This window comes from Ureibacillus sp. FSL K6-3587 (assembly GCF_038593165.1).
GTDB classification, from domain to species: domain Bacteria; phylum Bacillota; class Bacilli; order Bacillales_A; family Planococcaceae; genus Ureibacillus; species Ureibacillus suwonensis.
Window position 1 is genome coordinate 345,896 of record NZ_CP151969.1, and the last position, 461,373, is coordinate 807,268.

The 461,373-nt window shown below is 41.6% G+C and carries 416 protein-coding genes, 18 pseudogenes, 1 CRISPR repeat array, 2 riboswitches and 1 other annotated feature (2 of these 438 only partly in view); of the genes and pseudogenes, 125 read left to right on the forward strand and 309 right to left on the reverse strand.

Translation table 11 applies throughout. The annotated features are described in order from the left end of the window. The 4 genes from addA to NSS77_RS01760 all read right to left on the reverse strand — a co-directional run. Nucleotides 1–2,675 carry the 5' portion of a helicase-exonuclease AddAB subunit AddA gene (addA, locus tag NSS77_RS01745; protein WP_342470115.1) on the reverse strand. The gene continues 1,063 nt to the left of window position 1, outside the view, so the window shows 2,675 of its 3,738 coding nt (coding positions 1–2,675); it begins with the start codon at nucleotides 2,673–2,675; its stop codon lies off the left edge, out of view. After that, nucleotides 2,653–6,165 carry a helicase-exonuclease AddAB subunit AddB gene (addB, locus tag NSS77_RS01750; RefSeq protein WP_342470116.1) on the reverse strand — a complete coding sequence of 1,171 codons (3,513 nt, stop codon included), beginning with the start codon at nucleotides 6,163–6,165 and terminating at the stop codon, nucleotides 2,653–2,655. Before addB ends, addA begins: the two co-directional genes overlap by 23 nt. Before the next feature lie 134 nt (nucleotides 6,166–6,299). Further along, the gene (locus tag NSS77_RS01755; RefSeq protein WP_342470117.1) at nucleotides 6,300–6,947 is read right to left on the reverse strand and encodes a TVP38/TMEM64 family protein; all 648 of its coding nucleotides are present in this window, start codon (nucleotides 6,945–6,947) and stop codon (nucleotides 6,300–6,302) included. Nucleotides 6,948–6,958: 11 nt separating this feature from the next. Continuing rightward, nucleotides 6,959–7,510 (reverse strand): XRE family transcriptional regulator, encoded by a 552-nt coding sequence (locus tag NSS77_RS01760; protein WP_342470118.1) that lies wholly within the window; start codon nucleotides 7,508–7,510, stop codon nucleotides 6,959–6,961. Between the two features lie 260 nt (nucleotides 7,511–7,770). On the opposite strand from NSS77_RS01760, the gene NSS77_RS01765 reads away from it, so the two are divergent. Both NSS77_RS01765 and NSS77_RS01770 read left to right on the forward strand, forming a co-directional pair. Then, the gene (locus NSS77_RS01765; protein ID WP_342471175.1) at nucleotides 7,771–8,484 is read left to right on the forward strand and encodes an AzlC family ABC transporter permease; all 714 of its coding nucleotides are present in this window, start codon (nucleotides 7,771–7,773) and stop codon (nucleotides 8,482–8,484) included. Further along, on the forward strand, nucleotides 8,481–8,804 hold the full coding sequence (locus NSS77_RS01770) for an AzlD domain-containing protein (protein WP_342470119.1): 324 nt from the start codon (nucleotides 8,481–8,483) through the stop codon (nucleotides 8,802–8,804). Before NSS77_RS01765 ends, NSS77_RS01770 begins: the two co-directional genes overlap by 4 nt. A 266-nt stretch (nucleotides 8,805–9,070) precedes the next feature. Here the strand turns inward: NSS77_RS01770 and NSS77_RS01775 are convergent, their stop codons facing one another. Further along, complete coding sequence (locus tag NSS77_RS01775; protein ID WP_342470120.1) at nucleotides 9,071–10,237, reverse strand: PDZ domain-containing protein; 1,167 nt, start codon at nucleotides 10,235–10,237, stop codon at nucleotides 9,071–9,073. 230 nt (nucleotides 10,238–10,467) lie between these two features. Between NSS77_RS01775 and NSS77_RS01780 the strand changes: the two genes are divergently transcribed. Next, nucleotides 10,468–11,592, forward strand: coding sequence for an IS4 family transposase (locus tag NSS77_RS01780; protein ID WP_342468459.1), 1,125 nt, complete (start codon nucleotides 10,468–10,470; stop codon nucleotides 11,590–11,592). A 353-nt stretch (nucleotides 11,593–11,945) separates the two neighbouring features. Here NSS77_RS01780 and NSS77_RS01785 read toward each other — a convergent pair whose 3' ends face one another. The 6 genes from NSS77_RS01785 to NSS77_RS01810 all read right to left on the reverse strand — a co-directional run bounded on the left by NSS77_RS01785 (nucleotide 11,946) and on the right by NSS77_RS01810 (nucleotide 17,382). Further along, complete coding sequence (locus NSS77_RS01785) at nucleotides 11,946–13,385, reverse strand: S41 family peptidase (RefSeq protein WP_342470121.1); 1,440 nt, start codon at nucleotides 13,383–13,385, stop codon at nucleotides 11,946–11,948. A 69-nt stretch (nucleotides 13,386–13,454) separates the two neighbouring features. Then, a complete protein-coding gene (locus NSS77_RS01790; RefSeq protein ID WP_342470122.1) occupies nucleotides 13,455–14,042 on the reverse strand; it encodes a redoxin domain-containing protein in 588 nt (195 codons plus the stop codon). A 164-nt stretch (nucleotides 14,043–14,206) separates the two neighbouring features. Beyond that, complete coding sequence (locus NSS77_RS01795; RefSeq protein WP_342470123.1) at nucleotides 14,207–15,436, reverse strand: peptidoglycan DD-metalloendopeptidase family protein; 1,230 nt, start codon at nucleotides 15,434–15,436, stop codon at nucleotides 14,207–14,209. Nucleotides 15,437–15,456: 20 nt separating this feature from the next. Beyond that, entirely contained in the window at nucleotides 15,457–16,356 is a 900-nt protein-coding gene (ftsX, locus tag NSS77_RS01800; protein WP_342470124.1) for a permease-like cell division protein FtsX, read from the reverse strand. Beyond that, entirely contained in the window at nucleotides 16,346–17,032 is a 687-nt protein-coding gene (gene ftsE / locus NSS77_RS01805; RefSeq protein ID WP_342470125.1) for a cell division ATP-binding protein FtsE, read from the reverse strand. The genes ftsX and ftsE overlap by 11 nt, the downstream gene beginning before the upstream one ends. A 167-nt stretch (nucleotides 17,033–17,199) precedes the next feature. Further along, on the reverse strand, nucleotides 17,200–17,382 hold the full coding sequence (locus NSS77_RS01810) for a hypothetical protein (RefSeq protein ID WP_342470126.1): 183 nt from the start codon (nucleotides 17,380–17,382) through the stop codon (nucleotides 17,200–17,202). A 390-nt stretch (nucleotides 17,383–17,772) separates the two neighbouring features. On the opposite strand from NSS77_RS01810, the gene NSS77_RS01815 reads away from it, so the two are divergent. Both NSS77_RS01815 and NSS77_RS01820 read left to right on the forward strand, forming a co-directional pair. Next, nucleotides 17,773–19,242: a transglutaminase domain-containing protein gene (locus NSS77_RS01815; protein ID WP_342470127.1), complete on the forward strand. Its 1,470-nt coding sequence runs from the start codon at nucleotides 17,773–17,775 to the stop codon at nucleotides 19,240–19,242. Nucleotides 19,243–19,514: 272 nt separating this feature from the next. Then, nucleotides 19,515–20,795: an IS4 family transposase gene (locus NSS77_RS01820; protein WP_340715701.1), complete on the forward strand. Its 1,281-nt coding sequence runs from the start codon at nucleotides 19,515–19,517 to the stop codon at nucleotides 20,793–20,795. A 268-nt stretch (nucleotides 20,796–21,063) separates the two neighbouring features. Here the strand turns inward: NSS77_RS01820 and NSS77_RS01825 are convergent, their stop codons facing one another. The 10 genes from NSS77_RS01825 to NSS77_RS01870 all read right to left on the reverse strand — a co-directional run bounded on the left by NSS77_RS01825 (nucleotide 21,064) and on the right by NSS77_RS01870 (nucleotide 33,661). Beyond that, nucleotides 21,064–22,794, reverse strand: a complete 1,731-nt coding sequence (locus NSS77_RS01825; RefSeq protein WP_342470128.1) for a methyl-accepting chemotaxis protein — start codon at nucleotides 22,792–22,794, stop codon at nucleotides 21,064–21,066. A gap of 501 nt (nucleotides 22,795–23,295) precedes the next feature. Next, nucleotides 23,296–23,709: a hypothetical protein gene (locus NSS77_RS01830; RefSeq protein WP_342470129.1), complete on the reverse strand. Its 414-nt coding sequence runs from the start codon at nucleotides 23,707–23,709 to the stop codon at nucleotides 23,296–23,298. Nucleotides 23,710–23,711: 2 nt separating this feature from the next. Continuing rightward, a complete protein-coding gene (locus tag NSS77_RS01835; RefSeq protein ID WP_342470130.1) occupies nucleotides 23,712–24,038 on the reverse strand; it encodes a hypothetical protein in 327 nt (108 codons plus the stop codon). 3 nt (nucleotides 24,039–24,041) lie between these two features. After that, nucleotides 24,042–24,614 (reverse strand): hypothetical protein, encoded by a 573-nt coding sequence (locus NSS77_RS01840; RefSeq protein WP_342470131.1) that lies wholly within the window; start codon nucleotides 24,612–24,614, stop codon nucleotides 24,042–24,044. 581 nt (nucleotides 24,615–25,195) lie between these two features. Continuing rightward, nucleotides 25,196–26,410 carry a DUF4097 family beta strand repeat-containing protein gene (locus tag NSS77_RS01845; protein WP_342470132.1) on the reverse strand — a complete coding sequence of 405 codons (1,215 nt, stop codon included), beginning with the start codon at nucleotides 26,408–26,410 and terminating at the stop codon, nucleotides 25,196–25,198. 212 nt (nucleotides 26,411–26,622) lie between these two features. Continuing rightward, the gene (locus NSS77_RS01850) at nucleotides 26,623–27,084 is read right to left on the reverse strand and encodes a VanZ family protein (protein ID WP_342470134.1); all 462 of its coding nucleotides are present in this window, start codon (nucleotides 27,082–27,084) and stop codon (nucleotides 26,623–26,625) included. A 370-nt stretch (nucleotides 27,085–27,454) separates the two neighbouring features. Next, nucleotides 27,455–27,997: an ECF transporter S component gene (locus NSS77_RS01855; protein ID WP_342470135.1), complete on the reverse strand. Its 543-nt coding sequence runs from the start codon at nucleotides 27,995–27,997 to the stop codon at nucleotides 27,455–27,457. 320 nt (nucleotides 27,998–28,317) lie between these two features. After that, entirely contained in the window at nucleotides 28,318–31,185 is a 2,868-nt protein-coding gene (uvrA, locus tag NSS77_RS01860) for an excinuclease ABC subunit UvrA (RefSeq protein WP_342470136.1), read from the reverse strand. Between the two features lie 73 nt (nucleotides 31,186–31,258). Then, entirely contained in the window at nucleotides 31,259–33,241 is a 1,983-nt protein-coding gene (gene uvrB, locus NSS77_RS01865; protein ID WP_342470137.1) for an excinuclease ABC subunit UvrB, read from the reverse strand. A gap of 180 nt (nucleotides 33,242–33,421) precedes the next feature. Then, on the reverse strand, nucleotides 33,422–33,661 hold the full coding sequence (locus NSS77_RS01870; RefSeq protein ID WP_342470138.1) for an IDEAL domain-containing protein: 240 nt from the start codon (nucleotides 33,659–33,661) through the stop codon (nucleotides 33,422–33,424). Nucleotides 33,662–34,007: 346 nt separating this feature from the next. Between NSS77_RS01870 and NSS77_RS01875 the strand changes: the two genes are divergently transcribed. Continuing rightward, a complete protein-coding gene (locus NSS77_RS01875) occupies nucleotides 34,008–34,529 on the forward strand; it encodes a competence protein ComK (protein WP_342470139.1) in 522 nt (173 codons plus the stop codon). On the opposite strand, the gene NSS77_RS01880 is transcribed toward NSS77_RS01875, so the two are convergent. Then, complete coding sequence (locus NSS77_RS01880; RefSeq protein ID WP_342470140.1) at nucleotides 34,484–34,864, reverse strand: hypothetical protein; 381 nt, start codon at nucleotides 34,862–34,864, stop codon at nucleotides 34,484–34,486. The genes NSS77_RS01875 and NSS77_RS01880 overlap by 46 nt on opposite strands. Before the next feature lie 517 nt (nucleotides 34,865–35,381). Here NSS77_RS01880 and NSS77_RS01885 point away from each other — a divergent pair. From NSS77_RS01885 to NSS77_RS01895, 3 genes are all read left to right on the forward strand, one after another. Further along, a complete protein-coding gene (locus NSS77_RS01885) occupies nucleotides 35,382–36,662 on the forward strand; it encodes an IS4 family transposase (protein ID WP_340715701.1) in 1,281 nt (426 codons plus the stop codon). 470 nt (nucleotides 36,663–37,132) lie between these two features. Further along, complete coding sequence (locus NSS77_RS01890; RefSeq protein ID WP_342468460.1) at nucleotides 37,133–38,272, forward strand: IS110 family transposase; 1,140 nt, start codon at nucleotides 37,133–37,135, stop codon at nucleotides 38,270–38,272. Between the two features lie 211 nt (nucleotides 38,273–38,483). Then, nucleotides 38,484–39,608, forward strand: coding sequence for an IS4 family transposase (locus tag NSS77_RS01895; RefSeq protein WP_096550083.1), 1,125 nt, complete (start codon nucleotides 38,484–38,486; stop codon nucleotides 39,606–39,608). 259 nt (nucleotides 39,609–39,867) lie between these two features. Here the strand turns inward: NSS77_RS01895 and NSS77_RS01900 are convergent, their stop codons facing one another. The 5 genes from NSS77_RS01900 to thiD (NSS77_RS01920) form a co-directional block, all read right to left on the reverse strand. Next, on the reverse strand, nucleotides 39,868–39,993 hold the full coding sequence (locus NSS77_RS01900; RefSeq protein WP_342470141.1) for a hypothetical protein: 126 nt from the start codon (nucleotides 39,991–39,993) through the stop codon (nucleotides 39,868–39,870). A gap of 89 nt (nucleotides 39,994–40,082) precedes the next feature. Next, nucleotides 40,083–41,193 (reverse strand): peptide chain release factor 2 gene (gene prfB / locus NSS77_RS01905; RefSeq protein ID WP_342470142.1). Its coding sequence is split into 2 segments (ribosomal slippage): nucleotides 40,083–41,120 and nucleotides 41,122–41,193, totalling 1,110 coding nucleotides; the frame shifts between segments, so codons are not numbered across the junction. Further along, on the reverse strand, nucleotides 41,119–41,319 hold the full coding sequence (locus NSS77_RS01910) for a hypothetical protein (RefSeq protein WP_342471326.1): 201 nt from the start codon (nucleotides 41,317–41,319) through the stop codon (nucleotides 41,119–41,121). Before NSS77_RS01910 ends, prfB begins: the two co-directional genes overlap by 75 nt. 47 nt (nucleotides 41,320–41,366) lie before the next feature. Next, complete coding sequence (gene secA, locus NSS77_RS01915) at nucleotides 41,367–43,874, reverse strand: preprotein translocase subunit SecA (RefSeq protein WP_342470143.1); 2,508 nt, start codon at nucleotides 43,872–43,874, stop codon at nucleotides 41,367–41,369. A gap of 260 nt (nucleotides 43,875–44,134) precedes the next feature. Then, complete coding sequence (gene thiD, locus NSS77_RS01920) at nucleotides 44,135–44,959, reverse strand: bifunctional hydroxymethylpyrimidine kinase/phosphomethylpyrimidine kinase (RefSeq protein ID WP_342470144.1); 825 nt, start codon at nucleotides 44,957–44,959, stop codon at nucleotides 44,135–44,137. 157 nt (nucleotides 44,960–45,116) lie between these two features. On the opposite strand from thiD (NSS77_RS01920), the gene NSS77_RS01925 reads away from it, so the two are divergent. Beyond that, nucleotides 45,117–46,097, forward strand: a complete 981-nt coding sequence (locus NSS77_RS01925) for a DMT family transporter (RefSeq protein WP_342470145.1) — start codon at nucleotides 45,117–45,119, stop codon at nucleotides 46,095–46,097. 394 nt (nucleotides 46,098–46,491) lie between these two features. On the opposite strand, the gene raiA is transcribed toward NSS77_RS01925, so the two are convergent. Both raiA and fliS (NSS77_RS01935) read right to left on the reverse strand, forming a co-directional pair. Next, nucleotides 46,492–47,046, reverse strand: a complete 555-nt coding sequence (gene raiA, locus NSS77_RS01930; protein WP_342470146.1) for a ribosome-associated translation inhibitor RaiA — start codon at nucleotides 47,044–47,046, stop codon at nucleotides 46,492–46,494. Between the two features lie 488 nt (nucleotides 47,047–47,534). Further along, nucleotides 47,535–47,939 (reverse strand): flagellar export chaperone FliS, encoded by a 405-nt coding sequence (fliS, locus tag NSS77_RS01935; RefSeq protein WP_342470147.1) that lies wholly within the window; start codon nucleotides 47,937–47,939, stop codon nucleotides 47,535–47,537. A gap of 207 nt (nucleotides 47,940–48,146) precedes the next feature. Here fliS (NSS77_RS01935) and NSS77_RS01940 point away from each other — a divergent pair, with 207 nt between their 5' ends. Further along, nucleotides 48,147–49,271 (forward strand): IS4 family transposase, encoded by a 1,125-nt coding sequence (locus NSS77_RS01940; protein ID WP_096550083.1) that lies wholly within the window; start codon nucleotides 48,147–48,149, stop codon nucleotides 49,269–49,271. Nucleotides 49,272–49,568: 297 nt separating this feature from the next. On the opposite strand, the gene NSS77_RS01945 is transcribed toward NSS77_RS01940, so the two are convergent. The 6 genes from NSS77_RS01945 to flaG form a co-directional block, all read right to left on the reverse strand. After that, nucleotides 49,569–50,708 carry a flagellin gene (locus NSS77_RS01945; RefSeq protein ID WP_342470148.1) on the reverse strand — a complete coding sequence of 380 codons (1,140 nt, stop codon included), beginning with the start codon at nucleotides 50,706–50,708 and terminating at the stop codon, nucleotides 49,569–49,571. Further along, the gene (locus tag NSS77_RS01950; protein ID WP_342470149.1) at nucleotides 50,681–51,532 is read right to left on the reverse strand and encodes a hypothetical protein; all 852 of its coding nucleotides are present in this window, start codon (nucleotides 51,530–51,532) and stop codon (nucleotides 50,681–50,683) included. Before NSS77_RS01950 ends, NSS77_RS01945 begins: the two co-directional genes overlap by 28 nt. Nucleotides 51,533–51,824: 292 nt before the next feature. Further along, entirely contained in the window at nucleotides 51,825–52,229 is a 405-nt protein-coding gene (gene fliS / locus NSS77_RS01955; RefSeq protein ID WP_342470150.1) for a flagellar export chaperone FliS, read from the reverse strand. Between the two features lie 52 nt (nucleotides 52,230–52,281). After that, nucleotides 52,282–52,641 (reverse strand): flagellar protein FliT, encoded by a 360-nt coding sequence (locus tag NSS77_RS01960; RefSeq protein ID WP_342470151.1) that lies wholly within the window; start codon nucleotides 52,639–52,641, stop codon nucleotides 52,282–52,284. A gap of 37 nt (nucleotides 52,642–52,678) precedes the next feature. Next, complete coding sequence (fliD, locus tag NSS77_RS01965; RefSeq protein ID WP_342470152.1) at nucleotides 52,679–54,529, reverse strand: flagellar filament capping protein FliD; 1,851 nt, start codon at nucleotides 54,527–54,529, stop codon at nucleotides 52,679–52,681. Nucleotides 54,530–54,541: 12 nt separating this feature from the next. After that, nucleotides 54,542–54,901, reverse strand: coding sequence for a flagellar protein FlaG (flaG, locus tag NSS77_RS01970; RefSeq protein WP_342470153.1), 360 nt, complete (start codon nucleotides 54,899–54,901; stop codon nucleotides 54,542–54,544). A gap of 277 nt (nucleotides 54,902–55,178) precedes the next feature. Between flaG and NSS77_RS01975 the strand changes: the two genes are divergently transcribed. Then, complete coding sequence (locus NSS77_RS01975) at nucleotides 55,179–56,825, forward strand: IS1182 family transposase (protein WP_342468433.1); 1,647 nt, start codon at nucleotides 55,179–55,181, stop codon at nucleotides 56,823–56,825. A 46-nt stretch (nucleotides 56,826–56,871) separates the two neighbouring features. Here the strand turns inward: NSS77_RS01975 and NSS77_RS01980 are convergent, their stop codons facing one another. Both NSS77_RS01980 and NSS77_RS01985 read right to left on the reverse strand, forming a co-directional pair. Continuing rightward, nucleotides 56,872–57,027 (reverse strand): hypothetical protein, encoded by a 156-nt coding sequence (locus NSS77_RS01980; protein ID WP_342470154.1) that lies wholly within the window; start codon nucleotides 57,025–57,027, stop codon nucleotides 56,872–56,874. An 18-nt stretch (nucleotides 57,028–57,045) separates the two neighbouring features. Next, entirely contained in the window at nucleotides 57,046–57,411 is a 366-nt protein-coding gene (locus tag NSS77_RS01985; RefSeq protein WP_342470155.1) for a hypothetical protein, read from the reverse strand. A gap of 160 nt (nucleotides 57,412–57,571) precedes the next feature. Between NSS77_RS01985 and NSS77_RS01990 the strand changes: the two genes are divergently transcribed. Next, a complete protein-coding gene (locus NSS77_RS01990; protein ID WP_342470156.1) occupies nucleotides 57,572–58,927 on the forward strand; it encodes an IS1182 family transposase in 1,356 nt (451 codons plus the stop codon). A gap of 390 nt (nucleotides 58,928–59,317) precedes the next feature. Here the strand turns inward: NSS77_RS01990 and NSS77_RS01995 are convergent, their stop codons facing one another. From NSS77_RS01995 to NSS77_RS02075, 17 genes and pseudogenes are all read right to left on the reverse strand, one after another. After that, entirely contained in the window at nucleotides 59,318–60,574 is a 1,257-nt protein-coding gene (locus NSS77_RS01995) for a flagellin (RefSeq protein ID WP_342470157.1), read from the reverse strand. Between the two features lie 226 nt (nucleotides 60,575–60,800). Next, a complete protein-coding gene (ltrA, locus tag NSS77_RS02000; protein ID WP_342471176.1) occupies nucleotides 60,801–62,057 on the reverse strand; it encodes a group II intron reverse transcriptase/maturase in 1,257 nt (418 codons plus the stop codon). Between the two features lie 574 nt (nucleotides 62,058–62,631). Continuing rightward, the gene (locus NSS77_RS02005; protein WP_342468503.1) at nucleotides 62,632–64,278 is read right to left on the reverse strand and encodes an IS1182 family transposase; all 1,647 of its coding nucleotides are present in this window, start codon (nucleotides 64,276–64,278) and stop codon (nucleotides 62,632–62,634) included. A gap of 171 nt (nucleotides 64,279–64,449) precedes the next feature. Next, the gene (locus tag NSS77_RS02010; RefSeq protein ID WP_342470158.1) at nucleotides 64,450–65,976 is read right to left on the reverse strand and encodes a flagellin; all 1,527 of its coding nucleotides are present in this window, start codon (nucleotides 65,974–65,976) and stop codon (nucleotides 64,450–64,452) included. 147 nt (nucleotides 65,977–66,123) lie between these two features. Next, nucleotides 66,124–66,498 (reverse strand): annotated as a pseudogene (locus NSS77_RS02015) (flagellin); the annotation flags it as partial. An 882-nt stretch (nucleotides 66,499–67,380) separates the two neighbouring features. Next, nucleotides 67,381–67,795: pseudogene (locus tag NSS77_RS02020) on the reverse strand (flagellin); the annotation flags it as partial. Between the two features lie 160 nt (nucleotides 67,796–67,955). Then, nucleotides 67,956–68,180 (reverse strand): carbon storage regulator CsrA, encoded by a 225-nt coding sequence (csrA, locus tag NSS77_RS02025; protein WP_342470159.1) that lies wholly within the window; start codon nucleotides 68,178–68,180, stop codon nucleotides 67,956–67,958. Then, nucleotides 68,180–68,623 carry a flagellar assembly protein FliW gene (gene fliW / locus NSS77_RS02030; protein ID WP_342470160.1) on the reverse strand — a complete coding sequence of 148 codons (444 nt, stop codon included), beginning with the start codon at nucleotides 68,621–68,623 and terminating at the stop codon, nucleotides 68,180–68,182. The genes csrA and fliW overlap by 1 nt, the downstream gene beginning before the upstream one ends. A 15-nt stretch (nucleotides 68,624–68,638) precedes the next feature. Next, nucleotides 68,639–69,202, reverse strand: coding sequence for a DUF6470 family protein (locus NSS77_RS02035; RefSeq protein ID WP_342470161.1), 564 nt, complete (start codon nucleotides 69,200–69,202; stop codon nucleotides 68,639–68,641). A gap of 82 nt (nucleotides 69,203–69,284) precedes the next feature. Next, a complete protein-coding gene (flgL, locus tag NSS77_RS02040) occupies nucleotides 69,285–70,160 on the reverse strand; it encodes a flagellar hook-associated protein FlgL (RefSeq protein WP_342470162.1) in 876 nt (291 codons plus the stop codon). Between the two features lie 41 nt (nucleotides 70,161–70,201). Next, on the reverse strand, nucleotides 70,202–71,869 hold the full coding sequence (flgK, locus tag NSS77_RS02045) for a flagellar hook-associated protein FlgK (RefSeq protein WP_342470163.1): 1,668 nt from the start codon (nucleotides 71,867–71,869) through the stop codon (nucleotides 70,202–70,204). A 263-nt stretch (nucleotides 71,870–72,132) separates the two neighbouring features. Continuing rightward, on the reverse strand, nucleotides 72,133–72,630 hold the full coding sequence (locus tag NSS77_RS02050; RefSeq protein WP_342470164.1) for a flagellar protein FlgN: 498 nt from the start codon (nucleotides 72,628–72,630) through the stop codon (nucleotides 72,133–72,135). A gap of 60 nt (nucleotides 72,631–72,690) precedes the next feature. After that, nucleotides 72,691–72,954: a flagellar biosynthesis anti-sigma factor FlgM gene (flgM, locus tag NSS77_RS02055; protein WP_342470165.1), complete on the reverse strand. Its 264-nt coding sequence runs from the start codon at nucleotides 72,952–72,954 to the stop codon at nucleotides 72,691–72,693. A gap of 136 nt (nucleotides 72,955–73,090) precedes the next feature. Continuing rightward, nucleotides 73,091–73,519 carry a TIGR03826 family flagellar region protein gene (locus NSS77_RS02060; protein ID WP_342470166.1) on the reverse strand — a complete coding sequence of 143 codons (429 nt, stop codon included), beginning with the start codon at nucleotides 73,517–73,519 and terminating at the stop codon, nucleotides 73,091–73,093. Nucleotides 73,520–73,692: 173 nt separating this feature from the next. Continuing rightward, a complete protein-coding gene (locus NSS77_RS02065) occupies nucleotides 73,693–74,391 on the reverse strand; it encodes a ComF family protein (RefSeq protein ID WP_342470168.1) in 699 nt (232 codons plus the stop codon). Nucleotides 74,392–74,512: 121 nt separating this feature from the next. Further along, nucleotides 74,513–75,946 carry a DEAD/DEAH box helicase family protein gene (locus NSS77_RS02070; RefSeq protein WP_342470169.1) on the reverse strand — a complete coding sequence of 478 codons (1,434 nt, stop codon included), beginning with the start codon at nucleotides 75,944–75,946 and terminating at the stop codon, nucleotides 74,513–74,515. A 79-nt stretch (nucleotides 75,947–76,025) separates the two neighbouring features. Then, on the reverse strand, nucleotides 76,026–76,877 hold the full coding sequence (locus NSS77_RS02075) for a DegV family protein (RefSeq protein WP_342470170.1): 852 nt from the start codon (nucleotides 76,875–76,877) through the stop codon (nucleotides 76,026–76,028). A gap of 220 nt (nucleotides 76,878–77,097) precedes the next feature. Between NSS77_RS02075 and NSS77_RS02080 the strand changes: the two genes are divergently transcribed. Beyond that, nucleotides 77,098–77,964: an HD domain-containing protein gene (locus NSS77_RS02080; protein WP_342470171.1), complete on the forward strand. Its 867-nt coding sequence runs from the start codon at nucleotides 77,098–77,100 to the stop codon at nucleotides 77,962–77,964. A gap of 587 nt (nucleotides 77,965–78,551) precedes the next feature. Here the strand turns inward: NSS77_RS02080 and NSS77_RS02085 are convergent. Continuing rightward, complete coding sequence (locus NSS77_RS02085) at nucleotides 78,552–78,782, reverse strand: hypothetical protein (protein WP_342470172.1); 231 nt, start codon at nucleotides 78,780–78,782, stop codon at nucleotides 78,552–78,554. Between the two features lie 302 nt (nucleotides 78,783–79,084). Between NSS77_RS02085 and NSS77_RS02090 the strand changes: the two genes are divergently transcribed. From NSS77_RS02090 to NSS77_RS02100, 3 genes are all read left to right on the forward strand, one after another. After that, nucleotides 79,085–79,405: a hypothetical protein gene (locus NSS77_RS02090; protein WP_003352856.1), complete on the forward strand. Its 321-nt coding sequence runs from the start codon at nucleotides 79,085–79,087 to the stop codon at nucleotides 79,403–79,405. Continuing rightward, nucleotides 79,399–79,755, forward strand: a complete 357-nt coding sequence (gene tnpB, locus NSS77_RS02095) for an IS66 family insertion sequence element accessory protein TnpB (RefSeq protein ID WP_145986160.1) — start codon at nucleotides 79,399–79,401, stop codon at nucleotides 79,753–79,755. The genes NSS77_RS02090 and tnpB (NSS77_RS02095) overlap by 7 nt, the downstream gene beginning before the upstream one ends. A gap of 61 nt (nucleotides 79,756–79,816) precedes the next feature. Further along, complete coding sequence (locus NSS77_RS02100) at nucleotides 79,817–81,394, forward strand: IS66 family transposase (RefSeq protein ID WP_340715078.1); 1,578 nt, start codon at nucleotides 79,817–79,819, stop codon at nucleotides 81,392–81,394. 474 nt (nucleotides 81,395–81,868) lie between these two features. Here NSS77_RS02100 and NSS77_RS02105 read toward each other — a convergent pair whose 3' ends face one another. The 3 genes from NSS77_RS02105 to NSS77_RS02115 form a co-directional block, all read right to left on the reverse strand. Further along, a complete protein-coding gene (locus NSS77_RS02105) occupies nucleotides 81,869–82,414 on the reverse strand; it encodes a nuclear transport factor 2 family protein (RefSeq protein ID WP_342470173.1) in 546 nt (181 codons plus the stop codon). Between the two features lie 386 nt (nucleotides 82,415–82,800). Beyond that, complete coding sequence (locus tag NSS77_RS02110; RefSeq protein WP_342470174.1) at nucleotides 82,801–83,475, reverse strand: response regulator transcription factor; 675 nt, start codon at nucleotides 83,473–83,475, stop codon at nucleotides 82,801–82,803. Between the two features lie 40 nt (nucleotides 83,476–83,515). Then, nucleotides 83,516–84,670 carry a sensor histidine kinase gene (locus NSS77_RS02115; protein WP_342470175.1) on the reverse strand — a complete coding sequence of 385 codons (1,155 nt, stop codon included), beginning with the start codon at nucleotides 84,668–84,670 and terminating at the stop codon, nucleotides 83,516–83,518. 168 nt (nucleotides 84,671–84,838) lie between these two features. On the opposite strand from NSS77_RS02115, the gene NSS77_RS02120 reads away from it, so the two are divergent. Further along, a complete protein-coding gene (locus tag NSS77_RS02120; protein WP_342470176.1) occupies nucleotides 84,839–85,474 on the forward strand; it encodes a YigZ family protein in 636 nt (211 codons plus the stop codon). A gap of 216 nt (nucleotides 85,475–85,690) precedes the next feature. After that, nucleotides 85,691–86,764: an LCP family protein gene (locus tag NSS77_RS02125; RefSeq protein WP_342470177.1), complete on the forward strand. Its 1,074-nt coding sequence runs from the start codon at nucleotides 85,691–85,693 to the stop codon at nucleotides 86,762–86,764. A 194-nt stretch (nucleotides 86,765–86,958) separates the two neighbouring features. On the opposite strand, the gene NSS77_RS02130 is transcribed toward NSS77_RS02125, so the two are convergent. From NSS77_RS02130 to NSS77_RS02140, 3 genes are all read right to left on the reverse strand, one after another. Beyond that, entirely contained in the window at nucleotides 86,959–87,396 is a 438-nt protein-coding gene (locus tag NSS77_RS02130; protein ID WP_342470178.1) for a hypothetical protein, read from the reverse strand. Between the two features lie 414 nt (nucleotides 87,397–87,810). Continuing rightward, nucleotides 87,811–87,954 carry a hypothetical protein gene (locus NSS77_RS02135; protein ID WP_342469131.1) on the reverse strand — a complete coding sequence of 48 codons (144 nt, stop codon included), beginning with the start codon at nucleotides 87,952–87,954 and terminating at the stop codon, nucleotides 87,811–87,813. A gap of 489 nt (nucleotides 87,955–88,443) precedes the next feature. Then, the gene (locus tag NSS77_RS02140; RefSeq protein ID WP_342470179.1) at nucleotides 88,444–89,508 is read right to left on the reverse strand and encodes an MraY family glycosyltransferase; all 1,065 of its coding nucleotides are present in this window, start codon (nucleotides 89,506–89,508) and stop codon (nucleotides 88,444–88,446) included. A gap of 271 nt (nucleotides 89,509–89,779) precedes the next feature. On the opposite strand from NSS77_RS02140, the gene secA2 reads away from it, so the two are divergent. Beyond that, on the forward strand, nucleotides 89,780–92,152 hold the full coding sequence (gene secA2 / locus NSS77_RS02145) for an accessory Sec system translocase SecA2 (RefSeq protein WP_342470180.1): 2,373 nt from the start codon (nucleotides 89,780–89,782) through the stop codon (nucleotides 92,150–92,152). Then, complete coding sequence (locus NSS77_RS02150; protein ID WP_342470181.1) at nucleotides 92,139–93,035, forward strand: accessory Sec system S-layer assembly protein; 897 nt, start codon at nucleotides 92,139–92,141, stop codon at nucleotides 93,033–93,035. Before secA2 ends, NSS77_RS02150 begins: the two co-directional genes overlap by 14 nt. 128 nt (nucleotides 93,036–93,163) lie before the next feature. Here NSS77_RS02150 and NSS77_RS02155 read toward each other — a convergent pair whose 3' ends face one another. Then, a complete protein-coding gene (locus tag NSS77_RS02155) occupies nucleotides 93,164–94,777 on the reverse strand; it encodes a hypothetical protein (protein WP_342470182.1) in 1,614 nt (537 codons plus the stop codon). A gap of 87 nt (nucleotides 94,778–94,864) precedes the next feature. Then, complete coding sequence (locus tag NSS77_RS02160; RefSeq protein WP_342470183.1) at nucleotides 94,865–95,770, reverse strand: NlpC/P60 family protein; 906 nt, start codon at nucleotides 95,768–95,770, stop codon at nucleotides 94,865–94,867. Between the two features lie 235 nt (nucleotides 95,771–96,005). Here NSS77_RS02160 and brnQ point away from each other — a divergent pair, with 235 nt between their 5' ends. Beyond that, nucleotides 96,006–97,343 carry a branched-chain amino acid transport system II carrier protein gene (gene brnQ, locus NSS77_RS02165; protein WP_342470184.1) on the forward strand — a complete coding sequence of 446 codons (1,338 nt, stop codon included), beginning with the start codon at nucleotides 96,006–96,008 and terminating at the stop codon, nucleotides 97,341–97,343. A 510-nt stretch (nucleotides 97,344–97,853) separates the two neighbouring features. Continuing rightward, nucleotides 97,854–99,287, forward strand: a complete 1,434-nt coding sequence (locus NSS77_RS02170) for a S41 family peptidase (protein ID WP_342470185.1) — start codon at nucleotides 97,854–97,856, stop codon at nucleotides 99,285–99,287. Nucleotides 99,288–99,433: 146 nt separating this feature from the next. Here NSS77_RS02170 and NSS77_RS02175 read toward each other — a convergent pair whose 3' ends face one another. Then, nucleotides 99,434–100,021 (reverse strand): TetR/AcrR family transcriptional regulator, encoded by a 588-nt coding sequence (locus tag NSS77_RS02175; protein WP_342470187.1) that lies wholly within the window; start codon nucleotides 100,019–100,021, stop codon nucleotides 99,434–99,436. Nucleotides 100,022–100,613: 592 nt separating this feature from the next. Between NSS77_RS02175 and NSS77_RS02180 the strand changes: the two genes are divergently transcribed. After that, nucleotides 100,614–102,260 (forward strand): IS1182 family transposase, encoded by a 1,647-nt coding sequence (locus NSS77_RS02180; protein WP_342470188.1) that lies wholly within the window; start codon nucleotides 100,614–100,616, stop codon nucleotides 102,258–102,260. Between the two features lie 65 nt (nucleotides 102,261–102,325). Here NSS77_RS02180 and murJ read toward each other — a convergent pair whose 3' ends face one another. From murJ to NSS77_RS02205, 5 genes are all read right to left on the reverse strand, one after another. Further along, nucleotides 102,326–103,861: a murein biosynthesis integral membrane protein MurJ gene (murJ, locus tag NSS77_RS02185; RefSeq protein ID WP_342470189.1), complete on the reverse strand. Its 1,536-nt coding sequence runs from the start codon at nucleotides 103,859–103,861 to the stop codon at nucleotides 102,326–102,328. After that, nucleotides 103,858–104,958, reverse strand: coding sequence for a glycosyltransferase (locus tag NSS77_RS02190; RefSeq protein WP_342470190.1), 1,101 nt, complete (start codon nucleotides 104,956–104,958; stop codon nucleotides 103,858–103,860). The genes murJ and NSS77_RS02190 overlap by 4 nt, the downstream gene beginning before the upstream one ends. Further along, nucleotides 104,955–106,100, reverse strand: a complete 1,146-nt coding sequence (locus NSS77_RS02195) for a polysaccharide pyruvyl transferase family protein (RefSeq protein ID WP_342470191.1) — start codon at nucleotides 106,098–106,100, stop codon at nucleotides 104,955–104,957. Before NSS77_RS02195 ends, NSS77_RS02190 begins: the two co-directional genes overlap by 4 nt. A 130-nt stretch (nucleotides 106,101–106,230) precedes the next feature. After that, nucleotides 106,231–107,769: an S-layer homology domain-containing protein gene (locus tag NSS77_RS02200; protein WP_342470192.1), complete on the reverse strand. Its 1,539-nt coding sequence runs from the start codon at nucleotides 107,767–107,769 to the stop codon at nucleotides 106,231–106,233. Nucleotides 107,770–107,949: 180 nt separating this feature from the next. Continuing rightward, nucleotides 107,950–110,220 (reverse strand): S-layer homology domain-containing protein, encoded by a 2,271-nt coding sequence (locus NSS77_RS02205; RefSeq protein WP_342470193.1) that lies wholly within the window; start codon nucleotides 110,218–110,220, stop codon nucleotides 107,950–107,952. A gap of 218 nt (nucleotides 110,221–110,438) precedes the next feature. Here NSS77_RS02205 and NSS77_RS02210 point away from each other — a divergent pair, with 218 nt between their 5' ends. Beyond that, a complete protein-coding gene (locus NSS77_RS02210; protein ID WP_342470194.1) occupies nucleotides 110,439–112,349 on the forward strand; it encodes an S-layer homology domain-containing protein in 1,911 nt (636 codons plus the stop codon). Nucleotides 112,350–112,900: 551 nt separating this feature from the next. On the opposite strand, the gene NSS77_RS02215 is transcribed toward NSS77_RS02210, so the two are convergent. From NSS77_RS02215 to NSS77_RS02260, 10 genes are all read right to left on the reverse strand, one after another. Next, nucleotides 112,901–113,185 (reverse strand): hypothetical protein, encoded by a 285-nt coding sequence (locus NSS77_RS02215; protein ID WP_342470195.1) that lies wholly within the window; start codon nucleotides 113,183–113,185, stop codon nucleotides 112,901–112,903. 55 nt (nucleotides 113,186–113,240) lie between these two features. Next, complete coding sequence (locus tag NSS77_RS02220; RefSeq protein WP_342470196.1) at nucleotides 113,241–114,572, reverse strand: oligosaccharide repeat unit polymerase; 1,332 nt, start codon at nucleotides 114,570–114,572, stop codon at nucleotides 113,241–113,243. A 352-nt stretch (nucleotides 114,573–114,924) separates the two neighbouring features. After that, a complete protein-coding gene (locus NSS77_RS02225) occupies nucleotides 114,925–116,106 on the reverse strand; it encodes a DHHW family protein (protein WP_342470197.1) in 1,182 nt (393 codons plus the stop codon). 5 nt (nucleotides 116,107–116,111) lie between these two features. Next, nucleotides 116,112–117,536: an MBOAT family O-acyltransferase gene (locus tag NSS77_RS02230; protein ID WP_342470198.1), complete on the reverse strand. Its 1,425-nt coding sequence runs from the start codon at nucleotides 117,534–117,536 to the stop codon at nucleotides 116,112–116,114. A gap of 181 nt (nucleotides 117,537–117,717) precedes the next feature. Next, on the reverse strand, nucleotides 117,718–117,915 hold the full coding sequence (locus NSS77_RS02235) for a hypothetical protein (protein WP_342470199.1): 198 nt from the start codon (nucleotides 117,913–117,915) through the stop codon (nucleotides 117,718–117,720). Between the two features lie 356 nt (nucleotides 117,916–118,271). Beyond that, entirely contained in the window at nucleotides 118,272–118,481 is a 210-nt protein-coding gene (locus NSS77_RS02240; protein ID WP_342470200.1) for a hypothetical protein, read from the reverse strand. A 99-nt stretch (nucleotides 118,482–118,580) separates the two neighbouring features. Continuing rightward, complete coding sequence (locus NSS77_RS02245) at nucleotides 118,581–118,739, reverse strand: hypothetical protein (RefSeq protein WP_342470201.1); 159 nt, start codon at nucleotides 118,737–118,739, stop codon at nucleotides 118,581–118,583. A gap of 47 nt (nucleotides 118,740–118,786) precedes the next feature. After that, a complete protein-coding gene (locus tag NSS77_RS02250) occupies nucleotides 118,787–118,945 on the reverse strand; it encodes a hypothetical protein (RefSeq protein WP_342470202.1) in 159 nt (52 codons plus the stop codon). Between the two features lie 794 nt (nucleotides 118,946–119,739). After that, a complete protein-coding gene (locus NSS77_RS02255; RefSeq protein WP_342470203.1) occupies nucleotides 119,740–121,194 on the reverse strand; it encodes an N-acetylmuramoyl-L-alanine amidase in 1,455 nt (484 codons plus the stop codon). A 360-nt stretch (nucleotides 121,195–121,554) separates the two neighbouring features. Continuing rightward, nucleotides 121,555–122,460, reverse strand: a complete 906-nt coding sequence (locus NSS77_RS02260; RefSeq protein WP_342470204.1) for a C40 family peptidase — start codon at nucleotides 122,458–122,460, stop codon at nucleotides 121,555–121,557. A gap of 348 nt (nucleotides 122,461–122,808) precedes the next feature. Here NSS77_RS02260 and NSS77_RS02265 point away from each other — a divergent pair, with 348 nt between their 5' ends. Continuing rightward, nucleotides 122,809–122,988 (forward strand): hypothetical protein, encoded by a 180-nt coding sequence (locus NSS77_RS02265; RefSeq protein WP_342470206.1) that lies wholly within the window; start codon nucleotides 122,809–122,811, stop codon nucleotides 122,986–122,988. A gap of 411 nt (nucleotides 122,989–123,399) precedes the next feature. Here NSS77_RS02265 and NSS77_RS02270 read toward each other — a convergent pair whose 3' ends face one another. The 4 genes from NSS77_RS02270 to NSS77_RS02285 form a co-directional block, all read right to left on the reverse strand. Further along, on the reverse strand, nucleotides 123,400–125,307 hold the full coding sequence (locus NSS77_RS02270) for an N-acetylmuramoyl-L-alanine amidase (RefSeq protein ID WP_342470207.1): 1,908 nt from the start codon (nucleotides 125,305–125,307) through the stop codon (nucleotides 123,400–123,402). A 309-nt stretch (nucleotides 125,308–125,616) separates the two neighbouring features. Next, a complete protein-coding gene (locus NSS77_RS02275; protein ID WP_342470208.1) occupies nucleotides 125,617–126,540 on the reverse strand; it encodes an NlpC/P60 family protein in 924 nt (307 codons plus the stop codon). A 232-nt stretch (nucleotides 126,541–126,772) separates the two neighbouring features. Then, nucleotides 126,773–127,843 carry an S-layer homology domain-containing protein gene (locus tag NSS77_RS02280; protein WP_342470209.1) on the reverse strand — a complete coding sequence of 357 codons (1,071 nt, stop codon included), beginning with the start codon at nucleotides 127,841–127,843 and terminating at the stop codon, nucleotides 126,773–126,775. A 206-nt stretch (nucleotides 127,844–128,049) separates the two neighbouring features. After that, nucleotides 128,050–128,709, reverse strand: a complete 660-nt coding sequence (locus tag NSS77_RS02285) for an S-layer homology domain-containing protein (RefSeq protein WP_342470210.1) — start codon at nucleotides 128,707–128,709, stop codon at nucleotides 128,050–128,052. Between the two features lie 734 nt (nucleotides 128,710–129,443). Between NSS77_RS02285 and NSS77_RS02290 the strand changes: the two genes are divergently transcribed. Next, on the forward strand, nucleotides 129,444–130,556 hold the full coding sequence (locus tag NSS77_RS02290; protein WP_342470211.1) for an S-layer homology domain-containing protein: 1,113 nt from the start codon (nucleotides 129,444–129,446) through the stop codon (nucleotides 130,554–130,556). 125 nt (nucleotides 130,557–130,681) lie between these two features. Further along, nucleotides 130,682–132,037, forward strand: a complete 1,356-nt coding sequence (locus tag NSS77_RS02295) for an IS1182 family transposase (RefSeq protein WP_342470212.1) — start codon at nucleotides 130,682–130,684, stop codon at nucleotides 132,035–132,037. 639 nt (nucleotides 132,038–132,676) lie between these two features. Here the strand turns inward: NSS77_RS02295 and NSS77_RS02300 are convergent. Further along, nucleotides 132,677–133,816, reverse strand: a complete 1,140-nt coding sequence (locus NSS77_RS02300; protein WP_342468460.1) for an IS110 family transposase — start codon at nucleotides 133,814–133,816, stop codon at nucleotides 132,677–132,679. Between the two features lie 248 nt (nucleotides 133,817–134,064). Between NSS77_RS02300 and NSS77_RS02305 the strand changes: the two genes are divergently transcribed. Beyond that, complete coding sequence (locus tag NSS77_RS02305) at nucleotides 134,065–134,760, forward strand: hypothetical protein (RefSeq protein WP_342470213.1); 696 nt, start codon at nucleotides 134,065–134,067, stop codon at nucleotides 134,758–134,760. Between the two features lie 363 nt (nucleotides 134,761–135,123). Here NSS77_RS02305 and NSS77_RS02310 read toward each other — a convergent pair whose 3' ends face one another. After that, on the reverse strand, nucleotides 135,124–135,309 hold the full coding sequence (locus NSS77_RS02310; protein WP_339289257.1) for a hypothetical protein: 186 nt from the start codon (nucleotides 135,307–135,309) through the stop codon (nucleotides 135,124–135,126). Nucleotides 135,310–135,854: 545 nt separating this feature from the next. On the opposite strand from NSS77_RS02310, the gene NSS77_RS02315 reads away from it, so the two are divergent. The 3 genes from NSS77_RS02315 to NSS77_RS02325 all read left to right on the forward strand — a co-directional run bounded on the left by NSS77_RS02315 (nucleotide 135,855) and on the right by NSS77_RS02325 (nucleotide 139,573). Next, nucleotides 135,855–136,990, forward strand: a protein-coding gene (locus NSS77_RS02315; protein ID WP_342470214.1) for an IS3 family transposase whose coding sequence is annotated in 2 segments (ribosomal slippage) — nucleotides 135,855–136,077 and nucleotides 136,077–136,990 — 1,137 coding nt in all. Because the reading frame shifts where the segments join, the coding sequence is not laid out codon by codon here. An 830-nt stretch (nucleotides 136,991–137,820) separates the two neighbouring features. Next, nucleotides 137,821–138,357 (forward strand): hypothetical protein, encoded by a 537-nt coding sequence (locus NSS77_RS02320; RefSeq protein ID WP_342470215.1) that lies wholly within the window; start codon nucleotides 137,821–137,823, stop codon nucleotides 138,355–138,357. Nucleotides 138,358–138,437: 80 nt separating this feature from the next. Beyond that, nucleotides 138,438–139,573, forward strand: a protein-coding gene (locus NSS77_RS02325; RefSeq protein ID WP_096551019.1) for an IS3 family transposase whose coding sequence is annotated in 2 segments (ribosomal slippage) — nucleotides 138,438–138,660 and nucleotides 138,660–139,573 — 1,137 coding nt in all. Because the reading frame shifts where the segments join, the coding sequence is not laid out codon by codon here. Between the two features lie 275 nt (nucleotides 139,574–139,848). Here NSS77_RS02325 and NSS77_RS02330 read toward each other — a convergent pair. Both NSS77_RS02330 and NSS77_RS02335 read right to left on the reverse strand, forming a co-directional pair. After that, nucleotides 139,849–140,145, reverse strand: a complete 297-nt coding sequence (locus NSS77_RS02330; RefSeq protein WP_096550287.1) for a hypothetical protein — start codon at nucleotides 140,143–140,145, stop codon at nucleotides 139,849–139,851. A 394-nt stretch (nucleotides 140,146–140,539) separates the two neighbouring features. Continuing rightward, nucleotides 140,540–140,986 (reverse strand): Hsp20/alpha crystallin family protein, encoded by a 447-nt coding sequence (locus NSS77_RS02335; protein ID WP_342470216.1) that lies wholly within the window; start codon nucleotides 140,984–140,986, stop codon nucleotides 140,540–140,542. Between the two features lie 393 nt (nucleotides 140,987–141,379). Between NSS77_RS02335 and NSS77_RS02340 the strand changes: the two genes are divergently transcribed. Both NSS77_RS02340 and NSS77_RS02345 read left to right on the forward strand, forming a co-directional pair. Further along, complete coding sequence (locus tag NSS77_RS02340; protein WP_342470217.1) at nucleotides 141,380–141,853, forward strand: hypothetical protein; 474 nt, start codon at nucleotides 141,380–141,382, stop codon at nucleotides 141,851–141,853. 191 nt (nucleotides 141,854–142,044) lie between these two features. Further along, nucleotides 142,045–142,341 (forward strand): amphi-Trp domain-containing protein, encoded by a 297-nt coding sequence (locus tag NSS77_RS02345; RefSeq protein WP_342470218.1) that lies wholly within the window; start codon nucleotides 142,045–142,047, stop codon nucleotides 142,339–142,341. Between the two features lie 340 nt (nucleotides 142,342–142,681). Here the strand turns inward: NSS77_RS02345 and NSS77_RS02350 are convergent. Both NSS77_RS02350 and NSS77_RS02355 read right to left on the reverse strand, forming a co-directional pair. Beyond that, nucleotides 142,682–143,170 (reverse strand): annotated as a pseudogene (locus NSS77_RS02350) (macro domain-containing protein); the annotation flags it as partial. Nucleotides 143,171–143,717: 547 nt separating this feature from the next. Continuing rightward, the gene (locus NSS77_RS02355) at nucleotides 143,718–144,770 is read right to left on the reverse strand and encodes a tartrate dehydrogenase (protein ID WP_342470219.1); all 1,053 of its coding nucleotides are present in this window, start codon (nucleotides 144,768–144,770) and stop codon (nucleotides 143,718–143,720) included. 365 nt (nucleotides 144,771–145,135) lie between these two features. On the opposite strand from NSS77_RS02355, the gene NSS77_RS02360 reads away from it, so the two are divergent. Together NSS77_RS02360 and NSS77_RS02365 are read left to right on the forward strand one after the other, a co-directional pair. After that, the gene (locus NSS77_RS02360; RefSeq protein ID WP_342470220.1) at nucleotides 145,136–145,633 is read left to right on the forward strand and encodes a DUF6241 domain-containing protein; all 498 of its coding nucleotides are present in this window, start codon (nucleotides 145,136–145,138) and stop codon (nucleotides 145,631–145,633) included. A 1-nt stretch (nucleotide 145,634) separates the two neighbouring features. Continuing rightward, a complete protein-coding gene (locus NSS77_RS02365) occupies nucleotides 145,635–145,814 on the forward strand; it encodes a hypothetical protein (protein ID WP_342470221.1) in 180 nt (59 codons plus the stop codon). A 24-nt stretch (nucleotides 145,815–145,838) separates the two neighbouring features. On the opposite strand, the gene NSS77_RS02370 is transcribed toward NSS77_RS02365, so the two are convergent. The 6 genes from NSS77_RS02370 to NSS77_RS02395 form a co-directional block, all read right to left on the reverse strand. Beyond that, nucleotides 145,839–147,191, reverse strand: coding sequence for a hypothetical protein (locus NSS77_RS02370; protein WP_342470222.1), 1,353 nt, complete (start codon nucleotides 147,189–147,191; stop codon nucleotides 145,839–145,841). Nucleotides 147,192–147,417: 226 nt separating this feature from the next. Continuing rightward, entirely contained in the window at nucleotides 147,418–148,638 is a 1,221-nt protein-coding gene (locus NSS77_RS02375; protein ID WP_342468463.1) for an IS110 family transposase, read from the reverse strand. 238 nt (nucleotides 148,639–148,876) lie between these two features. Beyond that, complete coding sequence (locus NSS77_RS02380) at nucleotides 148,877–149,662, reverse strand: S-layer homology domain-containing protein (protein ID WP_342470223.1); 786 nt, start codon at nucleotides 149,660–149,662, stop codon at nucleotides 148,877–148,879. 159 nt (nucleotides 149,663–149,821) lie between these two features. Further along, a complete protein-coding gene (locus NSS77_RS02385) occupies nucleotides 149,822–150,310 on the reverse strand; it encodes a hypothetical protein (protein ID WP_342470224.1) in 489 nt (162 codons plus the stop codon). Between the two features lie 217 nt (nucleotides 150,311–150,527). Beyond that, nucleotides 150,528–152,234 carry a phospho-sugar mutase gene (locus NSS77_RS02390; RefSeq protein WP_342470225.1) on the reverse strand — a complete coding sequence of 569 codons (1,707 nt, stop codon included), beginning with the start codon at nucleotides 152,232–152,234 and terminating at the stop codon, nucleotides 150,528–150,530. A gap of 271 nt (nucleotides 152,235–152,505) precedes the next feature. Then, nucleotides 152,506–153,000 carry a competence protein ComK gene (locus NSS77_RS02395; RefSeq protein ID WP_342470226.1) on the reverse strand — a complete coding sequence of 165 codons (495 nt, stop codon included), beginning with the start codon at nucleotides 152,998–153,000 and terminating at the stop codon, nucleotides 152,506–152,508. Between the two features lie 304 nt (nucleotides 153,001–153,304). Between NSS77_RS02395 and NSS77_RS02400 the strand changes: the two genes are divergently transcribed. After that, on the forward strand, nucleotides 153,305–153,793 hold the full coding sequence (locus NSS77_RS02400; RefSeq protein WP_342470227.1) for a sigma-70 family RNA polymerase sigma factor: 489 nt from the start codon (nucleotides 153,305–153,307) through the stop codon (nucleotides 153,791–153,793). Between the two features lie 131 nt (nucleotides 153,794–153,924). On the opposite strand, the gene NSS77_RS02405 is transcribed toward NSS77_RS02400, so the two are convergent. From NSS77_RS02405 to NSS77_RS02415, 3 genes are all read right to left on the reverse strand, one after another. Then, complete coding sequence (locus tag NSS77_RS02405) at nucleotides 153,925–154,539, reverse strand: hypothetical protein (RefSeq protein ID WP_342470228.1); 615 nt, start codon at nucleotides 154,537–154,539, stop codon at nucleotides 153,925–153,927. Continuing rightward, the gene (locus tag NSS77_RS02410) at nucleotides 154,536–155,072 is read right to left on the reverse strand and encodes a YHYH domain-containing protein (protein ID WP_342471177.1); all 537 of its coding nucleotides are present in this window, start codon (nucleotides 155,070–155,072) and stop codon (nucleotides 154,536–154,538) included. Before NSS77_RS02410 ends, NSS77_RS02405 begins: the two co-directional genes overlap by 4 nt. Before the next feature lie 265 nt (nucleotides 155,073–155,337). Further along, nucleotides 155,338–155,697, reverse strand: a complete 360-nt coding sequence (locus NSS77_RS02415; protein WP_342470229.1) for a hypothetical protein — start codon at nucleotides 155,695–155,697, stop codon at nucleotides 155,338–155,340. Between NSS77_RS02415 and NSS77_RS02420 the strand changes: the two genes are divergently transcribed. Then, nucleotides 155,682–157,259, forward strand: a complete 1,578-nt coding sequence (locus NSS77_RS02420) for a zinc ribbon domain-containing protein (protein ID WP_342470230.1) — start codon at nucleotides 155,682–155,684, stop codon at nucleotides 157,257–157,259. The genes NSS77_RS02415 and NSS77_RS02420 overlap by 16 nt on opposite strands. A 194-nt stretch (nucleotides 157,260–157,453) precedes the next feature. On the opposite strand, the gene NSS77_RS02425 is transcribed toward NSS77_RS02420, so the two are convergent. Beyond that, nucleotides 157,454–157,618: a hypothetical protein gene (locus tag NSS77_RS02425; protein WP_342470231.1), complete on the reverse strand. Its 165-nt coding sequence runs from the start codon at nucleotides 157,616–157,618 to the stop codon at nucleotides 157,454–157,456. Between the two features lie 233 nt (nucleotides 157,619–157,851). On the opposite strand from NSS77_RS02425, the gene NSS77_RS02430 reads away from it, so the two are divergent. The 4 genes from NSS77_RS02430 to NSS77_RS02445 all read left to right on the forward strand — a co-directional run bounded on the left by NSS77_RS02430 (nucleotide 157,852) and on the right by NSS77_RS02445 (nucleotide 160,002). Beyond that, nucleotides 157,852–158,046, forward strand: coding sequence for a DUF4177 domain-containing protein (locus NSS77_RS02430; protein WP_342470232.1), 195 nt, complete (start codon nucleotides 157,852–157,854; stop codon nucleotides 158,044–158,046). A gap of 272 nt (nucleotides 158,047–158,318) precedes the next feature. After that, nucleotides 158,319–158,699, forward strand: a complete 381-nt coding sequence (locus NSS77_RS02435; RefSeq protein WP_342470233.1) for a DUF2975 domain-containing protein — start codon at nucleotides 158,319–158,321, stop codon at nucleotides 158,697–158,699. Between the two features lie 11 nt (nucleotides 158,700–158,710). After that, a complete protein-coding gene (locus NSS77_RS02440) occupies nucleotides 158,711–158,923 on the forward strand; it encodes a helix-turn-helix transcriptional regulator (RefSeq protein WP_342470234.1) in 213 nt (70 codons plus the stop codon). 776 nt (nucleotides 158,924–159,699) lie between these two features. Continuing rightward, nucleotides 159,700–160,002, forward strand: coding sequence for a hypothetical protein (locus NSS77_RS02445; RefSeq protein ID WP_342470235.1), 303 nt, complete (start codon nucleotides 159,700–159,702; stop codon nucleotides 160,000–160,002). Nucleotides 160,003–160,181: 179 nt separating this feature from the next. On the opposite strand, the gene NSS77_RS02450 is transcribed toward NSS77_RS02445, so the two are convergent. Continuing rightward, nucleotides 160,182–161,492 carry a nucleotide sugar dehydrogenase gene (locus NSS77_RS02450; protein WP_342470236.1) on the reverse strand — a complete coding sequence of 437 codons (1,311 nt, stop codon included), beginning with the start codon at nucleotides 161,490–161,492 and terminating at the stop codon, nucleotides 160,182–160,184. Between the two features lie 390 nt (nucleotides 161,493–161,882). Between NSS77_RS02450 and NSS77_RS02455 the strand changes: the two genes are divergently transcribed. The 4 genes from NSS77_RS02455 (at nucleotide 161,883) to NSS77_RS02470 (ending at nucleotide 165,292) form a co-directional block, all read left to right on the forward strand. Then, the gene (locus NSS77_RS02455; protein WP_342470237.1) at nucleotides 161,883–162,257 is read left to right on the forward strand and encodes an ORF6N domain-containing protein; all 375 of its coding nucleotides are present in this window, start codon (nucleotides 161,883–161,885) and stop codon (nucleotides 162,255–162,257) included. Then, nucleotides 162,254–163,249, forward strand: coding sequence for a hypothetical protein (locus tag NSS77_RS02460; protein ID WP_342470238.1), 996 nt, complete (start codon nucleotides 162,254–162,256; stop codon nucleotides 163,247–163,249). The genes NSS77_RS02455 and NSS77_RS02460 overlap by 4 nt, the downstream gene beginning before the upstream one ends. A 173-nt stretch (nucleotides 163,250–163,422) precedes the next feature. Next, the gene (locus NSS77_RS02465) at nucleotides 163,423–164,709 is read left to right on the forward strand and encodes a DnaB-like helicase C-terminal domain-containing protein (RefSeq protein WP_342470239.1); all 1,287 of its coding nucleotides are present in this window, start codon (nucleotides 163,423–163,425) and stop codon (nucleotides 164,707–164,709) included. 118 nt (nucleotides 164,710–164,827) lie between these two features. Then, on the forward strand, nucleotides 164,828–165,292 hold the full coding sequence (locus NSS77_RS02470; RefSeq protein WP_342470240.1) for a hypothetical protein: 465 nt from the start codon (nucleotides 164,828–164,830) through the stop codon (nucleotides 165,290–165,292). A 100-nt stretch (nucleotides 165,293–165,392) separates the two neighbouring features. On the opposite strand, the gene NSS77_RS02475 is transcribed toward NSS77_RS02470, so the two are convergent. The 5 genes and pseudogenes from NSS77_RS02475 to NSS77_RS02495 form a co-directional block, all read right to left on the reverse strand. Beyond that, nucleotides 165,393–166,328, reverse strand: coding sequence for an IS66 family transposase (locus NSS77_RS02475; RefSeq protein WP_342471178.1), 936 nt, complete (start codon nucleotides 166,326–166,328; stop codon nucleotides 165,393–165,395). A gap of 28 nt (nucleotides 166,329–166,356) precedes the next feature. Beyond that, nucleotides 166,357–167,060: direct repeats of the CRISPR family, unit length 32 nt; unit sequence ATTTCAATCCACGCAATTACATGTAATGCAAC. Nucleotides 167,061–167,369: 309 nt separating this feature from the next. Next, a complete protein-coding gene (locus NSS77_RS02480) occupies nucleotides 167,370–168,788 on the reverse strand; it encodes a transposase (protein ID WP_342470241.1) in 1,419 nt (472 codons plus the stop codon). 445 nt (nucleotides 168,789–169,233) lie between these two features. Further along, entirely contained in the window at nucleotides 169,234–169,596 is a 363-nt protein-coding gene (locus tag NSS77_RS02485; RefSeq protein ID WP_342470242.1) for a hypothetical protein, read from the reverse strand. A 276-nt stretch (nucleotides 169,597–169,872) separates the two neighbouring features. Continuing rightward, nucleotides 169,873–171,045, reverse strand: a pseudogene (locus tag NSS77_RS02490) (nucleotide sugar dehydrogenase); the annotation flags it as partial. Between the two features lie 146 nt (nucleotides 171,046–171,191). After that, nucleotides 171,192–172,316 carry an IS4 family transposase gene (locus NSS77_RS02495; protein WP_342468459.1) on the reverse strand — a complete coding sequence of 375 codons (1,125 nt, stop codon included), beginning with the start codon at nucleotides 172,314–172,316 and terminating at the stop codon, nucleotides 171,192–171,194. Between the two features lie 257 nt (nucleotides 172,317–172,573). On the opposite strand from NSS77_RS02495, the gene NSS77_RS02500 reads away from it, so the two are divergent. Next, complete coding sequence (locus tag NSS77_RS02500; RefSeq protein WP_340714495.1) at nucleotides 172,574–173,050, forward strand: transposase family protein; 477 nt, start codon at nucleotides 172,574–172,576, stop codon at nucleotides 173,048–173,050. Continuing rightward, a complete protein-coding gene (locus NSS77_RS02505; RefSeq protein ID WP_342470243.1) occupies nucleotides 172,977–174,035 on the forward strand; it encodes a transposase in 1,059 nt (352 codons plus the stop codon). The genes NSS77_RS02500 and NSS77_RS02505 overlap by 74 nt, the downstream gene beginning before the upstream one ends. Here the strand turns inward: NSS77_RS02505 and istB (NSS77_RS02510) are convergent. Both istB (NSS77_RS02510) and istA (NSS77_RS02515) read right to left on the reverse strand, forming a co-directional pair. Continuing rightward, nucleotides 174,032–174,781, reverse strand: a complete 750-nt coding sequence (gene istB / locus NSS77_RS02510) for an IS21-like element helper ATPase IstB (RefSeq protein WP_342470244.1) — start codon at nucleotides 174,779–174,781, stop codon at nucleotides 174,032–174,034. The two genes, NSS77_RS02505 and istB (NSS77_RS02510), sit on opposite strands and share 4 nt — an antisense overlap. Beyond that, on the reverse strand, nucleotides 174,774–176,303 hold the full coding sequence (gene istA, locus NSS77_RS02515; protein WP_342470245.1) for an IS21 family transposase: 1,530 nt from the start codon (nucleotides 176,301–176,303) through the stop codon (nucleotides 174,774–174,776). Before istA (NSS77_RS02515) ends, istB (NSS77_RS02510) begins: the two co-directional genes overlap by 8 nt. 159 nt (nucleotides 176,304–176,462) lie before the next feature. Between istA (NSS77_RS02515) and NSS77_RS02520 the strand changes: the two are divergent. Then, a pseudogene (locus NSS77_RS02520) lies at nucleotides 176,463–176,654 on the forward strand (hypothetical protein); the annotation flags it as partial. On the opposite strand, the gene istB (NSS77_RS02525) reads toward NSS77_RS02520, so the two are convergent. Continuing rightward, entirely contained in the window at nucleotides 176,637–177,356 is a 720-nt protein-coding gene (gene istB / locus NSS77_RS02525) for an IS21-like element helper ATPase IstB (protein ID WP_342470246.1), read from the reverse strand. The pseudogene NSS77_RS02520 and the gene istB (NSS77_RS02525) sit on opposite strands and share 18 nt — an antisense overlap. Then, nucleotides 177,344–178,861 carry an IS21 family transposase gene (gene istA, locus NSS77_RS02530; RefSeq protein WP_013401401.1) on the reverse strand — a complete coding sequence of 506 codons (1,518 nt, stop codon included), beginning with the start codon at nucleotides 178,859–178,861 and terminating at the stop codon, nucleotides 177,344–177,346. Before istA (NSS77_RS02530) ends, istB (NSS77_RS02525) begins: the two co-directional genes overlap by 13 nt. A 231-nt stretch (nucleotides 178,862–179,092) precedes the next feature. Here istA (NSS77_RS02530) and NSS77_RS02535 point away from each other — a divergent pair. Continuing rightward, a pseudogene (locus NSS77_RS02535) lies at nucleotides 179,093–179,395 on the forward strand (transposase); the annotation flags it as partial. 266 nt (nucleotides 179,396–179,661) lie between these two features. Here NSS77_RS02535 and NSS77_RS02540 read toward each other — a convergent pair. Genes NSS77_RS02540 through NSS77_RS02560 form a run of 5 tightly spaced genes read right to left on the reverse strand, consistent with a single transcriptional unit; the run spans nucleotide 179,662 to nucleotide 185,497 of the window. Then, nucleotides 179,662–180,888 carry a flippase gene (locus tag NSS77_RS02540; RefSeq protein ID WP_342470247.1) on the reverse strand — a complete coding sequence of 409 codons (1,227 nt, stop codon included), beginning with the start codon at nucleotides 180,886–180,888 and terminating at the stop codon, nucleotides 179,662–179,664. Between the two features lie 29 nt (nucleotides 180,889–180,917). Beyond that, the gene (locus tag NSS77_RS02545; protein WP_342470248.1) at nucleotides 180,918–182,033 is read right to left on the reverse strand and encodes a polysaccharide pyruvyl transferase family protein; all 1,116 of its coding nucleotides are present in this window, start codon (nucleotides 182,031–182,033) and stop codon (nucleotides 180,918–180,920) included. 13 nt (nucleotides 182,034–182,046) lie between these two features. Beyond that, a complete protein-coding gene (locus NSS77_RS02550; RefSeq protein ID WP_342470249.1) occupies nucleotides 182,047–183,270 on the reverse strand; it encodes an O-antigen ligase family protein in 1,224 nt (407 codons plus the stop codon). A gap of 28 nt (nucleotides 183,271–183,298) precedes the next feature. Further along, entirely contained in the window at nucleotides 183,299–184,333 is a 1,035-nt protein-coding gene (locus NSS77_RS02555; protein ID WP_342470250.1) for a glycosyltransferase family 2 protein, read from the reverse strand. Nucleotides 184,334–184,384: 51 nt separating this feature from the next. Then, the gene (locus NSS77_RS02560; RefSeq protein WP_342470251.1) at nucleotides 184,385–185,497 is read right to left on the reverse strand and encodes a glycosyltransferase family 4 protein; all 1,113 of its coding nucleotides are present in this window, start codon (nucleotides 185,495–185,497) and stop codon (nucleotides 184,385–184,387) included. A gap of 211 nt (nucleotides 185,498–185,708) precedes the next feature. Here NSS77_RS02560 and NSS77_RS02565 point away from each other — a divergent pair, with 211 nt between their 5' ends. Then, nucleotides 185,709–187,070 (forward strand): transposase, encoded by a 1,362-nt coding sequence (locus tag NSS77_RS02565; RefSeq protein ID WP_342468410.1) that lies wholly within the window; start codon nucleotides 185,709–185,711, stop codon nucleotides 187,068–187,070. Nucleotides 187,071–187,075: 5 nt separating this feature from the next. On the opposite strand, the gene NSS77_RS02570 is transcribed toward NSS77_RS02565, so the two are convergent. From NSS77_RS02570 to NSS77_RS02595, 6 genes are read right to left on the reverse strand one after another with little or no spacing between them, the layout of a single operon-like run. Then, a complete protein-coding gene (locus tag NSS77_RS02570) occupies nucleotides 187,076–188,047 on the reverse strand; it encodes an ATP-grasp domain-containing protein (protein WP_342470252.1) in 972 nt (323 codons plus the stop codon). Next, a complete protein-coding gene (locus tag NSS77_RS02575; protein ID WP_342470253.1) occupies nucleotides 188,037–188,999 on the reverse strand; it encodes a pyridoxal-phosphate dependent enzyme in 963 nt (320 codons plus the stop codon). Before NSS77_RS02575 ends, NSS77_RS02570 begins: the two co-directional genes overlap by 11 nt. Further along, nucleotides 188,992–189,501: a GNAT family protein gene (locus tag NSS77_RS02580; protein WP_342470254.1), complete on the reverse strand. Its 510-nt coding sequence runs from the start codon at nucleotides 189,499–189,501 to the stop codon at nucleotides 188,992–188,994. Before NSS77_RS02580 ends, NSS77_RS02575 begins: the two co-directional genes overlap by 8 nt. Nucleotides 189,502–189,515: 14 nt before the next feature. Then, nucleotides 189,516–190,127 carry a sugar transferase gene (locus tag NSS77_RS02585; RefSeq protein WP_342470255.1) on the reverse strand — a complete coding sequence of 204 codons (612 nt, stop codon included), beginning with the start codon at nucleotides 190,125–190,127 and terminating at the stop codon, nucleotides 189,516–189,518. Between the two features lie 6 nt (nucleotides 190,128–190,133). After that, nucleotides 190,134–191,249, reverse strand: coding sequence for an aminotransferase class I/II-fold pyridoxal phosphate-dependent enzyme (locus NSS77_RS02590; RefSeq protein WP_342470256.1), 1,116 nt, complete (start codon nucleotides 191,247–191,249; stop codon nucleotides 190,134–190,136). A gap of 24 nt (nucleotides 191,250–191,273) precedes the next feature. Next, nucleotides 191,274–193,136, reverse strand: a complete 1,863-nt coding sequence (locus NSS77_RS02595) for a nucleoside-diphosphate sugar epimerase/dehydratase (RefSeq protein ID WP_342470257.1) — start codon at nucleotides 193,134–193,136, stop codon at nucleotides 191,274–191,276. 284 nt (nucleotides 193,137–193,420) lie between these two features. Between NSS77_RS02595 and NSS77_RS02600 the strand changes: the two genes are divergently transcribed. The 3 genes and pseudogenes from NSS77_RS02600 to NSS77_RS02610 all read left to right on the forward strand — a co-directional run bounded on the left by NSS77_RS02600 (nucleotide 193,421) and on the right by NSS77_RS02610 (nucleotide 195,956). After that, complete coding sequence (locus NSS77_RS02600) at nucleotides 193,421–193,585, forward strand: hypothetical protein (protein ID WP_342470258.1); 165 nt, start codon at nucleotides 193,421–193,423, stop codon at nucleotides 193,583–193,585. An 884-nt stretch (nucleotides 193,586–194,469) separates the two neighbouring features. Further along, the gene (locus NSS77_RS02605; protein WP_342470259.1) at nucleotides 194,470–194,748 is read left to right on the forward strand and encodes a hypothetical protein; all 279 of its coding nucleotides are present in this window, start codon (nucleotides 194,470–194,472) and stop codon (nucleotides 194,746–194,748) included. A gap of 73 nt (nucleotides 194,749–194,821) precedes the next feature. Beyond that, nucleotides 194,822–195,956: pseudogene (locus NSS77_RS02610) on the forward strand (IS3 family transposase). A 184-nt stretch (nucleotides 195,957–196,140) separates the two neighbouring features. Here NSS77_RS02610 and NSS77_RS02615 read toward each other — a convergent pair. Next, nucleotides 196,141–196,239: pseudogene (locus NSS77_RS02615) on the reverse strand (IS982 family transposase); the annotation flags it as partial. 489 nt (nucleotides 196,240–196,728) lie between these two features. Between NSS77_RS02615 and NSS77_RS02620 the strand changes: the two are divergent. Further along, the gene (locus tag NSS77_RS02620; RefSeq protein WP_342470260.1) at nucleotides 196,729–197,106 is read left to right on the forward strand and encodes a hypothetical protein; all 378 of its coding nucleotides are present in this window, start codon (nucleotides 196,729–196,731) and stop codon (nucleotides 197,104–197,106) included. A 140-nt stretch (nucleotides 197,107–197,246) separates the two neighbouring features. Then, a complete protein-coding gene (locus tag NSS77_RS02625) occupies nucleotides 197,247–198,509 on the forward strand; it encodes a glycoside hydrolase family 18 protein (RefSeq protein WP_342470261.1) in 1,263 nt (420 codons plus the stop codon). A gap of 682 nt (nucleotides 198,510–199,191) precedes the next feature. On the opposite strand, the gene NSS77_RS02630 is transcribed toward NSS77_RS02625, so the two are convergent. The 10 genes and pseudogenes from NSS77_RS02630 to NSS77_RS02675 all read right to left on the reverse strand — a co-directional run bounded on the left by NSS77_RS02630 (nucleotide 199,192) and on the right by NSS77_RS02675 (nucleotide 206,911). Then, nucleotides 199,192–200,787: an IS66 family transposase gene (locus tag NSS77_RS02630; protein WP_342469277.1), complete on the reverse strand. Its 1,596-nt coding sequence runs from the start codon at nucleotides 200,785–200,787 to the stop codon at nucleotides 199,192–199,194. A 49-nt stretch (nucleotides 200,788–200,836) separates the two neighbouring features. Continuing rightward, on the reverse strand, nucleotides 200,837–201,193 hold the full coding sequence (gene tnpB, locus NSS77_RS02635; protein WP_141603366.1) for an IS66 family insertion sequence element accessory protein TnpB: 357 nt from the start codon (nucleotides 201,191–201,193) through the stop codon (nucleotides 200,837–200,839). Beyond that, nucleotides 201,183–201,509: a hypothetical protein gene (locus tag NSS77_RS02640; RefSeq protein WP_096550474.1), complete on the reverse strand. Its 327-nt coding sequence runs from the start codon at nucleotides 201,507–201,509 to the stop codon at nucleotides 201,183–201,185. Before NSS77_RS02640 ends, tnpB (NSS77_RS02635) begins: the two co-directional genes overlap by 11 nt. A 40-nt stretch (nucleotides 201,510–201,549) precedes the next feature. Continuing rightward, nucleotides 201,550–201,768 carry a hypothetical protein gene (locus NSS77_RS02645; protein ID WP_342470262.1) on the reverse strand — a complete coding sequence of 73 codons (219 nt, stop codon included), beginning with the start codon at nucleotides 201,766–201,768 and terminating at the stop codon, nucleotides 201,550–201,552. Between the two features lie 158 nt (nucleotides 201,769–201,926). Beyond that, entirely contained in the window at nucleotides 201,927–202,640 is a 714-nt protein-coding gene (locus NSS77_RS02650; RefSeq protein WP_342470263.1) for a MerR family transcriptional regulator, read from the reverse strand. Further along, nucleotides 202,633–203,475, reverse strand: a complete 843-nt coding sequence (locus NSS77_RS02655; protein ID WP_096551824.1) for an Hsp33 family molecular chaperone HslO — start codon at nucleotides 203,473–203,475, stop codon at nucleotides 202,633–202,635. Before NSS77_RS02655 ends, NSS77_RS02650 begins: the two co-directional genes overlap by 8 nt. Before the next feature lie 148 nt (nucleotides 203,476–203,623). Next, complete coding sequence (locus tag NSS77_RS02660) at nucleotides 203,624–204,052, reverse strand: ABC transporter permease (protein ID WP_342470265.1); 429 nt, start codon at nucleotides 204,050–204,052, stop codon at nucleotides 203,624–203,626. Nucleotides 204,053–204,184: 132 nt separating this feature from the next. Next, nucleotides 204,185–205,524, reverse strand: a pseudogene (locus NSS77_RS02665) (transposase). Between the two features lie 566 nt (nucleotides 205,525–206,090). After that, a pseudogene (locus tag NSS77_RS02670) lies at nucleotides 206,091–206,234 on the reverse strand (DnaB-like helicase C-terminal domain-containing protein); the annotation flags it as partial. A 74-nt stretch (nucleotides 206,235–206,308) separates the two neighbouring features. Then, on the reverse strand, nucleotides 206,309–206,911 hold the full coding sequence (locus NSS77_RS02675; protein WP_342470266.1) for a hypothetical protein: 603 nt from the start codon (nucleotides 206,909–206,911) through the stop codon (nucleotides 206,309–206,311). A gap of 637 nt (nucleotides 206,912–207,548) precedes the next feature. Between NSS77_RS02675 and NSS77_RS02680 the strand changes: the two genes are divergently transcribed. Both NSS77_RS02680 and NSS77_RS02685 read left to right on the forward strand, forming a co-directional pair. Then, entirely contained in the window at nucleotides 207,549–209,306 is a 1,758-nt protein-coding gene (locus NSS77_RS02680) for an AAA family ATPase (protein WP_342470267.1), read from the forward strand. After that, on the forward strand, nucleotides 209,303–210,688 hold the full coding sequence (locus NSS77_RS02685) for a UvrD-helicase domain-containing protein (protein ID WP_342470268.1): 1,386 nt from the start codon (nucleotides 209,303–209,305) through the stop codon (nucleotides 210,686–210,688). Before NSS77_RS02680 ends, NSS77_RS02685 begins: the two co-directional genes overlap by 4 nt. Nucleotides 210,689–210,785: 97 nt before the next feature. Here NSS77_RS02685 and NSS77_RS02690 read toward each other — a convergent pair. From NSS77_RS02690 to istA (NSS77_RS02710), 5 genes and pseudogenes are all read right to left on the reverse strand, one after another. Beyond that, nucleotides 210,786–211,511: pseudogene (locus NSS77_RS02690) on the reverse strand (transposase); the annotation flags it as partial. A gap of 7 nt (nucleotides 211,512–211,518) precedes the next feature. Continuing rightward, nucleotides 211,519–211,764, reverse strand: a pseudogene (locus NSS77_RS02695) (chromate transporter); the annotation flags it as partial. A gap of 85 nt (nucleotides 211,765–211,849) precedes the next feature. Continuing rightward, nucleotides 211,850–212,159: pseudogene (locus NSS77_RS02700) on the reverse strand (PadR family transcriptional regulator). Between the two features lie 80 nt (nucleotides 212,160–212,239). Then, nucleotides 212,240–212,959 carry an IS21-like element helper ATPase IstB gene (istB, locus tag NSS77_RS02705; RefSeq protein ID WP_342470246.1) on the reverse strand — a complete coding sequence of 240 codons (720 nt, stop codon included), beginning with the start codon at nucleotides 212,957–212,959 and terminating at the stop codon, nucleotides 212,240–212,242. Further along, a complete protein-coding gene (gene istA / locus NSS77_RS02710) occupies nucleotides 212,947–214,464 on the reverse strand; it encodes an IS21 family transposase (RefSeq protein ID WP_013401401.1) in 1,518 nt (505 codons plus the stop codon). Before istA (NSS77_RS02710) ends, istB (NSS77_RS02705) begins: the two co-directional genes overlap by 13 nt. A gap of 198 nt (nucleotides 214,465–214,662) precedes the next feature. Between istA (NSS77_RS02710) and NSS77_RS02715 the strand changes: the two genes are divergently transcribed. The 3 genes and pseudogenes from NSS77_RS02715 to NSS77_RS02725 all read left to right on the forward strand — a co-directional run. Next, on the forward strand, nucleotides 214,663–215,139 hold the full coding sequence (locus NSS77_RS02715) for a transposase family protein (protein ID WP_340714495.1): 477 nt from the start codon (nucleotides 214,663–214,665) through the stop codon (nucleotides 215,137–215,139). Then, nucleotides 215,066–216,232, forward strand: a complete 1,167-nt coding sequence (locus tag NSS77_RS02720; RefSeq protein ID WP_340714494.1) for an ISL3 family transposase — start codon at nucleotides 215,066–215,068, stop codon at nucleotides 216,230–216,232. Before NSS77_RS02715 ends, NSS77_RS02720 begins: the two co-directional genes overlap by 74 nt. Before the next feature lie 322 nt (nucleotides 216,233–216,554). Next, nucleotides 216,555–216,776 (forward strand): annotated as a pseudogene (locus NSS77_RS02725) (transposase); the annotation flags it as partial. Nucleotides 216,777–217,061: 285 nt separating this feature from the next. Here NSS77_RS02725 and NSS77_RS02730 read toward each other — a convergent pair. Next, entirely contained in the window at nucleotides 217,062–217,448 is a 387-nt protein-coding gene (locus NSS77_RS02730) for a type II toxin-antitoxin system PemK/MazF family toxin (protein ID WP_033843013.1), read from the reverse strand. Next, nucleotides 217,448–217,756, reverse strand: a complete 309-nt coding sequence (locus tag NSS77_RS02735; protein WP_342470270.1) for an AbrB/MazE/SpoVT family DNA-binding domain-containing protein — start codon at nucleotides 217,754–217,756, stop codon at nucleotides 217,448–217,450. Before NSS77_RS02735 ends, NSS77_RS02730 begins: the two co-directional genes overlap by 1 nt. Before the next feature lie 351 nt (nucleotides 217,757–218,107). On the opposite strand from NSS77_RS02735, the pseudogene NSS77_RS02740 reads away from it, so the two are divergent. Then, nucleotides 218,108–218,266 (forward strand): annotated as a pseudogene (locus NSS77_RS02740) (IS630 family transposase); the annotation flags it as partial. 83 nt (nucleotides 218,267–218,349) lie between these two features. Here the strand turns inward: NSS77_RS02740 and NSS77_RS02745 are convergent. The 9 genes and pseudogenes from NSS77_RS02745 to NSS77_RS02785 form a co-directional block, all read right to left on the reverse strand. Then, nucleotides 218,350–218,577, reverse strand: a complete 228-nt coding sequence (locus NSS77_RS02745) for a nucleotidyl transferase AbiEii/AbiGii toxin family protein (protein ID WP_342470271.1) — start codon at nucleotides 218,575–218,577, stop codon at nucleotides 218,350–218,352. Beyond that, nucleotides 218,577–219,050, reverse strand: a pseudogene (locus NSS77_RS02750) (Abortive infection protein AbiEi); the annotation flags it as partial. The pseudogene NSS77_RS02750 and the gene NSS77_RS02745, both read right to left, overlap by 1 nt. Nucleotides 219,051–219,133: 83 nt before the next feature. Beyond that, nucleotides 219,134–220,339 carry an ATP-binding protein gene (locus NSS77_RS02755; protein ID WP_342470272.1) on the reverse strand — a complete coding sequence of 402 codons (1,206 nt, stop codon included), beginning with the start codon at nucleotides 220,337–220,339 and terminating at the stop codon, nucleotides 219,134–219,136. Between the two features lie 297 nt (nucleotides 220,340–220,636). Beyond that, on the reverse strand, nucleotides 220,637–220,936 hold the full coding sequence (locus tag NSS77_RS02760) for a helix-turn-helix transcriptional regulator (RefSeq protein WP_342470273.1): 300 nt from the start codon (nucleotides 220,934–220,936) through the stop codon (nucleotides 220,637–220,639). A gap of 333 nt (nucleotides 220,937–221,269) precedes the next feature. Beyond that, on the reverse strand, nucleotides 221,270–222,166 hold the full coding sequence (locus NSS77_RS02765) for a hypothetical protein (RefSeq protein ID WP_342470274.1): 897 nt from the start codon (nucleotides 222,164–222,166) through the stop codon (nucleotides 221,270–221,272). Then, the gene (locus NSS77_RS02770; protein WP_342470275.1) at nucleotides 222,163–222,957 is read right to left on the reverse strand and encodes an ImmA/IrrE family metallo-endopeptidase; all 795 of its coding nucleotides are present in this window, start codon (nucleotides 222,955–222,957) and stop codon (nucleotides 222,163–222,165) included. Before NSS77_RS02770 ends, NSS77_RS02765 begins: the two co-directional genes overlap by 4 nt. Continuing rightward, nucleotides 222,941–223,354, reverse strand: a complete 414-nt coding sequence (locus NSS77_RS02775; RefSeq protein WP_342470276.1) for a hypothetical protein — start codon at nucleotides 223,352–223,354, stop codon at nucleotides 222,941–222,943. The genes NSS77_RS02770 and NSS77_RS02775 overlap by 17 nt, the downstream gene beginning before the upstream one ends. Before the next feature lie 379 nt (nucleotides 223,355–223,733). Then, entirely contained in the window at nucleotides 223,734–224,201 is a 468-nt protein-coding gene (locus NSS77_RS02780; RefSeq protein WP_342470277.1) for a site-specific integrase, read from the reverse strand. Continuing rightward, nucleotides 224,201–224,566, reverse strand: a complete 366-nt coding sequence (locus tag NSS77_RS02785; RefSeq protein ID WP_342470278.1) for a hypothetical protein — start codon at nucleotides 224,564–224,566, stop codon at nucleotides 224,201–224,203. Before NSS77_RS02785 ends, NSS77_RS02780 begins: the two co-directional genes overlap by 1 nt. On the opposite strand from NSS77_RS02785, the gene NSS77_RS02790 reads away from it, so the two are divergent. Further along, nucleotides 224,552–225,826, forward strand: coding sequence for an ISL3 family transposase (locus tag NSS77_RS02790; protein ID WP_342470279.1), 1,275 nt, complete (start codon nucleotides 224,552–224,554; stop codon nucleotides 225,824–225,826). The two genes, NSS77_RS02785 and NSS77_RS02790, sit on opposite strands and share 15 nt — an antisense overlap. A 188-nt stretch (nucleotides 225,827–226,014) precedes the next feature. Here the strand turns inward: NSS77_RS02790 and NSS77_RS02795 are convergent, their stop codons facing one another. The 8 genes from NSS77_RS02795 to NSS77_RS02830 all read right to left on the reverse strand — a co-directional run bounded on the left by NSS77_RS02795 (nucleotide 226,015) and on the right by NSS77_RS02830 (nucleotide 236,642). Beyond that, the gene (locus NSS77_RS02795; RefSeq protein WP_342470280.1) at nucleotides 226,015–228,804 is read right to left on the reverse strand and encodes an S-layer homology domain-containing protein; all 2,790 of its coding nucleotides are present in this window, start codon (nucleotides 228,802–228,804) and stop codon (nucleotides 226,015–226,017) included. A 751-nt stretch (nucleotides 228,805–229,555) separates the two neighbouring features. After that, entirely contained in the window at nucleotides 229,556–230,275 is a 720-nt protein-coding gene (locus NSS77_RS02800) for a WecB/TagA/CpsF family glycosyltransferase (protein ID WP_342470281.1), read from the reverse strand. 263 nt (nucleotides 230,276–230,538) lie between these two features. Beyond that, nucleotides 230,539–231,810 carry a nucleotide sugar dehydrogenase gene (locus NSS77_RS02805; RefSeq protein ID WP_342470282.1) on the reverse strand — a complete coding sequence of 424 codons (1,272 nt, stop codon included), beginning with the start codon at nucleotides 231,808–231,810 and terminating at the stop codon, nucleotides 230,539–230,541. A gap of 318 nt (nucleotides 231,811–232,128) precedes the next feature. Beyond that, nucleotides 232,129–232,377, reverse strand: coding sequence for a hypothetical protein (locus NSS77_RS02810; RefSeq protein ID WP_342470283.1), 249 nt, complete (start codon nucleotides 232,375–232,377; stop codon nucleotides 232,129–232,131). Continuing rightward, a complete protein-coding gene (locus NSS77_RS02815; protein WP_342470284.1) occupies nucleotides 232,349–233,281 on the reverse strand; it encodes a hypothetical protein in 933 nt (310 codons plus the stop codon). Before NSS77_RS02815 ends, NSS77_RS02810 begins: the two co-directional genes overlap by 29 nt. A 352-nt stretch (nucleotides 233,282–233,633) precedes the next feature. Then, nucleotides 233,634–234,575, reverse strand: a complete 942-nt coding sequence (locus tag NSS77_RS02820) for a nuclease-related domain-containing protein (RefSeq protein WP_342470285.1) — start codon at nucleotides 234,573–234,575, stop codon at nucleotides 233,634–233,636. A gap of 396 nt (nucleotides 234,576–234,971) precedes the next feature. After that, the gene (locus NSS77_RS02825; RefSeq protein ID WP_342470286.1) at nucleotides 234,972–235,802 is read right to left on the reverse strand and encodes a flagellin; all 831 of its coding nucleotides are present in this window, start codon (nucleotides 235,800–235,802) and stop codon (nucleotides 234,972–234,974) included. A gap of 378 nt (nucleotides 235,803–236,180) precedes the next feature. Next, nucleotides 236,181–236,642: an IDEAL domain-containing protein gene (locus tag NSS77_RS02830; RefSeq protein ID WP_342470287.1), complete on the reverse strand. Its 462-nt coding sequence runs from the start codon at nucleotides 236,640–236,642 to the stop codon at nucleotides 236,181–236,183. A 546-nt stretch (nucleotides 236,643–237,188) separates the two neighbouring features. Between NSS77_RS02830 and NSS77_RS02835 the strand changes: the two genes are divergently transcribed. From NSS77_RS02835 to NSS77_RS02850, 4 genes are all read left to right on the forward strand, one after another. Next, complete coding sequence (locus tag NSS77_RS02835) at nucleotides 237,189–238,745, forward strand: SWIM zinc finger family protein (protein WP_342470288.1); 1,557 nt, start codon at nucleotides 237,189–237,191, stop codon at nucleotides 238,743–238,745. 121 nt (nucleotides 238,746–238,866) lie between these two features. Continuing rightward, nucleotides 238,867–239,193 (forward strand): hypothetical protein, encoded by a 327-nt coding sequence (locus NSS77_RS02840; RefSeq protein WP_342470289.1) that lies wholly within the window; start codon nucleotides 238,867–238,869, stop codon nucleotides 239,191–239,193. Continuing rightward, nucleotides 239,190–241,985, forward strand: a complete 2,796-nt coding sequence (locus NSS77_RS02845; protein ID WP_342470290.1) for a DEAD/DEAH box helicase — start codon at nucleotides 239,190–239,192, stop codon at nucleotides 241,983–241,985. Before NSS77_RS02840 ends, NSS77_RS02845 begins: the two co-directional genes overlap by 4 nt. A gap of 226 nt (nucleotides 241,986–242,211) precedes the next feature. Next, nucleotides 242,212–245,616 (forward strand): hypothetical protein, encoded by a 3,405-nt coding sequence (locus NSS77_RS02850; protein ID WP_342470291.1) that lies wholly within the window; start codon nucleotides 242,212–242,214, stop codon nucleotides 245,614–245,616. A 515-nt stretch (nucleotides 245,617–246,131) separates the two neighbouring features. Here the strand turns inward: NSS77_RS02850 and NSS77_RS02855 are convergent. Next, complete coding sequence (locus NSS77_RS02855) at nucleotides 246,132–246,536, reverse strand: single-stranded DNA-binding protein (RefSeq protein WP_342470292.1); 405 nt, start codon at nucleotides 246,534–246,536, stop codon at nucleotides 246,132–246,134. 289 nt (nucleotides 246,537–246,825) lie between these two features. Between NSS77_RS02855 and NSS77_RS02860 the strand changes: the two genes are divergently transcribed. After that, nucleotides 246,826–247,251, forward strand: coding sequence for a YwpF family protein (locus NSS77_RS02860; RefSeq protein ID WP_342470294.1), 426 nt, complete (start codon nucleotides 246,826–246,828; stop codon nucleotides 247,249–247,251). Between the two features lie 497 nt (nucleotides 247,252–247,748). On the opposite strand, the gene NSS77_RS02865 is transcribed toward NSS77_RS02860, so the two are convergent. From NSS77_RS02865 to rpiB, 28 genes are all read right to left on the reverse strand, one after another. After that, nucleotides 247,749–248,138, reverse strand: coding sequence for a hypothetical protein (locus tag NSS77_RS02865; protein ID WP_342470295.1), 390 nt, complete (start codon nucleotides 248,136–248,138; stop codon nucleotides 247,749–247,751). A gap of 123 nt (nucleotides 248,139–248,261) precedes the next feature. Then, entirely contained in the window at nucleotides 248,262–248,660 is a 399-nt protein-coding gene (locus NSS77_RS02870; RefSeq protein ID WP_342470296.1) for a hypothetical protein, read from the reverse strand. Nucleotides 248,661–248,869: 209 nt separating this feature from the next. Continuing rightward, complete coding sequence (fabZ, locus tag NSS77_RS02875; RefSeq protein ID WP_342470297.1) at nucleotides 248,870–249,313, reverse strand: 3-hydroxyacyl-ACP dehydratase FabZ; 444 nt, start codon at nucleotides 249,311–249,313, stop codon at nucleotides 248,870–248,872. A gap of 157 nt (nucleotides 249,314–249,470) precedes the next feature. Next, nucleotides 249,471–249,830, reverse strand: coding sequence for a DNA-directed RNA polymerase subunit beta (locus NSS77_RS02880; protein ID WP_342470298.1), 360 nt, complete (start codon nucleotides 249,828–249,830; stop codon nucleotides 249,471–249,473). Between the two features lie 309 nt (nucleotides 249,831–250,139). After that, nucleotides 250,140–250,982 (reverse strand): flagellar hook-basal body protein, encoded by an 843-nt coding sequence (locus NSS77_RS02885; protein ID WP_342470299.1) that lies wholly within the window; start codon nucleotides 250,980–250,982, stop codon nucleotides 250,140–250,142. A gap of 16 nt (nucleotides 250,983–250,998) precedes the next feature. Further along, nucleotides 250,999–251,817, reverse strand: coding sequence for a flagellar hook-basal body protein (locus NSS77_RS02890; protein WP_342470300.1), 819 nt, complete (start codon nucleotides 251,815–251,817; stop codon nucleotides 250,999–251,001). After that, the gene (locus NSS77_RS02895; RefSeq protein WP_342470301.1) at nucleotides 251,751–251,990 is read right to left on the reverse strand and encodes a hypothetical protein; all 240 of its coding nucleotides are present in this window, start codon (nucleotides 251,988–251,990) and stop codon (nucleotides 251,751–251,753) included. Before NSS77_RS02895 ends, NSS77_RS02890 begins: the two co-directional genes overlap by 67 nt. A 166-nt stretch (nucleotides 251,991–252,156) precedes the next feature. Further along, nucleotides 252,157–253,155, reverse strand: a complete 999-nt coding sequence (locus NSS77_RS02900) for a rod shape-determining protein (protein ID WP_342470302.1) — start codon at nucleotides 253,153–253,155, stop codon at nucleotides 252,157–252,159. A gap of 500 nt (nucleotides 253,156–253,655) precedes the next feature. Then, nucleotides 253,656–253,913 carry a sporulation transcriptional regulator SpoIIID gene (locus NSS77_RS02905; protein WP_016839306.1) on the reverse strand — a complete coding sequence of 86 codons (258 nt, stop codon included), beginning with the start codon at nucleotides 253,911–253,913 and terminating at the stop codon, nucleotides 253,656–253,658. Nucleotides 253,914–254,137: 224 nt separating this feature from the next. Next, nucleotides 254,138–254,806 (reverse strand): M23 family metallopeptidase, encoded by a 669-nt coding sequence (locus tag NSS77_RS02910; RefSeq protein WP_342470303.1) that lies wholly within the window; start codon nucleotides 254,804–254,806, stop codon nucleotides 254,138–254,140. Between the two features lie 150 nt (nucleotides 254,807–254,956). Beyond that, a complete protein-coding gene (gene spoIID / locus NSS77_RS02915; RefSeq protein ID WP_342470304.1) occupies nucleotides 254,957–255,907 on the reverse strand; it encodes a stage II sporulation protein D in 951 nt (316 codons plus the stop codon). Between the two features lie 383 nt (nucleotides 255,908–256,290). After that, complete coding sequence (locus tag NSS77_RS02920; protein WP_342470305.1) at nucleotides 256,291–256,554, reverse strand: hypothetical protein; 264 nt, start codon at nucleotides 256,552–256,554, stop codon at nucleotides 256,291–256,293. Between the two features lie 357 nt (nucleotides 256,555–256,911). Then, entirely contained in the window at nucleotides 256,912–258,237 is a 1,326-nt protein-coding gene (murA, locus tag NSS77_RS02925) for a UDP-N-acetylglucosamine 1-carboxyvinyltransferase (protein ID WP_342470306.1), read from the reverse strand. Nucleotides 258,238–258,641: 404 nt separating this feature from the next. Next, nucleotides 258,642–258,905 carry a DUF1146 family protein gene (locus tag NSS77_RS02930; RefSeq protein WP_342470307.1) on the reverse strand — a complete coding sequence of 88 codons (264 nt, stop codon included), beginning with the start codon at nucleotides 258,903–258,905 and terminating at the stop codon, nucleotides 258,642–258,644. A gap of 140 nt (nucleotides 258,906–259,045) precedes the next feature. Continuing rightward, nucleotides 259,046–259,453, reverse strand: coding sequence for a F0F1 ATP synthase subunit epsilon (locus NSS77_RS02935; RefSeq protein ID WP_342470308.1), 408 nt, complete (start codon nucleotides 259,451–259,453; stop codon nucleotides 259,046–259,048). A gap of 25 nt (nucleotides 259,454–259,478) precedes the next feature. Beyond that, on the reverse strand, nucleotides 259,479–260,894 hold the full coding sequence (atpD, locus tag NSS77_RS02940; protein ID WP_342470309.1) for a F0F1 ATP synthase subunit beta: 1,416 nt from the start codon (nucleotides 260,892–260,894) through the stop codon (nucleotides 259,479–259,481). Nucleotides 260,895–260,941: 47 nt separating this feature from the next. Continuing rightward, on the reverse strand, nucleotides 260,942–261,808 hold the full coding sequence (gene atpG / locus NSS77_RS02945; RefSeq protein WP_342470310.1) for an ATP synthase F1 subunit gamma: 867 nt from the start codon (nucleotides 261,806–261,808) through the stop codon (nucleotides 260,942–260,944). A gap of 79 nt (nucleotides 261,809–261,887) precedes the next feature. Continuing rightward, nucleotides 261,888–263,399, reverse strand: a complete 1,512-nt coding sequence (atpA, locus tag NSS77_RS02950) for a F0F1 ATP synthase subunit alpha (RefSeq protein ID WP_342470311.1) — start codon at nucleotides 263,397–263,399, stop codon at nucleotides 261,888–261,890. 20 nt (nucleotides 263,400–263,419) lie between these two features. Beyond that, complete coding sequence (locus NSS77_RS02955) at nucleotides 263,420–263,962, reverse strand: F0F1 ATP synthase subunit delta (RefSeq protein ID WP_342470312.1); 543 nt, start codon at nucleotides 263,960–263,962, stop codon at nucleotides 263,420–263,422. Then, on the reverse strand, nucleotides 263,959–264,480 hold the full coding sequence (atpF, locus tag NSS77_RS02960; RefSeq protein WP_342470313.1) for a F0F1 ATP synthase subunit B: 522 nt from the start codon (nucleotides 264,478–264,480) through the stop codon (nucleotides 263,959–263,961). Before atpF ends, NSS77_RS02955 begins: the two co-directional genes overlap by 4 nt. A gap of 216 nt (nucleotides 264,481–264,696) precedes the next feature. Further along, entirely contained in the window at nucleotides 264,697–264,909 is a 213-nt protein-coding gene (atpE, locus tag NSS77_RS02965) for a F0F1 ATP synthase subunit C (RefSeq protein ID WP_016837239.1), read from the reverse strand. A 77-nt stretch (nucleotides 264,910–264,986) separates the two neighbouring features. Beyond that, nucleotides 264,987–265,712: a F0F1 ATP synthase subunit A gene (atpB, locus tag NSS77_RS02970; protein WP_342470314.1), complete on the reverse strand. Its 726-nt coding sequence runs from the start codon at nucleotides 265,710–265,712 to the stop codon at nucleotides 264,987–264,989. 30 nt (nucleotides 265,713–265,742) lie between these two features. After that, nucleotides 265,743–266,117 (reverse strand): ATP synthase subunit I, encoded by a 375-nt coding sequence (locus NSS77_RS02975; protein ID WP_342470315.1) that lies wholly within the window; start codon nucleotides 266,115–266,117, stop codon nucleotides 265,743–265,745. Between the two features lie 429 nt (nucleotides 266,118–266,546). Next, nucleotides 266,547–267,650, reverse strand: coding sequence for a UDP-N-acetylglucosamine 2-epimerase (non-hydrolyzing) (gene wecB / locus NSS77_RS02980; protein ID WP_342471179.1), 1,104 nt, complete (start codon nucleotides 267,648–267,650; stop codon nucleotides 266,547–266,549). 194 nt (nucleotides 267,651–267,844) lie between these two features. After that, complete coding sequence (gene upp, locus NSS77_RS02985; RefSeq protein WP_342470316.1) at nucleotides 267,845–268,474, reverse strand: uracil phosphoribosyltransferase; 630 nt, start codon at nucleotides 268,472–268,474, stop codon at nucleotides 267,845–267,847. Nucleotides 268,475–268,959: 485 nt separating this feature from the next. Beyond that, nucleotides 268,960–270,222: a serine hydroxymethyltransferase gene (gene glyA, locus NSS77_RS02990; RefSeq protein ID WP_342470317.1), complete on the reverse strand. Its 1,263-nt coding sequence runs from the start codon at nucleotides 270,220–270,222 to the stop codon at nucleotides 268,960–268,962. A 275-nt stretch (nucleotides 270,223–270,497) separates the two neighbouring features. Continuing rightward, a complete protein-coding gene (locus NSS77_RS02995; protein WP_342470318.1) occupies nucleotides 270,498–271,064 on the reverse strand; it encodes a TIGR01440 family protein in 567 nt (188 codons plus the stop codon). An 8-nt stretch (nucleotides 271,065–271,072) separates the two neighbouring features. Continuing rightward, complete coding sequence (rpiB, locus tag NSS77_RS03000) at nucleotides 271,073–271,510, reverse strand: ribose 5-phosphate isomerase B (protein WP_342470319.1); 438 nt, start codon at nucleotides 271,508–271,510, stop codon at nucleotides 271,073–271,075. Between the two features lie 401 nt (nucleotides 271,511–271,911). Between rpiB and NSS77_RS03005 the strand changes: the two genes are divergently transcribed. Continuing rightward, complete coding sequence (locus NSS77_RS03005; RefSeq protein WP_342470320.1) at nucleotides 271,912–272,472, forward strand: hypothetical protein; 561 nt, start codon at nucleotides 271,912–271,914, stop codon at nucleotides 272,470–272,472. Further along, nucleotides 272,469–273,965, forward strand: coding sequence for an IPT/TIG domain-containing protein (locus tag NSS77_RS03010; RefSeq protein WP_342470321.1), 1,497 nt, complete (start codon nucleotides 272,469–272,471; stop codon nucleotides 273,963–273,965). Before NSS77_RS03005 ends, NSS77_RS03010 begins: the two co-directional genes overlap by 4 nt. 454 nt (nucleotides 273,966–274,419) lie before the next feature. Here the strand turns inward: NSS77_RS03010 and NSS77_RS03015 are convergent, their stop codons facing one another. The 19 genes from NSS77_RS03015 to NSS77_RS03105 all read right to left on the reverse strand — a co-directional run bounded on the left by NSS77_RS03015 (nucleotide 274,420) and on the right by NSS77_RS03105 (nucleotide 290,045). Continuing rightward, complete coding sequence (locus NSS77_RS03015; RefSeq protein ID WP_342468482.1) at nucleotides 274,420–274,557, reverse strand: hypothetical protein; 138 nt, start codon at nucleotides 274,555–274,557, stop codon at nucleotides 274,420–274,422. A 473-nt stretch (nucleotides 274,558–275,030) separates the two neighbouring features. After that, nucleotides 275,031–275,375 (reverse strand): cytochrome c, encoded by a 345-nt coding sequence (locus NSS77_RS03020; protein WP_342470322.1) that lies wholly within the window; start codon nucleotides 275,373–275,375, stop codon nucleotides 275,031–275,033. A 49-nt stretch (nucleotides 275,376–275,424) separates the two neighbouring features. Continuing rightward, nucleotides 275,425–276,714, reverse strand: coding sequence for a methyl-accepting chemotaxis protein (locus NSS77_RS03025; protein WP_342470323.1), 1,290 nt, complete (start codon nucleotides 276,712–276,714; stop codon nucleotides 275,425–275,427). Then, nucleotides 276,698–277,162 carry a low molecular weight protein arginine phosphatase gene (locus NSS77_RS03030; protein WP_342470324.1) on the reverse strand — a complete coding sequence of 155 codons (465 nt, stop codon included), beginning with the start codon at nucleotides 277,160–277,162 and terminating at the stop codon, nucleotides 276,698–276,700. Before NSS77_RS03030 ends, NSS77_RS03025 begins: the two co-directional genes overlap by 17 nt. Nucleotides 277,163–277,184: 22 nt before the next feature. Beyond that, nucleotides 277,185–277,682 (reverse strand): manganese efflux pump, encoded by a 498-nt coding sequence (locus NSS77_RS03035; RefSeq protein WP_342470325.1) that lies wholly within the window; start codon nucleotides 277,680–277,682, stop codon nucleotides 277,185–277,187. A 111-nt stretch (nucleotides 277,683–277,793) separates the two neighbouring features. After that, nucleotides 277,794–278,837 carry an L-threonylcarbamoyladenylate synthase gene (locus NSS77_RS03040; RefSeq protein ID WP_342470326.1) on the reverse strand — a complete coding sequence of 348 codons (1,044 nt, stop codon included), beginning with the start codon at nucleotides 278,835–278,837 and terminating at the stop codon, nucleotides 277,794–277,796. 181 nt (nucleotides 278,838–279,018) lie between these two features. Beyond that, entirely contained in the window at nucleotides 279,019–279,615 is a 597-nt protein-coding gene (locus NSS77_RS03045) for a stage II sporulation protein R (protein WP_342470327.1), read from the reverse strand. Nucleotides 279,616–279,660: 45 nt separating this feature from the next. After that, a complete protein-coding gene (gene prmC, locus NSS77_RS03050) occupies nucleotides 279,661–280,524 on the reverse strand; it encodes a peptide chain release factor N(5)-glutamine methyltransferase (protein WP_342470328.1) in 864 nt (287 codons plus the stop codon). Then, entirely contained in the window at nucleotides 280,511–281,587 is a 1,077-nt protein-coding gene (prfA, locus tag NSS77_RS03055) for a peptide chain release factor 1 (RefSeq protein ID WP_342470329.1), read from the reverse strand. The genes prmC and prfA overlap by 14 nt, the downstream gene beginning before the upstream one ends. Before the next feature lie 196 nt (nucleotides 281,588–281,783). After that, a complete protein-coding gene (locus tag NSS77_RS03060; RefSeq protein ID WP_342470330.1) occupies nucleotides 281,784–282,227 on the reverse strand; it encodes a hypothetical protein in 444 nt (147 codons plus the stop codon). A 104-nt stretch (nucleotides 282,228–282,331) separates the two neighbouring features. Beyond that, nucleotides 282,332–282,904 carry a thymidine kinase gene (locus NSS77_RS03065; RefSeq protein ID WP_342470331.1) on the reverse strand — a complete coding sequence of 191 codons (573 nt, stop codon included), beginning with the start codon at nucleotides 282,902–282,904 and terminating at the stop codon, nucleotides 282,332–282,334. 102 nt (nucleotides 282,905–283,006) lie between these two features. Beyond that, the gene (gene rpmE / locus NSS77_RS03070) at nucleotides 283,007–283,207 is read right to left on the reverse strand and encodes a 50S ribosomal protein L31 (RefSeq protein WP_208651628.1); all 201 of its coding nucleotides are present in this window, start codon (nucleotides 283,205–283,207) and stop codon (nucleotides 283,007–283,009) included. Nucleotides 283,208–283,396: 189 nt separating this feature from the next. Continuing rightward, nucleotides 283,397–284,674 (reverse strand): transcription termination factor Rho, encoded by a 1,278-nt coding sequence (gene rho / locus NSS77_RS03075; protein WP_342470332.1) that lies wholly within the window; start codon nucleotides 284,672–284,674, stop codon nucleotides 283,397–283,399. 131 nt (nucleotides 284,675–284,805) lie between these two features. Continuing rightward, nucleotides 284,806–285,771: a class II fructose-bisphosphatase gene (gene glpX / locus NSS77_RS03080; RefSeq protein ID WP_342470333.1), complete on the reverse strand. Its 966-nt coding sequence runs from the start codon at nucleotides 285,769–285,771 to the stop codon at nucleotides 284,806–284,808. Between the two features lie 72 nt (nucleotides 285,772–285,843). After that, nucleotides 285,844–287,124 (reverse strand): UDP-N-acetylglucosamine 1-carboxyvinyltransferase, encoded by a 1,281-nt coding sequence (locus NSS77_RS03085; RefSeq protein ID WP_342470334.1) that lies wholly within the window; start codon nucleotides 287,122–287,124, stop codon nucleotides 285,844–285,846. Between the two features lie 182 nt (nucleotides 287,125–287,306). Beyond that, on the reverse strand, nucleotides 287,307–287,957 hold the full coding sequence (fsa, locus tag NSS77_RS03090; RefSeq protein ID WP_342470335.1) for a fructose-6-phosphate aldolase: 651 nt from the start codon (nucleotides 287,955–287,957) through the stop codon (nucleotides 287,307–287,309). Between the two features lie 249 nt (nucleotides 287,958–288,206). Further along, nucleotides 288,207–289,070, reverse strand: a complete 864-nt coding sequence (locus NSS77_RS03095; RefSeq protein WP_342470336.1) for a class II fructose-bisphosphate aldolase — start codon at nucleotides 289,068–289,070, stop codon at nucleotides 288,207–288,209. A gap of 104 nt (nucleotides 289,071–289,174) precedes the next feature. Next, nucleotides 289,175–289,483 (reverse strand): hypothetical protein, encoded by a 309-nt coding sequence (locus NSS77_RS03100; protein WP_342470337.1) that lies wholly within the window; start codon nucleotides 289,481–289,483, stop codon nucleotides 289,175–289,177. 184 nt (nucleotides 289,484–289,667) lie between these two features. After that, nucleotides 289,668–290,045 carry a response regulator gene (locus tag NSS77_RS03105; protein ID WP_342470338.1) on the reverse strand — a complete coding sequence of 126 codons (378 nt, stop codon included), beginning with the start codon at nucleotides 290,043–290,045 and terminating at the stop codon, nucleotides 289,668–289,670. A 166-nt stretch (nucleotides 290,046–290,211) separates the two neighbouring features. Between NSS77_RS03105 and NSS77_RS03110 the strand changes: the two genes are divergently transcribed. After that, nucleotides 290,212–290,742 carry a DUF2529 family protein gene (locus NSS77_RS03110; protein WP_342470339.1) on the forward strand — a complete coding sequence of 177 codons (531 nt, stop codon included), beginning with the start codon at nucleotides 290,212–290,214 and terminating at the stop codon, nucleotides 290,740–290,742. A gap of 293 nt (nucleotides 290,743–291,035) precedes the next feature. Here NSS77_RS03110 and NSS77_RS03115 read toward each other — a convergent pair whose 3' ends face one another. From NSS77_RS03115 to speB, 22 genes are all read right to left on the reverse strand, one after another. Further along, nucleotides 291,036–292,643: a CTP synthase gene (locus NSS77_RS03115; protein ID WP_342470340.1), complete on the reverse strand. Its 1,608-nt coding sequence runs from the start codon at nucleotides 292,641–292,643 to the stop codon at nucleotides 291,036–291,038. A gap of 411 nt (nucleotides 292,644–293,054) precedes the next feature. Then, nucleotides 293,055–293,645 (reverse strand): DNA-directed RNA polymerase subunit delta, encoded by a 591-nt coding sequence (gene rpoE / locus NSS77_RS03120; RefSeq protein ID WP_342470341.1) that lies wholly within the window; start codon nucleotides 293,643–293,645, stop codon nucleotides 293,055–293,057. Between the two features lie 66 nt (nucleotides 293,646–293,711). After that, nucleotides 293,712–293,870, reverse strand: a complete 159-nt coding sequence (locus NSS77_RS03125) for a hypothetical protein (RefSeq protein WP_342470342.1) — start codon at nucleotides 293,868–293,870, stop codon at nucleotides 293,712–293,714. Nucleotides 293,871–294,092: 222 nt separating this feature from the next. Continuing rightward, nucleotides 294,093–297,386, reverse strand: a complete 3,294-nt coding sequence (gene icmF / locus NSS77_RS03130; RefSeq protein WP_342470343.1) for a fused isobutyryl-CoA mutase/GTPase IcmF — start codon at nucleotides 297,384–297,386, stop codon at nucleotides 294,093–294,095. Between the two features lie 157 nt (nucleotides 297,387–297,543). Further along, complete coding sequence (locus NSS77_RS03135) at nucleotides 297,544–298,179, reverse strand: TetR/AcrR family transcriptional regulator (protein ID WP_342470345.1); 636 nt, start codon at nucleotides 298,177–298,179, stop codon at nucleotides 297,544–297,546. Nucleotides 298,180–298,182: 3 nt separating this feature from the next. Continuing rightward, nucleotides 298,183–299,322: an acyl-CoA dehydrogenase gene (locus NSS77_RS03140; protein WP_342470346.1), complete on the reverse strand. Its 1,140-nt coding sequence runs from the start codon at nucleotides 299,320–299,322 to the stop codon at nucleotides 298,183–298,185. Nucleotides 299,323–299,376: 54 nt separating this feature from the next. Then, a complete protein-coding gene (locus NSS77_RS03145) occupies nucleotides 299,377–300,507 on the reverse strand; it encodes an acyl-CoA dehydrogenase (RefSeq protein WP_342470347.1) in 1,131 nt (376 codons plus the stop codon). 13 nt (nucleotides 300,508–300,520) lie between these two features. Beyond that, complete coding sequence (locus NSS77_RS03150; RefSeq protein ID WP_342470348.1) at nucleotides 300,521–301,372, reverse strand: 3-hydroxybutyryl-CoA dehydrogenase; 852 nt, start codon at nucleotides 301,370–301,372, stop codon at nucleotides 300,521–300,523. Nucleotides 301,373–301,396: 24 nt separating this feature from the next. Continuing rightward, on the reverse strand, nucleotides 301,397–302,584 hold the full coding sequence (locus NSS77_RS03155; RefSeq protein WP_342470349.1) for an acetyl-CoA C-acetyltransferase: 1,188 nt from the start codon (nucleotides 302,582–302,584) through the stop codon (nucleotides 301,397–301,399). Nucleotides 302,585–302,961: 377 nt separating this feature from the next. Then, nucleotides 302,962–305,121: a (Fe-S)-binding protein gene (locus tag NSS77_RS03160; RefSeq protein ID WP_342470350.1), complete on the reverse strand. Its 2,160-nt coding sequence runs from the start codon at nucleotides 305,119–305,121 to the stop codon at nucleotides 302,962–302,964. Nucleotides 305,122–305,402: 281 nt separating this feature from the next. Beyond that, complete coding sequence (locus NSS77_RS03165) at nucleotides 305,403–305,963, reverse strand: cob(I)yrinic acid a,c-diamide adenosyltransferase (RefSeq protein ID WP_342470351.1); 561 nt, start codon at nucleotides 305,961–305,963, stop codon at nucleotides 305,403–305,405. Next, nucleotides 305,960–307,426: an adenosylcobinamide amidohydrolase gene (locus NSS77_RS03170; protein ID WP_342470352.1), complete on the reverse strand. Its 1,467-nt coding sequence runs from the start codon at nucleotides 307,424–307,426 to the stop codon at nucleotides 305,960–305,962. The genes NSS77_RS03165 and NSS77_RS03170 overlap by 4 nt, the downstream gene beginning before the upstream one ends. Before the next feature lie 15 nt (nucleotides 307,427–307,441). Then, nucleotides 307,442–308,431, reverse strand: a complete 990-nt coding sequence (locus tag NSS77_RS03175; protein WP_342470353.1) for an iron ABC transporter permease — start codon at nucleotides 308,429–308,431, stop codon at nucleotides 307,442–307,444. Nucleotides 308,432–308,671: 240 nt separating this feature from the next. Then, nucleotides 308,672–309,427 (reverse strand): amino acid ABC transporter ATP-binding protein, encoded by a 756-nt coding sequence (locus NSS77_RS03180; RefSeq protein WP_342470354.1) that lies wholly within the window; start codon nucleotides 309,425–309,427, stop codon nucleotides 308,672–308,674. Between the two features lie 12 nt (nucleotides 309,428–309,439). Then, nucleotides 309,440–310,144 carry an amino acid ABC transporter permease gene (locus NSS77_RS03185; RefSeq protein ID WP_342470355.1) on the reverse strand — a complete coding sequence of 235 codons (705 nt, stop codon included), beginning with the start codon at nucleotides 310,142–310,144 and terminating at the stop codon, nucleotides 309,440–309,442. A gap of 14 nt (nucleotides 310,145–310,158) precedes the next feature. Then, on the reverse strand, nucleotides 310,159–310,875 hold the full coding sequence (locus NSS77_RS03190) for an amino acid ABC transporter permease (protein ID WP_342470356.1): 717 nt from the start codon (nucleotides 310,873–310,875) through the stop codon (nucleotides 310,159–310,161). Between the two features lie 65 nt (nucleotides 310,876–310,940). After that, a complete protein-coding gene (locus tag NSS77_RS03195) occupies nucleotides 310,941–311,822 on the reverse strand; it encodes a transporter substrate-binding domain-containing protein (protein WP_342470357.1) in 882 nt (293 codons plus the stop codon). A 28-nt stretch (nucleotides 311,823–311,850) separates the two neighbouring features. Next, on the reverse strand, nucleotides 311,851–313,023 hold the full coding sequence (locus tag NSS77_RS03200; RefSeq protein WP_342470358.1) for an acyl-CoA dehydrogenase family protein: 1,173 nt from the start codon (nucleotides 313,021–313,023) through the stop codon (nucleotides 311,851–311,853). Between the two features lie 370 nt (nucleotides 313,024–313,393). Continuing rightward, a complete protein-coding gene (locus NSS77_RS03205) occupies nucleotides 313,394–313,531 on the reverse strand; it encodes a hypothetical protein (RefSeq protein WP_342470359.1) in 138 nt (45 codons plus the stop codon). Nucleotides 313,532–314,000: 469 nt separating this feature from the next. Next, on the reverse strand, nucleotides 314,001–315,668 hold the full coding sequence (gene argS, locus NSS77_RS03210) for an arginine--tRNA ligase (RefSeq protein WP_342470360.1): 1,668 nt from the start codon (nucleotides 315,666–315,668) through the stop codon (nucleotides 314,001–314,003). Beyond that, nucleotides 315,665–316,102: a DUF1934 domain-containing protein gene (locus NSS77_RS03215; RefSeq protein WP_342470361.1), complete on the reverse strand. Its 438-nt coding sequence runs from the start codon at nucleotides 316,100–316,102 to the stop codon at nucleotides 315,665–315,667. The genes argS and NSS77_RS03215 overlap by 4 nt, the downstream gene beginning before the upstream one ends. Before the next feature lie 244 nt (nucleotides 316,103–316,346). Next, complete coding sequence (gene speB, locus NSS77_RS03220; RefSeq protein WP_342470362.1) at nucleotides 316,347–317,219, reverse strand: agmatinase; 873 nt, start codon at nucleotides 317,217–317,219, stop codon at nucleotides 316,347–316,349. 275 nt (nucleotides 317,220–317,494) lie between these two features. Here speB and NSS77_RS03225 point away from each other — a divergent pair, with 275 nt between their 5' ends. Beyond that, nucleotides 317,495–319,555, forward strand: coding sequence for a PBP1A family penicillin-binding protein (locus NSS77_RS03225; protein ID WP_342470363.1), 2,061 nt, complete (start codon nucleotides 317,495–317,497; stop codon nucleotides 319,553–319,555). Nucleotides 319,556–319,864: 309 nt separating this feature from the next. On the opposite strand, the gene NSS77_RS03230 is transcribed toward NSS77_RS03225, so the two are convergent. Continuing rightward, complete coding sequence (locus NSS77_RS03230; RefSeq protein ID WP_342470364.1) at nucleotides 319,865–320,386, reverse strand: YwhD family protein; 522 nt, start codon at nucleotides 320,384–320,386, stop codon at nucleotides 319,865–319,867. 70 nt (nucleotides 320,387–320,456) lie between these two features. Between NSS77_RS03230 and NSS77_RS03235 the strand changes: the two genes are divergently transcribed. After that, nucleotides 320,457–320,642: a 2-hydroxymuconate tautomerase gene (locus NSS77_RS03235; RefSeq protein ID WP_342470365.1), complete on the forward strand. Its 186-nt coding sequence runs from the start codon at nucleotides 320,457–320,459 to the stop codon at nucleotides 320,640–320,642. Between the two features lie 96 nt (nucleotides 320,643–320,738). Here the strand turns inward: NSS77_RS03235 and NSS77_RS03240 are convergent, their stop codons facing one another. The 3 genes from NSS77_RS03240 to NSS77_RS03250 all read right to left on the reverse strand — a co-directional run bounded on the left by NSS77_RS03240 (nucleotide 320,739) and on the right by NSS77_RS03250 (nucleotide 323,948). After that, complete coding sequence (locus tag NSS77_RS03240) at nucleotides 320,739–321,950, reverse strand: polysaccharide deacetylase family protein (RefSeq protein ID WP_342470366.1); 1,212 nt, start codon at nucleotides 321,948–321,950, stop codon at nucleotides 320,739–320,741. A gap of 148 nt (nucleotides 321,951–322,098) precedes the next feature. Then, complete coding sequence (locus NSS77_RS03245; protein WP_342471180.1) at nucleotides 322,099–323,403, reverse strand: HD domain-containing protein; 1,305 nt, start codon at nucleotides 323,401–323,403, stop codon at nucleotides 322,099–322,101. Between the two features lie 314 nt (nucleotides 323,404–323,717). Continuing rightward, nucleotides 323,718–323,948 carry a DUF1450 domain-containing protein gene (locus NSS77_RS03250; RefSeq protein WP_342470367.1) on the reverse strand — a complete coding sequence of 77 codons (231 nt, stop codon included), beginning with the start codon at nucleotides 323,946–323,948 and terminating at the stop codon, nucleotides 323,718–323,720. Nucleotides 323,949–324,183: 235 nt separating this feature from the next. On the opposite strand from NSS77_RS03250, the gene NSS77_RS03255 reads away from it, so the two are divergent. Then, the gene (locus tag NSS77_RS03255) at nucleotides 324,184–324,846 is read left to right on the forward strand and encodes an RsfA family transcriptional regulator (RefSeq protein ID WP_342470368.1); all 663 of its coding nucleotides are present in this window, start codon (nucleotides 324,184–324,186) and stop codon (nucleotides 324,844–324,846) included. A gap of 8 nt (nucleotides 324,847–324,854) precedes the next feature. On the opposite strand, the gene NSS77_RS03260 is transcribed toward NSS77_RS03255, so the two are convergent. Then, entirely contained in the window at nucleotides 324,855–325,685 is an 831-nt protein-coding gene (locus tag NSS77_RS03260; RefSeq protein ID WP_342470369.1) for a lipoate--protein ligase family protein, read from the reverse strand. A gap of 203 nt (nucleotides 325,686–325,888) precedes the next feature. On the opposite strand from NSS77_RS03260, the gene hemQ reads away from it, so the two are divergent. Further along, entirely contained in the window at nucleotides 325,889–326,638 is a 750-nt protein-coding gene (gene hemQ, locus NSS77_RS03265; protein ID WP_342470370.1) for a hydrogen peroxide-dependent heme synthase, read from the forward strand. 34 nt (nucleotides 326,639–326,672) lie between these two features. On the opposite strand, the gene NSS77_RS03270 is transcribed toward hemQ, so the two are convergent. Beyond that, nucleotides 326,673–326,843 (reverse strand): hypothetical protein, encoded by a 171-nt coding sequence (locus NSS77_RS03270; RefSeq protein WP_342470371.1) that lies wholly within the window; start codon nucleotides 326,841–326,843, stop codon nucleotides 326,673–326,675. Nucleotides 326,844–327,125: 282 nt separating this feature from the next. Here NSS77_RS03270 and NSS77_RS03275 point away from each other — a divergent pair, with 282 nt between their 5' ends. Together NSS77_RS03275 and NSS77_RS03280 are read left to right on the forward strand one after the other, a co-directional pair. Then, on the forward strand, nucleotides 327,126–327,545 hold the full coding sequence (locus tag NSS77_RS03275; protein WP_342471181.1) for a cell wall hydrolase: 420 nt from the start codon (nucleotides 327,126–327,128) through the stop codon (nucleotides 327,543–327,545). Nucleotides 327,546–327,570: 25 nt separating this feature from the next. Then, entirely contained in the window at nucleotides 327,571–328,005 is a 435-nt protein-coding gene (locus tag NSS77_RS03280) for a spore coat protein GerQ (protein WP_342470372.1), read from the forward strand. A gap of 37 nt (nucleotides 328,006–328,042) precedes the next feature. Here the strand turns inward: NSS77_RS03280 and NSS77_RS03285 are convergent, their stop codons facing one another. The 7 genes from NSS77_RS03285 to NSS77_RS03315 form a co-directional block, all read right to left on the reverse strand. Then, on the reverse strand, nucleotides 328,043–329,695 hold the full coding sequence (locus NSS77_RS03285) for an IS1182 family transposase (protein WP_342470373.1): 1,653 nt from the start codon (nucleotides 329,693–329,695) through the stop codon (nucleotides 328,043–328,045). Between the two features lie 273 nt (nucleotides 329,696–329,968). Next, nucleotides 329,969–331,642, reverse strand: coding sequence for a methyl-accepting chemotaxis protein (locus tag NSS77_RS03290; protein ID WP_342470374.1), 1,674 nt, complete (start codon nucleotides 331,640–331,642; stop codon nucleotides 329,969–329,971). A gap of 76 nt (nucleotides 331,643–331,718) precedes the next feature. Then, nucleotides 331,719–332,912 (reverse strand): M20 family metallopeptidase, encoded by a 1,194-nt coding sequence (locus NSS77_RS03295; protein WP_342471182.1) that lies wholly within the window; start codon nucleotides 332,910–332,912, stop codon nucleotides 331,719–331,721. A gap of 210 nt (nucleotides 332,913–333,122) precedes the next feature. After that, on the reverse strand, nucleotides 333,123–333,506 hold the full coding sequence (locus NSS77_RS03300; protein ID WP_342470375.1) for a DUF423 domain-containing protein: 384 nt from the start codon (nucleotides 333,504–333,506) through the stop codon (nucleotides 333,123–333,125). Between the two features lie 24 nt (nucleotides 333,507–333,530). Next, a complete protein-coding gene (locus NSS77_RS03305; protein ID WP_342470376.1) occupies nucleotides 333,531–333,788 on the reverse strand; it encodes a YwdI family protein in 258 nt (85 codons plus the stop codon). Next, on the reverse strand, nucleotides 333,785–333,964 hold the full coding sequence (locus NSS77_RS03310) for a uracil-DNA glycosylase (protein WP_342470377.1): 180 nt from the start codon (nucleotides 333,962–333,964) through the stop codon (nucleotides 333,785–333,787). Before NSS77_RS03310 ends, NSS77_RS03305 begins: the two co-directional genes overlap by 4 nt. Before the next feature lie 91 nt (nucleotides 333,965–334,055). Continuing rightward, nucleotides 334,056–334,733: a uracil-DNA glycosylase gene (locus NSS77_RS03315; protein ID WP_342470378.1), complete on the reverse strand. Its 678-nt coding sequence runs from the start codon at nucleotides 334,731–334,733 to the stop codon at nucleotides 334,056–334,058. 203 nt (nucleotides 334,734–334,936) lie between these two features. Here NSS77_RS03315 and thiD (NSS77_RS03320) point away from each other — a divergent pair, with 203 nt between their 5' ends. The 7 genes and pseudogenes from thiD (NSS77_RS03320) (at nucleotide 334,937) to ilvA (ending at nucleotide 342,637) form a co-directional block, all read left to right on the forward strand. Further along, complete coding sequence (gene thiD / locus NSS77_RS03320) at nucleotides 334,937–335,770, forward strand: bifunctional hydroxymethylpyrimidine kinase/phosphomethylpyrimidine kinase (RefSeq protein WP_342470379.1); 834 nt, start codon at nucleotides 334,937–334,939, stop codon at nucleotides 335,768–335,770. A 206-nt stretch (nucleotides 335,771–335,976) separates the two neighbouring features. Next, nucleotides 335,977–336,324 (forward strand): YojF family protein, encoded by a 348-nt coding sequence (locus tag NSS77_RS03325; protein WP_342470380.1) that lies wholly within the window; start codon nucleotides 335,977–335,979, stop codon nucleotides 336,322–336,324. Between the two features lie 14 nt (nucleotides 336,325–336,338). Further along, the gene (gene bshB2 / locus NSS77_RS03330) at nucleotides 336,339–337,019 is read left to right on the forward strand and encodes a bacillithiol biosynthesis deacetylase BshB2 (protein WP_342470381.1); all 681 of its coding nucleotides are present in this window, start codon (nucleotides 336,339–336,341) and stop codon (nucleotides 337,017–337,019) included. Nucleotides 337,020–337,688: 669 nt separating this feature from the next. Continuing rightward, complete coding sequence (locus NSS77_RS03335; RefSeq protein WP_342471183.1) at nucleotides 337,689–337,964, forward strand: DUF485 domain-containing protein; 276 nt, start codon at nucleotides 337,689–337,691, stop codon at nucleotides 337,962–337,964. Continuing rightward, nucleotides 337,964–339,514 (forward strand): annotated as a pseudogene (locus tag NSS77_RS03340) (cation acetate symporter). Before NSS77_RS03335 ends, NSS77_RS03340 begins: the two are co-directional and overlap by 1 nt. A gap of 216 nt (nucleotides 339,515–339,730) precedes the next feature. Beyond that, a complete protein-coding gene (locus NSS77_RS03345) occupies nucleotides 339,731–341,083 on the forward strand; it encodes a YjiH family protein (protein ID WP_342470382.1) in 1,353 nt (450 codons plus the stop codon). Between the two features lie 294 nt (nucleotides 341,084–341,377). Beyond that, nucleotides 341,378–342,637, forward strand: a complete 1,260-nt coding sequence (gene ilvA / locus NSS77_RS03350; RefSeq protein WP_342470384.1) for a threonine ammonia-lyase IlvA — start codon at nucleotides 341,378–341,380, stop codon at nucleotides 342,635–342,637. Between the two features lie 549 nt (nucleotides 342,638–343,186). Here ilvA and NSS77_RS03355 read toward each other — a convergent pair. The 4 genes from NSS77_RS03355 to NSS77_RS03370 form a co-directional block, all read right to left on the reverse strand. After that, nucleotides 343,187–343,324: a hypothetical protein gene (locus tag NSS77_RS03355; RefSeq protein ID WP_340709696.1), complete on the reverse strand. Its 138-nt coding sequence runs from the start codon at nucleotides 343,322–343,324 to the stop codon at nucleotides 343,187–343,189. Between the two features lie 470 nt (nucleotides 343,325–343,794). Continuing rightward, a complete protein-coding gene (locus NSS77_RS03360; protein ID WP_342470385.1) occupies nucleotides 343,795–344,589 on the reverse strand; it encodes an ABC transporter ATP-binding protein in 795 nt (264 codons plus the stop codon). Nucleotides 344,590–344,620: 31 nt separating this feature from the next. Continuing rightward, nucleotides 344,621–345,610 carry an ABC transporter permease gene (locus NSS77_RS03365; RefSeq protein WP_342470386.1) on the reverse strand — a complete coding sequence of 330 codons (990 nt, stop codon included), beginning with the start codon at nucleotides 345,608–345,610 and terminating at the stop codon, nucleotides 344,621–344,623. A 33-nt stretch (nucleotides 345,611–345,643) separates the two neighbouring features. After that, the gene (locus NSS77_RS03370) at nucleotides 345,644–346,663 is read right to left on the reverse strand and encodes an ABC transporter substrate-binding protein (protein ID WP_342470387.1); all 1,020 of its coding nucleotides are present in this window, start codon (nucleotides 346,661–346,663) and stop codon (nucleotides 345,644–345,646) included. Between the two features lie 361 nt (nucleotides 346,664–347,024). Further along, nucleotides 347,025–347,068: riboswitch (PreQ1 riboswitch) on the forward strand. A gap of 7 nt (nucleotides 347,069–347,075) precedes the next feature. Here NSS77_RS03370 and NSS77_RS03375 point away from each other — a divergent pair. The 7 genes from NSS77_RS03375 (at nucleotide 347,076) to trpB (NSS77_RS03405) (ending at nucleotide 353,840) form a co-directional block, all read left to right on the forward strand. Further along, entirely contained in the window at nucleotides 347,076–347,564 is a 489-nt protein-coding gene (locus NSS77_RS03375) for a QueT transporter family protein (protein ID WP_342470388.1), read from the forward strand. A gap of 194 nt (nucleotides 347,565–347,758) precedes the next feature. Next, nucleotides 347,759–347,989: a binding site (T-box leader), on the forward strand. A gap of 89 nt (nucleotides 347,990–348,078) precedes the next feature. Continuing rightward, nucleotides 348,079–349,113, forward strand: coding sequence for an anthranilate phosphoribosyltransferase (gene trpD / locus NSS77_RS03380; protein ID WP_342470389.1), 1,035 nt, complete (start codon nucleotides 348,079–348,081; stop codon nucleotides 349,111–349,113). Beyond that, entirely contained in the window at nucleotides 349,113–349,910 is a 798-nt protein-coding gene (trpC, locus tag NSS77_RS03385; RefSeq protein ID WP_342470390.1) for an indole-3-glycerol phosphate synthase TrpC, read from the forward strand. Before trpD ends, trpC begins: the two co-directional genes overlap by 1 nt. Then, a complete protein-coding gene (locus NSS77_RS03390; RefSeq protein WP_342470391.1) occupies nucleotides 349,907–350,539 on the forward strand; it encodes a phosphoribosylanthranilate isomerase in 633 nt (210 codons plus the stop codon). The genes trpC and NSS77_RS03390 overlap by 4 nt, the downstream gene beginning before the upstream one ends. Before the next feature lies 1 nt (nucleotide 350,540). Continuing rightward, the gene (gene trpB, locus NSS77_RS03395) at nucleotides 350,541–351,731 is read left to right on the forward strand and encodes a tryptophan synthase subunit beta (protein ID WP_342470392.1); all 1,191 of its coding nucleotides are present in this window, start codon (nucleotides 350,541–350,543) and stop codon (nucleotides 351,729–351,731) included. Beyond that, nucleotides 351,728–352,510 carry a tryptophan synthase subunit alpha gene (gene trpA, locus NSS77_RS03400; protein ID WP_342470393.1) on the forward strand — a complete coding sequence of 261 codons (783 nt, stop codon included), beginning with the start codon at nucleotides 351,728–351,730 and terminating at the stop codon, nucleotides 352,508–352,510. Before trpB (NSS77_RS03395) ends, trpA begins: the two co-directional genes overlap by 4 nt. Before the next feature lie 163 nt (nucleotides 352,511–352,673). Further along, the gene (gene trpB / locus NSS77_RS03405; protein ID WP_342470394.1) at nucleotides 352,674–353,840 is read left to right on the forward strand and encodes a tryptophan synthase subunit beta; all 1,167 of its coding nucleotides are present in this window, start codon (nucleotides 352,674–352,676) and stop codon (nucleotides 353,838–353,840) included. Between the two features lie 73 nt (nucleotides 353,841–353,913). On the opposite strand, the gene NSS77_RS03410 is transcribed toward trpB (NSS77_RS03405), so the two are convergent. From NSS77_RS03410 to NSS77_RS03455, 10 genes are all read right to left on the reverse strand, one after another. Then, nucleotides 353,914–354,867: an NAD-dependent epimerase/dehydratase family protein gene (locus tag NSS77_RS03410; protein ID WP_342470395.1), complete on the reverse strand. Its 954-nt coding sequence runs from the start codon at nucleotides 354,865–354,867 to the stop codon at nucleotides 353,914–353,916. Nucleotides 354,868–354,989: 122 nt separating this feature from the next. Beyond that, a complete protein-coding gene (locus tag NSS77_RS03415) occupies nucleotides 354,990–355,376 on the reverse strand; it encodes a YolD-like family protein (RefSeq protein WP_342470396.1) in 387 nt (128 codons plus the stop codon). A gap of 16 nt (nucleotides 355,377–355,392) precedes the next feature. Next, nucleotides 355,393–356,691 (reverse strand): UV damage repair protein UvrX, encoded by a 1,299-nt coding sequence (locus tag NSS77_RS03420; protein ID WP_342470397.1) that lies wholly within the window; start codon nucleotides 356,689–356,691, stop codon nucleotides 355,393–355,395. Between the two features lie 180 nt (nucleotides 356,692–356,871). Further along, on the reverse strand, nucleotides 356,872–358,128 hold the full coding sequence (gene ltrA / locus NSS77_RS03425; protein WP_342471184.1) for a group II intron reverse transcriptase/maturase: 1,257 nt from the start codon (nucleotides 358,126–358,128) through the stop codon (nucleotides 356,872–356,874). Between the two features lie 631 nt (nucleotides 358,129–358,759). Continuing rightward, a complete protein-coding gene (locus NSS77_RS03430; protein ID WP_342470398.1) occupies nucleotides 358,760–360,847 on the reverse strand; it encodes a cellulose biosynthesis cyclic di-GMP-binding regulatory protein BcsB in 2,088 nt (695 codons plus the stop codon). Further along, nucleotides 360,844–362,124, reverse strand: coding sequence for a glycosyltransferase (locus NSS77_RS03435; protein ID WP_342470399.1), 1,281 nt, complete (start codon nucleotides 362,122–362,124; stop codon nucleotides 360,844–360,846). The genes NSS77_RS03430 and NSS77_RS03435 overlap by 4 nt, the downstream gene beginning before the upstream one ends. Continuing rightward, nucleotides 362,124–363,839, reverse strand: a complete 1,716-nt coding sequence (locus NSS77_RS03440; RefSeq protein ID WP_342470400.1) for a DUF2334 domain-containing protein — start codon at nucleotides 363,837–363,839, stop codon at nucleotides 362,124–362,126. Before NSS77_RS03440 ends, NSS77_RS03435 begins: the two co-directional genes overlap by 1 nt. After that, nucleotides 363,829–364,452: a GGDEF domain-containing protein gene (locus NSS77_RS03445; RefSeq protein ID WP_342470401.1), complete on the reverse strand. Its 624-nt coding sequence runs from the start codon at nucleotides 364,450–364,452 to the stop codon at nucleotides 363,829–363,831. The genes NSS77_RS03440 and NSS77_RS03445 overlap by 11 nt, the downstream gene beginning before the upstream one ends. Before the next feature lie 220 nt (nucleotides 364,453–364,672). After that, entirely contained in the window at nucleotides 364,673–365,758 is a 1,086-nt protein-coding gene (locus NSS77_RS03450) for a glycosyl hydrolase lipoprotein (RefSeq protein ID WP_342470402.1), read from the reverse strand. Nucleotides 365,759–365,920: 162 nt separating this feature from the next. Then, on the reverse strand, nucleotides 365,921–366,460 hold the full coding sequence (locus NSS77_RS03455) for a cysteine hydrolase family protein (RefSeq protein ID WP_342470403.1): 540 nt from the start codon (nucleotides 366,458–366,460) through the stop codon (nucleotides 365,921–365,923). Between the two features lie 167 nt (nucleotides 366,461–366,627). On the opposite strand from NSS77_RS03455, the gene NSS77_RS03460 reads away from it, so the two are divergent. Continuing rightward, nucleotides 366,628–368,064: a DDE-type integrase/transposase/recombinase gene (locus NSS77_RS03460; protein WP_340714312.1), complete on the forward strand. Its 1,437-nt coding sequence runs from the start codon at nucleotides 366,628–366,630 to the stop codon at nucleotides 368,062–368,064. 359 nt (nucleotides 368,065–368,423) lie between these two features. On the opposite strand, the gene NSS77_RS03465 is transcribed toward NSS77_RS03460, so the two are convergent. Next, entirely contained in the window at nucleotides 368,424–369,287 is an 864-nt protein-coding gene (locus tag NSS77_RS03465) for a transporter substrate-binding domain-containing protein (RefSeq protein ID WP_342470404.1), read from the reverse strand. 332 nt (nucleotides 369,288–369,619) lie between these two features. Between NSS77_RS03465 and NSS77_RS03470 the strand changes: the two genes are divergently transcribed. Beyond that, nucleotides 369,620–372,136: a transglycosylase domain-containing protein gene (locus NSS77_RS03470; protein WP_342470405.1), complete on the forward strand. Its 2,517-nt coding sequence runs from the start codon at nucleotides 369,620–369,622 to the stop codon at nucleotides 372,134–372,136. 104 nt (nucleotides 372,137–372,240) lie between these two features. Here NSS77_RS03470 and NSS77_RS03475 read toward each other — a convergent pair whose 3' ends face one another. The 5 genes from NSS77_RS03475 to NSS77_RS03495 all read right to left on the reverse strand — a co-directional run bounded on the left by NSS77_RS03475 (nucleotide 372,241) and on the right by NSS77_RS03495 (nucleotide 376,910). Next, nucleotides 372,241–372,504, reverse strand: a complete 264-nt coding sequence (locus tag NSS77_RS03475) for a hypothetical protein (protein ID WP_342470407.1) — start codon at nucleotides 372,502–372,504, stop codon at nucleotides 372,241–372,243. 247 nt (nucleotides 372,505–372,751) lie between these two features. After that, complete coding sequence (locus NSS77_RS03480) at nucleotides 372,752–374,125, reverse strand: RsmB/NOP family class I SAM-dependent RNA methyltransferase (RefSeq protein ID WP_342470408.1); 1,374 nt, start codon at nucleotides 374,123–374,125, stop codon at nucleotides 372,752–372,754. A gap of 202 nt (nucleotides 374,126–374,327) precedes the next feature. Further along, on the reverse strand, nucleotides 374,328–375,380 hold the full coding sequence (locus NSS77_RS03485; protein ID WP_342470409.1) for a DUF4179 domain-containing protein: 1,053 nt from the start codon (nucleotides 375,378–375,380) through the stop codon (nucleotides 374,328–374,330). After that, on the reverse strand, nucleotides 375,364–375,906 hold the full coding sequence (locus tag NSS77_RS03490; RefSeq protein WP_342470410.1) for a sigma-70 family RNA polymerase sigma factor: 543 nt from the start codon (nucleotides 375,904–375,906) through the stop codon (nucleotides 375,364–375,366). The genes NSS77_RS03485 and NSS77_RS03490 overlap by 17 nt, the downstream gene beginning before the upstream one ends. Before the next feature lie 209 nt (nucleotides 375,907–376,115). Continuing rightward, on the reverse strand, nucleotides 376,116–376,910 hold the full coding sequence (locus tag NSS77_RS03495) for a carbon-nitrogen family hydrolase (protein WP_342470411.1): 795 nt from the start codon (nucleotides 376,908–376,910) through the stop codon (nucleotides 376,116–376,118). Between the two features lie 160 nt (nucleotides 376,911–377,070). Here NSS77_RS03495 and NSS77_RS03500 point away from each other — a divergent pair, with 160 nt between their 5' ends. The 6 genes from NSS77_RS03500 (at nucleotide 377,071) to NSS77_RS03525 (ending at nucleotide 386,001) form a co-directional block, all read left to right on the forward strand. Next, the gene (locus NSS77_RS03500; RefSeq protein WP_342470412.1) at nucleotides 377,071–378,261 is read left to right on the forward strand and encodes a pyridoxal phosphate-dependent aminotransferase; all 1,191 of its coding nucleotides are present in this window, start codon (nucleotides 377,071–377,073) and stop codon (nucleotides 378,259–378,261) included. A 185-nt stretch (nucleotides 378,262–378,446) separates the two neighbouring features. Next, entirely contained in the window at nucleotides 378,447–381,041 is a 2,595-nt protein-coding gene (locus tag NSS77_RS03505) for an AAA family ATPase (protein WP_342470413.1), read from the forward strand. Nucleotides 381,042–381,267: 226 nt separating this feature from the next. Next, complete coding sequence (gene lpdA / locus NSS77_RS03510) at nucleotides 381,268–382,614, forward strand: dihydrolipoyl dehydrogenase (protein WP_342470414.1); 1,347 nt, start codon at nucleotides 381,268–381,270, stop codon at nucleotides 382,612–382,614. Nucleotides 382,615–382,763: 149 nt separating this feature from the next. Next, nucleotides 382,764–383,699, forward strand: coding sequence for a thiamine pyrophosphate-dependent dehydrogenase E1 component subunit alpha (locus tag NSS77_RS03515; RefSeq protein ID WP_342471185.1), 936 nt, complete (start codon nucleotides 382,764–382,766; stop codon nucleotides 383,697–383,699). Nucleotides 383,700–383,729: 30 nt separating this feature from the next. Next, the gene (locus tag NSS77_RS03520; protein ID WP_342470415.1) at nucleotides 383,730–384,764 is read left to right on the forward strand and encodes an alpha-ketoacid dehydrogenase subunit beta; all 1,035 of its coding nucleotides are present in this window, start codon (nucleotides 383,730–383,732) and stop codon (nucleotides 384,762–384,764) included. Nucleotides 384,765–384,780: 16 nt separating this feature from the next. Beyond that, nucleotides 384,781–386,001, forward strand: coding sequence for a dihydrolipoamide acetyltransferase family protein (locus tag NSS77_RS03525; protein ID WP_342470416.1), 1,221 nt, complete (start codon nucleotides 384,781–384,783; stop codon nucleotides 385,999–386,001). A gap of 105 nt (nucleotides 386,002–386,106) precedes the next feature. On the opposite strand, the gene NSS77_RS03530 is transcribed toward NSS77_RS03525, so the two are convergent. The 4 genes from NSS77_RS03530 to NSS77_RS03545 all read right to left on the reverse strand — a co-directional run bounded on the left by NSS77_RS03530 (nucleotide 386,107) and on the right by NSS77_RS03545 (nucleotide 390,701). Next, complete coding sequence (locus NSS77_RS03530; RefSeq protein ID WP_342470417.1) at nucleotides 386,107–387,168, reverse strand: nucleotide kinase; 1,062 nt, start codon at nucleotides 387,166–387,168, stop codon at nucleotides 386,107–386,109. A 37-nt stretch (nucleotides 387,169–387,205) separates the two neighbouring features. Further along, on the reverse strand, nucleotides 387,206–388,387 hold the full coding sequence (locus NSS77_RS03535; RefSeq protein WP_342470418.1) for a glycine C-acetyltransferase: 1,182 nt from the start codon (nucleotides 388,385–388,387) through the stop codon (nucleotides 387,206–387,208). Between the two features lie 298 nt (nucleotides 388,388–388,685). Further along, complete coding sequence (locus tag NSS77_RS03540; RefSeq protein ID WP_342470419.1) at nucleotides 388,686–389,642, reverse strand: alpha-L-glutamate ligase; 957 nt, start codon at nucleotides 389,640–389,642, stop codon at nucleotides 388,686–388,688. Then, nucleotides 389,643–390,701 carry an LLM class flavin-dependent oxidoreductase gene (locus NSS77_RS03545; RefSeq protein WP_342470420.1) on the reverse strand — a complete coding sequence of 353 codons (1,059 nt, stop codon included), beginning with the start codon at nucleotides 390,699–390,701 and terminating at the stop codon, nucleotides 389,643–389,645. 194 nt (nucleotides 390,702–390,895) lie between these two features. On the opposite strand from NSS77_RS03545, the gene NSS77_RS03550 reads away from it, so the two are divergent. The 5 genes from NSS77_RS03550 (at nucleotide 390,896) to NSS77_RS03570 (ending at nucleotide 396,029) form a co-directional block, all read left to right on the forward strand. Next, nucleotides 390,896–392,185 (forward strand): O-acetylhomoserine aminocarboxypropyltransferase/cysteine synthase family protein, encoded by a 1,290-nt coding sequence (locus NSS77_RS03550; RefSeq protein WP_342470421.1) that lies wholly within the window; start codon nucleotides 390,896–390,898, stop codon nucleotides 392,183–392,185. Between the two features lie 14 nt (nucleotides 392,186–392,199). After that, nucleotides 392,200–393,183: an aliphatic sulfonate ABC transporter substrate-binding protein gene (locus NSS77_RS03555; protein WP_342470422.1), complete on the forward strand. Its 984-nt coding sequence runs from the start codon at nucleotides 392,200–392,202 to the stop codon at nucleotides 393,181–393,183. 15 nt (nucleotides 393,184–393,198) lie between these two features. Next, entirely contained in the window at nucleotides 393,199–394,038 is an 840-nt protein-coding gene (locus NSS77_RS03560) for an ABC transporter permease (protein WP_342470423.1), read from the forward strand. A 2-nt stretch (nucleotides 394,039–394,040) separates the two neighbouring features. Next, complete coding sequence (locus NSS77_RS03565; RefSeq protein ID WP_342470424.1) at nucleotides 394,041–394,772, forward strand: ABC transporter ATP-binding protein; 732 nt, start codon at nucleotides 394,041–394,043, stop codon at nucleotides 394,770–394,772. Nucleotides 394,773–395,525: 753 nt separating this feature from the next. Next, nucleotides 395,526–396,029 carry an N-acetyltransferase family protein gene (locus NSS77_RS03570; protein ID WP_342470425.1) on the forward strand — a complete coding sequence of 168 codons (504 nt, stop codon included), beginning with the start codon at nucleotides 395,526–395,528 and terminating at the stop codon, nucleotides 396,027–396,029. A 71-nt stretch (nucleotides 396,030–396,100) separates the two neighbouring features. Here NSS77_RS03570 and NSS77_RS03575 read toward each other — a convergent pair whose 3' ends face one another. From NSS77_RS03575 to NSS77_RS03585, 3 genes are all read right to left on the reverse strand, one after another. After that, entirely contained in the window at nucleotides 396,101–396,745 is a 645-nt protein-coding gene (locus NSS77_RS03575) for a YitT family protein (protein WP_342470426.1), read from the reverse strand. A gap of 149 nt (nucleotides 396,746–396,894) precedes the next feature. Next, nucleotides 396,895–397,380 (reverse strand): Cys-tRNA(Pro) deacylase, encoded by a 486-nt coding sequence (gene ybaK, locus NSS77_RS03580; protein ID WP_342470427.1) that lies wholly within the window; start codon nucleotides 397,378–397,380, stop codon nucleotides 396,895–396,897. Nucleotides 397,381–397,501: 121 nt separating this feature from the next. Then, nucleotides 397,502–397,996 carry a DinB family protein gene (locus tag NSS77_RS03585; RefSeq protein WP_342470428.1) on the reverse strand — a complete coding sequence of 165 codons (495 nt, stop codon included), beginning with the start codon at nucleotides 397,994–397,996 and terminating at the stop codon, nucleotides 397,502–397,504. A 126-nt stretch (nucleotides 397,997–398,122) separates the two neighbouring features. Between NSS77_RS03585 and NSS77_RS03590 the strand changes: the two genes are divergently transcribed. After that, nucleotides 398,123–398,875, forward strand: coding sequence for an IclR family transcriptional regulator (locus NSS77_RS03590; protein ID WP_342470429.1), 753 nt, complete (start codon nucleotides 398,123–398,125; stop codon nucleotides 398,873–398,875). Between the two features lie 164 nt (nucleotides 398,876–399,039). Beyond that, complete coding sequence (locus tag NSS77_RS03595; RefSeq protein ID WP_342468503.1) at nucleotides 399,040–400,686, forward strand: IS1182 family transposase; 1,647 nt, start codon at nucleotides 399,040–399,042, stop codon at nucleotides 400,684–400,686. A gap of 37 nt (nucleotides 400,687–400,723) precedes the next feature. Here NSS77_RS03595 and NSS77_RS03600 read toward each other — a convergent pair whose 3' ends face one another. From NSS77_RS03600 to NSS77_RS03610, 3 genes are read right to left on the reverse strand one after another with little or no spacing between them, the layout of a single operon-like run. Then, nucleotides 400,724–401,029 carry a hypothetical protein gene (locus NSS77_RS03600; RefSeq protein WP_342470430.1) on the reverse strand — a complete coding sequence of 102 codons (306 nt, stop codon included), beginning with the start codon at nucleotides 401,027–401,029 and terminating at the stop codon, nucleotides 400,724–400,726. Continuing rightward, nucleotides 400,972–402,810, reverse strand: coding sequence for an IS1182 family transposase (locus NSS77_RS03605; RefSeq protein WP_342470431.1), 1,839 nt, complete (start codon nucleotides 402,808–402,810; stop codon nucleotides 400,972–400,974). Before NSS77_RS03605 ends, NSS77_RS03600 begins: the two co-directional genes overlap by 58 nt. Beyond that, nucleotides 402,803–403,792: an FAD-dependent monooxygenase gene (locus tag NSS77_RS03610; RefSeq protein WP_342470432.1), complete on the reverse strand. Its 990-nt coding sequence runs from the start codon at nucleotides 403,790–403,792 to the stop codon at nucleotides 402,803–402,805. The genes NSS77_RS03605 and NSS77_RS03610 overlap by 8 nt, the downstream gene beginning before the upstream one ends. A gap of 182 nt (nucleotides 403,793–403,974) precedes the next feature. On the opposite strand from NSS77_RS03610, the gene NSS77_RS03615 reads away from it, so the two are divergent. The 6 genes from NSS77_RS03615 to NSS77_RS03640 all read left to right on the forward strand — a co-directional run bounded on the left by NSS77_RS03615 (nucleotide 403,975) and on the right by NSS77_RS03640 (nucleotide 410,278). Beyond that, nucleotides 403,975–404,736, forward strand: coding sequence for a helix-turn-helix domain-containing protein (locus tag NSS77_RS03615; RefSeq protein ID WP_342470433.1), 762 nt, complete (start codon nucleotides 403,975–403,977; stop codon nucleotides 404,734–404,736). 162 nt (nucleotides 404,737–404,898) lie between these two features. Next, complete coding sequence (locus tag NSS77_RS03620) at nucleotides 404,899–405,849, forward strand: fumarylacetoacetate hydrolase family protein (RefSeq protein WP_342470434.1); 951 nt, start codon at nucleotides 404,899–404,901, stop codon at nucleotides 405,847–405,849. Between the two features lie 70 nt (nucleotides 405,850–405,919). Then, nucleotides 405,920–407,053: a cupin domain-containing protein gene (locus NSS77_RS03625; RefSeq protein ID WP_342470435.1), complete on the forward strand. Its 1,134-nt coding sequence runs from the start codon at nucleotides 405,920–405,922 to the stop codon at nucleotides 407,051–407,053. Between the two features lie 323 nt (nucleotides 407,054–407,376). After that, the gene (locus NSS77_RS03630; protein ID WP_342470436.1) at nucleotides 407,377–408,405 is read left to right on the forward strand and encodes a TRAP transporter substrate-binding protein; all 1,029 of its coding nucleotides are present in this window, start codon (nucleotides 407,377–407,379) and stop codon (nucleotides 408,403–408,405) included. A gap of 104 nt (nucleotides 408,406–408,509) precedes the next feature. Then, complete coding sequence (locus NSS77_RS03635; protein WP_342470437.1) at nucleotides 408,510–409,007, forward strand: TRAP transporter small permease; 498 nt, start codon at nucleotides 408,510–408,512, stop codon at nucleotides 409,005–409,007. Continuing rightward, nucleotides 409,004–410,278 carry a TRAP transporter large permease gene (locus NSS77_RS03640; protein ID WP_342470438.1) on the forward strand — a complete coding sequence of 425 codons (1,275 nt, stop codon included), beginning with the start codon at nucleotides 409,004–409,006 and terminating at the stop codon, nucleotides 410,276–410,278. The genes NSS77_RS03635 and NSS77_RS03640 overlap by 4 nt, the downstream gene beginning before the upstream one ends. Nucleotides 410,279–410,622: 344 nt before the next feature. On the opposite strand, the gene NSS77_RS03645 is transcribed toward NSS77_RS03640, so the two are convergent. Continuing rightward, nucleotides 410,623–412,806: a DNA topoisomerase III gene (locus tag NSS77_RS03645; protein WP_342470439.1), complete on the reverse strand. Its 2,184-nt coding sequence runs from the start codon at nucleotides 412,804–412,806 to the stop codon at nucleotides 410,623–410,625. Between the two features lie 143 nt (nucleotides 412,807–412,949). Between NSS77_RS03645 and NSS77_RS03650 the strand changes: the two genes are divergently transcribed. Further along, complete coding sequence (locus NSS77_RS03650; protein WP_342470440.1) at nucleotides 412,950–413,684, forward strand: glucose 1-dehydrogenase; 735 nt, start codon at nucleotides 412,950–412,952, stop codon at nucleotides 413,682–413,684. A 168-nt stretch (nucleotides 413,685–413,852) separates the two neighbouring features. Next, nucleotides 413,853–414,032, forward strand: coding sequence for a hypothetical protein (locus tag NSS77_RS03655; protein WP_342470441.1), 180 nt, complete (start codon nucleotides 413,853–413,855; stop codon nucleotides 414,030–414,032). A gap of 77 nt (nucleotides 414,033–414,109) precedes the next feature. Here NSS77_RS03655 and NSS77_RS03660 read toward each other — a convergent pair whose 3' ends face one another. The 9 genes from NSS77_RS03660 to NSS77_RS03700 all read right to left on the reverse strand — a co-directional run bounded on the left by NSS77_RS03660 (nucleotide 414,110) and on the right by NSS77_RS03700 (nucleotide 423,623). After that, nucleotides 414,110–414,976 carry a glycosyltransferase family 8 protein gene (locus tag NSS77_RS03660; RefSeq protein ID WP_342470442.1) on the reverse strand — a complete coding sequence of 289 codons (867 nt, stop codon included), beginning with the start codon at nucleotides 414,974–414,976 and terminating at the stop codon, nucleotides 414,110–414,112. A gap of 156 nt (nucleotides 414,977–415,132) precedes the next feature. Next, on the reverse strand, nucleotides 415,133–415,765 hold the full coding sequence (locus NSS77_RS03665; RefSeq protein WP_342470443.1) for a DUF1541 domain-containing protein: 633 nt from the start codon (nucleotides 415,763–415,765) through the stop codon (nucleotides 415,133–415,135). A gap of 221 nt (nucleotides 415,766–415,986) precedes the next feature. Then, on the reverse strand, nucleotides 415,987–418,416 hold the full coding sequence (locus NSS77_RS03670) for a heavy metal translocating P-type ATPase (protein WP_342470444.1): 2,430 nt from the start codon (nucleotides 418,414–418,416) through the stop codon (nucleotides 415,987–415,989). Between the two features lie 177 nt (nucleotides 418,417–418,593). Next, nucleotides 418,594–418,800 (reverse strand): copper chaperone CopZ, encoded by a 207-nt coding sequence (gene copZ, locus NSS77_RS03675; RefSeq protein ID WP_342470445.1) that lies wholly within the window; start codon nucleotides 418,798–418,800, stop codon nucleotides 418,594–418,596. 14 nt (nucleotides 418,801–418,814) lie between these two features. After that, nucleotides 418,815–419,132 carry a metal-sensitive transcriptional regulator gene (locus NSS77_RS03680; RefSeq protein WP_342471186.1) on the reverse strand — a complete coding sequence of 106 codons (318 nt, stop codon included), beginning with the start codon at nucleotides 419,130–419,132 and terminating at the stop codon, nucleotides 418,815–418,817. A 131-nt stretch (nucleotides 419,133–419,263) separates the two neighbouring features. Further along, the gene (locus NSS77_RS03685; protein ID WP_342470446.1) at nucleotides 419,264–420,394 is read right to left on the reverse strand and encodes a Ger(x)C family spore germination protein; all 1,131 of its coding nucleotides are present in this window, start codon (nucleotides 420,392–420,394) and stop codon (nucleotides 419,264–419,266) included. Next, the gene (locus tag NSS77_RS03690; protein ID WP_342470447.1) at nucleotides 420,366–421,484 is read right to left on the reverse strand and encodes a GerAB/ArcD/ProY family transporter; all 1,119 of its coding nucleotides are present in this window, start codon (nucleotides 421,482–421,484) and stop codon (nucleotides 420,366–420,368) included. Before NSS77_RS03690 ends, NSS77_RS03685 begins: the two co-directional genes overlap by 29 nt. Then, nucleotides 421,481–422,824: a spore germination protein gene (locus tag NSS77_RS03695; RefSeq protein ID WP_342470448.1), complete on the reverse strand. Its 1,344-nt coding sequence runs from the start codon at nucleotides 422,822–422,824 to the stop codon at nucleotides 421,481–421,483. Before NSS77_RS03695 ends, NSS77_RS03690 begins: the two co-directional genes overlap by 4 nt. A gap of 244 nt (nucleotides 422,825–423,068) precedes the next feature. After that, complete coding sequence (locus NSS77_RS03700) at nucleotides 423,069–423,623, reverse strand: NADPH-dependent FMN reductase (RefSeq protein WP_342470449.1); 555 nt, start codon at nucleotides 423,621–423,623, stop codon at nucleotides 423,069–423,071. 356 nt (nucleotides 423,624–423,979) lie between these two features. On the opposite strand from NSS77_RS03700, the gene NSS77_RS03705 reads away from it, so the two are divergent. From NSS77_RS03705 to NSS77_RS03720, 4 genes are all read left to right on the forward strand, one after another. Then, nucleotides 423,980–425,026, forward strand: coding sequence for a CMP-N-acetylneuraminic acid synthetase (locus NSS77_RS03705; RefSeq protein WP_342470450.1), 1,047 nt, complete (start codon nucleotides 423,980–423,982; stop codon nucleotides 425,024–425,026). A gap of 194 nt (nucleotides 425,027–425,220) precedes the next feature. Next, nucleotides 425,221–425,406 (forward strand): SE1832 family protein, encoded by a 186-nt coding sequence (locus NSS77_RS03710; protein ID WP_342470451.1) that lies wholly within the window; start codon nucleotides 425,221–425,223, stop codon nucleotides 425,404–425,406. 316 nt (nucleotides 425,407–425,722) lie between these two features. Then, nucleotides 425,723–426,133 (forward strand): transcriptional regulator SpxA, encoded by a 411-nt coding sequence (gene spxA / locus NSS77_RS03715; RefSeq protein ID WP_342470452.1) that lies wholly within the window; start codon nucleotides 425,723–425,725, stop codon nucleotides 426,131–426,133. 48 nt (nucleotides 426,134–426,181) lie between these two features. Continuing rightward, entirely contained in the window at nucleotides 426,182–426,619 is a 438-nt protein-coding gene (locus NSS77_RS03720; protein ID WP_342470453.1) for a MarR family transcriptional regulator, read from the forward strand. 162 nt (nucleotides 426,620–426,781) lie between these two features. On the opposite strand, the gene NSS77_RS03725 is transcribed toward NSS77_RS03720, so the two are convergent. Continuing rightward, entirely contained in the window at nucleotides 426,782–427,327 is a 546-nt protein-coding gene (locus NSS77_RS03725) for an RNA polymerase sigma factor (protein WP_342470454.1), read from the reverse strand. A 220-nt stretch (nucleotides 427,328–427,547) separates the two neighbouring features. Between NSS77_RS03725 and NSS77_RS03730 the strand changes: the two genes are divergently transcribed. Beyond that, nucleotides 427,548–428,927: a dipeptidase gene (locus NSS77_RS03730; protein ID WP_342470455.1), complete on the forward strand. Its 1,380-nt coding sequence runs from the start codon at nucleotides 427,548–427,550 to the stop codon at nucleotides 428,925–428,927. Nucleotides 428,928–429,153: 226 nt separating this feature from the next. Then, on the forward strand, nucleotides 429,154–430,593 hold the full coding sequence (locus tag NSS77_RS03735) for a tetratricopeptide repeat-containing diguanylate cyclase (protein WP_342470456.1): 1,440 nt from the start codon (nucleotides 429,154–429,156) through the stop codon (nucleotides 430,591–430,593). Between the two features lie 421 nt (nucleotides 430,594–431,014). On the opposite strand, the gene NSS77_RS03740 is transcribed toward NSS77_RS03735, so the two are convergent. The 18 genes and pseudogenes from NSS77_RS03740 to NSS77_RS03825 form a co-directional block, all read right to left on the reverse strand. After that, entirely contained in the window at nucleotides 431,015–431,158 is a 144-nt protein-coding gene (locus NSS77_RS03740; protein WP_172597779.1) for a hypothetical protein, read from the reverse strand. A gap of 473 nt (nucleotides 431,159–431,631) precedes the next feature. Further along, nucleotides 431,632–432,519 (reverse strand): heme o synthase, encoded by an 888-nt coding sequence (gene cyoE / locus NSS77_RS03745; protein ID WP_342470457.1) that lies wholly within the window; start codon nucleotides 432,517–432,519, stop codon nucleotides 431,632–431,634. Nucleotides 432,520–432,767: 248 nt separating this feature from the next. Further along, complete coding sequence (locus NSS77_RS03750; RefSeq protein ID WP_342470458.1) at nucleotides 432,768–433,820, reverse strand: AbrB family transcriptional regulator; 1,053 nt, start codon at nucleotides 433,818–433,820, stop codon at nucleotides 432,768–432,770. Between the two features lie 254 nt (nucleotides 433,821–434,074). Continuing rightward, on the reverse strand, nucleotides 434,075–434,353 hold the full coding sequence (locus NSS77_RS03755) for a DUF1292 domain-containing protein (protein ID WP_342470459.1): 279 nt from the start codon (nucleotides 434,351–434,353) through the stop codon (nucleotides 434,075–434,077). A 27-nt stretch (nucleotides 434,354–434,380) separates the two neighbouring features. Next, entirely contained in the window at nucleotides 434,381–435,832 is a 1,452-nt protein-coding gene (locus NSS77_RS03760) for a YdiU family protein (protein ID WP_342470460.1), read from the reverse strand. 231 nt (nucleotides 435,833–436,063) lie between these two features. Then, nucleotides 436,064–436,599 (reverse strand): annotated as a pseudogene (locus NSS77_RS03765) (HAD family hydrolase). A gap of 62 nt (nucleotides 436,600–436,661) precedes the next feature. Further along, nucleotides 436,662–437,816 (reverse strand): anti-sigma factor, encoded by a 1,155-nt coding sequence (locus NSS77_RS03770; RefSeq protein ID WP_342470461.1) that lies wholly within the window; start codon nucleotides 437,814–437,816, stop codon nucleotides 436,662–436,664. Then, complete coding sequence (locus NSS77_RS03775) at nucleotides 437,785–438,303, reverse strand: RNA polymerase sigma factor (protein WP_342470462.1); 519 nt, start codon at nucleotides 438,301–438,303, stop codon at nucleotides 437,785–437,787. The genes NSS77_RS03770 and NSS77_RS03775 overlap by 32 nt, the downstream gene beginning before the upstream one ends. A gap of 91 nt (nucleotides 438,304–438,394) precedes the next feature. Next, a complete protein-coding gene (locus NSS77_RS03780) occupies nucleotides 438,395–439,399 on the reverse strand; it encodes a DUF1835 domain-containing protein (protein WP_342470463.1) in 1,005 nt (334 codons plus the stop codon). Then, nucleotides 439,381–439,626 carry a hypothetical protein gene (locus NSS77_RS03785; protein WP_342470464.1) on the reverse strand — a complete coding sequence of 82 codons (246 nt, stop codon included), beginning with the start codon at nucleotides 439,624–439,626 and terminating at the stop codon, nucleotides 439,381–439,383. Before NSS77_RS03785 ends, NSS77_RS03780 begins: the two co-directional genes overlap by 19 nt. An 86-nt stretch (nucleotides 439,627–439,712) precedes the next feature. Further along, the gene (locus tag NSS77_RS03790) at nucleotides 439,713–440,009 is read right to left on the reverse strand and encodes an RNA polymerase alpha subunit C-terminal domain-containing protein (protein WP_096552576.1); all 297 of its coding nucleotides are present in this window, start codon (nucleotides 440,007–440,009) and stop codon (nucleotides 439,713–439,715) included. 4 nt (nucleotides 440,010–440,013) lie between these two features. Then, a complete protein-coding gene (locus NSS77_RS03795) occupies nucleotides 440,014–440,649 on the reverse strand; it encodes a hypothetical protein (RefSeq protein WP_096552028.1) in 636 nt (211 codons plus the stop codon). 148 nt (nucleotides 440,650–440,797) lie between these two features. After that, complete coding sequence (locus tag NSS77_RS03800; RefSeq protein WP_342470465.1) at nucleotides 440,798–441,586, reverse strand: PhzF family phenazine biosynthesis protein; 789 nt, start codon at nucleotides 441,584–441,586, stop codon at nucleotides 440,798–440,800. Nucleotides 441,587–441,764: 178 nt separating this feature from the next. After that, entirely contained in the window at nucleotides 441,765–442,829 is a 1,065-nt protein-coding gene (locus tag NSS77_RS03805) for a branched-chain amino acid aminotransferase (protein ID WP_342470466.1), read from the reverse strand. Between the two features lie 340 nt (nucleotides 442,830–443,169). Then, nucleotides 443,170–445,299 carry an EAL domain-containing protein gene (locus NSS77_RS03810; RefSeq protein WP_342470467.1) on the reverse strand — a complete coding sequence of 710 codons (2,130 nt, stop codon included), beginning with the start codon at nucleotides 445,297–445,299 and terminating at the stop codon, nucleotides 443,170–443,172. Nucleotides 445,300–445,696: 397 nt separating this feature from the next. Then, entirely contained in the window at nucleotides 445,697–445,849 is a 153-nt protein-coding gene (locus tag NSS77_RS03815; protein WP_342470468.1) for a hypothetical protein, read from the reverse strand. A gap of 160 nt (nucleotides 445,850–446,009) precedes the next feature. After that, nucleotides 446,010–446,153: a hypothetical protein gene (locus tag NSS77_RS03820; RefSeq protein WP_342470469.1), complete on the reverse strand. Its 144-nt coding sequence runs from the start codon at nucleotides 446,151–446,153 to the stop codon at nucleotides 446,010–446,012. Nucleotides 446,154–446,296: 143 nt separating this feature from the next. Next, nucleotides 446,297–446,533: a DUF1450 domain-containing protein gene (locus NSS77_RS03825; RefSeq protein ID WP_342471187.1), complete on the reverse strand. Its 237-nt coding sequence runs from the start codon at nucleotides 446,531–446,533 to the stop codon at nucleotides 446,297–446,299. Between the two features lie 157 nt (nucleotides 446,534–446,690). Here NSS77_RS03825 and NSS77_RS03830 point away from each other — a divergent pair, with 157 nt between their 5' ends. Next, nucleotides 446,691–447,296 carry a methyltransferase domain-containing protein gene (locus NSS77_RS03830; RefSeq protein WP_342470470.1) on the forward strand — a complete coding sequence of 202 codons (606 nt, stop codon included), beginning with the start codon at nucleotides 446,691–446,693 and terminating at the stop codon, nucleotides 447,294–447,296. Here NSS77_RS03830 and NSS77_RS03835 read toward each other — a convergent pair. Continuing rightward, nucleotides 447,281–447,475: a hypothetical protein gene (locus NSS77_RS03835; RefSeq protein WP_342470471.1), complete on the reverse strand. Its 195-nt coding sequence runs from the start codon at nucleotides 447,473–447,475 to the stop codon at nucleotides 447,281–447,283. The genes NSS77_RS03830 and NSS77_RS03835 overlap by 16 nt on opposite strands. A gap of 334 nt (nucleotides 447,476–447,809) precedes the next feature. On the opposite strand from NSS77_RS03835, the gene NSS77_RS03840 reads away from it, so the two are divergent. Beyond that, nucleotides 447,810–449,201, forward strand: a complete 1,392-nt coding sequence (locus tag NSS77_RS03840) for an amino acid permease (protein ID WP_342470472.1) — start codon at nucleotides 447,810–447,812, stop codon at nucleotides 449,199–449,201. 152 nt (nucleotides 449,202–449,353) lie between these two features. On the opposite strand, the gene NSS77_RS03845 is transcribed toward NSS77_RS03840, so the two are convergent. Continuing rightward, nucleotides 449,354–449,884, reverse strand: coding sequence for a YceI family protein (locus NSS77_RS03845; RefSeq protein ID WP_342470473.1), 531 nt, complete (start codon nucleotides 449,882–449,884; stop codon nucleotides 449,354–449,356). Nucleotides 449,885–450,207: 323 nt separating this feature from the next. Continuing rightward, a riboswitch (glycine riboswitch) is annotated at nucleotides 450,208–450,283 on the forward strand. A 75-nt stretch (nucleotides 450,284–450,358) separates the two neighbouring features. Between NSS77_RS03845 and NSS77_RS03850 the strand changes: the two genes are divergently transcribed. Together NSS77_RS03850 and NSS77_RS03855 are read left to right on the forward strand one after the other, a co-directional pair. Continuing rightward, a complete protein-coding gene (locus NSS77_RS03850) occupies nucleotides 450,359–450,628 on the forward strand; it encodes an ACT domain-containing protein (RefSeq protein ID WP_342470474.1) in 270 nt (89 codons plus the stop codon). Nucleotides 450,629–450,642: 14 nt separating this feature from the next. Next, nucleotides 450,643–452,004 carry a PFL family protein gene (locus tag NSS77_RS03855; protein ID WP_342470475.1) on the forward strand — a complete coding sequence of 454 codons (1,362 nt, stop codon included), beginning with the start codon at nucleotides 450,643–450,645 and terminating at the stop codon, nucleotides 452,002–452,004. An 80-nt stretch (nucleotides 452,005–452,084) separates the two neighbouring features. Here the strand turns inward: NSS77_RS03855 and ltrA (NSS77_RS03860) are convergent, their stop codons facing one another. The 10 genes from ltrA (NSS77_RS03860) to NSS77_RS03905 all read right to left on the reverse strand — a co-directional run bounded on the left by ltrA (NSS77_RS03860) (nucleotide 452,085) and on the right by NSS77_RS03905 (nucleotide 461,070). After that, nucleotides 452,085–453,341, reverse strand: coding sequence for a group II intron reverse transcriptase/maturase (ltrA, locus tag NSS77_RS03860; RefSeq protein ID WP_342471167.1), 1,257 nt, complete (start codon nucleotides 453,339–453,341; stop codon nucleotides 452,085–452,087). Nucleotides 453,342–454,000: 659 nt separating this feature from the next. After that, complete coding sequence (locus NSS77_RS03865) at nucleotides 454,001–454,357, reverse strand: rhodanese-like domain-containing protein (RefSeq protein WP_342470476.1); 357 nt, start codon at nucleotides 454,355–454,357, stop codon at nucleotides 454,001–454,003. Nucleotides 454,358–454,421: 64 nt separating this feature from the next. Further along, nucleotides 454,422–455,315, reverse strand: a complete 894-nt coding sequence (epsC, locus tag NSS77_RS03870) for a serine O-acetyltransferase EpsC (protein ID WP_342470477.1) — start codon at nucleotides 455,313–455,315, stop codon at nucleotides 454,422–454,424. A 209-nt stretch (nucleotides 455,316–455,524) separates the two neighbouring features. Continuing rightward, complete coding sequence (locus NSS77_RS03875; RefSeq protein ID WP_342470478.1) at nucleotides 455,525–456,424, reverse strand: cysteine ABC transporter substrate-binding protein; 900 nt, start codon at nucleotides 456,422–456,424, stop codon at nucleotides 455,525–455,527. Nucleotides 456,425–456,435: 11 nt separating this feature from the next. After that, nucleotides 456,436–457,167 carry an amino acid ABC transporter ATP-binding protein gene (locus NSS77_RS03880; RefSeq protein ID WP_342470479.1) on the reverse strand — a complete coding sequence of 244 codons (732 nt, stop codon included), beginning with the start codon at nucleotides 457,165–457,167 and terminating at the stop codon, nucleotides 456,436–456,438. A gap of 15 nt (nucleotides 457,168–457,182) precedes the next feature. Then, nucleotides 457,183–457,860 carry an amino acid ABC transporter permease gene (locus tag NSS77_RS03885; RefSeq protein WP_342470480.1) on the reverse strand — a complete coding sequence of 226 codons (678 nt, stop codon included), beginning with the start codon at nucleotides 457,858–457,860 and terminating at the stop codon, nucleotides 457,183–457,185. Continuing rightward, a complete protein-coding gene (locus NSS77_RS03890; RefSeq protein ID WP_342470481.1) occupies nucleotides 457,841–458,500 on the reverse strand; it encodes an amino acid ABC transporter permease in 660 nt (219 codons plus the stop codon). The genes NSS77_RS03885 and NSS77_RS03890 overlap by 20 nt, the downstream gene beginning before the upstream one ends. 2 nt (nucleotides 458,501–458,502) lie before the next feature. Next, the gene (locus tag NSS77_RS03895) at nucleotides 458,503–459,753 is read right to left on the reverse strand and encodes a threonine synthase (protein WP_342470482.1); all 1,251 of its coding nucleotides are present in this window, start codon (nucleotides 459,751–459,753) and stop codon (nucleotides 458,503–458,505) included. A gap of 232 nt (nucleotides 459,754–459,985) precedes the next feature. Then, on the reverse strand, nucleotides 459,986–460,543 hold the full coding sequence (locus NSS77_RS03900; protein ID WP_342470483.1) for an NADPH-dependent FMN reductase: 558 nt from the start codon (nucleotides 460,541–460,543) through the stop codon (nucleotides 459,986–459,988). A gap of 122 nt (nucleotides 460,544–460,665) precedes the next feature. Continuing rightward, a complete protein-coding gene (locus NSS77_RS03905; protein WP_342470484.1) occupies nucleotides 460,666–461,070 on the reverse strand; it encodes a hypothetical protein in 405 nt (134 codons plus the stop codon). Between the two features lie 184 nt (nucleotides 461,071–461,254). Here NSS77_RS03905 and NSS77_RS03910 point away from each other — a divergent pair, with 184 nt between their 5' ends. Then, a protein-coding gene (locus tag NSS77_RS03910; protein ID WP_342470485.1) for a hypothetical protein crosses the window boundary here: on the forward strand, nucleotides 461,255–461,373 show its 5' portion. Its footprint extends 34 nt past the window's final position; the window shows 119 of its 153 coding nt (coding positions 1–119); the start codon lies at nucleotides 461,255–461,257; the stop codon falls past the right edge of the window.

Consider the following 461,373-nt stretch of genomic DNA (forward strand, 5'->3'; position numbering starts at 1 on the left):
GCCACATATAAAATCCGCATTTCCTCAGCAATCATTTCCAATCTTTTCTTTTCCTTCATGGCCAAGAACGGCAATGAAGTGTACATGATCCGGTTGTCCGGGTCGATCGCTTTCACTGCAAGACCGTAAGTTTGATCAAATAGATACGGTTCGTTGAAATCCTTCAGATTGAATTTGTTGCCCAGTCCCGCCACAAATACAACGGGATATTCAAGCCCTTTGGATGAGTGGATGGTCACTAATCGGACCACATCATCCTTTTCTCCAATGGCTTTGGCGATGCCCAAATCTTCTCCGCGGGCTTTCATCCGGTCGATGAACCGCAAAAAGCGGAACAAACCGCGGTAAGAAGATTTTTCGAAAGTCAATGCCCGGTCATGGAGGGCACGCAAATTGGCTTGTCTCTGTTTGCCGTTGGACATGGCGCCAACCATTTCATAGTAATGGGTGTCCAAATAAATTTTCCAAATCAAATCGGAAAGGCTGCCTCGCCGTGCCATATCCCTCCACGTATCAAGCTGCCGCAGAAACTTCTCAAGTTTGGATTGGGCTTGGGCTTCAAGTCCTGAATGGCCCTGTTCAACAAATTTTTTGACCGCCTCGTAAAAAGGCGCGTTCTTTTCGGTTAAACGGATCAGCGCCAATTCATTTTCCGTAAGCCCCACAAATGGCGCCCTTAAAACCGATGCCAATGGAATATCCTGATACGGGTTATCGATGACTTTCAACAAATTCATCATGATCATGACTTCCAAAGCATCGAAATACCCTTTCGAGCTTTCCGCATATAACGGGATATTGGCCGCCTTGAATTCCTCGATGATATCGTTTGACCACGTCATGGAACGCATCAAAATGACGATGTCGCTGTAACGCAACGGGCGGGTTCTTTTCGCCGGGTCTTTTTGTTTCGTATCATAAACGGTCGCCCCGGCCTCCATCAATTCTTTGATGCGCTGAATGATGTAGCGGGCTTCCTGCTGGGATTTTTTCATCTCTTCTTCCAAGATGGCTTCCAAATCCTCTTCCTCGTCACTTCCGGATGAAGCATCGGGCTGTTCTTCGTGGATGATGGCCAATTCCACCGGCACTTCTTCCTCATTGTACGGCGCGCCCGGTTTCAAAGCCGCCTTCTCGTCGTAAGTGATTTCCCCGACCTTTTCGCCCATCACCTGCTCAAAGATGCAGTTCGTTGCGTGGAGGACTTCCTTCCGGCTGCGGAAGTTGGCATTCAAATCGATTTTTAAACCGCTTGTTTTCGGCTCTTCCTCAAAGGTTAAATACTTATGTAAAAAGAGCATCGGTTCCGCCAGACGGAAACGGTAAATGGACTGCTTCACATCCCCGACCATGAACATGTTGCCATTGCTTTCATCGCCGCTTTTCACCAGTTGCAAAATCGTTTCTTGCAGCATATTCGTATCCTGATATTCATCCACGAGCACTTCTTTGAACCGCTTTTGAAATTCCAACGCGACAGGAGACGGCTTGATCTGTCCATCCTCTTCCACCGTCAATATTTCCAGGGCGAAATGTTCCAAATCCGAAAAATCCATGATGCCTTTTTCCAGCTTTGCCTGCTTAAATTTCTCGCCAAATTTCAGAGTGAGTTCGACCAATGTTTCGATCGCCGGTGCCATGAGGCGGATTTCTTCAATGAGCCGCTCCGGCTTTCTTGCAAAATACGTTTCCTGGATTTTTTTTACGACCTCTTTCGCCTTATTCCGTTTATCCTGCGCTTTCTTCTTCAATTCCTCATCGCAGGAATCTTTCGCCACCCGGGCAAGGGTCTCCCATTTCAACGTTGTAAAGAAATCGTACGCTTCTTGCCAGGAAGAACGGATGCGCCGCAACGCCTCCTGAATGAGCGCCAAATCCAATTCCACCGTCGCCCCATAGGGGTACGGACCATCCGGCATCAAAGCATATTTTCTGACCGACAAGAGATGAGACTTTGCTTCCTCCAACTGAAATTCAATGGCATTTTTCACATGTCCGATGAAAGGCAGCTCATCCACCGTGATGTGATCCGGAAGCCGGTATTGCTCCACAAGGGATTGTAGCCATTTTTTCGGTTCCGGATGCACCATTGCATTGTCATACAACTGTTCGATGAGCTTTTCAATTTCCTGGTCATCCCGGTCGGAGGTGAAACTGTCCACCAACCGGTAAATGCGGTTCACGTCCGAGTCCTCTTCCGCACTGTAGGCTTCTTCCATGACGTCTTTTATCACATCATCCCGCAATAAAGAGATTTCCCCTTCACTGGCAATGCGGAATCCCGGATCAATGTCAATCATGTATGCATATTGCCGAACGATGGATAAACAAAAGGAGTGCAATGTGGAAATTTGCGCTTTATTGACAAGGCTCAACTGCTTCCGCAAATGGGCATTATGCGGATTCTTCGCAATTTCCTTTTCCAAGGCACCGGCGAGTCGATGGCGCATTTCCGCTGCTGCGGCGTTTGTAAAGGTCACGACGAGCAGTTCGTCCACATCAATCGGATTTTCCTTCGAGATGACTTTTTCAATCATCCGGTTGACCAGCACAGCCGTTTTCCCTGAACCGGCCGCAGCAGAAACGAGAATGTCCTGCCCCGTTGCCCAAATGGCTTTCCATTGTTCGTCAGTCCATGTGGCGTCCTTTGGTTTAGAAGGAATCGGATTCATCAACATTCAACTCCTTTCGAATTTTATCAATCACGTTCGGCAGCTTGTCCGCCTGCAACCGCAGATATTCGCCTTCCGTCGGGTCGAATTGGCACACCGACTTGAACTGGCAATAATCACAGGCCGTTTTGTTTTTCAACTTAAACGGCCGGATGGAGGTGTCACCGCTTAAAATGGATTCCCCCGCTTCCTGGTGTTTTTTGCGGACAAATCGGCGCAAATCCTGCATCGCATCAGGAGGGACCACTTTCGAAGTTTTGGCAAATTCCTGCTTTTTCGTAATGGATACCGGAATGATGATTGACTTGCCATCCACTTCCAGACGTTCATCCATTGCCATCACAGCCTCCTGGTCTTCCGCCAGCAGCCCTCTCATTTTGAACATTTTCAGCCGTTCTTCTTCGACCTGCATTTCATTTAATTCTTTCTCAATTTTTAATAGCGGATTTTGCACATGGACGTAGAGCACTCCTGCCGGCAATGCCGATTCTTTCAACAAGATGAACGAGTTTTCCACCGCCACATCCAAATACGTCAACAATTGCAAAGATAGGCCGTAGTACACTTCATTCAAATCCAAATCTTTGCCCGATGATTTATAATCGATGACGCGCAAATACGTTTTGTCCCCCACTTTTGCATAGTCAATCCGGTCGATGCGGCCGCGCAATTGCATTCTTCGTCCGCCGCTTCTTAACGGAATTTCCAATGGCGGCAATTGTTCTTTCGGACCAAAAGAAGCTTCCACGGCAACCGGTTTGAAAAATGAACTTTTCGCATGATGCGTCAAGGCGACCATCGTTTTTTCGATGATGCGCATGAGTTTCCGCTGAATGTAACGGTAACGGGAACTGCTTAATAAGATTTGGTGGGAGAAGGCCGGCACAATCCGTTCCACCGCCTCACGGGCAAGATATGCGCATTGTTCCCGCGTCAATTTATTCCATGGCAAATTCAAACGGTTCGTTTCCATGGAAATCCATTTCAATGCTTCATGGAACAAGTCCCCCATTTCAAAGGTTTCCAGCCGGAACTCCGGCCGCTGTTCCAAGCGGAGGCCATAAGTTGCAAAATGGGCAAATGGACAGCTGAAATATTTTTCAATGCGCGACACGCTGGAAGTCAATTCATCCCCGTACAATGCTTCCGTCAACGGCTTTTGCAACGGTTCCGAAACATTTTTCTGTTTGAGCGGCTTCATCACAAGATCAAGCACCGGTTTCCATTCTTCGCTCCGTTCATAAAATGCCTTCAACGCTTGCCATTCCGGTGCCAGTTCCTCCGATTCCGCCTGCTTCAACTGGGTCATCAGGTAGGCAAGGGAAGTTCTCGGATGGCGCAAATATGAAAGCACATGGGACCGATCCCACTCTTCAATCGGATCGACGAAAATCCGTTGTTGAGGCAGCGTGCTTTCACCATCCACTTCAAACAAATTGAGCAGCCGCTGAACATATAGGGATGGCAATAGCGCCTTGCTTTCCTCGTCGCTGCTTGAATAAGTCACATACAACCGGTCCGTCGGAGAAGAAAAGGCACGGTAAATGTAGAAGTTTTCTTCCATTAAACGGTGTTTTGAAGTCGGGAACAATTCCATATCAATGCTTGAAAACCATTCCCGATCCGAGTCGTTCATCAGCCCTTCATAGTCGATCCGCATCGGATACACCCCGTCATTCACGCCGATGACGAACACGACTTTCATATTGTCAAAGCGGGAAAACTCCAATTGGGAAACCGTCACTTCATCGATGGCCGGAGGAATTTTGGAGAAAGTGAGGGTATTATAACCTTCATCCAAAATTTTTGCGGCCTCCTCCACCGTCAAAGGCTGGTCACCAAACATGACAACGAATTGTTCAAGCACATTCACCCATTGGTTCCAAGCCTGGTCATGTTCCATCGCTTCTTCCAAACGGCCGCTTTCCAGCTCTTTATCTTTCAACGCCTGGAGTTTTTCGAACACTTGCAATTCATCCATGCAGGAGAATAAAGCAAAGGCGATTTCCTTCCCGTTCCGGGCTTTCTTCAATTCCCGCTCCAATTTCAGCAATGGCTCCCGGACATACCCTTTCATTTCATCAATGATCGCTTGGACCTTCTGTTCTTCATCGGTCTGTCTTTTTGAAACATACTCCAGGCCGCGGTATTTTTTATAAAACCATCGATCATCCTGCATCCACCGATCCCCGTAAATTCCTTGGGCAATGACGAAGTTTTCGAATAGATCCGCCTTCTCCCGCATTTCTTTCACATCGGAATGGAGGGGGAAAAATAAATCCGTTTTCACACTGCGGAAAATCGGCTCATATTTCCAACGGGATGTGACCACTTCCAAAACGGAACGGCTGAATTCTATTAATGGATGATGCAGCATCGGCTTTTTCTCGTTCGTAAAAACAGGAATGTCGTATTGGGCGAAAATTGTCGAAATCAACGGATCATACACTTCCGCTTGCCGATACATAATCCCTATATCACGATAACGAATGCCCTCCTCTTGCACCAACCGTTTTATTTCCCGGGCAATTCCATGAACTTCTGCCCGGCGGTTGGATCCTTCAATGATTTGGACAAAACCTTCCGCTTCCATCTTATCCGGAACCGGCTCATGAAACTCTTGTTCCACATGCCGTAAATCTTTATTTCGATAACGATGCACCGTTTGCATATGTATGCGCGGTTCGATTTCAATCCCAAAATTTATCGCTTCTTGCCGCAATTTGTCGTACATCAACGCCGCGCGATGGAACACCGCCTGCTCATCATCTTTATCCTTTTCATCTTCAAATGGAAGAACCACCGTCACCCGTTTGGTCAGTGTCAACAGCTGCTTGATGATCTCAAACTCCCGGACGGTAAAGAAAGTGAATCCATCGATGTATACATGGGTATCTTTCAATTTTTCGGAGTTCTTCATTTGCCGGATTAAAAACGGGTACAGTCCGTCCCCTTCCACATACCTGTCTCCTAATATTTCTTCCAATTTTTGAACAATGATTTGCAAGTCCTTCGTTTTCGCAATCAATGTATGAGGAGCTTCCGATTGTTCAAATTGGTCGATCGCCACTTTCAACGCCTGGTTATCGATGTTGAACTGATTAAATTCCCTGATCATCTTTTCAATTTCTTCCGTAAATCCCGGTTTGTCCGCAGCTTGGCCGAATAAAGCAAATTGGTCTTTGTTCTCTTCCAGCAGCCGTCTCAGGAGCATGCGATAGCCGATTTTATCCACTTTATCTTTGGCGATGCCCCCGGTTTCCTGCAATATATGCCAGGATAATCGCTTGAAAGTCATGACCTGGGCCCGGATCAAACCTTCGATCCCATAGTGGTTCGTCAGCTGGTATTCCGTCGAAAAGGACATTTGATCCGGAACGATCAAATAAATGGGGGGACCAAAAGGATTGGATTTCACTTCTTCCACAATTTCACGGTGTATTAAGGCCGTTTTTCCTGTCCCGGCCCGTCCGCTGATGATTCGTAATGACATGTCGCTCCTCCTTCTTTATGAAAATCGTAATATAATTATAGTATATTTTTTCATCGATTCGTCATCTAACGTTAATGAAAAAAGCCCCGAAAATGTCTGATTTTCGGGACATTGCGGAAATTTTGCCACACCGCTCATTCTTTGGGCGTCATTTTCAGCTTCTTTTGTTTTCTGATTTTCGAAACTTCTTTCAGCTCTCGTTCAACGCGTTTATTCAAATATTTTTCAATGATTTTTCCTATGATCCACAACAGGACAATGGCCACGATGACGAGGATCAATTTGATTGGGCTGCGCAACAATGCCCCAATATCATACCCGAGCAAACTGATGGTCAAAATCATGACAAATTTTCCGGTCAACAATACAACCAAATAGATTTTCTTCTTTATATCGGATAGTCCCGCGACAATATTCACCAGTACCGACGGGGTGAAGGGAAAACACAACAAGATAAACAGCGGGGCGATCCCTTTCATATCCACCCAACGGATGAGCTTCTGCATTTTCTTATATTTGATGAATTTTTGCACTTTCGGATATTTTCCAAATTGCCGGACAAGCAAAAAGACCGAATAGGATCCCGATACGGTTCCAACCCAGGAAAGCAAAAATCCCATCCAAAGGCCATGGGAACTGGCATTTGCCACGACAAACGCCACCAAAGGCAGGAATGGAAGAAAGGCTTCCAAAAAGGGGAAAAGTAAACCAATAATTGGTCCCAGGGTCCTGTACTGCGCTTCCAAAGCTTCGATGTTTTCAATGGTAAACCAATCACTCACATGTTCCACCTCTATCGATACTGAATAATTAAATGCAAGACCGTCACATGATCGGTTGGATTTTCATACTGGTGGGGCTGATTGGCGGAGAAAAGGAGGGTTTCCCCTTCCGTCAAACTTTCCCTCATATCCCCGCATTGGACTACGGCTTGTCCTGCAATGACCGTCACCGTTTCCTCCACCCCTTCCGTATGCGGTTCACTTTTATGGGTCACCCCGGGATCCATTTCAATTTTATAAAATTCCCATCCCCTTTCCGGGTCATAGGGAATGATGGAGTAAACGCGATATTTTCCGTCCTCTTCCGAAACGTATGTAGTTGGATCCACGCTATATTTTTGAAAAAACGTTTTTGGCGGCTGCAGGAGGGATGAAAAAGAAATCTTTAATCCCGCGGCAATTTTCCATAAAGTCGAAACGGTCGGATTCGCTTCCCCTTTTTCAATTTGGGCAAGCTGAGCTTTGCTTACATCAGTAGCTTTTGCCACATCATCCAAACTTAAACTGCGCTCTTTCCGGATTTTTTTTAATTGCATGCCAATGTAGCGATTCATTTGTTCCATTTTTTGTTCCACCCTATTGTCTATTTTAAAAGACAAATGTATACTATATAAAACGAAAGAAGAATATTCTGACGATTTAATTATAATACGTAATTAGCATTAAATGGTAAACTTTAGACCGATTTTCTTCATCATTATAGTACACAAATGGATCCCATTGTACTGTAACGAATCGGTGTTCATAAAGTTGCAACAGGGGATCATGTATCTCGAAAATTCGGATGAAAGGGTTGGATGGCGTGGCAACGGAAATCAAGGAAATGAAAGAAATTGCAAAAACTGCGACGGAAGATTCGTTCTTCCAGGGAATGAAAGATTGCATTCCCACATTGTTAGGTTACATAAGTATCGGTTTTGCCTTTGGAGTCGTAGGGATTGCTTCAAAATTATCCGTTTTGGAGATTTTTCTCCTGTCGGCTCTTGTGTATGCCGGAAGCGCCCAGTTCATTTTTGCCGGGTTGTATGTGGCCGGCGCACCGATGTCCGTCATCATCATCACCACGTTTATCGTCAACTTGAGACTTTTCCTCATGTCCCTGACTGTCGCCCCATACTTCACCCGCTATTCCGCATTGCGCAATGTCGGTTTCGGTTCTTTGCTGACGGATGAAACCTTTGGCGTTGCAGTGACGAAAATGGGGCGGGAAAAACAGCTGGGCGGCCGCTGGATGGATGGTTTAAATTTGACCGCCTATTTGACGTGGATTGCCGCCTGTGTTCTTGGGGGACTTGTCGGAAACTGGATTCCAAACCCTAATCGATGGGGCCTTGATTATGCCTTGGTGGCGATGTTTATCGCGCTGCTTGTACTGAATTTGGCGAATGCAAGCAGAGGGAAGCTCATGCATTATTTGAAGTTGATTGGCTGTGTGTTTGGCGCCATGTACATTCTTTCTTATTTCATGCCGAGCCATTTGGCGGTGCTTTTATCCACCGTCATCGTGGCGACGATTGGGGTGATCACGGAAAAATGACGACAACGTTATTGATGGTTTTATTAATTTTGGGATGCGCCCTCGTCACTTGGTTGCCCCGCGTCATTCCATTTATTTTGGTGCGGAATCTTGAATTGCCGCAAGTGGTGTTGCGCTGGCTGCAATTTATTCCTGTTTGCATTCTGAGCGCGCTGGTTTTTCAATCATTGTTGAATACGGAAGGCAAATTCGTCACGTTGAATGGGGAAAACACGGTTGCTTTTGTGCCTACACTGCTCGTTGCCCTTTGGACGAAGAGTTTATCGAAAACGGTGATTGTCGGGGTTTTGACGGTGGCAATTTTGCGGAATTTCTTTTAGAAGGGGATATTGGATAGGAAAGGGCGAATGGAGAAGGTTCGCTCTTTTTTGTTTTTATGGCTGTGGTGTGCGATCTTGCGCGGGCGGGTTTGTTTTTAAATGGATATGTTGTCCGCTTGCTCGGATAATTTATGCTCTTGCTCGGATGCGGTCCACCCTTGCTCAGATAAATCATCCTCTTGCTCAGATATGCCATAAACACCCCAATTTTATATAAAAAAAAAGGCTCAATTCCCATCTTCAGGAATTAAGCCATCTTGCACATTCTATTCAACCACCAGCAAACCGATCCGGTAATGGTCTTTGCTATATACTTCATGCTGCGTCAAGCGCAGTTCATTTTTATGATTCAACACTTCCAATTTGCAGTAGGCGGCATTGATTTGAAGGGCTTTATACAACTCCAATTCATTATGCACTTCCATTCCGTTCACTTTGCGAATAATCTCTCCGGCCTGCAGCCCCATTTTTTCCGCCGGTGAATCCGGCAATACCGCTGCAATCATCACGCCGCTTGGATGGGCAGAAACCGCATACACATCCCGGCGTTCGCGAACTTTAAAAATATATGAAATCAATAAACGGAAGAATGCCCCTGCAAACACCGTCACTACCGCCGCGATTGGATAAAAATAGCCGACAAGTCCGCCGATGAGAACCAATTCTCCTAAAATAAGAACCGCCCTTGATAATTTAGGATAAACATATAGCGGCAAGGAACGTCTTGTCAACTGTTGGAATCCTACAACAAAAGGGAATAAAACCAAAGAAAATTGATGGTGGTTCAATGAAAATTGCGGCCACCAAGGAAAATAAGCATCAATTGCTTGTCCGGGCACAACGAAAAAAATCGGCAACAGCCACAATTTTTTCGTAAAGAAAGCGACGCCATTCAATCCCCTTTTCGATTTTTCAATCATCGGTGATGCGTAATTCATGCCATGTTTCTTGATTAAACGGCTTTCCGCAATCAGCAATAATCCTGCGACCAAAGCGCTTGTCACAGCCGCACCTTCCATCACGTCCACGCCCTGGATCGTCAACCCCAGCCATTCAAACGACCAATGTTGATCATACATCACCATTAAAGAGCCGAGGCTTAATCCCATCAGGACGATAGGCGAAAGAAGATGGAAATTGTAAAGGAGCAGGCCGAGGATACTGAAGGCCGTCACAAAGAATAACAATTCGATGGATTGAGTTAATCCGAAAAGCAGGGTAAGCACTGAAATCATAAGTGCGAACCAGATTCCTTCCTTGATGAGGCCAATCAATTCCGTCCAACCCCACAAAATCCGGATTTTAAAGAACTTTCTTTCCCTTTTGACACGGACGTATCCCAGTACAATCGCCATCAATATGGAAAGATATAATAATGGATTCATAAACATTCTGCCAATTGCCTTCAACAGTTCCAATAAAATCTCAATCACTCATCCCACCGCCGTTTCCTACTAACTACTGTTCATTGTATCAAAGTAATAAAAATTTGCGTAGGGGGAAATCAGGAATTTATTAACAGAAATCACTACCGTCGCATTAAAATAACACAATTCGATTGATAATACAGAATATTCTGTTAGTAAACTTTTCCATAAAAAAATCCTTTATAATGGTTTGGTGGTAGTAAACCTATCCAAATCCAAAATAAAGGAACACATGTATGGATAAGTTTACACGAAAAACATCATTTGAACAATGGTTTTCACCCATTAATTCTTCCTTATTTAAGGAATTGGTGAAAACACATCAATTAAATCGCTATACCAAGAAGCTTTATATGGCTTCTTTTGTGAAACTCCTTTTATATGCTCAACTTCATGAAACAGAGAGTTTGCGAGCATTGAGCGACGCTGTTTTCTCCGAAGAATTACAACGTGCAACGGGATTAGAATCGATTAGCTTTTCACAGTTAGGAAGACGCATCAATTCGATTCCTACTGTTTTCTTTCAAACCATTTTTCTTGATTTAGTGGTCCAAATTCATGAGAAAACTCATTTTCAAAAGCGAAGAAAAGTGACAACACCACTCAAAATCGTTGATTCGAGTACATTACCACTTCCTTTAGCCAACTATCCGTGGGCAACGTTTCGAAAAACAAAATCAGGTGTCAAGTTGCACTTGCGCCTTGTTTTCATGGAAAAAGGGTACTCTTACCCAGACAAAGCCACATTGACGAACGCCATTGAACATGATCGAGGGCAATTAGAGATATTCATCGACGATCAAGAATGCCTGTATGTGTTCGACCGGGGCTACTTAGACTACGAGCGCTTTGATCGTATGACGGATGATGGCTATTTCTTTGTTTCCCGTTTACGGAAAAACGCTGTAGTCCGTGTATTGGAGACCTTTTCACTACCAGAAAATTCATCTGTTTTGTCTGATGAAATGGTGGTCATTGGCACTACACAAAATCGTTCTGAGAATGCGTTCCGTTTACTGAAATTGGTTGATACAAAAGGAAACGAACTGCATCTACTGACGAATCGTTTCGACATGAGTGCGGATGAAATCGCAGAAATCTATAAATCACGCTGGGCTATTGAATTGTTCTTCAAATGGATGAAACAGCATTTGAACATCAAAAAGTTTTATGGACATAGTGAACAAGCCGTACACAACCAAGTGTATCTAGCGATGATTGTATATTGTCTAAATGTGTTAGCACAGTTGAACACAAATAGCAATCGAAGCTACATACAAATTACTCGCTATTTAAAGGCCTCTTTATGGAAATCCGCTCACATTTGGTTACGAAAAATTGAGGGAAAAAGCGTCCCATAAGGGTTTATTTGTTGTTGTTGCACTAGTCACAAGTTATAGTAAAAAAATGGATGTTTACTACCTTTGTTTAGGTATTTTCAATTTTTTCTATTTCGTAGAAAAAATAAAAACTGAAATTTCAGAAACTATTTATGCGACACTAGTGAACAGAAATGATTTCCATATAGAAAATGACAGGAGTTTTATGGATTTCTTTGAAACAAAGGTAATTTCATCACTAAAATATATTTACAACCAGGCAAAATCCATAAAGACATTCACCGCCCTAAAGATCTGAAAAAACCCGTCAAACATTAAAGAGCAAATGGGAAAACCTCATTGTTTCCGCCATTTGCCCTTCTCTCACAAATCCGCTATATATTCCCTTTGATTTTGTGCAACATGACGCTCAAGCCCATTTTCAACTGCACATCATGTTCCATGTCTTCCTTATATGAAGCCACTTGATCGCGGATGCTTGCGAAGAATTCATCATCCATATGCCGTCCGCTTTCGAGATCGTGTTTCTCCCGATAGGAGGCCACCGCTTCCGCCGTTTGTTCATCATAAAACCCGTCCGTTCTTGACAAGTTGTATCCCAAACCGCTCAACACTTTTTGAACATAGGCCACTTCTTCGCTATAATCCCCTTCCGCGAATTCACCCCGGAGCGGCATGATTTCCATCGCAAACAATGGATGTTGCTCCACTTCAATGTCCGATTCGATGCCTTTTCCATGTATCCATTCCCGATCAGGAGTCAGCCATTTATTTGTAGATAATTTCAATTCCCCGCCATTTTCCAAATCGTACGTTTCTTGCACCGTTCCTTTTCCAAAGCTCTTGAGTCCTACAATGATTGCCCGGTTCCAACTTTTTAACGCTGCCGCCATCACTTCGCTGGCCGATGCACTGCCCTCATTTTGGAGAACAACCAACGGAATCGTCTTCATTCTTTTTAAATAATCGTCATCCACATCCAGCTTTGCCGTTTTAAATGCTTCCATCGTTCCTTCCGCATTTTGCATATATGCGAAAATGTCCCCTTCTTTCCCGATGCTACTTACGACGCCCGCGACGCTATGTAAATAACCTCCAGGATTGTCTCGCAAATCAACTATCATGCCATCCACTTTTTCCGATAACAGCCGTTTCGTTGCTTCCACCCATTCTTCCACCGTGTCTTCCCCGAACATCGAAATGGAAACATAGCCGATTTTTGATTCTTCTATTGGAATGACTTTCCATTTCACTGTCTGGTTATCAATTTCCGCCCGCTCCACCGTGATTTTTATATGCCTGTCTGTGCTTGGACGATAAATGACCAGCGACACTTTTTCACCGGGCTCTCCTTGAATTAATTGCAGCAACTCTCCAAGGGTTTTGCCTTCCAAACGGACGCCATCCACTTCCACGATTTCATCAAACGGACGGATTCCTGCTTTTTCAGCGGGAGATGATTTCACAGGTGAAACGACGATAAATCGCCCATCCTTTTCCGTAATTTCAATGCCGATGCCTACCCGCTGCCCTGCCAAAGACTGGCGATGAATGGCCGCTTCCTTTTCCGTATAATAGGTGCTGTATGGATCCTTGATCGCTTCCGTCATTCCCCTTAAGGCACCTTCAATCAATTCCTCATCTTTCGTATCAAACACCGATTTCTCTTTGATCAGGGTAAAAGCCTGGTCAATGACCGGGATATTGCTTCCTTTCAAATCCGTTTCCTGCTTTGTCACGCTTTTCCAATACACAATGATGGCTAACAACACACAGATGATGGCAAAAATGAAAAAAAATCGACTCTTTCGCACTCACTATCCTCCTCTCGTTCAATTTATGTGGAAAAGAGGAGCAATAACACATGCAAAAGAGCGATTTTTTTATTCTAATGCCGTCACATAATTTCGCAATGTATCCAAATCCAACGGTCCCAATACTTGCTTTTCAATTACGCCCTTGGAGTTGATGAAAAAGGTGGATGGCAGCGTATAAACTTTGTATGTCTCCCTGACATCTTCTTCCTCCATCAACAGCACCGGGAAGGTTAAATCATAACTTTTCACGAAATTCTCAACACTTGCCATTTTGTCGTTGAGTGTATAATTCACCGCGACAATTTCCACATTATCTTCTTCCGCATACTTTTCGTAATACTCCTGGAAATGCGGCATTTCATCTTTGCAAGGCGGACACCATGTCGCCCAGAAGTTCAAAATCACTTTCTTCCCTTTTAAATCGGAAAGGGTCAACGGGTTTCCATCCAATGTATTTAATGTGAAATCCGGCGCCGGCTTTCCTAATCCGACACTTTGGGGACTGCCCTTGCCCACTTCATATCCCGGTGTATCATCATCGAGGGCATTTTTTTTGTTTTCTTCCAATTTATCATGGATAAACATGCCCGTCGCAATCGCGACCAAAGCGATGATCACAATTGCCCCAAGCGCTTTTTTCATGTTGTTGCTCATTGAACCCCTCCAGCCTGCTTCCTTTGAAATTATTCTATCTTATAGCATATCATAAAATCCGGCCAATGAATTTTGATAATGTTTGACAAGATTGAAAAATAAATTTTTCAATTAAAAAAGCCGTTTAGAAAGAATTTCACTTTCTAAACAGCTTGTTTCCTACATTATAGGGAAATATAATTTAACGGATTTTGTACGCCCGCTTTTTGTCCACGCCATGTACCGATATGCACTTCGAAATGCAAGTGAGGACCTGTCGCGCGTCCAGTGGCTCCCATTTCACCAATTTGTTGGCCTTGTTTTACCACATCGCCAACGCCGACATTAAATGCTCTTAAATGGGCATATAATGTTGTATAGATTTGGCCGTTAATATTGTGCGTAACCATGATCACATTTCCGTACGTGCTTAGGGCGGATGCATAAGTGACCACACCATCTGCTGAGGCTAGGACTGGCGTTCCTGCACGGTTAGCCAAGTCAACACCATAGTGGAACTCAGGACCATAACCTAAATTTCTCCAACCATAACCGCTTGTCAACACACCATTTGTCGGTTTCATGAAACCGCTGGATGAAACCGGTAAATTTCCGGAAGACTGAGCTTTGCTTAATTGTTGTCTTTGAAGTTCCGCGATTTGGTTTTCCAAGTCTTGACTGATTTCAAGATACTCGGAATATTGTTTCTCCAATAATTTTTTCTCGCTTAATAGTTTTTGTTGCTCTTTTTCGAGTTCGGCAATCAATTTATTTTTTTCTTGTTTTTGGGAATCCAAAGAAGCTTTTAAGTTTTTAAGTTGGTTTTGTTTTTCTTCCAGTTTTCTTTTTGTATTTTCCAATACCACTTTTTGGTCTTCCAATTGTTTTTGGTCTTCTTTTTGTTCACGGATGATTTGGCGGTCAGCATCGATCAACGTATTGACCGCTGAAAAACGGTCAATAAAATCAACGAAGCTGTTGGCGCCCAACAACACATCCAAAAATGAAACCGAACCGTTTGCCTGCAATGCACGGGCGCGTTCTTCCAACAATGCATTCCGTTCATCAATCTTTTTTTGCAATGCTTCAATTTTTTCTTTTAAAGCGGCAATTTCTTGATTGGCTTGTCCAATCTCATTTTCTACTTGTTTGATTTCTTGATTTGTTTTTGAAATTTGGTCTATCAATTTATCAATTTGGGCTAACAATTGTTTCTGTTTGGATTCATTGGATTTGATTGCGCTGGATTTTTGATTGATTTGACTATTCAATTCTTTTTTCTGTTGTTCCACTTGCTGCTGTTTGCTTTTTAAATCGGACAGATTTGCCGCATATGTAACAGGTATCTGTATGAAAAGCAGTACAGCGATCATCGCCGTAATGATTTTGAAATGGCGTTTAAAAAAGTTTCCCATCAAATAGTGCCTCCTTGTTTCTAATAAACTCTCAAGAATTTCCGAACCGACATGAAGCTGCCCCATACACCGATGAAAATGCCAAGTGCCAAGACGATCAGGTTCACTTCATAAACCAGAGGGGTCACTTCAAGCAGCTGCAACATGTTTCCTTGAATTTTTGGAGTCAACTTGTTGTACACATTATAGTAAACGACCGATACAACAATCATCGGAAGGATGGACCCAAGCACGCCAAGCCACAATCCTTCAAATAAGAAAGGAATGCGCACGAAAGAGCTTGTCGCTCCCACCAGTTTCATAATTTCAATCTCGTCTTTGCGGGCGACAATGGTAATACGGATCGTATTGTAGATTAAGAAAATCGCCGTAAATAAAAGACCCAAAATTAAAACCAGGCCAATGTTGCGGCCAGTATTTAAGAAATTGAACAGATTTTCAACTTTTTCTTCCCCATAAATGACGTCATATGTATGATCGAGCTTATCAATTTTTTTCGCAAGATCCGCCGTCTGCTCCGGATCCTTCGCTTTTACATATAAAACGTTCCGCAATGGATTGGTTTGTTCATATAAACTGAAATCTTCGCCATAGTTTTCAATCAAAATCTTCAATTCATCTTCCTTGGAAGAGTACTTGACTTCCGCCACTTCCGGCAAGCGTTCCACCTGTTTCATGAGCTTGTCTTCAGCGGCCTTCATTTCTTTCGGATCGTTGATAATATCGATTAGAACGCGGATTTCCACATCATTTTCGATATTATCCGCGATATGATTTAAATTCATCATCACCAATGCGAAAATACCGACCAATATGAGCGTCACCGTAACCGCACTGATCGAGGCGAAAGACATCCATCCGTTCCGGCTTAAACTCTTTAGACTTTCACGGAAATGCCGCTGGAGGGTTCTAAATTTCATAACCGTAATCACCTCCAAAGACGTCCCGGACAATCATGCCGCCATCAATCGTAATCACCCGCTTGCGGATTTTGTTTACGATTTCACGGTTATGCGTTGCCATGACAACGGTTGTCCCCAAAGAATTGATATCTTCAAAGATTTTCATGATATCCCAGGAAGTTTCCGGGTCCAGATTTCCAGTAGGCTCGTCCGCAATGACCACTTTCGGCATATTCACAATGGAGCGGGCAATGGAAACCCGTTGCTGTTCCCCACCGGACAGCTCGTTCGGGAACATGCGGATTTTATGTTTTAATCCGACCAAATCCAACACTTCCAATACCCGCTTCCGAATGGTTTTCGGCTGCTCTTCAATGACTTCCATTGCAAAAGCGACATTTTCATAAACGGTCAACTTCGGAAGCAACTTAAAGTCTTGGAAAACAACCCCCAACTTCCTTCGAAAATGGGGAATCTCCCTTTTCTTCAATTTGGAAGTATTGATTCCGTTGATGATCACTTCACCGGAAGTAGGAATCTCTTCGCGGTACATCAGCTTGATAAAGGTCGACTTCCCCGCACCGGAAGGGCCTACCACATAAACAAATTCACCTTGTTTTATATCGACAGAAATACCGTTTACAGCCACCACACCGTTTGGGTATTTTTTGTAAACCTCTTTCATTTGTATCATTAATATAATCACCTTGGTTCTATCTATAGTCATTCAACAATTTCTATTATAGCACTTTATGTGGTTAATAATTTTACATTTTCTTTTCATTGACTATCATTATTTTTTTAAAAATACAAATTAATTATCAATCTATCAGTAATAAAGGCCTTGTCAATGAACCGGATTTATATTCCGCAAATGAAATTGCCCGTATTTTTTCTTTTGGAAGGAATGGATGTTCCGCATTTTTTACATTTATGGATCTCCCCCAACAATAACCGGACCGATTCCTCCACCGTACAATCCTGAAAAAAGCGAATTGTATTACGAATAGTCATCAAAAAAGAGCTGTTGATAAGTTTCTCCATTATCCATCCTCCAGTTTCCGCCCGTCAGCGAGCTTCAAATATTCGAATTCCCGCCGGTAAAGTCAAGGATTGGCGAAGGACGATCCGGCAAGTTTTAGCGCTCTTATTGGAAGGATGTCATTTTCATATTATAAATGGAAGAAACTTTGCAAACATTAAAATATCTTCGCTTCAAAAGCCCTTGACCTTTGGAGGAGGGCTTTTATAATTACCTCGTTTTAGGATGAAAGTTTGAATAATAAGAATTTTTTATATAACCAATTATACCAATATATAACTAATTAAGTAGTCGTATGGATGTTGTTTCAATCTTAAGTTAATTCTAAAGACTTTTCAATTTTTATTCACGTTTATGATAGAATACTCCCAAATAATAAAAGGAGGGATACTATGAAATTCATAAGAGGCTCTGTTTCCATCATCCTATTTATTGTTTTATTGTTCATCGGATCAACTGAAATTTTTGCAGCATCCCCGATTGATAAGAAGGATGTGGATCCGCATCATGATTTTACGGTCTATTTTAATCAGAAAGTCGATCAAGGGACTGTCCATATAAAAAACATCCACGTTATTGATCAAAATGGAAAAATAGTGACGGATAAAGAACCGAAAGTGGTCGATGGAGGATACAAAGTCGTTGTGGAGGCACCGGAATCCGGCTATGCTTATGGTTCAACATACCGGTTGGTTGTGACGGACAATGTTTTATCGGAAAAGCAAAAGCCATTAACAAATGAATTGCAGATGAATTTTACCATTAAAAATGCCACCGCAAATTCGGACGCATCCAACCATCATACAAAAACCGTCGCTTCGCTGACAGCAACTGCCGATTCTTCTTTAAATCCGCTGAAAGAGCAAATCAGAACCGCATTCCAAAATCGGCAAACCTCTTTTTCCATCAAGTATAACGGGGACCTGAACAATTTGACGGACAAAATTACAAAGACGGTGGAAGAAGTATTATCCGAGGATGAATATTTGTTTTATGACTACCGAAACTATCGCTTTACCTGGAATGGAAAGGGAAATGAAGCGACCATCAATTTCACAGCAACGTTTTATCAAACAAAAGAACAAGTGGATTATGTGAATAAGCGGGTTCAGGAAATTTTAGCGAAAATCATCAAATCATCGATGAACGACCACGAAAAAGTGAAAGCCGTCCATGATTATGTCGTATCAAATGTGGCATATGACACAACTTACAATCAGGCGAACAATGCACCATACTTCGCTTTGACGAAAGGGAAAACACTGTGCAATGGATATGCGATGTTGGTCTATAAAATGTTGGAGGAACTGGATATTCCGGTCCGGTTGATCAGCGGTAAAGCTGGAGGCGATAGCCACGCCTGGAATCTCGTTCAACTGGATGGCAAGTGGTATCACTTGGATGTTACTTGGGACGATCCTACTCCGGATAAAAAAGGGCAAGTTACATACGATTATTATCTGTTGGCCGATGATGAGATCCGCCAAAGCCACAGCTGGAAAGATGGAGGATCCACCGGTATCGAAAAGACATATCCACGCGCAAATACATATTATATAGAAGTACTGACAAAACGCGACGACAAGAAGCTGATGGAGAGCTTAGGACTCCAATATTTGACTTCCGATTATACAGTGGATGACAATAAATTCTCTACATATTTAAAAACAAAGATTTCCAAAAAAGAAAAGAACTTCACGTTCCGGTACGTAACAAACAAACCAAATGTACTTAACAATTTCAAACAGATCATTTCCGCAGCCACAAACGGACTAAAATATAAGAACTTGAACTGGAATGTGAGTGAGATTCAACGCACGAAAGAGAAAGACTACCTCGTTTCGATCACCGTAACTTATTAAGGTGCCAGGCAACAAAGCTAGGCACCTTTTTTCTGCCCGATGCTGCGGAGCGGAGAAACTTCAAGATAAAAAGGAGAATTTGAGCCTTCCCAAATTCTCCTTTTTCCATTTTGGGGCGGGGTTGTCCCCAATGTCATCAACTTAACGTTACATTTAATGGAAAATAATATTTAATTTAACTTTTATAAAATTAGGTAATAAGCCTCTTGTAATTTTAAAAAGGCCACCAAAATCGTTTTAGAATCCAATTTTTGGTTAATAAAACGAGGATGGTGGTTTTTTTGAAAACAAAAAGTACTTTTTTAGGGGCAATTGAGATTACTCGAAAGTTGCTGAATGATGTGATGTTTATGCTTGAATCTCGGACAAAAGAAACGTATTTTACACGAAAAGAAAAGAAGTTAAATTTTAAAAATACTATTCTATTTAGCTTAAACTTTGTTAAAAAGAGCCTCCAAATTGAACTTGACGACTTTTTCGACAAATTTAATTTATCAGAAATTAGTATTTCCAAACAAGGCTATTCAGCCGCACGAAAAAAGATTTCTCCTCTCGCTTTTGTAAAACTTACAAAAGCGATTGTGAATTGGTATTATGAAGAAAATTCCTTTAAAACTTATCGTGGATTTAGACTTTGCGCAATCGATGGAAGTGTGCTCCAAATTCCTGATACTGAGGAGCTTCGAAATTATTTTGGGTATGGAAAAAATCATAAGACAAGTTATGCAAGAGCTAGTGCCTCTTGTATTTACGATCTTGAGAATGGAATCATTATTACTTCTAGAATCAATCCATATAAGGTAGCTGAGCGAGATAGTGCAAAGGATATGATTGAAGAACTCGTACAAATTGGATTAAAAAATGATCTTTTTTTATTTGATCGAGGGTATCCATCGAGAGATTTTATTGCCTATTTAGATGCCCTTGGTATCAAATATGTGATGCGATGTCAAAAAAATACGATAAAGGAAATTGTCGAAGCGAAAGATGCTGATCAAAACATTCATATAATACATAGGAAACAAGTGATTACTGCTCGTGTAGTTAGATTCCCACTGGATTCTGGCACGGAAGAAATACTTGTCACAAATTTAACCGAGGAAGAGTTTGATATCTCTGAGTTTAAATCTCTTTATTTTAAACGCTGGGGAATTGAAACAGAATATAATGATGTGAAAAATAAAATCGAAATAGAAAATTTCACGGGTAGTTCGAAAATCGCAATTGAACAAGATTTCTATGCATCAATATATTTATCGAATATGGTCAGTTTATTGAGAAATGATGCCAATGAAACAATTAATGAGGAGAGTAAGAAAAAAAGACGAAAACATGATTATCAAGTAAACACAAATATCTTAATAGGAAAATTAAAAGATAGGATGGTTCACTTATTATTAGAAGATTGTCCAATCAAAAGAGAGAGAATGTTTACAAAAATCATGAAAGTGATTATAAGAAATAAGACACCTATTCGGTTTGGGAGAAGCTACCCACGAAGGAATGGTCTGTCCTCAACAAAGTATCCCCTAAACCAAAAAAGGTGTCTATAAACAATACGTAGGATAAATATAACCTATTTGTTTATTAAATGTAAATAAATTAGGGGCTTAAAAAAATAAAAATTTAAGCCCCGGGCATCCTATTGCCTTTTTTAGCCGATTTTAGAAAATTATCAACACTTTGTAGGTTGAATAGTATTTTTAAAAGTAGACAACCAGATGGTTGCCTACTAACTGTAAATTATTGGTTGTATAAGTTTCTGACATTGGGGTTGTCCCGCCCTTGATTCTATTTTTTTGTAAAGATTTCCATCCCATCTCAGCTTTCCATTTTAAATCGGCTGACCAATTGGTTGAGGTTTTTGGCCAAATCGGCGACTCCTTTCGAATAGGAGACGATTTCATCCATGGCACTGGTTGATTCTTGGATCAAAGCGGTATTCTGCTCGATTCCTGCCGAAGACTCCTGTGCCACCGCCGTGATATGGTTGACGGCATCATTGATTTGTTCACATTCAAGGAATACCTCCTGCAAATGATTGGAGATGGTTTCGATTTTCGACTGCATTTGTAAAATCGATTGGTTGATGTCATTGAATGTTTCTCTTGTTGTTTTTATTTTCGATGTCCCCTCCGTCACTTGCAAGAAACTGTCTTGAAGGGATTGCACCGTTTCTTTTGATTCCCGTTGAATGCCCTCAACAATCTTCACAATATTGCCAATGGAATTGGACACTTCATCCGCAAGTTTCCGTACCTCTTCGGAAACAACCGCAAATCCCCTTCCATGTTCTCCGGCGCGTGCCGCTTCAATCGTCGCATTTAATGCCAATAAATTCGTTTGCTCCGCAATATCCTGGATGATTTTGACCAGTTCTGTAATCATGTTGGTTTGGGCATCCAAAACCTTCACTTTTTCGATGGAGCGCTTCACCCCTTGATGGATGGATTCCATTTGTTTCTCGTAGTCGGCCATCAACTCCGTGCCTGTTTTGGTCATTTCAATGACGTCATTGGATGAATGCGCCAATTTGACTCCTTCATCCCGCGCTTCTTGGAGATGATTTGTAAATCGAACCATGATTTCCGACACTTGGCTGGTTGAATTGGCTTGATGATCCGCCCCTTCCGACAGTTCCGTCATCGAAGCATTGATTTGTTCGTTCCCTTCCTTCACTTCACTGGCACTCGCCAATAAATGATCGGATGAATCCACCAACCGGCTTGAACTGTCATTGATTCCATGGATGATCTGTTTCAAATCGCCGATCATTTTTTGGAATGCATTGGTCAATGCGCCAATCTCATCCTTGCGTTTCACTTCAAATTTGACGGATAAATCGCCATTTCCCACTTTTTCGATTTCATTGGTTAATTTCTTTAATGGTTTAATCAAATAAACCGAGAAAAGATATACGACAAGTATGCTTATAAGTAAAATAATGCCGGTAATCATGATTAATTGTGTCCGGTTGGAATTCATGACGTCAAAGAAAGTGGCCGCATCCAAGTCGGCACCGACAATTCCGATGACTTCCCCGGATTCGGATCGGATGGGCACATAGGTTGTAACAAGCGCCCCGAATTCTTTTGTATTGGAGATTTGCACTTGCGCTTTACCAGTTTCAAAAGCTTTGACAATATTCGGGTATAGGGTTACGTCTTCCTCATCCCCCATTTGCGATGCTTCATCCGAATCCAGAGGGAAACCGTCCACCATATAAAAATATGTATAATCATCACCTGTTTTTTCTCTTCCCATGGTAAAGAGATATGTAAGCCCCGTACTTTCCCTCAAATCATTCAATTTTTCGCGCAGCTCTTTATAATAAGCGGTATCAGGCCCCTTCGCCAACGTAATTTCCTGTTGATATCGTTCCGCATCAATCAGACGGACGGCGCTTTCCGCAATATTCCGCGCCACATCGCTCAAGGATTCTTCCGCCAGTTTCACGGACGATCTGTAACTCGTGTAGGAAATAATGATGCAGGAAAGCAGTATAATGGAAGAAAAAACTGCAATCATTTTTCCAGTAATACTTCTTTTCAACTTGCTCCCACCTACCTAATTCATTGAATGCTTTACATACGTAAAAATACTTATGTACTTATAGTAGAATCGATCATGTTGATCACTATTCTAAAATACTATGAGTTTCCTGAAAATTCAAGATAAAGAATATATTACAAATCGGAAATTGCTCCTTTAAATCGGCAAAAAAAACCAAACCCTTATATAAAAGAGTTTGGCGTTGGATAGAGATGTCTGGGAAAATCCGGGGACCCTTTAGGATTCCTGACCTAATGTCGTGTATCGGATAATGATATTTTTATTTAGCAAAGCGATGAATGAAAAACAACAGGAATATTGATATTCCAATGATTTTAAGCACTTTTTCGTTTACTTTACTTAGCAAAATGATAGATAAAAACGAATGATTTTGGGGCTAATTGGGGCAAATTTTGGGACAAAAATTCGGCGAGCGTGTGTATAGAAATAGGTGAGATAAAAAAGTAAAAATCCTTATGCCTAGAGTTTAGACATAAGGATTTATTCCTCATCTTGTTCTTTTAACTCTTCCAACAAACGAAGTACATTTATTGCTGGTAAAGTAACAGGAGGAATTCCGGAAATAGCTGTTAAAGTTGCTATATGCGATCTAGAATATGGAATTAGAATACTGATTGCGTTAATTAAATATTCTTTAATATCTCCTTTATCTACTTTGAAAAACCCCACTGTCAAAGTGTCAACAGTAAAAGGTACATTCTCAAATTTTTCTTCCAAATTAATGCCACATCTTAACAAAATAATAGCACTGCGTTCATCTTCTTTGTTTATTAACATTTCAACACCATAGCTAACATTTAATGGAGTTTCTTCTGAAGTATTATTAAAATTTGGATTAAAATGAAATTCAGATTTATCAATCCTAATTTTTTCTATTTTTAATTCACTTAACATTTTTAAGCTGCCCCTTCTAATGCATTGCTTTTTAATTGACTAATCTTGATTTTTATACCTTTTGATTTACTATTAAATCTTAAATTTGAATTATCATTATTGTAAAATAATGTCTGACTAAAATTAAAGTTGTAGTTGTCAGAATCTAAAGTGAACAGATTATCAAAATCAAAATCCTCTTCTTGATCAATATCAATTGATGCTTCAATATAACCCGGATACTCATTCCCTAAATCAACATAACCTGCTGCTAAATAAATCATTTCAGCTTCTTCTTGAGTAAACACGTTATGAGGATCTTTAATAAAATCACTTAATTTAATTCCCATATTTTACACCTCTTTCTTATAATCTACACTAACCATCGTTTTAATGATGTCCTTTTTTTTCACACATAATTCCGTTCCGTTAAAATAATTTGAATTTCTCGGCAATCCTTTAAAAGGTGTATACGTCTTTTTTTTAACCAGATGTACATCTAAGTTATATTTATGTATAAGAGATTCTAATATTACACCATCTAAATTATGCCTACCTTTACCTCCAATATTCGATTTGTATCTACGTGCAAGTGCTTTAAGTTCTTTATCATTATTACGTAATTCGTTAAAAATCTCCGCATTTCCTTCTTCATCCATATCTAAAATATTTTCTTCAGCTACTACAATTTCGCATTTAAGAATTGCAATATCTTCCTCTTTAATTTGTTTTTCAGCAAATTTACGTGCATTTTCTATGGAATCTAAATAAAAATATGCACCAGCACCTAAATCTCCAGGAACCTGTTCTAAACTCGCTTTATTAAACGTATATTTTTTAATATTAAAACCATATTTACATATTTTTTCTTTGCATGCTGAACTTGTTCCGTGATAACCTATAAACGACCTCAACATTAACATCACAACTTTCAACTTCTTAAATAATGGTATTTAATTCAAACAGTTAAGTTACTAGAGAAATTGCAACCTTTGTTATTATTTTGTTTTAAATTTCGATACTTTTTTTAATGAAATGATACACATTTTCTTTTACTTTTTCTACTATTTAGGCTGAATGTGATAAAAATATATCAAATCAATCATATTTTTAACCAAACATCATTTAGATATTTTATTTTATGCCAAAAACCCTCTGCGTGATAAACATATACCTATTAAAAGGTAACTTTAGCCCCTAAGATGTCCAATAGGCAATTCATACACACTTACAATACAAAGTATGACTGTGACTTTTTGAATATGTTTGGCGAATTCCGCACTTTTTGATACGTTCCCATTTTGCTGGGAATGAGCTTTAACGAGCTCAAATTTGAGCCGGTTAACGAGCCGAATTTTCGGTTGGTTAACGGGTCCAATTTCTGACCGTGATAATTAACTGAAGGAAATTTTTCCTTTAGTAGCGACTGCAATAGTGCCCACGAATCGTAGGTACTAGCGAGTCCGTTTAGGATCGGCTAAAAGAAGGGTCGGGAACCCTGAAAATATCAGGATTCCTGACCTAATGTCGTGTATCGGATAATGATGCTTCCTGTGCGGGATTCGCCTGTCAATTTTAATACTGGGGCATTTTCGATGATTTTATCGAAGTGCATCGTTTTGGCGAAGAATTGATCTTCCACCGTACGTGTCACCACATCTTGCAGGCCGAGGTCGATTTTTCCTACATTGGTCGATGCGGTACCGTTGATGGAAACGTTTTTCGGAACGTACAGCTCCACAGCGCCGGCAACCGTTTGAGCTTTCACTTTCCGCGCGTTTTTATCATTTGTTGTAACAATGACCGCGCCGTTTGCCGATTCCGCTTCCACTTCTCTGAGTTCTCCATCTATATAGATTCGTCCATTCACCGTTTGAACTTCCAAATCTTCCCCTTTTACATGCACAATTTCAATCGGGCCATTGCCGGATTCCACATTCGCATTTTCAAATTGGCCAACCGCATATTTGATTGGTCCGTTGTACGTGCGCAATTTTACGAGTTTCGCATTCACACCGTCAATGGACACGCCGCCGTTCAACAGCTTCATCAACACAATATCATACTGTTTTTCCGGAATGGAAAGTTGCACATTCACTTGCGTCAACTTGGATGGGCATTTCAATTCCAATTTGCCATCATTAAATCGGACAAAATCCCGCTCAAATTCGGCAATCGTCTTATCCTCATCATTGTCGATGGCAAATGTTTTGACTTTCGCCACGACTTTCAGCTCATTGGAATCGGAGCGTACCGCTTCCACTTTCCCGTTTGGAATTTCGATTTGGATGCCTCTCACTTCATCGCCGTTAAAGGAATATTGCTTTTCAAATTCCACTTTTGGATTACTCAAAGGAAATTCAATGTCCAATTCTTTCAATTTTTTGAAAGCGGTACCGATGACGCCCATCATGCTTTTGGAGAATTCCGTCAAGTCTTCTTTCACTTCATTCACGATCTCGTCCATTTTTTTACTGAACTCTTTGTTGTTAAAGTTTTTTCCAAAAATATCTTCAAAGCCTGTTGTTTTTTTCGACTCGGATTGCTGCTCTTGGTGGGATGACTGTTCGTTTGTTGGTGGCAATGGAACTGCGTTGGATTGAGATTCGGTCGTTGTGGAACTTTGCTTTTTATTGAGCGCTTCAAGCAAAGTGATCGCTTCTTCCGCAGAGATGGCTCCTTCTTCAACTAATTTGATGATCCGTTTGCGTTCGTTATCCATATTTACTGCCTCCCTCATAGTTCTATATCATCATATACGTTAGAATTCCCAAAAAAGTTTCCTGTTTTATCAAAATTATAAAGTTTTCAATTTTATGTTAAGAATACATTGGATTATTATGAACCATTTTCGGTGACGGCATACGGTTCAAAGGATTGATGAGGGGGCAAAAATTTGACATTTTCATTCGGTTTTTCTGAAAACCATATACTTTAATGGTTATAGGCAAAAATGATGATCATCAATAAAATCACGGGAACACCCACTATAATGGACAGGATGGAAACGGCGATATGTACCTGCTCTTTTGATTTGGATATGCTTTTCAATAACAGATAAATAAATATTCCCAGCAAGCCACCGATGGTATTTAATATTAAATCATCGATATCACTTGCCCCACATTTAAAAATATATTGCAGCACTTCAATGGCCAAGCTTGTCCCAATGATTCCCCCTAACACTTTCCAAAAACGGAACTGTTTCATATTGTCTGCAAAATAGACTCCCAATGGAATAAACATCAAGACATTTCCCCATACATTTATCGTAAATCCTTGTTCGGAAATCATGTCAAAGGGAACGATGTTAATGCTTCGGCGGACATCTCTTGCCAAAAATACCGTATCAATCAGCAGATACGAATAAAATACTAAAACAATCCAATAAGCCATGTTTAAAAATTTTTTTCATTTAAGATTCCCCCAAAATTCTGTATTCCAACTTTTATGCTAGCGGAAAATTCTTAAGTTAAAGCGATATAAATCTTAATTTAATCTTAATTTTTTATCCCGATCTTCTAATGGTTTGTCTACAATTTCTTTCTAAGACTAACCCATGTGGTGACGGATGATGTGACAATTGGATTGAAAGCTTTTGAGCCGTTCAGTTCCGTTTATGATTTATCAACAAATAAAAAAAAGCCGCCGATCTCCCTTCTCTAACCGGGATTGGCAACTTTATTGATGAATAAATAGGTTAAGTGAACCTATTCCTCCGAATTTTAGAAATATAAGACGGATGTAAACGGAATCTAGCACATTTTTATCGAGCGAAGGATGCAATGTACGGAATTTTTTTCAATACGAGGCAAACCGGGATGGCAATCATCATTCCGATCGCGTTTTGCACCAGATCCCCTGGAATTGAAGTCAGTGGAATAATCAAACTTGAAAACATGATGGCTTCCCCGATGTAATATACACCAATCATCACAGGAACGGATACAATCATCGCAAAAATGTTTTTCGGAAGGCTTTCCCCTTGGCTTCCCTTTGACCAAGCGATTTTTCCGACAATATATCCTTGTAATGCTCTGGATATAATCGTAATTGGGGCCCATACAAGCCAGCCGCCAACAAGATCAAATAACCCCATTCCAACCGCCCCTGCAATCGCTCCTTTTTTGGGGCCAAATAAAATGGATGCAATAAATAGCATCGCCGTTCCCAGATGAACCAACCCGCCATTTGAAGCAATCGGCAATTTAATATTCAAAAATACGGTGGATATGAATACAAGGGCAATCAACATCGCCTGGATGACCAAATCAACGGTCTTTGTCCTTGAATTTTGCATATTCTTCATCCCCTTTAGCGCAATGAAATTTATCATTACATTAGCAGAAGATTGACATCTATAAAAGTGTCAATTATTAATAATAAGACCATGTCAGTTTGATGGGGTGTTTGGGAAAAGAAAACATTTTCCCTTTTTTTCAATGCGATCATCGCGAAGTGGAGTATTTATTCGCCAAGGGGATGAATTTTATCGCCACATTTGGAAGAATAATCGCCTAGGGGAAAAATTTCACCTTCCCGAAATGAGTGCATCTTCAAAATAAATATTTTTCTTTTATACAAATAAAAAATAGTAGCACTGTCCTGCGTGCTACTATTTCCTATTGCTTACTTATCCGCGGCTTGGGCCAACAGCTTTTCCATCCGTTTGCGATCCCGTTCCAAAATCGGTTTCAAGTAGCGGCCGGTATACGAATTCTCATGCTCGGCCACTTCTTCAGGTGTGCCTGTCGCGACCACCGTGCCGCCTTTGTCCCCGCCTTCCGGACCCAAGTCGATAATATAATCCACCGTTTTGATCACGTCCAAGTTATGCTCAATCACAAGCACTGTGTCACCATTTTCCACCAGGCGCTGCAACACCGAAAGCAGTCTTGCAATGTCGTCCGTATGAAGTCCGGTCGTCGGCTCGTCCAAGATATAGAAAGATTTTCCTGTTGAGCGGCGATGCAATTCAGAAGCCAGCTTCACCCGCTGCGCTTCCCCACCGGACAAGGTTGTGGCAGGCTGTCCCAATTTCATATAACCGAGCCCGACATCCACCAATGTTTGAAGCTTCCGGTGGATTTTTGGAATGTTTTCAAAAAACTCCGTCGCTTCTTCAATGGTCATATCCAATACATCGGCAATGTTTTTGCCTTTGTATTTCACTTCCAACGTTTCGCGGTTGTACCGTTTTCCATGGCAGACTTCACATGGAACGTACACATCCGGCAAGAAGTGCATTTCGATTTTGATGATGCCATCGCCGGAGCAGGCTTCGCACCGTCCGCCTTTGATGTTGAAGCTGAATCGGCCTTTCTTATAGCCGCGCACTTTCGCTTCATTCGTTGAAGCAAACACTTCGCGGATGTCATCAAATACGCCTGTATATGTGGCCGGGTTGGAACGGGGCGTGCGTCCGATTGGCGACTGGTCGATGTCGATCACTTTGTCCAAATATTCAAGGCCGGTGATTTCCTTATGTTTCCCCGGTTTTGTTCTTGCCCCATTCAATTCATGGGCCAGTTTTTTGTATAAAATCTCATTCACCAATGTGGATTTTCCGGAGCCGGATACACCGGTCACCGCCACAAACATGCCTAATGGAATGTCCACTTTGATGTTTTTCAGATTATTTTCCGCGGCGCCTTTAATCGTAATTTTACGGCCATCCGGTTTTTTCCGGTCGCGGGGCAGTGGGATGAATTTCTTGCCGCTCAAATATTGCCCTGTGATGGATTTTTCATTATTCATCACTTCTTCCGGCGTTCCGGCTGCCACTATTTCCCCGCCGCGGGAACCGGCTCCGGGACCGACATCGATCAAATAATCCGCCGCAAGCATCGTATCTTCATCATGTTCCACCACAAGCAACGTATTGCCAAGATCCCGCATTTGTTGCAACGTATGGATCAATTTGTCATTATCCCGCTGATGCAATCCGATTGATGGCTCGTCCAGCACATACAATACCCCTGTGAGCCGTGAGCCGATTTGGGTCGCCAAACGGATGCGCTGGGCTTCTCCCCCGGATAACGTTCCGGCTGTGCGGCTCAATGTCAAATATTCCAAACCGACATTCAATAAAAACTCCAGGCGGTCCTTGATTTCTTTCAAAATCAAACGGGCGATTTGCATGTCCTTATCCGATAATTGAATATCGGAAAAGTATTGATACAGTTCCGCAACGGATAAATCCGTCACTTCCGAAATATTTTTTCCGTCAATTTTGACGGCGAGGCTTTCCGGTTTTAACCGTTGCCCCTTGCAGGTTGAACATTTCTGCTCCGTCATGAATTTTTCCATCGTCTCCCGCACCCAATCGGATGTGGAATCCCGGTAGCGGCGTTCGATGTTGTGCACGACGCCTTCAAAGACAATATCTTTATTGTGGACGCTGCCATATTCGCTTTCGTAATAGAAATGGATTTTTTCCCCGTTTGAACCATATAAAATGATGTCCAATTGTTCCTTCGGCAATTGGGATACCGGCACGTCCATCGGAATGTTGTAATGGCTGCACACCGCTTTCAGCAACTGCGGGTAGTATTGGGAGCTTGTCGGTTCCCATGGCGCGATGGCATTTTCTTCAAGGGTTTTATTCCAATCAGGAATCACCAAATCGATGTCCACTTTTAATTTGGAGCCAAGTCCATCGCACTCCGGACATGCCCCGAATGGACTGTTGAAGGAGAACATGCGCGGTTCCAGTTCTCCAATGGAAAATCCGCAGATGGGACACGCATGGTGCTCGCTGAACAACAATTCCTCATGCTCCATCACATCCACGACGACCCGTCCATCGGCAAGTTTCAGCGCCGTCTCCAACGAATCGCTCAACCGCGCTTCAACGCCTTCTTTGATGATGATGCGGTCCACCACCACTTCGATGTTGTGCTTTTTATTTTTATCCAGTTCAATGTTATCATCCAAGTCACGCAGTTCCCCATCGACGCGGACACGGACATAGCCTTGTTTTTTCAAATCTTCCAAAAGCTTCGCATGCGTTCCCTTTTTCCCGGAAACCACCGGCGCCAACAGTTGCACCTTTGTCCGCTCCGGATATTCCATAATGCGGTCCACCATTTGTTCAATCGTTTGGGATGTAATTTCAATTCCATGAGTCGGGCAGACCGGCTTCCCGATGCGGGCAAACAACAAGCGCAAGTAGTCGTAAATTTCCGTTACCGTCCCCACCGTTGAACGGGGGTTGCGGCTTGTCGTTTTCTGGTCGATGGAAATCGCCGGGGACAACCCTTCTATGGAATCCACATCCGGCTTGTCCATTTGTCCCAAAAACTGGCGGGCATAGCTGGACAAAGACTCCACATATCTACGTTGCCCTTCCGCGTAAATCGTATCAAAGGCCAAAGAAGATTTCCCGGAACCGGAAAGGCCCGTCAACACGACAAGCTTGTCCCGGGGAATCGTTACATCAATATTTTTCAAGTTATGGGAACGTGCACCTCGCACGACGATTTGCTTATTTTCCACATTCGTCACCTTTCTGTTTTCGAGTAGCGGGGGATTTTCCTTCCCCCTTGTTCTTTTTGACCGGACCATTCTGTCACATCTCTGATTTCAATTCAAAAATGGTATCCCGCAATTCCGCTGCCCGTTCGAAGTCCAGCGCCTTGGCAGCTTCTTTCATTTCTTTCTCCAATGCTTCAATTAATTTTTCCAATTCGGATTTCGTCAATTTCTTGCCTTTTGTCACTTTTGTAATATATTTTTCTTCCTCTTCCGCCGCATGGGTTGCGCGGATCAGTTCAGGAATTTCTTTTCGAATCGTTTTTGGTGTGATGCCATGTTCCTTATTATAAGCTTCCTGAATGGAACGGCGGCGTTTCGTTTCTTCAATGGCTTTTCTCATCGAATCCGTGATGGTATCGGCATACATGATGACATGGCCATTGGCGTTCCGGGCTGCGCGCCCAATCGTTTGGATCAAGGATGTTTCCGAGCGCAGGAACCCTTCTTTATCCGCATCCAGAATCGCGATCAACGATACTTCCGGAATATCCAAACCTTCCCGCAGCAAGTTGATGCCGACAAGCACATCATAAGTCCCTTTTCTCAATTCGCGAATGATTTCGATCCGCTCAAGGGTTTTGATTTCAGAGTGAAGATAGGCCACTTTGATGCCCATTTCCTTCAAATAATCCGTCAAATCTTCCGCCATTTTTTTCGTCAATGTGGTCACAAGCACCCGTTCATTTTTCTTCGTCCGCTTTTGAATTTCATCCACCAAATCATCAATTTGGCCTTCAATTGGACGGACGTCAACCGTCGGATCAAGCAGTCCCGTCGGCCGGATGATTTGTTCAATCATTTCCGGACAATGCTCTTTCTCATACGGTCCAGGCGTTGCGGATACATAAATGGCTTGATGGATATGCTGTTCAAATTCCTCAAATTTCAACGGGCGGTTGTCAAGGGCTGAAGGCAATCGGAAACCGTAATCCACCAACACTTGTTTCCGGGCCTGGTCGCCGTTATACATGCCCCGGATTTGCGGCAATGTCACGTGGCTTTCATCCACAACAATCAAGAAATCATCCGGGAAATAATCCAGCAACGTATACGGAGTGGCTCCCGGTTCCCGCAATGTCAAGTGGCGGGAATAGTTTTCGATGCCGGAGCAGTAGCCCATTTCCCGCATCATTTCCAAGTCGTATTTTGTGCGCTGTTCCAAACGCTGCGCTTCCAGGAGTTTTCCTTCCGCTCTGAATTTTTCCAGTTGTTCTTCCAACTCTTTCTCGATGTTTTCAATGGCCTTTTTCATTTTGTCTTCTCTTGTAACGAAGTGGGAAGCCGGGTAGATGGCGACGTGATTGCGGTCCCCGATGATTTCTCCGGTCAATGCATCCACTTCCCGGATACGGTCGACTTCATCCCCGAAAAATTCGATGCGGATGCAATGTTCATCCCGGGAAGCCGGGAAGATTTCCACTACGTCCCCGCGCACCCGGAACGTACCACGCTGGAAGTTCACATCATTTCTTTCGTACTGGATGTCCACTAACCGGCGGAGCAGCTGATTCCGCTCGATTTCCATCCCTTTTCGGATGGACACCACCATCTCGCGGTACTCGTCCGGATCCCCTAAACCGTAAATGCAGGAAACGGATGCCACAATGATGACATCTCTTCTTTCAAACAACGCGCTTGTGGCGGAGTGGCGCAGTTTATCGATCTCGTCGTTGATGCTGGCATCTTTTTCGATGTATGTATCCGATTGCGGCACATACGCTTCCGGTTGATAGTAGTCGTAGTAGCTGACGAAATATTCCACTGCATTGTTCGGGAAAAACTGTTTGAATTCGCTGTATAGTTGTCCGGCGAGGGTCTTGTTATGGGCAATGACCAACGTCGGTTTATTGACTTCCTGGATGACGTTCGAAATGGTGAAGGTTTTCCCCGTTCCTGTCGCACCGAGCAGCGTTTGATGCTTTTTGCCTTCCCGGATGCCTTGAACAAGCTGGGCAATCGCTTTTGGCTGATCGCCACTCGGCTGATAGGGAGCGTGCAATTCAAAAGTATCGGCCATATTTCACTCGTCCTTTCCCAATATGTCGTATGAATATTTTAGCATATCCTACTGTAAATATCATTCATTTCGCGAACGTACATTCTGAAAAACGTGTTTACAGGCACAAAAAATGCCGCCTTTTGCATGCTTGTATAAGCTTGTGCAAAAGGCGGCTTTTTTTATATGGATAGTGGTGGCTCAGTTCAGTGACTCCTGCAACTCATTCAATTCCTTCGCATATTTATGGAACGCTTCTTCATTTCTTTCATCCAACGCCTGATCGATGAAATTCCTTAATTGTTCAATCCGATGTAATCTTTGTAATCGGTTCAAGAACAAGTCTACGTAAATTTCGTTCAACAATTTTTCAGAATCGTTTACTGCTGGATTTGACCCTGCTGCACTAGAGAAGTTTGCGTAAAAATTATTTTTATCCATCGATATCACCCCGATTCCTTTTTTCTATTATAAAAAATCGGGTGTGAATTTTCAATATTTTTAGAAAAATAAAACTCTTGCAGTATAATTTTAGTCATTTCTACTTTCTTTTTCCTTTTTATTATGTGTAAAAAAGCATATATGTGCATGAATTCACTTTTTGATTTTCCGCATCATTATGCGAAATGGAATGCCGAAATTTTGATTTTGGTCGCAAAAACGGGTTAAAATATCGTTTTTCAGTTTATTCTTTATTTTCAAAAATTTGTATTGATTTTCTAGCACTTTCCTATTATTATGATATTAGAACTACCAAATTACCATATTTTTAGAAAGGGTGAAAAAAATGGCTGATTTGAAAGATTTCGATTGGTATTACATTACTCCTAATACGTATGTCGTAGAACCTGTCGAGTATAACGGCAAATCTTGTTCACGGGTCTATGACAAATTCGAAATTTTTTACATCGATAAGAAACCGCTGAAACTCCTCAATGACACTTTCAGAAAGCTGGGCACCACTTACAAAGCGTCTATGGACTTTTCAAAAAGGTTTTTGGGGAAGGGGAAACATAAAGTTCCAATCGTTTTGTCTTATGATCAACCTTACGTCTTTTTACCGGTCCTATCACCCTCTTCTTCAAAAAATATTTGGATTGCGCAACATGCGATTATTAACATCCGAAAAGGCAAAGATGGCACCATCATCACTTTAAAAAATGAAGTGGAAATCGAATTGCCCATCCACTACACTTCTTTCTGCGCACAATACGCATGTGCCACAATGCTTCTAAAATATGCGTTAAAACAGAGAAAGCTTTTTCAAAGGGAACTGGATTTTCTGGATGACCCGGATGATGACAAATAATCATTCAACAATTCCTCAACACGATTTCGCAACCGGATATTGGAATACCTTCTGACTTCGGAAACCTGCTTGTAATAAAACAGGTATTCTGTGAACAGGTCGTCCCTTTTCCCTTGAACGACCTTTAAAGAATTCTTTTTCAAATAGGATTTGGTGTTTTGCAAATCTTTCTCGGCCAACTTTTTGGCTTCTTCAATCAAGTGTACATACGGCCGCTTTAATTTAAACGGACCTTTCTCTATAAGTTCATAATCTTTTTCCAACACGATGAGCAACATCGGCAAATAAATGGCTGATTCCAAATACGGCACAGCTTCAATCGGGATGTGCGCCATACAAATTCCTCCCTGATAAAAATCTTTGGATAGGAACAAATGTTCTATTTCTATTATAGAACATATTCCATGAAAAATGCAATTGTGGATTTGTTGGGGAGAAGCCAATTTGATCAAAATACATTACTTTCTGAAGAGGGTGTGATTCGGAGCTCACCCAATCTTCCCCCTGTAAAAAGGGTGGGCTCCGTGTTCATATGAAATGGCTGCCTGAAAGTGGATTGATATCGACTTTTTGGCAGCTTTTTTCTTTTTTAAATGGAGGGTGCGGTTTTGAACTATGGGAGGCCACTTTGTGGGGATAAAATCCATTATTGGTGTGGATGCTGCCTAAATGGGGTTAGATGATGGTTTATTTAGTGGGGATGAAGGGCAATGTCATCAACTTAACGTTACATTTAATGGAAAATAATATTTAATTTAACTTTTATAAAATTAGGTAATAAGCCTCTTGTAATTTTAAAAAGGCCACCAAAATCGTTTTAGAATCCAATTTTTGGTTAATAAAACGAGGATGGTGGTTTTTTTGAAAACAAAAAGTACTTTTTTAGGGGCAATTGAGATTACTCGAAAGTTGCTGAATGATGTGATGTTTATGCTTGAATCTCGGACAAAAGAAACGTATTTTACACGAAAAGAAAAGAAGTTAAATTTTAAAAATACTATTCTATTTAGCTTAAACTTTGTTAAAAAGAGCCTCCAAATTGAACTTGACGACTTTTTCGACAAATTTAATTTATCAGAAATTAGTATTTCCAAACAAGGCTATTCAGCCGCACGAAAAAAGATTTCTCCTCTCGCTTTTGTAAAACTTACAAAAGCGATTGTGAATTGGTATTATGAAGAAAATTCCTTTAAAACTTATCGTGGATTTAGACTTTGCGCAATCGATGGAAGTGTGCTCCAAATTCCTGATACTGAGGAGCTTCGAAATTATTTTGGGTATGGAAAAAATCATAAGACAAGTTATGCAAGAGCTAGTGCCTCTTGTATTTACGATCTTGAGAATGGAATCATTATTACTTCTAGAATCAATCCATATAAGGTAGCTGAGCGAGATAGTGCAAAGGATATGATTGAAGAACTCGTACAAATTGGATTAAAAAATGATCTTTTTTTATTTGATCGAGGGTATCCATCGAGAGATTTTATTGCCTATTTAGATGCCCTTGGTATCAAATATGTGATGCGATGTCAAAAAAATACGATAAAGGAAATTGTCGAAGCGAAAGATGCTGATCAAAACATTCATATAATACATAGGAAACAAGTGATTACTGCTCGTGTAGTTAGATTCCCACTGGATTCTGGCACGGAAGAAATACTTGTCACAAATTTAACCGAGGAAGAGTTTGATATCTCTGAGTTTAAATCTCTTTATTTTAAACGCTGGGGAATTGAAACAGAATATAATGATGTGAAAAATAAAATCGAAATAGAAAATTTCACGGGTAGTTCGAAAATCGCAATTGAACAAGATTTCTATGCATCAATATATTTATCGAATATGGTCAGTTTATTGAGAAATGATGCCAATGAAACAATTAATGAGGAGAGTAAGAAAAAAAGACGAAAACATGATTATCAAGTAAACACAAATATCTTAATAGGAAAATTAAAAGATAGGATGGTTCACTTATTATTAGAAGATTGTCCAATCAAAAGAGAGAGAATGTTTACAAAAATCATGAAAGTGATTATAAGAAATAAGACACCTATTCGGTTTGGGAGAAGCTACCCACGAAGGAATGGTCTGTCCTCAACAAAGTATCCCCTAAACCAAAAAAGGTGTCTATAAACAATACGTAGGATAAATATAACCTATTTGTTTATTAAATGTAAATAAATTAGGGGCTTAAAAAAATAAAAATTTAAGCCCCGGGCATCCTATTGCCTTTTTTAGCCGATTTTAGAAAATTATCAACACTTTGTAGGTTGAATACACTAGTGTCGCATAAAAAATATCAATAGACATAATAAATCTGAATTTTCTGTAACTATATTTTTCCATAAAAAACAATCATGAATTTTCATTCACAACCCTGGCATGAAAATGGATATTTCTTTCCCATAATGTAGATAACACAAACAGTTAACAATACGTAGGCTTTTATGGTGGATGATACCCTGAATAAAAAACTGTTTGAGTGGATTTGGTGAACAACCCATTGTTAGCTCATTCATTTGGAATGATGACTACGTACAGAAAAATGCTTATATTTCAAATTCACTCGCTGTTTGTGAATCTACTTTATGGGAGGGATTATATTGGATGTACTGATGACACGTTGTGCAGGATTAGATGTACATGCTGAAACAATTGTTGCTTGTGTCATGATTGGCGAACAGGACGATGAATTATTCATTGAAACAGAAACTTTCCCCACTTTAACAAAGGATCTCTTTCGTTTACTAAAGTGGTTGGAAAACCATGGCATTACGCACATTGCGATGGAGAGTACTGGAGTTTATTGGAAACCTGTTTATAACATTTTGGAGGATTACTTTGATATTACATTAGCGAATGCTCAAAGAATCAAGAATGTCCCTGGAAGAAAAACAGATGTTTCGGATGCAGAGTGGATTGCGAAGTTATTGCGTTATGGACTGATTGAAAAAAGTTTTGTTCCACCAGAAGATATACGAAACCTTCGTGATTTAACTCGGCTTCGTAAAAAATGGATCGGCCATTTGACTTCAGAAAAAAATAGGATTCTGAAAGTATTAGAATGCTCAAATGTTAAACTAAATTCAGTTATTTCAGATGTGTTTGGTGTTTCTGGAAGAAAACTTCTATCCAAATTAATTCAAAATGGATATGTTGATTCCATTGATGTAGAAATTAGTATTCACGGAAGAATGAAGCACAAAAAACAAATGATTACAGACTCTTTATTCGGTACTTTAAACGATCATCAAATCTTTCTAATCAAACAATCTTGGCAACACATCGTTTATTTAGAATCATTAATCAGCCAAATCGAGGAAAGAATAGATGAAATTCTGAAGAATTATAAAGAAGAAGTGGAGTTATTACTAACGATTCCGGGTATTAAAAAGGATTCCGCAGCAATTATTATTGCAGAGATTGGGGTGAACATGGAACAATTTCCTACCTCTCAACACTTAGCGTCTTGGGCCGGAGTTGCTCCAGGAAATCATGAAAGTGCAGGAAAACGAAAGTCAACTAAAACGACTAAAGGGAATCCTCATATCAAAACTGTACTGTGCGAAGTAGCATGGGCAATCTCTAGAAGTAGGAATCGTTGGTTAGCTGCTAAATATTGGTCGATTGCTGCAAGAAGAGGAAAGAAAAAAGCACTCGTTGCCATATCGCATCGAATGCTTCGAATCATTTACTCCATGCTAATTAATAAGGAGCCTTATAAAGAACCTTTAATTAATTAGTATAACCAAAGAAGAATAAGTTTAAACAAAGTTACCTTCCATTAGGTAGCTCTGCTTTCTTATTGTCTTTTTTAGGTTATTTATATATTACCCTCAATAGATTGAAGCTATTCATGGGCTAAGTGGAATTAAATTATTTTCACAGAAAAATCCTTTATAATGGTTTGGTGGTAGTAAACCTATCCAAATCCAATATAAAGGAATCACGATTATGGATAAGTTTACACGAAAAACATCATTTGAACAATGGTTTTCACCAATTAATTTCAACTTATTTGACGATATGGTGAAAGCCTATCATTTAGATTACTATACAAAGAAGCTTTATATGGCTTCATTTCTGAAATTACTGTTGTACGCTCAATTACATGAAACCGAGAGTTTGCGAGCTTTAAGTGACGCTGTTTTTTCTGAAGAATTACAACGTGCAACAGGTCTTCCATCGATTAGCTTTTCCCAATTAGGAAGACGAATCAATGCCATTCCAACGGTTTTCTTTCAATCGATTTTTCTTGATTTAGTGGCTCAAATTCATGAGAAAACACATTTTCAAAAGCGAAGAAAGCTGACAACGCCACTAAAAATCATTGATTCGAGTACGTTGCCACTGAATTTGACGAACCACAAATGGGCAGAGTTCCGAAAAACAAAATCGGGCGTGAAGCTTCACTTGCGTCTTGTATTCATGGAAAAAAGACTTTCTTATCCCGACAAGGCCGTACTGACAAACGCAATCGAACATGATCGTGGTCAATTAGAGGTATTCATTGATGATCAAGAATGCCTGTACGTGTTCGATCGTGGATACTTAGATTATGAGCGATTTGACCGTATGACGGATGATGGGTATTTCTTTGTTTCACGTTTACGAAAAAACGCTGTCGTCCGTGTGTTAGAACGATTTTCGTTACCTGAAGATTCGCCTGTATTCTCCGATGAAATGGTGGTTATTGGAACCACGCAAAATCGTTCTGAAAACGCGTTCCGTCTCATCAAATTGTTGGATACAAAAGGAAATGAACTTCATTTACTGACGAATCGTTTTGATATGGATGCAGATGAAATCGCTGAAATCTATAAGTCACGTTGGGCCATTGAACTCTTTTTCAAATGGATGAAACAACACTTGAATATCAAGAAGTTCTACGGCCACAGTGAACAAGCCGTACACAACCAAGTATACGTAGCGATGATTGTATACTGTTTAAATGTGTTAGCTCAGTTGAACACTAATAGTGACCGAAGTACGTTACAAATAAGTCGATATTTGAAAGCAGCTTTATGGAAATCTGCACACATTTGGTTACGGAAAATCGAAGGGATGAGCGTTCCTTAAAGGTTGATTTGTCGTTGTTGCACTCGTCTTAAGCTATAGGTAAAAAATGGATGTTTACTACCTTTATTTAGGTGTTTTCGTTTTTCGCTAATTTTCCAGAAAAATAAAATCTGAAATTTCAAAACTTATTTATGCGACGCTAGTGGGTTGAATAGTATTTTTAAAAGTAGACAACCAGATGGTTGCCTACTAACTGTAAATTATTGGTTGTATAAGTTTCTGACATTGGGATGAAGGGGGATTGGGGGATGAAGGGCATTTATGGGGGAGCGTTTCGTGCAGATTCACTCTCAACTCCTGCCAATGCATATTTCACTTGCGCGGATAGCACCTCTGCTTGCTCGGATAGCACCTCAAATCCCATCACCACTTGCACAAATAACATCTTTCAATGTGCTTCGCCAAAATTGGCTCCTATTCAAACAAAAAAACGTGCAGAACCATCCATTGATTCTGCACGCTTTCAACCATCCATTATTTTTTCGATGCGATTTGGGAGCGCAAATATGCGTTAATAAACATGTCAATCTCGCCATCCATCACCGCTTGGACATTTCCGGTCTCCACATTCGTGCGGTGGTCTTTTACCATGGAATATGGATGGAACACATATGAACGGATTTGGGAGCCCCATCCGATTTCCTTTTGCTCCCCGCGGAGTGCGGCCAATTCTTGCTCCTGCTTTTCAATTTCCAATTGATACAATTTCGCTTTCAACATGTTCATCGCTTTTTCGCGGTTTTTGATTTGGGAACGTTCCGCCTGGCAAGACACCACAATGCCTGTCGGGATGTGGGTGATGCGGACAGCGGAATCCGTCGTGTTGACGTGCTGGCCGCCTGCACCAGTGGAACGGTACGTATCGATTTTCAAATCTTCCGGACGGATTTCGATTTCAATTTCATTATTGAACTCAGGCATCACTTCGCAAGAAACGAAAGAAGTATGACGGCGGCCGTTTGCATCGAAAGGCGAAATGCGCACGAGGCGATGCACCCCTTTTTCCGCCTTTAAGTAACCGTATGCGTTATGGCCTTTAATGAGCAATGTCACCGATTTGATTCCGGCTTCATCCCCAGGAAGATAATCCAGCGTCTCCACTTTGAAGCCATGTTTTTCCGCCCAACGCGTATACATGCGGAGAAGCATGGAAGCCCAGTCCTGGGATTCCGTACCGCCTGCTCCCGGGTGAAGCTCCAGGATGGCATTGTTTTTATCATAAGGTTCGCTTAATAAAAGCTGCAACTCAAAGTTTTCCAATCTTTCCTCGAACTCTTTCAACTCCTGGACGAGCTCTGCCTGCAAATCTTCATCCGGCTCTTCTTTCAACAGTTCAAGGGTCATTTCCAAATTTTCTTGAGTGGAAGATAAATCATTCAGTTCATTCACGATGGATTTTAAACTATTGACTTCATTAATGATGCTTTGGGCTTTGTTTTGATCATCCCAGAAATCCGGCATCATCATGATTTCTTCCAACTCTTGAATGCGGGCTTCTTTGTTTTCTAAGTCAAAGAGACCCCCTGAAATCCGCCAATTTTTCGGCTGTATTTTCCAACGTGTTTCTCACATCTGATAATTCCATAAAAGTTCCTCCATTTATCCATTTGATTTTGAATGGGAACAATAGCGGCATCCCGCCGCCATGCACATCCTCACGAAACAAAACCGCGCCATCGGAAAGATGACAACGGTTTTGGATAAATACCATTGTACGTAAAACCTGAATTTCACAAACCCATCTTATGCAAAATCACATTAGGATATTGCGCCATGGCAGTTTTTATATTTTTTGCCGCTGCCGCATGGACATGGGTCATTTCTTCCGATTTCCTGTTTTTTGCGGATTGGTTGGCGTTTCGGCTTTTCGCCGTCTTCTTTCGGATTCACCGCTTGTCCTTTTGCCACTTCTTCACGTTCCAAGTTGCTGCGGATTTGTGCTTTCATCGCATATCTTGTCACATCTTCGCGGATGGCGGCAACCATATCTTCAAACATCGCGAAACCTTCTTGCTCATACTCACGCAACGGATCTGTTTGTCCATAAGCGCGGAGGTGGATACCTTGACGCAATTGGTCCATTGCGTCGATATGGTCGATCCATTTCGTATCGATGGAACGGAGCAAGATGACTTTCTCGAACTCGCGCATGCGCTCAGGCGTCAATTCTTGTTCTTTTTCGTTATAGCGTTCAATCACTTTATCGTAAATGAACTCGATCATTTCTTCAGGGGATTTATCTTGAAGATCGTTCACCGTAATCTCGCCTTCATCGAGGAGATTGGCTTTGATATAATCTTCCATCGCCTTGAAGTTCCAGTCATCTTTATTGCCTGCCGTATGCGTATGCACCATGTTTTCGATGGATTCGCGGATTATGTTTTCCACCAGTTCGCGCATGTTTTCGGATTCCAACACCGCATTCCGCTCTTTGTAAATCACTTCCCGTTGTTGGCGCAACACTTCATCGTATTGCAACAAACGTTTACGGGCATCAAAGTTGTTGCCTTCCACGCGTTTTTGGGCGGATTCCACCGCTTTGGACACCATTCTTGACTGGATCGGCTGGGAATCGTCCATCCCCAATTTCGTCATCATGGCTTTCATGCTGTCGGAACCGAAGCGGCGCATCAAATCATCTTCAAGGGACAAATAGAATTGGGATACCCCAGGATCCCCCTGACGTCCGGAACGACCGCGCAACTGGTTGTCAATACGTCTGGATTCGTGGCGTTCTGTCCCGATGACCGCAAGTCCGCCAAGCTCTTTGACCCCTTCGCCGAGCTTGATGTCCGTACCACGGCCGGCCATGTTGGTCGCGATGGTCACGGCGCCTTTTTGTCCGGCTTGGGCGATAATTTCCGCTTCCCGTTCATGGTTTTTCGCATTCAATACGTTATGCGGAATTTTATGTTTTTTCAACATCTCCGAAATGATTTCAGAGGTTTCAATGGCCACCGTACCCACAAGCACCGGTTGCCCTTTGGCATGGCGTTCCGCAATGTCTCTGACCACCGCTTCAAATTTCCCTTTCATTGTGGCATAAATGAGATCCGGTTTGTCGATACGGGCAACCGGTTTGTTTGTCGGAATCACCACAACGTTCATATTGTAGATATTGCGGAATTCCTCTTCTTCCGTTTTCGCTGTACCGGTCATACCGGCCAATTTTTTGTACATACGGAAGTAGTTTTGGAAGGTGATCGTTGCCATTGTCATGGATTCGTTTTGGATTTCCACGCCTTCCTTCGCTTCAATCGCCTGATGAAGCCCGTCGGAATAACGGCGTCCTTTCATCAAACGGCCAGTGAAGCTGTCGACGATGATGACTTCCCCGTCTTGCACCACATAGTCCACATCCCGGTGCATCGCCACATGGGCTTTCAAGGATTGGTTGATGGCATGGAGCAAGCGGACATGGGACAAATCGTACAAGTTGTCGATACCGAACGCTTTTTCCGCTTTCGTAATACCGCTTTCCGTAAGTGTAACGGTTTTTGTCGTTTCATCATACGTATAATCTTCATCTTTTTTGAGCATGCGGACGAAAGCATTCGCCTGAACATAAAGTTTGGCGGAACGCCCTGCATGTCCGGAAATGATCAACGGTGTTCTCGCTTCATCGATCAAGATGGAGTCCACCTCGTCGACAATGGCGAAGTTTAATGGCCGTTGCACTTTATCCTCTTTATAAAGCACCATGTTGTCGCGCAAATAGTCGAAACCAAGTTCATTATTGGTGCTGTATGTAATGTCCGCTGCATAAGCCGCGCGTTTTTCTTCTTTCGTCAAGCTGTTCAAGTTGAGCCCAACCGTCAAACCTAAAAATTCATACAGTTTGCCCATTTCTGTGGCGTCACGTTTTGCCAGGTATTCATTGACTGTCACCACATGGACACCTTCGCCTGGAAGGGCATTCAAATAAACAGCCATTGTGGAAGTCAATGTTTTCCCTTCCCCGGTTTTCATTTCAGCGATGTTTCCGTCATGCAACACCGCGGCCCCCATCACTTGCACGCGATAAGGGTACAAGCCGAGCACTCTTCGCGCGGCTTCACGGCAAACAGCGAAAGCTTCAGGCAACAAGTCGTCCAAACTTTCACCGTTTTGATAACGCGCTTTGAATTCCTCTGTTTTATTGCGAAGTTCTTCATCAGAAAGCTTTTCCATTTGTGGAGCCAATGCATCCACTTCATCCGCGATTTTATTCAACCGTTTCAATTCTTTTTTGTTAACATCGAATAATTTATTTAAAATATTTGCCATCGAAAATCTTCACTTCCCATTCAGTCTTAACTTTCATTTTATCATTCGTGGAATATTGGTGCAAATAAGCGCCATTGTTTTAAAGAAGTTGTCAGATTTAATCGGGAGAAAGATGACAGTATGAACCACAATTATTATTGCTCAAAAGACAATAAATTGGAAGGGAGAAAATGAATGGAAATGGATTGGGGGAATGGGGATTCTCACAAATAAGAAAAGCAGTTTATGTCGGGACACCAACACACACTGCCTTTCACCAATTAAACTTCCGTTATTTGCACTTCCTCTTCCCCATACAGCTTATAGGCGCGATGATCAATCATTCCAGGGGCATATTCGAAAGGAATGAAGCGTTTGATGCCCGCTGTGACAAACTTTTTGGCATTCGCCACCGCTTCTTCAATCGGTTTTCCTTTCGCCAGTTCCGCCGTGATGGCTGCCGAATAGGAACAACCTGCGCCATTAGTATGGATGGTATCAATTCGAGGGGCTTCCAATCGGATCATTTTATTCCCATCGTACAAAATGTCCACTGCCGGCCCTTCAAGACGGCCGCCTTTCACAAGCACATATTTTGGACCGAGCTGCAGAAGGTCTCTTGCCGCGTCCTGCAAATCCCCGATGGAGTTGATTTCCTGGCCGCCGAGCAAATAAGTGGCTTCCGGCATATTCGGCGTAATGATGGTCGCCTGTGGAATCAGCTTCGTTTTGAGCGTTTCCATCGCATCAAAATCAAGGAGTGGCGAGCCGAATTTCCCGAACATCACCGGATCGACGACGATGTTTTCGATTGAAGCGGTTTCCAGCCAATTTGCCACCAATTCAATGATTTCCTTTGAAAAGAGCATGCCGGTTTTCAATGCATCGATGTCCTCTTGTTCATTGATGATGAGAAGTTGCGCTTCGATGGCATCTAAAGGCTGGATGAACAAGCCTTGTTCTTTGCTTGGATGTTTGGCGTTGATGGCCGTGATGGCCGTAAACCCGTACACCCCAAGTTCCTGGAAGGTTTTCAAATCCGCCTGGATGCCGGCACCACTGCGGGCCGCTGCTCCTGCCACTGTACATGCTTTAGGTAATGTCATGACTTTTGCTCCTTTTGTCAAACCCTAGTAGAATTTTAAATTTATTTTAATTCTTTTATGGCATGGATGAAAATATTCAAAACCGGCAATTTGTATAAGGTCAGATGGAGGAGGCAGGAAAAGGCCAAATGCCTGCCTCTCCAAAAAGGCACCAATCATGGAATTTCCACATATACTAATGGGCACCCATCAAAGCCACTACGCTACGGAAGAAGGTTGTCCATTGTCAGAAAGGAAAAATCCATCCGTTTCCTATATACTTCTTGCCTTGTTAATCATCATTTGGGGTGTGAGCTGGCCCATCTATAAACATGGGGTTCAATTTATGCCTCCGCTCCTCTTCGCCGGCATCCGTTCCTTTATCGCGGGAATCCTCCTGTTCATTTTCGCGTGGAAATCGCGGCATTTGATCCGGTTCAAAGAACATTGGAAGTTTTACGTCATCTCGGCAATTTTAAATAATATCCTTTACCTTGGTCTGCAAACGGTCGGGATGGTGTATTTGCCGGGGGGACTGTTTTCCGTGCTTGTCTACATCCAGCCGGTGCTGCTCGGCATTTTGTCCTGGTGGCTTTTGAATGAACAGATGACCATCGCCAAAATGGCAGGCCTGGTGCTCGGCTTTACCGGGATTGTGCTGGTGAGCATGGATGGCTTGATGATCCATCTCTCGGCCATCGGGGTGATTCTCGCCCTTGCCACGGCACTTGCTTGGGCCAGCGGGGTCATTTTTGTCAAGAAATTAAAAACCCGCATCGATTTCTATTGGATGGTCGTGATGCAATTGATCCTTGGCGGCGGAACGCTTCTCCTTTCCGGGTACTTCTTTGAAGGCGTCCATGCAATCGTTTGGAACGTGGATTTGATCAGCACCATCGTTTGGGGCGGAACGGCAGGAATGGCTGCGGGGCAAGTGATTTATTTTAAACTGATGAATGAAGGGGAAGCAAGCAAAGTCGGCGCCTATACGTTTTTAGTGCCGATCATCTCCGTCTTCGTCAGTGCCATCTTTTTGGATGAAGCCATCACGAAAAATTTGTTTATCGGGATGATGTTGGTCGGTTCAAGCATTTATTTGGTGAATCGCAACATCGGAACGGGGGCAGCTACTGGTCATCACTTGAAGAATAACAGATAAGGGGACTTCTCCATTTCAAGCCGGGGATAAGGGAAAGTGTTTCATGGGGGAGCAGACATAATATTTAGGGGCTGTACGAATTTTGGGGGCTAACCCAAAAACTTTAGGGGATGCTATACGATTTTGGGCGGCTAACCCAAAAACTTTAGGGGCGGCTGTACGTGCTGCGGCGCTTGTGCAGCAGTGTGGCACAACCTTTAGGAGCGCTGTACGATTTTGCGGTGGCTTGTGTGGAAGTATGAAGCGCAACCTTCAGGAGCCTCCGTAATGACTACGGCAGCTTATGTGAAAGCATGTCACACCCCTTCTCTGAACCCCCCATGCATTATCGTTAATGTGAAAAAGCTCCCTGCTGACATGCAGCAGAGAGCTTGGATTCGGTTTGGGAAAAGAATTAAGTTGTTTCGATTAAGCCGTATTTTCCGTCCTTGCGTCTGTAAACGATGTTAGTGCTGTTTGTTTCCGCATCAGTGTAAATATAGAAGTCATGGCCGAGCAGGTTCATTTGAAGGATGGCTTCGTCTTCGTCCATTGGTTTCAAATCAAATTGTTTTGTACGAACGATTTCAAATTCTTCTTCTTTTCCGTTTTCATGATTGTTTGGAACAGAAGTGCCGGCGAAGTAAACGCCTACACCTTCACGGTCACGGAGCTTGCGGTTGACTTTTGTTTTATGTTTTCGGATTTGACGTTCCAGTTTATCCACAATCAAGTCAATGCCTGCATACATATCATCGTGGCGTTCTTCAGCACGGAGCGTTAAGTTTTTCAACGGAATTGTTACTTCCACTTTCGCTTTCTTGTCATTGTATACTTTCAAGTTTACATTGGCAGTTGCGTTAACTCCTTCATTGAAATATTTTTCAATTTTCTGAACTTTGTTGATAACGTATTCACGTATTGCTGGAGTTACTTCAATGTTTTCACCACGAATGTTAAAGTTTAGCATGTAAACTCCTCCTTTACTTACCCTATGTAAATTATATTCTACATAAGTTTGCAAATTCCTTCTATAATTTATGTGATGTTTTTAGGAATTCGACAAATTTTCAAAATCCAAAAAAGGAATGAATAAATCAAGGAAAATTGGACAAAGATGCCCTTCCATGACCGATTTCAACCGCCATTGATCTGTCATCCGCAACCGGAATACAACTGCCGAAATCCTTCAGTGTTTATAACGTTTATACCCTAAGTACATACGGACAAACACCCTTTGCTAAAAATTACTGTATATTAATAAAAAGATTGGATCCATACCTGGAGCATTGTCGAAACATCTTTCCTTTTTCCGCTAATTTACATACAGGAAATGCGGAGGTGCGCATCAGGAAACTTTCCATTTTTCCTGATTTATAAAACGCCTTGCAGCCAAACGGAAGAATGCAAAGCGTTTTTGGGGGGAAATAGGAAACAAGCAGGATATTTCAAAGCGATCTACACTTGTTGCACATTTTGAAATTGCTGTTGTCGGTTCAGCTTGATGACCTCTTTCCAAGTATCGCGGAACTCTGTTGCCAGCCCAATCACTTCATCCACCATTTCGGTGTCGTTTTTTATATTCGCTTCAACCAGGCGGCGGTTCATGTATTCATATAATGGATAAATTTGTTTGGATATTTCATATTCCATGTTGAGCGTAACCATTAATTCCGTAATGATATTTTGGGCTTTTTGAAGATTCGTATTTTTCTCTTCAATGTTTTTTTCTTCCATTGCCTTTTTCGCCAAATTTAAAAATTTAATGCAGCCGTTGTAAAGCATTAATGTCAATTCCCCAGGAGATGCAGTGTTCACACTGTTTTGTTTGTACGCCTTGTAAGCGTTAAGTTGAAACGACATATACGACTCCCCTTTTAAACGTACATATAAAGAACTACGATTATTTTACTATCATTTTATCGTATTTTTGCACTAGTGTCGCATAAAAAATATCAATAGACATAATAAATCTGAATTTTCTGTAACTATATTTTTCCATAAAAAAATCCTTTATAATGGTTTGGTGGTAGTAAACCTATCCAAATCCAATATAAAGGAATCACGATTATGGATAAGTTTACACGAAAAACATCATTTGAACAATGGTTTTCACCAATTAATTTCAACTTATTTGACGATATGGTGAAAGCCTATCATTTAGATTACTATACAAAGAAGCTTTATATGGCTTCATTTCTGAAATTACTGTTGTACGCTCAATTACATGAAACCGAGAGTTTGCGAGCTTTAAGTGACGCTGTTTTTTCTGAAGAATTACAACGTGCAACAGGTCTTCCATCGATTAGCTTTTCCCAATTAGGAAGACGAATCAATGCCATTCCAACGGTTTTCTTTCAATCGATTTTTCTTGATTTAGTGGCTCAAATTCATGAGAAAACACATTTTCAAAAGCGAAGAAAGCTGACAACGCCACTAAAAATCATTGATTCGAGTACGTTGCCACTGAATTTGACGAACCACAAATGGGCAGAGTTCCGAAAAACAAAATCGGGCGTGAAGCTTCACTTGCGTCTTGTATTCATGGAAAAAAGACTTTCTTATCCCGACAAGGCCGTACTGACAAACGCAATCGAACATGATCGTGGTCAATTAGAGGTATTCATTGATGATCAAGAATGCCTGTACGTGTTCGATCGTGGATACTTAGATTATGAGCGATTTGACCGTATGACGGATGATGGGTATTTCTTTGTTTCACGTTTACGAAAAAACGCTGTCGTCCGTGTGTTAGAACGATTTTCGTTACCTGAAGATTCGCCTGTATTCTCCGATGAAATGGTGGTTATTGGAACCACGCAAAATCGTTCTGAAAACGCGTTCCGTCTCATCAAATTGTTGGATACAAAAGGAAATGAACTTCATTTACTGACGAATCGTTTTGATATGGATGCAGATGAAATCGCTGAAATCTATAAGTCACGTTGGGCCATTGAACTCTTTTTCAAATGGATGAAACAACACTTGAATATCAAGAAGTTCTACGGCCACAGTGAACAAGCCGTACACAACCAAGTATACGTAGCGATGATTGTATACTGTTTAAATGTGTTAGCTCAGTTGAACACTAATAGTGACCGAAGTACGTTACAAATAAGTCGATATTTGAAAGCAGCTTTATGGAAATCTGCACACATTTGGTTACGGAAAATCGAAGGGATGAGCGTTCCTTAAAGGTTGATTTGTCGTTGTTGCACTCGTCTTAAGCTATAGGTAAAAAATGGATGTTTACTACCTTTATTTAGGTGTTTTCGTTTTTCGCTAATTTTCCAGAAAAATAAAATCTGAAATTTCAAAACTTATTTATGCGACGCTAGTGGTATTTTTGGTATTTTGTAGATATTTTATCTTAATACTGTAAATGGATGATCCGTAATGTATTGTCGTTCCAGCCCCTCTGTTCCGGACATTTTACATAAAGAAAAAAGAGATACTAATGAATCTAGTACCTCCTAAAATATCCGAACCTGACTAACCAAGAAGATTTAAAACCCCGGAAGATTGTTGATTGGATTGGGCCAACATGGCTTGCACCGCCTGAGATAAAATGCTGTATTTCACTTGTTTCAACATTTCGCTTGCTATATCTGCATCCCTTATACGGGATTCGGATGCGGTCATATTTTCATTATAGTTCACTACATTATTCGCGATATGGTCCAGGGAATTTTGATACACCCCAAATTTTGCCCGCTCATCCGAGATGATTTGAATGGCAATATCTATTTTTCCAATTGCTTGACTCGCATGATCCCTAGACTTTACATCAACGGAATCAACTCTTAAACTCGCCGTTGTGGCATCCGTCAAATCGACAATAAATTCATTTCCCGAATTTGGGCCGACTTGCAAAATTAAACCTAATACAGAATTTTGTTTAGTCGCTTCAGAACCCGAGTCGCTGCCACTGTCTGCATCATCAGAAGGAGAGCCGGGAGAATCAAGATCATAGGGTCCTGAGATATAAATCCCTGAATTATTGGTAACGGCATCTCCGACCGCAATGAAATGATCCCCCATAGAGACAACGTCATATAATCCGTTATTCCAGTAATTTGAAGGCACACGGATCCAGGTTTCGCCATCCAAAGAAATTGCGTGGCCCAACGTTTCTGAACCAACTATCACAAAATGCCCACCTGTCCATCGAACTTTATTTAACGGAGAATTGGTGATTGAAGGGCCTATAAATTCAGTTTCATCCGACCAATTAATCCCATCCGTGGAATAATAGATCTTGCCAAGTGTCCCATAACCAGTAACGGCGACATATTTTCCATTGCCATACGCGACACTTGAAAACGTTCCAGATATAGGCTTGCGGAATTCCCAAATCACCCCGTCGCTTGAGACGCCGGTCAATGATGTGCCGGAAATAAAGAATTCATCGGTTTCTTCATTCCATATGACATCCACTATTCTTCGATTCGTCCCATCATTGGGGACCGCCATTTCATCCCATGTTTTCAAATCGGTTGAAGAATACATGGTCATATAAATTTTCAAGTTGTTCCCGTATGCGCCCGTCTGTTTCCAGCCAACCGCGACATAGGCACTTCCATTCGAAGCAATGCTCGAAATTTCTATACCTGTATACGGACTTTCGAGCACAATATCCGGTATGGTTTGTTTCCATTCGTAAGCATCTCAGAGACAAAAACGCCTCCTTGATTACTCACCGCAACAAATTGCCGGTTATCTTCATCCCACACGACATCCTTGAAGTAGTTCGACCCAAGAGTGATTTCATCGCCATCCATGTTTTTCAGGACAGCCCCTTTCGACCAATTGGTGCCGTCATATCGGATGACCCCATCTTGTCCAACAATGACTAATAGGTCCCCATTATACTCGACACCATAGTGATCCCAAAGTATATTAATACCGAGTTCCTCTTGCCGTATGTGATAAAACCGCATCGGCACCAGATTGGCAGGCAAATCCTCCTCATCAATGGGAGGAATCAGCAGTTCATCATCAATGGATTGGAAATATTGATCGTAATAAGAAGGGTCCTTCTTCACGTTCAACAAGTGGATTCCATTAAAATTTGTATTGTTGGCAATATTGTCTATACTTTGTTTCAATTGATCGATTTCATTTTGCACTAATTGGCGGTCTTCCTTTGTCAAAGTATCATTTGCGGCTTGGACACTTAATTCCCTCATCCGATGCAACAGGGAATGGATTTCATGTAAACCGCCTTCTGCTACATCAACAAGGGAGATTCCATCTTGAATATTTTTGCTCGCCATTTGGAGGCCGCGGATCTGCCCTCTCATTTTTTCTGAAATGGCCAATCCTGCCGCATCGTCTCCAGCCCTGTTTACCTGGAAACCGGACGATAATTTCTCCAACACTTTCGATTGGGCACTATGATTCCGAGTCTGGTGCCCGATAATGTTGATTGACACAATATTATGATGAATAATCAAATGCATTCTCCCCTTCGAATATGAAACAACGCCCATCCCATGTACAAGTTAAACTGATATGATACCTGTGCGAATTCGTGTATTTTGTTATAAAAATTTGTTTGAATAAAAGGGCACAACATTAAAAAAGTTGGAAAAGCGATATTCCCTTACAAGGTGAATCGAATGAATAAAATTTGCCCCATAATCCACCGATACGCATTGGATTCAATAGAAAAACCCCTTACATCCTAAAGTCGAATGTAAGGGGTCTTTGAGGGGAAATAAAATAAGGAACTGTTTCAAAAACAACTTACACTTGTTGTACATTTTGATAATGCTGTTGGCGATTCAATTTAATGACCTCTTTCCAAGTGTCACGGAACTCAGTAGCAAGCCCGATCACTTCTTCCACAATCTCCGGATCATTTTTGATGTTTGCTTCCACTAATCGGCGATTCATATATTCATATAATGGAAGAATTTGTTTTGAAATTTCATAATCCATATTGAGTGTAACCATCAGTTCGTTAATGATATTTTGGGCTTTCTGAAGATTGACATTTTTTTCTTCCATGTGTTTTTCTTCGATGGCTTTTTTTGCCACATTCAAAAATTTAATGCAGCCATTGTATAGCATAAGCGTCAATTCGCCTGGGGAAGCGGTGTTGATGCTGTTTTGTTTATAAGCGTTGTATGCAGTATTTTGTAATGCCATGTAAGACTCTCCTTTTTGGAAATAACCGGATTGCTATAAAAAGCAATCCGCATTATTTTCTTTTGTCGTAATATCTGCCATCCATTGCCTGTACACTCGCATATGGATTGATATATTGCTTTTCATATTTCTTGGTATCGTTGAATTTTTTTAAATCCGCCTTGACTTCATTGAACAAAAGATCCAACCTTTCCCGGATCCCTTTGTCCAACTTATATAAAGTGACATGGGTTTCATCGGTTTCATCATATTGAAAATTTTGTTCCCGCAGTTGCTTCACAAGTGTTCCCCGTTCATCCAGCAACCCATTGACTTCATCAATGTATTCGGTCCTTTCCTCGCCGGAAGGGAACGCGGATAAATGTTTGTAAAGTTTCGCTGACACTTGCAGCAATTGTTGAATTAAGTCCATTGAACGACTCTCCTGACCAAAAAGCATAAGTATCTGATTAGTACGATGGCATAAACAGACTCGATTGCATATTGGCTTTATTGATGGCTTCTTCCATTCTTGTAAATTGATTATAATAACGTTCTTCGATGGCTTTTAAACGGTCTTTCCATGCTTCAATTTGATCATCCAACGAACTGATGGTTCTGCCAAGGGAATAAGTATTATCGGCAAAAGAAGTTTTACCCGCTTTGTCATCAATTTGTTTACTTGCCGTATCCACGGCTGTACGCAATTTTGCAACAACGCCATTTTCGGAATCGGTGAAAAGTTTTACCACCGCTTCCGGATCCTTGGCAATGGCTTCTTTCAGTTTGTCCTCATCCAATTGAAGTTTTCCGCCATCCGTATAAGTGGCAGTGGTTGTAACACCGATATTGAACAAACCTTTGAATGGATTATTTTCACTGACCGTATAAATCGCATTCCGCATTCCGGAAAGCGCCGTGCTGAGGATGGTGTCATTCCGCAACAACCCTTGTTTTGCCTTCTCTTCCCATTTTTTAATCTGCTCTTCGGTCATTTCCGCTTTCTGCGCATCAGTCAACGGCGGATAATTCAAATTTTTCTTTTCTTTTAACGGCGTGTTGATACTTTCAATAATTTCGTTATACATGTTCACGAATGATTTGATTTTTTCAACCATGCCGTCCGTATCAATGGAAGAAGAAATGGTAACCGTGCCATTATAATTTGGATCATTGGCCTGATTGAATGTCTGTTTTAATGTAATTGAATATCCCGACTCTTTGATGGAATTGGATGTGCTTTCCTTTTGGATGCCGTTGATTGTGTAGATGGCATTCGTTCCATTAGCAACGAATTTTGAAGAGCCTGAAGTGAATCCAAGAACGTTAAATAAATTTTCATTATCCTCTTTGATCTGAATGGCGCCTCCTGCCACACTGCCCGTAGCATTGGCAGTGATGGACATCTGGCCGTTGCCGAATACAACCGTAACCCCCGCACCGGAAGTATTGATGGACTTCACCAAATCTTCGATGGTATCCGAGCTGGAATAGTTGATTTTTGTATCCTTCATCGAGCCATCACTTTGGATGACACTTAAAGTGAACGATCCATTGGTATTACCAAAATTTTTTATATCTTTTAAAAGCGTAGCGGAATTGGCTTTAATATTGATTGTTGCTTCCTCGTTGCTTTCGGATAACGTATTGCCATCAACCGAAAATCCCAGTTTCATAAAAAAATTAGGGTTGTTTTCGACTATTACCGAATCGCTTCCAAGGTATAATTTTCCATTAGTTATTTTTGCATTTGTTAAGCCTGCATCTTTTAATTTGGAAAGCAGCGTATCAATGGTATCGTCTTTTGTATAAGTGATCGTTTTCCCTTCATCTTCGCCATTCAATTTGATCGTAAAGCTGCCTGTGCCTTCGGAGCTTCCATTAATTCCGAAATCGGATAATTTATGTTGGCCGTTAATGGCGGATGTCATCAATTGACTTCCCAGTTTGGATGCGGATGTCGCCAGTTGGGAAACGGAAGAGAGATTCAACGTTCCGACAGCCGTATTGTCTGCAGTGACGCTGACTTTGCTTTCGTCGCTGACGGATGTTTTGCGGACAAGCAAACTTTTTTGCAAACCGAATTGGTCGAAAAGGTTTTTGGAAAATGTCTCCAACTTCAAGTCGATCTCACGATAAGCATCCCGTTGCCATTCGTATTTTTGTTTTTGTTGCTGAAGTTTTTCCATTTTGGCACTTTCAGCTTTCATGAGCTTTTCCACAATCGAATCGATATCCATCCCTGAAGAAAGTCCAGACAACCGTTTATTGGCTGTCTGCAAATAGGAATAAGATGACGTTGAAGAAACTGAGTCTGCCATTGTAACCCCTCCTTAAATTTTTTCGTCTATGATCATTCCCACGAGTTTTTGCATTTCATAAAAGGCATCAAGCAGCTTTTTCGGCGGAATTTCTTTGATGACTTCCTGTGTTTGCTGATCGATAACCGTGACATAGTAGCATTCCAACTCATCATGGTAAACAAATCTGGTGCTGCGATGATTGATTTCCAGAAATTCATTCATGGAATTGACCGCTTGCTCGATTTTTTCTTTTGTAACTTCGATACGGTCTTCTTTTGCAATGTCCGCATTTTCCGAATCTACTTGCGCTCCGACTTTTTCCAAAGGGGCATTATCGTTCGTTTTTACAACCGGTGAAACTTCAACAGCTGATTTTGCTGAAATTTGCATACATCTTCCTCCTCGAACGAAATCGAACAAAAGAGAATTTTTCTAATAGTTATATCGGATGGGTTGTAAAAATTTATAGTTTTTTTGAAGAAAAAAGGGCATACATACATTTATTTATCAAAAAAGAGGCTGGAACAAAACCCCCTCTAAAATGGAAACAGCTCATGAAATTTTGGAATGAAAATTCATGAGCTGTTCTTCATTTTTTCAATAAAAAATAAGGACCTCTTCTGTTAAAATTAAGTTACCACCAAAACTAACAGAAAGAAGGGTCCTTATGTTTAAATATTATAACATGAATCAATTAGTTTTACCTCTAGATTTAGAAATAAAATTACAAGAAAATGATATTGCCTTCCATATTCACCATTTAGTTGAAAGTATTCCAGATGAAGCCTTCCAGCCGTTTCTTCGAAATACAGGTTGTCCTGCTTATCATCCACGCATGATGCTAAAAATTATTTTGTGTGCTTATTCCCAATCAGTCTTTTCAGGTCGGAAAATTGAAGCCCTTTTAAAGGACAGTATTCGGATGATGTGGTTGGCACAAGGCTATGAACCAAGTTATCGGACGATCAATCGTTTTCGTGTGCATCCGGAAGTAAAAGAATTAATTCGTCAATGTTTTGTCCAATTCCGTTGCCAACTGGTGGAAGAAAAATTAATTGATCAAGAAGCAATTTTCATTGACGGTACAAAGATTGAAGCGAATGCCAACCGATTTACTTTTGTGTGGAAAAAATCCATTGAAAAATACAACAAAAGCTTAATTGAAAAATCCAATCAGCTCTACAACGAACTGTTAGAGAAGGAAATCATCCCTGAAATGGAGCGGGAAAGTGATGGGGAATTGTCCGTAGAAGAACTCGCTCAAATGGTGCAACAAGTCGATGAAGTGATTACGGAATATGACCAAAAGATAGAAGCATCGCCCGATGCCACAGAACGAAAAGCATTAAGAAGCGAACGGAAATATCCGAAGCGAGTGTACAAACAGTTGATTGACTTGATTTTACGTAAACAAAAGTATCAAAAAGACTTCGAAATCTTGGGTGAACGGAATAGTTATTCCAAAACAGACTTAGATGCGACGTTCATGCGAATGAAAGACGACTATATGAAAAACGGTCAATTGAAGGCTGGATACAACGTACAAATCGCAACAGAAGGTCAATACGCACTGGCTTATGGCATTTTTCCAAATCCTACCGATACACGTACATTGATTCCGTTCTTGAATGAGATTGAGAAGCATTATTTTCCATTGCCAAAATATATTGTCGCAGATGCTGGTTATGGTAGTGAACAGAACTATGAGGACATCCTTTCGAATCGAAAATGTGAGGCACTTATTCCATATACCATGTATGAGAAAGAACAAAAGAAGAAATATAAACAAAACCCATTTCATCCAGACAATTGGATGTACGACGAAGAAAGTGATACCTACATTTGTCCGAATCAGCAGCGAGTAACCTTCCGTTATCGTTCTGTACGTACCGATAAGACCGGTTTTAAACGAGAATTGAAAATCTATGAATGTGAAAACTGTTCAGGATGTCCATTTCGTTCATCATGCACAAAAGCAAAGGAAGGCAATCACCGAAAGGTCATGGTGAATGAAAAATGGGAACGACAAAAAGAATATGTAAGAGCGAAGCTTTCAGAAGAAAAAGCAGGTTCTATTTTCCGTCAACGTAAAATGGACGTAGAACCAGTTTTTGGATTCTTGAAGGCTAATTTGCGTTTCACTCGATTTTCCGTCCGAGGAAAATCGAAGGTGGAAAATGAAATGGGGATTGCCTTAATGGCCGTGAATTTACGGAAATACACGGCCAACAAAGATCAACTGACCAAAAATAATGGAGAGAAATGGAAAAAGGAGAATTTGAGTTGGCTCAAATTCTCCTTTTTCCTATTTTGAAGCTAGTTTTGTCCCAGCCTCTGATGAAGAAAGGCCCCTTTTTTAATTATTGCGAAAACCGAAGAACCCCTTGAGGCGTTTGATTGGCTTGTGCAAGCATCGATTGGGCGTAAGGCAATTTATTGGTTCTCAATCTCATTCTGATTTGGCAAACCATCGATTTTCTTTTCCAATTTTTCAATCCTTTTGCACAAGTCTTCATAGTTAAGACCTCACCAAATCAATGTTCAACCCGTTCAAAAATCCATTCCGATGCACTGTTAAAAATGGAAGCCAACTGCGGGTCAAAAAGACGGGTCAAAACAGGGATATCTTGTTTTTCCAACGCCGCATTCACTTCATTTAACAACTCCACGGCTTCTTCAATCCGGCTATGGATTTGGTAGTGGTAGGAGAGCATATAGGTTTCAACTGCAAGCAGCCATTCAAGCCCCTCACCGAAATCCGCAATCATGGAAAAAGCTTGATCCAATTCACCAGATTGTAAGCAAGAAGCGATGAGTTGGCAACCGTCAGGAATTTTTGCGACGTATTCATAATAGGATTGTTGGGTTTCTTCGATTAATTTTTTCAGTTCATGGGACATTTTTATCCTCCTTCAAATTATTATCTTTCCATAAAAGAAAAGTCACTCTCCAACAGAGAGTGACTTCAGCTTGTAGACAAAGTCCCAAACTAGTGGCCAAATCTACAGGCTTTTTTTGTATAATAGGGATAGAATTCTTGGTTAACGGGGGAAATTTAGGATGTTATCGAAGCGTACTGACAATAATCGAAATCAATTGGAAATGGTGGCTCTTGATCAATTGGTTCCAGAAGATCATTTGGTAAGGAAGATTGAACAAGCCATAGACTTTGATTTTATTTACGATCTTGTCAAAGATACCTATTGCCTAGATAACGGAAGGCCTAGTATTGATCCTGTTGTGCTCATTAAAATGGTCTTTGTGCAGTATTTATTTGGTATTCGATCCATGCGTCAAACGATCAAAGAAATTGAAACCAACGTGGCGTATCGATGGTTCTTAGGATATGGTTTCACAGAGAAAATTCCTCATTTTTCAACGTTCGGCAAGAATTATGTTCGTCGTTTTCAAGGTACTGATTTATTTGAACAGATTTTTTATCGTATTTTAAAAGAAGCGATGAATAAAGGATTAGTGGATGCATCTGTTGCCTTTATTGATTCAACACATGTCAAAGCGAGCGCCAATAAAAAGAAGTTCGATAAGAAAATTGTCCGGGCAGAAACAAAAAGCTATCAAGCGCAATTAGAGTTAGAGATTAACCAAGACCGTGAAAACCATGGAAAAAAGCCCTTTCCCCCGAAAGAGAATGAAGAAACCAAGGAAATAAAGGTCAGTACAACCGATCCTGATAGTGGCTATTACGTAAAAGATGAACGGGAAAAGATGTTTGCCTATTCTTTTCATACCGCCTGTGATGCAAAAGGCTTTGTCTTAGCTACCAAGGTAACGGGAGCGAATATTCATGATAGTCAGGTGTTTGGTCAATTACTCGAACAAGTCATCGAAAAAGTAGGCAAACCAACTGCAGTAGCCGTAGATGCCGGATACAAAACCCCAGCGAATGCGAAAATTCTATTGGATAAAGAGATTCGTCCAGTCATGCCATATACAAGGCCTAGAACAAAGGACGGTTTCTTTAAAAAGTATGAATATGTATACGATGAGCATTATGATTGTTACATCTGCCCAAACAACCAAACTCTTGAATACCGAACAACAACAAGAGAAGGATATCGACAGTACGCTTCGAAACCGGAAATATGTAAAACGTGCCCATTTTTAGAAAAGTGTACCCAAAGTAAAGATCACACTAAATTTATTCATCGCCACATTTGGGAGCACTATGTGGAAGAAGTCGACCACTTAAGACATACAGAGATCAATAGAAATATATATGATAAGCGCAAAGAAACGATTGAACGGGTCTTTGCCGATGGAAAAGAGAAGCATGGCATGCGATGGACAACTCTACGAGGACTGGAAAAATTGTCCATGCAGGCGATGCTTACTTTCGCTGCCATGAACTTAAAGAAAATGGCAAACTGGACATGGAAAAGACCATGTCCAGCCTAAATAAGACAAGAATCTTAGAAAATGATGAGCAAAAAAAGACAAAGAGGCTGGGACAAAAGATAAAAAACACCATTTTCTCCCGGGAGAAAATGGTGTTTTTTTGATAATTGAAGAAAATTGATTTCCGTTCCGGGGACGCTTTCCGCGGGCCCGGCTCGAGCCTCCTCGGAGCTCAATCCTTCGCTCCTGCGGGGTCTCGAGAGGGCTCGTCGCAGGAAAGCTTTTGCTTTGCGACTAAGCGTGCGCGACAGGAGCACTCGCCCCGTCACTCCAATCAATTTTTTACAAAAATTCTTTTTGCAGCTCGTTCACTTTATTAGTTATGTCCCAGCCTCTTTGCCGACAGTCTGAAGTCACTCTCCAACAGAGAGTGACTTGTGAGTAAATCAATTATTGTAATAATTGAAGAACACCTTGTGGTTGTTGGTTTGCCTGAGCTAGCATTGCTTGAGCAGCTTGCATTAAGATGTTGTTTTTCGTGAATTCCATCATTTCTTTTGCCATATCTGTATCGCGGATACGAGATTCAGCAGCTGTTAAGTTTTCAGATGCTGTTCCTAAGTTGTTGATTGTATGTTCTAAGCGGTTTTGCACAGCACCAAGAGTTGCACGTTGTTCGGATACTGATTTGATAGCTTCGTCGATTTTTGAGATTGTTCCTTCTGCTTGTTCACGTGTTGAGATGTTTACACCATTAATTACAAATTGATCTCCATCTTGGAAATCTCCATCATCGCTACCTACAACATTTAAATCAGCTGCTGCTAATTCTACATCACCAATTTTAACAGTTTTATTAGTAGTATCAAATTCTCCTACTACTTTTCCATCTTTTAATACATTTGTTCCACTGATTTCATAAGTACCAGCAGACAATTTTTTTGCATCATCAGAATCTCCAAAATTTGTTACTAGCGTTGCTTCACCGTCTTTAACAATGATTGTACTGTTATTGGCTACTGCTTGCGCTTTATCAAAAGTATAAGTAGTGCCGTTAGCAGTCACAACATTTTTAGCAATAGAACCAACAACATTACCATCAGCATCTTTTAAATCTGTTCCTGATACTGTATATACTCCATCTGCTAATGCTTTTGTAGTATCAGCTGCTGCAACACCAGTTTGAACTGTTGTTGAGGCAGTTAAACCTAATGCTGCTGCACCCATGTTACCAACGTTCAATTCCATTGTTTGGCTTTCGTTCGCACCAATTTGGAAAGTGCCTTTAAATGAACCATCCAGTAATTTTTGTGTGTTGAATTCTGTTGTTTTTGCAATACGGTCAATTTCTTGTACTAATTGATCAATTTCCTTTTGTAATGCTTCACGGTCATCTTTAACGTTTGTGTCGTTAGCAGATTGTACTGCAAGTTCACGCATACGTTGAAGGATGGAGTGAGTTTCGTTTAAAGCACCTTCTGCTGTTTGGATCAAAGAGATTGCATCTTGAGAGTTTTTGGATGCCATGTCCAAACCGCGGATTTGCGCGCGCATTTTTTCAGAAATTGCCAAACCTGCTGCATCATCGCCCGCACGGTTGATTTTGTAACCGGAAGACAATTTCTCAAGGTTTTTCGCAGATTGAGAGTTGTTGAATGTTAGATTACGATGTGTGTTTAATGCTGAAATATTGTGTTGAATTCTCATGATATATTCCTCCTTGAATTTTTATTTCTCAATAAATCCACATCCTTGTGGAATAGAAGGCTAGGGAGAATTCATGTCCTAGTCCTTACAACATTTGTATCGGATAAACTATTAATAATTTAATAGTTATAAAAAATTTTTTTCTAATCGAGTAGGAGGGAGCGATTAACTCCCGTCCTCTCACACCACCGTACGTACGGTTCCGTATACGGTGGTTCAATTAAGATCATTGACGCAAGTTTTCATAACGAGCTTCAAGACTTTCCAACCCTTGGTTTCTCCAATAGGAGTTACCAAGGGTTCTGTGTAATATTGGACTATTTGAAATACGCCAATAACTCTTCCGAGTATTTCCCCATTCATACGCTTGCCATTGTGGTACGCCAAGCTGAATAAGGTTGCGTGTCTTTGTTTTCGGTTTCTTCCAGTTCTTCCATAGACACATTCGAAGTCTTCTACGAATCCATTTATCTAATTCAAGGAATATAGATTTGGTGTCTGCTAACGCAAAATATCCACACCATCCCACTAGATATTGATTCAGTTTCTGAATGCGGTATTCCATCGGGTAGGGCATCTTGCGTGATGTGATTTCACGAACTTTATTCTTCATTCGTTTAAGGCTTTCTTTTGCGATACGAACCTTTGGCTCTTTATGATAGGTAAAGCTAAATCCTAGAAACTTACGTTTCCATGGACGGTCGACCGCTGATTTCTTTTCATTTACTTTCAGTCGTAGTTTTCCTTCAATGAATCGTTGAATGCTTGCCATTGTGCGAAGTCCTGCTCGTTTACTTTTCACGTAAATGTTACAGTCATCCGCATATCGAACGAATTTGTGTCCTCTTCTTTCCAATTCTTTATCTAGTTCATCTAGTACAATGTTAGATAGTAGCGGACTTAATGGTCCTCCTTGTGGAGTTCCTTCTAATGTGCTTGACACCACACCATTAATCATGACTCCCGATTGTAAATACTTACGAATCAATTTCAGTAATGGTTTATCTTGGATTCTCTTCGCGAGTGTACCCATTAATCTGTCATGGTTGACCTTATCAAAGAATTTCTCCAAGTCCATATCTACAACCCATCGATGTCCATCTCTTATATATTCTTTCGCTTTCCTCACCGCATCATGGGCACTTCGGTTTGGTCTAAATCCGTAGCTGTTTTCAGAGAATGTAGGGTCATACACTTTTGAAAGTACTTGGGCGATTGCTTGTTGAATCAAACGGTCTGTTACGGTAGGGATTCCTAGTAAACGAACACCGCCGTCAGGTTTCGGGATTTCGACTCTGCGGACTGGCATTGGTTCATAAGTTCCCTTGAGAATTGCCTCCTTAATAGATAGCCAGTTTTCGACTATGTGCTGTCGTAGGTTTTGTACGGGCATCATATCTACTCCGTGGCTTCCTTTATTCTGTTCTACACGTTTTAGTGCTTGAAGCATGTTCTCCCGTGACAGGATTTGATTCAAAAGCATCGTTATTCTCCTTCCGTGAATAGCTGTTCTCTTTATGCCAGTGGTCACTCCACCCTCCAAGAGGTCCCCCACGGGATTCACCGCTTCCTTCCTCAAGTGAGGTACTACGTTTTCTGTTTTCATCATGACTCACTGAATGCCAAGGGCTATTCTCTCTTAATTGTTCGGTCCTTCTTAGTTGTTCTAGACCAACTAATACTATGACCTCTGCTGACTTCTGACGGTTCAGCTACTTATCACTAAGTAGGTTATGAAGCGTACTTCACCTATCCGCCAGACCTCCCCGGGTAAGTACATGCACTTTCACACCATCTATCCGCCTCATCTACTCGATATGACCTTCGACAGAAAGAGCTTTGTTTTGTTTTGCAAACTCACTCAATCATACCTAGCCTTATATGAGGTTCGTGTTCCTCGGACCGGTGTTTTGCCTCCAGCTTCCTTCAGATTCCGCGTCACCACGGACACCCTTGCTCTTGGCTAACCTCTACTTCTGTCTTCGGGGTTCGGGACTTACACCCTATAGTTCATGTACATGCCGGGCGCACAAAAAGAGGCTGGGACAAAACTAGCTTCAAAATAGGAAAAAGGAGAATTTGAGCCAACTCAAATTCTCCTTTTTCCATTTCTCTCCATTATTTTTGGTCAGTTGATCTTTGTTGGCCGTGTATTTCCGTAAATTCACGGCCATTAAGGCAATCCCCATTTCATTTTCCACCTTCGATTTTCCTCGGACGGAAAATCGAGTGAAACGCAAATTAGCCTTCAAGAATCCAAAAACTGGTTCTACGTCCATTTTACGTTGACGGAAAATAGAACCTGCTTTTTCTTCTGAAAGCTTCGCTCTTACATATTCTTTTTGTCGTTCCCATTTTTCATTCACCATGACTTTTCGGTGGTTGCCTTCCTTTGCTTTTGTACATGAAGAACGGAATGGACATCCCGAACAGTTTTCACATTCATAGATTTTCAATTCTCGTTTGAAACCGGTCTTATCGGTACGTACAGAACGATATCGGAAGGTTACCCGCTGCTGATTCGGACACGTGTAGGTATCACTTTCTTCGTCGTACGTCCAATTGTCTGGATGAAATGGGTTTTGTTTATATTTCTTCTTTTGTTCTTTCTCATACATGGTATATGGAATAAGTGCCTCACATTTTCGATTCGAAAGGATGTCCTCATAGTTCTGTTCACTACCATAACCAGCATCTGCGACAATATATTTTGGCAATGGAAAATAATGCTTCTCAATCTCATTCAAGAACGGAATCAATGTACGTGTATCGGTAGGATTTGGAAAAATGCCATAAGCCAGTGCGTATTGACCTTCTGTTGCGATTTGTACGTTGTATCCAGCCTTCAATTGACCGTTTTTCATATAGTCGTCTTTCATTCGCATGAACGTCGCATCTAAGTCTGTTTTGGAATAACTATTCCGTTCACCCAAGATTTCGAAGTCTTTTTGATACTTTTGTTTACGTAAAATCAAGTCAATCAACTGTTTGTACACTCGCTTCGGATATTTCCGTTCGCTTCTTAATGCTTTTCGTTCTGTGGCATCGGGCGATGCTTCTATCTTTTGGTCATATTCCGTAATCACTTCATCGACTTGTTGCACCATTTGAGCGAGTTCTTCAACGGACAGTTCTCCCTCATTTTCCCGCTCCATTTCAGGGATGATTTCCTTCTCTAACAGTTCGTTGTAGAGCTGATTGGATTTTTCAATTAAGCTTTTGTTGTATTTTTCAATGGATTTTTTCCACACAAAAGTAAATCGGTTGGCATTCGCTTCAATCTTTGTACCGTCAATGAAAATTGCTTCTTGATCAATTAATTTTTCTTCCACCAGTTGGCAACGGAATTGGACAAAACATTGACGAATTAATTCTTTTACTTCCGGATGCACACGAAAACGATTGATCGTCCGATAACTTGGTTCATAGCCTTGTGCCAACCACATCATCCGAATACTGTCCTTTAAAAGGGCTTCAATTTTCCGACCTGAAAAGACTGATTGGGAATAAGCACACAAAATAATTTTTAGCATCATGCGTGGATGATAAGCAGGACAACCTGTATTTCGAAGAAACGGCTGAAAGGCTTCATCGGGGATACTTTCAACTAAATGGTGAATGTGGAAGGCAATATCATTTTCTTGTAATTTTATTTCTAAATCTAGAGGCAAAACTAATTGATTCATGTTATAATATTTGAACATAAGGACCCTTCTTTCTGTTAGGTTTGGTGTGCTAACTTAATTTTAACAGAAGAGGTCCTTATTTTTTATTGAAAAAATGAAAAACAGCCCATGAAATTTCATTCCAAAATTTCATGGGCTGTTTCCATTTTAGAGGGGGTTTTGTCCCAGCCTCTTTGTATTGATCATCAATTATTGTAATAATTGAAGAACACCTTGAGGTTGTTGGTTTGCTTGAGCTAGCATAGATTGAGCAGCTTGCATTAAGATGTTGTTTTTCGTGAATTCCATCATTTCTTTCGCCATATCTGTATCACGGATACGGGATTCAGCAGCTGTTAAGTTTTCAGATGCTGTACCTAAGTTGTTGATTGTATGTTCTAAGCGGTTTTGAACAGCACCAAGTGTAGCACGTTGTTCAGAAACGGATTTAATTGCATCGTCGATTTTTGAAATTGTTGATGAAGCTGATTCGCGGTTAGAAACATTCACACCATTAATTTCAAATTTAGAACCATTTGCTAATGCTGTATCTAAATTTAATTTTGCAGAATCAACCTTAATATCTTTATCTCCAACTTTTATAGTTGCTTCTTTTTTTGTAGTATCAAACGTACCTACTACTTGACCATCTTTAATTACGTTTGAACCAGAGATTTCATAGCTACCAGCTGCTAATTCTTTTGCACCATTTGCAATTGTAGCTGTTGCATCATTGCTGTCAAGCGTGATTTTATCTCCAGCATTTAAGTTACCAGTGAAAGTATAAGTTGTTGTATCAGTTCCATCAGTAGAAGTAATTACATTACCTGAAACGGTTACATCCGCTACTTCAGTACCAGAGCTATTTAATAATTTAGTACCATCAGAACTTACTGTATATTCCCCATCAGCAATTGATTTATCAGTAGTAGAACCTGTTACCGTTTCAACAACATCATCAAATTTAGATTCTAATGTTGCTTTACCATTTTTCACTGTAATAGTAGAGCCATCAGTAACAGCAGCAGATTCATCAAAATCATATTGAGAAACAGTATCTGTTAATTTTACTGCTGTACCATCGACAGTACCAACTTGATTTCCATTACTATCCAATACTTTTGTACCATCTACAGTATAAACACCATCAGCTAATGCTTTTGCTGTTGCATCTGGATCCGCTCCAGTAACTTTAGAAACTTCCACATCACTTTGAACAGTTGTAGTTGCAGTTAAGCCAAGGGCTGCTGCACCCATTTTATTAATATTCAAGTTAATGCTTTGACCTTCGTTGGCACCAATTTGGAACGTACCTTTGAAGGAACCATCTAATAATTTTTGCGTGTTGAACTCAGTTGTGTTTGCAATTCGGTCAATTTCTTGAGTTAATTGGTCAATTTCTTTTTGTAATGCTTCACGGTCATCCGTTACGTTAGTATCGTTTGAAGATTGTACTGCAAGTTCACGCATGCGTTGTAGGATTGCATGTGTTTCGTTTAACGCACCTTCTGCTGTTTGGATCAAAGAGATTGCATCTTGAGAGTTTTTAGATGCCATGTCCAAACCGCGGATTTGTCCGCGCATTTTTTCGGAAATTGCCAAACCTGCTGCGTCGTCGCCTGCACGGTTGATTTTGTAACCGGAAGACAATTTCTCAAGGTTTTTTGAAGCTTGAGAGTTGTTAGCTGTTAGGTTACGATGTGTGTTTAATGCTGAAATATTGTGTTGAATTCTCATAAGGAATTCCTCCTTGAAATATGTATTTGATGTCCCACATCCTTGTGGTAAGCAAAGTTTGGCAGAAAAATAATTTTTCACTCCCAAGCTTTACAGTATTATTATCGACACCGGTTTCATTTGTTTAATAGTAAATTTGAAAATATTTTACTGCAATAATTGTAATACACCTTGAGGCTGCTGGTTGGCTTGCGCAAGCATGGATTGAGCAGCTTGCATTAAAATATTTTGTTTTGTAAAGTCCATCATTTCTTTTGCCATATCCGTATCTCGAATACGGGATTCTGCAGCAGACAAGTTTTCTGCAGCAGTTCCTAAGTTATTGATGGTATGTTCCAAACGATTTTGAACAGCTCCCAAATATGCCCGTTTTTCTGAAACCTTTTGGATGGCATTGTCAAAGCTTGTAATTGCCTCACTGGCACCTTCTTGTGTAGAAAGATCGACGTCTGTAATTCCTAACCCTGAAATCGATATATTTGGCAATTGAACAATCATGCTTTGCCCTTCGTTTGCCCCAATAAGTAAATGAATTTCCGATGTGTTTGAATCTTGAGTGGATGAGTGGCCTGTACTTGCATCCCAAATATATGTAAATTGATCTTATGTATCAATGGGATTTTTGTCATCAGGCACTGTTTTTGTATTATCTGTTTCAGTTGGCGATAAAATAGCTCCAACTGTATCATAGTCGATTGTTGCTAAATAAGCACCGGCTTTGGTTACATCTTTTAACTCATCATAAAAATTATCAAGAGTTTTACCGGTTAAACTATTAAGTGCATCTGCCAGTGATCCACCCTTTGTCAATTCCTTCATTAAATCCGGTAAATCAGCATGATCCGTATCCTTTCCATTGTCATTTAAAAATTTCTCCAAATAACGTACAGCCAAATAACTTGCGCCGTAGTCAAGGGAATCTTTATTGTCTGGATCGGTCCATTTTGCCAACTCCCCACTAACATAATCAGTGAGTGCTTGTGCTTTTTGAGCCGGGTCATTTAATTTCGCACCCAATTTATAACGAACCCGGTCATTACCACCTGATAAATACTCTGCTGTCCCTTCTACAAACCAGTTTGGTGATTTGCTCAACCATATACCTGAAGCAGACATTATGGCATGTGTCATTTCATGGGCAACTGAAGTATCAGGTTCAAAATCAGATGAACTATTTTTGAACATATTCGTTAAATTAAACACTATATGATTCGATGGATACGAGTTGAAATATGCATTATAATCAGATTCGCCTTCTTCAAATTTAATGGTGATTTGCGTATTGGCAGGAGTTTCAATACCGTAAGCATTTCTTACCATATCTTCCGCTGTTTCAAACATATAATTTGCTAAATCCGATAAAAATTGTTCAATTTCTGGGTCCCCAGTTCCTAATGCATTAGCACCTTGAAGAATTTTTCGCGTGTTGAATTCGGTAGTTAAGCCGATGCGATTGATTTCTTCTTTTATTTGTTCAATTTCTTTTTGAATTGCTTCCCGATCTTCTTCAACATTTGTATCGTTAGCTGCTTGCACCGATAGTTCACGGCCTCTTTGTAAAATCGAGTGGACTTCGTTCATCGCTCCTTCCGCCGTTTGAATCAATGAAATCCCATCTTGCGCATTTTTGCTAGCCATTTCCAATCCTCGAATTTGGCTTCGCATTTTTTTCAGAAATTGCAAGCCCAGCCGCATCATCTCCAGCACGGTTAATTTTATAACCGGAAGATAGTTTTTCCAATGCTTTGCTTGCTTGTGTGTTATTGGAATTTAGATTTCTATTTGTGTTTAAAGCTGTGATGTTGTGTTGAATAATCATACATTTTCCTCCGTGCTGGTTAATTTTCCACATCCATGTATTCTAGCTATAAAGCTACTACTACATATTTATCGTAAGTTTGTTACAATGTTTAATTATTTTACTAAAATAATTTTAGAAGCGATAAAAAAACGGCTGCCAAAAATACGGCAGCCGGTGCTCACTCAAGATTTTTTTTCAGCTTCTTAATGATATCCGCATTAATATTCAACGCCGCTTTATTTTGTTCCTGAATCGCCTCGTATACTTCGCTTCGATGGACTTTGACGTTTTTCGGTGCCACGATTCCCAGTTTCACTTGATCGCCGTCAATGGACAGCACCTTGATTTCGATGTTTTCTCCGATGATGATGGATTCATTGATTTTCCTGGAAAGGACCAACATTATTTCACACTTCCTTTTGGCTCAGCAATCGGGAAGCGCAGCGGAAAGGCTTCGTTGTCTTGCAACACAATTTGTTTTCCGCATTTTTTTACGCTATTGATCACGATTGGGGCGAGTAAATTCAAAGTTGATGACTCAAAAGGCTCTTTTACAGTGACGATGGAATAGGCAATCAGTTCTTCTTCTTTTTCAACCTGCAAGTCTTCTTTATCGGTTTCACTGATATCGAAAGCATAATCTTTTTTGAAAGCAAAAGGATAGGCGACAACAAACCCGACTTGCGGTTCTTCCACTGATTGGAAAAATGCAAGGGGGCTGTCTTTTTCCAATGGCAGCAAGACGTATTTCGTATAATCTTCCAATCCCAAAAGCCCGCTTGTCAATGTGATGATTTCTTCTTCTTGGATTTCCACTTCGCCTAAAAATTTCGTTTGAATTTGCATCGTGTTATCTCCCATCTATAAAGTCACATCAATTTCCACTTTAGGATATTGTAGTACTTCACCTGTAATTTTTCCAGGCGTATATTCATGGATCGGTTTATTCATCTGCACATCAATCTTCGGTTTCTGCGGTGTAATATTTATTTCCGTTTCGCCAGGGATATAATCAACTTTTACCGAGCCGATGGAAGGCACGAATTTCAAGTTGAATTGCAATGGCTTCGGACCAAATTTTTCTTTGGCAATGTTTTGAATGATTTGACGCCCCATGCCCTTTCCGGCATTCTCCATGATTTGGCGCCCTTCCTTTGCCCGTCTTGCCATCCCTTCCAGAACCGCTTTTTTTCCTTCTTTCGCATAATTGTCAATGGACTCTAATGGCCCCACCAAACCAAGATCACGGCGGGCCTGTGTTGTATCGAGATGCAATTGGGCGCGAGTGGAGTTGATTTCCAGAATTGCAGCCGGCTGCTCGATATGCTGATCCGCTCTCGGTTGGCGGATCGTTTGGACCGGATCTTGAATGTTCCAATCCATGATGATATCGTATGTGCGGATATGAATTTCGGGGAACCTCATAAAATCACCTGCATTTCAAGAAAAGCGTTTGAACCGGGTCGTCCAAACGCTGATCGATTTTTCTTTTTATAAAGTGGTTTAATTATCGAATAAAATCTACCAATGTTTGCTGAATGATTTTTGCACCGACTGACAGAGCGGCTTGGTGAATGGATTCCGCTGTGATCATTTCCGTGATGGCTTTCGCATAATCGACATCCTCATTTTCTGAAAGCTGTTTTGTCACATTCGTTTCATGCAATGCCAGACGATTTGTCATCAATTCCACCCGGTTTTGACGGGCGCCGATATCCGCACGCGCCGCGAGAACGTCTTCATACAGCTGATCCAAATCACCCAACATCTCCGAAATATCTTCCCCGGTTTTTGTATCGTCATTCAGAAGGTTTGAAAGGTTGCTCATAAAATTATCAATATTCCCAAACAATGTTTTTCCCGGTATATTCACATCCAGTTTAATCCCGTCAAAAACCTCGATTTGGACAATCTCTTCGTTGATATGGCCCGTCATGCCACTTTCGTCAAAAACGGGTGCCAATGTTTTTGTTCCTGAGAATATGTATTTATTTCCGACTTTCGTATTCGCTATGTCTCTTAATTGCAGTTTTATCTGTTCGATTTCTTCTTTTATTTTTGTCCGGTCGCTTGATGTGTTTGTATCATTCGCCGCTTGAACCAACAATTCTTTTATGCGGTGCAGGGCGGTACCCGCTTGGTCAAGGGCGTCATCGGTCGTATCCAGCCAGTTGTTGACCGTCTGGATATTGCGGGTGAATTGTTCCGCTTTATTCAAATCTGTGCGGAAAGCCATGCCTTTTACCGTAGAAACAGGATCATCCGACGGGCGTGTGAATTTTCTGCCGGTCGTGATTTGTTCCTGATATTTCCCGATTTTGGAATAACTGTTGCTCAAGTTTCGAAGCATATTATTCGATAACATTGATTGAGTTACACGCATGTTCTTTCTCCTTTCTTCATTCGTTGAAGAACATTAAACCGTTATAATCCTGCTCTTCCCATGCCGTTGATGACTTTGTCCAACAATTCATCAATCACCGTGATCATCCGGGCATTTGCACTGTAAGCCTGCTGGAAACGGATCATATCCGTCATTTCTTCATCAAGGGAAACTGAACTCATCGAAGCACGGTTGTTTTCAACAGTCAGACGGATCGTTTCAGTGTTCGTTTTGAGCAAGTTCGCCTTTTGCCCGTCTACCCCAAGTTGTCCGATGAGGCCTTGGTAATAGGATTGGAAAGTTGCGCCGTCCAATCCCAGATTATCAGGCAATTCCACCGTTGTTTCGTTTCCGTCTTTATCCTTGATCTTGCCGATGGATTCTTTATTATTGATCGGCATGGATTGCAGATTTGCCAGAATCAGCGCCCATTTGCCGTTTCCTTCTTCCCCTTGAACGCTGGATGCAGCCACCAGGTTCGGATCTTTTACAAGCGCGTCGTTCACTTTGATCGTGCCCGCAGTAAGTCCGGCTGGATCAAAAAATGAAATTCCATTCACAGATGTGTCCGGATCGTCACTTTTCCCCAACGTATACCCTGCTTCATGGACTTTATTGAAAGCTTGTACAAAAGCGTTCGCCAATTTATCCAAACTTTGGAGCATTTCCGGGAAATAGCCTTGGATGGTGTTGTTGGTGCCATCTGTGCTATACCCAAAGGAATCGATCAGCGACAACAATTTCCCTTTGAACTCTTGGAAATTTTCTTGTCCTATCGTTTGAGTTTTGTTGCCCATGCTGATCTCTAATTGATGGAACGGCAGATATGCCAATTGGGGATTGGCAGGATCCGTATCTTCGTCCCCGTCTACAAGCTTCCCGCTTGTATCAAGTGCCCGCAAAGTGGCATAGTTTCCACCCTCAACCAAAACAATTTCCGAATAGCTGCCACTATTATCTTTGACATTCAACTTGATGGTGTAGCTTCCTTCCGCCACTTTCGAAGCGTTTCCTCCAGAAGGGACCCGCTCGATGGAAACCGGGAAGTATTCATTCAATTGATCCACCAACAAATCCCGTTTGTCATACAAATCGTTCGGCACATAGCCATTTGGTTCAACGGCTTGGATTTCTTTATTGATGTTTGCGATTTGTTCCAAGATGGAGTTGATTTGTTCAACGGAAACTTTGATTTCGTTGCCCAGGTTTCCTTGAATCTGTTTCAGTTGCGTATCAATATAGTTGAAGGAATCCGCCAAATGGATCGCCCGTTGCACGACCACTTTTCTGGCCGCTGTATCGTCCGGGTTGGCGCTGACGTCTTGAAGGGCGCTCCAAAACAGGCGGAATGCTTCATCCAAACCATATTCAGAAGGCTCCGACATGACATCTTCCATTTGTGAAATCGCATTGGCTTTCGTTTCCCAATAGCCAAGTTTGTTCGTTTCCTGGCGGTACTGGCGGTCGATGAATTCATCCCGGACCCGCTGTACTGATTCCGCTTTTACCCCTGTTCCGATATAGCCGGGTGTCATCGGGGCATTTAAGCCTGCACCGGGATAACCCAAAGTTGGCGACATAATGATTCTTTGTCTCGAATACCCTTCCGTATTGGCATTCGCAATGTTATGGCCTGTTGTATATAAAGCTGTTTGTTGCGTGAACAAACCTCGTTTGCTTGCTTCCAGTCCCATGAATGTGGAGCGCATAAGGGTCTCCTCCTTACTGAAAATATGTATGAAAAAATGGGAGGAAGGGAATTCAGGTCCCCTTCCGCAATCAATTTTTAAAAAGGGGGGAAAACATTTCGTGATACCATTGGATGATGTTCTTTCAACCAAGGTGAAGCTTTATGCACCTGCATCCAATTTTGCAAATCTATGTATAAAAGCTTGCGGCAGACTGTAGAAGTTGCGCCCCGCCGCAAAGCGTGAATCACCAATTTTCACTAGCGTTTCAACAAATCCGACAGTTACGCCTGCGAATCAAACAGCGATTGCCGTGGAGCGTTTCCTCCGCGCACCGTTTTATCGGAATAATTGATTTGCTCCTGCTGAGGACGCAACATGTTGAGCGTGACGTTCACCACTTGCAATGAATTGAAAATCAGCTGTTGGTTCAATTCATTTTGCAGCTTCAGATCCACAATGATTTTCATTAACCGATTGCGGACATCCTCAAGCTGCTTTCGCTCTTCCTCATCTTCCACCGCTTCAATCAGCTCCTCAACCGTTGGGGCGTTGGACACCGCAATGCCTTTTTCCTGAAAATATTCCATGACCTTTTGCTGCCGTTGCGCTTCCAACTGTTCGATCGCCGCGACGTGGGATTGCTCGATTTTCAACATTTGATCCAGTTCATCCATGTCATTGTTTTTCACAAGCTCCGTCTTTCTGTATGCATGTTCGAGCAAACTTTTATGCATTTTTTCAAGCTTTTCCAATATTGTTATGATCGGTTGAACTGACATGGTTTTGGACTCCTTTGAATAAATTCGTTTTCATGAATGAAGCTCCGCACAACTTTCCTTTTATTTCAAACGATAAAATCTCAACATATCTTCCGCGACTTTGTGGGGATCCACTTTATATTGGCCAAGCTGGATCTGCTGTTTCAAGCGTTGGACCTTTTCCGCGCGTTCCGTGCTGTAGTCGGACACCACTTGCAATTCTTTCGCCGCATCCGAAATTTCGATTTTATCCATATTCGTTGATTTTGTTTTTGGAGCATTCATATTCCGAATCTGTTTGGTATAAGGATTTACCGAATTCGTATTGATTGGATTAATTTTCACAAGTTAGCCCCCTTCATAACCTGTCTAATTCTTATTTCGGTTTGTTCACGAAAATGTTAAATAAAAAAATAAAAAACTCACATATTGCACCATTATCAGTATACCAATAATGGTGATGTGAGCAACTTTTGACCCATTAATTCTCTTTGGCATGTTTCCCTTTATCCGCCAAATATGTAGCGCGTTCATTTTTCTGAACATTTTCCCTGAATTCCTTCGCGGCTTCATACGTGCGCAAGTCGGTTTTTAATTCTTCCGTACAACGTTCACAAAGTTTCCCTTGCGTCGTCAAACGTCCGCAGTTGTCGCAAGGGTAGCCCAAGTTCGGAAAAACGGCGGGATGAAGGCGGCCTTTGCGGACCCATTTATACAACAATTCCCGGTCGACACCAGTGGCTTCCACAATTCGGTCCACTGTCGCAGCGCGGTTTTCCCGTTTTCTCAAAAAACGGTAAACGATTTGATACATTTCCTCTTCCTTTTGGGCGCACTTATAGCAAACATCCCGTATTCCCACATAGTTGAAAAATTCACCGCAACTCGGACAATTTCGGATTTCTCCCATGACCGGTCCCCCTCTCAAGCAGAATTTCTTCATGTAACGGCTTTCAAAAACACGGATTCCAATGAGCTTCGTATAAGCCGGATTTCCTTGTTTTCATTATACACCAACAATGAAAATTGTCATATTTCGTTAAATTCATACTATTATTTAGTAACTAAATTTGTAAATATTGTTCACCATTTTTTAATATTTTTCGGGACTTGCGACGATGTGATTTTTTGATTTGCGGGGCTGGACCGGTCAATTGTTTGGTCATGGAAACCGCTTACCCTGATTAACGTAAAGGCTTTTACCGATTTGGCCCCTCCTTCCATAAGCGCCCGTATGGCATGGCGGATGGTCGTTCCGGTCGTATATATGTCGTCAACCAGGAGAATGTCCCTGTCTTTGATTTGGGCATTCTCTTTTAACCGGAAAATCTGGGGCGTGTTCATCCGCTCCTCCCGCGTTTTCCCCCCTTGCGTTTCCAACGTGGTTTTCTCAAGGATGTGGACGAAAGGGATTTGCGCCTGCTTCAGCAATTCATCCACATGGGCAAAAGTGCGGTCCTTTAATTTTTGGGGATGCATTGGAATCGGCACAATCATTTCTTTCCTGTTTTTCAGGCACTGATGGATCGGTTCCGCGAATACTTTGGCCAGCAGCACATCATGCATGAACTTATATCGATGCAAATAATCTTGCATCGGTTTATTATATTCATATAACGAAAACACTTCTTCATCTTTGTCATGATTATACCGTACAAATTTTTCTTCGCATTCATGGCAGAGGGTTTTTGGGAACCGGTTGAAGAAAAGCCCTTTCCAGTCCATTTGGGTGTTTAACGGAGAGTTGCAAAGAAGGCAATTTTCTATCTCGGAACGGTTCATTGGATCCTCCTTTCGACTGAATTTCTTTCTTTTCGGGTGAAGGCGGTTTTGCCTCTAAACTCCCTTCCATATTTTTAATTGCCCTTCCTGATTCCATCCTGATTGAGTGGAGCGGTGCCATTCATTCCGTAACGCCGAACGCTTCCCTGTTCAATCGGAGGATTTCGTTTCTGGCCGCGTCCATTTCTGCGGAGATTCCATGATGGAAAAAGACGATTTCCCCATCAGGGAATTCCGCATTCCTTCCGACGCGGCCGCTGATTTGGACCAAAGCGCTGGAAGTGAATATCTTCGACTCCGCCCCAACGACCGCCACTTGCACATTTTTGATTGTCACGCCCCTCTCCAAAATCGTCGTCGTCAATAATCCGGGAACTTCTTCCTTCCGCAGTTGCATGACTTTCTCTTTCCTCTCCGGATCATTTGCGTGGACGCTTACAATGCCAGGGTGAATATGTTGAAAGGAAGGTGCCGCCTTCTGCATCAGCTGAATCGTCGGGAAGAAAATGAAAAACGGTTCCCCGCGCTCAAGCCGCATTTTCGTCCATTGAGCCAATTTTTTCGGGATTCTTCCTTTCATCATTTGCCTTTCATAAAACCAAAGGGGCTCAAAACGCGGCACCGGGAGCGGATGGCCATGATACCTTTTCGGGATGAACGAATAACCCCAATTCTCTTTTTTTACTTTGGACAAAATCCCGACAGACGGCGTGGCAGTGACGAGCGCAACGGGAGCTCTTTCCTTCCGCGCCTTCCAAACGGCTTTTTGCAAAGAAAGATCGAAGGTGTACGGAAACGCATCCGCTTCATCCACAATGACAACATCAAACGCCTTCTCGAAACGGTACAGTTGGTGGGTCGTTGCAATGACCAGCTGCGCAAATCCCGTTTGTTTGGGGGCATCCCCATAATAAGCATGGATAATAGTATTTGGGAAAACCTTTTGAAAACGTGGAAATAATTCCAATACAACATCGGTTCTTGGGGTTGCAATACAAACTCTGCATCCTTTCCGCAAGCAATGAAAAACGGCCGGAAACAAGATCTCCGTCTTCCCGGCGCCACAAACCGCATGGACGAGGTGATTCCTCTGCCGGTTGAGACTTTCCAACAATTCTTCCGAAGCTTGCCGCTGCAATTCGGTAAAAGTGCCATTCCAGTCGAAAATGTGGCGCCGATTTAATTTCCCGACAGGCCCATTCCAACTTAGGAGATCCGTACAGCTGCACATCCTCCCCATGTTGATGCAATGTCTGCAATAAACGCAAATTTTTCCGCATCGGGCACAGTCAAATTCCACAAATTCATGCCGGTTGTCATTGTGGCATCGATTGCAAACATATTTCTTATTGGCGAATATGGAAGAGGAATGTTTGATTGATATAGCAGGTGTTATTTTAAAAAAGTTTTTCTTGATATATTGTTCCATTTTCGTTCTTGGAAAAGGGGGATTTTCTCTCGACCAAATTTTCCCGATGAAGAAATCCCGGATTTCCGGTTCCACGATGATTCCTTTGTACCGTTTGGCTTGACTGTTTTTTAAGATGTATTTCATGGCATTCTCCTTTCCTGGATTTGTCTTGAGCAAATAAAAAAGCCCCTACTATGGCAAGTAGAGGCTGCATGTATTTCTTTTATTCACTGATTTCCGGCACCCATCCCAATCCTAAAGATCCTTCTCCCAAGTGGGTGCCGATTACCGGGCCAAAATAACTCAATGCAAATTCCACGTTTGGAAACTTTTCCTGCAATTTCGCCATCCATTCCCTCGCTTCTTCCTCTCGATTGGCATGAATCAGCATGGCATAAATGCGATCATATTGGGCCGCATCCTGTGCAAGCAGCTCCTCCACGCGGTTTATCGCCTTTTTCTTCGTGCGGATTTTTTCAAAAGGAACGATGACTTTATTTTCAAAATGAAGAATCGGCTTGATTTGCAGCAATCCGCCCACGATGGCCGCCGCGGATGAAAGCCTTCCTCCCCGTTGCAAGTGGGACAAATCATCCACAATAAAGTAAGCGCGCATCCGGCGTTTCAAAGCTTCCAAAGTTTCCAGAATTACCGCGGACGATTTCCCTTCGCCCGCCATTTTTGCCGCCTGCAAAGCATAATATCCTTGCGGCGAACAGGAAATCTCACTGTCAAAGACGCGCACTTTGATGCCTTCCACCATGTTTCCGGCTTGCATCGCGCTTTGATATGTCCCGCTGATTCCACTGGATAAATGGATGCAAATGACTTCATCATACTCTTTTGCCAGCGTTTCAAACAACTCGACAAATTTGCCGATGGACGGCTGAGAAGTTTTTGGAAACACTTTGGCATTCCGAACTTTATCGTAAAATTCCTTTGCCTGGATTTCGACTTCCTCTTCATAAACGCCATCTTCCAGCGTGACACTTAATGGAATCATGTAAATATTGTGTTGCTTACGTTCTTCGGGCGATAAATAGGCAGTACTATCTGTTACGACTGCAATGCTCATATTTCCACTCTCCTATGAACCTATCATACAAAAAGATATCTTACTTGTTAATACGAAAAAATTTTCTGTGAATTGATTATTTCATTCTCGATAATCCTATAAATTTTCTGTGAATAGTGGGGAAGGTTTCCACCAGGAATTTTTTCATGGCCGAATTTCACCACTCAAATTGTGTTGGAGCGAATTTTGGTATATTCTTAAAACTGACAGGAGGGTGAAAATGAACATTGTAGACAAAGCGATTGTATTTGCTGCGAAAGTACATAGAAATCAAGTGCGGAAAGGGACGGATATCCCATACATAACACACCCTTTTGCAGTGGGGATGATGCTGCAGCGGGCGAACTGTTCCGAAGAAGTGATTGCTGCCGGAATTTTGCATGATACGCTGGAAGATACAGATACGACATTTGAGGAATTGAAAGATGAATTCGGACTCCGCATCGCAAATCTCGTGCAATCAGCCTCCGAGCAGTACAAAAGCTTGCCTTGGGAAGTGAGAAAGCAGCACACAATTGAGCATATAAAAGACGCTTCTTTGGAAGAACTGCAAGTCATTGTGGCTGATAAACTCCATAATTTGCAGACGATTCACGAGGATTTGGATGTGATGGGGGATGCCATTTGGCAACGGTTCAATCGGGGAAAGCGGGAGCAGCATTGGTATTATTCAAGCATTGTGAAGGCGCTTTTACGAAGAAAGAGGGAATTTCCGTTGATTGGCGATTTGGAGGAAGAAGTGAAAGCGGTTTTCGGTTCCATTGATTTTCTTTCGGAGCAGGAAATTTCCCTGATTTTTGAATGCGCGTATCTTCATATCAATGAAGGTGTCGGAAAAGAATTGGCGTCCCGGCAATTGCTCCGGTTTGTGGAATGCATCGTGGAAGAGGCGGAACAACTGTATCGGGATGAACAGGAACATCTTTTGGACAAGTTGGAAGATCTCTCTTCCCAAGGAATGCAGTTTGAAATGAATTCGGAAGGCCCGCTCATTTTGGCAGCATTTTTCATTGCGCTGCAAAACAAATTGCAATGGTCCGATCAGGAACTGTTCAAGTATGTGGAAAAAAATAAATCGAAGTTATAAGGTGGATGGTGGCGCGGAGCTTCTCTGCTTTGCGCACACTTTTTGATTGGAGCGAATGGTGATGATTCGCTCTTTTTTTATTTGTGTGGCAGGTTGTGCTTTGGGGTGGGGGGGTGCTTTTTGGTTTGGTGCTGCTTTATTCAGTGGGGATACCTTCTCATTTGGGGTGGGCTTGGTGCGGATGGTGCTTTATTTAGTGTGGATACGGCCTCGGTTGGTGCGGTTGATACTTCATTTGGTGCAGATAGGGCCTCGTTTGGTGCGGATACTACTTCATTTGGTGCAGATAGGGCCTCGTTTGGTGCGGATACTACTTCATTTGGTGCGGATACGGCCTCGTTTGGTGCGGATACTACTTCATTTGGTGCGGATACGGCCTCGGTTGGTGCAGATACGGCTTTATTTTGTGTGGATACGGCTTCGTTTGGTGCGGTTGATACTTCATTTGGTGCAGATACGGCCTCGTTTGGTGCGGATACTACTTCATTTGGTGCGGATACGGCCTCGGTTGGTGCGGTTGATACTTCATTTGGTGCGGATACTACTTCATTTAGTGTGGATACGGCCTCGTTTGGTGCGGATGATTCCTACTCCAGCTCAGATGCGGCCCCTGCTTGCTCGGATAGCTCCTCCTCTTGCTCGGATAAGCCCTCATCTTGCTCGGATAACATCCCCTCTTGCTCGGATAAGCCCTCATCTTGCTCGGATAGCACTCCCTCTTTCTCTGATAGCACTCCCTCTTGCTCGGATAGCACTCCCTCTTGCTCGGATAACTCCTTCTCTTGCTCGGATAACTCCTCCTCTTGCTCGGATAGCATCCCTAACTCCCCCCTCTTACCCGGATTCACTCCCTCTCACCCAGGACATCCCCTCCCTTACCCGGATGCAACCCATGCTTGCGCGGATAAGCATTCCTCTCCCCTAGGATCTCCCCCCTCCCCTTGCCCAGATGCAATTCCTCTCACCCAGGACATCCCCTCCCTTACCCGGATGCAACCCATGCTTGCGCGGATAAGCATTCCTCTCCCCTAGGATCGTAAGCGTCAAATCTTGCACACCTTCTTGATGTGCTAATTTCATGAGATAATCTCCTCATGATGAAATTGAAGGAGGTTTTTTTATGCCTAAGAATCCTGAATTACGAAAGGTTTGGGAACAACGAATCGCTGACTATCGTAAAAGCGGTCAAACTCAAGTAAACTGGTGCAAGGAAAATCAATGGAGTATTCACCAGTTTAAATACTGGTTAAGAAAAATTGAAAATCCAATAAAAAATCAAGGAAAGTCTACAAAATGGGCATCCGTTACCCTAGAAGATCATTCACAAACAGTTGAAAATTCATTACGGATTGAAATTAGTGGGATTTCAATTGAAGTAAAACCTGGTTTCGATCCGGCCTTTCTTTCAGAAGTGGTTAGGACGTTGAAATCAACATGTTAGTTGGTACAAGAGCTGAACGAGTTTACTTGGCAAAAGGAAGTACTGATTTGAGAAAATCCATTGATGGATTAGCTGCTTTGGTGAAAGAGGGATTTGATTTAGATCCCTTTTCATCAAGTTATTTTGTGTTCTGTAATCGAAAGCGAGATAAATTAAAAATTCTTCACTGGGACTATAATGGTTTTTGGCTTTATTATCGTCGATTGGAAAAAGGAAAATTTCAATGGCCAAATGAAAATGACACTGGAACGATACAAATTAGTTATCGGCAATTACGCTGGTTATTGGATGGTCTTCCAATGGAGCAAAAGAAAGCACACCCAGAAGTAAAGGCTAGAACAGTTATATGAATTTTTTACTTTTAACAAAAACCTTGGAGGAAAATAGCTAAAACCGTCGAATTATTACTACATGATGAAAAATTTAAAGAATCCTAACCAAAACCCATTTGAATTAATTGAAAAACTTCAACAGCAAATCGTTGAATTGACGGCGAAATTACGATGGTATGAAGAACAGTATCGTCTTAGTCAAAAACGAAAATTTGGCTCTTCAAGCGAAAAAACAAATCCTAATCAATTAGAACTACCTTTATTCAATGAAGCAGAGGTAGAGTCTAATGTAAAAGCCGAAGAGCCAACTGTTGAAACAATTACATATCGTCGTAAAAAGAAACGTGGTCAACGTCAAGCTACGTTTGAAAACCTGCCTATGGAAACGATTGAATATCGTTTACCCGAAGAAGAGCAGGTCTGTTCGTGTTGCGGTGAAAAAACACACGAAATGAGCACAGAAGTACGACAAGAATTAGTGATTATTCCGGCTCAAGTCAAAGTTTTAAAACACGTTCGATATGTCTATGGATGCCGTCATTGTGAGCGTAATGAAATAGAGACACCAATCGTTACAGCACCTGCCCCAAAATCTGTGTATCCAAAAAGTTTAGCTTCACCGTCAAGCATGGCCTATATTATGAATCAAAAATATGTAGAGGGGCTACCTCTATATCGCCAAGAACAACAGTTCAAACGATTAGGTGTGATCTTATCCCGGCAAACCATGGCCAATTGGATGCTTTATGGTGCCGAAAAATGGCTTGCGCCAATTTATCAACGAATGAAAGAGCATCTCCTCTCTAAAGACATTCTACATGCGGATGAAACAACTGTTCAGGTTTTACATGAACCTGGAAGGTCAAGTACATCGAAATCTTACATGTGGCTTTATCGGACTGGAAGAGAGGATCCACCACTTGTCCTTTATGACTATCAGGAAACTAGAGCAGGAGAACATGCCAAAGAATTCCTAAAAGGGTTTAAAGGATACCTGCATGTCGATGGATATGCAGGATACCATAAGATATCCGGCGTAACATTAGTTGGATGTTGGGCTCATGCCCGCAGAAAGTTCGATGAGGCTTTAAACGTACTTCCTGAATCCAAACGTCATTCAGCAGTCACAGCTCGGGAAGGACTCAATTTCTGTAATCAGCTATTTGCCATCGAGCGTGATTTGAAAGAATGTACACCAGAAGAACGATATAAAAAACGACTTAAACACAGCCAACCATTGTTGGAGGCTTTTTCAGCATGGCTAAAAACAGAGAAAAGCAATGTTTTACCAAAGAGTCTATTAGGTCAAGCCATTACATACTGCCTCAACCAATGGGAAAAACTCGTGGCATTTTTAGAGGATGGACGTTTAGAAATCGATAATAATCGAAGTGAACGATCCATTAAACCATTTGTGATCGGAAGGAAGAACTGGATTTTTAGCAATACTCCGAAAGGAGCTAAGGCCAGCTCAATCATTTACAGTATTGTGGAGACAGCAAAAGAGAATAAATTAAATCCATTTTATTATCTTCGCTACTTATTTGAAAGGCTTCCCAATATGGATATAAGCAATATGGATGAGCTTGATCAACTACTTCCTTGGTCCAAAACAATTCCTTTGAATTGTCGGGTTTTTAATAACTTATCACAATAATAGTATTTAATCCCTATCATTAAAAGGTGGGGATTATTTTACGCTTACCTAGGATCTCCCCCCTCCCCTTGCCCAGATGCAATTCCTCTCACCCAGGACATCCCCTCCCTACCTGGATGCAACCCATGCTTGCGCGGATAAGCATTCCTCTCACTCAGATACTCCCTCCCCTTCCTCTTAACCAGATGCACTCCCTCTCACCCAGGACATCCCCTCCTTTACCCTGATGCAACCCATGCTTGCGCGGATAAGCATTCCTCTCACTCAGATACTCCCTCCCCTTCCTCTTAACCAGATGCACTCCCTCTCCCTCAGATATCCCCCCTCTTACCCGGATACACTCCCTCTCACCCAGGACATCCCCTCCCCTTCCCCAGATACACTCCCTCTCACCCAGGATCTCCTCCCCTCCCCCAAACCTGTCCAAAATAAAAAATCATCCAATCAACTGATTGAATGATTCCTGATCCACCATTACTGATCCAATTTCTCCATGCCCACAATCCGGGTGATTTTCCAGCCGTCATTTTCTTTCACGAAGATGGTCACTTGTCTCACTGTTCGATTCAGTGTCGCATCGGTGCCATTTTCTTTCACATGATAGTCGATATTGGCCGCCACCTGTGCTTCATTTTCACTATATTTAATGATTGTCGCATCCGATTCGACCAACTTCACATCATGATTTTTAAACGTTGCTTTCACCATTTCGATTTCTTCATCATAATCAAAACCGGTTGCATGTTTGGAAAGAACGTTTCCGTAGCGATTGATGTCTTTCGCATTAAATGAATGGATATATTCATCAAAGGCAGCGAGAATTTTCACTTTTTCATCTGCCGGAACATTCTCGGCTTCCACAAATTTATCGCCAATCATTTCAAAGCCGACTGAATCTTCTGACTGCACTTTCGTATTTTCTTCGGATGAAGTTTCTTCCGGTGTCTCTTTTGAATTTGTATTACTACAAGCAGTTAGCAGGAATAGTGCTGCAACTGTTAAGATTAGCCAGTTCTTCATTACTCTTACCTCCCCGCGCAATATTGTAGCATAAGTGCAACTGCCATTTCTATCAGCATTGATTTTTGGTCCGGGAACTTGCGCATCATGGATGCCGAAGTTAACCAATTTGCCCAATCTTCTATCCTGATCAGCCTCTTGCTGGCTGCTTTTGTCGAAATCGCAGTTCATAAGACGAAACCACTTCCGATTTAGTTGCAAAAAATAAAAATCTTTTCGGTTGATATCGGGCGCTTCTCCTTTTCGGGATCAATCACCGCATAAAAAAATCCAATCAACGATGTTTCATCGTCAATTGGATCCTGAACATACCTTATGTAGAATGTCTTACTTCCTCCCGGCAACCTGCTGCCAAGTATCCCATCTTCAACCCTACATAAACCAAATTATCTTACTTCCACCCAGCCGTTTTTGATTGCTGTAACCACCGCTTGGGTACGGTCGTTTACATTCATTTTTTGCAGAATGCTGGAAACATGGTTTTTCACTGTTTTCTCAGAGATGAACAATGTTTCGCCGATTGCGCGGTTGGATTGTCCATCCGTCAACAATTGCAACACTTCGCATTCACGTTTCGTAAGCAAGTGGAATGGACGGCGCACTTCTGTTTGATGGAAGCTGCCTTTATTTTCATGTTCGCTTAAGCGGCGGAACTCAGCCACCAAGTTTTTCGTCACTTTCGGATGCAAGTAGGAACCTCCATTGGCCACCACTTTGATGGCTTCCACAATTTCATCCGCATCCATTTCTTTCAGCATATAGCCCAATGCACCGGATTTTAATGCATGTGTAACGTAAGATTCATCATCGTGAATGGAAAGCATGATAACTTTTGCATCCGGGAATTCTTTAATCAAATCCGCAGTCGCTTCCACACCATTTTTTCCTGGCATATTGATGTCCATCAAGACTACATCCGGCATATGTTCTTTATATAAACCGATGATATCGCTGCCGTCATCCCCCTCAGCAACAACCTCAAAAGACTCTTCAAACTCCAGAATACGTTTGACCCCTTCACGGAACAATTGATGATCGTCGATAATGATGATTTTTGTCACAAAGCATTCCCCCTCAACCGTTTGACTGTTTTAAATTCGGTTAGTTATTTGGATATGGTATCTTAAATATTACAATCGTACCACTGCCAATTTTTGTTTTAATCTCCATCGAGCCGTCCAAAATTTCTACTCTCTCTCTCATGCCGATAATGCCAAAGGAATGTTCCCTTTTCTCGTCAATGTCGAAACCGCGACCATTATCTTTCACAATCACATTTAGGTGGTTTTTATTCCATTCAAGCTTCACCCAAATTTCTGTAGGGCTTCCATGCTTCACAGCGTTATTCACACATTCTTGCACCAATCTGAATATGGCGACTTCATAATTGGACGGCAAACGGATTTCGCTGTTATATGACTGGAAATGTATATCCACACCTTTATTATATTCCATTATGGTAGATAGATATTTTTTCAATGTCGGTACAATTCCCAAATCATCCAAAGCCATCGGGCGCAAATCGTAAATGATCCTTCTGACTTCAGACAACGCTTCCCGAACGGTTGCTTTGAGCTCGGAAATTTCCTTCATCGCCTCTTCTATCCCTTTATCCCGATAGATTCGTTCGATCAAATCCGCCCGCATCAACACGTTCGCCATCATTTGGGCAGGGCCGTCATGGATTTCCCGGGACAATTTTTTTCTTTCTTCCTCTTGGGCCGCAATGATTTTGATGCCGAAATCATGTTTGATTTTCGCTTCTTCCAAAGCGGCGCCTACATTTTTCAGATCGGATGTTAAATAATTTAACACGACATTCACTTGATTTACAATATGATCCGCCCGTTGGATCGTATCGTACAGGGCTTTTAACCGGCGTTCAAGATCATCCCGTTTTTCCCGCAAGCTTTTCTCTTCCGCTTCGGACAGGGATAACTGCATTTGCAAATCATGGGCCAATTCATAGGCCTCCCTGATTTGCTCTTCCGAATATTTGCCGAAATTCTTGCTGACTTCCACCAGCCGTTGCTTGGCCATTTGTGTTTGTCTGGCCAAAGTATCACTTTTCGCGATGACGACTTTCAATTTTTGTTTGATCAGTTCCAATTCAATTTTCATTTCTTCATAAGTTCTGCGACTTTGTTCGCAAATGAGGAAAATATCATTTTTCGAATTGGTGATGTTCTCAATCATTCGATTAAAAATAAAATCAATTGATTGGAAGTCAATTTTGTTTTTTTCATCTAAATACATAATTTGTCCCCAACCCAATTGGTGTAATATAATAAAACTATATAAGTCAGTATTAATAGTTAAATGAGTATATTATTTTAACATTATTATACCATTTTACAAAGAAGATTTAAGAAAAAATTCTATTACATGCACATTGTTTTTTTGGAAGATAAAGGAGTATTTGTAATGCGAAAGGACTACAAAACTGTCAAAGGATTTGGTGAAAAGGAAATTGTCATTTCCAAATCCCGCTTTATCGCGTATGTGGATCGGGCTGAAACGGAAGAGGAAGCCATTAATTTTATCAATAAAATAAAGAAACTTCATTATAATGCAACACACAATTGCTCATGTTACTTGATCGGCGAGCATAATCAAATTCAGAAAGCGAATGATGATGGGGAACCTAGCGGAACAGCCGGCGTCCCTATGTTGGAAGTGCTGAAAAAACAGGGCCTTCAAGATACGGTGGTTGTGGTGACACGGTACTTTGGGGGCATCAAGCTTGGCGCAGGCGGCCTCGTCCGTGCATACGGAAAAGCCACATCGGAAGGGATTGCCGCCGCCCAAGTGGTGGAAAGAAGACTGCATCACGTCATGAAAGTGACAATCGATTACACTTGGCTTGGCAAAGTGGAGAATGAAGTCCGCAATTCAAAATATACGTTAGCCGACATACAATATGCTGAGAATGTGGATATGATCATCCATGTATTGAAAGATGATGAACAGGCCTTTACGGAATGGATGACGGAATTGACAAACGGGCAAGCAAAAATTGCATGCATCGACAAAATTTTCATTGAAAAAGTGGTTTCCTGATCCGTTTATGTGCGATTTCACAAAAAATATGTATTTTTATGTAAAAAACACTTTGTCATTTTTTTGTAATTTACTGATATTCGACAAAGTAGTATAATTTAAAGGATTGAATGATTTTGCTTTTCGCATAAGATTTCCCTGTGATGATTCTTATTTTTGAAGCCATAATAAGCCTAACAAAACCAACATTCCTACGTACGATAGAGGAGAGTTTTTATGAAAAGAACGGAAAAAAGAAAGAAACGGCCGACAAAATTTTCTTTGGTACTTAAAGTATTTGCAATTTTGGCGGCTTCATTCCTGATTTGCGCAACTGCTTATGGAATTTATTTGACGAAGAAAGCGGAATATGCGGCGAATAAATCATACGAAGAGATTGAGGATAGACAGTCCTCCCCGAAAAGGGACGCAAAAGCGGAAGCATTGAGCGACAACATATCGATTCTGTTCATCGGCGTCGATGACAGTGAGGTGCGCGCGCAAGGTTCCAATCATTCCCGTTCCGACGCATTGATGTTGATGACGTTGAATCGTGAGGAAAAAACGGTGAAATTGGTCAGCATCCCACGGGATTCATATGTATACATCCCGGAAGTGGGCTATGAGGATAAAATCACCCATGCCCATGCTTTTGGCGGCACTGCGGCAACAATCGAAACGGTGGAAGAACTGTTTGACATTCCGGTCGATTATTATGTTCGAATGAACTTCAACGCATTCATTGATGTGGTGGATGCACTCGGCGGTATTGATCTGGATGTGAATATTCCATATGCCTTCTACGAAAAAGACGAAAATGACAAATATTCCATCTATTTGGAACCAGGATACCACCATTTGGATGGCCGTGAAGCGTTGGCTCTTGCCCGTACCCGCAAACACGATACGGATATTGCCCGCGGCGAACGCCAGCAGGATATTTTGAAAGCCATTGCCAATAAAGCACTTTCTTTATCCTCTATCTCAAAATATGATGATGTCATCCTGGCGATCGGTGACAACATGAAAACCAACTTGACCTTTGATGAAATGAAATCTTTCTTGACCTATTTCTCCGGCGGCATGCCACAAATCGATACACTCACCTTGCAAGGACAAGGCGACATGTCAACGGGAATTTACTATTACATGTTGGATGAAGAATCTTTGGAAGAAACAACACAAATTTTGAAAAGTCATTTGGGCCTCATCCCAAGCAAATCGAAATCAAGCATCTCAGAAATCAGCAGCGGGGATGAAGAGCAAGTCGATTCCGATTCATTTTCCTATTCATCCAGTCTTAATCGGTAAATGAAGTGTTTCGATTCATCAAAAATGGACTGGCTTATCGGATAAATTGGCAGAATGATCTGCTTCACCATGAGATAAAATAAAAAGTGGCCATCAGCAAAATACACTCTCAATGTTGCTTGAGAGTGTATTTTTTTATTTTTGGAAAGGGGAGTAGTTTTTTCATTTTCCAGTTTGAACGGGCATTAGTGAAGCTATTCATTGAAAAAAATGGATATTTTGATGGCGCTGGGGATTGGGGGCGGATATGGTGGTGTTGATGCTTCATTAAGCGTGCATGGGGATTCGTTTGGTGCGGATGGTGTTTCGTTTAGTGTAGACAAGGTTTTGTTTGGTGTGGATGAGACTTCTTTTTGTGCAGATGGTGGCTTCTTTAGTGCGGATGGTGGCTTCTTTAGTGCGGATGAGACTTCTTTTCGTGCGGATGGTGGCTTCTTTAGTGCGGATGAGACTTCTTTTCGTGCAGATGGCGGCTTCTTTGGTGTGGATGAGACATCTTTTTGTGCAAATGGCGGCTTCTTTAGTGCGGATGAGACTTCTTTTCGTGCGGATGATTCCTCTTCCTGCGTGGATGACTCTCCCTCTTGCTCAAATGATTCCTCTTTTTGCTTGGATGGTACTCCTTCTTGCACGGATACGCACTCCTCTTGCCCGGATACGACCACTGCTTACTCGGATAAGCACTCCTCTTGCTCGGATACGACCACTGCTTACTCGGATAAGCACTTCTCTTGCTCGGATAACTACTTCTTTTGCTCGGATAAGCACTACTCTTGCTCGGATAACTCCTTCTCTTGCTCGGATACGACCACTACTTGCTCGGATAATCACTCCTCTTGCCCGGATACGACCACTTTGCGCGAATGACTACTCCTCACGCGCGGATAACTTCAACTCTTGCACAGAAAAAACTCTCTTTTGCCCCGATGCAGATTCCACTTGCCGGATGAGTCCCTCACATTCATTTCCACAATCGAGTAGGAGGGAGCGATTAACTCCCGTCCTCTCACACCACCGTACGTACGGTTCCGTATACGGCGGTTCAATTAAGATAATTGACGCAAGTTTTTATAACTTCCGTGAATAGCTGTTCTCTTTATGCCAGTGGTCACTCCACCCTCCAAGAGGTCTCCCACGGGATTCACCGCTTCCTTCCTCAAGTGAGGTACTACGTTTTCTGTGTTCATCATGACTCACTGAATGCCAAGGGCTATTCTCTCTTCATTGTTCGGTCCTTCTTAGTAGTTCTAAACCAACTAATACTATGACCTCTGCTGACTTCTGACGGTTCAGCTACCTATCGCTAAGTAGGTTATGAAGCGTACTTCACATATCCGCCAGACCTCCCCGGGTAAGTACATGCACTTTCACACCATCTATCCGCCTCATTTACTCGATATGACCTTCGACAGAAAGAGCTTTGTTTTGTTAGGCAAACTCACTCAATCATACCTAGCCTTATATGAGGTTCGTGTTCCTCGGACCGGTGTTTTGCCTCCAGCTTCCTTCAGATTCCGCGTCACCACGGACACCCTTGCTCTTGGCTAACCTCTACTTCTGTCTTCGGGGTTCGGGACTTACACCCTATAGTTCATGTACATGCCGGGCGCACCTAAAAAACCGCCACTTCCCACGAAGCAGCGGTCATATAACCCGTCCATTTCAAAAACGCTATCCAATTACTTGCTGAACATCTTCACTAAATTAATCAGCGGTCTGTAGTTTTTGCCCGCCAACCCGATCACTTCCACGAACAATTCGAGGGCAACCAAAATCACGGTAATCAATAAAATGGCCCCCCAAAGTTTCGCCATGGAGAAGATGATGGCCGCCACACCGAACATTGCGGCAATTCCATAAATAATCAACACCGTTTGACGATGGGAGAAGCCCATTTTCATCAAACAATGGTGCAAGTGGGATTTATCCGGATCGGACCATTTTTGCTTATTGCGTACGCGGCGCACGATGGCAAAGAATGTATCTGAAATCGGAACCCCCAACAAAATAACCGGGATGATGAATGATACCAATGTCAAGTTTTTGAAACCCAACAAAGAAAGTACCGCAATCATAAACCCTAAAAACAGGGCTCCTGTATCTCCCATGAAAATTTTTGCAGGATGAAAGTTAAAGAATAAAAATCCAATCGTACTACATGCTAATATTGCAGCAACGGCAAGTACGAAACCGTTGCCCATGATGAAGGCCATCGTTGCAAGCGTGATCAACGCGATCGTTGACACACCCGCTGCCAGTCCATCCAAACCGTCGATCAAGTTTACCGCATTCGTGATTCCGACAATCCACAACAGCGTCAATGGAATACTCAAAAATCCAAAATTCAAAATTCCATTATCGAAAGGCAAGTTGATGAAATCGATTTGCACACCGCCCAAAAACACCACAATCGAAGCGGCGATGAATTGTCCCAACATTTTCGCCTTCGCGCTGATCTCGTACTTATCATCCAAAATGCCCGTAATCACAATCACCGTTGCCCCCAACACAAGGGATAAAGGCATCAATGAACTTTCAAAGGGAGGGCTGGCAGGTCTCAGGATTGCCAGTCCCATTAAAAACGATATAAATATAGCTAAACCACCTAAACGTGGCATGATTTTCTGATGCACTTTCCGATAATTCGGTGCGTCCACTGCACCTATGCGAAACGCTAATCGTCTAACGATAGGAGTCAGTACTACGGACGCAACAAGCGCCACTGCTAAAGACACGTAAACCATGTCTATCCTCCTCAAAAAATGATACGTACCATCATATAAACCTATGCTATTATAGCACGATTATAAAAGAAAACCTAGTCTTTACTATAAAATGTAATTAAAAATCCAATAAATTTCAAATGAAGAATCAAATGGCGTTGCATCGAAAATACTAATTTCCAAAAGCCCTTTTCATCCTTTATTTTCCCCGGGATTAAAGTAGTCATACCCCCAAAAGTTTGATAGAATAACATGGGTGTCTATATTAGACCTTTAGAAGGAGCGTAAAAAAATGTTCTCTATTTTCAAAAACAAGGAAAGAACGAGTAAACGGGAATTAAAACATTACTATAAAATAGTGGATAAAATCAATCAATTGGAACCTACATACTCATCCATGTCCGACGATGAGCTTAAACATATGACCGTTCAATTCAAAGAACGCCTGGCGAAGGGCGAACCGCTCACAAACATCATCCCTGACGCCTTTGCGGTCGTAAGGGAAGCTTCCAAACGCGTTCTTGACATGCGCCATTTTGACGTTCAATTAATTGGTGGTCTTGTTTTGACGGAAGGAAACATTGCGGAAATGGCAACCGGCGAAGGGAAAACATTGGTCGCTTCCCTGCCATCCTATGTGAGAGCCCTCGAAGGAAAAGGGGTACACGTGATCACCGTCAACGATTACCTGGCAAAACGGGACTTCGAATTAATTGGACAAATTCATCAATTTTTGGGATTGACGGTCGGCCTGAACCTGCCAATGATGGATTTGGAGCAAAAGAAAAAAGCCTACAACGCGGATATCACGTACGGTGTCGGTACGGAATTCGGCTTCGACTATTTGCGCGACAACATGGCCTATAAATTGGAAGATAAAGTGCAACGCCCATATCATTTTGCCATCATTGACGAAGTGGACTCCGTTCTCATCGACGAAGCGAAAACACCGCTCATCATCGCCGGAAAAACCCCTTCCCAGGAAGAATTGCACCGCATCGCCGCCATGCTTGCGAAAACGTTCAAAAAAGATGAAGACTACGAATACGATGAAGAAACAAAAGCGACTTCCCTCACCGATCAAGGCATCGATAAAGTGGAAGAAGCGTTCGGCGTCGACAACTTGTATGATTTGGATCACCAAGTATTGTACCACTATGTCATCCAGGCGGTGCGCGCCCACGTGATGTTTGAGCGCGACGTCGACTACATCGTGAAGGACGATAAAATCGAGCTGGTGGACATGTTCACCGGGCGTATCCTGGAAGGGCGTTCCTTGTCTGATGGATTGCACCAGGCCATCGAGGCAAAAGAAGGGGTAACGATTACAGATGAAAACAAAGCCCAAGCCCAAATCACCATCCAGAACTACTTCCGCATGTATCCGATTCTTTCCGGGATGACCGGTACGGCCAAAACCCAGGAAAAAGAATTCCAGGAAGTGTACAACATGCGGGTTGTCCAAGTGCCTACCAACCGGCCGGTCATCCGTATCGACCAGCCGGACATGGTGTTTGAAACGCGGGATGCCAAATATGAATTCGTAGCCCAGGAAGCAAAACGCCGCCATGAAAAAGGACAACCGATTTTGATTGGAACCACTTCCATTCTGCAATCGGAAGAAGTGGCGAAATATTTGGATAAATACGGATTGGATTACCAATTGCTCAATGCGAAGACCGTCGAGCAGGAAGTGGAATTGATTTCCCAAGCGGGACAAAAAGGAAGAATCACCGTTGCCACCAACATGGCAGGACGCGGTACGGACATCAAATTGGGCGAAGGCGTCCATGAACTTGGAGGACTTTATGTTATCGGAACGGAAAAACATGAAAGCCGCCGAATCGACAATCAGCTTCGTGGCCGCTCCGGTCGACAAGGGGACCCTGGGGAAACCCGCTTCATCATTTCATTGGAAGACGATATGTTCCGCCGCTTCGCCAAAGAGGACGTGGAAAAGTTCAAAAAGAAAATGACGGTGGACGAGAAAAAGCTGGTGCTCAACAAAGATGTGCAGGAATTGATTGACCGCACGCAACGCATCGTCGAAGGTGCGCAATTCTCCATGCGCCAATACAACTTGCAGCTGGATGATGTCATCAATGACCAGCGGAAAATTATGTATACATTGCGTAACAAAGTGCTCCATCAGGAAGACATTATCGACATCATTCAAAAACTGCTTGCGGATGCCATCGACTTTGCCATCCGTGAAAATGCGGACGAAGGGCTTGGCCATGAAGAATGGAATTGGGATGAAATCGAAAACACATTGAATTCCATCTTCCCGGAAAAAATCGTCTTGGACCGCTCCGTCACAAAAACAAAACAAATATTTGACCAAGTCGAACCGAGTCACTTACAATTGAAGGAATTCATCCAATCCTTCGAAAACGATGAAAGTGTCATTGCCACTTCCCAACAAGTGATGCTGAACTACATCGATCGGATGTGGATCAACCACTTGGCGCAAATGACGTATTTAAAAGAAGGAATCGGCTTGCGCAGCTATCAAGGCGAAGACCCGATGCGGATCTATCAACGGGAAGGATTGAAATTATTCGGCAAAAACTTCCAAGAACTTCGCCGTCAAATCGTATCAGAATTGGCAGCATTTATGAAAATTCGCCGGAACGAGGAGGAAACAGAGAATGGGGCTATTTGATTTCTTTAAGAAAAACGATAAAGTGAAATCCGACAGTGCAATCGACTCAAGCAATTTAATAGAAGATGCGGAAACATCAACCGAAACAAAATTGGTCAAAACGAAACTTTCCTTGCATCCAAACTGGATCGTGCCGCAAGAACAGAAATATGTGTTCAGCTTCCTGGCGAACCAATTGGCGCCGCTCCGTCCAAACCAATTATCCCTTGCCGCCATCGATATCGATGCGGATAAAAATACAGGGAATTGGTATGTGCGCGCCTTCTTCCGTTCATCCCTTCCCCAAGAGATTGAATTAGGGGAAGTCGGGCTGATTTTATTGGATAAAGACAATCATCCAATAGCTTCCAAAATGTTTGATTTCAAAGAATTGGGGACCATTCCTCCTGAAAGCTGCCGGCCTTGGGTGTTTACGTTCGAGAAGGAACATATCCAGGCGGATGAACTTCCTGGCAAAGGATGGAAACTCGCTTTTAATTTGAATACATTGAAAAAACACACATTGGATTTGGATGATTCCTGGAAAAGCCAACTGTCCGCGGAGCAGCAGGAATATCTTGAAAAAATCGTCAGCCAATTGCCTGAATTGAAACAAAATGAAGTGAATTTCACGGGCTTCCAGGCGAAATTCCGGGATGACCGGAGTCTTACGGTTTCCCTCTTTATCCGGAACGGAAGCGACCGGGCCATCAATTTTGAGCAATTGCCATTGGAAATCATTGATGCAAACGGTAAGCGGGTGGCCAAAGGAACATTCAAATTTGAACCGCCTTTGACGGTGCAACCCCGCACAACGAAGCCATGGTCATTCATCTTCCCGGCGGAACTGGTGGATGCGGATGGCGCGGATTTATCCCGCTGGAGAGCTGTAGTGCCGCAGTAATAGGGATTGTATAGGCATGTTCAATAGGGTTTGTTTGAAAAGAGCGAATGTAAAAGATTCGTTCTTTTTTTTGTTTTGATGTGTGATTGGCGGGAAACGGCATTGCCGGGAGGAGTCCAATTGTTTGATTAGTGCGGATGAGGGCGTTTTGGTGCGGATACTGTCTTATTTAGTGCATTTGTGGTCGCCTTTAGTGCGAATGGGCATCCTTTTAGTTCGGATACTCCTCTCTTTGGTGCGTTTGGGCATCCTTTTAGTTCGGATGCGTTCCCCTTTGGTGCGGATGGGCATCCTTTTGGTGTGGATACATTCCCCTTTGGTGCGGATGGGCATCCTTTTGGTGTGGATGCGTTCCCCTTTGGTGCGGATACTGTCTTATTTAGTGCATTTGTGGTCGCCTTTAGTGCGAATGGGCATCCTTTTAGTTCGGATACTCCTCTCTTTGGTGCGTTTGGGCATCCTTTTAGTTCGGATACTCCCCTATTTTGTTCGGATGCGTTCCCCTTTGGTGCGTTTGGGCATCCTTTTGGTTCGGATACTCCCCCATTTAGTTCGGATGCGTTCCCCTTTAGTGCGTTTGGGCATCCTTTTGGTTCGGATACTCCCCTATTTTGTTCGGATGCGTTCCCCTTTGGTGCGGATGGGCATCCTTTTGGTTCGGATACTCCCCTATTTTGTTCGGATAAGATCCCCTTTAGTGCGTTTGGGCATCCTTTTGGTGTGGATACTCTCCTATTTAGTTCGGATGCGTTCCCCTTTAGTGCGTTTGGGCATCCTTTTGGTTCGGATACTCTCCTATTTAGTTCGGATGCGTTCCCCTTTAGTGCGTTTGGGCATCCTTTTGCTTCGGATACTCCCCTATTTAGTGCATTTGGGCATCCTTTTGGTTCGGATACTCCCCTATTTTGTTCGGATGCGTTCCCCTTTGGTGCGTTTGGGCATCTTTTTGGTGTGGATGCGATCCCCTTTAGTGCGTTTGGGCATCCTTTTAGTTCGGATGCGTTCCCCTTTGGTGCGTTTGGGCATCTTTTTGGTGTGGATGCGATCCCCTTTAGTGCGTTTGGGCATCCTTTTGGTTCGGATACTCCCCTATTTAGTTCGGATGCGTTCCCCTTTAGTGCGTTTGGGCATCCTTTTGGTTCGGATACTCCCCTATTTTGTTCGGATAAGATCCCCTTTAGTGCGTTTGGGCATCCTTTTGGTTCGGATACTCCCCTATTTTGTTCGGATAAGATCCCCTTTAGTGCGTTTGGGCATCCTTTTGGTTCGGATACTCCCCTATTTTGTTCGGATAAGATCCCCTTTAGTGCGTTTGGGCATCCTTTTGGTTCGGATACTCCCCTATTTAGTTCAGATGCGATCCCCTTTGGTGCGTTTGGGCATCTTTTTGGTGTGGATGCGATCCCCTTTAGTGCGTTTGGACATCCTTTTGGTTCGGATACTCCCCTATTTAGTTCGGATGCGTTCCCCTTTGGTGCGGATACTGTCTTATTTAGTGCATTTGTGGTCGCCTTTAGTGCGAATGGGCATCCTTTTAGTTCAGATGCGATCCCCTTTGGTGCGTTTGGGCATCCTTTTAGTTCGGATACTCCTCTCTTTAGTGCGTTTGGGCATCCTTTTGGTTCGGATACTCCCCTATTTTGTTCGGATGCGATTCCCTTTAGTGCGTTTGGGCATCCTTTTGGTTCGGATACTCCCCCATTTAGTCCGGATGCATTCCCTATCAGTGCGGATGAATTCACCTTTCGTACGTCCCTATTGAAAAAACATGCCTTCAAATAAAAAGCCGACTGGAACGCTTTCCTTTCCAGACGGCAAAAAACCTATTCTCACTTGATTCCGTTGAATCGCTTGTACGCTACAAAATGTTTTTTCCAATAATCAGCGGAAACATTTGAAATTTCCACCCCATCATTCCCGGCGTGGATAAATTTTCCGTCGCCGAGATAAATGCCCATGTGTGAAACCCCTGCTTTGTATGTATGTTTAAAGAAAACGAGATCGCCAGGGACTGGATTTTTCACTTTTGTCGTATCTTGCATGAAGTAGTCTTCACTGCTTTTTCTCAAGATATCCAAGCCGGCATTCGCATACACGTAACGGACAAATCCGGAACAATCAAATCCATCCGGTGTGTTGCCTCCGAATAAATACGGCACACCCAAATACGTTTTGGCGATTTCGATCGCTTTTTTGTAGATGGCTTGTCCTTTGTCGGAAGGATTTGTTTCGATTAACCGTTCTTTTGCCAACTGGGCTTCGATGGCTTTATCCTTCAACGCTTCCTCATTTGCGGAAGTATCCGTCTGATTGCCCGCGCTATTGCCGGGATTTCCTGCCACAACACCCGTTGAAGAAGCATAAATGTTCAATATTTGCCCAACATAAATCTTATCGGCGGAAGGCAATTGATTCCATCGAACAATCTCTTCCACTGATACATTAAATTTTTTCGCGATTTTTGTTAACGTATCGCCTGCAGCCACTTTATATGTAATGGAAGACGCAATCTGCTGGTAGCTCAATTTGGTCATTCGGGCTTTGGATAACGTTTCTTTTCTCGTTTCGGAACGATCCAAATTGGCGATATGATTAGACATGATCATACTTTTTATGTTAGAATGGGCGACGGTTGTTTTCACAACGTCATCTGTCGTCGCATAAACGCTCGGCGAGAAAATGCAGCTCGCCAATATGGCCGCACCGATCAGCATCGACTTCTTTCGAGGATACATCCCTTTCCCTCCTTCAAAAGGAAATTTGTGATTCTAACATACTACTTATTTTCTATTTCGGCAAAAAGCTTATAAATTTTAAATATCTTGCCAACCGTTCCCAAAAATCTTAAAAAATTGTGTTTGTCTTTTTCGACAACATGTGATAGAATTCGACATTGTTGGTGTCAAGTTACTATTTTAAATTTTTAGAAATTTTACTCTATTCTTAAATAACTGAAGGAGAAAATGCATCATGAATAATCTTGGTAGTTTTATTAAAAACAATTTGGCTGTAGGGTTTATGCTATTCGCTCTGTTTTTGGGAGCTGGTAATATCATTTTCCCGCCGCTATTGGGACAACAAGCAGGTGAACACCTCCTTCCCGCCATCATCGGATTCCTTATTACAGGTGTGGGTTTGCCGCTTACAGGGATCGTGACCGTCGCTAAAAATGGAGGGGACCTTCAAGAAGTGGCCGGCCGGATCCATCCGTTGTTCGGCATCATCTTCACAGCGGTGGTCTATTTATCCATCGGGCCGCTTTTTGCGATTCCCCGTACCGGCGCCGTGACCTATGAAATCGGGATTGCGCCATACTTATCAGAAGCGCAGGCTGAAAGTTGGGTGCCTTTATTTATCAGTTCGTTGATCTATTTTGCCATCAGTTTATATCTGGCCTTGAATCCAACTAAATTGGTGGACCGTATCGGTAAAATCTTGACGCCCGCTTTATTGATCGTTATTTTATTGCTTGCGTTAAAAAGCGTCATCACGCCAATGGGGCCACTTCAAGAAGCCCAAGGTGATTACATTACGAAAGCTTTTTCAAAAGGGTTTGTTGAAGGGTACTTGACAATGGACGTGCTTGCATCCCTTGTATTCGGTATCGTCGTTGTCCAATCCATCCAGGCAAAAGGGATCATGGACCGGGCGAAACAAGTGACCATCACGATTTTTGCCGGAATCGTTGCAGCTTTGGGACTTGCGTTCGTTTACATTTCTTTATCTTGGATCGGGGCATCCAGTCCGACGGTGACAGGCTATTTTGATGAAGGCGGCAGCGTCATCTCGGCCGCTTCAAAAGCATTGTACGGCAACACGGGAAGCATCATTTTATCATTGGTCATCATCTTGGCTTGCATCACGACTTCAGTCGGATTGATTACAGCAAATGCGACATTCTTTGCGAACCTCTTCCCGAAAGTTTCCTATAAAGTATTGGTCGTGATTTTTACTGTATTCTCATTCCTGTTTTCAAACTTCGGGTTGGCAAAATTGATTCAAATCACTTTGCCGGTGCTTTTATTCATCTACCCTATCGCCATCGTGCTCATGTTTATGGTCATGTTCGACAAAGCTTGGAACCGGGCACCAATTGTTTACACGTTAGCTTTGATTGCAACAGCCTTTGTAAGCTTATACGATGGAATTAAAGGGGCCGGATTCAGCATCGGCTGGTATGAAAAATTGGTAAGTTCTTTCCCATTATATGAACAAAGCCTTGGATGGCTCGTTCCAGCCATTGTCGGACTTGTCATCGGCTGGATTATCCATCTCATAATGAAGTCTGGAAAAGGAGCGGCAAATTAAAAATAGGAGCTGTTTGGAGAGCAACGGCTTTCCGGGCGGCTCCCTTTTTTTTGAGAAACTTCTATAATAATATCTTCGGCGGTTTTCCATTCCCGCTTTGCTCAGAATTTCCCCCTTGGCGGATTCCTGCCTTGGATTGGCGAATCGTTCATCCCTAACAATGAAACATGGACGCTCCTTTTGTTACAAAAACATTACAAAATATTTCAAAAACATTACCCTTTTCGTTTTATTTAGTCTTTCATGTACATATGTTGTAACAAAGGAAAAACCTTGTTTTGTCGGGCACGATACATACACTTCCAGTTTCTTCCATCAAGCCGGCAAAATGTTTCTCCGATGCTTTGCCGCAAGTTTGCACTCCATTTCCACATGTGAAGGGCATCTATGCTTCCTCCATCCCTTCCCTTCACCGATTAAAATATTATTCTATCAATCTCTCAGAAACTGTTTATATCATCCAGCTCCAATTGCTATAATAGAGACATCCAGAAAGTAGAGGTGTACCACATGAAAAAATGGTTTTCAGTCATCCCGATGCTGCTTTTCATTCTATTATTGCCGTTGAATGTACAAGCAGCAAATGTATTGCAAGAAATAAAAGGGATTGTAAAAAGTGAATATTACGGCGAGATCAAAGGGAACATCGATCAGGCAACGACCATTGATGAAGCCATTAATATGCTTGACCCGTATTCCAGCTATTTTACACAGGAAGAATATGACAGTTTTATGAACACGGTGAACATGAAACAAGTTGGAATCGGGGTGGTCATGCTCCAACATGAAAAAGGCATGTTGATTACGTATGTGATCGAAGACGGCAGTGCCTTTGAACAGGGGCTGGAAGCTGGAGATATTATCACAAAAGTGGATTCCGTTTCCCTCCAAGGAAAAACCGTTGAGGAAGGTCAGGCATTGCTTTTGGGGAAAGAGAATACAAAAGTGACCGTTGAAGTGTTGAAAGCCAATGGTTCAACGGTGAAGAAAACGTTGACAAGAAAACCTTTCTCCATCCCGAATACAGCAAGCCGGCTTCTTTACGGAAATGTAGGCTACATCCAGCTCCAATCCTTCTCAGAAAACGCTGCCGAGCTTGTGAAAAAAGAGTATGACAAATTGAAAAAACAAGGAGCCACTTCCTTCATCCTCGATTTGCAAAACAATGGCGGCGGATATGTGGATGCGGCGGAAGATCTGATCGGTTTATTCCAAAATACGGAATATGCCTATAAAGTGAAATACAGCAAAGTGAATAACCAATATTATTTATATTACGACCGGGAAAGAAATAAATACCAGCTGGCTTCCGACGGCTCTTTGCTGGTGAAACTGGTTGGGCCGCAACGAATTTTTGACAATCATACGAAAGTGCTTGTAAACCGTTATAGTGCCAGCGCTTCCGAAATGACCGTCGCCTCGTTGAAAGATTATCAAGCGGCAGTGATTTACGGGGAAAAAACATACGGAAAAGGCACGATGCAAGCCTTTTATGAACTATCCGACAATGGTGTATTAAAACTGACCATCGGCGAATTTTTCGGCCCGAATGGAACCGTGATCCGCAATACCGGAATCACACCGGATATCATTACGAAATCCGATCCGCTTTATCAGGCGCATTATGATGCCATTGCCGAAAAACTCGCAAACTATAAAGAGATGAAAGCTTTGACGAATGTGCCGACAACAAAAACATTTACAATCACGTTGAACCGCCAATTGGGCCCAGTCAATGGAAATGATGTCGAGCTGGTGGAATTGGGCGGAAATAAAGTGGATGTTTCTCTATCAACAAAAGGCAATCAATTGATTGTGACGCCTAATCAGCCATTATCAGCAGGTAGCGAGTATATGCTTCTCGTCCATCCAACATTGAAGGACAAACAGAACAATCCATTAAAAGAAGGGGCCTATTTGCGCGTGACAGTAAGAAACAATTAATTTCCGGCACCTGACCGAGCCATGTTCATTCTTGAATGAATATGGCTCTTTTTATCGTTAAAAAAAAAATCCTTAAAAAGCACGGTATTCGAACTTTTAAGGATTGGGAAGTCATTCTATACGATCGCTTCCAAAAAATTTCACCACTATTTTACGAAGTTTCTCGCAAAATACATGTTGATGATTTCAGAAGCCAGTTGTTCCGGTTCTCTTTCTTTTGTAAACAGCAAAGTCAATGTGAGACGCTCGATGGCGCCAACCAAGCTGTGAGCAACAATACGGATATCATAATCGGCAAATTCTGTCCGATCTTTCAACACTTCTTCGATCAGATCGGAAAATCTTTCTTTTAATTTGTCTGCTTCTTCTGTTTGATAGTAACCGATTTTGGTTAAATGCGGGTTACTTTCAAAGAAACGGAACAGAATCGTCAAATTTCTATGTATATTTTCAACGATATTTCCCTCATCAGCCTCCGATTGAATGCGGTTGATTGTTTCTAGGAAGTTATTTTTAAACTGTGAGATCAAATCATTATATAATGACTCTTTATTTTCAAAATAAAGATAAAACGTTGGCTGTGTCAAATTAGCAGACTTCACAATATCACTAATTTTTGTTTTATGATATCCATTTTTCGAAAATAATTCTGTAGCCTTTTCTAGAAGTAGTTTTTTACTTCTTTCACCACTCGAATTTACTCTTCTACCTCTAGGCAATGTACTTACCCCCATCCATATTCTTCACAGCATTTTCATATATAGTAAATTCTGTTTACGCTAAATAATATTATCATAATTTTACAAAATCCAAACATAAAAGTAGGTAAAATAGTGTCAATTGACTATAAACACAGTGTAAATAGTATAAATTATCAAAATATTATTTTAGGTTAAAAGTTTTGCTACTATACGAGCAATGATTAACATAATTTGTAAATAAATGATAATTTTTGCCGATTTAGGATGTGACCTAAACAGCATTTCTCTACTCTATACTAAAATATCATGCTTCACAACATCATTCCAATTATTTTGCTAACAAAGGTCATAGTATTTTTTTGATGTAAATACATTTTTTTGATAAAATATTATATTTCTTATTATTATGCTTGGGTTTGAACGAATAATCCAATAAAAAATTGAGGCTGCGAAAACCGGGTTCAAGAAAAAGGAGGCTGGGACAAAACCCTCCTCTAATATGGAAACAGCCCATGAAATGTTGGAATGAAATTTCATGGGCTGTTCTTCATTTTTTCAATAAAAAATAAGGACCTCTTCTGTTAAAATTAAGTTACCACCAAAACTAACAGAAAGAAGGGTCCTTATGTTTAAATATTATAACATGAATCAATTAGTTTTACCTCTAGATTTAGAAATAAAATTACAAGAAAATGATATTGCCTTCCATATTCACTATTTAGTTGAAAGTATTCCCGATGAAGCCTTCCTGCCGTTTCTTCGAAATACAGGTTGTCCTGCTTATCATCCACGCATGATGCTAAAAATGATTTTGTGTGCCTATTCGCAGTCTGTCTTTTCAGGTCGAAAAATGGAAGCGCTATTAAAGGACAGTATACGAATGATGTGGTTGGCACAAGGATATGAACCAAGTTATCGGACGATCAATCGTTTTCGTGTGCATCCGGAAGTAAAAGAATTAATTCGTCAATGTTTTGTCCAATTCCGTTGCCAACTGGTGGAAGAAAAGTTAATCGATCAAGAAGCCATTTTTATCGATGGTACGAAGATTGAAGCGAATGCCAATAAATTTACTTTCGTATGGAAGAAATCCATTGAAAAATACAACCAAAACTTAATTGAAAAGTCCAATCAGTTATACAACGAACTATTAGAAAAAGAAATCATCCCTGAAATGGAGCGGGAAAATGAGGGAGAACTGTCCGTTGAAGAACTCGCTCAAATGGTGCAACAAGTCGATGAAGTCATTAAGGAATATGACCAAAAGATAGAAACATCGCCCGATGCCACAGAACGAAAAGCATTAAGAAGCGAACGAAAATATCCAAAACAAGCGTACAAACAATTAATAGACTTCATTCTACGAAAACAAAAATACCAAAAAGACTTGGACATCTTGGGGGAACGGAACAGTTATTCCAAAACAGATCAAGATGCGACGTTCATGCGAATGAAAGACGACTATATGAAAAACGGTCAATTGAAAGCTGGATACAATGTACAAATCGCAACAGAAGGTCAATACGCACTAGCTTATAGCATCTTTCCAAATCCTACTGATACACGTACATTAATTCCGTTCTTGAATAAGATAGAAAAGGATTATTTTCCGTTGCCAAAGTATATTGTCGCAGATGCTGGTTATGGTAGTGAACAAAACTATGAAGACATCCTTTCGAATCGAAAATGTGAGGCACTCATTCCATATACCATGTATGAGAAAGAACAAAAGAAGAAATATAAACAAAATCCATTTCATCCAGACAATTGGATGTACGACGAAGAAAGTGATACCTACATTTGTCCAAATCAGCAGCGAGTAACCTTCCGTTATCGTTCTGTACGTACAGATAAGACTGGTTTCAAACGAGAATTGAAAATCTATGAATGTGAAAACTGTTCAGGATGTCCATTTCGTTCATCATGCACAAAAGCAAAGGAAGGCAATCACCGAAAGGTCATGGTGAATGAAAAATGGGAACAACAAAAAGAATATGTAAGAGCGAAGCTTTCAGAAGAAAAAGCTGGTTCTATTTTCCGTCAACGTAAAATAGACGTAGAACCAGTTTTTGGATTTTTGAAGGCTAATTTGCGTTTCACTCGATTTTCCGTTCGAGGAAAATCGAAGGTGGAAAATGAAATGGGGATTGCCTTAATGGCCGTGAATTTACGGAAATACACGGCCAACAAAGATCAACTGACCAAAAATAATGGAGAGAAATGGAAAAAGGAGAATTTGAGTTGGCTCAAATTCTCCTTTTTCCTATTTTGAAGCTAGTTTTGTCCCAGCCCCTTTTTTAGAGGGGAGTTTGTCCCCCCCTCATACCGCTATAATATTCATTTATTCCCTTTCAATTTGCCCCTGATTTTATTCCAGTATTCTTCCACCTCTTGGATGCCGAACAGCTTCAACAATCCGATTGTACTCACGCCGAAAATGACTAATCCGACAAGGAAGGTGATCCACTTATAATCAAACACCAGGTATTTGCTTGAAAAATATGTAATGCACCCGATTAAAATAAGTGGAATGAGCAGTTTGATGGACTCTTTGGACGGCTGTCCCCCGCCGACTTTCAAATCGTATTTGAAGCGCGCATAAACGATCAATAACAGCGTGTTCACAATCGAGCTGATCAGCGTACCCCAAGCGATGGAAGCGACGCCTGTCGAGTCCGCCATCCAATACATCACCGCAATGTTGACGATGAACACGTTGATGATGCTGAAGATGACCGGTGCAAGGGAATCCCCTTTTGCATAATAGAATCGCGTGATATACGTATTGGCCGCCAGGAAGAACATGGACAATACGAAAATTTGCATCACCGGCGTCGTCAATTTCGTTCCTTCTTTAGTAAAGTTTCCGTATTCAAAGATGACTTGGATGATATTTTCCGCGTAGAAATAGGCGAAGATGGATACAGGAACCATCAATAAGACCAAATAACGCAATCCTTTGCTGTATAAGTGCCGAATGGATTCATGATCATCTTCGGCTTCTTTCCGGCTTAAAATGGGATAGATGACCGTCGTCACCGCTGTAATCAAAATGGTTTGCGGGAATTGCGTCAATCTCGACGCATAGTTGACAACGGAAATGGCGCTTTCCCCAAATCCCAGAAGCTGGGCAAAGAAACGTTGCAGCATCGCATAAATTTGGATCGTTCCGCCGCCGATCATAATGGGCACCACCATGATCCACAAATCCCTTGTCGTCATATCCCGCTTAAAGGAGATGCCGATCGGATGGGATTTCAGCTTGCGATAGCCGGCAATCAGGAAATAAATCATGATCACCGCACTGACCATCGCACTGACCCCGTAAGCGATTGGCCCGATGAAGAAAGATAGGCCGACCGCGATGACCAAAAAGGCGACATTATAAATCAAGATGGAAAAGCTGGATAAATGAAATTTATTATGAACATTCAATAAACCGCTGTAATACGAAGCAAGAATCAAGAAAATTGATGAAGGCATCATCCAGTAAAACAAATGCTTCGTCAACTCAATGGCTTCCGGTGTAATTTCTTTGTTGTTTTCGTATAACTCCTTGATAAGTGGATCGGTGAACAGAAGCACGACCGCCGTCATGACGATTCCGGATGTCAACACAATCGTGAAGGACTGCTTGACAAATTCCGCCTGGTCGGTTGTTTTTCGTGTATACAACGAAATGACCGCCGTTGTAAAGGCGCCGCCAACGACCAAATACAAGAAGTTCGGCACCATGTACGCCGTAAAAATGCTGTCGGCTGCGAAGGAAAATCCGTATTGGTAACCGATAACCATTTCCCTCAAAAATCCGAAAATCCGGGCTGCGATATTGATGATGGCTACTGCTCCGACGATTTTTAAAAATTTATTCATAAGCCCGAACCTCCGTTGACCGCAGATTCATACAGCCTGATGACCCGTTTCGTGATCTCATCCGCATCATGGATATGCAAAATCCTTTCGCATGCTTCCTGATTCACATATTGTTCTTTTGGAGTCGTCAGAGCTTTCAACATTTCATCCGCCAGGGCATTCGGATTTTCCGGTTCCACCAGACGGCCGGCTCCGTCCCCGAGCAAATACGTCAGTCCACCGACATCCGATGCAATGACAGGAATTCCTGTCGCGACGGCTTCCAGGGCAACCAGCCCGAACCCTTCCAAATGGGAAGGCAACACAAACACATCGCTTGCCTGATACCAAGTCGCAAGCTCCTGCTGCTTCATTGGCCCGACCATCAGCACATCTTCATCCACTAATGGTTTTAGACTGTTGACGAAATTCGTATCCCGCTGAGAACCGATAATGACAAGCTTGATTTTTCGATCCGACGCCTTTTTCACTTGCTGGAAAGCGATGAGCAGCTCTTCCACGCCTTTTTGTCTGATGACATTGCCAACAAACAAGTAGATAAAGGCATCTTCATCCAGCTGCAATTGTTTTCTCGCCGATTCCTTGTTGCCGGGCTTGAATTGTTTGCGGTTTACGCCCATGCTGCAAACGAGGATTTTCTCCCGCGGAATGCCATATTCCTTTTCAATTTGCTCGGCAAGCACCGGTCCCACGGCAATGACATGGCTGCTTTCCCGCAAAATATTCTCCGTCCAATTGCGGATGATGGCGCTTTTCTTCGCCATCCGCTCAATATCGCCGCCATGGGCAGTGACGACATACGGGATATTGAACAACTTTTTCATCATCAATGAAAAGACGCCGGACGGGAATACATAGTGGGCATGGGTAACGGAAATGTCCTTTTTATATTTCAACGCTTTCCCAAGAACCTCTTTCGCCCATTTGCCGTATTTCAATAAGGTGTTTTTCTTGCCCGTTCTCGGATCTTGGTTTGCGGCAACAATGACGTCCATGTTTTCATTTTTCAGCGCTTCCACCTGATTTTTGACGAAAATGCCAAATGACGGATGTTCATTTGAAGGATACATATTGCTGATTACAAACACTTTTTTCATTTGTCCTTCACTGCCTTCATCATCAATTCTTTGCCTTTGCTCGCTTCTTCATATGCCTTTCGGGCGATGGTTTTCGTTTCATCCACAACCTCTTTCCAATTCTTGTGGAGTTCATGAAAGGCGCGATATAAAATCATGTCATCCGTTTCGATCTCTTCAAGGGCAAGACAGCGGTTTTCGATGCCGGTCAATCTCATAAAATTGGTCACTTTCGGATGATAGGAAATGCCGATCACCGGTGTTGCGGAACAGGTCGCAATAATCAATGAATGCAACCGTGTGCCAATCACCGCATCATACTTGCTCACCAGCTCCAATAATTTTTGCGGCTTCAAGTTTTCATCAATGATGGTTGTCCTCGCTTGATGCTTCATTTTCTTCTGGATATCTTTCGTCACATACACATCTTGAGGATATTTGGTGGCGAAAAAGGTGATGTTGACATTTTCCTTTTCAATCAAGTGGTCCAAATTTTTCGCCATCCCTGACACGTAATTCTCATACTTATCGACGTCGCCATATGGCCAGTAGTTCGCGTTATACATGGGCACACAGGAAACCGCCACTTCCATCGGCTCCTCCCGGTAACCGGCTTTCGGATGGTATAAAGTGAAGGCCGGGTCGCCGATGACTTTGATTTCTTTTTTAACGCCGATTTTTTCCAATAACGTTTTCGATTCGGGATCCCTCACCGAAATATTGGAAGCATGTTTGCACATGAATCGGATCATCAGACGGCCTGAGATGGTATCAAGCGGGCCCGCACCGCATCCATACACGATGTACGGCACTTTCGCGTTTTTGGCCATCAACGCATAGGTGCTGTAAAGGTGGGCTTCCCGGCGGTAAAAATCCATCAATATGCCGCCGCCGCCAATGATGAGCAGATCGCATTTCGAAACATATTTTTTATTGGATTGGTATGTAGTGTAAAAAGTTTTATATAAATTTTTGCTTTTATAGTATAATGGATAGCTTTTGACTCCATATTGTTCGCTCGTTTGCTGCGTGTTGTTGCTGAATACAATAATGTCGTCACGGGAAACGTTGAACACCTGCTCCAGCTGCATGATGATGCTGAGCAAAATCGATTCATCCCCGTTATTATCATTACCGTAATTGCCTACGATTCCGATTTTCATGAACCTACATCCTTTTGTTGTTATAATGAACAATTATAGCATTCCGTTGTATAGAATAACATAAAAATTGCCACAAGCCTAATACCATCAAATAATAAAACCAGGCCATTGTTGACCTGGTTTTTTCAAACTATTTTTCACATGCCCATCCATCGTTGTCCCGGTCCATTTTAGCCTGGTAGGCGGGATGGCCGGATTGAACCCCGTTCGGATAATACTTCCGCATCTCTGTACAATTGGCAAAACTTGACGGTGCTCCCGGCACGACAGTGGATTGATTATTGTTCTGTGTTGTTTGGGAGGTGTTTTCAAACGGTTTCGCATTCAACGTATACAAATAGCCGTCCGATGTGATGACAATATTGCCGCTTGCCGCCGTGCTGTATGCTTTGGCGCCGACCGTTTTTATATTGCTCAACACGCCGCTGTTCGGATGGCCGTATGAATTTCCTTCGCCGTAGCTGAGGATGACCGTTTCAGGCTTCACCGCGCGCAAAAACGCCAAACTTGAACTTGTGCTTGAGCCGTGATGCCCCGCTTTCAAAATTTCCGATTCCACATTGTATTTCGCCATCATTTGCGATTCGATGGCTGTGTCCGCATCCCCTGTCAACAGCGCATCCACATCCTGATAAGACACTTTTAATACGATGCTTGCCTCATTCGTCTCTTCCGCATAGGCATTCACATTGAGCACCTGGATTTTTAATGATGGATCAATGGTTAAAGACTCGCCCATGACCGATTGACGGTAATCGGATCCTTCATTTTTGACGGCGTTCAATAGTGCAATATACGTGTCTGTTGCGCTCACTTTCCCGCTGTCGATAAAGTGTTCCACTTGGAATGCGGCCAATACGTCGAGCAAGCCGCCGATATGATCGGCATCCGGATGGGTCGCAACGACATAGTCAAGCGTATTGATTTTCAATGATTTCAAATACGCGACCACTTCATCCCCTGCCGATTTTGGACCGCCATCCACCAATATGGTTTTGCCATTTGGCGTTTGAATCAGGATGGAATCCCCTTGTCCAACATCAAGGAAATGGACTTTCATATTTTTTAATACGGTTGAACCGGTTTCTTTGTAACGGACAGCCCGGGCTACAAACGTCGCCAAATGGGCTTTCGTCAAGTTGTTTTGCGGTTTGAATGTGCCGTCGGTGTATCCTGTCGTAATGCCCGCTTTGGCCAATTGTTTGACCGCTTCATAAGCCGTATGCCCTTTTGGCACATCTTTGAAAGTTTGCGTCCCGTTCGGCAATTTGTAAGCCCGGGCGATGAAGGCTGCCATATGGCCACGGGTCACTTTTTGGTCCGGTTTGAATGTGCCGTCCGGATACCCGTTGATGATTCCGGCTTTCGTTGCCTCATAAATATAGCCGCTGTATTTATGGCTTTTCGGCACATCTTTGAAGCCGGTTGCCTTAGGCGTATTATCCAATTTTAACGCCTTCGCCAGCATGACGATGACATCCATACGGGTCGCCGTATCGGCAGGGGCAAATGTTGCCGCTGGATCAATGGCCCCCTTATCCACCAAATATTCGATGTCCGAATAATTGTAGTGGGTTTTTGGAACATCCCGGAATGTTTGCGCATAGGACGGAACCGCAAAAGATAGGATGAGTATCATTGATAAGATGGTCGATAAAATTTTCTTCATTATTCTTCTCCCTTAGTTTCATTCAAGGCTCCATTATAGGCTTGAATCGGAAGTTTGTACACCCATGTTCGGTTGGCAGCATTGTCAGTCCGTTTTAATAATGCCAATGTTGCCCTTCCAACGCATTTTCTTGCAAATAAAAAACTCTCCTCCGCTAAAAGCAGAGGAGAGCATAGGATGTTACAGATGAATCGCGCGGTAAACAAACAGAACGAAATGTTCCCGGCGGATGTTTTCATTCGGTTTGAATGTGCCGTCCTGGTATCCGGTTGTTACGTTATGATATGCCAATGCTTGAATGTAGGAAACGGCCCAGTGTTGGGACGGAACATCGGCAAAACTGATTTTTTGGTTATTCAAGCTGGCTGTTTGCACTTTCGTATGATCCAATTCAAAGGCTTCGGAAATGATTTTGGCCATTTGGGCGCGGGTCAATTTCCCTTTCGGATCAAATGTGCCGTTTTCTTTCCCGCTCATGATGCCTGCATTTGCCACCGCGGCAATTTGTTTGTAGTAAACATGCGTTTTTGGAACGTCTTTGAAGTTTGGATCTTTGACATTGTTTGTATTCAAATTGAGCACTCTCGCCAAAATGACGGCCGCATGCTCTCGGGAAATGTTTTCTTTCGGTTTGAATGTGCCATCGCTGTAACCTGTGATGATATTATTTTTGGCGCTGTATTCGATTTCGTTGTAGTATCGGTAATTTGAAGGCACATCTTTGAAGATGGATTTGTCCTTCACTTGCACAGCCATGGAAACCGATTTTGACCCCAATGTCGCAACAATTTTTCCGCTGCCCGGATTTGTCGCCTTAAATTGGCCGGAAGAAGTGATTGTGCCGATGTTTCCTTCCACCGACCATTTCACTTGATTGGCGTTATAGATGAGTGTTTTCCCTTCCGCATCTTTTGCATTCACCGTGTAGTTTTGCGTTTCATCCACTGTGACTTCCTTGGCCCCTTGGATCGTCATGGAGCTTGGGGCATCCACGATGGTCACAGGGAAGGATTGGAGGACTTTTCCTTTATACATGATATAAATCCGGTCTTCTCCCGCTTTCGTTGTTGTAAATGTCGTGCCGTTCACCTGCAAAGTTTTGTTTTGGGATGCAAGACTGATAGAATCGGAAGCAAGCGGAAGCGGATTATAGTATTCATCCAATACATATTGGACGTTGACCGTCGAACTTGTTCCGACAAGCATTGTACCTACGTTCGTGCGGGAGTATTTGAGTGTTTTCGCTTCTCCCAATGGTGCGGTGCTGATCGCTTCCAAAATGGCATGGACCGCACGCGGAGAACCGCCCGATGGTTTATTGATCAGAACAACATCATTGCTTCCATATTTCCGGATCCCCATCGTTGTGGAGCCGCCGCCATCCAGGTTGATGGCTGTATCCACGCCCAAAGAGACCAAATAATTGGCCAGTTGCGTCATATTCATTCCTTTGCTGTGGGACTGTCTTCCATCCACCGTAATGAAATGGACCGTTTTCTTATCTTTGCTTAACGCCACAACCGTTCTTGGAGCCACTTCTCTTGCGCGGCTGGAAGAAGTGCTCATCATGATGTACGGTTTGCCGTCACGCACCAAGAATGGCCCTGAAGCAAGGATGAATTGCGCATCTTTCCATTGGGCGTCGATATCAAAATTCACGCTGATTTGCTGTCCGATTTGCAAATTGGAGAAAGTTTTGCTGTATGGTGAGCCTCCCTGAACAGACAGAATAAATCCGTTTTTCGGAATGGCATGTTTCGTTTGTCCATAAGGGGCGATTTCTTTGACCCTTCCTGAAATGGTATCGCCAAAATAGATGGGTCCCACCGGTTGATCGCCTTCGATGATTACGTCGAATCCATATTCATTGTTGTTCGTATAGCCGAGGTAATAATTTGGTGTATAAACCACGACTTCATTGGCGTTGCGGACACGGTCCATTCCAGAAAGATCATAAGTGCTGCCGTTGGTCGACATTGTAATTTTCATATCAAAATAATCGATGATGCCTTGTCCATTTTTACCGATGCCGAATGCCGTCGGAACGTTCATGTATTGATCCGCGCCTTCCGACACAAGACCGCCGTTGATGATGCGGTTATTTTTCGCAATCAAAAATGCGGGAACGCCCGTGCTCATATTGAAAAATGCCGCGTTGATCGCACCGACCACCCGATTTCCGTCTCGGGAATCGCGGTTTGCGATGGCCAGCACCGTTTCCCGTTTATTATAGGCGCTTGGCAATCCAACATCGACTTTCGTATATGAATCATTCAAATTGATTGATAGATGATTGATCACATTCGTATAGCTGTCTTTGTATGTATATTGGCTATACATCACTCCGGAAGAAACCGGATATTGCTCATTGACCGTTCGGGCCGCTTGTACTGGTGCTACAGTCCCGATCAATAGCAACAATGCGAAAACAATTGATAATACTTTTTTCATTCTCTCTCGCTCAAAAAAAGAGCACTCACCTTCCTCCCTTTTCATCTTTTTCCATTAAACCATATTAAACTATAAAAGAGGAAGATAAAATAAGAGAATTCAAAAACACTACTTTCTACCCTGCTATTTTCATAATATTTCTATTTCATTTATATCAATTCACCCCTTAATAACTTAGTAATATTTTGATAGTATTGGAAATAGAGAGGAGGAGGAAGATGAAAAAATTAGTAGGAATGATGTTTACCATTTTGCTGGTTTTCTCGCTCTTTTCCATCAACCAGGTGGAAGCGGCGGATGATGTGACTGGCAACTATCATGAACGTTCGCTGCGCTATCTGATTTCGAAAGGGGCTTTGACGCCGGACGAGAATGGGAAATACAACCCGAATGCGACGGTGACACGGGCTCAATTCGCGGCATTCATTTCAAGAGTCATCGGATTGTCGAATGGAAAGGATCCGATCTCTTTCAGCGACGTGCCGTCAAACAACAAATATTATCAGGATATTCAAAAAGCCGCATCAGCCGGAATCGTGACGGGATATGAAAACGGCACATTCAAACCGAATGATCCGATCACACGCCAACATATGGCGGTCATGATTGAGCGTGCGATGAAATATTTGAAGATTCCTACAAGCACAGCGAAAGATTTGACCTTTAAAGACAAAAATCAAATCTACAAGGATTATTATTCCGCTGTCGCAACCGGGGCGGAAAAAGGGATTATCCAAGGGTCTACCGAAAAAGATGGCGTGTATTTTCATCCATTAAAAAACACAACAGTTGCCCAAGCAGCCACATTTATTATTCGGATGATGGAAGTGGCTGGAAACCAAGAGGCGATCAATTTCGGCCCATATGAATTAAGCGTGATCCAAAATGGAACGCTGGCGGCAACCAACACAAAATCCTATGATTTTAATGCCATCAAGCCGAGCGTTCAAAATAGCAACCAAGTCATTACGAAAAACGGCAACATCGTTTATATGTATCCAGGTGCCGGTTTCGCAGTGGCGAAAGCTTACAGCGTGTTGAACTCCCAAACAATCGGGGATCAAGTCAGCGTGGCGACCGGATCACAAATGCAATATCTTGGTTCGGAAGGAAATAAAGTGAAAGTGGATTTGGCCGGCCAAGTGGGCTATGTGGATGCAAACACATTGACGTTGTACCCTTACACCTTGTCAAAAGGCCGCAACTATTATAAAAATGTGGGCGGAGAAATCGTGCATGTCTTGGTGAATCCGCAAACCGGCAAAGAAACGGCAAGTTATACGTTCGGCAAAGCGCCAAGCCAAATGAGAGCCGGCGTCAAGTATTACAGCTGGGATGGCATCACGTTCTATACAGGTGAGGAAAAATTTACATATTACAACTATTATCAGTTCCTTCCTGTTCATACGAAAACCCAATATACAGCTGATGAATTGGACAGATATATCGACTACGCATTAAAAGAGCGGGAAAAACAAGGCGGACGCTATACGAACGCTTCGAAGAAAAGTAAATTAATCGGTTTAGGGAAAAAGTTGAAAGCCTTTGAAGAAGAATACGGCGTCAACGCCATGATGATTTTGGCGCTCGCCTTCCATGAAAGCGATTTTGGAATGAGCGATTATGCGCAAAATTACAACAACTTGTTTGGTTTGTACGTCTATGACACAAATCCATTGAAAAAAGAATTCGCATCCCCGGAAGCAAGCATCCGTGAATTGATGGATCAATTCTGGTGGAAAAACTATATTCCGGCCAATGCTTCCTTTGCCCACGGTGCTGTATTTGGAACAAAACGCATCGGATTCAACGTGAAATACGCATCCGATCCGTATTGGGGCGCAAAAGCGGCAGGACATTACTACCGTGCGGATAAATACTTGGGCGCCAAAGATGCGAATAAAGGTTATAAAGTCGGATTAACAAATACGACGGGATTGAATGTCCGGACGGGCGCATCCACAAGTTTCCCTGCTATTTACCGATATAACCGTTCAATGCTCCCAGTGTTGATTTCAAGCACCAACCTTGTTTCAAGCGGATGGTACGAAATCATCCCGGACAGCCGCAACCATAAAGTGGCCTACGTAAGTGCACAGTACGTCGATATTTTGGATACTGTGAAATAATGATTGGTGTAAGCGCCTGGCAATAGCCAGGTGCTTTTTTTTTGTTTTGAGGGGGGTTATGGGGATTTGGTTGAGTGAGGGGGGATTCGCTTTTGCTATGCGGGGATTCGCTTTTGCTATGCGGGGGATTCGCTTTTGCTATGCGGGGGATTCGCTTTTGCTATGCGGGGGATTCGCTTTTGCTATGCGGGGGATTCGCTTTTGCTATGCGGGGGATTCGCTTTTGCTATGCGGGGGATTCGCTTTTGCTATGCGGGGGATTCGCTTTTGCTATGCGGGGGATTCGGGGTGGAGGAATTCTTCTTTTGTGCGGATGGGGAGTTCTTTGGGGTGGATACATTCTTTTTTCGTGCGGATGGGGGGCTCTTTGGTGTGGATACATTCTTTTTTCGTGCGGATGGGGGGCTCTTTGGTGTGGATACATTCTTATTTCGTGTGGATGGGGAGTTCTTTGGTGTGGATACATTCTTTTTTCGTGCGGATGGGGGCTCTTTGGTGTGGATACATTCTTTTTTCGTGCGGATGGGGGGCTCTTTGGTGTGGATACATTCTTATTTCGTGCGGATGGGGAACTCTTTGGGGTGGATGGGCTTCTTCGCATGTTCGGATGGCATCCCCGCTTGCTCGGATACGACCACTGCTTGCTCGGATAACTCCTCTTCTTGCACGGATGGCAACTTCTCTTGCTCGGATAACTTCTTCTCTTGCTCGGATGGCATCCCCTCTTGCTCGGATACCACCCGTGCTTGCTCACATAATCCCCAATCTCGCTTAGATACCGTCCCTCGCTCGCATATACCATGTAAAAAAGCGCCCCTTAAATTTTTCCCAAACAAAAAACACCCCCGAATGAATCGCTTCATTCGAAAGGTGCCTCAATTTCAAACTTCATCATTTCCCATATAAACTTCTTGTGCTTCCAAGAGAAGCCTCCGCGCCAATTCCCACTTCCGCTTTCTCCGTCTTACTGATTGCAGAAGCAAGAATCACAAATCCCAGCATCAGGATGAAGATCAAATCCAACAATCCGGTATGAATCGAAACGGTAAACAAGGTGATGACAAACGCGTATGCGATTGTATGGAAACTTTTCACTCCGGCTTGTTTCATTTTATTATAAAGCAAGGATACGATGGCTCCATAGAGCAGGAAGCCAATGGCCACGAGCACATATCCCCCATCCAGGAACAATTGGCCGATAAACGTCGGCGTTGTCGTTCTGCCTGGGCGGGTGATGTATTTTCCTTCTTCCACGCTTAATGAGTTCACCACTTCTGTCACTTTCATGCGCGGAGAAATTTGTTCTCCCGGCAAGACGGTACTGAAAATGCCTTTATGGATTTCTCCTTTGAGATAGCCTTCTTTTTCAGTATACTCAATGATTTTACTCAACACGATATGGCCAGTGACCATTTCGCCGTTCAATGCCAAGATCCATTTTGGCGTCGCATTGACGCGCTGTTCAGCTGTCAATAATTTCTCCAGCTCTTCTTCTTCCAAATGCTCACGATCCGGTTGATCCCGCATGTTGAATTCCTTGGACGTATCTTCCATCAACACGCGCACAAACCCGAACAATGCAAAGGAAATGGCCACAACGGCGAGGAATGTCAAGAACCAAGTCAGTTTGACGCGTTTCACCACATAATGAAATACAATAATGCCTGTAAACAACATCAATGCCAATGGTGTCCGATATCCCATCAATAAAAACAGGAACATGACCACAGCAAATAAAATGGCGTACACAATCGCCTTTTTCCACGTCATCGTTTCTTCTTTGATCATTTTATAAGAAAGAAGCAGCAATACCCCGTACCACAACAAGTGGCTGAAGAAATTCAATTTCGGGTCCAAATTCCGGCGCACGGACTCGTCTTCAAGCCCGATCATCCCTTGGGCGATCATCATCACATACGCCACCAATCCGATGGCCGTCAACAGCACCACAAAATGGACGATATATTTGCTCAACTTGGACAACCCGAACGTCGGCAATGTCCATTTTTTGCGATCCACCACATAAACGCCGATGTAATAGCAAACCACCGACAAAATCACGGCCGGCCAAATCGATTTTCTCACATTGAATAAATCGAACCGCCAAAAATCAAACAAACTGACGACGAAGTAAGCCATCAAAATAAACGGCAAAAAGAAATATGGCGAGAACGTATCTATTTTATTTATATTGTTAATCGTCGCTTTTATCCTATCTTTCATATAACTTCCCGAACATCGATTTCCCTGCAGATGCTCTTCCTTTCCCTCTCTTCATTATGTATTTTATTATTTCAGCAAATCAAAGGTAATTATAGCACAAGATAGCGCCATGAAATTAAACATTTCTATTAAAAAATCAATAGATTCCATATTGGATTTGGCGCGGAGAAAGCGCCAAAATCAAATCACCTACTCACTAACCTCATTCACATTCATGCATTTTACATGATTTGAAACCGCAACGCAATTCCCCGGTCAGAATTCGGAATTGGAGAAACATTTCATCCCATTCCGGCGATAGTTTCAGTATGGGCCAAGGATCCCGGATTATGAAAACGTACCGCCGGACAATTTATTCATTTTTTAGATAAACATTCAGGTTCCGGTCATTATAGGCCAATAGGACATAATCCGGATGAATTTCCTTCAAATAGTCGATCAAAGGTTTATCGAAATAGCGTAAATCAATGATGGTCAACCGGCGGAAATGGGATGCCACCAGCAGTTGGATCGGGTTGAAATAGGAATCCTTGATCACCACCAAATGCTTGTCCACTTGGGGCTTTTGATTATAGATATTCAATTCGATCAAATCGCGGCTGTATCCCTCGCTGTATTCGACCGGTCTTGATTCCTCATAAGTTTTGGCGATTCCGTAAAGCTTGTCCACATCCGCCTGATATTCCCTCGTGGCCGTTCTTTCATAAATGGTCAATATCTCTGAAAAATCAATTGGTTCATTGTAACAAACATGATCATCATTTTCCACCGTCATCGCCAAGATTTTGTTCCAAGAACCTAAAAATTCATTTTTCAAACATACGGTATTCCGCTCATCATAAGGGAACGGGGACAAAGATTCGTCCATCCGTTCGCTCAACGTGCCAATCAACGCTTCATATGCCGCATACGCCCCTCTCATCGTCCAATGGTGGTCCGTTTTATAATACATTTCTTCCACAGGAATGGATGGATCCATATAATCCATTAGACGAACTTCATCTACATTTCGTTCCTTCAACAGCTCATGAACTTTCCGGTTTTGTTCCTGCCCCACATCTTTTGGCATGAACTCGGGAGCTTTCAAAATATATGTGGCTTTGGCTGGGAATGAATAATACGTGAACGGGATGCCGGCTTGTGCCAAATCGTGGGAAAGCCCGGACAATTCATCAACGAACTTCTCGACAGCTTCTTCCTCCACTTCCACCACCGGCGATACAGCAATCCAGCCATCTCCGGCAAGATAATATTTATCGTTCAAATACAATTTCCCCATATGTCTTTGCAACAGCACGTATTCTCTGATCCAGCCGTCCCGCTTTGGAAACTGGTCGGTGAAATAGTCCTCAAGATGCTTCGAATATTCCCCAGAAAATATTTGTTCCAATCCGGGCCGTTTATTCAGCACTGTCAAATTGCGGTTCTCCATTTGGGAAACTGCCCGGTCCGGCATCCATACGTGCACTATGAGCATGCCAAATATGAAGATGAAGAAACTTATCGGCAACAGCAATTCGAATTTTTTCATCATATCACCTAGAATCTGAAATAAATAAACGGATTATGCGTTGAATTCACCAAAAACATCGTCACGATGAACACAATCAATAAATAGTAAGCGGTTTGGACAATCCGGAGCGACACATAAAAGCCGTTGTTTTCTTGCGCTTTTTGTTCACTCCATTTTGCATACCATTGATAAACCGGGATTGAGAAGAGGATGCCCGCCACATAATAAAGGCCATAATCATTCAGAACCAGCAATGTTCGATAATCATATAATGGAACGTCTTTCAAGAAGAACATGGTTTTGATGTAATTAAAGGAATAAGCAAAATCATCCGCCCGGAAAAAGACCCAGCCGATCATGACAATCAACAGCACATACACATGGCGCAACACTCGGGGGATGTTATCGAGCCATTTCAAGACCACCCATTTTTCCAAACAGATCAACACGCCGTAGTAGAACCCCCATGCCATGAACGTCCAGCTGGCACCATGCCAAAATCCGGTCAAAGTCCACACGACCAACAAATTCCGGTAGACTTTCCATTGGGCATCGACGCGGCTTCCGCCTAACGGGAAATACACATAATCCCTGAACCATTGGCTTAACGAAATGTGCCAACGACGCCAAAACTCCGTAATGGATTGGCTGATGTACGGATAATTGAAGTTTTCCAAAAACTTGAATCCGAAAATGCGCGCCAGTCCGATCGCCATGTCGCTGTATCCGGAGAAATCAAAGTAGATTTGCAGCGTATAAGCCAGGATGCCCAGCCAAGCCGTCCCCGTCGTCAAGTTGTCGCCGGAAAGGGCAAAACAATAATCCGCCACAGCCCCCATCGGATTGGCGATCAGCACTTTTTTCGCCAACCCTTGAATAAATCTGCGCGTCCCGATCATTAAATCTTCATTTTTAATGATCCGTCGCTTGATTTGCTCGGCAATCGTCTGATAACGCACAATCGGCCCTGCAACGAGCTGGGGGAACAGGGAAATAAACAGGGACAAATCGGTGAGGCTCCGCTGCGCCTTCACTTCCTGCCTGTACACGTCGATGATATAGCTCATGGCTTGGAAGGTATAGAAGGAAATCCCGATTGGAAGCGGAACTTCCTCGAATTCAATGTCGACATGAAACAGGTCTTCCCATATGCCGATAAAGAAACCCGCGTATTTGTAATAGCCCAAAATCGCAATATTGACGATCAGCGTCAGTATCAACAACCGCTTCTTTTTCGCGGAAGGAGGCGTTTGATCGATGACAATCCCCATCACATAGTTCACCAAAATGGAAATCAGCATCAAAAAAACGTATTTCGGCTCTCCCCAGGCATAGAAAAACAAACTCGCAATCAACAACACCATATTGCGGAAATATTTTGGAGAAATGAAATAAGCGATAATGACTAACGGCAAAAATAAATATAAGAACACTAAGCTACTAAATACCATCGTATTACCCCAATACTATGCATTTGTTTTCCGTGAAAATCGACAATAAACTGTGTTTTTCGCAAATTCTCTCTACTTTGTACATTGTAAACGAAAGTCTTGGCCAGTGCCATTCCATATTTGGATTTATTAATGGCAGATCAGTTTTTGATAAGCGAATTTTCTTATGGGATTGGGACATTTATGCCCAGATTCGGCGGATATGCTTCTTTTGTGACGCCTTAAATTTTCGTTTGGCGGATTGTTCTTGGATTTTGGCGGATTTCTTCATCAGCATGGCGGATTTGTTCCCTGATTCGGCGGATTTCCTTCTTTTATGAAGCCTCAATTTTTCGTTTGGCGGATTTTCCTTGAACTTGGCGGATTTCTTCATCAGCATGGCGGATTTGTTCCCTGATTCGGCGGATATGCTTCTTTTGTGACGCCTTAAATTTTCATTTGGCGGATTTTCCTTGGATTTTGGCGGATTTCTTCATCAGCATGGCGGATTGATGCACTGATTCGGCGGATATGCTTCTTTTGCGACGCCTCAATTTTTCGTTTGGCGGATTTTCCTTGAACTTTGGCGGATTTTCTCATTAGAATGGCGGATTTGTTCCCAAATTTGGCGGTTTTCCTTCTTTTATGAAGCCTCAATTTTTCGTTTGGCGGATTTTCCTTGAACTTTGGCGGATTTCTTCATCAGCATGGCGGATTTGTTCCCAAATTTGGCGGATTCCCTTCTTTTATGAAGCCTCAATCTTTCATTTGGCGGATTTTCCTTGGATTTTGGCGGATTTCTTCATCAGCATGGCGGATTGATGCACTGATTCGGCGGATATGCTTCTTTTGCGACGCCTCAATTTTTCGTTTGGCGGATTTTCCTTGAACTTTGGCGGATTTTCTCATTAGAATGGCGGATTTGTTCCCAAATTTGGCGGTTTTCCTTCTTTTATGAAGCCTCAATCTTTCATTTGGCGGATTTTCCTTGGATTTTGGCGGATTTCTTCATCAGCATGGCGGATTGATGCACTGATTCGGCGGATATGCTTCTTTTGCGACGCCTCAATTTTTCGTTTGGCGGATTTTCCTTGAACTTTGGCGGATTTCTTCATCAGCATGGCGGATTGATGCACTGATTCGGCGGATATGCTTCTTTTGCGACGCCTCAATTTTTCGTTTGGCGGATTTTCCTTGAACTTTGGCGGATTTCTTCATCAGCATGGCGGATTTGTTCCCAAATTTGGCGGATTCCCTTCTTTTATGAAGCCTCAATCTTTCATTTGGCGGATTTTCCTTGGATTTTGGCGGATTTCTTCATCAGCATGGCGGATTGATGCACTGATTCGGCGGGTATGCTTCTTTTGCGACGCCTTAAATTTTCGTTTGGCGGATTTTCCTTGAACTTTGGCGGATTTCTTCATCAGCATGGCGGATTTGTTCCCAAATTTGGCGGATTCCCTTCTTTTATGAAGCCTCAATCTTTCATTTGGCGGATTTTCCTTGAACTTTGGCGGATTTCTTCATCAGCATGGCGGATTTGTTCCCAAATTTGGCGGATTTCCTTCTTTTATGAAGCCTCAATTTTTCGTTTGGCGGATTTTCCTTGAACTTTGGCGGATTTCTTCATCAGCATGGCGGATTTGTTCCCAAATTCGGCGGTTTTCCTTCTTTTATGAAGACTCAATTTTTCGTTTAGCGGATTTCTTCATCAGCATGGCGGATTTGTTCCCAAATTTGGCGGATTTCCTTCTTTTATGAAGACTCAATTTTTCGTTTGGCGGATTTTCCTTGAACTTTAGCGGATTTCTTCATCAGCATGGCGGATTTGTTCCCAAATTTGGCGGATTTCCTTCTTTTATGAAGCCTCAATTTTTCGTTTGGCGGATTTTCCTTGAACTTTGGCGGATTTCTTCATCAGCATGGCGGATTTGTTCCCAAATTCGGCGGTTTTCCTTCTTTTATGAAGACTCAATTTTTCGTTTAGCGGATTTCTTCATCAGCATGGCGGATTTGTTCCCAAATTTGGCGGATTTCCTTCTTTTATGAAGACTCAATTTTTCGTTTGGCGGATTTTCTCATCAGCATGGCGGATTAATGCACTGATTCCGCTACAAAGCCAAATTTCCCATTGTTGCCCTAAAGAATTCCCCCCGCAATCCCAAAGCAATATAAAGAATGAGCCGCCCAAAAAGCTTTCATCTCTTCAGGCAGCCCACCCACATTAATTACTATAATAATTGACGATTCCTTGATAAATCGCGTTTCCAAAAATCTCTTGATAGTTGCTGTTGACCAGTTTGGAGAGGTCCTCATTATTCGTAATGAAGCCCAACTCGACAAGCACCGACGGGAAGACCGAGTGGCGGATCACGTAATAATCCTCGCGTTTCACTCCACGATTCACCATATCCGCCTGCTTCACAATCTCGTTGTTGATGTTTGTCGCAAGCGCTTTGTCTTCGAGTTCATTATCATTTGCGGTAATGCTGTAATACGTTTCCGTTCCCTTGGCGCTGGAACTGGATGAGGAATTGACATGAATGCTTACGAACATTTCAGCATATTTCCCTTGAGCAAAATCCACCCGATCCTGCAATGTAGGATATGTATCCCCTTCGCGCGTCATATACACCACCGCGCCATCTCTTTCCAACTTTTGTTTCACCGTGCTGGCCACCGCCAGAGCGATGCGTTTTTCCGCATAACTGCCGTTTACTGCCCCCGGATCTTTTCCGCCATGTCCTGGATCAATCACGATGATCCGGTTTTTCACGGCCGTTCCGCTTTGGTTGATCAATTTCAAATACGTTTTATGCACATAGCCGACGGAACCTTTATAGTTCACTTTGGCCCACCAACCATCAATGGAAATGACGTACACTTCATCGCCGCGATTCAATTTTCCGATAATGGAGGAACTTGCATTCGCCGCACTCCGGACATTCAAATCATTCACCGTCGCGCGTCCAATGGTATCCGTTCTTTCAGGAGCCGTTTGATGCTGGCATGGATTTTGGCCCGTCACCGGTTTCACATCCAGACGGAATTGGGCGTTCATGGCCCGTGCCACCAACAAGGAGAATTGCATTCTTGTCAAATAGCTGTCCGGATTGAATTTTCCGTTGCTTCCTTGGGCAATTCCATTGTAGTATAAGGCATTTATATATTTAAAATACGGATGGTTGGTTGGAACATCACAGAATGGCGACGGATAAGACGCATATTTGTTCACATCCAATTTGAATGCCTTTGCCACCGCCATGCTCATTTCTCCACGGGTAAGCGGGGCATACGGATTGAACCGTTTATTGGAAGTATTGAAAAGCCCCAGACTGGCCGCTCTTTCCACAAATCCCGATAATTCAGGATCCGCTTTCGGATTGACGTCCACAAAGGAAGATTGCGAAACTTTCAGCGGTTGATAACCTGCACCCAGCACAACCATTTTTGCGGCTTGTCCACGAGTGACAGAGTTATATAACTTGAACACTTGCTTTCCATTTTCGTTATAGCCTTTAATGATGCCCCGATCCGCCAAATAATTGATTGGTTGATAGGCTTCATGCGTTGCAGGAACGTCGGCAAACCGTTGACTCGCGGATGCTTCCGTACTGAATGCCGCCATCATTACAAGCGACAATAATGCACATAAGAAGCCGAATTTTTTCAAAAACATTTCGTTTCCAACTCCCCCTTCCAAATTCGTACAAAATAGTAACTGGTATTTTCAAAAATAGCACTTTTTTGATGTGATTTAAAGGCATTTTTCATTTTTTAATGATAAAGCAACAGATAATTAGTAGTTTTTGTTAATTTTCTTTCCGGTTGATAAAAATTGCTGGTTTCTATACGGATCGGAATCTCTTTGGATGAATCATGGAATAATTTTCCGCAAACAAGCCAAATTGAAGCATTGCTGCGGGAAAGGGATCATTTGAAAGCGAACTGTCCCTCCCTTTCCGAGCAATGCATCAATTGTAGAATCTCTTGTAAAATTACAGAAATTCTTGCCATTATGGCGCTTTAAATGCCTATATTATTGATTCGTTGCGCGGCTTAAGAAAGTCTCCAACTGAGTAAGCGTCACATAATCGTTCGGTCCGTACAAGCCATTGCCTTTTCCGATGGTGATGCCATGCTGCGCCAAAATCGTAATATAATCATAAGCCCAATGATTTTGAGGTACATCATGGAATTGCACCGCTTTGCCAGTCGGTTGCAAGTTGAAAGCCACTACGAGCACTTTGGCCATTTGGGCGCGGGTGATCGGAGAATTCGGATTGAATTTTCCTTGCTCATTCCCCTCAAAGATTTTCAATTGATGAAGGGCTGTTGCGGCCCCAGCCACTGAATCGGTCGGTTTGATATCGACGAATGGCGAATTGGTATTGGAAGTATCAAGGCTCAACCCTTCCGCCAAGCGCAAAGCCACTTTCTCGCGAGAAGCATAAAAGCTGAAATCGACCGCTGCCGGTTTCACTTCAGGAGCCGCTTTTGAGAAATCCACGATGCGTTTTGCTCCAACATAACGGCTCTTCCAGTAACTGTTATCCAATGAAGCAATGCTGACCCCTTTACTTGAAGAAGAATTGATAAACTGATTGTTTCCGATGTAAATCCCTACATGGGAAACGTCATTTCCGGACGTATTAAAGAATACGAGATCCCCAACCTGCAAATTTGCTTTTGAAACGGGCGTGCCTTGTGTATATTGGGCTGCGGATGTCCGGTTGATTTGATAACCCAAATCGGCGAATACTTTCTGCGTAAATCCGGAACAATCAAATCCTTGTGTTGTCGTGCCGCCCCATACATATGGGACCCCTATGTATTGTTTTGCTGTTGCTACTAATTCTTGTGTAGTTGCCGCTTCCGCTTCCACGATGGGTGATGTAAAAATCATGAAAGATGCAAAAACCGGTATTAGCCATCGCTTCTTCACTGTCAAATCCTCCTTCAATTTCCTCACTTCGCAATCTATTTCGAGACTACCATAAATTTGGGACCAGTGATTTTTCATTTATGTAACGATTTGTTTTGCGATTTTTGAGAAAAATTACGTCTAAGGAAGAAAATAACGCATTTAACAACATTCCGTTTTACAAAAAGTGATAAAATGTAATGCGTTTGTAATATTACTATTAAAAAAATAATATTTTTTAAAAGGAAATCAAGGATAATATTGGATTTTTAACATAAATAAAGTAATTTTTTGATTTGGATGGAAGATGGTTGAAACGCTTTTTGGTGGCTTGATTTAGGGAAGGATTTTCGCATTTGAAGGAAGGATATGATCCGATTGATTTGGCTGGTGGCTTTTTGTCACTTGGCGATTATTTTTATCCCTTTGGCGATTATCCTTCCTGATGTGACGATTATTTCGGCCATTTTGACGATGATCCCTTGGGGCGGGGCTCCTTTTTTGTCCCTTGGCGATTATTTTTATCCCTTTGGCGGTTATCCTTCCTGATGTGACGATTATTTCGGCCATTTTGACGATGATCCCTTGGGGCGGGGGCTCCTTTTTTGTCCCTTGGCGATTATTTTTATCCCTTTGGCGATTATCTTTCCCGATGGGGCGATTATTCTCGTAACTTTGGCGATGATCCTATTGCAGAGGTGCCTCTTTTTTGCCCCGCGGCAATTATCTTCTTCCTTTTGGCGATTATCCTTCCCAATGTGGCGATTATTCCCGCGACTTTGGCTATTATTGTTCGGGGAAGAACCCCCTATTTTAGTCCTCAGCGATTATCCGCCCAAGGTAGTGCCCCCAGCCTGAAACGCCCAACCAAAAGAAAAACTGCCTGGAAACTTCCCCTTCCAGACAGTCAAATAATTCATTACCCAACGGCCGCACCGAGCAGCCTACTGAGCCTTCACATCAATTTTGATAATATTCCACAATTCCTTTATAAATCGAATCGCCAAAGATTTCGATGTATTCGCTGTTTGTCAATTTCGCGCGATCTTCCGGATTGGTAATGAATCCTAATTCCACCAATACGGATGGAAGCAGCATATTGCGAATCACATAATAATCCTCTTGTTTAACGCCGCGGTTGTACATATCCGCATTTTTCACAATTTGATTGTTGATCGCTTTCGCCAACGTTGCATCTTCTTCCACATTCACATTTCCCTGTACACTATAGTACGTTTCTGTTCCTTTGGCGCTCTTGCTTGCAGCGGAGTTGACGTGAATGCTCACAAACACTTCCGCATAGTGGTTCAATGCGATATTCACCCGGTCTTCAAGGGTTGGGTACGTATCGCCCGTTCTCGTCATGATGACTTTGGCCCCGGCCGCTTCCAATTTATTTTTGACAACGGTCGCCACCTTCAAGGTGATCTCTTTTTCCACCGCGCCTTCATCGGATGCGCCAGGGTCTTTGCCGCCATGGCCCGCATCGATGACAATGATGCGCCCTTTCACCGGACTGCCACTTTGGTTGATCAATTTCAAATGGGTTTTATGCACATAGCCTTTTGTCCCTTTGGCTGTCGTCACATTCGCCCAGTTTCCGCTGATGGAATGGACGGCCACCACATCCCCTTTATTGAGGGTGCCGAGGGATTTGGAGGAAGCGTCGGCATTCTGGCGGATGTACAATCCGTTCGTTGTCACCCGTCCAATTGTATTGGTTGTGTAGACAGGCGTCTCTCCCGGATTAGGCTTTTCTGCAGCCTGTTCCTTCGTCGATGAAATTGGAACATAGCCCGGAACGCCTCCTTTTTGCGTCAAATACCAATTTCCAACGGTTTTATACACCGGAATCTGTTCGTTGGCATTATAAGAACCGATCACTTTGGAACTGGTATTTGCCATTTTATAAACATTCACCTTTTGTGTGGCGATGACATTTTTCTGCACTTTGCCGAGGGGTTGCCCCGAATCATCCACCACTTGGGCGTAGCTGCTGGAAATATAGGCATATTGCCCTTTATACATCACTTTGAACCAGCCGGATTGAATTTCAAATAAAGGGAGCTTGTCCCCTTTATTGATTTGCCCGATCCGATTGGCATTGGAGGAGGTATCTTTGGAACTGCGCACATTCAAGCTGTCCGTCGTAGACATCACCGTACCAATGGCATCTTTTTCATTTGGCACTTGCACCCCTTGGACCGGCAATGGCAAACGGAAACGCGATTCTTTTGCCCGGGCGATGAAGGATGCGAATTGCCCCCGGGTAACGGAAGAATCCGGCATAAAGACGCGATCATTGCCGGAAGGGCTTCCTTGCGTGATACCGTTGTAGTAAATGGCCGCAATGTATTTATAATATGGATGGTTTTTCGAAATATCTTTAAACGGAACCGATAAATTGGCATATTTATCCGCATCCAACTGGAAGGCGACCGCCAAAACCTTCGCCATTTCCTTACGGGATAAATTGACATAAGGCTTAAATTCGCCATTATTGTTATAAGCTGTGAAATATCCCGCTTTCACGGCCCTTTCCACGTATTGCGAAACTTCGGTGCCCGCTTGGATATCCTTGAATGAAGATTTGCTGACTGTCAGCGTTCCCAGCCCTTTGGAGATTACCACCATTTTTGCCGCCTGCCATCTCAATACCGGCTCATGCGGCTTATAATATGTACCATTTTTCGTTTCGTACCCTTTGATGGCCCCCAAACCGATCAAATACTGAATTTCCTCATAAGCATCGTAGTTTGTCGGCACATCGACAAATTGTACTTTTGCACTAGCCGTATGTATATTCAATAGGAACGACAAACACAGGACAAAAGCTGTGAACAAAAAACCTGCTCTTTTCTTAAACAATTATCTTCCCGCCCTTCTAAGATAGTAATTTTATTCTACCAAAAGAATTATTTGCATACATCCGTCTTTTCTACCTTATTACCCAATTTCATCCTCGGATGACCCAATAATTTCGACCCAAAAAAATAATTTTCAACAAAAAATGAAAAGGGAGGTGTAATTTTCCGCTTCATTGGGTATTAATGAAATATCAAGATTCGGCTCCAAATAAATCTTGAAAAATAAAAAAGAGAGGTTCGTAATGACCTCTCTCCTATTTTTATGGATGTATTTCAATTCCTACAAGTTGAAGTTGGTAGCGATTGATGATTATTGTAAATTATTTTTTATACGTTCAATGAAAATGTCCAAGTGTTCCAATGTTGCGTAATCATCCACGCCGAATGAACCGTCCGATTTGCCTGTTGTGATGCCGTTGGATGCCAAAATTTGAACATATTCATATGCCCAGTGGTTTGCTGGCACGTCTGTGAATGTTTTTGGTTCACCTTTCATTTGTAAACCATAAGCTTTCACCAAAATTTTGGCCAATTGGGCGCGTGTGATCGGAGAACCAGGGTTGAATTTTCCGCTCGCATCGCCTGTGAAGATTTGTAATTCATTTAATGCTTTTGTCGCGCCAGCATATTTTGAATCAGGTTTCACATCAACGAATGGCGTAGCTGTGTCGTTTGTATCCAAACCTAACGCAGCGGCAAGGCGGATTGCAGCTTCACCACGGGATGCATAAACGCTGAAATCGATTGCGGCTTCTTTTACTTGTTCCGCTTGTTCATTTGTAAATTCCGCCACACGTCTTGCACCGACATAACGGGAGCCCCAATAGTAACGGTCATTGATGTTGTCGATTTCTACGCCACCGGAAGTCGTAGCGGAAATGAATTGATTGCTTCCCAAATAGATGCCGACGTGGGATACGCCTGAGCCGGATGTATTGAAGAACACCAAATCTCCAGGTTTCAAATCACTTTTGGATACAGGTGTTCCTTGAGTGAATTGTTCTCTTGAAGAGCGTTTCAAAGAAATTCCGAATTTTGAGAATATATAGCGCGTATATCCGGAACAATCGATTCCCGTTTGAATGTTTGTTCCACCATATTTATATGGCGCTCCGATATATTGCTTCGCTGTACTAGTTAATTCGTTCACTGTTGCAGCTTCTGCCGCGCTTACTCCAATTCCTGATACAAGCATAAATGATGCAAACATTGGCAATATCCATTTCTTCTTCACGAACACTTGGCCCCTTTCAACTAACTATTCCGTTCTCTATACACTCACAGTTAATAGACTACCATAGAATGAACTCTCGTAATTTTTCATTTGTGTAACTTTTTCCGGTTATAACAGAAAGTGCCGAAATCCTTGTTATTTGAGGAAATTCGGCACTTATAACAGAAAAATATAATATTACTATGTCGATGTTTGTAATATTCCTGTAATAATAGGTATACTTTATTACAAGTTATTTACTAGAAAACAGCTGAACCCAATAATAGTTTCCATTGGCATCGGCTTTGATTCCCACTCCGATATAGGTATAGGAATCTTTCAAAATGTTGTCCCGGTGCTCTTTGGATGCCATCCACGCATTGACGACATCTTTCGGCTTTTTGAAATTGCGGCCGATGTTCTCTCCAAATCTCGTAAATTCGTAATCAAAGAGAGTGGCCATGTCCCACGGATAACCGTAATATGGGGAATAGTGGTCGAAATATTTTCTTTGAATCATGTCCTGGGCTTTGATGATCGCCAGTTGATTCAGGGCCAAGTCTTGTTTCAATGCGGGAAGCCCCGCTTTTTTCCGTTCTTCATTCACCAAATTGACGACTTCATTTGTCCAGCCGGCCGCCGTATTGACTGTCGAAACGTAATGTTTAGATAAATAGTCGTAGGCCAATTGATAAGAATTGATTTTTTTCTTGAAATCGATGCCTCTGTAAACAAGTTCCGACATTTGCGCCCTTGTGACGTTTTTATTGGGCGAAAATGTGGTGGAGGTAGTCCCTTTGATGATGCCCACATCCGCTAGGGATTCAATGTAATCCTTTGCCCAAAAGTTTTTCGGATAGTCTTTGAAAGTGGTTTTATTGATTGAATCCACTTTTACATTGTAAGTGAGGGCGATCATTTTGGCGATTTGGGCTCTTGTCAGCGGCTCTTCGGGGCGGAAAGATTCGTTGTTTTGCACGATTCCCAACTCCGCCAGCTTTCGGATTTCTTTATAATACTTATGGCTTGCCGGAACATCCTTCGCTTTCAGTACGAAATTGGAGTCGAGCGGGATCTCCAGTGACCGGGCCAGGACGCTTGCCGCCTCTGCACGGGTCGCATACTGATTTGGTTTGAAAGTCCCATCAGCGTATCCGCTTATGTACCCTTTTTTGGTCAGTTCCAAAATGGATGTCGATGCCCAAAAGTTGCTATTGATATCTTTATATGTTTGGTTGGAAGCTCCCAGTGCTGTCGTTTCAGTGTGTGAAAAAATCCCAAGCAAAAATAGAAATAAGGCGGCCAACACAATTTTTCGTTTCATTATATCTCTCCACTCTAAGCAATTTGGATTATACCCAATGTTAATATATTATTGATTCTCTATTTCAATTGCAATAACCTTTCGTGGATTCATAGAAATTAATTTTCAACTGCCAAAATGTCCAAAATTTGCAATATTTTTTGAGGGTGAATAAAAAGCATTATCCCCGGAAGATAAAGATGCCGGGGATAATGCTTTTTTCACGCTTATTCGATGCCGATGATTTCGAAATCCCCTCCGCCCGTCGCATCAATGGCTCTTTTCAGGAATGTGGCCAATTGTCCGCGGTTCAACGCAGTATAAGGGCTGAATGTGGTAGGCGTTGTGCCCGTTGTAATTTTATAGTCAACGAGGGTTTGAATGTATTGTCTTGTTGGGATGTCGGAAATGGAATTGACATCTTTGAATGGTGTCACGGTATTTTTGGAGATGGACAATTCAAAAGCCAATGTGATCATTTTGGCAATTTGGGAACGGGTCAATGTGTTTGTCGGGCGGAAAGTGCCGTCCGGAAAGCCGCTGATTACGCCTTTATAGCTGAGCGCAGCAATGGCCCCATAGTATTTGCTTGATTTCGGCACATCTGTGAATTTGGAATTCGGAACATTCACTGTATCCAGCTTCAACGCATTGGCAATAAATAAAGCCGCTTCCTGGCGTGTGACTTGCTTGTACGGTTCGTAGGTGTTGCTGCTTGTCCCTTCAACGATTCCTTTATTGTACAGCTCCACGATGGCTGGATAGTGGGTATCTTTTGTCGTGACATCGATGAATGGGTTCGTCGCCGCATTGGCAGGGGCCGCAACAAGGATGGAAGCGGTGATGATCCCGATGACGAATATCCAACATTTTTTCAGTATGGTCATTGATTTTCCTCCTATTTCGCACTTTCTTTGAGCGAAGTTATTTCTATGATTCTATCATAATTCAAAATGAAGATTTGGATGAGGGAAATTGGCACGATTTTTTCTGGAATTCGAGGATGCGATTTCCCAGGCGTAGGAGAATTTTCATTGGACGATTGCCGATGATGTCGGCGAGTGAGGTGATGATTTCCTCTTTGGAAGAGGTTATTTTTTTGCTTGGCGATTATTTTCATGATTGTGGCGATGATGTCTTCCGGTTTGGCGATTTTCTTTCCGGTTTTGGCGATGATCCCTCCCAGGAAAGCGCCTTGCGATTATAGGAATCAGAACACAAAAAGGCCGAATGAAAATCCAAATACTTTCCATTCAGCCCTTTTGATCCAAATTCCCCTGCAAGTTTGCCAATCAAATTCCATTTTGGTTGGCAGCCTAACGTACAAGAGCAAAAAAGACTTGTATTATTAAAATTGCTCGCCCTTATTTCTCATCGGCAAATTTCACCGGAATGTTTATAGGAATCTTGAGTTTTCATCTTTAAGTCAGCTTCTTCCAACCCTTCAAACGAACTTTCCGGTAGCGCCACAAAATTTAATTACAAAAAAAATTATATTATTTTACAATATCTTATAAATATTTCCAAAATATTGTCGATATTGACTACGGAATGTCATTGAACATTCAAAATTCTATATCAAAAAAATATATTGTTTATTAAAAACTGGAGGTAGGAAAAAGTGAGTCAAAAACTTTGGAAAGGATTCAGCAAAAAAGCGATGGTATTGGCGGGATCGTTTGCTTTATCCGCATCCATTGCGACTTCAGCTTTTGCGGAAACCCAACCCTTCAAAGATGTGCCAACAAATTTCAGAGCATATCAGGAAATCCAATACTTGTCCGAAAAAGGAATCATCAAAGGTTATTCCGATGGCCATTTTGGCGTGAATGATAACATTACGCGCCTCCAAGCCTTGACCATGATTTTGCGGGAAAAAGGCATTACGGATTTTTCTGATGTGAAAGATCCCGGTTTCATGGATATGAAACCTGGCACTTATGGTTACGAGATGGTGGCCAAAGCGGTTGAATTGGGGATCATCCAAGGAAAAACCAATGCACAAGGTCAAAAATTCTTTGATCCATACGGCAAACTGACCCGTGCCCAAATGTCTTCGATTTTGGTAAATGCCTACAATTTACAAGGCACTTCGAACATTACGTATTCAGATGTTCCAAAATCTCATTGGGCTTACAATGCGATTCAAACCTTAACACAAAATAAAATCACTATCGGGTATGGAGACGGAACATTCGGCCCTAACAACCCTATTACACGCACACAGTTTGCGTTAATGATGGCTCGTTTGTTAGATGAGTCATTCGCTCCAACAACGCCACCAAGCAATTCAAACCAAAATACACCTGGCAAAACCTATCCAGATGGCTGGACTGCCCCAACACTAAAATCAAAATGGAGTCCTAATACTCTTGAAAACTTTAAGATTTTACAGAATGAACTTGGATTTAGCGATGGTGGAACAAGTTACAACATTCAAGGTAGACCAGGAGCTATTCAAGTTATTGAAACATCTCCAAGCAGTCAATACGAAGTATATATTAACTTTTACATGTGGGACGGAGATGCTGGAGGGTTAATTCCTCAAGCATATCGAATTCCAATCGTAGCCAAAGAGTTATTTAAATTATACTTTGAAGAGGATTATATGACGGTTTGGAACTACTTTGATAAAAATGACATTCCAGACAATTTTAGTGCTGGTGGTCGCAAAGTTCATGCTCTTTATGTTGAGAATAGTGGTTGCTTGGTATTACAAGTTGGTCGTAAGTAATTTTTAAGCTGAGAGATTTTTCTCTCAGCTTCAGCTTGTAGACAAAGTCCCTAACTAGGGGCCAAATCTACAGGCTTTTTTTGTATAATAGGGATAGAATTCTTGGTTAACGGGGGAAATTTAGGATGTTATCGAAGCGTACTGACAATAATCGAAATCAATTGGAAATGGTGGCTCTTGATCAATTGGTTCCAGAAGATCATTTGGTAAGGAAGATTGAACAAGCCATAGACTTTGATTTTATTTACGATCTTGTCAAAGATACCTATTGCCTAGATAACGGAAGGCCTAGTATTGATCCTGTTGTGCTCATTAAAATGGTCTTTGTGCAGTATTTATTTGGTATTCGATCCATGCGTCAAACGATCAAAGAAATTGAAACCAACGTGGCGTATCGATGGTTCTTAGGATATGGTTTCACAGAGAAAATTCCTCATTTTTCAACGTTCGGCAAGAATTATGTTCGTCGTTTTCAAGGTACTGATTTATTTGAACAGATTTTTTATCGTATTTTAAAAGAAGCGATGAATAAAGGATTAGTGGATGCATCTGTTGCCTTTATTGATTCAACACATGTCAAAGCGAGCGCCAATAAAAAGAAGTTCGATAAGAAAATTGTCCGGGCAGAAACAAAAAGCTATCAAGCGCAATTAGAGTTAGAGATTAACCAAGACCGTGAAAACCATGGAAAAAAGCCCTTTCCCCCGAAAGAGAATGAAGAAACCAAGGAAATAAAGGTCAGTACAACCGATCCTGATAGTGGCTATTACGTAAAAGATGAACGGGAAAAGATGTTTGCCTATTCTTTTCATACCGCCTGTGATGCAAAAGGCTTTGTCTTAGCTACCAAGGTAACGGGAGCGAATATTCATGATAGTCAGGTGTTTGGTCAATTACTCGAACAAGTCATCGAAAAAGTAGGCAAACCAACTGCAGTAGCCGTAGATGCCGGATACAAAACCCCAGCGAATGCGAAAAGTCTATTGGATAAAGAGATTCGCCCAGTCATGCCATATACAAGGCCTAGAACAAAGGACGGTTTCTTTAAAAAGTATGAATATGTATACGATGAGCATTATGATTGTTACATCTGCCCAAACAACCAAACTCTTGAATACCGAACAACAACAAGAGAAGGATATCGACAGTACGCTTCGAAACCGGAAATATGTAAAACGTGCCCATTTTTAGAAAAGTGTACCCAAAGTAAAGATCACACTAAATTTATTCATCGCCACATTTGGGAGCACTATGTGGAAGAAGTCGACCACTTAAGACATACAGAGATCAATAGAAATATATATGATAAGCGCAAAGAAACGATTGAACGGGTCTTTGCCGATGGAAAAGAGAAGCATGGCATGCGATGGACAACTCTACGAGGATTGGAAAAATTGTCCATGCAGGCGATGCTTACTTTCGCTGCCATGAACTTAAAGAAAATGGCAAACTGGACATGGAAAAGCCCATGTCCAGCCTAAATAAGAGAAGAATCTTAGAAAATGATGAGCAAAAAAAGACAAACCCCAACTCAAATGAAACATTTGAGTTGGGGTTTGTCGACAGTCTGAAGCTGAGAGATTTTTCTCTCAGCTTTTTATTTTTTGTTGACTATAAAAAATAATTTTACAATTATTGATTATATTAAATTAATGTAGGTATAATATTTAATGTTATATAAAATAAAAGGAGGAATGTTATGATAATAAGAAAAATAAAAAGTCAAATATTATTATTGAGTATCGAATAATTCAAAATGGAGTTACATATGTTCCAATAAATGAAATCGCAGAAAATATAGGAGATAAAGTAACTTCAATTCATAACGGATATGAAGTGGTAATACAGAAAAAAGATGGAACAACAATTAGTGTTACTTCCAATCAATCACGTGCAATTGTAATGGGCAAAATTGTTCCATTAGAAACCAAAAAAATAAACAACATTAATGTTCCAATCAATACAAAGGCTTTTTCTGTGAAAATAATTTAATTCCACTTAGCCCATGAATAGCTTCAATCTATTGAGGGTAATATATAAATAACCTAAAAAAGACAATAAGAAAGCAGAGCTACCTAATGGAAGGTAACTTTGTTTAAACTTATTCTTCTTTGGTTATACTAATTAATTAAAGGTTCTTTATAAGGCTCCTTATTAATTAGCATGGAGTAAATGATTCGAAGCATTCGATGCGATATGGCAACGAGTGCTTTTTTCTTTCCTCTTCTTGCAGCAATCGACCAATATTTAGCAGCTAACCAACGATTCCTACTTCTAGAGATTGCCCATGCTACTTCGCACAGTACAGTTTTGATATGAGGATTCCCTTTAGTCGTTTTAGTTGACTTTCGTTTTCCTGCACTTTCATGATTTCCTGGAGCAACTCCGGCCCAAGACGCTAAGTGTTGAGAGGTAGGAAATTGTTCCATGTTCACCCCAATCTCTGCAATAATAATTGCTGCGGAATCCTTTTTAATACCCGGAATCGTTAGTAATAACTCCACTTCTTCTTTATAATTCTTCAGAATTTCATCTATTCTTTCCTCGATTTGGCTGATTAATGATTCTAAATAAACGATGTGTTGCCAAGATTGTTTGATTAGAAAGATTTGATGATCGTTTAAAGTACCGAATAAAGAGTCTGTAATCATTTGTTTTTTGTGCTTCATTCTTCCGTGAATACTAATTTCTACATCAATGGAATCAACATATCCATTTTGAATTAATTTGGATAGAAGTTTTCTTCCAGAAACACCAAACACATCTGAAATAACTGAATTTAGTTTAACATTTGAGCATTCTAATACTTTCAGAATCCTATTTTTTTCTGAAGTCAAATGGCCGATCCATTTTTTACGAAGCCGAGTTAAATCACGAAGGTTTCGTATATCTTCTGGTGGAACAAAACTTTTTTCAATCAGTCCATAACGCAATAACTTCGCAATCCACTCTGCATCCGAAACATCTGTTTTTCTTCCAGGGACATTCTTGATTCTTTGAGCATTCGCTAATGTAATATCAAAGTAATCCTCCAAAATGTTATAAACAGGTTTCCAATAAACTCCAGTACTCTCCATCGCAATGTGCGTAATGCCATGGTTTTCCAACCACTTTAGTAAACGAAAGAGATCCTTTGTTAAAGTGGGGAAAGTTTCTGTTTCAATGAATAATTCATCGTCCTGTTCGCCAATCATGACACAAGCAACAATTGTTTCAGCATGTACATCTAATCCTGCACAACGTGTCATCAGTACATCCAATATAATCCCTCCCATAAAGTAGATTCACAAACAGCGAGTGAATTTGAAATATAAGCATTTTTCTGTACGTAGTCATCATTCCAAATGAATGAGCTAACAATGGGTTGTTCACCAAATCCACTCAAACAGTTTTTTATTCAGGGTATCATCCACCATAAAAGCCTACGTATTGTTAACTGTTTGTGTTATCTACATTATGGGAAAGAAATATCCATTTTCATGCCAGGGTTGTGAATGAAAATTCATGATTGTTTTTTAAAGAAAATGAAATTTATGTTCCGTTATCATTTATTTCATCAAAAAATGGACTCAACTACCCTATTCAAAAAGAAGAAAAGATTATTTATGTAGGGAAAAACTATCCAAACAATCAAAAAGAAAAAAATAATGAATCGATAAAAGATTCAATAATTAAAAAAAGTAATGAAACAAATCAGTTACAAACAAACAATAAAAAAATAAATAAACCAATCAACAATCAAATAGATGATAACAATTCAATATCAAATAATAAGAAAGTAAATTCAGATAATTGGACTCCTCCCGTGTTAAAGTCAAAATGGAGCCCTAATACTCTTGAAAACTTTAAGATTTTACAGAATGAACTTGGATTTAGCGATGGTGGAACAAGTTACAACATTCAAGGTAGACCAGGAGCTATTCAAGTTATTGAAACATCTCCAAGCAGTCAATACGAAGTATATATTAACTTTTACATGTGGGACGGAGATGCTGGAGGGTTAATTCCTCAAGCCTATCGAATTCCAATCGTAGCCAAAGAGTTCTTGAAATTATTCTTTGAAGATGATTACATGATACCATTCAATTATTTGAATGATTATTTCCATAATGGAGTAGTACCACCAGAAACATTTACTGCAAATGGTAAAACTGTAGAAACTATTGAAGGAAAAAGTAATATTATTTTTGCAATACAAAAATAAATATTATGTTTAAGAATGGATTCATCTTAGGCAAATATTATATAGAAGAAAATATTGGAAGAATTATAAAAATTTTTTCCTTTTTACATAAATCCTTTTCTTTCAAATCGAGTAGGAGGGAGCGATTAACTCCCGTCCTCTCACACCACCGTACGTACGGTTCCGTATACGGCGGTTCAATTAAGATCATTGACGCAAGTTTTCATAACGAGCTTCAAGACTTTCCAACCCTTGGTTTCTCCAATAGGTGTTACCAAGGGTTCTGTGTAAATAATGTGTTTAGATGAGGGGGTTGTCCCGACCTCTTTCTCTAATTCCTATAATTTTGTATTAGAGTGATTAATTCTCTCTTACTTGATTGTATTAGTCTTGTTTTTCTTTTAATATAGCAACACCGAAAACTGCTCCTATTGCTGCAGATATCATATTTAATATAATTTTAATTGAAAGTGATAAATCATTAAAGAAATATTCAAAGATGGAATTAACTAAAAATACAGCTAGAGCAGCACAAATTGCAGGATAAAGTCTTTTTTTTATGTTAATCACCTTCCACTTAAAATTAATTTACTGTTTATAAACTCTTACACCGGTAGTCGGGTTCAAATATGGGATATAAATCACTAGTGGAACCGCATCTATATATTCATTAATAATTGTTGCAGCAGCAGCACCTATAGCAGCACCTCCAATAGCTCCCGGGATGCCACCATAACTACCAATTAAAGCACCTAAAGCAGCAGTTCCACCTGATACTCGCCTTTTAGTATAGCATTAACATCGGTTTTTGTAAGGTAAATTTCCACATGATTCCAATATACTTTTATACCTCTTTTTCCTTCTTCACTTTAAGAAGCCGTCTTGACTGAACTCAGTGGTTTGTTTAATGATTCTTTGTTTAATGAAACAATAATTGTATCCCCGTTAGTTTCTAATGAATACTTGTTATATATTTTCGATTCTAACTTCATTGTTTGTAAATGTGCATTAACTTCTTCTAATATTTTGTTTACTTGTTCGATGAATGTAGTATAGATACATGGACACGACTTGGTTAAGTCATTATTATTGAAACGAAAGGTCGTGTCCGTAATATGAGTCGAAAACGTTATAATCAAGAATTTAAACAAACAGTAGCCCGGCTTTATCGCTCAGGTACTCCGGTCAGTCAACTCTCTAGCGAATATGGTGTGTCAGAAGTAACTATTTATAAATGGATTAAGCAACTCTCTCCAATTAAAGGAACACAGGAATTAACTGTGTCAGATGTAGATGCAATCCAAAAGGAAAACCTTCGGTTGAAACAGGAGATCGAAATCTTAAAAAAGGCTATGACCATATTCGCGAGAAAATAGATGAGCAAGAACTGATCGACTTTATTACAGAAGAAAGCGAACATCACCCAATTCAAATGATGTGTCGTGTTTTAAAGTTGCCAAGAAGTACGTATTATGATTCATTTCATAAGAAACCCAATAGCTATCATATCGCCAATGAAGTGCTACTTGACCGGATTAAAGTGATTCACAATGAAAGTAAAGGTCGCTATGGCGCACCTAAAATCCATGAAATACTTCAAAAAGAAGGCTATTCATGTAGCATTAAACGAGTTCAACGTCTTATGAGGCAAGCAGGCATCCAATCATGTATTGTCAAAAAATTTCGCCCAGCATCTACACGAGAGCCAGTGAAAGAACGCGAAAATGTACTTGAACAAGATTTCACCACAACAACAATCAACGAAAAATGGGTAGCTGATATTACATATGTCCATACGCTTCGTGATGGTTGGTGTTATCTAGCGTCCGTTCTTGATTTACATACAAAAAAAGTGGTCGGATATAAATTCTCTCGTACCATGACATCAGAAATTGTGCTGGAAGCACTTCAGAATGCGATTCAAGATCAAAAGCCCGATCCTGGTCTTATCGTGCATACAGATTTAGGCACACAATATACAAGTGAAGCCTTTCAAAAACTACTAAAAAAACATGAAATAGTTCCGTCATTTAGTCGAAAAGGATGTCCATATGATAACGCTTGTATTGAATCTTTTCATGCCATATTGAAAAAAGAAGAAGTGTATCTAACCAAATACGAAAGCTTTGAGACAGCGAGAATTGCGTTATTTCAATTCATCGAAGGTTGGTATAATCGCAAACGAATTCATGGAAGCATTGGTTATTTGACACCGGATGAATACGAAAAAATATGCCGAATAGCAGTGTAAAACATGGGGTACAGAACACTTCCCCCTTCACATTTTTTGGCACAACAGCCATGGGTTTATTTCTCCACGTCCCAAGTAGATTGTCAAAGGATCTCTTCACTTTGACAATCTACTTGGGACGTGGAACAATCCATGAATGGTTGTTGTGCAAAAAAACTTAATCTTTTTGTGTCCAAAAACTTGACGTAGATCCAAAATAGAAGAAACACTTAATGATTTCAGACTAGGTTAAAGAAAAAATACCATAAAAATGGAAGTAAGTTGACAATAACCCCATGAGAGAATTAAAATACTTAGAAAGTATGTTAATTTGAACTTTAGTTATCTTCGTAAATATACGATAATATTAATACATTGAACAAAATTCAAAAAGCGGTGATTAATGGATGGGAAAAGAACTTAAACAGATAATAGGTGTTTTTTGTATTATAATACCTATTATTATTCTTATTTACTTTAATTTTAATAGTGAGTCACTATTATTGCCTGCTGGTTACGAATTGGCTATTGATGGTTATGTTATATCTAGAACTTTGGTAACGATATTCACTTTTTATTTGATTGTAAAGTTTGGGTACTATATGTTAATGAAAAAAGACTAGATTATCTCTAGTCTTTAAGATTATGAATTCATTCATAAATTATTTTAATAATTTATAAGTTTATATTCTCCGTACATTGGAGTCTTAATAGTGTACTTGTTAGAGGAAATTACCTTTCCTGTAACAATATCGTATAATTCTCTAGTACCTTTCTCCACTTTATATCTTACTCTGTATCCCATATAAACTACTTTATCAGGAGCAACATTTAATGTGTAACCTTTAGCATTGCTAACAGATAAATTAAGTGAAAAACCTAATCCTGAAACATCACCAGAAACTTCAACATTAAATTCAACAACTCTATCAGATGTAATAGCACCCCCAGCACTGTTTGATCAAAAAGAAATTCATTTACCAGTTAACCAAACAACCCCTATTACTGTTAATCCTGGAGAGCAGGAGGTTACCCCTAATTTTATTAATGATTTCAGATACAGAAAGAAAAACGTTACAACTACTTATGAATGGAGTCCATATAAAAGAGTTTCAAGAAACCTAGATACTCATAAGTTTCCTCATACTACATCCCTCCATTTGTATTATATACCCAACATTACCATAATTTGTTTAAATAGTGTGTTCGAAATTAAAAAATTATATGAAATGAACAATTACTACCATCAAAGTTCGGTAAAAAAATACCATTTCCAGAGTATGAGCAAAGGCAAGCTAGTAAGATTTTACTTTTATAGTTTGCTGATTTTCAAAAGAGCGAAGATAACTTTTAATAACGACAAACACCTCGAATTCAACTTAGAATAACTTTTAGATGTAGTATAGATTTATGGACACAACTTGGTTAAGTCATTAATATTAAACTAACGAAAGGTTGTGTCCGAATCATGAGTCAAAAACGGTATAATCAAGAATTTAAACAAACAGTAGTTGAGCTTTATCGCTCAGGCACTCCAGTCAGTCAACTCTCTAGCGAATATGGTGTTTCAGAAGTAACGATTTATAAATGGATTAAGCAACTCTCTCCAATTGAATGTGAACAGGAATTAACTTTGGCTGATATAGAAGCCATTCAAAAGGAAAACCTTCGATTAAAACAGGAGATCGAAATCTTAAAAAAGGCTATGACCATATTCGCGAGAAAATAGATGAGCAAGAACTGATTGACTTGATTACAAAAGAAAGCGAACATCATCCAATCCAAATGATGTGTCGTGTTTTAAAGATGCCTAAAAGTACGTATTATCAATCGTTTCACAAGAAGCCGAATAGCTATCATGTCGCCAACGAACAACTGCTTGAACGAATTCGAGCAATCCATAAAGAAAGTAAGGGTCGTTATGGGGCCCCTAAAATCTTTGAAATACTTAAAAAAGAAGGCTATACAGGCAGTATCAATCGAGTTCAACGTTTGATGAAACAAGCAGGCATCCAATCATGTATTGTAAAAAAATTCCGCCCAACACCAACACAAAAGCCCGTAGAAGAACGAGAAAATGTATTAAATCAAGATTTCACTACAACAACAATCAACGAAAAATGGGTAGCTGATATTACATATGTCCATACGCTTCGTGATGGTTGGTGTTATCTAGCGTCCGTTCTTGATTTACATACAAAAAAAGTGGTCGGATATAAATTCTCTCGTACCATGACATCAGAAATTGTGCTGGAAGCACTTCAGAATGCGATTCAAGATCAAAAGCCCGATCCTGGTCTTATCGTGCATACAGATTTAGGCACACAATATACAAGTGAAGCCTTTCAAAAACTACTAAAAAAACATGAAATGGTTCCTTCATTTAGTCGAAAAGGATGTCCATATGACAACGCTTGTATTGAATCTTTTCATGCCATATTGAAAAAAGAAGAAGTGTATCTAACCAAATACGAAAGCTTTGAGACAGCGAGAATTGCGTTATTTCAATTCATCGAAGGTTGGTATAATCGAAAACGAATTCATGGAAGCATTGGTTATTTGACACCGGATGAATACGAAAAAATGTGCCGAATAGCAGCGTAAAACATGGGGTACAGAACACTTCCCACCTTCACATTTTTTTTGGCACAACAGCCATGGGTTTATTTCTCCACGTCCCAAGTAGATTGTCAAAGGCTCTTTTCACTTTGACAATCTACATGGGATGTGGAACAATCCATGAATGGTTGTTGTGCAAAAAAACTTAATCTTTTTGTGTCCAAAAACTTGACGTAGATCCACCTTTAAATGGTTATACTGGGAAAAGTAATTCCGAGACTTTTTATTGAAATCCGTTACGTGTTTCTGCAAAAATCAAGTTAAGAAAACAAGATATTGATCTTATCGTACTTCACTTCTTCCATAGCTTCTAATTTCCATTTCTCTATGTCAGCAAAGTAAACTAAAAGTTCCAGTAGATCCTTTTTTCCTTTTTTTAAATTTTGTACCCTAGGTAATACTAATCCGACAACTTTTTCCCCATTAAATTTGAAAGGACTTTCAAAGCGAATTGTTTCCTCATTTTCTTTCTCACTAACGCCCATATCATCTAATTTTGACAAATAAATCATATGTGCCGTTACTATATCGTCACGTTTAGTTAATACCGCTAACATTTGACCGGTGTTTTGCCTCCAGCTTCCTTCAGATTCCGCGTCACCACGGACACCCTTTCGTTGAGCTAACCTCTACTTCTGTCTTCGGGGTTCGGGACTTACACCCTATAGTTCATGTACATGCCGGGCGCACAAAAAGAATGAGCACAAACGATGACGCTTGTGCTCTTTCTCTGGGCTACCAACCTGGTATTTCCTTACGGGAATAGTAATCTATTGTTATAGAGGAAATAATCCTATATACATTAATAGTCTACCATTTATAAAAAAAAAGAACAATCCATATGTTTCCGGCCCCAAATATATTCAATCCAAAAAAATATTTTGAAATAAATTCCATGAAAACCCTTACAGAAAACGGGCTATGGCAAACGCTCATAGCCCGATTCCCGCATTATTTGATTTGGATGCGTTTAGAATTGCCATCATCACCAGGATGGAGTTTTGGAAGGGTAATTTTCAATACACCGTTATCCAATTCCGCTTCGATGCGTTCTTGATCCACATCGTTGATATAGAAAGAACGGTAGAATTCGCCGAAATGGCGTTCTTTGCGGATCACCCGGTCATTTTCATCCCGCTCTTCTGTGTGGTCATCCCGTTTTGCGCGGATGGTCAAATAGTTGTTGTCTATATCAATCTGAATATCTTCTTTGTTGAAACCAGGCAAGTCAGCTTGTACAATGTAGGCATCTTTTGTTTCTGTGATATCTGTGCGGAGAGATTTGAAATCTGGTCCTAAATCTGGTAGGAAGTCGTCGTCGAATACATCTTCAAAAGCTTTTTTAAAACGTTCAAATAAATCTTCATTTTTTCTTCTGAATGGTCTTAAATCAAACATTTCAATCTCCTCCTTTTAAATATTTGTACAGGTACTTTTTACATTTATATTATACACCTTGGTTGTATTTGCATTTGAATTGCATGTAAAAAGATACAAAATTATCATTTTTTTATCATACTTTTGTCAATCTTTTATTCCCTTTTTATCAAAAAATCTTCGTAATTCCGTAACAATTCCCCGAAAGCCACGCCCCCTTCCATTAATCATTTTTACCCCGAATGGTTTGCAATAAACGCCCGGATCTTCTCGGCGGATGGGATTTTATAAAGAATAATATTCACGGAAAATAAAATGCTCCGTTATTCCCATTTCTTGCCCGCTGATGTCATTTCTTAAAAAAACGTTCATATAATGACAATGATTTTTAAGCCGATGGAAAGGAGGGAAAACATGGGTTCCTATTGGGAGGATAATGTCATTGTCGGACTGATAGGAGGATTCTTTGTATTACTTGTACTCGCACTTATTTGCTATATCATTACTGCCATCATTTATTATTATACTGCAAAAACAAACGGCCCGAATGACCTCGCATTCTTGGCATGGATTCCGATTATCAATTATTATTTGTTCTTTGCGTTCGGATCAAAGAAAACAGAACCGGATGAAATTAAAAAGGATGCTTTGATTTGGGCAGTCATTTATGCCGTATTGCTCGTCATTTCGTTCATTCCATTGATCGGCTGGTTGGCCAATTTGGCGCTTCTTGCCATATTCGTTTACTATTTGTACCGTTTATTCTACCGCTGGACGGGCGAATCAGGAAAAGCCGTGCTGTTTGTGATCCTGTCCCTCATCACACTCGGAATTTTCTTCTATATCTATGGCTTGATCAAAAAGAGCGAAAAATTTGTTGCTGAGTAATGCTGAGGGCGGAAAGGCGCTTCGGTTGATGCTTGTTGGCACATAAACGGAGCCAGAGACATCCACTAAGGGTGTTTCTGGCTTTCATGAGGTTTGAACGTGGATAGCCCAGCGCTTTCCTTCTTGATCACGCCTCCACCATTCTCAAAAATGGTATAATAAAGAAAACAAGCTCAAAGGAGGAAAGCCAAATGGACGAAACAAAGAAAACCATGAACGAACAAAAACCTCAACCCCAAGTGCTCATTAAACACAAGGAAGTGCAGAGTGTCCAAGCCTTTGCGGCGATGCTTGAAAAAATGGCCCAGAAGCTGAAACAGGAAGGAAAATTCACCTTCGTACAAGGGACGGAACAAGTGGAAGTGGCCCCGGGCGATCCAGTGAAAGTCGATTATAAATACACGGTCAAAGGCGACAAACACGAGTTTGAAATCGAAATCGAATGGTCCCCGAATCGCGCGTCTGCAGGCAAGATGTCAATTGAATAATATTATACTTGATTAAATTTTTGAAAGCGGTTACAATATGGTTAAGCAATACTTTTTCGATTTGTATTCGGGACTTCTTTTCGGAGACATTTTTTCTCCGTTCAAAGATGTTCCAATTGCAATTGGTGATTTTTTCATACAATTGCCCCCTTTAGCTTAATACAATAGATTCAGAAGTACTCATGCAATTGTCCCCTTAAATCAATTGCAAAAAAAGAGGATCAATTGAGTGTTGATCCAAGCATTCTTGTCCCCTAACCACACTTTTCATGAAGGGAATTCCTTTGAGGAGTTCCCGCTTTTTTTGTTTTCAATGATGGAAGTTCCGCTACCCGTTCAGCAGTTCTTTGCTGATGCGCGCCATTTCCTCGTCAAAAATGGTGATATAGACATCCATTTCATGTGTTTCGAGGAATGTTTGGATTGTCGTGATGGCTACTTGGAGCGCTTCTCTTTTTGGATAGCCAAAAATCCCCGAAGAAATGACCGGAAAGGCGATGGAACGGCAGCCATGCTCCATTGCCAGTTTCAACGACTCCCTGTAACAGGATGAAAGCAATTCGGCTTCATGCTGGTGACCTCCCTGCCAAACAGGCCCAACTGTATGAATGATCTGTTTTGCCGGCAGCCGGAAGCCATCTGTGATGACCGCTTTCCCCACGGGACAATGCCCGATTTGGTCACAGGCCTTCCGCAACTCATCCACGCCAGCCGCGCGGAAAATCGCTCCGCACACTCCTCCGCCCATTTGCAATCGGGTATTTGCCGCATTGACGATGGCATCCACTTTCATGGTGGTAATATCCTTTTGCACTATTTTGAGTGGCATCGAATCCCCCCTTGATAGTTGGTTTGATGCCTGGCAATTGGTTAGGCACCTGATTTACAGTTATTGTAGCAGAATTGACAGGGCTTGTGAGTGGCCAGGTGGGGATTGGAATATTTGCGGAATTTGTGACATTCTCGTCAAGTTGGGGAAATATCATCAAGTTTTGTGAACATATCCACTGATTTTGTGTCAATATCAACCGGTTTTGCGACAATATCCACATGTTCCAGGAATATCATCAAGTTTTGTGGCAATATCAAAAAGCCATGTCCCATTCAAAAGAACATGGCTTCCATCCTAATGTATGTTGGATGCTTTTTGAATCAACTATTTGCTTCCCTCAACTTTTCCGCTTGTTCGATCCATTCATCGATTTTGCGCTCGATTTCAAAAATGTTTTCCCTCCGAATTTGCGAAATGAAATACGATTGATGGTGTTCTAGGTTCCGTTGTAAATGATTTCCGCCTAAGGAATTAACCGGGTTATGCGCGTATTCCATCGATTTACATGCGAATGAAAGCCCGACACCCGAAAAGACCAGGCCTCTCACGGAAGCCGCTTCAACACTTCCCCAATCACTTCCGCGGTTGTCGATTTTCCTCCGATGTCAGGTGTTTTCACGCCGGATGCCGTTGTTTCTTCAATGGCTTTCATCAACAGGTCGCCCAATTCATCATAGCCCATATGATCCAGCATCATTTTCGCCGTCCAGAGTTGGCCGATCGGGTTCGCAATACCTTTTCCAACGATATCCGGGGCGGAACCGTGCACCGGCTCGAACATGGAAGGATAGTTGCCGTTCAAATTGATGTTGGCGGCTGGGGCAATGCCGATGCTTCCCATGATGGCCGCGCCGATGTCCGTCAAAATGTCGCCGAACAGGTTGCTGGCCACGATCACATCAAACTGCTCCGGCTTCAGTACAAAAAAAGCCGCCAATGCATCGATGTGATTGGATTCCGTCGCCACTTCCGGGTAGTCCTTGCCCACCTCATGAAACACCTTGTCCCAGAAAGGCATGCTGTAGACGATGCCGTTGGATTTGGTGGCGCTTGTGACCTTTTTATTGCGCTTCATCGCCAAATCAAAGGCAAAACGCATCGCCCGTTCCGTCGCTTTTCTCGTGAACACCGCATTTTGGATGACAATTTCATCCCCGCCGTGATGGACGCTTCCTCCCGCTTCACTGTATTCCCCTTCGCTGTTTTCGCGCACCACAATAAAATCGAAAGGCTCATCACTCGCCAATTTGGAAGGCACCCCTTTGAGGCTTTTCACCGGGCGCAAGTTGATGACCTGCTCGCATTCGCGGCGAATCTTGATCAAAAGTCCCCATAAGGAAATATGATCCGGCACCAATTGCGGATTTCCGACGGCCCCCAAATAAATCTGCTCGAAATTTTTCAACGTCTCAATGCCATCTTTCGGCATCATTTCGCCATGTTCCAAATAATACTCGCAACTCCATGGGAATTCCGCAAATTGAAATTTGATTCCCCCATGGATTTCCGCCAACCGTTCCAACACCTCCAGCGTTGCCGGCACCACTTCTTTCCCGATTCCATCCCCTGGAATGACCGCGATTTCGTGAATGTTCATGAACATAATCCCCCTATCTTGGTGCAATGCACGTCACTTCGGATTTTTTTCCAGATAATTCGCACTAATTATAGCAAAAACCGGAAATGGGTGCCACGCGCTTTCCGTACCAGTTCCGGATTCCGCCAAGCAAAAAGAAACGGCTTTGAACAGGTTGGGAACGGCTTCCTTCCATTTAGGTCAATAAAATTCGATCATGCCGGTAACACAAAAAAAGCAGATTCGGTCCACATTGATGCAAAAAACAAAATTTCCGCCAAATTCGCCCCAAAAATGCCTATGCGCTTCATTTGACAGTATCTATAAATTTGTTATCCTATTATCCAAATAAGATGTTTTGAAGGGAGAAAATCAATCCATCTCTTATGAAGAAAGTGTTGAAGGCTGTAGGCGTGTGCATCATTGCCCTGTTGGGGATCGGAGTCGCCGTCTATCTTTCCAATAAAGAAGAAGCGGAACCGCCAGAAACGGAAACGGTGAACGCTGAAACGGAACAGCCGGTACAGACCCCCGTGGACGATGGGAATCTTGTCATGGACGAAGAGATGTTCATGCAAATCATGCACGAAATGACCCATCAGAAAGTGAAAGCCGATACAAAGTGGGGGTACACACCAATGACGGAAGAACAAATCGACCGAATGTTGGCGATATTGGATCAAAACGATTTTCAACATGAAAAGTTTTACCGCGAAGCATTGACCGCCTGGAAAAACGGCGATTTCTCCAATGCGGTCAAAGTTCATAATAAAATTTGGAAATGGCAAGGCGGCAATATCGGAAAAGCTTACGGACTGCTTTCGCCTGAAGAAGAAAAAGAATATATCGAAACCCAATCCAAAAAAATGGAGAAGAAAAAATAAGGTGCCTCAGAACGGGGCACCCTTTTTTGGTTATTCAGGAGGGGAGCAAGTCAGCACTCGATTCGGTCAAGTTGGCATCCTAACCGAGCAAGACGACTCTTTATCCGAGCAAGTCGACACTCTATCCAAGCAAGACGACTCCCCATCCGCGCAAGACGACTCCCCATCCGCGCAAAATTGATGTCTGAAACCTTCCGAAACCTATTTATCTATCAAAAATCCATAGATTCACCGAAAATTCGCCAATCACCTTGTGACCTCTCATGACAATCCCACTCAAATGTGTGGCTTTTCTTACTTCAATTGGCCCTGTATATTTTCTGGCGCTTGCATAATCATAGTCGTTATCGTAATATTCAGATTGACCCAGCCAATAATAAATGGCCGTCCCCTCTCTAGGAATGAACTCCACTTCCGCTTTGGATAATGCGGAAACGTCCCCATAATCGCCTACCTCATAACCATTTTTCTTTTGGGTGGAAACATTGATAATTTTCTCTTTCCCATTGACCTTGAGGATTGGGAATTGCCCCCAACTAATTGCATCATCCCAGCCGACAAATATATTTACCGTAAATTCACCAATAATCACTCCGTCTTTTACAACTGCCGCTATTAAGGTGGAATCCGTCTTAATTTCAATTGGGCCTGTATATACCGGATAAGTCAATGGATCAGGGACGTGCTTTTCACATCCTTCAGGAGGACAACTTATATTTGGTCTCGGATAACTTTCCACTTGATAATGAATTTTCGTTCCTTCCCTTGGCGTAAGCTGCACTCGATCGCCTGGATAGGCAAATATATTTTTATACTCCGCTACCTGGCCGTCTTTGTTCGATACCACTGTAAATGGTTGTTCCACCCCATTCCTCCGCACAACAGGGAATATTTCATATGCCGGGAATGAAACCGGTTGTCCTTGTAAATCCATCAATTCTCCAATCTTGATTGAATAACGGATTTCAGCAAAATTCCGGATGATCTTTTCCAAACTTGCCCCCGCCGGAATGGCCAGTTTTTTAATTTCCATGTCGGATCCCAATTTCACGTTGGCTTCTTTCTGTTCAATCCTTAATTCTCCGATTTTTCCTGTGAAATTCAATGAAAGGTCCGCCGCTTTTGAAACCACCGCTTTTAAAATGATGCCTTCCCCGCTTATCTCTTTGTTATCATGGACCCTCAGCAATTCCACAATGCCATTGATTTCGACCGAATACACAGCGTCGGTCAATACAAGCTCGGAGATGGCCTTATCGGATGTGATGACGCTTCTTTTCCGTTCCAATGTCAGTTTCGATGGGGAAACATCCGTTAAATGGATGGTCAAAGTCGGCGCGTTTTGTGTATCCTGTTTGTCGGCAACATACAATTCATCCTTTACGGTTACATGGCTTGCGGAAAACACGGATGCCACTTTGTTGCTTAACAACAGCTTGCCCTCCACATTCAAGTTTTTCACAGCCACATAGTCCGCATTGATCGTCACATTGCCGGCAATATTTGTATTTTTTCCGTCTAATGTGATAAGTTCACCTGATTTTCCGGATTTATTCAATTCAAGTGAACGAATCGAAACAATTTCGCCATTTTGAACTTCGGCTTTGACGACAGCCCCTTCTTACCTCTAGTCAAGTGTTTTTTATTAAATAATTTGGTTAACATAGATTTTATTTTGGAAGGAAGGGGTACCCCTTCCTTCCAAAATAAATTTTCGCATGACAAATAGACCTCACGATTTCCATTTTTTTCGCCAGGTCTTTGTGATATAATCTTACTTACGATTACTGATGCATTGTTGCCTTTTCGTAATCGTATTTCAGATTATGTGTGATAAGGTGATAAGCCGATTTCAAGAACTTATTCACGCATGCTATGGACGCAACTTTATGAGGTTTCCTCTGGGGTTGCGTTTTTAATTTATCATAATAATCTACAATATGATTTTGTGTATTTTTCCGTAGTTGGATCATGGTCTGGATCATGTAAAATAGAATCTTTCTAAGTTTGTTATTTCCTCTTTTATTAATCTTGTCTTTATAAAAGGTATTCCCAGATTGATATCTCATGATATCAATACCGACGTAAGCATTCAGTTGTTTATGGTTTTTGAATCGTCGAATATCTCCTAGTTCTCCAATTAAACGAACTGCAGTCGTTTCTCCGATTCCTGGAAATGAAATTAAAATCTGATACTCTTGTTTATCTTTCGATAATTTAACCATCTTTTGGACAAGTTGATCTCTTTTCTCCTTCAAGTCTGCAATCCGTTTGGCATAATCCCGCACTTGTTCACAGCGAATATCATCTTTTGAAATTGCTGGATACGCTTCTTTTGCTGCTTCGATTAAAGCGATCCCTTTTTCTTCAGCACGTGCCAATGATAAGTTTTTTCTTGTGTTGGCTTTTAAACGATTACGAATCACTGTTTTTGAACAAACTAACACATGATCCGGATGAGGGTATAATTGAACGACATTCAAAAATAAAGCAGAACGTTTACTGAATAGCTTTTCTAACTCGGGAAAACTCAATTGTAGAATCGCATGTAAACGACTATATAAATGCGTCATTTCACTACTTAATTCATCATAATATCTCGTCATTGCACGCATTTGTTTATAATAATCCTCTTCTTGATAAGTTTGTTCACGTTCAACTCTAAAGTGAGTTTTCGCAAGTTCATGAGCGTCGCTTTTATCTGTTTTTTGTCTCCTCATTGAAGCCATTTGAATATTCGCTTCGAGTGGGTTAACTCGATAATACATATAACCTTGATCACCTAAGAATCGTTCTAGTGGTTTTGAATATACGCCTGTTGCTTCAAAGACAATATCAGGTGCCTGTCCATCTTTTTGTGTTAAAGATATAAGGGTTTCGTTTAATTTCTTGAAAGAGTAACGGTTATGGGTTATTTCACCCTCATATTCGCATTGACGATAACGGTCGTAAATGACCATTGTACTTTTCCCCATACTGACATCAAATGCCACTACGTGTTTCATATTTTCTGCCTCTCCTTTTTAGCCAAACATAGAAGTTCTTCACATTGCCTTATCGATTCCATTTTCTTATACACGGTCTCTTCGGACCCAACATACTAAACTGATTCAAATAAGGATGTGAAGTTGGTCTGTTTTTAATACGGACTCTATTTGGTCCCAGGGGCTGTTCGACCTTCCTTCACTTCTACTATAAAAAAAATAGTAGCACAAACCTTGGCCTAGGTCTGTACTACTAATGTTAGTATGTTTGCAATGCGGGTTTATTGGAGGCATCCAATAAGCCTTGAATGCCGCCCGCCACTTTGTATTGTTGGCTTCCGGCAATGATATGGTTCCCATTGATATCGGAAATCGTAAAGGTCACTTCCGTTGTGTCCGTTGTGTCCGTTGTCGGCTTCGTCACTTTCTCAGCGCGGAATACAAAAGTGGCAAACTGGCCGCGCGTCACATTGGACGTTCCACCGAAAGTCGTCGGTGTCATGCCCGTGGTGATTTTGTTTTCATATAAGGCTTTAATGTACCCTTCATACTCTTGATGGTTTAAATCCGTAAACGGTGTTGTGGCCGTTGGGGAAGCTTTCAGTCCAAAGGCAAGGGCCAGAATTTTGGCCATATGATTCCGGTGAATCGGTGCATTCGGTTTGAAGGTGCCGTCCGGATAACCGTTGATAATGCCGGCGTTCGCCAGTGCTGCAATGGCCCCGTAATATTCATTGGACGTGGAAACATCGGTAAATCCCGGATTTTTCACATTGTTCGTATCCAATCCCAACACCCCTGCCAATATTTTGGCCGCTTGCCCGCGCGTGACGGATTGATACGGTTTGAAGGTGCCATCCGGAAAACCTTTTATGATGCCCCGTTCTGTCAAACTTGTGACAGCTTCATAGAAATAATCGGTTGATTTCACATCCGGAAACGACGCAGCTTCAGCAAATCCCGTCGGTGCCACAATCGCTGCACTCACAGCCACTGTCGCCGCAAGGGCTGCATGGAAATAGGATTTTTGTTTCTTTCTTCTCATTCAATATCCTCCCCTTATTGTAAAGTGCCTGGCACCAACTTCAGTACCAGGCACCCTGCCTCAAAAATAAATGAATGTTTTTTTACAGCAATGGGCTTGTAAGATTTTCCCTATGGCTGTTGCCCTGTGTGATTACCTCAATATCCACGCCTATTTTCTTCACGATACTGCCACTGCAATATCAATAATCATTTCTCCAACAATCGCGTTATCTTTCACAATGATGGCATGGAAGCCGGAATCCAAAATTTCCCCATTATATTTTCTTAAGGAACTGTAATCAATTTTGTTCAGATCCACATTTTTTCCATCTAACAGATAGATGGTTGTTCCTTCCCTTGGGATCAACTCGAATGATGCTTTTTCATAGACCCCAACGGTTTGTTCCACTACAAGCTGGCCATTCTTTGTATAAGCATATTGAGGAGTTATTTCTCTTCCTCTTTCCTTAACGATTGGGAACGGATCATGACTTACCGTTTTTTCATCCACATCCAAATGGGCTTTTAATTCCCCGACAATGACGCCATTTTTCAATGCAATCGCATGCACATAAGAATCTGCGAAAAATTTGATAGGCCCAATATTTCGGCAACCGGCTTTTCCTGTTCTTATTCGACAGGATTGATGGGGATTCTCTGAACACACTCCCCTGGAAACATCATAATTTTGCTCAGTGGAATGGAAGAAACGTGATGAAACAAGGACGGTCTTAGTCATAAAGCAACATTTGATAAGAAAAAATGGACAGTTCTTATAAAAAATTGTCAATCGCGATAAAAATTTGTCAATATTCTTTTGGAAAATAAATTCCTTTTCCAAATTTGAAAATGCCTGGCATCTCTATCGCCAGGCATCGATTTTCTTAACTTATGAAATGTTGAAACCAGCCAGTCAACTCTTGCAGCCGCTTCTCCGCCGCTTCCTTGCTTTCCTTCACTACGCCAAAATAAAACTTGCATTTTGGCTCGGTTCCGGACGGGCGGATGGTCACCCATGATTCATCAGCCAACACAAACTTCAGCACATTTTCCTGAGGCAATGCCAACGCCGCAGTGGAGCCATCTTTCAACAGGGCCGTGCCGCTCAAATAATCTTCCACCCTCACAACCCGCACACCGGCAATCTCCTTCGGCAAATGCGAACGCAATCCATCCAAAAGGACGCGCATCTCAACTTGTCCGTCTTTTCCTTCAAACACTTTGGATACCAAAGCCTCCCGGTAATAACCGAACTCCTTATACAGATCCTCGAGCACATCAAGCAGCGTTTTCCCTTTCGTTGCATAGTGGGCCGCCATTTCCGCCACCTTGATCGCCACCTGGACCGCATCCTTATCCCGGGCAAAAGGTTCAATCAAATATCCGTAACTTTCCTCATAGCCGAACAGAAACGTATGCGCACCGGTTTTCTCGAACTCTTCAATCTTTTCGGCAATATATTTGAACCCGGTCAACGTATTGATCGTGTCAACACCGTACTTCCGCGCAATCGCCGCACCCATTTCGGAAGTCACAATCGTTTTCACCATCGCGCCATTTTCCGGCAACGTCCCCTGCTCCTTCTTCGTCTCCAGCAAATAATGCAACAACAGCGCCCCAAGTTGATTTCCCGTCAACAGCACATACTGCTCCCCGTTCCAAACGGCCACCCCGAGGCGATCGGCATCCGGATCCGTCGCAAGCAACAAATCCGCTCCCGTTATTTGCCCCAGCTCCATCGCCAACTCAAAGGCGGCGGGCTCTTCCGGATTCGGATAAGCCACTGTCGGAAATGAACCATCCGGACTCGCCTGGGCTTCCACCACATGCACATTCGCAAATCCAAAAGCCTGCAATCCTCTCGTCACCGGCACGTAGCCTGTCCCGTGCAATGGCGTGTATACAATACGAAGCCCGAAATCCAAGTCGCTTCTTTCTTTCAATGTCATTAACCGTTCCAAATACGCTTCATCAAATTCTTCTAAAATCCAATGCAACAAGCCTTGTGTTTCCAGCACTTCCGCATCGGCCGCTTCAATGCCAAAGAGATTTTCGATTTTTTCCATATGGCGCACAATTTCCTTTGCCGCCGACGGAACCAGTTGCGCCCCATCTTCCCCATACACTTTGAAACCATTGTACTGCTTCGGATTGTGACTCGCTGTGATGACCACCCCGGCAAAGGCATTCAACGCCCGGGCCGTAAAAGACAATTGCGGCGTTGGACGGGGTTCCTTATATACATAAGTAGAAACTCCATGCGCCCCCAACACCCGGGCCGTCTCCACCGCGAACGCTTTGGAAAAATGCCGTGTGTCATAGGCAATGACCACGCCTCGCTTTTTCGCTTCTTCCCCTTTTGATTCGATATAACAAGCCAATCCTTCCGCAGCCCGACGGATGGTAAAAAGGTTCATCCGGTTCGTGCCGGCCCCAAGAACGCCGCGCATCCCGGCCGTTCCAAAGGATAAATGTTGATAAAACCGGTCCTCGATCGCCGCCGGATCCCCCTCAATCCGATACAATTCCTCTTTCAAATCGTCGGGCAGATCCGCCTGTCGCCATTCTTGATAAAGCTCCGTCACGTTCATCGTAACACCTTCTTAATTGGGATTTCATGGCTATTATGGCATAGAAAAAATGAAAATGCCAATTCCGACAGGCAGAATTGGCATTTTGGAAGGGGAGGTTGGTTACCAAGCAAAGCAAAAAATATATGAATGGGAGATAATAACAGTTATTATGAACATATCCGCCTTTTTTATGAAGTTATTGGCGGATGTTGTGACAATATCGACAACCCGGAGTTGCAGCCATAAAAAAATAATGTATGTATCCGAACAAAAATATGTATCCAACCCTCTATAAACTGATAAAGCTCGGCTTGCCGGTGACGTACTTCGTTTCATACAAAAGCGCCAAGGCGAGTCTTCTTCTTTCCCACACTTTTTCCGCGGATAACCTGATGAGGAACCGTTCATGATTCCGAAAAATGACATAACAGTGGTTCTTATCGACCGGCTTCACATCAAAGCCCATATCAATCGCCCATAATGGTTCGCGGAAACCCGCACACGGCAATTGCATTGCAACAATTTCCCGTTTTTCTGAAATGACAAGCGGCGGATTTTTCCGGATCCTCAAGATTCTCCGGGCCGATTTCAGCCGGCCGTTCAAATCGGATCCGAAATAAATGCAAATGTCATCCAACAGTTGATACACGTTCTTCACCGAAGCAAAATTCCCATAATCGTAGGTCAAAATTTGAGATGAATGCACTTCATTATAGAAAGGAGCAATCGCGAAAACATTGAAATTCTTCATGACATCAATTTCACTGATTCCGTTCCTGTTCATTCAATCCCCCCTATAGTCAGTTGCCTCACCAATTTTGAAAATATAGGACTGCCCAAAAGGATGATAAAGGTCATGAAACGTTTTTCCTATATTTAAGTAAAATTATACATTATAAACAAAAAAATACAATATAAAATATAGAATTTTGTAAATTTTCTATAATTTGAAAAGAATAGTTGGGAGCAATCCCCAGGATACCATTGGAGAATCCCCGGAATAGCCGATTCGAAAAAATGGGCCGCTTCTCTTACGATAAAAGCACCCGGGAATATTGGATCAGTGCTGATCACGCAGGAGAAGTGGAATGGAAACCTTTGATCAAGTGCTCGAACAATATACGCCCATGATTTACAGCGTGATGAAAAAAGCGAAAATCTACAAAAACCATGAGCATTACCGCCATTGTGCAACGGTTGCCTTATGGGAAGCCTGGAGAAAATATGACCCGACATACGGACCTTTTGCGCCATTTGCCTACCGCACGATGCTCACCACGATTTACCGGGAAATGAGCAAGGAAAATCAATATGCGGCACACTATGCCAGCTACGAAAAGGACACGCTCACCTTTTTGGCCCATCAAAAGCAAAGGAAAAGCGGCGAATCCGGCTGTCCGGACCTGTTCTTGGAACTGGCTGCTTTGGTGACGAAGGAGGAAATGGAACTGCTGATGGATATCTATTATTACCGATATAAATTTGAAGAATTGGAGAAAAAATACGGTGTGACCGCCCATGCCATCAGAAAACGGAGGGACCGGCTTATGAAGCGGTTGCGGGAAAAGCTGGTGTGAGATGGGAAGGAATCGGCGCCCGGGCTGATGTGTTGCGGATGCCAAAGACGGGTGCAACGGGGATGTTTCGGATGCCGGCTCCTTGGGTGTTTGATAATATGAAGGGCCGAGAACTATCCAAATGCCCGGCCCTACTTCAGTTTTCTTTTTCGAGAGTAAATCGCACCAGCGGCGATCGCAGCTATAGGAGAACCGACAAAGGCGATATTCCCATATAATTCTAACGCTGCTTTTTTTCCTTTATCATAATATAATTCATAAATTGTTTTTGCATAGTCATACTCATTCAATTTGTTCTTTTTATTGCTTACAATGAACCAAAATCCATCATCATAGGCTTCTTCTTTTATTTTTTTAGCCTTTTTATTTTTCTTAAATCCTTTTTTATACCGTTCTGCTGCAACTTTTATATTTTTATATTTTTTTGGGACCATCAATTGATCATGTTTATAAGCAGATTGATAGCCCTCTTTTTCAATTGAAGCCAATTTATCTTGATATCCCAATTCATAACTTTTCGTATAAATACTTTTATAATTTTCATTTTCGCTTTCCAACGATTTCATAGGAAGCAATTTATATGCCGTTTCATAAGCTTCGTGCTGAATTTTTTCTTTTGCTTCCTCATACCCTTTTTTATATTGGGTATTATAGATTTCGATTAAACCAGGGTCATCGTATGGAGGCTTCTTTTCAACAAGTTTTGTTCCATCTTCATACCCTTGTTTTTTCGCCTGTTTTTTCAATTCTTCTTTTTTTGCTCCAATCCCACATTGTATCCATTTGTGAAAGATTCTTGGTAGTCTTTTGGAATGCTTTTTAGCAATGTGTTTAACTCCAACATGTTATAACCTTTATCTTGTCCAAGTTTATAGTAATATTCTTTTTGTTTGGCTACATTATACCCTGCATTAAAACCATCTCTGTACCCTTTTTCATAATACTCTGAGCCAGAATAGTCATAATCATTTATTGTCTTTCCTGCTTTATATGTCATTTCCCCTTGGGAGTAACCTGAAGAGTAACCATTATTGTATTCGTTCGATCTATATTCCTGACTTTTATAATCGTTATATGAACTGCTGGACGAACTGCCCGATGAACTGCTTGATGAACTACTGCCACCATTATGGTAATGGTACTCTCCGTACTGTAACCCCCATTTTTCACAGTTTGTTCGACATGTGTGTCCACCTGAACTATCTGTACGACCTGGATGGGCGTTTACATTGTTTATCGAAAAAATAAAAAAACTAATGACTAGTACAATACACCACAGATTTTTCAAAACCTAATCACCCCAAAGATTGATTGTAGGATTTGAATTTTATTATTTTACAATAACATTATATCTTTTATTATCCATTTTCACTAGATGGTGTAAGTACTATATAGTTTTATGGATTTTGTACTTATTTGACAATAATAAAAAAGGGAATCCATCTATGTTTGAATTATCCTTTTATTAGAATATGAATCAAATACTCATTGCCTCATCTTTATAGTGAAAAGGAAGGCGACGATTGCTGGGATAATCATCTCTTTTATTCTTCATTGATTACTGCTTTTTCCCATTCCATATACCTCATCACCAACTTCTTCACAAAAATTTCATCCAAATAATTTCCATTTGATTTACTAATAAATCCATAAACACTTTCATAATGTAATTTTGGTGGGAATTGATGCTGAACGGGAGGCTCTTTTTGTTGGGGTGCCTTGCCTGCGGGACCGGCTTCAGAAGCACCGGCGCTCCCCTGGCACCAAAAGCCGGCACTTCTTTGAAGCCTGACACCGAAAGCACTAGCCAGGAGTTTATAAACACCGGCGCTCCCCTGGCACCCCGCAATGCCCAGGCACTCCTGCCAGAATGGAGGTTCACCATGACATGAAGAAATGTCCAAATTGTCAAAGAGTCATCAACGGCAATGAAACGTTCTGTATCCGTTGCGGCACGGAATTTCCTGAGCGGGATCCGGCGCCTGTATCATCCGCCAAATCCGCCAACTCAATCCGAACGTCCAACCAAACCCGCTCCCTATACAGGCAAGCAATCGCCCAACTTCAGAACAACAACAACGATTGCGGCGCTCAAGCTCAGGAAGAACCGATCCGGAAACGGAGCCAATTTCATTCCAGATCCACAACATCAAGTCAAACCAACCTGTTTTCCAAAACCGTTACATTCATCCAAACCCAAGTCCTTCCCGCCATCCAATCTTTGAAACAAAGCAACCTTCTCTGCAAAGACAAAAATATCGCGCTCATCTCCATACTGCTGACGATCCTGTTACTCACGGGAGCGCACTTGTACATTCAACATGCATTAAACCCGCAAACCCAAGCCACCCACATCGCCAAATATGTGGAGAAAAATAAACCTGACCGACTGGCCGCCGCATTCACGTACACGGAAAAGACCTATGTCAATCCAAAAAGTTTTTATACGTATCTTCATGATAATCCATGGATATTGGAAGAGTTGCAACACGCTGCGAAAGAGGCGAAAAAACTTGGCAGAGCGGAAATCAAAGATGAATCGGGCAATCGCATCATTTCCATCTCCAACCAACCCTTTTTATTCTTTTACAAAAAATATGAATTCCGGGTAAGGCCGGTCAAAGCGTTAGTGTCCACTACCGATCCTGAACTGGGCGCGACCATCACGGTGGGAAACAAAGAACCCGTCCCCATCGATAAGGACCGGGTCAACGTCGGCTATTTCGCCCCAGGCCCTTATGAATTCACCATTGCCTATCAAGACGATTATTTCGTGAAAGAAGACAAGGTCGAAGTGTATTTATCGGGGGAACAATATGAATTTCCCATCCATCTGAAACTGCAACCCGTTGAATTGACGTCGGACATTCCGGATGCGATTGTTTATATAAATGGAAAAAACACGAAGAAAACGGCTGAGGAAATCCAATTGGCCACCGTGCCTTTGGATGGATCGGTGGAAATTTATGCAGTGGCAACCAATAAAAACGGGGAAAAAATCAAATCCAACATACTTCATCTCACAAAGTCTGCAACGCACATCACCTTTCCTGATGCAAAATCCAACCGGGCGTTTTATGAGTCCCCCGCGACGGATGCGGAAACGTGGATCGGAATTTTCCGCAGGGACTATGAAAAGGCCGTCAACCTTGCAGACTTTGACTACGTGGCCGATTATTTCATCCCCGGCAGCCCGGCCGAAGAAGAGTATCGGAATTTTGTGGAAGGCCACCAAAATAGGGCCGGCTATCAATACAACTTCCTGTCAAACGAGATTTTGCATGCGGCGATTCTTTCAGACAACAGCATATTGATTGAAACCCGGGAAGCCTTTGAATATCATTCCGAAGATGAAGGCGATTGGTACTACGAACGGCAAAAGAAATATACCTTGCAAAACAACGACGGCCTCTTCAAAATCGCCGACATCGAATCGAATACCATCAAAAAGGAAAGAAGAAGTTAGGAGCCAGGCGCTTACAATGGTGCCTGGTTTTTTTGTTGGGGGCTTTGGAGGATGCCAAAGTTGTTTGGTCCAGGGGTTTGGTATTATTCATGGGGTAATCTTTTCCATCTCTTGTTCCTTAAGGATTCAAGACACGAAAAATGCTAATCAAAAAAACCCTGTTTTAAAAGAAAAAGCGCACCAAAAGACTATGTTCACAACTCGCTGTCCTTCCCCCTTTCCGATTCCCCTGTCACTCCCACTCCAAACGGACTCTCTTCCGAAAAAACGAAATCATGTTGTTTCAAAAACTCCGGAAATTCCAAAAACCCACCCTTCACCATCCGCTTATACACCGATAAAGGAAACGGCTTGGACACCGCCCGCACTCCCCGCCTAAGTAGAAACTACACCAAATGTACGAAAAATTCTAAAGTTGCTCCGCGGTTGCATCCCACTTCTTCATTTAATGTTTATCATTAAAAAAATTAATGAAATTTATAAAAAGTTTATTGTTATTCATAAAATTTTCTGTATAATTTAAACCATAGAGGCATCCATGAATCGCAACAGTTCGATCGAAGGCTACAAAACGGAAAAGGAGGAATGAGAAATGAAAGAGTACAAATTCGAGCGGGTGGAAGTAAAGGGATTGCCTGGGCTTTATTCAAAAGCAAAGGAAGACTACCGGGATATCATCCGAAATCACGCACAGGAAGGATGGGAATTGGTCCAAATCTTCACACCGCCTACTTCGGTCTACGGTGGAACCCCTTATTTTGAAATAATCTTTTCCAAAGACGTGTAATGGGAAGCATGGGAGATGAAAAACATGGAAAAATCTTTAAAAGCGAAAAAGTTTCAAACGTTGCTTAAAGTCTTGATGTTCTATTCAGCCTCTTGTTGATCCTGACCGGCATTGGCAACCTCTTAATTCTGTTATTTTTGGGAGGAACCTTGTTCACATCGGAATCCTTCATCCAAAATCTCATCAATCAAGGAAGCATCAGCGCTTCCATCGGATTCAACGGCTTAAAAATCTTCATGGAAGAAACCACCTTTCATTAGGATAAAACCTTGATGGTCATTTCCGTCTTGCTGGCTTTCCTATATGGGTGTGTCATTTTTGCCATTCTATTGCTCGTCAAACGATTCATTCAATCAATTATCAATGGCGGGATTTTCACCTTGAAAAACAGCAGAAGGATCGAATGGATCGCTTATTGCATCCTCTTTTTAAGCGTGACGATAAAAGGCATCGCCGCCTATTTCCTTTATTCCATGAATGAAATGGTCCAACTGGCCGATTTGCTTCAAGAGGTTGAATGGGTGGAGTCGGTGTCCTTCGAATTTTTCGGCATCCATTGGAGTATGTTGTTGTGCGGATTGGTGATTTGGACGATTGGCTATATTTTTAGATATGGTACATTTTTACAAGAAGAATATGATGCGACAGTATAGGAAGTGAGAAAATGGCAATCATTGTTCGATTAGACCGGATGCTCGCCGACCGGAAAATGCAGTTAAGCGAGCTGGCTGAAAAAGTCGATATCTCTATTGTGAATTTATCCAATTTAAAAACCGGCAAAGCCAAGGCCATCCGATTCTCCACATTAAACGCCATCTGCAAAGCCCTGAACTGCCAGCCCGGCGACATATTGGAATATGTGGAAGATGAGGAGTAAAGTGGCTTTCGGAGCGCCAGGTACTTGCGGGGTGCCTGGTGTTTTTTATTTGCTTAAGTTGGGATATATGGGATTTAGGATGCTATCCATAAGTGTATAATCTATCCGCCGAGTGGATAACTTTGTATGCCCATGTTGATTCTCTATCTGCCCAAGACTTCCCCATCTTCCCCTAAGATAATTTCCGTCCGCGCGAATCTCCCCAAAAAACAAAATAAAAAACCCTTAGCACTCAAAGGGTTTTTCATTGCGCATCCGCTTCCTTTCCGCTAAAGTTCTCACAAAAAACGTAATAAAAAGCATCATCAAAAAAGGAACGATGACAACATAAGCAATATAAATCAATACGTACTTAATCCATTCCCATAAGTCCGGTCCGGCCAAAAAATAATTAAAATAATCAATTCCCACCAAAATCTCAAACACAACCGAATAGCATCGGTTTGCCAAATGGGTAGGTTTTTTTGGCCTTCTACATGATTTAACCTATTCCAATATCTTTTTAGTTCAAAAAATAGAAACAGAAACACTATTTATTACCTTATTATTTTTTCAACAGATTGTATTACTTAGCTCCAGTATATATAATTATATTAATAAGAAATAATAAAGGCACTACAAGCTGCATATGCTAGCCAATAGTGCCTTTCATATGATATTCGGAAAACTGCATGTGCAGTTCAATAAAATATCATAAAGTAGTATGTAACTTTGTATTACAATTATACATGAAAACTAATTTATTGGCAAGAGACATTCCAAGAGGAGTGATTATCTTGAGTTATCGCAGAACCTATGATATTAATATATACTTTGATGAAAGTGGAAAAAGTACCGAAAAATTACATTTGACAACCCCTTCACCAACCCCAATTCATGTCCATATCGATCCAAATGTATCAATACTTGCAACAAATTCAAAAACTCCCGGACTTTATTTAAGCGCATGGAACTTTCCCAACTCCACGCCCTTTCCCCAAATGAAACTTGCCACTAATGCCCTCATGTCTGCAACTTCACACAATGGGATGCTGAACCTTTGCATCCGATCTATGCAAGGGGTTTCCTCCCAACAATAAAACCCGCCCCATGACTGAGGCGGATTTTTGCGCAATGAACAACGACAACCTTCTCTTTGGCAATCCCAATGCCACCATCAACTCCCATACGGGCAGCGCGTCTTAACCAATTCCCTTTCAAAAATACCTGCGCCATCCCAACAGAACCCCATCTTCACCGAATCCCCTTGCCGACACCCTCACAAACTCCAATACAAGAACCCTCTCTCTTCGCACGCCTTCCGATCAAACACGCTTTTGACATCCACCAGCACTTTTTTGCCGCTTCTGTACAGTTGTTCCAGCACTTCAAGGGGGAACGTTTCCAACAACTCATTGTGGGGGACGGCAAACACGATGACATCCAGCTCTTTCACCTCATCCAAACCGGCCAGACGGATCTGATATTCCTCATACACCTCCCCAGACTCTGCCAGCGGGTCGTACACAATCGGTTGGATGCCATATTCCTCCAATTCGCGGATCACATCAATCACTTTTGTGTTGCGGACATCCGGCACATTTTCTTTGAAAGTGAATCCCAGCACCGCAACACGGGCGCCGATGATTTCCTGTTCCGCTTTGATCAATTGTTTAATGACGCTGGTGCCGACAAACTTGCCCATGTCGTCATTGATTTTTCGCCCGGCCAATATGATTTGAGAATGATAGCCCAATTGTTGCGCTTTATAGATGAAATAATAAGGATCCACCCCGATGCAATGCCCGCCCACCAAACCGGGGGTAAACTTGAGGAAGTTCCATTTCGTCCCTGCCGCTTCAAGCACCGCCTTCGTGTCAATGCCCATCCGATCGAACACCATGGCCAGTTCATTCATGAATGCGATATTGATATCCCTTTGAGAGTTCTCGACCACTTTCGCCGCTTCGGCCACTTTGATCGACTCCGCTTCAAAGACCCCCGCATGGATGATGGAACGATAGACCGCCGAAATTTCCTGGAGCGCCGCCGGGTCGGAACCGGAAACCACCTTGGTGATGTTGGTCAACGTATGGATTTTATCCCCGGGATTGATGCGCTCCGGCGAGTAGCCCACTTTGAAATCTTTTCCATATGCCAATCCCGACACCTTTTCGAGGATGGGCACGCAAATCTCCTCGGTTGTGCCCGGGTAAACAGTGGATTCATAAACGACAATCGATCCCTTTGCCAAATTCCTGCCCACCGTTTCACTGGCACGGATAATGGGATTCAAATCCGGCGTTTTATCGGAATGGATGGGCGTGGGGACGGCCACGATATGGAACTTGCACGCTTTCAGGTCCTTTTCATCGGAAGTGAAGCGGATGGCCGTTTGTTTCACCGCTTCGTTTCCGACTTCCCCTGTCACATCAATCCCATCCAAATATTTTTGGATTTTTGACTGGTTTATATCAAACCCGATCACATCATAGACTTTCGCCAGTTCAATGACTAACGGCAGGCCGACATAGCCCAATCCAATGACGGAAATTTTCGCTTCTTTCCTTTTCAATTGTTCAAACAGCATGAAAACAGATCACCTTTCCAGTTCCAAATTTATGCATGATTCCGGGAGAGGTCCGCAGTCCGACTGGTGGTGAACAGACGAACTATTACAGGTGCCGGCTTTGTTACAGCATGGTTGGATGGATATGGTTGGAGATTGGGGTTTGAATACATTGCTGACAGTTGTAGCATATGTACGTTTTTGGGAAAGGTGTGGGGATTTCAGGATGAGGAATGGGCAAAAAAATCCGCTTCCGCATCAAGAAACGGAAGCGTTGAAATCCTTGCCGCGCGCCGGGAATGTGCTGCTCAGGTGCTTGGGTATAAAAATTTTTTTGGCACCCCTGTCTCTTTTTCACCTCCTCGAAGCTATATATTCAATAGAACAACCAATCAATAGGAGGGATTTCTGATGGAATACAACGGCATCAACGTCATCACCACAAAGCAGCTGGCCACATTCTTCCACACGAATGTAACCCGCATTTATACCATTTTTAACCGCTATAAAGAAAAATTCGAGGAGGGAAAAGACTACTTTTTGCTATCCAAAAAGGACATTGAAGAATGGAGCAAATCCGTCCACCTTCCGGGATTAAAACATACTTCCCTTCTCTACCTTTGGACGGATCAAGGAGCCTTCAAAATCGCGCAATCCTTCAAAGGCTTGAAAGCATGGCAAGGCTATTGCAACTGCATCCATTACTTTTACGGCGCCGAGGAAGACTGGCAAAACGTGCTCAACGAACTCTTTGAAAAAATGGCAAGAAAGGTGGCGGAAAAATGAAAGCCTCCCATCTTACATTCTCGTTGACACTGGCAAACAGGCTGGGGGTAGATGCAGCCATTGTCCTGCAAAGGCTGCATGAAGAACTGCTTCAGTGCCAAACCAAATTCAACGGCCATCGTTGGTTTCCCCACACCTATGAAGAGTGGCGGGGAAAATTTCCCTTCTGGTCAAAAGATAAAATTGTCCGCATCATTTTAAGGCTGGAGCAAGAAGGATTCATTATCTCGACGAATGAATTGAACGATGATCCTTTGAACCGGACAAAATGGTATCGCATCCATTATGAGTTAATCGCAACGTTGGGAAAGGACATTTTTCCGGATACCGTTCCGTCAGAGGAAAAGAATGTAAATGCATCGACCGGAAATGGCCAAATGCCTTTTGCAAAATCCGAAATTGGATTTTCGGAAGATGGCCTTTACAAAAAGGAAAACCCTTTGGCGAAAAATGCCCATCCTAACTCAAATGCCAAAGACGGTTTTTCAACAGATGCACTTTGCAAAAAAGAAAACCCTTTGGCGGAAAATGTCCACCCTTGCTCAAATTCCAAAGACGGTTTTTCAACAGATGCACTTTGCCAACCGGATAACCCTTTGACGGGAAATGCCCATGCTAGCTCAAATGCCAAAGACGGTTTTTCAACAGATGCACTTTGCCAATTGGCGGAAGAAGCCAATCCCCCATTGACCGGAAATGCCAATCCTTTCCCAAATCCCAAAAATGGTTTTTCAATCAATGCGCTTTGCCAATCAAAACCGCATTATCCATTGACCGAAATTACATCAGTAAGTCGATTTTCCAACAATGGCAAATCCAGTGTTGCCAAATGCGAAAATGCATCTTCCGAAATGGCAAAAAAGGCAAATGGCAGCGCTTTGGCCCAATCCCAACAGGCCGACATCGAACAATACCATTTCATCACCCAGGCGTTTAGTAATTATTTAAATAAAAATACAAGTTATTCTAATAATTTAATAATTAAATCCTAACTCTAAAACTTAAATAATCTTTAACCCTAATACAAATCTATAAAATTTTAACTTAATCATCTTGATAATCCTAACCAATACATAAATCCCAAGTTTAGAATCTGTTCATGATCACAGAAACCTAAAAACAAAACTCCTTCACCACTTTAATACAACACAAGGGGGAGATGAAAATGCAGCCACTGAACACCGAACTGCTCGAAAAAAGCATTCTTGGCACGATGATGAAAGAAAACCATTTGATCCATGAAGCGGGCATCCAGCCGGAAATGTTTGTTTCCGAAGCCCACCGTGTGATTTTTGAAGCGATGAGGCATTTGGCAAACCAAGGAAAACCCGCGGACTGTGTGACACTCCTGACCGAAGTGGAGGTCGGGGAGGCAGGGGCCAATTATTTAATCACCCTGGCTTCCTATGCCAATCATGAAAAATTCGAGCAATACACGGACTTGCTGGTGGAAGCCTGGAGGGAGCGGCAGAAAATCGCCCTCCTTGCCGAAGCCCAGGCGGAAAACTGGCCCATCGAACAAATCCAAACGAAGCTGGATCAACTCTTCACCGGCAACCAAACCATTGAAACCAGCATCGACCAGGATTTGGTCCAACTTTCAGAACGGCCATTCTTTCCCGAAGACGAGAGCGACTACATCCCCATCGACATCAAACAATTAAAGAAAATGATGAACGGCTTCAGACAGGGGGAAGTGACCATCATCGCGGGAAGGCCATCGATGGGAAAAACGGATGTAATGAACCACTTTGCGCTCCATACAGGCAAAACGGGGCATTTGCCCATCATTTTCTCTTTGGAAATGAACCGGAAAATGCTCGTGGAACGGCTGATCGCCCTCTGCGGCAACATCAGCCGGACCAAAATGCGGAATCCCTTTCAAACCTTCACCCAAGAAGAAAAAGACAAATGGATGGACCACCTTTCCGAACTGAAAAAAGCCAACATCCACATTGACGACCGAGCCGGAATCACGGTGAATGAGATGCGGGCGCAAATCCGGAAGCTGATGAAAAAACATCCGGACAAGAAACCGGTCATTTTCATCGATTATCTGCAAATGATCGCCTGTGAAGAATACCGCAACAACCAATATCTCAACATCGCCTACATCAGCGCCCAACTGAAGAAAATGGCGAAAGACTTCCACTGCCCTGTCGTTTGCCTCGCCCAACTGAACCGGGCAGTGGAAGCCAGACATAACAAACGCCCGGTGATGAGCGACATTCGGGATTCAGGCAACATCGAGCAGGATGCGGATGTGATTATCATCCTGTACCGGGATGCTTACTATGAACAACTGCAGCCGGAAGAAAAACGGCAACCCCAATCACGTTATGAAAAGCTGGAATTCATCGTTGCCAAGAACCGGAACGGTCCCACAGGCACAGCCTATGTTTATTACAATAAATCCACTGGAAAAATCGCAGAGGAGGCGGTGGAAGCCTAGATTTTGGGAAATCGTGAGGAATTACTGCCGCCCCTTCCCATTGGAAGCCTGGATTTTGGAAGAGACGTGGAACCCAAATAGAAACACCGCGTGAAATTGACAAGCTTGGGAGGTGGACATGACAAAACAAGGAACGGTTGCTTCCCTATTTCACAATGCCCTCATATATGATGAACCTTACATCGCCCATTTTATTTACTATACGTTGCAGAAAAAGAAAGTCACATTGGAGGACAAGATCGAAAAGCTCTACGAAATCGAATTGACACCGGAAGAATATGAGGAATTTCAAGAAATGAAAAGACGGGATGTATTGCAAATGCGGCCAATTAAATTATATGCCATCCAACGGAACGGACATCTCTACGATTTTTACTTTGCCAAAACCCCGGAAGAAGCCGCCTTCCTCCACTACCAACTTTTTGGGGAAAAAGTGCGAAAAGTGATCGATGCTTACAACAAGATGATGGATATGGGAATCTACAATACAGAAACAAAACGGACAAGCACATTCCGGGAACTGATGAAGGAGTATGTGAAATTCCCGGTTTATGTTTGTACGTTGGAGGGGGGAGGGAGTTAACTTACTGTAAGCCCGAAATATAGGAGATAAATAAAAAATGCGCACCCTTCTGGTACGCACAACGAATAGCCCTACAATCCCAAGTTTTTCGGATTGAGGGCTATTTTGCTATTGCACATGATTCACGAATGGTTTTCGACCATGGTAAATAGCAATCTAATATTTTTGGCTGTTGATGGATTGGTAAACTTGGGAGTTCCGACAATACTTTCACTAGGTATTGATAAAAATCAATGCCATTAGCTTTTGCCGTTTCAGCCAAGCTTAAACAGATGGCATTCGCATCGGCTCCCGATTCACTGACGGAAAACAGCCAATTTTTACGTCCAATGACATTTGGGCGAATCGCATTTTCAGCTGGATTGTTATCCATTTCAATGCGCCCATCATACAGAAAAGCTTTTAGACCTTCGGCGTGCTTCAATGTATACTCCGCAGCTTTGGCAAGGGCATTCTTCCCATAGAAAGGAGATTCTTCAATCCATTTGAAAAATGCCTCGACAATAGGTTTGGACTCTTTTTGTCTAGCTTTTCTCCGTTCGCTCGGCCGAAGTTTCTTAAATTTCCGTTCTAGGCGGTAAAGTCGATCACAATAATCGACACCAATCCGTCCATTTTTACTTTCGGCTTTTAACCAGTATCGACGAACATGAGCCCAGCAGTTGGCAAAATGAATATTTGGTACATCATGGTATGCAGAATATCCATCGCAGATCATCGTCCCTTTAAAGCCTTTCATAAAGTCAGTCAAAATTTCCCGACTACGGGATAAAGCACTATGGAACAGAACAATTGCCGGTCCTTGGGAAGCAACGCTACGGAACACCCAGTTGTAAGCTTTAGATTGAGCTGGCTTTCCATCTGAGCGGTTCAATACTTGGGCATAGGTTTCATCGACATGAAGAATTGATTTTTTCATGAGGGTTTCTTTCATTCGATTATATAATGGAAGAAGCCAATCTTCTGCCGTGCGAATCACCCAGTTTGATAGGTTTTTATCATTGGTTAGTAAACCATAACGATGCCATTCCTTTATATTTCAAAAATATCGAAAAGGGTGGAATATTTCAATCCACGCAATTACATGTAATGCAACTGCAACAGAATCAGGCCGATAAGGTTTACCATACTCATCAATTTCAATCCACGCAATTACATGTAATGCAACGGTAAACAAACAAACGCAGACACGTTCATCAAAAAATTTCAATCCACGCAATTACATGTAATGCAACAAGCAGTTGGTTCAGAACGAACTAAATTTGTAGTAATTTCAATCCACGCAATTACATGTAATGCAACTATCTATATGATCATACTTTTTAGATGATTGAAAATTTCAATCCACGCAATTACATGTAATGCAACCAGGTAATCAAACAACTCCGCCAATCATCCGGTCTTATTTCAATCCACGCAATTACATGTAATGCAACGAAAGTGTTGGATAACACAATCAGCGAGAAAGAAATTTCAATCCACGCAATTACATGTAATGCAACCAGATACCGGAGATTTAGAGTTTAAGAAATATATTATTTCAATCCACGCAATTACATGTAATGCAACCACTTACTTGTAGGTGTAACTAAACGTATTCAAATTTCAATCCACGCAATTACATGTAATGCAACATTTCTGGCAACTCGTACATTTCCAATGTCGCTTATTTCAATCCACGCAATTACATGTAATGCAACTCTACCCAGTGCTGTTTGAGAGTTAGTAGTTTTAAAATTTCAATCCACGCAATTACATGTAATGCAACTGCCATTTTCATCAAAAAATAGTTAATTTTAATATTTAATTAACAAACATTTACATATAAGTAATGATGAATTACTTATAAACCTCAACTTAATATGTTCGGTTTTCGGTGCTAATCTTCCAGTAAAATCATGTTCACTTCACATTAGCACCACATATTGCATTTTTAGCGTGGATTGCCTTAGCGGTAACACAACACTAAGGCTTAACCCTTTGGGGAGTGGTAGTAACGGCTCTTTCCCAATGCCTGCCCTCCCCCTACGGCCGGAAATACGACCGAGCAAATAACGGATTTCTCCATTATTGCTGTCTAAACTTCTGCTTCTTCTTTTCTCTTTTCAATGTTCAACGGTTCAGCTTTGGCGATATTCTGACTCGCATTGTAATCCGCATTGGTTTTAAATCCGCAATTCTTGCAGATAAATGTTTCTTGATCCACTCGTTGCCCTTCTTCTAAGTTCCCACATTGACTACATCTTTGGGAAGTGTAAGAGGAATCCACGTAATAAACCGCTATCCCTTCTCTTTCCGCTTTGTATTCCACCATGTTCTGCAACTGATAATAAGACCAATTCCGCAACAATGATTTGTGTTTCAAACGGTCTAGTTTCAATTCTTCCATGTGAATGATGCCCGCATGGTGTTTTACCGCAAATTCCACAATCTTTTTGCTCAGAAAATGGTTATAGGTATTAACAAAGTTCTTCTCTCTTTCTTTTAACCGTTCCAATGCTTTCAATTTACGCTCTCGGCCTTTCCCACCTCGAGTACTTTGCAATGCTTTCTGTAGTCGTCTGCGTTGGCTCTGCAATTTTGTACGGACTTTTAAAAAGTCGTCAATACTACCTATTCCTCGTCGAATATACGGAACATCATTTAATGAAACGTAAGCCGGAATTTTCAACCCCAAATCCACCCCAACGATACGGCCCGGAATGAATGTGTGTTCTTTGTTTACAGGAATATTGACTGATAGAATCAAAATTAAATCTTTGCCAGCGCTAATGCTACTATCGCACATTTTATAAGTACCTTCAATGATTCGGGATAACATCGATTTCAATTCGTTGATGTTCGCCTTTTGCTTACTGCCTCTGGAAAGGATGATTTTAAACGTTATCCCTTTCACCCATTTGATATAAAAATCACCGTTTTCCTCATACAACTTCATGCTTCTCGCACGGACCATCAAAGGATTCGTATTTCTGTAATTGCGCAGGCTCCGTTCACCGCTTAATAATCCCATCTTGCAATCTGTGTTGAAATCGGAAACCACCTTGCTTGTAATACGATCCAACGTGTCATAATGCAAATCGAATTCGCGTTCAATTACCTTCCTAACGCGTGTTTGTTTCGCTAACCCTACCGCTTCCTGGTAGATTTTTGCCGCCTTTTGATTGTATTCCCTTTCGATTTTGTATACTTTTTCTTGCGCTTTTTCATAATCTTTTTGGGCCTTTTCAATCTTTTTCTCATCTGCAGCCGATTCTTTTAATTTAATAAGATTATCGAACTTTTCTTTTGCTCGTGTCTTGTACTTTTCCAGGTGTTCATGGTAGTCTTGATCGCTCTGTTTGATTTTTTGTTGAGCGATATATTCAAAGTAGAGATGGTTATAAGCAACATTCAAGGCCCGATTTTGGTTTCTGTTTTCGTTGCGGATAAAGGAATAGGCTTCATTTTTGTTGTCTGATACGATTGCCAGTTTTAATTTCCGTGTAGAAATCAATCGTTTCACCCCAAACTTTGATCCATCCTTACATAATTATCCATCAAATTCTTTGTTCAGTCTATTTTTAATTGTAGAAAACACATAATCTATTTTTTAAACTTTTATAAAGGACTTATTTGACTTTACATTTTAGATTCTTCATATTTTCTCATCTTACGAAAAAACCGCCTCTGTTTTGGAAGGCGGCATCCATGTTTTCTTTTCAAATGTCATATCGTCAAGAGCAATTGAAACACTGCCATTCACTTTTGATTTTCCTATTCACTATTTGTGTTTCTCAAAAGGTGCATTAACCGTTAGAATAAAATTTATCTAGTGAGGTTACTACACCCGGCTTCTCTGCTCCCGGTATTCAGTAGCTTCAATGATATTATGTAGGAATGTCGAAATCTTATTGAAATGCCATAATAAATTTGCACTCCATCCAATGCATGAAAAATTGCTAGTTTACTAAGATTTTTTCAAGGCCTTTTTCTAAATATGTACGGAAATCTCCAAGAACAGATAGCAACTGCGCAATCACTTCGTTCGGAATGTAGTCATCAAACATTTCGGGATCCAATGTTTTCTCAACAATATTTACCAACTCCATAATAAACAATAAATCCTCACGATTCAAAGATGCCAGATACTCAAAAATCCTTGTTTTATATTCATCTATAGCTTCCAAACATTGCTCTCTTGTATCAGGTGGAATCACATGTTTTTCATTTTTCAAAATCTCCCAATAATAATCCCTCTCCTTTGATAGCCTCAAAACTTCATTAATGATATTCATTCTTTCTTCTGAAATCAACATCATCACTTTATTCCTCCTTTTTCAGCTTCAAAAGATGGTTGATTTTAATCATTGATATGGTTACTTCGATATTCTATTTTCACCTCCATTATATTCAATCAGTCCATCAATTATCATTATACTTAATTTTCTAAAAATTTCAATAAATAACTTATTATCCTATATAAGAGTAAAATTAAAAACCTACACCATATATGCTTTATAGCCATTGCTTAAAATATTCAACAAAAATAGTAGCACAAACCTTCACTTATGGTTTGTACTACTTTGATTGTTACAAAATTATTTTTCCACCAATTGTTTTCTTTGTTCAAATTCGAATAAACTTCCATAATTATAATATTCAATTTCTTCATCCAAACATGAACTATCAACAATATTAACCGTATCAAAAATAATTTGATGATTCATATTTTTTATCAATTCATTATCAAGTACTTTAAATTCATTATGATTCGTTAATACAAGCATTAAGTCTGATTCATAAAGTGCTTCTGAAAGGTTCTTACATACAAAATCAGCTTTAACATGCGGATCAAATGCGCAAACTTCGTAATTCCCTTGGTTTAACAACTCATGATAAATATCCATTGCGGGACTTTCTCGAATATCGTCAACATTACCTTTATAAGCTAGTCCTAATACTGAAATTTTCTTTCCATTTATCGTTTGCATTATTTTATTAACATTTTCAATCACATAGCCCGGCATCGAATTATTAATCTCTCGAGATAAATTAATTAGTTTTGCCGTTTCAGGTGCCTTTGAAACAATAAAATACGGATCAACCGCTAAACAATGTCCGCCAACTCCAGGACCAGGGCTATGCAAATTCACACGTGGATGCTTATTCGCCATTTGAATTACTTCTAATGCATTAATTCCAAGTTCATTTGAAATCTTCGCCAGTTCATTAGCCAACGCAATATTGACATCTCTAAATGTATTTTCCATCAACTTTGACATTTCTGCAGTTTTAGCGTCAGTTTTTATGATTTCTCCTTTAACAAAAGTACTGTATACTTTAGCACCAGCATCAGTACATTGAGGTGTAATTCCCCCAACAATTCGATTATTATGAACTAGTTCATGTAAGATTTGTCCTGGCAATACACGTTCCGGACAATGTACTAGGAAAATATCTTCTCCGATTGTAAAACCATTTTCTTCAACTAATGGTTTTACATAATCATCCATTGTTCTAGGCGCAATCGTCGATTCAACAATTACTACATTTCCTTTTTCTAAATAGGGGATAATTGATTTTACTGCACCTAATACATAAGTAAGATCACAAGATTTATAAGTGTCATCATTATTTGGTGTAGGAACAGCAATAATAAAAGCATCTGCCTTTTCAGGTTTTATACTTGCCCTAAAAGTGCCTTTTTCAATTACTTCATTTAATGCTTCTTGTAAGCCTGGTTCTTCTATATGGATTACACCCTGATTTAACCACTAGTGTCGCATAAATAGTTTCTGAAATTTCAGTTTTTATTTTTTCTACGAAATAGAAAAAATTGAAAATACCTAAACAAAGGTAGTAAACATCCATTTTTTTACTATAACTTGTGACTAGTGCAACAACAACAAATAAACCCTTATGGGACGCTTTTTCCCTCAATTTTTCGTAACCAAATGTGAGCGGATTTCCATAAAGAGGCCTTTAAATAGCGAGTAATTTGTATGTAGCTTCGATTGCTATTTGTGTTCAACTGTGCTAACACATTTAGACAATATACAATCATCGCTAGATACACTTGGTTGTGTACGGCTTGTTCACTATGTCCATAAAACTTTTTGATGTTCAAATGCTGTTTCATCCATTTGAAGAACAATTCAATAGCCCAGCGTGATTTATAGATTTCTGCGATTTCATCCGCACTCATGTCGAAACGATTCGTCAGTAGATGCAGTTCGTTTCCTTTTGTATCAACCAATTTCAGTAAACGGAACGCATTCTCAGAACGATTTTGTGTAGTGCCAATGACCACCATTTCATCAGACAAAACAGATGAATTTTCTGGTAGTGAAAAGGTCTCCAATACACGGACTACAGCGTTTTTCCGTAAACGGGAAACAAAGAAATAGCCATCATCCGTCATACGATCAAAGCGCTCGTAGTCTAAGTAGCCCCGGTCGAACACATACAGGCATTCTTGATCGTCGATGAATATCTCTAATTGCCCTCGATCATGTTCAATGGCGTTCGTCAATGTGGCTTTGTCTGGGTAAGAGTACCCTTTTTCCATGAAAACAAGGCGCAAGTGCAACTTGACACCTGATTTTGTTTTTCGAAACGTTGCCCACGGATAGTTGGCTAAAGGAAGTGGTAATGTACTCGAATCAACGATTTTGAGTGGTGTTGTCACTTTTCTTCGCTTTTGAAAATGAGTTTTCTCATGAATTTGGACCACTAAATCAAGAAAAATGGTTTGAAAGAAAACAGTAGGAATCGAATTGATGCGTCTTCCTAACTGTGAAAAGCTAATCGATTCTAATCCCGTTGCACGTTGTAATTCTTCGGAGAAAACAGCGTCGCTCAATGCTCGCAAACTCTCTGTTTCATGAAGTTGAGCATATAAAAGGAGTTTCACAAAAGAAGCCATATAAAGCTTCTTGGTATAGCGATTTAATTGATGTGTTTTCACCAATTCCTTAAATAAGGAAGAATTAATGGGTGAAAACCATTGTTCAAATGATGTTTTTCGTGTAAACTTATCCATACATGTGTTCCTTTATTTTGGATTTGGATAGGTTTACTACCACCAAACCATTATAAAGGATTTTTTTATGGAAAAGTTTACTAACAGAATATTCTGTATTATCAATCGAATTGTGTTATTTTAATGCGACGGTAGTGTGATTTAACAAATTAATAACTTCTTCTTTGTTTATGGCAAACTAAAAATGGCTCTTACGCAATTTTGGTGAAGGTCCATAATTTTACTTTTATAGTATAATAAAAGAAAAGGTGTGATGAATGATGAATCGTCAAATCCATTGGTCTTCACCGGATCCTTTCCTAGAAGTTCTGGATATTCAAGAAGAACCATCCTCCATTACCTTTATTGTTCGAAGCACTCATGAATCCTGCCCTTGTCCTCATTGCCAAGTGCCTTCCACACGTCCACACAGCCGATATACACGCATGATTCAAGATTTGCCGATTGCCGGAAAAGCTGTTTCCATCCTGCTTATCACAAGAAAATGGTTTTGCGACCAACCCAATTGCACCCAAAAAATTTTTACTGAACGGTATGATTGGATTTCCAAAAATGGACGCCGAACTTTACGGTCCGAAGAAGTATTACGTAAAATCGCGTTTTCCACCAGCTGCCTCAATGGCGAAAAAGTAGCGAAAGCCCTGTCCCTCCCTGTCAGCCATGACGTATTGCTCTCCCTTATTCGGAAAACGGAGATTCATCAAGAGGTGTCCCCCTTTTATCGGAATCGATGACTTTGCTTTTCGGAAAGGACACAGCTATGGCACGATCATTTGTGATCTGAGCACGCACAAGCCTGTTGCATTACTTCCGGAACGTTATCCGGAAACCATATCAGAATGGCTAAAAAATCATCAAAACATCCAAGTTGTCAGTCGTGATGGCTATCAGGCTTTTCGGAAAGGGATTCAGAACGCTTCGCAAAGTATTTTGCAAGTATATGACCGATGGCATTTTGTCCGGGCGGTAAAGAAGCAGATCGATGCTTGCCTCACCTCGATTCTTCCTTCCGTCATCACGTTGGAAAAAGAAGAAACGGACCAACAAACCTTTCCGCATGAAACCAAACTGCAAAGGAGACAAAAAGAAAGAGCCGAAAAGAAATGGATGATGATCAAAAGCATTCAACAGGAATACAAAAAAGGAAAGAAAAAAGCGGAGTTGGCCAGAGAATTTCATATGGATCCCCGAACCATTTCAAAATATCTCAACATAACCGAGATGCCGGTTCAAGTAAAAAGAAAGCGAAAACGGCAAACCGATGGTTTTGAGCAATACATTCAGCAACTCGAACAAGAGGGCAAGACCATCCGTGAAATTGATGAGCAACTTCGTAAATATGGATATACGGGGACACTTTCAGGTGTCCGCGTTGCAGTCGAAAGCATACGAAAAGAAAGAAAACGGCAGGGGATTAAGGAATCTTCCGTTCGAATTTCCAGACGGCAAATGATTTCATATGTTTGGAAACGAAAATCTAGACTTTTAGAAAAGGAACTGCAACTTCTTGAACAATCCTTTAAGATGTACCCATCCCTTCATTCTTTCCACCAAATGGTTCAAACATTTAGAGAAGCATTTGATGAACGGAACTATCCGGCATTTTTCAAATGGTTGGAAAAACAATTGTCTTCTCCAAACAATCATTTATATGATTGTTGTAAACGTCAACCCCAAATGAACAATTTTTGCTCATTTCGGATGAACACTTTTTGCTAAGAAAAAATTGTTTCTTGATGTTTTAATCGGTAACTTTCGTTGTTCATATGAATCACTTCAACTCGATGTAACAGACGGTCAAGTATTGCAGTCATCATCCCTGGATTATCTACGAGTTCTATCCATTGTTCTGGGCTTCGATTGGATGTTAAAATTAACGAACTTCGTTCATATAATTGATGAATAAGCTGGAAGAACAATGTGCCTTCTCGTTGATCCATTGCCATATACATGACATCATCAATTATCACAAGATCTGATGCACGCAGTCTCTTTAACTTAGTTTTTGACTTATTGACATATTCTTCTGTTTTTAATAGCTGAATTAATTCCCCCATGGTCACAAAATACACTTGAAAGCCTTTTTGAATCGCTTCAATTCCAAGGCCAACGGATAATAAAGTTTTTCCTGCTCCAGGTGGTCCAAGTAATATTAAGTTGTATGCTTGTTCTAACCATTGAAATTCACGTAATTGCCTTAATTGCCGCTCTGTAATGGCTGTTTGCTCATCTATATTAAACATACTTAAAGGTTTATAGAACGGGAAACGAGCCCAATTCATTCGTCTTTCAATACTTTTCTCCTCACGTCTTTTTAGTTCATACGTAGTTATCTGTTCTAAGAACTCTAAATATGTCCAAGATGATTTCTCTGCTTTCCGAAGGAGCTCTGGGAGCTCCTCCGCTGTTTCGGATAATCTCAATTGTTTAAAGGCTTGTTGAATTTCTGGAACACTTTTATTCATTTGTTTTTCCTCCCATTCTTTGAATGTATGTATTGAAATCCCTTGTTTCTACAGCTATCGAAGAAACAAGTTTAGTAGAATTGACCTGTATTTCAAGAATGGGATTAGATTCTTGTAGCTTTAAGTAATTTACGACATCTTGAAAAGCATTTGCACTATACAGTTTTTCACGGATACATTTCTCTAACGCCATTGGAATCCAATGAGGATCATTTTCGGCAACCCTTTGTAAAATGAGTAATTGATCACGGCGATAGCGCTTATATCTCTGGCAGATTTCATCAATATATTGTCTCGATGCTTCTCCAGTAGGAAATAAATGAAGCACTCTTTGTTTAAGCATATCAAGCGATTCTGTATGATCTCGTGCATGATTCGTATTTTTAATTAGCTTTCCTTTTTCTAAACTTATCGTGTGCTTGGCAAGTATTTCACCAGTTGTAGGTTCTATGATGATTAATTTTTCATTATTGATTTGCAGATTCACTGTAGGGCATTTCGTATATGTGCCGATAGGTACTGAATAGCGATTCGATTGGTAACGAATCGTGTTGTCCTTATTCACATTCCTTGTTATAATTTCAATAGGGTTGCTTTCTGTTAAAGAAAGCGGTGAGGAGATCTTTCGTAAGTGTTTCTTTTCCAGTTGATACACTTCGTAAGGTCTCTTTTTTATTGTTTGATGCACTTTATAGTTCCCAGTACGTTCTAGCCAATTCCAGGCTTTTTCATTCCAATCTCCGATTGTTGAGAAGATACGATGTGCTGCGAAATTATACTTGATATATTTCACAACGTTCTCAATTTTTCCTTTCGATTGGGGATCTGCTTTTCGACATAGGTAAATCTGAAATTTACGTTCGTTCACATATGCCTGAAATTTCTTTGTTAAGATAAGATCTCCAGCATTTTCGCTTACCGCAATAAGATTGTCTTGATCATAAACAATTTCTTCAGTCATTCCCCCAAAATATCTAAAGGCATTTTCGTGACAACGAATGGTGTCTTTGGTTGTAAAGGGGCGGTCTTGCCATTCCATATACTTTTGTCGAGAGTGAGATAATACAAAGGCAATAAAATAAAGTTTGATGTCCTTATTATCTATTGTTTTCTGAATGGTTTGTCCCCAGTCTACTTGCATTTGTTTTCCTGGTGGTAATTCATCAACAGCTTCATGTTCTCGGGGTTCATCCGTTTTTTCAATTTGATAAATTTCTCTCATCTCTTTGACATACCGACGAACTGTACTTTCTCCAACTTGTAAGTCAGGAAACTTTTCTTGAAGCCAGTCCAAAATTTGTGCTCCACTCATGCTTGGATTTTCTTGTAACCATGTCACAATCCAATCCCGATAGGGATCTAACTTTTTCTTTCGCTCAATCGTGCCAAACTCCTCCACCGCTTCTTCAAATGTCATATTTAAATACTTATAAACTGTATTACGTGAGATTTTCAATTTCCTTGCGATTTGTGAAATTCGCAATCTTTTAGTACGTAATTGATGGATTTCAATATATAACACAAGCTTCTCCTCCACTAGTACAACCTCCAATAAACTTAATAAACTAGTTTATTAGAAGTGTATTTGATAGTGAAAAAGTGTTCAATCCAAATGAGCGGAATCTGTTGATTTTATTTTATCGTTTACAATTGTGCACTTCGACTCCGTAGGGATTTACAGTCGATTAAGCTGGCATTTAGTACTTCCTACAGTAACGGAGTTGTGGAAGGCCATGTTCACCGATTGAAGCTGATGAAACGAATCATGTATGGCCGGGCAAAGCTGTTTTTGGCAAGTAGAAAATGTATGAAATGGCAATTAAAAATGCATACATACACTTGCCAAATTCCATGGTTAACGTTGAGAGATTGAGTCTTTGTATCGGTGACTTTCACCATTGAAGATGATTAAATGAGAATGATGAATCAGCCGATCAATGACGGCCTCTGTTAAAATGGGATCGCCAAAGACATTATTCCATTGGCTAAAAGGTAAATTGGTTGTCACAATGATGCTTTTGGTTTCATAACACATGGAAATAACTTGAAATAATAACTCTGCCCCCTGTTTATGCAATGGAATATAGCCCAATTCATCAAGAATCAAGAGATCCAACTTTTCGATTTGATTGAGAAATTTACCAAGGTCACCTTTTTCATTGGCCTCCAATAAAGCATTGACAATGGAGGCGGCCGTATAGAACTTCACTCTTTTTCCTTGTTTTTTCATCAAATTGAGGGCGATGAGAGTGGAAAGGAATGTTTTACCGGTTCCCACTCCGCCATAGAAGATAAGGTTTTCCTGATTTTTCGTAAACTCACCTTCTAAAATATAATCTTTTGTGATGCCTGGGGCTAGTTGAATCTCCCGCCAATCATAAGGTTTATTTGGAATTTTCGGCAATGTCGCCTGTTTTAGTAGTAAATTTATCCTTCTCTCATCTCGATGCTGCACTTCTCGTTCAAACAGCTTCAGTAAAAATTCCTCCTTTGTTTCCGCATGGATGGTATGGTAATTGGCTGGAATCCAGCTTAATTTTAGTCTTTTGGCATATTCCTTAATCATTTGTTCCATGATGCCACATCTCCTTGGGATTCGAATAGGCGGTCATAATGCCTTACTCCTCGGATGGCTTCCGGCATATCTGGAACGTGTTTTTTCGGTTGAATTGGCTCTCGTATACCTCTTCCATTGATTAATTGATAAAATACCTGTTTAATCGATTCTACTTTCGGATGACCATACTGGGAGGCAATCCTCAAAGCCTGTGTCGAAACTTCGAAATCATGTTCTTTTAGTAAAACAGCTAGTAGTTGTAATGCTTCCTTCTTTTCTTGAACGGTACAATTGGAAAAATAATTTTTCCATTCTTCCGGCATCTTTTCATAGAAATCCGTATATTTTAATGCATTTGGCCTTTTGGCCATTAACGTAAGATATGGTTGCCATTTCATTGATTTTTGTTTTGTGCCATATAAACGCTCGTGCTTGATAATCAGCTCATGCTCTTCTGTTAAAATGGCAATCTCATGATAAGAGATCTTTGCCAAAACCTTTTGTTTGGCAAAACGGGGAGACGTGGAATATAAATTGTTTTCTAAATGGATGAAACCGTACTTATCAGCCGTGACCTGCTCATATCGGACACATTCAAATTCTTTGGCTGGCAATTGAAGAAATAACGCTTGTTCTTCTTCAAATAATTCAGCGATGAGTCGCTCCTTCTCATAATGCGGACGATTCCAGTCCTTCTCACATTTCTCCCATAAAGATTCATTAAAACTTTCTAGTTGATAGATTGTTTGTTCAGGTAAAAAGAAATTGTTTCGAATATATTTCACCTTTGATTCGACATTCCCTTTTTCATTTCCGCTGGCTGGGTTGCAGAACTCGCATTCAAAGCCATAATGTAAAACGAATCGTTGAAATGTCTCTGTCAATTCTCTTTCTCCGTTTGGCAAGATCGTTTTTACGGCAGGGGAGAGATTATCAAAACGAATGACCCTTGGAACCCTTCCCATATAGTGAAAGATTCGTTTTAATCCTTCCAAGAAACATTCTTGATTTTGAGCTGGCATGACTTGCACATAGGCCGCATTACTGTAAGGGAATGAAACGACCAGGTAAGGAAAATCGACGTATTTCCCCTGATAGAGAAAAGGAGCTTCTCCAAAATCAACTTGAGCCGTTGCAGGTTTCGATTCTAAAGGTAACGCAGCTGGTTCACTTTGTTCGAGCAGTTCTTGTTTTCTTTTTGATACATAGAGCCGAACAGAACGATCTGAACCTGTAAATCCATATTCTTCTTTTAAGATTTCATACATTCGTTTCGCAGTTCTTCGATATTTTTTCTTCTTTGTCAAGTCCTCTTTAATCCATTGATCCAATATCGGTTTCACTGGATCCATCACTTTCGCTTTTCTCGTTTGTTTAACTTTTGAGGGATTGAAGTCTTCCATTTCCGCATACTTCTTCACTGTTCTTGGATCACGATTCATTCTTTTGGCAATATCGGAATAGGAACATCCTTTTTGGTTTGCTTCATATCTGATATAATGAATTTCAGCCACTGCTAACATCTCCTTGAATACCTCCCGTTGAACTGTTTTGTCCAACTAGGAGGGTAGTGTATTTGGGGAATGTTGGCAAGTGGTTTTTTGTTTTATAGGACCTGCATAAATTAATTGCCAAACGTTACATTTTTAGTTTGCCATAAACAGGCAAAGCTGGATTTACTTGAAAAACGAGTGTTATATCATTTATAAAATGTTTTTTTAAAAAATTATAAAGAGATGAAGGACTGTACATATATGGTTTCACCAAAAGAACGTAAGAGCCATTTTCTACTTGCCAAAAACAACTTGACGGTTACATACGTTCGACATTGCATCAAAACCAAAGACTTTGAGCTCTTGAAGAAAACATTGGCGAATAAACAGAACAGCGTTTCCAGCTATATGAAAACCGCCATCAAGACAATCAACAAATACATAAATTACGTGGAGAATACGTTGAAATATGATTATAACAACGGCATTTTAGAAGGGATTAATAACAAAATCAAAGTGATTAAACGCATTTCTTTCGGTTATCGATCCTTCTATCACTTTAGAAACTGAATATTCATTACCCAAAACTTAGCGAAAATAAAAACAGCTTAGGGGAACCTCGAATTTCCCCTAAGCCATCCGATTACATATTACCAAATAATGTCACTAGAATTTATTCACCAACACCATTTGACAAAGAACCATTTTCTTTGTCTCAAACGATAAGTAACTCGTCAAAATAGCCCTTAATCCAAAATATAGGATTAAAGGGCTATCTATTCTACATTAAAAAAATGGATCTTTCTTTATATTCAAGTATTAAATTCCTGCTAAATAAATTTAAATACCTTTACTTTAAATTCTTTCTTTACAACAACATAACCAATGATATTTGTAAAACTTATAGTAAACATAGTTGATATAGCTGCACCATTCATGCCAAATTTCGGTATAAGTAATAAATTTAATATTACACTCAAAATTAACGAGATTATATTAGAATAAAGCTGAAACTTTGGTTTTCCAGTCATAGACATTAATGTCCATACCGCACCTACTGCCACATTTACAAATTGACCAATACACATATAAATTAAAGCCATCTGACCATTTATAAAATCCTTACCAAAAATACTTAAAATAAATTCACTTAACAATATTATCATCATTGTTATCATTAAGGATAAAATAAATAGAACACGTGTCGTTTTGGTATAGAGCTGTCTTATTTTTTCTATTTCACCATTATGATAATAATTTGCAACCCTAGGTGCAAATACAGAGATAAAAATTACTAATATAACACTAATTAAACCTGATATTTGAACAACTATTTGATATATCCCAACTTCAGTTTTCGTACCAAGAGAGCCTAACATTAGTATATCTATTCTTCCCATTAATAAAGATACCATATTTGACAAAAGTAGAGGGAAAGAATATGTAAGTAAACCTACATCTAAAATTAATTTCTCAAACTTATATTTATTTTGAATAAAGTAAATTATATTAGAGAAAATAAAAGAAATATATGTTGCTATGATTATAGAATAAATGTTTTGTCCAAGAATATAAAATAGCAACACAACAAATCCTATTCTTATTACCATGCTTAAAAAGCCATTTATTTTATAAAATTCTTTAAATTTCCCATCACTTCTATATAAACTAAAAAATAAATATTCAACCGAATATAGCCAAACTATAGGTAGCATTAATTTAAGAATTTTATTGTCTGTTAATAACCATACTACTACTATTAGCAATATTGAAATAACAAAATTCGCCAAAAAACTAAAAGATACATGCTTGTATTTATTTTTAGGTAAAGAATAAATTAACCCATTATCAAGACCAAACTTCGCAGCTATTGATAGAATTGTAATAATTGTAAAAGCATACGTATATTCACCAAAAATCTCGGCTCCAAATAATCTTGTACAAACTAATGAGAATAATAAGGTAAAAATTGAATAAGCACCTTTACCAACAATTGAGTCTAAAATTTTTTTTAAAAACACATTTTTTATTAACTTCTCTCTCCATAAAGAACTCAATATATCTCGCCCGTCCTCAAAATGACTTATTAGAATTTAATAAGTGATGATTTTAAAAATTGCAATGATTTTTCTTTTTCAGTTTCAATTATTTTTTTAGCATTATTAAAATCTATATCAGTAAGATTAAAATTTTCCAAATCCTTATAACTTTCTATCAATCTGTTTTCTAATCCAACTTTATAAAGTAGATCAACCATTCTTTGTCCAACACTTCTATGTGGAATTGTTATAAAGTTTTTTTCAAATAAAATCGAAAAAACAGTGCCATGAAAGGAATTAGTCACAACAAATTTTGCCTTTTCGAATAACCCTAAAAATTCATCAGGTCCTGCTGATTGAATATAATTTATACCTTTTTTTAAAAAAATAGGATTAAACCCAATTTCGTAAATTTTCAGATTGTTCTGATTTGCAATTCTATTAGCTATTTTATATATATCTTTGTTTTCTTGTAACTTATATATTAGTAAATATGGTTCCTCTATTAATGCCTCTTTTTTTACAGACATATAATCTTCTTTATTAAGTAAAAGGGTAGGATCTAAAGTTTGTTGAACATCTATACCTCCTTTATTACTTATAAACTCCGCTAATTGCGATTCTCGAGTTGATATATAATCCAGTTTTGATACAAGTTTTAAAAATTCCTTTTCAACACCACTTATTGTATGTAAACTACCACAACTTGCTGCATAGGATATTTTTGTACTTTTATTATTAAAATTACAAAAATACACTGGATCTAATCCACCAGTAATATTCGGATTCCATACTTGATCACTTCCAGAAATATAAGCATCATAATTTAAATTTTCTATTTCATTTAGTGAAAAATATTTTTCTTCAGTTAAATTTAAATATTTTTTTTTAAAATCATTAAACTGTTTAAACTTTTTTTCCCATTGTTTGTTTGTCATAAGATGTCTAGTTTTTATATAAACAGTTTTTAATACTCTATGTTTTGCTCCTTTATACAAATTTACTTCTCTTTTTAACTTATTCGATTTCATAATAGATTCATTTTGATAATCTATTATTCGTACATTAAATCCTTCCTTTTTTAATGTTTCTTGTAAGGCGAAAGCCTGTAACACCCCACCGTAATTTATAGCATTATGAAATGTTAATATTCCAATTTTCATCGACTTCTTCCTTTCATTTATATCTGTAGTAACCTAAATTAGCTAAAGGAGCTATAAAAATCAAATATAATAAAAAGAAGTTATAATCATACAAAGGATTACCAGTAACCCCATAAAAAATAAAAACCAACTGTACAAAAGCAGAAGTATATAAAAATGATTTTATACTGTCGTTTTCTGCGTTATAATTCTTTTTACTTAATAATAATGTCAAAATTAATGTTAATACTATTGCACCCATATATAGTACAAAACCAAATAAACCCAATTCCGCAAGTAGCTGTAAGTATATATTATGTACATCTACTGATGTTTTATAGATTGGATTATCAACAAATGCATTAATTCCCCAACCGAAAATTGGTCTCTCATAAAATAAGGATAAAGCAGTCATATATAATCCTAATCTTCCACTTGTAATATCTTTTTGGCTAGTTATACCAAAAAAATCAATTATGATTTCAATATTGCTTATTATCATTGAACAAATTATTAATGACATTATTGTAATAATAATCAATTTTTTCGAAAAAGTTTTAAAATTAAAGAATAATAAGTAGACAATAATAACTCCTAGAATATCGGCTAAAATAATTCCCCTCTTCTCAGTCAAAACTAATGCATAAATAAAACTAAAAATAAAAAATAAACTATAAATATTCTTTTTTCTTTGAAATAAAAGTATCCCAAGACCTATTGATATTAAAAAGGCATTTGTACCAGTTTGACCACTAATACCTGAATAAACACCAATTCTTTCAAAGTATATAGTTGCACTCTGTGCTCCTTGTGTCATTAAAGGGAATAGAAATTTATTGTAAATTTCGGGTAAAAATTTAGAAATTAAAGTTGTAATAACTATTATTGAAGATAAAAACAAGTTAACTTTCATTAACAATTTTAAATTTATATCCAGAATGGAGTAAGTAACAAAAATTAAAATTGAAACTAAATATATTAATATAAAAACAAGTGAATTAGAAAAACTCGTTGTATAAAATAACGAAAAGCAAACGGGGAAAATAGTTAATAACCAAGACAACTGATAATATCTTAGTTTTGCTATATAACCATTATATAAAATCATTATTAGAGAAATAATAAAAGTGAAAGGTAAAATAAATACTTTCATTTGTTGCAGTGGTGCTAAAACAACAAAATATAATGTTATTAGTAAGAGAATAAAAGTAAGATTATATATTTTTTTTAAGTAGATATTTTGGGTGCTTATTTTCATTCGCCTCTACTTTCGAACAATCATAATATTAATATTTCATCTTTAAATATTTTTTTAAATAATATAATAACTTGGTAAAATAATATATTATATATTTATTTTTAGTTTGCAAAAAAGACTTTAAAACGGTATATTTAAAACCACTTCTTTTAGATTTATTTAATTTTTCATTATATTCATTTGATGTTATAATTCCCTCAATATAATCGATCTTTTCCCTTCTACTTAACACACAATCATCATGAAAAAGATTTAAAAATCCCGCATATACATTTTTAATATACAAGTAATAGGCTCTTGCAAGTATATCATTGTTTTTTGTACGTAGTTCAAAATATTCAACAACATAATTATGAACATAATTTAACATTTCAAATTTGTTTTGATAGTATCTTTTTGTAACGGATTCAACATTATAGTTATTATAATGATAGAAACATTTATCTGTTACATAAATTGATTCTGCAAAGCAAAGAACTTTTACATTAAACAATAAATCTTCTTGCAAATGTATTCCAACTGGCATCATTATTTCATTTCCAATAATTAATTTTTTTCTAATTAATTTACATGTTGGACCATTTATTTTTTCATTTTCAAATAAATCAATGATACCATTTGCAATACTTTTATTACCTTTAATATACCTAGGTTTAAGTCTAAATACTTTAGATTCAATTAGTTTTTTATTTTTATCATAAAAATTTTTATATAAACCACACATTACAATATCAGGATTTTTTTCTTTAGCAATCTTTACTAACTCTTCAAGCATATTCTCTTCAATACAGTCATCTGCATCTACAAACATTATATAATCACCAGTAGCTTTTATTAATCCATAATTTCTTGCTGCAGATGAACCTGCATTTTCTTGAGATAGTACCAAAATTCTACTATCTTCTCTTTGGTATCTATAACAAATCTGTAAACTATTATCTTTAGATCCATCATCAATTAATATAAGTTGGAAATTTTTGTATGTCTGTGAAAGAATAGATTGAATAGTTTTATCTAAAAATGGTTCTGCATTATAAACAGGAATAATAATTGAAATAAACAACTGCTTTCTCCCACCAATCAAGGAAACTACAAACTACTTAAAAAAGGAAATTTATATTATTGATTTTTTATATATAACTTCCAAAGCACATAAAGAATTTTTTATCCCGTATTTTTCAACAATATTTAAACAATTCTTCGACATGTTCTCTCTTAGTTTTTCGTCTTTATAAAGTCTATCTATACTTTTTGCGAAACATTTTACATCAGATGGTTTACAATTAAACCCTGTAACACCATTAATAGAATAATCAATAATTCCATGAACATTTGAAGTGATAATAGGTAACCCAGAAGCCATTGCTTCGAGTGCTGCCATACCAAGTCCCTCACGGAATGAAGGAAAAGCAAAAACATCTGCAGATTTACAAATATCCGCAATATCACTTCGAAAACCTAATAATTTAACTTGGTTCATAACACCTAAATCTTTTGATAATTTTTTTAAATAATCTAACCTATTTCCCTTTCCACATACCACATAATAGATTTTTGGATTATTTAAAATTGCTAAAGCCTTTATAATAGTTTCATGATTCTTGTTCTCGTTGAGTTCTCCTACTGAAAGTACAACAAAGCTATCTTCGGGTAAACCTAATTTTGATCTTATTGATAATTTATCAATTTTATTCTCTTTGAACTTAGAAATATCAAGTCCTACTCCTGGTATATATTCAACACTATTAGCTTTTAATTTTTTTCGTGCTCTTTCAAAATCCTCATTGTTTATCGTTATAATCACATCCGTATATTTAGACAAATATCTCTCTATTGGATAATAAATTAACCAATTTTTAGTTGGAGCACCTTTATAAAAATGAAAACCATGCGCAGTATAAAATACTTTAACATTTTCCAGATTTTTACAAGCTAACCTTACACATGCTGAAGCAACCGGGGTATGGGTGTGTATAAGATCATATTTTTTATCTTGTATTAATTTTTTTAATTTTTTAAAAGCTTTTATATTATCCTTCTGTAATGGGGATCGTTGGAATTCAATATTATAAACTTTACATCCTAAATCCATCAATTCTCTATTTATATCCCTTTTTACATTACAAGCTATGTCAACTTGATGGCCTTGATTAATTAGCATTTTTATATGGGGAATTAAAAATGCATTTATTGTATTAGATATAGTAGTCACATATAATATTTTCATTTTTAATTCTCCAATCATTAAATTTAATTAATATTAAATAATTAACTTACTCAACTTTCGCAGTCCAAAATCTTGTTTAAATGCTTGATGTAAATGGGTTTTGGAAGTACAAAATTATCATTTGACATTTTTTAAAACATAAAGAAAGACACCTATTCTTTTGGTAAAATATTGGTGACGAAACCAAATCCAAAAGAAAGGTGTCACCACTATGATAACGAATAAAGACTACTTTGCGCAATTACCAAAAGAAATTAAACAAGGATTTTCCGAATTAAATATTGGATATCATATAAGAAAAGCGAATATTACGAAACTTTCCGGGTATTCTTGTCTTACTGTTTTCAAACTGATTTTTCTTTTAGTCTTCCAATATAAGAACTGGTTTCGTGCTTTTATGAGTAAACGATCTCAGGATCTGCCCGGAAAGGATACAGTCTATCGCTTTTTAAATACACCAACCTATCATTGGAGAAAGTTTCTGCTTTCATTAAGCAGTGAAATGATCCGTCTGCTTCAACCATTAACTTCAAAAGATCGTGTCACAGCTTTTGTGATTGATGATTCTGTCTTTTCACGAAACCGTAGTAAGTCGGTTGAACTGTTGGCTAAGGTTTTTGATCACTCTACGCATCAGTACTTGAAAGGGTTTCAAATGCTTACCCTTGGCTGGACCGATAGTTTTACTTTTATTCCTATTGATTTTGCTCTTCTAAGTTCACCGAAAAAGGAAAATCGCCTGCAAGAAATCAATACCAATATTGATAAACGAACATCTGGCTATAAGCGTCGCCAGGAAGCTCTGAAATCAAAACCGGACGTGGCTTCAGCTTTACTTGATCATGCGCTTGAAAAAGGGATTATAGCTGACTATGTTCTCATGGATTCCTGGTTTACACAAGCGCCTTTAATTGAGAAGATTACGAACAAAGGGTTATTTGTCATTGGCATGGTGAAGCAATTAAAGCAGCGATACGTTTACAATGGTGAACGTTTCACACTGAATCAACTTTACAAATTGGCAAAAACGCACATGGGTAAAAAAGACATTCTCGGATCCGTTTATGCTACTTTAGACAATGGAATTCCAGTAAAAATTCTATTTGTACGAAACCGTAATAAACGGAGCGAATGGCTTGCTATTCTCAGCACAGATACAACATTAGAAAATGAAGAGATCATTCGTATTTACGGCATGCGTTGGGACATTGAAGTCTTCTTCAAATGCAATAAATCCTTTTTAAATTTAGGGAAAGAATTCCAGGGTCGTTCATACGACATGTTAATTAGCCATACAACCATTGTTTTTACACGATATATTCTCATTGCCTGGCAAATGCGAAAAGAGGAGGATCCTAAGACGATTGGCAACCTTTTTTACATCCTTTGCGAAGATGTAAAAGACATAGATTTTATTACTGCCCTTCAATCGCTTATTGACCTTTTCCAAACTTTGGCGGAATCCAAGGTTTCTTTAAACATGGACATCTTTAAAAATCAAATGAATAAATGGTTGGTTACTATACCTAATTATATCAAGCAATGCTTAAATATTACTGTGTGCGAAAGTTGAGTAACTTATTTTAATATTTTTAATTCATTATATTTAATCATATAAATTTCTTTGTCATATTTTCCAATAACATTTTCATTTGCAACATCTACAATATTATTAACTATCATCCTTGGTACATTTACCCCACACTCATAAGCATGAGGATATCCCCCACCAAATCGGGGATTTACTTCAGAAACATAATATTGATCGTTTACTTTAAAAATGTCGATATCAATTATTCCTATAAATCCTGCTTTTTGAACAAATTTTATAATCAACTCAAATAATGAAGGATCTTTTACAGAAACAGACTTATCTGTCTCCCCTGCACGCATTTTAATTTTTTGCTTCGCAAAGATGGCAACAGGTTCATGAGTTATCATATCAATATAAACATCTGCTCCATATTCCGTACCATTCATATATTCTTGAATCATTAAATTATCGAAACGGTTAAACAATACTTCAATTTCATCTTTTGTTGAACAGATATTTATATTGATACTTGCACTGCCTTTGACCGGTTTCACAAATACAGGATAACTAATAATGCCTGCTTCAACATCTTGATAAAACTTTTCTTTATCTATATAACTCTTTGGGGTATTAAATCCATTTGCAACTAAAAATTGATACATTTTATATTTATCAAAACACATTTCAACAACTTCAAAATCAGAAATAATTGGGATAATTCCATTTTGCAAAAATATTTCCTTGTTTTCTGCTAGTAAACTGAGTTCGGGATCAATTAAGGATAACACGGCTTTTACATTATTATTCTTGCAAATATCAAGAATTGTATCTAGATACCCTTCTTCATTTATCCTTGGAACAATATAATATTTATCCGCATCATATAAGGCAGGAGCCAGTTCACTGCAGTCAGTGGCAATCACTTTCCCCTTGCCTTCAAGTTCTTTCTTAAAATATTGAATTATTTTGTTTCTAGAACCACAACTTAAAATTAAGATATTTATATCATTTGACATTTTTCAGATCCTCCAAAGCATCAAAAAACAAAGGTGTTCCTCCGGTATGAATGAACAATATATTTTTCCCTTGTATATTGTTTTCTTTAATATATTCTTTCATGCCCCAAAAAGCTTTGCCTGTATAAGTGGTATCCAGCGGAATACCTTCATTTTTCAAAACTTCCAGTATTGTAATCAATATATCTTCATGATAAGATGCGTATCCATCAAGAACGAAATCGTCAATAAATGTAATTTCTTCAGAAGATACTGGCATCATATTTATACTTTCTAAATAATTATTCACACTATCCAAAACAACTTGGCTGCCATATGGATTTTTTCGTGCATTGCTTATTCCAATTATTTTCCTATTTTCATCGCCATTGATTAATTTTCCGCATATAAGACCAGCTTGTGTTGTTCCAGTACCTGATGTATGAAAAATGTAATCAAAATCAATATTATTTTCTTTTTCACTCTTCTTAATTTCGTTGTATACATTTACATACGCCTGGGTACCAATATTACCATGGCCTCCACCCTGAATAAAATATGGATCATAACCTTCAGATTTTAATTGCTCAATTTTTCCATCAATTGTGTCGCGAACTTCTTTGACATCACAAAATGTTATGGAAGCGCCAAATATATCGATTAATTTACTATTTGCAGTTTCTTTAATATTTTGAGTGGGAGAAATAATATGGCAAGGTATTCCATAAGATGCTGCCATATTGGCTATTACACGGCAGTGATTAGAACTGCTACTTCCGTAAGTAACTATACAATCTTTATTTTTTTGCTTCAAATCTTCAAAAAATAGTATGGCCTTTCTCGCTTTGTTTCCTCCGAATGAAACCGGAAATAAATCATCTCTTTTTATATAAATGTCATTATTATTTATTTTTAAATTTAATTTTTGAATTGGCGTTTTATAATCATTAATTCTCATAATCAAATCACTCATTTAAGTATTCTTCTACATCCAGGCCATAGACATATCTGTCTATTTTTTTCCCTTTATAAAAAAGATCATTTTTTAAAAGGCCTTCTCTTTCAAATCCAACTTTTTCAAACAACTTTTGAGCCGCAATATTTTCAACTTCTGTATAAAGGTAAATTTTTATTAAACCAAATTCTTCGTAACTTTTCTTTATTAATAAATCAGTAGCTTTTTTTGCTATTCCTTTTCCTTTATACGAATCTTCACCTATGCAAATGTAATATTCCGCTTTTTTATTATTATGATCAATGTTTAATAATCCGATTAATCCAACCGGTTCATTATCATAAGTAATTGTAAAATCGGCTCTATCATTTCTATCTTTTATTTTGTTATACCATTCTAATGTTTTATCCTCTCTTAATGGTAAATCATAATGAAGATATTTATTGTTTCTTTCATCATTTATCCACTTTACTTTGTATGGAATATCTTCTTCTTTAAATTTCCTTATTGAAATCACCATATATCCACCACTTTTTATTTTTGTGCATTATCTTGTAAATAAATACTTTCAGGCTTAACGACCTTTAAGAAAGTTTTAAATAAAATTGAGAAATCAAATAAGATATTAAATTTTTCTATATATTCAACATCATATCGAATTCTTTCATCCCATGATACCGAATTTCTTACTTTTACTTGAGCTAAACCCGTCATCCCCGGTTTCATTAAAAATCTCTTACGTTGGAACTCGTTATAATCTTCATATTTGTATGGATGGTAAGGTACTGGCGGTCTTGGACCAACAAGACTCATTTGGCCAAGTAATACATTAATTAATTGTGGTAACTCATCTAAACTGGTTGCGCGAAGAAATTTTCCTATTTTTGTTATTCTGTTATCATTTTCAGACTTAAGAAATAAACCTGAACCTATTTTCTCCGCATTCACAACCATCGTTCTAAACTTGATAATTTTAAACACCTTTCCGTTTTTACCTAATCGTTCTTGTTTAAAGAAGACAGGACCTTTTGATGTAGCTTTAATTAAAATTGCTATTATGATCAGGATAGGTGATAAAATAATTAATCCTAATAGACTTCCAAAAAAATCAATTAATCTCTTGATAATCAAATTTATTTTTCTCATAAAAAATCACCATAAGCTTTTAATAACTTCAACAACTTTTGATAACTGTTCATCCGTCATCTTCGTATCAGACGGCAGGCAAACACCGTTTTCAAATAATTTCGCTGCGACATCCGTTCCAAGATGGATATAATCATATTTTTCATAGAACGGTTGCAAATGCATCGGTTTCCATACAGGTCTTGATTCAATGTTTTCTTTTTCCAACGCTTCAATGACATCCATTGGTCGGATGTCTCCTGTCAGTTGGATGACACTAAGCCAATAGTTCGGTTCATTCCATTCATTAACTGGCATGAACTCAATCCCTTCTAATTCGCCTAGTTCTCTCTTATAAAAATCAAAAATATATTTCTTTTTTGCTACTCTGTCGTCTAATACTTTCAATTGGCCTCTACCAATCCCTGCAAGTACATTGCTCATGCGATAGTTATAACCTAATTCGCTATGTTGATAGTGTCTTGCCTGATCGCGGGATTGGGTGGACCAGAATCGCGCTTTCTCAATTTTATCCACATGATTGGAAACAAGCATTCCGCCACCGGATGTGGTAATGATTTTATTGCCATTGAACGAAAAGATTCCGTAATCGCCAAAAGTACCTGTATGTTTCCCTTTATAATATGCGCCCAAAGACTCGGCAGCATCTTCAATAATTGGTACATTATGTCTATGACAAATCTCTAAAATTTTATCCATATCTGCCGATAATCCATATAGGTGGACTACAATGACGGCCTTCACATTTGGATATTTTTCAAAGGCCTTTTCCAAAGCTTCCGGCGACATATTCCAAGTTTCCGGGTCACTATCGATGAAAACTGGAATCGCATGTTGGTAGATGATAGGATTCGCAGTTGCTGCAAAGGTGAGAGATTGACAGAATACAATATCTCCTTCACCCACTCCAGCCGCCTTTAATGCAAGATGCATCGCGGCGGTTCCGGATGAAAGCGCTAGCGCAGCTTTTGAGCCCACTTTTTCCGCAAGTTCCTTTTCAAATTGATTGACATTCTCTCCTAATGGAGCAATCCAATTGGTCTCAAAAGCTTCTTTTACATACTGCATTTCGTACCCTTCATCGCTCATATGGGGTGAAGAGAGATAAATTCTTTCTGTCATGATACATAGCTTCCTTTCCTACAATTAAATAATGGATAATTGAGTCGGTGTATAGTGGATTTCATCTTGTTCCTGAACAAGATCCCATTTTTTATTTGCCACATCAATGGTGATCCGTTTGATTTCGTCAGGATCTTTCAACGTTTTCAATTGCCCCAACAGCATCATCAACTGATGATGTTCCATGCAGTGGGCTTTGCCGACATGGATTTTCGGAAAGATGGAGGCTTCCTGGATTTCTTCCGGATTGAGCAACTCTTCATACATTTTTTCACCCGGACGGATGCCGGTAAATTCAATTTTGATTTCATCTTCCGTGAATCCGGACAAGTGGATGAGATTTCGCGCCAAGTCCACAATTTTGACCGGTTCACCCATATCCAATACGAACACTTCTCCGCCTTTTGCCAGCGCGCCGGCCTGGAGTACAAGCCGCGATGCTTCCGGAATGGTCATGAAGTATCTTGTCATGTCCGGATGTGTCACCGTGACCGGTCCACCTTTGGCAATTTGCGCCTTGAACCGAGGCACGACACTGCCTCTGGAACCTAGTACATTCCCGAAACGTACCGCTGCAAAATTGGTGTTGCTCCGTTTTGCCAAGTCCTGGACCACCATTTCAGCGATGCGTTTCGACGCTCCCATCACGTTTGTCGGGTTGACGGCTTTATCCGTCGAAATCATGACAAAGTTTTTCACGCCAAATTCATGGGCGGCATCCGCCACATTTTTCGTACCAAAAATATTGTTTTCAACCGCTTCTGTTGGATTGTATTCCATCAACGGCACATGTTTATGGGCCGCCGCATGGTATATCACATCCGGTTTATATTGTTTGACGATTTCAAAGATCCGTCTGCGATCCCGGATATCCGCAATCACCGGGATTAATTCGGTTTGGCTGTTTCCATGTTTTTCTTTCAATTCCATCAAGATGGTGTAGATGGAGTTCTCCCCATGGCCCAACAATATCAATTTTTTCGGATTGAAATTCATCACTTGCCGGCAAATTTCAGAACCGATGGAGCCCCCAGCGCCTGTAATCAGGATAGTTTTATTCGTCAATTTTTTCGAAATGGCATTCATGTCGAGTTTGACTTCATCCCGTCCAAGCAAATCCTCAATGTTCACTTCTTTCATATCACTGACGGACACTTTCCCCGTCATGACATCTTCAATATTCGGCATGATTTTGACCTTGGCTTTGGTTTGCGCGCAACGATCATAGATGCTTTTGATGCCAAAACGTCCTAATGATGGAATGGCGATAAAAATTTCCTCGATATTGTATTTTTTAACAATTTCGGGTATATCGCGGGTTGTGCCCTTCACTGTGACGTCCAGGATTTTTAAATGTTGTTTTTTCGGATCGTCATCCACAATCGCAACTGGCCGATATTCCGGATTCGGTGCCCGTTTCAAGTTGCGGATGAGCATCGCGCCGCCTTGTCCTGCCCCCACAATCAAAACCCGTTTCAAGTTGTCCACTCTTCGGAAGGATTCCCGGTCATTGAGCATTCGGACAATAAAACGGGATCCGCCAATCAAAATGATATGCAACATCCATGTGACCATCATCACACGGAAATAAACATCATGATTGATGATGTATTGCATGAAGCTGGCGGTCATTACAGAAATGGTCACCGCAACGCAAATGATGAGGAGTTCCCGGACCGAAGCCACACTCCACATCCGGTCGTATAAATGGAAAAAGTAAGCCGCAATGTGATGACTAATCAAAAGCGTTATCGCACTGAGTAAGATTAATTTGTTGTCATAGACATTCAGTGTCGGATGCAGCAGCCAATAGCTGATAAAGATTGCTGATAGGACAATGCATGAATCGATGGTAAAAAATAGGAGATAACGCTTTTGATAGCTCATAAAAAGTCAACCTTCTTTCTACTAAATTTCAAAAGTGTCGATTGCGAGAAATTCTTAGAGGTCTTTGATATGTATAACCGAGCATTTCAAGTGTTTTAATAGGATATCTTATGCTACTAGTAAACCGCTTGAACATGCACCCAATGTTCGTTCATAGAATGTGAATTCAAGTGATTAATTCCTTCTATCATTTATTTCAACCGGTTTCCCTTGTTAATTATTTGTGTAACCGTTATTAATCGGAGGTGCCCAGTTTTGATGTTGGTGTTCGGGCTGCGGATTGGGTGTTATGTCGAAAAGCTGGTGTCATCATTGAACGGACTTTTGATCAAGGCTTTGTTTATATGAAATCAATGCTCATCATGTTGATCCACAACGATGAGCAGCGTTTTGTATTTTTATTGACCATTTTGAAACCTTTGAAACTTCTTTTTCGTTATAAATGTTAAGTAGGGTTCGAGTGTTTTCATTGAGCAAAGGTAAGTGTTTTTTGTGGCCGAACCCTCAACGGCGTAGCGATTTTAAATGAGGCTTGTCCACTGAACCAGTGATTCGTACTGATCGTTCAAAAAACCATCCGTTTCGACAAATCCCATCACATGAATAGCCTCTATCGACAACCCGCTGAGCGGCGTTACTACCGTAAGAACACTGGAAATATTAAACGAAGAATATTCTGTCTACTCGAAATATTAGAACTATTTATAAGTTTTGAATAAAATTTCCATATCGTTAAAACGAAACTTTCTATACATTATTATATTATATATTTCTCTTGTATCAATCGCACTATTTTCTTAGTTATTTTCAGTAAAAAAGTCCAGGAATTTCGCACTAATCGTTCAAGATTCAACAAAAAAAGAGAACCATTTCCATTTGTGAATCAATTATTCACAACCAATGTTTCTCTTTATTTGACATTATACAATACGTTCTATCAGAAATCTACCAATATTTTCATAAAATACGATGATTCAGGGGCATTTCCGGGTGGAAAATCAAAAATAATTTTAATGAACCAACTACGTTTTTCCTAATGTATAGGAGTAAATAGGCTTATAAAAATTACTGATTATTACTATTTTGATAAATACTTCCAGATGAAAAATTACTATTTTTGTATACATCTTTGTTAAACTTAACTACTAAATATTCGTAACCATCTCTACCATCTTTTTGAATTACAGCAGATGTTAATTCTGGAGCTTCAGTATCTTCTTTTACTTGAATTGCTTTACTAAATGCTTTAATACCTTCACCAGAAAAGTCAATAATTGCGTCTGCAGCAATTGATACATTTACATAACCAACTGATAATGGTGAAATAAGCTCAATGATAAACTTAGTTTTATCATTTTTATCTTGTTCAACTTTAGTAACCGTATTTCCAGAAACAGTAACTGCAGCAGTGCCGAATTTTACAACTTCTTCACTAAATTTGATTTCTAATTTTTGTGGGTTAATTACTGTAATATCAGTTACTTCTGGAGCTTTGCCATCACTTTCACCTTTAGTAAGTGAAATAGATGCTGGGTTTGGTGATAAAAGATTGTTATTCCAGTCTACAGCTCCTACTAATTTTAATTCGATTTCTTTATTAGACTTAACTTAGATGTAGTATAGATTTATGGACACAACTTGGTTAAGTCATTAATATTAAACTAACGAAAGGTTGTGTCCGAATCATGAGTCAAAAACGGTATAATCAAGAATTTAAACAAACAGTAGTTGAGCTTTATCGCTCTGGCACTCCAGTCAGTCCTACCGGCGCGAATATGGTGTTTCTGAAGTAACGATTTATAAATGGATTAAGCAATTCTCTCCAATTGAAGGAGAACAGGAGTTAACTTTGGCTGATGTAGAAGCCATTCAAAAAGAAAATCTTCGACTAAAACAGGAGATCGAAATTCTAAAAAAGGCTATGACCATATTCGAGAGAAAATAGATGAGCAAGAACTGATTGACTTAATTACAGAAGAAAGTGAACATCATCCAATCCAAATGATGTGTCGTGTTTTAAAGATGCCTAAAAGCACGTATTATGAGTCGTTTCATAAGAAGCCGAATCGCTATCATGTCGCAAACGAAAAGCTACTTAAACGCATTCAAGCAATTCATAAAGAAAGTAAAGGACGTTATGGAGCACCCAAAATTTATGAAATGCTTAAAAAAGAAGGTTATACAGGCAGTATCAATCGAGTTCAACGTCTGATGAAACGAGCAGGCATCCAATCTTGTATTGCAAAAAAGTTTCGCCCAACACCAACACAAAAGCCAGTAGAAGAACGAGAAAATGTATTAAATCAAGATTTCACTACCACAACGATTAATGAAAAATGGGTAGCTGATATTACGTATATCCACACCCTTCGTGATGGCTGGTGTTATCTAGCGTCCGTTCTTGATTTACATACGAAAAAAGTAGTTGGATATAAATTCTCTCGCAAAATGACAACAGAAATTGTGCTGGAAGCACTTCAAAATGCAATTCAAGACCAAAAGCCTAATCCTGGACTTATCGTGCATACGGATTTAGGAACACAATATACAAGTGAAGCCTTTCAAAAACTACTAAAAAAACATGAAATGGTTCCGTCATTTAGTCGAAAAGGATGTCCATATGACAACGCTTGTATTGAATCTTTTCATGCCATATTGAAAAAAGAAGAAGTGTATCTAACCAAATACGAAAGCTTTGAGACAGCGAGAATTGCGTTATTTCAATTCATCGAAGGTTGGTATAATCGAAAACGAATTCATGGAAGCATTGGTTATTTGACACCGGATGAATACGAAAAAATGTGCCGAATAGCAGCGTAAAACATGGGGTACAGAACACTTTCCCCCTTCACATTTTTTGGCACAACAGCCATGGGTTTATTTCTCCACGTCCCAAGTAGATTGTCAAAGGCTCTTTTCACTTTGACAATCTACTTGGGATGTGGAACAATCCATGAATGGTTGTTGTGCAAAAAAACTTAATCTTTTTGTGTCCAAAAACTTGACGTAGATTCAATAGTTGAGCTGATACAAAACACAAAATCGATACATATTGTTTTTGAAGTTTGGCTCGATCTGTTGTAAAATGAAAGTGCTCTTGCATGTGAATTCTCCTTTTAAATGTTTGGTCGCACTTTCATTTTAAGGAGATCCTCATGCAAGGGCTATTTTTATGCTTGTCTGATTTTATCTAGCACCACGGGTTATGTTTGAATTTTTTTACATGATTGTTTAGAAATCTTAGTTAAGTCTAAGTTGACATGAAGGACAGGGGACTAAGCAGGGGGATTACAATAAACTCAACGTATATTATATAACTAATTATAAGTAAGAAATGCCCCCTCTCATGATATTGAGCCGTTGTTGCATTCCTCCTTATGTTTGGTGTTTGTTTGTCCACTGTTTATTCTACCAAAGGGGAAGCAACATGGCTCTTTTTCTATTTCCCTTTTTACACAATTATATGGACTTAACTTGTAGTTAATAGAAAGTCACCTCCTAAAATAGCGCAAGAACCTTTAGTTTGGTCTTTTTCTGCAGTCTAAAAATCAACATTAAAATTTAAACAGAGTCTTATCTTTAAAAAAAGAGGATGTCCCAAAAGCAGAAAAATGGGACACCCTCAGGTTCATTGATCAATTTGCATGAAAAATCAACAAGCAACGCATTGTCCACGGCCATTGTCCAATTGATCGGAGCATTAGCTGTGGTCATTTCCATCTGCACGATTGTGTTTTCCACCATTAGTTATGTCATGAAGACCAAACAAATTAATGAACAAACGTTCCGGCCGTCGCGCCCGCTTATTTGGCTTTTGGCTTCTCTGTTGCTGCTGATCACCGGATTGTTTGGATATTATTTTTTACCTTGCTTTAATAGCGGCTTTTTGGCCGCTTTTTATTATCCTGAACCGAGAAGACACCCGCTTCCACGTGAGAGCATTGGTGTGCGTGGAGGACTTGCGCGTTAGGAACATGCAAAAGAATCGCAAACTAGCCATGTCAAGACAAGGTGCGGTTGCGGTCGATAGCATATATATATTTATTAAGCATATATATATTTATTATGATGCCAGCGCCGAAGCTTTGTTGATTCAACGGAGGGATGGTCATGTTTATCCACATTGTTCAACCTGGAGATACGCTTTTTTCAATCAGCAGGCGATACGATTATCCGCTGGAAAGTCTGCGCCTTGTCAATGGCTTAGTTGAAACGAATATTGTTCCTGGTCAAGCTTTGCTTTTTCCTAGCTATACGTATACAGTGCAGCCAGGAGACACGCTAAGCGCCATTGCACAGAAAGCATTTGTGACGGTCGAACAGTTGCGGGCAGCCAATCCGGCGGTGGATCCGTACAGGATGTATCCGGGAATGAAAATTTATATTCCTGATATTTCCTGGTATCAAGCTATAACGTTAGCCTATTACATTCTCCGCGAACCGAACTTAGATCGGACGTTCGTGCGAGATTTTGCCCCGTATTCATCGTACATTGCCCTGTTCGAATATCACTTTGCCCCTAATGGCGACATTGTCACTACGCGGGATGACGCCGCAGCGATTGAAACAGCATGGCAAAACCGCGTCACACCCATTGCGGTAGTGACGAACCTAACATCAGAAGGATTTAGTGCGAGACTGGCAAGCCAAGTGCTGAACAATACGGAAGCAAGGGCGAACTTGGTTGAGAACATCTTTTATTTAGTATCACGGAAAGGCTATGGTGGCGTCAATATTGACTTCGAGCAGGTTCGCGGAGAGGATCGTGATTTGTTTACGGGTTTTTTGCGCCAGTTGCGCGATCGGTTAAAACCGGCTGGGTATGTTTTGACGATCGCCGTTCCAGCGAAAACGAGCGAGGAGATCCCTTGGCTCAGGGGCTACGATTACGGCGGCATTGGTGCTGTCGTCGACTATATGTTTATTATGGCGTACGATTGGCACCATTTAACAAGTGAACCTGGTCCAGTCGCTCCTATTAGTGAGGTGAGATCGACGCTTCAGTTTGCCGTCGAGCGCGTCCCCCGAAAAAAAATCTTGCTCGGACTCCCTTTATATGGATACGATTGGATCATTCCGTACCAGCCTGGGACATTGGCGAAGGCCCTCTCCAACCAAGAGGCGGTTTTAACCGCCATGCGTTACCAATCGCCGATTCAATATTCGTTTCAATATGAATCCCCCTTTTTTCGATATACGGATGAACTTGGAAACATTCATGAGGTATGGTTTGAAGATGTCAGAAGCATAGGACAGAAAATGAAATTGGCCCGCCAATTTCAGATTGCGGGCATCGGTGCATGGGAGTTGGGGCTGCGATTTGCGCCAGGCCCATGGTTAGTGCGAAAGTTTTTTACTGTTCGGAAAGTATAAGAAACACCCATTTCTGTTGGTTGTCTAGTCAGCGGGGAAATCGGGAAAATGGATGCTTCTCGCTTCGTTTGAAGTGGGAAGCGTTTTTTGGAAGCTGGCTGAAAAGTCGTTGCATTGGATTTTGCGTTTTTTTGTTGACAAGAAAACAATGATGCGATAGTATTAACGTCATCTTGATCTGCAGATTTATCAGCGAACAACAGGGAAAAAGATGCCTCAAAAATTTCCAGCATTAAGTGCTTCAACTACAAATTTTGCATGGCTATTATGTTGCGTTGACACAACAATTAAATCAATGCTATCATCATTGATCAATATTAAAGACAATCCTTGAATTCCCTTGACAAGCTCTTTCTTCCCCGCGTCAAGTTCCCCAGATTTCACGTCAAGCTCATTTTATTTCTTATCAAGCTAGAGGGAATTTTAATCATTTTTTAGGTAACTCTTGCATGGTTCAAATTCTTCATATCTCGTGTCAAATACACCGAATTCCACCATAAAGTTTCTTTATTTTCCACAATTTAGAGAGTATATGAAGCAGTTTCATGTCTATATCCTTTAGAAAACAGCCTATTCACCTTTATAATAAGTTGATCAGAGTCTAAATCAGTCTTCCCACATTTTTTATTTGTAAGCGTAAAATAACGCCCACGTGTTTTTTCGTGGGCGTTTATTATATGCTCTATTTAGTTTTATTTGGTACGCGACATTCTTCTGGAATTGTCTTCGACCAAGGAAGGAGTTGATCGATGGCTTCTACATCATTGTGATCTATCAATGGTAATTGTTCGAAAAGATAGGTTAAGTAGTTCAATGGATTTAATTGATTCTCTTTAGCTGTTTCGACAATGCTATAAATAATAGCGCTGGCTGATGCACCTTTCATCGATTGTGCAAATAGCCATGCCTTCCGGCCCATCACGAATGGTTTAATCGATCGTTCCGCACGATTATTATCGATTTCAAGTCGACCATCTTCTAAAAACACTATGAGCTTACTCCATTGATTTATACAATATGTAATTGCCTCTCCCAATTTGCTTTTTGGGGGAACTTGAGGGCGTTTTGTTTTTAGCCATGCCAAAAAAGCGTCTAACACAGGTTTACTGTGTTCAAGACGGTATTCTTTGCGCTGTTCGGGAGTACAGTTCTCAAATTTTTCACTGATTTGTCTTTCAATCTGGAATAATTGATTACAGAATTGAATTCCTTCTGCAGCGGTTGATGATGTTTTATCCACATTGGCTGGTAATGCCTTCAGTGCTTCATCGAATTTTCGCCTTGCATGTGCCCAACACCCTACCAGTTCGACATCCTTTAATTCATGATATCCTGCATATCCATCTACATGCAGATATCCCTTAAATCCTTTTAGAAAAGCCTTCGGATGTTTACTGTGACGAGTCGTTTGATAATCATATAAGATGATTGGCGGTACGTCTCGTCCTGTTCGATACATCCACATATAAGACTTCGAATCCGCTTTTCGTCCAGGTTCTGCTAGAACTTGAAGTGTAGTTTCATCCGCATGTAGAATATCGTTTTCGAGTAATAGCTCATGCATCCGTTTATATAGAATGGAAAGCCAATTGGTTGCACCATAAATCATCCAGTTGGCGAGCGTTTGGCGTGATAAATACACACCGAATCGTTCCAACTGCTTTTCTTGACGATAAAGAGGCATTCCTTCCACGTATTTTTGGTTCATGATATAGGCCATAGCCGATGCAGATGCCAAACTTTTTGGGTAAATTGGTGTTGGCATTTTGGCTGTGACAATCGGTGTCTCGATTCCTTCCCGTTCACATTGACGGCAACTGTAAATATGTTGAACATGCTCAACGACTTTTACTTGAGCAGGAATAATCTTGATTTCTCTTCGTATTTCCGTACTCATTTCGTGTACGGTTCCACCGCAACACAAACAAACCTGCTCTTCTTCGGCTAAACGATAGTGAATCGTTTCCGTCGGCAAGTTCTCTAGTTTCGCATCGCGTTGTCCTACAGACTTCTTCCGTTTATAAGTAATGGTTTCAAGTGTAGGTTCTTCCACTTCTGTATCCGCTGTGATTTCAGCTTCATTAAAAAGAGGAAGTTCGAGTTGATCCGGATTCGTTTTTTCACTGGAAGCCCCAAATTTTTTATGTTGGCTAAGGCGGAATTGTTCTTCCAACCATTTGATTTTAGCCTGTAAGGCTTCATTTTGTTTTTTGAGTTCCGCATTTCTCGCTTGCAGTTCTTCAATTGTTGATTCATTGGTTTGTTTGTGTTTGTTCATAAGTTAAAGAATAAAGGAAAGGAATTGACAGGTCAATGTCAAATTCCTTTTAAACCATGATTTTAGCTGATACTTGTTCATGTGCTTGTTTTTGTTCAAATGAAAGACCATCGAGCAACCAACTGAATTGGCGGGGAGTGATGCACAAAGGGCCGGGAGTTCTTTCATCAGGCCATTGAAAGACCCCTTTCTCTAAACGACGATAGTACAACCAAAACCCATTGTGATCCCAATGGAGAATTTTCAATTTATCTCGTTTCCGATTACAGAAAACAAAGAGATTAGAAGAGAAAGGATTTAACTGAAAGCTCATTTGAATAATGGCTGCTAATCCATCAATCGACTTGCGTAAATCCGTTGCCCCCGCTGCTAAATAAACATGTTGAATGGGTGTTTTACTTAACATGTGTTTTCAGCACCTGAACCACTTCGTTGAAAAGGAGTGGATTGAAACCTTCTTTTACTTCGATGGAAAATTCCCCAATGTTAACGATGAGCGGGGAGTTTTTTTCATCCAACGGATGGGATACTTCAACAGTTAGCCATTGAGGGGAAGTCCGTGAAGTTTCAGTTGTCTCTAACTCTAGTCTTTTCATCCATTTATACATACTTTGGTGACCTACTTGATTTTGTTTGCACCAAGCTTTTACACTTGACTCTCCACTAGATCGATAAGATTCAATTCGTTGTTGCCACAATTGTTTTCGTTCATCTGGGGACATAAAAATAAAAACCTCCTAACTTTTGATGTTGATCTCATTATCACAAAACATCAAAATGGTTAGAAGGTGTGGGATATTTGGCGCTTACTTCTAAAACTTGTTTTGTTTGCAGTTCTAAATTGTCCCGACCTATTAATTGTCCCTCAGAGTTAATAGCATTTTGTCCACCGATATATATTGTCTTTGCATTACCGCTAACTGTAACCACTTGACTAAAAACTCTTGAATCAAATAATCCCTCCGGATTACTATGTTTCACCTTTAACCTACTCTCCCCCCAATTATTCATTATAATCTCTAATATTGGATTATATAAATAATCTTTACACACACTCTTTTAACTTGTCGGTAGTTGGAAACATATCGACGGCACCTTAAGCACTATCTGTAGATGTGAACATATCCACTAAGCTTTACTTATTTCATTAACTCCATTAGATATTTGTATAGATCATCAGTAAGTCCATATCTAAGCTGGGAATTATCCAAAGAAGCATGAAATGAGAATATGGAATTCTTAAGTTTCTCATCTTCACCTATTGACTTGTTCGTAAAATCTTTCCAGTAATTAATGCATTCAATTGCATTTAAATCTGTATTAGGCAATTTGTTCTTGTAACAATAATTAAGTTTTGAAATGAATTCCAGCCATTCTGTTGCTCCTTCTGATTCTGCTTTATCTCTTTCTAAGTTATTTTTTATTTTATCTAACTGTTCTTTAGTAATGTATTTGTCTGCTGAGGAATTAATAAATGGGACGATTGCTTTAAAATCATCTAATGAGATATTCTTATTATCTTTAAGCTCCTGTTTTAGTTTTAGTAGCTTACTGAAAAGTAACTGCTTCTGGGCAATTTCCTCTTGAACTTTTGAAATTTGGATCTCAACGAATTTTCGAATATCTATATATCTATCATGAATCAGATCCTTTATCTCATCAAGGTTAAATCCCATGTCTTTCAAAGAAATTATTTGATATAATGTTGTAACACTCTGTATGTCATATAATCTATGCCCTGTTTCAGTAATCTTAGATGGTTTTAATAAACCGACTTCATCATAATAATGTAGAGTTCTGACAGTTATACCTGTCATACTTGCTAATTCCCCAATCTTAAGAAATCTATCCATTTTGTTCACTTTCCTTCATTTTTACAATTATTTCTAAATCATTTGTTCTAAATATATACCTCTTACCACATATACCACATTCCAGTTCTTCATTTTTTCCAACTTTAATTGATTTTTTTAGCTCATCGGTTTCAACAGACATTAGGATACCAAAAAACATCTCTTTTGAACAATTGCATTCACTTTGCACGATATATTCATCTACTACTGTTGCATATGGGAAAACCTTCAAGGGCAGTTCTGCCCATTGCTCTGTAACTATATATTTCTTTGCACTGTCGATACCATCCATTACAAATTTTAAATTATCAATATTGTAAAAAGGCAGTGGTTGTATCAAACAACCTCTTGCAATTCCGTTTTCAATCCATGTTCGAAAAATTGTTTTTGTCTGCTCACTTTTAAAATAGAAATATGAAAAGCACGAATCTATAGAAGCAGACTTTAATTCTACCGTTCCAGTAAACATTCCTCCTGTCCAACTCCCTCTTGTAATAGAGAGAGATGTCCCTTCTCCGACTAAATCGGCAAAATCACCATTAAAAGAAGCTAGTCGGGAAGAAAAAATACAATTAACATTGCCTCTTCCATCTACATCACAGTAAGCCGTATACCCAGCTGGTTTAAACCGAATACTTACATTTATACGCTGATCGATTTCGGTTAAAAAGCCACGTAATAGACAACAATCTATAAATATGTTCGTATAAAGCTGTCTTGCAAAATCTGTTTTCATATCTCTTAAATTGCTACGCTCCAGAATATTCGTTGCATCAACAATAAAAAGTCTTATTTCCTTATCTTTTGTTAATAATTTCACTAAATTCTTCTTCATAATCATTACCTCCATGCACGCATTATATAACATAACGTAACGTGAGGTTCAAGTGCCTTTTTATTAAATTCTTATATAATTTAAGAAACCGCCAACCAAGAGAATATATCTCCTGAATGACGGTCTATCATGGAGGTAATGTTTCAACTCAGTCCGAATCCCAGCGAAAAGTCAGGATTGCAGCTATCAGCGCAAGAACGCCGAAAGCAAGCAGGATAATCAAATTCGCCGCCGCTCCCCGTAAATCGAAAACTATCGTACTATGAAGCCCACTTACAAAATGGGAAAAAGGGTTGAGCCGGCTTAGCGTCTTAATCCAGGTAGGTGCTGTGTCCAGACTATAAAAAGCACTGCTCAAAAACAGCATCGGCATTGCGAAAATATTGGAATATATACTGGCTTGCCCTTCATTTTTGCTTATATTAGCCACTACAAAGCTTATTAAAGTAAAGCATATGGTTGCAGTCACCAGCGTTACATAAAAGATCAGCAAAGTCCCAAACTGCATCCTGATGCCAATAGCACCAGCCCCCCAATAAGCAGGATGGTAGCTACGGCCAGAGATACTACCGTCCATGCTAAGGTCAAGGCAATAATAAACGAAAAAATTTTCATGGGAGTAACTCTTAACGAATCAATTTCATAAATCATAGTTTTTCTGAAGTATAGAGTACCCCTATACTAAAAACTTTGTTTTTTTTTTTTTTAATTATGCAACTTGGTTTTGTTGCTGTAATAAAGCATTGATTCGATCAACTGCTAGTTTGCAGGTATTATAAATTAACGTCACCAGATTGAAATGCATTTTTGCTTTCTTTCCTGTACGATGACGGACATTGTTTAATTGAAAGTATTCCTTTAAATAAGCGTTAACGCGTTCGACTGCTGTACGTTCTTGATAAAGCTGTTTCCATCGTTCTGTCCCACGTGCTGGATAGGTAAATTTACGGATATCTATATCACATTTGATTTTGAAAACTTTTTGGCAAAGGGTGTCTTCTCGTAATGGGCAAGTTGCACATTCCTTTGGACGTGTGAATTTTAATGTATTGTACTTAGCGTCAAAGCTGTCATATTGGTAACTATGTTCACGCACACAGGTTGGACGAAAATGTTCATCGAATCCTATATATTCTCCTTCTCGGCGAACGTTGTAAGGAATCACGACTCGCATGGACTGTGATACGGCTTGACGGTAAATAGGTTCAACATCATAACCAGCATCAAATATAGCTATTGTAAATTGACCGTTTCCTAAGTGATGAAGTTTTTTCAATAATGGAATCGCAGCTTTACAATCACTTCAATTACCTGAGGACATCAAACGAGTGATGATATATTGACTTTTCGTCGAAACAGCTAAATGTGCTTTATAACCAAACCAGAATGTATTTTTTCCTTTACTATTCTTTTTCACACCCCATTTTGGCTCAATCGGTACATCCTTCCAAAGGGTTTCTAATGGGATATCCAGCTGTTCTTTCAGTTCTTTTTCATAGGTTGATTGATTTCCTTTTTTCTCTACTTGTTCGGCTAACCAAACAGCTCGTTCAGCTTTCGTTTTACGACCACGTTTTTTAGGAGTTTTAGGTGCTTTCTTTTCTGATGGTGTGAAAGCATCACGAGCTTCAAAGTGACTCGCATCGATGGCGACATGTTCATCATTTAGAAAGCCTTCCAACATCGCTGTTTTGATGAGTGTATCGTTCATTTTATCTAGCACATCTGATTCACTAATGACTTGAATCATGCGTGAATAAGAGCTTTCAGATGGTACGACATCAGACACAAGGAATCCACAGTCGAAACGAAATAAAGGATCATGGACCAAACGTTTGACTAAATCCTTGATAGTTGGAATACGTTCAGCGATTGAATCATTGCACCATCATTCAATTCACGTGGTGCACCTTTCAATGTCTTTTTAGAAAACAATTGAAATATAGGCTGAATGTCGATCACACTAAAAATGGCTTCATAACGATGGGAACTTTCCATTTCTAATAATTGATGGATGTCAAAAAGAGAAATTTGTTTTACAATAGTCATAGGGTACTCACCTCTTTCGTATGGTTTGTTTGGTTACCTACCATTATAACGAAATTTGGGGAGGTACCCATTTTTTATTGTCTTGAATCCCTTGAAAATCAAGGGGTGAGAATTATGAAATTAACTCGAATAATAATAAAATATTTTATTTTTAAACAAAACACGGTAATAAGTGAAAATTAGTATTCATATGAATTAGAAATGATTCAAATTTCTTAGCCAAATATTCGAATAAAGGTCTATAATAGTATTAGAAAAGGTGAAAAGCTAAACTAATGGTTTTAATATCAATTTATTCTGCTGTGTCCCTCCTTAGACAATCAAGGGATGATTAGGGAATAAATAGAGAATCTTTTTTCAAATTCCTGTATTTAGTGACGAAATGCATTTGAGTTTGTATGGAGGGAAACAGTTAATGACAAGAGTGCAAAATAGCCAATATCGCACTCTTATCATTATTTTTATAAAAATTGTCTTAAACCATACCTAGGAAGAAATGAAAGCTATTTATAAAATATCCTAAAAATATGAGTTATTTACTGTGATTAAACTAATATTTACTCTATTTAAATTGTTCCATGATAAAAATCTAAAAATTTACCATATTCTTTAACAAAATCTAATTTTACATTTCCAATTGGTCCATTTCGATGTTTTGATAATACTATTTCTGTAATATTTTCCATTTTAGAATTATTTTCGTAATAATCATCACGTTCAACATGTCTGTACTAGACGGTATAAGACAATAACTTTACACCGTAATTATTTCGCATTATTTGCATTAATTAAAATTATGGTTTTTATTGTTTACCAGTTCGTTTATTAAAGTGTATCTCATGTTAGCGAAATCTAATTTATATCCAAGTTTCTCCTTAATCTTTAATTCTTTTTCTGCATCAAAGGAAATAAAAGTTAATGTGTCAAATTCAGATGAAATACCTTCAATCCACTTTCGATTTTCGTGAAATTTTTCTTGGTAAAAACTTGAATCTGAATTTTCTATTACAATAGCTTTTTTGGCGATCCTGATGTTGGAATTAAGAATTGTACTCAAAGTTCCTAGTCCTGTACCAGAAGGAGAGAAAGTAATTAATAATACTTCCTCAAATTCTTCTAATATATTTTTAACCCAACTAATCATTTTTTCTCGAAGTTCATTTTCTTGTTCTAGGAAATCAAAACAACTTTTTGGTTCTTGACTAAACCCACTATCCAAATCGAACATAAACCAATTTTTTTTCGGAATGTTTTTTGAAAATGTTATGTTATTTTTGTAAGAATTAATGCAAAAAAACTCTGTTTTTTCTAACATTTCCATTGAAATAATATCTTCTACAATGGCTGATCCACTCTGCCCTAATCCAATTAGCGCTCTTTTTGTCATTATACCCAATCCTTTATTTCAATATAATTTTATTAATTATATCTAGTTATACTGATAAAACTAGAATATTTTTGGTTGTATTAATATCACATGGAAATTCAATACTATCTTTTCACAATATCGAAATGAATACTACTTTTTTACCATAATATCTCATAAAAAAGCAAGATTTTTATAACTTATTTTGTTCAAGTAAGTATTGGTATTTTGGGACCTTATAGTTCTGTAATTGAATATGAGGAGAATTATTTAATGGTAAGGATTAATATTTACCAATATTAGAGACGGATAGAAATTAAGTGGATAAATAAGAGAATAAATGTAAAGCACGTAAGGGTTGTTCATGGTAACTATTTTTAGTTACTAAAAGCATTTTTAAGCTCAATAAAAAAATAAATCATACTGGTAAGAACAATAAAAGAATGAGAAACAGTCGTACTGGTTTTCTTGATAGGTCAACAGGTATATATTTCCATTCAAGCTAGAATGAGTTGTTATGAAGATTCCGAAAAAAAATAAATTTGACTTTCTGTATGAGTTATTTGTAATTAGGTTAAAAAGTGTTGGTGGAAAAATAATAAAATTTTTAATAAGGGAAACTTACATAATTATAATAATGTATTAGGAGAGGTAATTCATGAAAATTTCCAAATTGAAAATACAAAATTATCGAAACTTAACGGATGTAAATATCGAATTAAATAGGGTAGTCGTTTTTATAGGTGATAACAATAGTGGAAAAAGTAATTTACTAAGAGCGATAACATTACCATTTATGAACGATGAAGTAGGTAGTATTAATAAGAATTTAGGGTGGAACGATATAAATAATTTAGCTAAGGAAAGATATTTCGCTTTTATTAAGGAAAATATTCAAACTATAATAAATGGTAATGTAAACTTGGATGAGTTTGAGGATATTATTCCTTTTGTAATGGTAGAAGCTACTTTTGAACCAGATGGGGCTGATGAGTTTTATGTACATAGATGGATTAACTCTTTAGATGATGAGAAACCAGTATATTCTATATGTTATAAATATTATATAGAAAATCCTAAAGATTTATTGACTCATATCCAAAACATTCTTAAACAAGAAACAGATTCAATTGAGAATTTAAAAATGAATTTATTGCCCATTGAGTTTTTTAAATACGTTATTATGATTCCAACGACAGGAGAACAAATTGCATATAATGAACTTGCAAATTTTAAATATAATTCCTTAGCAGCAGAAAGAGATGACTTCTCAAATAATAGTAACAGGCTTGGATCTAAGTCGTTGGTAAATTTATTACATAATAAATTATCCGATGAAGATAAAGTTAAAATAGAGAAATCATATGGCAAGTTTTTTGATGAATTAAAGGAGATTAGCAATATTGAAGGAGTTTTCAATTGGCAAGAAAACTCTGAACTTGAAAATGCTAAGGATTTCTTTGATGAAATTTCTTTGCTTCCAAATATGCCTAGTATGAGTTCTCTGTTAAATAATGTGAAGCTCGGATATGGTGATGAATATTTAAATACACAAGGTTTAGGATATCGAAATTTAATTTACCTATTTGTCATGATGAATTCATTAGAAATAAGTTCTGACATGGCTTTAAATATATTAACAATAGAGGAACCAGAAGCTCATTTGTCTACCAGTAATGAGTTAATGTTAGCCAGTTATTTAAATTCCTTAGTAAACTCTAGTAGTCAATTGCAAGTTTTTATTTCTACTCATAGCACCATGTTTTTAAATAAACTTAAATTAGAAAATGTATGTATAGTGTCTCAAGGTAAGGCTTTTTCATTAAAATCAGAATTGAAAGATAAACAATTAGATTATTTAGCTAAAAAACCAAATTTAGATTTTATTAAATTCCTTTTTTCACGTCGTTGTGTATTAGTAGAGGGGCCTTCAGAAGAAATTTTTATAAGATCTTATCTCAATTCTCAAACTAATTCTTTACATGATATTGAAGTTATATCTTTACATAAAGGATTTACTAAAATGATAGATATCTGGTTAAAGGTCAATGAAGATTCTACAAATCGTTTAGGTATAATTAGAGATTTCGATAATCAACCTAATGCTCAGGAACAACATGAAAAATACAATAAATATAAAAATGTGTATGTAACTACAACCGAGCAATATACTTTGGAACCAGAAATAGTTTCAACTGGGGATAATTACAAAAAATTAAAAGCATACTTTGAAAAATTCCATGGATGGACAAATATTGATACACCTAAATCTTTATCTGAGAAATGGCAAGGTGCTAAAGCTGAAACAATGCTGAAGTTCTGTAAAGATATTGGAATTGAAGAGTTATCTGAAATAGAACTACCACAGCATATTAGTAGAGTACTACATTTTTTGCAAAGCGGTGAAAAACAATGAAAATAATAGTTGCCGGTGCTGGAGCAGGAAAAACAAGCTCAATGGCTCAGATGGTACTTGATAGATACAATGAAACTGAATCTAAAATAATATATGTGGTTACATATACTAATGCAGCTAAAAATCATATCGAGGATAAAATAAAAAAGTTAAATGGTCATCTTCCGAAAAGAATTCTGGTTGAAACTATACATGCCTTTTTATTAAGGGAATTTATATTTCCTTATCACCATTTACTTTATGGGAAACAATTTACAAGAGTTTCACAAATTAAACTTCCTCATGATAATCGACTTAAGGCAATGAAAATTAAAGAACTTGGTTTACAGAAATTTATTCATGTTGAAAAAGTTACAGAGGTAGCTAAATGGATAGTATATGGTAAGTCAAATGATAAAAAAGATGTGAAAAAAAAACGTGAAGAAGTGTTATCAATAATTACAAGGTTTTTAGATTCTGTATTTGTTGATGAAGCTCAGGACATGGACAATTACTTTTTGGAAATAGTTAAAGTACTAGAAGAAAAAGGAATTAATCTTTGTTTAGTTGGGGATCCAAAACAAGATTTACGCGGACGATTTGCATTTAATGATTTAATAGATACATTTCCTGATTCTGTTACATATAAGCCAGAAAATCATAGATGTCCAGTTTCTCATGTTTTATTTTCTAACTCTTATATATTTGATAAAGAGAAACAAAAACCTATGACTGAAACACTTGGATTACTAAATTATTGTTATGAAGATCAGGTAGATATAGAAGAAATTTTGCGTTCTAAAAAATGGGACTATACTTATATTTATAATAAAAATGAACGTTTCTTTACTAATAAAGCTGACAAAAATAGTGGCGAAGAAAACTTAGAATATGAACTTAAATCATTGATAGCTAAGACAAATTTAATGGAAAATAAGATAGATAAAATTACATACTTATTAAAGAAAAAAGTCTTAAACAAAATATATAGATCAGAATACTATATAATTTTTTCATGGCTAGAAAGAATCCTATCAATTAATTTGTCAGATAAGGATAAAGCTAGACTAGCCTTCTCATTCGATTTAATTCTGGAGAAATCCGACCAAAAAGGTATATTAGTTAACTCTATAGATAGTATTAAAGGTTTAGAAGGTGATAATTGCATTTTTATTTTGACTACAAGTTTAGCTCCATACTTTTTTAAAGAAAAAGCAGACAAAAAGAAAATGCTAAATTATCTTTATGTTGCTTTAACCAGATCTAAAAAAGAGTTATTGATTTTTGTTACTAAAGAGGTAAAGAAAAAATATGGTGAGGAATTTTTAGAAAGTAAGTTTCAGAGCTTTGGAATAAATAAGTTGAAGCATAATAGTTCGAAGGATAATATTTCCATTGTCTAGAAAGAAGTTTTTCTACTAATTGAATCAATTTCATAAATCATAGTTTTTCTGAAGTATAGAGTACCCCTATACTAAAAACTTTGTTTTTTTTTTAAAATTATGCAACTTGGTTTTGTTGCTGTAATAAAGCATTGATTCTTCAACAGCTAGTTTGCAGGTATTATAAATTAACGTCACCAGATTGAAATGCATTTTTGCTTTCTTTCCTGTACGATGACGGACATTGTTTAATTGAAAGTATTCCTTTAAATAAGCGTTAACGCGTTCGACTGCTGTACGTTCTTGATAAAGCAGTTTCCATCGTTCTGTCCCACGTGCTGGATAGGTAAATTTACGGATATCTATATCACATTTGATTTTGAAAACTTTTTGGCAAACTTCTCTTAATGGGCAAGTTGCACATTCCTTTGGACGTGTGAATTTTAATGTATTGTACTTAGCGTCAAAGCTGTCCTATTGGTAACTATGTTCACGCACACAGGTTGGGCGAAAATGTTCATCGAATCCTATATATTCTCCTTCTCGACGAACGTTGTAAGGAATCACGACTCGCATGGACTGTGATACGGCTTGACGGTAAATAGGTTCAACATCATAACCAGCATCAAATATAGCGATTGTAAATTGACCGTTTCCGAAGTGATGAAGTTTTTTCAATAATGGAATCGCAGCTTTACAATCACTTCAATTACCTGAGGACATCAAACGAGTGATGATATATTGACTTTTCGTCGAAACAGCTAAATGGGCTTTATAACCAAACCAGAATGTATTTTTTCCTTTACTATTCTTTTTTCACACCCCATTTTGGCTCAATCGGTACATCCTTCCCGCATAAATCCAATCCCCATTCCAACCTGACTGCTCGCCGGACTCGGTAAGAATTGACACAGCGCGACCAAATCAGCATATGTTTTTTCATCTAACCATTTTCGCCGATTCACATATTCCTCGCGAAAATATCCTAAATGAGCAATAGGCCCCCCGAAAGAAGTCAATCCTAACCGGGTAGCTGTTTTCAACACTTCCCAAACAGAACCTCTTTGTTCCTGTTGCAACTTAATTTCTTGATTCAACGCGTATTCCTCCTAATGATATAATATCTTGTTACTGCTATGACGTACTGTACCACATGTAACAAACTCACCAAGTTTAAGCGCGTTAATCCTTTATTTCTTTAAATAGCGCATAAGCTTTTTCTTTCGCTTTCATAAGTACCTCATTTCCTTTTTCGGTTGTTCTGTAATATTTTCTAATCTTCCCTTCCACAGTTTTTTCTTCTCTTTCTAATAGATTCGCTAACTCCATCTTGTGCAGTAAAGGATACAAGGTTCCCGCGCTCATCTGATAGCCGTGTTTCTTCAGTTCTTCTAACAGCCATGAACCAAATATGGGTTCTTTCTTTAGCATGATATAAAATGTGTATGTGAATAAAACCAAGGAGCCATTTACGCAACACTTTATTTTCCATCACGTTCCCTGTTTTTGGCAAGTAGAAAATGTATGAAATGGCAATTAAAAATGCATACATACACTTGCCAAATTCCATGGTTAACGTTGAGAGATTGAGTCTTTGTATCGGTGACTTTCACCATTGAAGATGATTAAATGAGAATGATGAATCAGCCGATCAATGACGGCCTCTGTTAAAATGGGATCGCCAAAGACATTATTCCATTGGCTAAACGGTAAATTGGTTGTCACAATGATGCTTTTGGTTTCATAACACATGGAAATAACTTGAAATAATAACTCTGCCCCCTGTTTATGCAATGGAATATAGCCCAATTCATCAAGAATCAAGAGATCCAACTTTTCGATTTGATTGAGAAATTTACCAAGGTCACCTTTTTCATTGGCCTCCAATAAAGCATTGACAATGGAGGCGGCCGTATAGAACTTCACTCTTTTTCCTTGTTTTTTCATCAAATTGAGGGCGATGAGAGTGGAAAGGAATGTTTTACCGGTTCCCACTCCGCCATAGAAGATAAGGTTTTCCTGATTTTTCGTAAACTCACCTTCTAAAATATAATCTTTTGTGATGCCTGGGGCTAGTTGAATCTCCCGCCAATCATAAGGTTTATTTGGAATTTTCGGCAATGTCGCCTGTTTTAGTAGTAAATTTATCCTTCTCTCATCTCGATGCTGCACTTCTCGTTCAAACAGCTTCAGTAAAAATTCCTCCTTTGTTTCCGCATGGATGGTATGGTAATTGGCTGGAATCCAGCTTAATTTTAGTCTTTTGGCATATTCCTTAATCATTTGTTCCATGATGCCACATCTCCTTGGGATTCGAATAGGCGGTCATAATGCCTTACTCCTCGGATGGCTTCCGGCATATCTGGAACGTGTTTTTTCGGTTGAATTGGCTCTCGTATACCTCTTCCATTGATTAATTGATAAAATACCTGTTTAATCGATTCTACTTTCGGATGACCATACTGGGAGGCAATCCTCAAAGCCTGTGTCGAAACTTCGAAATCATGTTCTTTTAGTAAAACAGCTAGTAGTTGTAATGCTTCCTTCTTTTCTTGAACGGTACAATTGGAAAAATAATTTTTCCATTCTTCCGGCATCTTTTCATAGAAATCCGTATATTTTAATGCATTTGGCCTTTTGGCCATTAACGTAAGATATGGTTGCCATTTCATTGATTTTTGTTTTGTGCCATATAAACGCTCGTGCTTGATAATCAGCTCATGCTCTTCTGTTAAAATGGCAATCTCATGATAAGAGATCTTTGCCAAAACCTTTTGTTTGGCAAAACGGGGAGACGTGGAATATAAATTGTTTTCTAAATGGATGAAACCGTACTTATCAGCCGTGACCTGCTCATATCGGACACATTCAAATTCTTTGGCTGGCAATTGAAGAAATAACGCTTGTTCTTCTTCAAATAATTCAGCGATGAGTCGCTCCTTCTCATAATGCGGACGATTCCAGTCCTTCTCACATTTCTCCCATAAAGATTCATTAAAACTTTCTAGTTGATAGATTGTTTGTTCAGGTAAAAAGAAATTGTTTCGAATATATTTCACCTTTGATTCGACATTCCCTTTTTCATTTCCGCTGGCTGGGTTGCAGAACTCGCATTCAAAGCCATAATGTAAAACGAATCGTTGAAATGTCTCTGTCAATTCTCTTTCTCCGTTTGGCAAGATCGTTTTTACGGCAGGGGAGAGATTATCAAAACGAATGACCCTTGGAACCCTTCCCATATAGTGAAAGATTCGTTTTAATCCTTCCAAGAAACATTCTTGATTTTGAGCTGGCATGACTTGCACATAGGCCGCATTACTGTAAGGGAATGAAACGACCAGGTAAGGAAAATCGACGTATTTCCCCTGATAGAGAAAAGGAGCTTCTCCAAAATCAACTTGAGCCGTTGCAGGTTTCGATTCTAAAGGTAACGCAGCTGGTTCACTTTGTTCGAGCAGTTCTTGTTTTCTTTTTGATACATAGAGCCGAACAGAACGATCTGAACCTGTAAATCCATATTCTTCTTTTAAGATTTCATACATTCGTTTCGCAGTTCTTCGATATTTTTTCTTCTTTGTCAAGTCCTCTTTAATCCATTGATCCAATATCGGTTTCACTGGATCCATCACTTTCGCTTTTCTCGTTTGTTTAACTTTTGAGGGATTGAAGTCTTCCATTTCCGCATACTTCTTCACTGTTCTTGGATCACGATTCATTCTTTTGGCAATATCGGAATAGGAACATCCTTTTTGGTTTGCTTCATATCTGATATAATGAATTTCAGCCACTGCTAACATCTCCTTGAATACCTCCCGTTGAACTGTTTTGTCCAACTAGGAGGGTAGTGTATTTGGGGAATGTTGGCAAGTGGTTTTTTGTTTTATAGGACCTGCATAAATTAATTGCCAAACGTTACATTTTTAGGGCTCTTACGTATATTTGGTGAAGGTCCATAATTTTACTTTTATAGTATAATAAAAGAAAAGGTGTGATGAATGATGAATCGTCAAATCCATTGGTCTTCACCAGATCCTTTCCTAGAAGTTCTCGATATTCAAGAAGAACCATCCTCCATTACCTTTATTGTTCGAAGCACTCATGAATCCTGCCCTTGTCCTCATTGCCAAGTGCCTTCCACACGTCCACACAGCCGATATACACGCATGATTCAAGATTTGCCGATTGCCGGAAAAGCTGTTTCCATCCTGCTTATCACAAGAAAATGGTTTTGCGACCAACCCAATTGCACCCAAAAAATTTTTACTGAACGGTATGATTGGATTTCCAAAAATGGACGCCGAACTTTACGGTCCGAAGAAGTATTACGTAAAATCGCGTTTTCCACCAGCTGCCTCAATGGCGAAAAAGTAGCGAAAGCCCTGTCTCTCCCTGTCAGCCATGACGTATTGCTCTCCCTTATTCGGAAAACGGAGATTCATCAAGAGGTGTCCCCCTTTTATCGGAATCGATGACTTTGCTTTTCGGAAAGGACACAGCTATGGCACGATCATTTGTGATCTGAGCACGCACAAGCCTGTTGCATTACTTCCGGAACGTTATCCGGAAACCATATCAGAATGGCTAAAAAATCATCAAAACATCCAAGTTGTCAGTCGTGATGGCTATCAGGCTTTTCGGAAAGGGATTCAGAACGCTTCGCAAAGTATTTTGCAAGTATATGACCGATGGCATTTTGTCCGGGCGGTAAAGAAGCAGATCGATGCTTGCCTCACCTCGATTCTTCCTTCCGTCATCACGTTGGAAAAAGAAGAAACGGACCAACAAACCTTTCCGCATGAAACCAAACTGCAAAGGAGACAAAAAGAAAGAGCCGAAAAGAAATGGATGATGATCAAAAGCATTCAACAGGAATACAAAAAAGGAAAGAAAAAAGCGGAGTTGGCCAGAGAATTTCATATGGATCCCCGAACCATTTCAAAATATCTCAACATAACCGAGATGCCGGTTCAAGTAAAAAGAAAGCGAAAACGGCAAACCGATGGTTTTGAGCAATACATTCAGCAACTCGAACAAGAGGGCAAGACCATCCGTGAAATTGATGCGCAACTTCGTAAATATGGATATACGGGGACACTTTCAGGTGTCCGCGTTGCAGTCGAAAGCATACGAAAAGAAAGAAAACGGCAGGGGATTAAGGAATCTTCCGTTCGAATTTCCAGACGGCAAATGATTTCATATGTTTGGAAACGAAAATCTAGACTTTTAGAAAAGGAACTGCAACTTCTTGAACAATCCTTTAAGATGTACCCATCCCTTCATTCTTTCCACCAAATGGTTCAAACATTTAGAGAAGCATTTGATGAACGGAACTATCCGGCATTTTTCAAATGGTTGGAAAAACAATTGTCTTCTCCAAACAATCATTTATATGATTGTGCACTTCGACTCCGTAGGGATTTACAGTCGATTAAGCTGGCATTTAGTACTTCCTACAGTAACGGAGTTGTGGAAGGCCATGTTCACCGATTGAAGCTGATGAAACGAATCATGTATGGCCGGGCAAAGCTGGATTTACTTGAAAAACGAGTGTTATATCATTTATAAAATGTTTTTTAAAAAATTAATAAAGAGATGAAGGACTGTACATATATGGTTTCACCAAAAGAACGTAAGAGCCATTTTTAGTTTGCCATAAACAACGTTCCCCTTCATGATCGAATTTCGATATCGAAAATCGATAGCATCGTATCACGTCTACATGGTGTTTTTCAAGAGAGACATTATTAAGATAAGGTTAATTTTGTGTACCTCTCTCTTAACAAGATGATGGATAAAAGTTTGTGTAAAGCATTTTGCTAGACCAAAAGAAAAAGGTAGGGGATTTTCTGATTGGACCAAAAATCTTAGAGAAAGGAGTACCCTACCTATGACTAAAAGGATACCGAATGTCGACTGGGCAAATCGACTGGAAAATGCCATTCGTCGCTTTGTGAAGGAAAAATTCGAACTGATCATGCGGAAAGAAATCAAACATTTCCTCGAAATCGAACCAGCGGACACATCCAATATGAGAAACGGCTACGATCAACGAAATCGAGATACGCAATATGGTCGGATTGAAGGTCTTTTGGTGCCAAGAGAACGAAACCATATTTTTTATATCTGAATACTTATGATTAGAACCAAATCCTTGAATAGGCCTAGTTTTTTGCTATGTTGAACAGTTTACTGGACTTATGTTTCTTGTGGATTTAATGACAAAAGTAAGCAAGTAAAATGCCCATTCGACTCACAACTTCCGTAATTAAAATAAAACGATCAACTTACTAATTTCGTTTTTTCGACACCTGTCCAACTAAAATTAGCTTCTCAAAAATTAGTAAGAAACTTTAAAGTACAAAAAATAACCCTTTCTGAAATAGAAAGGATTATGTCAAGTCAGATATGTTTCTATTTTCGCCAGGCATTCATCAATGATTTTATCTATTTCTTCAATTTGTGCATCTTCTGGATTATACTTCTTTAAAATTTTTAGATTACGAGCTTTCCAATCCAATGATTTAATTTGATCAGTTAAAACTACCCCTGTTATTGGATAGCCATCGCCATCAGGGGATATTCCTTCTTTTGGTAAATCCACTTCGAAGGGATAACCCTTCTTTTGATTGGTAATCGGACAAACAGCTATAAATCCTGTTGCTTGATTGAATTCTTTAGGCGATAAAACAATAGCATTCCTTCTCCCAGCCTGCTCATGACCAGCTTGTGGATTGAAGTTTAAAACAACGAAATCGCCTCTCTCTGGTACGTCTGCTGGCATTAAATCAATTCACGCCCTTCTATCCCGAAATCAATTTCCTCGTGTCGATTTTCAGGTGTAATCTGTGATATTAGTTCTTCCAGTGTGTATTTCTTCCGTGTTCTTTTTGGCTTTAATGTGATGATACCTTCATTTCCAATCACATTTAATTCTATTTCGGAACCTTGTTTAATCCCTATTTTATCAGCAACATCTTTTGGGATACGAATGCCCAAACTGTTTCCCCATTTTTGAGCAACAACTGTAGACATATAGTCCCCTCCTTTACTTTGGTTTATTTTGCTTTCTGAATGTTCCTTTGAGTTCATTATATCACCCCCAACCCAAAATGTATATACATAGTATATACATTCTTCCGAAAAATGATACCCCTGATTTTTCGACAAACAAATATTCTCGTTGCAAAGGCGATCATTTGAATCGATTAATTAAAAATGCTTTTTTCAGACTCAAAAGCATAAATCAACAAGTATAGGTACAAATGTTGAACTGCGAAATGATGTATAAAGCTTTACCATAACAAAAAAGGTAGGACCTTCAAGGAGAATCTAAAGCATCTATATAAATGTAACTTAGAAATTCAACTTCCGTATAATATTGGTTCATTTGGTCGATACTGCTCCTAAGAAAGCGAACGGAAAAGGAGTAGAGCATCACCGATGAAACGATTGAAAATCACAGATGACCACGGATTCACAGCTCGGAAATTACGAAAAGAAGAACGGAAAATCAAAGATGCTTCTTTGCGTCAACGAGTGACCGCCGTCCGATGGATCATGGAAGGCTATCTTGGGAAAGAAGTGGCAGAGATGTTGAACCACCACGTCAATCTCAGCGGTTAACATACAAATGGACTCAAACGCAGCTTTGATATATTGAATATCATTCGAAATTTGTCTGGCTAAAAAGCAATATCTTTGGTTGGTCTAGATTTAAATTGTGTTAAGGAAAATAAAACGAGACCGCCTTTTAGAACAAATTTATCCCGATAATTAGAAATGGAAAGTCGATATAGTAACCTTTCTTGAAAATACAACAATAAAATTAAATAAAAGGTTTTTCCGCTTTGTTTGGCAATATTCTTTAGTCTTTCTCTAACTGAAGCAGGTATATTTTTAACATTTCCCATTATAAAAGCACCTCTAAGTATTTTAATAAAACGGTCTTGATGCGCATTTTCTCAGCACATTCCACCAATTTACTTATATTTTTTTCAGGACTTTGTAAATAATTTCGCAAACCTTCTTTCATTAAATCGATTCCTATTTTTTCTCTGTATCGAATAATATCACAAATCGTTTTTTCACGATTATAAATGCTTATTTTATGGCCACCTACCTCCACTTCTTCAATTCCATATTCAAACTGTTTTTTTGAAAAGTAGAAAATTTTAATCGGTGGATAATCAGGCAAACTGGGTTTCCTTGATTTTCTTTCAATAGCAATTTGGTACTCCCACGGGTTATAAGTTGTTAACTCATAAAAAGACAACGCCGACAAAAGACAAAGAACACCATTCGGGACAACTTTTGATACTTCAACCACTTCTTCATTTTGATCATTTTCAAATTCAGCATAACGGTAAAGTCCACGTTTGATTCGAGATCATCTATTCTTTCATTTATTTCTTTTATAACTATATCCGGCTCTTTTCGAATCATCGACATATAAATCCCCCTTCACGATCAATAAGTACCCCATCTTAAAAAGAACAGGAACAGGGGATCTAGAATGAATATTTGATTATCTTTCCATTCAAAGACTTGATAAATAGGCTCACTAGAAAACATGATATCATGCAATTTTTGAAGAGAATCTCTAATCTTGTTCTTCTCGATTTTTTCCTTTGAATTAATTACTAGCAGCTGATCGATTCTCTCTTTCATTTCGTCCACTGACAGGCTAACGACAGGTGGATTTTGAGCAATTGCTTTTAATAAAATATGATAAATATCCGCTTTTTCTCCATTTTTTAATTGATATTTTTTTCTTTCTTGTCCCCTTGTGGATGGACCGGCCATTAACTTTTTAACCACTTCTTGATACGGTAAGTTAATAGTAGTGAACCGATAACTTTCTTCCAATTTTTTTTCGTCATTTATTTCCTTTATACTTTCATCTTCATCAATATTTAAAATAAGCGACAGATTCAAACAAATTGACTGCATTAACTGTGGAGATGTAAGGCTTTCTAAAGCCATTTTTGAAGCCAATTCATCACTTATTTTGATGCCAAGCTGCTCAAAACCAGTAATCGCAATTTCCTTTAACTCATCTTCTTGCCATGGTTCGATATTAATTAAATTTAATCTGCCGCTCAAATCTGGATTTTTCCTAATAGCGTCATCCGCTCTATGAGGTAGTGATATAACCACAGCTTTAAATTCTCTTCTAATGGCATCTTTTAATTGATAAGCGATATCTAACTGCACCTCTTCAGGAGCATAATGGAAATCATCCAGAACTAACACAAAGTTATTTTTTTTAAAAAATTCAATCACTTTATCCTTATTTGATCCATACTTTTCTCGAGTAGAAATTGATTTATCTTCTGGATTATTATCAGTGCCTTTTAGCACAGTCGTTTCTGAGTATTCTCCTTCAAGAGGCAAACCGACTTTATTTGCAACAACTTCCCAAAAGTCTTTTGCATTTTTAAAATCACTACCTGTTAAAGAAACCATATTTTGCGGTTCGATCACTTTTTCACATAAGACAGTCTTCCCTGTTTTAGATGGACCAATAATGGACGTTAAATATCCCGGTGTATTAAGAGCTTGCTTCAAACGTGTTTCATACGTAAAACCGAAACCCGAAGACTTTCTAGAAACGTATGTGTATTTCGGAAATGATCCCGGTTTGAACACTTCATTAGAACGAAGCTTTCTCAAACCATATTCCTCCTTTTCACACCTTTATATATCTTAATACTAATATTTTAACCTAATCATCACTAATATTAAACCTAATAATATAAAAAAAGACCTTTATGGACCTTTTTGTACTTTTCACGACCTTTTCATCTTATACTTTTCATATTTATCTAAACATCAAAGCACATAAGGAGAGATCAACGATTGACAGATACGAAATTTTACATACATTGATCCCTTCCTCCAAAAACAAATTCCTTGGAGAATGTTCTCTCCAAGGAACAACTTCGATAATATAAGCGTATGAATGATACGCTAAACTTGAACATGCAGGTTATGGTCATGATCCTGTTTACTACTACCGTCAATGATGAAAGCAGTATTCAATGCTTGCGAGATTTTAAAAAGTGTCCCTACTCTCGGACTCGTAAGCCCTGCTTCAATCCTTCCAATTGTGGATTTTGGAACTCCAATACGATCTGCAAGTTCCTGTTGAGACATATTCAGCTGCTTCCGTCTTGTTTTGATCTGTGCAGCTATCGTTCCTTCTAATTGAAGTTTTTGAACATGCAGCTCACCTCGAATAGCTGCATATTTCTTAAAAAAATCACTCATTCTTTTTTCCTCCCAGTTGATTAATAAAGGCAAGGATCAAAAGCGCAATAACTTTCATATGCTGATTCGGCAGGCTCAATATCCTCTCGTCTTATCGCTCCGTTATACTACTTGTCGAAATAATGAAGCAGTATGACTTTTGAATTTTGAACCAGTATTACAGTTGCAAACTTATCCGCTTGTCCTCCCGAATGGTCACTTGAACATCTTTATCTTTAGTTATGATGTCGTTTATTTCTTAATGAAGAAACCTCATTTACCTGTGTTAAAGCCGATGATAAAATGAATCCGACTCTAAAATTCATTTTAAAGATTTCATGATTGACAACAGAATTAAAAGAAAATCTCTATTTTCCTCTCTTCTATCCATTTGGCGAAATTTGCATTTTTAATTTCTGTATGGAATGACTGTCCATCTAACGAATAAATGACCTTCCTTGACTCGTTTCGACCGCTACTCTGCACAAAAGCATAGATTTCTTCTGAGCTTAATTCCGTATTCTTAATGGATAATTGTAGAATACAGTCATAAGACAGCAGGATGTATTGCTCTTTAAACATCAAAAAATCATCGACACCTAATATTCGAAATAAACTTTCGTTATTGACAAAAGTATTATACATCGTATATACACCTTTGCCGTCATCACTACATATATAGGCAGGACCGTAGTACTGATGAACAAGCAATAATGAGAAAAAACAAATAAAGCGCTCTCCTGCATGATTTCCGTTATGTAAAATGATTTGTCTCAATTTCGGAAGATCCGAAAAAGAGGATAATTCACATCGTTCCAGATTATTAATAATATCTCTATTTACTCTGAAAGCTTCCAAAGCTAGTTGTTTCATCGCATCAAATATGTATTGCTTTTTCGTCATTCCTTTTTCTAATAATTGATAAATGGTTTCCATCGATATAATGTACAGCTGTTTCTTCGCCGATAATTGTTTGAAAAGCTCAAAGTAATAATAGTCATACCGTTCTTTGGTTGGTATATTCCTAAAAGACTCTTCTAACACTGCATCAGGAATAAGAAAAACCGGGGACTGATTAAACGCCTGCAGCAAAAGCGGCAAATTTGATATTTGTTTTCTTAATTTCGTTAAAATCATATTATCTAACATATAAAATGTTTGGTGTTCGTTTAGTGACTGGTACAATTGCTCCGTATTATCTGAAATAAACGGACGAACAGATTCTAAAACAGGAGAATCGAGGACCTTCATCCTTTAGTCCCCCTTTGATCACGCACTGACGCCAACACTTGTTCATATAGCTTATCATAAGATTTTTTAATCGATTGAAGATCCTCCTCATACATCAACCCTTTTGCTTTTTCATACAATTCATCAAACCCGCTGATGTTTATTGTATAACTAGGCTCGAAAAATGATTTGTCTATATCATGAGGAATACGATTTCTATAATCATAGTCCAATGCATTTTTCGCTTCGTTAATCGTGATCAATTCGTTTTGAGCAAGTTTCACAACTAACGCTTTATACGGGATCTGGAAGATACTGATTAATCGCATAATTTTTTCCGGAAGAGATTGTTTCATGTGAGCGGTTTCTAAAAATTGAAAGCTTCTTTCTAACACAAAGTCATTAATTAAAAATTCGGAAGCGAAGAGATTAGGAAGCCGCTCTTTTTCATCATAAATATGATCAATCATGATAAAATTTTGGTCAGGGTTCTTAATTTTATCTCTGTCAAAAAAGAAATGATAAAACTCATGCGCCCACATGAAATTTTCATATATTCTCGGCTGTGCGGTATTAATATGGACATAATAATCACCGTTATAGTAATACACAAGCCCACCATAGTCAGCATTTTGAATCGGAAACTGCAATACATTTGCATGCTCGTAAAGATAAGTTTTTATAAAATCAAGCGGCTTTACATGAGCAAGAGGATCTCCGAGGGAGTAAATACGGTCCATTGCCTTTTTAATTTTCGGCAAATGTGTTTTGTTATGCTCTAGAATCATTTCAAGATTATCTTTTGTAATCAATGGACTGCCCCCTTGGATTTTCCGAATTTGTGACTGATTTTAAAACATCGATCAGTTCAACAAATTCGCTAAAAAGATGCATACCCTTTTTTAATTCTTCGTCCACTGTACCGTGAAACGAAAGTGCCACATAATTCATAAAGGCATCAGATCGGCTACGGTCAAACGTTTTTTCTTTGAATTCCATATCTGCCTTGTAAAAAAAGAACGGATCTTTAATGCGGAATAGCTTATTGATCTTTGCAACATACTCCTCCACATTTCCTTCGCCTTTTAAGAAATTATAATAAGCTGTCTTCTTAATACCAGTGCGTTCCATCACCCATGAATGTTTAATACCTTTACTTTCTATATATTTTTTGACATTCTGACCTACAATTTTGTTTGTATTTACCATACGCTTCACCTCCGTATCTACAATAAATTATAAATAAGAATGTATGATTTTCTATATATTTTCCTCAAAAAACGGAATATATGATTATTTTATGCAAAAAATTATTAAAAAGTTCTTGATCAAACTTATTTTTTTCTTAAAAAGAGGAATGTATTGCTATATGTTGCCTCCTTCCCTTATAACTTTTTAGCTAAGAGGTCAGGGGGTTCTTCCTAATTGCACAAAAATAAAAAATCGTTATCTTCATTAGCTTTTCGAGTATTCTAAAACTAAAATAACTTCTTCTTTATATTCCTTTTTTCAAATTTTTGTATCACAAGCTTCATCAGCAACCTTTTCATAAAAATAATCAAGTACAACACGTTTTTTACTCATCGAATTACATTCTCCTTAACGCCTGCATCTGCTCTTCTCGTGATGTGTCTACATAAATAGCGGTTGTTTGAATACTTTCATGCCGAGCAAGCCGTCTAATAATTTCAATGGGCGTTCCAGCATTGGCTAGGTTTTTACAAAAACTATGACGGAAGCGGTACGGGGTAATGTTCTCCATGTTGGCTAAATCCGCGTATTTCGTTAGCATTTTTTGAATGGCCCGCTCTGTTAGAAACATGGATCTTTCCGATACGAATAAACGTTGAGATTCCTTATGAATGCTCTTCTCAAGTCTTTGACGGTATTTTAACCACTTTCTCAGGTTTCTTGAATACTTTTGAACGAGCAAAACAGAGGCATATTTATTTCCCTTCCCTTGACGAACAGTAATTTCAATATCATTTCCTTTGGTTTGAATATCACTTAATTCTAAGGATGCTACTTCGTTAACCCGCAAACCTGCATAAAGCATTAGATCGATGATCGCAAGGTTACGGAGGCGTTTAAACTCATTTTTTCTAATTCAACATAGCTTATAAACCGTTCTTGTTCTTCTTTGGTTAACCATTTTGTTTGGCTGGAACTTTGAGCATACTCGATTTTTTCCATTTTGATTCGATTCATTGGGTTATCTTTTATCAGGCCGGTCTCAGTTAAGTATGAAAAAAATATCTTTAATGCAGCAATATATTTGGGCTCTATAATATTTGGTGTTGGTGAGTATAAACCAGCACCAATTTTTTTGAACAAAAAAATGAGACAGTGACAAAACTCTGGTAAAATGTAATCGCCAAAACACATTTTCCAAAGGAGTTGTGTCACATGTCTCACCATCATTCTATACGAAACCTACTCAATATAAAAGACAAAAATATCACATTTGATGAAAATTTTTGTGCAGAAGAACTCATTAAAGGGGTCCAATCAAAAGTCTTTTATGGCCAATTAACTTACCAACCAAAAGCTTGTTATGCTTGTGGACATGTCTTTGATGTTCAAATCATTAAACACGGTTTTAAAACGTCTCTCATTAAAATGCCTAGTGTTTCAGGTTTTCATACCTACTTAAAATTGCGTAAACAGCGTTATTTCTGTAAACATTGTCATTCCACGTTTACTTTAAAAACGAGCGTCGTGGCTAAAAACTGTTGTATTTCCAACAATACCAAAGTAGCGATTGCTTTAAACGCCAAAGATAAAATATCCGAAAAAGATATTGCGATGAAACATAATGTTTCTCATGCCACTGTCAGTCGTGTCATTGACAGCTTTTATAGCTATTATCAACCAAATGTTCACTACCTTCCAAAGCATTTGTGTTTTGATGAGTTTAAATCAGTGAAATCCGCAGCTGGAGCGATGTCCTTTATTTTCTGCGACTCTGAAACGGGGGAGATTGTGGATATCGTGGAGGACCGGAGATTACATGTCCTCAAAGAGTATTTCTTACGGTATTCCAAGAAGGCGAGAGATGCGGTAAAAACGATTGTCATCGATATGTACAGCCCTTATATTTCCTTAATCCAAGAAGTTTTCCCTAAAGCGGAAATCGTACTCGACAAATTCCATATCCTCCAACTATTTAGCAGAGCTTTAAACAAAACGCGCATCAACGTCATGAATCGGGATAAAAAGAATTACAATAAATTAAAAAAATACTGGAAGCTCCTTCTGAAAGATCAAACAAAACTTGATTATAAGAACTATAAATATCATCGTTGCTTTAAAAAGCATATGTGTGAGGTGGAGATTCTCCACTATCTCATTGATTTAGATTCTGAATTAAAAGCGTCCTATGAGTTATATCAATACGTGCAACATTGCATCAAAACCAAAGACTTTGAGCTCCTAAAGAAAACATTAGAGAATAAACAAAATATCGTTTCCAGCTATATGAAAACCGCCATCAAGACAATCAACAAATACATCAATTACGTCGAGAATACGCTAAAGTACGATTATAATAACGGCATTTTAGAGGGGATTAATAACAAAATCAAAGTGATTAAACGCATTTCTTTCGGTTATCGATCCTTCTATCACTTTAGAAACCGAATATTCATTACCCAAAACTTAGCGAAAATAAAAACAGCTTAGGGGAACCTCGAATTTCCCCTAAGCCATCCGATTACATATTACCAAATAATGTCACTAAAATTTATTCACCAACACCATTTGACAAAGAACCAAAATTTATTCACCAACACCAATTGACAAAGAACCAATAAAAGTCTTGCGGAGAATTACTCTCCACAAGACTTTTTATCAGATATTAATACTAATTATTATTTTACAGTGATTAACGTACCAGATTTAATTTTGTTACCAGCTGCATCTGCGCCTGTTGTTGAAGAAGCAGTTTTTACTTTGATTGAAGATAAATCAGCTAGAGCAACTTTGCTAGAACCATATACAGCTTCAGCTGCTGCTTTGTCAGCAAATGTACCTTGTAATAACAAGATATCTACTGTTGCACTATATAATCCGTCACCATCCACATCAACATATAGTTTTTCATCTCCAGCTAATGCAGTTCCGCTATCGAATGAAAGTACAAAATCTACTAAAACTGAACCAGCATCTGAACCAGCAGTCACTGGTGTTACTGTATATGAATTTGTATTTAATGGTGTGCCTAAACCATTTAAGTAGAATTCAAAGTCGCCTTTAACTACACCTGATACAGATTCAGTAAATGATAATGTAATTGTATTGTCAGAATTGATTTTTGCTACATTTAATACTGGTTTAACATTATCTTTTAAGCTTACATTGTTAACAGCTACTGTATCAGCAATATTTCCAAAAGTATCTTTAACTCCGGAAATTGTAAATGCATAGTTTGTACGAGTTTCAGATACAGCTTCGTCTCCTAAGTGGATTGTTACTGTATAGTTTGGAGCAGTACCTGAAATTGTTACATATGAATCAGATGGTAATGGTTTTCCATCTAAACGATAGTTATCGATGTTTTGAACAGTAGATTTGTCAAGGTTTTGTTCAGTAATAGTAAATGAAATTGTATTATTAGTATTATTACCAGCAACATTTGAAACTACAGGTTTTGTTGTGTCAGTGATTGATTCATCTAATTTAACATTGTTGAATGTTGCCCCTGCGTTTTTGTTTGCTCCAAGAGAAGCATCAGTAGTAATTCCTGCAGAAATACGAACTGTTGCTGATTTAGATGTTGTAGGAATAGTATTCGTAGTAAAAGGAATCACTAAAATTTTTGAGTTTTTAGAATCCAAAACAGGATCTCCAGGAGTTACATTACTAGAAATATCTGTTCCATCTTGGTCAATGATTGTAACTGAAGAACCAGCTAGAATACTTGTTCCTGGGTCAACGACATCTTCATTAAATGTTAATACTAATGCACCATTTGCATAAGTATTTCCGTCGTATGTGTCACCTTTTGGTAATACTCTAACAGCTTGAATTGTAGGTGCTTGAGTATCTTTATTTAATGTCACAGTTTTTGTTGTTGTTGGAAGTACATTACCTACGCTGTCTTTAATGTTGCTGCTGAATACTAGAGTTAAAGCTTCGGAATCAACTCCAGAATATAAACCGCCAGTGAAAGTGATATCAAATGTTTTATTTGATGTGTTTGATACTGCAGATACTCTGTAGTCACCAACTGACACAGATACACCATTACCTCTAACAACTGTAATGTTTGATGATGCTAAAGTTGAAGCATTCATTGATTTATCAAATGTTACACGTACTTTATTATCGCTAATAGTTGTAACCGTAGAGATAGTTGGAGCAGCATCATCTTTCACAACAGTGAAGTTTGTGCTTACTGGGTTAATAATGTTACCAGCATAGTCTTTTGCGTTAATGATTTCTAATGTGTAAGATTTTCCAGCTTCTAAGCTGTCTACAGTAGTTAAAGTTAATTGATTTGGTTCTGATCCAGCAGTTACTGATGCAACTTTACCATTAACTTTGTAAACACCTGTAGCAGGGTCTACTGGTTCACTGAAGTTTAGAGTCACATTTTTTGTTGTTGTAATAGCTTTAGCTTCTGCGCTTACTAGTGTTGGTGCTACTTTATCGTCAACTTTTAATTCTGCTGTGTATTTAGGGAATGCAGAACCGTCAGTAGCTTTTACACCATCAACTTCGAATACGAATGGAGTACCTGATTGAGTAACTTTTGCTAAAGCTTCTATAGTTGTAGACGCTGTAATTGTTACAGATTTTTTGTCATCAGAAACTGATACTTTTGCTGTAGAATCTGTAGTTGAAACTGCTTGTCTTGCTTGTGAAGCATTTTTAATGTAGTAGTTACCTAAGTTTTTAGCAGTATCACTATCAACTTCTTTGCTGAAATTGATTTGAATTTGTTTAGCATTAATTACGTTAACAGATACAACTTTTGCTTCTTTAACTGGTGCTTCATAGTTGATTGTACGGTTTAAGAATGAAGCGAATTGACCGCGAGTGATTGCGCTTGTTGGGTTGAAGTTTTCTACAACTGTAATACCAGCGTATTCTAAAGCAGTGATTGCTTCAACGTTTTCAGTTGAGTAAGCTTTGTCTAAGTCTTTGATTTTTGAAGTGTATCCAGCATCTTTGTATTCTTTAATTAAGTCAATGCCTTCTACAGTTTTGATAGCACGTACTAATACAAGTGCCATTTGTTGGCGTTGCATTGGTTGGTTGTAGTTTAGGTTGCCGTTAGAACCGTTGAATACGCCAGCATCTTTAACTAGTGCTGCGTATTTTACTAATTCAGAGTCAGCTGCGTTTACTGGAAGATCGTTGAAGCGTTGTACTGTATTCCAGTTTTCTGGAACTTTGTAACCTTTAGTTTCTAACCAACGGCCTAATAATTTAACAGTTTGTCCGCGGTTGATTTCTGCGTTTGGTTTGAATGTACCATCTTCATAACCTTTGATGATACCAGCGTCTGATAAAGCTTTGATTGCATCAGCATGAGTGTTGCCTTCGATGTCAGAGAAGCTGGCAGCTGAAGCAACAGGAACGATTGCGCTTGCAACCAATGTAGCTGTAGCAGCTGTTGCTACGAATTTTTTATAGTTCTTTGGTTGGTTAGCCATAGAAAGATTTCCTCCTCTTATTTCACATAATATTTTTAGTTATCCTCAAAACATATGAGAACTATAAACTATTACAAGTAAAAGTTTAGTAGTCTGCGAATGGGTTGTCAATCTTTTTTTGGCAACATTTCCATTGCGGTTATATGATTGTCACATTCATGAAATTAAGGATAACTAACAATCTCTTATATTATGACATAAGTTATTTGTAAAAAACAACCTCAATCAGCAATTCTCTCATATTTTTTCTAGATTTTTTTCATTTCTACTAATGTTGGTCCATTTTTTCATGACATTGGGGATGATTTGCTAATTTTTGCTGATTGGTTCTTTTGTTCCAATTGTTTATTCATGTTCCGTTTCATTCACCCGACACCTAGTATATTGGTGGCTATTTGGATTTATGACTGATTTTTTGTTGGGGTTGGGATTTATTTGGGTAGGAGTTGGCGCGATCGGATGGATAGAATTTATTCCAATGGAAGCATCTTGTGGCACCGTTTGGATTTTCTTCCTATTATAAATAAGGGTTGGTGAGCAGGAAAAAGGCCCCAGCAGTGAATTGCTGAGGCCTCTTTCCTGGGCTACCAACCATTTTTTCTTGCAGGGAAAATTTTTCCATCTATTTTGTAGAGGAAATCTTACTACTTACTTCAGTTTAACACCATCAGTGTAAATACACAATAAATTATTACAAAGATTACAAAATAATTTTCTATTGCATAATTTTGTGGAGTTGAGGGAAATGTTGCTAATTCGCTTTTTTGCTGCGGATGACTTCGATTAAAAATTTAGGCAATGCCATTTGTCTCTTGATTCTTTTTGGCTCCAGCATCAACCGGTAAAACCATTCAAGCCCTATTTTTTGGAAAAATTCCGGCGCCCGTTTGACATTTCCTGCGAGCACGTCGAAGGATCCTCCCACCCCTTGATAGATGATTGGGTATAATTGGTCGCGGTTGGCATTGATCCAGTTTTCCTGTTTTGGGCTGCCCATTGCGACAAAGAGGATATCCGGTTTGGCTTCATTGATGTTGGCTACGACTTTTGCATTGTCTTTTTCGTAACCGTGCTGGATGCCGGCGATTTGGATGCCAGGGTAAAGTTCTTTCAGTTTTTCCGCAGCGGATGCGGCAACTCCCGGTTTTCCTCCATATAAGAAAATCCGTTTTTGTTTTTTCGCCGCTTCTTCACAAATGCGCATCATCATGTCGATGCCCGTAACCCTTTCGATGATGTTCCCTTTTTGAAGTTTGGAGGCCAGGATGACACCAATGCCATCAGGAATTTGGAATTCAGCTTCGTTCAATAGTTTTTTGAGAGCCGGATCGTCTTTCGCTTTCATGATTTTTTCCGGGTTGATGGCGACAATGAGTGATTTTTCTTTTTTCTCGATGCGGTCAAAAATCTGCTCGATCAGTTCGTCGTAGGTTTCTGTGTTGACTTGTATGCCTAAAACTGTTTCTTTCATTTCCATTCATCCATTTCGATTGTATTTTTTCCGTTTATCATCATACCAAAAAAAATGAGAATGTACAGAATTTGAAAGTTAAAAATTGGTGACATGGCGTTTACAGGTGTTACACCTTATTTTTGGCACGGGGGTGGAAGGATATGCATTTTGAGGCGGGGGTTATTGCCTTTAGACGCGGGAGACTTCATCCGCGGGAGCCCCGTTCCATCCTCTGCACCAAAAGAAAAACGGCAGAGCTTCTACCCTGCCGTATATTCTTCTTATTTATTTTTTGAATCGCCGAGAAGATGGCATTGGAATCCGGCTTCTTTCCATTTTTCGCGATCCAAGCAGTTTTTCGTATCAAGCACGATTTTGTGTTTTGGCGTGATCGTTAATGGATTGTATTCTTTGAATTCTTTATGGTCCGTCAACACAAGCAGAATGTCCGCACCGTTTACGGCTTCTTCCAAGCTTTGTGTTTGGGTTGGGTGTTTGTTTTCTTTAATATGCGGGTCGAAGGAAACGACTTCCAAGCCAAGTTGTTGAAGTTCGTGGATCACTTCTAATGATGGGCTTTCGCGCATGTCGTCCACATTTCCTTTGAAAGCAAGGCCAAGCACTGCCACTTTGCCGCCCGCGATTTTATTTTCATTCAAGATTTTTTGCGTTTTTTGGGCTGTGAACAACGGCATGCCATCATTGATTTTGCGCGCAAGGTGGATCATTTGCGCTTTTTCTCCGCCAAGTTCCACCAAGAACCATGGGTCAACGGCGATGCAGTGTCCGCCCACACCTGGTCCTGGGAAGTGGATGTTCACGCGAGGATGGAAGTTCGCATAGTGGATCGCTTCCCAAATGTTGACATCCCATTCTTCAGCCAATTTGGCCAATTCGTTGGCGAACGCAATGTTGACATCACGGTATGTATTTTCCATGACTTTCACAAGTTCCGCTGTTGTGGCATCCGTTAAATGGATAGGGCCTTTCACGAAGAGTTCGTAAAGTTCTTTTGTCATTTCCGCAGATTTTTTATTGATCCCGCCGATGATGCGGCCGTTGTTGATCAATTCTTCAAAGATGCGTCCCGGAATTACCCGTTCTGGTGAGTGGGCAACAAAGAGTTCTGTTCCGATATCCAATCCTGTTTTGATCAGTTCAGGAATCATCACGCGTTCCACTGTTTTTGGCGGCACTGTGGATTCCAGAATCACCAAGTTGCCTTTTCTTACGTAAGGCACGATGGATTTTGTGGCTTCCCGCACGTATTCAAGGTTGGCTGTTTTGTCCGGATTGATTGGTGATGGTACGGAGATGATAAATACATCCGCTTCTTGCGGTGTTGTGGAAGCAGTCAAATATCCTTCATCCACCGCTTTGTTGAGCCGTTCTTGCAAGCCTGGTTCTTCAATATGTAATTTTTTTTCTTGAATGCTTCGAACGGCATTCGGGTTGACGTCTACTCCATGAACTTTGACTCCATGGTTTGCAAAAGTGACCGCTGTTGGTAATCCGATGTAACCTAGTCCGATCACACACATTGTTTTTGTCATGTTAATCGTTACTTCCTTTCAATGTTCCGAAACGGGTGGATGGAGTGTTGACAGTGCTGAGATTTGGTTATGGTTCTTGATGGTGTTGTGAAGGAGCCCAGGATTGTCGGCTCCACTTTGTGTTCCGCGCTTTATTGAGGGAACTTCAAATCCTATGCACTCCACGACCCGTTTGTTTTAGGGTGTATTGATTTAGAATGTTTTATTCGTCGGTTTGTATTGTGTTGAATTTAATCATACGAGTTTTAGTATACAACTTTCACGGGAAACTGTGAATTATTTTCACATTATCTACCGTTTTTTGCTAGGGGAGGGGTATTATTTGGTGCGGAGAGGTCTTTTAGTGCAGATACTTCTTCTTTTGGTGCGGTTACTCCCTCTTTTGGTGCGGATGGCCAACCCTTTGGTGCGGATACTCCCTCTTTTGGTGCGGTTAGCCAACCCTTTGGTGCGGTTACTCCTCCTTTTGGTGCGGATGGCCAGCCCTTTGGTGCGGTTACTCCCCCTTTTGGTGCGGTTGGCCAACCCTTTGGTGCGGTTACTCCTCCTTTTGGTGCGGTTGGCCAACCCTTTTGGTGCGGTTACTCCCCCTTTTGGTGCGGTTGGCCAACCCTTTGGTGCGGTTACTCCTCCTTTTGGTGCGGTTGGCCAGCCCTTTGGTGCGGTTACTCCCCCTTTTGGTGCGGATGGCCAACCCTTTGGTGCGGTTACTCCTCCTTTTGGTGCGGATAGCCAACCCTTTGGTGCGGTTACTCCTCCTTTTGGTGCGGTTGGCCAACCCTTTGGTGCGGTTACTCCTCCTTTTGGTGCGGATGGCCAACCCTTTGGTGCGGTTACTCCCTATTTTGGTGCGGATGGCCAACCCTTTGGTGCGGTTACTCCCCCTTTTGGTGCGGATGGCCATCCCTTTGGTGCGGTTACTCCCCCTTTTGGTGCGGATGGCCAACCCTTTGGTGCGGTTACTCCTCCTTTTGGTGCGGATAGCCAGCCCTTTGGTGCGGTTAGCCAACCCTTTGGTGCGGTTAGCCAACCCTTTGGTGCGGTTAGCCAACCCTTTGGTGCGGTTACTCCCCCTTTTGGTGCGGATGGCCAACCCTTTGGTGCGGTTACTCCTCCTTTTGGTGCGGATAGCCAACCCTTTGGTGCGGTTACTCCCCCTTTTGGTGCGGATGGCCAACCCTTTGGTGCGGTTACTCCCCCTTTTGGTGCGGATGGCCAACCCTTTGGTTCGGTTACTCCCTCTTTTGGTGCGGATAGCCAACCCTTTGGTTCGGTTACTCCCTCTTTTGGTGCGGATGGCCAACCCTTTGGTGCGGTTACTCCCTCTTTTGGTGCGGATGGCCAACCCTTTGGTGCGGTTACTCCTCCTTTTGGTGCGGATGGCCATCCCTTTGGTGCGGTTACTCCTCCTTTTGGTGCGGATGGCCAACCCTCTGGTGCGGTTACTCCCCCTTTTGGTGCGGATGGCCATCCCTTTGGTGCGGTTACTCCCCTTTTGGTGCGGTTACTCCCCTTTTGGTGCGGATGGCCAACCCTTTGGTGCGGTTACTCCCTCTTTTGGTGCGGATGGCCATCCCTTTGGTGCAGTTACTCCCCCTTTTGGTGCGGATGGCATCCTCTTTAGTGCGAATAGCATTCCCTTTAGTTCATTTGCCTTTTCCAGATGCAGATACTGTTTTTTTCCCTTTTAGCGCTTCCAATGATGTAGTTTCCACTCCCTTTGTAGCAGCATCCATTTTTTGAAATAATCCCTTAATAAATATAAAAGAGCGCACCAATCAAGCACGCTCTTAATCTTACTTATTCTTGCGCATCATCCTGATTTATTCCAATGCCAAATCATATCTACTATTTCTTGTATTCCCGGTACGTTCTTTGCTGTTAGCTTTCAATATTCTCGTTGCTTCAAAGCGGTTTCTTAATATTAAAAAATCCATGGCTTCTTTAGTAGAAATCGTCTTATCAATCAACATGTAATACTCCCTCAACGCTTTTACATGGGCGTGCATATCCATTTTGTTGCATTTTTCGCAAAGCCATGTCCGCTTCAGGCGTTTCATGGGGATGGCGCCGCAGTTCGGGCATTCGACGCCGCGCAGGATGTCCTGTGAATCAATGTTGTAGTACTCGGTAAGAGGAAAATGGTTCCAGGATGGTTCTTTCGTATGCCGGATCATGAGTTCCGCCACTTGTTTGGATGGGATGATGTCTTTTTTTGGCAGTGTCCAAATGTGGTTGATGATGCCCCTTCCCATGAGCAGTGGATATTTGGATGGAGGCTTGTCTATGATGGCGTTGGCATAAGGCAATACGATGGCTCCATACATGGGCATTTTCAGTTGATGTTGCTCAAAAAATCGGGTGAGGCCGAAGAGGTATTGGTCGATTTGGGCTTCCGGGCTGCGGTAGATCAATTTCCGGTCTTCTTTTACACAAATCAATTGTGGCGGGTTGTTCATAAATGTCAGTTCACCATTGAGGTTTTTGACTTCCAGGATAAGGCACCAGCCCGGTGAAATCAGCATGATGTCAATTTGGATGTTGATGATGGAGTCGATTGTGACGTTATGGAGGATAAAGGTGTTCTTTGGCAACTGGTTTTCTGTCAGGATGGTCAATACATGTTTTTCGCCGTTTTCTCCGGCTTCTTGCAAAGAGAGTTCTTCTTCGATTTTCAGGAATTTTTCGTGGCGAGGGCTTAGGCGTTTGCGTAGGGATTCCAGGGCGATTTTATAGTTGCTGGTTTGGAATGGTTTTATCAGCAAAATTCCACCCCCCTCATGCAGTTGAACCGTTCTTTCTTATAAATTAGCAGAAATGAGGGGTTCTAGGAAGTGATTTCCAGAAAATTAATTTTTGGACGGTTTTTTTGGGTGAAAGATAAAATTTGGAGGATTGAGTTGACATAAAAAATGCCTGGCACTCCCAAGAGTATCAGGCATATGCAATCGCCAAGTGAACCACTTGCCGCCTTGATCAGCAGCAGACATCCATTCGCTGAGGGGGACGCTTCAATCACACGTAAATAGCACCAACCCCCGCATTTCCTCGGGATTCAAAGCAAATGGATCTACTCCAGTTTTCCCAGAATGGCATCGGCCTTGAGGGAGGAATTTAGGGAATCAACCACATCCCCCACTCCCCATAAACGAAACCATCCACTACTTCTTCCCGCCATTCAGCAACATCAAGATCGATTGGGCCTGCTGCATATGAAGGGCGAGGACGTGCTGGGCAGCCATGGCCAAAATGCTTGCTTTCGTGTAGTTCATCATTTCTTTGGCAATGTCTGCATCCCGAATGCGGGATTCGGCGGCCGTCAAGTTTTCCGCCGTATTCAGCACATTATTGTACGCATGTTCCAACCGGTTTTGGTACGCGCCGAGGCGGGCACGTTCACCGGAAACTTGCTTTAATGCCTGATCCAGCGCGCCAATCGCTGCATCGGCGTTGTCCCGTGTCGCAATGTCCACACCGCCGATTCCAAGGCGATTGCTGTCCACACCGCCGATATAGATTTCCATATATTGACCGGCATTCGCGCCCACCTGGATTTTCAACGGATTGGATTCATAATCGCCGTTCAAGAGGGGGCGTGTGTTGAATTCGGTTTGCTTGGCAATCCTCGTCATTTCCTCTTTCAATTGTTGGAACTCAATATCGATCAATTTGCGATCATCGTCCGTCAGCGTGTCGCTTGCCGCCTGGATGGCCAGCTCCCGCATACGCTGGATGATGGCATGGGTTTCATTGAGTGCCCCTTCCGCCGTTTGAACGAGGGAAATCCCGTCCTGAATGTTTTTGCCCGCCATTTGAAGCCCGCGAATTTGGGCGCGCATTTTTTCGGAAATGGCCAGGCCTGCCGCATCATCCGCCGCGCTGTTGATGCGGTAGCCGGATGAAATTCTCAGAAGCGCTTTATTGGCCATCATCCAGTTTTGATTAAGATTATTGATAATCATCATTCCTGTTGCCCACCATTGCCCGAACATCTTCCCCCTCCTTTTCTTTTTTGGATAAAGTGCCACCGACAGAAATCCTTCAAAACTTTCTATTAAAAACCTCTTTTCTCTACATATCGGCGGATTTCAGAAAAATTCAATATATCGGCAACTCCTTTAAAAAGAATCCCCTCAAAATTCCGAATATTTATCTTTTTCAATGAATAGATTGGTTGAGATTAGGTTTAATCGTTTGAAGATTAGGAAATAATGGTTCCATAAGAAGAATAAGGAGGAGTCGGAATGAAACATGTGAAGGCATTTTCGTTGGAAGACGTGGTGTTTGGAATCATTGGATCCGGGATTGCAGTGGGAATCATCTATTTGTTAATTTCGTAAGAGTGCCAGGCACATCAAGTACCCGGCACCTTATTCCATTTTTTTCTTCTTTTCGACCAATTCGTAGAAAAGTTGTTCGTCGCGATTGGAGAGGGCTTCGTCGATGAGGCGATCTAAATTTTGGCTTTCCAATGCACGAATGAGGTCCGCGATTTCCGAATTTTCCTCATGAGGAACGAGATGGATGCTTTCCGACTTATTGGACGCTTCCTCCAAAATCGGTGCCAGATGTTCGTGGATGTTGGAAATCAACAGCAGCTGATAAAGCGGCAGGCGGAGAAACCGGTTTCCGCGCTGGAAAACAAAAATTTCAGAGAGGTTTTCGATTTGCATCGTTTTTAAGTTTACGATAATTTCCTTCCCTTCAATCGGCACAAAATGATACACTTCATTGTCCTTCATGATGGAAAAATATTGATACGCAAACACTAAACGCAACGTTTCGCCCGAGACTTTGGAATAAAACGGTTTCATGTATTGGACTTGGATCATCGATATCCCTCCTATTTCACTCATTTCCTTTGACCGAAAGCTTACATCAAAATTTCCCTTTTCCCCGAATTTGAAACTTCCTTAGGTTTTTCCAAAAAAGCCGGTGTTTAATCAATTGTGGACTTGAATTTTTTGGAAATCACAAAAAATTATATCGTCAAAAGAACAAATTTTCATTTTATGCGCGAGACAAACAACTTATGCCCGAAAGAGATGAATTTTCACGAAACTGCCATGTAAAAATGGTTGTAATCTATCATACGAATTTTATTTACCTTATATTCCCCAAATTTCATGTTTAAAAGAACTCCATTGGTTGATAAAAATTCAATTGTTGTAAACAAATGGGATTTTAAAGGGGTGTAGGCTTCTTATTTCATCTAATATTAATACTATTTTTTATTATTTTATACTTTTTTTCGAAAAATTCATAACATTTTAATCTGTTTTTTTAAATCTGTTCCGCGCAAGTTCAAAGGATTTCCCTTATCAAAGATGGATTGCCGCGGTATAATGGAAAGAAAGACTTTTTTAGGAGCGAATGGAATGGTGTTATCAGTTGCAAATGTGGCCAAAGAGCAAGAGGCATTTATCCGTGAAAAATTGCAAATCATTGCGAGGGAGCTTCATCCTTCCGTCACGGAAGATGAGGAGATCGTTCGGCGGGCGCTTTTTGCCGTCCGGAATCAGGCGGTGGTTTTCCATCGCTATATATCCGTCTTCTCCATTTTGACGACGACGGTCCGGGATGTACGGGCGGCGGAAGTGATTATCGATTTCCGAGGCAACACAATTTCCTGCTCATGCCCTCAGGAAGGCTGGTGCCGGCATCAGGTGAGCGTGTTGCTGTCGTTATATCAATATATCGATTCCGTGCAAGAATGGGTGGGCAGTTGGCGTTCGAAAAAATCCGTGGATCTGCAAGCCCTCGCGAATATCCGCACCCCTGAAAGCTGGCTGAAAATGGTCGATGAAGTGCTCAGCCACTATTTTCACGGGGATGAAGAAATTCCCGCCTTCATGTACACCAACATTGCGGAGAATGCATTGGAAAAATTGAATAAACAAATGCCCTTCGAACGGGAATGGCAACCGATTTACAAGTTATTTATGGAACTGGCCGTTGTGAATCGATTGTCCCTTCGATTCACGAAAAGCCGCTCTGTGGATGAACATTTGCTGGAAAACTTTTTTCATAAAAGATTTCAATCCATCCAAAACATCGTCCATGAAATCCCCGAAACTTCCCGCCTTTTTGCAACGGATCCGTTTTTTGATCAAATGCAGTTCCTCCTCCGGGAATTGCTGTTTGAACAGGAAGGCTTCATCAACCGGAAAATGAACCTGTATCTGCTGTTTTGGGATGAAGTGTTTACGGAAAAACGGCGCGCTTTGGAAGAGCTGGTGTATTTGCAGGAGCAGCGGGAAATGCCCGTTCCGGAAGTGCTCAATGTGTTCTATATTATTTTGAAAAATGATTCCGCAATCGAAGAAAATATCCAGCATATCAATCCTGAACATGTGGACATCCATTTGGGGCTTGTGAAATTCGCTTACGCCAAGCAGAACGGACGGGCGGCAGAACTTATTTTGCGGGCCATCCTCCCCCATTTGGAAGCGTTCATCCAAAGGGTGAAGAATGTGTATCGTTCCTCCGTCGTTTCTTCGATTTATTCATTATATGAGCATATCGATTTATCGGAAGATGAGGAAATTTTATTATATTCTTCCTTTGGGAAAGACGGGATTCATCAATATTCCCAATATTTGTTGAAGCATAAGCGTTACGGGGAATGGGTGGCGTTGCAGCAAATGTATCCTTCCTCCATCGAGCATTTGGAGTACAACGGGTTGAAGCAAGTTGCGGAGGAAGCCCCCGCCCTTGTCCTTCCCCTTTATCATTTTTACGCCATGGGGGAAATCAAGGAAAAGTCCCGTTACAATTACAAGCAGGCGGTCCGGATTTGGAAGAAGATGAAAGCCGCGGCGAAAAAAGCGGGCAAAATGAATTTTTGGGAAGACTATATCGCTTCCGTCCGCGATCAATACAAACGGCTGCGGGCTTTGCAGGAAGAATTGGAGAAAGGGAAATTATTGGGATGAGACTATTTGGGATGCTGAGTTCGAGAAAGGAAATTATTCGGATGAAGCACCGGGACGCCGAGTGGAGGAAATATTTGGATAAGGCACCGGAATGCCGGGTTGAAGAAAGGATATTATCGGAATGAGGCGCCGGGATACCGTGTTGGAGAAAGAATATTATTGGAATGAGACAACGGATGCCGGGTTAGGAAATTATTCGGATGAGACACCGGATGCCGGGTTGGAGATAGAATATTTTCGGGATGAAGCACCGGGATGCCGGGGTGAAGGAAATATTCGGATGAAGCACCGGGATGCCGGGGTGGAGATAGAATATTTTCGGGATGAAGCACCGGGATGCCAGGGTGAAGGAAATATTCGGATGAAGCACCGGGATGCCGGATTTGAGAAAAGAAATTATCAAGATGAGACTTTGGAATGCCGAGCTGGAGAAAGGAAATTTCTATGAAAGAGTTGCAAGTTAAACATGCGTTGAACGTCAATCCTTTTGCCAATGTTTATCAATTGACCTTCGAGCCGTTGAAACAGGGATTGTATGCCGTCCGGGCTTTTGAAAACGGAAAAGCCATTACCGCCGAAAAATTCGCATCGGTTTTCTTTTTCCGGTATGAACCGAATTTTTACGGATTGCATGCCGAGATGGACGGGGATGCGCTGATCGTTTCGGCGGTCGAATTGATGGAAGCTTTGTCCCCCGAGTGGAAGCATCCTTTTGCAAAGTTTGAAGGGGCAAGGGCTGAGGATGCAATGTTGCTTGAAAATCTATATGCCGTACAGCCATTGTGGAACAGCCCTTCCTTATGGGATGTGGCGGAAGTGTCCGAGGATGAAACGGGGCCGTCTCTTTTAGTGCATTTGGAAGGCGACCCGTTGCGGAAGGAGCTGCTGACAACCGCCCTTTATCAAAAATTGGGGCAAAACGGCTTGCCCCTTTCCGATGTGCCTTCCTTGCTGCCTTTCTTCAAAGAAGGCGGTTGGCCGCTTCAGCAGGACCGTTCCATCGGCCATTTGACAGTCGCCCTCCGTTTGAATGAACCTGAAGATTCTTCGGATGACTGGGTGCTGGAAACGGTGATTTTATCTTCGGCATCCGCCAAACATTGGACGCCTGCTGCAAGGAAGCGCCATCTCCCAATCCGGGAGGCGCTTCCTGATAAATGGAAAGAGTTTGCGGATGAAATCGCGCGAACGCAGAAGCAAATGGTGCAGCTGCTTGGATTGGACGTGGTTTCGGATGAGTCGTTTTTGTATATTCCGTTGGGCGATGCCGAGGTGCGCACCTTAATCCGGAACGGCTTTGCCAAGTTGACGGCACTTGGATTTGAAGTGATTCTTCCTGCCTGGCTGAAAGAATTGAAAAGGACGAAAATGCGGGTCCGCGTCAGTGCACAAAACGTTCCGAAAAAGTCCATGGCCGGGCTGGATGACATTTTATCCTTCCGCTGGGAGCTTTCCATCGGCGGCGAAAAAATCAGTCCCGAAGAGTTCCGTAAAATCGTGGAGGAAAAGCGGGAGTTTGTGCGGATCGGCGATGAATGGTTCCGCTTGGACAGCGATTGGATGGCGAAAGTGCGGGCGTTGATGGACAAGGCGGAAAAAGAAAACTGGACCGTGAAGGAATTGGTGTTCCGCGAGATGCCAGAGGAGCTGTTGAATCCGGAATGGGATGAAGAGGATGAAGACCGGGACGACCCGCTCTTTGCCTTTGAGATGCAGCGTTCGTTGCAGGCGTATGTGAATCAACTGCAGGAAAAGCAAGGTCTGCCTCCTGTGAAAGTGCCCGCGTCTTTGAAGGCGACATTGCGGCCTTATCAGCAACAGGGCTATGAGTGGCTTGCGTTTATGCGCACGCAGCAGTTTGGCGCCATTTTGGCCGATGATATGGGGCTTGGGAAAACGGTGCAGTTGATCAGTTATTTGCTGTATGTGTATGAATTTTGGCAAGAGAAGAAACCGTCGCTCATCGTTTGCCCGACTTCCGTTTTGGGCAACTGGCAGAAGGAATTGGAACGCTTTGCCCCATCTTTGAAGGTGCATACCCACTATGCTTCGGGGCGTTTGAAGGATGAAGCCTTTCATCAGTTTTTGGTAACGGAAGCGCCGCAAGTGGTGTTGTCCACCTATGGCACGATTTCGCAGGATGTGGCGTTTTTGGAGGCCGTCGATTGGGCGGTGGTGACGCTGGATGAAGCGCAAAATATTAAAAATATGCAGACCCAGCAATCGAAGGCCGTCCGCCGTTTGCAAGGCGACCATCATATTGCGTTGACGGGCACGCCGATTGAGAACCGGTTGGCGGAACTGTGGGCGATTTTTGATTTTATCCACCGGGGCTATTTGGGAAGTTACAAGAAGTTCCAAGAGGAATTCATTGTGCCGATTGAACGGGATGATTCGGAACGGCACAAGCAGCTGCTGCGGGCGAAAATCCGGCCGTTCTTGCTGCGGCGAACGAAAAATGATCCGGATTTGATGCTGAATTTGCCGGATAAGCAGGAAACGAAGGAGTTCTGCCCGTTGACGGAAGAACAGGCCGCGCTGTATGAGGGATATATCCAGGACAGTTTGGCGGATTTGGAGAAACTGTCCCCTTTTGAACGCAAAGGACGGATTTTGCAGATGCTGAGCAAGTTGAAGCAATTGTGCAATCATCCGGCGCTGTATTTGAAGGAGCCGTTTGGGGATGCAGAAAGGATGCTTTCCCGTTCGGTGAAGTTGAAGCGGATTGTGGAGCTGGCGAAGGAAATTGTCGATGGCGGCGAGCAATGTTTGATTTTCACCCAGTATATTGGGATGGGGCAATTATTGCAGCATTGTTTCTTTGAACTGTACGGCTGGGACGTGCCGTTTTTGACCGGTAGCATGCGCAAGGAGCAGCGGGATGCCTTGGTGGAGGCCTTTCAAGCTGGGGAATTCCCCGTGTTCTTGTTGTCGCTGAAGGCGGGAGGAACCGGATTGAATTTGACGGCCGCAAGCCACGTGCTGCATGCGGATCGCTGGTGGAATCCGGCTGTGGAAAATCAGGCGACGGACCGGGCGTACCGCATTGGGCAGAAGCAGTTTGTGCAGGTGCATAAGTTTATCACCATCGGCACGATTGAGGAGAAAGTGGACCAAATGCTGGAGATGAAGTCCGCCTTGTCGGAAGAATTGATTCAGGCAAGCAACTGGCTGACGGAGCTGGATGAAGCGCAGTTGATGGAATTGCTTCAATTGCCTTCAAGTGTGCAGCAGGGATGATGGTGAGGGTTTTTCTGGATGTATGTGGATATAGCGATTTTGCTGGGGTTACATGAAATCGCTGGTATGAGATGCTTGGCACTTTGGAGTTCACTGGACTTTGAAGTGCCGGGCATTTTTTGTGCAGTGGGTTTTTTGATATAAGCTGGGGATCCATGATTTATCTGATCGAGTTGTTCGTAAACGCGCAGGTTAGTGATAAGTGTGGGATTCATCCGCGTAAGGAGTGGCGCTATCTAAGCAAGTTGGGAGTGTATCCGAGCAAGAGAGGGCGTCATCCGAGCAAGAGAAGGAGTTATCCGAGCAAGTGGAGCAGCCATCCGAGCAAGTGGTGGAGTTATCCGAGCAAGATGAGGGATTATCCGAGCAAGAGAGGGCGTTATCCGAGCAAGATAAGGGCTTATCCGAGCAAGTGATGGAACCATCCGAGCAAGAGAGGGCGTCATCCGAGCAAGTGATGGAACCATCCGAGCAAGTGATGGAACCATCCGAGCAAGAGAAAGGATTATCCGAGCAAGAGAGGGCGTTATCCGAGCAAGATAAGGGCTTATCCGAACAAGTGATGGAACCATCCGAGCAAGAGGTGGAGCCATCCGAGCAAGTGATGGAACCATCCGAGCAAGAGAGGGCGTCATCCGAGCAAGTGATGGAACCATCCGAGCAAGATGAAAGATTATCCGAGCAAGTGGGAATGTCACCTGCACAAAATGAAACTGTATGCGCACTAAAGAATGAACCATGCACACCAATCGGAACCCTATTCGCACTAAAGAATAAACCATCCGCACCAATCGGAGCCCTATTCACACTAAAGGCAAATCTATCCGCACCAATCGGAGTCGTATGCGCACTAAAGAATGAACCATGCACACCAATTGGAACCCTATTCGCACTAAAGAAGGTACCATCCGCTCCAAATGAAGCCCTATTCACACTAAAGGCAGATCTATCCGCACCAATCGGAGTCGTATGCGCACTAAAGAATGAACCATGCACACCAATTGGAACCCTATTCGCACTAAAGAAGGTACCATCCGCTCCAAATGTAGCCCTATTCACACTAAAGGCAGATCTATCCGCACCAATCGGAGTCGTATGCGCACTAAAGGCAAATCTATCCGCACCAATCGGAGTCGTATGCGCACTAAAGGCAAATCTATCCGCACCAATCGGAGTCGTATGCGCACTAAAGAATGAACCATCCGCACCAATCGGAACCCTATTCGCACTAAAGAATAAACCATCCGCACCAATCGGAACCCTATTCACACTAAAGAATGAACCATCCGCTCCAAATGAAGCCCTATTCGCACTAAAGAATAAACCATCCGCACCAATCGGAGCCCTATTCACACTAAAGGCAAATCTATCCGCACCAATCGGAGTCGTATGCGCACTAAAGAATGAACCATCCATACCAATTGGAACCCTATTCGCACTAAAGAAGGTACCATCCACTCCAAATGAAGTCCTATTCGCACTAAAGGCAAATCTATCCGCACCAATCGGAGTCGTATGCGCACTAAAGAATGAACCATCCGCACCAATCGGAACCCTATTCACACTAAAGAATGAACCATCCGCTCCAAATGAAGCCCTATTCGCACTAAAGAATAAACCATCCGCACCAATCGGAGCCCTATTCGCACTAAAGGCAAATCTATCCACACCAATCGGATCCCTATTCGCACTAAAGAAGGTACCATCCGCTCCAAATGAAGCCCTATTCACACTAAAGGCAAATCTATCCACACCAATCGGATCCCTATTCGCACTAAAGAATGAACCATCCGCACCAATCGGAACCCTATTCACACTAAAGAATGAACCATCCGCTCCAAATGAAGCCCTATTCGCACTAAAGAATAAACCATCCGCACCAATCGGAGCCCTATTCGCACTAAAGAAGGTACCATCCGCTCCAAATGAAGCCCTACTCGCACTAAAGAATAAACCATCCACACCAATCGGAGCCCTATTCACACTAAAGGCAAATCTATCCGCACCAATCGGAGTCGTATGCGCACTAAAGAATGAACTATGCACACCAATTGGAACCCTATTCGCACTAAAGAAGGTACCATCCGCTCCAAATGAAGCCCTATTCGCACTAAAGGCAGATCTATCCGCACAAATCGGAGTCGTATGCGCACTAAAGGCAAATCTATCCGCACCAATCGGAGTCGTATGCGCACTAAAGGCAAATCTATCCGCACCAATCGGAGTCGTATGCGCACTAAAGAATGAACCATGCACACCAATCGGAACCCTATTCGCACTAAAGAAGGTACCATCCGCTCCAAATGAAGTCCTATTCACACTAAAGGCAGATCTATCCGCACCAATCGGATCCCTATTCGCACTAAAGAAGGTACCATCCGCTCCAAATAAAGCCCTATTCACACTAAAGGCTGATCTATCCGCACCAATCGGAACCCTATTCACACTAAAGAATGAACCATCCGCTCCAAATGAAGCCCTATTCGCACTAAAGGCAAATCTATCCGCACCAATCGGAGTCGTATTCGCACTAAAGAAGGTACCATCCGCACCAATCGGAGCCCTATTCGCACTAAAGGCAAATCTATCCGCACTAATCGGAGTCGTATGCGCACTAAAGAATAAACCATCCGCACCAATCGGAGTCGTATGCGCACTAAAGGCAAATCTATCCGCACCAATCGGAGCCCTATTCGCACTAAAGAAGGTACCATCCGCACCAATCGGAGCCCTATTCGCACTAAAGAAGGTACCATCCGCTCCAAATGTAGCCCTATTCACACTAAAGGCAAATCTATCCGCACCAATCGGAACCCTATTCACACTAAAGAATAAACCATCCGCACCAATCGGAACCCTATTCGCACTAAAGAATAAACCATCCGCACCAATCGGAACCCTATTCACACTAAAGGCAAATCTATCCGCACCAATCGGAGTCGTATGCGCACTAAAGAATGAACCATCCGCACCAATCGGAACCCTATTCGCACTAAAGAAGGTACCATCCGCTCCAAATGAAGCCCTATTCGCACTAAAGAATAAACCATCCGCACCAATCGGAACCCTATTCGCACTAAAGAAGGTACCATCCGCTCCAAATGTAGCCCTATTCGCACTAAAGGCAGATCTATCCGCACAAATCGGAGTCGTATGCGCACTAAAGAATGAACCATGCACACCAATCGGAACCCTATTCGCACTAAAGAAGGTACCATCCGCTCCAAATGAAGCCCTATTCGCACTAAAGAAGGTACCATCCGCTCCAAATGAAGCCCTATTCACACTAAAGAATGAACCATCCGCACCAATCGGAGTCGTATGCGCACTAAAGAATGAACCATGCACACCAATCGGAACCCTATTCGCACTAAAGAAGGTACCATCCGCTCCAAATGTAGCCCTATTCGCACTAAAGAATAAACCATCCGCACCAATCGGAACCCTATTCACACTAAAGAATGAACCATCCGCTCCAAATGAAGCCCTATTCACACTAAAGAATAAACCATCCGCACCAATCGGAGTCGTATGCGCACTAAAGAATGAACCATCCGCACCAATCGGAACCCTATTCGCACTAAAGAAGGTACCATCCGCTCCAAATGTAGCCCTATTCACACTAATATAAAATCTATCCGCACCAAAGGAAAAGACGGACCCCAAAGCTGAACCTATCCACGCCAAAACCAAATACACACAAAAAAGACTGCCCAGAAAGTCATCCTTTCTTAGACAGTCTGACAACTAACCATAGGAGGAAGTTAGATAGGTGTGTTCTGATTTCCTCGTTTATTCGTATGTAGCCTCACTTTACCTTTATCCAGTTATCATATTCAATTGTAATCATGATCCATTATGCATTACCATGTATCCCTTCACTGCTGGGCGGTCACAAACCAGCAGTGTTTTTCTCACCCCCCATTTTCTTTATTTGTACTCCCCTTCAAACTCCAAAACAATTTTAGGCCATTCCCATTCATTTTCCATTCCCAACAATTTTTTTGCCTTTCGCTCCAACAAAATCAACAAAACCTTCCATTGTAAAAGAAAACCTGCCACTATGTGTTACCCGGAATCCTTTGCTTTGCTAACCTCCACTTTTTCCTGCAAAATGCAACCATCCTCAAAACTCTCAGCCGATTTTCAAATTGAAGACCCTTGCGTAACTGGTAATTCTTGTTCCGTTTCCGGAAGAACGAAATCCTTTTCAACTTCCGTTTGCTTATTTGGTGGCTTGAGTGAATAAAATCGGACATCATCGGCGACGACTTCAGTTGTATATACTTTTACATTTGCTTTTGTTAAATAGGAGCGTGATTGCAATCGTCCGTTGATTCCGATCAGTGAACCTTTGCCGCAATATTGGACGATCAGTTCCGCCAGCTTTCCCCATGCGGTAATGGAGACGAAATCGGCATCCACATCGCCCTGGCTATTGCGGTAATTGCGATTAACCGCCAGTACAAAACTCGTAGCCACACGATGTTCTCCAAATTCCCGAAGAACTGGATCTTTCGTTAATCGCCCGACTAGTCCGACATGATTCATCCATTCACCTCCTTTTTCTCAATCATAGCGGTAACCCCTTCTTTTGACAAAATCCCAAAATCAAGAAATGACCGCATTTTTCTATCTCAAACTTTCATTTTCCGAACGAAACAAATGTTCGTAAAATTTAACTCAAACTAGATCATGCCTGCTTTTATCCCCATTTTTTAAAAATGTCCAAAATAAAAGTTTGGCAATTTTTTAATTTTTTTCTTTACCCGATGTTTGAAAGCGTTCCTTTGCTATAATGATGAAAGAGGGCATTTCGATTATCATGGGAGGGAAACCTTTGAAAACTTTTAAAATGATTTCCTTTCAATTTGAACACGATGGTGTGGAAATCCCCCTGATCGACGGAATCATCATTAATCAGGAAAATCATGAAAAGACGTGGATTTTGGAGTTGTTTACAGAGCAGCCATATCGAAAGCATTTTGAAAGATTGTGGGAAACCCGGGAATCTTTTGATGTGCAAGTGACGATCACTTCCCCTGACAATGAACCCGCCCCCTTCACAGTGAAAGTGGAAACGATTGAAGAAATTGGAGATCGGCTTTCGGTTTTAATGAAGGGACATGTGCGAACGGTGCGGTTAAAATATGCGGAACAATTGTTGCAAACGTTGCTGGAGAAAAACTTATCAAAGGAAGAATTATTGAGTGAGTTCCGGAAAGGGATGAGGGAACGTCCATTATTGAAGGGGGAAAATGGCTGATTTTCTATCACGGATTTCAACAAGGAGCAGGCGTTATATTTACAGGTTTTGTGTCTTTCTCTATAAATATTATGAACATAGCGACACGGCCATATTTTATCTACAGTTTTTGTGAACATAACGCCAGAATTTGTGTCCATTTCGACACAGGCCATTTTATCTACAGATTTTTTGAACTTATCACCTGATTTTGTGTCCATTTCACCAGTGCCTATTTTATTTACAGATTTTATGTCTCATATCACCTGATTTTGTGCCATTTCGCCAGTTCCCATTTTAATTTTATCTCCATTTCCCCCTTCTCCCCCCATCCAAACAAAGGGCGCTTGTCCAAAATCAAAACCGTTGAATCAAAAAATATGGAGCTATCCAAACCTGATAGCTCCGAAAAGGGCAAGGGGGATTTTTTGAATTTCTCGAGTCTAAAATACCAGAAGAGGCTTTGGACTTTGTCTCGTGGCTTCCTTTACCCCAGATGGGAACTGGATGCGCAACCATTATTCATCCTTCGTATCAGCGTCACGAATGTCTTTGGCATCCTCAACGATATCTTCCTGGTTACCGCGTTCATCCCCGGTTACACCTTTATCATCCGGCATGACGTCTTCATTGCGTAGGCCTTGGTTTGTCCGTTTGTCATTGTCATTGATGTCATTATTGATCGTGTCATTGTCAAGGGCATCATTGACTCCCTCACCGACATCTTCGACACCTTCTTTGACTCCTTCACCCACATCTTCTACGCCTTCTTTGACTCCTTCACCCACATCTTCTACGCCTTCTTCAACGTCATTGCCTACCTCATTGATTGCGTTCTCATCGTCGTTATCATTACAGCCCACTAATAAAGCGGACCCTAACAATAACGCATAGATGAACGGTTTCATAAAAAATCCCCTCCTTTCTTCGCTAATCGTCACCTGCAAAGTGACTGATTTTAATTTGTGCGAAAAAAGAGGGAACTATCCATTATCGATTTTAGAACTTTTGCCATTTTCCGGTTCAAAAGTTCATGGGCGTTCTTTTTCCTTCAATTGTTCTTTCAGTAGCTGTTCCACATAATGGGCTTCCGCTTTGCATCCATACGTATAATTCGTGCCTAGCTGTTTCTGCATTTTCTCGATGGTCTCAATTTGTTTTTTCGTCGGCTTTTCGTTCAAAATTTTGGCGATCACTTCGTCAATTTTATGGGCAATTTCTTCATGAAATTCGGGGCTCAGCAATATGTCCTGTGGCACTTTTTCAAACCATGCGGCATTTTCCAAAAAATATTGTTGCCATCTCTTCATGAATTCTTCCATTGAAAAACGGTCTTCATCCCAGCCGATGCTTGCCAAGTATTGCTCGAATGCGATCGAAATGGATCGTGTGATACTGATTTTTACGCCCGATGACAGCTGTTTATACATTCTAAAATAAAACCTCCTATGTTTAAAAGAGCCAAGGGTGCATATACTTCTCTCTACCTACAACCTAAAAAAATTCAACTGTTATATTTTATCTCTTTGGTTAATGAATTTCAAATTAAGGGAACACACTTATTATAAAAGGGTGCACAGTTCCAATCATTCTATTCATGATTGGAACCCTTTTGGACGTGTGTATTTCGGGAAGGAGTTTATTTTACTTTTGGTGCTTCCGGACCGATTGCAAATAAAATGTCCGCTTCCGCAGCGAGTTCGCCGTCAACCGTGGCAATGCCATGGCCTTTCCCCATCGAGCCGCGCAATTTGACAAATTCGACTTCCAATTTCAATTGATCGCCTGGCACGACTTGGCGCTTGAAACGGGCGTTGTCAATACCTGTCAAAAATGCCAATCTCCCTTTGAATTGCTCGGAATTTAATAAAGCAACCCCTCCAACTTGCGCCAACGCTTCCACGATCAAAACGCCGGGCATGACCGGATAGCCAGGGAAATGGCCATTGAAGAAAGGTTCATTGATGGAAACATTCTTGATACCCACCACCCGTTTCCCTTCTTCCAGTTCAAGAATACGGTCTACTAATAAAAATGGATATCGGTGCGGTAAAATCGCCTGAATTTGTTCAACATTCAACATAACATTTCCCCCCATTATCAAAATCAAGCATACGAAATAAGCGGCAAAGCAACATGATTCTCAGAATTTGAAGGCATCCGGACGCCAAAAAAGCGCCATTTCCAATATCAGCATGCATCATGAATTCAGCTTTCCACAAAAAATGGCGGAACATACTTTATTCTTCTCCGTTCATGATGTCCAGAATGTGCTGATAGGTTTCCCATTTTAACGCATCCATCAGCTTGCCGTCACCAATGAGGCCGTAACCGATCATGAGCCCGAATATGGCTGCGAGCAACAACAGCACGAGCACAATGACAATCCGCAGCCAAATGGGAAACATTCTGGTGCGGTAAATTTTCAGGTTCTTTATAAAACTGTCGTCATTTGGCAGAGCTTCCTCATTCTTCTCGTTCTCTCTTTTATTCCGCTTCAGCCACTTTGAAAGTAGAACGCCCGATGCTTTTGGATCCTTCTCTTGCCGTTTCGTTCTTTTTTCCGTCAAAGTGGAGCCGCTTTTCATTTCGTTTGCCATTGTCTGTTCTCCCTGTTCATTCAAGTATTTTTGGTAAACGAATTTTGCCCATGGGTTCACACGATTATGAAGGTGCCGTCAGAATCAACAGAATTCCGCCAGCATTTGCTTCTGTTCGCATGATTCGTCATCGTTCTTGATAAAATAAACGCAACAGCCGCATCTAAAGTTTCGCCTTTGCGGGGTTGCCCGGGATCAAACGAACTCGCTTCATTCCGCGCTTTGCACCATTCGTCAAAGCGCGGATGAAGGATGAAACAAAGGGTTCGTTCATTGTTTCACAAGTACGGATTTCCCTGATCATGACCATTAACGGATTCCGTTGATCAACCCCAACATTTGGTCCGCGATGGTGATGGCGCGGGCATTAAATTGATAGGATTTTTGCGCTTGGATCAACTGGGTCATTTCTTTGGCCATATTCACGTTGGACAATTCCAATTGATAATTTTCAAGGCCGATATTTTGGCGGGCATTTCCCTGCATATCCGTCAAAACATCGTTCAATTCGTAGCCCAATTCATTCAAGTTATCAGGCACGTCTATGTATTCGTCGGAAATCTTCATCATCAGTTGTGGCAAATGGATTTCAGTGACACCCAACAAAAAGGCTTGCTGCGTGCCATCCTCCAAATTGACGACCAATCTGCCGCCATTCTCGAGGGAAAAACTGCTCACCTCTTCATCGAACACGATCGGATTTCCATCGATGTCCGCCACTGCATAGCCGTCCGCATTGACGAGCATCATTTGCCCATTATTCATCGGGGTTGCATAAAAATCGCCTTTTCGTGTATACACCACATTCATGTCGCCGTTTTCATCCGGCATTAAAATATTAAAATATTGGCGCGCATTTTTGAATGCAAAGTCCAATGGGCGGTCCGTCGTCTGCAACGTTCCTTGGGCATTGTTTGTTTGGATTTGCGAAATTTTCGCACCGACACCGTAGCGGATTCCTTGCGGTGTCAATCTCGGTGACTGCTCATCTTTTCTCGTGTTGTGGTATTCCTGATACAGCATTTCGGAAAAGCGGGCTTCTTTCGCTTTATACCCGTTTGTGCCGATGTTGGCGATATTGTTGCTGATCGTGTCGATTTGAAGCTGGATTTGATTCAATGTGTTGGTAGCCGTCAGCATTGTCCGTAGCATGTTTCCGCCTCCTTCCTTATACTTTTCCTATTTCATTGACCGCTTTGTCCATGCTTTTGTCATAAGCTTGGACGACTTTTTGGTTTGCTTCGAAGGCGCGGTATGCCGTCAGAAGTTCCGTCATCGATTGCGCCGCATCAACATTGGAACCTTCCAAGAACCGCTGTCTGATGGAAAACGTGACATCGCCTTCTGCAAAGGCGGAAGGCAACGCTTGTCCGTCCTGTGTCCGGAACAATCCATTGTCCTGTTTCACCAGGTCATTGGCATTTGGGGCAAAAGCCACCCCGATTCTCGCCACCTGTTGTCCGTTTACGTACACGGCACCGTCTTCAGTGACTTGGAATTCTTCATTTGGGAGCTGGATGCGGTCTCCGTTTTCGGATAAAACGTAATATCCGTCCCCATTCACCAAATAGCCTTGTCCATCCAAAGCAAAGTTCCCGTTTCTTGTATAGGCCTCGCCTCCATCCGGATGGGCCAGACGGAAAAAGATGCTGCTCCCCGCAGGAAGGTTGCCGTTCATCAAGGCAAGGTCAGTATTGTAATCCGTTTCGTAAACATTGCCTTGCGCAAAGTTCGGCATTGTTTCTTGCAAGTAAATGCCGGTTGAAAGATTGCCGATTGGGCGGATCAAGTTCAGGTTTAATCCTTTTTTCGTCGGAACATTGGTATCATCAATGGCGGACATGAGCATTTCCGGGAATGAGCGGATCGTTGTCTGCTCCGCTTTGAACCCCGGTGTGTTCGCATTCGCCATATTGTTCGTCAAAATTTCCGTCTTTCTTTGCTGCGCCAGCATGCCGGAAGCTGCCGTATAGATTCCTCTAAACATGCTCTTTCCCCCTTCATTTGGTCAAAATGCCTCTCCTTTTTATATCGGTGGGAAGTCGCCAATCGATTATAGTTCGTTTTTCGCTTTCCACGGATTTTTGCAAGATCCTTTTCCTTCATCATTTCCGGGAATGTGCGGATAGAATGGATGCAATGGTGCCATGAATAAGTCATTTTGCCCATCGTTTGGATAAAACTTAGAATCACTAAGTTTTCTCAGGTCGGATGCAACTTGGGAATTGCTGTGTTTCTACCCGCATATTCATGTCGTTTTGGATGAAATTCGGCTGTTTCTTTTTCCAGCCGAGGGTTCGCTTATTTCGTGTTGGAACGCTGGAAGTTAAAATCTTGAACCAGGTGAACGGTCGATGTTGTCAAGCATGATACCCGTTCCGATGGCCACGCAGTCCATTGGATTATCCGCAACAAGCACCGGCACTTTCAATTCCTGCATGAGCAATTGGTCCATGCCGTGAAGCAATGCGCCGCCGCCTGTCAAAATCACGCCGCGGTCAATGATGTCTGCGGATAATTCCGGCGGCGTTTTTTCCAATACATTTTTCGCGGATTGAACAATCAATTGGACAGATTCATGCAATGCTTTTTCAATTTCGGCGGAATGGATCGTGATGGTGCGCGGAAGTCCTGTCACCATGTCGCGTCCGCGGATTTCCATCGATTCATCCCGGCCGCCAGGGAAAACCGTTCCGATGTTGATTTTAATGGCTTCCGCCGTACGTTCACCGATCAACAGTTTATATTCCTTCTTAATATATTGAAGAATATCATTGTCGAACGTATCTCCCGCCACTTTGATAGATTCGCTCGTCACAATATCCCCCATGGAAAGCACCGCGATATCTGTCGTACCGCCGCCGATATCGACCACCATGTTTCCGCTTGGTTGGAAAATGTCCATGCCTGCACCGATGGCAGCCACTTTCGGTTCTTCTTCCAAGTACACTTTTTTACCGCCTGATTTTTCAGCCGCTTCACGAATCGCTTTCTTTTCGACACTTGTGATGTTTGTCGGGCAGCAAATTAAAATGCGCGGTTTTGAGAAGAATCCTTTTACATCAAGTTTATTAAGGAAATGTCTTAACATCGCTTCCGTCAAATCGAAATCGGCAATAACCCCGTCTTTCAATGGACGGATGGCCACGATATTTCCTGGCGTACGCCCTACCATTCTTCTAGCTTCTTCACCAACCGCCAGCACTTTGTTGGTTTTTTTGTCGATTGCCACAACGGATGGTTCGTTTAGAACAATTCCCTTCCCCTTCACATAAATCAGTACATTAGCAGTTCCTAAGTCGATCCCTATATCCTTTGAAAACATGATAATCTAATTTCTCCTTCCAACATTTTGCGACTCTATTACTACGTTCATAATTTATACATTTTATCTAGAATATTTTATCATAATAAAATCTTATTTACAGCTTTATTCTGGGGGAATTTGACGTTTTTCACCGTTTTTCTACAAATTGTTCAAAATTTAGCTTCGGGTCAATATTGACTTTATAAAATCATTATTCTCTGAATAAAATCACAATCTTTGCGCCAAAAACCGGAAATATCGGACTGGATGAATGGAGTTTCCGCCTTGTGAAAATGCAGCCGCACGAGGCGGAATTGCCCCCGACGTTGCCGCAAATCCATCTTGGATAAACACAACCCTTATGGGGTGGAAAGCGTCTGCGCATCCTTTATAAGATGGAAAACGCATACATTTTCGCTTCATATACACCCGATCCGTCTTGCGGCCAACTTCCGCCCCAGGATGAAATGAAAAAGCATTCAGCCTGACTTCTGGCCAAAGTCAAACCAAATGCCTTTTCATTGTTTTTTTTGGGACTGCCACTTTCTACGTGTCGCCTCGCCCCCCCGCAAATGACGAACGGATTTGTGGTAGGCTAATATTTCTCTCACTTCTTTTGCCAATTCTTCATTCACTAATTGTAGCCGCTCTGTTAAGTCTTTGTGCACCGTACTTTTGGAATATCCTGTCATTTTCGCAAGGACCCGAACCGTCTCACCCGTCTCCACAAGCAGCTTTCCCAGTCGTACGCAACGGTGCCGAATGTGCTCGTGCACGTTCTCTTCCTTTCTCTCGGATATAAGAAGTGCAGTTTTGCCTACAATAAACAATCTATTTCGACGTTTTTCTGATACATGTATTTCATTGACGTTTGCAATCAGCGATTTAACGTTTATTCACCATATGTATGTTCCAACTTTTTCAGAACTTTTTTTCCCGGGAAAGTCAAAAGCGCAGCCTGGAAAGACGGGTGTTTCCGTCCAGGCTGCGCTTTCATTTGTTAGAAGTTTAAATAATTTCTTGGATTTACATGTTTTCCATCTTCCAACACTTCAAAGTGGAGATGGATGCCGGCAGTCGGATTCCAATCGTTTTCCGTTGTTGTGGCGATTGGTTGGCCTTGTTCCACCAAATCCCCTTTTTTCACAAGGATATCCGTTACAGAGCTGTAGTGTGTTTCCATTCCGTTAGGGTGTTCGATGATGATTTTATTTCCAGTGAACGCATCCAGCTTCACTTCTTTCACTTCACCGCTCATTGCAGCCAGTACTTCGAATGGCTCATTGTTGATGGAAATGGAAATTCCAGAGGATGTTGTGAATGTTTGATCGAATACAAGCAGCGCATTTTCGCGAGATTTTGCATCCGCATTGATATCATAGAAATCTTGCAATACTTTCACATTTTGCAGCTGGCTTTCATCAAATGGATATTTGAGTGTTTCAGTGCGCGCATTTGTTTCAATGACCGGTGATTCCTCTTCCTGTACAGTCGGTTCAGCCACCGTGTCACTTTCTTCTTTGCTTGTGAGTACAGAATAAGTCACAATTAAGACAATAAGTACTGCTGCAATGCCCCCATATATTGCCGGCCAAAACCATGGCTTTTGTTGCCAGTTCGTTTTTGGATTTTGAGAAGTATTATTTTGTTTGTTGTTATCTTCTCTCATTTGTTCATCACCTCAATATGAAGGATGAACAAGTTTTGGAATTTCTAAACAAGTTTTTTGGAAATTTCCACTATTTTTTGCATAAATTTTTTCCAGACGTAATATTTGTGTAGTAAGGTGCTTTCAGTTACGTTTCCCGCTTGGCGGCTCTCATTTCGTACACATCATTTTTTCAATGGTTGTGTCTTTGTAGTAATGGGCGAGGATTTCATGGGCGGTTCTTCCCTGTTTCGCCATCGCATCGGCTCCGTATTGGCTCATGCCCACACCATGTCCGTAGCCTTCCGTTGTAATTTCGATTTTGTTATTGGCCACTTGGATTGTAAAATCGGTCGAACGCAAGTCCAACAAATCGCGGAAATCGCGGCCCGTCCATTCTTTGTTGCCGGATATGACTTTCTCCACCCTCCCCGTGTTGTTCAGTTTGGTACGGATTTTTTTGACCTCGTCCAAGGTCATGTTGACTTTTAATAGACGATTCCATTCTTCCAACGTCAACGTCTTTTTCGTTACATAGTTTTCCGCCTGAAAATCCGCGCTGGCGACGGATTGAAGATACGGCAAATCAACCCCGCTGTAATTTTTGGAGCTTTCCGTCCTGCCGTTGCTCATGGAGTGGAACATGGCCGTAATCAGTTCGCCGTTGTATTTCAGCACTTCTCCTTTCGTACTTTCTACGGCTTGTCTGATTTTTTGCTCGTTTTCGTCAAAAGTGGTCTGCCAATTGGCTTTTCTCGTATCTTCATCATAAAATACTTGTCTCAGCACAGTCGGCTCGATCGGGGTTTGGCCATAGTTCGTCGATTTCAGCACGTAGGTTCTTGCGGCGATGGCCTGGGCTTTCAGGGCTTCCGGATGAAAGTTGGCCGGCATTTCCGCCGCCACGACCCCGACCACATATTCTTCCAGTGGAATTGGATCCTTCTGGCCGGAGATGCGGATGAAAATATTGCAATCTTCCGTCGTCACCAACGGCCCCGATGCTTCTTTCAACGTTTTTTCGGAGTTTTTGAATAGAAACGGGAAGAAAAACAGCGCTGCGACAAATAATGTGATGGAAATCATGATTGCCAGGTTTTTGTGATGATCTATTCGTTTCATACATATTACTTATGATTGGAGAAAGGGAAATATATCTTTTTTGTGGAAGTTTTTTATTATTCATTCTTAGACTGATTTGAAATGGGATCAAAAAAACGCCTGAATGTTGCGCTAGTTTCGGACGCTCTTTTCCAAATCAGTTTCCTTTATCCCCTTTTTTCCATTGGTACGGCACGTTTGCCCAGTTGAAAAGCAGCATGAACAAGAAGGCCATGAAGCTTGATCCGAGATTGAATCCCCATTGAATTTCTTTCGACATGATCCACTGCACAAACGATAATGCTAAAAAAACGAAACTGCGTAAATAATGGCTTTCTTTATCATCTTTCCCGCCCCCTACCAGAAATGCATAGTTTTTCAGTCATTTCATCTATGCTTCACAGCTACTGCAAGTTTTCCATTTTTCCGATGAATACTCCCGATATATGCGGAAGATTGCCGTTCAATAACGCCCCAATCGTTTCTTCCGATATTTCCGGCCCTTCTATATCAATCCAAAGGGGGAACACGGAATGGGTTGAACTTTCAGGAGGCAAGTAGGTTGCCTCCGCTTGTGAAAGGAGTGCCGTTTCGATATAAGACATTAACTTGAAATAATAATCCTCCTCCGAATGATTCGCAATTTCCACTTCCCAAATAATTTGCAAGTGGTTCCCCCTCATCGGTTATTTCACTATGAAACCCGTTGATTTCATAGTCCTTCCCTTTCTGTTCACATCCCATCAAAATACGCCAAGAACGAAGATAAGCAAAAATTTGCCGCTTTTTAAATTATTTTTCATCTCCATCCCTGCCAACACTTTTTACTTAAATATATCAATCCCATCTATTTGGATAAAGACAAAATTTTCAAAAAAATAACCGGCATTTCAATCCGGCTGCATCATCCAAAAAAATAAAACGACAAAACCTCTTGAACAGGATTTTGTCGTTCTAAGCATCTCTCTATGAATAAATGAAACACGCCCATCATATGGTACATTAGAAAAATAGAATGCCCGAAATTAAACATTCAGCGTAGTCCCTGTGGCAACATTCGGTTTCTTTGAATCCGTTTCCGATGAATCGCCGGAAACGCGCTCAATATTTGCCCCAAGCGCACGCAATTTCTTCTCGAAGTTCACGTAACCCCGATCCAAATGATACAGCTTCGTTACACGCGTTACTCCATCCGTCGCCAATCCAGCCAAAATCAACGCTGCTGCCGCACGCAAATCCGTTGCAGCCACTTCCGCACTTTGCAGTTTCACCGGTCCTTCAATAAACGTCGAACGGCCTTCAATTTTCAATGACGCATTCATGCGGCGAAACTCTTCCACATGCATGAAGCGGTTTTCAAATACCGTTTCCGTAATGATGCTCGTTCCATAAGCCGTCAGCATCAACGCCATCATTTGCGCCTGCATGTCTGTAGGGAATCCCGGATATGGCATCGTTTTCACATCGACCGCCTTCAAAGGATCTTTCGCACGTACCCGAAGTCCATTGCCTTCTTCCGTGATTTCCACGCCCATTTCACGCATTTTGGCAATCAGTGCGGTCAAATGTTCCGGAATCACATTTTCAATTAACACATCACCACGGGTAATCGCAGCGGCCACCATAAATGTCCCGGCTTCGATCCGGTCAGGAATGACATGATGAATCGTACCGTGCAGTTCTTTCACACCTTCAATGCGGATTGTGTCAGTTCCAGCCCCCATGACACGACCGCCCATTTTATTGATGAAATTGGCCAAGTCCACAATTTCCGGTTCTTTTGCCGCATTTTCGATCACTGTCGTACCGTCAGCCAATGCGGCAGCGGTCATAATATTTTCCGTTGCGCCAACACTTGGGAAATCCAAATAAATATTTGCCCCTTTTAAACGGTCCTGCACTCTTGCTTCCACATATCCATGGCCCGTCGTAATTTTCGCGCCCATTGCTTCAAAGCCTTTCAAATGCAGTTCAATCGGCCGGGAACCGATTGCGCAACCGCCCGGCATGGCAACGCGGGCATAGCCGTTTCGGGCAAGCAATGATCCCATCACCAAAATTGAGGCGCGCATTTTACTGACATAATCGAATGGTGCTTCACTTAATAAAGGTTTTTCTGCATTTATATGAATCTCATTATTTTCAACGTCATATTGTACTTCGGCATTTAAACTTTTCAATACTTCATTTATCGTATGAACATCCGCCAAATTTGGGACGTCTTTTACTACACTTGTATTCTTCGAAGCTAACAATGAAGCAGTTAAAATCGGCAATACAGCATTCTTTGCCCCTTCTATTTTAACTTTTCCTTGTAATCTTCGGCCTCCTGTAACAATCATTTTCTCCACAAATCGTCCCTCCGAATCCATTATCCAAAGATGCCTTACGCATTTAGTCACTAAAAAACAAACCATATCAATAGTAATGCTTAATTCTCTAATTTACAAGTGACTAAAAATACTAATTTCAAATATTTTTCAACATATATCTACAATTATATATTACGCACGTTAGGGAAATATGGTGAATTTTAACGGATTATCAAAAATTACTAACTTTTTCATAGCTTTTTGTCATTTCTGTAACAAATTTCTCTACATGATTGCCCAGGAAATAACACGGTATATGTGTTGTAACGACAAAAGAATCAAAATTTGTCATTTGCCCTTACAAATCATATATCATCCGAAGGGAAACAAATTTTTGATTAAAACCTATCAATCTATCGATCCATCGAATCGGGAAATAAGCGCTAATTGTACTTGGAAAAGATGTAAGGAAGTTGTCGGGATAAACCGGTAAAATCGATCAGAAAATCCGACACCGTGTAGCCTAATGCAATGCTCAGCAAGATATACATGAGCTGAATTTGAAACGTCTTCCCTTTTTTGAAAACAACTTCCAACCGGACGGATTGCAATGCGTAAAAAGCGATGGCGATGAATAGAATGTGGGAAAAGATTTCAATGCCCGCCTGAACGCCCATTGTCTGATAAATATTCGTACCCATACCCATATGCGCGCCTCCTCCTTTTTGATCATGAAACATCCAAATTTTTATAAGGAAAAAAAATCTGGGAAACAACAACTTTCAAAGTAAAATAATTCCATATCCATTTATAGAAAAAGCGGACAGTCATACTGCCCGCTTATCTATTAAAATCTACCCTCATAAACGTTGATACGATTGATCGCACGTTTCAAAGCCAATTCAGCCCGTTTGAAGTCGATTTCATCGGACTTGCTTTGAAGACGTTCTTCAGCTCTCTTCTTCGCTGCTTGAGCACGAGCGAGATCAATGTTCTCAGCCACTTCAGCAGAAGGAGCCAAAATCGAGATTTTGTCTGGACGAACTTCAATAAAGCCACCGCTAACGGCTACTACTTTTTGCGAACCGTCTGCAAGCTTTAGTTTGACCGCGCTGATTTGCAGCGGCGCCACTAAAGGAATATGACCTGGAAGGATACCGATATCTCCAGAAACAGTTTTTGCAATGACCATTGCGATTTCTGAATCGTATACTGGGCCGTCCGGAGTGACAATATTGACTTGAACTGTCTTCATATTTTTTCCTCCTCCGTCCGTAACATTATACCTCTACGCCCATTGCTTTAGCTTTTTCGATTACGTCTTCAATGCTTCCCACAAGACGGAATGCATCTTCTGGTAAATGGTCATATTTACCTTCAAGAATTTCTTTAAAGCTGCGTACTGTATCTTTAACAGGAACATAAGAACCTGGTTGACCAGTGAATTGTTCCGCAACGTGGAAGTTTTGAGATAAGAAGAATTGAATACGACGAGCACGTTCAACTGTTTTCTTATCTTCTTCAGATAATTCATCCATACCTAAGATGGCGATGATATCTTGCAATTCGCGGTAACGTTGCAATGTTTGCTGTACGCCGCGAGCCACTTGATAATGTTCTTCACCCACGATTTCAGGTGCCAACGCACGGGAAGTGGAAGCTAGTGGGTCCACCGCTGGGTAAATACCCATCTCAGACAATTTACGTTCAAGGTTTGTTGTTGAGTCTAAGTGAGCGAATGTTGTAGCCGGAGCCGGGTCAGTATAGTCGTCGGCTGGTACGTAAATCGCTTGGATTGACGTGATGGAACCTTTGTTTGTAGATGTGATACGTTCTTGCAAGTTACCCATTTCCGTAGCAAGTGTTGGTTGGTAACCAACGGCTGATGGCATACGGCCAAGTAGGGCTGATACTTCCGAACCTGCTTGAGTGAAACGGAAGATGTTGTCGATGAACAATAGCACGTCTTGTCCTTGTTCATCACGGAAATATTCTGCCATTGTCAAACCAGTTAGGGCAACGCGCATACGAGCACCAGGTGGTTCGTTCATTTGTCCGAATACCATGGCAGTTTTGCTGATAACTCCGGAATCGCTCATCTCATGGTACAAGTCGTTACCTTCACGAGTACGTTCACCTACACCGGCGAATACAGAGATACCACCGTGTTCTTGTGCGATGTTATGGATTAACTCCTGGATCAATACGGTTTTACCTACTCCGGCACCACCGAATAGACCTACTTTACCACCTTTGATATAAGGTGCCAATAAGTCAACTACTTTGATACCTGTTTCAAGGATTTCTACTTTTGTTGAAAGTTCTTCAAATTTAGGTGCTTCGCGGTGAATTGGATCACGGCGAGCTTCCGTTGCGATATCATCTTTTTCATCAATTGGTTCACCTAAAACGTTGAATACACGTCCAAGTGTTACTTCTCCGACTGGGACAGAGATAGGTGCACCTGTGTTAGTTACTTCCGCGCCACGTTGAAGACCGTCAGTTGAGGCCATGGCAATTGTACGGACAGTGTCGTCTCCTAGGTGTAACGCTACTTCTAATGTCAAAGTAACAGTTTCTTCACCAGGACGATTTATGTTAACTTTTAGAGCGTCGTAGATATTTGGTAATTGTCCGTTTTGGAATTTTACGTCTACAACCGGACCCATTACCTGAACAACATGTCCTTTGTTCATTCCTGTGTACCCTCCTATCGTACATTTATACGTAACAAGGAGCTAGCCTATTGGATGGCTTCCGCTCCGCTGACAATTTCTGTAATTTCTTGAGTGATCGATGCTTGACGAGCACGGTTGTATTCGAGTGTAAGTGTTTTAACAAGTTCATTCGCGTTATCTGTCGCTGTTTTCATGGCAGTCATACGCGCAGCATGTTCACTTGCTTTCGCATCGAGCAATGCACCATAAATCAAGCTTTCAGCATATTGAGGCAATAGAACCTCCAAAATCGCTTCCGGACTTGGTTCGAACTCATAAGTTGCTTGAAGCCCTTCTGATGCTGGTGCCAAATCAGTGATCGGCAATACTTTTTTCTCCGTTACGACTTGTGAAATGACGCTCACGTAGTGGTTGTAGTACATATAAAGTTCATCATATGTACCATCAGCGAACATACCAACAGCTTTACGAGCGATTTGTTTAATTTGGGAGAATGATGGTTGGTCAGGAAGGCCGACAACGCTATCAATTACATTGTACCCACGCTTTTTAAAATACTCTGTAGGAACACGACCAATTGTAAAAATCACGAACTCGTCATTGGATTTATGACGTTCTTCGACTACACGTGCCAATTCACGAATCACGTTTGAGTTATATGGTCCAGCCAAACCGCGGTCAGAACCGATAATGATATAACCCGTCTTTTTCACAGGGCGTGCGACAAGCATTGGGTGAGTGACATCAGATGCGCCACTGGCGATGGATGCAACAACATCCTGCACTTTTTCCATATATGGAACGTAAGATTTCGCATTTTCTTCCGCTTTGGAACGTTTCGCAGCGGACACCATTTGCATCGCTTTTGTGATATGCCCTGTTTTACGCGTTGAGTTGATTCGGTTTTTAATATCGCGCAAACTTCTTGCCACTGGTATTTCACCACCTTTTCATTTTAGTCATCATTCGTGCTACTAATCATCAGAAGATCTTTCAGCAAAGCTGAAAGAATCATTCTTCTGATTTAGCGAATTGTTTTTTGAATTCAGTAAGAGCTGCAGCGAAGTCTTCGTCTGATGGAAGATCTTTCGTAGTACGAATATGCTCTAAAATGTGAGTGTGGTTTACATCTAACCAGCTGTACAACTCGTTTTCGAAACGACGGATATCTTTAACTGGGATATCATCCAAGTAACCGCGAGTTAGAGCGTAGATGATTACAACTTGATATTCCACTTTGATTGGTTTGTTCAAGTCTTGTTTCAATACTTCTACTGTACGTTTACCGCGTTCAAGTTTCGCAAGTGTCGCTTTATCAAGGTCTGAACCGAATTGAGCGAATGCTTCAAGTTCACGGTATGCAGCCAAGTCAAGACGTAGTGTACCGGCAACTTTTTTCATCGCTTTGATTTGCGCGGAACCACCTACACGGGATACGGATAGACCGGCGTTAATCGCTGGACGTACACCTGAGTGGAATAGGTCGGATTGCAAGAAAATTTGTCCGTCTGTGATAGAGATAACGTTTGTTGGGATATATGCAGAAATATCCCCTGCTTGTGTTTCAACGAATGGAAGTGCTGTGATAGAACCTGCACCCATTGCGTCGCTCAATTTTGCAGCACGTTCTAGCAAGCGGCTGTGCAAGTAGAATACGTCACCTGGATAAGCTTCACGGCCTGGAGGACGACGTAATAGCAATGAAAGCTCACGGTAAGCTGCCGCTTGTTTAGAAAGATCGTCGTACACGATCAATACGTGTTTACCTTGTAACATGAAGTATTCAGCCATTGAAACCCCAGCATATGGTGCCAAGTATAATAGTGGCGCTGGTTGGGAAGCGGATGCTGTTACAACGATGGAATAATCCAACGCACCGTGTTTACGAAGTGTTTCAACAACTGTACGAACTGTAGATTCTTTCTGACCGATTGCAACATAGATACAGATCATGTTTTGGTCAGCTTGGTTCAAGATTGTGTCGATTGCGATGGATGTTTTACCTGTTTGACGGTCCCCGATGATTAACTCACGTTGACCACGGCCGATTGGCACTAATGCGTCAATCGCTTTGATACCAGTTTGTAATGGTTCATGTACGGATTTACGAGCCATTACACCGAAAGCTGGACTTTCGATTGGACGAGTTTTTGTTGTATTGATAGGTCCTTTTCCATCCACTGGAATACCAAGTGGGTTTACTACGCGACCGATTAATTCTTCGCCGACTGGAACTTCCATGATACGACCTGTGCGACGAACTGTATCGCCTTCTTTGATGCCAAGGTAGTTACCTAGAATAACGATCCCGACGTTGCCTTCTTCTAGGTTTTGAGCCATACCCATTACACCATTTTCGAACTCAACTAGTTCTCCTGCCATACAGTTGTCGAGGCCATGAGCGCGTGCGATACCGTCACCAACAGTGATTACAGTACCAACTTCGTTAACTTCCAATTCAGATTGGTAGTTTTCAATCTGCTTTCTTAACAGAGCGCTGATTTCTTCAGCCTTGATGCTCATGAATGTCACCTCTCACTTTTCTAATTATTAACGACTAACGTGCGTCTGAGATTTTCTAATTTGCTTGCTACAGTGTTATCGAAAATGATGTTGCCAATTTGAACACGAACGCCACCGATAACTGAAGGTTCAATTACGTTTGTGATGTTCAGCGTTTCTTTGCCAACGAGTTTCGCAAAGGAAGCGGAGATGTTGTTTTTCTCTTCTTCCGTCAATTCGCGAGTTGAGTAAACTGTAGCTTCCGCAGTGCCTTGAGCGTCAGCTGCTAACGCTTTGAATGCTTCTGCGATGTTTATCAATTCATTTACTCGTTTTTTATCAACCAAAAGTTGAAGTGTATTCAATAAAACCGGATTGACTCCATTGAACAATTCAGAAACGATTTGTTTTTTTCTATCAGAAGAGAATTTCGGATTCGTCAAGACAGTGAGGAAATCTTTGTTTTCTTTGATCACTTTCGCGATTTCCTGAAGATCTTGATTCACTTCATCCACAACGTTTTGTTTTTGTGCCACAGAGAACAATGCTTCGGCATAGCGTTTCGCTACAGTGTAATTACTCATTTCGCTTCGCCTGCCTTAGCAATCGTTTCTTTAATTAATGCGCTGTTATCTTCTTCAGAAATTTCTTTTTCAAGCACTTTGGATGCGGCAAGAACAGAAAGGGAAACCACTTCTTCACGCAATGAAGCGATCGCTTTTTCTTTTTCAGTTTCGATTTCACGAACAGCTGATTCTTTCAAGCGAGTTGCTTCTTGGCGAGCTGCTTCCACGATTTCTTCACGTTGTGCTTCTGCTTGTTTCTTAGCGCTTTCAATAATTTTTTGAGCTTCAGTGCGAGCTTCTTTTAAAAGGGCTTTTTGCTCTTCCAAAGTTTTTGTCGCTTCTTTGCGGGCAGTTTCAGCCGCTTCAATTTCACTTGCAACTAATTCCTCACGTTGTTGCATGATGCCCATCAACGGACCCCAAGCAAATTTCTTCAACAATGCCATCAATACGAGGAAGATTACGAGCGTTGCAAGAATATCTCCAAGGTTTACTGCTTCCACGCTGGAACCTAATACCAAATATTCTAAATTCACGATTGTTTCACTCCCTTCAAGAGCTTCAAATTCCTTTTTACTTGCCCTGCTTCAGTCCATTTCCAATCCGAAATTTGAAGAGAGCCATTTATGTTCAAAACTTTTCATTGCTTTTCTATCAGTCATTTTTATTAAAAACTGTTCAGCTTAAACATTGAAAATAAAAGGAATGGCGAAGTTTCTTTTTGTAAATCATCCTTCGCCACATGGAACCAATTATCGGTTCATTACGATGAACGCAACAACTACTGCGATGATTGGTAAGGCCTCAACTAACGCTACCCCGATGAACATTGTAGTTTGAAGTACGCCACGCGCTTCTGGTTGACGTGCGATTCCTTCTACTGTACGAGATACGATTAAACCGTTACCAATACCTGCACCTAGTGCTGCTAAACCGATTGCAATTGCTGCTGCTAAAAGACCCATTTTATATTTCCTCCTTGGAATTATTTTTTAATTTTTTGTTTGATACTCATAATGTATAGACACTATGAATTTATTAATTAATGGTCTTTGCTCACTTTGTGTGATAAATAAACCATTGTTAACATAGTAAATACAAAGGCTTGGATAAAGCCGATGAAGATTGAGAACCCTAGCCATGCCATTGTTGGGATGATGGCTCCGATGAAGCCTAAAACTGATGAGCTGGCTAGACCTGCAAGCAATCCTAAAAGGATTTCACCTGCGTAGATGTTACCATAAAGACGCAAACCGAGAGTTAAAGTGTTTGCGAATTCTTCGATGATTTTCAGTGGTAATAAGAATGATTTTGGTTGGACGAATGTTTTGAAATAATGTCCTGTACCATGTAATTTAATACCGTAAAATGTTGCAAGCACAGTTACCATTGAAGCTAGAGTCAAAGTGACAACAGGATCTGCGGTCGGTGATTTCCACCATAGATCGCCATGGATGTAAATACCTGAGAATGGGAGACCTAGCATGTTGGCAACAGCGATGAACATAATGAGGGTAATTCCTAATACGTGGAATCGACCACCCGTTTTCCAGTCCATGTTGCTTTTGATAATCCCTTTAACAAAGTCCATTACCCATTCCATGAAGTTTTGCATACCTGTTGGTTTCAACTGGAGATTTCTTGTAGAGATGAACGCGATGATAAATACAATAGTCGCTGTAACTAACAAAGTTAAGATTGTAGCCAAGTTGAATGTAATTGGAATATTTCCTAAATGCAGAGTATACTCCGGTGCTCCATGTTCCATTTTTTGCACTCACCTCACTTTCAAATGGACCTAATTCCTAGTTTTTATTAAACTATATAAGGCCTCAATAAAGAGGAAGATATAAGGTATCATTAACCCAATGACTGAGCTAACAACATTAAAGTAGTTTGGCAACGAGATTGGTATTGCGACTGCAGCAACTGCAGATGCAAAGCGCAAACCTGAACCAAGAGACACTGAACGTTTACCTTCACGATAGGAACGGTCGAACTTGTCCATCCGACGAACAAGGATCCAAAAGTTGTAAGTACCAAAAATCGCACCGATTCCCAACCCAGAAAAAATCGTTGGATATGGTGTAAAGAACCATCCCAATACACAGAGGGCAAGCAAAAAAAATAAAGCTTTTTTCTGCTTATCGAAAATCCGGTGCAAATCCAACATCGTATAATCTCCTGAATCCTATTATTTGCCTCACCATTCAACCATGGTGTAAAATGGAAACATCTTTCATATAAGGGCAAAATTTTTTACCGCTAAGTATTTTTACCCTTATTTGGCTCTTGTATTCAGACTCTTCCACGTTCCCAAAATTCTCATTCCACGTTCCCACCGTATCTGTAGTAGAAACTTGATATTACAAGGGTTTGAGTATCATTTTGTGAAAGAATCCCTTTAGTATTCATACACTTTGTAAGCATACAATAGGGAATTTTTGATGTCAATGCGTTTTAGTGAAAAACTTCACAGCGAAATTATTTTGTCAAAATGTTGACAAATTTACTTATGAAAATCTGTTTTAGAAATTATTGATATTTGTTACAATAATTATTTATATTTTTATACTCAAATAGCTTTTTTTATTGAAATGATTTATTGTTTCTTCTCATGGAAATATGTCAGTAAAGCATCAACGATCCGTCTGGATGCAAAACCGTCTCCGTAAGGATTGGACGCTTTCGCCATTTGGTTGTAAGCCTCTTCATCTTCCAGCAGTTCCTTCGCCAAACGGTAAATGTTTTCTTCGTTTGTTCCCGCCAGTTTCAAAGTGCCTGCCGCAATCCCTTCAGGACGCTCCGTTGTATCCCTTAAGACAAGCACAGGTTTTCCGAGTGATGGCGCTTCTTCCTGAACGCCGCCTGAATCTGTCAATATCATGTATGAACGGGCTGCGAAGTTATGGAAATCAAACACTTCCAACGGCTCGATCAAATGGATTCTCGGATCGTTCCCCAAAATTTCATTCGCCACTTCTCTTACAGCCGGATTCAAATGCACCGGATAAACCACTTGCACATCATCGTGTTCCTGAAGCAGGCGTTTGATGGCGCGGAACATGTGACGCATCGGTTCGCCCAAGTTTTCACGACGGTGGGCCGTCAAGAGAATCATGCGGTCGCTTCCGATTTTCTCAAGGATCGGGTGCGTGTAATGTTCCTTCACGGTTGTTTTCAATGCATCGATCGCCGTATTTCCTGTGACAAAAATCGTTTCTGGATTTTTGTTTTCTTTCAGCAGATTTTGTCTGGACTGTTCCGTCGGCGCAAAATGGAGATCCGCCATGACCCCTGTCAGTTGCCGGTTCATTTCTTCCGGATACGGCGAATATTTATTGTGGGTTCTGAGGCCCGCTTCCACATGGCCAATGGCGATTTGGTTGTAGAATGCGGCAAGGCTTCCGACGAAGGTTGTCGTTGTATCGCCATGAACCAACACGATGTCCGGTTTTGCTTCTTTCATGACTTTGTCCAACCCTTGAAGGGCATTGACTGTGACATCAATCAATGTTTGCCGGTCTTTCATGATATTCAAGTCATAGTCAGGGGTGATTTCGAATGTCTCCAGCACTTGGTCGAGCATTTGGCGATGCTGTGCCGTGACTGTGACGATGGATTCGATTTGGTCCTGGTGCTTTTGCAGTTCCAACACGACCGGCGCCATTTTGATGGCTTCTGGTCTTGTGCCAAATATGGTCATCACTTTGATTTTTTGCAATGGATGATTCTCCCTTCCAAAGGTGCAAACCTGAGTTTGAACCGTTCTTAATCAGTGCGATAAAGGATTCGTTGAACAGTGGAAAACGCCCTTCAAAATGAAGGACGCTTCTATTCATGGTTTGTTGTGTCTTTCAAGAAGGCGGCTGCTTCATTTGATTGAAGCGGCGGCCATTTTTATTTTGTACCGAATAAGCGGTCTCCCGCATCGCCCAAACCAGGAACGATGTAGCCGTGCTCGTTCAATTTTTCATCAAGGGCGGCAATGAAAATGTCCACATCCGGATGAGCTTTTTGTAAAGCTTCCACGCCTTCCGGTGCAGCGATCAAGCACATGAATTTAATGTTGGTCGCCCCGCGTTTTTTCAACGCATTGATCGCTTCCACCGCGGATCCCCCTGTCGCAAGCATCGGGTCCACTACGATAAAGTCGCGGTCTTTCACATCTTGCGGAAGTTTTACATAATATTCCACCGGTTTCAACGTTTCAGGATCGCGGTATAAACCGATGTGGCCCACTTTTGCAGCCGGGATCAATTTCAATACGCCGTCAACCATTCCGATTCCCGCACGCAAAATGGGAACAAGAGCGATTTTCTTTCCTGCAAGCACTCTTGTTTTCGCTTTTGTGATCGGTGTTTCAATTTCGATTTCTTCCGTAGGCAGATCGCGTGTGATTTCGAATGCCATCAATGTTGCAACTTCATCAACAAGTTCACGAAATTCTTTTGTGCCGGTATTTTTATCGCGAATATACGTTAACTTATGTTGGATTAATGGATGATCAAATACATATACTCTGCTCATGTAATTCGCTCCTAACTTCTACAAAGATTAAATTTTTGATGTCTATTACGGACTCACAGTGGCATTATTGTTCCACTTTATCCAACCTAGTATAACAAAAAACATTACATTAGAAAACCAATAATCACACCATTAACATAGTTGTCAATTTCTATTGGAAGTTTATGTACATTCCGTGAGGGGTTTTTGTATTTTTTGCAAGTTTCCATATGAATTATTACAGTTTCTGTGCGATAAAGTCCAGCAGTTTGGGTTGGATTTTTTGCAGTGAGACCTTATGGTGCGTGATTTGCGCTTTTTTTGAAAGGAGATTACGTTGGGACGGGAATGACTCCGTTTTTCTTTAAGGGCCTTCCTTCCCGCCAACCCAAAATTTTATCCCCCTCCAACACAACAATCCGCCGTCCGGCAAATGAAACGGCCCAAAAAACCCTTTCTTCCATAAAAAAACCCCGCTCAAACAGCTTGAGCGGGATTTTATAAAATTATTTGCCTACCACTAAATCTTCGTAAATTGGATATTTGTCCGTCAATGCTTTGACGCGGGCAAGGGCTTCTTCTTTCACCGCTTGATCTTCAGGATTTTTCAATACTTTCGCGATGATCAAGCCGACTTCTTTCGCGTCTTCTTCTTTAAAGCCGCGAGTTGTGATGGCAGGTGTTCCGATACGGATACCGGAAGTGACAAATGGTTTTTCTTCATCGAATGGGATGGAGTTTTTGTTTACAGTAATTTTCACTTCATCCAATAATTTTTCCGCCACTTTACCAGTGAGGCCGACAGATTTCACGTTCACAAGCAATAAGTGGTTGTCCGTTCCTCCGGATACGATTTGAAGGCCTTCAGAAATCAAAGTTTCCGCAAGCACTTGGGCATTTTTCTTGATTTGTTTTGCGTATTCTTTGAATTCAGGTTTCAACGCTTCACCGAATGCTACCGCTTTAGCAGCGATGACATGCATTAACGGACCGCCTTGGATTCCAGGGAATACCGCTTTATCGATTTTCTTCGCCAATTCTTCATCATTGGTCAACACTAAACCGCCGCGAGGACCGCGCAATGTTTTGTGTGTTGTCGTTGTTGTGAAATGCGCATATGGCACAGGAGATGGATGTTCACCGGCAGCCACAAGACCGGCGATGTGCGCCATGTCCACCATGAAGTAAGCGCCCACTTCATCAGCGATTTCGCGGAATTTTTTGAAATCAATCACTCTAGGATAAGCGGAAGCGCCTGCAACAATCAATTTTGGTTTATGTTCCAACGCTTTTGCACGGACATCATCATAATCAATGACATTTGTATCTTTTGTTACGCCATATTCAACGAAATTGTATTGGATACCGGAGAAGTTGACCGGCGAACCGTGCGTCAAGTGACCGCCATGGGCCAAATTCATTCCCAGCACAGTGTCACCCGGTTCCAACACGGAGAAATAAACCGCCATGTTCGCTTGGGCGCCAGAGTGCGGTTGCACGTTCGCAAATTTTGCGCCGAACAATTCTTTCGCGCGGTCGCGGGCGATGTCTTCCACTACGTCCACGTATTCGCATCCGCCGTAATAACGTTTGCCAGGATAGCCTTCCGCATATTTGTTTGTCAAAACAGATCCTTGCGCTTCCATCACCGCTTCGGAAACGATGTTTTCAGATGCGATCAATTCAATGTTTTCCTGTTGACGTTTCTTTTCATTTAAAATTGCTTCAAGTACAGCCTTGTCTTGGGCTGCCAATTTTTCGTAAGCCATCAAAGTTCCTCCTACTAATTTAATATTTTTTTATAAACATTTCAGGGAAGATCTCCCCAGCCATGTTGTGGGAATCCAACGAATGCTTCCCTAAACGGCAAAAAACGCAGGAAAAATCCCCCATGCTGAACGGCCGGGCATTCATTCAACTAAAATGTCATCCGCCCGAAATTCAGCATGAAGAATATGGATTATTGACTATGTTGAAAGTTGCATAAACATCCATTTGAAAAAATATATATTTTATGACATGTTGCCAAAAACAGCCCAGCTGCTCAATGACATGTCGTTCCATCTTGCAGTTCGTAAACGGCGCGGCTGCCTCCGATGAGTTTTGGACGGGTTTTGGCCGCCGCCACAATCGCTTCACCAATTTGGCGGACAGATGTGCGGACAGGAACGGCTACATCCTTCAAATGCATGCCGATGAACGTTTGGCCAATATCGATGCCGGCATGTGCCCGGACATGTTCAACGACAACGGGATTGTTCATTTTCCGGTATGCGTATGCGGACATGGAACCGCCCGCTTTTTGAACAGGGATGACCGATACCGGTTCAAGCCCATATTTTTCAGCGGCTTCCTGTTCCAATGTCAATGCGCGGTTGATATGTTCGCATCCTTGAAAAACGAGATAAACCCCATGTTGTTTGGCGAATGCATCCAATACCTCATACAACACTTCCGCAATTTCCATGGAACCGGCTGTGCCAATTTTTGAGCCTTTGATTTCCGATGTGGAGCAGCCGACCACAAATAATTGCCCCGGCAACAGTTCCACTTGCTCTTCAAATTCCGAAAGCAATTGCGTGATTTGATTTCGAATGGCTTCAAGAGTCATAGGAAGGATCACCCTTCAAGTTCCGCAATTTTTTTTACGCGGCGTTCATGACGGCCGCCTTCAAAATCCGTGTTCAGCCATGTTTTCACGATTTCCCGCGCAAGTCCAGGACCGATGACTCTTTCCCCCATCGCAAGGACGTTGGAGTCATTATGGCATCTTGTCGCTTTTGCACTAAACACATCGTGGACCAATGCACAGCGGACACCTTTCACTTTATTCGCCGCAATGCACATGCCAATGCCGGTTCCGCAAATTAAAATGCCCCGGTCAAACTTGCCGCTTGCCACACCTTCAGCCACTGGAAGAGCATAGTCCGGATAATCAACGGAATCGTCTGTTTTTGGGCCAAAGTCTTCATATTCAATATTCAACTCATCTAACAGATCCATGATTTCTTTGCGCAAACGATTGCCGCCATGGTCTGATGAAATGGCTACTTTCACATGTTTACCTCCTCAAGCTTCTTGATAACAACAGTGTACCACTAATTATAAAAGATTAACACGGATTTTCACATCTTTTTGAACCGACTTTTTATTAAAATACGAATGTTTTTTCTAAATTCCATAAAAAACGTTCATTTTTCAATGGATGAATGAATATTTTTTTTGTTTTCAAACAGAATTATTCGGAATTTTTTCCGCCGGATAAAACTTATTCCCCACCAATGGATGAAACGTGGTGCGTCGTTCCTACCCTTTCTGTTTTAAGTCCCATTTTTAATCTATAAATCTTTTTTTTTCTGTTTCATTTAAGCTACTTAATGGTATATAATAAATGTAACTTCCAGTTTTTTATATTTTAATAGGAAGAAAGTTTAATGAACAAAGGAGGATGGAGAAGGATGAAGAAAAGAAATTTTTTGGCAGGGGTGTTGTTTGCGGCACTGCTTGTAACGGGGTGTAGCGAAGACGATTCTTCAAAAGAGCCGGAAAAAACTGAAACATCGGAACCGCCAATTGTCGTTTTAGGTGACACCATCAATTCCCACCTGCAAGCGGATGCCGTATGTGTAGTGGACAGCCGATTTGAACGGGGCCACACAATCGTGTTCCGCGCCAATGTGTTGGATCAGGCGACTAATAAAACCGTTGAAGATGCAAAGGTGAAAGTGGTTTTGGCCACTGGGGACGAGTATGAAATGAAGCTTGGGCCGCACGGGGAAGAAGGAACGTTGCTTTATACCGTGAGCTGGACAATTCCGGACGATTTCCCTACCGGAACATTGGATTATCAGATTGTGGCGGAAGTGGATGGCAAAGAGTATACTTACCAACCATTTGATGTTTCTTTATCGAAGTTGACAATCCTTGAAAAAGGCGAAGAAGCGAAATTAACGCAAGCCGCACAAGAAAAGGCGGCGGAAGAGTCGGCATCTTCTGAAGGCGAGGAAACTGCTTCATGATGAATCGCCTTCGACTCATGACCTTCCTACTTTTTGTCGCAATCATCATGGCAGGATGCACAGAAGCCGGACAAGAATCCGAAAAATCGGATGACAACAAGGCAAATGCCGCAGAAAATTCAGAAGAAGCAAAAGAAATGAATCTCATCGGAAATATTTCGCTGAGCAAAAGCAGCGGACGCATCGGCGATGAAGTGACTCTCACCGTCGACTCCTTAAAACCGGATAAACCGTTAAAAGCCGTTTGGGTCGACATGGTTGGCACTTTCCAAATTGAAGATAACTACTCTTTCATCGGATCGGCTTATGAACCGGTGGAAAAAGTGGTTGCGGAAGGCAAGGCGGATGCGGATGGAAAATGGGAAGGAACCTTTTCCATTCCGGATGGTTTCGGAGATGACCACGATATCCTGATCTATCAGGACGATGAAGTGGTCGCAAAAGCCAACTTCTTCGTCGAAACCGTATTCACCATGAGTCCGGCATCCGGCCCTCCCGGAACGGAAGTCACAATCAAGGGAGAAGGCTTGAGCTGGAAAATGTTCGGCAGTTTGTGGCACGTGAACTGGGATAATAAATATACCGGCATGATTACAGCGGTCACAACGAACGGCAAAGCGGAAGCCGTATTCCGGGCAGCCGGAAAGAAAGGCCTTCACAGCATCACGGTGGAAAGCGGCGCCAGCGGATTTCCATATTTAAGCCGGAGCAGTTCCGCCATCAACTATATCAGCACCCATTATTTCACATTCGAAATTACTTCCGATGAGCCGGTCACAACCGAATCTTATGTGGAAGAGGCGCCGGACGCGGCGGAAGGCGGCATCAAGATGTCAGAACCGAAAAACAAAGAGGGTGTAAAGGTCACACTCGATCGGTCTGAAGGCACTGTCGGTGAAAGGGTCGTTTTGACAGCTTCAGGACTTCCGAAAAACGAGAAAGTGACATTTGACTGGCATACGATGGTCGGAACGCGCGTCACAGCGGAAGGATATGGCCCGGAAATATTCGATTTGGGCGAAGCAAAAACGGATGATAAAGGAAACTTGAAATATGAGTTTGCGGTACCGGATGATTTGGGCGGGCTGCCTCACTTGATCGATGTCAAAGTGGGCGATGAAGTGTACGGTCAAACGTATTTAAGAATTTTGCCATCGATTGCGTCCATCTCCCCATCATCAGGACCGGTTGGCACGGAATTCGTGATCACAATCAAAGGTTCCGGTTGGACGGAATTCGATAATGCCTTGGCCGTTTTATACAACAACAGTTACGTTGGATATATTTGCGGTTTCAACACCCAAGGAACGGTCACATTGAAGCTGGTGGCAACGGGCGAACCGGGCTACCAATTCATCGATATCTACCCTTCCATCTATAAAGGTCAGCAGATTCAACCGGACTATTATTTAAGACCGATGTTGACGTACCGGGATGATCACCCTGGCACAGGCATTCCTGCCATCCGTGCAATGTTTAAAATTACTGAATAAGAACAAGGGCGATTGCACCAGGGATTCCAAAAACGACCCGCTGCTCAACTATCCCAACCCATCGCAGTACAGACCAAGCATTTGGTTTGTACTGCGATTTTTTTGGCGCAATTTCTTCAGCCTCGTGAGGGTGAGCCTATTTTTTGGATAAAAGCGCACGGGAGAATAAAGGGCGCTTCTTGGCCGATCATCGCCCAAATCGCCGGAATCATCGCCTCTCCGGAAAGGATCATCGCCAACCTATCAAACATATTCGCCACAATCACCAAAATAATAGCCAAGCGAAAAAATTATGCCTGCCGTAGAAGGGATCATCGCCCATACGAAAAAAATAATCGCCAAACCCTCAAATCCCACCAATCCCCCCACTCCCAATCGAGTAGGAGGGAGCGATTAACTCCCGTCCTCTCACACCACCGTACGTACGGTTCCGTATACGGCGGTTCAATTAAGATCATTGACGCAAGTTTTTATAACTTCCGTGAATAGCTGTTCTCTTTATGCCAGTGGTCACTCCACCCTCCAAGAGGTCTCCCACGGGATTCACCGCTTCCTTCCTCAAGTGAGGTACTACGTTTTCTGTGTTCATCATGACTCACTGAATGCCAAGGGCTATTCTCTCTTAATTGTTCGGTCCTTCTTAGTAGTTCTAAACCAACTAATACTATGACCTCTGCTGACTTCTGACGGTTCAGCTACTGATCACTAAGTAGGTTATGAAGAGTATTTCACATATCCGCCAGACCTCCCCGGGTAAGAATGTAATCTTTCCTTCCATCTATCTGCTTCATTTACTCTGTACCACCTTTGGCAGAAAGGACTTTGTTTTGTTTAGCAAACTCATCCAATGATACCTAGCCTTATATGAAGTTCGTGTTCCTCAGACCGGAAGTTTGCCGCTCGCTTCCTTCAGATTCCGCGTCACCACGGACACCCTTGCGTTAAGCTAACTGTTACTTCTGCCTTCACAGTTCGGGACTTACACCCTATAGATTACACCCATGCCAGGCGCACTAAAAAAACTCGAACGGCGAAAGATGCCGTTCGAGAGGAATGTATGTATCTTCATTTTAATGTCAATAAATACTCGGCCACTTCTTCTTCCATGCCGTTTGCAGTTCCAGGCGGCATGGTTTTCCGGCCTTTGATCAATAGTTCGATGATTTCTTCTTTGGATAGTGAGAGATTATGTAAATTTGGTCCAAGATCTCCTGTTAAATCGATACCATGACAGCCTGTGCAGCTGGATTTGACGACTTTCTCCCCTTCCGCCGCCAAAGCTTCATTCACCTTTTCTTCCTGGGTTTCTTTCTTTACTGCCGCTTCGTCGGTATCACCGCTGCATGCACCAAGCCCCATGATGAGCCCGACAGTGAATACGGATGTAATGACCCCTTTGAACTTTCTCATCCTTCATCCCCCTTAAAAACAGGAACCCTTTGATAAGTATTAGTATGTATTAGTTTGAACGATCGAATTGTTGAATGAATTTGTATAATTGCTCGGATTGTCGTTTCAATTCTTCTGAGAGTTTTTCCACTTGTTCCAAGCTTGCCGCTTGTTCAACCGTTGAACCTTTCACTTCCGTTGCGCCAGCCGATGTTTCTTCCGCAATCGCCGCAACTTCCTGGGACTGATGGGCAGTCGTTTCGATATTCACCATCTGCTTTTCAATCAACCGGGAAATTTGAATCACTGTATCTGCCATGCCGCGGACTTTGCTTGCCATTTGCTCGACAATCACTGTTGCTTCCGAAATTTTGGCGGATTCACTTTTCGCAAAAGTCACTTGTTCGTTCATTTGATTTACAACGATAACCACATTTTCTTGCATCGTTTTGATCAAGTCGGTGATTCCTTGCACCGCCTTCGCGCTTTCATCCGCCAGATTGCGCACTTCTTCAGCCACCACCGCAAAGCCTTTTCCATGTTCCCCTGCTCTTGCGGCTTCAATGGAGGCATTCAATGCGAGCAAGTTGGTCTGCGCGGCAATATCCCCGACCAGACTGATGATATTTCCGATTTGCTCGGCATTTTTCTCCAACTGATGAATGCTTTCAAGGGCTTGTTCGTTTCCGTATGTAATTTTTTGAATGCTCTCAATCAAATTGTTGAACGCGCTGGAGGTCACTTTCAAGTTTTCCAGCATTTGCAATGATTCTTCTTTTGAATTCAAAGCCTTCGCATTGACTTCCGTAGCCAGTTGGCGCACATCTTCAATCGCTTCAACAGTTTCTGTCACCGCAATGGCAGATGCTTCCGCCCCCGATGAAATTTGCCCAACCGTATCGGCAATGATCTCCGCTTTTCTTGTGGCTCTTGAAGTCTGCTCGGACAATTCAATGATTGTTTCATTCGTTTTTTGGAAGTTGATATCAATACTTTCCACCATTTGGCGCAAGTTTTGGAGCATCAATTGGAAAGCTTCCGCCACCGAACGGATTTCGTCATGGGTTTTTGGCATTTCCACATCTTGCCCAATCTTTCCTTCCGCCACCCTTGTTGCGGTTTTCTCCAGGTTTTCCAACGGTTTCGTCAACACAACGCTGAAGATTCCCGCCAGTATGCATGACCATGTGATCCCCAATAAGTATGTAATAATTTCAAAGAGCAATTCATTCGGAATGAATTGAGAGAAAAAATAAGGATGCAAAAAGCGAATAAAGACGAAGCTTGTGGAATATGTAATGACCGCCAAAATGCCGACAAACAGCACAAGCTTCTTGCGGATACTAAACATTTTCTTCATCCTGTTGATCACCTCCAGTGATTTTCTTGACTAATTCATCAATCAGTCTGTTCAATTCTTCATATGTGTTTTTATAAGTGTTCAAATCGCCGCCATAGGGGTCAGATACATCTAAAGAACTATACGGTGTAACATATTCTTTAAGCGTATACGTTTTTCCTTTTGCTTTTTCATAAAATTGCATAATCATATCGCGATGGGCTGTGGTCATGGTCAAAATCAGATCCGCCCATTCGATATCCTCTTCATTGACTTGTCTTGTGGTATGCTGGAAATCGATATTTTCCTGCTCCAAAACGGTTTTTGAATGTTCCGACATTTTTCCCCCTTCCAACGCAAAAATTCCTGCTGACTTTACATTGATGCCTTCTATATTTTTGTGTTTCAAAATCGCTTCAGCCATTGGACTTCTGCATGTGTTTCCTGTGCAAACAAAATAAATGTTCATGGTACCCTCTCACTCTTTCTTATTACTGTTCCCATAATGTATATACACTTATTGTAATTAAAGATATGCCCGCAATCCATTTAAATGGTGTACTTTTTATTGAAATGCCGGCTTTTGCTGCATATAAAGCGATATATGATAGGATAAAAGTCCATATTCCTGCACTTGCTATAAAATAATATTTTTGTAAGTTAAGCATACCAAAAGAAATACTCACTGAAAAGGTGTCTAAACTGGCTGTAATCGCCAATAATCCAATGGGGATGGAGAAATGGGCATTCTTTGATGATAAAATAATTTGCAGCCCGATAAAAAATAAAAGAGCGCTCGATACAATATTCGACCATTGCATTAAAATTTGAAGCATCCAATTGCCTAATGTGAAACCGATGATTGGAAAAAGCATATGAAGGATGGCTGTCCACATGGAGAGCAAAAAGCGGCTTTTTACATCCGAAATCAATAAATAGAGTGCGACCACATCCAATGAGACGATAAGTCCAGAAAAAATTTCCTTCAAGTCATTTCCTCTTTTCTTTATGAAACTGTCAGGCACTCTATCATATGATTTTCGGTGCAGGAATATTATGGAGGGGGATAAGCAACCATCATTTTAAATGCCGAACACTTATTATGTGCCCGGCACCTCCATATATTTCCCCCCTGCCGCTTTGTACAGCCGGTTCATGATGGCTGCGCCGACGCCTTCTGCTGAAGTGGTGGTCGCCAAAATGATGGTCGCATCGGTTTTATCGCATGCGCGGAGTGAATCATAAAGTTTGGCAGCCATTTGCTGTTGATCTTCCTCCTCGCCAAAAGGGAAAAAATAATCCGCCGAAGCTGCCGCACAATGGGACGGCGCGAGAAGGGCCACTTTATGCCCTTTTTTCTTCAGCTCCTCAATGGCTTGTTCAATTTTTTTGCAGTCGTTTTCTATTAAATAGACTGGCGCTTCCGGTGCATAATGGGTATATTTCATCCCAGGGGCTTTCGGTGCGGATTCCAGTTGCTGCTCTTTCGGAGTCGGTTCTATCACTTCCCCGATTTCCGCTTCCAGCATTTCCTTTGTGACACCGCCCGGACGCAAAATCACCGGGGGATTCACCGTCACATCCAATACGGTGGATTCAATGCCAATCCCCGTCGTACCGCCATCCAAAATTAAAGGAATACGGCCCTGCAAGTCTTCATATACGTGCTCAGCCTTTGTCGGACTTGGCTTTCCGCTGCGGTTGGCACTGGGAGCCGCCAGTGGTTTTTTCAAAGTTCTGAGGAGTCCGAGGGCCACTTCATGATCGGGCATGCGAATCCCGACCGTGGATAAACCCGCTGTCACGTTCTTTGCAAGCACGCCCGGTTTCGCTTTCAGTATGAGCGTCAACGGGCCTGGCCAAAAGCGTTCCATCAATTTCTTCGCCTTTTCCGGAATTTCTTCCACATACGCCGAAACTTCTTCAATCGTTCCAATATGTACAATAAGGGGATTATCGGAAGGACGTCCTTTCGCTTCAAAAATTTTCTTCACAGCCTCTTCATTGATTGCCACCGCCCCAAGACCATATACCGTTTCAGTCGGAAAGGCAACCACTTCCCCCTGATTCAATAAATCCACAGCTTGTGAATAAATATTTTCTTTATCCACTTCTTTATCCACAATAAGTTGGACTGTTTCCATGTATGTCATCTCCTGAAAAAACTGAAATTCTGAAATTTTATCCACATTTTGTGGATAATTTTGTGTAAAATGTGTATAACTTTTCTGAAAATAGTGGAAAACTTGTCGAAATTTCTCGAATGGGTACCCATTGCTGTGAATAACCTTCCAGCGGTGATCATATTTCGCCTCGTCAATGCTTTTATGCAAACCATTTCTTCAGCCATTCCCAAACAAGGAACCGGACCTCTTTTTCCTCTTCTTTTTCCGCTTCTTCTTTTTCCTGGTCGCTCGGACGTTCGCACAAATTGGAGAAAATGCTGCACCAGAAGTTATCCCCACGGCCTGCGCCAATCGTCAACACCAGCGAATCATAATAGGCTTGTGGATAAAATGCATGTCCATCCCATTTGGGTGGTATTAAATGTTCGCCCCTGTTGATTTTCACATCCACCTCTGAATAATGTTGCCCAATATAAGTGGCCAACTTCGCGAAAGCTTCATCATTATCCAATTGATGCATTTCATTGTACTGGATTTCTGAGAAAATCGGCTCGAGGCTTGCGACCATTTCATTTTTCAACGCCTGATCCGCCTTTGTGTTGCTGTTGGCAATCACGCGGATTTTCAATGAATCATCTATCATATTTTCACGAGCTTCATAGAATTGATCCACCAAATCCGGAACCATTAATAGAAAACAATAGACCGCAAGACTTGACGCAATCAATTTTAATATGCTGATGATCGGATGAATTCGGTCATTTTCTTTTCTGATAATCTCGTAATCATTTAACATTGTATTTTCCCTCCCTGCCATCATCATGGACAGGGAGGAAGATTTTTATACATCGATTATACAAAAAACAAATCTATTTTTTCCGTTAATATCTTTGACAATTTCGATTTCGGCTTGTGGAAAACTGGCTTGGAAGAGTTTTGCCACCGCTTCCCCTTGCTGGTATCCGATTTCAACACCAATCAAGGCCGGTTGATTTAATAGATTGGGCAAAGATTCCGCCAATCTTCTGTAGCATTGCAACCCGTCTTCTTCCGCAAAGAGGGCGAGATGGGGTTCATGTTCCAACACCACATCCGACATTTCTTCCCGTTCATGATAGGCGATGTATGGAGGATTGGATAAAATGACATCCCATTTTTCTCCTGCGATCGGCTCCGTCAAATCACCGAGGCGGAAATCGATATCCGCCTGCAAATGTGCCGCGTTCCGTTTGGCCGTTTCAAGGGCCGCCTCCGAAATATCCGTTGCCGTGACTTTGGCATGGGGCCATTCCAGTTTCATCGTAATCGCGATGATGCCGCTGCCTGTGCCGATGTCCGCAAGTTTCAGCTCCACGTTTTCCCCGAACAGTTTTTTCATCCTAGCGATGGCGCCAACGATCAATTCTTCCGTTTCCGGCCGCGGAATAAGGACGGATTCATCCACATGAAAAGTTCTTCCATAAAATTCTTCCGTTCCGGTGATATATTGAACGGGTTTTCCTTTTGCGTGCTGTTCCACCATTTCCCGAAATTCATTCCATTTTTGCTCCGGCATTTCTTCATGAATGCGCATGGTGATGCCTGTGTAGTCCGTTCCGTATAGGTGCTGCATCAAAATTCTTCCCGCATTGGCGTCACGGCCATGTTCCGTTAAAAAAGAAGAAGCCCAATGGAGGGCCTCAAAGACAGTATTATGCTTCTTCATTTAATCTCGCCAATTTGGAAGCTTGATCTTCCATGATGAGCGCGTCAATGATTTCATCAAGCTTTCCTTCCATGATTTGGTCCAGTTTTTGAATCGTTAAGCCGATTCGATGGTCAGTGACGCGGTTTTGCGGATAGTTGTAAGTGCGGATGCGCTCGGAACGGTCCCCTGTACCAACGGCGGATTTTCTTGCTGCATCCAATTCTTTTTGTTTTTCCCGGTTGTAGAAGTCCGCCACACGGGCACGAAGGACTCTCATGGCTTTTTCGCGGTTTTTGATTTGGGAGCGTTCATCCTGCATGGATACGACAATCCCTGTTGGAATGTGGGTCATGCGGACAGCCGACATCGTTGTATTGACGTGTTGCCCACCTGCTCCGGATGCGGCGAATGTATCAACGCGGATATCTTTTTCATTGATTTCGATTTCCACATCTTCCACTTCCGGCAGAACGGCCACCGTCGCAGTGGATGTGTGGATGCGCCCTTGGGATTCCGTTTGCGGCACCCGTTGCACGCGATGGGCACCGTTTTCGAATTTGAATTTGGAATAGGCGCCATTTCCGTTGATCATGAAGATGATTTCTTTATATCCACCGCTTGAGCTTGGGGAAGCTTCCAACACTTCCACTTTCCAGCCTTGGGATTCGGCATAGCGCGTGTACATGCGGAAAAGGTCCCCGGCGAAGATGTTTGCTTCATCCCCTCCCGCAGCTCCGCGTATTTCCATGATGACGTTTTTGTCATCGTTCGGGTCTTTCGGAAGAAGAAGGATTTTTAATCGTTGTTCCAGCTCTTGGATTTTATTTTTCAATGTATTGAATTCTTCTTTGACCAGTTCATGCATTTCCGGATCGAGCTTTTCTTCCAGCATTTGTTTGGCATCTTCAAGCTCTTCTTTAGTTTTTTTGTATTCCCGATAGACTTCCACTGTTTCCTGGATATCCGCCTGTTCCTTTGAATATTGGCGGAGCTTTTTTGCATCGTTTACGACCTCGGGATCGCTGAGCAATTCGTTTAAACGTTCGTAGCGATCTTCTACTGCTTGCAGTTTATCAAACATGTAGTTCACCTCGTTTGTAGTTCGATTAATATGAAAAGGCCTTCGCTTCGTAATTTCTTTGACTTTATTAGTATAAAGAAAATGCATAGGTTGTGCTACTGGTTGATTAAGTTTCGGCTTGGGCCAAAGTTGCCTCTGTATTGGGCGGATACATTCTCATTTAGTGCGGATATAGCCACATTTAGTTCGTTTGGTTCTACTTTTGGTGCGGATGCGCCTCATTTGGTGCGTTTGGTTCTAATTTTGGTGCGGATGCCGCCTCATTTGGTGCGTTTGGTTCCTCGTTTCGTGCGGATGCCGCCTCATTTGGTGCGTTTGGTTCCTCGTTTCGTGCGGATGCCGCCTCATTTGGTGCGTTTGGTTCCTCGTTTCGTGCGGATGCCGCCTCATTTGGTGCGTTTGGTTCCTCGTTTCGTGCGGATGCCGCCTCATTTGGTGCGTTTGGTTCCTCGTTTCGTGCGGATGCCGCCTCATTTGGTGCGTTTGGTTCCTCGTTTCGTGCGGATGCCGCCTCATTTGGTGCGTTTGGTTCCTCGTTTCGTGCGGATGCCGCCTCATTTGGTGCGTTTGGTTCCTCGTTTCGTGCGGATGCCGCCTCATTTGGTGCGTTTGTTTCCCCGTTTCGTGCGGATGCCGCCATATTTAGTGTGTTTACTTACCCGTTTGGTGCGGATATGGCCTCATTTAGTGCGTTTACTTCCTCATTTGGTGTAGATCCCGCCTCATTTTATAATCTTCAAGCACTCACAACGGCGGATTCGCATGGCATTTACGGCAAACGGGATAATATGTATCGTTTCCGCCAATTTGGATTTGTTCGCCGGTATAAACCGGTTTGCCACTTTCATCAATCCGCAAGTTCATCGTCGCTTTTTTATGGCAGAACCAGCAGATCGTTTTCATTTCCTCGATTTTATCCGAATAAAGGAGCATGTATTTGCTGCCTTCAAACAATTCGTTGCGAAAGTCGTTTTTTAATCCGAAGCCCATTACCGGGATGTCCAATACGTCCACAATTTTTGCCAATTGGAGCACATGATGTTTCTTCAAAAATTGCACTTCATCCACAAGGACACAATACAATTTTTCAGGATAATTTTTCACGATTTCAAACATGTCGGTATCATCAAAAACGGGGATGGCTTTTCGTCGCATGCCGATGCGGCTTGACACGTATCCAACTTCATCCCGATTGTCGATGCCGGAAGTGAACATTAGCACCGGCTTGTCCTGTTCTTCATAATTATGTGCAACTTTCAAAATTTCAAAGGATTTTCCGCTGTTCATTGCCCCGTATTTAAAAAATAATTGAGCCATCGTTCTCCCTCTTTTTTATCCCAGATGTTTTGAAGATAATGGAAATCTCTATTTGACTTAAAAAAATGCCTGCCAGATTTTTTGGCAGGCATTTTAAACTTCTTATTTGAGACCGTATTTTTTGTTGAAACGATCCACACGACCAGCAGCAGTCGCGAATTTTTGACGTCCAGTGTAGAATGGGTGACATTCGTTGCAAACCTCAACGCGAATGTCTTTTTTCACTGAACCTGTTTGGAATGTGTTACCGCAAGAGCATGTAACTGTTGCAGTGTGGTATTCTGGATGAATTCCTTGTTTCATATTCGTTTACCTCCCGCCCTGAACCATTTTTTCTGGAACAGAGTTATTTAATCGTACTGTGCCTTACATAACCCGAATATGCCAGTTACATATGCACACGTCACATACTGAATCATCATAACATACAATTTTTAAACATTCAAGTTAAAGTATAATGCAAATCAAATCATAAATCAAATCATTGAACCGTTAAAGCAACCCTTTGCCTTTCACTTTTTTCATTTCTTCATTTAAAATCTCGAAAAATTCTTCGTTGGATTCCGTTGAGCGGAGTTTTTTCAAGAAACGTTCCGTAAAGTCCGGCGCGTCGGTGAAAGTTTTCCGGATCGCCCAAAGCTTATCCAATTGTTCTTGCGGAATGAGCAGTTCTTCTTTGCGCGTGCCGGATCGGCGAATATCCAATGCCGGGAAGATGCGGCGTTCTGCCAGGTTGCGGTCCAAATGCAATTCCATATTCCCCGTCCCTTTGAACTCTTCATAAATGACCTCATCCATTCGGGAACCGGTATCGATTAGCGCTGTGGCCAAAATCGTCAAACTGCCGCCCTCTTCAATGTTACGGGCGGAACCGAAGAACCGTTTTGGACGGTGGAACGCTGCCGGGTCAATCCCGCCGGATAACGTTCTTCCGCTTGGCGGAATCACCAAGTTATAAGCCCGGGCAAGTCTTGTAATGGAGTCCATCAAAATGATAACATCCCGTTTATGCTCCACAAGGCGGCGGGCACGTTCCAATACCAATTCGGCCACCTTCACGTGATTTTCCGGCACTTCATCGAATGTCGAACTTACCACATCCGCTTTCACGGAACGTTCAATGTCCGTCACTTCTTCCGGACGTTCGTCAATCAACAGCACAATGAGTTCCGCCTGCGGATGGTTGGTTGTGATGGCGTTGGCAATTTCTTTTAATAACGTCGTTTTACCCGCTTTTGGCGGCGCCACAATTAAACCGCGTTGTCCAAATCCAATCGGTGCCACCAAATCTATGATTCTTGTCGATAACTTATCAGGTGTCGTCTCAAGCTTGATTTGTCGATTCGGATAGAGTGGAGTTAAAGCTGGGAAGTGAACGCGTTCTTTTGCGATTTCCGGATCTTCTCCGTTGACTGCGTCGACTTGAAGCAATCCGTAATATCGTTCATTTTCTTTAGGCGGGCGTACTTTACCGGAAACTTTATCACCATTTCGAAGGTCAAAACGGCGAATTTGTGAAGCAGAGATGTAAATGTCTTCTTTGGAAGGCGAATAGTTGATCGGTCGAAGGAATCCGAATCCTTCCGAATTGACGATTTCCAGTATCCCTTCCATAAAGAAGTACCCTTCCAATTCTGAACGGGATTTCAGTATGGCAAAGATCAATTCTTTCTTTGTTAATTTACTGTAATAGGAAATCTTATACTCTCGTGCGAGATTATATAACTCCTTCAGTGTCATGTTTTCTAATTGAGCAATCGTGAGAGACATAGCATTACTCCAGTCTTTTTATTATTTTGTCTATACGTTTTGGAAAATGATTGGTTGGAATGATTTGAAGGGTGAAAGAGATGCCTGACATATATTTAATATACTATCAGACATCTCCGGAATGAGAAGCATTATTCTTTTACGTAATTCGGTTTTTTAATCATATTGTGGCGGCCTTCAATGAAGCGGACTGTGCCGGTTTTGGCACGCATGACAAGAGAGTTTGTCAGGCAGTATTCTCCTTTGTATTGAACACCTTTTAACAACTCGCTGTCCGTTACTGCTGTTGCAGCAAAAATCGCATCGTCCCCTTTGACGAGGTCATCTAAATACAATACTTTCGAAACATCGAGACCCATGCTGATGCAGCGTTTCAATTCTTCGTCGTTTTGAGGGACAAGTCTTCCTTGGAAATCTCCACCCAAACATTTCAATGCGGCAGCGGCAAGGACGCCTTCCGGAGCTCCGCCGGTACCGAACATGATGTCGATTCCCGTTTCATCGAATGCTGTGCTGATGGCGGCACTCACATCTCCATCCTGGATGAATTTGATGCGGGCGCCGGCAGCACGAATTTCGTCAATGATATGTTGGTGGCGTGGCCGGTCAAGGATGATGGCCACAACGTCCGAAACGGATTTATTTTTTGCTTCCGCCACCGCTTTCAAATTTTCAGTGACGGAGGCGTTGATATCAATTTTTCCTTTGCTTTCAGGACCAACCGCAATTTTTTCCATGTACATATCCGGTGCATGCAATAAATTTCCGCGGTCTGCGATGGCAACTACCGTAATGGCCCCATTGCCGCCTTTTGCGACAATGTTTGTTCCTTCCAGCGGGTCGACGGCGATATCCACTTCAGGACCGCCGTTGCGAAGGCCCAGTTCCTCGCCAATATACAACATTGGCGCCTCATCCATTTCACCTTCGCCGATTACCACTCTACCGTGCATTGGGATTGTATCAAATAAAGCTCTCATGGCTGAAGTCGCTGCTTGGTCGGCTTCGTTTTTCAAACCGCGTCCCATCCATTTGGCGGATGCAATTGCCGCTGCTTCTGTGACGCGTACGATTTCCATTGTTAAACTACGTTCCATTATAACTGGTTCCTCCTACTACAATAACCGTGACTTTCGTTTCCAAATGCTATTGTATCATATAATTCGATTTTACTCAGCTCTTTCCACCGTACTTACGGTGATCGATTCTTTGCGTATATCCGCTCCGAGACTGCGCAATTTTTCTACAAAGTGGCTGTAGCCTCTTTCAATATGATAAATATCGTGAATTTCCGTTTCCCCTTCAGCCAAAAGACCTGCCAGCACCAATGCGGCACCTGCCCGAAGATCGGTTGCCGTCACTTTGGAGCCATGCAATTTTGTAGGCCCTTGAATGATGGCCGTATTGCCTTCCACTCTTGCATTGGCATTCATGCGTCTTAATTCGTCAATATGTTTAAAGCGAGATGTATAGATGGTTTCCGTAATTTTTGAGGCACCAATGGCTTGTGTCATCAATACGGAGAGGGGTTGTTGAACATCAGTGGGGAACCCTGGATAAACAAGGGTTTTCACGTCAACCGCTTGCAAAAGGTCCGTTTTCGGAATGAAGATGCTCTCTTCGCCTTCTTCCACTTTGACGCCCATTTCACGCAATTTTGCAGTGACAGCTTCCAAATGGAGCGGGATGATGTTGTCAATCGTCACGCCATCTCCCAAAGCCGCTGCGTAAATCATAAAAGTGGCCGCTTCGATTCGGTCCGGGATGATCACATGATTCGTTCCATGAAGTTCGTCGACCCCTTCGATCCGGATGACGCTTGTTCCGGCCCCTTTAATGTTCGCCCCCATGTTTGTAAGCAGTGTGGCAACGTCGATGATTTCCGGTTCTTTCGCGGCGTTTTCGATGATGGTTCTCCCTTTGGCGCGAACAGCCGCAAGCATAATGTTAATTGTTGCCCCCACGCTTGCAACATCCAGATAGATTTTGGCACCGGTCAATTCTTCCGCTCTCAAATAAATAGCGCCGTGCTCATTGGTCACTTTCGCCCCTAAAGCTTCAAAGCCTTTGATATGCTGGTCGATTGGGCGCGGTCCCAGGAAACATCCGCCCGGAAGTCCAATGACCGCCCTTTTGAACCGTCCAAGCATTGCACCCATGAGGTAATAGGAGGCACGAAGTTTTTTCACATTGCCGTTTGGTAATGGAATCGGCGTCATATTTGTGGGATCGATCGTCATTTGTCCATTTTGGAAAACGACTTCTCCGCCTATTTCCTCCAGTAATGCTTTCAACGTAAAAGCGTCCGAAATTTCGGGGATCCCGCCGATCGTCACCGGCGAGTTGGCAAGGATGGATGCGGGTATTAACGCAACGGCACTATTTTTAGCTCCACTGACTTTAACTGTTCCTTTTAATCGATTTCCGCCAATAATTTTATAAACATCCATACGCGTTCTCCCTCGTGATTGGAAAGTTTCCTTTATTATGGTCTTTTTTCCACTTAAATACGCATTAGAAAAACAAATTCATTAACTATAGTTTATTTCTGTCCCGCAAAAGTTGATAGCAATTTCATCTTATCTTTATTCTTTTCTGTTCTTTCGGGAAACTAAACAAGGTACCTGTATTTTTATTGTTGATTGCGTTTTTCCCAGTCGGCCAAAAATGTTTCGATTCCTTTGTCTGTCAATGGGTGGTTGAACATTTGCTTGAGCACTTTAAACGGAACTGTGGCAATGTCCGCACCCGCCAATGCGACATCGATGACATGCTGCGGATGACGGATGGATGCCGCAATGATTTCAGTTTCAATTTGATGGATGTCAAAGATTTCCGCAATTTGCGCAATCAATTCCACACCGTTTTGTCCGATGTCATCCAACCTTCCAACGAAAGGAGAAACGTACGTAGCGCCTGCACGGGCTGCCAAAAGCGCCTGGTTTGCGCTGAAAATTAATGTGACATTGGTTTTGATCCCTTTTTCAGAGAAATATTTGCAAGCTTTTAATCCTTCCGGCGTCATTGGCAGTTTGATTGTGATATTTGGTGCGATTTTTGCCAATTCAAGCCCTTCCTTGATCATTCCTTCCGCATCCAATGAAATGACTTCTCCGCTGACGGATCCATCGACAAGTTCCGCAATTTCGCGAAGACGATCATGGAAGGAAATCCCTTCTTCTTTTGCCACCAATGAAGGATTCGTCGTCACGCCTGAAAGAATCCCCCATGAGTATGCTTCTTTGATTTCATCGAAGTTCGCTGTATCGATAAAAAATTTCATATTAGCACTCCCCTGTTTCATTAAAAATGAAGAGAAGGTCGCCATCCGACACTTCTCCTTGTACCGTTTTCGAAGTGAACTTTTTTATTGTTAAAGACTATACTAGACACTTCTTGGTAAAAAATAAACAATCATTTCGAACTATTTTTATGCCATCATTCGAAATCTTTTTTATGCTGTCGTGGTACTGTTAAAAGGAAGCATATTATTTTCGTTTGACTTGGAAGCGCAAAATTTTTCGGATACCGATTATTCAAACGCTTTATTGGAGCTTCCGAATTCGCGGATTTTGCCGATCACTGTTTCTTTGATGGCTTCGCGGGCAGGTCCCAAGTATTTGCGTGGGTCGTAAAGTTTCGGATCTTTTTCAAGAATTTCACGAACCACTTTTGTTGCGGCAATTTGGTTTTCTGTGTTTACGTTGATTTTGGCTGTTCCTAATGAAATGGCGCGTTGAATGTCTTTTGTTGGGATACCTGTTCCGCCGTGAAGAACAAGTGGAAGGTTTGTCAAGTTAGAGATTTCTTCCATTTCTTTGAAGCCTAGTTTTGGTTCCCCTTTGTATGGTCCGTGTACAGATCCTAATGCCGGAGCCAAGCAGTCAATGCCAGTGAGTTCAGTAAGTTGTTTACATTCTTGCGGATCCGCATAAATGATACCGCTGCCCACCACATCGTCCTCTTGTCCGCCTACCGTACCAAGTTCCGCTTCGACAGAAACGCCTTTCGCATGGGCATATTCAACAACTTTTTTTGTAATTTCTACGTTTTCTTCAAATGGTTTGTGGGATGCATCGATCATGACGGAAGTGAAACCTGCGTCAACAGCTTCTTTACATTTTTCGAAGCTGGAACCGTGGTCTAAGTGGATGGCAACAGGAACCGTAATGTTGTAGCTTTCCATTAAGCCTTTCACCATGTGGACAACAGCGATGAAACCGCCCATATATTTTCCAGCGCCTTCGGAAACGCCAAGAATGACAGGAGATTTTTCTTCTTCAGCCGCTTGCAAAATGGCTTGAGTAAATTCTAGGTTGTTAATATTAAATTGACCAACCGCATATTTTCCTTCTTTCGCTTTAATCAACATTTCTTTCATTGATACTAATGGCATTATACAAATCCTCCTCAGGATGGTTAATTTAATAACTTTTTCCGTAATAATAGTACCAAATTCAAGATATGCCCACAAGTACGGAGAGAATGTTGGCTTCCCGGTTATCCGGAATTGGCGGATACAGCCGTTTTTGCATGATTGGACACTTTTTTATGGATAGGAACGGTGTATTCTTGGGGATAAAAAAGGATGAATACGGCCGCTTCCTGGGAGGATGCAACTCCTTCTAGCGTGGATGAGGCTTCTGCTTGCGCGGATGAACTTTCTGATTGCTCGGATGGCTTTTCCTCTTGAGCGGATGAAAATTCCTCTTGCTCGGATGACACTCTCGCTTGCTCGGATAAACTCTCTGCTTGCTCGGATAACGCCCTCGCTTGCTCGGATGTCTCCTCCTCTTGCACGGATAACACTCTCTCTTGCTCGGATGACGCCCTCGCTTGATTGGATTACTCCTCCACTTGCACAGATTACCACCACTCTTGCACAAATGGCACTCCACTAACTAGAAGACCACCCCTCTTGCCCAAAAGAACTTGCCTTTTAAAGCGGCCACATCAAAAAAAATGACCGCCCCATCTAAATTGGAACGGTATTTTATTCAGATAAAACTTTCCCTTTTTGCAAAGCATTGATGACGGCATCTTTTAACTCAAACACATTAAAAGGTTTCGTAAAATAAGAATCTGCTTTATATCCATTTTCTCCATCCAACATCTCCGCATCTTCGTAGGCCGTCATGATAAACACCGGCATATCAGGATATAGCGCTTTCATTTCACCCAATATCACACTTCCGTCCATCCCCGGCAAATTCATATCAAGCAGTACACAATCCATTTTCTGTTCTTCCAATATTTGAAGCGCTTCCCGTCCGTTCGCTGCCAGAAAAGTTTCCATTCCCTCCTTCGTGAAGATTTCATCAAGCAACATACGGATTCCTTTTTGGTCATCCACAATTAGTATTTTTTTCACAATCTTTTCCCCTTAATGTAAGACAATTTTTCTCTGCATCAATCCAATTCCCTTATTTTTATTATAATAAACCTGTTTTTTGCAATGCATCAAAAAAATGGACAACCTAACCATGTCCTTTTGCAATTCAAAATACCGGCATTTATAATTGGGTTGAGGTGGAAATATGTCAAAAATACTAGCTACTCAATTAAACGGGTTATATCAAAAAATTGTGCAAAATGAAGAGGATTCGATTGAACAAACGGCAAGGCTCCTGGCACAAGCGAGCGTCGGGGAAGGAAACGTTTATTTCGCTTGCTTTGATGAACTGCAGGCGATCGAACTCTACGCTTTAAACAGTGAAAAACAGCCATTTAGTAAGCTTTCCAAATGGACGCCCGATGTTGAAATCCAGGAAGCGGATCGGGTGTTAATCTTCGCGAAAAGCGCCCAACATCCGGAAGCATTGCAACTGGCGAAAAAATTATATGACGAATTTATTCCTTTTGCCGTTGTGGCAGGCGAAGCGGCAAGTGATGATAATGAGATGAGCAATCTTGCTTATACTTATATATCCACGCATGTCCGGGGCGGATTAATCCCCCATCCGACGAAATTGGGCGAACGGGTCGTTGTTCCCCATCTGCACGCTGCCCTCTTTGTTTATGAAGCCATCAAGCTGGTTTACGATGAAATTTTGGAAGATGAAATGTAATATTGGACGTTTCTATTTGAAGAGCGAACGGATGAAACTTCGCTCTTTTTTTATGTCAAAGGCCGAACTCAGGACCATTTTCGTTCCCCCCAACGACATTTTTCACAGATTGGCCACCATCCTTTCCCTTCCCCACGAAAGCCGATTTTGCGCGGTGGCCATTTTATTCTCCAGCCAAATTCAACTCCATCCTTTGAACCGTTTAAATCCTTATCCCATCCATGACAAAAAAGTCCGGGCTGCCTGAAAAGTTTTCCTTTCCAGACAGTCCGGACTTGTTACATTCCCGGGAATTATTGGTTTTTACGATATTTAAACGCTGTTCCGATGAATTCGCGGAATAACGGTTGTGGACGTTGCGGACGGGATACGAATTCAGGATGGAATTGGCATCCGATGAAGAATTTTTTCTCCGGCAATTCGATGATTTCCACTAAACGGTTGTCAGGGCTTGTCCCTGAGAACACAAGTCCTTCCGCTTCCATCGCTTCACGGAATTCATTGTTGAATTCATAGCGGTGGCGATGGCGTTCATAAACCAATTCGTTTTGATATGCTTGCTCAGCGCGGGATCCTTCCAACAATTTGCATGGATATAAACCTAAACGCAATGTGCCGCCCAAATCCATGTTTTCTTTTTGGTCTGGCAGTAAATCGATAATTGGGTATGGTGTGTCTTTATCGATTTCTGTTGTATGCGCACCTTGTAAACCAAGCACGTCGCGGGCAAATTCGATCGCCATCAACTGCATGCCCAAGCAGATTCCAAGGAATGGCACATCGTTTTCGCGGGCATATTTGATTGCGGTAATTTTCCCTTCCGTACCGCGGTTTCCGAATCCGCCAGGCACCAAAATGCCGTCCGCGTCTTTCAATTTTTCATGCACATTTTCTTCCGTAATTTCTTCCGCGTTGATCCAGTCGATGCAAATATCGGAATCATATACATATCCTGCATGTTTCAACGCTTCGACAACGGAAATATACGCATCTTGCAATTCCACATATTTTCCGACTAGGGCGATGCGTGTTTTATGTTTCAAGTTTTTCACTTTATGCACAAGCTCTTGCCAATCGGACATATCCGCTTCAGGCGCTTCGATTCCGAAATACTCGAGCACGATATCATCAAAATCTTGCGCATGCAAATTCAATGGCACTTCGTATAAATGTTCCACATCACGGGATTCGATGATGTTGCGGGGAGAAACGTCGCAGAATAGCGCCAATTTTTCTTTCATGTCATCGGCGACCGGCAATTCCGTACGCACAACGATAATATTTGGCTGAATGCCCAAAGAGCGCAATTCTTTGACGGAATGTTGCGTCGGTTTTGTTTTTAATTCTCCTGCCGCACGAATGTATGGGATCAACGTACAATGGATGTACATCACGTTATTCGGACCCAAATCGGATTTCATTTGGCGGATCGCTTCAAGGAATGGAAGTCCTTCAATATCCCCCACTGTTCCGCCGACTTCCGTAATGACGATATCCGCATTCGTTTCTCTTCCGGCCCGTTGGATGCGTTCTTTGATTTCATTTGTCACATGCGGAATGACTTGAACCGTTTTTCCGTTGTAGTCGCCGCGGCGTTCTTTCGCAAGGACTGTTTGATAAATTTTTCCGGAAGTGACTGTTGAATGTTTTCCCAAATTGATATCGATGAAACGTTCATAGTGGCCCAAGTCCAAGTCCGCTTCGGCACCGTCATCCGTTACGAACACTTCCCCATGTTGGTATGGGCTCATTGTACCTGGATCTATGTTCAAATATGGATCGAATTTTTGAATCGTCACCTGCAATCCGCGGTTTTTCAATAAACGGCCAAGGGATGCTGCAACAATACCTTTTCCTAAGGACGAAACTACTCCACCCGTTACAAAAATATACTTTGTCATTTGTATAATTCCTCCTCAAACTATTTCCACATTTTATCGAATGAAGAAGCCTATTTGAATCATTGCCGCATGTCCATTCAAAACATGTTTCCATTGATCGGCGCTTTTTTCTTCATGATTTCCGTGCCTACAAGCAACATTACCAAAAGAAAAAAGGATAAACCTATAGAACGAAAGTACTTATGGCTTGTATTATGCCCTTTCTTGTTTGAAACATTGTGCAATGAAAATAAGCTTCCTGATGGGTTAAAAAATAAAAAACGCTCCTCCTGCCTATTCGCAGGGGGAGCGTGAATCAATCACGTTCATTCTCCTTTTTGAAGGAGCCCAAATAAAAGATTATACGGAAGTAATCCATAAGTCAAGTGGTTTATAGAAAAACCATAAAAATTACATATTCTCAGAAAATTATTACTCTTCCTCTTCTTCCGTTTCGACTTCCGCGTCGATTTCTTCATCGTCCATCAAGAATTCTTCATCTTCTTCGAGAAGGTCATCATCGACTTCCGGAATCTCATCAGTTAGTTCCGCATCGATATCGCCCAAATCCTCTTCGAACTCGTCCACAAGTTCATCATCGAAGTCAAGATCTTCGTCTTCTTCATCCAGGAACTCTTCAAGTTCTTCTTCAAATACAAGATCTTCTTCATCGATGATTTCCTCTTCATCATCAAAGTAAGCAGGTCTCGCTCTGCGTCTGCGGGTTTTAATCGTAGGAGCTGTTTCTTCCTCGACTGTTTCGATTTTATACCATTCGCGGAGCCCCCACATGTTTTCGTGGTTCAGGAGGAAACGGCCATCCACATTCAAATCCGTGAAGAATTGCACCAATACTTGTTTTACTTCTTCATCAGAAAGGCCTTTTAATTGCTTGATTTCTTCCAATAAATCGAAAAATGGAACGGCTGTCTTTTTCTCTTCCAAAATTGCATAAGCTAAGTCAATCAACGATTCTTCCGTCATTTGCTCTTTTGTCAATTCACGAATCTTCAACTCGTGCACGCCCTTTCTTTACATACATTACACATGTTATCCATTATATACATATAATTGTATACTATGCTAGATTCATTTGTTGTTTTTTATTTTATAAAATTCTCTGAAAGCCATAAAAAATAGATATCCCGATAAAATGAGCAAGGGGATGGCTCCCAATTGTTTATTATACAAAAAGAAGGTTGCAATGAGGCATGATAAAATCACTAAATAATGTATGTATTGTTTCATATGCAACCCTCCACTTCTTGTAAAACACATTATAGCCAATTTTCCTCCATAGATGATAGAATTTTGCAAAGTTTTTGTGAAAAAAATAAAAATTTATTATGTATATGTATAAGAAGAGGAAGCGCTCGAAATCGGGCAATTTCGAACGTTCCTCTTTCCATTCTTACCTTATCATATTTTATCTATTCTGATCCTATTTGTAAAAAATTCCTACTCGAAAGGTTACATATTTCTGCGGTATTGGCCGCCCACTTCATATAACGCTTTCGTAATTTGGCCGAGGCTTGCCACTTTGACCGTTTCCATCAATTCTTCAAAGATGTTCCCGCCGGACAAGGCCACTTCCTGGAGCCGTTTCAACGCCTTTTCGCATTCCCCTTTATGGCGTTCCTGGAAGGCTCTCAAGTTTTTGATTTGCTGTTCTTTTTCTTCCTTCGTCGCACGGGCCACTTCCAATTTGTCGATTTCTTCAATGGAAGCATTCGGATTGATGTACGTGTTCACGCCGATGATCGGCAGTTCGCCGGAATGCTTCAATTGTTCATAGTACATGGATTCTTCCTGGATTTTTCCGCGCTGATATTGCGTTTCCATCGCGCCAAGCACGCCGCCGCGGTCATTGATGCGCTCAAATTCTTCAAGCACTTTTTCTTCCACTAAATCCGTTAATTCTTCCACGATGAAGGAGCCTTGCAATGGGTTTTCATTTTTGGATAAACCGTGCTCTTTCGTGATGATCATTTGGATGGCCATCGCTCTTCTTACGGATTCTTCCGTCGGCGTCGTAATCGCTTCGTCGTATGCGTTTGTATGCAGCGAGTTGCAGTTATCCTGCAATGCCATCAATGCTTGAAGCGTTGTCCGGATATCGTTGAAGTCGATTTCTTGCGCATGCAAGCTGCGGCCGGATGTTTGGATATGGTATTTCAATTTTTGGCTGCGTTCATTTGCACCGTATTTGTCGCGCATCACAATCGCCCAAATGCGGCGGGCCACCCGTCCAATCACCGTATATTCCGGATCAAGGCCGTTTGAGAAGAAGAAGGACAAATTCGGCGCAAAATCGTCAATGTGCATGCCGCGGCTCAAATAATATTCCACGTACGTAAAGCCGTTTGCCAGCGTAAAGGCCAATTGGGTAATCGGGTTGGCCCCCGCTTCCGCAATGTGATAGCCGGAGATGGATACAGAATAGTAGTTGCGCACTTTATTTTTAATAAAGTATTCCTGTATATCCCCCATCATGCGGAGGGCGAATTCCGTCGAGAAGATGCAAGTGTTTTGGCCTTGGTCTTCTTTCAGAATATCCGCCTGGACTGTTCCGCGGACGACTTGCAATGTTTTTTCCTTCACTTCCGTGAATTCTTCTAATGTCAAGATGCGGCCCAATTCTTTTTCTTTCTTCTTCACCTGTTGGTCAATGGCCGTGTTCATGAACATCGCCAAAAGAATCGGTGCCGGACCGTTGATCGTCATCGATACGGAAGTGGACGGGTCGCACAAGTCAAAGCCGTCGAACAGTTTTTTCATGTCATCCAATGTGCAGACGCTTACCCCGGATTCGCCGATTTTCCCGAAAATGTCCGGGCGCTCAGCCGGATCTTCCCCGTATAATGTGACGGAGTCGAAAGCCGTGGATAAACGTTTTGCCGGATCATCTTTGGATAAATAATGGAAACGTTTATTGGTGCGTTCCGGTGTCCCCTCTCCGGCAAATTGGCGTTTCGGATCTTCCCCTTGGCGTTTGAACGGGAATACCCCCGCTGTATACGGGAAAGAACCAGGCACATTTTCTTTATACACCCAGCGCAAAATTTCGCCATAGTCTTTGAATTTCGGCAATGCCACTTTCGGTATTTTCGTTCCGGATAAAGAGGTCGTTGTGAGCAATGTACGGATTTCTTTATCCCGCACTTTTGTGACCATTTCATCCCCTGAGTAGGCTTCTTTCAGTTTCTCCCAGTTTTCCAAAATGCGTTTTGATTCCGGTGTCAGTTCATTTTTGACGCCTTCCGCCAATGATTCAAGGGATTTGATAAGAGCCGCATCCGGATTTTTCGCTTGAAGTTCTTTGATGGTTCCTTCGATTTGATAAAGTCTTGTGGCAAGCTCGGATTGTTGTTCCGCTTTCTTATGGTAGTTGCGGACCGTTTCGACGATTTCCCTTAAATAGAATCGGCGGTCATTTGGAATAATGACGTCCTGCTTTTCAGTAGTTGAAACGATTTCGTAAGAAGTTTGCCAATTGTAGCCGAATTTTTCATTGATTTTGTTGACAAGGGCTGCAAATAAAGCGTTTGTGCCTCTGTCGTTGAATTGGCTTGCGATTGTGCCGTAGATCGGCATTTCATCCAACTTTTGATCCCATAATTCATGCGCCCGTTGATATTGTTTTTGCACTTGGCGAAGGGCATCTTCGGAACCTTTTTTCTCGAATTTGTTGATGGCGATCAAGTCCGCGAAATCAATCATGTCGATTTTTTCCAATTGAGATGGTGCGCCGAATTCGCTTGTCATGACATACATGGACAGGTCTGTATATTTCGTAATCTCCGCATCCCCTTGACCGATTCCGCTTGTTTCAACAAGGATCAAATCAAAGCCGGCCGCTTTCACCACATCCAAAATATCGCCGATCGCAGCGGATAGTTCCGAACGGGAACCGCGTGTTGCCAAGCTTCTCATGTAGACGCGCTTATCGAAAATGGCGTTCATGCGGATGCGGTCTCCAAGTAACGCACCGCCCGTTTTTTGTTTCGTCGGGTCAACGGAAATGATGGCGATTCGTTTATCCGGGAACTCCCTTAAGAATCTTCTCACCAGTTCATCCGTCAAGGAAGATTTTCCGGCTCCTCCTGTACCCGTAATGCCGACAACCGGAGTGCCTTTCGATCTTTGGCGCGCCCGTTTCAGCATTTCATCGATTTCCGGATCTCCACCGACTTCCGCTGCCGTAATCAAGTTCGCCAAAATTTCTGGACGGTCCGCCGACAACTCCTCAAGAAGCTCCAAGTAATTGCCTCTCAGTGTGGAGAAGTCCGCCCCTTTCATTTTCACGTTGATCATGCCTTGCAGTCCGAGGCGCAACCCGTCTTCCGGAGAGAAAATCCCTGCGATTCCATAGTCGTGGAGCTCTTTGATTTCCCTCGGCAAAATCACGCCTCCACCGCCGCCGTAAATCTTGATGTGGGGCGCCCCTTTTTCCTTCAGCAAGTCATACATATATTTGAAGTATTCCATGTGTCCGCCTTGGTAGGAAGACACCGCCACCGCTTGCACATCTTCCTGGATTGCGGCATTCACCACTTCTTCCACGGAGCGGTTATGCCCAAGATGAATGACTTCCGCTCCGCTTGCCTGAAGAAGTCTTCGGATAATGTTCACCGATACATCGTGTCCGTCGAACAGACTGGATGCCGTAACAAAACGGACATGATGTTTCGGACGATACACCTCTGTCTTCGGACGATCAATTTCCGTCTTTGAACGATTTGCCTTTGCTTGAACTTGAACCATATGATTAACCCCTTTCATTGAAAAATGAACAATATCCCCCAGTGATAAAACTTGCAAAACGTGTGCCGCAGGAAAACCCGCTTGAGAACAGCCAAGGTGATAAAAACACCGCTTTGCAGACGAAATGGTCGTATGCAATTAGCGGTGTTTTCCCTTATTAATCGCGAAAATGGAGAATCCCCTTCAAGAATAATCTCGTTTGCATGGCAATAAATTCTTCGATGGTGTATTCCTTATGGTACGCCCATTTTCGGAATGCCCAGCTTTGGCCTTGGATGACGAGATGGTTTGCCGCCAAATAGATTTCTTGATCCGTCAGCTCTATTTCCCCCGATTTTACGCAAGATTGCAAGATCTTCTCAAACAACGAAACCATCTCAAGCTCTTTCTCTAAAACATATTGCATCGCTTCCTTCGGCAATGATTTCGTTTCCTGATACATGACGGTGAATTCATCGATCATGCAATCAATCAACAGAAAATATTGCCGAATGGCTTCTTCCAATTCCTCCAAGGTTCCATTTTTCGTGGAAATCTCTTCCAAGCACTCGGTCACTTTGTTATAAATGTGGTCACAAACTAAGTAGAGCACATCTTCTTTTGTCCGGATGTATTCGTACAAGGTTCCTATACTAAACCCGGCAGCTTTGGCAATCTCCCTTGTCGTTGCGCGATGAAAGCCTTTTTCCTTAAATAATTTCACGCTCGCTTCAATGATTTGCTGGCGCCTTAATTCAATGAGGCCTTCATCTTTGACGGAAGTTTGTACGATAATTTTTTCCTTCTTGCTCATAGATTACTTCGTCAACATGCGAGAGATTACAAGTCTTTGAATCTCTTGCGTACCTTCATAGATTTGTGTGATTTTTGCATCACGCATGAAGCGTTCCACTGGATATTCTTTTGTATAGCCATATCCGCCAAAGATTTGCACGGCTTCTGTCGTCACTTTCATCGCTGTGTCTCCCGCCATCAATTTCGCCATTGCGCTCGCTTTACCATAAGGCAAGCCGTTGGATTCCAGCCAAGCCGCCTGGTATGTGAGTAATCTTGATGCTTCAACAGCTGTAGCCATATCCGCCAATTTGAAAGAAACGCCTTGGTTTGCAACGATCGGTTTTCCGAATTGTTCGCGGTTTTTCGCATATTCAACGGCTGCATCCAACGCGCCTTGGGCAATTCCGACCGCTTGGGCAGCGATACCGTTCCGTCCTCCATCCAACGTTTGCATGGCGATTTTGAATCCTTGCCCTTCTTCTCCAAGCAAGTTTTCTTTTGGCACGCGGCAGTTGTCAAAGATGATTTCTGCAGTAGGTGACGAACGGATACCCATTTTATCTTCTTTTTTCCCTACTTGGAAACCTGGGAAGCTGGATTCGACGATAAACGCGCTAACCCCTCTTGTTTTCGCTTCCGGATTTGTCAATGCAAAGACGATATAGATGTCGGCAATGCCGCCGTTGGTGATGAAGATTTTGGAACCGTTGATGACATATTCATCCCCATCCAAAACAGCTGTCGTTCTCATGCCGCCCGCGTCACTGCCTGAACCCGGCTCAGTTAAGCAGTATGCGCCGATTTTTTTCCCTTCCGCCATCGGACGAAGGTATTTTTGCTTTTGTTCTTCCGTACCGAATTTGTAAACAGGCCAGCCGGCAAGGGATGTATGGGCAGATAAAGTTACCCCCGTGGATGCGCATACGCGGGACAATTCTTCCACCGCGATGACATAAGCCAAATAGTCAAAACCGGCACCGCCGTATTCTTCCGGCCAAGGAATTCCTGTAAGGCCAAGCTCCGCCATTTTATCCCAAATTTCTCTGTCAAAACGCGCTTCTTCATCACGTTCTTTTGCTGTTGGCGCTACTTCATTTTCTGCGAAATCTCTGATCATTTCCCGTAGTTGTTGGTGTTCTTCGGATAATTGGAAATTCATTCAAAGTCCTCCTTCATATTTCCGAGTGCCGGATACCCGGCACCCTTTCTTTCTCTATAAATGTTTGCTGATTACAATTCTTTGAATCTCGCTGGTGCCTTCATAGATTTCGGTAATCTTGGCGTCGCGGAAATAGCGTTCCACCGGATAGTCTTTTGTGTAACCATATCCGCCAAAAACTTGCACCGCTTCAATCGCCACTTCCCGCGCCGTTTGGGATGCAAACAGCTTCGCCATCGATGCTTCTTTGCTGCAAGGAAGCCCTTTTGAACGCAAATCCGCCGCACGGTACACGAGAAGCCTTGCCGCTTCCACCGCCGTTGCCATATCGGCGATCTTAAAGCCTACCCCTTGATTGGCAATGATCGGCTTTCCAAACTGATGGCGCTCATTGGCATACTGTACCGCCGCCTCCAAAGCCGCTTCTGCAATGCCGAGTGCTTGGGCTGCAATACCGATGCGGCCCACATCCAAGTTCGCCATCGCGATTTTAAAGCCTTCCCCTTCTTCGCCGAGGCGGTTTTCTTCTGGCACTTCCATATTTTCAAAGCTCAGTTCCACCGTTCTGGAACCATGCAGCCCCATTTTCTCTTCATCCTTCCCGATGATGAGGCCAGGTGTGCCTTTTTCAACAATGAAAGCCGTAACCCCTTTGGCGCCTTTCGATGGATCCGTTTTGGCAAAGACGATATACACATCCGCTTCCCCGCCATTGGTGATGAAGATTTTTGAACCGTTGATGATGTATCGGTCGCCTTTTTTCTCAGCCCTTGTTCTTAGGGAAGCCGCGTCGCTTCCCGCCGATGGTTCTGTCAGGCAGAAGGCTCCCAAATACTCGCCTTTCGCCAACTTCGTAACATATTTCTGTTTCTGCTCTTCACTTCCAAAATAAAGAATCGGGTTTGTGCCTACGGAAGTGTGGACGGATAAAATCACACCGATAACCGCGCTCACTTTGGAGAGCTCGTTGATGGCGATGATGTAGGAAGTGAAGTCCATCCCTGAACCGCCATACGCTTCCGGAACGGTGATTCCCATCAACCCGAGTTCTGCCATCTTGTTCAAAACAGGCCTCGGGAACTCCCCCGCTTCCATTCTTTCAACGAACGGCGCAATCTCCTTTTGCGCAAAATCACGAACCATATCACGCATCATCAGTTGTTCTTCGCTGAAGTTCAGATTCATCCGCTTCCACTCCTTATTCGTAAGTGTAGAAGCCACGGCCTGTTTTCTTGCCTAACCAACCGGCCGCCACGTATTTACGGAGCAGAGGACAAGGACGGTATTTGCTGTCTCCCAATCCTTCATGCAAGATTTCCATAATGTACAAGCATGTATCCAATCCGATGAAATCCGCCAGTTGCAGCGGGCCCATTGGGTGGTTCATGCCCAGTTTCATAACCGTATCAATCGCTTCTTTTGTTGCAACCCCTTCATACAATGCATAAATCGCTTCATTGATCATTGGAAGAAGGACACGGTTTGATACGAATCCTGGAAAATCGTTCACTTCCACCGGTGTTTTGCCCAAATCAACGGACATTTGTTCTACAATTTTATATACTTCATCAGCTGTTGCAAGACCACGGATGATTTCCACAAGTTTCATGACAGGCACTGGATTCATGAAGTGCATGCCGATCACTTTTTCCGGACGTTTTGTCACCGCCGCAATTTCCGTAATTGGAAGGGATGAAGTATTCGTTGCAAGAATGGCATGTTCTGGTGCGATTTCATCCAGTTGTTTAAAAATCGATTGCTTGATTTCCATGTTTTCAACAGCCGCTTCGATGACGATGTCCACGTCATGGGCATCTTCCAGGCTGAGCGATTTTGTAATCCGATTTAAAATCGCTTCTTTTTCCTCTTCCGTTTTGCGTCCCTTCTCCACATCACGGGACAAGTTTTTCGTAATTGTCGCAAGACCTCTCTCAAAAAATTCCTCTTTAATGTCGTTCAGTTTTACTTCAAATCCTGCTGTTGCGCAAACTTGTGCGATGCCGGAACCCATTTGTCCAGCGCCTACAACCATTACTTTCTGAATTGCCATATCGTATCCCCCATTTATGTGAAATTAATTTTTTGGCACTTCCACCATGATGGCATCCCCTTGGCCACCGCCGGAGCAAATGGCCGCAATGCCGATTCCTCCGCCACGGCGTTTCAATTCATAGCAGAGAGTCAAGATGATTCTTGCTCCTGAAGCGCCGATCGGATGGCCCAATGCAACCGCTCCTCCGTTGACATTGACTTTGTCCGGATCAAGCCCTGCAATTTGGTTGCTGACAAGGGCCACGGCCGCAAAGGCTTCATTAATTTCAATCAAGTCCACTTCTTCAATCGACTTGTTTGTTTTCTTCAGAATTTCCTGGATCACAAGTCCTGGCGTTTGCGGGAAGTTTTCCGGCTCAACAGCCACTTCCGCATGGGCGAGCACATAAGCAAGTGGTGTACGTCCTTCTTCTTTCGCTTTCTTTTCGCTCATCAATACAAGCGCACAGGCACCATCGTTTACTCCCGGCGCATTTCCGGCGGTGATGGACCCGTCTTTGTCAAAAGCAGGCCGCAGCTTTGCTAGCGCTTCCAAAGATGTATCTCTGCGTGGCGCTTCATCTTCCTTCACGATGATGGTCTCTTTGCGCGTGCGCACTTCCACAGGAACGATTTCATCGGCAAATTTCCCCTCATCCATCGCTTCAATTGCCCGCTTGTGGCTTCTGAATGCCCAAGCATCCTGTTCTTCCCTTAAAATGTTGAAATCTTTCGCTGTGCTGTTTCCGTATGTTCCCATATGGACTTTCTCCGGATGGAAAGAACAAGATAAGCCGTCATACACCATGCCATCAATGATAGCGGCGTCTCCCATTCTTAATCCCCATCTGGCTTTTGGCAAATAATACGGAGCATTGGACATGGATTCCATACCGCCGGCAACGATCACTTCTTCTTCCCCAAGACGGATCAATTGGTCTGCAAGGGTCACGCTTCTCATCCCCGAAGCGCATACTTTGTTGATCGTTTCCGTTTTCACAGACCATGGAATGCCCGCTTTGTTGGCTGCCTGGCGGGAAGGAATTTGGCCTTGCCCCGCTTGCAGAACCGTTCCCATAATGACTTCATCCACCTGATCCGGTTGAACAGCCGCCCGTTTCAATGCTTCTTTAATGGCGATACCGCCAAGATCGGAAGCGGAAAGTGACGATAAAGCGCCTCCAAATTTTCCGAAAGGCGTTCTTGCCCCTTCTAAAATGACTGATTTCAAAAATTCCACCCCTTTGTTTAAACGTACCTTTCTCCGATTCAATGAATCAAAAAATAGAAATAAATTACAAAAAAGAGAAAATAAATAATTAATCGAGTGAACGCTCGCTCGGTATTAATATAAGAAAAAACGGAGCCGTTTAGAACTCCTTTTCGTTGCCTTCCTTTCTATTTTACTGAAATTATAGAAGATTAGCAATTCTATTTTTCTTATTTTTCAAACAATTTATTATTTTAGTATATTATTCCCATTTCCGCTGACTATTGTTGCAGAAAGTCAACTTTGATCCTCACCCTATGCAAAAAAACGCATCGTCCAGTTTCATTTGAAAAGAGCGAATGGGGAAATCTTCCGTTTCCTCCATCCACTCTTACCGCTTATTGCAATTCTACAGTTTCTTCCTCCACAGCAACTGTTTCTTCTGCCGCTTCTTCTTTCACTCTTTCGCCAAAAACAGAGCGTTCTAACAATTCACACACATCGTATGTTTTGATTTGATCTTCTACTTCTTTTGCTTTTGTACCATCTGTAAGCATTGTTAAGCAGTACGGGCATCCCGCTGAAATGACGGATGCGTTTGTGGCAAGGGCCTGTTCCGTACGGGCCACATTGATGCGGTTACCCACACGGTCTTCCATCCACATGAGTCCTCCACCGGCACCGCAGCACATCGCTGTTTCGCGGTTGCGTTCCATTTCAACCAACTGCACGCCAGGAATGGATTTTAAAATTTCCCGCGGTGCATCATACACGTTGTTGTAGCGGCCCAAATAGCAGGAATCATGGAAGACGATCGTTTCATCCACACGGTGGTTCAACACCAATTTTCCTTCTTGGATCAACTTGTACAACAATTCCGTATGGTGGTACACTTCCCCTTCCCATCCGAAATCTTTGTACTCGTTTTTGAAAATGTTGTATGCGTGCGGATCGATGGTCACGATCTTTTTCACGTCATATTTTTCGAATTCGCTGATGTTTTCTTGCGCCAATTCTTGGAATAAGAATTCGTTTCCAAGGCGTCTTGGCGTATCGCCGGAGTTTTTCTCTTTGTTACCCAAAATGGCAAACTTCACGCCTGCCGCATTTAATAGGCGGGCAAAAGATAACGCGATTTTTTGTGAACGGTTGTCGAATGAACCCATGGAACCGACCCAGAATAAATATTCGAAACCTTCACCGGATTTTTTGGCTTCTTTGACTGTCGGAATATGGACTGTCGGATCAAGATCGCGCCAGTTTTCCTTTTCTTTGCGGTTCAGACCCCATGGATTTCCTTGGCGTTCAATATTGTTCAATGCGCGTTGGGCATCCGGATTGATTCTTCCTTCCGTCATCGTTAAATAACGGCGCAAATCGATAATTTTATCCACATGCTCGTTCATGACCGGACATTGATCTTCACAGTTCCGGCAAGTTGTGCAAGCCCAAATTTCTTCTTCTGTAATGACATCGCCAATCAAAGAAGGCGAATAGATTTCTTCAATGTTTGCACCTTCCGCGCCTGCCGCCATAGCCAATTGGTTCCCTTTTGTCTGATTCCAAACAAATGTCGGCACCCATGGCTTTTTCTTCGTCACCACCGCACCGGTATAAGTCAAATGGTCACGCAATTTGACGATCAGATCCATTGGCGAAAGCATTTTTCCTGTGCCGGTTGCCGGGCACATATTCGTACAGCGTCCGCACTCCACGCAAGAATATAAATCCAACAATTGAATGCGGGTAAAATCTTGAATTTTTCCAACCCCGAAGGATTCCGCTTCTTCTTCCGCTTCAAAGTCGATTTTGCGAAGACGGCCCGCTTTTCCGGCTCTTTTAAAGAAGGCGCCGATTGTGACAAACACTTCATGGAATTGCTTGGATTGGGGCACAAATACCAGGAATGTGAACACCGCAAGCATATGCACCCACCAGAATGCATAAAAGAGCGCATTCGCCACATCCGGGCTCAAGCCGCCAAAAATCAGCGCAATGAAACCTGAAAACGGAGCAATCACAAAGTTCGGTTCATCTCCATGGGCCACCGTTTCAAAGCCCAAAGCAAGGAAAATGGAAATACATAATGTGATCAGTGCAATATAGACGAAAGCGGCTTTCTTATCCCGTTTCCATTGCAAGCGCGTGAGCTTTTCGCCATAACGGCGATAAGCGGCGTAAATCAACGCACATAGCATGAAAAACATGGTCCACTCTTGCATGAAAGTGAAAAATTCATGAAAACTGCCCAGAGGGAATGTATAGCCTGGAACATAACCTTTTATAATTAATTCAATTAATCCCAACTGAATGATAAAGAATGCATAAAACAAAACAAGGTGCATGATACCGCTTTTACGATCTTTGAACAACTTGTTTTGTCCAAGCACATTGACCCAGAAATTTTCGAATCGATCTTTAAAACTCAAATTCAACTCTTCCGGTTTTCCGAGCTTGATATATTGTAATCTCGTAATTACTGCATATGCAAACAAAGAAACCGCATACACGACAACGGCGATGAATAATATCAAGTTCGCCAGCAATAGACCATTCATTTCTACTCCCCCCAAGTATTATTGCTTGAACACATCCCTCTTACTTTATCCGTTTATATGCTTCATTTTAAAATATGAATGAGCATTCAGTCAACAACTATTCGAAAATTTCTAAATTTTTCGCTGTTTGAAATTATCATACTATAAAATTTATATTAATTACATATGATAAATCTGGAAGGTTCATTAAAGAAACAGCAAAAATCACCGATATTCGCGCGTAAATGAGAAAAATCCGGGCAAATTCACACCAAAGAATGCCCGGATTTTCTTTCTCAGTATCATCTAAACACGTCTCCGCCCCGGATATACTCCACATCATTCACGTTCAACCGGAAATTCACGGCACGGGCGGCCACAAAAAAGTAGTCCGATAGACGGTTTAAATATTTTTGAATCACTCCTGGCACTTCTTCTTCCTCATTCATCAACTTCACCACTTGGCGCTCAGCCCGTCTCGTCACCGTGCGCGCAATATGGAGCGTCGCTGCTGCCGGTGACCCTCCCGGCAATATGAAACGCTTCAAAGGCGGCAATTCTTCGGAAAGCGCATCGATGCGTTTTTCCAGCGCCTCCACAGAAGCTTCCTGCAATTTATACTTTCTCTCTTTCATCACGTTGGCCAAATCTCCGCCGCAATCAAAAAGTTCATGTTGGATTGTTTCAAGATCTCCGAGGATATCTTTGAATTTGCCGGGATCCAATTCCGTCACCGCTTTTCCAATAAAGGAATTCAATTCATCGATTGTTCCATAAGCTTCCACCCGGAGATGATCTTTGGAAACACGTCCTCCAATCAAACTCGTTTTTCCTTGATCCCCTGTTTTCGTGTAAATTTTCATTGTTCCATCTCCCTTTTGTAAATTTGAATGGCTTCCACCGTCGCTTCATAAACCCCTTTGCCGATCATTTTTCCGACTTCTGTAAGAGGTCCCGCATATTGCATATATTCCCCCTGTTGCGTTGCGGCAATAAGGAGACTGTCCGTCGGTGTTCCTGTGGCAATGGTGTTCGATAATTTATCCATGACATTTTCAGATTGAAGGGCTTTCGATTTCGCTTCCGTTGCGGTCATCATCCCCTGCACGAAGGCTTCATCGGACAATTTCCCATTGATGACCACCCATGTATTGATGGTGCCGATAGGTTGAAATGCCTTCCGTTCGTATGCATGGGAAACATCGATGGCATTGCCCACGCCGGCCGTCACAATGACGATCAAGCTTCCGAAAGATGCAGGGTATTCTTTCATCACCGCTTTTTTCGTATCCACCGCCGTCATCATTCCCACTGTATTCGTCGGGGAAAACCCATGATGAACGATATAATGCAGAAATTCATTTTTTACATTTTCGATATCGTACTCGGGCGGAACCGTCCGATTGATGAATGCCCTGTACCATCCAAGACCGGCATTATGCACCGCGGAAGACAGCACTTTTAAAGGAAAATCCGCAATGAAGGCGATGTAATCATCACCCTTTTGTATATTGGATAAAGAAACCATTTTTTCCTTCGTCTGTTCATCAAAATCCGGCAAAATGGACATTTGCGGTTTCGGCTTCTCCGGATGGGCTTGCGTTGATATGCGCGCATCATACACTTCCATGATTTGCCGATCAATAATGACTTCATGGGGCTCGCCATATGCCCTTACCCTTCCCGCTTCCATCAATAGCAAATGGTCGCAATAGAGGGACGCCAAATTGATATCATGAAAAACCGCAACAACGGTCAATCCATTTTCCGTCACTTCCCGGCGAATCATATCCAATATTTGTTTTTGGTGGGCGATATCCAGGTGGTTTGTCGGTTCATCCAATATGAGCAGCCGGGAAGATTGGGCCAAAGCCTGGGCAATGAACACCCGCTGCCTTTCCCCGCCGGATAAAAACTCCAAATTCTTATCTGCATATTTCAATACATCCGTCAGTTCCATCGCTTTTTGGACCGCTTTTTCGTCCTCCTCCGACCAGCTGGAGAAAAATCCGGACTGATGAGGATAACGGCCGATTTCAACGGTTTCCCGGACGGTCGTCGAAAAGGCGTTGCTTTGTATTTGCGGCAACACCGTCATCTTTTTCGCCAGTTCCCGGGAAGAAAGCTTTTCGATGGGCACATCATCAATGGCGACCGTTCCTGAAGACGGTTTCAAAATGCCGCTGATCATTTTGATCAGAGTGGACTTCCCGCACCCGTTCGGACCCAGTATGCCGAGGAACTCCCCTTGATTCACTTGAAAGGACACATCATGAATAATCGGGGTTTGATGATAGCCGCCGGAAATATGTTCTACCTTCAGCACCCGTATCCCCCCTCACTACTTTCGTCGCTGTTTAAAGAATATATAAGCAAACACCGGTGCACCGATAAAGGCGGTGACCACGCCGATCGGCAATTCCTGCGGCGCCACAATGGTCCGGGACACCAAATCGCAGACAATCAACAATGTCGCGCCATTCAAAAACGATAGCGGCAACAGATGGCGGTGATCCGTTCCCCAAACCATCCGGGTGATGTGCGGCACCACCAAACCGACAAACCCGATCGTTCCCGAAACGCTGACAGCGGCTCCCGTCAACACGGATCCGCCAATCAGCACGGCATATTTTCTCCGGACGACATTCACGCCTAGGGAAGTCGCCCGCTCATCTCCATACATCATCACGTTCAATTCTCTCCGGTTGAACCATAAAATCGCCGAACCGAGAATCAAAAAAGGAACGAGTATGTATACATAAGACCACCCGCGCATGGCCACACTTCCAAGCAGCCAGCCCACAACGGCCTTCAATTCTTCATGGGACAAGGCGGTCAATAAGGAAATGCAGGAGGACAAAAAGGAGCTGAAAATGACTCCCGTCAATATCAGGGTTTCCATTTTCATCGATTTATCGACAAGGCGCGCAAAAGTGATGACGACCAACAGTGTGATAAAGGCCCCAAGTATCCCAAACATGGCGAGGGTATAGGAACCGAGCATCGGCAAGGAGATGCCGAAAAAAATCGTGGAGATTGCCCCGACCGAAGCACCCGATGAAACGCCGATCGTATACGGATCCGCCAACGGATTTCTTAACAATCCCTGGAAGGCTGCCCCGGCAATGGCAAGGGACGCGCCGACAAGCCCGGCAAGCATCACGCGGGGCATGCGGATATTCCATAAAATGCTGTAAGCTCTGGGATTGCTTTCTTGATCCCATAAAGCGGAAAAGGGAATGTCGACAGTGCCAACCGATATGCCAAGCCAGATGCTCACCAATAATAGAAGAAAAGTGGAACCATATGCGAGAAACATCTTTTTCTTCATTCCACATCCTCTGCCCACTTCAAATAGTTAAGAAAAGTTTCCATATTTCCTCCATTGAACTCTTCATTAAAAATAAACATCTCCCGCAACAAACGAGAAATGCAACCCTTTTTTCTGACTACATAATGTTTCAAAATGTTCAATATTTTTTATTATAGCGAATTCCCAATCAAATCATAGGTTGAATATGAAAAATAAGAAAAAACGCCCTCAAAACTTCCAATTGAGGGCGTTTCTCCTTTAGATTTCATAATCGAAGGAACCTGGCAATACGCGGCGCAAGAATTGTTTCGTTCTGGCCTCTTTCGGCGCAACAAAGATGTCATGAGGCGTCCCTTCTTCCACAATCACTCCGCCGTCCATGAAAATCACCTTGTTCGCCACATCTTTGGCAAAGCCCATTTCGTGGGTCACAACAAGCATCGTCGTGCCTTCTTTTGCAATTTCCTTCATCGTATTCAGCACTTCTCCAACAAGTTCCGGGTCAAGGGCGGAAGTCGGCTCGTCAAATAGGATGATGTCCGGGTTCAACGCAACGGCACGGGCGATTCCGACCCGTTGTTGCTGGCCTCCTGACAGCTGGCTTGGATAATAGTCGTATTTATCGGATAACCCCACTTTATCCAATGCTTTTTTCGCCATTTCCCGCGCTTGTTGTTTCGGCACTTTGCGGGCAACGACCAATCCTTCCATGACATTTTCAATGGCCGTTTTATTATTGAATAAATTGTAGTTTTGGAAGACGAAAGCCGTTTTTTTCCGCACCTCTTGCACTTCTTTTTTCTTCGCATGTTTCAAATCCACTTCCAGATCCCCGTATTTTGCCGTTCCCTGATCCGCTCTTTCCAAAAAGTTGATGCATCTGAGCAGCGTCGTTTTCCCGGAACCGCTCGGGCCAAGGATGACGACCACGTCCCCTTTATTGATCGTCAAATCTACCCCTTTTAATATTTCGTTTTTTCCAAAGGATTTATGGATTCCTCTAATTTCCAGCATATTGTGCCTCCTTTAAACGCTTGCCACTTTGTATCGGCTCAATCGTTTTTCTAAATACTTGAACAATTGTTCAACGGCAATACAAAGGATCAAATAGACGATGAAAATGTCGATGTATGCTTCCAAATAGTTATAGCCGAAGTTGGCCGCCACTTTTGCCTTTAACGTGATCTCCTGCAAGGAAATGGCATACCCCAATGAGGTAGCTTTAATCAAGTTTACTGTCGTTGTCGCAAGATTCGGCATTGCGGAGACAAGAGCCTGGGGGATGATGATTCTCCGGTATGCCTGGGCTGTCGTGAGCCCCACTGAATACGCCGCTTCCAATTGCCCCTTCTCCACCGTCGATAATGCGGAGCGGAACACTTCTATTAGTACGGCGGATTTATTGAAAGCGAAAATCACGAAGGCATACCAGATTGGATGAATCTTATACACTTCATAATCGATGCCGTATTTTTCAAAGGTCATATTTAAAACAATCGGAATAAAGCTATATAAAACAAAGATTTGTATAATCACAGGCGTGCCCCGGACGAAAGAAACATAGATTTTTGCCAGCTGATTCAAAACGGGAATCTTATTGATTCTCGTCAATGCAAGCAAAAATCCCACCGGCAATGCAATCAACAAGGAAACAATGGTCACAAGCAATGCCACTGGCACCCCGGACAAGGCAACAAAAAATGTATCAACGAGAAATTCCATATCCAGCATCCGCTCTCCACCTCCTACGATGCTTTAATTGAACGCGAACCTTTGCTGAACGCTTTTTCTAAAAGGTCAAATACTTTTTCAATGACGATCGAAATCACCCAATAAATGACGGCTAAAGCGATGTAAATTTCCAGTGCATGGGAATTGAAGTTGCTGGAAATAATGAGATTCGCTTTCCCCACAATATCGATGAATCCGATGGTATACGCCAATGCCCCTTCTTGCAAGATGGCAATGAGGCCATTTCCGAAGTTTGGAAGGGCCACGACAAAAGCTTGGGGGAAGATGATCCGTCTGTAAGCTTGCCAAGGCGTTAACCCCACACTTACTGCCGCTTCAAACTGTCCTTTATCAATGGCCAGGATGGCGGAACGGATCACTTCCGACATCATCGCCGCAAATTGCAGGGAGAATGTGATGACAACAAACACCCCTGTGTAAATATCCTGCAAATGAATGTGAAACAATGCTTCCGATAAGAAAGGAACACCGTAGTAAACAAGGAACAACAGCACGATGGAAGGGGTGCAACGCATAACCGTTGTATAACCATGGGCAACGATCTGCAACATTTTGCTTTTCCCCATTTTCATAAAGGCCAGCAACAAACCGAGCAAAGTGCCAAATAGCACCGCCAATCCCGCCACCGCAAAAGTGATTTTCAAGTAGGGCAAGAGTTGAGGAAAAGCTCCCCATAAATAATCGATATCAAAGTACTTTTCAAAAAACATCCTTTCACCCCTATCGACTTAAAAAATAAGGCTGTAAGGTGATCTACCCAACAGCCCATCACGAGTTATTTAGACTCAGCTTCCACTTTTTTCAGCACTTCAAATAAGTCGCGGCCATAATGTTTTACCATCAATTTATTGAGTGCATCCGTTTGTTTGATTTCTTTTACCGCTTCATCAAAAGCATTTGCCAATTCTTGTTGGTTTTTGTTAAACAGCGTCCAAGTTTTAATCACTGTAAATTCGTTATATACCAATTCATCTTTCAAATTATGATATGGACCTTCCGGATCGTTTATTTGTTTGTCGACCACCGGCTCCAAAGCAATTCCGCCATCCGCACGTCCTTCATTCACCCATTGCACAACATCCACAGCAAACGTATCGCCTGCCACCAATTTCACTGGATTGTCAGGATGTTCTTCGTTGTATTTCGCCACCACTGTGTATTGGGCATTATTGGCGGCAATCGGCGCAAGTTCCAAACCGGCAGCTGCAAAATCGGATAAATCTTTAATATTGGCATTTTCTTTTTTCAACAATAGACCAACGCTGCTGAGTCCTGTAAATTCTTTAGGGAAAATGTATTTTTCCGCTCTTTCATCCGTATAGAAAATGTTTTTGACACCCAAATCATATTTGCCTTGTTCGACCCCGATGAGCAGATCGTCATCTGTTGTTCCGATATATTCAAATTCATAGTCTTCCAGTTTTTCATCCACTAGTCTCAACATATCCAATTCATAGCCGGCAGGATTGCCTTTTTCATCTTGGTATGTAATCGGCTTCCAGGAAATTGCATAGGCCACTTTTACTTTTTTCACATCTGAACCGGATTCTTCCGCTTTTTTATTTTCCGAATCGGAAACATCTTCTCCTCCGCAGGCAGCCAGTGAAGCCGCAAGTAAACCGATAGCCCCTAATTTCAATAATTTTTTCAACTTCATTGTTGATTCCTCCTAATTATGATTAAATTTATAATTTTAATGCTGATTCCGCCAATTTTTTGATGGTCAAGTCATCCATCGGCGGATTATGAAGACCTGCGCGGACATCGCGATAATAGCGCTGCAACGGATTGTTGCGCTGCAAGCTTTTTGCCCCCACAACTCTCATCGCTTTGTCGACGATGGCAATCGCATTATTGGTTACCGTATATTTGGCAACATTCACCGCATTGACGATGTTGCCCGCCTCTTGTGCAGCAAGATTTCCTTTGTTGATTAATTCGATATAGCTTTGGGCTGCGCCGTAAAGGGTGAAGCGTGCTTGTGCAAGAAGCAAATCGATTTCCCCGATAAGTGATTGCACATTCGGCAAAGTTGCAATGGTTCCTTGAATGCTGTTTGGCGAATGATGATTGGCAAATTCCACCGCATAGTCCCGGGCCGCCTGGGCGATGCCGAGATAAGTTGCCGGAATGATCAACAACCAGCCATTCAATTTAAATCCCGTTTGGTAATTCGGAATTTCCACCAGGTCGGATTCATCCACTTCCACATTTTCCAATACCAAATCATGGCTTCCCGTCGCTTTCATGGCAACGGTATCCCATGTTTCCTCGATGGATAGCCCTGCTGCATCTTTATGGATTAAAAAGTTTCCGGGGCTTTCAATCTCCGGAATCCAAGCGGTCACCAAAAAATAATCCAATTCCGGCGAACAAGTGGCATAGGCTTTGCGGCCGTTGATGACCCACTTATTGCCCTTTTTCACAGCGCTCGTTCCGGGACGTCCTCCGCGGATCGGGCTCCCTGTGATGACTTCGCTGACGATTTTGTTGATGATCGCCCCTTTTTCCACCGCTTTTGCAAAATCAGCCAGTTTCTCTTTTGGCCAGCTTTTCGTTTCGTAAACATCCCCTACCGTAAGCAGCGTCCAACCGATGGAAAGGGCAGTGCTTCCATCGTAACTGCCCAATGTTTCTTGCAGTAAGATGGCATCGTAAACGTTGAACCCTTCACCGCCGTATTCCTTTGGCAGCGTCACTTTTGTGTACCCGATTTCACGCAATTTGTTTATATTGCCATGAGGAAAAAGGGATTGTTCATCGTTTTCTTTGGCATGCTCTTTAATGGATTGCTCCAGATTTCCCAATTTTTCTAACCATTTCCGCTGTTCTTCCGTTTTGATAAATAGTTCTTTCACGGGAATTTTCACAACCTTTCAATAAGAAAAGGAATTTAACTAATCCAATAAATATGATTAAATTACTATGATATGATTCTACATTTTTCGACTTTATTAGTCCATAACATATTCTGAGTTTTTTAGTTGGAATTGTTTTTCTCGAAAAAACCTATTTTTTCGTGATAAGACGGGAAAATTTTCCTCTGTCAACTAAATGCCAACTTTATAGGTTGGAATTGTTTATCATTTTACTGGACCGCATTTTCCTTGTCAATATAAACCTTATAATTTTAATAATAATTATAAGAATCGAGTAGGAGGGAGCGATTAACTCCCGTCCTCTCACACCACCGTACGTACGGTTCCGTATACGGCGGTTCAATTAAGATCATTGACGCAAGTTTTTATAACTTCCGTGAATAGCTGTTCTCTTTATGCCAGTGGTCACTCCACCCTCCAAGAGGTCTCCCACGGGATTCACCGCTTCCTTCCTCAAGTGAGGTACTACGTTTTCTGTTTTCATCATGACTCACTGAATGCCAAGGGCTATTCTCTCTTCATTGTTCGGTCCTTCTTAGTAGTTCTAAACCAACTAATACGATGACCTCTGCTGACTTCTGACGGTTCAGCTACTGATCACTAAGTAGGTTATGAAGCGTACTTCACCTATCCGCCAGACCTCCCCGGGTAAGTACATGCACTTTCACACCATCTATCCGCCTCATCTACTCGATATGACCTTCGACAGAAAGAGCTTTGTTTTGTTTTGCAAACTCACTCAATCATACCTAGCCTTATATGAAGTTCGTGTTCCTCAGACCGGAAGTTTGCCGCTCGCTTCCTTCAGATTCCGCGTCACCACGGACACCCTTGCGTTAAGCTAACTGTTACTTCTGCCTTCACAGTTCGGGACTTACACCCTATAGATTACACCCATGCCAGGCGCACCAAAAACACCAGCCCATCTGTTGGAGCTGGTGTTTGGGTATTAAGATTTACATTTTTTCCGGTGCTGACACGCCGATTAATCTTAGAGCGTTGGCAAGGGTAACCCGAACGGCTTGAATTAATGCAAGGCGCGCTTCTGTCAATTCTTTGTTGTCCGGGTTGATGACTTTTTCCGCATTGTAGAAGCTGTGGAAGGATGCCGCCAGTTCTTGAATGTAGTTCGCGATCCGGTGAGGTGTGCGGTGTTTTGCCGCTTCCGCCACTACTTGCGGGAAAGTGCCCACGATTTTTAGCACTTCTTCTGATTTTGCATCCGTCAATAAATCGAGGTTTTCCAATGATGGTTGGAAGCCTTGTTCCTCTGCGGCACGCAAAATCGAACAAATGCGTGCATGGGCATATTGGGCATAATACACCGGATTTTCGTTGGACTCGGCAACGGCCAAATCCAAGTCAAAGTCCATATGGGAATCGCAGGCCGTTTTGACGAAGTAGTAGCGGACCGCATCCAAACCGACTTCTTCCACAAGTTCACGCATGGTTACGGCATTTCCTGTCCGTTTGCTCATTTTATATTTTTCGCCGTTTTTATAAAGCTGCACCATTTGGATAATTTCCACTTCCAACTTATCCCGGTCATAACCGAGGGCTTCGATGGCCGCTTTCATGCGCGGAATGTAACCATGGTGGTCTGCTCCCCAAATATTGATGAGTTTGTCGAAGCCGCGCTGAATTTTATCTTCATGGTAAGCGATATCCGGTGTCAAGTAAGTGTAGGAACCGTCTGATTTAATCAACACGCGGTCTTTGTCATCACCGAATGTTGTGGAACGGAACCAAGTTGCCCCGTCCTTCTCATAGATGTGGCCGTTTGCTCTTAATTTATCCAATGCTTTGTCGATTTTTCCGCTTTTATATAATGAAGTTTCGGAATACCATACGTCAAAGCGCACGCGGAAGTTTTCCAAGTCTTTTTTCAATTTTTCCAGTTCAAGGGCGAGTCCATTTTCACGGAAGAAGTTGAAGCGTTCTTCATCGGATTTTTCCAGGATGGAATCCCCATATTGTTCAGCGAGTTTTTTCGCAATTTCGATGATGTCCTGGCCGTAGTAGCCATCTTCAGGCATTTCCGCCTCAAGTCCAAGCACTTGTTTGTAGCGGGCTTCCAAAGAATAGGCCAAGTTGTTGATCTGATTTCCGGCATCGTTGATGTAATATTCGCGAGTGACATCGTATCCTGCGAAATCCAGCACATTGCATAGGGAGTCGCCGAATGCAGCACCGCGGGCATGTCCTAAGTGAAGGTCGCCTGTAGGGTTCGCGGATACAAACTCCACTTGGATTTTTTCGCCGCCTCCAGCATTTGACCGGCCATAATTTTCACCTTGATCGAACACCGCTTTCACAATATCGGCAAGGAAATCTTTGCGGACAAAAATGTTGATGAAACCAGGTCCGGCAATTTCCACTTTTTCGATTTCTGTGCCTTCTGTTTCAAGATTGCCAACGATCGCTTCCGCAATTTGGCGGGGAGGTTTTTTCGCAAGTTTCGTCAGCTGCATGGCCAAGTTTGTGGCGAAGTCGCCTTTCGTTTGATCTTTTGGCACTTCGATCTGAACTTGAAAATCCGTCCCCTCTTCCAAAAGTTGCGCTTTTTCTACAGCCGCCTTTAACAAGTTTTTCAGTTTTTCCTGCAATTGTTCTACCGCATTCATGCTTGTCCCTCCGTATATTGAATTTCCAATGTATAATGACCGACTGATTGTCCACTAATTATTAAATCATACTGCACATTGAATCTGCCACTGATATTATTTTCTTCCGTATGTTCAAACCCCAGACGATGCGTTTTCGTTTGCAGCGGCAACGTTCCGAAGGCTGTGTCGTAATGACCGTTTTGTCTGCTTTCCAGGCTGAATGGCAGCCGCATATTGACAGCTCCACTGCGCAAAATGAGTGCATGGTCGTTGTTCATTTTCACCGTTGTGCGGATTGTTTGGTCTTCCATTATTTCTTCATATCGCAAATACATTTTATCGTTCTTTTTCAACCAAACTCCCTGAATCCACAGTTCGTAGGTTTCCTCGTCCCCTTCGATTGGGCGGATCGTTGAAATGACTTTGATTTTTACGTTTTTTTCAACACTCATTTCCTGTGGGCACTCCTTATGTAATACTATAACCTATTTATTATAGGATGATTTTCCATTCCTTATCAAGATGGAAGTGGAGTTTGTTCTATTCTATTTAACCGCCTTAAGGCACCCGTTTTCTTTGCAGATTTTAAGCCTATTTTGTCCATACCGCCTGATTTGTGAACAGTTTCCCCTCTCCCGCTCCAAAAAAAGAGGATTAAAGTTCATGAAAAACTTTAATCCCCTTTCTATCAATATCTTACTTGATCCATCCCAAAATCATTTCTCTTAATAATTTGGAAGCCGTATTCACGGTCATCTCGGAGTGGTCGTAAACAGGCGCAACCTCCACCAAGTCAAATCCAACGACATTCACTTCGCTTCTTGCAATTTCATGGATGGCCGCAAGCAGTTCTTTGGACGTAATGCCGCCGCAATCCACTGTCCCTGTGCCAGGAGCAAAGGCCGGATCCAGCACGTCAATATCCGTTGTGATATAAACATTGCGGCCTTTCAATGTTGGAAGCACTTCTTTCAACGGTTCGAGGACTTCAAACTTTGCGATATACATGCCGTTTTCTTTCGCCCATTCAAATTCTTCTTTCAGTCCTGAACGGATGCCGAAAGAATATACATTGCTTGGACCAATCATTTCCGCAATTTTCCGGATCGGCGTTGCATGGCTCAATGGTTCCCCTTCATAATCCGTGCGCAAATCGGTATGGGCATCAAAATGAAGAATGGCTATATCCGGATATTTTTCATAAACGGCTTGCACCACACCCCATGTCACCAAATGCTCTCCACCCATTCCAACCGGGATTTTTCCATCTGCCAAAACTTTCTTTACAAACTTCTCAATTTCATCCAATGATTTTTGGGCATTTCCGAATGGAAGCGGAATGTCGCCCGCATCGAAAAATTTCACTTCATCCAATTCACGGTCAAGATATGGACTGTACTCTTCCAGGCCGACAGAAACTTCGCGGATTCTTGCCGGGCCGAACCGGGAGCCTGGTCGGAAGCTGACCGTCCAGTCCATCGGCATTCCATATAACACCGCTTTGGACTCTTCATAATTTGGATGGCTTTTTATAAACACATTTCCGGAATATGTTTCATCAAAACGCATATGAATCACCTACTCTATTGATCTTTTTCGGAAAAGCTGAAAATTTCGAATTCAAAGGAATTCGGAACTTTTTTCGACATTTTTCGTATTCACTTATAGATTCGGGAAATCAAAATGCATCCCAAGAAAATTGCCCTTTTCAAAAATTGCATTTCATACAGAAAAAGTATAGACGTTTTTAGACAAAAGGCAACAGTTTTTTTAAGCGCATTCTCGATTAAACTGCCATTTTCAAGTCCATACTATGGGTAATTGGAAGAAATGAGGTGAAATGGATGGATCGAAGACGGAGTTATCAGCGGAAAATGAGACGGCAAAAACGGAAAAAACGGATGGCTTTCTACACGATCGCTTTTGTATGCGCAATGGTTGTGGCCCTGGGCGGTTTGAGATTGTATGCGCAAATTGCCGGAGCTCCTCCACTCACGATACCGAAAGCATCCGTTTTCTTGGACCGGAATGGCCATCAAATCGGGGATCATTTCACGGATCAACGCCGCTATTGGAAAGAGCTTGATGAAATTTCACCTTATTTAATAGAAGCAACCATCGCTGTGGAAGACAAAGATTTTTATCAACATCACGGGTTTGACATTCCAAGAATCGCCAGCGCCATTTTGACGGATTTGAAAACCCGCAGCAAAGTGCAAGGGGCGAGCACAATCACCCAGCAATTGGCTAGAAATCTTTATTTGACATTGGATAAAACTTGGACAAGGAAGATAATGGAAGCCGTTTATGCTTACCGTCTGGAAATCTTTTATTCTAAAGATGAAATACTAGAAGCCTATTTGAATACGGTCAACTACGGCCACGGCATGTATGGGGTCGAAGCGGCGAGCAAATACTATTTCGGCAAATCCGCCAGCGACCTGACGTTGGCGGAATCCGCCATGCTCGCCGGCATTCCGAAAGGGCCAAGTATTTATTCCCCTCTCAATAATTATGACAAAGCCGTCCAACGGCAGCATTTAATACTCGCTTTGATGGAAGATCAAAATAAAATCTCGGCGGAAGAAAAGGAACGGGCATTGTCGGAAAAAATCGTGCTGAAAAACGATCAATGGACCGCTTCCAAAACAGTCGCGCCTTATTTCTTGGACGTCGCTTGGCAAGAAGCGGCGGACATTTTGGAAAAGAAAAACTTGAATATCCGTTCCGGCGGCTGGGTCATTAAAACGACGTTGAACCAGGCCCATCAAAAAGCGGCGGAAGAAGCCATCGAGAAAAACATGCCGGACAACGACCTGCAAGTGGGGCTTGTCAGCATGGATGTCAAAACCGGCCAAGTAACGGCCCTTGTCGGTGGACGCAACTATCAAGAAAGTTCCTATAACCGTGTAACACAGGCCCTTCGCCAACCGGGTTCCGCCATCAAGCCGTTCTTATATGCGGCGGCATTGGAAAACGGTTTTACACCGCTCACTTTCTTGGACGTGGGTGAAACGATCTTTACGTACGACAATGGACGGGCCACTTATAAACCCCAAAACGTCAACGGGAAATTCGCGGATGGCGACATGTCCATGGCTCAGGCAATTGCCATCTCAGACAACATTTATGCGGTAAAAACGCTGGAACAAATCGGGTATGATAAATTCCGTGAAATGTCGAAGAGGTTCAATTTGCGGTATTCCAACAAAGATAATCCATCCATGGCACTGGGCACGATTGAAAATTCGCTGTATGATTTGACGAACGCCTTCAACATCATTGCAGCCAAAGGGGAATACCGGAAACCGACGACGATTTTATCCATTCAGAACGAAGAAGGCGAAATTGTTTACGAGTATGAAGAGCCGCCGAAAGAACAAATCATTTCCGAACAGGATGCGTTCATCCTAACGCAAATGATGACAGGCATTTTCGATCCGGTGTTCAGCGATTACTCACCGGCAACAGGCATTTCCCTCCGCTCCAGAATGACCCATACGTATGCGGCGAAATCGGGGACAACCGTTTCGGATCAATGGCTCATCGGCTACAGTCCAAGTTTGACAGCCGGCGTTTGGAACGGTTATGACCAAGGGAAAACGTTGTCGACCTCTTCGGAAATGTCGGCCCATAAGCAAGTGTGGATCGATTTCATGGAGGCCGTTCACCGGGAAAAACCGGATGAATCTTTCGAAGTGCCGGATGGCGTAAAAGGGGTCGTCATCGATATTGAAACGGGCAAACTGGCGACTGATGCATGTCCGAAACAACGGCTCATGTATTTAAAAGAAGAGGATGTTCCAACGAAAAAATGTACGGATCTTGATTTCTTTAATGAAGATACATGGAAAGGTTTGTTTGAACTGTTCCCGTTTGATTCCATCAAAGGGCTGTTTCATTGATCGGGTGCTGGTTTTAAACCAGCATCTTTTTTATTCAAAAGGTCAATAAAAAATAAAAAGCTTCCCCTATGAAAGAGAAAGCCTTTTGTAAATAGAGTTATTATGTGGCATTTGGCTTGGGATTTTCAAATACCGCATAGCACCTAACCCTATCTACTGAGTGTCCTAGTTATACTATTTATCATTATAACTTCAGTGTACTTATTTTTTAGAATGGTTTCAACAAAGGAACGAATATTACAACTTTTCGTCACATTTCCGCCATAAACTATTATTTTTTTTATCATAATTATTGACAACGCAAAAAATTTATTCCTGCACCGTCAAATCATCTTTCAATTGCTGGCTGCTGCGTTCCCACATGCCCTGATCATGATTTTGAAGAAATTCCGCCAGCACTTTCTTTGATTCATCATCCATATGATCTACGATAATTTTGCGCTTCAAGGATTTGTCCATTTTGTTCACATGGTCGGCCAAAATTTTAAAGCCTCTCCGTTTTTCCCGATTGACCACCATTTCGCAAGCGGCAACCCCTGCGTAATACGGTCCGTCTTCTTTCACGTCCACCGTCACCCATACAAGCCAGTAAGGTTTTCCGCCGGCGGAATCTTCCCGGTTTGTCGTGAATTTGATGCCCTTTTCCACCGCGCTTTTGGCGTGCATGGCTCCCATATCAATAAATGCCTGTTTTTCTTCTATATCAATGAATACCGGAGTGACATTTTCCAGCGAGATTGTGCCGATTCCAAACCCTTTGTGGCCATCCGTCGGGTCGTTTTTAATGATGGTGAAAGACATTTTTTGTTTCGGTTTTTCTTGATTTGTCATATTGTCATCCCCTCCGTTTAAACCTATTATAATAACTATACTTACAATTTATCCACTAGGAGGTTGCGTCATGCCGGTAGTAACAATCAAAATGTTGGAAGGTCGCACAGATGAACAGAAAAAAGCGATGGTTGAAAAAGTGACGGAAGCGCTTGTTGAAACGATTCAAGCAAAGCCTGAAGCCGTAACAATCATCATTGAAGAAATGTCTAAAAATCACTATGCAACAGGCGGCGTACGGGCTTCCGACAAGTAAACGGCAAAGCGGGCCATCCCGATGTGAAATGGCGGGATGTTCCGTTTCAAATTATCAGATATTCACAAAAGCAGAGGGTGACCGTTTCGTCACCCTCTACTTGTAATTGCCTACTTTTTTTGCAAATTCATCCATCGAAAGCCCTGGTTCGATGCCCAATCGTTCCAAAGTATATAAATCTTCTCCCAAGTTTACTTTACCCTTTCTTGTCGTAACAGCCATCCGGTAACCCGCTTTTTTCACCGCATTCAAATAGTTTTGATTATATTGGCCAAATGGATATGCAAAATAATAAGTGCCTAAAATGTTTCTGCTCTTGGCCAAATCATTATATAAGGCCTTATATGAAATCGTGACTCCCTTTGCTTTATTCCCTACCAGACTGTGTAAATCGTGAGTGTGGCTTCCGTAGCGGAAGACATCGCTCAATTCATCCATATCCTGTTTGCTGAAGAATCGCAGGGTATCCCATTGGAAAGGCTGCTTTTCAGAAGGAATTCTGCTGGTAATGATAAATTGTTCTGCGGTAAAGCCATATTCCTTCAAAATCGGATAAGCATACTCCCTTGTGCTTGTTATGCCGTCGTCAAAAGTAAGCACCACCGCTTTTGCCGGAAGATTCACTTGTCGTCTCAAATATCTTTCCAAATCATAGAGAGAGATGGTTTGATAACCATTGTTTTTGAGCCATTGCATTTGGTTGCTGAATTCGATTGTGGTCACGGTTGTATTGGCATTGGCGAATTGGGAATTCGCTTTTTCTCCCGGAGTTAAAATGTGGTGATACATTAAAATCGGCACACCATAGTCCAAGCTTGTCCGATATTTCGGCATATAACCGATTCTGCCACCTACATCCACTTTCCAATAATTCTTGCTGTAATCACTGATGATCGGATAACGGATACCAGCATGAATCGTGATCATCGGTTCCAATTTTCCCGAGGTGTTGTCAAACACTTCCACATCACTGTTGATCAACACCGTCGTATTCGAATTTTTGGCCTTCGTATTGACGTTGTTTGTTGTCCAAGTGACCGAACGATACACATCCCTTTTGGCGATGAAGCCGTAGCCATTTCCGAATTTGACTTGCCACCAGTTTTGGCCATAATCTTTGTCAATGACCAGCGGCTGATTTTTCTTCATCGTTGCGATCGGTACCAGTGAGCCGGTGCGGTTATCGTAAACCTTGACATTGTCATACAAAGGAACGGCATAACTCACCTTGCTTGCTGCTTCCCCCAAATTTGGGGCAATCCATAACAAGGGAAACATCAATAAAAAAATTCTAAGATATTTTTTCATGCTGCATTCCTTTCTTTAAGGTAGTCAACTCTATTATAATATAACTTCTTCTTTCTTCCAGAATATTTTAAGAATTTTTAATACGGAATGTTTCCCCATTATTATGGTTTTTTAACAAAAATCTATGCGAGCCACATCAATCATCCAATTATTTTGCATTATTCAATAGCTTTTCCATTTCGATTTTTAAACTTTGATCTAAGGTTGGATCCATCAGCGCCTCTTTCGGATAGTAAACTTTATGGTCCTTTTTCATGCGGCCGGCAATGGCATCCACAATGAAAGACTCCTGGGACAATTCCCTGATTTCGCCATTCGGCATTTCCAAAAAAATCGGGAATCGGTTCGTTTCTTTATCCGGCTCATAGTAATCGTAAGGCAAGTCCGATGTGCAGTCGTGATAAATATAGTAATCCGTATCCACACCCGCTTGACGGAAAAGCTCTTTTAATCGTTCGAAACGTTCCGGCTCTTCTTCCGGGTTGAGATTGATGTATTTGAACAATTTGCGGTTCACAAATCTCGTACTCAAATCTCGTAATATCGGATCCTTTTCCTTCATCCACATTTTGAAATAGGTCACTAATAAATACTCATCCAGTTCAAGGTAATCTTCCACCGTAATCTTATTTTCAAAGAAAGATTGAAAATGAACCGGTTCAAAGGTGAATTGATATCCTTGTTCATACAAATGTTTTGTTCTTTTGAGGATGTTGTGCAACAACACTTCCGCACTGCGTGAAACGGGGTGGAAATACACTTGCAGGTACATCTGATAGCGGGACATGATATAATCTTCCACCGCATGCATGCCGCTGGATTTAATGACGACTTTCCCCTTTCTTGGACGCATGACGCGGAGAATTCGTTCCATATCGAAATGGCCGTAACTTACCCCGGTATAGTAAGCATCCCTTTGCAAATAATCCATCCGGTCGGCATCGATTTGACTCGATATGAGGTTGACAACGAGCTGGTTCTCATAAGTTTTTTCAATCACTTGGGCCACTTTTTCAGGAAAATCTTCCGATACCCGCTTTAAAACCGCATTTACCTCTGTTTCCCCCAGCAATATTCTTCTCGTGAAATATTCATGGTCCGTTTTAAACACATTTTCGAACGCATGGGAAAATGGACCGTGGCCCAAATCGTGGAGCAGCGCCGCGCATAGCACCAGAAGGCGTTCATCCTCATTCCAATCGGGTCTTCCGTGAAATACATCATCCACAATGCGGCGGACGACTTCATAAACCCCCAGCGAATGATTGAATCGGCTATGTTCCGCACCATGAAACACGAGATATGTCGTGCCCAGCTGGCGGATCCGGCGCAAACGCTGAAATTCTTTTGTTCCAATCAAATCCCAAATCACTTGGTCTCGAACATGAACATATCGGTGCACGGGATCTTTGAACACTTTTTCTTCCGGAAGTTTTTGTTTTGCATATTCCACCAAAATTACCGCACCTCGTTCCTTCCAATTCTTACTATCTATTATAAGAAATTTTCTAATTTTTTACACGCCATTGTTGTTGTGGAAGCCGGGAGAATTTCGGGTGCGGCTTTTGGCGGAGGCATGCATTTTCCCAAAACCGCAAGGAAATCCCGGAAAGCCGCAAAAATTTCCATGTATCCCCATCCACCACAGGTTTTATTGAATAAAAACGATTATATTTGAAACTCCGATGATTAAAACAACCTCTTATGGCCAAAGCTGATAAAAAATAAAACAAGCTACCTTCTACCACGATAGAAAGTAGCTTTTGTTTAATCCATCTTCAATTTGGCTTTCACTTTTTCCATTAATTCCTCTTCCGTTAATGCGTTTACCGGTCTGCCGTTGACGAAAGTGAAAGTTTTTTTGCGGCCGGGTCCGCAATAGGATTGGCAACCGATGACGATCGTTGCATCGGGATCCAACTTTTTCAATTTCGGAATGAGCGTTTTTAAATTGACGGCTTGACATTCATCGCAAACTCTAAATTCGTTTGCCGCCATATGATCAACAATCCTTTCTATCAATCAAATTCATTTTTTAGCCTAAAAGATATTTTAGACTATAGCCACACTTCCATTCAAGTAAAAAGGACAAATATCCAACAAAGGACTGAATTCCGCCTTTTTTGCTAAATTCATATAAAAAATTCATCAGAAAAATGAATAAAATTGGAACTTGTTGGACACGATATGTTTTGACAATAAGAAACTACTACATTAACAGGAGGGTTAAACAATGGCAAAAGTCAGACAGGATGCATGGTTAAAAGAAAACGACGAACTGCTCGCCGAAGCGGTATTAAGACATGTAAAAGAAGGAAGTACGCAATTGAACGCTTTTGAAGAAGCCGGAGATAAATTGAATCGGACTCCTGCTGCATGCGGTTTCCGATGGAATGCCGTTGTTCGCAAACGTTATGAAAAAGAACTGGAAGAAGCAAAAAGAATCCGGAAAGAGCGGATGAAATTGTTGGGTGTGAACGGCAGAAGACGTTCGCCGGGTGTGTATTTGCTTCCGGGATCAAACGGGGAATCCAAGCCTATTTCCTTATCTGATATGAATTTAGATATTGTCATTGCATACTTGTTGCGCCTGCAATCCCAGGGAGGCAACGACAATGAAGCGACAAAATGGCGTCAAATTGCAAACTCCGCTACTGAAAAAATAAAAGAATTGGAAAAAGAAGTGGAAAAACTGCGCAAGGAAAACAAACAAATCCGCGAAGATTACGAGCAATTTGTTCAAATCATGAACCGCGCCCGCAGACTCGTTACATTGGAAGATGAAGAACCGCGCATTGCACCGGTATTTAAAATGGAGAAAAACGGGAATTTAGTTGCCGATTATTCCCATATGCAACAACAATCTAGCAAAGAAAACGTAGATGTGCCGAATTGATTCGCCATCTACGTATTTCCAAGCATTTTTGCATTCCGCTCCAAAACTCTCTTTAAATAAAAAGAATATAATTGCAATTCATCGCCTTCCAGAGGCTGGAACAATACATCCCCAGAAAGTGAAGCGAGCAGCTGTTGAACTTGGATGACGGTTTCCTGAACGGTGATGGGACGGTCCAACAATTCGCTTAAACTGGCCATCACATCAGGCTGTATTTTCGGATATTGAAATTTTGTCTCTGCATCTTTCAAACTGGTTTCATAAAAATGTTTAATCAGTTCCGCACGCTCGCTTCCACTGCCTTCAATACATAAATAAATCTGGACGGCCACCCCATTGCGCAAACGGCGTTGGGATATCCCCGCAAATTTCTTTCCCCCGATGCTCAAATCATAGGAGCCGGGACAATAAGAACCCACAATTTCATAGGCCTGAATTTTTTCTGCGGCTTCGGAAAACAACAGCTTTATAAATTGCAGCATGACTTCATAACCCATGTTAATGCTGATGGAACCCGGGGCTTCCGAAAGGACGATGGAAATATTTAAAATCCCCTTATCCAGCACGACCGCAAGCCCGCCGGAATTTCGGACAATCGCTTCATAATGGGCTTTTTTCAACATCTCGATTCCCTTATGGATATAAGGCATGCGGTGATCTTGAATGCCCAACACGACATATGGGTGGTGCACCCATGTGCGGACAACCGGAACCGACAACCCTTGTCCCACCAAATGGCAGAGCGTGTCATCCATCGCAAACGATTCAAGGGGGGTACGGTCCATGGAAAGGGATTGATCGATAAAACGCCACGTTTTTTGCTGTAATAATGAATGCATTTTGTTTGCTCCTCACAATAGGTTCAGCACAATTTGCTTTCGGTTGCGCCTTCTACAGTTCAAGCATACACAAAAACAATTGTGAATAAAAGTGGGCGATTTCATGAAAGGTTCATTAAATTTAAAGCTTAATCGGGAGGAAAATTTCTTGATTTATGCTAAGATTATTTTGAACGATTATCAATCGAAGGAGTGTTAATGTAATGAGCGAAGCAGCATTTACTTTAGACGGCTGGTACTGCCTGCATGATTATCGTGCGATGGACTGGACTTCCTGGAAACTGCTTTCTGAAGAAGAAAGACAAGCCGCATTGGAAGAATTTTATCAATATCTTGATAAATTGGAACAAGTACACGAAGCAAAAACCGGTTCCCACGCCTTCTATTCCACAATTGGCCAAAAAGCGGATTTCATGTTCATGATTCTCCGCGAAACGCCAGATGAAATTCACGAATTGGAAACGGAATTCAACAAATTAAAAATTGCCGATTATACAATTCCGACATATACTTATTTCTCGGTTGTGGAACTTTCCAACTATTTAGGCGGTTCTGACGAAGATCCATATCAAAACCCATATGTTCGCTCCCGTTTATATCCAGAACTTCCGCGAACAAAATATATCTGCTTCTATCCAATGGACAAACGCCGCCTATTGGATGACAACTGGTATATGTTGCCGATGAGTCAGCGCCGCGAGTTGATGCGCTCCCATGGCGAAATCGGCCGCAAATATGCAGGTAAAGTAAAACAAATAATCACAGGCTCTACCGGTTTGGACGACCATGAATGGGGCGTAACACTCTTCTCTGACGATATGCTACAATTTAAGAAAATTGTGTATGAAATGCGTTTTGATGAAGCTTCCGCCCGCTACGGGGAATTTGGCGAATTCCTTGTAGGTACTTTATTGGATAAAGAAAAATTCGCTAAACTTGTGAAAGTTCAATAATAAAATTTAAGCGAGACGCTTTTGGGCGTCTCGCTTACTCATGTTCATCAGGCGTTTGCAAAATCAAAATCACCGTTTGCGTGAAGAAACCGATGAAAAGTATCAAAATGAAGAGATACCAATGGAGTGGTTGATTGAATAATCCCGCAATCACAAATGACAAAATCGCACTGACGACTATCCCAACCCAAATTCCAAGTTGCAATGTAACCAACCTCCAGATTAATCGTTTTGGCTCCCTTCTCCCCTTTTTTTAATTAACTATTCCCTAAATTGTCACCAACTAACACCGTTACTCATATTCTATTCAATAGTGTTGCATGTCGAAACATGTCAATCGTTTCTATTCTATTTTATTGCGATGGAGCGTACTTTATACAGGCTTCACCCCGTTTCATCTACTTTATTCAATCAATTTAAACATTTTTTTCAATTATTATTCTGATTCTTGATTGAATGCATACATTATGTTGAGGAGGTATGAAAAATCGCTGTTATTGCCGCTAACGAAGCACATGTTGCCTTACTTGCCCGATTGATGCGGGCGGAAGCGGAAGGCGATGGAGACCTTGGCATGCTGTTGGTCGGAAATGTCGGCGTCAATCGCGTAAGAGCAGACTGTCTGGATTTCAAACAGATACGCAGCATCGAAGATATGGTGTATCAAAGTCCTGGTGGCTTTGAAGCCGTACAAAAAAGCTACTTTTATCAGCGGGCGCGTCCACAAGATATTGCGTTGGCGCGCAGAGTCATCAACGGTGAACGCTTTGTTCCTGCCGACAGAGCCCTTTGGTTTTTCAAGCCTGAAGGAAGCTGCCCTGCCCAGTGGTATGGACAATGGAATTCCGGCCGATTCAAATCCCATTGTTTCTTTGCACCTGCTGAAGGTGCTTGTCCAGGCATCTAAAAATTGATAAGAAAGGATGTTATGATTGACTTATTATTATTGGGGTCCCGGTGCGTCGGGAAATCAATATTATCAACAACCGTTTTTCGGTCAAGGGCAAGTGCAACAAACGCCGCTTTCTGCCCAAAGCGGAAACGTCATGACACCTTCCGGAACTGTAGTACCTTCCACTGGACGACAAACGGAAGAATCGTATATCGAGAACATTTTACGCGAAAATATCGGCGTGCCCGGCACATTCTATTTCACATTTCCATCTTCGGAAACGTTACCGGGAGAAACCCGCGGAAATGTACTCCGGGTTCGCGGTACCGTATTGCAAGCGGGCCGAGATCATGCGGTAATTCGTGAAGAAAGTACAAATCACGTTTATTTATTACCGATGATTTATTTCGATTATGCCCGATTCGATGAAGGGTTCAGATATATTAATTCAGCCCGGCCAAGATCCCAGCGATAATGGAAAAAAGCCAATTGAAAAAGAGGCTGGGACAAAACTAGCTTCTAGATAGGAAAAAGGAGAATTTGAGCCAACTCAAATTCTCCTTTTTCCATTTATCCCCATTATTTTTGGTTAGTTGATCTTTGTTGGCCGTGTATTTTCGTAAATTCACGGCCATTAAGGCAATGCCCATTTCATTTTCCACTTTCGATTTTCCTCGAACGGAAAATCGAGTGAAACGCAAATTAGCCTTCAAGAATCCAAAAACTGGTTCTACGTCTATTTTACGTTGACGGAAAATAGAACCAGCTTTTTCTTCTGAAAGCTTCGCTCTTACATATTCTTTTTGTTGTTCCCATTTTTCATTCACCATGACCTTTCGGTGATTGCCTTCCTTTGCTTTTGTGCATGATGAACGAAATGGACATCCTGAACAGTTTTCACATTCATAGATTTTCAATTCTCGTTTGAAACCAGTCTTATCTGTACGTACAGAACGATAACGGAAGGTTACTCGCTGCTGATTTGGACAAATGTAGGTATCACTTTCTTCGTCGTACATCCAATTGTCTGGATGAAATGGATTTTGTTTATATTTCTTCTTTTGTTCTTTCTCATACATGGTATATGGAATAAGTGCCTCACATTTTCGATTCGAAAGGATGTCCTCATAGTTCTGTTCACTACCATAACCAGCATCTGCGACAATATATTTTGGCAATGGAAAATAATGCTTCTCAATCTCATTCAAGAACGGAATCAATGTACGTGTATCAGTAGGATTTGGAAAGATGCTATAAGCTAGTGCGTATTGACCTTCTGTTGCGATTTGTACATTGTATCCAGCTTTCAATTGACCGTTTTTCATATAGTCGTCTTTCATTCGCATGAACGTCGCATCTTGATCTGTTTTGGAATAACTGTTCCGTTCCCCCAAGATGTCCAAGTCTTTTTGGTATTTTTGTTTTCGTAGAATGAAGTCTATTAATTGTTTGTACGCTTGTTTTGGATATTTTCGTTCGCTTCTTAATGCTTTTCGTTCTGTGGCATCGGGCGATGTTTCTATCTTTTGGTCATATTCCTTAATGACTTCATCGACTTGTTGCACCATTTGAGCGAGTTCTTCTACGGACAGTTCTCCCTCATTTTCCCGCTCCATTTCAGGGATGATTTCTTTTTCTAATAGTTCGTTGTATAACTGATTGGACTTTTCAATTAAGTTTTGGTTGTATTTTTCAATGGATTTCTTCCATACGAAAGTAAATTTATTGGCATTCGCTTCAATCTTCGTACCATCGATAAAAATGGCTTCTTGATCGATTAACTTTTCTTCCACCAGTTGGCAACGGAATTGGACAAAACATTGACGAATTAATTCTTTTACTTCCGGATGCACACGAAAACGATTGATCGTCCGATAACTTGGTTCATATCCTTGTGCCAACCACATCATTCGTATACTGTCCTTTAATAGCGCTTCAATTTTTCGACCTGAAAAGACAGACTGCGAATAGGCACACAAAATAATTTTTAGCATCATGCGTGGATGATAAGCAGGACAACCTGTATTTCGAAGAAACGGCTGGAAGGCTTCATTTGGAATACTTTCAACTAAATGGTGAATATGGAAGGCAATATCATTTTCTTGTAATTTTATTTCTAAATCTAGAGGTAAAACTAATTGATTCATGTTATAATATTTAAACATAAGGACCCTTCTTTCTGTTAGTTTTGGTGGTAACTTAATTTTAACAGAAGAGGTCCTTATTTTTTATTGAAAAAATGAAGAACAGCTCATGAAATTTCATTCCAAAATTTCATGAGCTGTTTCCATTTTAGAGGGGGTTTTGTCCCAGCCTCTTTTTTTATTAACCTTGTATATATCTTTGCACATCCATCAATGAAGGTACAGGCCCATCGAGGCATTGTTCCTAATTTGCCATTTTGTTATGAACTTTATTTGAACAAGCCCCCCGCCTGATTATAAGCGGAATTTCCGGATTTCCATCTGCAGATTTTGGGCATTTTCGCTCAATTCCGCAGCCACTTTATTCACTTGTTCGATTGTCGTCGTTTGTTCTTCAATATTGGCGGCAACCATTTGAATTTCGCTTGCGGATTCTGTAGAAGCGTTCGAAATTTCATTGACCGCCGCTGAAACTTCCTCTGCACTTGCAGAAATTTGTTCGCTTGTGGCAGAGATTTCCTCAATCTGCCATTTCATTTTTTCGATGGCCTTCACAATATCAGCAAAAGATTGTCCTGCTTCTGTAATGACTTTTACACCGTCTTCCACCGAATGCAAGGAATCGGATACCGCTTTTTCCACATTTTCTGTATCCCGCTTGATTTCTACCGTCAAATCGGTAATTTGGCTTGCAGATTCTTTTGATTCCTCCGCCAGTTTGCGGACTTCTTCAGCCACAACGGCAAATCCTTTCCCATGTTCACCGGCACGGGCCGCTTCAATGGCCGCATTCAATGCCAGCAAGTTCGTTTGATCGGTGATTTCTGCAATCACTCTTGAAATATTTTCGATTTCTTCCGTTTGTTTGCTCAATTTTTGAACCAATTCATTCACAAGATTTGTAGACTGGTTAATGGTGTCCATTTGTTTTTCCGCATGACGGATAATCTCTCCACCATGGGAAGCCATATCGCTTGTTTCCAATGAAGTGGAATGCAGCACTTGAGTGGATTCCGCGATTTTTTGCACGCCGATCGCCGTTTCATCCATCGCACGGGCCGAATCATTGGCCGCTTGGGAATTCGTTTGGGCCACTTCCGCTGTGGAATTTACCCGGCGAGTCATTTCTTCGGCAGAAGCGGAAATTTCCTCCGTGCTTGCGGAAAGCTGTTGAGCGGCTGAACTTAATTGTTCCGCATTTTGCTGCACATTCCGAATAAGCGATTTCAAGTTATTTTTCATTGCATTGAAAGCTTCCGAAAGCTGGCCGATTTCATCTTTGGAGATCACTTTCAAATTCTCTTCCGTCAAATCGCCGGAAGAAACCACCTTTACCGCATCCACCACTTTTCTCAAAGGCAATGTAATCGTTTTCCTAACGAAATAAACTAAAACAAAGCTGACCATTAAGCTGGCTATTAACACGATTACCGCCGTAATGTTGGATGAGGAAATCGCCCTATTTGCCCCTTTCTTGATATCTTCCAATTGGCCTGTTTGATATTCGATCATTTTGTCTGTTGTATCAATCAGATTTTGGCTGATGATTTGAATATTTTCATGTTCCGATAATGTTTCCCCATTTTTCACTCTTTCAGCCACTTTGGAGAATTCTTGTTCAAAATTGTCTTTGGATTGTTTCAATTCATTGATATAGCCCTTCATTGTATCGGTTACCGCCAATTTTTCAAGCGACTCGATTTGCTGATCGATCAGCTGCATATATGTATTGACCATTTCATAATCATCATTATCTTCTATTAGCATGTATTTTGTTACGGATTTATCCAGCTGGGCCACTTGGTAGCGCACGGATGATATTTCCTGGATTGCCGTCACCCGCTCATTCAGCGCCACATCCACTTGGCGATCGATTCTTTGAAAATTGATAAAACTGACAATCATCGATATACATAAAAGTCCCATCAATGAATAAAAAGCAACATTCATTTTTCCCCCGATGCTCATCCCGGTCACCTCTTCAAAAAAATCTATTTTAAGCCTATTATACTACTTCATTTCCCTTTTTTAACTAGAAATTGCACTAAATTTCGCATTTATTACAAAAAGTTTCTAAATATTTCAAAGTTGCCAGTCCCATCGTCTTTGCAGCAATCAACATCGCTCTTTCATCAAAATTAAACTTTGGATGGTGATGCGGATAGGCCGTTTCCCAATCCGGATGTTTGGCCCCGGTGATGAAGAAAGTGCCCGGCACCTTTTGCAGATAATAGGCAAAATCCTCTCCTACCATGAGCGGGACGCATTCTTTCACTTCTTTCACTTCAGGCACATCCATTGCAACATCCGCAAGCAATGCCGTTTCTTCCGGATGGTTGACCACCGGTGGGTAACCTCTCGTATATGTAAATTCATAAGTCGCATTGGCGCCGTCACAAATGGACTTTGCCAGGGATTCAAGTTCCTTTTCGATTTGGATTCTTACATCTTCATCGAATGTCCGGACAGTTCCCTTCATTGTCGCTTTTTCCGCGATGATGTTGTAGGCTTTTCCCGCTTCGAATTGTCCCACAGTGACCACCGCATGTTTCAAAGGGCTGATTCTTCGCGAAATAATGGTTTGCACTTGGCTGACGTACTGCGCACCGAGGACAATCGCGTCAACGGCATTGTGGGGCTCTGCGCCATGCCCGCCTTTTCCTTGAATCGTCACTTCAAACATGTCCGGAGCCGCCATGATCGCACCATTCTTTACATGAATCTCCCCTAATGGCGTTGGAGCCCAAAGATGGGTTCCAAAAATCACATCCACCCCATCCAAACAGCCGTCTTCGATCATCGGTTTGGCACCGCCCGGCAACACTTCTTCCGCAAACTGGTGGATAAACACCACATTCCCGCAGATGGATTCCCTCATTTCATAAAGGGCTTTCGCCAAGATCAGCAAAGTGGCTGTATGTCCGTCATGGCCGCATGCATGCATAACGCCGTCCACTTTGGATTTATAAGGGATGTCGTTTTCCTCTTGGATCGGCAATGCATCAAAGTCCGCACGCAACGCCACCGTTTTTCCCGGCTTTCCTCCGCGCAAAACGGCCACCACGCCTCTTCCGCCTACTCCTTCACGAACCTCAAGACCCAGTTCTCTATGAAAGTTCGCAATATATTTTGGCGTATTCACTTCTTCAAAAGATAGCTCCGGATTTGCATGCAAATATCTCCGAATGGAAACCATTTCCTCATAATACTTGTCCAATGCCAACAATAGACTGTCCAATGTATGTACCCCTTTCCGAGTTGCCAAAAATACTCCTTCCATGTTCTATGGTAACATGAAACATTTATTAAATGTGTCGAAATCTTATGAATTTATTCACCAAATTTCGTTACTTTTTTCATGGCCGCACCGGGTCGAACCGCCCCCTGGAACACAAAATAAAATGGCGGCTTAAAGTCATGCATGCGACTTTAAACCGCCCTTCACAGATTAATAGATTCGGCTTTTTGCAACGCCGACGATCACCAATGTCCATCCGATCAAAAACAGCACTCCACCGATTGGCGTGATTGCGCCCAATACACTGATGCCGCTCACAGCCAAAACGTATAAGCTGCCTGAGAAGAATAGAATCCCGAAAGTCATTGCGAGAAATGACCATTTTAACGGAGATGTATCACCGATTAATCTTGGATGCATTAAAATGCCGACCAGAATGATTCCTGCCGCGTGAAACATTTGATATTGGACTGCCGTATCCCAAATTGACTCCCCATATGCATCCAAAACACCTTTTAATGCGTGGGCGCCAAATGCCCCCAATGCGACAGCCAGAAAACCGAAAACCGCACCTGTAATGATGGAACCTTTCATCTACATAACCTCTTTTTCTGAATTTTAAAAATCAAAAATCGAATCCCCATTCGCATCCTCGTCCTCTATTTTCCTTGAAGGGAGAAGACGATTTCCGCCTGTTGCATACAGTTGGGGTTGGCCCTGTTCTGTCACCGCCGGATGTTTCGGTTCATTCAACGCCACATCACATAATGCGCGAACGGCGATCAACAATTCCCGAAGTTCCTGTTCATTTTCCGTTTCTCTCGCTTTTAAAGCATACCGTTCAATTTCCCCGAACAATCTTTTATAGGAAATCATTTTCTCCCCCCTTTGAATTCTTTCGGTTCAAATTTTAAACAATCCGTTCCGGAAGATTGTTTAACGACAACGGATGGAAGCTGCCTCGTCTTAAATTGATACGCTGCGCAGCCACGGGGATGATTAGGATCCCACGTTACTTTGAAAAATTTGCATTTAAAACAGTCAACTTTCATGGGAATCCCACCTTTATTCCAATGTACCAAATTTCATAGACAGTGAAAAGTTGAATGAATTTTGTTCAAAAACTCGTTATAAACGAAGACATTACTCCAAACACCAGTCAATCGGTTCCTTGCCCCAGGCGATGAGTTGGGCATTGATTTTCGAGAAAGGTCTGCTCCCGAAAAACCCGCGATGGGCGCTTAACGGACTTGGATGGGGCGCTTGCAAAATGGTGTGGTGGGAACCGTTCTTTTCGATAATGGCCCTTTTCATTTGCGCAGGTCTTCCCCATAAAACAAAGACAATCGGATCTTCCCTTTGTGCCAATTTTTCAATGACCGCATCGGTGAATTGCTCCCAACCCATCCCTTGATGGGAATTGGCCTGCCCTTGTCTTACGGTAAGAACCGTGTTTAACAGGAACACCCCTTGCTTCGCCCATTTCATCAAATACCCATCTTTTGGAATGGGACATCCCAAATCATGTTGCAATTCGATGAAAATATTTCGAAGGCTCGGCGGATGCGGCACCCCCGGCTTTACGGAAAAGCACATGCCGTGCGCTTGTCCGGGGCCGTGGTAAGGATCCTGACCCAGAATCACCACTTTCACCTCTTTGTATGGAACGGTGTAAAAGGCGCTCATCACTTCATCAATGGGCGGGTACACGATGTTTGTACTGTATTCTTTGGCAATGAATTTCCGCAAATTTTGATAGTAGGGCTTTTCAAATTCCTCCTGCAATATCTCCTGCCAATCATTGTCGAAAACTTTCTTCATGTCGAAACACCTCATTTTCAACCTACTCTAATACGCGGAGAGAATCAATAGTTGATTTTTAAAAGAACCCGATACTTCACGCCGAGCCTCCTTTTCATCCCCCACATTCTGACATCATCATTTTTCTGTATTCTGACCATTTTTATAAAGTCAGGAGATGGATATAATAAAAATTGCAGAGAATGAAGCAGGAGATGAGGAAATTGTCATTGAAAAAAACGTTAACGATCGCCGGGTCTGACGCATCAGGCGGTGCAGGAACCCACGCCGATTTAAAAACTTTCCAGGAATACGGCACTTACGGTATGCAGGCTTTAACATGCATCGCCACAATGGATCCGGACCAAGGCTGGAAACATAGCGTTTATACCATACCGATAGACGTGTTAAAAGACCAATTAAAAACTGCGATTTCCACGGGCATTGATGCCTTGAAAACCGGAATGCTTCCAAATGAGGAAGTGATCCAGGTTGCCGCAGAAGGGATTCAGGCATCCGGAACAAACAATGTAGTCATCGATCCGGTCATGGTCTGCAAAGGCGAAGATGAAGTTTTGAATCCGGGCAATGTGGACGCAATGATTCGGTATCTTCTCCCCCTCGCTTTGGTAACCACGCCAAATCTTTTTGAGGCGGGACAATTGGCCGGTATGAAAACGCCAAAAACCATTGATGAAATGAAAACGGCCGCGGAAAAAATCCATGCATTGGGCGCAAAAAATGTGGTAATCAAAGGCGGCCGCTCCCTCGGTACAGAAAAAGCGCTCGATTTATTCTTTGATGGAAACAAGTTTTATGCATTGGAAACAGATCCGATAGCCACAAGTTATAATCATGGCGCAGGCTGCACCTTTGCGGCAAGCATTACTGCCAATTTGGCAAACGGTTTATCTGTAAAAGATGCGGTTGTCGCTTCCAAAGCGTTCGTTTCTGCAGCCATCCAACACGGCTGGAAATTGAATCAATACGTTGGACCGGTCATGCACGGGGCAAAAAACGTATACGGCGCTCCAACGGTGACCATCCAGGAAATCTGACCGCTCATATTGCTAAGCTCATCGCTCCCTTTCACTAGAGAATTTTCATGAAAAATAGCATGAGATGCAGGAATCACCCGTACAATGAAACTGTATGGGTGTTTCTTTTTATTCGCCCGATTCTAATTCATGTTGCTTTTTCTTTTCATAATGTGGAATTTTTTACTATACTATTGACATAGTCTTTCGGGAAAGGGGAATGTGAAGTGAAAGAAGTAGATGTGCAAGAGCTTCAAAAGATCATTGATTCTTTTGCAAACAAAGACGTCTATATACACCTGGAAACAACCAACGGCTCATATGCCACCCATTACAATGAACAATTTTTCAACGCGAGCGCATTCATCCGCAATGCGAAAATCCGATATGAGCATGGTAAAGTCATCGATGACAATCCCCACCGAATTGGATTGAAATTGGAAAATGGATGGGTTTATGCGCAAGGGATCACCCATTATGAATTAGATGAACAAGGACGGTTATTAATGGCCGGTTTAAATCAGGAAGGAAAATTGGCCATCGCACTGGAAATCAGTGAAACGCCATTTGCTTAAAGGAGGGATCAAACATGACTTTAAAACCTCAACGCCATATTTTAATGGTCTTTCCGCACCCGGATGATGAATCTTTCTCATCGGCCGGTCTTATCCGACTACACCGAAATATGGGAGTTCCGGTTACATATGCCTGCTTAACGTTGGGAGAAATGGGACGCAATCTGGGGAATCCTCCCTTCGCCACCCGTGAATCGTTGCCGGAAATTCGCCGCAAAGAGCTGAAAAAAGCCTGTGAAGCAATGGGCATTGAAGATTTACGGATGATGGGTTTCCGCGATAAAACTGTGGAATTTGAAGACGATGAAAAAATGGTGAAGCTCGTTCAAGAATTAATTGAGGAACTGAATCCTTCTCTCATCATCACATTCTTGCCGAATTACAGCGTTCATCCGGATCATGAAGCGACTGGCCGGGCCGTTGTCGAAGCGGTGCGCCGCATGCCGAAGAGTGAGCGTCCGGTTGTTTACGGCGTGGCCTTTGCAAACAACACCGTTGCCGAAATTGGAGAACCCGATGTCGTCATTGATGTTTCAAGCGTCAAAGAGGATAAATTGAAAGCGTTGCAAGCCCATGCTTCCCAAACGGCATGGATGATCGAAGAGAACCAAAAACGAGTGGATGAAGGCCAGCCGTTAAGTGATAGCTGGTTCCATTACGAAAAGTTTTATACGGTTACATTTGACGAAGAGTAAACGGAACTGTTTGGTAGTACAAACCGCTGACAAGGTTTGTGCTACTTTTTTTGTACAAAAATAATAAAAATCTCACTGTAAATTTCATTTTTTTCAGACACTTGATAGCTCGCAACAGTTAATAATTTCCTACAAAATCGAGGTTAAATTCTCTGTCAAGAGAAATTTTTTTAATTTTTCGAGTTATCAAATTTTTATCATACCGAAATTGTTGTATAACAGAAATTTGAATTATGTTATATTTTTCACAAATTATTATACCGACCTGCCCAAAAAGTACATTTCTGCATCTTGTTTATTTTTATCTTTTTATACAAATAAATCGTCGAATATTCTTTGAGTAAAACTTTCCCTCCCCCCTCCTTGCCGAAAAATTTAAAGAAAAATTATTGATAACTCAAAGATAGTTAATTGATATGGAATATTTTGAGAGTTGAATGTCACAAAATTTTAGTATTGAATTATAAGATTCTGTCTCCTAGAATAGTATCATGCGAAAGGGATGGAGCAGAAATAATTCGCTTTAAACAGAATAATTTTTCGCAAGGGGGGGAATTTGATATGGTGAATGTATCAACAGTAAAAAAACCGAATTTAACAAAAGAGAAAAAGGAAGTATCGGTAAAAAAGGCTAAAGATGTTTCCATAAATTACGACAAAATCAATCATATGGATTCTTTCAACAAGTTTGTAAGAAAGAAAAACGCCTTTTTATTCGGTACAACTGGGATATTTTTGTTCCTCTACATCTTATTGCCAATTTTAGCGTTCACACCTGTATTACAACAGAAGTGGATTGGCAACATTACTGGTGTTTGGGTTTATTCTGCCGGCCTTTTCGTCATGACAGCGGTGCTTTGCGCTTTATATACAAAAATGGCACCAAAATTCGATCAAATCGCTGCTGATGTTTTACGCGAATATGAACAAGGTGGTGCAGAGTAATGAATTTAGTGACAGTAATATTCTTCTTGGGAATTGTAGGTTTGACATTGGTCGTAACGTATGTTGCCGCCAAACGCACATCTTCGGCCAGTGATTTCTATACAGCCGGCGGCGGATTAAAAGGTTGACAAAACGGGCTAGCCATTGCCGGTGACTATTTATCGGCAGCTGCGTTTTTAGGGGTATCCGGTGCGATTGCGCTAACCGGATTCGATGGATTCTTCTTCTCTGTCGGGTATGTTGTAGCAAACTTGGTGCTTCTTTACATTATTGCTGAACCAATGCGCAATCTGGGACGTTACACATTGGCGGACATGTTGACTGCCCGTTTCACGGAAAAGCGCATCCGCGGCATCGCAGCGACTTCCACGATTACAATCGTTATCCTTTATATGATTGCCCAACTTGTTGGTGCAGGGGCTCTCATTAAATTATTGTTCGGCATTGATTATTGGTTGGCCGTGATTATCGTCGGCGTCATGATGACAACATACGTATTGTTTGGCGGAATGACTGCCACTTCCTGGGTGCAAATTATCAAAGCCTGCCTGTTATTGTTCGGTACAACAATATTGGCATTCTTAGTATTCTGGAAATTTGATTTTAGTTTAATGAAAATGTTTGACACCATCTCCACTCAACACGGGGATCAATTCTTAGTTCCGGGAATCAAATATACTTCCATGATCGATTCTGTATCGATGATGATGGCGTTGGTATTGGGAACATCCGGCCTGCCGCATATTTTAATGAGATTCTTTACGGTAAAAGATGCGAAAACGGCCCGCACGTCCATTTCTTGGACAACTTGGATTACGGCCATTTTCTTCTCATTGACAATTTTCTTGGGATTCGGTGCAATGCACTTTGTCGGTATTGACGTGATCAAGGCGGAAAACGCCGCCGGAAATACGGCAGCTCCACTATTGGCGGAATATTTGGGCGGCAACATTCTATTATCATTCGTTGCAGCCGTTGCATTCGCCACAATTTTGGCGGTAGTGTCCGGGTTGGTATTGACTGGCGCTTCTGCAATTTCCCATGATATTTATGGAGAAATTATCAAAGACGGAAAATTGACTGAGAAACAACAAGTATTGGCAGCCCGTATCGGTTCCATTTCAATTGCCGTGATTTCAATCATTTTGGCGCTGTTTGCCCAAAGCTTAAACGTTTCATTCCTTGTGTCATTTGCTTTCTGCATTGGCGCATCAGCCAACTTGCCGGTGATTTTATATACAATCTACTGGAAAAGATTCAAATCAAACGGGGTTATTGCTGCAATGGCAACAGGTTTGATTTCCTGCTTGGTATTGGGGGCATTGGGACCAAACGTATGGAGCCCAGTGGAAGGCGCGGCAATTTTTGTCGGCGATCCATTAGTTCCTCTTTCAGTTCCAGCCATCATTACTATTCCTTTAGGCTTTATCGCTGGATATTTGGGTACTGTACTCACTTCAAATAAAGCGGAAGACGCCGAAAAAATCTACAATGAAATCCGCGTTAAAGCGAATACCGGCGTTGCAGTATCCGAAGTATCACATCATTAATATTAAATAGTAGATTTTCATACTAAACACACCATTTTTTCACAAGAAATGGTGTGTTTTTTTGCATTGATTCACATTTTTCAATCGTGTTGCAGAAAAACTGTGCAAAAAGTATAAAATTTCGGAATATAATTTCTTTTTCTCAATATATAGACAATCGTATAAATAGCATTTATAGTGTATAAATATGCAATCCAAATTAAATGAGGGGTACTTATGACAAAAAAATTCAATCCATATATATGGTTTCTTTTTATATGTCTTTCAATATTGGGAATCTGTTTATTTATTATTCCGGTGGGCACGCCGGATGGACTTAAAGTTCCTGTTGCAATTTTTGCCAACGGACTTTCGGCTAAAGTCGTTTCTTTTATCCACTGGTTTGCATATGTAGTGTTTATCATTGCAGCCGTTGGATCGATTGTGATGCACTTTGTACCGCAATCAGGGAAAGTGACGATTTTTGATGCGTTATTCCGCACCCGTTTGTTTTGGACGATCATGCGGGTTTTGGCGGTGATTTTTGCGACATTGTATTTGTTCCAAACCGGGCCGGAAGCGTTCACAAGCGAAAATACAGCCGGTTTGTTATTGAATCCGGATGGCGGCTTGGTGACGATGATGTTTTCGTTATTCCTGTTTGCCGGGTTGTTGCTGCCCCTTTTAACGGATTTCGGATTATTGGAATTTTTCGGCTCCATGATGGTGAAAATCATGCGCCCGATTTTCAAAATACCTGGACGGGCAGCCATCGACTGTTTGGCATCATGGGTCGGCGACGGAACCATCGGGGTCCTTCTAACTAACAGACAATATGAGGAAGGAAACTATACAGCACGGGAAGCGGCGGCCATTGCGACAACGTTCTCGGTCGTTTCCATCACCTTCTGCTTTGTGATTGTCGAGACGGCGGGGCTCAGCCAATATTTCTTGCAGTTTTACGGGACAGTCATTTTGGTTGGGCTGATTTTGGCGGTGATTATGCCGAGAATTTATCCTTTGAGAAATAAACCGGATACGTATTTCGACGGTTCTTCCCCCGAAGCTCACCGTGAACATATTCCAAAAGGTTTTAATGTGTTTTCTTTCGGTCTGCAGAATGCATTGGAAAAAGCCGAAAGCAATAAAAATTTATTAAAGGTCATTGGCTCCGGCTTTAAAAATGTGCTGGAAATGTGGTTTGCGATTACGCCCGTCATCATGTCATTCGGTACGATTGCCTTGATTCTCGCGGAATATACAAGCTTCTTTAAAGTGTTGGGAATGCCGTTTGAACCGATCTTACAGTTGTTCCAAATTCCTTTTGCAGATGATGCGGCCCAAACGATGATCATCGGCTTTGCGGACATGCTGCTTCCATCAATCCTCGGAGCAGGAATCGAGTCGGAATTGACACGCTTCTTCATTGCAACGGTCTCCGTCACTCAATTGATTTACATGTCTGAAGTCGGCGGTTTGATTTTAGGCACAAAACTTCCGTTAAAATTATGGGATTTGTTCGTCATCTTTTTAATCCGCACAATCATTTCGATTCCGATTGTCGCCCTTATTGCCCATCTCATTTTTTGACACGGTTAGCACCATTTCCCTTTGTGAAAATGGTGTTTTTTTATTGTTTATACCATGTAAACGCTTTAACGATTTAAACAAATAAATTTTTTCTTTTTTTTATTGAGATTTCCTTGATTTTTTTGAAAGCTGTCTTTAGACTATTCTGTATATTATTTATATCTAAAAAGTTTTTTCTGAAAATTCGCATACATAATCGGTAGTATTTTGTGACAGTGTTAATAAATTTCATAAAATATCGAATCTTATGTTAAAATATATTAATGCTGAATGCTCATGGAGGTTTAAAATAAAATGGAAGTTGCTGATAAAAGTTTTACAGTGGAGAACATTTTAAAAGCACAACATCAGTTGAAAGATGTCGTCACTCACACACCATTGCAAAAGAATGAATATTTGTCTGAAAAATATGGCGCCAATATTTATTTAAAACGCGAAGATTTGCAATCAGTGCGCTCCTTCAAACTGCGGGGTGCCTATTATAAAATAAAAAAAATCGAAAATGAAGCACGCGCACGGGGCGTCGTTTGCGCCAGTGCGGGCAATCATGCCCAAGGTGTCGCCTATTCCTGCTCCCATTTAAAAATTAAAGGGACTATTTTTATGCCGCTCACCACACCAAAGCAAAAAATCGATCAGGTGCGCATGTTCGGCCGCGATTATGTGGAAATTGTGCTTGCCGGCGATACATTTGACGATTCCGCCAATGCGGCAATGGATTACTGCTTGGAACATGAGATGATCTTCATCCATCCATTTGACGATTATGATATTATCGCAGGACAAGGGACGGTCGGCGTGGAAATTTTAAATGATATCGATGAGCCCCTTGATTTTGTGTTTGGCGGAATCGGCGGCGGCGGACTCATGAGCGGAGTGGCTGCCTATATTAAAAACATTTCGCCAAATACGAAAGTGATCGGCGTGGAACCGGAAGGCGCTCCAAGTATGAAAGCCGCCTTTGAAAACGGAGGCCCAACCACTTTGGAAAAAATCGATAAATTCTGCGACGGTACAGCTGTTCAATGTGTCGGGCAAAAAACCTATGAAATTTGCCGCAAATATTTGGACGATATTATTACAGTGCCAGAAGGAAAAGTAAGTACAACTATCCTGGATTTATATAATAAACACGCCATCATTGCAGAACCATCCGGTGCATTGCCGGTGGCCGCCCTTGATCTCTATGCGGATCATTTGAAAGGAAAAACGGCCGTCGCCATCATCACCGGCGGTAACAACGATATCAGCCGCATGCAGGAAATCAAAGAAAAGTCCTTATTATATGAAGGATTGTTGCATTACTTCATCGTCAACTTCCCTCAACGGGCGGGAGCGTTGCGTCAATTCTTGACTGTGGTTCTTGGTCCGAATGACGATATCACCCGTTTTGAATATACAAAGAAAAACAACAAAGAAGAGGGACCTGCATTAGTCGGAATCGAAATAAGCAAACCGGAAGATTATGAAGGCTTGATCGACCGCATGCGCGTCAATGGTTTTGAATTTAAAGAAGTGAATAAAGACAGCACACTATTTGGATTGTTGATTTGATCATGGCAAAACCCGGGCGAAAAAGAGTTCGGGTTTTTTAGGAGAAGATATTTTTATCTTTAGATTTTGTGACAATATCACCTGATTTTGAGAACATATTCCCCATTTTTGTGACAATATCGACAGGAGATTTCTATCGGAATGATTGTTTCCACTCCTAAATGTTTTAGAGATGATATAAACTCCCCCTCTCTTTTCCCCTTGCTGCTGAAGAGGGAGTTTTCTTCATAAGCTGTTCTTGATGGAATGTTGAAAAAACGGCCAAATTCTGCATCCGTAATCCAAGGTTTAATTAATAATGCATCATCATGCAAAGACTCGATTATCACCCCTTTGTCCTTATAATTGCATTTCGGGGAAAATCTTCATAATCCCCCTCCCTTTCCCGCAACCGCAAAAAGTGCTCCAAAAATGATTTTTGGACTCCAAAAAACCTTGAAAATCAGCACTTCCTCAATCCTTTCAAAAAATCGAGTAGGAGGGAGTGATTAGCTCCCGTCCTCTCACACCACCGTACGTACGGTTCCGTATACGGCGGTTCAATTAAGATCATTGACGCAAGTTTTCATAACTTCCGTGAATAGCTTGTCTTCTTATGCCAGTGGTCACTCCACCCTCCAAGAGGTCTCCCACGGGATTCACCGCTTCCTTCCTCAAGTGAGGTACTACGTTTTCTGTGTTCATCATGACTCACTGAATGCCAAGGGCTATTCTCTCTTCATTGTTCGGTCCTTCTTAGTAGTTCTAAACCAACTAATACTATGACCTCTGCTGACTTCTGACGGTTCAGCTACTGATCACTAAGTAGGTTATGAAGAGTATTTCACCTATCCGCCAGACCTCCCCGGGTAAGAATGTAATCTTTCCTTCCATCTATCTGCTTCATTTACTCTGTACCACCTTTGGCAGAAAGGACTTTGTTTTGTTTAGCAAACTCATCCAATGATACCTAGCCTTATATGAAGTTCGTGTTCCTCAGACCGGAAGTTTGCCGCTCGCTTCCTTCAGATTCCGCGTCACCACGGACACCCTTGCGTTAAGCTAACTGTTACTTCTGCCTTCACAGTTCGGGACTTACACCCTATAGATTACACCCATGCCAGGCGCACTAAAAAACCAACCCTTGTTCCCAAGAGTTGGTTTCTAAACTGATCCAATCACCCCAACAATGTTCGGTCAGTGGTCATTTTTTCACCACGGATTCGTTCGAATTCCGCCATTAAGTCAGGGATTGTCAAGTTTGGTTTTTGCTCTTCATCCACTTCCAAGATAATTTGCCCTTTATCCATCATAATCAATCGGTTCCCCAAATCGATGGCCTGTTGCATGTTGTGGGTTACCATCAACGTTGTCAAATGATTTTCTTCCACCAATTGCTTTGTCAAATTTGTAATCAATTCCGCCCGGGAAGGGTCAAGGGCTGCCGTGTGTTCATCAAGCAATAAGATGGACGGTTTCGTAAAAGTTGCCATCAACAAGGACAAGGCTTGTCTTTCCCCGCCGGACAATAAACCGACCTTTGCATTTAACCGGTTTTCCAAATTCAAATGCAATTTTTCAAGAGCCGTGCGGAAGAAATCACGACGCTCCCGGTTCACCCCTAAACGCAACGTGCGTTTGGCATTTCGTGCATAAGCGATGGCAAGATTCTCTTCAATCGTCATCGTTGGCGCCGTCCCTGCCATCGGATCTTGGAAGACGCGTCCAATAAAATGGGAACGCTTATATTCGGGCAAACCCGTTACATCCTTTCCATCAATCCATACTTTTCCGACGTCCGGTGTCAACACTCCGGAAATCATGTTCATCATCGTCGATTTTCCGGCACCGTTACTTCCGATGACCGTTACGAAATCTCCCGGTTTTAAATGGAGATTGATATTTTTCAATGCCACTTTTTCATCCGGAGTTCCTTCGTTAAAGATTTTTGTAATGCCTTCCAGTTTAAGCAAATTGTTCGCCCCCCTTTCTCCGTTGTTGATGTCATATTTTTGCCTGGAGCCGTTTCGCTTTCCGCTTCTTATCTTTTTGCTTTTCGATCATTTGCGGAACAATCAATGCCAAGATAACGATAATCGCCGTAATCAACTTCATATCACTTGCATCGAGGAATTGGATCCGCAACGCGAGCGCCAGCACAATACGATAAATAATAGCCCCGATCACGACGGCAAACGTTGTGCGCATGATGGATTTCGTTCCAAAAATCGCTTCCCCAATAATGACAGAGGCAAGGCCCACTGTAATCATCCCAATACCCATTGTGGCATCGGAGTATTTGGAATATTGGGCAATTAGCGCACCGGCCAATGCGACAAGCGCGTTGGAAAGCCCAACCCCCAAAATGATCAAATGATCCGTATTTGCCGAAAAGCTGCGAATCATCCGTTTGTTATCCCCTGTCGCACGAATGGCAAGTCCCACTTCTGTTTTCAAGAACCAGTCGACTACCAACTTCAGTGCGGCTGTCAGGATGATCATGATAAAAAGGATTCCCCAAGTTTTCGGAAGTGTGCTTACTCCTAAACCCGAAAGGAGATTATTTAATGTCGAATCAATCCCTAATGGTTCCCAGAATTTTAAAAACTGCGTGAAGATGGTTTCACTGTTCAGGAGGGGAACGTTCGGAAGGCTCGTTGCATTTTCATTTGAGAGACCCATGATTCGCAGGTTTACGGAATAGAGGCCAATCATCATAATGATACCGGCAAGGAGCGGATTAATGTTCCCTTTTGTATGTAATAAACCAGTGATGCATCCTGCTATAAATCCTACAACAATTGCAGCGAGCGTAGCCAAAATGGGATGATACCCCAGCACGATCATCGTCGCAGCCGTGGCCGCACCCGTTACAAAACTACCATCTACCGTTAAGTCCGGAAAATCTAACACTCGGAATGTTAGATACACTCCGAGTGCCATAATCGCGTAGATGATTCCTTGCTCAACTGAACCGAACATTGCTGCAAACATATTGAATCATCTCTCCTAACATGTCGAAATTCATTATTTTTCTGTTTCTACAAGCTCTGCTTTCCACTCTTCTTTCACTTCAAGGCCAAGTTTTTCAACAGCATCTTTATTCATTACCAATTTCAATGTCGCTGGATATTCTGCAGGAATATCTGCCGGTGTCGCTTCACCTTTCAAGATTTTCACAGCCATTTCGCCAGCTTGGTAACCGATATCGTAGTATTCAAAGCCAAATGCCAACAATCCGCCGCGTCTTACAGAGTCAAATTCTCCGACAACAAGCGGCAATTTGTTGCTGTCTGCTACTTGAATTACAGATTCAAGAGCGGATACCACTGTGTTGTCTGTGATGATATAGAAGGCATCCACTTTGCCAATCAAAGATTCCGCTGCCTGCTTGATTTCTGAACTTTGTGCCACTGTTGCGGATTCAACTTTCATTCCCAATGATTCCGCAATTTCTTTCACTTGGTTCACTTGTGCCACGGAGTTTTGTTCACCGGCGTTGTAAACCATACCCACTTTTTCAACGCCCAATTCATTTTTCATGAATTCCACCGTTGTTTTGATTGCATCTGGATGCAAGTCGATTGTACCAGTCACGTTAGCGCCAGGAGATTCGATGGAATCGATCAATTGAGCTGCAACCGGATCTGTTACGGACGTAAACACGATTGGAATATCGGATGTTACGTTTTTCGCAGCTTGTGCAGATGGAGTGGAGTTCGCAAAAATCAAATCTACTCCCGCATTTGCTAGATTTTGTGCAATTTGTGTATTCAAACTGTTATCGTTTTGCGCAATTTGATAATCATATTCAACTTTTAGTCCCGCATCTTTCAACGCATCCTGGAATCCTTGGTATGCCGCGTTCAAAGATGGGTGTTCAACGATTTGTGTAACACCAATCTTGTAAGTTTTTGTTTCTTCCGTCGCTTCTTTATCTTTGCTGTCACCCGAGTCAGATGTATTGTCATTACCGCCGCCGCAAGCAGCTAGAAGCAATAATAAACCAAACAATAAAAATGATAGTTTTTTCATACTACTTTTCATCAAATTCCCCCCGATATTCTTTAAAATTTCTGACTATTTCTAACATAAATTTTCGCTTTATTCGAATAAAGCGAAGTTTAACGTTATATTACATTTTCATAAAAGAACAGTCAATAACATTAGGAATGTTCTGAATTCAAAAATATTCATTTTATTCTTTCAATAATAACAATTTAACGCTTTAAACCAGTAAATTACGTGGGTTTTCCAGAGAAAATGTTATATAAAAATAATGAATATTTTGTGAAATAACCGTAAAATTTTTTTATGATAAAAAGCACCTATATATAAGGTAAATCATTCCAACACTCAATTTGCTTCTTTCTCCCGAATGTAATATAATATTTTTTTGTGTGTTCAACACACCGTGGTTCGCGAAATCCCACGATAAAAAACTAAGGAGTGAAAAATAATGAAACCAAAATTCATGGCAGTAACCGCGATTATTGCCGCACTTTATATTGCCGTAACCTATACGCTGTCTTTTTTGAGCTTCGGCGATATCCAATTTCGCATAGCCGAAATCTTCAACCATTTGATCGCTTTCAACCCCCGCTATATGTTAGGGGTTGTTTTGGGGGTGTTCATCTCAAATCTGTTTTCACCCCTTGGCTGGTTTGATTTGGTGTTCGGGGTGGCCCACTCCGTTATTTGTTTGACGATTTTGATCATCGTGGGCAAATTTGTGAAAAACGTCGTTGTCCGCATGTTGATCAACTCATTTGTCTTCACCTTCATGATGTGGATCATCGCCTTGGAATTGAAATTGGCGTTGGAGTTACCGTTCTGGCTTTCATGGCTGACTACAGCCGTCGGGGAGGCAGTTGTATTGTTAATTGGCATACCAATCATGAAATTGCTGGACAAACGATTGGATTTCAAACATCTGATCGATAAGTGATATCAACCCGGGGTGCAGGGAAATGCCCCGGGTTTTGTGTTTCTTTTTCATGAAATTGCGTGAATATTATTGACATTCATACAATTTCTGAATAAAATAGTCATCAATTAAATTGTTCGTGGCGGAGAAAGGCTGTGGAAGCACAGCACCGCAACGAGTTGAGTTGAGCCTGAGTTTAGTAGAGAATAGCCGAGCCAAAATTGATGAGTAAGGAAAAGTAACGAACTGTGCATCGCTTAAGAGAGCCAGTGGACGGTGAAAACTGGCGCATGCCATTCGTGAATGGGCCTTACGAGAGCAACTGCGCAAGTGGTTGACGTCTTTCCCTCGTTATCGGGAAGTGCCCCACACAGCTGGGCACACTGAGGTGGAAGTAGTCGTTACTTCAACAGAGGTGGCAACGCGGCAGCACGGTCGTCCTCTGCAAATGGGATTTCACGCCCGTTTGCAGAGGTTTTTTTATTGCGGCTATTCTATCTAAACTTCAAATTTATCAAATTTGGAGGATGATAGAATGAACATTCAAGCTTTTACAAAACGAGTTCAGCAAAAGGAAAATTTGCCCTACGATGAAATGATTCAAGCGGTGGAAATCATCTTTGACGACGAAACGCCAAAAGAAGCCATTGCGGAATTTTTGCTGGCCCTCCGCGAAAAAGGAGAAACAGCCGAAGAAGTTGCCGCCCTTTCCATCGTGATGAGATCCAATGCAATCAAAATTCCTGTTCCGGAAGGGACTTATATAGACAATTGCGGTACCGGCGGCGATGGTCTGCAAACTTTCAACATCAGCACCACTTCCGCTTTTGTGTTGGCAAGCAGCGGCGTGAAAGTGGCAAAACACGGCAACCGTAAAATTTCCAGCTCTTCCGGCAGCGCCGATGTTCTTCAGGCATTGGGCATCCATACAGATTTTACAGTCGAAGAATCCGTCCAATTGTTGAAGCGGGAAGGCATCGTTTTTCTTTACGCCCCTGCCGTTCATCCGAAATTGAAACGCATCGGTGAAGTTCGGCGGGCCATCGGAAAACCGACAATTTTTAACCTGGTCGGTCCATTGACAAATCCCGTGGACTTGGACAGTCAGCTCGTCGGCATTAACCGGCCGGATTTTGTCGAACACTATGCGGAAGTGTTGCGCATTTTAGGACGGAAACGCGCAATTGTTGTATCGGGATCGGAAGGGATGGATGAAGCTTCCCTCGATCATCGGAACCGCTCCGTGCTGCTTCTGAATGGGGAAATTAAACCATTGGCGATCAACATTGAAGAATTGGGATTGCAACCCGCATCCATCACCCATCTCCGTGGCGGTACGCCGGAAGAAAATGCGGAAATTTTAAAAGATTTATTAAGAGGAAAACGCACGCCTTATTATGATGCAGTCGTTTTGAATGCGGCGCTCGGTTTCTTCGCTTATGGCGCCGTTGATTCTCTGAAAGATGGCGTCTGCATGGCCCGCGATGCCATCGAATCCGGACGCGCTTGCGAGAAACTTGAAGCAGTCGTTGAATTCAGCCAAAACATCATAAAGGAGCAAACATTCTGATGACGATTTTAGATACGATTATTGAACATAAAAAATCCATCCTGCCTCAATTGAAAAGAACAACGCCCGACTTGAACGCGCCAATCAAAAAGCGGCCATCGTTGTACGAGACACTCAGAAAATCGGACACTTTGCAAATTATCGCTGAAATGAAGCGCGCCTCCCCTTCCAAAGGCATCATCAATGCGGATGTGGACCCGGTGGAACAGGCGAAGCGCTACGAAAAGGCAGGGGCCGCCTGCATTTCGGTATTGACGGAAGAAAAATATTTCAAAGGTTCTTTTGAGGATTTGGCGGACATTGCAAGAAACGTCCATCTCCCTATCTTAAATAAAGATTTCATCATCGATAAAGTTCAGATCGACTATGCCCTTCATGCCGGTGCATCCGTCATTCTTCTGATTGTAGCCGCTTTGGATGACGAAACGTTGGCCGGATTGCATGAGTACGCAACAAACCTGGGTCTTGAAGTTCTGGTGGAAGTGCACAACGAAGAAGAATTGGAGCGTGCCCTCCGCATTCAACCAAAACTTCTTGGCGTCAACAACAGGGATTTAAAAACATTCCATGTGGATTTGGCCCAAACGGAAAAGCTTGCAGAAACCATCAACCGTTATCCGGACATCGCCTTCATCAGTGAAAGCGGCATTTTTGAAACAGCGGATGCTGAGCGGGTGGCGAACGCCGGTGCGCGGGGAATCCTCGTCGGTGAATCATTGATGAGAAGCGGAAATCCGGAAGACACGTTAAGATCGTTTCAAATCCAACTTCCGGCGTTAGAGGATGTAGAGCGATGACGAAGGTGAAAATTTGCGGGTTGAAAGAAGCGGTGCATGTACTTTGTGCCGTCAATGCGGGAGCTGATTTTGTAGGCTTTGTGTTTGCGCCGAGCAAGCGGCAAATTTCCATTGAAAAAGCCCGGGAACTGGCGAAACTGGTGCCGAACCACGTGAAAAAAGTGGGCGTCTTCGTCAATCCCACTGAGAACGAAGTGAGAGAGGCTTTTGAAAACGTACCGCTCGATTATGTGCAATATCATGGCAATGAAGATCCGGCCTTTATTGAACAATTGGGCTACCCTTCCATCAAAGCCTTTTCCATTCGGGATGAGGAAGATGTGAAGAAAGCCGGCAAGTTTAACGTAGATTACTATTTGTTCGATGCACCCGGAACGGACTACGCAGGCGGAAGCGGAAAAGTATTTGACTGGTCGCTTTTGGATCAACTTTCCATCCCAAGGGAGAAAGTGATTTTGGCAGGAGGGCTTAATGCCTCAAACGTGCAAATAGCCATCGCCACCGTCCGGCCTTCCGCTGTGGATGTATCGAGCGGTGTTGAACAAAATGGCGAAAAAAACGGCGAACTGATCCAATCCTTCATCCAAGCCGTAAAAACTTCACAACAAACCGTAAAAGGAGCTAACTGACATGACGACTACAATCAAAGGCAAATTCGGCCGTTTCGGCGGACAATTTGTTCCGGAAACATTGATGACCGCTTTACAAGAACTGGAAGAAGCCTATGAACATTATAAACACGACGAGTCCTTCCAACAGGAACTCCGCTATTATTTAAAAGACTATGTCGGCCGGGAGACACCCCTCTACTTTGCGGAACGGCTGACGGAACATTGCGGCGGCGCCAAAATTTATTTAAAACGGGAAGATTTAAACCATACCGGCGCACATAAAATCAACAACGCCCTCGGCCAGGCATTGCTCGCCAAAAAAATGGGCAAGACGAAAATCGTGGCGGAAACAGGTGCCGGCCAACACGGTGTGGCAACGGCAACCGCCTGCGCCCTGCTTGGTATGGAATGCGTCGTCTTCATGGGGGCTGAAGATGTGAAACGCCAGGCGCTGAACGTATTCCGAATGGAACTGTTGGGCACAAAAGTGGTTGCGGTTGAAAAAGGATCCAGAACGCTGAAAGATGCGGTGAACGAAGCCTTGCGCTACTGGGTGACAAACGTGGAAACAACCCATTACATCTTAGGTTCCGCCATGGGACCACATCCCTTCCCTACCATCGTTCGCGATTTTCAGAGAGTCATCGGGGATGAAACGAAAAAACAAATTTTAGAAAAGGAAAACCGCCTTCCGGATGCGGTTGTCGCCTGCATCGGCGGCGGCAGCAACTCCATCGGCATGTTCCATCCTTTTGTGGAAGATCAAGAAGTTGCCTTGTACGGTGTGGAAGCTGCAGGAAAAGGGTTTGAAACCGGCAAACACGCAGCCGCCATCAACGGCGGGAAAACGGGCGTACTGCACGGGGCTTATATGTACTTATTGCAGGATGACAACGGATTTGTGCAGGAAGCCTACTCCATCTCAGCGGGCCTTGACTATCCCGGGGTCGGCCCGGAACATTGCTATCTGCATGAAACCGGCCGCGCAAAATACGTGATGGCAACGGATGAAGAAGCCCTTGCGGCAGTGAAACTTCTATGCCGGACAGAAGGAATCCTCCCTGCCCTTGAGAGCGCCCATGCCGTTCACTATGCAACGGAACTGGCTAAAACGATGGATAAAGATCAAATCATCGTCGTTTGTTTATCCGGCCGCGGTGATAAAGATGTGCACACAATCTACGATGCCTTTGGAGGTGACTTGGCATGAGCCGAATTACAGAAGCGATTTTAGAAACAACCCGCCAAGGCCATAAAGCGTTTATTCCCTACATTATGGCCGGTGATGGTGGACTTGAAAAGTTGAAACCCACCATCTTGAAATTGCAGGAACTCGGCGTCACGGCCATTGAAGTGGGCATCCCTTTCACCGATCCGGTCGCGGATGGACCGACGATTGAAGAGGCTGGCATGCGGGCATTGGCGAAAGGCGTGACATTAAGAAAAGTGCTTGAAACCCTTGCCGCTTTTGCAGAGGAAATTACCGTTCCATTGGTGGCGATGACATATTTAAATCCGGTTTTGGCCTACGGAATTGGCGAGTTCGCAAAAGATGCTTATGATGCAGGGATTCGTGGCGTTATCATTCCGGATATGCCCCTGGAGGAAAGCGGCCTTGTCCATCCTTCCTTGAAGGCAGCCGGCATCGATTTAGTGCAGCTTGTTTCATTGACAAGTACGCCGGAGCGGATCGAAAAATTGACCAAAGCGAGCGAAGGATTCATTTATGCGGTGACGGTCAACGGAATCACCGGCGCCCGCTCCACTTTCGAAGGAGATTTGGAGAGCCATTTCAAAAAAATCCAGAGCTATACCGATACCCCGGTGTTGGCGGGTTTCGGCATCTCCACTCCTGAACACGTGAAGCAATTCGGCTCCTTTGCAAGTGGCGTCATCGTGGGAAGCAAGATTGTCGACTGTTTGACCAAAGATGATTGGGATACGATTGAACACTTGGTGAAAGCTTCGAAGACGGTTCCTCTGGCTTAATGATTGGCGGTTTTTATGGCAATATTGACACTTTTTGTGACGATATTGCCATGTTTTGTGGCATTATTGACAGGTTTTGTGGCATTATCGACAGCCTTCTTATATTTTCCCTATTGAATTTCATGACTTATCTGACAATAATATAAAAAAGGAGTTGGAAAACATGAATCAAACTTTAATTCAAAACGGTTACTACGGAAACTATGGCGGCAGCTTCGTTCCAGAAGAAGTGCAAAAAGTGCTGGAGAAAATTGCGGAAGAATTTGCAAAAGTCAAAGACGACCCGGCTTTCAATGAAGAACTCAATTATTACTTGAAAGAATATGCCGGCCGTGAAACCCCTCTTTATTTCGCCAAAAATTTAACAGAAAAATTGGGCGGAGCAAAAATTTACTTAAAACGGGAAGATTTGAACCATACAGGATCCCATAAATTGAACAACGTACTCGGCCAAATTCTGCTTGCCAAACGCATGGGGGCAAAAAGAATCATCGCTGAAACGGGAGCAGGCCAACACGGGGTTGCCACTGCGACGGCGGCTGCGATGTTTGGAATGGAATGCACAATCTACATGGGGGCAAAAGATACGAAACGCCAAGCGTTGAATGTGTTCCGCATGGAGCTTCTCGGCGCAAAAGTGGTTGCTGTCGATAAAGGAAACGGCTTATTGAAAGAAGCGGTGGATGAAGCATTCCTTGATTTAGTGAAAAACCATGATCATACTTTCTATTTGCTAGGTTCAGCAGTTGGCCCTACTCCATATCCTGAAATCGTTGAACATTTCCAATCCGTGATCAGCCGGGAAAGCCGCGCACAACACTTAGAAAAAGAAGGAAAACTTCCGACAGCGGTTGTGGCGGCAGTTGGTGGCGGCAGTAATGCGGCTGGTGCTTTCGCGCATTATATCAACGATGAAAGTGTGCGCTTAATCGGTGTGGAACCTGCAGGCGCCGCAACGCTTACCAAAGGGACTCCAGGCGTCCTTCACGGTTTCAAAAGCTACGTCCTTCAAGATGAAGAAGGCAACTTGCTCGAAACAGACTGCATCGCTGCCGGCTTGGACTACCCGGGTGTGGGACCGCTGCATGCTTACTTGCATGAAACAGGCCGCGGAGAATATGTCACTGTCACAAACGAAGAAGTGCTGGATGCATTCCAAGTGTTATCAAGAACAGAAGGCATTATTCCCGCCCTTGAAAGTTCCCACGCAGTCGCGCATGCATTGAAGCTTGCACCAACTTTATCACCTGAAGATACCATTATCGTCAATATCTCCGGCCGCGGCGACAAAGACGTGCAACAAGTATTTGAATTGCTCAAAAATAAATAAGATGAGAAAAGGGGACGTTCCTGCTGTGAACCTCCCCTTTTTTTATTGCGCTCTTTTTTATGATCATCGTCCTTTAAAGCGGTGTTTTGCTCGTAATGCCTCCGCCGATTTTATCGAGCATGTCAATCGTCATCGCTTCTAAATCATACCTCGCTTTGAATCCCCAATCCGCGATGGCCCGGGATGAATCGATGGAATTGGGCCAGCTTTCTGCAATGCTTTGCCGAACGGGATCGACATCGTATTTGATTTCAAAGTGCGGGATATGTTTTTTGATTTCCGCCGCAATTTCCGACGGGTCGAAACTCATGGCGGAAACATTGTAGGCATTGCGCGCGGTCAATTTGGCGGGGTCAGCTTCCATTAAATCAACGATGGCGTTCAATGCATCCGGCATATACATCATATCCATATAAGTCCCTTCTGCAATATAAGAAGTGTAACTTCCTTCATTCACCGCTTTATGATAAATTTCCACCGCATAATCCGTCGTTCCCCCACCAGGCGGCGTCCCCGGTGAAATCAATCCTGGGAAACGAAGCCCCCTCACATCCACGCCATAGCGCAAATGGTAATAATCGCATAACAATTCTCCCGCCACTTTGTTCACGCCATACATCGTCGTAGGCCGTTGCAATGTTTCTTGCGGTGTATTGATTTTCGGCGTTGTGGGCCCGAAGACGGCAATGGAACTCGGATTAAAGAGCTGCATATTTAATTCTTTTGATACTTCCAATGCATTCAACAAACCGCCCATGTTCAATTCCCATGCAAGAATGGGTTTGATTTCAGCCGTTGCGGAAAGCAATGCGGCCAAATGAATCATCGTATCCGCATTAAATTTTTTCGCCACTTCGTACATTTTTAATGCATCGAGCACATCCAGCACTTCAAAGGGACCGTCATGGTTTTTGTCCTCCCGGATATCCGTCGCCAGCACATTATCTTTTCCGTATTCAAACCGGAGCTTTCTCACCAGTTCCGAACCAATCTGTCCAAGCGCGCCTGTGACAAGTATTCTCTTCATCTCGCCCCTCCTCTTGTGAATTCAAGACCACTGCGCGAACAATATAGATTATGTTGTAACCTATTTATATGCCAGTGCTTTCCGGCGGGCTATTCATTCGACCAGAGGGGGATTTTTATTTTTTATTCCATGATGGTAATGCCGTAGATGGATTCAAAGGAGAAGGAGCGGCCATCTTCCAATGTGCAGATGCGCCGTTTGTCATCAAGTTTGGCTATCTTCCCTGCCACTTTGGAGGTGCGATGGTTTTGCCAAATGTTCAATTCCACTTCATAGTGATTGGTGCAGGCAATGAGGAGCTGTTCATTCAAATCTTGCAATGCCCATTCATCAAGAACCGGCTTTTCTTCGCACCGGTCTTTTTCCCTCCATTCCCGGAGCATTTTCACATGTTCCGGAAGCATCATCGCATTCCATTTGATATTTCCGCGGTCTCGGATCATTTTCTTCACCTCTTTGATTTCGCAGAACTTTGGAGGTGGCTGGATGAAGTTTTCGTTTTCCGGCAAGGAGTTTCCCTCTCCCTTATTTCTTATGTCCACCCAAGAGTTGCGCCCGCTCAAGAGCCGTTCCCGCTTCCGTATAAGAAACTGCGCGAAGCACGGCGGTTGGCCCCCATTTGGAGCGCAAAGCATCCATCGCTGCACCGAGTTTTCTCCTTCTCCATTTTTGCTGATCGAAAAAACTCAATTGCATCGAGCGTTCCGTTTCCAGTTTGGAGAGGCTGATGGAAAGTTTCCGTACCGGCCGTTCCGCATAAAATTCATCAAGCAACCCTTTGCACACTTCATAAATTTTCATCGTATCATTCGTCGGTTCATCAATCGTCCGGGAGTGATGAAACCCTCCCCCAAAGGCATCTTTGCTGTAGCTTACACCGAGGGAAATCGTTCTTCCCGCCTGATAAGCTTCCCTTGCCCGGCGCGCCACATCTTCGCACATTTCCAAAATGACGGCAAGGATTTCGCTGCGGGTCCGATAATCCCGCATGAGCACCTGCCCTTTTCCGAAGCTGATTTGCCCTTCCGCAAGAGGGGCGCCAAGGGGAGATAAATCAATTCCCCACGCGTGGTAGTACAATTGATTTCCTAAAATGCCGAAGCGTTTTTCCAGCAGTTGCAAATCGGTTCGGGCCAAGTCCCCCACTTTGAAAATGCCCATATTGTTCAGCGTGCGTTCCATGCGTCGCCCAATCCCCCACATGTCGGAAAGGGGCGCAACAGGCCACAACTTTTTCGGAACATCTTCATAAGTCCAGTGGGCAAAGTCGGTTTTCTTCGCTTCCAAATCAAGAGCCAACTTTGCCATGAGCATATTCGGCCCCATCCCCACCGCGCTTGGAATTTGGAATTGGCTATAGATCCTTTCTTGAATATATTTCGCTGTTCTTTCAGGAGGACCCCAAAGTTTTTCGGTGCCCGTCAAGTCGACAAAGCTTTCATCAATGCTGTAGACGTGAATCGCTTCTTTCGGTACGAATTGATTGATTAAATTGGTAATCTCCATAGACATTTGCACGAAAAATTCCATTTTTGGTTCAAACAGCCGAATGTCCGGATGTTTTGGGATTTCATAAAGGCGGGAGCCCGTTTTGATGCCAAATCGTTTCTTCATCGGCGGTGATGCAGCAAGCACGATGCTTCCCTTTTGCTCAAAGTTTCCTACAACCGCAATGGGCACTTCCATTGGATTCAGATTGTGAAGCATCGCCATGCAGCTGGCATAAAAGCAGCGCATATCAATGCAAATGATCGAGCGTTCCGGAAGAAGCCGATGCAATTCTTCGGGGCTGAAGTTCGTGTAGTTCAGTTCGCTTATGCGCATGCCAACCACCTCCGCACTTTTATTATATGAACAGAACAAATGTTCTATAACTTATTTTAGAATGAGACCATTGAGACGGCAAGTGGGATTATTTGGATAAATCGAGTAGGAGGGAGCGATTAACTCCCGTCCTCTCACACCACCGTACGTACGGTTCCGTATACGGCGGTTCAATTAAGATCATTGACGCAAGTTTTCATAACGAGCTTCAAGACTTTTCAGCCCTTGGTTTCTCCAATAGGAGTTACCAAGGGTTCTGTGTAATATTGGACTTTTTGAAATACGCCAATAACTCTTCCGAGTATTTCCCCATTCATACGCTTGCCATTGTGGTACGCCAAGTTGAATAAGGTTGCGCATCTTTGTTTTCGGTTTCTTCCAGTTCTTCCATAGACACATTCGAAGTCTTCTACGAATCCATTTATCTAATTCAAGGAATGTAGATTTGGTGTCTGCTAACGCAAAATATCCACACCATCCCATTAGATATTGATTCAGTTTCTGAATGCGGTATTCCATCGGGTAGGGCATCTTGCGTGATGTGATTTCACGAACTTTATTCTTCATTCGTTTAAGGCTTTCTTTTGCGATACGAACCTTTGGCTCTTTATGATAGGTAAAGCTAAATCCTAGAAACTTACGTTTCCATGGACGGTCGACCGCTGATTTCTTTTCATTTACTTTCAGTCGTAGTTTTCCTTCAATGAATCGTTGAATGCTTGCCATTGTGCGAAGTCCTGCTCGTTTACTTTTCACGTAAATGTTACAGTCATCCGCATATCGAACGAATTTGTGTCCTCTTCTTTCCAATTCTTTATCTAGTTCATCTAGTACAATATTAGACAGTAGCGGACTTAATGGTCCTCCTTGTGGAGTTCCTTCTAATGTGCTTGACACCACACCATTTATCATGACTCCCGATTGTAAATACTTACGAATCAATTTCAGTAATGGTTTATCTTGGATTCTCTTCGCGAGTGTACCCATTAATCTGTCATGGTTGACCTTATCAAAGAATTTCTCCAAGTCCATATCTACAACCCATCGATATCCATCTCTTATATATTCTTTCGCTTTCCTCACCGCATCATGAGCACTTCGGTTTGGTCGAAATCCGTAGCTGTTTTCAGAGAATGTAGGGTCATACACTTTTGAAAGTACTTGGGCGATTGCTTGTTGAATCAAACGGTCTGTTACGGTAGGGATTCCTAGTAAACGAGCACCGCCATCAGGTTTCGGGATTTCGACTCTGCGGACTGGCATCGGTTCATAAGTTCCCTTGAGAATTGCTTCTTTAATCGATAGCCAGTTTTCAACTATGTGCTGTCGTAGGTTTTGTACGGGCATCATATCTACTCCGTGGCTTCCTTTATTCTGTTCTACACGTTTTAGTGCTTGAAGCATGTTCTCCCGTGACAGGATTTGATTCAAAAGCATCGTTATTCTCCTTCCGTGAATAGCTGTTCTCTTTATGCCAGTGGTCACTCCACCCTCCAAGAGGTCCCCCACGGGATTCACCGCTTCCTTCCTCAAGTGAGGTACTACGTTTTCTGTGTTCATCATGACTCACTGAATGCCAAGGGCTATTCTCTCTTAATTGTTCAGTCCTTCTTAGTTGTTCTAGACCAACTAATACTATGACCTCTGCTGACTTCTGACGGTTCAGCTACTGATCACTAAGTAGGTTATGAAGCGTACTTCACCTATCCGCCAGACCTCCCCGGGTAAGAATGTAATCTTTCCTTCCATCTGTCTGCTTCATTTACTCTGTATCACCTTTGGCAGAAAGGACTTTGTTTTGTTGTGCAAACTCATCCAATGATACCTAGCCTTGTATGAAGTTCGTGTTCCTCAGACCGGAAGTTTGCCGCTCGCTTCCTTCAGATTCCGCGTCACCACAGACACCCTTGCGTTAAGCTAACCGTTACTTCTGCCTTCACGGCTCGGGACTTGCACCCTATAGATTACATCCATGCCAGGCGCACACAAAAAGCCGAGGTGATGAAGTCAACCTCGGCTTTCTGCCAATATTTATATTTTTGCAATCCGTTCCCAACAAAGGCGGGCGTTATGAATATTTCCGTTTTTTCAAATAAAACAGGATGAGGATTACTAAAATGACGGTTAATGCAATGAAGCTGGAAATCCAAATGATCCGTTCATTTGATTGCGCCGGCTCCTCCGTTTGTTGGCCGGCCTCATTTTTTAATAATTGTGCATTTGTAAAATAAGAACCCGGTCCTGTTTGCACAGCGATGGAAGCGGCGTTATTGGAGCCGGATAAAAATTGCAGAAAATCCAAACTGAAATAATGATCGGTATCTTTGAGATGATCGAATACTGCCATATAATGATCGTCATTCCATGGATTTTTTTGCATGAAGCTGTAATACTCCACGCTTTCCTCAATAAAACCGGCCCGGCTTAATTGCGGTTTTAAATTTTCATAATTGACGATCAGCCGGTCAACCACTTTTTTTAATACGTCATGTTGACTGACAGAACCAATAAAGATCACGTTCCCCTGATTCAACAAGTCCTCTGTCACTTCTGAAGAAGAAAGCAGCCGGATGGAAGGCAGCTTGCCATTCAACGTTAAAACGCTGAACAAATTTTGCAAATCTTTGTTGGGAATTTCCTCGTCCGGCAGCACAATCAATAAGTCCTTGTTTTTATCCGAAAAAGGAACTGGGAAACTGTTAAAGAACAGTTCCGCATCCATATCCTGATTTGAGGATTTCATTGGAAAATGGAATGCACTGTCGGCAAACAAATAAATCCAGCGGTTCTGATCCGTTGCGGCGCATGGATTTTCCACACGTAAACCTGTCGCTTCAAACTGAATGGAAATTAATCGGTTATCGTTTAATATGTTTTTATCAAAAGGCAAACGGACTGTGATATTCCCCTCCTTGTCTTCCTTCAAAGAGTTGATATCAATGGAATGAGGGATGTCGTTAATGTAGACTATCAACTCCACTTGCGTGTCTGATATCGATAATTCTTCAGCGGATTTGGCGTTTTTAATCGATTGCGTTTTCTTTAATTTCAATTCCAAAGATGGCTGGCTTACAGATTTCTTATCTACAGGCAAATAATAAAAGTATGTTTGCGATTTTGAATCATTACTGTCCAATAATAGGTCATCCAGTCCAAAGCTGCTTAACGTAATTTCATCATTTTCTTCAATCATCTCCGGCAACTGTTCAATTTCAATCGATTCCCCTGATAACTGCTCAATATAGTAATCATTTGTAAGGATCGAAATTTTGTTTAAAATCTCTTCAGGCTGTTTGGCTAAAATCAATAAGGCCGTAATCGCATGATTGTTTTGGGTCAAAGGAAGCTGGGAAATGTAGAGTGAATGTTCCACCGGCTCCTTGCCATTTGCTTGCAGCAATTCTCTCATCCATCCGGCTTGGAACTCCTCTACGCCTCCCACAACCACCATATTGCCGGTGATTTTTTCCACCTCATCTTCGTTTACTATGGAAATATGATCCTGAGAGGATAACCCGGATAAATAGTTGGCCACCATTAATGCACTTTGCAATGTTTCCGTAGACGGTTTCGTCGGAATAATAACCGATACTTCCTGACTTTCAGAGCCCAAATACCGTTCAGGATAGTCTTTTAAACTGAGACCATGCTGATTATTATACGGATATAAGTTGATAAAAGAAGATGGAAGAATCTTCACCCAATTCCCGGTTGTATTTTGAGGCAAACAGACCCCGGCGGCAATATTGCCGGAAAAAACAACGGTGATTGTATGCGTCCCTTCTTCTAATGCGGCATGGTTCAAATTTACTTTTATTGTTTGTGAAGTGGTCCCTGCAAGAGATACCGACTGGACCGGTTCGCCATCAATTTTGATGGTCAGTGTGGATGGCTCAATCAATAACTCTGAATTCGAAACTTCAAATTGAACATAATAATCTCGCTCTTCCAATTTTGAATAAATATTGTAGTAGAAATTGGTTTCGGCAGTGGGACCAAAAAGCTCAATAGGCGTATCTGTCAAAACTGCTTTGGTTTCTCCGGATAATTCAATAGGGATCCCCTGAAGTTCTACAGCCTGGGTTTCGTTTATATGAATAGAGAAAAAAATGAAAAAGGACCCGAGAAGAATTATCCAATGTAGAGCTCTATTCAAACCGTCTTTTCCTCCTTTTTATTTACAGAGAACCGTTCCGTTTTATACCAAACAGATTCCTCTTTTCTAATGATCCGTTTCAGTTCCAAAAATAGTGCATTGATTACCAGTACAATCCACATTTGCGAGTAGGTGAAATACATGAGCAGGGTATAGAAGATATTTCCTGTCGTTAACTGATTCTTTTCAATACTCAAGGCAATCATAATTTCCGTCAAAAATAGCAAAGTGGCCATTCCCCAAAGCACGAGGGCGACTGAACCGATTTGCAAATCCAATTCGTGAAATAAATTCACGACGAATATTGCATTGGATAAAATGACGCCAAAGAAAAAAATGAAGTAGGTGAAAAAGAAGTAAAAAAGGTCGAACATCATCTTTCGGCTGTTCAAGCGCAACAGATTTTTTAAAAATTTCAGTACAACATATTGATTTCCCCTCGCCCATCGCGTCCGCTGCCGCCACCATACTTTAAAGGTTTCCGGCTCTTGCTCCCACGTGACAGCGGCAGGGAAAAACCGGATATAGTAACCGAGATTATAGATTCGAATGGTCAATTCCGTATCTTCCGTCAATGCGGAGGTATCCCACCCATTCAGCTGATCCAGGATGCTTCTGCGAATGGCGAAATTGGTTCCGGGAATGGTTGCGATTTTGAACCAAAAATATCTCCCTGCTTGGGCCAACCATTGAAAAGTGATGGTTTCAATATTAATAAACTTTGTAAGCCATGTGCTGGCCGCATTGATGACCCGGAACTTCCCTACAACCGCGGCGGCACCTTCGTCATTGACAAGCCCCATCACCAAATTCCATACCGCTTTTCTCTCCGGCGTGTTGTCCGCATCATAAACAACAATGATTTCTCCCTTTGATTCTTTTAATGCAAAATTCAATGCACTGGATTTTCCTCTTCCCTTATATTCGCCCACCGTTTCAACAACCCGGATGAAGGGGAATTGCGCCGCAAACTCCTCCCCTATTTCTTTCGTTCGGTCGCTGCAATTATCCGCAATCAAAATGACTTCCAATTTGTCTTTTGGATAATATAATCTGGACATCGCCGTCAACGTTTGTTTAATCACCACTTCTTCATTATGCGCAGGTATGAACACATTTACTGTCGGCAAGTCCATTTCGTTCATTTTTTGTTCCCATTTGGGGATCACTTTTTCAAAAGTTTTAAAATGCCTGTACCCGCCCTGGGCCAAAAACATATGGTAAAGCAGCATGATCCAAATAAATGCGAGTGATATATAAAATAAATAATTTGCCATCAGTTTCTCTCCTCAAACAGCTGTTTCCGGTAACGGATTCTTAAAAAGAAGATATACACTATAAAAATGCTCAAAAATATTCCCGTAACGGCTACGATCACCCAAAGCAAAGCTTCTACCGGATTGTCCTTGAAATAATTCGTGATTTTGGTTTGCCACGGGAATTCTTCCTTGACCAAAATGCGCCCATCCCCAGGCATACTTATTTGAACGTAATCCGTTTGAACTGAATGAGGATATTGATCCAATTCAATCCACTGTAGATTTGGCACTTTTTCAAATAAACTTACAAACTCCTCCAAATACTCCATTCCCAAATAGGGGTGATATATTCCGCCAATGACCGCCCCCGGAACTTCCGCCACTTCATCCAATACTTCTTCCACTTCACCAATCGGATCTAAGCTATCCGGATTTACGTACCCGATCGTTTCCGGATATAATGTCATACCGTTTAAAATCGCCGGAGAACTGATAAATAAAGGGGCGGTCATCACTTTCCAGTCCGTATCAGAAACTTGCATTTGTCCAAAAATGGCCGAGAAATATTGGGATGCCACCCGATAACCATTTGAACTCATTGCATAATGTGGTGCCTCAAAAGCCGTGGGTGGAAGCCCCCAATTCGTCAAAGAATGGATGGAATTTTCCAATTTATTTTTCGTATATTGACTTTCAATCTGTTGCAACGAACGCAAATATTTCCCATATTCTTCCAAACTCGAAAATTCATCACGCGACTTGATCTTTGCCACCGATTCGTCAGCAGCTAAAGCTGTAATCGGCTGATTCATGACCGAATCCCAAAACTCAAATCCTTCACCCGTTTCAGTAGAATGATATGTATGGGTATAACCGTGGGAAATGACATAAGCGCCTCGGCTCACCAACTGCTCCAGCACCTTTTTCAAATCCGGGGCATCATCAAGGGTGACTTTTTTTCCCGTTTCAGGATTGATGTATACAGGAATAATGACTAAATACACCGGAATGCCTTTATCCAATAAATAAGCGGCCGTCTCTGAAACCTGCTTCGGATCGGATACCGGGGATATATCCTCCAGTCTTATATAAGCCGGATGAATTTCGGGTTCCTCCAACTGAAAAAGGCTGAATAAACTTTTCGAGAAAATAAATCTCCGTTCCGAATCAAACGTATTAAAATCCACAAACCCTTTCGCCGAATTCTTTAAAATGACGGGAAACCGTTCCTCAAACTTTTGCCCCCATTCGATCACTTCCATCTGTTCTGCAGGTTCAATTTTTAAAATTTCCATTGGGCGCTCCAACTTTTTTTCCCCTATGGAAAAAACGGATTGTTTTCCTGAAATGGTCCAATCAGAAAATTGCGGTAGATGTAAAGCTCCGTCACCGATCCCCAAAACAAATCCTTCATAATCGGAAAAAAGGTTTAATTTCTTTTGGTCATCGATTTCATAGGCCGAATAAAAAACAATGATTTCTGAATTCCTGAGCTTCTCTGCGTTCACATCATCCAAATTGACAAGCTCTACATGTTCAAACAATCCGCTTAATGTGCCATCAAGAAAATGCACATTTTTCATCGACCCTTCATCCGAACCGTAATAAATCAACGTCACTTTTCTTTCATCCAATGAAATGAATCGGCCTTCCGCAAAAGCCGTCAGAGGATTGAAAATGAGTAGCAAAACCATAAACGTGGCACTGTACAACACACGTCTGTCAAAGGTCATAAAAGACCGTCTCCCGTTCTATTTCTTCAATGAAATTTTTGTAATTGATTTCTTTCATTTCACTGTTGTACTCCCCATAACTGACATGGAAATTCAATGTAACAGTTTTACCGTTCTTCAATTGATGGATTTTTAAACAATTCGCCAACTTTTCCGCCACAATATCAACATGCTCTTTCGGCGTTTCAATTAAAAAAAAGGCAAATTTGTTTTCGCTATATCGAAACTTTTTATCAGATAAACGCAAATTATTACTTACCTTTTCTCCTATCGTCTTTAATAAATGCTCCATCTCCTCTTGCCCGTAAGCCTTTAAAAACTCTTTATAATAATCCAATTCAAAAAACAGTACAGTGAATTTCCCTCCGTAGCGGTCGATCCGTTTCATTTCTCTCTGCAATTCAATTTCCATTCTTTGTGCATTATCGAAAAAAGTTTCCGTATCAATCGCCACAAATTGTTCCACCTCTTGCTTTAACAGATCGATTTGATTCACCATTCTCCGGATTTCATGTTGAATATTGCCGCCAAGCATACTTGTAATCAGCAAACCGAAACCATAAATGAGAAAAGTTTGGGGATGCAAAAATCTTTCAATAAAAGCTGAATTCACTATATGCATGCTGTCAAACATATAAAACGAGCCCAAAAAAAAGATAAAAATCAACGTGATGATTAAACTGGCCAGCGTGCCAAAAAACAGGGAACATAAAGTAATCACCAGATAAGTTAAAAATAGCAGCTTACTTGAATTCCCCTTCGGCCATAGATAAATGAGCATTAAATGACTACTGACAATGAGAAAAAAGATTTTCAAAGATATGTATGCTTTTCTAGTAAAAAACCCCTTCATCAATGGCCTCCCTCTCTGCGATTAAAGGTAAAAGGTTGTCAAACGTATGGGTTTCAAGGCTGTCCAAGTTGATATATCCCCCGTAATATTCCGTGGAAGCATCAAGTACTTGCAACTCTTTCATTTTGTAAAACAGCTGTCTTGCCAAATCATCTTCACCGGCTTGCAAACACATTAAAATCGCCAGGGCATAAACGGAAGCCCCTTCATATTCCACAGCCGGCTCCTTCGTTTCACTGGAAAATCTTCCATAAAGAACGCCTCCATACTTTTCCAAAGATTCTTTTGTGAACCGGATCAAAGAAGAAACATCGCCACCCCATAAAGCGCGGTAATAGCCGATGTAATATTGATTAATCAAATTCACTTCTCGCTCAAATTCATATTCATTCCTTGAAGGATAATAGGTGATAGGGAAAAATCCGTTTTTTGATACCGGCGCATTGACGAGAACCTCCCGATTCAACAGGTACTGGGATTCATCGATCAATTCTTCTTCCAGAAAAAAATGGATCGCTTTTGGATTTAAATAACTTAATGTGATAAAATCCGCCTTATGCTTTGTTTTTATATCCGCATGGTCAATAAAATAATCATTTTCCATGTTGTAGCGGACAATATCCTTCCCCATTTGACGCGCCATTTTTCTATATTTCGGAATCCCCCATCGATCCGACGCTTCTTCAAGCGCCTGAATGATTCTCAAATCATCGATCAAGGCATTCGCAGGTGCTTTCCTATTTCCGTCAATTTTCCATGAAATCAACTGACTATCTTCTTTGAAAAGTTTTAATACTTTTGCCTGTTTTTTGAACTCAAGATAATCATCTTTCTTCACCAAATATTCCATCCACAATCCGGTCGTTTCAGCCAAATAGACATTCGATTGTCCTTTCAAATCGGTTTTGATCAGGCCGTTTTCTTCGTAAAGATGCTTTTTGATAAATTGTTCGGCTGCCAATTCTTCCTTCATATCAATAGTTTCTTTATTTTCCATAAACCGGATGCCAAAAAAGGACATTGAAACAATTGATACAAGGATGATGAAGATCATTCCTTTTCTCAACAAACAACCACTCCAATAAATGGGGATGAACATATCACAACCACAACTTAATTACTAGTCAATTTTATTCCTTTATGGTAGATAGATATATATATAATTGTTTCCTAGGGTACCAATATTTATGTAAAAAACCTCCGAAGCATTCAAGCTTCGGAGGTTTGTCTACTCCACCACTTCCGTAAAGAAGCATCTTTTCATATGTTCAATAAACGAATCGCCTTGATCCGTAAATGTCGCAACGCCCCGCTTATGAACGGCCGTTTTGAACCCTTCCGCATCAGCCCCTGCAACCGTCAAAAAGTCGCAAATGTCCGTGCATACGCCGCACACATGAACCTTCACAACACCACGGGAACGCAACTTGTCCGCAAGCCCTGTGTTGAAGAACGCATTGTAATTTTCTTTCGGCTGCATGATGACATTGGGATGGTCTTTATGGGCTTCATACCAGGTATATAGCTCTCCGTACAACTGCTGTCCCTTTGTGCCCACCACATTGTGGGGAGGCCATAATTCAAAATGCGGGTCGTTTTCTTGATGGGCATCCATGGCAAAAACAACAATATGATCCTTCTCCAAAAATTCATTTGCTTTTTCCACAATATATGGAACAATTTCCTGTGCTGGTTTTCCCGCTGTCAAACTGCCGTCATCCGCCACAAAGTCATTGCTCATATCCACGATCAACAACGCCTCTTTCATACCGACACCTTCTTTTCCATATTCGTATTGTCAAAAATTACTTAATAAAACTTACGTTTTTGTTGATATAACTAGTTTTATATAAAAAAAACTTGCCACCCCCTTAAAATTAGGGTATTTATGAGGTAACCACACACTCAAAAATCCCTAATAAAGGAAGTGACAAGTTGTTACCTCAATTATTAACCTATTTGCTTGAATATATCAAGTACCAAGATCAAATGATTCGAACATTACTTACCCTTCTGATTGGAAAAAACATGTTTGATAAGCCAACTGAAAAGCCTGTCAATAAGCCTTATCAAAAACTCCAGGTGGATGAGCTGCCAATCATTGAAACTCTACAAAAGCTCGATTATCAAATTCTTCTCAAAGAATATTTGGAGAAGAACGGGAAACCTCTCAAACCTGTTCAGAGGCGTTCCAATTCAAAAGGTAAAGTACCTTCATCCATGAAATGTCCAAGGTGTGGTGCTCCGTCAGATTATCTTTATGCCAATAACGGAGGTAAAGGACAGTATCAATGCAAGGTGTGTGCGTGTCTGTTTAATAAAAAGAATCAATATGCCAAGGAGGCTATACTAAAATGTCCACACTGTTCGAAAACACTCGAGAAGATCAAGGAAAGAAAAGATTTTCTCGTATTTAAGTGCAAAAACAATGACTGTCCGTATTACAAAAAGAAACTGCAAGGAATGTCTAAAAAAGAGAAAAAGCAGTTCGAAAAGGATTCTCCGTCTTTTAAAGTTCGATACATATTTCGTCAGTTTCAAATTGATTATCAGCCGTTAGCCAAACATTCACCTAAGAAGCCAAAAGTGGATTTGTCCAGGCTTCATGTGTCACCGCACACATTGGGGCTCATTTTAACCTACCATGTAAACTATGGCTTATCGGCTCGGAAAACAGCTGCACTGATGAAGGATGTTCATGGCGTACCCATCTCTCACCAGAGTATATTGAATTACGAAAACAGCGTAGCACTTCTTCTCAAACCTTATGTGGATCATTATCCTTACGAGCTTTCTGATCAATTCTGCGGAGACGAAACATACATTAAGGTGAATGGTCGTTGGCATTATCTTTTTTTCTTTTTTGATGCGGTAAAGAAAATTATTCTGTCCTACCCTGTTTCTCCAAATCGTGATACGGTATCAGCCATTCGTGCGATTGATGAGGCCTTATGGAAGATGAAAGAGATCCCGGAAGACCTCACCTTTGTCGTAGATGGCAATCCGATTTACCTTTTAGCACAACACTTTTTTGCCCAGCACGGTATTACGTTTGATGTGAAGCAGGTCATTGGACTAACCAACGAAGACCAGGTTTCAACGGAATACAGACCGCTAAAACAAATTATTGAAAGACTGAATCGAACATTTAAGGGCAATTACAGATCGACACACGGATTTGGATCCGATCACGGATCCGTTTCTTATGTGACTTTGTTTGTGGCTTATTTTAATTTCTTGCGGCCACATTCAGCCCTGGAAGGCAAAGTGCCTGTAGTTATTCCAGAGCTAAAAGGACTGCCGAATATGCCTGCACGTTGGACAAAACTGATTGGTTTAGCTCAACAATGGCTAGTAGAGCAAACTGCCTAACTTTTTGTTTAGCAGAGCCCTTACCAGCATCGGCGAAGCGAACTCTTGACAAACCGAACCAGTCAATGGTTTAAAATGGGAATTGGCAAGGGCTTCTTTGGTGTGCCTTCTTTTTGTTCCCTTCGCCCTTGTTGGTTCGAAATCAAACCATTGACGTGTTTGTCAAGAGCGATTGCGGCGGCATTTCCTCTAGTTTCGCTAGATCACATCCCTCCAAAACTAAGTTTTCATAGATTTTTTGACACTACCTCCATATTATTCTTTACATCTATTTTATCATGAACAAGCTGAAATTTTGTGGCCATGACAGGTGATTCCTTCCATAAAAAAATGGCACGAAACTGCGTGCCATCAAAATATCATTGGCTTGCTTCAAGCAGCGGGAACAAATCTTTGCCATAATATTGTTCCATTAATTTGTTCAATTTGTCCGTCTTTTTGATCTCCTTCATCGCTTCGTCATATGCTGCAGCAAGCTCTGTGTTTTTCTTGTTGAAAAGCGGCCACGTTTTGATCACGGCAAATTCATTGTAGACGAGATCATCTTTGAATTGGTGGTATGGCCCATTTTCATCGGTCACTTGCGCATTGTACATGGCTTCGATGATAATTCCTCCATCGACCCGTCCTTCATTCACCCATTGCACCACATCCAGGTTGAACTCATCCCCTGCTTTCAGTTTCACTTGGTTGTTCGGGTTGGCTTTATTATATTCATCAACCAATGTATATTGGGCACTGCTTGCAGCGATTGGCGCAAGGGTATATCCTGCGGAAGCAAAATCGCTCAAACTATGAATATCCGCTTTATCGGCTTTCAACACAAACCCCACACTGCTGAGCCCCAAAAATTCTTTTGGATAAAGGAAGCTTTTTGTACGCTCTTCCGTATAAAAGGCGTTTTTCACACCGACATCATATTTTCCCTGCTCAACGCCGATAAAAATATCTTCAGAGCTTGTCGGGATAAATTCAAATTCGTAATCTTCCAAGTACTCATCGACAAGGCGCATCGCATCCACATCATAGCCGGCCGGTTCGCCATTTTCATCCACATACGTCATCGGTCTTCCATCTTGGGAAAACGCGACTTTCACTTTTTTGACTTCTTTGGATTCAGTATCTTGTTTTGCCGGTTCAGTTCCCGTTTCCGTCGTGTCCCCGCAAGCAGCGAGAAGCGCTGCGGAAGCAAGCACAATCGCCAAAAGTTTTTTTGCCTTCATTCTCCATTCCCCTTTATTCTTAAATTCTTATTTGTTTACTAAGTTTTAATCATTGTAACAGAATGGAAAAAAATCGAAATAGCCAGTTTTCAGAAGAATCATGTTGTCAGTTTTTGTGTCCATGACGGTTTTTGTATTTTCTGTTAAACATCAAACAGGATTGTGATAAACCGATTTTCAAAGAATATACATAGCATCTGTACGTGAGAACCCTTGATTCAAAGATTGGATGTTCATCAAAAAAAATAATTTTTAGATTGGAAGTATAAAAATATGAAAATCTAAAAAAACTGGGGGTAGAAAGTTTCAAATTGCGAAAGGAGCAAGGTAATTTGAAACGCAAACTACCGGAACTTTATCAAAAATTAAGAGAAAATGAACAATTGAAAAGGTTGATGATCCGATCCCTTCAAATCTCCCTATTGGGAACAGCACTATTCATTTTAATAGCACTAATCATCGCATTAACTTATAAAGACGATGTACTTTCCATGATGAATGAAGCAAGTGAAAAAGTGGAAAACACGACAGAAAATACATTCAAAAACAAAGAAGAGACGGTCATTTTTGACAGGGATGGAAATGTCATTGCCACAGTGGCGCCCCACGATTATGACTATATCGAAATAGAAAATGTCCCAAAAACGGTGCAAGATGCAACAATCGCAATCGAAGACATCCGATTCTATGAACACAAAGGATACGACTTGAAGGCGATTCTCCGCGCAGGTGTGGAATTGGTAAAAAATAAGGGCGCCATCACGCAAGGCGGCAGCACCATCACGCAGCAGCTGGTGAAACTGGAATTTTTATCCCTTGAGAAAACATATAAACGCAAAATCATGGAAATTTTAATCGCGGCAAAACTGGAGAAAAAATTTGATAAAGAGCAAATTTTGGAGTTTTACTTGAACAATATCAACTATGCAAACGGCGCATACGGGATCGAAACGGCGGCAAAAACATACTTCAACAAATCGGTCAAAGATTTGACTTTATCCGAAATCGCCTTTTTAACCGCCATTCCGAACAATCCGTCCAAATATAATCCGGTTCATCATATGGAAAATACGCTGAAAAGACGCGATTTAATTCTGAAAAAAATGTTGGAATATGAAATGATAGATGAGAAACAGTATTCGAAAGCCATATCAGAAGAAATCAAATTGAATATGCCTGAAAAAATCATGGAACCGGAAACCTATGAAGTCTCTTTTGCATTGAGCAGTGCGGCAAAAATCATGATGGAAAAGGAAGGGTTCAAATTTCAGTACTGGTTTGACAGCCATGCGGAACGCGAAAAATATATGAAAGACTATAATGAGCGTTTTTTGGAATGGAATCAAAAAATCCGGAACGGCGGTTATGAGATTTATACGACGATCGATTCACAGAAACAAAAGCTGTTGCAGGAAACGATTAATACACACCTTGCCCCATTTACATCCAAAAATCCGGAAACCGGCATTTTCGAAATGCAAGGTTCAGCCGTGACCATTGAAAACAAAACGGGCGATGTGCTCGCCATTGTCGGCGGCCGCACACAGGAAGACGTTCCGAACAGCTACAACCGGGCGTTTTTATCTTATCGTCAGCCGGGATCGACCATCAAACCGATCATTGTCTATACACCGGTGTTTCAAGGGAACCGGTTGGCGTCTTCTGTCATGAATGATCAAAAAATGGATAACGGTCCACAGAATGCAACCGGAACTTATGCGGGTTATATGACATTGCGAGAAGCTGTAGCCCGCTCCGTCAACACCATCCCCTATCAATTGGGAATGGAAATGGGACCTAAGAAGATGTTGGCTTATTTGCGCAAAATGGAATTCTCCGGTCTCGTTCCGGAAGATGATCATGTGGGAATCGCTTATGGCGGATTCACATACGGAACCAATACGCTGGAAATGGCAAGCGCCTATGCGACATTGGCCAATGACGGCAATTTCATCAAACCGACAGGCATCGAAAAAATAGTGGATATCGTACACGATGAAGTCCTGTATCAAAATGAACGCAAAACGAAAAAAATCTATGATGCCGGAGCCGCCAATCTGATGCTGGAGATTTTGAAAGATGTGGTGAATCAGCCGAACGGCACAGCTTACGGATTTGGTTTAAGCGGCATGACGACGGCTGCCAAAACCGGTACAACCAATGATTATCATGATAAATGGTTTGCGGGGGTTACCCCTTATCACTCAACCGTTGTCTGGACCGGATATGATATTCCGAAACCGATGGGACCGAATTATGATCCATCCCGTCACATTTGGAAGGAGTATTCGGAGCAGATCCATAAAGGATTAAAGGATATCGGCTTCAGCCAGAAACGGTTGGCCTGGATGTACAAAAATCCAAGCACAGGCGAAGTGTCAAAAGAAGCAAGAAGCGGCTGTATCAAAGAATTGGTGCCTGAAATTTTTTACGAGATACAAATCGCCCACCAAATGGATGGAAAAAAATTGCTGGTTAAACAAGAAAAAATCAAACGGGAAAAAGCGGCAAAGGCGGTGCCCGTTTCAAAAGAAGCAACAACTGAATCCCAGGGCAATACCCCACCGGAACATCCACCTGAAGCGGAAAAGACTTCCAGCAGTAATGCTCCTTCCAATGGCGCATCCAATCATGGCGGTTCAAATCCATCCAATCCACCGAAAAATGAAGGTGCTCAACATAACCAACCAGCGCCAAATGGTAATACGGAAACAAAACCGCCTGAAGAAGCTGAGCCGATTGAAGAGGAAAAACCGGCTGAGGAAGAAAAACCGGTTGTGGTAGAAGATGCGGTGCCGATAAATGAAGCGCCGGCAGAGGAAAAGAAGATGGAAGTTCAGATGAATTGAAAACCAATGACACAACACACCTTTTCTGAACCTGCTGTTTCCGGTCAATCGAAAAGGTGATGTTGTGGCTTTTTTATATCATTAAATATAAACAGCAATCATTCCTAGTCTTCTGTATAATACTTGACTGTTTCCCATGAGCTATCAGATGTATCCGGCTTTTTATAAATTTGGCCATCGGATTTGTCATAAAGATAAAGCCAACCATCGTTTACAATCAACTCATATTTGTCATTATTATGAGTTTCGACAACTGATGGAAAACCGGCATTAAGATGCATATAATTTTTAATTGCATTTGATACCATCCATGCAGCCAATAGAATGGAAATACTGAGCACTATAATGGAAATATTGATCTTTTGCATATTAATCCCCCTTAACATGATGAATGAATCAAAATTTTAGGAAATACACCCCTTTTCTGTAATTAATTCTACAAAATAATCAGTGTCTGTTTAACCATTTTTTAAAGTCTTTTACCAAATAAAAACACCTCCCAAAGCCGCAATTGCAGCCTCAAGAGGTTAATTCTAATGTATGTGAAAAATTGAATATGTTGCTGCCTGTAACAGGATTTTCAATTTTTAATCCGGATGGGAAACCCGGTTTAGTCTACTCATTCCCCATCCAACGCAATCCTTTGGGATAGTGGTTTTTCATCATATTCCCTGCCAGTTTCCCCCAACCGATGGAGTAGCCGTCGACGGTGATCAAGTGCCAACCCTTTGAACCATTTGCTTGCAAAACTTCCCCTTTTAGATAGGCAATGATTTCATCCGAACCTGCGGAAAGATCCATCACGTTTTTGGCTTCCTCTTTGCTTAAAGCCAGGGCAAGGGCGTGGGAAGGCTCAAAGCGGTTCTTTTTGAATGTTCCCAAATGCAGGCCTGGACGGAGCACTTTCAATTTCTCCAAAGATGGCACTTCTTTAGGCAAAACATAGAGTTGGTCGTTGAAAGCGATGAAATATCCGGAAGGTGAAATATTCAGCGTTTCACCGGCAAATTGCTGATAGGCTTTCAACATTTTCGGATCCAGTTTTTGTTTTGCATATTTGAAGCGAGGCGGCTCTTCCCCGTCATTCTTTTTCAGCACCGCAATGTAATGCCCTTCCCCTTTCACGCGATGGGGCCAAATGCGGATCGTCCGTTCAATGTTTGGCGCCGCATTTTCCACCCAATCGGCTCTTCCGTGGTTGAAACCTTCATACACTTCAACCTGCTCAATCTCAAAGTGCGGATACTTTTCAAGGAATCGGCTGATCGTGCCTTCATTTTCTTCCGGAGAAAAGGTGCAAGTGGAATAGACAAGCCGTCCTCCCGGCTTCAACATGCTTTGGGCATGATCAAGAATCCCGTCTTGCCGGCTTGCGCAAAGGGCCACGTTTTCCAGACTCCAGTGCAAGCGGGCTTCTTCATCTTTCCGGAACATCCCTTCCCCGGAACAAGGGGCGTCAACCAAAATCCGGTCAAAAAAGCCTCGGAACCGTGCAGCCAGTCGTTCCGGCGTTTCATTGGTCACAATGGCATTTTTGATCCCCATCCGCTCCACGTTTTGGGATAAAATTTTCGCCCGCTGCGGATGGATTTCATTGGAAACCAAGAGCCCTTCCCCATCCATTTTGGATGCGAGATGGGTTGTTTTCCCCCCCGGCGCCGCACACAAATCAAGAATGATCTCCCCCGGCTTCGGGTCGACAAACTCCCCCACCGCCATCGCACTTGGCTCTTGGATATAATACAACCCCGCTTCATGGTAAGGGTGTTTTCCTGGCCGTTCATTGCCAGGATAAAAATAGCCTTCCTTCACCCAAGGTATTTTCTCGGTTGTAAAAGGATTCATTTGTAAGAATTCATCTATTGAAATTTTTAGCGTGTTTATTCGCAAGCCCTGATTCTTCTCTTCTTCATAGCTTCGAATAAAGGCATCATATTCTTCTTGCAATAAGTTTTTCATTTTTTCTTGAAAGGTTTGTGGAAGATTCAATTTGTTCACCTCAAAAAGTATATTATCATTCATTTTGAAATTTGGGGTGGTGAACATATTTTTATTAACCGTATTGGTGACGATATTTACTGATATTGCAAAATTAGAAGTATTAACTACTCCATTATTAAATTGGTGATTTGCCCAAACTGGGCTATAACCAAAAAGGACGTCTATAAATTCAGGATGCCCTTTTCAATCATTAAGGTATTTTCACTGTAAATGGTTCAAACTTAACCTCTTTTAGCCCACTATAATCCTTTTCGATATATTGACCGTTTTCATCTACCCCGCCACCACTCGATGGAATCTCCAAATATGGGGTAATGGTCAATTCCGTCACCTTTGAGTCAATTGGGTCAAATTGCTTTTTACTTTTATACACGATGGTATCTTTCATTCTTTCCCCTATCACTGCTCCGGAAAGATTTTTAATTTTGTTGCCATCTTGGTCAACTACTTGCAAATCGATATAATTTCCTCTCGTTTTATCAAAATCGTCCACTTTTTCAGCACTCTCAAAAGATACACTGACACCTGTTTTGCTTATGGACACTTCCGTTACCTTGAGTTGTATGCCATCTACTGTTTGTTCATGTTGAACAGGAATTGTTTTGATGTCTTTTATTTTTTTGATTGGCGTTGAGAAGTGCCATTTTTCCCCTTTTTCTCCCTTTAGCGTTAGCCCCAGTTCAAATTGGTCAGGCATCTCTTCGGTAATGCCGATCATTTGAATGGCTGTACGAGTGGTTGATGAAATCATTTCTTCTCCATAAGAACCTGAAACTGCTTTAGGCAATTTTCCATTAATCGTAATATCCATGCCTGAACCGAAATAATGTTCACCCAATTCCCTTTCAGACTCAATAATGAGGCCGATTGTAATATTGCTTTGATCATATAGAACCTCATTTAACGTAACGGATATTCCATTAATTGTTTGTGTTTCGCCAATTTCGTCGATCAACCCTTCTTGGTAGGCATTTTGTAAACCAATTAAGTCGGAATCGCCAAAAACAGAACCGATTAAAGGGATTTTCGATAAACTCGTTGCAATCGCAGGAGAATATTGAGCCGAAATAAATAATAATCCAAATACCGCCGCCACACTGCTTAAAAGATAAGTGATTTTTCTTTTATAAGGAGTTTTCACCTTTCCATCCATTTGCTCTTGTGCTTGGGCAATTCCAGTTCGAATCGCCAATCGAACTTCGTCTTGTGGAAACCCATCCAAATGATCAAATTGTTCTTTCATTGAACTTATAACTCCTTTCCAATTCATTTTTTAAATGTTTTTTTGCTCTTCGCAAATAGGTTTTGATTGTTCCAACCGGTTTTCCCATCACTTCGGCAATATCCCGTATAGACAGGTCGTGATAGTAAAATAAAATAATCGAGGTTTGATAGGATTCATTTAACTTTGATAATGCTTCACCTAAATGTAAAGAATCAGATGGCAGCTCCTGTTTGTGTTCCATTTTCCTTAACAGTTCCATTTCATCGTACGGAATCATTCGATCGCGTTTCTTCAATAATTGGTAGCATTCACGAATGAGAATTCTGAAGAGCCATGTTGAGAAATATTCGGGATTTCGCAAATCTTTAATCGCTAAAAACGCTTTGCAAGTTGTTTCTTGGATAACGTCCAGTGCGTCTTCTTTCCTTCCAACATAGGAAAGTGCTTTGTAATAAAGCATTTGTTCTTCTTTAAAAAGCAATTGTTCAAAGGCTTGCGCATCCCCTTTGATTGCTTTTTCCACTAGTTCGATATCATGTTTCACTCTTTTAATCCTCCTTTCATTAATTAGAGCTTCCGGAATAAAGGAAAAGTTTCAAAGGATTAAAGTTTTTTATCGACAGTCAAAAAACCTCTATTTCTGGTATGCAATAATTGCCAACACCATTCAAAAAAATGACGTCCACTCAAGTTTCAATAAATCCAATAAAAAAACCGAGCATCCCATCCTGCTCGGTCCATAGATCCAATCCTTTACTTTTGCTCCACCACTTTCCCGTACAATTCCGGGCGGCGGTCGTCATATACCGGAATTCGTGTGCGGACTTCATCCACTTTTGAAAAATCTACGTCAATGACCGCCAACTCTTCATCTTCTGCGCCGGTCCATAACACTTCACCCCAAGGTTCAATCACCATGGACTGCCCATTGAAGTTTTCAGGTTTGCGGGAAATCCGGTTCACTGCCACAACGAAGCATTGATTTTCAATGGCGCGGGCTTGCAAAAGAATTTTCCAATGATCAATTCTTGGTGTCGGCCATTGGGCGGAAACGAACAACACTTTTGCTCCCGCCAATGCATGGGCGCGAAGCCATTCAGGGAAGCGGATATCATAGCAGATCACGGCCGCTGCCGGAAGATCCCCCAAATCAAAACGGTTCATGGAATCCCCCGCTTCCAAATATTTTTCCTCATCCATTAATCTGAATAAATGAACTTTGCTATATTCACTCACCAATTCCCCATCGCGGTTCACCACATACATCGTATTATAAAACTTGCCGTTTCGCTTAGTCGCTACAGAACCGCCGACGATATGTAACCCCAGCTCACGGGCAAGATTTTGCAAGAATTCTTTTGTGCGGGCTCCATTTTCATCCGCCAACTCCTCCAATTTTTCAAGGGCATAGCCTGTATTCCACATTTCAGGCAATACCACAATTTCAGCACCCTTACTTGCCGCTTCCCGAATCAATTGTTCCGCCCGCTCGAAGTTTTCCTCCACTTTCCCAAACCCGACATTCATTTGAATGCAACCAATTTTCATCACAAATCCCCCTAGACAATTATTCAAAAAAATAATAATATTCCTACATATCTACTTATAATTATAAACGGGAACTTCCTTAAAATACAGAATGACAGATTTTGAGAATTCCATCAAGTTGTACCTTAACCGACTAAATCAATAAGAAAAGAGGATGCACATGGAATTATCCGATAAACTCCAAAAACTCCCTACTCAATTTTTTGCTTCCCTTGTGCAAAAAGTGAATACGGCGATTGCTGAAGGGCGGGACGTGATCAATCTCGGACAGGGGAATCCGGACCGGCCAACGCCTCCTCACATCGTCAAGGCGCTTCAAGAAGCGGCAGCCGATCCTGCCACCCATAAATATTCCCTTTTCCGTGGCATGCCAGAATTAAAACAAGCCGTAAGCGACTTTTACAAAAGGGAATACAATGCCGACATCGATCCGAATGAAGAAGTGGCCATTTTAGGCGGCGCAAAAGTTGGGCTGGTCGAGCTTCCGTTGTGCGTGCTTAATCCAGGAGACTATATGCTGCTTCCGGATCCGGGTTATCCGGACTATTTATCCGGTCCGGTGTTGGCGGATGTTCATTTTGATACAATGCCATTGCTTGAGGAAAATGATTTTCTCCCGGATTATGACGCTTTGCCTGATGAAGTGAAAAAACGGGCAAAATTGATGTATTTGAACTATCCAAACAATCCGACGGGCGCCACAGCCGATTTGGCGTTCTTCGAAAAAACGGTGCAATTTGCAAAAGAACACAGTATTGCCGTTGTTCACGATTTCGCATACGGAGCCCTTGGATTCGACGGGAAGAAACCGGTAAGCTTCCTGCAAGCGGAAGGGGCAAAAGAAGTCGGCGTAGAGTTCTATACATTATCCAAAACTTTTAACATGGCCGGCTGGCGCGTTGCTTTTGCGGTGGGTAACCGCGACATCATCGAAGCCATCAACTTGTTGCAAGACCATCTGTTCTGCAGCCTCTTCCCTGCCGTACAGCGCGCGGCCGCCTATGCATTGAATGGCGATCAATCCTGTGTGGAAGAATTGCGAAACATTTACGAATCCCGCCGCAATGTGCTGGTGGAAGAAGCCCGCCGGATCGGATGGAACGTAAAAGCGCCAAAAGGCTCCTTCTTTGCATGGTTGCCGGTTCCGGAAGGGTTTACGAGCCAAGAATTTTCCGATTACCTATTGGATAAGGCGGATGTGGCAGTCGCAAGCGGCAACGGATTCGGCGAGCACGGCGAAGGCTATATCCGGGTGGGGCTGCTCGTTGAAGAAGACCGGCTCCGGGAAGCCCTCCGCCGCATTGAAGCATTAGGGATATTCCAAAAAGACAAAGCGAAAGTTCAAAAATGACATCATTCCCCTCCCCTTTGAATAAGCGGAGGGGTTAATATTTTTGTACCCTCTGCCTGTCCTGCATCCATAAAGCTCTCCTGAACGGAATTGGCGAAAAATTCAAAATAAGATTGATTTTCATAGGATTTTTCGCTTACGATAGATTTACAAAGTTTGCCTATTCCACAGCAAAGGGTGATAACATGACAACAAAATATACAATCGCGGTAAAAGAAGGAATCCTGAATGCGAAAAAAATTGCCCAAAAGAAACTGAATTATCAACTGGATATTCCCCATCTCTGGGCCGCTTTATTGCAACCGGACCACTTTGCCTATAACTTTTACCGGGAATTAAACATTGATATGGATGAACTGATCCAACTCGTCAATAAGGAAGTGGATAAAATCCCCTCTTTAACCGGTACGGAAATCGCCTATGGAGAAAAAGAGAGCCAACGTCTAAAAAGGTTGTTCAAACAAGCGGAAATCGAAGCGGAACGTCTGCGGGACCGGTTTATTTCCGTCGAGCATTTGATGATTGCCCTATTTGAACAAGATTTTAATCCAATCACAAAATATCTGATCCAACATCATGTCACAAAAGAATCCATCTATGAAAAATTGAATCAAACGCGAAACGGGCAAAATGTCACATCCGACAACCAGGAAGCGCTATACGATTCTTTAAACAAATATGCAGTCAATTTGAATCAACGATACATAGAGGGGAAAGTGGACCGGGTTGTCGGCAGAGAAAAAGAAATCAACGATATCATCCGCATTTTGACAAGAAAAAATAAAAATAATGCGATATTGATAGGAAGCCCCGGGGTCGGGAAAACCGCCATCGTTGAAGGGTTGGTCCAAAAAATCGTAAACAAAGAGGTTCCAAATAATTTGCTCGATAAAGTCGTCTACAATCTCGATATGAGTTCCCTTCTCGCAGGAGCCAAATATCGCGGGGAATTTGAGGAAAAATTAAAAGCCGTATTAAATGATGTGAAACAATCCAATAATCGGATCATCCTCTTCATTGATGAAATCCACACGATCGTCGGTGCAGGACGTACAGAAGGCTCCATGGATGCCGGCAATATTTTAAAACCGATGCTTGCCCGCGGAGAACTTCGCTGCATTGGCGCAACCACGCAAGATGAATATCGGGAATATATCGAAAAAGACAAAGCATTGGAGCGCCGTTTCCAACGGGTGATCGTCAATGAGCCGTCGATTGAAGCAACCATTGAAATTCTGCGGGGCATTAAAGAGGATTATGAATTGTATCACGAAACCCTTATCACCGATGAAGCCATCGAAGCGGCCGTCAAACTTTCGAAACGCTACATCACCGACCGGTATTTGCCGGATAAAGCCATTGACTTGATGGATGAAGCCAGCGCAGTCAAACGGATTTCCTTAAATGAAGTCCCCCACTCCATCAAAAAAATCAACGAACAAATTTTGCAAGCAAAAATCGCCCTTTATAAGCATGAGTTGGAACCCGGCCCGGCATTTGACCGGCATACATTTGAACAACAGCTAAAAAATTTGGAAACCGAAAAGGAAAAAATGGAAAAGCAATGGGCCAAAGAGCTGGAAATGCTCCATTTCACGCAGCGGGAAAAAAGAAATTTGGCAAGATTGCATAAGTTTTACGAAAAAGCGGTAAAGAACAATGAAGTCGGTCAAATCGTTCAATTGGAAACCGGTGACATTCCTGCATCCGAAAAGAGACTGAAAGAGCTGGAACAACAATGGGAGGCATTAAAGCAAAGCAAAACCTTTATCGATAATGTAGTGACCGCCGAAGATATCGAGCGCGTCGTGGAAAGGCTGACGGGAATCAAAATTACTGGCGTTATGGAAAATGAACGGGAACGGCTATTGCATTTGGAGGACGAAATACACCAATACATCGTGGGACAAGATGAAGCGGTGAAAAAAGTGACCCATGCCGTTTTGCGTTCAAGGGCTGGCATTAAAAATCCGAATAAACCGACCGGCTCGTTCCTGTTCCTTGGCCCTACCGGCGTCGGCAAGACAAAACTGGCCAAAGTGCTGGCAAAAGTGTTGTTCGGTACCGAGCTGGATATGGTGCGATTGGACATGTCAGAGTATATGGAAAAACATGCGGTCGCGAAACTCATCGGTCCTCCGCCGGGATACGCCGGCTATGACGAAGGGGGCCACTTGACGGAGGCGGTCCGGCATCGGCTCCATTCCATCATCGTTCTCGATGAAATCGAAAAAGCCCATCCGGATGTTTTCAACATTCTATTGCAAGTGCTCGATGAAGGAAGACTTACGGACTCCCAAGGACGGACGGTGGATTTTAAAAATACGATTTTAATTATGACAAGCAATATCGGATCAAAATTGCTATTGGATTCGATTGATAATTATGGTGCCATTACACCTGAAGCAAGGGAAGCGGTCATTAACGAATTGCGGGCCCATTTCAGACCGGAATTTTTAAACCGGATCGATGAAACCATCATTTTCAACCCATTGGTGAAAGAACAAATGGTAGCGATTGCAGAAATCATGATGAAAGAACTCAATGAACGATTAAATGAAAACAAAATGATTCTGCACGCAACTCCGGAGGCCATCCAATGGATCGCGGAGAATGGATACGATCCAATTTATGGAGCCCGTCCAATTCAACGGTTTATCGTCCAGCACATTGAAACACCGCTCGCCCGGGATATCATCGCCAATCAAATCGGCGAAAATGTCCGTATTACCATTTCCATCGAAAATGATGAACCGGTTTTCCATTATAAACCGATATAATTCCACTTCAATGAAGGAGAGGATTTCCCCTATCCTCTCTCCTTTCCCGAAATTTCATCCCATTAAACCTTAAAAACTGTTATATTTTGTAACAAAGTTCCAATAATTTTCAAAAAATCTATAGACGGATATTTTGAAATTCGCTACAATTAATTTATAAACGTTTTCATTATTCTGAAAATTCTTACTTATGTAACTCTTCCCACAAAAAAAAGAAGGTGATTCCTTGAAAACTTATGATGTACTCATTATCGGAGCAGGACCTGGGGGATATGTTGCGGCGGAAGAAGCGGCACAGCTCGGGAATTCAGTGGCGGTGATTGAAAAAAATGCCGTTGGCGGCTGCTGTCTCAATGTGGGTTGCATCCCTTCCAAAGCTTATTTGCAATACAGCCACTGGTTGTCCGCCGTACAGGCCCTTAATGCAAACGGTTTATCCGTAACAGTGAATCAAATCGATTTCCCATCCGTTGTGAAAAGAAAAAACAAAATTATCTCCACCTTACAATCCGGCATTCACATGACCTTTAAAAAGAATGGCATCCATTATATTGCAGGCGAAGCGAAATACGTGGAAGGAAAAATTTTCGAAGTGAATGGAGAGCGATACTACGGAAAAAATGTGTTGCTTGCCACAGGCGGTGCCCCCTTCATCCCGAACATCCCAGGTTTGAGCGATATAGATTATTTGACGACGAACACCTTTTTTGACATGGAAACATTACCGAATCAATTGGCCATCATCGGCGGCGGTGTGATTGGTGTGGAATTGGCCTATGCCATGAAAAGTTTCGGCGCCGATGTCACGATTATCGAAGCCGCACCGGACATATTGCTGACGGTTGATCTGGAAGCCCGTGCCATTGTAAAAGAAAAGCTTCGAAGCTTAGGAATAAAAATCATCACAAAAGCATCCATACAGCAAGTGAAAAAAGGAAAGGTTGTCCTTTCCGGCCATGGGGAAATTCCTTTTGACCAACTTTTGGTGGCAACGGGGAGAAAACAAAACCTTGAGATTCCAAAAGCGATGGGACTTGAGTTGGATGAAAAACAGCAATTTGTGAAAGTCAATGAATATTATGAAACAAGCATGAAACATGTTTATGCCGTTGGCGATCTAATCGGCGGCTATACTCTTGCCCATGCGGCCAGCGCGGAAGGCATCAAAGCCGTCCGGGCCATGAGCGGCAAAAAAGAAAGGCCCGTATCGCCATACAGCATCCCCCGCCCCCTATTCATCGAACCGGAAGTATCCGAATTCGGGATGAGTGAAGAAGAAGCAAGAAAAAAGGGCTATGACGTAATTGTCGAAAAAATGCCGTTTTCATTCAATGGACGGGCCATTGCCGCCAATGAAACAGAAGGATTTGTCAAAATCATATCCGAAAGGAGATATCGGGAAATATTGGGAGCCGTGATTGTCGGACCCAATGCGGCGGACCTGATTCACCAAATTCTTGCCGTCCATGAAGCGGAAGGTACTGTTGATGAATTGGCAAACACAGTCTTCGCCCACCCTACCATTTCTGAGTTGATCCAGGATACAGCCAAAAGAATATTAAAACATCAATAAATCATAAGGAGGAATCAAGAATGACGGAAAAAGCAAAAGGCATGCCTAAATTGTTTGCGAGTGTTGATACGTCGGTGAAAGAATTGGTGGATTTAGAGATTCGCACAGCTACGGATACTGCGGAGTTGACAAAAGATAAGGCAAAATCCATGTATAAATCCATGGAGGATATCCGCAATTTTGAAGAAAATGTAAAACGTTTCTTCGCTGCCGGGGAAATTCCGGGGTTTGTGCACTTATACGCCGGTGAAGAAGCGATTGCTGTTGGTGTTTGTGCCCACCTGACAGATGAAGACTACATAACAAGCACCCACCGAGGACACGGGCATTGTATTGCCAAAGGCGGCGATTTAAAAGGAATGATGGCTGAAATCTTTGGGAAAGCCACAGGTCTTTGCAAAGGTAAAGGCGGTTCCATGCACATTGCCGACATGAATAAAGGAATTTTAGGCGCCAATGGAATGGTTGGAGGCGGTTTCGGACTGGTAACAGGTGCTGCCATGCGCAACAAATATAAGAAAACGGACCGGGTTGCCGTTTGCTTCTTCGGTGATGGTGCAGCCAACGAAGGTGTATTCCATGAATGTTTGAATATGGCATCGATTTGGAAGTTGCCAGTGATTTTTGTATGTGAGAATAACCTTTTCGCCGAATCCACTCCACAATGGTATTCTTCCGCTTCCCGTACAATCGCGGAAAGAGCGGCCGCCTACAATATGCCTGGGGTTCGGGTGAACGGAAAAGATGTTGTCGCTGTTTATGAAGCGGCCGGCGAAGCAATCGAACGCGCACGCAAAGGTGAAGGACCAACACTAATAGAATGCGTCACTTACCGGAACCACGGACACTTTGAAGGTGACGAACAAACTTACAAAGCGCCTAGCGGAGAAGAAAAAGAATGGGCGGAAGTGGATCCGCTTGAAGTATTCCGTCAATACGCCATCGAAAACGGCTTATTGACTGAAGAAGAGTTGGATCAATTGAGGGAAGAATCCGTTCGCGATATTGAAGAAGCGATTGAATTTGCGAAAAAAAGTCCAGAACCATCACCTGAATCACTCTATCAAGATGTTTTTGCGGACTAATCTAAAAAACTTGGAAAGGAGTTATAGAGAATGGCTAGAGAAATATTGTTCATGAATGCAATCAATGAAGCGCTTGATCAAGCAATGGCAAAAGATGAAAACATCATTTTATTAGGTGAAGATATTGCAGGCGGAGCGGAAGTCCAACATTTGGAAGAGGCCAACGAAGATGCTTGGGGCGGTGTAATGGGCGTAACCCGCGGCCTTGCGCCAAAATACGGCCGTGAACGGGTCATCGATACGCCGCTATCCGAAATGGGTTATATGGCCGCAGCTGTAGGGATGGCTGTAACCGGTTTGCGTCCTGTAGCCGAGCTAATGTTCAGCGACTTTATCGGCTTTTGCTTTGACTCCATCATTGGACAAGGTTCAAAAATGCGCTACATGTTCGGCGGAAAAGCGAAAGTTCCAATGACGGTGCGCACGATGCACGGTGCTGGAGTGAACGCAGCCGCTCAACACTCTGGCTCCTACTACGGACTGTTCGGTTCGATTCCAGGCGTCAAAGTCGTTGTCCCTGCAACACCATATGACGCAAAAGGTCTTCTCCTCTCCGCCATTGAAGATGATAACCTGGTCATCTTTTCGGAAGATAAAACATTGTACGGAATGAAGGGCGAAGTACCGGAAGAATATTACACAATCCCAATCGGCAAAGCTGCCATCAAGCGGGATGGAAAAGATTTGACAATTGTGACCATCGGAAAAATGTTGTACGTCGGCTTAGAAGTTGCAGACATTTTAGAAAAGGACAATATCTCAGTCGAAGTCATTGACTTGCGCACTGTTGCACCATGGGATGAAGAAACAGTACTGGAGTCTGTGAAGAAAACAGGCCGCTTAATTATCATCGATGAATCCAATCCGCACAACAACACGGCAACTGATATCGCTTCAGTTGTAGCAGACAAAGCCTTTGATTATTTAGATGGACCGATCAAATGCGTATGCGCGCCAAACACACCTGTTCCGTTTGCTGCTAATCTTGAAAAATTATATATCCCAGATGCTAATAAAGTATTGACAGTAGCGACAGAAATTATCGATGACTTGAGAGTTAAATAGAGAGGGGTGATTCATCATGGCTACGGAAATATTGATGCCTAAGCTAGGCTTGACGATGACAGAGGGTACAGTAGAACATTGGTTTGTAAATGAAGGTGATGAAGTTCATGCAGGTGATGCAGTGGCGGAAATCAGTTCAGAGAAATTGACCGGTGAAGTCGTTGCACCAGAGTCCGGTACAATCATTAAAATTGTCGCTCAAGTAGGAGATGTCGTACCAAGTAAGGCGCCCATCGCGTATATCGGAAAACCTGGTGAACAGATCGGCTCCCCTTCTCCATCAGCCGGCACACCGGAAGTACAAACCGTCAAAACACCGGTGGCAAATGAACCTGCAAAAACGGAATCAAATGTAAAAGATGAAAGAGAAAGAATCTTTATTACGCCAATTGCCCGCAAGATGGCGAAAGAACTTGGCATTGATATTCGCAATGTTGTCGGTACAGGTGGCAACGGGCGAATTACCCGGTTGGATATATTGAGATATCAAGCCTCTATGGAGAAAGCATCTCCGGCAACAGACAGCGTTCCATCCGCGTCAGCAGTTTCATATGGTGCCGGTCTTGCCGGTTTGCGCAAAACCATTGCCCAACGAATGATGCGCAGTGTCCAAACAACTGCCCAAGTAACGAACCATCGAAAAGTGGATATCACCGAATTGATGAAATTCCGCGAAGATATCAAGTCGAAAGTGAAAGAACCGCTTGACAATAATGAACTAAGCATCAATACCCTTCTGACAAAAGCGGTCGTTTTGGCACTAAAAGATACGCCGGATATGAACGCCTGGTATCATAATGGCGAATATATCCGCGTGGAAGAAGTGCATATCGGAATGGCCACGGCGGTGGAAGACGGCTTGGTCGTTCCCGTCGTCAAAAACGCCCATCTCATGTCCTTGTCCCAACTTGGCGCTGCCATCAAGAAGGTGACAACCGAAGCACGGCAAGGCACACTGGACGGCAGCCTTTACAGCGGATCGACTTTTACGATTACAAACTTGGGCGGTTATGAAATCGAATACTTCACCCCTATCTTGAATACACCGGAAGTGGGCATTTTAGGTGTCGGTGCCATCCAAAAAGAACTGGCACTGGAAAATGGTGAAGTGGTGGAGAAATTGAAATTGCCACTCAGTTTAACTTACGATCACCAAATTATCGATGGTGCTCCTGCCGCGGAATTTTTGGGAAAAATCGCCGATTACTTGCAAGACCCATATCGTCTGCTTCTATAAAAAGAAAATGGTTCACTCACCTTTCCTCTTTATATATGTTTGATGCATGTTTTCCTGACTTTGAACCCCTTGGACCCTCTCAAGAGAATCCAAGGGGTTTTCATGTTAAAACAGAAGGGACGACTGTTTTTTCCATTTTGAAAAGTTCGTTGCTTGGTCAATGATTTCGCGGATTTCCTTTTCTGCTTCAGCATACAATTTGGCGTAGTTCGTCGCACGGAGAATCGCTTTCCGATATTCCTTTGAAATTTCTTCAATTTTCGCCTCGGCTTCATCGGATAGTTGGCAATGTTTTGTAATGTCAAAGATGACATCCCCTTCCCTTCCATCTTCAGGGAAGTATTCGTGGGGAGCGGTACTGTCGAAAATGCAAAGCTTCAATTCCGGCAAAATCACCATATCGATGGATTTGGAATCTAATCCGCACCACACCTTTTGGACATCAAACCCTCTTTTCAATGCATCCTGCGTCAATTTCTTCAGCATGGTCGACTTTCCTGTCCCTGGCAATCCCTTAATAAAATATCTTCTGTCCATATTCCGTGTAATATTTTGCAGAAAATCTTTGGCCCCATCCGGCGTCAGCGTTCCGAACAAGCGGTGGGTTAAAACACCGGATTTATTGAGAAGCATGCCGTCAAATATTTGGTCAAAGAATTCATCCTGTTGCTGTTCATACGCCTTCCAATCCATATGGGCCTGCGTCTCTTTTTCCCAATCATCGTGAATCCGGATGGCTTGTTGAAGAGAAGCAAAACATTGATCATGCCATTTTTCGGCTTCCTCGGAAAGTTGCTTCAATCGTTCGCCATGTTTTATGAGGATCGGTTCTTCCAAACATTCATAGAAGGAAATGACTTTATCGCGGGTGCCAAGTTGCGTTGGTTCAATGGAAGGTTTTGAGCTTTGGAGAAATAAAGTGTCGATGCCTTTGATGAAGGTTGCCTGAATGGTATTTTCAAAAAGGGGATCATAGAAAAATTCGATATCATGGCCTTTATTGACATAATGATAGCCGATTTCTTTTAATAAATTGGAAACATTGAAGCCGAAGATGCCTTTCAAAAAATAGACTTCCTTGGCTTCCCGTACAATGTCTTTATATAGATTTTTCCATCCCTGTCCGGTCATTGCCTGCCCAAAATATTTTGTAATGGAACCTTTCAATGGATCATCCTTTCCGGGTGATTGTAGTGCCAGACACCTATAACAGCTCTTTCCCCACCTTTTCATAGATGGCAAGCGCCTCATCCAGCATTTCTTTCGTATGGCTGGCGGTTGGCATATTGCGGATGCGGCCTGTTCCTCTTGGTACGGTCGGATACACAATGGCTTTTGCATAAACGCCTTCTTCCAATAAACGTTTTGAAAACGCCTGTGTCAATTTTTCATCTCCAATGATGCAAGGGGTGATCGGCGTTTCCGAATTCCCGATATCAAACCCGAGCTTTTTTAATCCCGCTTTAAGATAATTGCCGTTCTCCCATAACTTGTCGGTCAGTTCTTTCGACTGCATCAACATATCAATCGCTGCAATGGTTGCCGCCACATCCCCCGGAGGCACCGCCGTTGAAAAAAGAAATGGACGGGATCGCACCTTCAGCCAATCAATCAGCCTTTTCTTCCCTGCCACATAGCCGCCGACAACACCGATCGCCTTTGACAACGTCCCAATCTGAAAATCGATTTCTTTCTCCAATCCGAAATGCTTTACCGTCCCTCTTCCATTCCCGGTGACCCCTGAACCGTGGGCATCATCCACATATGTGATCAAATCGAATTCCTTCGCGATTTCTACAATGTCCGGTAACTTCGCCAAATCCCCATCCATTGAAAAAACGCCATCGGTAATGACCATCATCTTCCGGTAGCGCCCGGATTCCGCGGCTTCCTTGGCCTTTTTCCGCAAATCATCCATATCAGAATGAGTATATGCAACAATCTTTGCTTTGGATAATCGGCAGCCGTCAATAATCGAAGCGTGATTCAATTGATCCGATAAAATGCAGTCGTCCTGATCCATCACTGCGGAAATGGCAGCCATGTTGCAGTTGAAACCGGACTGGTAGCTGATTGCCGCTTCCGTCCCTTTAAACTCGGCAATCTTTTCTTCCAATTGCTGATGCAAATCGAGGGTCCCGTTAATCGTTCGTACTGCTCCTGCCCCGACTCCGTATTTGTCGATGGCTTCTTTGGCCACTTTCTTCAGTTGCTCATTCGTCGCCAAACCTAAATAATTATTGGATGATAAATTAATCAACCTTTTGCCGTTGATTTCAATGACAGGCCCGTTCGCCCCTTCTAACACATCAATTCGGTTATATAATCCTTGGCTTTTTAATTGCTGCAAGTTTTCCTCAAGAAATGCATCCAGAACTTTTGCCAATTCTCCACCTCCAACTGGGTTGTTTACAGTCACTATATGACAGGAACCTTCAATTCTTATCCGATGAAACGCAAATTCCCGAAAGAAATGATGTTATTTCATATTAGAAAAAGCATGCACCCCGCTCAATACAAAAAATGGCGTTGATGAAGTGAAACTGGATTTACCGATGCTCGGGAAAAATTTCATTTTTACAATAAAAAAAGGCTTAAGCCCCCGTAAAAGCTTAAGCCGTTTGATTTTGTTCCACCGAAAGCAAAGGTGCGCCAAAAACTTCGGCCTGATTCAAAAATGCCCATCAGGCCCCGCTTACCAATGCTTTTTCACTTTCCAGCACTTTCCCTAAAAACTTCGCCACTTCCAACATGCCGTATTTGCCTGCTCTTGCTTCCGCATCGCTGTTGTAATTCGTATTTGTATTAATGTCGTACGTAAAAACGACGCCGTTTTCATCCTTGATGAACTCAATGCCGGCAACTGCGATGTCATTGGCCTGCAAGAACGCTTCATACGTTGCGATTTGCTCCAAATCCACATCGTCAATGATTTCAAATTTTGGTTTCTGTTCCACCTGCTCGCCAACCGGGCAGAACAAGTCATTGATTTGGCAAGCATCTGCCGGGCAAAGCTCAAACCCTTTCGAAGTATCCACTTGCACAGCGTAGAAAAATTTTCCGCCGATGAATTCTGCCCGTGTAATATAGGATTCCGGCGCTTTAATATACTCCTGGATCAGCGTGATGCCGTCCACCGGCTCTTCATATGCCGGTCCATCAAGATATTCTTTCAATGCGTCGATGGAATGGAATAATTGTACACCAAGCCCTTTTCCGGCGCGGTTATGCTTTGTGATAAAAGGTGTTTTTCCCAGGCTTTCCGCCGCTTTCACAATCTGCTCTTTTCCGACTGCCCCAATCGTTTTTGGCACGCGGATCCCCGCTTTTTCAAGAGCGATGTATTGATTGATTTTGCTTAACTCCAATGATAATGCCTTCGTTCCATTCAATACTGTACGGCCGTGATGCTCCAGCCATGCAAGCACCGCCCCCGTCAACTCCGGAGCAAAGCGGTGGTTGCGCGTATGGGATGAAGCGCTCATCCGGCTATAGTAAATCCCTTTCGGCGGCTCCTTCGTCAGATCAACCGTCCCCTCGTCCAAATGCCACAACTCATAAGGGAGATTCAATTCTTCCAAACGTTTCGTCAGATGAACTGTCCATTCATCGTTTTCATGGATGACATAGATTTTTGACATTTATTTCACTCCTAATTTTTCTTTTCTCAATTCTTCCACCAACGGCATCACTTTTTCCGCAAAGCGGTTCATCTCTTCCAATTGAGGGGAGAATTGGAGAATCAATAAATTCACTCCGGCATCTTCGTATTCCAGTATGCGTCTTGCGATTTGTTCCGGCGTTCCGATTAAATTTGGACGCAAACCGCGGTTGGATACGGAATAGTCTTCCAGGCTGACATTTACATTTAATTGAGACTTGCTGATAAAATCCTGATATCCCGCATAGCCCGGACTTCCCTCAGATACATCCGTAATGCGGGCCAATTCTTCTTTCGCCTCTTCTTCTGTATCCCGGCAAATGACAAATGCGGCCATTCCAAAGGTTTCAAAAGGCGGTTTTCCTAAATTTTTTCTTCGATTTTGCATATCAGCAAGCTTTTCTCTCACTTCTTCCACTGTTCCCCCGTGGATTACATAAGAATCGCAAGTTTTGGCAATCGTTTGTTTGCCTGTTTCGCTTTCCCCGCCGGCATAGAGCGGAATATGGCGATTGCGCAGCGGCTTCGGCTCCAAATACGTATTTTCATATTGATAGAACTTCCCTTTATAAGAAAACGGCGTGTGATTCCATAAGCCTTTCAGCACTTCAATAAATTCTTCCGTGCGGGCATATCGGTCATCGTGGGCTGTAAACTGTCCGCCATATTGTCTCGCCTCTTCTTCCCACCATGCGGAAACAATATTCAATGAAAGTCTGCCTCCGCTGATGTGATCGATGTTTGTTGCCGTTTTCGCAAAAGTGGCAGGGTTATAGAATCCCGGACGGATAGCCACTAAGATTTCCAATTTTTCCGTAACGGCGCTGATGGCTGCCGCTGTGGACCATGCATCCATCGACGGCGCTTCAATTCCTTTTATATCATTTAAAAATAATTCCGGAATGAGTGTCATCGAATACCCTTTTTGTTCCGCATTTTGTGCCAATGTTTTTAAGTATTCAAAGGTAGTGGGCATGTTTTCATTTTCCACATTTCTCAGCCAGCCGCCCCAAACCGGCATCCAAAAGCCATATTTCATATTTGCTCCGCCTTCCTTTCTTTCTATTCGAAACTATCTGAATTTTTTAATTGCACTAATCCTATCACATTACTCTATTTAATTCAATAGTATTTTTCTTACAAAACATAGTTGACACATTGGATTAATGTGATATATCATGGTCGATAACAAAATGTTCAAAAAATTCACTACTCGAAGGAGAGACATTTCCAATGACTGAATACCGATTTGATACCCTTGCTGTACACCACGGCCAGGCGCCCGACAGCGACTATGGTTCAAGAGCTGTTCCTATATATCAAACCACTTCCTATGTTTTCGAAAGTGCCGAACATGCCAGCAAACTATTCGCTTTGGAAGCAGATGGTCACATTTATTCCCGAATGAGCAATCCGACGGTGGATGTCTTCGAAAAACGGATGGCTGCCCTTGAAGGCGGAGTGAGCGCCATTGCGACTTCTTCCGGCCAAGCGGCAATCACATTGGCTTTATTGACATTGGCAAAACCAGGCGATGAAATCATCGCTTCTTCCAATATATATGGCGGTACATATAATCTGTTGGATGCCACTTTGAGAAGGGCCGGCATTAACGTCATTTTTGTGCCGGGCACCGATCCAAAACAATTTGAAGAAAAAATCACCGATAAAACAAAGGCGATTTTCGCAGAAACAATCGGTAATCCCAGCCTGCATGTTTTGGATATCGAAGAAACCGCCAAAGTGGCCCATGCTCATGGCATTCCGCTTGTGATTGACAGCACCTTTACAACGCCTTATATTACAAAGCCGATTGAATGGGGAGCAGACATCGTCATCCATAGCGCAACAAAATGGATTGGCGGACATGGCACTGCCATTGCCGGTGTCATTATTGACAGCGGGAACTTCCCATGGGACTCCGGACGTTTCCCGGAATTTACGGAGCCCGATCCGACTTACCACGGTGTGCGCTTTTACGAAAAATTCGGCCGTGAAGCCTTCGCCTCAAAAGTGAGAGCGCAGCTTTTAAGGGATTATGGAGCTTCTTTATCCCCTTTTAACGCTTTCCTGTTATTGATCGGCCTTGAAACGTTGCACCTCCGCATGCAGCGCCACTGTGAAAACGCTCTGAAACTTGCACAATATTTAGAGCAGCATGAAGCGGTGGAATGGGTCCGATACCCAGGACTTTCCGGTCACGAATCCTATGAAAATGCCAAAAAGTATTTTAAAAACGGTTTTGGCGGAATTGTTGTTTTCGGTGTGAAAGGAGACCGGAAAACGGCCGCGAAAGTACTGGATGAAACAAAGCTCTGGTCCCATCTTGCCAATGTGGGGGATGCCAAATCCCTGATCATCCATCCCGCGACAACCACTCACCAGCAGTTGTCAAAAGAGGATTTGGTAAAAACCGGGGTTACAGAAGAAATGATCCGCCTCTCTTGCGGAATTGAAGACTTTGAAGATATTAAAGAAGACTTAAATCAAGCATTGCAAAAAGCAGTCTTACAAACCATTTAGAAGGAGTGTTTTCGTTGAAAAAGAACATTGCCATAGTGCTAACCTTAATTCTTGCTCTTACCCTCATTCTTCAAGGATGCTCATCAAGCAATGCTTCCGGGAATGAAGAATTGAAAACCATCCGTTTGGATTATGCCTATTACTCTCCTGCCAGTCTCATATTAAAATATAACGGCTGGGCGGAGGAAGAATTTGAAAAAGAAGGCGTCAAAGTCGAATGGACATTAAGCCAAGGTAGCAATAAAGCGCTGGAATTCTTGACTTCCAACAGCATTGACTTCGGATCGGCAGCCGGTGCGGCGACACTAATTACCAAAACAAAAGATGTGCCGATCAAAAACATCTATATTACCTCCACTCCTGAATGGACGGCTCTTCTCACAAAAGATGCTTCCATTCAAAGCGTGGAAGACTTAAAAGGTAAAAAGGTAGCCGCCACTTACGGAACAGATCCATACATCTTCCTGCTTCGCGCATTGAATGAAGCCGGTTTATCCGAAAAGGATATTCAATTTGTCAACTTGCAGCACCAAGACGGCTATCAGGCTTTATTAAAAGGCGATGTGGATGCCTGGGCCGGCCTTGACCCGATCATGGCAACAGCCGAATTGAAATCCGGTGCGAAGATCTTTTATCGAAACATTGATTTCAATACGTATAACTTCTTAAATGTCCGGAAAGAGTTTGCGGAGAAACATCCGGAAGCGGTGGAAAAAGTGATTCAATTGTATGAAAAAGCCCGTGCATGGATCCTTGAGCATCCGGATGAAGCGGCGGAAATCATCGCAAAAGAAGCTCAAATTGATCTGGACATAGCGAAAAAACAATTGGAACGCACAAAATTTGATACGTACATCCCATCCGATGAACAAAAAGAAGCTCTTCATGCAGCCGGAGATATCTTGCAAAAAGCGGGCGTCATCGATCAGAAAGCGGATTTGACAAAACATATCGATGAATTGATTGATCCTTCTTTCGCTAAAAAAGTAAGTAAATAAGGAGGTTTACTAAAATTGAGTAAAAAAGTATCCGGAATATCCCAAACAATCCCGCTTTCTATTGAAACGAAAAAATCAGCCAAAAAGAAAAGAAATTCGAATGTATGGCTCGGCTTCATTTTGCCCGCCCTGCTGCTTGCCGTCTGGACGGCCGCAACGGAAACAGGATTTATTCCGTCTTACCAGCTCCCTTCCCCAAGAAATGTCATTGAACGGATTGTGCGTTTAGTGCAAGACGGTTCTTTATGGTCCCATGTCGGTATCACGTTTTACCGGGTGGGCATCGGGTTTTTCATCGGTACTGTGGCAGCCGTATTGTTGGGATCCATTGTCGGATTTTACAGCAAAGCCGAGAAAATTTTTGATCCGATTATCCAGGCATTCAAATCGATTCCTTCCTTGGCCTGGGTGCCCCTCTTCATCTTATGGATGGGCATCGGGGAAGCATCGAAAATCAGCTTGATCGCCGTCGGGGTATTCTTCCCTGTTTATTTGAACATCGTCAGCGGCATTTTGAACGTGGACCGGAAATTGATTGAAGTCGGAAAAGTATATGGATTGGGCCATTTCCAATTGGTCAAACGCATCATCTTCCCGGCAAGCCTCCCTTCCTTTTTCACAGGACTCCGTAGCGGCCTTGGGTTGGGATGGATGTTCGTCGTTGCCGCCGAATTGATGGGAGCGAGCGAAGGATTGGGATATCTCCTGGTGATCGGGCAAAACTCTTCCTCCCCCGACATCATCATTGCCAGCATCTTGTTGTTCGCGATTGTCGGCAAATTGACGGACTGGTTTGTGAAAATTATTGAAAATAAAGTATTGGCATGGCGAGATACTAGCGCGATAGGAGGTTAAACATGCTTACCATCAATCGACTCAACCGCATTTTCGAAGGCGATAACGGCGTGCGGAATGTCTCCTTTTCCGTGGAAAAAGGCGAAATCATCGGGCTGCTCGGAAAAAGCGGTTCGGGGAAAAGTACCATTTTGAAAGCCATTGCCGGTCTCGATCAAGGATATAGCGGGGACATTCTCATCAATGGCGATAAAATTCAGGGACCCCACGAAGAAATCGGGGTCGTCTTCCAGGAACCGCGGCTTTTTCCATGGTTGACAGTGCTTGAAAATGTCCAGTTTGGCCTGAATGGAAATAAAAAAGAAAACACCGCTGCCGCTCGGGAACTGTTGAAAGAAGTGGGACTCGAACATGCGGAAAATTTATATGTCAAACAATTATCCGGCGGAATGGCGCAGCGGGTGGCGATCGCCAGAGCCCTTGTAACAAATCCAGGCCTGCTCCTTCTCGATGAACCTTTCAGTGCGCTCGATGCGTTTACCAAAATGCAACTTCAAGATTTGGTGCTGAAAATCTGGAAATCGCAGCAGTTAACGGCGGTGATTGTCACTCATGACATCGATGAAGCTTTATACTTATGTGACCGGATCATCGTCTTATCCGGAAAACCCGGGCAAGTGGAGCGGGAATTCCGCATCGAGGAAGCGCGGCCCAGAAACCGCGGCAGCGAAACCCTTGCCCGCATGAAAGCGGAAATTCTGAAATCTTTAGGTATTGAAGCGGTCTACAGTTAATTCTGTTGTCCGCTTTAATATAACCCCCCTGTTACACGGGAAAGAGGCTGGGACATAACTAATAAAGTGAACGAGCTGCAAAAAGATTTTTTGTAAAAAATTGATTGGAGTGACGGGGCGAGTGCTCCTGTCGCGCACGCTTAGTCGCAAAGCAAAAGCTTTCCTGCGGGAACAGCCCGAGGCTCGAGACCCCGCAGGAGCGAAGGATTGAGCTCCGAGGAGGCTCGAGCCGGGCCTGCGGAAAGCGTCCCCGGAACGGAAATCAATTTTCTTCAATTATCAAAAAAACACCATTTTCTCCCGGGAGAAAATGGTGTTTTTTATCTTTTGTCCCAGCCTCTTTTCTTTTTCTTGGCGTCCAAAGGGGATCTTAATCTGCGCAAGCGAAAAGTTTCATCTGACCAGGAAGAACCCCAGTCCTTACAAAATAACTCCCACCTTTTGCATTATTTTTTTATCCTTCAATATCATCCCTCCCGCCCTTCATTGAATTGTCCATCGATTTTTGATTTATCTATTGGTAGCGTAATTGTTGAAAGGTCTTAAAAATTCCCCCTTGCTGGAACTTTCGGTTATGGCGGACAATAATGGGGAGCCATTTCCCTTTCGAAATTGTTTTATTTTATACTGGTAATAGAAACGATTGGAATGAAGGAAAACAACAATTTCATATGTTCGGCTTGTGCAAACCCTTTCCACCGGCATCCAAACGTTGATTGAATGAAAACCAATGAATAATAAAGGATGATTAATGTGACGAATGAAGTGACTTTTCGTATTGCGACCCTTGAAGATTTGCCAATCATTGTGGAGATTTACAATTCGACGATTCCAAGCAGAATGGTCACTGCGGATACGGAACCTGTAACAGTGGAGGATCGATTACAGTGGTTTTATAGCCATAATCCTGAAAAGAGACCTTTATGGGTGGTGGAATTTGAAGAAGATATTTGTGGTTGGGTAAGTTTTCAGTCTTTCTATGGGAGACCTGCTTATGATGCCACTGTTGAAGTCAGCATTTATCTTCATGAAACCTATAGAGGAAAAGGACTGGGGAAAAAGATTTTAAGCAAGGTGATCGAGGAATGCCCTAAGTATAAAATTGACACGCTGCTTGCTTTCATCTTTGGACACAACGAACCAAGCCTTAAACTATTCTACAGTTTCGGCTTTGAAAAATGGGGGCATTTGCCGGAAGTGGCGGAATTGGATGGGGTTAAGCGGGATTTACTGATTCTCGGCAAAAAAATACGGTAAATAAATATATCCGACCCAAGAAAGGGATAAAAATTTCTTGGGTCTCTTTCTAAAAAAGCAGTGAATCATTTCTAATGGATAAACGGTTTCTCCCCTTCCATCGCTTCTTCCCCTATACATTTTAATAGCAGTTTCTGGAAGTAAGGCAATGCAAATTGCACAATATAGCCGGATCCAACCGCAATAATGACCGTGCCGATGCCAAAGGGGCCACCCAATATCCATCCGATCACAGCAACGATCAACTCAATGGACATGCGGGCAACTTTAATGCTTCCCCCCAATTTTTCAACAATCCACATCATCAATCCATCCCGTGGACCCGATCCTAAATTTGGCGAAATGTACATCCCTGTGCCAAAACTTAAAACAAAAATGCCGATCAAAAAATAGATCAATTGGAAGAAAAAATTCTCCGCTTCAGGCAAAAGCCAATAAAAGAAGTCGATGAACACGCCTGTCAACAACATGTTTAACCATGTGCCGATTTTTGGAAAACTTTTATACATGAGCGAAGTAAAGGCAACAATGATAAGCCCCGTTATAATTACCCAGGAACCGATCGATAATCCGATTGTTTTATATAAAGCGATATGCAACACATCCCACGCATTGACCCCGATTTCTTCTCCTTTAATCACCATCGCAATTCCCAACGCCATAATGATTAAACCGGCGATGTAAAATCCCCAACGCCATGAATAAACTTTCCTCATCCTTCAAGCCCTTCTTTCTATCTAAATCTTTCTACCCCTGCTTCCAAACAAACATTTTCCACATGCCGCTGGAGCCATACCGGCATTTTTTGAATGGTCAACACGTTCCTGGAACAGAACTTCCTGCCCCTTCTTCATTACGAAAAAATCTATTTTTTTGTAACAGAAGCAAAATCCGCATCTACTGCATTTGCCAAATCCATTGGGGCCAATTGAATTTGCAATCCAATTTTTCCTCCGCTGACGATGATGTAATCAAGATTTTCCGCGGACTTATCAATAAATGTCGGAAACAGCTTTTTCATGCCGATGGGTGAACAGCCTCCGCGCACGTAGCCGGTTGTCCCCAGCAAATCTTTTAAAGGCAACATCTCCACTTTCTTTTCACCGGCCACCCTTGCAGCCGCTTTTAAATCCAACTCCGCTTCCACGGGGATTACAAACACATACATTTTTCCAGCCCCTGCCGTCGTCACAAGGGTTTTGAAGACATGGTCCACCGGATGCCCTATTTTCTTCGCCACCGATACCCCGTCGATTGCCCCCTCCGACTCATAAGCAATGGATTGAAAAGGCACCTTTTTTTGTTCCAATAACCGAATAGCATTGGTTTTTGCGATTTTCTTTTTCGTCACCTTTCATCACCTTCAATTTCCATTCATGCAATACCTATCATATCAGATTTTCCTGGAGCGGGTTGGATCGTCTTCATGAAAAAAGACCGTCCCTTACCGAAACGATCTTTCCCCTTGCCACTTACTTCACTTTTTCAAGATGACGTACCATTTGGCCGTAATGACTTTCCACATGATCGATAATTAAGTGATCGATTAAAAAAGACAACGGTTTGCCATCAAACTTTGGATTATAGCTGGGCGCGGTTTTTTCTAAATCCTCTTCCTTCACTTTTGACAGTACCTGTTCAACTTTAGGAACAAGATTTTTTAGTTTTTCAACCGCTTCTTCTTTTTTCAATTGGGATACCACCTGATCACTAACCGCTGCCAAACGGCGAACATGCTCGTGATTGCGTCCCCATTTGGCCCCTGGTACAATAAGCAATGCTTCTAAATCCGCCACCCAAAAATCCACTGCTTCCAAAACATGTGATACAATTTGCATAGCGGACCATTCCTTTTCGGAAGGCTTCATATACAACTTTTCTTCATCTGTGTTTTCCAGCACTTCAATGATTTTCTCTATACTGTTTTTGAATGATACCAGTTTGTCATTTAATACTTGAACAACCATATCAAACTCCCCTTTATCAAAATAGTGAATTTTACCCCTTATATTGATAATATATATCATAAAATATTAAACTATTATTAATGAATACGCAATGAATACAACCTACACCAGAAAGGAACAATTTTTATGACAAAATCTCCTTCAACTATCGGTTCACTTAGTCAAGGGATTAAAATCATTGATGTCGTCGCACAAAGCGACGTTCCGGTGAAATTTACGGAACTCCAGCAAAAAACAGGTATATCCAAAAGCAACCTTTATAAATATTTGAACACACTAACACAGCTTGACCTGTTATATCGGGATCGACAAGGTTCCTACTCTCTTGGCTACAAACTCCTTGAATACGGAAATGCAGCCATGAGAAATCATGATATCACAAGCAAATTATCTCCGTACTTCAAAGAAATCAGCAATATTACGCAGATGTCCACTTCTCTTTCCATTTGGTTAAATGATTGCCCGGTGATTACAAATATTTGGAATACCAATTACGGCATTAATATCGGTGCCCAAATCGGCACAAAACTGCCTCTTTTATCCGCCGCCGGGAAAGTGTTTGCCGCCTATTCAAAGAACGAAGAAGTGGCCCAATGGATTAAGCTGGAGCAAGAAAGGATTCCGAATTTTTCTGAGGAACAATTTCATAAAGAATTGCAGGAAATCCGCAGCTCCCATGTAGCCTTTGCGAAGGAACCGCTTGTCAATCATGTATCTTCTTTCGGCGTGCCGATTTTAAATTACAAAAATGAAATTATAGCCGCTGTTGCGGTAATCGGGTTTACGGAAAACATCCCGAACGATCCAAAAGTTGAAATGATTCAAAAAGTCATCGACATATGCAAGGAAATGTCAAGAATTTACGGCTATCATGAATAAGAGTGAAAAATGAGGCTGGGACAAAACCCCCTCTAAAATGGAAACAGCCCATGAAATTTTGGAATGAAATTTCATGGGCTGTTCTTCATTTTTTCAATAAAAATAAGGACCTCTTCTGTTAAAATTAAGTTACCACACCAAACCTAACAGAAAGAAGGGTCCTTATGTTCAAATATTATAACATGAATCAATTAGTTTTGCCTCTAGATTTAGAAATAAAATTACAAGAAAATGATATTGCCTTCCACATTCACCATTTAGTTGAAAGTATCCCCGATGAAGCCTTTCAGCCGTTTCTTCGAAATACAGGTTGTCCTGCTTATCATCCACGCATGATGCTAAAAATTATTTTGTGTGCTTATTCCCAATCAGTCTTTTCAGGTCGGAAAATTGAAGCCCTTTTAAAGGACAGTATTCGGATGATGTGGTTGGCACAAGGCTATGAACCAAGTTATCGGACGATCAATCGTTTTCGTGTGCATCCGGAAGTAAAAGAATTAATTCGTCAATGTTTTGTCCAATTCCGTTGCCAACTGGTGGAAGAAAAATTAATTGATCAAGAAGCAATTTTCATTGACGGTACAAAGATTGAAGCGAATGCCAACCGATTTACTTTTGTGTGGAAAAAATCCATTGAAAAATACAACAAAAGCTTAATTGAAAAATCCAATCAGCTCTACAACGAACTGTTAGAGAAGGAAATCATCCCTGAAATGGAGCGGGAAAATGAGGGAGAACTGTCCGTTGAAGAACTCGCTCAAATGGTGCAACAAGTCGATGAAGTGATTACGGAATATGACCAAAAGATAGAAGCATCGCCCGATGCCACAGAACGAAAAGCATTAAGAAGCGAACGGAAATATCCGAAGCGAGTGTACAAACAGTTGATTGACTTGATTTTACGTAAACAAAAGTATCAAAAAGACTTCGAAATCTTGGGTGAACGGAATAGTTATTCCAAAACAGACTTAGATGCGACGTTCATGCGAATGAAAGACGACTATATGAAAAACGGTCAATTGAAGGCTGGATACAACGTACAAATCGCAACAGAAGGTCAATACGCACTGGCTTATGGCATTTTTCCAAATCCTACCGATACACGTACATTGATTCCGTTCTTGAATGAGATTGAGAAGCATTATTTTCCATTGCCAAAATATATTGTCGCAGATGCTGGTTATGGTAGTGAACAGAACTATGAGGACATCCTTTCGAATCGAAAATGTGAGGCACTTATTCCATATACCATGTATGAGAAAGAACAAAAGAAGAAATATAAACAAAACCCATTTCATCCAGACAATTGGACGTACGACGAAGAAAGTGATACCTACACGTGTCCGAATCAGCAGCGGGTAACCTTCCGATATCGTTCTGTACGTACCGATAAGACCGGTTTCAAACGAGAATTGAAAATCTATGAATGTGAAAACTGTTCGGGATGTCCATTCCGTTCTTCATGTACAAAAGCAAAGGAAGGCAACCACCGAAAAGTCATGGTGAATGAAAAATGGGAACGACAAAAAGAATATGTAAGAGCGAAGCTTTCAGAAGAAAAAGCAGGTTCTATTTTCCGTCAACGTAAAATGGACGTAGAACCAGTTTTTGGATTCTTGAAGGCTAATTTGCGTTTCACTCGATTTTCCGTCCGAGGAAAATCGAAGGTGGAAAATGAAATGGGGATTGCCTTAATGGCCGTGAATTTACGGAAATACACGGCCAACAAAGATCAACTAACCAAAAATAATGGAGAGAAATGGAAAAAGGAGAATTTGAGTTGGCTCAAATTCTCCTTTTTCCTATTTTGAAGCTAGTTTTGTCCCAGCCTCATTTTTGTTCCATATATCACTGAATGCCGGACACTTCCTTTTCTTTTTTAAAAATGCCGTATAGGAAGTCTACGACATGATAATCTGTAGGTTTATGTCTTTCGAACACTGCATCCCGCACCATTTTTAACACTTCATCTTCCGCATGGATAATTTCCCCCCACTTGCGGGCACTACGTTGAACCATGCCGGCACGGGGAGCGCGGATTTTTTCATATTTTTTAAACGCTTCTTCATACGTATCGCATTCGATCAGTTTTTCTCTTAGGCACCAAGCATCTTCAAGCGCTTGAACGCCGCCTTGTGCAAGATATTGCAACATCGCATGAGCCGCATCTCCAAGGGCTTGTCTAAAAAGTCCATAAAAACAGAGCGAATGGAGAAAACAATGAGTTTTTCCATTCGCTCTGTTTCCTTATTTTTGAAATTGGTTTGGGAATTTGCGGCCCATTTCAGTATGTTGTGGGCCATTGCCACAATCCCGAATTCTGTTCGGACTTTATGAAGCCCCCGTAACAGAAATCGAGTGAAACGCAAATTGCCCTTGATGTTCCCGAACACACTTTCGACATCCACTTTACGCTTCGCATAAAGAGCTGCCTTTTGTTCGTCACCAAGAGCTGCTTTGGCTTTCGCTTTCATTTCTTCATAAATCGTGTTCCAATATACTCGACGATTTCCTTTGGCTTTCGTACACCCATTCTTCAACGGGCAATCCGTACAATCTTCACACTCGTACACTTTCAAATCTTGTATGTATCCAGATGCATTTTTTCTTTTTTGATAATACTTGAATACGACTTTCCGATTGTTCGGACAGATAAAGCAATCGTCTTCTTCGATGTATTTCCAGTTTTGTACTTTTGATAAATCCTTTTTAAACTTTTTACTTTGTTCCTTCAAATAGGTTTGGTATGGGGCTAATAATTCAAAACGAGGTTCTTTTTCTTCGCCAATCGCATATAAATAGTTTTCTTCACTCGCATATCCTGCATCGGCAATGACATACTTGAGTTTCTTTTCCTTCGGTATCGATTCCAATAACTTTTCCATAAATGGTTGGAAACAGCGAGTATCTCCTGGATTTTGATAAATTTCAAATCCCACGATAAATTGATGTTGTGTGGCGAGTTGAACATTATAACCCGCCTTGAGTTGGCCGTTTTTCATATGGTCCTCTTTCATTCGCATAAAAGTGGCCTCATGGTCGGTTTTCGAGTAGCTATTTCGTTCACCTAGAATCTGTTTTTGTACTTTGTATTTTCGTAATCGTGGAAGATAATCCGTTTGAATCGTTTTCAGTTGTTTGGTGAGTTGGGATTTTTTAGAGCGAAGTTCTTTTTTTCTTTCTTTGTCTTCTTCCTGTTTATAATCTTTTTCCAAAGCTTCTATTCTCTCAGAAAGTTGTGCCGATGATTTTTCTAATTCTTCTTCTAATTGTTCTTCTTTTAATTCCTCCAAGGCGATTTGGTGCGCTTCTTGTAGAAACGATTGAATTTTGGCTCGTAGTTTCTGATCATATTTTTCTACGGATTTTCGCCATACAAACGTATATTTGTTGGCATTCGCTTCTATTTTCGTACCATCCACAAAAATATGGTCGAGGTCGATAAATCCTTGTTCTACTAGTTGAAGGACAAATTGTTCAAATACAGAATCCATCATGTTTGACATACGAACACTACGAAAATCATTTATTGTGCGATGGTCAGGGGTTTGCAATCCCGCCAACCACATCATCGGAAGATTTTCTTTCACCATTTGCGCCATTTTCCGACTTGAATAAACGTTTTGAGTGTACGCATATAAAATCACTTTCAATAACATTTTAGGGTGATAGGGTGCACGACCCCCACCAACATAATGAGTATACAACACTTCATCCGGAATCGATTCCACCATTTCATCCACTAAACGGGCGACATGATTTTCAGGAATATACATTTCGATATCTAAAATGCTCATGACTTGACGATTGCAATAAGGTTGGAAAACTAGCTTTTTGCGTTTCTTGTTCTTTTGAACCTCTATTTTTTGAATACCCTCTAGAGTCATTTCTAATTGCGTGTTATAATTTTCTTGAATAGTCATTTGATTATTCATAAAAAATCGTCCTTTCTTTAGAATGTTTTTTGGTCAATTTCATTCTATAAAAAAGGACGATTTTTTTGTACCCTAAAAACAGAAAAAAGGGCTGAGCCGAAGGTCGATTCAATCGACTTTTCGGACAGCCCCCTTTTGACCAAGTGTCAATCGGTTCCCGGTCAAACATCTGCCATTTGAACTGGCGATTGATGAATTTTAATAAATAATGTGCATCCGGATGCGCCCCTTCAAAGCGGCGGAATAATTCTTCCGGCGTTCCCCAATCTTCCACGGATGTATCGTAAGATTTGAAAACCACTACCAGATTGAATAATTCTCCGCGGCGGATTGGATATTGCACCAAGTGAAGATTTGGACCAATCCACATAATCACATCATCCAACGTCACTTGATCTTTCACTTCTTCGATCGGAATCGTTCCACGATACGCCACATACTCCGAGTTCACCGGGGCATCGTCAACAAATAATTTGCGAAGATTCGATTTTACCCCATCCGCACCAATAACGGCATCCGCTGAATATCTGTCGCCTTTCTCAGAAATGATTGTAACAGTGCCATTTTCTTGTTCCGCAGTTTGAATTCTTGAGTTTGTGAAAAATTTGATGTTTTTCCGTTTTTGACATGCTTCAAAGAGCACACGGTGCAAATCGGAACGGTGCATTACGATATAAGGTTGGCCAAACTCTTTTTGGAATCCCTCTCCCAAATCAAGGGATGCCACTTCTTTTCCTGAATAAATATCCTTTAATACTAATCTTTTTGGCAATACGGCATATTTTAATATTTCTTCCTTTACCCCGAAGCGATCCAACACTTCAAGTGCATTCGGCGCCAATTGCAGACCTGCCCCCACTTCTCCAAATTCCGGCGCCTGTTCAAATACCGCAACAGATTTCCCCGCATCATTTGCAGCTAAAGCAGCGGCTAATCCCCCGATTCCACCGCCTACTACAATCACATCACTAATTTTTGACATAAAAAACTCCACCCCTTTGTTTGAATCAATCGTTCCATTTTTAGAGAACAGTGTTCTCTTTAAGAAAACTTTATAATACAATTCTAATATCCGTCAATATTTAAATCGAAAAATTCTAAAATTTCTTTCTAAATCAATTATTTGCTATAATATCGGACATCAGATGTAGTTGGAGGAATATTATGTCAAAAGAAAACAAGATTCAATCATTAGAAATCGGTTTAAACATTTTAGAAATCATCGCAACCTATAATAAGCCATTGAAATTTTCAGAAATACAAAACATCACATCAATGACCAAAAGCAATTTGCACAAATATTTGACAACCTTGCATGAATTCGGGGCGATTCAGCGAAATCCCGACAATACTTATTCTTTGGGACATAAATTGATTCAATTGGGGAATCTTGCCCAGGGACAAACTTCAATCGTGGAAGTGGTGATTCCGTATTTGAAAAAAATCAGCGAGAAAACCGGTCTTACCGCCCTACTTGCGGTGCCATCCGTCGGCGGTCCTCTGGTTTCCTATATTTCAGACGCATTATATGGAATTAACATCGGTGCGCAAATTGGAACAAACTTGCCTTTACATTCATCTACCGGAGTCATTTTTGCTTCCTTCCATAATGAACTGGTCAAAAAATGGCTTGATTCCGAAATGGAAAAATTGAATGAAGCACAATTAAAAGAACTGCAAAAAGAATTCGAAACGGCAAGAAAAACTTATTTTGTCTCAAAAATTGAACCATTAGTAACCCATGTATCTTCCTTCAGCGTCCCAATTTTAAATTTTGAAAAGGAATTACTGGGGGCAATCACCATTGTCGGCTATACGCAAACTATTCCCACTTCATCGGATCATCCGGTTAGCCGATACATTATCAACATCAGCAAGGAAATTTCCTCTCAATACGGTTTTTCCGAATCCGTTTCAAGTGAATAACCTTAAAAATCTTTTCCCGCCTGCTTTTAAAGGTGGGAGTTTTTTATTTCTACATGGATATTTCTGAAAACAAAAAATATTGACAACATTTTTACAAGAGATTAATATTTTTATATAAATAGTGAACTTGATTCTCTATAATTATAATTAGGAGGACGATTAATGAAATTAGTCAATTTTACAGCAGACGGACACATCCGCGCCGGTGCAATTGTAAACAATCAAGTGATCGATTTAAACTGCGCTTACCAGGCTCAGCTTAAAGCACAAGGCAAATACCGTTATCAAGAAATTGCCCATGCATATGTACCTGCCATAACAGATGAACTGTTCCAGGGTGGAAAAGAATCATTGGTACTTGCACAAGGAGCCATCGATTTCATTTTGGAAAACCCTGATTATTCCGATAAAAAAGCGGTTTACCACCGCAGTGAAGTGAAAATTGAAGCACCTGTTCAAAAACCTGGAAAGATCATTTGTGTAGGCCACAACTTTCGTAAACATATTCAAGAAATGGGCCGAGAAATTCCAACCCATCCAGTCATTTTTGCAAAATTTGCCAACACGATTATCGGTCCGGAAGATGACATTCCATACTATCCTATTTCTGAACAGCTGGATTATGAGATGGAATTCGCTTTCGTCATTGGTAAACAAGCACGGAATGTTTCTGAAGAAGATGCGCTCGATTATGTGGCAGGATATACCATTGCCAACGACGTCACATATCGCGATATTCAACGCCGCACCCTTCAATGGCTGCAAGGAAAAACAGTGGACGGCTCTTTACCGTTGGGGCCTCACTTAGTGACTGCGGATGAAATCGGCGATCCGGCTGGACTTGAAATGGTCTTAAAAGTAAACGGTGAAGTGAGACAATCTACCAATACCGATGACTTTGTATTTAATGTTCCAAAACTGGTTTCCTTCTTATCCGGCTTATTGACTCTTGAGCCAGGCGATCTTGTATTGACAGGTACCCCTGGAGGCGTCGGTTTTGCCATGAACCCTCCTCAATTCTTAAAGGACGGAGATGTTGTCACAATCGAAATCGAGAAGATTGGAGTACTTGAAAATAAAGTGAAAGCTGTCAAACAACCGGCAAACGTTTAATGCCAGCCATTTGGTATGAGCAGCTTATCGGCTGCTCCCTTTAAAAAATAATTGGAAAAGGAGAATGACCATGGGTGAAGTAAGTCAAGAAATGAAAGAATTTATGAAAAGTTCCATTGTAACCGATTTCACGAGAGACATTCAGCAGTATCATCTTGGGCCACTTTGGGAAGCGATTCCAGAAATCATGCATCACACACCGACTCCGCAAGCGGAAGCTTATCTTTGGAGCAGTGAATTGATTGAGAAGAAAATGGCGGAAGCTACCCAAATTTTTACACCTGAACGCGGTGGTGAACGCCGGGCAATCTATTTCCAAAATCCTGGTTTGACCTATCGCAAACCTTGGGGGTGGGCATCCACAACCCAAACAATCTATGTAGCTGTCCAAAGCTTGCTGCCTGGTGAAAAGGCGCCATCCCACCGCCACTCTCAAAACGCCATGCGCTTTATTTCAAAAGGTTCTGGTGCATACACAATTGTCCAAGGACAACGGGTATTCATGGAGGAAGGAGATTTCCTCATCACTCCGAAAGGTTTATGGCATGGCCATGAACATGTTGGCACCGAGCCAATGTTATGGATGGATGCATTAGACATTCCAACCGTATTTGCGATTGGCGGTACATTCTTTGACCCATACGAAGATACAGAAGACGGTTTACAACGTCCGGAAGTGCCGGACAACTTCAGCGAAAAACGTTACCAAGGCGGCATGGTTCGCCCATTGGGAGATGGCAAATATACAATTGCACCACTGGCAAACTTCAAATGGCAGCGAACAGTCGATGCCATCAAAGGATTAATGGAATTCGATCCGGATCCAAACCACGGTTATGCAGTGGAATACATTAATCCATCCACTGGCAAATCGGCTAACCCTACTCTTGGTACCCGAATGCAATTTTTGCCGAAAGGTTTCCATACAAAAGCGTTGCGTCATACACATTCAACGGTTTATAACGTGCACAAAGGTTCCGGTTATTCGGTGATCAACGGTGTGCGCTTCGACTGGAAACAAGGCGACTATTTTGTAGTACCGAACTGGGCTTGGTATGAACATGTGGCATCCGAGGACTCTTACCTGTTCTCTGTCAACGACTTGCCGATTATGGAACGCTTCGACCTGGAAGTTGAACAAAAATATGAATCTAATAATGGATTCCAAGAAATCACCGGAGAATTTAAAGCGGCATTCAGATGATGAAACAAATAAGAGCAGAATCTCCAAATGGGATTCTGCTCTTTTATCTCATTTTTTTCTAATAAGTTTTCAATTTTTCTAAGTTGGAAATGTGAAAAATATTGACACTATTGTGACAAATTTATATTATTAGTGTATCAAGTTCACTATTAATAGACGTTAATTTCGTAAACGAAATTTTCTATTTAAGGACAATGATTTTACGATTGGTTTACTTAAAAAATTGAATATGTTGTCAAAGACTATCATGTAATATTGATAGATTGATTTTATTGCAAATAGTCTTTTACATATTATTTTTTATTCAAACAAGGGGGATTTTTATGAGTTTTAAAAAATTATTTTTTTCTTTTCTTATTGGGGGATTAGTTCTTGCATTAGCTGCATGCGGAAGCAACGACTCTTCCGAATCCAACGGAAATGCGGGGGCTGAGGGGGAAACCCGCGTATTTAAGATTGCTCACGTTGTGCAGGAAAATCACGTCTGGAACGTAACAGCCGAGAAATTTGGTGAAGAATTAAGAAAACTTTCGGATGGACGTTTTGATATTGAAATTCACCCTGCTTCAACATTGGGAACGGAAGCGGATATGGTGCAACAATTAGAAACCGGTGCCATTGACTTTGGCTTTATGACAAACGCTTACATGAGCACCCGTCAAGATTCATTGAATGCCTGGTTTATGCCTTATTTATTCTCAAGTATAGAGGAAGCTATAGCACTGCGGGAATCTGAACCGGCAAAACAAATGCTGGAGGAATTGAATTCCCAGGGTCTGGTGGGTCTGGACTTTATGTTTGCCGGAAACCGACATGTTTTGATGACGGATGGCTTTGCGAAATCTCCTGCAGATTTGAAAGGGAAAAAGATCCGAATTATCGGTAGCCCTGCCATGCAATCTTACTGGGAAAAAGTTGGTGCTGGACCGACAGCAATGCCGCTGAGTGAAGTTTATACTTCTTTACAAACAGGCGTAATCGATGGCATTGATATCGATTTGGATGCTCTAGTCACTGAGAAATATTATGAAGTGGCTAAATATTTAACCTTAACAAACCAAATGACATTCCCTACTGTCATCGTAATGAGTAAACAAGTTTATGATTCATTATCACCGGAAGATCAAGAGATGATCCGTACAGCATTGAAAAATGCGGTTGACTGGGGAGTGCAAGAAGCCATTAAACGTGAAGAATCCAATTTGCAAACATTAAAAGACGCCGGTGTTGAAGTATTGGAAAATATTAATACTTCTGCCTTCCAGACAGTAACAGATGAAGTTCGAAATGAATTTTCCGAGAAATCAGATATTATCAAAGCATTTATTGAAGAGGCTGAAAGCAATAAATAGTTTTTTGAGTCGGGGACTTTCTAACTTATAAATGAAGGATAAGTGGAACAAGTCCCCTTTTTTTGGATTACCAATGAATCTTGTAATAGATAGAGGGTGTTCTTTTGAAAGTTATTAACAAAATCAGCGATGTCGTTTATTTCATTGAGAAAGTGTTGGCATTTACTCTTGCGATGACATTGTTAATATCGATGGTTGGAGGATTTTTCTTCCGTTATGTGTTGAAAAGCCCTTTATTATGGTCAGATGAGTTGGCCATCTTCTGCTTGATCTGGATTACATTCATTGGCGGAAGCATGGTTTTGAAAGAAAAAAGCTCACCTTCCATCACGTTATTCATTGATGCGGTTTCGAAAACGTATAAAAAATATTTGACGATCATCAGCAACCTCATCTTATTAATCTTTGTTGCCTATGTTCTCTACTTGGCAATGGATTGGATTATGAAACCGAATATTTTCATTCAAAAATCAACAGCTTTAAATTGGCCTAAAATCTATTTTTACTTAAGTATCCCAATTTCCTTTGCCTTTTCGACGATCCATGTCATCAATAACACAATCCAGACCTTTAAGGGAGAAGATGGGGGTGCCTTACATTGATCATTGCGCTCATTGCTTTTGCTGTATTGCTATTGTTGGGCGTCCCAATTGCCTATGTTCTTGGAATTACAACTGTCATCTATATTTTCACCACAGATAATTTGACATTATTAATCACAGTCCCTCAACGGCTGTATTCCGGAATGGAAAACTACGGACTACTTGCAATTCCCCTTTTCATGCTCGCCGGGGAATTGATGAACTTCGGCGGGATTACAAAAAGGCTAGTGAATTTTGCGAAACAGTTCATTGGGCATTTTCGAGGCGGACTCGCATATGTAAACGTGGCCGCCAACATGATGCTGGCGGCCATTATCGGTTCCGCAACAGCTCAAATTGCCATGATGAGCCGGACAATGGTGCCTGAAATGGAGAAGTCGGGCTACAGCAGATCTTTCAGTACTGCGACAACAGCTGCAGCTGGGCTTCTTGGGCCAATCATCCCGCCAAGTATGCTCTTTATTATTTATGGTGTCAGTTCTGGAGCTTCCATTGCGGACATGTTCAAGGCGGGTGTAATACCTGGAATCTTGTTGGGCCTCTCCTTCATCGTCATTATTGCCTTCATTGGTTTGAAAGAAAGTTGGCCCAAAGAAAAGCGGGCATCGATTGGGGAAATGTTTCGCTCCTTTTTAAGTGTACTGCCGGCGCTTTCCGTTCCGCTTATTATCATCGTCGGCATTTTAAGCGGTGCCTTTACGGCAACAGAATCTGCAGCCGTTGCAAGTTTCGTTGCGCTGCTGGTGGGTCTGTTCTTTTATCGGGAACTTAAGTTTTCACAAATCCCAAGAATTTTAATTAACACTGTTTCCACAACGGCAGTCATTACGATTTTGATTGCCATGGCCAATATTTTTGGATGGATGCTGGCTTTTGAACGGGTACCGCAACTCATTGCCGAATGGATGGTTTCCATTTCGGACAGTACGGTGATATTTTTAATGCTCGTGAACATTTTCCTTTTGATTCTGGGAATGTTTATGGATGGTATTGCCGCATTGATTATTTTGGTTCCAATTTTTATGCCTTTGCTTCCATTGTATAATGTGGATCCGATTCATTTTGGAATCATCATTTGCATCAACTTGACCATTGGTATCTTAACGCCCCCGGTCGGTTCCGGATTATTCATTGCCTCTTCCATTACAAAAGTGCCGATTGGCGAGTTGGTCAGATCTCTATGGCCGTTTTTAGTCACTTCCGTTGTGGTCTTGTTGATTCTGACCTATATACCTTCCCTCACTCTATGGTTGCCTCATGCAACAAAATAAAAAAAGGAAAAGCGGTTGGGAAAGAGTTTTCCCTCCGATTTTTCTTTATTTTTGAAAAATCCTTTATAGAAAAGATTGCACATGATGGATACTCTTTGGCCATTCCAAATCTCTCTGTCAACATCAAACCATTCATGGACTCTTACCCCATCCTGGTTTGAAATTCAAAGCACTCAAAAAAGGGGATCCGGAAAGCCAAATACTTTCCGGATCCCCTATAATTTTTGTCAACTTTCCTTCGCTCCTCCTGCTTTCCGCCATTTTTTTGTGACGGAAGCGTCACCGACATCCGCAAAAAGCCTTTCGGAGCGTCCCCTTCTTTTTTAGCCCATGCATTCATGCATTTATTGATCGAGTTTCAATTGTTTCAATGCTTCCGCAAGCGCATTATTCGAAAAGGTTTCATTTTCTTTCTTCAAATATTTTTGGAGCGTCCGCTTGTCCACTTTTCCGCTTGTTTGATGCTTCCGCTTTTCTTGGAATGTGGACCATTTTTCACGGAATCCGCATTGGCAAACGAGAATTTTCCCTTCCCCTTCTCCGTGCAATTCCATCTTCTTATGGCAATTTGGACAGCGGATATTCGTGAATTGGGAGACGGTTTTCCGATAGCCGCATTCCCGGTCTTGGCAAACGAGCATTTTCCCTTTCTTCCCGTTCACTTCGAGCATCCATTTTCCGCATTCCGGGCAAGTTTTGGATGAAAGGTTTTCGTGTTTATATTTTTTATCGCTCGTTTTGATTTCTCGGACAATTTCTTTTGTATACTGTTTCATTTCGTTGATGAACGCTTCTTTTTTCAGTTTGCCCTTTGCAATCTGCTCGAGCTTCATTTCCCACTCGGCGGTGAGAGCCGGGGATTTCAAATCTTCCGGCACCAAGTCCAGAAGCTGGCGGCCTTTGGAAGTCAAGTAGATTTCCTTTCCGCCGCGTTTTTCAATCATGAAGCTGTTGAATAACTTCTCGATGATATCGGCGCGGGTTGCCACCGTTCCGAGTCCGCCGGTGGATTTTAATGTTTCCGCCAGCTTCCGGTTGTTCGATTCCAAATATTTCGTCGGATTTTCCATTGCGGAAAGCAGTGTGGCTTCCGTAAAGCGGGCAGGCGGCTTCGTCTTCCCTTCTGTCATCTGGATGCCCGTAATCGACAGCGTATCCCCTTTTTCAATCGGCGGCAATACTTGTTCGCGAACATCTTCATCATCCTCTTCCGACACATCGCTGGCAAATACTTTTTTCCAGCCAGCATTCAAAATGTTTTTCCCTTTGGCGATAAAGGTTTCATCCCCGATTTTTGCATGAATCGTCAATTGGACATATTCTGACGGAGGGAGAAGCACCGCCATGAAACGTTTGACCACCAAATCGTATATTTTGCGTTCCTTGTCGGTAAATTTGGATAAATTCGGCACCTGTTCAGTCGGGATGATGGCATGGTGATCGCTGACTTTTGCGTCATCCACAAAAGCTTTGTTGGCTTTGATCGGCTTTTTCAAAATTTCATTGGCCAATTGCCGATATTCGCCAACACCGCACGCCTTCAGTCTTTCCGGAATGGTAGAAACGATATCGGATGAAAGATATCGGGAATCGGTTCTTGGATACGTCAATACTTTATGATGCTCATACAGCCTTTGCATAATGTTCAACGTTTCTTTTGCGGAAAAACCGAACAGTTTGTTGGCATCCCGCTGCAATTCCGTCAAATCATAGAGTGCGGGAGCGTAGGATTTTTTCATCTTTTTCTCGACGGCTGTGACAACTGCGTTTTTGCCCCTTACCATTTGGATGATGGATTCGATTTTTTCTTTATGAAAACTCCGCGTGTTGCCGGAAGCATCTTTCCATGTGAGGGTCACTTTGTCGCCGATTGCCTGGATTCCATAATACTCTTTCGGGACAAAGTTTTTGATTTCTTCCTCCCGGGCGGCAATGATGGCCAGAGTCGGCGTTTGCACACGCCCGCAGTTTAATTGGGCATTATATTTTGTCGTAAGCGCCCGTGTCGCGTTCAATCCGATATACCAGTCCGCTTCAGACCGGGCAACGGCGGATGCATATAAGTTTTCATACAGTTTCCCTGGTTTTAAATTTTTGAACCCTTCTTTGATCGCTTTATCCGTCACCGATGAAATCCAGAGACGTTTGATCGGTTTTCGGACTTTCGCTTTTTCGATAATCCACCGCGCCACCAGCTCCCCTTCCCTTCCGGCGTCAGTCGCAATGATGATTTCGCCGACATCCTTCCGGTGAAGTTGGGTTTTCACATTGTTGAATTGTTTCGCTGTCTGCTTGATGACCATCAGTTTCATTTCATTCGGAAGCATCGGCAAATCCTCAAGCTTCCATGTTTTATATTTCACATCGTAATGCTCGGGATCGGCAAGGGTCACCAAATGGCCCAGTGCCCAAGTGACGATGTATTGATTTCCTTCCAAATAGCCGTTGCCGCTTTTGTTGCATTTCAACACCCGCGCAATATCGCGCGCCACTGACGGTTTTTCGGCCAACACTAAACTTTTTGCCATAGGTTACATCCTTTCGTAAGTCATAAAGTTACTATAGCATATCTTCGAGCATCATTCATTTTAGAAACTTTTGATTGGTAACTTACATTTTTTCCTATTATAATAAATGTAAGCGTATACAAATTAAAAAAGGAGTGGTTGTGATGGGGCGTTTAGATGGAAAAGTGGCAATTGTTACTGGTGGAGCCCGTGGAATGGGTGCCAGCCATGTACGCCGTTTTGTTAAAGAAGGGGCAAAAGTCGTTTTCACCGATATTAATGCAGAAGGTGGAAAAGCATTGGAAGCTGAGTTGGGAGAAAACGTAAAATTTGTACAGCAAGATGTGACAAAAGCGGACGATTGGAAAAAAGTCATTGAAGAAGCGGAAAACACATTTGGTCCTGTGAACATTTTGGTGAATAACGCCGGCATCAGCATGAGCAAATCTTTAATGGAGATAACAGAGGAAGAATACCGAAGAATCATTGATATTAACCAAGTGTCCGTATTTCTTGGCACAAAAGCGGTTGTCCCTTCCATGCAAAAAGCTGGCGGCGGTTCCATTATCAATATTTCTTCCATCAACGGAATCGTCGGTGGAGCAATTGGCTACACAGATTCCAAATTTGCCGTTCGCGGATTTACAAAAGCGGCTGCACTCCAACTTGCGCATCTCGGCATCCGCGTCAATTCCGTTCATCCAGGTGTTATTGAAACACCAATGGTTACGCAAGGAGATGCGGTGGAAGTCATCAAAGAATTTGCAAAACAAATTCCTGTGGGACGCATGGCTCAACCGGAAGAAGTATCCAATTTAGTGCTGTATCTTGCATCCGATGAATCTTCTTACTCTACCGGATCTGAATTTGTAATCGATGGCGGATTGACAGCTATGTAATAAAAGATATCAAACTTTTTCTTCATAAGGAAAAGTACAACAATAGACTATTGATTTCTCCCTGATTGATAGTCTATTGTTTTATGTATACAACATTCCAAAAAATGTATCTTATGGGAATTGCATGTTGTCATATTGAACAAGAGAATCGAAACGGGTGGTGTTTTTTTGAAATATGGTTTATTATCTTTTGGCATTCTTTTAACCGTCATTTTTGGCGGTGGATTTTTCATTCGATTGTTTCGGGATGGCGATTTCTACATTGATCAATTTATCGGCGGTGTGATTGGCATTACGCTTCTGATCATAGGTATTGTAAAAAAGAAGGCGTTGAATCCTGATTATTGAAAGGGGCTTGATTCTTTTGATGAATCAAGCCTCTTTTTTATCAAGGGTTTTGGAACTGTCCGCATCGATAAGTTCTATCAAAATACTTTTTCATTGATAGATTCGGCACGGATGCTTTCCAATGTCTGAATCGTGTCATTCGTAATTTTTTCATAATGCTTATACAAGGAATGAAATTTTCCGCTATAATTTTTCTTCCACGGTTTCTTTTTCCCGCAAAAATGCAGAAACACGGTATGGTTCATAACATAATCCATGTCCACTTCGCCGCTGCTTTTGAGCTTGTAAATATTGTAATACCGTGCATCATAATTGTACTTCACTTCGTCGATTCCTTTAATCCGCTTGGAATAAAGAGCGTTCATAATATCCTGGTCGGGCATGATCAACTTGGAATGATATTTTCTTACGAATTCAAAAATTTCCTTTTCATCAATTTCTTCCCGTTGCAATGCCAAATTCATCAATAAAACACCGGAATTATAGTAACATTCCAAATCAAAAGGATTAAACCGGATTTTGTTGATTTCCGTGATCGGCATTGTCCGGTGATCCGCCGCGGCATAAAGATAGCCTTCCAAATCAAGTTCATATAATTCTCTAATTGGATTAATGACTAAAATATCCGGATCTAAGTAAAGGATGCGCTCCATATTTTGCGGCAACACTTTGTGGGCGAGCAATCGATAATACATGGTTTTCGTATAATGCAACAGAGTGGGCGCTTCACTGAATAGATCCTCATCAATCTGAATGCTATGAAACGCATGACCTTCACTGCAAACAAAAGTTTCCAATGATTCAAGTTGCTGAACGGGTATGGATGAATGGACAAGGTAAATGGAGAAGCTTTCTTTTGGATTATTCATGAACAATGATTTCAACATGACTTTTAAGGGGTGGAGATAATTGGAATCGACCGTGACAAGAATGTTCATATTCATAGCCTTCATCCTTTTGTATCATTTATAAACAATAAAAAGATTTCTATAATCACATTATAGAAATAAATCGATAGGCATGACAAAAGAAATCATCTCCGGATAAGAGATGATTTCGGATAGAAGCTTTATTCAATTCAGATTTTGAATAGCGCCATTTTATTTTGCAGGGGACAGCTCGCTTTCTTTGAGCCACTGATAATTTTCCACCTTTTCCCCTTCTTTATTAACGTAATCTACCATATACACAACCGTTTTTTCAACAGTGTCAATGACACCTTCCGCCCCTTGCATCCCTTCTTCACGGTCGGTTTCGATAATGACTTTGGATCCGACATCCAATTTACTTTCGCCAAGGGAATCGATTTCTTCCTGTACGAACCATTTCTTGTTTTCTTCCGGCTCTCCAACGGTTGATTCATAGGAAATCGAATAGACCGTAGTCTCATAAGCGCCCACAACAGTTCCTTCCGAGCCTTGCATATCATCATTATGGGCTGCATTGATAATGACTTTGTCCCCCACTTTAAATTTTGGGTTTTTTGCTTCTTTTAATCCTTCCGGTATTTTGCCCCACGTAGAATGGGTAACATCCGCATGCCCTTTGCCGTCCATGTTTTCTCCGAGAACTTTATCTCCGTCCGCTTGATTGTTTGTCACATCCACATCTTCGCTATTTAATAATTCTGTTGGTTTTTTTTCATTTTTTACCGATACATTTTCCGTATCCCCGCAAGCGGTTAATGAAAAGAGGCTTAAAAATGCTGTAAATACAAGAAGCTGCTTTCTCATTGGAATTCCTCCTGTTGATGTTGAATATTTATGGTAATCTCCTCATTTGTTATATTTACAGCATCTGCATTTCATAGGGATTTATGCATTGGAATTCAGGTCATTCAGCGGAAGCTTCAAGTATGATTTTAACTTTCAAGTTATCTTCATAAACGCAAGTAATTGTATCTTTTTCAAGCAAACAAAAAATCACGACCAAACCTGATCGTGATTTCATGAAATTAGCCGTTCAGTTTTACCCGTTGTAATCGCAATGCATTCAATACAACGGAAACGGAGCTGAAGGCCATTGCCGCGCCGGCCACCCAAGGGGCAAGAAAACCTGCTGCCGCAATGGGAATGCCAATCGTGTTATATGCAAATGCCCAGAACAGGTTTTGTTTGATGTTCCGCATCGTTTTACGGCTCATCAAAATCGCGTCGGCAATGCTGTTTAAATCGCCGCGGATTAACGTAACATCCGCCGCTTCAATGGCCACATCCGTACCGGTGCCAATGGCCATTCCGATATCTGAAACGGCCAATGCAGGCGCATCGTTGATTCCATCTCCCACCATTGCCACTTTCTTGCCTGCCCCCTGCAACTTCTTGATTTCTTCCGCCTTCTGCTCAGGAAGCACTTCCGCAATGACTTGATTGACGCCGACTTCCCCGCCTATCGCTTTCGCTGTCCTTTCATTATCTCCCGTCAGCATAATCACTTCAATGCCCATATTTTTTAATCGCTGAATGGCCCGTTTCGACGTCTCCTTCACCGTATCGCTGACCGCCACCATACCGGCATACTCGCCGTCAATGCTTGCCAAAATGGCGGTTTTCCCGTTTTCCTCAAGCTGTTCCACGTAAGGTAAAACAGCCGAAATATCTACGTGATTCGTTTGCATAAATCTTCTATTCCCGACAAGCACTTTTTTTCCATCCACAATTCCTTGCACACCAAGCCCGGGAATCGCTGAAAAGTCTTGAACTTCGCTGAAAGAGATCCCTTTCTCTTCAATCCCTTTCACAATCGCTTGGGCCAATGGGTGTTCCGACTGTTTTTCTACAGAACCAATCAAGGCGAGGAATGCTTGTTCATCTTTGCCTTCCGCCGCAACCACGTCCGTCAATGCCGGCTCGCCCTTTGTGACGGTTCCGGTTTTATCGACTACGACCGTGTCAACATGGTGGGTTTGTTCAAGATATTCGCCGCCTTTGAATAAAATGCCGTATTCCGCCGCTCTGCCGGTACCCGCCATAATGGATGTCGGCGTTGCAAGACCCAGAGCACATGGACAGGCAATCACTAAAACGGAAATCATCGATTCAAGGGCTGCCGCCACTTCTCCCGGTGCTATGAAGAAAATCCAAACCATAAACGTGATGATGGCGATGCCAACGACAATCGGCACAAAGATGCCGGAAATTTTGTCGGCAAGCCGTTGAATGGGAGCTTTCGAACCTTGGGCGTCTTCCACGACTTTGATAATTTGCGCAAGGGCTGTGTCCTTTCCGACCTTCGTCGCTTTCATTTTGATAAATCCGTTTTTATTGATGGTTGAACCGAAAACGGATGATCCTGCGGTTTTATCCACCGGGATACTTTCGCCCGTCAGCATCGATTCATCGACAGCGGTATTTCCTTCGATCACTTCTCCGTCCACCGGGATTTTCTCGCCCGGCTTCACAAGAAGAATGTCGCCCACAACGACTTCATCCAACGGAATTTCTTTCTCGATGCCGTCTCTCAACACCCGCGCCTGTTTTGCCCGCAAGCCCATCAGCTTCTTGATGGCTTCGGAAGAGCGCCCTTTTGCTTTTGCTTCAAACAATTTCCCCAACAGAATTAATGTAATCAACACCGCGCCCGTTTCAAAATAAAGATCCGGATGCACAGTCGTTCCAAACACTTTTATTGTTTGATAGAAACTATAAAAGTATGCGGCGGACGTACCAAGGACCACAAGTACATCCATATTGGCACTGCCGTTTTTCAATGCTTTGAAGGCGCTTGTGTAAAACTGCCATCCAATGATAAATTGCACCGGTGTGGCAAACGCCATTTGCACCCAAGGGTTCATTAAAAAATCAGGCATATAGATAAAGGATGTGAAAGGAAAATGCCCGACCATCGTCCATAACAAGGGCAACGAAAGAACGGCGGCCACCACAAATTTGACGAATTGCTTTTTGATTTCCTGCTCCCGGTAATCGGTCGCTTCCCGCCCATTTTCTTTCAAATGGGCCCCATATCCCAATTTTTCAATCCGTTGAATTATATCGGACACGCTCACTTCGGAAGGGTTGAATTCCACCGTCGCATTCTCCAAAGCCAGGTTGACGGCCGCGTTTGTGACACCCGGCATTTTGTTGAGTCCTTTTTCAATCCGGTTGGCACAGGCCGCACAAGTCATGCCTGTTATGACCAGTTCCTTTTTCTCTTTCACCACACCATAGCCCAAATCTTCAATTTTCTTTTCCAAATCTTTTACGCTGACCTTGCCTGGATCATATTGAATAGTTGATTTTTCCAATGCCAAATTCACATTGGCACTTTCCACTCCAGGCATCTTCTTTAACCCTTTTTCAATCCGGTTGGCGCAGGCCGCACAAGTCATGCCTGTTATCTGAAGGGTCGTTTCTTTCAAGTTTGGATTTTGTTCATGATTCATCGCGAAGATCCCCCACATTTATACCATTATAGGGTATATAGAATTTAAAAAGAAAAGTGCCCGGATCATGTATTAAAAAAGGCACTGTTATTATGGTCGGGAAAACAAGGGATATGTTCAAATCATCAATAATTATTGCCATCAAATGAGCCGATATGGTTCAATAAATCCCTGAAATTATTCCACATCATAACCTTGGTCATCGATGGTTTCCTTGATTTGATCCAAATTCACTTTGGATTGATCAAAAGTCACTTTTACTTCTCCGGCTTCCAAATTCACTTTCACCTCTTGTACGCCATCCAAAGAGCCAACGCTTCCTTCCACCGCTTTTACACAATGATTGCAAGACATGCCTTTCACATTCAATGTTACCGTTTCCATTAGATATCCTCCTCTTATTTACGCATTAATTTTTGAATCGTTACGATCAATTCATCAAGAATTTCTTCATCGCCATCCCTCAGTCTGCTGACGACACAACCTTTAATGTGCCCTTCCAATAAAATTTTGGCGACACTGTTCAAAGCCGATTGGGTGGCAGCAATTTGTGTGATGACATCATCGCAATATTCGTCCCGTTCAATCATTCCTTTGACGCCGCGAATTTGTCCCTCAATCCGGTTTAAACGGGTAATCAAATCCTTTTTCACATGTTCCGGATGGTGGCTTCTTCGATGAGAACAATGCTCTCCATTTATTTTTTCCAGTTTCATCAACCTCCAATCCTTCAACTCATTATACAATACCCATGTATGGTATGTAAAACGTCCAGCATGAATAATGCAAAAAAATCAAATGCGGGAAATCCTTCCATTTGATTTTTTTGCAATCAGTCCTTCCCATCCTATTCAATACTTCCCGTACTTTTCAAGCCCGCCTTCACACTCACTTCCACATCCGCGTTTTTAAACGCAGACAGCCATTCATTTTCACTCATCCGATTTTTCGGCAGAGTATGGGAATTTAATTGTAAACCGAAACCGATCGGATCATATCCTTCCGTCTGCAGTTCTTGAATGAACGCTGTCACTTTCTCCTTCATTTCCTCGGTCAACAGTTTGTTATATCTTGGCAATTCTTTGTTGCTCAAATTTTTTTTCGATTCCGTAATCATCCCAGCCAATTTGATTTCAACCTTTATCGAAACTTTACCATCTTTTCCGGCATCCACATTATATTTGGTTTTAACGGTATCTAATCTGGCAACAAAATTCTCGCCTCCCCTATCCACATCAAAAATGACATTTTTTGCTTCATTTGATAGCAATTTGACAAGCAACGTTTTTTCGGGATCCAGTTCATAAGGAGGCTTGTCTTCCGCCAATACAATGGATTTATTCACAATAAAATGGGTTTTGGGTTCGTTCATTTCAACAATCGGCAAAATGGGATTAATTCCTTCTTCCTTGATCCTTCTCCTGAAATCGAACAGAAAGGTTGTTACGATATACGAACTTTCCGCTCCATTATTATCAAAATAATTGAATAGGGTTGGTTGCAATGCCGTTTCTCCGGCGGGGGTAAACTTGACAATTTCTTCCGCATTCGGTCTACCCACTGTAAAGTAAGAGATCATTTGAATATCCGGTCTTCGGATCAAAAAGTCCAAAATTACCTCATTTTTTTGATCTTGCAGCATTTTCTCACCGACAACAATCAACCTCGAGTGGCCAAAATCCAATTCTTTATCAATATAAGCTTCCAGCAGTGAAATCGTTTCGGCCAACGTCGCTCCTTCTTTTATAAGATATGAATATTCAGGAGTGGGATTTTGCCTGAAAGAACTTGTCGGCACATAAAGCTTTAGAATGATTTTATAAGGCTTTTCCGGATCCTCCGATCGGTCCACCCCGATCATCGAAACAAAAACCATCTTATCGATATCTTTAAACTCACCGCAACCTGAAAGCAGGATCAGTAATGGAATTGTGGCCAGGATGAAAACTTTAGTTTTCACTATCTTTATTATCCGCACCCTTCATCCTCCTAGAAACATAGAAAAGTACAAAAAACATGGCAAAAAAAATGACAGCGGTCAGATTGAAAAAGATTTTCGAATACTGGAACAATTGATACTCCGTCAAAGTCACAATCAAGAATAGTGAAGCAACGGTAAAAAAGAGGACAATGATCAGATAACCATAATGGATTCCTTTATATTTCATTCTTTCAAATTTAAAAATAAACTTGAACAGTTCGACAGCTACATGCCAGTGGATCAAGATGCTTAAAAAGGCCATTACTAAATAAAGAAGCAAAAACACATAGACTAAACGTTCTATCAAGAAATATCTCATTCTCATCGAGTCGCTGGTTGCAACCCATGGATAAACCAGTTCTTCGATCGCCGTATAACCGTGGAAACCAATCGGGATAAAGTAAGTGGTAAAAATCGTCGTACCGGCGATAAAAGCGATCACGATAATCTGTTTCAAACCGAAATTTTGTTTATTCGTAAAGAAACGGTTAAAAATGACAAGGTTCACGACGCCGAGCGATAAAAAGATGCAGGCAGCGATGACATTGAGATTCGGCATCTCCACAACGTGCAGCATGGCTTCCATGATAAAGTCCCAATTCAAGCTTTCGTTTGTGTAAGCTTTGATAATGATAAAAACAATGATTGGAAAATTAATCAAAAAAATGATTTCGATTGTATACAACACCCGATCGGTTTTCATAAAACACCCGAAAATGATGGAAATAATTAATGTCAATCCAACCAGCATGATGGGAATATCGGGGGTCAGATACCGTATCAGCAGAAAGGTGTAAGTGATCAGGGTGCTTACCCCCGCAATATACCACATGATTGCCATAAAAAATAACATTGGGTAGTAAAACCATTTGGATGTCGTTTTCACCAACAGTTCCGGAAGAGTCATCCCAGGGAAGGCATTGAAAAATTTCGTATAAACATACACGATGATTGTTCCTAACACCATACCAACAAGTAAAGCTGAAACCGCCCCTTCTTGCCGATAATGCAAGAGAATAGTAGGAACAGCGGAAATAATATTGGCAATCATATTGATCAAAATCAGGTAATAGTAGTATCGACTCAAGCCTGTCCCTCCGACTTCTTATCCCCTTTTCCGTAGTTATACACTCTTAAAAACGGTTCCCCAAAGCTTGACTGATTGACAAGATACATAATCAAACATAATAATCCCAATGTCAGACCGGCCAAGCCAAAAATGCTGGCAATGACAATCAAAAACAACCGCACTATGCGGATGGCAAAGGCCATTTCATTGACAGGAATGACAAAAGTGGATATCGCTACGGCCGATACGATAATGACCATGATGTTCGAAGCAAGGGCAGCTTCCGTCACAGCTGTTCCCAAAATCAAACCTCCAACGGTTGCGGCCGTCGCACTGATGGCTTTCGGAAGACGGATACTCGCTTCAAGCAAAAGCTCCATAAAGAAAAGCATGAACAACACTTCCACAAAGGAAGTGAACGGAACCCCCATCCGGCTTCCGGCGATGGTCAACATCAATTCCGTCCGGATAACCTCAGGAGAAAAGGAAGCGGCCCCAATATAAATGCCGGGCAGCAAAATACATACAAAGATGCCGAAATAACGCAGCATCTTTAAATAATAAGAAATAAAGAGGGTATGGTAGTTGTCCTCCATGGTTGTCATAAAATCAAAAAATACCGCAGGCGCAATCATGGATTGAGGGCTGCCATCCACCAACAATACGACTTTTCCGCCCGCAAGATTATAAACAACCCGGTCAGGACGTTCCGTTAAAATCATTTGGGGGAATAAAGAGAAACGTTTATCGTTTAAAAAATTATTGAATTGGGGAGTTTCTGTAATGATTTGCTTGTCAATTTGCTGAAGTTTTTCTTTAATGATTTCCAATGCCTTCTTTTTTACTTTTTCCTGATCGTAAATCAGCGCCACTTTCGGCTTGTTCACTTCCCCTTTCAAATAATATTCAATGATTAACGAGGGTTGATGATAAAACGAGCGGATGATGTTAACGTTTGTCATCAAATTATCACTTAATGCCAATTCCGAACCATGGATGGTTGTTTCCACAGAGGTGGAGTGGACATCGCTGTTTTTGGCCAACTTGAAATCGATGGCATACAAATTTTCTTGAAGCGCAACGAGTATATTTCCTTCCATGACATATAAAAGTCCTTCTTCTTTTGATTGGACTTCCTGAAATTGGGGCAATGCCGTCAAATAAACGCGGAACTGTTCTTCCGTTTTCATTTCAAAAAATGGATTCACAATGTATTGCTGGAACAATTCCTGATCGATCAGAGATTTAATGTATAATACCGTCATTTTTTTATTTTCGAATTCCAACTCTTTTTGTGTCAGTTCTTTTGTATCTTTAAATTGGCTGACAATCCATGAAAGGGATTCTGTTGAAACCATTGGTTCTTTTCTCCAATCTGTTTGATGAAATAACTGCTCTATTTTTTAGAATGTCCAATTGGCCATCATACTATTACATTTCTTCTTGATCATGTGTTTATTCACTGATCAAGGTGGTGGAACCAAAAATTGGCTCTGCGCTTTCGTTGAAAAATAAAAAAGCCTTTAAATCTCTCATTCGCAAAGATTTAAAGACTTTAATGGCTGAAGTTATTTTCCGCTGATGTTGGATGAATGAATATGATTAATGTTTGTCGATCGGTTCCTTTGTCAACGTTTGGCTCATTTTGCAGTATTGCACAAAGACGCGGGCCAATTCACGCAAACGTTCATGGATATCCTGATCGATGATTTGATCGTTTTCACCGAAATGGGATGTATGGGTATAAACATAATTTGGAGTCACTAAACAACGGAAATAATCCAAAATTGGACGGAATTGGTTTTCCACCACCAAATGATGTTGGAACGTGCCACCGTTTGCCACAATCGCTGCCGGTTTGTAGCGCAATGCTTTCGGAGGCAGCATATCCAGCGCATTTTTTAGCACCCCAGGTATGGAAGCTTGGTAAATCGGTGTTGCAAATATATATCCATCCGCTTCTTCAAATTTTTTGATCATCATTTTCATATCATCATTGAGCGGACTCCCATCAAGGATTTGATGTTTCAATTTTGAAAAATACAAGATTTCCAATTCCAAACCGGAATCCAATTCTTTTATATATTGTTCCACCTGTCTCAACAGCGCACCCGTCTTTGTACCAAAAACTGTACCGTCTACGAGCAGAATTTTCATGTTGTGAATCCTCCATCTATTGTGTTCTTCCATTTGTTTATTGTAACAAATGCATAAATCATTCGACAGGAAACGGAATGAAAAAAGAAAAAGTTCAGTCTTAAGGCTGAAAATTTCCTGATCCGTTGCGGTATGAAACTTTTTGACATAAAGAGCGAAATGTTTATCTCTTTATTACTTCCCCCACCCGCAGCAAGCAATCCCGGCACATCCTCATTTTCTTCCTATTTCCGGCATAAAATATTCAATATTTCAAATCTATCATGCTGAAAATCTTTTTCTTCTTTTATTTTTTTACACATACTTTCAAATACTCCGCCATATTTTAAATAATGATTGGGAAAGGATGGGATTGCATGCAGAATGAATTGAGTAAAAAACAGAAGAAGAAAATCGCTTTTATTGCTGAATATAATGCGATGAAAGGCTATTACCCATTTGAAAGAGTCAGCATCCTTGCAAAGCTATTAAAAAATGAAGAGGACGTTTCGATATTTCTGAAAAACCCGAAAGATGAAGTGTTGGAACTGTTCACAGACGCACAACTATCTCCCATAATATACGCCCATATCGATGAACTCACAAAACACCTGAAAGAATTGCAACCGGATCTGATTGTACAAGAAGGCAAAGATACGTACATTGAATATGTGGAAACGATACGACCTTTCTGCAAAACGCTTGTGCATTTCGATGATTTTGGCGAAGGAGCGGAACTTGCAGATTGCAATGTACTGTCCATCTTGGAAGAAACGCGAGAAACATCTGTTCAAAATATCCTACCGGGCAGTTTTGCCTTCGCTGTTTCCGATACACTGAAATCCATTGCCGAATCCAGAGTATCCAATGAATTATCCAATCCACCACACATCGTTGTCGCATATGAAGATGGAGACCCCAACAACTTGACGTACCGCACACTGCGCCACTTAACCCACCTGCAAATCCCGTTAAAAGTGACAATAGCAATCGATCGGGAATACCAGCATTCCATTGGCGACCTGCAATTGATGGCATTAAGCAGCCGAAATACGAAAATATTGAAAGAAGATAAACCGTTGGATAAATTGTTGCCGGAAGCGGATATCGTCATTTGCAACGCCAACTATACGCCGTACAAAGTGGCAGCCGTTGGTATCCCATGCATCGTCTGCGCGCAAAATGAGCGGGAACTGAACAATGTCTTCCCACGCGAAAATAACGGCTTTATCCACCTGGGGCTTGGCCGGAAAATGAAGCAATCCAACATTCAAAATGCCGTAATGGAATTATTGCTCCATGAAGCAAGACGGGAGAGAGCCGTCCGAAAACAAATCCAACTGGAAATCCAAGAGAATAATGAAGTCCTGAAATCCTTATTGCTGGATTTCGCATACGAACGTCATAATATCGTTTCATTATGATTCCTCTTTACAAACCAGTTTTCCTTTTTCTCTAGCCGATTCGGGTTTCGGATCGGCTTTTTTTATTTCAATAAAAAATCGTATTCAATGATAAAACAGCAATTTGCCTTCGAGTCCTTTTATAAATGAAAATCGCCCATTTTTGTGCTAAAATATCGTTATTGCGCAACGAACAAGAAAGATGGGAGTTATCTATGCTTACAAAACGGGAAATCGAACAGCAAATCGCTGAAATAAAAATGGATTATATCAATTTACAAGGCGATATCGAGAAGCTTGAAAATACCGGCCATATCAACTCTGTCATGGAAGCCGAAGAACGCCTTGCCCGAATGGAAAAGAAATTGGCCGAACTTAATAAGCTGCTCGCGGAACTTTGATTTCGCGGGCGGTTTTTTTTCCAATAAACATAAAATTTTGAGCCCTGATCAGATAGATAAAAAATCATTTTTCCCCATATCGCAAAAAGAGAATTGCCTGCCAAAAAAACTTTATTCAAATAAAAAATTTTATCAAAATTTCTTTAAAAAAATGAAACTTCCGCCCAATAAAAACGTAATTATTAATAGAAAATCGGTTATTGCATTATTCTTTCATCCACTTTCAAATTATTTGACTTCCAATTATCTTACCAGTAAGATATTTAATGCTGTATTTTCCTAGTAAATTTAAAAACCATTCTGGAGGCGGTAAATTATGACAGTTACCATCTACACTCAATCAAGTTGTTCTTCTTCCCGAAAAGCGATCAAATGGCTCAAAGAACACAACATTCCGTTTGTGGAAAAACGCATTACATCTCAACCAATGACACTCTCTGAGTTCAAAAACATCTTACGTTTGACTGAAGACGGAACAGATGAAATTATTGCGACCAACTCAAACGATTTCAAAAATTTGAACGTCGACATCGACCAGCTATCCATCCAAGAGCTTTATGAATTGATCAGAGAACACCCTCGTATGCTTCGCAGCCCTATCATCGTTGACGAAAAACGTATCCAAGTCGGTTATAATGAAATGGACATCCGTCGCTTTATCCCACGTAAAGTTCGCGCTTATGAATTAAATGAATTGATCAAACATGCCGAGGAAATCGTAAGCTGATGTTTTCCCTGCGTTGCTTGATGAAAATTGAAAGTGGAGCTGAAAATAATGAATAACCAAAGATATGATAACATTTCCGCTCTCTTTGAAGTCGTTGCTTCGCTGGAGCGCAAATGGTCAAATGAATGGAATCAAATTAATGACTTGGGATTTTCAAAAACCCATATCCTCCTTTTGGACTTGCTTGCAAAGGAAGGTCCAAAACGCCCCTCTGTCATTGCTGAACGCTTAAAAATCACAACTGGCGGAGTAACCGTACTAACATCCAAACTATTGAATGGCGGATATATCGAAAAAACCCAAAGCTCAAAAGACCGTCGTGTTACACAGATCGCCATTACACCAGAAGGAAAAAAAGTGTTGGAAGAATCCAAATCACAAGTGATGGCTTTAATCCATTCCATGTTTGGCATGCTATCCAATGAGGAAATTCAAACATTGCAGCAGATTTTCGAAAAATGTTTGGAACATTCTCCTCAAAAATAAGGAAGGGGTTTGAATATGTTCGTTCTTCAACAAATCAGGTAAAATGCAAGTTGCCAAAAAAAGCGGCTTGCATTTATATTTTCATAAAAAAAACTTGCGGCAATAAACCACAAGTTTTGCAAATCCCATGATAAGCATTTTCTGAAAGAATGTCGGCGATCCTTATACCGGTACGACCACATCAGCCAAATTGCGATCAGACAATAAAATTTCTTTCAATCTTTGCTTTGCCCGGAATAAACGGGATTTCACAGTCCCGATCGACACCTTCATCAACATCGAAATTTCCGCCAAAGAATATTGTTCCACATAAAAGTACCAAAGGGTTTTTTGATAAATACTGTCCAGCTGCTTCATTTTCTCCTGCACGATTGTTGTCACTACTTCTTTTTCAATTTGTTCTTCTGTTGAAACTTCATTATTCGGAACCAAATCCAGTATTGGAACGTCCAATGTTTCAGGTTGGCTCATCACATATTTGCTCCGGCGCACATTTTTCCGGTAGCGGTCCCGAAATGTGTTCATAGTAATGGTAGTAAGCCATGCTTTTATATGATCAACTTGTTCCACTTGCTTTTCATTGCGGACAACTTTTACCCATACTTCTTGCATTAAATCCTCTGCTTCCAACGGATTGCGTGTCAATTTCAAACAAAGATGATATATATAACGATTAAACTCTTCGTAAACTTCACAAATTTTACTCATCGTTAAATTCCTCCGTATTAAGAAACTTTCTACATATATTTTCCCAAAATTTTGTATTACACTCTATATGAATAGCTTTCAATTACATTACATTCATGTAAGATTCCTGTTATAGTCACATAATGTTTATTACCTTTCTCAAAAATTTCTGACATCTCGTTGGACTTTTTGATTATGTGGTATACTATTTTTTAGTAAATTAAAGGAGCGGAGGATTATCATGGAATTGCAACATTTTCATGATTATTTTGAGGAAAACCGGGAAAAGCATTTGCAAGAACTGTTTGAGTTTTTATCCATTCCAAGCATCAGCTCCCTATCCGAGCACAAACAGGATGTGGAACGGGCAGCCCAGTGGCTTAAAAATCAGTTGGAGCAATTGAACATTGAAAACGTGTCCATCGATCCAACAGCGGGCCATCCGGTGGTTTATGGCGAATGGCTTCATGCGGAAGGCAAACCGACCGTATTATTTTACGGCCATTACGACGTTCAACCCGTGGATCCATTAAACTTATGGGAGACCGAACCTTTCAAACCTGAAATACGTGAAAATAAATTGTATGCCCGGGGAGCTTCGGATGATAAAGGACAAGTATTTATGCAATTAAAAGCGATTGAGGCGCTTTTTGCCACTCTCGGCACATTGCCTGTCAACGTGAAGTTCCTTTATGAAGGGGAAGAAGAAATCGGCAGCGCCCACCTTCCTGCTTATATTGAAGAAAATAAAGAAAAATTATCCGCGGATTTTGTCCTGATTTCCGATACTAGCATGTACGGACCTGGGAAACCTGCCATTTGCTACGGACTGCGGGGACTTGCCGGAATCCAAATTGATGTGCGTGGAGCAAACAGCGATTTGCACTCCGGCCTCTACGGTGGAGGTGTGCAAAATGCCATTCATGCTTTGGTCGAAATCCTTTCTTCATTCCGGGATAAGAACGGGAAAATTCTTGTCGAAGGATTTTATGACGACGTCCGGCCACTGACAGAGGAAGAACGCAAAGCCTTTGCAGATCTTCAATTTGATGAGGAAGCCTTGAAAAAGGAACTTGGAGTGGATGAATTATTTGGAGAAGAGGGTTACTCCTTCCTTGAAAGAACTTGGGCCCGCCCTACCCTTGAAATCAACGGCATTTTTGGCGGCTTTTCCGGCGAAGGAATTAAAACGGTCTTGCCTAATGAAGCAGGCGCGAAAATCACTTGCCGTCTTGTCCCGGACCAGGATCCGGACAAAATTGTGGCCCTTCTTCGCAGACATATCGAAAAACACACTCCAAAAGGCGTAACAGTCAGTGTCAATGAATTTGATAACGGCGCTCCTTACCTTACACCTTTTGATCACCCGTTAATCAAGGCAGCAAGCCGTTCCTATGAAAAGGTATATCAAGTACCTGCCGCATTCACCCGCGGTGGAGGTTCCATTCCGATTGTCGCAACCTTTGATCAAATCTTGAAAGTTCCTGTTGTGCTCATGGGATTCGGTCTATCGACGGAAAACTTCCATGCGCCAAACGAACACTTTCACCTGGAAAACTTTGATAAAGGATTGCGTGTGCTTTGCGATTACTTATGTGAAGTTTCTAAATTATCCTTATAAAGACTTAGGAATATTATCACAGAATCTATCTTGCGATATGAAACCTCCACTCCAAATTTGAGTATTTAGTGCTGTGTTTATGTTTTGATATACCTCAAATTTTGTCAAAGTTTGTATACATTTTAGTCTCCATTTGACGTTTATAATATAGTTGAGGAAGAAATGCCCATTAAACATTTCTTTGCCACGGGATTTCTTCCTTTTTTTTAAAGAGAGGTGATCTAGAATGAACGCTCTATTATACCATCTAACCAGGTTAGAATCGCTCACCGACAACCTCTTTTCCGATGGCAAATATTCAGAAGCTATTAAGGCAGCGCAAGAATTATTGGACTCGGCCAAAGAATCAGTGGATGTAAAAGGGATGATGAATGCCCATTTGCATCTTGCAGGTTGCTATTATTTTTTAGGTGAAATTGAAACTGCTTTCCAACACATACTGGAATATAAAATTTTATGTAATGAATTCGGGGACGATCGGGACAAGTATCACTTATACCGTCTAAGCGCGTTAATTTACGAGTATGAAGAAGATTATGATGAAGCAAAAAAGGCAATGCAAAAATGTATAGAAATCGCGGAAGAATTGGAAATGTATTATGCCGTCAGCAGCAGCTACAACTCCTATTGCAATTATTTGATTCACGAGGAAAAATATGAAGAAGCTTTAAACTATGCCGACCAAGCATTGAAAATTACTGAACAGTATTGCCCTGGAGAAATATTATTGCAATGCCATATATATTTGAGTATAGCATCCATTCATATCGGCCTGAAAGAATTGGAGAAAGCGGAACAGGTTATTAAACATGTAGAACCCAATCAATATATTAATAATTTACCACATGAAAAAGCAAATTTCCTTTTCGTGAAGGCCACCTTTTATCGCGCCAAAGGTGATTATGACAAGGCATTGCGGCTATTGAATGAATCTTACAATATTTATTCAGAATATAAGAATCAGATCAAACTCAAATCGATACTGAAAACGATTGCAGATGTTTATGAATCCCTTGGAAACTTTAAAAAATCTTACGAAGCGATGAAGGAATATATAAAAATTACGGAAAAACTGTTTTCGATTCGTCTTGCATCCAAAATGCGGGATTTTGACGTACAGCAAAGCATTAAAGCAATTGAGAAGCGGGCAAATGTAGATGGTTTGACAGGCGTTTATAATCGTTATTTTCTGGAAACCACATGCAACAAATGGTTGAAAGAAGCGAAATCCACTGGCCAACACATCTGTTGTGTGATTATTGACGTTGATTCATTTAAGGATATTAATGATACTTTTGGACATCTAATGGGCGATGAAGTAATCAAAGGGGTGGCGCAAGCCTGTCTGAAAGTGGCCAATGAAGATCAGGAAAATGCCATTGTGGGACGCTACGGAGGCGATGAATTTATCGTCCTCTTTAAAGAGGGCCAACCCCAATACATCATGGAAAAAGCGAAAAAACTGTACAATGAAATCACTTCTTTTTATGTCAACTACCTATCCCAAGAAATCAAAGTCACTGTGAGCATGGGAGTGGTTTGCACAACGAGCCTCCCTTATGCGAAAAAGTTCGCCCAGCTCTTTAAAGTGGCCGATCAGGCGCTATATATGGCAAAAAGGCAAGGCAAAAACCAAATTGTATATCTATCGAATGAAAATTGTTAAAAAAAGTGCCAGGCATTTTGACAACCTGGCACTTTAGGGGAGGTATTATGTATCAGTCGGACACGCCTTTAAATTAAGGTTCAAATGAGCGACTTTTCTATTACTAAAAGAGCGATTTTTTAAACACAACATTGTTTTCTCTGCATTGCATAATCTACTATAACATCGAAAAATCCCTTTGTGTATCCCACCCCACTCATATGTCACATTTTTATCATATTCCCGGTCACAATTTAGAGATATTTTGTTAATTTTTTATCCATTTTATCAATAAATCCATAAACTTCACTAACTTCATCGCTTTTTCGGCATGTCTATCTTGTCCCATTTTTGATACTTGCAGTTCAATCGAGTAGGAGGGAGCGATTAACTCCCGTCCTCTCACACCACCGTACGTACGGTTCCGTATACGGCGGTTCAATTAAGATGATTGACGCAAGTCTTTATAACTTCCGTGAATAGCTGTTCTCTTTATGCCAGTGGTCACTCCACCCTCCAAGAGGTCTCCCACGGGATTCACCGCTTCCTTCCTCAAGTGAGGTACTACGTTTTCTGTGTTCATCATGACTCACTGAATGCCAAGGGCTATTCTCTCTTAATTGTTCGGTCCTTCTTAGTAGTTCTAAACCAACTAATACTATGACCTCTGCTGACTTCTGACGGTTCAGCTACTTATCACTAAGTAGGTTATGAAGCGTACTTCACATATCCGCCAGACCTCCCCGGGTAAGAATGTAATCTTTCCTTCCATCTATCTGCTTCATTTACTCTGTACCACCTTTGGCAGAAAGGACTTTGTTTTGTTTAGCAAACTCATCCAATGATACCTAGCCTTATATGAAGTTCGTGTTCCTCAGACCGGAAGTTTGCCGCTCGCTTCCTTCAGATTCCGCGTCACCACGGACACCCTTGCGTTAAGCTAACTGTTACTTCTGCCTTCACAGTTCGGGACTTACACCCTATAGATTACACCCATGCCAGGCGCACTAAAAAAACCGAAAGCAATATTTTACTTTCGGTTGTCACGCAATTCGGGTTTCATCGGAATATGATTCCTACCACTGCATAGATGATGACAGTCGCAAACAAAGCGGTCAAATAAATCAAAGAGTAGCCAAACATTTTATTTGCCCATTTCTTTCCATCCATCTGGCGATATCCCACCAAACTGATCCACAGCCAAATGCCTCCAAGCGTAAGAGAAGAAAGCGTCAACCCCCAACTCAAAGGGACAAACAAAAAACTCGTCAACATCAACAAAATCAAATACACATTGGTTTGGATATAAGTCCGTTTGACCCCTTTGATCACTGGGAGCATCGGAATTTCTGCCATTGCATAATCATCTTTTTTGCGGATTGCCAAAGCGTAGAAATGGGGCATCTGCCAAATAATCATGATGATGAAAAGCGCCCAGCACGCCGGATGCCAAATGTCCGGTGCAACAGCAGCCCACCCGATCAACGGCGGAACCGCCCCGGAAATGCTTCCCACCTCTGTATTCCAAATCGTTCTCCGCTTTGTCCACATCGTATATGGAACTACGTAGAAAAACACACCAAGAAATCCAAGCAAAGCGGCTGTCCAAGTCGTCAATGCCAAAAATCCGAGACCCACAATCAATAAAACAATCCCCACCATCAGCATTGTGCGAATATTGATCTCTCCCGTAACGGACGGCCTCAATTTAGTACGGGGCATTTTCGCATCAATATCCCGGTCGTACACATTGTTGAAAATTCCGGCCGAACCGATCACACATGCCGTTCCGATGAGCGCGTAAATCATATTCGGTATATTTTCAATAAAACTTAAATTATACGTATAAAGGGCAAGCATTAAGGCGGCGAACATCGGAATCAGGTTGGATTTGATAATTCCCGTCTTTACAGCTTTTTTCCATAATTCCAGATTCTTGTTTTGCATTTTATGTCATATTCCCCTTATCAAATACAACCATTATTTTTGAGAATAATTTTCAAGACGTAAACTAATATATATCATACCATTTTTTCATAGGTTTCAACAATCGACAGTTATTTACTATTGTTTGTCGTTTTTGCGGTATGTACATCCAAAATCGGTACTGAATCGCTTTCATGCCCATCCTATGAAAATACTACTATTAATTAATAGCATATATTAATGTCCGAAGAAACAACCTTTGAGAAAATTTAAATTCTTCCGGTATCCCTTTCATCGATATGCCGGCAAAAGGCTTTCAATAAAGGCAAAACGATGATAAACACGAATAAAATCCGAAACATTTGAAATATGGTCACAATCGTTACATCTGCGCCAATGGCACTCGCAAGCAGGCTCATTTGATCAAGTCCCCCTGCCGCCGTGCCCAGAATGCTTGTCGCCAATGAATAGCCCATCATTTTCATCAGTATCCACCCTTGTCCAATCGTAAAAAGCATCAAGAGGATGGTCGTTGCAACACCTAATAAGACAATCCTTTTTCCAAGAACGAGCATTTTCGGGGTCAACAATTGCCCAATATAAGCGCCCATCATCAGTTGGGCGATATGAAGCAGCCCCCCAGGGACTTCCGGCGTTTCAAAAGAAAGAATTTGCATGCCGATGACCAATAACAATGGGGATAAAAAATAGGGGACAGGAATTTTGAGTTTCTTTCCCACCCATACCGAACCTGCTGCCACAACAAGCAAAAGGACCAATTCCGCAAAGGATGACAAGGAAAAGTCCGCTCCTTTCCCCCCACCTGCTGCATGGGCATGTAACAGCAACGGAATCCCCAAAACGATCGTGATGACCCGGACCACATGAAAATACGTGACAACCGCCAAATCAATTTCTTTCTCTTCTTCCGCAAAAGCGACTATCTGAGAAAGACCACCGGGAACGGTGCATGTCATTGCCGTTTTTAAAGATATATGCCCCGCTTTCACAAGTCCATATGCCAAAAGAAGGCTGAATAATGCAATCATCACGTTCATCGTCAACATGATTCCGATGAGCCGGCCCATATTTTCGAAAAAGTGAAATTGAAAACTCTGCCCAACCGAAATCCCGATGACAATCAATCCTATGTTGCGAAATGAAGACGGCCAATAAAGGTGCGTTTTGATAAAAAACTGGCTGATCAGCACGAAAAAAAGCGGCCCCAAAAGCCAAGGCACGGGCAAATGCAACAAGTTGAATATCCAAACGCCGAGCAGACTGACGACAAGAACGATTCCCATTGACTGAATATTGCGCACTTTGGAAGTCCCCTTTTTCAGGATTGTTTAAATCTAGACTATCATAATTATCCCCATATTCAAAAGTGCCCCTTTTGGCGGATCTAACAAGCGGCTAGTGTTTGATCCATTTTTTCTTTCAAGTATTCAGGCCGAAGTGGCCAGTCTTTTTAAGAAACCCGCATTGTTCCCCTTTTGTTCCAATCTGTCAAATGGCTTCCCCAGAAAATGCAAAATAGAAAGGAGCGCCTATTTTTTTCCGCGCTCCTGAAGATTTACTCATCCATTTCATCCATCTCGTCCATCATCTCATCGAAAGCTTCCGCCACTTTGTCGAATTCTTCATCGGATTCGATTACATCAAAGTCCCCTTCTTCATCCACTTTCAAGAAAAACACTTCGATATCCTCTTCGTTTTCTTCTTGCAAATCATCTGCAAAAGCCACTGCTACATAATCCTGTCCATCAATGGTCAACGCGGCAACGACTTCCACTTCTTCTTCTTGTTCTTCATCCCCAATTGTAAAAACTTCTCCTACTTCGATTTTTTCCATATGGATTCCTCCATTCACTTCCAAAATTTACGTACCACAATAAGTAATATACGGTTCATTTGGATGTACTGGCAATGTACAGTATTCCTCCTGTTCCGCCGAATATGCATAAGGATCGGATAAAATCGATACCAACTTTTTCATCACCGACAAATCGCCCCGTTCCACCGCCGCTTCAAGGGCTTCTTCAACCCGGTGATTGCGCGGAATCACCGAAGGGTTATGTTGCTTCATGATTTTTTCAGTATCGGCCGGGTTTTGTCCTTTTAATCGCGCCTGATACCGTTGATGCCATTGTTGAAATTCCGCTGTTTTGAAGAAAGGTTCCTCCAGTTTTTGCAATGTTAATGCTCTAAAGGTATTGGAATAATCTTGCTCATAGGTTTCCATTAATTCTAGCAAATGCTGTATAAGTTCTTCATCTTCCTCTTTGGCAGAAACGAACCCCAATTTTTTCCGCATACCGTCAAGATAAAGGGATACGTAAAGATCCGGATAGGTTGCAATCGCTTCTTTGGCAAGTCCAACGGCTCTCTCCTTATTTTCATCCAATAGTGGAATGAGCGCCTCTGCCAATCGCGCCAAATTCCAGCCGCCAATTTTCGGTTGATTTCCATAAGCATAGCGGCCATACGTATCAATTGAACTGAAAACCGTTTCCGGATGAAAAATGTCCATGAAGGCGCAAGGACCATAATCGATCGTCTCTCCGCTGATTGCCATATTATCTGTATTCATGACCCCGTGGACAAAGCCGACAAGCTGCCACTTGGATATTAGCGCCGCCTGCTTCTCAATCACTGCTTTTAAAAATGAGAGATACGGATTCGCCTCATTTAAAAGATGCGGGTAGTGCCTTTTTATTGTATAGTCGCAAAGAGCTTGCAAATCTTCCTTTGAGCCGAACATTTTTGCAAATTCAAAAGTACCAACGCGAATGTGGCTTGAAGCGACCCTTGTCAAAATGGCTCCTGGAAGATATTGCTCACGCATGACCGTTTCCCCTGTCGTGACAACGGCCAAACTTCTTGTCGTCGGGATTCCAAGGGCATGCATCGCTTCACTGATGATGTATTCCCTAAGCATCGGGCCAAGAGCCGCCCGACCATCTCCTCCGCGGGAATAGGGGGTTCTACCTGAGCCTTTCAACTGTATATCAAAACGTTGATTTTCTGATGTGACATGCTCTCCTAAAAGAATGGCCCGCCCATCACCAAGCATAGTGAAATAGCCGAATTGATGACCCGCATAGGCTTGGGCAATCGGCTCGGCGCCTTCCGGAATATGGTTTCCCGCAAAGGTTGCAATCCCTTCTTCCGTTTGCAGCGCTTCATTGTCCAAGTTCAGCTCTTCAGCAAGCGGTTCATTGAAGATGACGAGCTTTGGTGATGCCACAGGCGTCGGTTCTTGCCATGTATAAAAAATGGGCGGCAGTTTAATGTAGCTGTTTTGGAAATTCCATCCCGGGTTGAACTTCATTCGAATCGTTCCTTTTTTCTCTTATTTTTGCAATCGTGCGATCGTTTATTCTTCGGTGCAGGATAAATTATTTGCAGTTTAACAAATCAGGATTGAAATGAACACCTTTTTGCTCAAGGAGTTGGATTTTATTCTACTGTTCGGGGACTAGTTGCAAATACTTGCCGGTTTGAGCCAAGTATTTGCAGTGGGTAGCAAATTATCTGCAGCTTTCCGCAATATCCTTGCAGCTTAACAATCATTTTTTTGGGCATCCTTGATGATCCAATCCGCCGCACTTTGCAAATCAGGAAATGCCGCATCGGCCAAAGGATCCTCTTCACCGATAAAAACCGTCTTCGTTCCCGCTTTTTTCCTGCTTGAATGTCCGTATCCGTATCGCCCACCATGTAAGAGTTGGACACATCCACTTGATATTTTTCAGCCAAATCTTCAATCATTTTGGAACCCGGTTTGCGGCAGGCGCATCCCGCTTTTGGTTTATGGGGGCAATAAGCGATATCATGGATAATGGCTCCGTGTTTTTTCAATTCATTCACCATATGCTCATGCACCTTTTGAAGCTGGGATTCCTTCATAAACCCAAGGCCTACTCCCCCCTGATTCGTGACAACAAAAATATAATCAAAATGCTCATTCAATTTGCGGATCGCTTCCGGTACACCCGGCAAAAAATGAAGATCTTTCGGCTTGTTTACAAATTTCACCCGTTCTGTTAACACTTCATTGATGACGCCATCCCGATCCAAAAAAACGGCTGTTTTCATGTTCTCCCCCCTCATTATTATTGTTTACGCAAGGAGCGGAATTCATGAAATGGCAGGCACATTCAATTATAAAGTGCGCCGCCGGTCTGTTTTCCGGTCCAGTTCCAAAAATCCACTTCCCCTAAAGCGGCATAGGTAATATGTTCATTGTCAGCGAGTTTTGCCAACTCTTTTGTCGGCCCCGTCAACACAACCCCATAGCATTTCACGCCATGTTCGTCCACATAATCCAGCATTTCCTTAATGGATTCTTGATCAAAATCCCAAATGACGCGTTTTGCCCAAGTTGCATGTTCCGCCAAAAATGCCAGTCCTTTTTTAAAGGCATCTTCTTTTGTGGCCTTATCGGCTACATTATCACCTAACAGTTTGTACCAAGCGTATTCATGAATGCCCCACAAATCTTCGCCTATACTGACATCAATCGTATCATTGTCCCTTGCCGTACCCGTATCAATGGCATACCAAACAATATCGATATCATAATCCTTGAACAGCCTTTTTACTTCATCAAAGGTATAAACCCCATCCAAACTGACCGCTATCTCTGAAACCGTCCCTTCCGGCAACTTATTCAACGCTTCCCAAGTCTCATCGCCAAGACGATAAACCTCAAGATTTTCTTCATAAGCGCCATTGAGGAAACCAAGTGGATAATGGAAAATTAAGCTTAAATCATATCGGCCGTCCACCCATTCCTTCGATATTCCGTTCAAATAATTCAATATCATTTTTCCATGGTATTTTCCGATATATCGTTCTTCGCTGCCCACACTTTTCTGAAGATCCCCCTGTATATCCGCGTTAAAATAAAAATTCGTACTCGTTCCTGCGCCATCACTATACACATTGGGCAGCGTCATTTGAATCGCCGTTTGAATCACCCGATTGGCTGTCAACCCGGTATTTTTATAATAAAGTCCCGTAACGATCGCCGACCCAATGCTGATGATAAAGAAGAGGCCAAAAACGGTAAATGCAGTGGAAAGTCGATTTTTCCATTTCGCCTTGCGCACAATTTTGCGCTGTTCTATGTAAGATAGCTCCGGAACATTCCAATCCTTTGCCGATATCTTCTTCTGATTGATATGTTCTTCCATTTCCCGTTCGCATTCTTCGCAAGTTTGCAAATGTTCTTCTATGGCCCGTTCTTCTTCATTTGTGCACGTTCCGTTAAGATAATCCTCAAGTTTTTTTCTGACTTCCTCGCAACGCATCCTTCTCACTCCCCTTCATTTTCGTTCGCAGCTGTTTTCTGATTCGGAAAATCGCCACCTTTACATTTGAAATGGGCATCCCGAGGATTTCCGCAATTTCCTGGTAAGAAAATTGGTAATAATCCCTTAAAAGAATGAGGTTTCTCTTATGAACCGGCAAGGCATCAATAAGCGCCAGCCATTCATGGATATGTTGCCGGTTCATGACCGTATCCTCTGTTGCTTCGGTCACTTTTGGATGAACCGTTGTCATATCGCCCACATAGGTCAACCGCTTCTCTTTCCGAATCCAATCAATAAACGTATGATAGGCCACTTTAAACAACCAGGGCCGGATTTGCTCCTCTTTGTAACTTTCAAGATACAGGAAGGCGCGATAGAAGGTTTCCTGCACGATATCTTGAGCCAAGTCCTGATTTCTGCAGAGAGAAAAAATATATCGATACACATCTTGAACATGTAAAACATACATTTGCTCCAAATTCATCGCTTCACTCTCACGCCCTCCTTTCACTATATCCACGTTTAACGCGGAAAAAAGTTACATCAAAAATAAAAAAGGCATGTCTTAACATGCCCTATTGATCGAATGCTTCCTTCAATTTCACTTCATAAAATCTCATTTCGCGGAGTTCACCTTGATACTCCACTTTTCCTTGTGCAATTAACTGGCGCAAGCGATACTCAATCCATTCATCGCTTGTATATTGATCCAGGTGGCCAAGCACCTCTCCAATGACTCTTGCTGCTTTAATGAATTTCTTATTGCCCTGTAGGTTCTTCATCTTTCCGATGATCAATGCATCATCCCGATGGTTTTCCGCACCGAAAATTTGGCCTTTATTGTAAGTCCGCAACACTGCATCGGAATGCAAGCATTCTTCCCCTTCTTTCGCATAAGCCTGTCGCTGTTCTTCCGTCAATTCCTCAAGCTCCCCAAGTTCATAAAAAAGGAGCAACTGCTCAGGGGACAACTCTCCCGTATGCCGAGGAAAATCTTCATGCATTCCATTGTAAAACTTGTGATAGGCATCATACGTATTCAAAACAGACATTTCATTCGTTTTTTCCTTCAATAAGTAGAGCGAAAATCGAAGGCCCGTCCCTTCACTGGCATTTTCACCAGTCCAAATGACCACCCGCTGCTCCGGAGGAATCGAACGGATCTTTTCAAAGGCTTGTTGCATGTTGTTTTTGTACCACTCTGCTTGGTCCTTTTCCCACCGGTAGTTTTCCTTCAACCACTGATACCGTCGCTCAAACCCTTCCGCAGTGTGAAGATGATGTATTGGACCTTCCGCCAAGTTATCTGGCACTTCGATGATTTCCTCCGTTTGTTCGTATGGTGTATCCCGAAAAGCATATCTCAAGCTGCCTGCCGCGGAGCTACCAAATACAATATGTACGGTATGCACATTTTTCCCGGCCGGTGTCTCCATTCTTTTCATAAGCGCTTCTTTTACAGACCGCACAAATTCCGGAAAGTCTCCGTATTCCGAACGTATCAACAGTAAATGCAGCAGGCTTTTTGCTTCCTGTTCGTTTAGTGTGGAAATGGATTTCTTTAATTGAAAAAGTTCCAAATGTCTTCACCTCTCTGAAATTTTGTGGATACAAAAAAGGCGACGGATGCAGCGATCGTCATTAACAGAAACGACCACTTGGAAGTCTCACCGAATGTGACCGTTTGAGTTGAAGCCCCGGTTGAGAAGTTTGGCGTATTAAGGATTGTCAAAATGAAACCGGAGAAAAGTTGGAAAACGGCATAAAGAAGAATGAAACTGATGATAAATACAAGATATTTTTTCATTCTGATCCACCTCAATCGGAAATTATTTCATTTATTTACGCCCAAACATTGCAAAAAGTTTCAAAAAATCCGTAAGGCAGTCTGTTTCATTCTTCTTTGAACCTCAATCCCGCTTCGTCCAATGCCTCTTTCATTCTCACAAGCGCGGTTTTCCCCACGCCGTGAAGGGACATGATTTCCTTTTCCGTGTAGTCCGAGAGTTCTTCCACCGATGTGATGCCTTTCCCTTCCAACGCTCTTCTTGCCGGGGCGGATAAACTGGCAAGGAAGCCTTCCTTTGGTTTCCGTTCCGCCTCGCAAACAGGGCAGCTGTTGCAATCGCTGCTCTTATAAAAACGGTGCCCTTTTTCGCAAATTCTCAACGTCTTTTCTGAAGGTTTCATTCCGTCATTCCTTTCCTGTTTCATTGTTCCAATCCCATTCATCTTCGTCCGACAAAGAAGCCCGAATCAAGTAAAGAAGAGGAACATCCCCATTTTCTTCAATGAATTCTTTCGGGTCTGTCACGTTTGTTCTGAAACTCACAGAATTTCCGTCATCCGCTTCAAAAAACGCCATATATCCCAACACCATGTCTTCGGTAAATTCCATTTTGTCGTTAATGACCGGACCCCATGTTCCCGCACCCAGCTTTTCGTCCGGTTTGGGAATTTGACTGTTTGAAATGGCATAGCCCGATTCATCTGTGATCACTTTGCGCAAGTAAAAATTGTCCCATTCGGAATCTTCCAGAAAGCAGAATAACATTTCCCCCTTGGCATCTTCCGTCATTCCAATTCCAACGCCACCAGCCTTCTCAGCCAACTTCCCATATTCATACCGTTCAACCCATACTCTTAAAAATTTCCCTTTTTCCGCGGAGTATTCATAATAAAAGCTTTTATCGCCCACCACCGCCTTTAACAAGTGATCCCCATCGGAAAAATCTTTTTGCTGAATCATATTTTTCGTTGTCTTCTCCCCATCGCTGCAAGCAACAAGCAACATTGCAACAACGGCCAAAATGAACGCACGGATTTTCACTTTCCCCCATCCCTTCCAGACGAAATGTGAACTTTTAGTAATTATAGATTTTGTTCCCTTATTTTTTCAATAGTCTATTTGCCCAAGGGTAATAAAAAAGAGCCACGGTGAAAAGTTTTTCCTTTTCCACCCTGACTCGCTTTCTGTTTCATCTGATATAAATTTTTCCTTCCAAATAGACAACCGCTTCGCCGGAAATTTTGACCTGTTCCCCTTCATCTTTACAAAACAGTTTTCCTCCCCGTTCAGACAGCTGCAATGCCACAAATTCCTTTTTCTCTAAAATCTTTTTCCAATAAGGGACAAGGGTGCAGTGGGCAGAACCGGTCACCGGATCTTCATGAATCCCGGCTTTTGGCGCAAAAAATCGGGAAACGAAATCCGCCTCTTTCCCCTTTGCTGTGGCAATCACTCCAAAGGCATCCAATTTTTTTAATTCTTCCGCATTGATTTCCAATCTCCTTATATCTTCTTCCGTCTCAAACACCGCCAAATAATCGCGGGCCAAAAAGACTTCTTTCGGTTTTTTCCCTAATCCTTTCACCAATGCTTCCGGAACGTCACAAGCTGTTCCTTCCCGGGATGGGAACGTCATCGTCAGCAATGAATTTTCCTTTGTAACGGTCAACATTCCGCTTTTTGTATGAAACTTCACTACAGCAATCGATGGATTCAGATAGTTGAACACAACAAAGGCCGTTGCCAAGGTTGCATGTCCACACAAATCGATTTCCGTTTTTGGCGTAAACCACCGCAATTCGTATTCTTCCTTTTGGCGATGTACTACAAAAGCCGTTTCCGATAAATTGTTTTCCGCCGCTATTTGCTGCATCACGTTGTCCGGAAGCCATTCCGTAAGAGGAACAACCGCAGCCGGATTTCCTTTAAAGGGCTCGCTTGTAAAAGCATCGACTTGATAAATTGGTATCCCAGGCATTTGAAGTCTCCTCTCTACTTAAAGTTCTTTATCCAATGGAAAACGGACTTCCTTGATATACGATAATAGTCAATCCTCAAGCCATTATGGTCAATCTTTGCAAAATAATAGCCATACGATCGGACGGATGAAAAAACTCGCACCTAATCATTAGATGCGAGCCCAAAGTTAAAAGATATTAAACACGTACAGTCCAGCCGAATGGATCTTCCATTTTTCCGTATTGGATGCCTGTCAATGTATCATACAACATTTGAGACACTTCACCGATTTTGCCGTCATTTACGACAATGTGTTTATCCAAATATTTTAACTCCCCAACTGGAGAAATTACTGCAGCTGTACCAGTTCCGAACACTTCTTCCAATGTACCCTTATCAGCAGCTTCTATTACTTCGTCAATGGTAATGCGGCGCTCTTCCACTGGAATATTTTTGGATTTCAACACTTTGATCATAGAGTCGCGCGTAATACCTGGCAAGATGCTTCCTGTAAGAGCAGGTGTGATCACTTTGCCATCAATTTTGAAGAAGATGTTCATGCTTCCAACCTCTTCAATATAGCGTTTCTCAACACCATCCAACCATAATGTTTGAGCGTATCCTTCTTTTTCCGCATTGAGTTGTCCGATTAATGAACTTGCATAGTTACCGCCGGTTTTCGCTTCTCCGGTACCACCCACAACGGCGCGGACATATTTTTCTTCCACCAAAATTTTCACCGGATTGATACCTTCTTTGTAGTAAGAACCACTTGGAGACATGATAATCATGAATAAGTAGTTTTTGGATGGATGAACACCCAAGAATGGTTCCGTTGCAATAATGAATGGACGGATGTATAAAGATGTGCCTGGTGCATCAGGTACCCAATCACGGTCCACATCCACCAATTTTTTGAGCGCTTCCAATGCAAGTTCTTCGTCCACCGGTGGAATGACAAGACGTTCGTTTGAATGATTCAAGCGTCTGAAGTTCGCGTCCGGACGGAATAGTTGAACGCCTCCGTCTGGTGTGCGGTACGCTTTCAACCCTTCAAACACTGTTTGTCCATAATGGAACACCATGCAGGATGGCTCCAAGCAAATTTTTTGGTAAGGGACAATGCGTGGATCATGCCACCCTTTCCCTTCTGTATAATCCATGATAAACATGTGATCTGTAAAATAGTGCCCAAAGCCAAGCTCGTCCGCAGATGGCTTTTCTTTTGGACTATCGGTTAACTCTATAGTGATTTCTGTCATAATGTAAAGCCCCCAATTATTTTGTCGAATATTCAGAAAAATATTTCTGTTATTAAAATAGTATAATACTTTTATGATTAATTGTTAAAAGAATATTTCGATAAATTATGATTAATTTTCATGGAGAATTGCTGTTTGATGAACTGTTTTTCAATAATAGTATTTATTGTTAAATTTTTTTGATCCATTTCCTTTCAATATTGGCAGATATTCAAATTTAGAAACCGTCTCTCCATAAAAAATATTATCGTCATATAAATTTTGAATCAAAAAGAAAACTCTCCTGCCAATCCATGAGCAGGAGAATTTCATTTAATATGAAAAACCGGGTTTTATAAGTTTATGACGGAATGAAGCCTCTACTTTGAACAAACTCTTCAAATTCTTCCTTTTTCAGCGGACGGCTATAATAAAATCCCTGTCCAAACATGCATCCATCATTTCGTAGCGTTATCACATGCGCCTCATTTTCAATCCCTTCCGCAATCACTTTTAAACCGATTGTATTCGCAAGGTTGATGATGGCTTTCACAATCGCTTTGCTTTCCTCGTTTTTATGGATGTCTTTCACGAAAGATGCATCCACTTTCAACGTGTCAACAGGAAGATGCTTGATATAACTCAACGAGCTGTATCCCGTGCCAAAATCATCTACGGAAATTTGGATGCCCATGTTCCGCAGGCGATTCAACACCGGGATGATGCTGTTCAAATCGGCAAGGATGCTTTCGGTCAATTCAAGTTCCAACAGTTTTGGATTAAACCCTGTATCTTTTAATATTTGTTCCACTTGTTGGACAAAATTCGGATCTTGCAATTGACGAACGGATACATTAACAGCCACGGTCAATTGTCCAAACCCCTTATTTTGCCACTCTCTTCCTTGTCGGCAACTTTCTTTTAAAATCCATTCTCCCAGCGGCACAATCAATCCGGTCGCCTCAGCAAGGGAAATAAATTTTCCAGGTGGTATCGCCCCCAGATCCGGATGATTCCAGCGGACAAGCGCTTCCACTCCAACCAGCTGATTATTTTGAATATTGATTTTTGGTTGATATTCCAAAAAGAATTGATGTTCGTTCAATCCTTTTCTCATGGCGTTTTCGATAATGCGGCGTTCCAGTGACACATTTTCCAATTGCCTGTCGTAAATGGCATAGTTGTCTTTGCTGTTTCGCTTCACTTCAGATAGTGCCGCATCCGCATTTTTTATCAGTTCTTCAGGACTCTTGCCGTGTTCGGGATAAAACGCAATACCAATACTGCAAGTGATGGCATACTCTTTTCCATTCAAATGGATCGGTAATCGAAACTTCTCCATAATTTTGCGCACAATGTTCATCGTATCTTCTTCATTCTCTATCCCTTTCAACAGAACAATGAATTCATCGCCGCTCATCCTTGCCACAACATCTTTCTCGCGAATTGCTCCTTTGATGTTGTTGGCCGCATTCACAATGACCAGATCCCCTATGTCGTGTCCCTGTTGATCATTGATCAGCTTGAAATTATCCAAATCGATGAACAATAGGGCAAACTTTTCTTTTGCCAATTGGATATCCAACACATAGGAACGGAGCTCTTTCATAAAGTTGGAGCGGTTCGGCAAGTTCGTTAAACTGTCATAATAAGCCAAATGATAAAGATTTTGTTCCACTTCTTTTCGAATGCTGATGTCGCTCATGGCGATCAGAATGAATTTTTTCGAAGAAGGTTCATCATCATAAATGATTTTAATGTTGGCTTCTACATCGATATACCTTCCTTCCCCATGGAGCAATCGAAATTCCTGCTTGGTTGAAGTTTTTCTTCCTCCATTTTTTAACAAATTTTGAATTTCCCTTTTTATTGAATCCAAATCTTTAATGTGGATCAGATCAAACATATTTTGTTGTCCCAGTGTCTTCAAATCGTAATGCAAGAGGAGGTTGAAGGTCGGCGAAATATAGTGAAATTTCCCTTCTTCATCGATCAATGCCACAAAATTATCGGAATGCTCCGCAATCAGTTCGTATTTTTTGTAGCTCTGCTTCAGCTCTTCTTCCAATTCCTTCTCTTTCGTGATATCCGTTCGAATAGACATATATTTATAAGGTTTTCCCTTTTCATTTAAAAAAGGGATGATGGTCGAATGAACCCAATAATAAGTTCCATCTTTCTTTTTATTTTTTATTTCTCCCCTCCAAATATTTCCTCTTCCGATTTCACTCCACATCCGTTTAAAAAATTCCTTTGGGTGATAACCGGAATTGATGATCCGGTGGGTTTTGCCAATCAATTCTTCCCGGGAAAACTGGGTGATTTCGCAAAAGAGATCGTTTGCATATGTAATTCTTCCTTGGGCATCTGTAACTGCGACGATGGAAGTTTTATCTATGGCATATTTCAGTTCTCTCAATTCTTTCAACTCTTGCAGCAATCGTTGTATTTCATCGGATTGCCCAAAGCTTTTCGAAATATTTTCATTCATAAATGATTAATGCTCCTTTATGTAAATAAAAAATATATCCAAAATACTATTTACTTCAATTCTTACTGAAACATTCCTGGGAAACGTGCGATTTTTTTACTATTTAATATAAATATACTACAACATGGAGATAATAAAAATTCTAATGTAAAAAATATTTTATTAAATTTGTCGAATTTTTTTCATTAATTTTCACTTTTTTAATTCCACATTCACAACTTTTTTCAATCAAAAATGGAAATGAATATATTTTATCCTTTTGATAGGACTTTTTACATAACGAGTGGTTCTGATTTTTTAACATAAAAAAAGCTGTACCGCAAGGAGGCGGACAGCCATAGAAAAGAGAGGTTATGTGGTTAAAGTTGCAGTTTTAATGTGTGCGATACGGGAGAATTTATTCCTTGTCAGAAGAGGGGTTTACAACGTTCTTTAGCTCCTCCCGCAAAGCTTTCACTTCATTCTCAAGCCGGTCAATTTTTTCATGCAATGGTTGGAACGCTTGCTCCAACATGACTTTTAAACGTTCTGCTTTGTCGTGTTGTTCCATGGATTTCTCCTCCAATATTATAGTATGGACTACGCTTAAAAGAAGTATTTCTTTTACATCTTTTATTTTACAACAGATTGATTAAAAAAACTGGTTTTTCCCGAAATCTTCATGCGTTTGTCATATTTTTTTGAATTAAAAAAACGCTTAAGGTTCTCCCTTAAACGTCCACTCCGTACAAAAAAGAATAAATGAAACCGTAAATAACACTGACAATCGATGCGACGATTACAAACATCCCGAAGAAATATAATGCTTCGATCAGGAGCTGTTCAAATCCGTAGCCCACGGGATAATATCCCATAACTTCCCCTCCGTTGCAGAAAATTCGTTCACACTTTGATATATGCAAAAAGGATTGAACTGTTACTTGCGGATTGTTCAAAGCCCATCAAAAAAAGCGGCCAATCCATGGTTCATTGGCCGCCAATTTTCGTACACTTTTTTCTATTTAATCGGATTTAAACTCAATTCTTCCTCGATTTTCTCCAGCAATTCTTTGGCGCTGTCCGCCACAACCGGTTCGCCGTTGACAAGGGCATAATAATGACACTCGCAAATTTCACAATAGGAATTGCAACCCGAATCTTCCACAACGACATCTTCCCGCTGTTCCAACACATCATAAACATCCGGATGGGCATAAGCTTCGTTCGATACGCAAAATTCCACCCTGTTTTTCAATGGTTCGCTTTTCCGGCCAAACAAACTTTTTAACATATGCGCTCTCCTCACTATGTAAAACAATTGCTGATTCAATTATACTATGTTCATAAACGTTCAACCAATGATCCGTTCGGAAAGTTCCGTTATTTTTTAAAAAGTTGGGGGGAAAATTATCATGAACGACGCGGAATTTGATCGATTTCTTCATATTGAAACCTGCGGGATAAAAAACGGCATTTACCAATCCCCCCATTACAACCGTTATGAGCCCACCCCTTATTCCGCCCTGGAGGAATTATTGAAGCATTATACCATCGACGAAAACGACACCATTATTGACTTTGGATGCGGTTTGGGGAGAGTTGGCATTTTTCTTCATTACAAAACCAATGCGTCAATCATAGGCATTGATATGAACGAACAATTTATCAAAGAAGCGATCAAAAACCGGGAACATTTTTGCAAAAAATTCCGGAAAAAGGAAGAAGGAATGCACTTTCTTTGCTGCCTTGCCGAAGAATACCAGATCCAACCGGCGGAAAATAAATTTTATTTTTTTAATCCCTTCTCCTTGCCGATTTTCATGAAAGTGCTGCATCATATCATGCGCTCGACGGAAGAAAAGAAACATACGGTGGATGTGATTTTATATTATCCATCCCTCGACTACCTGGATTATTTGAACCGCTATACCCCTTTTGAGAAGTTGAAGGAGATTCCAATCCCGTCACTTCACGAAAAAGTGTGGAACGAACGTTTTGTCATTTATCGTTTGCAATAAAAGCCATTGTCTTCTAATGATTCTAATGGCTTTTTTATTTTTGGCTTTTCTTGCAGAATGATTCCTCCAAAAATGACCGTGCAACCGACGATGGAAATCACCAAGGAAAAAGATGTCCATTTGGCCATTAAAACCCCGAACAACAATAGAAATAAGCCGATCCATATCATCAAATTCATTGCTGCCCATCCCCTTTTTTTCAGCTCTTATTCTTCTATAACATTTCCCTTATCTTATGAGAACTTCTTTCAAAACATGTCCCGCTGTTATGTTTAAGCCACAAAAAGTTGGACAACTTAATTACGGAAGATGTTTTGATGTAAAACCCGGCAAAAAATCATTATTTTTGTATAATAATGGAATTGAATAATTATCAGAAATTTATTAATAAATTAAAAATTATTACTTTTTGATTCTTCAACACTTCAACGCGAAAAAGTGTTATACTTATACCGCTTTTGCGTTTTTAGAAATATCAAAATATTATTATATCAATATAGGAATGGATGGTTTATGAAAAATCAATTATTTCGGAAATTACCATTGGATCAGTTGTTGAATAAACAAGGCACGGCACATTTTAATAAATCGATGAATGCTTCTGATTTAATCGCTCTTGGGGTTGGAGCAGTTGTCGGCACAGGAATTTTCATTTTGCCTGGTACGGTGGCCGCTGAACATGCAGGCCCCGCCATTGTTTTTTCGTTTATTTTCGCGGCGATTGTATGCGCTTTTTCCGCCCTTTGTTATTCCGAATTGTCTTCAGCAATTCCGGTTGCCGGCAGCGCATATACATATTCATACGTCATTTTCGGCGAGCTCATTGCCTGGATTATCGGATGGAGCCTACTGCTGGAATACGGGCTGGCTGTTGCGGCAGTGGCAACCGGTTGGTCCGCATACTTCCAATCCCTCATTGAAGGGTTTGGAATTCATGTACCTAAAGCTCTGTCCGGACCATTAAATCCATCCGAAGGCACCTTTATCAATTTGCCGGCGATTTTCATCATCGTCCTTTTGGCCGCCATTTTATCTTTGGGGATCAGAGAATCCAACCGCTTGAATAAAATCATGGTGTTCATTAAACTGGGGATCATTTTGCTGTTTATTTTCGTCGGAGTGTTTTATGTGAAGCCTGAAAACTGGCAACCATTCGCTCCGTTTGGCTTTAAGGGGATTTTGACGGGTGCGGCATTGGTGATTTTTGCGTATTTGGGGTTTGACAGCGTGTCCTCTGCTGCGGAAGAAGTCAAAAATCCACAGCGGAATATGCCGATTGGAATTATCGGAACCCTTGTGATTTGTACAATTTTGTATGTGGCTGTTTCCCTCGTTTTAACGGGAATGGTCCCATATACGGAATTGAATGTCGGAAACCCTGTTGCCTACGCGATGGAATTGGCAAATCTGGATTGGGTGTTTGGAATCATTTCCCTCGGTGCGGTAATCAGCATGATGACGGTCATTTTCGTGATGATGTATGGAGGGACCCGTTTAGTGTACTCCTTCGCCCGGGACGGAATGCTTCCAAAAGTGCTGTCAGAAATCCACCCACGACTTAAAATTCCATTGAAAAACACATGGATTTATGCGCTGTTTGTATCTATTTTCGCCGGTTTCATACCAATCGATAAATTGGCGGAGCTTGTAAATATCGGAACTTTAGTCGCTTTTGCCGCTGTTTCCATCGGCGTCATCTATGTTAGAAAAATGAAAATTCCAGGATTGAAAGACGGATTTAAAGTGCCTTTATATCCAATTGTGCCGATTCTGTCATTTATCCTTTGCGTATTCATGATTACCCAATTATCTTCCTTCACAATGTTCACCTGCTTCATTTGGATGTTGATCGGTTTATTCGTCTATTTTGTGTATGGAAGAAAGCATAGCATATTGAATAAATAACGAAGAAAAGAGTGGATGAAGAAAATGATGGTTTTCTCACCCACTCTTTTTTCTTTGCACAATGGTTCGGCTTGATTTGAACCGGCACCTCCTTACAGCGGTTCTACATATAAAAAAGCCGACTCCAATAGGAATCGGCCATTGATAATACTTCAGTTTGCAGGGTTCACTTCCAATTCGGCTTTGATCTTCACGTCTTTTCCTACCAGCACGCCACCTGTTTCAAGCACTGCGTTCCAAGTAAGTCCGAAATCTTCACGATTGATTTTTGTTTCCGCCTCAAAGCCGTACACTTCAACGCCCCAAGGGTTTTTTCCTTTACCGTTGAATTCCACTTCAAATGTTACCGGTTTTGTGACATCTTTAATCGTCAAGTTTCCTGTCACTTCATATTCGCTATCGCCTGTTTTCTTGATTTCCGTTGATTGGAATGTGATTTTAGGATATTTTTCCGCATCAAAGAAGTCTGCAGATTTCAAATGATTATCCCGATCTTCCAATTTTGTATTGATGCTTGCCACATCAAAAGCGAATGAAATCTTTGCATTTGTAAGATCTGTCAAATCGTCCGCTTCAATTTCCGCATCATAAGAATCAAAATGCCCTCTCACTTTTGATACCATCATATGTTTCACTTCAAAACCAATTTCTGAGTGAGCTTTGTCAATAACCCATTTCGCCATTTTTCATTCCTCCTGATTTACTTTATTCTGAATCCGAGATATTTATGAATATTTATCTTGAAGTTCATTATTTTGAATTCGAGATAAATATATCATGCATTAATTTTTTTGTCAATGGATTCAAACCCATTTTTCTGACTCATACTTTAGTAAATTTATTCCCGGTTTGAGCGGAAAAAAACATTCATCCCCCCTCCTTACGGTCAAAATTTTTAAAAATTTCAGTGTATCTTAGTTGACCATTTTCGACAAAGGTGTTAGTATCGTCTAGTATTGGAATTAAATAGGTGTAGCGATGAATGCTGTGGGTAACACTACAGTCAGGAGCAGCTTCTGGAGAGACCACATCTGTGGCGCCGAAGGATTCACAATCTCAGGCAAAAGGACAGAAGAATGATAATACCGTTATTGTTCTTATGCTTTTGAGATTGGGAAACCAATCTCTTTTTTATTACATCAATAGAGGTGAAACATATGAGAAAAGCAATTGTCAGCGTTATCGGAAAAGACCAGGTTGGAATTATCGCAAAAGTGACAACTGTACTTGCAGATCGAAACATCAACATTTTAGATATCAGCCAAACGATTTTACAAGATTTCTTCACCATGATGATGGTCATTGACGTGACAAATTTAAAAGATCTTGAATCCTTGCAGCAGGAACTCAATGAACTTGGAAAATCAATCGGTGTTGTCATTACTGTACAACTTGAAGAAATTTTCAGGGCAATGCATCGCGTGTGAAAGGACGTGCAAACATGAACTTTGAAATTCATGAAATGTTGGAAACCATCCGGATGGTCCGGACAGAAAATTTGGACATCCGTACAGTGACAATGGGAATCAATTTACGGGATTGCGCGGATTCCGATTTCGATAAAATGAAACAAAAAATCTATGATAAAATCACCCATTACGCAAAGGATTTAAAACCTACCGCTGAAAAAGTGGCAAAAGAATACGGCATCCCGATCATCAATAAACGGATTGCCGTGACGCCAATCGCCGATCTTCTAGGCAATGCGACAAAAGAACAGGCTGTGGAACTTGCAAAAACATTGGACCGCGCCGCCGTTACCCTTGGCATCGATTTTATCGGCGGTTATTCCGCCCTTGTGCACAAAGGGATTGCGAAGGGAGATCAAGTGTTATTTGATGCTCTTCCAGAAGCCTTGGCATCCACTGAGCGGGTTTGCGCTTCCGTTTCTGTCGGCACAACCAAAGCCGGCATCAATATGGATGCTGTACGTCAAATGGGCGAAATCATCAAAGAAACGGCTGAACTGACAAAAGAACAGTCCGGCCTTGGCTGCGCAAAACTGGTGGTGTTCTGCAACCCCGTGGAAGATAATCCGTTTATGGCCGGCGCTTTCCTCGGATCCGGTGAAGGAGAAGTCGTACTCAATGTCGGCGTTTCCGGTCCGGGGGTAGTACTCAATGCATTGAAACGTTATCCGGATGCGGATTTGGGAGAAGTGGCCGAAATCATCAAGAAAACCGCCTTTAAAATTACCCGTGCCGGAGAGTTGATCGGACGAGAAGTGGCAAAACGTTTAGGCGTTCCGTTCGGCATAATGGACTTGTCCCTTGCACCAACGAATGCGATGAACGATAGTGTGGCTGAAATTCTTGAAGAAATTGGCCTTGAGCGTGTTGGAACCCACGGCACCATTGCCGCCCTTGCCTTAATGAATGATGCGGTGAAAAAAGGTGGTGCCATGGCTTCATCCTATGTGGGCGGTTTAAGCGGCGCCTTCATCCCAGTCAGCGAAGATAACGGCATGATCCGTGGAATTGAAGAAGGCGCATTATCGCTATCCAAGTTAGAAGCAATGACATGTGTATGTTCCGTCGGTCTTGACATGATTGCCATCACGGGCGACGCACCTGCCAGCACCATTTCCGCAATGATTGCCGATGAAGCGGCCATCGGAATGATCAATAAAAAAACGACTGCTGTCCGTGTCATCCCTGTGCCTGGAGCGAAAGAAGGCGACATGGTGGAATTCGGAGGCCTTTTGGGAAGAGCACCTGTCATCGGGGTCAATCCGTTCAGCTCCGACAAAATCATTCGCCGTGGCGGACGCATTCCGGCCCCTTTGCAAGCATTGGGAAATTAAATCGAGTAGGAGGGAGCGATTAACTCCCGTCCTCTCACACCACCGTACGTACGGTTCCGTATACGGCGGTTCAATTAAGATCATTGACGCAAGTTTTCATAACGAGCTTCAAGACTTTCCAACCCTTGGTTTCTCCAATAGGAGTTACCAAGGGTTCTGTGTAATATTGGACTATTTGAAATACGCCAATAACTCTTCCGAGTATTTCCCCATTCATACGCTTGCCATTGTGGTACGCCAAGCTGAATAAGGTTGCGTGTCTTTGTTTTCGGTTTCTTCCAGTTCTTCCATAGACACATTCGAAGTCTTCTACGAATCCATTTATCTAATTCAAGGAATATAGATTTGGTGTCTGCTAACGCAAAATATCCACACCATCCCACTAGATATTGATTCAGTTTCTGAATGCGGTATTCCATCGGGTAGGGCATCTTGCGTGATGTGATTTCACGAACTTTATTCTTCATTCGTTTAAGGCTTTCTTTTGCGATACGAACCTTTGGCTCTTTATGATAGGTAAAGCTAAATCCTAGAAACTTACGTTTCCATGGACGGTCGACCGCTGATTTCTTTTCATTTACTTTCAGTCGTAGTTTTCCTTCAATGAATCGTTGAATGCTTGCCATTGTGCGAAGTCCTGCTCGTTTACTTTTCACGTAAATGTTACAGTCATCCGCATATCGAACGAATTTGTGTCCTCTTCTTTCCAATTCTTTATCTAGTTCATCTAGTACAATGTTAGATAGTAGCGGACTTAATGGTCCTCCTTGTGGAGTTCCTTCTAATGTGCTTGACACCACACCATTAATCATGACTCCCGATTGTAAATACTTACGAATCAATTTCAGTAATGGTTTATCTTGGATTCTCTTCGCGAGTGTACCCATTAATCTGTCATGGTTGACCTTATCAAAGAATTTCTCCAAGTCCATATCTACAACCCATCGATGTCCATCTCTTATATATTCTTTCGCTTTCTTCACCGCATCATGGGCACTTCGGTTTGGTCTAAATCCGTAGCTGTTTTCAGAGAATGTAGGGTCATACACTTTTGAAAGTACTTGGGCGATTGCTTGTTGAATCAAACGGTCTGTTACGGTAGGGATTCCTAGTAAACGAACACCGCCGTCAGGTTTCGGGATTTCGACTCTGCGGACTGGCATTGGTTCATAAGTTCCCTTGAGAATTGCCTCCTTAATAGATAGCCAGTTTTCGACTATGTGCTGTCGTAGGTTTTGTACGGGCATCATATCTACTCCGTGGCTTCCTTTATTCTGTTCTACACGTTTTAGTGCTTGAAGCATGTTCTCCCGTGACAGGATTTGATTCAAAAGCATCGTTATTCTCCTTCCGTGAATAGCTGTTCTCTTTATGCCAGTGGTCACTCCACCCTCCAAGAGGTCCCCCACGGGATTCACCGCTTCCTTCCTCAAGTGAGGTACTACGTTTTCTGTTTTCATCATGACTCACTGAATGCCAAGGGCTATTCTCTCTTAATTGTTCGGTCCTTCTTAGTTGTTCTAGACCAACTAATACTATGACCTCTGCTGACTTCTGACGGTTCAGCTACTTATCACTAAGTAGGTTATGAAGCGTACTTCACCTATCCGCCAGACCTCCCCGGGTAAGTACATGCACTTTCACACCATCTATCCGCCTCATCTACTCGATATGACCTTCGACAGAAAGAGCTTTGTTTTGTTTTGCAAACTCACTCAATCATACCTAGCCTTATATGAGGTTCGTGTTCCTCGGACCGGTGTTTTGCCTCCAGCTTCCTTCAGATTCCGCGTCACCACGGACACCCTTGCTCTTGGCTAACCTCTACTTCTGTCTTCGGGGTTCGGGACTTACACCCTATAGTTCATGTACATGCCGGGCGCACAAAGAAAAAGAGCGAAAATTTTCGATTTCGCTCTTTTTTATTGCTATATCAGTATTTTTCGTGTTTGGCGATTATCCGTGTTCTATATTACTTGGTTTTTGCGCTTGGCGATTATTTCTCTTTCTGATTCCCCATTTTTAAATACTCTTTCCAAGCCGTGAGTCCCCCTTCTAAAACTGCGACATCATAATCCTGCTCAGCTAGAATGGTTGCACATTTCGTTGCTGAGTTGCCGGTTGTGCAAGTGACGATGATTTCACTCCCTCGCGGCAACGCGGGAAGTTCTTTTTCTTTGTTTTCTTCCAGTCCAAAAATCTCTTTTTTATGGATATTAATCGATTGAATATTATCCCCTTCAATATGGAAATTGTTATATTTCTCCTGATCCCGGACATCTAATACCACAAGTTGCTCTTTTCGTTGCATTTTTTGCATTAATTGTTCAGGCGTGATTGTTTTCAATGGCATGTCCATTCCTCCTATTTAAATAATAAATCCCCTAAGCACTCTTATGCTTAAGGGACGAGTATTTCTATTCTTTTTTCTGCTTAATGTTTGGCAGCGGTTGGGAATTATAGATTCTTGAATACGGCGGAACGGATTGGGTGAGCCAAATGTTTCCTCCAATGATGGAGTCGTGGCCGATTTTCGTATCTCCGCCAAGAATCGTTGCCCCCGCATAAATGATGACATTGTCCCCAATATCAGGATGGCGTTTGATTCCTTTAATCGGATTTCCATGTTCATCCAATGGGAAGCTTTTCGCACCAATTGTCACACCTTGATAAATTTTTACGTTTTTCCCGATGGTGCTTGTTTCCCCAATGACTACTCCAGTTCCATGGTCAATGAAGAAATACTCCCCGATTTTGGCTCCAGGGTGAATATCGATGCCAGTCAAGCTATGGGCATGCTCAGACATGATTCTTGGGATAATCGGAACCCCGGCCTCGTAAAGTTCATGAGCTATCCTATGTATTGTAATGGCTGTGATGGAAGGATAGCTGAATAAAATTTCTTCCAATGATAAGGCTGCAGGATCGCCATTGTATGCCGCCTGTATATCTGTTTGTAGGATTTCACGGATTTGCGGCAATTTATTGACTAAGTCAATGACGATTTCTTCCGCTTTTTCTTCAGGTTTACTTTCACCGCTGTTTTCCAGCACTTTCGAAATAATGTCTTTTAAATCGAGTACTGTTGATCTTAAAATGTTTCCTATATTTGTTTCCAACCGGAGTTCATCTTTATATATGTCGCAAAAGCAAGGATATAGCACTTTGCGGAAATTCTTCAAAATTTTGATAATCTTTTCTTGTCCTTCAAATCCAATGGACTGTTCAATTGGAAAATAACTTTTATGAACATCAAGCAATGAATTGGCGATGTTCGGAACCCCTTCATTTATCCAATTGTCTAATTTCAATGAATCCACCACCCTAATCTTATTGTCGCGGTTTTTCTAAAAATTTTTATTTATTGCTATCATATAAAACTTTCTCTACGTTTATCAACTATCTAATATTTTTCCAACCAATGATTAGGTAAATATTTACATACCCCGTAAAACTATTTTAGATACTAACATAAAAACTTGCTGGAAAAAAGCCTCCAGCAAGTTTACGTTGTTCATATTCATTTGAAGATCAAGTAATTATCCGGTTTGCTTTCAACCACTACTTCTTCCGCGCTGATCGTATCACCGAAAGCGGATTTTAACGTTTCTTCATATGCGTTTGTAAAGAATTTTTCTTCATATAATTTTTCAATTTCAGCATTTAACCATTCCAGTAATTCCGTATTCCCCTTTTTCACTGCAGGAGCGATATAATCCAAATCCCCTAATGTAGGCAAAGCCACTGTAAAGTCCGGATTTTCATTTGCCCAACTGAACAGTAATGCGTTGTCTTGCGCTAACGCATCGCCACGTCCATCTTTTAACGCTTCAAAGGCTTCATTGATTTGGTCGAATTTTACCAACTCTACATCCGGATGATTTTTCATAAAGAATGTTTCAGCCGTTGTTCCTTTAGGCACGATCAATTTTTTCCCTTTTAAATCGTCAACGGATGAAATTGGCGCACTTTTTGGAGAAACGACACCAATTGCCACTTTCATATATGGAAGAACAAAATCTACTTGCTCCGCTCTTTCTTTTGTTACTGTAAAGTTGGCAAGCACGATATCCACTTTATCAGATTTCAACAAATCTACACGAGCTTGCGGTTCAGTGATGACATATTCGATTTTTGACTCATCGCCAAGCAAATCTTTGGCAATCCGTTTTGCTAACGCAATATCATATCCTTGGTTTTCGCCGTTTGCATCCACATAACCAAATGGCGGTTTATCGCTGAATACGGCCACTCTCAATACTCCACGTTCTTTGATTTCATCGATAACGGATTTGCTTTCGGATGGTTCGTTGTCATTTGCGGTCTCTTCTTCTTCCGATCCGTTGCTGCTGTTAGCGCCGCATGCAGCCAACACCAGTGTTAATAATGCAATGATTAAAAATGCATAAATTTTCTTCATATTCTTTCCTCCTAAAATTTTAATATATTGATAAACTGTTGTGCCCTTTGTGTTTGCGGGTTAGCAAAGAATTCCTTTGCAGGTGCCTTTTCATGAATCTTTCCTTTATCCATGAAAACCACTTCGTCTGCCACCAATTCGGCAAAGTTCATTTCATGGGTCACAATTAACATGGTCATCCCCTGTTTGGCCAACTGGGCAATGACTTCCAACACTTCCCGGACCATTTCCGGATCGAGGGAAGCTGTGACTTCATCAAATAACATCATTTTGGGATTCGTACAAAGGGCACGAACAATGGCAATCCGCTGCTTTTGGCCTCCTGATAATTCCCTCGGATACGCATTGGCCCGATCCGCAAGGCCCACTCTTTCCAAAAGTTCCAGCGCCTGCAATTCCACTTCTTCCCGTTTCCGTTTTTGTACTTTTATAGGAGAAAGCAGAATATTCTCCATTACCGTCATGTTCGGGAAGAGGTCATAACTTTGGAACACCATACCGATTTTTTGGCGAACTTCCCGCCATTTCGATGTTTTCGTTAAGTCTTCTCCTTCAAAAATAATCTCGCCGCCCTGCACTTCCTCTAGGCCATTAATGCATCGCAAAAAGGTGCTCTTTCCGCATCCGGATGGCCCTAATATGGCAATCACTTTTCCTTGTTCTACATGCAAGTCAATTCCATCAAGTACAACCCGGTCTCCGAATTTTTTTACAAGACCGTTGATTTCCAATATCGGCGCCATAATCTGTTCCCCTCCTTAAGCAGCCCATTTCCGTTCCAGTCTTCTGGAAATCCGGGACAACGGAAAACAAATGCAAAAATAGAAGAAAAAGATAATCCCATAAATCCAGAAAGCCACGGTTGGATGTTGTGTGTTGTAAAGCTGGATAATTTGCTGGCCGACTTTTATCACTTCCACAACCCCAATCATTGTGAGCAGGGCTGTCGTTTTAATCATCCTCGTAATCAAATTGATCATCGGGGGAATGGAGCGTTTGGCCGCTTGTGGCAGCAGCACGTAGCGATACATTTGAAATTTGCTCAACCCAAGGGCAATGCTTGATTCCACTTGGTGCTTTGGCAGAGAAATAATGGCGCCGCGCACAATATCGCTCAATTCCGCCGTTCCCCATAAGCTGAACACAATCAGCGCCACCATATCAGCACTTAATTCCACATTGAAATTCACCGGCACAATGTAATAAATCACAAACAGCCAAACCAAAATCGGAATGATGCGAAACAGTTCCAAATACAACTTGAACGGGAATTGCACAAACTTATTTTTCGATGTGCGGATCATACCGATCATAATGCCCATCACTATCGAGATGACAATGGCAATCAAAGCAATCCGCAGCGTATGGAAGAGTCCTTCGAGCAATCGCATAAAATTGATTCCTTCAAATAAAACACTAACGCCCGAATTCAGCATAGCGGACTCTCCTTTCCAGCCACATTAAAAACAATGAGATTGGCAACAAAATGATCAAATAGCCAATAACAAGCATGAATAACGCTTCATTCGTCTTGTAGTAAATTCCCATCAAGTTTTTCGTTGTATTGGTCAATTCCAAAATGGCAATCCCACTGAATACAGATGTTTCTTTGATCAAGAAAATGCAGTTTGCTCCATAAGCCGGCACGCTGTAAGAGAAAGCTTGGGGAAAAATGACATAACGCACAAGTTGAAAACTGCTCAATCCCAACGCTTTACCGCTTTCCACCTGCGATTTTGAGACAGCTTCCATGCCTGCACGAAATGCTTCAGCCATGTAACTGCCACCCAAAAACGTCAATCCGATAATGGCACACATTTCGCTGCTTAAAGTGATTCCCACTTTCGGCAGTCCGAAATAGAGGAAAAAAAGTTGAATCAACAATGGCGTATTTCTTGCAATCTCTAAGTATACTTGCACAAGTTTGTCCAATATTTTGACTTTAAAATATTGGATACTGCTGCAAATGAGACCCACAATCGTGGCAAAAAGGATGCCGATCGCTGCAAGCTTTACAGTCAACCATAACGCCGTCTTGTAGAAGGGTAATACTTCAATAATGTATTGCCAATCCATGGTTACTCTCTCCCACCATTGCCAGATGAAGATTTGGCATTCAACGTGTCTCCAGGTTGCAAGATTTGAACACCATGTATATCCACAGTTTCAAGATATTTAATGCCTGCTCCTGTATTCAGGCATACAACAAGCTCCTCTTCTCTAATCCACCCTTCCTCACGCAGCTTTCTTGCTGCCGCAAAAGTAGCGGCACCTTCCGGACAGATGAAGTTTCCTTCAAAAGAAGCAACTTGCTTTTGCGATTCCAATAATTCTTCTTCTGAAACTGCGATGGCACAACCGCCCGTATTGTAAACCGCTTCAAGCACCAAGAAATCGCCGAGGGCTTTCGGTACATTGATTCCAAATGCACTCGTAGTCGAATTTTCGAAAAACACGGATTCCTTTTCGCCTTTTTTCCAAGCTTCCACGATTGGTGCACATCCTTCTGCCTGCACAGCAACTAAACGCGGAAGTTTCCCCTTTTCAATCCAACCGAGCTCCAGCATTTCCAGTAAAGCTTTATAGATGCCGATGATTCCGACACCACCGCCTGTTGGATACAGAATGACATCTGGCACTTTCCATCCAAGCTGCTCGACAATTTCATACCCCATTGTTTTCTTTCCTTCGATTCGATAAGGCTCTTTTAATGTCGAAGCATCATAAACGCCTTCTTGTTGAACCAAATGGGCCACCACTTTCCCCGCATCGCTGATCAAACCATTGATCAGATGCAAGTCTCCGCCTGCTATGTACACTTCTTTCCTTGTGATAAGCGGTGCATCAAGAGGCATCACGATAGTGGCTTGAATATCCGCTTTTGCACAATACAAAGCCCAAGCTGCACCAGCATTTCCATTCGTTGGCATCGCAAGTCGGACAACGCCAAGTTCTTTCGCTTTCGATACACCTACACTTGCCCCACGTGTTTTAAAGGAGCCTGTCGGGATAATGCCTTCATCTTTTATGTATAAATGGTTCAAACCATATTCAGCACCGAGTTTTGGCAACGGTTGAAGGGGTGTCCCACCTTCACCAAGCGAGACAATATGTTCTTCTTGTACCACTGGGAGCACTTCATGATAGCGCCATAAATTTTTAGGCCGGTTTGAAAGTGCCGCTTTCGAAATTTCACTTTTTGCCTTTTCCAAGTCATAACGAACGAGCAGCGGTGATCCGCATTTACATAACTGCTGAATTTGACCTGCATCATAATGTTTATGACATTTAGGGCATTCCAAATGTGAAATGTAGCTAAATTGTGTCATACTGTTCTCCCTTCTAGTTGAAAAAGAAAAAGACCACAAAATTCCCACTAGAAGAGCCGAGAATTTTGTAGTCTTTGGTTTGTCCAATCAACTACATCATTTTTAAGATTATTTTATTCAAATAATTCCTATTAGTCAACTAAATTTTAAAAGGATTGTATTTAATGGTACTCACTCCTTCTTTTCAATAAAAAATCTGCTCCTCATTGGATGGAAGAGCAGATTTTTCATATTAATAATTGTTTCTTATCGTCTTTAAAGCCGCAGTCCATTTAAGCAACTGATCCAGCATATCATCCACCACTTCTTTATGGTGGTCGGCAGGTTTGAATTTTGTCATATTTTCAAAATCCGTAAAAAGCGAAAATGCAGGATGCGTACGCACATCAGCCACCGCCAGTTCGCCCAAAATTCCCCGCAAATGTTCCGCTGCCCTTGCCCCTCCTACCGAACCGTAACTGACAATGCCGGCCGCTTTGTTATTCCAAACTTCCCGGGCCAAGTCGAGGGCATTTTTCAAAGCTCCCGTAATACTATGGTTGTATTCCGCCACAATGAAAATAAACCCGTCCAAACTTGCCAATTTTTCATTCCATTTCACAATCCGGGGATCAGATGGCTCCGCTTTTCCTAAAAAAGGCAAGTCGTAATCATCAATATCCACGATTTCAAATTTTGCATTCTTCCGATTATCCGCAATTTCTTTGATCCAATTTCCCACTTGTGGACTTACGCGGCCTTCCCGTGTGCTTCCCAAGATGATGCCAATGTTTAATGTCGTTTCTGTCATTCCGATTTCCTCCTTGTCTCTTTGATAAAACAGTGTTTCCCTATTATGGAAAAGCTATTATTTTTATTCCCCCATTGGACAGTTTTTAATGCATTTTTTACATATTGCTTGTGAAAGAACACTTATTTTTTCCTTTCCTCCAAAATATCTTTGATCATCTCAATATGGGAGGAAGCCCAAGCGTTTTCCCTGAAATGAAAAAACAAAGCTGCTGTAATGCCTGTAATATAACAAACAATAAAAATCATCCAATTTCTTGTTCCTTCTTGGAACAAAATTTTTTGGAGATGCTGGGAGAAAATCAAAAATAAAAATGGGATGGATGATACAAAAATGGGAATCATCCCTGAACCATTCTTCTCCTTGATCAAGCGGTAATAAATCAATTGCAGCACGTCACGATCCAGCGACTCATAAAACTTCCGGACTTCATAAAGCTCCTTCAAATATTTGGAGTCGTGAATCGAATCACGATTTTTCCTGAGCTGCATATATATTTTGTGAGCATCGCCCCGAAAAAAACTCATCACCTTTCACCCCACATTTTCCAAGGAATGAAGCGGATTGCCCTTCGATACATTCTTTTTCATTATTCTTCATAATTAAAAAAATAAACCGTTCACATTTTTTTAAGAAAATTTAGACTTTTATCTGTTGTATATCAGTTTTTAATTGAATATAATTGTTATACATCACAAAGGAGGGGAAGCCATGCTAAGCAATACGGAACGTAAAAATATCATTCAATTTCTAGTGACTTACTTTGGTCTGGAGCCAATCCAGTTTGTAAATATTTCGGATCGCATGCTGGAAGCTACGTATGATTTTGT

What these genes read in the sequence shown, in the direction of transcription:
- addB (WP_342470116.1), bottom strand. Translation starts at nt 6,165, where the DNA reads ATGTCATTACGAATCATCAGCGGACGGGCCGGGACAGGAAAAACGGCC.
- NSS77_RS01760 (WP_342470118.1), bottom strand. Translation starts at nt 7,510, where the DNA reads ATGGAACAAATGAATCGCTACATTGGCATGCAATTAAAAAAAATCCGG.
- NSS77_RS01765 (WP_342471175.1), top strand. Translation starts at nt 7,771, where the DNA reads ATGAAAGAAATTGCAAAAACTGCGACGGAAGATTCGTTCTTCCAGGGA.
- NSS77_RS01770 (WP_342470119.1), top strand. Translation starts at nt 8,481, where the DNA reads ATGACGACAACGTTATTGATGGTTTTATTAATTTTGGGATGCGCCCTC.
- NSS77_RS01780 (WP_342468459.1), top strand. Translation starts at nt 10,468, where the DNA reads ATGGATAAGTTTACACGAAAAACATCATTTGAACAATGGTTTTCACCC.
- NSS77_RS01790 (WP_342470122.1), bottom strand. Translation starts at nt 14,042, where the DNA reads ATGAGCAACAACATGAAAAAAGCGCTTGGGGCAATTGTGATCATCGCT.
- NSS77_RS01795 (WP_342470123.1), bottom strand. Translation starts at nt 15,436, where the DNA reads ATGGGAAACTTTTTTAAACGCCATTTCAAAATCATTACGGCGATGATC.
- ftsX (WP_342470124.1), bottom strand. Translation starts at nt 16,356, where the DNA reads ATGAAATTTAGAACCCTCCAGCGGCATTTCCGTGAAAGTCTAAAGAGT.
- ftsE (WP_342470125.1), bottom strand. Translation starts at nt 17,032, where the DNA reads ATGATACAAATGAAAGAGGTTTACAAAAAATACCCAAACGGTGTGGTG.
- NSS77_RS01810 (WP_342470126.1), bottom strand. Translation starts at nt 17,382, where the DNA reads ATGGAGAAACTTATCAACAGCTCTTTTTTGATGACTATTCGTAATACA.
- NSS77_RS01815 (WP_342470127.1), top strand. Translation starts at nt 17,773, where the DNA reads ATGAAATTCATAAGAGGCTCTGTTTCCATCATCCTATTTATTGTTTTA.
- NSS77_RS01830 (WP_342470129.1), bottom strand. Translation starts at nt 23,709, where the DNA reads ATGTTAAGTGAATTAAAAATAGAAAAAATTAGGATTGATAAATCTGAA.
- NSS77_RS01835 (WP_342470130.1), bottom strand. Translation starts at nt 24,038, where the DNA reads ATGGGAATTAAATTAAGTGATTTTATTAAAGATCCTCATAACGTGTTT.
- NSS77_RS01845 (WP_342470132.1), bottom strand. Translation starts at nt 26,410, where the DNA reads ATGGATAACGAACGCAAACGGATCATCAAATTAGTTGAAGAAGGAGCC.
- NSS77_RS01850 (WP_342470134.1), bottom strand. Translation starts at nt 27,084, where the DNA reads ATGGCTTATTGGATTGTTTTAGTATTTTATTCGTATCTGCTGATTGAT.
- NSS77_RS01855 (WP_342470135.1), bottom strand. Translation starts at nt 27,997, where the DNA reads ATGAAGAATATGCAAAATTCAAGGACAAAGACCGTTGATTTGGTCATC.
- uvrB (WP_342470137.1), bottom strand. Translation starts at nt 33,241, where the DNA reads ATGGCCGATACTTTTGAATTGCACGCTCCCTATCAGCCGAGTGGCGAT.
- NSS77_RS01870 (WP_342470138.1), bottom strand. Translation starts at nt 33,661, where the DNA reads ATGGATAAAAATAATTTTTACGCAAACTTCTCTAGTGCAGCAGGGTCA.
- NSS77_RS01875 (WP_342470139.1), top strand. Translation starts at nt 34,008, where the DNA reads ATGGCTGATTTGAAAGATTTCGATTGGTATTACATTACTCCTAATACG.
- NSS77_RS01880 (WP_342470140.1), bottom strand. Translation starts at nt 34,864, where the DNA reads ATGGCGCACATCCCGATTGAAGCTGTGCCGTATTTGGAATCAGCCATT.
- NSS77_RS01895 (WP_096550083.1), top strand. Translation starts at nt 38,484, where the DNA reads ATGGATAAGTTTACACGAAAAACATCATTTGAACAATGGTTTTCACCA.
- NSS77_RS01900 (WP_342470141.1), bottom strand. Translation starts at nt 39,993, where the DNA reads ATGTTATTTGTGCAAGTGGTGATGGGATTTGAGGTGCTATCCGAGCAA.
- NSS77_RS01910 (WP_342471326.1), bottom strand. Translation starts at nt 41,319, where the DNA reads ATGGTATTTATCCAAAACCGTTGTCATCTTTCCGATGGCGCGGTTTTG.
- secA (WP_342470143.1), bottom strand. Translation starts at nt 43,874, where the DNA reads ATGGCAAATATTTTAAATAAATTATTCGATGTTAACAAAAAAGAATTG.
- thiD (WP_342470144.1), bottom strand. Translation starts at nt 44,959, where the DNA reads ATGACATTACCTAAAGCATGTACAGTGGCAGGAGCAGCGGCCCGCAGT.
- NSS77_RS01925 (WP_342470145.1), top strand. Translation starts at nt 45,117, where the DNA reads ATGGAATTTCCACATATACTAATGGGCACCCATCAAAGCCACTACGCT.
- raiA (WP_342470146.1), bottom strand. Translation starts at nt 47,046, where the DNA reads ATGCTAAACTTTAACATTCGTGGTGAAAACATTGAAGTAACTCCAGCA.
- fliS (WP_342470147.1), bottom strand. Translation starts at nt 47,939, where the DNA reads ATGTCGTTTCAACTTAACGCTTACAAGGCGTACAAACAAAACAGTGTG.
- NSS77_RS01940 (WP_096550083.1), top strand. Translation starts at nt 48,147, where the DNA reads ATGGATAAGTTTACACGAAAAACATCATTTGAACAATGGTTTTCACCA.
- fliS (WP_342470150.1), bottom strand. Translation starts at nt 52,229, where the DNA reads ATGGCATTACAAAATACTGCATACAACGCTTATAAACAAAACAGCATC.
- NSS77_RS01960 (WP_342470151.1), bottom strand. Translation starts at nt 52,641, where the DNA reads ATGGACTTAATTCAACAATTGCTGCAAGTGTCAGCGAAACTTTACAAA.
- fliD (WP_342470152.1), bottom strand. Translation starts at nt 54,529, where the DNA reads ATGGCAGACTCAGTTTCTTCAACGTCATCTTATTCCTATTTGCAGACA.
- flaG (WP_342470153.1), bottom strand. Translation starts at nt 54,901, where the DNA reads ATGCAAATTTCAGCAAAATCAGCTGTTGAAGTTTCACCGGTTGTAAAA.
- NSS77_RS01975 (WP_342468433.1), top strand. Translation starts at nt 55,179, where the DNA reads ATGTTTAAATATTATAACATGAATCAATTAGTTTTACCTCTAGATTTA.
- NSS77_RS01980 (WP_342470154.1), bottom strand. Translation starts at nt 57,027, where the DNA reads ATGAAGACTTGTGCAAAAGGATTGAAAAATTGGAAAAGAAAATCGATG.
- NSS77_RS01985 (WP_342470155.1), bottom strand. Translation starts at nt 57,411, where the DNA reads ATGTCCCATGAACTGAAAAAATTAATCGAAGAAACCCAACAATCCTAT.
- NSS77_RS01990 (WP_342470156.1), top strand. Translation starts at nt 57,572, where the DNA reads ATGTTATCGAAGCGTACTGACAATAATCGAAATCAATTGGAAATGGTG.
- NSS77_RS01995 (WP_342470157.1), bottom strand. Translation starts at nt 60,574, where the DNA reads ATGAGAATTCAACACAATATTTCAGCATTAAACACACATCGTAATCTA.
- ltrA (WP_342471176.1), bottom strand. Translation starts at nt 62,057, where the DNA reads ATGCTTTTGAATCAAATCCTGTCACGGGAGAACATGCTTCAAGCACTA.
- NSS77_RS02005 (WP_342468503.1), bottom strand. Translation starts at nt 64,278, where the DNA reads ATGTTCAAATATTATAACATGAATCAATTAGTTTTGCCTCTAGATTTA.
- NSS77_RS02010 (WP_342470158.1), bottom strand. Translation starts at nt 65,976, where the DNA reads ATGAGAATTCAACACAATATTTCAGCATTAAACACACATCGTAACCTA.
- csrA (WP_342470159.1), bottom strand. Translation starts at nt 68,180, where the DNA reads ATGTTGGTCCTTTCCAGGAAAATCAATGAATCCATCATCATCGGAGAA.
- fliW (WP_342470160.1), bottom strand. Translation starts at nt 68,623, where the DNA reads ATGCAAATTCAAACGAAATTTTTAGGCGAAGTGGAAATCCAAGAAGAA.
- NSS77_RS02035 (WP_342470161.1), bottom strand. Translation starts at nt 69,202, where the DNA reads ATGAGGTTCCCCGAAATTCATATCCGCACATACGATATCATCATGGAT.
- flgL (WP_342470162.1), bottom strand. Translation starts at nt 70,160, where the DNA reads ATGCGTGTAACTCAATCAATGTTATCGAATAATATGCTTCGAAACTTG.
- flgK (WP_342470163.1), bottom strand. Translation starts at nt 71,869, where the DNA reads ATGCGCTCCACATTCATGGGACTGGAAGCAAGCAAACGAGGTTTGTTC.
- NSS77_RS02050 (WP_342470164.1), bottom strand. Translation starts at nt 72,630, where the DNA reads ATGTCAGTTCAACCGATCATAACAATATTGGAAAAGCTTGAAAAAATG.
- NSS77_RS02060 (WP_342470166.1), bottom strand. Translation starts at nt 73,519, where the DNA reads ATGGGAGAAATCCGAAATTGTCCGAGTTGCGGTGAATTTTTCAACTAT.
- NSS77_RS02065 (WP_342470168.1), bottom strand. Translation starts at nt 74,391, where the DNA reads ATGAACCGTTCCGAGATAGAAAATTGCCTTCTTTGCAACTCTCCGTTA.
- NSS77_RS02070 (WP_342470169.1), bottom strand. Translation starts at nt 75,946, where the DNA reads ATGAAATACATCTTAAAAAACAGTCAAGCCAAACGGTACAAAGGAATC.
- NSS77_RS02075 (WP_342470170.1), bottom strand. Translation starts at nt 76,877, where the DNA reads ATGAGCATTGCAGTCGTAACAGATAGTACTGCCTATTTATCGCCCGAA.
- NSS77_RS02080 (WP_342470171.1), top strand. Translation starts at nt 77,098, where the DNA reads ATGAACATTGTAGACAAAGCGATTGTATTTGCTGCGAAAGTACATAGA.
- NSS77_RS02085 (WP_342470172.1), bottom strand. Translation starts at nt 78,782, where the DNA reads ATGCTATCCGAGCAAGAGGAGGAGTTATCCGAGCAAGAGAAGGAGTTA.
- NSS77_RS02090 (WP_003352856.1), top strand. Translation starts at nt 79,085, where the DNA reads ATGCCTAAGAATCCTGAATTACGAAAGGTTTGGGAACAACGAATCGCT.
- tnpB (WP_145986160.1), top strand. Translation starts at nt 79,399, where the DNA reads ATGTTAGTTGGTACAAGAGCTGAACGAGTTTACTTGGCAAAAGGAAGT.
- NSS77_RS02100 (WP_340715078.1), top strand. Translation starts at nt 79,817, where the DNA reads ATGATGAAAAATTTAAAGAATCCTAACCAAAACCCATTTGAATTAATT.
- NSS77_RS02105 (WP_342470173.1), bottom strand. Translation starts at nt 82,414, where the DNA reads ATGAAGAACTGGCTAATCTTAACAGTTGCAGCACTATTCCTGCTAACT.
- NSS77_RS02115 (WP_342470175.1), bottom strand. Translation starts at nt 84,670, where the DNA reads ATGTATTTAGATGAAAAAAACAAAATTGACTTCCAATCAATTGATTTT.
- NSS77_RS02120 (WP_342470176.1), top strand. Translation starts at nt 84,839, where the DNA reads ATGCGAAAGGACTACAAAACTGTCAAAGGATTTGGTGAAAAGGAAATT.
- NSS77_RS02125 (WP_342470177.1), top strand. Translation starts at nt 85,691, where the DNA reads ATGAAAAGAACGGAAAAAAGAAAGAAACGGCCGACAAAATTTTCTTTG.
- NSS77_RS02135 (WP_342469131.1), bottom strand. Translation starts at nt 87,954, where the DNA reads ATGATGAACACAGAAAACGTAGTACCTCACTTGAGGAAGGAAGCGGTG.
- NSS77_RS02140 (WP_342470179.1), bottom strand. Translation starts at nt 89,508, where the DNA reads ATGGTTTACGTGTCTTTAGCAGTGGCGCTTGTTGCGTCCGTAGTACTG.
- secA2 (WP_342470180.1), top strand. Translation starts at nt 89,780, where the DNA reads ATGTTCTCTATTTTCAAAAACAAGGAAAGAACGAGTAAACGGGAATTA.
- NSS77_RS02150 (WP_342470181.1), top strand. Translation starts at nt 92,139, where the DNA reads ATGGGGCTATTTGATTTCTTTAAGAAAAACGATAAAGTGAAATCCGAC.
- NSS77_RS02160 (WP_342470183.1), bottom strand. Translation starts at nt 95,770, where the DNA reads ATGTATCCTCGAAAGAAGTCGATGCTGATCGGTGCGGCCATATTGGCG.
- brnQ (WP_342470184.1), top strand. Translation starts at nt 96,006, where the DNA reads ATGAATAATCTTGGTAGTTTTATTAAAAACAATTTGGCTGTAGGGTTT.
- NSS77_RS02170 (WP_342470185.1), top strand. Translation starts at nt 97,854, where the DNA reads ATGAAAAAATGGTTTTCAGTCATCCCGATGCTGCTTTTCATTCTATTA.
- NSS77_RS02175 (WP_342470187.1), bottom strand. Translation starts at nt 100,021, where the DNA reads ATGGGGGTAAGTACATTGCCTAGAGGTAGAAGAGTAAATTCGAGTGGT.
- NSS77_RS02180 (WP_342470188.1), top strand. Translation starts at nt 100,614, where the DNA reads ATGTTTAAATATTATAACATGAATCAATTAGTTTTACCTCTAGATTTA.
- murJ (WP_342470189.1), bottom strand. Translation starts at nt 103,861, where the DNA reads ATGAATAAATTTTTAAAAATCGTCGGAGCAGTAGCCATCATCAATATC.
- NSS77_RS02190 (WP_342470190.1), bottom strand. Translation starts at nt 104,958, where the DNA reads ATGAAAAAAGTGTTTGTAATCAGCAATATGTATCCTTCAAATGAACAT.
- NSS77_RS02195 (WP_342470191.1), bottom strand. Translation starts at nt 106,100, where the DNA reads ATGAAAATCGGAATCGTAGGCAATTACGGTAATGATAATAACGGGGAT.
- NSS77_RS02200 (WP_342470192.1), bottom strand. Translation starts at nt 107,769, where the DNA reads ATGAAGAAAATTTTATCGACCATCTTATCAATGATACTCATCCTATCT.
- NSS77_RS02205 (WP_342470193.1), bottom strand. Translation starts at nt 110,220, where the DNA reads ATGAAAAAAGTATTATCAATTGTTTTCGCATTGTTGCTATTGATCGGG.
- NSS77_RS02210 (WP_342470194.1), top strand. Translation starts at nt 110,439, where the DNA reads ATGAAAAAATTAGTAGGAATGATGTTTACCATTTTGCTGGTTTTCTCG.
- NSS77_RS02220 (WP_342470196.1), bottom strand. Translation starts at nt 114,572, where the DNA reads ATGAAAGATAGGATAAAAGCGACGATTAACAATATAAATAAAATAGAT.
- NSS77_RS02225 (WP_342470197.1), bottom strand. Translation starts at nt 116,106, where the DNA reads ATGATGAAAAAATTCGAATTGCTGTTGCCGATAAGTTTCTTCATCTTC.
- NSS77_RS02230 (WP_342470198.1), bottom strand. Translation starts at nt 117,536, where the DNA reads ATGGTATTTAGTAGCTTAGTGTTCTTATATTTATTTTTGCCGTTAGTC.
- NSS77_RS02235 (WP_342470199.1), bottom strand. Translation starts at nt 117,915, where the DNA reads ATGCTGATGAAGAAATCCGCCAAGTTCAAGGAAAATCCGCCAAACGAA.
- NSS77_RS02245 (WP_342470201.1), bottom strand. Translation starts at nt 118,739, where the DNA reads ATGCTGATGAAGAAATCCGCCAAAGTTCAAGGAAAATCCGCCAAACGA.
- NSS77_RS02250 (WP_342470202.1), bottom strand. Translation starts at nt 118,945, where the DNA reads ATGCTGATGAAGAAATCCGCCAAAGTTCAAGGAAAATCCGCCAAACGA.
- NSS77_RS02255 (WP_342470203.1), bottom strand. Translation starts at nt 121,194, where the DNA reads ATGTTTTTGAAAAAATTCGGCTTCTTATGTGCATTATTGTCGCTTGTA.
- NSS77_RS02265 (WP_342470206.1), top strand. Translation starts at nt 122,809, where the DNA reads ATGATCCGATTGATTTGGCTGGTGGCTTTTTGTCACTTGGCGATTATT.
- NSS77_RS02280 (WP_342470209.1), bottom strand. Translation starts at nt 127,843, where the DNA reads ATGAAACGAAAAATTGTGTTGGCCGCCTTATTTCTATTTTTGCTTGGG.
- NSS77_RS02285 (WP_342470210.1), bottom strand. Translation starts at nt 128,709, where the DNA reads ATGACCATACTGAAAAAATGTTGGATATTCGTCATCGGGATCATCACC.
- NSS77_RS02295 (WP_342470212.1), top strand. Translation starts at nt 130,682, where the DNA reads ATGTTATCGAAGCGTACTGACAATAATCGAAATCAATTGGAAATGGTG.
- NSS77_RS02330 (WP_096550287.1), bottom strand. Translation starts at nt 140,145, where the DNA reads ATGTTAGCGGTATTAACTAAACGTGACGATATAGTAACGGCACATATG.
- NSS77_RS02335 (WP_342470216.1), bottom strand. Translation starts at nt 140,986, where the DNA reads ATGTTTGATTTAAGACCATTCAGAAGAAAAAATGAAGATTTATTTGAA.
- NSS77_RS02340 (WP_342470217.1), top strand. Translation starts at nt 141,380, where the DNA reads ATGGGTTCCTATTGGGAGGATAATGTCATTGTCGGACTGATAGGAGGA.
- NSS77_RS02345 (WP_342470218.1), top strand. Translation starts at nt 142,045, where the DNA reads ATGGACGAAACAAAGAAAACCATGAACGAACAAAAACCTCAACCCCAA.
- NSS77_RS02355 (WP_342470219.1), bottom strand. Translation starts at nt 144,770, where the DNA reads ATGAACATTCACGAAATCGCGGTCATTCCAGGGGATGGAATCGGGAAA.
- NSS77_RS02360 (WP_342470220.1), top strand. Translation starts at nt 145,136, where the DNA reads ATGAAGAAAGTGTTGAAGGCTGTAGGCGTGTGCATCATTGCCCTGTTG.
- NSS77_RS02375 (WP_342468463.1), bottom strand. Translation starts at nt 148,638, where the DNA reads ATGAAACACGTAGTGGCATTTGATGTCAGTATGGGGAAAAGTACAATG.
- NSS77_RS02380 (WP_342470223.1), bottom strand. Translation starts at nt 149,662, where the DNA reads ATGAGAAGAAAGAAACAAAAATCCTATTTCCATGCAGCCCTTGCGGCG.
- NSS77_RS02390 (WP_342470225.1), bottom strand. Translation starts at nt 152,234, where the DNA reads ATGAACGTGACGGAGCTTTATCAAGAATGGCGACAGGCGGATCTGCCC.
- NSS77_RS02395 (WP_342470226.1), bottom strand. Translation starts at nt 153,000, where the DNA reads ATGAACAGGAACGGAATCAGTGAAATTGATGTCATGAAGAATTTCAAT.
- NSS77_RS02400 (WP_342470227.1), top strand. Translation starts at nt 153,305, where the DNA reads ATGGAAACCTTTGATCAAGTGCTCGAACAATATACGCCCATGATTTAC.
- NSS77_RS02420 (WP_342470230.1), top strand. Translation starts at nt 155,682, where the DNA reads ATGAAGAAATGTCCAAATTGTCAAAGAGTCATCAACGGCAATGAAACG.
- NSS77_RS02430 (WP_342470232.1), top strand. Translation starts at nt 157,852, where the DNA reads ATGAAAGAGTACAAATTCGAGCGGGTGGAAGTAAAGGGATTGCCTGGG.
- NSS77_RS02435 (WP_342470233.1), top strand. Translation starts at nt 158,319, where the DNA reads ATGGTCATTTCCGTCTTGCTGGCTTTCCTATATGGGTGTGTCATTTTT.
- NSS77_RS02440 (WP_342470234.1), top strand. Translation starts at nt 158,711, where the DNA reads ATGGCAATCATTGTTCGATTAGACCGGATGCTCGCCGACCGGAAAATG.
- NSS77_RS02450 (WP_342470236.1), bottom strand. Translation starts at nt 161,492, where the DNA reads ATGCTGTTTGAACAATTGAAAAGGAAAGAAGCGAAAATTTCCGTCATT.
- NSS77_RS02455 (WP_342470237.1), top strand. Translation starts at nt 161,883, where the DNA reads ATGGAATACAACGGCATCAACGTCATCACCACAAAGCAGCTGGCCACA.
- NSS77_RS02460 (WP_342470238.1), top strand. Translation starts at nt 162,254, where the DNA reads ATGAAAGCCTCCCATCTTACATTCTCGTTGACACTGGCAAACAGGCTG.
- NSS77_RS02465 (WP_342470239.1), top strand. Translation starts at nt 163,423, where the DNA reads ATGCAGCCACTGAACACCGAACTGCTCGAAAAAAGCATTCTTGGCACG.
- NSS77_RS02470 (WP_342470240.1), top strand. Translation starts at nt 164,828, where the DNA reads ATGACAAAACAAGGAACGGTTGCTTCCCTATTTCACAATGCCCTCATA.
- NSS77_RS02495 (WP_342468459.1), bottom strand. Translation starts at nt 172,316, where the DNA reads ATGGATAAGTTTACACGAAAAACATCATTTGAACAATGGTTTTCACCC.
- NSS77_RS02500 (WP_340714495.1), top strand. Translation starts at nt 172,574, where the DNA reads ATGATGAATCGTCAAATCCATTGGTCTTCACCGGATCCTTTCCTAGAA.
- NSS77_RS02505 (WP_342470243.1), top strand. Translation starts at nt 172,977, where the DNA reads ATGACGTATTGCTCTCCCTTATTCGGAAAACGGAGATTCATCAAGAGG.
- istB (WP_342470244.1), bottom strand. Translation starts at nt 174,781, where the DNA reads ATGAATAAAAGTGTTCCAGAAATTCAACAAGCCTTTAAACAATTGAGA.
- istB (WP_342470246.1), bottom strand. Translation starts at nt 177,356, where the DNA reads ATGGAACAAATGATTAAGGAATATGCCAAAAGACTAAAATTAAGCTGG.
- istA (WP_013401401.1), bottom strand. Translation starts at nt 178,861, where the DNA reads ATGTTAGCAGTGGCTGAAATTCATTATATCAGATATGAAGCAAACCAA.
- NSS77_RS02545 (WP_342470248.1), bottom strand. Translation starts at nt 182,033, where the DNA reads ATGAAAATTGGAATATTAACATTTCATAATGCTATAAATTACGGTGGG.
- NSS77_RS02550 (WP_342470249.1), bottom strand. Translation starts at nt 183,270, where the DNA reads ATGAAAATAAGCACCCAAAATATCTACTTAAAAAAAATATATAATCTT.
- NSS77_RS02560 (WP_342470251.1), bottom strand. Translation starts at nt 185,497, where the DNA reads ATGAAAATATTATATGTGACTACTATATCTAATACAATAAATGCATTT.
- NSS77_RS02565 (WP_342468410.1), top strand. Translation starts at nt 185,709, where the DNA reads ATGATAACGAATAAAGACTACTTTGCGCAATTACCAAAAGAAATTAAA.
- NSS77_RS02570 (WP_342470252.1), bottom strand. Translation starts at nt 188,047, where the DNA reads ATGTCAAATGATATAAATATCTTAATTTTAAGTTGTGGTTCTAGAAAC.
- NSS77_RS02575 (WP_342470253.1), bottom strand. Translation starts at nt 188,999, where the DNA reads ATGAGTGATTTGATTATGAGAATTAATGATTATAAAACGCCAATTCAA.
- NSS77_RS02580 (WP_342470254.1), bottom strand. Translation starts at nt 189,501, where the DNA reads ATGGTGATTTCAATAAGGAAATTTAAAGAAGAAGATATTCCATACAAA.
- NSS77_RS02585 (WP_342470255.1), bottom strand. Translation starts at nt 190,127, where the DNA reads ATGAGAAAAATAAATTTGATTATCAAGAGATTAATTGATTTTTTTGGA.
- NSS77_RS02590 (WP_342470256.1), bottom strand. Translation starts at nt 191,249, where the DNA reads ATGACAGAAAGAATTTATCTCTCTTCACCCCATATGAGCGATGAAGGG.
- NSS77_RS02595 (WP_342470257.1), bottom strand. Translation starts at nt 193,136, where the DNA reads ATGAGCTATCAAAAGCGTTATCTCCTATTTTTTACCATCGATTCATGC.
- NSS77_RS02605 (WP_342470259.1), top strand. Translation starts at nt 194,470, where the DNA reads ATGATAAACTTAGTTTTATCATTTTTATCTTGTTCAACTTTAGTAACC.
- NSS77_RS02620 (WP_342470260.1), top strand. Translation starts at nt 196,729, where the DNA reads ATGTCCCAAAAGCAGAAAAATGGGACACCCTCAGGTTCATTGATCAAT.
- NSS77_RS02625 (WP_342470261.1), top strand. Translation starts at nt 197,247, where the DNA reads ATGTTTATCCACATTGTTCAACCTGGAGATACGCTTTTTTCAATCAGC.
- NSS77_RS02630 (WP_342469277.1), bottom strand. Translation starts at nt 200,787, where the DNA reads ATGAACAAACACAAACAAACCAATGAATCAACAATTGAAGAACTGCAA.
- tnpB (WP_141603366.1), bottom strand. Translation starts at nt 201,193, where the DNA reads ATGTTAAGTAAAACACCCATTCAACATGTTTATTTAGCAGCGGGGGCA.
- NSS77_RS02640 (WP_096550474.1), bottom strand. Translation starts at nt 201,509, where the DNA reads ATGTCCCCAGATGAACGAAAACAATTGTGGCAACAACGAATTGAATCT.
- NSS77_RS02650 (WP_342470263.1), bottom strand. Translation starts at nt 202,640, where the DNA reads ATGGATAGATTTCTTAAGATTGGGGAATTAGCAAGTATGACAGGTATA.
- NSS77_RS02655 (WP_096551824.1), bottom strand. Translation starts at nt 203,475, where the DNA reads ATGAAGAAGAATTTAGTGAAATTATTAACAAAAGATAAGGAAATAAGA.
- NSS77_RS02660 (WP_342470265.1), bottom strand. Translation starts at nt 204,052, where the DNA reads ATGGACGGTAGTATCTCTGGCCGTAGCTACCATCCTGCTTATTGGGGG.
- NSS77_RS02675 (WP_342470266.1), bottom strand. Translation starts at nt 206,911, where the DNA reads ATGACAAAAAGAGCGCTAATTGGATTAGGGCAGAGTGGATCAGCCATT.
- NSS77_RS02680 (WP_342470267.1), top strand. Translation starts at nt 207,549, where the DNA reads ATGAAAATTTCCAAATTGAAAATACAAAATTATCGAAACTTAACGGAT.
- NSS77_RS02685 (WP_342470268.1), top strand. Translation starts at nt 209,303, where the DNA reads ATGAAAATAATAGTTGCCGGTGCTGGAGCAGGAAAAACAAGCTCAATG.
- istB (WP_342470246.1), bottom strand. Translation starts at nt 212,959, where the DNA reads ATGGAACAAATGATTAAGGAATATGCCAAAAGACTAAAATTAAGCTGG.
- istA (WP_013401401.1), bottom strand. Translation starts at nt 214,464, where the DNA reads ATGTTAGCAGTGGCTGAAATTCATTATATCAGATATGAAGCAAACCAA.
- NSS77_RS02715 (WP_340714495.1), top strand. Translation starts at nt 214,663, where the DNA reads ATGATGAATCGTCAAATCCATTGGTCTTCACCAGATCCTTTCCTAGAA.
- NSS77_RS02720 (WP_340714494.1), top strand. Translation starts at nt 215,066, where the DNA reads ATGACGTATTGCTCTCCCTTATTCGGAAAACGGAGATTCATCAAGAGG.
- NSS77_RS02730 (WP_033843013.1), bottom strand. Translation starts at nt 217,448, where the DNA reads ATGCCAGCAGACGTACCAGAGAGAGGCGATTTCGTTGTTTTAAACTTC.
- NSS77_RS02735 (WP_342470270.1), bottom strand. Translation starts at nt 217,756, where the DNA reads ATGAACTCAAAGGAACATTCAGAAAGCAAAATAAACCAAAGTAAAGGA.
- NSS77_RS02745 (WP_342470271.1), bottom strand. Translation starts at nt 218,577, where the DNA reads ATGGGAAATGTTAAAAATATACCTGCTTCAGTTAGAGAAAGACTAAAG.
- NSS77_RS02760 (WP_342470273.1), bottom strand. Translation starts at nt 220,936, where the DNA reads ATGAGTGATTTTTTTAAGAAATATGCAGCTATTCGAGGTGAGCTGCAT.
- NSS77_RS02765 (WP_342470274.1), bottom strand. Translation starts at nt 222,166, where the DNA reads ATGAAGGTCCTCGATTCTCCTGTTTTAGAATCTGTTCGTCCGTTTATT.
- NSS77_RS02775 (WP_342470276.1), bottom strand. Translation starts at nt 223,354, where the DNA reads ATGGTAAATACAAACAAAATTGTAGGTCAGAATGTCAAAAAATATATA.
- NSS77_RS02780 (WP_342470277.1), bottom strand. Translation starts at nt 224,201, where the DNA reads ATGCTTTATGCAGGTTTGCGGGTTAACGAAGTAGCATCCTTAGAATTA.
- NSS77_RS02790 (WP_342470279.1), top strand. Translation starts at nt 224,552, where the DNA reads ATGTCTCACCATCATTCTATACGAAACCTACTCAATATAAAAGACAAA.
- NSS77_RS02785 (WP_342470278.1), bottom strand. Translation starts at nt 224,566, where the DNA reads ATGATGGTGAGACATGTGACACAACTCCTTTGGAAAATGTGTTTTGGC.
- NSS77_RS02795 (WP_342470280.1), bottom strand. Translation starts at nt 228,804, where the DNA reads ATGGCTAACCAACCAAAGAACTATAAAAAATTCGTAGCAACAGCTGCT.
- NSS77_RS02800 (WP_342470281.1), bottom strand. Translation starts at nt 230,275, where the DNA reads ATGAAAGAAACAGTTTTAGGCATACAAGTCAACACAGAAACCTACGAC.
- NSS77_RS02805 (WP_342470282.1), bottom strand. Translation starts at nt 231,810, where the DNA reads ATGACAAAAACAATGTGTGTGATCGGACTAGGTTACATCGGATTACCA.
- NSS77_RS02815 (WP_342470284.1), bottom strand. Translation starts at nt 233,281, where the DNA reads ATGGCCATCCGCACCAAAAGGGGGAGTAACCGCACCAGAGGGTTGGCC.
- NSS77_RS02825 (WP_342470286.1), bottom strand. Translation starts at nt 235,802, where the DNA reads ATGTTCGGGCAATGGTGGGCAACAGGAATGATGATTATCAATAATCTT.
- NSS77_RS02830 (WP_342470287.1), bottom strand. Translation starts at nt 236,642, where the DNA reads ATGATCCAAGTCCAATACATGAAACCGTTTTATTCCAAAGTCTCGGGC.
- NSS77_RS02835 (WP_342470288.1), top strand. Translation starts at nt 237,189, where the DNA reads ATGGTGTTATCAGTTGCAAATGTGGCCAAAGAGCAAGAGGCATTTATC.
- NSS77_RS02840 (WP_342470289.1), top strand. Translation starts at nt 238,867, where the DNA reads ATGAGGCGCCGGGATACCGTGTTGGAGAAAGAATATTATTGGAATGAG.
- NSS77_RS02845 (WP_342470290.1), top strand. Translation starts at nt 239,190, where the DNA reads ATGAAAGAGTTGCAAGTTAAACATGCGTTGAACGTCAATCCTTTTGCC.
- NSS77_RS02855 (WP_342470292.1), bottom strand. Translation starts at nt 246,536, where the DNA reads ATGAATCATGTCGGACTAGTCGGGCGATTAACGAAAGATCCAGTTCTT.
- NSS77_RS02865 (WP_342470295.1), bottom strand. Translation starts at nt 248,138, where the DNA reads ATGAAACCGTTCATCTATGCGTTATTGTTAGGGTCCGCTTTATTAGTG.
- NSS77_RS02870 (WP_342470296.1), bottom strand. Translation starts at nt 248,660, where the DNA reads ATGTATAAACAGCTGTCATCGGGCGTAAAAATCAGTATCACACGATCC.
- fabZ (WP_342470297.1), bottom strand. Translation starts at nt 249,313, where the DNA reads ATGTTGAATGTTGAACAAATTCAGGCGATTTTACCGCACCGATATCCA.
- NSS77_RS02880 (WP_342470298.1), bottom strand. Translation starts at nt 249,830, where the DNA reads ATGGCAAACGAAATGAAAAGCGGCTCCACTTTGACGGAAAAAAGAACG.
- NSS77_RS02885 (WP_342470299.1), bottom strand. Translation starts at nt 250,982, where the DNA reads ATGCTACGGACAATGCTGACGGCTACCAACACATTGAATCAAATCCAG.
- NSS77_RS02890 (WP_342470300.1), bottom strand. Translation starts at nt 251,817, where the DNA reads ATGTTTAGAGGAATCTATACGGCAGCTTCCGGCATGCTGGCGCAGCAA.
- NSS77_RS02895 (WP_342470301.1), bottom strand. Translation starts at nt 251,990, where the DNA reads ATGACTTATTCATGGCACCATTGCATCCATTCTATCCGCACATTCCCG.
- NSS77_RS02900 (WP_342470302.1), bottom strand. Translation starts at nt 253,155, where the DNA reads ATGTTTTCAAAGGATATAGGGATCGACTTAGGAACTGCTAATGTACTG.
- NSS77_RS02910 (WP_342470303.1), bottom strand. Translation starts at nt 254,806, where the DNA reads ATGAGAGAAGATAACAACAAACAAAATAATACTTCTCAAAATCCAAAA.
- spoIID (WP_342470304.1), bottom strand. Translation starts at nt 255,907, where the DNA reads ATGAAACGAATAGATCATCACAAAAACCTGGCAATCATGATTTCCATC.
- NSS77_RS02930 (WP_342470307.1), bottom strand. Translation starts at nt 258,905, where the DNA reads ATGGGTATGGGTACGAATATTTATCAGACAATGGGCGTTCAGGCGGGC.
- NSS77_RS02935 (WP_342470308.1), bottom strand. Translation starts at nt 259,453, where the DNA reads ATGAAGACAGTTCAAGTCAATATTGTCACTCCGGACGGCCCAGTATAC.
- atpD (WP_342470309.1), bottom strand. Translation starts at nt 260,894, where the DNA reads ATGAACAAAGGACATGTTGTTCAGGTAATGGGTCCGGTTGTAGACGTA.
- atpA (WP_342470311.1), bottom strand. Translation starts at nt 263,399, where the DNA reads ATGAGCATCAAGGCTGAAGAAATCAGCGCTCTGTTAAGAAAGCAGATT.
- NSS77_RS02955 (WP_342470312.1), bottom strand. Translation starts at nt 263,962, where the DNA reads ATGAGTAATTACACTGTAGCGAAACGCTATGCCGAAGCATTGTTCTCT.
- atpE (WP_016837239.1), bottom strand. Translation starts at nt 264,909, where the DNA reads ATGGGTCTTTTAGCAGCAGCAATTGCAATCGGTTTAGCAGCACTAGGT.
- atpB (WP_342470314.1), bottom strand. Translation starts at nt 265,712, where the DNA reads ATGGAACATGGAGCACCGGAGTATACTCTGCATTTAGGAAATATTCCA.
- NSS77_RS02975 (WP_342470315.1), bottom strand. Translation starts at nt 266,117, where the DNA reads ATGTTGGATTTGCACCGGATTTTCGATAAGCAGAAAAAAGCTTTATTT.
- wecB (WP_342471179.1), bottom strand. Translation starts at nt 267,650, where the DNA reads ATGACCATATTTGGCACAAGACCAGAAGCCATCAAAATGGCGCCGGTC.
- upp (WP_342470316.1), bottom strand. Translation starts at nt 268,474, where the DNA reads ATGAGCAGAGTATATGTATTTGATCATCCATTAATCCAACATAAGTTA.
- glyA (WP_342470317.1), bottom strand. Translation starts at nt 270,222, where the DNA reads ATGGCTTACGAAAAATTGGCAGCCCAAGACAAGGCTGTACTTGAAGCA.
- NSS77_RS02995 (WP_342470318.1), bottom strand. Translation starts at nt 271,064, where the DNA reads ATGACTCTTGAAGCCATTCGAAATCAAATCACGCAATTGCTTTCGGAA.
- NSS77_RS03005 (WP_342470320.1), top strand. Translation starts at nt 271,912, where the DNA reads ATGAAGAAAAGAAATTTTTTGGCAGGGGTGTTGTTTGCGGCACTGCTT.
- NSS77_RS03010 (WP_342470321.1), top strand. Translation starts at nt 272,469, where the DNA reads ATGATGAATCGCCTTCGACTCATGACCTTCCTACTTTTTGTCGCAATC.
- NSS77_RS03015 (WP_342468482.1), bottom strand. Translation starts at nt 274,557, where the DNA reads ATGATGAACACAGAAAACGTAGTACCTCACTTGAGGAAGGAAGCGGTG.
- NSS77_RS03020 (WP_342470322.1), bottom strand. Translation starts at nt 275,375, where the DNA reads ATGAGAAAGTTCAAAGGGGTCATTACATCCGTATTCACTGTCGGGCTC.
- NSS77_RS03025 (WP_342470323.1), bottom strand. Translation starts at nt 276,714, where the DNA reads ATGAAGAAAATGTTTAGTATCCGCAAGAAGCTTGTGCTGTTTGTCGGC.
- NSS77_RS03030 (WP_342470324.1), bottom strand. Translation starts at nt 277,162, where the DNA reads ATGAACATTTATTTTGTTTGCACAGGAAACACATGCAGAAGTCCAATG.
- NSS77_RS03040 (WP_342470326.1), bottom strand. Translation starts at nt 278,837, where the DNA reads ATGGAAACAGTCCAACTTATTGTGGATAAAGAAGTGGATAAAGAAAAT.
- NSS77_RS03045 (WP_342470327.1), bottom strand. Translation starts at nt 279,615, where the DNA reads ATGTTAAATGATTACGAGATTATCAGAAAAGAAAATGACCGAATTCAT.
- prmC (WP_342470328.1), bottom strand. Translation starts at nt 280,524, where the DNA reads ATGAAGAAGCATAATACTGTCTTTGAGGCCCTCCATTGGGCTTCTTCT.
- prfA (WP_342470329.1), bottom strand. Translation starts at nt 281,587, where the DNA reads ATGTTTGATAAACTGCAAGCAGTAGAAGATCGCTACGAACGTTTAAAC.
- NSS77_RS03060 (WP_342470330.1), bottom strand. Translation starts at nt 282,227, where the DNA reads ATGGCGGCATCCGCACGAAACGGGGAAACAAACGCACCAAATGAGGCG.
- NSS77_RS03065 (WP_342470331.1), bottom strand. Translation starts at nt 282,904, where the DNA reads ATGGCTCAATTATTTTTTAAATACGGGGCAATGAACAGCGGAAAATCC.
- rpmE (WP_208651628.1), bottom strand. Translation starts at nt 283,207, where the DNA reads ATGAAACAAGGAATTCATCCAGAATACCACACTGCAACAGTTACATGC.
- rho (WP_342470332.1), bottom strand. Translation starts at nt 284,674, where the DNA reads ATGTCTCTCACGATTGCTCAATTAGAAAACATGACACTGAAGGAGTTA.
- glpX (WP_342470333.1), bottom strand. Translation starts at nt 285,771, where the DNA reads ATGGAACGTAGTTTAACAATGGAAATCGTACGCGTCACAGAAGCAGCG.
- NSS77_RS03085 (WP_342470334.1), bottom strand. Translation starts at nt 287,124, where the DNA reads ATGGATGTTTATAAAATTATTGGCGGAAATCGATTAAAAGGAACAGTT.
- fsa (WP_342470335.1), bottom strand. Translation starts at nt 287,957, where the DNA reads ATGAAATTTTTTATCGATACAGCGAACTTCGATGAAATCAAAGAAGCA.
- NSS77_RS03095 (WP_342470336.1), bottom strand. Translation starts at nt 289,070, where the DNA reads ATGCCATTAGTATCAATGAAAGAAATGTTGATTAAAGCGAAAGAAGGA.
- NSS77_RS03110 (WP_342470339.1), top strand. Translation starts at nt 290,212, where the DNA reads ATGTCAAAAATACTAGCTACTCAATTAAACGGGTTATATCAAAAAATT.
- NSS77_RS03115 (WP_342470340.1), bottom strand. Translation starts at nt 292,643, where the DNA reads ATGACAAAGTATATTTTTGTAACGGGTGGAGTAGTTTCGTCCTTAGGA.
- NSS77_RS03125 (WP_342470342.1), bottom strand. Translation starts at nt 293,870, where the DNA reads ATGAAACAATACATACATTATTTAGTGATTTTATCATGCCTCATTGCA.
- icmF (WP_342470343.1), bottom strand. Translation starts at nt 297,386, where the DNA reads ATGGTTCAAGTTCAAGCAAAGGCAAATCGTTCAAAGACGGAAATTGAT.
- NSS77_RS03135 (WP_342470345.1), bottom strand. Translation starts at nt 298,179, where the DNA reads ATGAGCAAGAAGGAAAAAATTATCGTACAAACTTCCGTCAAAGATGAA.
- NSS77_RS03140 (WP_342470346.1), bottom strand. Translation starts at nt 299,322, where the DNA reads ATGAATTTCCAATTATCCGAAGAACACCAACAACTACGGGAAATGATC.
- NSS77_RS03145 (WP_342470347.1), bottom strand. Translation starts at nt 300,507, where the DNA reads ATGAATCTGAACTTCAGCGAAGAACAACTGATGATGCGTGATATGGTT.
- NSS77_RS03150 (WP_342470348.1), bottom strand. Translation starts at nt 301,372, where the DNA reads ATGGCAATTCAGAAAGTAATGGTTGTAGGCGCTGGACAAATGGGTTCC.
- NSS77_RS03160 (WP_342470350.1), bottom strand. Translation starts at nt 305,121, where the DNA reads ATGAATGGTCTATTGCTGGCGAACTTGATATTATTCATCGCCGTTGTC.
- NSS77_RS03165 (WP_342470351.1), bottom strand. Translation starts at nt 305,963, where the DNA reads ATGAAAATTTACACGAAAACAGGGGATCAAGGAAAAACGAGTTTGATT.
- NSS77_RS03175 (WP_342470353.1), bottom strand. Translation starts at nt 308,431, where the DNA reads ATGAAGAAAAAGATGTTTCTCGCATATGGTTCCACTTTTCTTCTATTA.
- NSS77_RS03180 (WP_342470354.1), bottom strand. Translation starts at nt 309,427, where the DNA reads ATGCTGGAAATTAGAGGAATCCATAAATCCTTTGGAAAAAACGAAATA.
- NSS77_RS03185 (WP_342470355.1), bottom strand. Translation starts at nt 310,144, where the DNA reads ATGCTGGATATGGAATTTCTCGTTGATACATTTTTTGTTGCCTTGTCC.
- NSS77_RS03190 (WP_342470356.1), bottom strand. Translation starts at nt 310,875, where the DNA reads ATGTTTTTTGAAAAGTACTTTGATATCGATTATTTATGGGGAGCTTTT.
- NSS77_RS03195 (WP_342470357.1), bottom strand. Translation starts at nt 311,822, where the DNA reads ATGAAGTTGAAAAAATTATTGAAATTAGGGGCTATCGGTTTACTTGCG.
- NSS77_RS03205 (WP_342470359.1), bottom strand. Translation starts at nt 313,531, where the DNA reads ATGATGAAAACAGAAAACGTAGTACCTCACTTGAGGAAGGAAGCGGTG.
- argS (WP_342470360.1), bottom strand. Translation starts at nt 315,668, where the DNA reads ATGAATGCGGTAGAACAATTGCAGGAAAAACTGAAAAACTTGTTAAAG.
- NSS77_RS03215 (WP_342470361.1), bottom strand. Translation starts at nt 316,102, where the DNA reads ATGAGTGTTGAAAAAAACGTAAAAATCAAAGTCATTTCAACGATCCGC.
- speB (WP_342470362.1), bottom strand. Translation starts at nt 317,219, where the DNA reads ATGCGTTTTGATGAAACATATTCCGGAAATGTGTTTATAAAAAGCCAT.
- NSS77_RS03225 (WP_342470363.1), top strand. Translation starts at nt 317,495, where the DNA reads ATGGATCGAAGACGGAGTTATCAGCGGAAAATGAGACGGCAAAAACGG.
- NSS77_RS03230 (WP_342470364.1), bottom strand. Translation starts at nt 320,386, where the DNA reads ATGACAAATCAAGAAAAACCGAAACAAAAAATGTCTTTCACCATCATT.
- NSS77_RS03235 (WP_342470365.1), top strand. Translation starts at nt 320,457, where the DNA reads ATGCCGGTAGTAACAATCAAAATGTTGGAAGGTCGCACAGATGAACAG.
- NSS77_RS03240 (WP_342470366.1), bottom strand. Translation starts at nt 321,950, where the DNA reads ATGAAAAAATATCTTAGAATTTTTTTATTGATGTTTCCCTTGTTATGG.
- NSS77_RS03250 (WP_342470367.1), bottom strand. Translation starts at nt 323,948, where the DNA reads ATGGCGGCAAACGAATTTAGAGTTTGCGATGAATGTCAAGCCGTCAAT.
- NSS77_RS03255 (WP_342470368.1), top strand. Translation starts at nt 324,184, where the DNA reads ATGGCAAAAGTCAGACAGGATGCATGGTTAAAAGAAAACGACGAACTG.
- NSS77_RS03260 (WP_342470369.1), bottom strand. Translation starts at nt 325,685, where the DNA reads ATGCATTCATTATTACAGCAAAAAACGTGGCGTTTTATCGATCAATCC.
- hemQ (WP_342470370.1), top strand. Translation starts at nt 325,889, where the DNA reads ATGAGCGAAGCAGCATTTACTTTAGACGGCTGGTACTGCCTGCATGAT.
- NSS77_RS03285 (WP_342470373.1), bottom strand. Translation starts at nt 329,695, where the DNA reads ATGTTTAAATATTATAACATGAATCAATTAGTTTTACCTCTAGATTTA.
- NSS77_RS03290 (WP_342470374.1), bottom strand. Translation starts at nt 331,642, where the DNA reads ATGAGCATCGGGGGAAAAATGAATGTTGCTTTTTATTCATTGATGGGA.
- NSS77_RS03300 (WP_342470375.1), bottom strand. Translation starts at nt 333,506, where the DNA reads ATGAAAGGTTCCATCATTACAGGTGCGGTTTTCGGTTTTCTGGCTGTC.
- NSS77_RS03305 (WP_342470376.1), bottom strand. Translation starts at nt 333,788, where the DNA reads ATGATTTCCTATAAAAGATTGTTCGGGGAAATTGAACGGTATGCTTTA.
- NSS77_RS03310 (WP_342470377.1), bottom strand. Translation starts at nt 333,964, where the DNA reads ATGAAAGTTGACTGTTTTAAATGCAAATTTTTCAAAGTAACGTGGGAT.
- NSS77_RS03315 (WP_342470378.1), bottom strand. Translation starts at nt 334,733, where the DNA reads ATGAAGAAAGTTTTCGACAATGATTGGCAGGAGATATTGCAGGAGGAA.
- bshB2 (WP_342470381.1), top strand. Translation starts at nt 336,339, where the DNA reads ATGACTTTAAAACCTCAACGCCATATTTTAATGGTCTTTCCGCACCCG.
- NSS77_RS03335 (WP_342471183.1), top strand. Translation starts at nt 337,689, where the DNA reads ATGGATTCTTTCAACAAGTTTGTAAGAAAGAAAAACGCCTTTTTATTC.
- NSS77_RS03345 (WP_342470382.1), top strand. Translation starts at nt 339,731, where the DNA reads ATGACAAAAAAATTCAATCCATATATATGGTTTCTTTTTATATGTCTT.
- ilvA (WP_342470384.1), top strand. Translation starts at nt 341,378, where the DNA reads ATGGAAGTTGCTGATAAAAGTTTTACAGTGGAGAACATTTTAAAAGCA.
- NSS77_RS03355 (WP_340709696.1), bottom strand. Translation starts at nt 343,324, where the DNA reads ATGATGAACACAGAAAACGTAGTACCTCACTTGAGGAAGGAAGCGGTG.
- NSS77_RS03365 (WP_342470386.1), bottom strand. Translation starts at nt 345,610, where the DNA reads ATGTTTGCAGCAATGTTCGGTTCAGTTGAGCAAGGAATCATCTACGCG.
- NSS77_RS03370 (WP_342470387.1), bottom strand. Translation starts at nt 346,663, where the DNA reads ATGAAAAGTAGTATGAAAAAACTATCATTTTTATTGTTTGGTTTATTA.
- NSS77_RS03375 (WP_342470388.1), top strand. Translation starts at nt 347,076, where the DNA reads ATGAAACCAAAATTCATGGCAGTAACCGCGATTATTGCCGCACTTTAT.
- trpD (WP_342470389.1), top strand. Translation starts at nt 348,079, where the DNA reads ATGAACATTCAAGCTTTTACAAAACGAGTTCAGCAAAAGGAAAATTTG.
- trpC (WP_342470390.1), top strand. Translation starts at nt 349,113, where the DNA reads ATGACGATTTTAGATACGATTATTGAACATAAAAAATCCATCCTGCCT.
- NSS77_RS03390 (WP_342470391.1), top strand. Translation starts at nt 349,907, where the DNA reads ATGACGAAGGTGAAAATTTGCGGGTTGAAAGAAGCGGTGCATGTACTT.
- trpB (WP_342470392.1), top strand. Translation starts at nt 350,541, where the DNA reads ATGACGACTACAATCAAAGGCAAATTCGGCCGTTTCGGCGGACAATTT.
- trpA (WP_342470393.1), top strand. Translation starts at nt 351,728, where the DNA reads ATGAGCCGAATTACAGAAGCGATTTTAGAAACAACCCGCCAAGGCCAT.
- trpB (WP_342470394.1), top strand. Translation starts at nt 352,674, where the DNA reads ATGAATCAAACTTTAATTCAAAACGGTTACTACGGAAACTATGGCGGC.
- NSS77_RS03410 (WP_342470395.1), bottom strand. Translation starts at nt 354,867, where the DNA reads ATGAAGAGAATACTTGTCACAGGCGCGCTTGGACAGATTGGTTCGGAA.
- NSS77_RS03420 (WP_342470397.1), bottom strand. Translation starts at nt 356,691, where the DNA reads ATGCGCATAAGCGAACTGAACTACACGAACTTCAGCCCCGAAGAATTG.
- ltrA (WP_342471184.1), bottom strand. Translation starts at nt 358,128, where the DNA reads ATGCTTTTGAATCAAATCCTGTCACGGGAGAACATGCTTCAAGCACTA.
- NSS77_RS03435 (WP_342470399.1), bottom strand. Translation starts at nt 362,124, where the DNA reads ATGGCAAATTATTTATTTTATATATCACTCGCATTTATTTGGATCATG.
- NSS77_RS03440 (WP_342470400.1), bottom strand. Translation starts at nt 363,839, where the DNA reads ATGACCTTTGACAGACGTGTGTTGTACAGTGCCACGTTTATGGTTTTG.
- NSS77_RS03455 (WP_342470403.1), bottom strand. Translation starts at nt 366,460, where the DNA reads ATGAAAGAGGCGTTGTTGATCGTGGATATGAGCAATGACTTTGTGGCG.
- NSS77_RS03465 (WP_342470404.1), bottom strand. Translation starts at nt 369,287, where the DNA reads ATGAAGGCAAAAAAACTTTTGGCGATTGTGCTTGCTTCCGCAGCGCTT.
- NSS77_RS03475 (WP_342470407.1), bottom strand. Translation starts at nt 372,504, where the DNA reads ATGCAAAAGATCAATATTTCCATTATAGTGCTCAGTATTTCCATTCTA.
- NSS77_RS03485 (WP_342470409.1), bottom strand. Translation starts at nt 375,380, where the DNA reads ATGAAAGAACAATTTGATCATTTGGATGGGTTTCCACAAGACGAAGTT.
- NSS77_RS03495 (WP_342470411.1), bottom strand. Translation starts at nt 376,910, where the DNA reads ATGAAAATTGGTTGCATTCAAATGAATGTCGGGTTTGGGAAAGTGGAG.
- NSS77_RS03500 (WP_342470412.1), top strand. Translation starts at nt 377,071, where the DNA reads ATGGAATTATCCGATAAACTCCAAAAACTCCCTACTCAATTTTTTGCT.
- NSS77_RS03505 (WP_342470413.1), top strand. Translation starts at nt 378,447, where the DNA reads ATGACAACAAAATATACAATCGCGGTAAAAGAAGGAATCCTGAATGCG.
- NSS77_RS03515 (WP_342471185.1), top strand. Translation starts at nt 382,764, where the DNA reads ATGTATAAATCCATGGAGGATATCCGCAATTTTGAAGAAAATGTAAAA.
- NSS77_RS03520 (WP_342470415.1), top strand. Translation starts at nt 383,730, where the DNA reads ATGGCTAGAGAAATATTGTTCATGAATGCAATCAATGAAGCGCTTGAT.
- NSS77_RS03525 (WP_342470416.1), top strand. Translation starts at nt 384,781, where the DNA reads ATGGCTACGGAAATATTGATGCCTAAGCTAGGCTTGACGATGACAGAG.
- NSS77_RS03540 (WP_342470419.1), bottom strand. Translation starts at nt 389,642, where the DNA reads ATGTCAAAAATCTATGTCATCCATGAAAACGATGAATGGACAGTTCAT.
- NSS77_RS03545 (WP_342470420.1), bottom strand. Translation starts at nt 390,701, where the DNA reads ATGAAATATGGCTTTTGGATGCCGGTTTGGGGCGGCTGGCTGAGAAAT.
- NSS77_RS03550 (WP_342470421.1), top strand. Translation starts at nt 390,896, where the DNA reads ATGACTGAATACCGATTTGATACCCTTGCTGTACACCACGGCCAGGCG.
- NSS77_RS03565 (WP_342470424.1), top strand. Translation starts at nt 394,041, where the DNA reads ATGCTTACCATCAATCGACTCAACCGCATTTTCGAAGGCGATAACGGC.
- NSS77_RS03575 (WP_342470426.1), bottom strand. Translation starts at nt 396,745, where the DNA reads ATGAGGAAAGTTTATTCATGGCGTTGGGGATTTTACATCGCCGGTTTA.
- NSS77_RS03585 (WP_342470428.1), bottom strand. Translation starts at nt 397,996, where the DNA reads ATGGTTGTTCAAGTATTAAATGACAAACTGGTATCATTCAAAAACAGT.
- NSS77_RS03590 (WP_342470429.1), top strand. Translation starts at nt 398,123, where the DNA reads ATGACAAAATCTCCTTCAACTATCGGTTCACTTAGTCAAGGGATTAAA.
- NSS77_RS03595 (WP_342468503.1), top strand. Translation starts at nt 399,040, where the DNA reads ATGTTCAAATATTATAACATGAATCAATTAGTTTTGCCTCTAGATTTA.
- NSS77_RS03600 (WP_342470430.1), bottom strand. Translation starts at nt 401,029, where the DNA reads ATGTTGCAATATCTTGCACAAGGCGGCGTTCAAGCGCTTGAAGATGCT.
- NSS77_RS03605 (WP_342470431.1), bottom strand. Translation starts at nt 402,810, where the DNA reads ATGAATAATCAAATGACTATTCAAGAAAATTATAACACGCAATTAGAA.
- NSS77_RS03610 (WP_342470432.1), bottom strand. Translation starts at nt 403,792, where the DNA reads ATGTCAAAAATTAGTGATGTGATTGTAGTAGGCGGTGGAATCGGGGGA.
- NSS77_RS03615 (WP_342470433.1), top strand. Translation starts at nt 403,975, where the DNA reads ATGTCAAAAGAAAACAAGATTCAATCATTAGAAATCGGTTTAAACATT.
- NSS77_RS03620 (WP_342470434.1), top strand. Translation starts at nt 404,899, where the DNA reads ATGAAATTAGTCAATTTTACAGCAGACGGACACATCCGCGCCGGTGCA.
- NSS77_RS03625 (WP_342470435.1), top strand. Translation starts at nt 405,920, where the DNA reads ATGGGTGAAGTAAGTCAAGAAATGAAAGAATTTATGAAAAGTTCCATT.
- NSS77_RS03630 (WP_342470436.1), top strand. Translation starts at nt 407,377, where the DNA reads ATGAGTTTTAAAAAATTATTTTTTTCTTTTCTTATTGGGGGATTAGTT.
- NSS77_RS03645 (WP_342470439.1), bottom strand. Translation starts at nt 412,806, where the DNA reads ATGGCAAAAAGTTTAGTGTTGGCCGAAAAACCGTCAGTGGCGCGCGAT.
- NSS77_RS03650 (WP_342470440.1), top strand. Translation starts at nt 412,950, where the DNA reads ATGGGGCGTTTAGATGGAAAAGTGGCAATTGTTACTGGTGGAGCCCGT.
- NSS77_RS03660 (WP_342470442.1), bottom strand. Translation starts at nt 414,976, where the DNA reads ATGAATATGAACATTCTTGTCACGGTCGATTCCAATTATCTCCACCCC.
- NSS77_RS03665 (WP_342470443.1), bottom strand. Translation starts at nt 415,765, where the DNA reads ATGAGAAAGCAGCTTCTTGTATTTACAGCATTTTTAAGCCTCTTTTCA.
- NSS77_RS03670 (WP_342470444.1), bottom strand. Translation starts at nt 418,416, where the DNA reads ATGAATCATGAACAAAATCCAAACTTGAAAGAAACGACCCTTCAGATA.
- copZ (WP_342470445.1), bottom strand. Translation starts at nt 418,800, where the DNA reads ATGGAAACGGTAACATTGAATGTGAAAGGCATGTCTTGCAATCATTGT.
- NSS77_RS03680 (WP_342471186.1), bottom strand. Translation starts at nt 419,132, where the DNA reads ATGAAACTGGAAAAAATAAATGGAGAGCATTGTTCTCATCGAAGAAGC.
- NSS77_RS03695 (WP_342470448.1), bottom strand. Translation starts at nt 422,824, where the DNA reads ATGGTTTCAACAGAATCCCTTTCATGGATTGTCAGCCAATTTAAAGAT.
- NSS77_RS03700 (WP_342470449.1), bottom strand. Translation starts at nt 423,623, where the DNA reads ATGAAAATTCTGCTCGTAGACGGTACAGTTTTTGGTACAAAGACGGGT.
- NSS77_RS03705 (WP_342470450.1), top strand. Translation starts at nt 423,980, where the DNA reads ATGCAGAATGAATTGAGTAAAAAACAGAAGAAGAAAATCGCTTTTATT.
- NSS77_RS03710 (WP_342470451.1), top strand. Translation starts at nt 425,221, where the DNA reads ATGCTTACAAAACGGGAAATCGAACAGCAAATCGCTGAAATAAAAATG.
- spxA (WP_342470452.1), top strand. Translation starts at nt 425,723, where the DNA reads ATGACAGTTACCATCTACACTCAATCAAGTTGTTCTTCTTCCCGAAAA.
- NSS77_RS03720 (WP_342470453.1), top strand. Translation starts at nt 426,182, where the DNA reads ATGAATAACCAAAGATATGATAACATTTCCGCTCTCTTTGAAGTCGTT.
- NSS77_RS03725 (WP_342470454.1), bottom strand. Translation starts at nt 427,327, where the DNA reads ATGAGTAAAATTTGTGAAGTTTACGAAGAGTTTAATCGTTATATATAT.
- NSS77_RS03730 (WP_342470455.1), top strand. Translation starts at nt 427,548, where the DNA reads ATGGAATTGCAACATTTTCATGATTATTTTGAGGAAAACCGGGAAAAG.
- NSS77_RS03735 (WP_342470456.1), top strand. Translation starts at nt 429,154, where the DNA reads ATGAACGCTCTATTATACCATCTAACCAGGTTAGAATCGCTCACCGAC.
- NSS77_RS03740 (WP_172597779.1), bottom strand. Translation starts at nt 431,158, where the DNA reads ATGATGAACACAGAAAACGTAGTACCTCACTTGAGGAAGGAAGCGGTG.
- cyoE (WP_342470457.1), bottom strand. Translation starts at nt 432,519, where the DNA reads ATGCAAAACAAGAATCTGGAATTATGGAAAAAAGCTGTAAAGACGGGA.
- NSS77_RS03755 (WP_342470459.1), bottom strand. Translation starts at nt 434,353, where the DNA reads ATGGAAAAAATCGAAGTAGGAGAAGTTTTTACAATTGGGGATGAAGAA.
- NSS77_RS03760 (WP_342470460.1), bottom strand. Translation starts at nt 435,832, where the DNA reads ATGAAGTTCAACCCGGGATGGAATTTCCAAAACAGCTACATTAAACTG.
- NSS77_RS03770 (WP_342470461.1), bottom strand. Translation starts at nt 437,816, where the DNA reads ATGCGTTGCGAGGAAGTCAGAAAAAAACTTGAGGATTATCTTAACGGA.
- NSS77_RS03775 (WP_342470462.1), bottom strand. Translation starts at nt 438,303, where the DNA reads ATGAATTTGGAGCAAATGTATGTTTTACATGTTCAAGATGTGTATCGA.
- NSS77_RS03785 (WP_342470464.1), bottom strand. Translation starts at nt 439,626, where the DNA reads ATGAAAAAATATCTTGTATTTATCATCAGTTTCATTCTTCTTTATGCC.
- NSS77_RS03790 (WP_096552576.1), bottom strand. Translation starts at nt 440,009, where the DNA reads ATGAAACCTTCAGAAAAGACGTTGAGAATTTGCGAAAAAGGGCACCGT.
- NSS77_RS03800 (WP_342470465.1), bottom strand. Translation starts at nt 441,586, where the DNA reads ATGCCTGGGATACCAATTTATCAAGTCGATGCTTTTACAAGCGAGCCC.
- NSS77_RS03805 (WP_342470466.1), bottom strand. Translation starts at nt 442,829, where the DNA reads ATGACAGAAATCACTATAGAGTTAACCGATAGTCCAAAAGAAAAGCCA.
- NSS77_RS03810 (WP_342470467.1), bottom strand. Translation starts at nt 445,299, where the DNA reads ATGAATGAAAATATTTCGAAAAGCTTTGGGCAATCCGATGAAATACAA.
- NSS77_RS03815 (WP_342470468.1), bottom strand. Translation starts at nt 445,849, where the DNA reads ATGGAACAACACGACAAAGCAGAACGTTTAAAAGTCATGTTGGAGCAA.
- NSS77_RS03820 (WP_342470469.1), bottom strand. Translation starts at nt 446,153, where the DNA reads ATGGGATATTATCCCGTGGGCTACGGATTTGAACAGCTCCTGATCGAA.
- NSS77_RS03830 (WP_342470470.1), top strand. Translation starts at nt 446,691, where the DNA reads ATGAACGACGCGGAATTTGATCGATTTCTTCATATTGAAACCTGCGGG.
- NSS77_RS03835 (WP_342470471.1), bottom strand. Translation starts at nt 447,475, where the DNA reads ATGAATTTGATGATATGGATCGGCTTATTTCTATTGTTGTTCGGGGTT.
- NSS77_RS03840 (WP_342470472.1), top strand. Translation starts at nt 447,810, where the DNA reads ATGAAAAATCAATTATTTCGGAAATTACCATTGGATCAGTTGTTGAAT.
- NSS77_RS03845 (WP_342470473.1), bottom strand. Translation starts at nt 449,884, where the DNA reads ATGGCGAAATGGGTTATTGACAAAGCTCACTCAGAAATTGGTTTTGAA.
- NSS77_RS03850 (WP_342470474.1), top strand. Translation starts at nt 450,359, where the DNA reads ATGAGAAAAGCAATTGTCAGCGTTATCGGAAAAGACCAGGTTGGAATT.
- NSS77_RS03855 (WP_342470475.1), top strand. Translation starts at nt 450,643, where the DNA reads ATGAACTTTGAAATTCATGAAATGTTGGAAACCATCCGGATGGTCCGG.
- ltrA (WP_342471167.1), bottom strand. Translation starts at nt 453,341, where the DNA reads ATGCTTTTGAATCAAATCCTGTCACGGGAGAACATGCTTCAAGCACTA.
- NSS77_RS03865 (WP_342470476.1), bottom strand. Translation starts at nt 454,357, where the DNA reads ATGCCATTGAAAACAATCACGCCTGAACAATTAATGCAAAAAATGCAA.
- NSS77_RS03875 (WP_342470478.1), bottom strand. Translation starts at nt 456,424, where the DNA reads ATGAAGAAAATTTATGCATTTTTAATCATTGCATTATTAACACTGGTG.
- NSS77_RS03880 (WP_342470479.1), bottom strand. Translation starts at nt 457,167, where the DNA reads ATGGCGCCGATATTGGAAATCAACGGTCTTGTAAAAAAATTCGGAGAC.
- NSS77_RS03885 (WP_342470480.1), bottom strand. Translation starts at nt 457,860, where the DNA reads ATGCTGAATTCGGGCGTTAGTGTTTTATTTGAAGGAATCAATTTTATG.
- NSS77_RS03890 (WP_342470481.1), bottom strand. Translation starts at nt 458,500, where the DNA reads ATGGATTGGCAATACATTATTGAAGTATTACCCTTCTACAAGACGGCG.
- NSS77_RS03895 (WP_342470482.1), bottom strand. Translation starts at nt 459,753, where the DNA reads ATGACACAATTTAGCTACATTTCACATTTGGAATGCCCTAAATGTCAT.
- NSS77_RS03900 (WP_342470483.1), bottom strand. Translation starts at nt 460,543, where the DNA reads ATGACAGAAACGACATTAAACATTGGCATCATCTTGGGAAGCACACGG.
- NSS77_RS03905 (WP_342470484.1), bottom strand. Translation starts at nt 461,070, where the DNA reads ATGAGTTTTTTTCGGGGCGATGCTCACAAAATATATATGCAGCTCAGG.